Raw genomic sequence first — 461,373 nt, 5'->3', positions numbered from 1 at the left:
GTCGTTATATGAATATTTTGAGTGTCCCGTTTTTTCAAACTTACGTTGCGAGAAAGCCTCAATATATCTCTTATCTCCATCCGGCTTACGCCCAAAAAATTTCTAGTCAAACACTGGGTTTAAATCTTGTGCAGTCTCTCAGCCTAGTTGAACTATCTCAATTTATCAGTGCTAACTTTGATCATACCAAACACCTGAAAAAAAAATTTCCTTACTCCATAGTTAATTTTGGGTTTTGGTTGTTAAATATTGGCGTGTCGTTGCTGTATGTGATGATTTTTTGGTGACAATAATGTGATTGCTTCAGATACCAGACTTCTTCAAGAAGTCTGGTATCTAAAGATTACAAGCCATTACCAATTAATATAAACGGTGACCAGTAATAAGGGTGAGAATAATCACTGTCTGTAGAGCCAGGCTTGCTGTGTAGTAAACTTAGTTGTGCTTGGCGTAAAGCCTCAGCTTTTGTGGGATGATTTTTACTAGCTAGATTCTTGTAGAATTGCTGCATTAACAGAGCAGTGCTGCGATCGTTTACTTGCCATAGAGAAGCTACTACTGCCTTTGCACCGCGATTAAGAAAAGAATATGCAACACTAGCAATTTCTACCCCATCTTGACGAGAACCTGCAAGGGCTGTTTGACAAGCAGATAAAACAACTAAATTAATATTACTTAACCCTGTTAAAGTTTGAATTTGGGGAATTGCTAGTTTTTCACCATTTCCTAACAACAAATAAGAAGCATCTTTACTATCAGGAACAAATTCAGCATGGGTAGCAAGATGTAAAATCTTATTACCTGTAAGATGGTCTCGCAGAGTCCGAAAATCAAAGGAATTATTGAGAAACTCTTGTCCTGGATATATACCTTGTTGATTATTATTAGTTTTAACAATTGCATTTAACTCTGTGGGTACATTTTCTAGCGCCGGAAAATCACCCACAGCTTGAGAAAGTCCCATTGCTAAAACCGAAGTATTCTGCGTTCCTGCGGGTAAGGTAGCAGAGGTATCTGTTAAATCTGCGGATAAAACATTATAGACTGTGTAATTTTCGATTAAATATTGCTTACCATCAAACAATGCACTCATAGGGATATAACGTGTTACCCTATCAAGAGCAAACACGAGATTTTTCACGTTATTTTCTTTCAGTTCTGCTTCTAATGGTTTAATCAACCAATTATGCAGTTTTTGACTAACTGATTGAATTTGCGAAATATCTCTAGCACTACAATCAATATTTTGACAACGTCCTATTAGTCGCCGAAATTCTTGGACTGTATTTCCTAATTCTTCTCGTCCAACTTTGACTTCAAACTTTTTAGCAGCATCGCCAGAATACAGAAGCAACCAAAGTTTATCTTCTAACACCAAGGGGTAAATCATTACAGTACCCGGTTGTGCTTTGACTATTTCTAAAACCTTCGGACTGTCAGGACGGAATGCAGCAGGATCTTTTGCTATACGTTCTCTGATTTCTGTTTCAATTTTTGCTAATTCTTGATTAAATTCAGCAACTACATTTGTTAGTTTATCGTTGAGTCTAGCTTTATCCTTGCAGTTAGTTTTTTCGCACTCGCTAATTTGTTTTGCTAAAGCAATAATTGATTGATTAGGCGCAGCAATTTTTGTTTCAGCGGGATTTAAAGTAACTTTTGGCTTTTCTGTTGTAGCGCCAGTCGCCACAAAATCTTTAATTTCTTGAATTTTGAGCAGTTCTAAAACTTGTGTTGCTTCTTTCTCTCTATTTTGAGACAGTAATAAGTTTGCTAATTGACGATAAATATCTGAGGTTTTTACTTTGCCAAAATCTACTTTTCTTTGCAAGAAAGCAGCTTGTAACTGTGGCGGTAGTCCTTCAATATTACGACGGACTTGTTCAATATCATTAATGGCTTGTTTGTAATAGGTAATTGCTACATTTGGTTGATTTAAATCAGCGTAAGTACGACCTAAGCCAGCATAAATACCCCAATTACCACCTGTAACTTCTGTCGGCGTTTTAATAGTTAACGCCTGTTGATAGGTTGTAATTGCTTGCTGTTTTCTGCCAAATTTACGATGTAAATCTCCTAAAAGATTCAGCGCATCTTTTTCATAAACTGGGTTCTGCACCTTTCTTGCAAATGCTAAAACTGTTTGTATTTCCTGCATTGCTTGTTGATCATTACCTAATTCACCGTAGGCTAGGCTTAACGCCCGATGTGGTATTATTTCCCAGGATGGTTTTTTACTTTGTTTTAAAAGGGCTAAACTTTGTTGGGCAAAGTCTACAGTTTTTTGTGCTTCTCCGGTATTGTAGTAATTACCTGCGATCGCCAGCAAAGCAAAAGCTTCTCCATTGCGGTTTTTTAGTTGTCGCAGTTTGACTAAGAGTTGTTGATAAAACTCATTACTTTTTTGATAATCACCCAAATTACTATAAATATCGCCAAGACTTCCTAATGGAAATACCTCAGATGTCGGGCTTTTAATGTCTTGAGCAATTTTTAAACTTTGCTGCGATAACTCTAAAGCTTTGGAATAATCTTGAAGGTTTCTGTAAACATTACCCAGATAAGCTAATGCTTGAGCCTCTAAAGAACGCTCTTTAATGTCTCGTGTAATTGCTAAACTTTGCTCTACTATTTCCTTACTTTTTTGGTAATTACCAATGCTGTTATAAGCACTGCTTAAATAAAGCAAAATTTGAGCTTCTAGAGGACGATTATTAGTTTTTTTTGTAAACAATAATCCTGGTTCTGCTACAGCAATGACTTTATTATATTCACCCAATGAATCATAAGCTTGGCTAAGATTACTGGAAGCAAGTCCTATATTTACGAAATTTTGTGATTTTTGAGCTATGATCAAATGCTGTTGAGCATATTTTATTGCTTGCTCATATTCTCCTCTTGTATTGTATACGCTACTGAGCCTTGATAAAGGTTGCATTTCTGACTCAGGAGCTTTTAATTGTTTTGCTATTGTTAAAGCTTGATTTGCTACTTCAATAGCCTTTTCTGTATCTCCTAATAAAAGGTAAACGTCACTCAACTTACTTAAAGAAGAAATTTCATAAGGACGTTGATTGGTTTTTTGAAAAATTGCTAATTGCTGTTGTCTTAATTCTAGGGCTTTTTGATAGTTACCTTGTTTTTGATAAATATCACTGAGTGAATCTAGTGCATCCGCTTCTAAGCTTGGGTTTTGCAAACGTTGAGCAATTGTCAAAACTTGCTGTGCTAACTCAAGAGCAGAGTTATAATTTCCTTGCTGTCTATAAATTCCACTTAGTTGGTTTAAAGCATTTGCTTCTAGCTTAGGTTCTTTAATTTGGCGGACGACAATTAAAGCTTTCTGAGTTACTTCAATAGCTTTAGGAAAGTCGTGTAACTGCTGATATACAGAACCTAAATAAATTAAAGCATCAGATTCTAATTTTGGTTGATGAAGATTTTTTACTGCACTTAAACTTTGTTTAGCAAAATCTAGTGCTTTATCGTATTCGCCAAGGTTTCTATAAATAGAACTCAAGGCTTTTAAAGCAAGTGATGGGAAACTACGAGCATAATCTTGGTTTCCAGATGGTAATTCCTCAATTTTTATTTCTGGTGATTTAACTAAAGCTTGTTGACAAGCTACAATTGCTTTATGATATTCTGCCAATAAATTATATGTAGTGCAAATATTTAATAACGTACTAACTTCACTGCTAATATCTTTCTGCTCTTTATTAATTTCTACTTGTCGCTCTCTTAACTCAATTACTTTGTGATATTCTCCCTGTATAGCATAAATTACTGCTAAATTAGATAACGCAGAACGTTCTGTATCAAGCGCTTTGATTTGTCGAGCAATTTTAATTGATTGCTGCAATAATTCAGTTGCTTTCTGATTATCTCCTAAATATTGGTAAGCATTGCCTAATTCTCTCAACGCGTCGGCTTGTTCTTCTGGCTTATTCAATTCTTTGGCAATAATTAAAGCTTCCTCAGCTAATTTAATTATTTGATTAGATATATCTTTAGCTTGAGAAGTTCTCCCACTGAAATCAGCATTGGCAGCAATTAAATCATATATAGGAATAATTAAACTTAAAGTTTTAATTTGGATAGTTTTATCTTGAACTTCACGTTGAACTGCTAAGGCTTGGCGGTAAAAATCTAAAGCACGGTCATCTTTATTTTGCTGTTCATAAATAATACCAATTAAATAAATAAGTCTACCTTCAAAAGCACGATTACCTACTTCTCTACTAACAGCTAAAGCTTTATTAAACCATTCTAAAGCACGAGGATAGTTGGAAATCTTGTTGTAAACTATTCCTATTCTATATAGAGTGTATTCTTCTTGAAATTTATCTCCTAATTCTTGCTGTATTTTTAATGCTTGCTGTAAAACTTCTAAAGCTTTAGGTTGTTGGTTTAAATAAGCATAAGTTAACCCAAGTTTACTAAGAGTAGACCCTTCTCCGGCTTTATCTTTGACTTCACGCCGAATTACTAAAGCTTTCTGTAATGTTTCTAAAGATTTCTCATTTTGATCTAAATAAAAGTAAGTTGCACCAAGGTTATCAAGAGTCTCTCCTTCATCTGCGCGGTCTTTGATTTGTTGGCGAATTGCTAAAGATTCTTGTACAACTGCTAATGCTTTCTGGTATTGAAATATTAAATTATAAACTTGTCCTAAATTGTTGAGCGTTTGTCCAACTCCTTTTTTATCATCAAGTTGGCGGTAAATAGTTAATGCTTGTTCATAACTTGTTATTGCATCGTCATAATATCCACGCCGATATTGTTGCAGCCCTTGTTGATAGAGTTTCTCTGCGTCTGCTTTGCGGTAAGGTTGAGCAACAGTTTGTGCTAATGTCTGCTTGATTAACGCATTATTTGCTGATGTTGCCACAGGACAAAACAGGGAAAGTATCAGGGTAGTAAGGGTAATACTTTTAAAGTGGCGATGCATGGAATTGATTACACAGATTTTTGGAATGATTATTAGACAGAGATACAATACGTAAGTATGTTTTTACGCAAATACATAGTTATTTTTAAGGATTTGTAAGAGGTTGTTTGGAAAGTCGTGAAAAATACTAAAAATCCCTCTCCAACCCTCTTCCCTAAAAGGCTACGGTGTACACACAAGTCGGAAAAACTTGCTCCACCAAAGATTTGCGGTGCGTGACGCTGGCGTGACAAAGCTAAATTGTTGCAATCGTGCGATCGCAAAAACCATTTCGGCGATCGCAAAAACCATTTCGGCGAACTCAAAAACCATTTCGGCGATCGCAAAAACTATTTCGGCGATCGCAAAAACCATTTCGGTGAACTCAAAAACCATTTCGGCGATCGCAAAAACCATTTCGGTGAACTCAAAAACCATTTCGGCGAACTCAAAAACCATTTCGGCGATCGCAAAAACTATTTCGGCGATCGCAAAAACCATTTCGGTGAACTCAAAAACCATTTCGGCGATCGCAAAAACCATTTCGGTGAACTCAAAAACCATTTCGGCGAACTCAAAAACCATTTCGGCGATCGCAAAAGTTATTTTGGTGTGTCCATAATGCACCCTACAAAACTACTCCAAGAGTTGAAACCTATGCTGGTTATACTTGTGTGTACACCGTAGCCTAAAAGGAGAGAGGCTTTAAAACCCCCATTCCCTTGTAGGGGAGAGAGGATAGGGGGGTTAGGTTTTTCAGATCTTGATGTTAACAATAATACTTTTCAAGCATCCTCTAAGAAAGCAAAAGCCCAGCTTTTAAAAAACTAGGCTCTGATAGCAATCTTATTTGATTTGTAAAAATCGAGAGGTTCAGACCCTCGACCTCTTTAAGAAGTCGGGGGTCTTATTGTTTAATAATTGATAGCGATCGTACCTTAACCTATTAAGCAGGAATAAACTTCAGCGCCACACCATTCATACAATAACGCTGACCTGTGGGTGCAGGGCCATCAGCAAACACATGACCTAGATGTCCTCCGCAGCGGCGACAATGTACTTCTGTGCGTGTCATAAAAAATGAACGATCTACAGTAGTAGCGATCGCACCTTCAATTGGTTGAAAGAAACTCGGCCAGCCAGTACCACTATTAAACTTGGTATCAGATTTAAACAATGGTAATTCACAACCAGCACACACATAAGTCCCTTGTGCATACTGCTTATCAAGGGGACTGGTGAAAGCGCGTTCAGTTCCATGTTTACGCAAAACCTGAAACTGTTCTTTTGTTAAAATTTCGCGCCATTCTTCTTCAGATTTGGTAACTTCAAATTCAGTGTTAGAACTTGCCACAATTTCTGACCTCGGATTAATAAACTGTGATAATAAGGCTGCACCTGTTAATACGGCACTCGCCTCTAAAAAATAGCGCTTCTTCATATATCTATCATTAGTTTTTGCTTAATTGCATTTCAAGATACCTGGAAACTGTGTACAAGGGTAATATGTTGTGTCTTTAATAAAACATATAACTGTTTTCAATTCTCTGCAAGACAAGCTCTTTGCCTGAGGTTGCATTACCTTTCAACAAAGAAAAATATATATTATCAAAAATGCACCTATCGACAGATAGATATTTTAAATCATGATGTCGCCCCGTTAGCCAGACGACAGCGAATTGTTCACTTTTTAGGATTAGTGCAAAGCTTGAAACTGGAGGTAATTAGTGTGTGAGTTTACAAATCTATGAATTAAAAGAAACTGCAACTCAATTATTGGCGGCTATGCTATCTAACCCCCACATTTACCCACAAGTCAGTGATGAGGGCGGATATGGACAGACAGAACAGCAATTAATTATTGTGGCTGTAGAGATGGCTGAAAGTTTAATTCAACATATTAATAACGCTCATCCTCAAAGTCAACCAGAACTCAACTCTCGTGAGGACTCTTGTTGATGATTTCTAATATCAAGAAATAACCTGGGAATAAGACAAACTTTTTGCTACTCATCTTGAATGATCAAAATTTTAACTTTTGTTTGCTTCAATCCCCAGGATAGAAGTTTACTACTACTGCCAGTAAGAAAAATAACTTTTACTACTTCCGTTAGCGTCTAACTAAAGAAAGAGGTTTTTTACTGTTAATTTGATCAGCAGTACAAATAATTACACACTAGTTATTTGGCTTTTTGTGCCACTGCCCATCTTCACCTTTTTCGTAATCGCGCTTTACTGCACTCCAAGCAACACGAAAAGCAGCTTCTTCTTCCCCATATTCTTTTTCGGCATTGTTAAATACAGCTCGAAAAATTTCTTGGGCGTGTTTGGGCAAATGTTCTTTTACGGAATCTGGTAATTCATCAATTTGTTGATAGGGCATAAAATTTGTTGTTTTAAACGCGTGATAAGGGAGACAAATTTATATGTTGGGGGTGATAACTAGAACGACTATCCCAATAATCAGCTTGTTTAATACTGACTTTGAGTAAAGCTAAATCTGGTTCATTTAATCCTTGAGCAAACCAAGTTTGTAATTCTGGTCTCCATAATTCTTCCATTTTCTGGCGGTCTTTTATTAGTTGCGCTGTTCCAGAAATAGAAACATAACGCTGCTGTTCACACGATGTAAAACTGACATTAACTTGCTGATTATGTTCAATTTCACTCACTCTATGGGAATTAGCACTAGTAAAAAACCAAAGTGTCCCATCTGCTTCTATTTCATCATTGGAATACATAGGGCAACTGTGCAAACTACCATCATCATTGACTGTGGTCAACATTCCATAGTCAATACCTTGAATTAAGGTTTGCAGTTGTTGAATTTGGCGATCGCGGTCTGTGGAAGTTGTCATAATCTTATGTTTTTCTATTATTTTTTGATGGAAATTATAATTACAACCAATATTTAATATTGGCGTAATTCCATTTTTATTCTTAACATTTATATTTACTCAGTACTTGAGTCTAAAGATGGAATTTAACTTCTTTAACAAAGAGATTGTTGGATGAAATAGCCTCGATAAGCAATCATAATTCTTGCTAGAGATAGAAATATAAAACTAGCTATGTGACTTTTGGATGATGGAAATAGTTAATAGTTTGACTACGCTTCTATAGTGATTAGTTACTTTTAGAGAATATATTCTTATGGAGTCTAACTTCGATTGGCAAAAAGTCAATTTGCCTGAAATTGTTGACGGGTTGACTGCAATAATTTTTTCACCTGTGATTGTGCCTGTAGCTGAGGTAATCAAACAACCTCTGGTCAAAACAGCTATAAAAGAAGGTATAACTCTATCACAAAGGTATCAAGAGGTAGTTGCAGATACAGTTGAAGCATTTGAACATGTAGGTGCAGCGGCTAGGGGAGAGCGCACTCTGCCAACAACAGAGCAATTTAATTATAGAAATGGTTCAACTTCTCAAATTTATTTAACAGATGGAAAATCTGCGGTAGCTAAAGATTTGTTAAATATAATGTCCGATTTTAATGCTGATGTTTATAAAATGACTAACGGTGCGGCCGATTTACGGTTGATAGTGCCTCTAGGGCTTGCTTTATTTGCAATCTCTCAATTAATCAAACAGGGATTTAAATTTGAAGATATACCCTGGTATATATTAGCATGGTTGGCTTTTGATAGTTTCATAAAACTTAATGTTAATGAAGAATCACAGCCAGCAAACATAGATAAAAATTAATCAAATTTAACTGCTTAATTCAGCGATATACTTTGAAACTCTTAACAATACCAGCAACAGCAATCGGAGTTTCATACATTATACTTTTACAATAGATATATCTCAAAATTGCAGTTTTGCAAGAAAAGTACGGGGGCAAAAATTGCAGTGATTCAAGCAGTACACACCAAGGTTAAAGGCAGAGCTAGATATAAAATAGAAGAACTTCATAATTCAGCAGAACTCAAAAATTATCTGGAGCGATCGCTCTCAAATTATCCAGAAATAAATTTTGTGGCTGCTAATCCGTTAACTAGCAAAATTTTGGTTTATTTTCCTAAAGAAAAAAGCTATAAAGATATAGCAGCAATCATTGAAAGTGTTTTATTAACTTACAAAAAGAAGAGTAAGTTAGTTTCTGCCAAAAAAAGTGAAAAAAAATTAAAAGCTAACAAACTAACTGTTACTAATTCCAAGCTGCAACATGCAGAAAACTGGTATTTAATGCCAGCTGATAAAGTCCTGCACAAATTAAATACTTCTCAAACCTTGGGATTATCCAGCGAGTTAGCCAGCGCAAATCTACAAAAATATGGGGCTAATGTTCTCTCACATACAGAAACACGCTCCGATTTAAGCATGATCATTGAGCAATTTCAATCTCTGCCAGTGGCATTACTTGGAGTGGCGGCTGGGGTTTCCATTTTCACTGGCGGAATTATTGACGCGGCGGTAATTTTAGGTGTGGTAATTCTCAATGCCGCAATTGGTTACACCACAGAAAGTCAATCAGAAAAAATCATTCACTCTCTCAAAAACCGAGAACAAGCATCAACTTGGGTAATTAGAGACGGCAACTTCCAAGAAATTCCCACAGAAAATGTAGTTGTAGGAGATATTTTAGCGCTCAAACCTGGCAGCTATGTAGCCGCAGATGCGCGATTATTAGCAATAGATAACCTGAGTATTGATGAATCTGCTTTAACAGGTGAAAGTCTACCCGTAACTAAAACTAATGATTCTCTGATAGGGGAAGATATACCATTAGGCGATCGCTTGAACATGGCCTATAAAGGCACATTAGTTACAGGTGGTCAAGGACTGGCAGTAGTTGTCGCCACAGGTCAAAGTACCGAAATGGGTAATATCCAACAACTTGTGGGTGAAGCCACCGCAATGGAAACTCCCTTAGCTAGACAACTAGACCAAGTAGGTAGCCAGTTAGTAGTAATCAGTATGGGGATTTGCGGCTTAGTCTTTGGTTTGGGCGTATGGCGGGGATACGGCTTAGTCCAAATGCTGAAATCATCCATCTCCCTGGCTGTGGCTGCGGTTCCAGAAGGCTTACCGACTGTGGCGACTACTACCCTTGCCCTCGGTATCCGCGATATGCGCCGCAACCGCGTCTTAGTACGTAGCCTGAGTGCAGTCGAAGCCTTGGGTTCTGTCCAAACAATTTGCATGGATAAAACCGGCACACTGACAGAAAACAAAATGTCAGTCGTGGAAATTCAAAGCAACACCCACAACATCAAAGTCGCTGACGGTGAATTTATCACAGGGGAAAAAACAATCAATCCCTATAACAACGATGAACTGTTAAAGCTAATTCATGTTTCAGTTCTCTGCAACGAAAGCCAAGTCAGCCGCGAGAAAAATGGTCAATATGAAGTCATCGGTTCAGCTACAGAAAACGCCCTGATTTACATGGCCATTAGTTCAGGGGTAGATATCATCGACCTCAGACAAAAGTATCCCTTAGTGCAAACTAACTTGCGTTCCGAAAATCGTAACCTCATGAGTACAATTCATGGAACTCATGATGGTAAGAAGTTTGTCGCAGTGAAAGGGAACCCTGCCGAAGTTGTGGAAATTTGTCAAACATGGGTAAAAGATGGGCAAATAGTAAAATTAACCGAAGCCGATAAAAGAGCGATCGCTATAGAAAATGATCGCATGGCAGGCAAAGCATTACGAGTATTAGGCATAGCCTACAACCATCTTGACGAGTGGCAAATTGAGGATAACCATGAATCAGACTTGATTTGGTTAGGTTTGGTAGGCATGGCAGACCCCATCCGCAAAGGTGCAAAACAACTAATTGGGGACTTTCATCAAGCCGGAATTGCCACCGTCATGATTACCGGAGACCAAAGCCCAACAGCTTATGCGATCGCCAAAGAATTAGAATTAAGTCGAGAACAACAATTAGAAATTCTCGACTCCAGCAACATCAATAACCTCACCCCAGAAGCCTTAACCGCCCTCAGTGATAAAGTAGATGTCTTTGCCCGCATCAGTCCCAGCAATAAACTGCAAATCGTCCAAGCCTTGCAAGCAGCCGGAAAAGTCGTCGCTATGACAGGCGATGGGATTAACGACGCACCCGCCCTAAAAGCTGCCCAAGTCGGTGTAGCAATGGGTAAAGGCGGTACAGACGTAGCCAGAGAAGTTGCAGATATCGTCCTCGAAGATGACAGACTGGAAACAATGATTGTCGCCGTCAGTCGTGGACGGACAATTTACAACAACATCCGCAAATCTGTGCATTTTCTCCTCGCCACCAACCTCAGCGAAATCATGGTGATGACAGCCGCCACCGCCGCAGGTATTGGTGAACCGTTAAATGCTATTCAACTACTCTGGTTGAACTTAGTTACTGATATCTTCCCTGGTTTGTCTTTAGCAATGGAAGCACCAGAACCAGAAGTCTTGAGTCAGCCACCGCGTAACCCCGACGAACCAATTATCAAAAAGTCCGACTTTGGCAGAATTGTGTTTGAGTCCGCAGGTTTATCTGTCAGTACTTTACTAGCCTACGCCTACGCCATCCGCAGATATGGCTTTAGTCCCCAAGCCAGTACTGTTGCCTTTTTTACTTTAACCTCAGCCCAACTATTGCATACATTTAGCTGCCGTTCTGAACATCACAGCTTATTTAGCAAAGAAAAACTGCCACGCAATAGTTATTTAAATGCTGCCATTATCGGCTCGTTTAGTATACAGCTATTAGCGATCGCCCTGCCACCTTTAAGAAATCTCCTGAAGATTACCCCAGTTAATTTTGTGGATACTGCTGTCATTATTGGTAGTGCATTGTGGCCTTTATTGTTAAGTGAAACAACAAAATCTATTCAGCCACAAAATACTGCTTTACCCTTACTGCTGCCAGAGAACAAGGCAATACAAGTAAGTTAAGGATTTTTCTTTCCTTTGCGTGCTTTGCGGTTAATTAAAATTTTTCGCGCAAAGGCGCAAAAATTAAACTTTTACATCGCATAAGTATTATGAAAAAAGACTTCATGTTCACATCAGAATCAGTAACTGAAGGGCATCCTGATAAATTGTGTGATCAAATCAGCGATGCTATAGTAGACCGATTTTTACAACAAGACCCTTATGCCAGAGTTATTACCGAATGTGCTGCTTCCACAGGTATATTATTTATTGCTGCCCGATTTGAACCAAACGCAAATGTAGACTTTACAAATATAGCCAGACAAGTAATAGAACAAATTGGTTACGAACAAAAAGAATTTAATGCTAAAACCTGTAGTATTTTGACCAGTTTGAGAGAATTACCTGCAAGTCAAGCTCACTTATTTGATGAAAATAATTTATCTGATGAAGAGATAGAAAAAATTACCGTTACAAATCAAGTTACAGTCTTTGGTTTTGCGTGTAATCAAACCTATACCCTGATGCCATTGCCGATTTGGTTAGCACATAAATTAGCCAAACAATTAAGTGAAGTCAGACACAAAAATATCCTGCCTTATTTAACTCCTGATGGTAAAACACAAGTAGGGGTAGAATACCGCGATCGCCGTCCTTATAGAATTCATAGTATTACCGTCATTGCCAGTCAAAATAAAGCAGGCAAACCTGATTACCAACAATTACAAGATGATATTAAAGAAACAGTAATTAATCCTGTTTTTGAACATGAAGAAATTAGACCAGATTCCAAAACAAGAATATTTATTAATCCCGATGGGCCATTTATTAAAGGCGGGCCAGCAGTACATTCTGGGTTAACAGGCAGAAAAAATGCTATAGATACCTACGGCGAATATTCTAAACATAGCGGTTCAGCTTTGAGTGGCAAAGACCCAATTAGAATCGATAGAATTGGCGCTTATATTGCGCGTTATGCAGCCAAAAATGTAGTTGCTGCCAAACTTGCTGATGAATGTGAAGTCCAGCTAAGTTATTCGATTGGTTTGTCTCGTCCGGTGAGTGTGCAAGTAGAAACTTTTGGTACAGGCAAAATTTCTGATGAAGAAATTACCAATTTGTTAGAAAAGCATTTTGACTTCCGTTTAGCAGGAATTATTAAACAGTTTAATTTAAGACATTTACCGACAATTCATCAAGGCGGTTTTTATCGCCAACTAGCAGTTTACGGTCATGTAGGACGCATGGATATAGATTTACCTTGGGAAAAAACAGATAAAGTTGGTGTCTTTTGAGATGAAATAACTTTCTAGTTAGATGGTCTTCCTACATGAATTAACCTACAGCAAACTCTGTGTACTGTCGTACATGAGGTGCATGATATGCCAAAACAATGTCTTGCTTTGGTACTCCCTTGGCTACTAATTCATCAGCAATTGCGTCTTCAGTTCCATCATGTTGAACCCAAATTTTCCCATCTATAATATCGATATGCAGCGCACAGCCATAGATTCGGGTACTACTATCTTTCCATCCTAAATTGACAAGTTGATAGTGATCACCCTCCCGATCAAAAATTGTTTGACTTTTGATTGGGTCACTTTGAGAACGTAATTTTGCTCTCTCTGTCAGTGACTCTTGAATTAGTTGACGATACAAATTCAACTTATCCATTGAGCAACCTCCTGTTTTTGGGTGTCATACACTAATAATGGAATTTGATTGCGGCGAATCACAGTTTGAATGAATGGATACTTAAAAAACCGCTTGTAAATATCTATTGGAACTGCCAAATACAACATTCTATCTGGTTCCTCTTCTTCCAAAGCAATGTGATAGTTAATAAATTGTCCAATTGCAGTATGAAATTCGGAAATTGTTGAGGCTGACAGAAAAGTTTTGATTTCAACAGCAATTTTTTCACCATCTCTTGTAGCCGCAATTAAACGTTCTGCGCCTAAATCAATATAAAAATCCACAAATCCTAAATCAATATGATACGGATCGTGAGTGATTTTCCACCCCTCTTTTTCCAGGGCAATCTTAACAAGCTCATGAAACGCATCTTTTGCAGGCATTGCAGAGAATTATTCAAAAGTTGGAAGTGTTTACTTAATTTTATCTTCCATCACTAAATTTTGACTCAATGTACCTACTGAAGAACTGGCATCTTACCAAAATAGATCAGCAACAGAATTGCTGAGATAGCTAACCATAAGTTCTTTGTGAGTTCCTGACTATATTTATACTTCTCGAAATCTTTGGGAAACGGAGTCATACCGCGATCATATAAGTAACAAAACTCAAACCACAACCAAAAAGGAGGAACAATAATCCAAAATGCCATCAGTGCTTTTTTGATATTCTCTGGCCAATTGAAGAGAACAGCACCTACAACCGAAATTAAGAGAAAAATGATGGTGCTTCTAGCAAATACTTCAGTTGGATTAGATTTTATGCGGTTCATTATTTATGCTTGAACAACAGATTCAAGGCTACATCATTATATTGGTTGAACGAGAAAGTAAATTTACTTAAACTATAGTTTTTTCTTTAACTTTATATTTCCTAAGTATGAAGAGAGTCTCTCTCAACAGCAGGATGGAATACTTCAGAAAGTTCATCACCTTATAAGAGTAATTTTCTGGCAAAAGGTCTAAAAATGACGGCTACAAACGAGAAAAATAAAATTCGTTACGCGGTTGTGGGTTTAGGTTGGTTTGCGCAAGAAGCAGCTTTACCTGCATTTGCTAATACTGACAACTCGGAATTAGTTGCTTTAGTTTCTGATGATCCGGCAAAACTGAAAGAAATTAGCCAAAAGTATGGCATTCAGCATACTTACTCTTATGACGAATATGAAGACTGTCTAACCAGTGGTGAGATTGATGCTGTTTATATTGCATTACCTAATCACCTGCATCGGGAATATACTGTGCGAGCCGCTAATCAGGGCATTCATGTGCTGTGTGAAAAGCCAATGGCTGTGACAGCAGAAGAGTGCGAGGCCATGATTAAGGCGGCAAAAGATAACGGTGTTAAGCTGATGATTGCTTATCGGTTACACCTGGAACCAGCAAACTTACAAGCTGTAGAAATTGTGCGATCGCAAAAAATTGGTGAACCGCGTGTTTTCAACTCTGTTTTTACTCAACAAGTAGAAGGCGGTAATATTCGTTTACGCGATGTCACAGGTGGCGGCACAATTTATGATATCGGTATTTATTGCATTAATGCGGCACGTTATTTATTTCAAGATGAACCAACCGAAGTATTTGCTGTAGCAGCCAGCAAAGGTGAACAACGCTTCAGTGAAGTAGAAGAAATGGCCAGCGTTATCTTACGCTTTCCCAATGAACGACTAGCCACATTTATTTGTAGCTTTGGAGCCGCAAAAGTTTCTACTTATCAGATTGTGGGTACTAAAGGCGATTTACGTGTAGAATCCGCCTATACATGGCATGGAGAACTCAAGCACTATCTCACCATTGATGGTGAAACCCAAGAGCGTACTTTTGAGCAGCACGATCAGTTAGCAGCGGAATTCACATATTTCTCTGATTGCATTCTCCAAAATAAAGACCCAGAACCATCTGGAATCGAAGGATTAAACGATGTCCGCATTATTCAGGCGCTCTATCAATCCATTGAAACAAATCAACCTGTACAAGTACAAACACTCGAACGTTCTCAACGTCCCACATCAGAGCGAACTATTAAACGTCCAGCTAACGAAGATAAGCCAGAACTAATTCATGCTGCTTCACCTGGCGGCAATTCTTAAACCAGTTCGGACTTATAGACAAAGTTTGTCTGTTGAGATTGGGTGTGAGGGTTAATGTACCCCTTCACCCTGCCTCAAACCCTTAATTTTTCGTCTTACTGCGTAAGTCCTAATATTAAGAAACTTTCAAAGCTGCTCCCTATCCCCTACCTACACAAGGATTTTTAGTAATCAAATCGGATTCCTATATTTATACTTAAGTATTCAGGCCTTGCCCTTGCCTCTATGTCATGTTAGAAAACTGAATAACAAATTCTTCTTGAATTTCTTTTAACTTATAGACAGAATGCCAGATGCAGAATTCTGCCAAAATCAGCTGGCTCAAATCAGGTCATACCTACACCAGCAAATTAATATACAGCAAAATTACTTGTCGGTAGCGGGTAATGAAGAGGGAATGGTGTTACTGCTGGCTGATGGCAGTATCGCAGCTTGTAATGCTTTATCTGAAAGCATTCTAGGAGTCACTGCTGAACATTTACAAAAGCATGGATGGCTGAGTTTTAACTGGCATATCATTCATGAAGATGGTTCTTGTTGTCTGGCAACTCATCCAGCTATAACAGCTCTAACTACAGGTAATCCTTATTTAAATGTTATTTGTGGATTTAGTCACCCCAATGGTGAATTAGTCTGGCTGTTAAGTAACTCACAGCCTTTATTTCAAGGTCAAGAATCTACACCTTACGGAGTTGTCACTACTTTTAAAAAAATTGCGATCGCGCCCCAACTGGAAATAAATCGGCAATTTTATCAAGATTTTCCCATAATTAGTGTGGGTGAAAGGCAAGAAAATTTAGAGACTCCACATCTAATTGAAAAAATTGCTGATATTGTTCCTGGTGTGATGTACATTTATGACTTAGTTGAGCAGCAAAATTTTTACGTTAATGGCAAAATTACTCAACTTTGGGGCTACACACCAGCCGAAATTCAGGCAATGGGCAACGAGTTATTTAGCAACCTGATGCATCCAGAAGATTTGATGCGGTTGCCTACTTATCTTGAACAATTTCAATTTGCTGATGTAAGTGATACCTTCACCTTTGAATATCGCATCAAGCACGCTAATGGTGAATGGCGTTGGTTTTGTAGCTATGAAACCATATATCGCAAAACTACCAATAAGTTGCCACATCAAATTCTCGGTATTGCTTTTGATATTACAGAACGCCGACATACAGAAATTGCCTTACGTCAGAGTAATGAACGATTTGAATTAGCAGCAGCAGCTGTTAATTGTTTGATATATGACTGGAATCTTAGCCAGAATTCGATAGAAAGAACGGAAGGTCTGACCAAACTTTTCGGCTATACCCAACAAGAAGCAGAACCAAGCTTGCAATGGTGGCAAGAACGCATCCATCCCGATGACTGCCAAAAGATGATCGACGAGTTTGCAGCAGCGATGGCTAGGGGTAATCTTTTCCGCGTTGAGTACCGAGTGCGCCATAAAGATGGTTATGATGTCTGGGTAGATGACCGGGGGTTTGCCGTTCGAGATGCAGATGGTCAGATAATTAGAGTAGTCGGTGCTACTACTGACATTACCCAACGCAAACAGGCAGAAGAAGATTTGCGTCAGCGGGAAACTCAATTAAGGCGGTTAGTTGAAGCGAATATCATTGGCATTATGTTTGCCACACCAGACAAAATTACTGAAGCAAACGATGCTTTTTTGGATATGCTTGGCTATGACCGCGAGGAATTATTAGCCGGGAATATTTGCAGACAACAAATTACTCCACCAGAATATTATGAGCGCGATCGCGAGAAAATTGAAGAACTTCTCACGGTTGGGGTATGCACTCCCTATGAAAAAGAATACATCCGCAAAGATAATACTCGTGTACCAATTTTGATTGGTGGTGCTTTGGTACAGCAGCAACCGCCTTATTGGGTATGTTTTATTTTAGATTTGACCAACACCAAACAACTAGAGAAGGCTTTAAGACAACAAACCGAAGAACTCAAACAAGCTAACCAAATTAAAGATGAGTTTCTTTCTATTCTCTCCCACGAATTGCGATCGCCTCTCAACCCAATTTTAGGCTGGTCAACATTACTCAAAACTCGCAAGTTTGATGAAACTGTCACAATAAAAGCTTTAGATACGATTGAACACAATGCTAAATTACAACTGAAATTAATTGATGATTTATTGGATGTTTCCCGAATTATGCGGGGTAAGCTGCATCTAAATTTTGTAACTGTTGACTTGGGATATGTAATTGATGCTGCTTTAGAAACAGTGCGATTAGCAGCAGCAGAAAAATCCATTCGGATTAACAAATATGTGGATATTAATGTAGCTTTAGTTTTAGGCGATTTTCATCGCTTGCAACAAGTTGTAGTTAATCTCTTGAGTAATGCCATCAAGTTTACAAATTCTGGACAAAAAGTAGAAATTGAACTAAATACATCGGGAAACTATGCTCAAATCATCGTTAAAGACACAGGACAAGGCATATCAAAAGAATTTTTACCTTATGTATTTGACTATTTTCGGCAAGCAGATAGTACTATCACTAGAAAGTTTGGTGGTTTAGGGTTAGGTTTGGCTATAGTTCATCACTTAGTAGAATTGCATGGTGGTACTGTGAAAGCAGAGAGTCCTGGTGAAGCACAAGGCGCAACCTTTACTGTAACTTTGCCTCTACTCAAAGATAGAAAAACTGAAATCAGTGCCATTATTGCCGAAGATAAGAATTTAAATCCCTCACTTTTAGCCGGACTGAAAATACTGGTTGTTGATGATGAAGTTGATACGCGACAGTTTATCAGCTTCTTACTCAAACAATATGGCGCGATCGCCACAGTTGCCGCATCTGCCACTGAAGCTTTGTTAGCAATAGCCCAATCACCACCAGATTTATTAATTAGTGATTTAGGAATGCCAGAAGTTGATGGCTATACTTTAATGCGCTTAATTAAAGGTTTACCAGCCAGCCAAGGCGGAAATATTCCAGCGATCGCCCTGACTGCGTATGCAGCAGAAAGCGATCGGCAAAAGGCATTAGTAGTGGGTTTTGAACAATACGTTACTAAACCTGTAGACGTAAAAGAATTAATCTCCTTGATTGCTGATTTAATGGTATGTAGAACTAAAATGATTACTTGAGCAAATTGTTCTAGACAGTAGCAGGTCTAATTTTCCTACTGATTAATTCAGACTCTTGAATTCTTTTCTATTTCTCTTCCTGTTTTGTTTGTGTTTGCTCATCTGGACGTTGAATAGCTGGAGGATAATCCACAAATTCTTGGGTTCTTGTGGTATTTGTAGTTGCTCCTTCTAGTAACACGTCCTCTGGATTAACAGTTTTATCAGCTGCTATATCCATCCGGCCTTCAGCATTAGTATTAGGTTTATCTCCAGTTCCTTTATGACTTGCATGACCACTAGGCATAACTATTTTCTCCACAATGATATTCTAGATTCACACTCCCAACCTAAACTGACTGACTGTACACAAGACACTATCAGAAGGCTTAAATCTAAGTTAGATGAATACTGATGTCTCTGTCGGAAGATAGCAAATTGGTGAGTGTCTGGATACTTGATGCAATATTTGCAACTTCAGTTTTGGAAATGAATCGTTGATTTAAATAAAACTTACAAATCAACACACACTGATTCAATTTCATTTGCTTGAATAGCTATATTGATAGAACTGAAATTTACACTTCTGAACTATGGCAAGTAAATACATTGATGTGCAGGAATACACTGTTAGAGCGCATAAACGCTTAATTCACACCAGAGTCTTTCACTTTGTCTGCAAACAATGCAATCAGACCACTAAACGCGAGACTTTTGGCCCTCGTCCTTTATATTGCGAAAGCTGCCGTCCACCACAACCTCCGCGCAAATCTCCACAGCCATCTCAAAAGGCCAAACCAAGACCAATGACTTACACAAGTGACACCACTTTGGGTTGATTTAACGCTTTATGAAACCTCAATCGCAATTAGAACCCCCTCCACAAACTTTAATCTCGCCTTTGTTGGAATTACGAGACTACTACGCTCGCCTTGTTGAAGAGTATGGGAACCTATACAATCAAGCGCGATCGCAACTCAACAATGTCGAAGGTTTATTATCTAGCTGGTCTTCAGTATCAGATGCTAACAATAAGCTGCTGACAGTTGAGGTAGTGAACGAAATGTTCTCTGCTTCTAAAGAAGACTTACTTTTATCTCCGTCTTCTCATGGTGTCGCTACATCTGAGAGTGAGTTAGAAGCGCATCAAGACGCAGCACCACCAGACTCAGAAGAATTAGAACCGGATAGTTCTGCTTCTGCAACAGCCACAATCAACGAGTCTCCAGCCACAGATACTACTTTCTCAAACAAAGATTTCTCGCTGAATAACGTAGACATTCCCATGTTGAGCGAGTATCAATCTTTAACTCGGATGGAAGCCATTAAACAGCTATTAGAACAACATCTTGGTACAGTTTGCCACATAGATTTTATTGTGCGATCGCTTTATGGTGACTTAGAACCCCATGTCTTTAAGGTGGTGAAAGGTAGAGTTCAATCTTCATTGACGCAAGGTAGAGAAAGACAAGCTTGGTTTGGTATCCCAAACGAACCTGGTTGTTACACTCTAGATTTGAGTTTGGTGAATGCTAATCAGACTAGCAGCAACTCTAAAACTGGCAAAAGCAAGAAGAAGCCTGTTGTAGTCCCACAAACAAAAGTTGTTCCTATGCTCAAAGCTTATGAAGGACAATTTTTGATTGATGCTTTAACCGTTTTCTTTCGGCAACATCCAGGGAAAGTTTTTAGCGTGGCTGAAGTCATCACCGGAATTTACGGCAACCTAGATGCGGAAGAAGTCAGAGAAGTGAAAAGTAAGGTACTGAATGAACTATCACGAGGCTATCGCACAGGAAGATTCTCTAGAATGCCGGATACTGTTGGCTTTTACACCTGGGATACAAAGTTAGTCCGCAAGGCCAACTGAGGCTGAAATTAGAGCAAAGTGCTGAGTGCTGAGTATTAAAGCAGTTGCTACCCTACGGGAAGCCGCTATGCGTCTACAAAGCTTTTAGCAATCAGCAATGTTCTCATCTATGTGACTACAGCTATCAATCCAAAATCTAAAATTGATTAGCTCTACTCTGCCCACTCTAGGCTACGCTGAACTGCTTTTTGCCAAGTCGTAAAGTTTGCCAAAGCGTTATTCCTCGCTGGATCAGGCTCAAAAATGCGGTCTATTTGCCGTTGACTAACTAATGTTGTGTAGCTGTCCCAAAATCCAGCTGCTAAACCAGCGGCAAATGCTGCACCTTGTACGGTTGTGTCGCGCATTTTCGGACGTTCTACAGGAATGCCCAATACATCGGCTTGGAATTGCATGAGAAAGTTATTCTCACAAGCACCGCCATCGACGATTAACCTCCCCATTGGAGTGGGAGAACAAGCATTGATGGCTTGAACAACTTCTACAACTTGGTAAGCGATCGCTTCTAAAACAGCCCGCACTAAATGTTGGGGTTGAACGCTGGCGGTAATTCCAAAAAAGGCTCCTCTGGCGCTCATATCCCAATAAGGCGCACCCAGACCACTAAAGGCCGGGACAAAGTACACGCCGCCGTTATCTGGCACTTGACTAGCCATTGTTTCTGTTTCCGCCGCCGTCTTGATCAGTTTGATGCCATCCCGCAACCATTGGATACATGCACCACTAGTAAACATACTGCCTTCTAAGGCATAACCAATTTCTAACGTACCGTTGTGGTGAGTTTGTGTCCATGCCAAAGTCGAAATTAGCCTGTTTTGAGAACGCACAATTTCTGAACCAGTGTGGGCGACCAAAAAGCTACCAGTGCCGTAAGTACATTTCATTAAACCAGGGCGATCGCAGCCATGACCAAACAACGCTGCTTGCTGGTCGCCTAAAATAGCGGTAATGGGAATTTCTACACCCAGCAAGGCAGAATCAGTAACGCCAAACTTGCCTAAGCTGGGTTGAATCTGTGGCAAAATCTGAGCCGGAATCTGAAAGGTTTCTAATAATGTTTCATCCCACGCACAGGTTTTGAGGTTCATTAACATTGTGCGGCTGGCGTTGCTGTGGTCGGTCGCATGGACTTTACCACCTGTTAATTTCCACAACACCCAAGTATCAATTGTACCTGCAAATACATTGTTCAAATCAACACCTGCAACATTGTCGAGTAACCATCTCAACTTCGTAGCAGAAAAATAAGCATCAATCACCAAGCCAGTGCGGTCATAAATTTCGGGTGCATAACCTTGGGCTTGTAATTGATGGCAAAACGGTGCGGTGCGCCGGTCTTGCCAGACAATGGCACGATGTAGCGGTTTCCCAGTGGTTTTATTCCAAATTAAGCAAGTTTCCCGCTGTACAGTCAATCCCAAAGCAGCTATTTTTGATGGTGAAATCTGAGCATTTGCGATCGCATTTTGCATCACCCAACATGTATCTTGCCAAATTTCTTCCGGGTCATGTTCTAACCAGCCTGGTTGCGGATAATACTGTGTGAGTTCTTTATATGCTTGTCCAACAATTTGACCTGCTGTGTTAAACACAAAAGCACGGTTGCCTGTTGTACCCAAGTCCAAAGCCAAAATATAGCCTGATGATGGAGATGTGCTGTCCAAGGTCACTTATAAAGTATGAAGTATGAAGTATGAAGTCTGAAGTCTGAACTCCTGTTTGGGTAACGATATCACAAAGTATTGGCTTGATATAACACTTGATGATATTTCTACATTTTTTGCCAGTCTTCTCGACTCAGACCGTAGACTAACACTTCAGTTTTAAAGATTTCTGTTGTCCCTTGGAGTTTTTCGCCTAACTTTTGAGCAACACGCACAGAAGCAGTATTTAGGGGATGAATCAAACTAATAATATGCGATTGCTGTAATTGGGTAAAAGCATAGTTCATGGCTACTGTTGCGGCTTCTGTAGCAAAACCACGTCCCCAATAAGCCCGACGCAACGACCAGCCAATCTCAAAGCCAGGCCAGCCTTCTGGTTGCCAACAGCCAATTCGACCAATCATTTCACCAGTTTGGCTTTCTTCAACAGCCCACATCCCATAGCCTCGCAGTTGCCAATGACCAACTATCATTGCCATATTCCGCCAAGACTCCTCACGAGATAAAGGTTGACCAGCACCGATATAGCGCATCACCTCTGGATGGGCGCACATATCAGCGTAAGTATCCAAGTCTGCTTCACAAAACCCTCGCAGGATGAGGTGTTGAGTTTTCAGTTGAGGAATCATATAAGACTAGTATTTGATTTATTCTAACTTCTGAATTCTGACTTCTGAATTCTTCAAAATTATGTGTTTTTTGGCATCAAAAGTAATTAAACCTTGTTGTTGTAATTTGCCTAACAATCGTGTAACTGTGACTCTGGTAGTACCGCAGGCACTAGCTATATCTTCATGAGTAAAGCGCACACTTAAGCGAATCCCACTTTCTATAAGTTCACCAACTTCCTGTTTCAAAAGTTCTAATAAATGATATAAACGGTCTTCTACTAATTGCTTTTTAGATATAACTAAAAATGATTCTGTTTGTTGTAACCTCTGATTGATTTTGGGTAATAAAGTATGAATCAATGTTGAGGTGACTTCTATTTCTGATGTATAAATCGGTACTAATTCGACATCTGATAAAGCTGTGGCTTGGTAAACAGATAGAGAAGTCATGCTAGAACCAAATACCATTTGTGTTTTTGCCAAACCTAGTAAGACTTCTTCGCCAGTTTCACTAAAAGTGCTGAGTTTGACCAGACCTCGACAAATATACCAAATAACTGAGTTATTCAGAGGAATAGTTTCGCCTTTAGTATGTTTGTATTTAGGGCGATTCTGTATTAAATCACTGTCATTTTTGGCTAATTGCAATTCTGTTTGCTGGCGATCGCAAATATTCCGCAGTAGCCAGAGTAAATGTATCGCGTTACCTTCTTGATCGCGCATTACTGTGACTGTTAAAGCTGCATCAAAGTATTCGCCATGACGTTGTTGCAAGCGTATGACTAGCTCTTTGCCTCTATCTGCATGATATAGCTGATTGAGTGCGCAGCGAAAGTGCTGCCGTTCTTCTAAACAGACAAAGTTAACTATTGCTTTGCCTATCAAAAACTGTTGAGAAATATTCAATAATTTAGCAGCGGTTAAGTTAGCATTTTGAATGATCCCTTCTGGGTTGGTAACTAAATAGCCGTCTGGTGCAAACTCAAATAAATCTTGGTAATGTTGGCGTTCGGTTGCTAGTAAATTTTGTGTTTCTTTGAGTACTTCGTTTTGCTGATAAAGTTCCTCTGCTGCTAACTGTACCATCTTGGAAGTGCTGTAAAGTTCGTGATAAGCTTGTGGTAGCATATCGGGAGGAATCCAAGGCAAAATACTAGCAGTTTGGTACAAATCTGCTAGAGGTTTGTGCAAGGCTTCTAAACGTTGGATAAATATTTGTATATTCATCTTTAATTCCCGATATATACTTGCAGAGATTAATCAACAACACAACATTTTTACAATTTTAAAAAACATGATAGTGTAGTAGTATAAAATAACTTATTATGAGTTATTCTAGTAATTATTGCTAATATATAAATTTTCAATATTTTCATTAATTTTATTTTGGATAAGTTTTGCTAATAAACACAAAATTAGGTAGCTTATCAATGTTGAGACTACAATTTTATTGTGTTATGTAGACAATCAAATCATAGATGTCATTTTGAGGAATATTTAGGATTGAGAATAATTAATTAACACAGTTTCAGCCCATGATTATCTTACAGCTTACTGGTAGATATTGGTGGCAATTTTGTGACAAAAATTTAGCATTAAGCTAAAAATCCTGAATTATCAGACTGAACAAAGGTGGCGATGCGATCGCACGGCATTATTCAAAAGTATTTGGTCAATATGCTTGTCTTAACATAATTTATCTTTTACTAAATCAGACTCTGCATAAATTTCTGTCTATAGCAATCTTAAATGAGTTCCAAACAAATCTGTTCCCTGTTCCCCGCCTCCACGAGTAGTTTGTAAATCAAATAGAATTGCTATATCTTATAAATTTGTTAGTGCATAAGGATAATTTTTAGCATGAGCGGTAAGTCGGAATCCTCACTTTCTTGTTATGGTTCCTGAATTCTTCTTCTTAACAATAGGTGTTACTTTTTTCTCAAACGTCTATCAAAAGAATAAAGCCACTACTACCGCAGGTATAGCCTTCTCTAGAATCATACCGTTTTGCTAAAAATTACTGTAAGTTAACGTAAACCTTCATGATCAATAGCACTGTAACCGTCACTGGGTAAAAGTCCTAGCCAAGGGTCAGAACTAGGAGTTAAAAAAAGTTGAGCGTAAACTTTATCATTCAACTTGACTAAGTTATTAGTTTCAGCATCCTGCATAAACCATTGATGAATTTGGCTGTGCAGCATATATTCATTTCTGACTGTATCTAAAGCCATCAATGTTTCAAATTTATTTACTATTTTCAATAAATTTTCGGGTTCAGTTTTGGCAGAAGAAAATCTTTTAGCACCGATCAAAGAGATGCTATTTTGATCTAGTTTGGCATCACTTGCATAAAGTTGAGCAATTTTGTTCCAAGCTGCTTGGTCGGTAATTTCTGCTAAGGTATTGCGATTTTCTCCTACATCAGAACGCAGAACATTCAGCATCGGATTTTCTATTGCCATTTTAGTTACTGCTAGAGAACCTGCAACTTCTGCTGTCGGTGCTTGGTTAGTAGTTGGTAATTCTACTAGTTTTGGGGGAGATTGAATACCTAAGCGAGATAAATCAGCTGTCCATTGCGTTTGGATTGCATTTAGGCGATCGCTATGGTATTTCTTTAAAAAAGCCTGACGTTTTGCGCTAGGAAGTTTGCTGTATTCTTTCGCTGCAACTTCCGCTTGTTGTAACTGGCGTAAAAAAGCTTTGGGGCCGTATAGTCCAGGAATTGCATCAATGGGACGACCTGATGAGTCTAATATATAGTGAATGCTATTGCCTGTAATTGTTCGCTCTAGTTTGCGACCATCACCAAAATCAATTGTAACTTTCGGTACAGGGCGCACTGATTGCCAATGTAAAATAAAGCGGTTTTGTAAAACTTGCGAAATAGCAGCATTTGGATACAGCGCCACCCGAAAAAACCGACTATTAGCACAGCTTAAATCCTGATCTAACCTGCCTAGCAAACGCAGAGATAAAATTGGTTTACCACTCGCTTTGGCAGCTGCTTTTGCTGCTTCTAAGTCAGTGTACCAGTATAGACGAGAGGCGTAGCAGTCTCGCTGTTGGCAGAGTTCGTCTAAAGCTGCACGAATTTTGGCATCTGGAAGAACTGCACCCAAACGAGGACTGAGTTCATTTCTGTGAAATTCAAGAAATTTTTGCAATCCCTTAGTTCCCTGTTTGCGCAACACAGTAACTTCTTGAGATGGCAAAGAAGTTTCATTTACAGGCGTTTGCGCTTTAGCTGTTGGTACAAAATTTAAAATAACCAACATTAAAACAAAGGCATTGGTGAAGTTTGTCAATTTCATATATTTTCGGATTAATAGAAATTGTTGGTAATTGAAGTCTTCTATTTTTTTGAGTCTACTTTAGTAGATTTTATGTTTATAGCTCAATTAGAGGTGCGATCGCCCAAGAAGTATTTTCCTGAGTCAAGCTGGAATATAAAGACTTGAAATGTGCGTTTAAAGTTTCTGCTTACAACCAACATTTATCTAGCTAATATACATCTACTTGTTTACATTTAGTCAAAATCTCAAATATCAAATCAATTATGATTGTTGGTTAATTAAAAATTCATATATATCCTGAAATATGCGAATAAATGGCATTTTTATAAAGATTAGCTATTGCAAAAAATCAGTAATTTTTCTCTTTAGTTATCTACCAGTATTCTTTTATATTGCTGATAGTTGCGTTATGCTACTTCGTGAATCAATCCCACATTTAATATATCAGTGTGTATCTCGCATCTAAAGTTTAGTTGCGTTTTGGATGATTTTATTCCAAGCAATTGATTTTAAAACAGCAACATAACTATGTATTTATCATGAAGATAAAAATCAGAATTTTAGGCTCATAGCATAACGCAACTTTTGCCAGCCTTAGTTCAAAAATTATATCTTTACAATGAAACAATACAGTTGTCCTCTACTAGCACTGCTGTTCAGTGCAGTATCTAGTGTTATTTGCATTCCTTGTCACGCTCAAGTTATCAAAGAAGCCAATACAGAATTAAATAACGATATTTCATCGGAAAAAACATCATTTAATCAAAATGAGCGATCGCAAGTGAATAATACAGATGATTCTGCAAATACTAAATCAAATGTGATCTCGGAAAACTCTGGGAATACAGCTGCTTTAAGTGATAACCAAACTAAGACTCAACCTACATTTCGCATCCCTATTAGCAGTAGAATTTTTGCTGCACCTTCAATGCGACAGTAGAGTCAAACTTTAATTTGATTAACTCAGATCCCCAACTTCGTTGAAAAGTTGGGGATTTATTTGTTCAATAATGATTTAACCTGAATTCGATGAACCTCTCCCCAAAGAGTCTCTGACGCAGAGAGGGGCTTTAATATCTTGGTTTAGGAACGCAAAATTAAGCTTTCTAAGCCTCTCCCCGCTTCGGGGAGAGGTTTGGAGAGGGGTTCTTGATCATTCGTCGAACTCCCCCTGATTTAGGAGTGCTGTAGCAGAACTTGCTCATAAAGTTTTCCGGCGATCTCCCATATGAATTGTGTTTCTACTAATTCTCTACCGTGATGAGACAATTCTGAACGCAACTGTGGATTGTCGAATAGTTTGCTAATAGCTGTGACATACTCTACTGGCGTATTTGCTCTCAAAGCGCGTAATGGTTGATCAGCAATATCTACAGCTAATCCTTCCAAACCGCGATCGCTGGCTACAACTGGTACACCAGCAGCCATTGCTTCCAAAGTTTTATTTTTAATGCCAAAGCCAGTTCTGAGTGGTACTACGCAAATTGTAGACTGATGTAAGTATTCTGCCATTGAAGCCACACGACCAGTCACAACCACTCCAGGAAGATTTTTCAACTCTAAAACTTCTGGTGTGGGTCTAGCACCGACAATACTAAATGTGGTGTCTGGATAATGTTGTTGTAATTTAGGTAAAACTTCGACAGCAAAAAAACGTGCTGCATCAATATTATGAGATGCATCCATCGCTCCCACAAAGATTAACTTATGTCCGCCTGGATCTTGGGAACGATAGGGAAACAGTTCTAAATCTACACCGTTGGGAATAACTTTGATTTCCAGATCAGGACGAAGTTTGAGAAATTCTTGGCGATCATCTTCTGTAGTTACCACAATGTTAGAAAATTTATTGCAGTAACGTTGTTCGTAACGCTTGAGAACAAGAGATAAGTATAGGCGATCGCGCAGTGCATTTTGCGCCGCACCCATTTCTAAATGATCGCGAATCCAGCCGTATACTGAACTGTGGACATCAACCACCGTATTTATTCTGTTACGGTATTCTGGTCGAATATAAATTTCATTTACACTATGTTCACAAGTAATTACGTCAAACTTACTTGTACGGACATAATTATCAACACAAGCTTGTATTTCTGGAGAGTAACGATGGAGGACATTTGGCGGTGTAGCTTTTAACACTGATTCTAGAAAACGCGCTGACTTACCGAATAAACGAGCGATCGCATTTTTTTCTTGAGGTTGTGGCGGTAAAGGAAAAACAATCAATTCACTTACATATTTCCGTAATTCCTCTATCTCGGCTAATGTTGTTTCCTTGTTATTCTGTGTAATCAACGTTACGTCATGATTATATTGGAGATATCTCAGTAAATTAAAAGTTCTAATTTCTGTTCCTCCACGACTAGGCGGATATGGAAATGTGGACGATAGCATTAATATCTGCATATAATTTCTCTGCTCCTTTTTTTAGTAAATATTTTTATGCAATCATGCTGTTATTCGATAATACTTTAACTTTTATTTTGCCAAATGTAAGCTGATTATATTCAAGTAATTATTTGAATTTTATTCAGCAAATCTACGGTAAATTTATCAAGAAAAAATATGAATAATAAACCACTTCTGTCTATTATTACTCCTACGTTAGGCAAATTTTCTAATTACTGGCTAGAAAATCTTTTAAAAGTAGAAGGTTCTGTACAATTTATTTTAGTTTATCCACCCAAAGCCAAACCTAAAAAAATTGATGATCCCAGAGTGACAGAAATTATTAGTCCTTATAAAGGCGAAATGCCACAAAGGTTTGTAGGTTTACTCAATGCTCAAGGAGACTATATTTTAGCCTTGGATGATGATGATTATGTACATCCCCAAGTTTGCGAATTATTAGCTAAATATTTTCAAAGATTTCCTGAAAGTTGGATGCTGCGGTTACAAAAACTGAATATTGATATTAATGATGAAAAACGTATCCAACAACCTTGGGAACCAATTCCTGATGTAGAGCAATTAGAAATATGCAAAAAAACTCCAGAAAATCCTTATCCTTACCAAAAAGGTAACTATAAGGGTTTATTAGAAGTTCCAATTGCTCCTTTAGATAAAAATTTTGATTGGCGTTATCTTTTCTGGCCGTTTTTAACCAGAAAAGACAACGAAGGTTATCATGTGGAAAATTTTAATAACCTTGTTTGGCGCAATGAGCTAATTCAGCAAGCGCTTCCTGAACTTTCACAAGCAACCAAGGTAATGGGTGCAGTAACTTGGATACCCTCAAGTGGGTTTGATAGATTATCTGGTTTATTTGTACAAGCTAACTTTTTTCAGAAAGATGCTATTATCGGTCACTGGATGCCAAAACCAGAACAAATTAGATATATAGATAAAGATCCAGCTTTAAAGCCACCTAGATTTCATGTAATTTCTGATGCTTTGTTAATTAAACACTTTCCCCAATATGGTTATTTGTGGAATCTTGTGTTTAGTAAGTTATATGCTGTTCCTCGAACAGCCGGGAAATTAATCAGGGTGAAGTTAGCTAAAAAGAAACAGAAATAATTTGTAATTACACGGGAACGCCGGAATAGTTGTTCAGTGACAAAATTGTTACCATAATAACCTTGAACTACCTTGAGTCTGACAGTTTCTATCAAAATTTTTCTTAAGCCAGCTCATCAGTGGGGCGAAAAAAGTTAAACTGAAGAGCAAAATTAAGCTTGCTTGAGGACAGTTCAGCAATGCAAGTCACAATTGAACAATTGCAGCGAATTTTACTTCTGTCTGGGCTAAATCTGAATCAGCTTGCCCAGTTGCAAGCTTATGCTGTGGTGAAGCAATATTCACGGGGAGAAATTATTCTGTATGAGGGCGATCCCTTGCCAGCTGATCTGTTTACTGTCCTCAGCGGCAAAATAGAAATCAAAAAAACTGCTTTCACAGGTAAAGCAACGATTGTGCGGACGATACGCGCTGGAGAACTTATTGCTCCGCCTGCACTAATTGGCAATTTCGCTGCATCTGCAAACATCGTAGCTGAACAAGACTGTCAGATTCTCACGATTGAGCGCACTGCCTTACTAAAAATGATTCAGGACACTCCAGAATTTGCCTTGCAGATTATTGCCGTACTCACCCAGACACAACTAAACTTCTTTCCAGTTAGCTTTGCTACGCCACTAGTCTTACCGATTGCAACTGTTTGATCACCAGCTTGAATATAGTGAGATATTTCGACTGAAGAATCAATCAGCGGAAAAATCTTTGAGAAAAAAACGTTGATCTCATCAAAGCCACGATACTGACCACCCCAAGGAAGTTCTTCAGTTTGATAAAACTCGATATTAGGAGACATCAGAGAAAAATAATGAAGAATATCTTTTTTATTTAGGTAAACGTAAGCTTTCTGGATAATTTCTAGAGAGTTCATTTGCCTCTTTTTTGAGTGAAAAAACTGGTTAAAATTGAAATAAATTCCATCCTTTGCTCAAAATCTTAATTACAAACAGAAGCCTTATCGTTTGCTATTTGGGGTATTTTATTTGTTAATTCACCCAGGTATATGTCATGTTCTCTGTTAATGAATACTTCTGACAATGCCTGATAAGCTTCTGTCCAAGCTAACATCACTTCTTCTGTAGCTACTGGCCCTAATACATCTTTCATCGCTTGCAGTAAACTTTCTCCTACAATAGGATATTGTTCTGGCAGAACATGGGTTTGTACATGGCGTTGGGCAATCTTTTCTATCATTGATGTTAAAGTTGAAAGATTATCAATTTGGCTGGCATAACCATAAACTGCTGTAGCTAATTTTGCAGACTGAGAGCCATTAGCTTGAGCAGACATATCAAATTGTGCTTTGATATCTGGATGATTGTGAAACATAATTTCATACATCCGAGAGGTAATTCGCTGACCGTTCTTTTTTAAGATAGGTACAGTAGACTTAACGATATTGATTGTTTGTTGGTTAATCATACTTTCTTTACCCCTTGAAATTTTCACCAACTTCAATTTAATGGGGATTTTTATTAATTACTATGAGCTATCTCAGAGAATCACTTTCAATCTGTTAAATCGTTTTTAACAGACTCTGGTAAAGGTTATAGACAACAGGACACATGAAATATAGTGAGTCACAATTCTTGCCAATATCTTTTTCTAAAGCTTGCAAAGGTACTCGCAACTCTCATAACTCTTAGATACTAACCTGCTTCTGCTCTTTGCCGTCGATTTCCACAATCGCCAGATCATTTGAAAAACTGGAAAAGTTTTGCCTGTACCCGTCGCTCTCTCTAACAGAATGCGGTTTTCTCATTTAGTGAGCTTCATCTGTCACTATACAGAAGAAGAAAAAAGCCATGTAACTCTGAGTTACACGGCTTTCGGTGTGGTGTGAGGAGCTTAACTACATATCATGATAAGGTAACTGAGTAGTTTGCTACACGCTCGTAACAATTTTGGTAACAGAATTTTTTGGCAAGTACAGACCTAATTCACATCAATACTCTTTTAAGACAAAATAAAAACCGTAGAAAGATATAATTTCTACGGTTTTATAGTGTGGTGTGAGGAGACTTAACTAATCTGATCATATAACCCCTGGAAAGATTATTGACCCACACTTAATAAAAATTGCAGCAAGATTATCGTTTGATGACATAAACCTAAATTCTTATGTTTTTAATTCTTTCTGCACTAAATTTTAAATTAAAGCACCACCACAGCTAGAACCACTTCCAGCCGTACAACCATAGCAATAGGCGGCGGTTTGTACCTCAGGAATTAAGTCTAAATTACTAGCTGCTAATAATTGAGTAACTGTTAAGTTTTTCCCATTGGCATTTTTGGCTGGTAGATTCATCATTTGGTTAAAATCACAATCATAAACATTGCCCAAATAATCAATCGAAAGTTCATTACGACACATTAAATGCTCAATGGTACTGACATTAAAATGAGATTCCAAAAATTGTAGATAGGGAATGTAGAGTTTTTTGCGCTCTAAATACATTTTGGTTCTACCAACTGGTAGATTTGTGATAGTAAATAAATTATTAAATTCAATATTAAAATTATCTTTCAAAAACTTTTTATAATCTCGCTCTAAATTATTTTGGTCAGGAGCTAGAGAAAACTTTTCACTTGTGGGCAACTGGGGATTATACACCAAATCTAAAATCAACTTAGGGTCTTGACCATATCCCACTTGGTTGAGCCACTGTAAAGCTTTGATAGAATTATCAAAAACTCCAGCACCGCGCATTTTATCAACATTATCGGCTAAGTAACAAGGCAGAGAAGCAACTACTCTAACTTGATGTTGAGCAAAATATTCTGGTAAATCACCAAAACCATCTTCAAAATAAATCGTCAAATTAGACCGGACAATTACCTGTTTACCAGTTTTTCTAGCTGCTTCTACTAGCGGTTTAAATCCATAGTTCATTTCTGGTGCGCCACCAGTTAAATCAACAATTTCAACTTCGGGAAATTTATAAATTAATTCAATTAATTGTGTGCAAATTTCTGGAGACAATTCTTCTGTGCGTTTTGGACTAGCTTCAACATGACAATGGGTGCAGGCGAGGTTACAGCGTTTACCTAAGTTAATTTGTAAAACAGTAATTTTCTTTTTGGTTAAAGGAGTATTTAATTTCTGGTTGAAGGCAGTAACTTTTGTAATTGAGGTAGTTTGCATAAGTTGATCATCCTAAACTAGAAATAAATGCAATAAAATTCTAAATATTTAACCTTGCAACAATCTATAGGCTATACCACTAATAATTGCAGCAGTGGGTAAAGTCAAAATCCAAGAAATAATAATTTGTGAAAAAACACGTAAATTCACTTTTTTTTCAGTTAAACCCACACCAACAATGGAACTAACTGCAACATGAGTTGTGGAAATGGGTAAACCTAAATAACTAGCTGCGATCGCTAAAAATCCTGTAACAATATTAGCAGATAAACCTTGAGTAGAATTCATCGAAGTTATTCTTGTACTCATAGTTGCAGCAATTCTTTGGGAATTGAGTAAACCACCCAGTCCCATTGCCATTGCTATGGTTAACATTCCGCCTTGAATCGAAAAATATTCAATAATCAAAATAATCCCAACCAATTTTGGAGTGTGATTCATGCCTCTAGCAAAACTGACAACGCCAGCACTGATAAAATGCAGAGTGTCTAGCATTTTTTGATTGGTTAACAAGTTTAATTGAGTATGGAAATATTCAACTAATTTGTAAATTCCCGCACCTAAAAATATGGCGATTAGGGGACTAAATAATAAAGGTAAAATAAAAGAGTTTACTAATACAGTAAAATTAACTTTAAGACCGATCGCAACTAATCCCGCCCCTAGCAAACTACCTGTTAAACTGTGGGTTGTAGAAATAGGAAATCCTGTCAAAGCAGCCATTAACACTGTAACACCAGATGCGATCGCTACGGCTAAATGAATTTCTGGCACATTAGCAATTTCATCTGGAAAAATGCCTTGTCCAGAAAAGCTTTTGACTAATGCACCAGCCAAAAATATCGAAGTCACTGCACCTGCAAAGGTCGTCATAGTCGCCCATAAAATCGCTGTTTGGTAGCTAGTTGTCCCACTACCAAACAGCGTTGCTACACCTTTAAAGTTGTCATTTGCTCCATTAGAGTAAGCTAAAAATAGCGTAGCCAAAAATAAGCTAATAATTAACATTTTAAAGTTTAAATTTTAACAGCAACCACCACCGTTATAGTGCCAGGTTGAATCAGTTATTATGATTTGTTCTGGCTCTAAATCTGCCAGTTTAGCAGCAGTTTTATCACAAACTGCTGCGGGAATCCCACGCTGAAGCAGATGCCCTGCTCCGTCATCAAACAAAGATTCTGCACCACAGTAAATTGCTGTCTTGCCAGTAAAAATACAAGCGCCATCTTCAGGAATTGCAACTTTGAAAGAAACCGAATCAAGACTTTCTAAAAGTAGGTTTTCTTCTAAGTTGTAAGTTTGAGTATCGAGTAACCGATACGGACGACGGGCGCGAATTTCAATTTGACCAAAGCCAGCATCAATAATGCGTTGGGTATACTCTTGATAGGTAAGAGCGCCTGATAAACACATGGCTCGTAGTCGCTCATCTTGTTGAAGATGTTCAGGAATCGGACCTGTCGCAATGGGATCACTCATCTGCAAGCGTCCGCCTGGTTTCAACACACGATATGCTTCTTTTAAAGCCTTGGTTAAATCTTCTGGTTCAAAAATGTTGAACAGGCAATTCTGCGCAACAATATCTACCGAAGCATCAGCTACAGGCAAATTAAAAGCATCGCCTGCCCGAATTTCGACAAAATTTGGCTTAAACCAAGAATTTTCTGTGGCAGCAATTTCTAGGTTGCGTGTAGCAGCCTCACGCATGGCTGCAACTGGTTCAACAGCAATTACAGCACTAGCACGGCGAGAAAAATAAGCGAATTGCAACGCTTCTAACCCGCCGCCAACGCCAACATACAGCACCGTTGGTTGGTTGATGAGTTCTGTAGGGTGAACCGTTGTACCACAACCATAATTCATTTCTTGCATCGGCAAAGGAATTTTTAAGCCAGGGAATTGCAAGGGTGAACTTTGTACACAACAAAGCCCTACTTGTGGGGTTTCTGCAACTTCGCGGTAAAATTCTGCTGCTGTTTCTAAATAAGTCATTACAGTCTAAATTTTGGGTTTTTTTGTGGATACTCAACTCTGTGCATCCTAATATAACTGACTATTGCGTAAATGAATTTCACTTTAGATAGTTAAGCCAGATAGTTAAGCCGTGTTTTTAAACTCCCCAGAAACAGGGGAGTAGCAAGTTTATAGTACCGTTTTCTTCAATTCTTTGAATAGCAGCCTACAACCGTAAGCGGCAGTTTGGCTAATTACTAAGTTCCCAAAACCTTTCTTAACTTCCTTTTCCTTCATTCCAGGAGCAATATCACCAGCTGCCATATTAGCTGTAAGTGACATTTGTACTGTTTGCATGGTCAAATTTAAAGTAGCTTCCAGTTGTGGTGCTAAGTCTTTGTTGACCATAGGAAGTAAGTTTAACTTCAGCGATCGCTTCAGTTCCCTGAGTGCCTCGGCTTGTAATCTAGCAACGGCTTTCTTTTTCCACAGTTCTGGATTGTCCTGAAATTGGGCTTTGCGCTGATCGTAAAATTCCCCCAGTTTTTGGCCAAACTCATTTTTGGGACGGGCATGGCTGGGAGCTATGATGTCCAAAACCCACAAATACAACTGTGATCTGCACAATTTAGAACCCGCACCAGTGTTCATGGTTTCTTTGTCACCACTGGAGCTTTCATCTTTGGCCATTCCCAGCCGCCGTTTAAATCTGCCAAGAGATTCAAACTTTGTAACTGGGTAAATTTGGCTGAGAAGTAAAGCTTGTGGACGTGAGCCAATACCAAATTTACTCATCACCTGGCAGTAAGGGGTAAATTGTGGCGAGTGCAAGATTTCTAGCATCTCTTGCTCTACCTCAGTTTCCCATTCTTGAAAGTCGCACAGTAAATTAGCAAGCCGTCTGGTAAATGTAGAAATTTCTACACCATACTGTTTAGCAATGGATTTGTTGTAAAGGTTGTCATAGTAAAAGTTTTTTCTTTTTGTATGACGTTCTCGACCTGCAAGCCAAGCCCAAAGCGGTGGCAGTCCATCGGCTTCACTTGGATCACTTTTCATTAGTGCAGCTTCGGGGAATTCCCGCGCTAACTGTTGGCGAATCCGGTTAGCACATGGTGACTTGATTCGATTCAGCGACTGTATTTGGAGCCAGCATTCTCGAATTTTTGCTACTTGACCAGATTCAAACTGTAAGAAAAAATCTTCATCTTCCCAGTGAAGTAATGCGTAGGCTGCAAGTGCAAGTGCGTCGGCTTGGTCATTTTTATCTGGCAGTCGGTTTTGTTTTCTATAATGAACTGCCTCTTGATGTCCAACCCACAACACTTTAATTCCTTCAGCTTTACAAATGTGTGACCAAATCCAACTGTAATGTACTCCAGTGGGTTCTAAAACAATAGCATCGGGCTTTAGTCCTAATAGTTTATTGACCCCATCAGCGTTAGCTTTAAATGTTAAAGGGTCGTTATCTTTCGGGCGTTTATTATCCCTAAAATAGCTTCTAAAGTTCTTAGGAATTGATGTTAATTCCCAAGCGACGACGCTGTTTTTACACACATCCAAGCCTAATATTTTCATTTTTCAAGGTACAGTAATGGGTGTATTTATTTGCAGCAAGAACCGTGCTAAAATAGGTCACGAATCACCCAAATTAACAGTGCAACAATTCACTTTTAAACCCAGCACGGAGGAAATAATTAACAGCAGTGGATTCGTGAAATTCAGAAACCTTTTAGGTCATTTCTCCTGAAAAATCTATACTGCTGTGTTATTTCCCTCTACAAAGTAGAGGCGAGTGAGTTGCGCGACTCAACCCGCGACGCTGGCATAACTGCCAGCGTTTCGGCTACTGAGTCAAGTAGCCATCATCAGGCGGATTAAAACGGGATATCACCCTCTACTTCTATTCCGTGTTTATCAAAAAATTCTTTGATTTTCTCCCATCGGCTTCTAGCATTAGAAACATTAGTTTCTAAAAGTCTAAGGTCACTTTCTAGACTGTGTTTTTTGCTTTCTAAGCTCTGAATTGTTTTTTCTAATTTATCTGCTTTTAGTCCTAGTTCTGAATTTACAAATCCTTGAGCCAGTTGCATTACAGTATGCGGGTCTTCCCCTTCTTCAACTATTAATTCAACCTTTGCTGTTTGGGTATCGTCATATTTTTTAATTGAGCGTTCGTAGACTATAGTTTGATATTTCATGTTTATCCTCGTTTCACATTCCACGTTTTCTTAAAAATCTGTCTAAGTCACCATTGGTTACTTGGTCGATACTGGCTACGATGATTTCTTGTGGCTTAGATACTTGCTGAAGTGATGCTGTAATGCCACGCTCATTTAGTGCTGCTTGAACTTCAGGGGAAGCTAAGGCTATTTCTGCATCTGCATAATCTTGTGCGAGAAATGGAAATATAATTTCTCGCACATCATCACCAGCATTTGTGATGATGCTCAAGATATGATTTTTAGCTTGTTCAACTGGTGACTGTGGAATATAAAATTCAACTGTGACATCTTTTTGTACAAGCATTCGCTGTACATCAAAACTCCTGAGTGCTTGCTCAAATAGAGCTAAATTTGCCTCATCCTCAACGGCGATTCGGATTACTTCACCAATTTGAGCTAATCGAATCTGTTGTTTGATAATTTCTTTACCTCGACTAATCGCGGCTTGGCTCATAATTGCCTCCGATTTTTGATACGGTAATCATTACAAGTGCTTGCTTCTTGCCAAGTGGCCATGATGGCTGTGGCATTTTCACCAAAGAAACTTTGAGTTTCGCCGTTGTGCCAGGTGACAACAGCAACAGGACTGGGTTGTTCTTCAAATTGCAGCTGGCGAATTTGAGCTAAATTCAGCCAGCCGGCTGTGGGTGTTTTGCAAGTGAACACGGTGGGAACTGATATGATTTGCATAATGCTTAAATTCACGTCGCGATGAGTTTAGGAATGCGATCGCAGTAACGTCGCTGTTAGTCGCGATCGCATTAAAATTTCAAAACTGACCTAGTAATGTGATATTTTTTACTGGTCAACGGTTGAAGTAGTGAATTCAGTTTGAAGCGATCGCATATCCTGAGTGCCATCGCTTTCAAGTTATGGTGAAACCTCAACCGGCTTATCAAAAGCCACCACATAATTTCCTGAAGATAGACCGCGCAGAATGCTCATATAAGCATCGGCATCTGAACGTTTACAAAAACGGGCAACGCAGATATTACCAGTTGGTTTGCAGCTAAAAACTGCCCAAGGTCGAATCGCATCTTGGTAACTCATAATAAAAATCCTATTTTTCGGAGAAAAGCCAGCACAAACTGACACAATTGCTTGTGCTGGTATTGGCAATGGGAATTTGTATTCATTTCAGAGGGAATCGGCGGTAGGTGTGACCGCCGAACGATAAAACCCTATAGAAAATTGTTGGTTATTTGTATCTGAATTTTTTCGTCTACTTGTGACCTCCAAAACTAAACAGCATGACTGTATGGGTGCAACTGTGAAGTGTGAAGTATGCACCGGATATAGCGTACAAATACACTAGTCACGGATGACTAATGACTATTGACTATTAACTTTTGACTTTTTAGGGTGTTTCCGCTGCGGTGGCAATTCGCCTAGTGCTGCGGTGGTGGCTCCTGATTTTGCCCTCACGGGGCATTTAGCAATGTGAGGGGGGAGCGAGAAAGTATTTTGCTAATGCAGAATACTTAATGTATATTAAGCATGAGCAGAATCCCTGTCAAGCATTTTGCTCATGCTTAATTATTCTGCTCATGTAAAATGGAGGGGAACGTATGGATGACTTAAATGGCAAGACCGAAAAAATCCGCAGAAGACGTAACAACAGTAGGACTCAAGCTAAGTCAAAGCGCATGGGAGGAGTTGCACAAGAAAGCCAAAGCGATGGGACTCTCCAGGTCAGCGTTAGTGGAGAAGATAGCAATAGGGGAAATCCCGATTGGAAACTCGTCCCAGTCAGAGACACGACTGCTGGGAAAATCTTAGAGCGCCTAGAAGCTTTGGAGAGGAGGCATTTAGAATATGTTCATGCCCACCAGTCCCGGCTAAAGGCGCGGCTGGGAGAAAGTGAAGAAGCCGAAAATGAATTTTTAGAAGAATCCAACCAGATAAAAAGCGATATTTATCATCTGGTAACTCGTGAAAACAGTGGAAAAGTAACAAATTTAGAACATATTTAATAAACCGTCTTTGCCTGTATAGGTAAGGACGGTTTTGTTTTGCGATCGCAATTTTTAACTACACCAAGCATTAACTACACAAGAGCGATCGCTACTCAACAACAAGCGATCGCATATAACCAAAAAACTAAAAGCCGCTCACTTGGGCGGCCGGAATCTATCTGAACGAATTATGCCAGGAAATACCAAATTACAAAACTCCCAGTGCAACAACTGGACGGAGCAACACGACGCATACTGTTTAGAAAATAAAATCGCCCCCGCCGCCAAACTCCTGTGGCAGTGGCTAGTACGCCAGGGAATTGGCGATGAAGTTGAACCAGATTTAGCCGAGTTCAACGAGTGGGTGAAAAAGCACCGGGGCAAAGGCTACACCAGACCAACACTCAAAAATGCCCTAGCCCAACTCGTTGACCTGAGAGTAGTCCAGTTAGTCAAACAATTTACGTGGCGAATTGTCCGAATAGTTACACGACCCTTGGAATGGCTCAAGCCGAAAAAAAATTATCAAAACCGACAAGAAACTTTCACTTCACAACCCTCAAACCCGCAATCAGTCGAGCAACCCCCTAACAGCAGCAGCAGCAATTCTTCTACTAGTGCAGCCGCGAAAGAGGAGATACTCGCAGTTTGTGCAGAAGCTGGTATCTTTTATCACCCTGAAAAACCAGCAAAAGTATTTAGCTACTCGCTTGATGATGTGCTGTCAGCTATTGGTGTGTACAAACTGCGATCAGCTGTCGAGCGAATATTCAACCCTCCCGGCTGGTTGATTGAGTGCTTACAGTGGCGCTACTGGGAAGACTGGGGATTAGGAACATGAAACACCAGCAGCAGCAGCCAACATTGTTTGACTTAGAACAGTACACCACCCCACCAACAATTAATAGTGCTTACGATGACACCTGGGATAAACCCAATTCCGTGAGAGACACTGTTCTGGAGCAAACATCCGAAGCGGCAAAACCCGATTCTACTGTTCTGGAGCAAGCAACAACTAACACAACTAAATCTGCTCCAGAACAGTCACATTGGGTAGAAAAGTACACCGTGATTCGGTACGGCAAAGAACATTATTATTACCGTTACCTGTGGATGGACGGCCGGAAGTTGCATCATATTCACATCCCTGGTGGCAATATCAAAAGTGCGATCGCAATTGAGAGAAAGTCAGCAGTTGAAGCTGCAATTGCTGACGGTCAAACTCCCGCAGAAATTAAAAACCTGATCCGCTCCTGGCGTGAGGAAAAGCAATGACTGAAGACAATTACATCGAACCAAGAGAAACCTGTGAATGGCTTTGGCTACCAAGTGGTGAATGCTCCGTTGACGACCCTGAGCAAATGTGTGGTGAATGCCCCAACATTACACAAGAGGAATTGCAATGGCGTTCTGAATGCGTACAAGAACTTCGTGCAGCATGGGATTCGTTGAAAGACTCACCCGCAGAGCTTGAAAAATTTATCTATCAGCTGTGTGAGCGTCGTAACCCCTAGTGTCAAGCATTCTCAATAAGGTATTTTGGGCGATCGCCATTTTTGAGGAGGCTGCTGCTCATGCTGAAAGTATTGATTTTTCGTTAATTTTGATTTTTTATCTCAAAATTTCTATTGAAATGTTGTCTCATTAAGCGTTCTTTGAATACGTAGTGAACATTTTATAAAAAATGCGATCGCAAGAAAACAGGCAGTGCAACCGCTTTTAGTTTATTGCCTTGATTGTAATAAAAATGCGATCGCGTTACTACTCGCAAGTTGCGATCGCACTAGGTCAATATCAGTTTTATGAACTCGCCTATGGTAACAAGCAATTTGGATAAATTTGGTCAACATCATCCCAAGCTTGATTAGCCAATGCTTCTAGCGCCATAGCCAATTGATAAGGGTGGTCATAATTTCCAGCTTGCAAATGACAATAGAAAATTTCGATTCTTAGGAATAACTCAGATTTCATAATGTAGCGATCGCTCCAGCTAAGTCATCATCAGTCACGTCAATGTAGAAAGAAAGCATTCTCAAATCTGTATATCCCATCAGCCTTTGAATGATTCTCAGTGAAACGCCATTCTTGGCCAGATGAGTTGCAAAGCTGCGGCGGCTGGAGTGAGTGCTAAACCCCCTACTCCCTAATCCCGCTCTTTCTACAGCATCTCGGAACATTAAATCGGCGTACCGCAGAGTAATGTGCTTACTAACCTCAGATGCGGTATAGCTGGGTTTGCTGGGAAACATCCATTCTGAGTCAGACTCAGGTTTATAAGCCAGCAAAGCTTCTTTAAGTGTTGAATGTACAGGTACTTGCCGAGTTTTGTGAGTTTTCTTTTTGCCACCTACAGCTTTTCGAGTCCTAGCGCGGAAAGTAATAATTTTTCGGGGAGTACCGTCAGCTTCATAAATATCGCTCACCTTCAGTTGAATGAGTGCGCCCCACCTTTCACCTGTAAACCAAGCCAGATCCAAAAGTAACTTGTATTTTTGAGAACGAATATTTTTTCTAATTTTGGAATATTCAGCCATCGTAAAGACAGATGCTTGTCCATTGCGATTATTTTTCATAAATTATTTTTAGTGTTAGTCACTTCCGGTTTAGTCAACGGCAATGGTTAAACCGGAAGCTTTTGTATTTCAGTTATTAACCAAAGTCTTGTCAATCCTATTCACCACAAAGATTACACGCCATCGGTAACACTTCTGAAATTACATAAAACTGGAAGATTTACTGATTTTCAAATCACGATTACAACGGATTTATTCACTTCAAAATAAATCCGTATGGCATCCCCTACACTCGCTCAAGTTTTTGGAGCAAACGCCACTCAAGATGCTTCTGAAATTACTATCAGTAAAACAGACTTAGCCGCAGTTGGATTAACTGCAAATAGCAGTAATACTGCTGAGAGTTTAGCAGTAGCCATCATCTTGCAAATGGCTACTTATTTAAACGAAACCAATCAAGGAACCAACAGTGACATTCAAGTGACTATTAGTCAATCAGATTTTCAGAGTTTAGTATCTCGAAACAATACTAACTATCGGCAAGTAACTTTTAACATAAACCTACAAACTGTAGACACCTCATTTACTGTTGACCCTGACAACTACTTATAATCATGACTTGTAACCCAGGTGATAAACCAACAGTAATTTATAACTTTAATGGTGGCTCACAACAGAAAATTCAAACACAATTTGCACCTATAGAAGTAAGCACGGGTAACGCTAATAATTCTGGATATCGCATCAGAATAGAATCCTATGCTTATGGCTGGTATGAAAGCTCTTGTCAGTCTGTCGCCGGGGTATTTCCTGGGGATTTTACAACACAGTATGTTCCGTACATTGTTATTACTTTTTGCGACGGGACAGAATATCTACTGCTAGTAAAAGAAGGCGCAACCATTCAATATATTGATGGGGAAAAATGCCCAGGTGACGACTGCAAGATAGAAATTAAAAACGAAAATAACGAAACCGTTTTTATTAATATTGGTGCTTGTCCTTGCAATTTTGAAGTTCTTTGTGCGCGATGTCCAGAAGGACAATGTGAATGTCCTTCGGGTCAATATCCTGGCTATTGCTGTGTTGACTGCGGCGAATTAGCTGGGGAAATAAAGGCAATTAGAAATTTAGTTAAAAATTTAAACAATGGCTGATTCTTGTAGCGAATTAAGAGCAGAAATAGCCGCGCTTAGGGCAGAAATAGCAGCAATACCAAAGGTAAATGAAGAAGCCATTGTTGCCAAGGCTAAATCTGTTACAGAGGCTAGTATTATGCCTCAAATACCACAGATAGCCGCTGCTATCATTGCCAGTAAAATCGCACCAGTTCAAGCAACAGCCGACGCAGCCGAAAAACTAGCAAATAGTAGTATAGAACGAGCTAGGCAAGCACTTGAGAGGGCATATCAAAATGAAAGCGCTATCCGCACAGTAGGAGATATCGCCAAGGGCGCTGATAATACTGCTAAAACCGCACTTGGCAGAGCATTAGAAGCCATCAACAACGCAGCAGCAGCAAATAAAAACGCTTTAAACGCACTTGCAAAGATAGCTAATATTGCAGCTGCTATCGTTGGCATTATTGCCTCACTGGCATCATTAGCAGTCAGCGTTGCCACCTTGCTTACTTTAGGTAGTCGCATTGATGCGGTAGAAGCAAGAGTAGACACTGTGGATGCTGGTCTATCTCAAATATTGGGGTTATTGCCTGGAATAAAAGGTCTAGCGCAACAGGCTAAAAATTCAGCAGACAACGCCAACACTAGAGCATCAAATGCCGAAAGCAGTGCTGATCAGGCGCAAGGCATAGCACGGCAAGCAGTGGGTAAAGCTGATACAGCTATTTCATATAGTGGTGAAGCTATTGCCGAAGCAAATAGGGCAAGCGGTAAAGCCGCCACCGCAGAAGCTAGAGCAGGCAGAGCCGAACAGCTGGCGGTCAACGCTGATGCTACTGCGGCCAGTGCTTTTGACAAAGTAAACAGCGTAAGCAGTCGTCTAGATACGATCATGCCAAAAGTAGATGATGCTGCAAATACAGCCAGGAAAGCATTTGAGCAAGTACAGCGCATTGGTGAACGTATACCACCTATTGAAACTAAAGCCGATAGAGCGCAGGGAACAGCCAACGAAGCATTAGAAAAAATCAATCAACTTTTACGCAATCCGCCCAAAGGTACACCTGGCAGGGATGGTAAAGACGGCAGAGACGGCGTGACTACAGTAATTTATTTACCTGGACAGCCCGGTAAAGATGGTAAAGACGGTTTACCTGGCATACCAGGATTAACAGGAAGACCCGGTAAAGATGGCAGAGATGGTAAAGATGGCAAGGATGGTAAAGATGTGGATGACGCTACAGTAAACAAAATTTTAGGTAAGCTCGATTATCTGGGTTATGCAGTGGCAGCAATCCCCAAACCACTGAACTATGAACAGACAGTCACCGCGGCGGCAACGGGAAACTGTAGAACAACACAACCGGGGGGTTGTTCTAGAAAGATGATGAACGACGCTATTGGCGATATTAACAACAATACGAATAACAGAATAAACGACCTGCTTAATAAATTTAATGCCGGGGCTAATACCGCACAGCTAACACTACTCAATACAATCAATGGCAAACTTGGCCCACAATTACCGGGAGGCATTGCCACAAAACTTATTAATGGCTTCAAGTGGTTGCAAATCGATAGAGCAATAAATTTACTCACGCTTGCAGCTACAATTCATAATGCTTTCATGCTTAGTAATGACATTGGACAAACATTACTTGGAGCGTTAAGCAATGTACTTCAGTTAATAGGATTGAAAGACGACAACGGGCAAGCATTTGATATTGGCTCAGTTATCAATAGCACCGTTGAGAATTTTGTAAAATCCATTGTTGGTGCTGAAAATTACGCAACTATTTCTACAGCTTGGGCGAAAGCTAATATAATTTATCAAGCAACAACCAACGTTATAAATAACTTTACTAACATCGGTCACACAATTATTAATGGATTAGAAATTCTTGGTGGCATGAGCGGCAAGATAGGTAATGCCTTAAGAATTTGGGGTGTAGTTGGTGAAAAAGCCTATCAGTGGTTTAATCCTCAGCCGAATTATCACAGCCGAGTTTTAAATTTCTTTGAGAATGCACAGCAAGGTGCATCAACAATTCAAATGGTTACACAAGCCCCGATTGATGTTGTCAATGCTGTAACTGAATTCAATAATTCCACCACTGAATTAGTCAAAGCAGTCAAAGAAGACCCAGAAAAACCAAAGGGTGTAAATTTACCAGAAGCTGAACAAACTAAAGCCCTACAAGATACTAGTAAAACCATCTCTCAAGGTGCTGTCACAGCATTAGCTGATATCTTCAATGCAAATGAGTAATTTATGCCACTACCAGAAAACTTTGGCACTTTTGAACATTTCCAAAACGTTTATCGTCAGCAATTTAATAGACAAGTTTTAGAGTATTTCAAAGACTTGGGTGACTCTTGGGAACCTGAAGTTAATACCCCTAGAGGTTCATTGCGTGTTGCTTGCACCATGACCGATGAAGATTCAGCCCCGGTCATGGCTATGAGGCATAAACTTTTTTATGATGTATTGGGTTATGGACGGGCTAATTTAGCCATTCTTTACGGTAGCAATGATGAGTTTGAACCACCTGTTAGTGGCCATCCAAAAATTTGTTTTTACTTTAGTCAGGATGCTGAATCAGTACCAAACAATGAAACACGATTAGATGCTGAGTATAGCTTTAGATTAATATCTGAAACTCAATCAACAATTACTGAATCAAAAGCCAGAACTTTAGCCACAGAAATTAAAAGTTTATTTGTCAGCGGTAGACAAGGAATTATTTTAACTAAAGGTAAAACTCAGTATTTATATTTTCACAAAGAACGTGGTTACAGATTGAGGGTTTACGGCAATACAGAAAGTGATGCCGTAGATATTATCAAAAAGCTATTGCAATTAACTAACACAACCTACGACCAAGATAGGCTGAGTGTAGCAGTTCCTAAACGTTCAAATACCGCTGCCCCAGAAACATACATTGTCTATGGTCAAACCAAAAAGAAAAAGAAGTTTCGCCCAACAGCTAATGTTAGGTTTCGGTATGCCTATATGGAAATTCCGGGCAAGCCAATACCTGTATTTTTGGTAGACACTACTTACCGTTACGGTGGGCTAGTTGCTGTCTGATGCAAAACTGTAATATCACTCCATGATCCAAGGAAACTTTTAAAGTTTCCTAAAACCTAGAACGTCTGTACCTATTGATATAACTGGCATACAGACATTTTTACATTTTAAATATGGCTTCAAGAGTTAAAGGTGTAGAGAATAAACCTCATGTAGTCGGCAGTGGAACTAATGCCATTATTTTGGTTTTACCAGATGTTTATGACGGACTTGGCACTGCTTTGGGAGTAGTCAAGTTAGCTGGTGATCCTCCTGCGGGCGTTCCCTCAACAACAGTTGGACGTGCCATAGCTGAAGGGTTAGTTAGAAAAATCAAAGTTTCGTTTATTCAAAACCTCAAGCGCAGAACTGCAACGCTGATTGTAGCAACAGAAAAATCGACTCAAGCGAGAGCTACATTAACAGGTCAATCGTATCGCTCGAATTTAATCAAAACTGCATATTACCCAACTCACATTACTTTGGGTTAAACCTCACTTTTGAACTGTTGAATCATTAGTTAGACATCAAGATTTAAGTACAAAGAAATGCCAAAACTTACTAAGCTGCTTGCCACTATTGGCACTGTTAAATACGCTTTTTTGGGTACAGATGGGTTATACATTGGTGCAAATGCGACATCTGTAGGTATAACTGAAGCAACCGCAGACGATGAAGATTTACCTAATTATGCTGTCAAAGAACTTTTGCTTAAAGGCATTATCCGACGCGTTACTTGTAGGGTTCGCAAAACTGACGGTAAATCCACCACAATTAAATTGCTCGTAGCCAAAGATAAACTTGCTACTGCATTGGATGAATTAGTAGACAATACAATTACTATTCCTGGCGGTACTAGTGGTGTTATTACTTCTGTTGGCTTTGCACGACGCGTAACTTCTCGTGGCTAGTTGGGATTTAATTGGGGAATTAACTGTTACAAATTCTTGGCAGCTTTTCCCCAATAATGTGATAGCTTCTGAAACTTTTCGCATTACTACTACAATCCAAAATTTGGATGATTGGAACATTTGGAAGTTTAAAAGCGCTGCTTACTTAATCTTTCATTATCCTAATAGTGATGCTTCTTTGCCTTATTACATTAAGGTACGAGATTTCCCAACAATTTATGAGTTTCGGATTCCAGAGCCTTTAATTTCTGAAGGCTACATTATCCGAACGCCAGCAATTATTAGAGCATCAAAATATTTACCACTGACACCCAATCAAAACTTTGCTCAGTGGAATTTAAAATTAGAAGCTTGGCTTTAAGTAAATGATTAATAATCCACCTAGTATTGCAATTCCTGTATTTGATAGTTGCATTCATTTAGATAAAGAGCTTACTGCTAATGTTCCTGTAGTGATATTAAAAGCTAACACTGCTAGAAAATATGCTCTTTTAATGAATGTTTCACCTGTGGAAATTCTTTTAGTGTTTAGTGAGCTTGATAAAGTAGCTAACAAAGGAATTTCAATCAAACCCGGTGGTAGCTACGAAATTAATTTTAATAATCTCTATATTGGAACAGTTTGTGCTGTTTCTAAATTTGCGGCTAAAGTTTCTTTTACGGAGTGTGTTGAATAATGGCTTTATATAATCCTGCCAGCGTTACTGTACTTGAATCAACAAGTAGCACTTCTACACCAAGCAGTGTCAGCGCCTCTACAACCAGCATCACGATTTTGGCTTCTAACAGTAACCGCAAAGGCGGGACTATTTGGAATAAAAGCACCGCTAATCTTTATATTGAGTTTGGTGTTACTGCTTCTGCAAGTGCCTTTGTTGCTATATTAGCGGCTGGTGGCTATTACGAAATTCCATTCAGTTACACTGGTGCAATTTCTGGTATTTGGGATGCTGCCAACGGTAATGCTTTAGTACGAGAACTAACATAATATGCCTTTAACTAACCCCAACAATACAGCACTACAAAAAAATTATAATTTAAGCGATTTAGCTGATGCTGCTATTGCTTGGGCTAATTTAGGCGCTAGTCAATCGTTAGCAGCTAATTCTGGTTGGATAAAATTACCCAATGGGTTGATTTTACAATGGAGACGTTTTACTGTTCCCACTCAACAATTTACAGGCGGAACAATATATAACTTTGATATTACTTTTCCTGTTTCGTTTAACACGGTTTATCAATGTGTTGGCTGCCAAAATACTACGATGCCAGCAACTTTTTTCATGAATCTGATTTTTGATAGTTTAACGAACAGTAAAGTCACAGCCAAAATTGTCTACGAAACTACTTTAGCTAGTGCAAGTCCCAATTTTACAGTATTTGCTATAGGTCTTTAATATGTACTACGTTAGTTTTGATGAAAATAACCGAATCAATGGTTTTTTTAATGACCAAATCAATAGCCTGATTCCTGAATCGGCTATTCAAATCAGCAATGATAAATGGCAGGAATTAAGCTCGAATCCTGAGCAGTATATACTGGAAAACGGGCAGATTATTTTAGCTGCATCTCAGCCACAATCAACGGTTGCGCCTCAAATCAATTGGGCTGAATTCAATAGGAGTATGCAGGCTAATGCTGCGTACAATCAATTTATTTCTGATGCTACTGATAAAGATGCTGTACGTAGACTTGAGACTTTAGCAATTAGTTTAGGTGTGACTAATCGCCAAGATTTCAATCTTGATGATTTGAAATTATTGTGGAATCTTGTTTTGCAATCGACAGAAAATCACCCTTTGGCATCTGCTGTTGATCAATGGAATGAAATCGCCAAAAACTGCTATATGCCTTTTGAATTTATACAAGATGGCTCTATGACAAGCAGAGTACCATCAGAACAAGTATGAAAATTGACGCTAATAATGCTGTAACTGTTTTTACTCTTATATTTATGATTGTTGGTGGTATATACAGACTTGCTCAAATAGAAGCCAACATAAATTCAAAAATTAAAGCAGTAGAGACGAATGTCTTAAAAGAAGTTGATCAACTTAGAGATAATGTTATTGATAGGCTTTACACGGTTGAAAAAAAACTAGATGTTCACTTGACTGAGTATCAAGGAAAAAAAGAACACTACGATTACCGTATCCACGATTTTGATCAACGGCTAGAACATAAGTTTAAACGGCTAAGGGGTTTAATTAAACAGCTGGCCGGATTCCTTACTAAGGAGTCTGGGTTTGTTCTTCGGGATGATGAATATTAATTATTCCTGGGAATGCTGAAATAAGCGATTACCAACATAAAAATATGAATCAACGAACATTAGACAGGCTTACAGCTATTTTTGGATCTGTTGCAGTTGCCTCCAGTACATTAGGCAATGCTGGAGTAATTGGTTCCGGTTGGGCGCAAACCATAGCCGCTGTTTCATCTGCGCTAACTGTGGTCTTAGCCAGAATGCCAGCACAGCAGCCCGCCGCTGATCAGCAAGTTCAACCTAAATAAATCTGTGGGGAATATGACTCAGCACACATTAGAGCAGTATTTCAACCTTCACCAAGGGAAAGCTATTGATTTTTCACTGAGGGCAGAACATCGGGATGGCGGCTGGCTGTTCTACATTCATCCTCAGAACGTTAACGGCGAAACTTGGGATTTTAAGGTCAACGGGAACCAATTAACAAATATTGTTCCTGGAAAAGAGCAAGAACGCGATCGCAGTTAGGTCACTGGGGATTCTCCTGAGAGGGGGAAGCAAGAGGAAAGTATGAAGTGTGAAGGATGAATTACATTTCAATGACGACTTTACCGAAGTGGGCGGCAGTTTTGAGGTAATGATAAGCTTCTGGGGCGGCGGTGAACGGAAACACTAAATCAATGATGGGGAAGATTTGATGTTGAGATATTGCTTGATTCATAGTTTCAAACATTTCTCGGCTGCCTACATAAATTCCTTGCACTGTGAGATTTTTAAATAGTATGGGCATGGGATCAATCTCACTACCTCTTCCTGTCAACACACCGATTAAGCTAACACGTCCGCCAATTCTGACTGCTTGTAATGATTGTGGTAAAGTACCTGTACCGCCTACTTCGACTACATGATCTACACCAACGCGATTGGTTAACTCGTAAACTTGCTTTTCCCAATTGGGTGTAGTTTTGTAGTTGATAATTTCATCAGCACCCAGTTTTTTTGCTTGTGCTAATTTCTCATCGCTGCTGGAAGTAATGATGACTCTCGCGCCGTGAAGTTTGGCAAACTGAAGGGCAAATATCGAAACTCCGCCAGTACCCAGCAACAATACGGTATCATTGGCGCTGATGTTTCCTTTCGTCACTAAAGCGTGCCAAGCTGTAACAGCAGCACAGGGTAAAGTTGCCCCTTCGGTGTAGGAAAGGTGATCTGGTAAAATAACCAGCCCATCTTGGTGTAGCACAACGTACTCAGCCAGCATTCCGTCGATACCGCCACCCAAGTCAGACTTCATTTTCTCTCTGGTTAAGGAACCGTAAATCCAATCTTGAAAGAAAATTCCGGCGACGCGATCGCCTTTTTTCACCCGCGTTACACCTTCACCCACGGCGACAACTTCCCCCGCACCATCAGACATGGGAATTAAGGGATATTTCAACCCAGAACCATAGCTTCCCTCAGCTACCAGTAAGTCACGATAATTCAGCGATGTTGCTCTTATCTTAATAAGAACTTGTCCAGCTGCGGGTTGGGGTTGCGGACGTTCAACTAGCTTTAAAGCATCAATTCCTGCATTGCTTTGAATTTCGTAAGCTTTCATAAACTTGCACCATCATCAAATTAATAAATAATTCCTAGTACAAATTCTCCTTGATTTACCGCCTGATTAGTACCAACATCAAAAATCAATCCATCGTGTTCAGCATATACATCAATCAGTTTAGGCAATTGGTTTTCTTTGTTAAAACTGATAATTTGATAAAGCCTATCTCCAGCTTGAACTACAGTACCTAATTCGACTCTAGATTGAACCATACCGCCAGCGATCGCATAATATTTAGTTCTGTTACTGCTATGGAAAATAGCCATCACATGGTTTTCTATTTGTTGTTGATGAAAGTTAGCAGTTTTTAATACCCCTTTCTGCAATAAATAATTTTTCACCCCTTGAACACCTTTAGCAACAGAATGCGAATTTATCTGCATTCCTGCGCCTAGTTCCAGTGTATAAGCTTCAATATCAAATTTGATTTTTCTGCCTAAACTGTCAAAACAAGCTTCTAATGCTAACCAGGGTTTGATAAATGCTTCATCAAAAGCATCCCCATCGTATTTATCGAGTAATATGCCATAATCGAGCAAAAAGAATTTTGCACTATCTTGGCGATCGCGAAAATAATATATATAGTCTAAACCTTGATTTGTCGAACTGTGTAAATCAATTAGGTAATCTGCATCTAAACAAAGACTTTGGAGTTTGTAGCTAAATTGATCTGTGTAAGGTAAACTACTCTGCGAATTAATTATTTTTAAATTTTTAGCAAATTGATTTTTGATTTGACTCAGATAATTTTGTTTAATGACTTCTGGCTCAAACAGCAGTTGAGATTTAGCAAATTCTTCTAAATCTTCAGCTTCTTTTTCATAATCCCAAAAAATCCGGTTCCAGTCTCTAGCTTCGTAAACACAGTGTCTACCTGGAGAAAAATGTTGAGCGCGTTCATTTGTCCCCATTGGATTACACACCGGAACTAGCCAAATTTCTCCAATTAAATCAGCCTCATCTATGGTGAGTAAAAATTCAATTAATTGGTGAATAACAGCGTTACCAGAAATTTCTGCACCGTGTAAGTTAGATTGAATATAAACCTTTTTGCCTGGGTGAGCGCCAATGAATTTGTAAACTTGTAAATATAGGCGATCGCCAGAGGCCATTTGCCGTAAGAACATGGTTTCAATCTGTGGAATCATGGCAAAAATTTGATGCTGATTTAGTTTTGATATAAAAATGTTGGATGAAAGCGCAAATATCTTTCCTGCATCTTCACCCAACTCACTATTAATATATTTTTTGAGTTGAAAACACACTAAGTTCCCGGTAAACTTCGCAATTGTTCACCTAAATGAGTGCGATCGGCTAAAGTGTGCAACAATGGCCCGTGCGAAGTAAATTCTACAATACTCACAGAACCCACTGGGCAGTCCAAGCGATAACGAAAACGTCCGACATCAATACCTAGCAAACTGCACAGCATAATTCTAATAGTGGCTTTGTGAGACACAACTAAAACATTGCCATCATGGTAAAGATGCTTAATTTCTTCAATTACACCCATCGCGCGGGAAGCAATTGTAATAGCCATTTCTCCATCTGTTGGTGCATACCAAGCCGGATCTGCTGACCAGCGAATATAATCATCGTGATATTCTTGGCTAATAGTTTTTGGGGTTTTGCCTTCCCATAGTCCGTAGTTGATTTCTTTCAAACCATCGCGCAGTTGTGGTTCCATCCCGATAGCTGTACACAAAGGTTTGGCTGTGGCTATGGTTCGCCGCATTGGACTAGAAAAAATCGCTGTCCAAGCAAGAGACTTGTATGTATTTGCAAAAGCCTCAGCCATATCATAACCTTCTGGGGTAAGTTCCGAGTCTATGGAACCACAAAAAGCATTATTGCGACTGCATTCTGTCTGTCCGTGACGGAGAAAATAGATAGATAAGCTCACGGTTAATTCTCGCTAATATTTAAGCAGTATTAAATAATGCTTGGTTTATGGATTGTTTAAGGGCATACTATCACAGCTATCTAATTCGCTGCTGACTTAATATATCCAAATTATGGTAATGGTAAATAAACTATACAGTCTTGATATTCATTATCTTCTGAAGCTAAAGCGACTAATATTAATTCTTCGATGTTTTCACCAATACTTAAATTTGGATTGAGAATAAAAATTCCTGGTATGTGACGATTAGCTGCAATGTGATCAGCTAAATGTACTGGCATGGAAGTACGGTTGTTTGTCACTAAAATAAAATTACTTTCCTCACACTAACAGAGAATTTCTGGGTCAAGAGTTCCTTTCGATGGTGTTCCTGGTTCTCCTACTACCTGGATAACAATCTCAGGTTCTTTTAGTTTAATTTGATTTGGATATAGAGGATTGACATTTTCATCAATCAGATATCTCAGCGTCATGTATTTATTTTTTTGCTTGTCTTTCTGCTCGGAGTTGGCGGAGTTTTTCTGATACGGGTGGGGGATTAAGTCGCTGTTGTTCTCTCATTTTATGACCATGTTCTAGCCAGTTTTTCATGTAAGCGCTAACAATTTCTTTGTTTTGCAAATAGTAAAGAATAGTTGCATATACTTGTTCTAAAGAAATTGATTGATATGTTTGGGCAATGTCCTCTGGAGAACGTCCAAAATCAAGATATTCATAAAGAATATTTTCAATTCCTATTCTTGAGTTTTTCAGTCTAATATCTCCAGGAGAAAGAAAGTTGAAATATTCGGCAATGTCTTTAGATATAAGTTGACCTATCTCTAGAGTTTTACTGTTCATAAATTTGAAACGATGAATATCAAAGAGTCGGGAATTAACAGCTTAGATTAATTATAAGTGAATGGATTTTGTTTACCGCCGAAACCAAGAGCGAAGCCAACGCCACAAGCGACGCAACCACGCCCAAAAACTACGGCGAGAAACTACAGGCATTTTTGGTTGAGAAAGACGCTCAATTGCATCGTTGCAAAGTTGCACATTAGCATCGATTCCGATTTTTAGATACAGTTCACGCGCATTGCGATAAGCACCAAGCGCGTCTGATTCTCGGTTGACTTTTTCTAAAGACAAACCTAAATTAACCCAGAAATTTGCTTTCCCTCGAATATTGCCAATTTCACGAAATACCTCCAAAGACTGTTGGTAGAACTCTATTGCTCGTTGGTATTGTCTTAGGGAGCGATAAACATTACCTAAATTGCCTAAAGAAATCGCCTTGCCATTGCGATCGCCTATATTGCTATATAACTCCAAAGAAATCTGGAAAAACTCCATTGCCCGTTTGTACTGCTCTAACCCGTAGTAAGCACAACCCAAATTCGTCAAGGAATGTGCTTCATCTTGACTACAGCCTATTTCCTTAGCTATGCCTAAAGACTTCTGGTTAAAATCAATTGCCTGTTGGTACAGTCCCACAGAGCAGTAGACTTGACCTAAATTGTTTAAACAAACTCCTTCTTTTTTGCGATGACGTATATCTTGAAATATTGTCAAAGCCTGCTGATAGAACTCAATTGCCTGTTGGTACTGTTCTAAGTGGGCATAAACACTGCCCAAACTAATTAAAGATTTACCCTCACCATGATAATCGGCTATCTCCCTAAATATTTTCAAAGACTGCTGGTGGAGTTCAATCGCCTGTTGGTATTGCCCTAAGCAACTGTAACCGATGCCCAAATTGCCTAAGGTAGTTCCTTCTTTTGTAAGATCACCGATTTCCCTAAATATTGTCAAAGACTCCTGGTGGAAATCAATTGCCCGTTGGTACTGTCCCAAGGCATTATAAGCGCTACCCAAATTACTTAAGGCAGTACTTTCGCCATTGCGATCGCCTATTTCCTTAGCTATTTCCAAAGATTGCTGGTGAAACTCAATCGCTCGTTGGTATTGTCCCAAACAATAGTAAGCAACGCCTAAGCTAGTGAAAGCAGATCCATAACTCCAGTTTGCTCTCTGACAGGTTTTTTTCCAAGCTGCTATCCACTGTCCCCATAAGTCAATTTGCTCTGTGTAATAGCCCTGCAAGCTCAAAAAATCATTGCAAAACTGTAATACATCAAATGCCAAGCGATAGTTTTCTAGTTGACACCAGTGATAAAAAATTTCTAGATATTCTTGAATATCATCTTTAGTCTGCCAAGGTTTTTGTTTAACATTTAAAAGATAGTAATTAATAGCTTGTTGATGCGCCTGTGTCCGATCAGCAGCTTTATAGCGCACATACTCTAAAACTACTGGCTGAAATTCAAAGCGTCGCTTACCATTAAGCTTTTCTGTTAACAAAGAACGCTTCACCAGATTCCGTAATTCTGCTTCAATTTCTGGTTGTGAATTTCCCGGCAACACTGCTACTGTTGCGGTGCTGTCAACCGCACCACGATACACACTAATATTCTGCAATAAAGTCTTTTGTAACTCACTCAATCTATTAAAACTGGCATCCAACACCAAAACCATCCCCACGTTTTCTCGGCGATGGATACCTACCACTTGGGGATCTGTCAACAACTGCTGCAAATTGCCTAAGCCTAAATCTGCTAATCTTTTTAAATCGGGGTCTTGTGAGTATTCTTCCTTTAATAAGTCTGCTACCAATCGCAACAGTAGGGGATGCCCATCTACTAATTCGACAAACTCGGCTAAATCTCCGCGAATGCCTAATGCAGTTAACAGTGCTACCCCTTCATCTACTTGTAAACCTTTCAGGGGTAGCCACTCAAAGCCTTTTAATTCTGGTCTTTCTCTGGTGGTGACTAGCACCTTACTATTACCACCAAATTCCACCCATGTTTGGAAAAAGTCACCGTAAAATAGACTTCCCCACTGTCTATCAGGTTGTAATACGCTTTCCAAGTTGTCAATGATGAGTAAAAATTGCCCAGAACGCAAGCACTTAACTAATGCTTCCACTAACTGCACTTCTTGTTCTGGAACCCGAAAGCCAAATTCTGTTAATACTTGTGTGGCTAAATCGCTAAAACCTGCCCCATTACTGACATCAGCCCAAAATCGCTTAGGGAAACCCGTAATTTCATCATAAATTTTAGCAGCCAGCATGGATTTACCTGTGCCACCAATGCCTTCTATACCGATTAAGAAGGTGTTTTCATCAGTTAACCATCCCTGGATTTGAGCGTATTCTTCTTTTCGTCCTTGCCAATAAGCCAAACTTTTACCGGGATTCCCTGCTTTGAGAACCCCCGGTGATTCTGCTTTGGTACTGCTTTCAATATGAACAACCGTTTGCAGCTGCTCTGTGGTTAAATAGACATTATTTGGTGTGATGGAACCAATTTGAATTAGTTTGCTCTCATCTTGAGCAGTTCCCTCTAATTTTATGATGTTTGGATTATTGGGATTTGGTTGTTCCGTCATATTTAGTCAGCAGATAGACAAATTTTGCTGGGTGTTGATGTTTGGAACTCGGAACTTGGTGTTTGGAACTCGGAATTTGCTGTGCGGAACTCAAAACTTGATGCTTAGAACTCGAAATTTGGTGTTTGGCACTCGAAAGTTGGTGTTTGGCACTCGGAATTTGGTGTTGCTAAGTGAAAATCTTAACAAACCTCACGCAGAGACGCAGAGGCGCAGAGGTTAAGAGAATTGAGAGTAACACTCCGCGCCTCTTTGCGTTACCCTTGCGCCCCTTTGCGTTTAAAAACTCACTTCATTAGCTTCAATAGCTTCAATTTTTCCGACTTGTTTCACTGTACTTTGGTCGTAAGCATTGGCACTCATCTGAATATTGTCTCCTGAGTTTTCCGCCGATGCTTGCAATATCTTGGCTATCTCTTGTGCCAGTGTTGTATCAGCATCTAATATTTTTTTGAGTTGCACTTGCAGAACTGTTTGTAAATCTTTGTCTTCTGGATTCTCGGCTACATCAGCAGCAGATTCTTTAGCGGCTTCTTTTGCTTCTACTTTGGGTTGTAATTTCCCCCAAATCGCTTTGGCTTTATTCCATACATCTTCGCCGACTTTCTGAGATGCGCCTTCTACAACTTTACCACCTACATTCAGCAAATATGGTAAACAGGGAGCTATAAATTTGACAATTAAGGCGATATCCATTTCATTTTCAGTGATTATTATGGTTATTTATATAAGGTTATGTCAGGTCATTTTGCATCTATGAAGACAATTTTAAGCATCACTTAACCTTAGAGATAGAGCATAAGGAATAGGAAATGGGGCAATAATTTATGTAATTAATTCTGTCTAGTTACTTGTAGCTAAATAAAATCTAGCTATTGTTAGATGTGATCATCTGCCAAAACGCTATAGTCTACAACTGTTGAGCAGAGAGATTCGCTTGTGGATGCCATAGTAAAACGATCGCACACACTCAAACAAGTCTTGGTTGATTTTGTCCTAGATGCGGAAGGTGAACTAGCGCAAGCACTGGAAGTTTACGCTGCTGCACAGATGCGTCGTGGTAATAGCGATAGTACGCAACAAGACTTAATTATTGACAGTTTTATTACAGAAGGGAAAGTTGGTGATAACTCACCAATAGATTTATTTATCGCTAGTAATGTAGATTTATCAGATAGCGATCGCAATTTACTTCATAGCTGGCATCATAGTTTTATGGGCTTATTTACCATCACCCAAATTCTACCTGATGGCTTAGAACTCATGAACTGGCTGACAGCTAAACATTACACTGTCCTGACAGCTAAAAATTATATTGTCAAGTCTAACAGTCCTGAAAAACAACCAGCCATATCTCGTTTTAAGCCTGGAGATATCTTATTAACACGTATTTCTCCCCTTACGGACAGTGAATGGACATTTTCTGGCCCTCACACATTTCTGGGTAAACTCGGTAAGCCAAAACTCGCCGTCGCCATTGGCAATTTTAAAGATAATTATAAAAGTCATCTTTACAGCGATGCTCCCGACTTGCTAGAAGAAGCATGGCAGTCAGTAGAGCAATATCATCAGCAGTTTGTTGACTTTTTTGGTAGTGATGAAATCACTTTACCAGGATACCAACTAAATAAAAAAATCGCTGAATTTCAAGAAATCATCAGTGAGAAATACCTCAAAGCCGCCGGACTTGACACTTCCAAATCTTTAGATGAAATAGTGGCGAAAGCTGGTATTGGTGCAGACGAAATTACCGCTGCTGCTCAAGAATTTGGTGTTGATACTAACGCAGTTTCTCAAATGCTGAACGGTAAAAACGGCAAGCAAAAAATGGTTGCGCCTAAAGTCGATTTACCTGCTGATTTGCGCAAAGCCGAACAAGTCACAGCCATTTCTCATCCCCGCTGGGGATTGATGTTTTTACCAACATATACTAAATTCAAAACTATATTATTAGCTGATGATTGGCAAAGTATTGAGGGTGCAGAAAAACTAATTCGTCACTATTTGGAAGATAAAAGTGTTAATGCTTATATCTGGCATCGGTTAGCACAAAAATATCCCAATCAATTAGAAAAAGTCTTGCAAGATTTTTTGCAACGTCCTGAGTTTAACCTGAATAATGACTTAGATAAACTCTTGCAAGAATTTGGTAAACCTATCGAGCCAGAGTTACCAGAAATTGCCAGTGTGCCTTTACATCTGCATAACTTATTTCAAGAAGCACTTGCAGAAGTTAATAAATCTAAACCCAAAGGTAAGGGACAAAAACAAGCAGCGAAAGGTTTTCAAAGAGGTTAGGTTAACATTAATTGCATCTCAAATCCAGGCAACACATCTTCTCCAGAAAGAATGGCTGGCATTTGTATGATTTCGACAGGTTTTCCTAGTCGATAAATTTCTACTTGGGCATCTTGATAATTAATTAACCATCCCAAACGCAAACCATTTTCCATATATTCCTGCATTTTCTCTTGGAGAGATTTGAGCCTATCTGTTTGGGAACGGAGTTCAATGGCAAAATCAGGTACAAGTGGCGGGAATTTTTGGCGCTGTTCTGGTGTTAAAGCTTCCCATCTTTCCAATTGTACCCAAGCCGCATCAGGGGAGCGTTTTGCACCATTCGGCAGGATAAAGATAGTTGAAGAACTAAAAACTTTGCCTAATTTAGCTTGTCGATTCCAGATTTCTAAATCAGTTATTAGTCCAGCTTCTTGATTTCCGCTTTCTCCTCCTACTGGTGGCACAATAATTAATTCTCCTGCTGCACTCATTTCCAGGTTTAAATCACGATTCGCAAGACACAATTGATAGAATTGCTCATCACTTAAATGAGCTATCGGTTCTAGATTGAGAACCACAGTATTCATTTAATCTCTCCTCGTGTCTTTTTAACTAGCATTAGTTACCTTTAGTTAAAGTTTAGCAGTGGTGAATACTAATCAAATTTCTTGTAGGTTGGGTGTAACGAAGTGGAACCCAAAACCAATGTTGGGCTACGCTACGCTCCACCCAACCTACAGTAATTGTAAGTAAATCTGGAATTTTCGCTGTAGAGGTTGAATTTTATATTGTATAACTTGATATAAGTTTTCAGGGCGGCAATATGGCTAACTTAAATCGCATTTTATTTATCCAGGATACAATTCTTAAACAAGAACCAGTGCAATCAAGTCAGTTGCCAAGCACTAAACAACAAAATATTCCGATTGGTACGCTACTTGTACTTAAGTCTTACGAAATACCTGCCATCAATTCTGATCACTATAAACTGGCTTTAGAAGATATTCAATTTAAAGGTTTTAGTAGTAACTGGTTTGCTTTCGCTAAACACGCCAAAATTATTCAAGATGCCATTAATCCTGTAACGACTATTCACGCGATCGCCACGAAACAACAAACAAAGGATACAGTAAAAATTACTGTAGATCGCCAAAGTGTCGGTAATCAACAAGGTTTTCTGAAACTGGTGTTTAATGCAGACACCATTATTAAACGTCAACCTGTAGATTCTAAGGTACTTAATGATCAATCCAAGCAAGTAATCCCAGCAGGTACAGAATTAATTTTGTTCACCGACAAGCCAGACACTAATAATATTGTTAAATTTGCCCTTCAGGACAGTCATGTGAAATTTAGCTTGAAAGATATTGAATTTAAAGGTTTCTCAAAAGATTGGTTTGTTTTTACCCAACACGTTGGTATTCAACGTGTGGACTAATTTGTAGAGATGTTGCAATGTAACATCTCTACAAATTAGAACAATCTCCAAGTCAGTTGGATAATTTACACTCAGCACTCAGCACTCAGCACTCAGCACTTATCTTTGCGTTGACACAGTTAATACCTGCGGTGGTGTAGCATCGGGGGGATAAAGAAAATCTACTTCTACTAATCTGCGATCGCTTGCTTTCATATTCAATACTACCAATGGTTCTCCAGGTTGACCCCGCTTCTGGACTAAATGCACAAACTTGGTTTGTGGCATACCTTTATCATCTTTGTAACGTACCCGCACACTTCCCCGAAAGAATGTTTGCTTTGCTGGGGTACTAAAAAAGCGTAGTCCAGGTTTAACTAACTGATCTTCTTTAATTGGGGTTTGCATAGCCACAGCCACGGTTCGGGGAGTAGAAGTATTGTTGTATAACGGCAACTTCAGGTTGTATTGAATGCCATAGTTGCCATGTGCGCGATATGCAGTGTCGGGATAACGCGCTAACATCGGCGCACTCTGAATTTGATTAGTTCCTAAAGTACCACCATGCAAGGTGCTAAGAGCGTAAGAAACAGCTTGTCCAGGCTGGGGAATGGTCAAAAATCTGGCTTTGGGATTATCTACTATAAATGCTCTCCAAAAAGAACCACCGACAACCCCAGCCACACGACCGTAAATTCTCGGCTTACCAGTTTCTTCTAAGGGAGTAGGCGTTTTATCTCTTGGCGTGGACAAATCGCCGTTATCTAATAAATTTTGCCACTCCTCTAAAGTCGGCGCACGTTCACTACCATCAGGATTATCCTTGGCGAACATCGCTAAACTAGCAGCGTAGACTGTACCATTACTCCGCAAGCGCATTAAGGTAGAGCGACCATTTAAAGGCGGTGTTAATCCTTGCACAGGAATAGGGAGATTTAGTAACATCTGACTCTGTTTAGGTGCAAGGACAATTTGCGCTGGGAAGATTGATTGTCGCCGTCCTCTCAGGATATCAGACATGACGCGATCGCCCGGCCCCGCAAATACTTTACCTAAAGTATCTTCGACAAACGGTGGTAACTCAATAAATGGTGCATCTGGTTGGCTTAAATAACTTGCTGCTTGTAATACATTGACGGTGACTGGTTGGTTAGTTGGGTTATGCAAAATTATACCGAGATAGAGCGATCGCAAATTTTCTGGTGGGTCAGCCTTAGCGACATGGTGAGCAAAAATATCAAATCTTCCCCGGAAAGGATAATTCAAATGCGCCGTTGGTACTTTTTTACCTTCTCCGGGAAAAGTAGAGAGTAAAATCCCTTCTTTCAATACCAATTCTGGACTGTTGCTATTAAAAGTTGGCACTGAATCTAACTGTCCTGGTAAAGGTAAAACTTGTTGTTGTTGAACAACTTCTTCTGGCGGTGGCGTGGGAGGTGTTGCTTGGGCAATCAGTAAACTGAGTAAAAATGACAACATATACTTAGGTGACTATTTTCCTAAAAGACGCACACCATTTTATGCGAGTGCCAAATTGTTAATAATTAATAAGAAGTCGGCAAGAATAGCCAACAAATTTTCTTGATTTAAAATTGGAACGTGAACAAATATACAACAAGTTTTCAGTTGATATTGCTGTAGATAGTCGAGAACTACATAATAAAGACCTTCGCAAACAAATTTACCGCAGTCATTACTAATATCAGTTGCTACTGTTCCCGAAACTAATTTTTCCAGATTAACTACCGTCGGCAAAAAAATTTTTCCTTGATTAGCACCCACCTCCACACTTAATCGCTGGCGACTGGCCGCCATCCCACAACAGATAATGTAATCTGGTTCCAACTCCTCGATTTTTTGAATTACCCAAGAACTAGCAAGCATCACATCTACAGGTAACAGACGCAGAAATTTTAAATCGTGGGGGAGCGAATCAACTTTACTCACTTCTTGTAATAAATCATCCGATGAATTTGACAGTTGATCATTTAACCAAGTGTCAAAAGAAGTTAATAGAAATCTTTTCTTCATTAGAATTATTATTTAGAATAGAAAAACCCTCCATAATTAATTTACAAGGAGCCGGTCAATGCCAGTTATTGCAGTCGTAGATTACGACATGGGAAATTTGCACTCTGTCTGTAAAGGCATAGAAAAAGCTGGGGCAACTCCGAAGATTACAGATTCTGCTAAAGAGATATCATTGGCAGATGCGGTACTATTGCCAGGAGTTGGTGCATTTGATCCCGCAGTGCAACATTTACGAGAACGGAATTTAGAACAACCAATTAAAGACGCGATCGCATCTGGTAAACCTTTCTTAGGAATTTGTTTAGGATTGCAAATTCTATTTGAATCAAGTGCAGAAGGAACCCAACCGGGACTCGGAATTATTAAGGGAAAAGTCCGTCGATTTCAGCATGAACCAGGAATTACAATTCCACACATGGGGTGGAATCAACTGGAATTGACTCAACCAAAAAGCATTTTATGGGAGCATTTACCAGCGAACCCTTGGGTTTATTTTGTACATTCCTATTATGTTGACCCAACAGATCCGCAAGTTCGGGCTGCAACTGTTACCCACGGTACTCAAACCATCACAGCAGCCATCGCCAAAGAAAACCTAATGGCAGTGCAATTTCACCCGGAAAAATCCTCTAATATAGGATTGCAAATCCTGTCTAATTTTGTTTCTCAAGTTCGTGAACAAATTGCAGCATAGGGTTTGTGCTTTGTCATTTGTCTTTTGTCATTTGTTTAGTTACAGACTAATGACTAATGACCAGTGGCTAATGACCAATGACCAATAATCATGAGTTTGAGAATTTACGGCAAACGTCCGATTAAAACTTTACCAGGGAAAGAAACCAGACCCACAAGCGCACGGGTAAGAGAAGCTGTTTTTAATATTTGGCAAGGCGAAATTGTAGGTTGTCGCTGGCTAGATTTGTGCGCGGGTAGTGGTTCAATGGGCGCAGAGGCTTTGTGTAGAGGAGCAAGCTTGGTGGTCGGAATTGAACAATCAAGCCGAGCCTGTTCGATTATTCAACAAAATTGGCAGCAATTAGCTAACAATGAGCAACAATGGCAGCTATTGCGTGGTGATGTGATTCAGCAGTTAAAAAGTTTGTCAGGAAAACAGTTTGGCAGAATTTACTTTGATCCGCCTTATGCTAGTGGATTATATCAACCTGTTTTGGAAGCGATCGCTGACTATAATTTGTTAGATACCAAAGGTGAAATTGCCGTCGAACATAATCCCCAAGGCTGGACACCACCAGTAATCCCAGATTGGCAAATCTGTCGTCAAAAAGTTTACGGTAACACAGCCCTGACTTTCTACAGAGTTATTGACTCAGCTACAGACAGTGATGAGGATATAGAGTAATCAAGTACGACTCTACTCCTCATCACTCAGCACTCAGTACCTAATTAACCACCCAACTCATTAGGGCGCTTGTATTGCTTATATGCAGCGTAGAAAAGACCAGCGAGAGTCACAACAATTAGACCAAGCACAATACCAGAAAGTAGGGGTTCAACCACTTTAAATCTCCTGTTTGCAATTATTAACTATTCATATCCCGTTTTTGATTTTACCAAATTGCGGCGAATCCCGCTTGCCACACTGTTTCTGAGCAATGACTACTTGTAAGAAGACTGTCATCTGTGCTTGCGGTACAAATCAAGAACTTTTAAGCTATGTGTAGGAAATGAAAAATTTTAGAACACCTACACTTTTACAGCAAACCTTTTGGATAACCAGATTACCAAACCTGAAATTCTGATGCAGCGGATCGCTTTATTGGCTCTAGCGATACTGCTGGCAATCCCTTTGGGCATCTTTGGTGTTCAAATGGTACAAGCCTCAGATCCCTATGTTAAAACCGTTCTTTCCTTAGCTGGAGACCCAGTTCAAGGAAATGCTATCTTTCAAATTAATTGTGCTGGTTGTCATGGTTGGCAAGCAGATGGAAGAGTAGGGCCTAGTTTACAAGCTGTTTCTAAACGGAAATCACGTTATAAGCTAATTCATCAAGTCATTAGCGGTGAAACACCACCTATGCCCAAGTTCCAGCCTAGTCCCCAAGAAATGGCGGATCTTTTGAGCTTTTTGGAAACCTTGTAAAGTCTTACCCTGCCCTCAAAAATGAAGATGTAATTAAAGATGTAGGAAGCAAAAGTTTTCTGCATCTTTAATTTTTGTTAACCATACTTTTAAGATAACTCAGTGCCAATGTAGTTGAATGTGTAAAAATAAATTGCGTGATGATGCGATCGCAGTTGGAATAAAAAATGACAGAAGTTCTCCAAATTGGCAACCGTACAATCCAAGCTAATGAGCTAATACCTTTACTGGCAAGTTATCAAATGCTGCCCCAGCTACAACGGGAATTAATTATCGATGAAGCGATCGCATCTGTAGAATGTACACCAGAAGAAATTACTCGCGCTCAACAGCAGTTTTACACAGAAAGACAGTTAAAAACTGATGCTGACATCAAAGCTTGGATGGCGTATCACGGTATAACCGCAGATCAATTAGAAGCAGTCACAATTCGGAAGCTTAAAATCGAGAAATTCAAAATTGTTACTTGGGGTAGCAAAATCGAATCTTTCTTCTTTCAAAACAAAGCCAAGCTGGATAAAGTAATTTATTCTCTGCTACGCACTCAAGATATTGGACTTGTTCAAGAACTTTACTTTCGGCTGCAAGCAAAAGAACAATCATTTGCAGAATTAGCCAAAGAATACTCCCAAGGGCCAGAAGCCCAAACTGGTGGGTTAGTTGGCCCCGTTGAACTACAAGCAATTCATCCGGGAATGGTGCAGTTGTTATCTAGCAGCCAACCCGGTCAAGTCTTACCCCCAGCCAGAATAGCCGAATGGGTTGTTATTCTACGGTTGGAGAAATTTATCCCAGCCCAACTAGATGAACCAATGAAAGCAAGATTGTTGAATGAACTTTTTGAAGCTTGGCTACAAGAACAGCAAAGGCAAATACAGCAATAGCCATCTTTACAAAGGTAAATATTGAATGCGGTTTTTTAATTCTTCAATATAAGCAGCTTGAGCAATAATTTCTAAATCACGCACACAATCACCAACAGAAACTCTTAGTTTATGAGCATCAATAACACCAGGAAAATCTATTCCTTCATCTTGGCGACGATTAGCTTCAGCTAAAAAATCTTCATCTTGGGAAAACAACACTCGCTCAAGTTCCGTTGCTCGATCAAGTATGAGAGGATCTGGGAAACCAGTCCGCTGATCTTCTTGTACTGTTACTACATCTACACCCCGCATTCGTAGTCCAACGGTAATCGCTCGATGGACGTTTTCATCTATGTAAATAGCGAGGCTCATTTAATCAATCCTTCTGCACGGAGTCTTTGAGCTAATGGTGATTCTCCGGCTTCTAAACGTAATCTTTCTGCGTACTCCAAACGTCGCTGCATATCAGCATCAATTTCTGCTTTATGTTCCCAGTAATAAGCTAAAGCTGAATAAATCTGACTCATACTCAGATGTGGATACTGAAAATGTAATTCTTCGGGACTCCAACCATAAGCATGGATAGAAGTCACTAATTCCACAACTTTCATCGAAGTTCCCTGGATGAACGGCACATTATGTTCATCAATCAAGATATGTTTATATTCAGTAGCAGTTGTTTGATTCATAATCTCTCAAACGCTCAAATCCATACATAGTCAATAGTTTAAAACCATTGACAATTGACCATTGACTTTTGACCATTAACTAAATTGCTGGGCATAAAATCTAGCATAACGACCTTCCAGCCTTAATAACTCTTCATGAGTACCTGATTCGACAATTTGCCCTTTTTCTAAAACTAGAATCCGATCGCACCTTCTTACTGTACTTAAACGATGAGCAATAATAAACACTGTCCGATTCTGCATCAGTCTTTCTAGTGCTTCCTGTACCAAAGCTTCCGATTCGGAATCTAATGCAGATGTCGCCTCATCTAATATTAATATTTGCGGATTCAGTAGCACAGCACGGGCGATCGCTATTCTCTGTCTTTGTCCACCCGATAAATTTACACCACGCTCACCTACCCAAGTTTGATAACCTTCTGGTAACTGGGTAATAAATTGATGGGCATTAGCAATTTTCGCAGCTGTCATCACTGCATCCATATCAAAATTATCTTGTCCAAAGGCAATGTTTTGAGCGATGGTTCCCGAAAATATCACCGTTTCTTGAGGAACAATGCCAATTTGTCGCCGCAAACTATGTAATGTGACATCCCGAATATCAATATCATCAATCAAAACTTGCCCAGATTCCGGGTCATAAAAGCGGGGGAGAAGATTGACAAACGTCGTCTTCCCTGCGCCGGAAGCACCAACTAAAGCGATCGCTTCTCCTGGTAATGCTAGTAAACTAATATTTTGGAGTACAGGTTCTCCAGGTTGGTAAGCAAAGGAAATATGGCGATATTCTACTTTACCTTTAACTGGCGGTAGGGCGATCGCAATTGGCTTTTCTATTACCCTAGGTTGAATTGCCATCAATTCAAACACTCGGTCTAAAGATGCTTCAGCTTGCTTAAACTCATTATAATTATTAGTAGTGTGTCCTATCGGGTCAATTAATAATGCAGCGGCGGCTAGATAACTGAAAAAATCCCCAACAGTTAAATTGCGTTGATAAATTTGCCACGTACCCACCATTAATAACGATAAAGCGCTTAAAGCTTCTAAAAAACCAACTATGGGGATTTGGATGGCTTTAAGACGTTCTGCGGAATACTTGGCTTTTAAAGAACGTTCTGCTTCATAACCAAAGCGAGCAATTTCATAATTTTCGGCTGCAAATGCTTGTACAAGACGAATTCCGCTGAAAACTTCCGTCAAAATAGCTGATAGCCCCGACACGCGATTTTGGCTTTTCAGAGAATACTTCCGTAGCCGTTCCCCAAACCACCCAATTAACACACCCATTAACGGTGCAATCACAATTGTGGCGAGTGTGAGTTGCCAATTCAAGTAAATCATATATATGGGTATAGCGATTAATTGCAACACACAGGGAACAAAGTCATGCAGTACTTTATTGACAACTTCACCAACCCGATCTACGTCTTCTGTCAGGCGATAAGCTAAGTCACCTGTTTTGGCTTTTTCAAAATAGCTCAAATCTAATTTTTGCAGGTGACCGTATACTTGCTTGCGGAGATAATAAGCAACTCTTAAAGCCACCTTGGCCATGTAAATATCTTGCACCGACTGAAAAAAGCCGCGTATCAAAAATACTAAAGCACAAATACCCGCTAGTTGAGCGATCGCTAATACATTACCTTGCCCAAAAGGCGCTGCTAATTTACCCGCAAGATTAATTAACGTTAGTGTAGCCAGCACATATCCGAGAATGCCGACAAATCCCTTCGTAATATTTGCCCATTGGGGTTTGATATATGGCAATAGTTGCCAGTAATTAGAACGAGTTTTCAAACCGTAACTTCCAGAATATGATTTTACATTGTTTGACGCTATCAGCTTTTGTGCAGTTTCAATGCACCTAATTTTAAAATTGCTGACTAACCTATCTTCATAGTATGGGTAATTTACCCACCCCGTAAGGATTTAAACACAAACGTATCCTACGGCGCATCAATAACGCAAATCAAAATCAAGGGTTTGAAACCCACGTTCGCCTTTGCCGTTACCGTGTGTGCAAGATTAACTGCAACTTCAGTCGTCTGTTACTTCCAAAAATATTGCCATTATAAGTTTTATCGGATACATTGCATCTAGCAGTTTTTGTTCTAAGTAGACCTAATAAAAAAATGCAGTAAAATCTTCTTCTATCCTGCCTGAGCCTAACGATAAATATTTCTAATAATCTACTTATAATTATTTGAGATTTACAATGAGTTTTTTTCTTAGACAAGCTTTTTTTGTATTAGTAATTTTCTGGTTTTCGCCGCTATTAATACCATTCATATTTACAACAGAGCAAGAAATTATTACTGCCGATGTTAAACGATGGAGTGAAGTTTTAGGTGTATCAGAACAAAGTTTGTGGATTCAATTGCTGGTTTTACTGCACAAGACAAAAGAATTTAGAAACTTATACTACTACCGTTTATTTAAAGGTAATTTAAGCGGACGGATTTCTATGTATTTACTCAAGTTGATTTATCCAGAATGTCCTTCTTTGTTCTTAGATTCCTCTTGTAACATTGGTGCTGGTTTATTTATCCAGCATGGATTTAGCACTATTATTATGGCAGATATGGGTGAGCAATGTTGGGTAAACCAACAAGTAACAATTGGATATAAAGATAAATCAGGTCGTCCTAAAATTGGGAACAATGTTCGGATTACTGCGGGAGCTAAAGTACTAGGTAATATTCAGGTAGGCGATAATGTCACAATTGGTGCAAATTCAGTTGTGGTCAAAGATGTTCCTAGTGATTGTGTTGTTGTAGGAATTCCTGCTGCCATTATTAAAAGAAATGGAATCAAGGTTGAAGAGAAATTATAAATTATAATTCCTCAAATCCACACCCTATACTTACTTAATCATATAGTTCAGGTATTCCTGATTACCATTTACATATCATTCAGTATTAACAGCCAGATAATTGTTTATATTAAGGATTTAGAATAACTGTTAAATATTGCTGCAAAATTAGGATTTTTCTTGAATTATATTCCTAGATTTCCCGATGATATTTTCAATCATTCACAAATTTCAGGAGTAAATCTAGTGTTGACTTCAACCTTACTCGCAGCAGCCACAACACCTCTACAATGGAGTCCTACAGTTGGCATCATCATGATTCTTGCCAACATCTTCGCTATTACCTTTGGCAAATCTAGCATTAAGTATCAAAATTCCGAGCCAGCTTTACCCTCAGCAAAATTCTTTGGTGGCTTTGGTTTACCAGCACTACTAGCAACTACAGCCTTTGGTCACATTTTAGGCGTGGGTATCATCTTAGGGTTGCACAACCTAGGTAGATTCTAAGTTTTGTACCTCAGTTTGCTTTCAATTTAATACTGTTTTGTCTCAACGATTTGAGCTAGAAATTTATATTTCTGGCTCTTTTATGTATGATTGTAGCCACATATAGCAGTCGAAGCGTAAATTCGGACATTGCTAATTGCTCAAAGCTTTGAGCCTAAAACGTGTATACTCAGCACTTTCAACTCAGAACTATGCTGTAAGTCAGAATGAGGTATGCGTATTAAGAAAAGTAATAATGCTTTTTTACGTCGCTGATAATTTCCCATGTGCAGGACATACCAGCAGGAAAAGTCACCAAATCTCCTTTACCCATTTGCACTGGTTGTCCGCCATTTGGCGTAACAATGACATCACCTGCCAAAAAGTAGCAAGTTTCTTCAGTATCGTAAGTCCAGGGAAACTTGGAGACTTTCTTTTCCCAAATTGCCCATTTGAACACACCCAAATTTTTGAGATATTCTTGACTGGGTTGATGCTCAATTTTAATTTTCATGTTTTGTGTTGTTAGTTTGGGTTTAACAGTACGACTGGATATCTTCGCCACACTGATCTACTAAATAACACAAAGCGCGAAAACGCAAGCCGACAAATTGCTCGTAAAGGGGATTCAGCTTGCACATGGGGGGAATGTGGGCAATTTTGCGACCAAACAAAACAATATCACGCTCGAAAGGACACTGGGCTGGGATCAATTTCGCAATAAAGCGTGCTACTTTACGATTTTGAATTTCGAGTTCGTCAAGCCATTGACGTAATGGTTGCAGAATATCATATCGAGATTGAGCTAAGGAGTTTTTCTTAGCTAATTTTGCAATTTGGCCTAAAGTTTCATGTTGAATGAAAGCAGGCAGAATAATAGATAAATTAGTTGTTTTGTGCATAATCGTTAGTACTTTTTTTCAGGTTGATACACTAGCGGGTTGCAGATTTAAGTCTAACCTCGCAATTGATTCCAGTAGTTTATGTTGCGCTTGCAGACATAAACTACTGTAAGCACAAAATGCTTATTTGCTTTACAAAATGCGGGGAAACGTTGACTTAATTGATATTTAAACTCACCGTATGGTGGAGAACTGTCCCGTTAACTACAAAATAACAAAGAAAAGATAAAAGTGGGATTTTTTTAACTTATTGATTGCTGATAGAGGAAATAGCTATTTCATATACTCAATTTAGATCATACGTTCGGAAACTATACAGTATCTAGAGATTGAACTTTACAAGCAAAAGCGCAGTTAAATTCTGACTTCAGCTAGACTTCCGAGGAATTAACTCTCAAGGCTCAATGATTTTAGGATATTGAGTATCAAATAAATTGTCATGTACGCTACATAAGTAGCCCCAGATATTATTTAATTAGTTACGCAAAAGCGTTTCATAAGCATAAACTAATAATGTTATGTAAGTAACCAAACAGAACATCAGGGACGCAAATTAAATCTATCGAAGTAGTGAATTATGAAATAGTAAGAGTAGGCGATCGCTACTTAAATAAACGCCAACACACAAAAAAGAAAAATCTTCACGCTATCTTCACACAACATTCAAATTTACTGCTTGAGTTTGGTGCATCTGAAACTAAAAAATACTTTACTGTCTAAATATCAGATGCAGTTATAGCCAAAATAGATTTAAGAGAATTGAGTCAAAAAAACAATGACTACAGTAGTAAAGCCCATCACTTTAGCAGAATTCCTGCAACTCCCCGAAACTCAACCCGCCTCGGAATATATCAACGGAAAAATTAGTCAAAAACCTATGCCCCAAGGAGAACATAGCCGCCTTCAAGGTAAACTTGTCGCCACTGTTAATCAAGTGGCTGAAACTTCAAAAATTGCCCTCGCTTTCCCTGAACTGCGTTGTGTTTTTGGGAGTGCTACTATAGTTCCCGATATTTCTGTGTTTCGCTGGGAACGCATTCCCCGTGAACCATCCGGTAGAATTGCTAACCGTTTTGAAACGCATCCCGACTGGGCAATAGAAATCCTCTCTCCAGACCACAGTTCAGCCACAGTTCTACTGAAGCTAATACATTGTTCTCAAAATGGCACAGAACTGGGTTGGTTAATTTTTCCAGAGGAAGCCAACATTTTAACTATCTTCCCCAATCAACGAGTTGAAATGCTCAAAGGTACAGACCAACTCCCGATTCTTAGCAATATTGATTTAACTTTAACGGTTGAGGAGGTTTTTAGCTGGTTAACTCTGTAGTAGAGGGGTTGATACGCAGCACTTTGCTATACTTGCCAAATTTTGATTGTTTTATCAGAACTACCACTCACAAGAAATTTACCATCAGGACTGAGGGCGAGAGAATTTACTGTTCCTGTATGTCCAGTGAGGGTGTAGAGAATTTCATTGGTAGAAATACGCCAAATGTTAATTGTGCGATCGCCACTACCACTAAATAATAGTTGTCCATTAGGACTCAGGGCAATTGATTTGACTGCATCTGAGTGACCATTGAGAGTCTGTAAAAGTTTACCTGTAATCAAATGCCAAATTTTAATAGTTGTATCCGCACTACCGCTAAATAACAGTTGTCCATCAGAACTAATGGAAATTGATTGTACCTCGCCTGTATGACCTGTGAGTGTACGTAGAGGATCACCTGTGTGCGGGTTCCACAGCCGGATTTTGCTATCGGAACTACCACTAGCGAGAATGCTACCATCAGGGCTGATGGCTATGGCATGAACAGATGAGGAATGCCATAGTGTACAAATGCGATCGCCTTTGTGTAAATTCCAAATTTTAATTTTATTACTACCACTAGCGAGAATTTGCCCATCAGGACTAATATCAACAACATTGACTGGTTTTTGATGTCCTAATAAAGTGTGGATTAACTGACCAGTTTTTAAATGCCAAACTGTGACATTACTTTTCGGATGTTGACAACTCCCAACAGCCAAAAAATTTCCATCGGGACTAATGGCTACCGATGAAACTTCACCTAAATTACCTGAGAGAGTTCTGATTTGTTTTCCGGTTGGCAAATTCCAGATATTAATTGTTTGGTCTGCACAGCCACTAACTAAAGTCTCCCCATCCGGACTAATTGCTACAGATGCAACTTTACCAGAATGACCAGTTAAGGTGTGGATAAGTTCGGGAGATTCTAAGTTGCGTTTTTGCTTGAGTATAGCGATCGCCTGTAATATTTTTTCTGTGGATGCCACACTTTGGCGATCGCCCACAGCCGTAAAATATTCTTTTAATTTGTAGATATATTCTTCATCTTCTATTTTGATGGCAGATTGCATTGCCTCTAAGGAGTTAGTAAATTCCTGAGTTGTAACTTTACGCAATTCTAACCATGTGTTGATAGAATAATCTACTTGTTCGTTTGCCCAAGAGCGATCGGGCAAATGTGATAAACTCTGCGCTAATTGTAAAGCTAACTCTGGAACCCAATATCTGCGCTCTTTTTCCAGAGCTTGATAAACTTGTTGATACCCTGTAGCATACACCTGGAGTATGTTATCCTCAGACATTGACTGTACCGTTGGTAAATCTAGCCTATCTTTCAGCAAACCAGGTAACAACTCTGGTAACAACGGTGGTACATCATGATGCACTAGGTGATAAGCATCCGCTACCCAAGCTGCAACTAGACAATGACAGGTAATTAATACTTGGCAAAACTTAGCAATATCCTGCTGATTGATCTGGTATTTTAACGACAGTTTACTAATATCAATACCTTTGGCTTGCCATTTTTCTGCCTTTTCTAAAGTTGCCAAATTCTGGACATTATCACCACCTAAGTGATTGATTTCTTCTAAGTCTTCTCCGAAAGCAATTAGTTCATCTCTAATTTTTTTCCACTCTAAAGCCCGCGCTTTAGCAAATTCTTGAATAATCTCTTTGTATGGGAGACGAGAAATTGTTTTATAAAAATAATTTTCTTGACCTAAACCCCAGTAAGCAATCCGAAAATTTAAATAATCTCCATCATGGTCTGATTCTAAAATTAAAATCGGCTCTGTTTTTAACAGACTAAATAAAGCCTTAATACTAGATTCGCTATGAAAACGTTTACTATCCCAAGCGCCTGCTAAAAATTCAGTTGGTCTGACAGGGTTATGCAGAGAATAATTGACATTAATAAATTCCCGCAATCCTTCAGCCAAAATTCTTTCTATTTCGGAAATTTCTTCAGGATTACAGTCAAATTGGTCAAATTTAATTTGTGGAGGAGCGAGAAAAATTTTTAATGGAGTATTTCTCTGACTATTGCGAGTCTCTAAAATTTGCGAAGGATACAATCTTAAAGGCCAGCTATCCAAAACTTTATTAACTTCTGGTAGCTGAAGCGAGGTATCTCGCTGTTGTTGTGCTATTTGTATTTGTGTTTCTCGTTGATAAACTGCTAATTGCTGTTGCAGAAGTTTTTCTTTTTGAAATCCATCTTCGGAATTTTTGCTATTAGTTGTAATATTAACAAATTCAATCACCTCTTCGACAAATTGCGGCAATTGGTAGTTTGTTGTCGTCAGACCTTCTGCTGTTCTTTTTTGTACTAGATTGACAACTACAGGTGCAAACTCTAGTACAAGTTGGATAAGTAACCTTAACCCTTGTTCCATAAAGGGAAGCCTGTTAGATAAATAACATTAACTGTGGAGATGAAATACGTGTATGCGGCAGTTTATTATTAGGTACTGCTGCGATTCATCACTGAAAATAATCACTATAAGTCATAGTACTACTTACTGGGATCATATTGCCCATAAATTGAATGTCTACTGCCAATGATGATTAAGCTATGTTAGCCGCACTATAACCAATTGCCGAGCATCATAGTAGAATTGAAGGGGAATTTTCTCTGGCGATCGCAGCCCTAATTATATTTTAAAATATTAGGAAACCTAAGTAAACTAATTGCTGGTTTCCAAGCAAAAAGCATACATAATTAAAGCAAGCTGCTATAATCAAAAGATATATTCAGGTCAAACAAATAAATAAGACTTAAATAATAAAAAAACAGCTTAATAAAACATATAGCCGGATTTTACAGCTAATTTTTTGTAATCATCAAGCGGCAGATTATAGTATATCTAAATTATTGATATAGGATTCCTGTTTGGTTATTGCAAAGATTCAGTACAACTTCCTCATTCCCTCTTTCCTCCCAACACAAATAATATCGTGTTTGGTGAAAGACTAATCATTAAGGCTGCAAGGGTTTAGGGGAGAGGTTTTGCGGTTGCTGTATAGATGCAGCAAATCATAACTGAGCAGTCGTATATGATATAACTTATCCACATCAAATTGAATTGCTATCAAAAATTTTAGGTATCTGTGGCGTGAGCATTTTCTACTATATTCCGGTTTTATTGAGGGTTTTACTAGAAAATGCCCATGCTTACCCAACACAATCAAAATCTAATTCCTAGTTGCCCATTAAAACCTCGTACAGAATTATAACCGGCTCCTACGAAAACGTTTTTCGTCGCCCCTACCTGAACACCACCAGAAACAGCCACACCTTTATCTTGAGAATATAATCCCACCCCTACATAAGGAGAAATAACTGGTAAACTTATAAACTTTAACACATCTACTCCGGTAGCACCGTCAGGGCCATTCCCCACTTCCACACCCAAATTTAAAGCTCTAGCTCCCACTGCATAGGTAATGTCTCCTTCGTTACTACCAACTGAAACCCAAGGCTGTGGTATGAGTTGAGCAGAGGCTTGGCTAGGAGAAATCAAAGTTAAACAAGTAACTGATGTAATCAAGGTTTTAGCAATAATTGCTTTTTTCATACTTTCCTCCTAATATTAATCACCAAGCATGATTAATAGTGACGCGTTTGCCCAGACTAAGTGCCTTGGTGAAGTTATTAGACAAAAGCATTGCATACCCATGACCAATTGCACATCTAGCTAACTGAAAAAGATGAACTACTTCGTTGAGCTTCAAAGTTATCTAGATGAACAAGGACGTATAAAAGAATGGCCTTCAAAACGGAATAAAGCCAAGTTTCAAAGGCTGGTGTTGGAATATTTAGCAACCAAGTTTGAATTTGGGGTAATTTATACTGAAAAAGAAGTAAATGCAATTTTAAATGCTCATCACACCTTTGGCGATCCTGCGCTATTGCGAAGAGAAATGTTTGAAAGGCGACTAATTAACAGAGAACTGGATGGTTCTGCTTACTGGTGTAATCAGCAAGCAGAAAATGTAACTTAGAACTGACGCGACCAATCATGAGGCCAGCGTTCTACAATCACTTTAGTTTGGGTAAAAAACTCAACTGCATGATTTCCTTGTCCGTGCAAATCTCCGAAAAAGCTTTCTTTCCACCCACTAAAAGGGAAAAATGCCATTGGTGCAGCAACACCAATGTTAACACCGATGTTCCCGGCTTCTGCTTCGTAGCGGAATTTACGTGCGGCTGCACCACTGCTAGTAAATAGACAAGCCATATTACCATATTGACCGCTATTTACTAAAGCGATCGCCTGATCAATACTATCTAAATGAATTAAGCTCAAAACAGGGCCAAAAATTTCTGTGCAAGCAATTTCACCCGTAGGGTTGACGTTTTGCAAAATTGTCGGACGGATAAAATTACCTCTTTCATACCCAGTAATTTGAGGATTTCTTCCATCAATTAACAAATTTGCGCCTTCCTCAACGCCTTGTTGAATTAATTGTTCAATTCGTGTTTTACTTTGGGTGGTAATTACTGGCCCCATCTCTACACCTTGTTCTAAACCATTACCTACTATTCGCTTTTTTGCTGTTGCGGCGATGGCTTCGGTAAATGTGTGTCGTGCTTCCCCGACGGTGACAGCAATTGAAGCGGCTAAACAACGTTGTCCTGCACAACCAAAAGCACTATCAGCCGCGATGCGGGTAGTCATGTTGATATCTGCATCTGGTAAGACAATAATCGGATTTTTCGCGCCACCTTGACATTGCATTCGTTTACCATTGGCTGCACCGCGACTGTAGATATACTTAGCGACAGGTGTAGAACCAACAAAACTAATCGCTCGAATTTTGGGGTGTTCTAAAATTGCATCTACAGCTTCCTTTGCACCGTTGACTAAGTTAACCACTCCTGGAGGTATGCCAGTTTTTTCAATTAATTGCAAGATTTTTTGCATTGTCAGCGGTACTTTTTCCGAAGGCTTGACAATGTAGGTATTGCCAGCGGCGATCGCATAAGGTAAAAACCAAAAAGGGATCATCCCCGGAAAATTAAACGGACAAATCACCGCCGCCACTCCCAAAGGTTGGCGAATCATGATTTCATCAATACCTCTAGCAATATCCTCCAAGTTTGTTCCCTGCATCATCATCGGGATACCACAGGCTACTTCCACATTTTCAATCGCGCGACGCATTTCACCTTTAGATTCTGCTAAAGTTTTGCCGCATTCTTCAGTAATAGTCCGCGCTAAATTTTCAAAATGTTCTTCCAGCAAATTCTTCAGTTTAAATAAATACTGCACTCGTTCTGTAGCTGGAGTGCGTCGCCAACCGACAAAAGCCACCGCTGCTGCTTCTGCTGCTTGATTTACTTCCGATGCTGGTGACAAAGGTACACTGGCTAGTATTTCGGCAGTTGCCGGGTTAATTACATCTAAGTATTCTGTCGCGCTAGATGTTAACCACTGGCCATCGATGTAGTTGGGTAAGGTGGGGATAGCATTCATGAGGATTTGCAGTAACTAGATATCCTAAGCCTGCGCGGGTGCATTGACTCAATTATGATGTGAAAACTACCCCAATAACAAATAAGCAAGTAATTGCAATGATAATGATTGCTGAACCGATCCATGTAGTCTGTCGGTCAAATTTAATAAAGTCTGCCAACATTTTTTCCGCCTTTGGATCATTGAGAGACTCATGATGTTAATAAGTCTAGAGATGATAGAAAAATTGTCTGCGAATCGCAAACTTGGCTAATCTAAAAGGGATACGAGAACGTTTAATAACTGTTAAGCGGAGAAATTTACCTGTTACCAAACGAGATATTCCTTAAAATTTAATTAAAACAAAAATATAAAATTGGTGTATTGAGTACAAAAATTTCAGGATATCAACAATGTTGAAACGAAAAGCATAATATCCAGCTTTACTGCTAATATTCGGCGTTTTGAATAATCATGGTTAAATATTTTCAATAATAAATCTCCTCATTTTCATTGATAAAAATTTTCTATTTTGAACAAAAGATAGGTTTTTCGGCATAGTTATGAAGTTAATAAAAGACTGGAAGCAGATTTATCTTCTTCTGCTTCTATTTCTTCCTGGAATTTTTTCAGTTGGAGTTGCAGCAGTTATTGCTAATGAAACTACTAATAAAGCAGTGTTTGGAGGTGACAATATTCAGCCTTTTACTTCTAATACTGTGTTCTTTACTAAAGGCACAACTGCTTTAGAGATTATCAAAACTGCCGATCGCATCGCCGTCGAACCAGGAGATACAGTCATTTATCGGCTGGCTATCCGCAATACTGGTAACTCTCCAGCCAGCAATATTACCCTTACCGACACTCTCACCCTCGGATTGAATTTTGAGACGCGATCGCTGCAAGCATCCCTCGCCAGTAACAACGTCACTACACCGATAACTGTATCTAGTAGCCAAGGTGATAACCGCACAGTAACTATCAACTATGCTGGCAGCATCTCTGCACAAGGGACTATGAATGTAGTCTATGCCGTCACAGTCACACCGGATGCTGTACGCGGAACAGGCAAAAATTTAGCAGTAGCCACAGCTGGAAATATCAGAAGTAATACAGCCAGCCATTTGCTCAAAATTCGCAAACTCAACAAAAAGTTGAGTCTCCCAATTTACCAGAGTTAATTGCACCTGTAGAAGATGATGTGGAAGCTGTTTTTTCACCACCAAGACCAAGCCAACCTGACAAATTAATAACTTCAGATCAGGTGGAGTTGTTCACTTCCATAGAGACAACAGAAGACAATCAGACGAAAGGCAAAGAGGAAGATTCTCCACAATCCTTGATTTCTTCAAATCAAATAGGCAATTTATACGATTACTGTTGCCAATGCTGCTAATCGAGCTACTGCTACTAATATTGATATAACTGACCCTTTGCCTAGCGGTTTTAGTTTTGATGGCTCTGTTACTCCGACTGTGACTTTGAATGGTGGAGCAACACGCACCAGTATAACTAACCCAACTTCTGGTGCAACTACTCTGAATTTTGGTAGGTTCAATATTCCCGGTGGTGGGAATGTGCAAATCACCTTTACTACCGATGCTGCTGCGACTGTACCTGATGGAGTGTATAACAATGGTGCGATCGCTACTTATCTTGACCCCACCCGGACTACGGCAAATGGCACAACAAGTGTCAGCTACGACCCAGCAACAGTAGGCGAGGAAGTGACAGTGGGTTCTGCTACACCAACTCCAATTGTAAGATTGCGGGGTGTGAAACGAATTACTAATGTTGTTAGAAACGGGTTGCCTCTTAGCGGTGTCAACTTTGGCAGTTTTATTGATGATCCTAATGATCAGAATGATAATGCTCCTGGCTGATCTCAACTTCCACCAGTTGGAATTACCAGCCTCATTCCGCAATTTACCTTACAAAGCGGGGATGAGGTTGAATATACAATTTACTTTCTAGCAGATGGCAACCAGCCAGTACAAAATGCGAGATTTTGTGACCCAATTCCTAATGGCACAAGGTTTATCAGCAATAGCTTTGCTTCCGCTAGTGGGATTTTGGTAAATCTAGCTAATACAACTACACCGATAACTAATGCTGCGGATGGCGATAATGGTAGCTTTTTCTCGCCTTTAGCTCCTTTAAGTGCAAATAATGTTTGTCCTAATCAAACTAATCCAACAGGTGTGGTGGTGGTGAATTTTGGCACTCTTAATTATATGTCTGGCAGTAATTTTGGTTTTGTGCGTTTCCGTGTGAGAGTGGATTAATTGAGAAGAATTAACCGCCACATAGGTATTTTATGCTGAGATTTTACCAAATTGAGAGGCGATCGCCTCTCAATTTTTCGGTGGCGATCGCCGAGAAAAAGAAATAAATATTTTGCTGATATATTACTACTTGCCCTTTTTATGAGAACAAGTAATCTTATCTACTGCCGCTTTCGATAGCAGTGTCATCTTTCCCGTGTGTATATCTACTGAAAAAAGAAAGTTAGTTTCTTCACCTTGCGGGTTGGCAAGTGCATACACTTCGCCTGACAAAGAAAAAGTCAAACTGAGTAAGTCATTTTGCAAAGGCTTGTCGTCAAAAGTTAATGGTGACAAGTTAACAATCTTGCCTTTCCCAGTCATCATAGACCTGTTATCTAGATCTAGTTGCACTAATCTTGTCACACCATGTATACCGAGAGTTGTAGCGTAAATTTTTCCATCTGGGCCTAAAGCAAGATTGTTCAGCCGCACATCTGGGGGCAGTTGTGGCAAACATAAATCAGAATCAGAAGTGACTTTGCCATTTTTAATATCAATTTCTACTATCTCAAAAGGAGGAATACCTCCAGCTAGACTGACTACACCAATAAATTTGTTATTTTTAATTGCTAACAGATTTTCAACGGTACAATTAGATTTTTTAAATCCTGAGAGTTTTTTATATTTAGAAGATTTCCCATCAAAATGTAGTAACTTACTATGATGGCCTTTCTGTGTTGATACTGTAGTCACAAACATAAATGTGCTATCAGATAAGCTAGTTAAACTAGTTAATCGCTCAGTTGGTTCAATATAAGAAGCTAAATTTGCAGTATCAGTTTTTGCACTAGTGTTATCTACAGTTGTCGGAAGAATTTCATTAACGGTTTTAGCTAGAAGCCCACTAATCAATCCCTTATGACCAGTCTGCCAGTCTAAAGATACTAAAGAAATTGCTGGAGTAGTATTAGCTAAGTCTGTAGAGCTTATTTTAATTTTATTTTGCTGGTTGTTAAGTCTTGCACCGATGAGTGAGTGTGATAGTTCCACCACTGTCTTACCTCCAAATTGTTAACCTCGGATTTTTAGCTCGTCATCTGCGATGCTGTGTAAATCATATAGTAGCTTGATAGTAAGCGAGTTCTTGAATCAAGGATGACATCTAATGAACTGAATCTTGGCAATACCATTCTGCTAAAAGATGAAGCAGAGTAAAATTTTTAGACAAATTACAAGAGTTGAATTTTAGGAGTAAGCTTCTGTCTTTACAATTTATTAATGTCCCCCCTGCTAATTCTCAACCCCCTGTTGGCTTAATTGTCGCTTTGCACGGTTGGGGTGCTAATGCTGAGGATGTGGCCTCGTTGTTGCCTTATTTCCAATTACCTAATTACCAGTTTGTTTTTCCGAATGCACCATATCCCCATCCTTATTCTTCTGTTGGTAAGGCATGGTATGACCTGCGAATGGAGAATATGTATGAGGGTTTAACTGAAAGTCGCCAATTACTCACCGACTTTTTGCAATCTTTAGAAAGCAGCACCAGTGTACCTTTGTCGCGGACGATTTTGTGCGGCTTTTCTCAAGGTGGGGCGATGACTTTAGAAGTAGGATTAAAGTTACCCTTGGCGGGTTTAACGGTGATGAGTGGCTATTTACATCCTGATGCAGTGCCGACAAATAAAAGCGAGATTCCGCCAACTTTAGTCATGCATGGTACTAAAGATGAAGTTGTGCCATTGCAAGCAGCTATAAAAACACGGGAAACATTGCATTCTCTGGGCTTTGCAGTAGATTACCGAGAATTTGATGCGGGACATGAAATTAATCTGCAAATGTTAGAGGCGTTACGAAATTTTGTTTTAACTACAATTAGGTAGCGTTAAATACAAATTTTTTACAATTATGGTAAAAATCATGCAAATTTTTACGAAACAAATGCCGTCTAATGAGTAATATAGATTGGGTGGTTGCGTCAAGGGCAACTTCACCCAAGCTGGATGCAAATGCTGCATAAGGGAGGGGCAAGCATTATGAAGACTCTAGGCATTTCCAGGAAAGAAATAGCTGCCATGACCGCAGCAGATGTGGAAGATTTAGCTACTCGTCTGGAACTTGATAATTATAGCAATGCTTTTGAAGGTTTGAACGATTGGCATCTACTGCGGGCGATCGCCTTTCAGCGTCCAGAATTAGTGGAACCCTATATCTACCTCTTAGATTTAGAACCTTACGATGAAGCTTAGATGAAGTATGAAGTATAAAGTATGAAGTATGAAATTAATTTCAGGCTTCATCTTTTTTTCTGATGTCTAATGTCTAATCTTCAATCCCTAAGCGGAAATCTCAAAAAAAGGGTTCTTATTTGTGTAGGCGGCGGTATCGCCGCCTATAAGGTTTGTGAGGTGGTTTCGACGCTGTTTAAAGGTGGGGTGGAAGTTAAAGTTATTCTCACCCGTTCAGCGCAAGAATTTATCACACCTCTGACTTTAGCTACTCTCTCCCGTCATCCAGCCTATACAGATGATGATTTTTGGCAACCAACTCACTCTCGTCCGTTGCATATTGAGTTGGGAGAATGGGCAGATTTAATCGTAATTGCGCCTTTAACAGCGAATACATTAGCTAAGTTAACCTACGGGATGGCTGATAATTTGCTAACGAATACGGTGTTAGCTTCGACTTGTCCTGTGTTGTTAGCGCCAGCAATGAATACCGATATGTGGGAACAGTTGACGGTACAGCGCAATTGGCAGCAATTGTTAACAGACAACCGCTATCATGGGATGAGTACAGCATCAGGTTTATTAGCGTGCGATCGCATCGGTGCTGGTAGAATGGCAGAACCATCTGAAATTGTCACCCGCATTCAATCGTTGTTACATACTGGTGGTAAACGAGATTTAGTCGGTAAACGCATATTAATTAGTGCTGGGGGAACGCGAGAGTATCTCGACCCAGTAAGATTTATTGGCAACCCTTCTACGGGGAAGATGGGTTTGGCTTTAGCACAAGCCGCATTGCATAGAGGTGCGAATGTGACTTTAGTACATGGCCCTGCTAGTTGGGATGTACCCTTGGGTGTGCAAGCCATACCTGTCATCTCAGCAGATGAAATGCAACAGGTAATGCTGGAATACTTACCAAATGCTGATGTGATTGTGATGTCGGCAGCTGTGGCTGATGTCAAGCCTAGAGATTATAGTACAGAGAAATTGCCCAAGCGATCGCTCCCCCAAGCTTTACCTCTAGAACCTGTACCTGATATTGTTGCCCAGTTAGCACAACTCAAACAACCACATCAATTATTAATTGGCTTTGCGGCACAGACGGGAGATATTATCACCCCGGCAAAGGAGAAGTTGCAAACTAAGAAATTAGATGTGATTGTTGCTAATCCCATCGATCAGCCTGATAGCGGTTTTGGGAGTAACAATAATCAAGCCATCTTTTTAGACGGGCAAAATCATCAATTAGAAATTGCCCATTGTTCTAAGCTAGAAATGGCGCATTATCTATTTGATTTTGCAATGGGTAGAGACGCGAAATTTCGCGTCTCTACTTGATTTTTATCTGCGTCCATCTGCGTACATCTGCGGTTAATTATTAAAATCTTGTGCCTCACGCAAAGACGCAGAGACGCAAAGAGTTAGAGAAAGTTTACCTGTTTAGTAACCTACTCTCTGAAAACAGAGTTTATTTTTTGGCGTGAATTACTTGTAAACTTCCACCAGCATACAATTGTGTCTTTTCTACGTTGAAGCCAATTTCCTTTAATAAACTTGGTAAATCAGTTTTAATTAACTCCCAAGCTGTTTCTGTTTCAAACAATAGTAAAAATACTGAGACACCTGGCCAAAATATGGGATTATTCGGTGCATGAAAATCGACTAATGTAAACACTCCTTCTGGTTTTAGCACTCGATAAACTTCTTGAATAATTTGTCTTAATTGTTCAGGTTGCATTTCATGTAAAGCGGCACTGGTATGCACCACATCAAAAGAATTGTCTGCAAAGGGCATTTTCTCTGCAAAGGCTTCTATATATGAGGCTTCAGGGACATTTTGTTTTGCCCGTTGCAAAGATTTTGGTGAGGCATCTAATCCTGTTACATTTTGTGAATATTTCACTAAAAATTGTGTAGATTGCCCACTACCGCAACATAAATCTAATACCTGAGTATCTGAATGAATTGTTAAGCCTTGTAAGGCAAGTTGGCGAAAACGGGTTTCACCACCGACACTGATAGCTGCTACGCGGGAAATAGCATCATACAACCATTGATATCGGTAACTTAAATCGCGTAAAATTGTGGCCATTGCACCTTTCCTGACTGTTAAGCTTTATATTTAATAAAGATATATTGTTAACATTAGTAAAAAATCTGAAAGGGTTGGGGGAAAATAACTGCTATGGGTCGTGTAGGCGTTTTATTACTCAATCTCGGTGGCCCCGATAAGTTAGAGGATGTTGGGCCGTTTTTGTACAATTTATTTTCTGATCCAGAAATCATTCGCCTACCATTTCGCTGGTTGCAAAGACCCTTAGCTTGGTTTATTGCGTCGCGGCGCACCAAAACATCGCAAGAAAATTATAAGCAAATTGGTGGTGGTTCTCCATTACGGCGAATTACAGAAGCACAAGGAGAAGCTTTAAAAGAACAGTTGAGTGATTTAGGACAAGAAGCTAACATCTACGTAGGTATGCGTTATTGGCATCCCTATACAGAAGAAGCGATCGCCCTCCTGACTCAAGATGATATCGAAAAACTGGTCATTCTGCCTCTTTATCCGCAATTTTCCATTAGTACCAGTGGTTCCAGCTTCCGGTTGTTAGAAAAACTCTGGCAAGAAGACCCAAAATTGCAACGTCTGGAATATACGGTCATTCCCTCCTGGTATAAACAGCCAAACTACCTGCAAGCGATGGCGGAACTTATCGCTCAGGAATTAGACCAATTTCCTAATCCCAATGACGTGCATATCTTCTTTAGCGCTCACGGTGTTCCTAAAAGCTACGTTGAAGAAGCAGGCGACCCCTATCAACAAGAAATTGAGGAATGCACATACTTAATTATGCAGACCCTCAATCGTCCTAATGCGCACACATTGGCTTATCAAAGTCGTGTCGGCCCTGTAGAATGGCTGCAACCGTACACTGAAGATGCGTTGAAAGAATTAGGCGCACAAGGCGTAAAAGATATAGTAGTTGTACCCATCAGTTTTGTCTCCGAACACATCGAGACATTGCAAGAAATTGATATTGAGTATCGAGAAATTGCTGAAGAAGCTGGAATTCACAACTTCCGTCGCGTACCTGCGCCGAATACTCATCCAGTATTTATTAGAGCATTGGCTGATTTAGTTATTGACGCACTGCAACAACCCAACTTCAAGCTGTCACAAGCAGCCCAAATGAAAAAAAGAGTGAAAATGTATCCCCCAGAAAGTTGGGAATGGGGTATGACTACCAGTGCGGAAGTTTGGAATGGTCGCATTGCTATGTTAGGCTTTATAGCTTTAATTATTGAGCTAATTACTGGTCGCGGTCTGTTACACATGATTGGACTTTTGCAATAAAAAAGGGGCTAGGGACTAGAGGCTAGGGTCTAGAAAGTAGTATTTTTGAAGTAAATTTAACAACAAAGTGATAAAAGCCTTTGAATCCCTATACCCCATTTTCTACTTTCTACTCACCACTCCCTATTTACAATGAACTTCAAAACATTAGTTTTCTATGGTTCTTACAGAAGCGATCGCCAGGGCATTAAAGCTGCTAAATTCATAATTGATCAACTCCAGCAAAGAAACCATGAGGTAATATTTGTAGATGCGAAGGAGTATGACTTTGGCATCTTAGACCGGATGTATAAAGAGTATGATCAAGGTCAGGCTCCGGCAAAGATGGCACAATTGGCAGAACATATCCGCACAGCCGACGGTTTTGTAGTTGTTGCAGGAGAATATAACCATTCTATTCAGCCAGGGTTGAGTAATCTAATGGATCATTATCTAGAAGAATACTTTTTCCGTCCGGCTGGTATTATTTCCTATTCGGCTGGTGGCTTTGGTGGAGTACGCGCAGCTATACAGTTACGCGCTTTTCTAGGGGAGATGGGAATGGTGACTATTTCAACCATGTTTGCTATCTCTAAAATCGGAGACTCTCTAGATGAATCAGGTACTCCAAAAGAAGCAAGTTTAACTAAGAAAGTTGGTCAATTTTTAGATGAATTAGAGTGGTACGAAGAAGCATTACAACGACAACGAAGAGAAAAAGGCACTCCGTACTAATTAAGTTATTTTAACTATCTATTTTCAAACCAAGCTTCTAAATCAGCAGTGGTTGTAAAATCTAGCAAAGCTTCACCTAAATCTTCTAACTCCGCAGTTGATAAATTTTGAATACGTTCTTGCAATTGTGGATTTACACTACCTAAACGGCGGTTAAGTAAGCGTAATATCAGCTTTGCTTCTCCTTGCTGTATTCCTTGTCTCATCCAACTGGTAACGATTTGCATAACTCTTTCCTCCTGCTGTGGCTCAATACTAGCAAGTTGCTCTTGAAATAGTCTTTCTTCGTGAGCATTCAATTCGAGATAGGTATCAATAAACCCTGAGATTAATTGTACTTGTGCTGGGTTGAGTTCCAAGTTCGCCAGCAATTGTAAACACATGAGCTTGACTGTTGGACGTTCTTGAATGTTCATCCGCATTTTGGCCATCAAAGCACTAGCTACAGGATTTAGCTGATTAAAAAAATCTTGCCATCTTAATTGATTTAATTGCACGACTTCATAATTAAATTCCAGCACCTTTTTGTTGGGAAAATCAATACGGTATGAATTCGGTTCTGGTGTTAGTGGTGTGTCATGAGAATAAATGACTATAGGATATATAGGCAAAGCATATTTTTCATGCAATCGAGCGAAGTAAGTAAACATTCGCTGATTAAAATTAGCTTGTGAATAAGATTGATGTTCTGTGTGGATGATGAATAAAGTATTTTGATTTCTGAACGAAACTTTAGTAACTATATCGAGTATTTTACGCTCTCCTTCAGTCACATCTGTAAATACTTCTTGTGGTAAAAACTCGATAGAGTCTCGCTCCCAATAAGCACTGACATCAGGAAAAAATAACTCGATAAATTCAGGGAAGAAGTTAGAAAGAAGTTCTTTAAATAAACGGTCATGGTCAATCATTGAGGAATTAATTCCTAGCTACAAACCATTGCGACTTTAATTACTCGACGGGCTTTCATGTCATGAAACACTTGTTCTAAGTCTTTTAAATGTCGCTTTTCACTGATGAGTAATTCAAAAGGAATTTTACGACTCGCTATCATTGAAAGTGCCGATCGCACATATTCTGGTGTGTTGTGAAACACGCCTTTTAATGTTAGTTCGCTGTAGTGCAATTGTTCTGTATTCACGGTAATTGTTGTATCTCGTGGACAACCGCCAAATAAGTTGACTGTTGCACCAGGACGAGCGCAAGCGATCGCAGTTTCCCATACACTCGGTACACCAGTGGCTTCTATCACCACATCTGCACCCCAACCTTGGGTAAGTTCTTTCACCACACCAGGAATATCTGGAATTTGATGATAGTTAAATGTCTGCGCTGCGCCGAGTTTTTGACCAATTTCTAGCCTGTGGTTGTTTCCTCCCCACAGCAATACCTCAACAGTATCAGCTAGGGCGGCGACAAACATTAATCCAATCGCCCCATCTCCTAAGACCACTACTTTATCTTTGGGTTTGATGTTGGAACGGGCGACACCATGCAATACACAAGCTAAAGGTTCGGTCATCGCCGCCAATTCAAAGGGCAATTCATCAGGCAGGCGCAATAAATTATGCTTGACGATGGGTGCAGGAATTTTGAGGTATTCGGCAAATGTGCCATTATTCCAAGTCAAATTAGGACATAAAGAATACTCTTCGCGTTGACAAAAAAAACATTCCATGCAGGGTGCAGAGTTATTGGCAACAATGCGATCGCCAACTTGCCAATTAGTTACGCCTGCACCCACTGCGACAATGATTCCAGCTGCTTCATGACCAAATAGTGTAGGTGGTTTCAACATCTTGGCATGACCACCACGCCGCCAAACTTTCAAATCTGTACCGCAAGTTGTTGCTGCTCCCACTTGAATGACAACTTCACCAGCTGCTGGTGTAGGGTCAGCTACCTGCTCTAACCGTAAATCTTCTCGACCATAAAGTAACGCTGCTAACAAAGCTTTTCACCTGGCTTGTAAAAAGTGCTGAGTAAAAAATACTTATGTTTATTTTCTTATTTATGTGTTTCAGTCTAAAGAGTTCACAATGGCAATTAAAAAGCCACACCTGATTTTATCAGGTAGAGACTTGCATACCAATTTGCCGCTGAAAATCATTAAATCTTTATCTACTTAAAGAGTAATTTATCTTTTACAGTCAAGCTAGTGGGAACATTAAGATCAGCCAGATCAGCAAAGTTGTCACCTATGAGCCAGAAATCTCCTACTTCCAAAACTTGTGCTTGTCGTCATCTTGCACGTTGCCAAACTAAGGAAGCAGGCAGACTTTTTCTCTGGTTTCCCGTTCCCCATACCCTAACAAAAGTTACCGCCTACCTGCGGCAGTTTGCCATAGAGTATGAACTGATGCAGGAGCGTCCAGGTTTAAGTTTAGACTGTCAACCCGGACAAGCTCAAGAAATTGCCTACAACTTAGCCCAACTTCTGGCACCAAGAGAATTGAGAGAAACCCAAGTTCTGTTCATTCGTGGCGCTATCCAACCTCAACTACAAGATTTTAGTGACATTGCCTCATTACAACGCTTCATTAAGTTCAATCAGTCTGATTGGCTAGTAGAAATGCTGGCAAAAGAAAAATTCACTAGTCACTTTCAACCCATCGTCTCAATTCAGGATACTTCGCAGATTTATGGCTATGAATCCCTGTTAAGAGGACTGGATGAACAAGGTAATTTACTGTCTCCAGTACCAATCTTAGAATTAGCAACCGAAGCCGGACTGCTACCACAACTTGACCGACTCGCCCGCCTCAGCACGATCGCTCAATTCAGCCGCCATCAAGCCAATGGTAAAATCTTCATCAATTTTTCCCCAACAGCGCTTTATGACCCTGCTTCTTGCTTACGCAGTACAGTCGAGGCCATTGATCAAGCAGGTATTTCCCATGATCGGGTTGTCTTTGAAGTTGTGGAGTCAGACAATCCTCAAGATTTAGCCCACCTCAAAGCAGTGCTGCAATACTATCGAAATGCTGGCTTTTTAGTTGCTCTTGATGACCTTGGTTCTGGTTACTCCAGTTTGAACTTACTGCATCAGTTACGTCCAGACTTTATCAAGTTAGACATGGAGTTAATTCGAGATGTACATCAAGATTTGTATAAAGGTTCAATTACCGAGAAAATCCTTGAAATTACGCAAAAGTTAAATATCCGTACTGTTGCAGAAGGAATTGAGTGCATTGAGGAACTGAACTGGTTAAGAGAACGAGGGGCAACTTTTGCTCAAGGTTATTTGATTGGTAAACCAAGTGCTGTGCCGGTGATGACCACTCCTCACTTTGATGCGATCGCCTTAAGTGTAGCATCGGTATCTGGTCAGCCAATCAAGCAACAGGTACAACACCAAAGTGAATCTGAACGGATTGTTGCTGCTGTTACCCAACGCATCCGCCAATCTCTAGAGTTAAGTGAGATTTTACAAACTACAGCTGATGAAGTGCGACAACTATTTGCTGTAGACAGAGTAGTAATTTATCGGTTTGAGCCAGACTGGAGTGGGTTAGTTGCTGTAGAGTCCTTAGCGGCAGGATGGATGTCCATTCTGGGATTTAATGTTATGGATACCTGCTTTCAATCCACCCATGCAGATTACTACCAACAAGGCAATAGTAGAGCAATTGAAAATATTGAAACAGAAGGACTATCGCCTTGTCATGTGGAACTGTTGCGGAGTTTACAAATCCGGGCAAATTTGGTTGTGCCTATCTTACAAAAAGATTGTTTGTGGGGACTATTGATTGCTCATCAATGCAGTAGTACTAGAGAATGGCAGCAATCAGAGATTAACTTATTTAACCAGTTAGCAAGTCAAGCTGCGATCGCGATTCAGCAATCAGAGCTTTACCATAAATTGCAACAAGCAAACCAAGAATTACAGCGCCTTGCGGCTTCTGATGGTCTAACGCAAGTGGCAAATCGCCGTTGCTTTGATGATACACTCAACGCCGAATGGCAACGATTGGCACGGGAACAAGCTTGCTTATCTTTAATTTTGTGTGATGTTGATTGCTTTAAATTGTACAACGATACTCATGGGCATCTGGCAGGAGATGATGCCCTGAGAAACGTTGCTAAGGCCATTTCTCAGGCAGTTAAACGCCCTGCTGATTTAGTGGCGCGGTATGGTGGCGAAGAATTTGCGATTATTTTGCCCAACACAGATGCTGAAGGTGCGATCGCAGTTGCCAGAGAAATTCAAACTAATGTTAATGCATTACAACTGCCCCATCCAAATTCTCAAGTCACTCAACTCATTACCCTCAGTCTGGGCGTAGCAACCATCATCCCTGATAGCAAATCATCTCCTGCAACCTTAATCGCCGCCGCTGATCAAGGACTCTACCAGGCAAAAGCTCAAGGAAGAAATTGTGTCGTGCAGATGAACTGCGAAACAGTTCTGAGTGCTGAGTGAATCAATTTTTGATTTATTTTAGATTAGGTTACATAGTTCATAATTACTACTGACTAAAATTCCACAATCACTGGTGCATGGTCACTGGGTTGGGGTAATTTTCTGGGACTAACATCGATGGTGCAACTTTTGGCGCGATCGTATAAAACTGGTGTGAGATAGTGATGATCAATTCGCCAACCTAAGTTGCGGCGAAAGGCGGCTGTGCGATAATCCCACCAACTGTAATGTCCAGCTTCAGAAGTGAATTTGCGAAAAGCATCGGCAAAGCCTAATTCCAGCACATCTCGTAAGGCTTGGCGTTCTGCTTCCGAAGCCATAATATGATTTTCTGGATTTACTTTGTCGTGAATATCTATCGACTCCAGCGCAATATTGAAGTCACCACAAACGCAAATGGCTGGATGTGATTTGAGCAAGAATTGTAAATACTCCCGCAGCACAGTTAACCAACGTAACTTAAATTCATATTTTTCACTACCAACAGCTGAACCGTTAGGGACATATAAATTTACAATCCGAATGCCATCGATCACACCTGTAATTACGCGTTTTTGCTCATCCCATTCTGGTTCCAACTGCGGCAATATTGCTGTGAATCCACAAGAAACATCTGTTAGAGGTTGACGGGAAATCAGGGCAACACCGTTATAAGCTTTTTGTCCTGATATGTAGAGGTGATAGCCTAATTCTGTAAAAGGCGATCGCGGAAAGTCAGCATCGATGACTTTTGTCTCTTGTAAACAAAGCACATCTACAGGATTTTGGCTTAACCAATTGATCACTTGCTCTAGACGAGTGCGAATTGAATTAACATTCCAAGTAACAATTTTCATTTAGTTATTTATCGAACTAATGCATGATATTCTCAATTATCAAAATTTTAGTATTATTTAATCTTTATGTTAATGATCCTCGCAATTGCCGATTTTTACTTAGATTAAGGTTGCTGGAAAATTGATCCCGGTATGGATTTTTAGTATTTTCGGCTACAAAATCTATCTTTTTGTAAGTTCTGCTACAAAATATCCTAACTAATTCTGATCCCCCAGGTAGATGAAATCAAAGGAACGTGAGTTATATTTTATAGGGGTAGGCACTTAGTGGCTACAAAATGTAAATGGTCTTAAATGTATCGGTAGGCTTTGACGTTACTGTTAACTAATGTTGCACTCTTGAGAGTCAGTTAAGTTAATTGAAATCTTAAAAGAGTCAGTAAAAATGCTTTGTCTTCCATTAAAGATTTTAATAATCTTTACAAAAAGACTTTTTTACAGTCCGAACCAAAACAATTTATGAAAATTGCTCAGGTAGCCCCCTTATGGGAACGAGTTCCGCCTCCAAATTATGGAGGAATTGAACTGGTAGTGAGTCGCTTGACCGATGAATTAGTGCGTCGCGGTCATGAAGTAACTTTGTTTGCTGCTGGCGATTCACAAACTCTGGCTCGTTTAGCAGCAATTTATCCACGAGCATTACGTTTAGACAGTAATGTCAAAGAGTATGCAGTGTATGAAATGTTAGAACTGAGCCAAGCTTATCAACAAGCAGCGGAATTCGATATCATTCATTCTCATGTGGGAATTTCGGCATTACCTTTGGCGAGTTTGGTTTCAACTCCGACAGTGCATACTTTGCATAGCAATTTTACAAAAGACAACGTTAACGTCTACAGTCACCATCAAAAGCAACCATACGTCAGCATTAGTAACGCCCAAAGGCAAATTCATTTAAATTATGTTGCCACAGTCTATAACGGAATTCAGCTTGCCGATTATCCGTTTATAGCCCAACCAACAGAACCGCCATATTTGGCATTTTTAGGACGTTTTTCTCCTGAAAAAGGGCCACACCAAGCGATCGCAATTGCAAAGCAAACTGGTTGGCGCTTAAAAATGGCCGGAAAAGTTGATGTCGCAGACTCGAAGTTTTTTGAACAAGAGATTGCTCCCCAAATCGATGGTCAGCAAATTGAATATCTCGGTGAAATCAACCACACCGAAAAAGCTGAACTTCTGGGCAATGCTGCGATTACGCTTTTTCCCATTTCTTGGCAAGAACCCTTTGGTTTGGTGATGATTGAATCAATGGCCGCTGGTACACCAGTCATTGCTATGAACTTTGGTTCTGTACCGGAGGTGATTGTTCAAGGTCAAACAGGTTTTATCTGCCAAAACTATGAAGAAATGGCAGCCATGATTCCCGCCGCTTTGGAACTAAATCGCCACACTTGTAGAGAACACGTCAAAAATAAATTTAGCGTTACTCAAATGGTTGACGGCTACGAAACAGTCTACAAACAAATTATTAAAAATCGCATCAACCTAGACGGTTACAACATCCAGTCCGCTAAAGTTCGGCTATAAATTACAACCTTTTTACCTGCGTTTAACATCAACTTTATTTTGAGGAGGACATTGGAATGAGTATGCGAGCCAACACTTGCCCGTGTTGCGGTGGTTCCCTACTGCGTCATGTCCGTCATGGTGAACTGTATTGGTTTTGCCTGTCGTGCCGACAAGAAGTACCGCTGTTAACAATTAATCGCTTAAATAATGGAGAGACTCGGAATACCGGTGTGCTAACTCAGCCAACGGTAAATTCCTAAATCTTCAGGACTTACGCACCAAGATTGTCTGTGGAGATTGGGTTTAGGGGTGAAAGGGTATTGGGTGTAAGGGTTTTGGATACATACACCCCTATACCCCTACACCCTTACACCCTTGCTCAAACCCTTGATTTTTCGTCTCATTGCGTAAGTCCTAATCTTGCTAATAAAAGAGCGACAAAGATGCTAAAGCACTTGCAGTATAAGAGCTATGGCATTTAAACATTGTCGCCCCTTGAATAGTGGTGATTTTCAACTTATTGATTCATCGAGCAGTTGTGCAGAATTCATAAGTGAATTCTGACTTCTGGCTCCTGAATACTGTTTTGATAATTTAATGGCAAAGTAATTGTGAATGTAGTGCCGACACCAGTTTGACTGTTGAGGTTGACTTGACCTTGATGAGCTTCTACACACTTTTTCACAATGACTAATCCTAGCCCTGTACCGGGAATGGATTGTACATTGGAAGCTCGATAAAATGATTCAAATAGCCGCCCTTGATCTGCTTCGGGAATGCCAATTCCTTGGTCTTGAATGCGAAAAATAGCTGTATTTTCAATTTGGTCACAAGTTAAAGCAAATGTGATGTTGCCACCTTCGGGAGAGTATTTGACAGCGTTAGTTAGTAAATTAGTAATTATGTAACGTAATAGTTGTTCATCCATGCACGCGTCTGTGCGATCGCTATCACAGTTAAAAATAATTGCCGACGCGCTAGGATGAATTGTGGTAAATTCTGCGATCAATTCTCGACAAAATTCTTCCAGATGCAATGGTTTAGGATGGCACTCCAATTTACCGACTTCTGATTTGCCCATAAACAGCACGTCTTCCATGAGTTGTTTCATAGATTGCACAGCGCCATTAATGCGGTTTAAGTAAGTCTTTCTTTTCTCTGCTGTTAAGTTTTCTCCTTGCAGTTCAATTAGTTCCACTGAGGATTGAATCACACTTAAGGGATTGCGAAATTCATGAGAAACAGTAGAGATAAATAACGATTTCAGTTTGTTCAGTTCTCTCTCTTTATGTAAGGCTTGTTCTAGTAATTGCGCTTGTCGCCGTTCGCTGAGATCCCAAAAAACAACTACGACACCATTTATCTGTCCAGGCTGGCGCATTATTGGGGAAGCACTATCACCAATAGGTACTCTAGAGCCGTTTTTAGTAATCAGTGATGTAAAGTCATCTAAATAAACTACTTGCCTTTCTCGCAGAACTTTTTTCACAGGGTTTTCTAAAGAAGTTTCCGTAACTTCATCAATTAGTTGAAAAATTTTAGATATATCTTTTCCCAACGCATCTGCTTGCTTCCAACCAGTTAGTAACTCCGCCGCCGGGTTGATAAATGTGACAATTCCTTGTTCATTTGTGGCAATTACTGCATCACTCATGGAGTTTAACAAAGTTGCTAATCGGTCTCGGTTCTCTCTTAAGTCACGTTCTAATTCGTGTTTTAATAAACCAATTTCAATGGCTATACGTAAATCTTTTGGGGTAAATGGTTTAATGATATATCCAAATGGTTGAGTATTTTTGGCTCGCTGTACAGTGTTATCATCTCCATACGCAGTGAGAAATATGACTGGAATATCTAACTGCTCCCGAATTTGAGATGCAGCCGTAATTCCATCCATCTCACCTTTTAAGATGACATCCATTAAAACTAATTCTGGTTTGCTCTCTAACGCCTTAGCAATGGCCGCTTGTCCGGAAGAAGCTGTACCAATTACTGTATATCCTAGCTGATTCAGTTGGTTAGCAATGGTTCTGGCAACTATGACTTCATCTTCAACTACTAAAATTCTCACTTGCTCCATTGGAAATATCACTGCAAAATTAACTGAGGAAATAGGATGGTAAACGCTGTGCCATGCTGACGTTCTAAAGTAATGCTGCCTTCAAGTTGTTCTGTAACTAAGTCATAAACTAAAGATAAACCTAAAGAATTAGTATTATTCCAATCTAAATCATTTGGTATGCCGATACCATTGTCTTGAATAGACATTTTGATATGTTCACCAATATTTTGCAGAGAAATAATTATTATGCCATTTTGCTCATTTGGAAAAGCGTGTTTCAGCGAGTTCGAGAGTAATTCGTTAATGATCAAGCCACAAGCGATCGCTTGATCAACATTGAGACTGACTGCTTCAATATTAGTTTCTAAGCCAATTCTTTCTGGGCCTAATTGGTAAGATATTAAAATGCTAGTTGCTAAACTCTGAATATAGTCAACTATATCTAATTGGCCAATGTTCGGCGCAGTGTAGAGATTTTTGTGAATTAGCGAGATAGAATCAATGCGATTTTGACTTTCTCGGAAAACTCGAATTACCTCTGGGTCTTTGAGAGTTTGAGACTGGAGTTGTAATAAACTAGAGACAATTTGCAAGTTATTTTTGACGCGATGATGTACTTCTTGCAGCAAAATTTCTTTTTCAGCTAAAGCACTTCTCAATTGCATTTCTGCTTTTTGTCGTTCGGCTAATTCGGTTTGGGCTTGCTGAAATATACTAGATTGTTGAATAGCGATCGCAATTGTCACTGACAGTTGATCAAGCAAGTCTAATTGATTTTCTTCCCATTCTCTGGGACTAGAACATTGATGCGCTACCAGTAAACCCCAAAGGTGAGGGCCAGTATTTTCTCCACCTACTTCTAATAAGATGGGTACAACTAAATTAGCTTTAACTTCAAATTGTTCTAACAGTTGAATATGACAATCTGTCAGTCCGGCTTCGTAAATATTGGCGATCGCTTGTTTACGTCCTTGATAATACTCTACTCCTGCTCCAGTCTGAAAACAAGTATCTTCAATTTGTACACCTATAGATTGTGTCCATCCCGACTCTACTGATTCTGCTACAACCTTACCACTCATATCGGGAGCAAACTGATAAACAACTACTCGCTCGACTTGCAGCAAATGTCGGACTTCTTGAACTGTAGCATTGAGAATATCTTGCAAATCCAAAGATTGATGAATTCGCTGGATCACAGTTCGCATTAATTTTTCTCGTTCTAACTGTGTAATTAAGGCTCGCTCGGTTTGCTTACGCTCTGTGATATCTTGCCCAATACCGATTATTTGACCATTAGGTAAATTAATATTTGTCCAAGATGTATCTATTATGTTACCATTGCGCACCTTAGTTCTAAAATCACCCCAAGTGTGTTCTGCTGACTGAATAAAATTAATCGCATATTCACGCTCTTCTGGGTTAGGATATAGTTCTGATAGCAAATCACGAGTTTGAAACTCTTCCATTTTCCAGCCAAGAATTTTTTCCCATTCTTGATTTACCCAGTGCAATTTTCCTGCTGTATCAATTAGGGCAATCATCAATGGAATTCGCTCAAAAATACTTTGAAGTAATTCGTTTTGTTCTTTGAGTTGTGCTTCTGTATTTTTGCGGTCTGTGATGTCAGATAATACAGCTAAGATTCCTGACTCACCATTAAATGTTAAATATCGCAGTGAAGCAATTGCCCAAAAAGAAGTTCCATCTGCTCTTTTGAGCAGTATTTCGTAATTATGCAACGCGCCTTGTTTTTCTAGTTCTTTTACAAGGCTTTGGGACTCAGCTATATCGTGATAAATATCTGCGACTGGACAATTAGCTACATCTTCTGAAGCACAACGAAATGCTTTCCAAAATTCTTGATTCGCATTTAAAATTAAACCATCAGATATTCTTGAAATCATTAAAGGGACAGGTATGACTTCGGCGATCGCTCTAAACATCCCTTCATTTATCAGGAAATTTTCTTCTTTTTCTTTATACCTTGTAATATCTGTAATATAAACTAAATGAGCCTTTTTAGAATTGTATTCTAAAGTATGTGTTATGATTTCAACCTCGATGAATTCTCCATCTTTGGAATAATGTCTACATTGATAATCAAAAGTTAAATTATTGTGATTATTAGCTAAATTTTCTAATAAAACTGGTTTATATTCCGCAGGGTAAATGTCAGTAATCTGCATTTGCAGAAATTCTGTTTTTGAATAACCATATTTACTAATTGCAGCTTCATTGACATTTAAAAAATTTAGACTATCTCTATCGTATATCCAAATAGGAGAGGGATTATTATTAAATAGCAAATCAATATTCATATAATTATTAATATTGTTTTGAAATAAATTTATTAACTTAGTGAATTGGAATTTTAAACATTTGCTATTGTAATGAATTTAAAGCTTATTTTTTTTAATATCAAAGATTGTATGAGCAGTTTTATGTACAAAAATAATAACAAAACAATCTCATTTTTTTTACATACATAATAGGCGATATGCGATAGCATCTTAATTATGGTTTTGTATGTTAGTTTATTTCCAGCAGATTTCAAGTTAGTAAAGTACACCATTTATGTCTCAGATTTACGCATAAAGACTATTCTTAGTATGACTCATTACTTCTGAATTCTGCTGTGTTTTATAGGGTATAGGTAATTAAATTCTAGATGGTACTTTTCACCCCAAGTATTAAGTTATATAAAACCAAACTTTTTATATATGCTAATGCGGCACTAGTTATTGCTAAACTGAGTCTTTGCCAGTAGCAGAATAATAACAGCGGACTTATTTTTAACTCCAGTTTTATACAAACACTGCCATCATCATATCTAATAAGCGGCTTGAAAACATACTATATAATTTAGCCAACAAGATTTTAACAATAATCAAAAATAAAAAGAATCAGACTTCTAGTTTTTATTAAAATCTATCACTAGAGATGAAATTAAATCGGCACTAAATAAAGGTCTAGAAAACTAAAGTATAGATTAGTGGTGGAACTACAGAGGAAAACACAGAGATTTTGAGCAACCTCTGTGTTTGTATGCATGGTTTTACCGTGGCCTGCCCAAGGTAGTGATGTAGAGGACGGCTTCATCAGTAGGGATACCTAAAACTTCGTTTACTTTGTCGTCAAAGAAGCCACCGATACCGCTGACACCCAAATTTAGATTAACTGCGGCTAAATTTAAGCGTTGACCCAAATGCCCAGCATCCATATGTAAGTAACGATAAACGCGATCGCCGTACTGAGCAATAGCTGCTTTCAGGTCTGCGGTATGAAAAACAACTGCGGCTGCATCTCTGCCTAAATCTTGTCCCAAACAGAGAAAGTGTAACTCTCGCCGAAAGTTTTTAAACCGAATCTGCCGTAGTTCTTGGGCTTTGGGTGCGTAATAATAACAGCCAGATTCCAGACCTTTGACTCCACAAACTGCAATGAATGTTTCAATTAAGTTAAGGTCAAAGTAGTCGGGAGATCTGTCAAGATTTTGGTCAATGTAATTTTGTGGTTGGTAGGTGAAATCAAGTAAAGCCTTCAATTCATCAAAAGTTAAATCTTCGCCACTGTAAGCACGGGTAGAACGGCGCTTGTGAATGGTAAGTTCTAACCCTGAAAGATTTTCACCCCAATCTATCGGTGTGGTAACTGTGGGAATCTTTAGACAAAAGGGAAAATTATATTTATCTTCCAAAGACTTTTCTTGTTTGACAGCTGGTAAATTCAGCTTACCGGTGACACCTGGTTGAATTTGAGTGTGACGATGGAAATATTTCAGCAATTCGCCATCAGGGATGTAGGGATAATTAGTTTCTGTAGCTGAAGGTAAAGCCGTACATCCCGTAGGCAAATTTTGTTTGATATCTAATAAGTCTGCCAGAGCGAGGACTGCGATCGCACCTTCTTGTTGGGGATCAATATATAACAAATCATTTACCGCTTCATCAACAAAACCACCAATCAAGTGGGGACGGTAATCAGTAATAGCACTTGCTAACTCAATATTCCCCAACAAATGTCCTGTATCGAGAAAAATGCGTCGATAAGCCCTGTCTTCATAACGCCAAGCTGAACGATAAAACACCGCAGTCACCACAATTGCTAATTGGGTACTTTCTAAAGCAGGGTGCCAAAAACAGGCATCTTGCAAAGCTTGCCAGACATCATTTTCCCAATACAGCATCAATGAATGAGTGCGACACTGATAGTTATAAAGCCCTGGTGGGAGAAACGGTGTACCGCGAGAAACTACATACACCTCAGCCGGATACAACCCGCCAGCGCTGGGTGCAGAACGCAAATAAACTGCACTACCCATAGAAGGCATTCTGGCAGTTAATCCGTAGCTGCGAAACAGTAAGCGAGACAGTCTTTGCCACCACCCTGCATCTGTTTGAGCAGCCAAGGGTTCTAACGTTTCTTGCAAGTAGGGTTTAAGATCAAAAGCCGAGCCAATTTTATACTCTTTAAAAGGTACTGGCTGCTTAGCCCAGTCTAGCCTTTGATTTTTCGAGGCTAGGGTTTCAGGGTCATATTTAGTACGTTCGTGGTAGTGCTGAGCAATAGATTGGTGTATTTCTGGCATAGTACTTTCAATACCCTAGGGCTTTCTTTTTTGATCTTGGCATTCATCTGCCTCATTATTTCGTGTTAAGCGGTACAATCCCATGAAAGAGTCAGGTTCTTAATTTCTAGTTTCTCCTGGTGTATGGGTGCGCCGCCAACGTAGAAAACCGTAGACACCCGCAGCTAAAATGAGCAAATAAGGAGTGTAAACCATTAACCATATACCCAACTTTAATAAACCAACAGTAAAGCTGCCTAGAGATTGGGTAGATTTGTTCCAAGTTTCTTGAATTTGTGAACCTACTGCACGTTGAGGACTGGTACTAGATACAGCTGCTTCGAGGTTAAGGGTAATAGTGGAGTAGGCGACTTGATTTTGTAAGTTTTTGAGTTGAGCGTCAATTTGCTCGATAGATTGTCTGACTTGACTAAGTTCTTGAGCAACACTTAACACATCGCGCACGGAACCAGCCCGATCCATAATTTTTTGTAAATTAGCTTCAGTTTTACGGAGGTTAGTTAATCTAGCTTGGAAATCTACCAAGCGATCGCCTACGTCTTCTGCCGTAATATTACGACTTTCTATTGTACCTAATTTAGCTAATTCTTCTAATGTAGATTCCAACAAGTTCTGCGGCACTCGCAGCTGTATAGATGCAGTGTGACGTGAATTTTCTTTAGTTGGTTGGCGTTCGTTTAACCCAATTAAATCACCTTGTTGTTTTGCAATAATTTCTGAAACAGCATCAATACTTTTTTCGACGGAGTTCACCACGATTTTCATTGTGGCTTTTTTAATTAATTGAGGACGCGCCCGGCTGGGTGAGGCGACATTACCAGCAATATCAGCTGCTGGTTGACCTGCTAATTGACTTTCGGCTGAACTTGGCGGTAATGATTTGGTAGAAAAATTTTGCGGCGCAGCAGCACAACTGGTGAAAACAACTCCTCCCAGTAAAACACTCCCAAATAAAGCAGATTTGCGTGGTAATGGTAGAGAAAAATTCATAATCTAGCCTCGGATGGATGAAAGTAATTTCAGTATCACCGAGGAAAATTTCTAAGTAGGAATTGTTGCAATTTATGTAACAAGTATTTTGCAGTGGCTGTGTATGATGCTTGCGTATATAAAATCTAGCTAAGAATCGAAAAGAAATCATAGCAATTTTCGGCGTTGCATAAATGCGGTATAAATTTAAGATATTTAATCACAGTAAAAAATCGATTTTTCGCGTCTTTGCGCCTTTGCGCGAAACTAAATTCATCCCATTAATCAGCAACGCCGAAATTTTGATGTTTCGTAGCTTATCTGTAGTTACACAATTTGGGGTAAAATCAAAAACCTGCCTATAAATAATCATGATGCTTGCTGACAGGAGATGCTTCTATGGCCCGGATGTACTATGACGAAGATGCCAATTTAGACCTTTTGGCTGGAAAAACTATTGCTATTATCGGCTATGGTTCCCAAGGTCATGCTCATGCCCTGAATTTGAAAGATAGCGGTTTGAATGTGATTGTGGGGCTATATCCGGGCAGTAAGTCAGCACAAAAAGCCGAAGCCGCTGGCTTAACCGTAAAAAATGTTGCAGATGCTGCTAAAGCAGCTGACTTCATCATGATTTTGTTACCGGATGAAGTGCAAAAAACAGTTTATAAAAACGAAATTGAACCTAATTTAGAAGCCGGAAATGTGTTGGCTTTTGCTCACGGCTTTAATATTCATTTTGGACAAGTTATACCACCTGCTGATGTAGATGTGGTGATGGTAGCACCCAAAGGCCCTGGTCATTTGGTGCGACGGACTTATGAACAAGGGCAAGGCGTACCTGCTTTGTTTGCTGTTTATCAAAATGCTAGTGGTCAGGCACGCGATCGCGCGATGGCTTACGCTAGAGGTATTGGTGGAACTCGTGCTGGTATTCTCGAAACCACTTTCCGTGAAGAAACTGAAACTGATTTGTTCGGTGAACAAGCAGTATTATGTGGTGGTTTGAGTGCATTAATTAAAGCTGGTTTTGAAACTTTGGTAGAAGCTGGTTATCAACCAGAGTTGGCTTATTTTGAATGTCTGCACGAAGTCAAATTGATTGTTGACTTGGTTGTAGAAGGTGGTTTAGCTACAATGCGCGATAGCATTTCTAACACCGCAGAATATGGTGACTACACTCGCGGCCCCAGAGTTGTCAACGAACAAACCAAAGCCGAAATGCGCAAAATTCTCCGCGAAATTCAATCAGGACAATTCGCCCGTGAATTCGTTTTAGAGAATCAAGCTGGTAAACCAGGATTTACCGCAATGCGCCGTCAAGAAGCCGAACATCCCATTGAAGCAGTTGGTAAAGACCTACGGGCAATGTTTAGCTGGTTGAAAAAAGTCTAATTACAGCAGGGAACAGGGAACAGAAAACAGGGAACAGAGATGAAAGTCTATTGATATATAGCTTTGTTCTAAAAATTTGTACCTCATTCACCTGCAATCTGCTAAAAGTTACGAACCTGAGATATTTCATTGTAGAGACGCAGTTAATCGCGTCTCTACAAAACTACAACTGTTTATTAATTTAATCTTCTAGCAAACTCATCAATGCTTGCATTTCTGGGTCTTGGGCTTCAGATAACTTACGCCGTAAATCTAATATTTGATTATTTAAGGCTTCAGATGTATAAACCATATTAGATTCTTTGGCAATTTTTAATTGACTTTCCTTAATTCTGATTTTTCTAAGCATTTCATCAACAGCATAGATGGAATCATAATCTTGAGAAATCATAGCCTTAAGTTTATTAAAAATTATCAGTAATTAAAGTTAAACTTGGTGTTTATATTATTGACTAGTCTGCATTGCTTGAGATTATACATAATTTATGAGCAGACTGATCATGAGATTGATTACATTTAATGAAGCCAGAAAATCAACTTCTTGGGCAGTAACAAAACGTGAGTTCGACGGACTGAAAAAACCCCTCTCCAACTCTCTCCCTGAAGCAGAGAGGGGTTGGGGAGAGGTTGATAGAACTCACGTTCTTTTACCAAAAAGAAAACAGATGGATAAAATTTACCCATCTGTAGCAAGTAAGCGGAGGTATAAACTTGTGCGTTAGTTGGCGTGTGCTAGTTGTGGAGATTCAATAGCAGAGAATTTCACAGCTTTGACGAATTCTTGCAGCACATCTTTCAGCCTTTGTTCGAGTTCTTCATCTAGCTGGACGCTATCATCGGCTTGCTTTTGAATTTGTTTGTCTACTGCATATACGGTGGCAAGAATATGCCGTGCGCCTAACTCTCCAAGGATGGGTTTGAGGGCATACTCAATGGCTAACAAATGGGCAATTGTGCCACCAGTCGCCAGAGGTAACACGACTTTTCCTGTGAATGATTTTTGGGGTAGTAAGTCTAAAAATGATTTGAGTACGCCTGTGTAAGCAGCTTTGTAGATTGGGGTAGCAATAATTATCCCGTCGGCTTGGGCTAATAAAGCTTTGGGTTGTTCTAAGGCGGGGCTATCATATTTGCCAAACACTAAATCTTCCGCAGGTATATCCCGCACGGAAATAATATCTATATGTAAGCCTTCTTTTTCTAATAGTTTGGTTGCATATTCCAAAATTCCGTAGGTTCTGGAAGGATGGGAAGGACTACCAGCGATCGCTAGAATCCGAGTCATATAATTAAACTCCTATTTTATAATTCACGGTGATTTTGTTTTTTTGGTTTGCGCTATTACTCCCATTCCTTCACTCATTAGGATATGGAGGCAGCTTTTTGCTGTGACTGCTGCTTCAGGAATTCTTCATTAGCAACAATCTCGCCAAAGGGACTTAAAACGTGTTGTTCTTCGACTTTGGGCAAATGAGTTAAAGGCAAACGGGGAAATAATAATTCAGCGACGCGATAAGCTTCTTCTAAATGGGGATAGCCGGAAAGAATAAATGTTTCAATTCCCAAGTCTGCATATTCCAACATCCTAGCGGCGACTGTATCAGGATCGCCTACCAATGCTGTACCTGCACCACCGCGCACTAAACCTACACCAGCCCACAAATTCGGACTAATTTCTAGTGCTTCCCGACTACCTTTGTGTAGCTGACTCATGCGGCGTTGCCCTTCAGAATCCATCCTGGCATAAACTTTTTGGGCTTTGGCAATGGCTTCATCATCCACATAGCAAATCAATTGATTAGCTGCGTCCCAAGCTTCACTCTCGGTTTCCCGCACAATTACGTGCAGACGAATGCCAAACCGCAGAGTTCTACCTTCAATCTCTGCAAGTCTGCGAACTGCGGCAATTTTCTCGGCAACTTGCGCAGGTGGTTCACCCCAAGTTAAGTAAACATCTACGTGCTTGGCGGCGATTTTTTGGGCGATCGCAGAAGAACCGCCAAACCACAATGGCGGATAGGGTTTCTGGACAGGTGGAAACAAAATTTTGCCGTCTTGAATATCTAGATATTCACCTTTGAGGCTGACTGTTTCGCTATTGACGAGCGATCGCCATATCCTCAAAAATTCATCTGTTAATTCATAACGTGCATCATGACTCAAATGTAAGCCATCTCCGGCTGCTTCCACCGGATCGCCACCAGTCACAACATTAATCAGCAACCTTCCACCAGAAAGACGGTCAAAAGTTGCCGCCATCCTCGCGGCTAATGTTGGCGACATCAACCCCGGACGTATCGCCACTAAAAAGCGCATTCGTTGGGTTAAAGATACTAGAGTTGATGCCACAATCCAGGCATCTTCGCAAGACCTTCCTGTGGGTAACAATGCCCCTGTGTAACCCAGGTCATCCACTGCCTGTGCAATTTGTCGAAAGTACGGAAAGCTAACAGCCCTGCCGCCCGTTGCTGTTCCCAAATAGCGCCCATCGCCGTGGGTAGGGATGAACCATAGTAGCTGCATGAATCTTATCCTTGCTAAAAGCGGTAACTCTACCGATTTACCGTATTTACTTGCATAACAAAGAGTATCACACATCGAATTCAGGTAAGCAAGGGATTTTTTCAAATAGGTAGCCACAAGCTATTGATATACCAGAAGTCAGAATGCTAGTGAAATCAGAAATAGAAAGCAGTGACATTGCATTGTCCTATTTTCAAGTTAGCGAATCACGGAACAATATTCCCTACTCCCCATTTTCTTTTTTTCAGTGTGTATTAATTTACTTATTGTTATATTTTTGTTAAACTGTCTTTAAATTACATAAAGCCAATAGTTTTACCGTACTTTATTTTACACTCATCAATAAGTAGCCATTCAACTATTGGGAATAGGTACTAAATTTAGTTTTATACATGAGGAGATACAAAAATGGGGCCGATGTTTGTTAATGCTGATGATTGGCCACATATAGGATTTAGGCTAGTGATGGCGTTGGTAGTTGGTTGCATGATTGGATTTAACCGTCAGCAAGGTGGTAGGCCAGCCGGAATGAGAACATTTATGCTGGTAAGTATGGGTGCAGCCTTGTTCGTAATGATTCCTTTACAAGCTGAAGGTGATAGTCCTTATGCGGCGACTAATGCGTTAAGTCGGACAATTCAAGGAGTTGCTACTGGGGTAGGATTTCTCGGAGCGGGATTAATTTTACAAGAATCCTCTCGAAAAAGTGCTGCTCCCAAAGTGCGCAATTTAACTACAGCTGCTTGTGTATGGACAGCCGCAGGGTTAGGTGCTGCTATTGGCTGTGGTTTGTGGCAAATGGGATTATTAGGTGGAGTGCTGACGTTGATTACTCTAAGTGGAGTAAAACGCATCAATCAGTCAGTGAGATTTAAGTTTGAGCAGAGTGGGAAAACACAAACTCAAGAGAAAGTTAATCTCTTTGAGTCCGATGAGAATGATTAAATTTAAAATGTTAGATAAGCGTGATCGCTGCTAAAACCAACATTTTTAGAACTTAGCATTAGATTTTTTAACTTTGGCAATCCAATTTTTATATAAACTCAAAATTTCTGCATAAGGAACAGTAGTTTCTGATATCAAATAAAACAGTGATTGGGAAAACTGTTTAGGAAATATATTGTGGAGAATTTTTGCCAAAACTTCTCTGATAATAAACTCAATAAATAATCCTTGCGATAAAGGAAACGCATTATCTCCAAGTTCTACTAAAGCATAACCATCTGGCTGACGGCGCACAGTAAATTGTGCAATAGCTTCTGGGATATTGTCAGAATATTCATCTAAAAGCTGGTCAAATACAAAGACATCTTCGAGTGCTGCATTGCAACCTTGACCAATAGATGGTGATACAGCATGAGCAGCATCTCCTATGAGCAATACACTATCACCATAATGATAACTATTACAGCGAACTGTTAAAACTGTTGATGCTGGTCTATTAATAAAAGCTTCTGCTTCTGATTCTGGCATTAGTTGACCAATTTCCGAGAAACTTTCTCGAAAAAATTTTAGTACTTCTTCTTTAGTTGAAAGATTCGCTACTTGATTGTGCTGACGAGGAAAGTGAATAATACCACTCATTGTTCCGCCTAATTGATGCAGTAAAAGTACGACCGTACCATCTTTGAGCATCCAAGAGTGAATTTTATTTTGTTCTAACTTGAGGTTTGACTTTACATCATCACTTGGTAAGAAAAAAGATTTGTAATCAGTTGTAATAGGTTTTTGTTCACATGCAAAAACTTCTGTTGAATTCAAACTTTCTCTAACCGCAGAATAGGCTCCATCTGCGCCAACTAAGAAATCATAATTAACAGTAAAAGTTTTTTCAGTTTCTTCAGCAATATTGATTAATGTTAATGTTTTATCAGTAAAATTAACTTGCTGACACTGACAGTCAAAGTGAATATTTAATCGTGGATTATTATACTTGCTAGTTAAGCTTTCTAAAAGTGCGATCGCTAAATTTGTTCTATCAAGAGTAAATAAGGGATTTTGTCGCGGAGTATATCTCGTCTTACCATTTTTTTGATGAAAAATTGTACCGTTCATTTCTAAACTTATGGCTTTGACTGCTGCTTCCAGTCCCTTTATTTGTCTCAAAGCTTTCATTCCTCTTTCATTAAGGGAAATAGGATAAGTTCGAGATTTAGAAAATGAGACAATTCGAGGATCACTGCGACGTTCGTAAATATCGATTTGATAATTATCGCTACGACGCAACAAGTACTGAGCCAATAAAAGTCCACTTGGCCCAGCACCAACAATCACTACTTTTTTGACCATAATTTTAGAATTGACGCACAGATAATGATAATCTGCAAATGCGTGGAATAGAGTTGGCTGTAGAGATATGTTACATTGTGCCTCTAATTATATGCTATTTCATGAATCTTCAGAAAGATTTATAACACCATCTTTCGAGATATGTGATTCTTCTAGATTGAATAATCAAGAATTATGACTGTACAACCTCTATCAGAAGTAAGAATTTGCTTTTTGGGCGAATCATTTGTTAACGGTACAGGCGACCCAGAATGTCTTGGCTGGACAGGTAGAATTTGTGTCAATGCTAATAAAAAAGGTTATGACATTACTTACTATAATTTAGGTGTGCGCAGAGAAACGAGTACTGAACTAAAAAAACGTTGGCGGAGAGAAGCTACCTATCGTTTACCAAAAGAGTATGACGGTAGAGTTGTATTTTCTTTTGGAGTAAATGACACAACTATAGAAAATGGGAAAACTCGTGTAGCTGTCGAAGACTCACCCAAAAATATACGTGAGATTTTGAGCGAAGCTAAACAGTTATATCCTGTTTTGATGATTAGTCCACCTCCATGTACAGATGCAGAACAAAATCAAAGAATTGCCAATTTAGGACAAGAGTTTGCTTTAGTTTGTCAGCAATTAGATGTGCCTTACCTCAACGTTTTTCCGATATTAATTAAATCAAATATTTGGATAGAAGAAGCCAAAAATTATGATGGCGCTCATCCGCGAACTGCTGGTTATGCTGAATTTGCACAAATTGTTGATAATTGGGATGCTTGGTTAAATTGGTTTAAATAAGAATTGCTTATACTAGAGGCAGTAAAACTCCTGTGAGGATTTTGGCAATGACAGCATCAGATATAAAAATACCACCGTTAGAAAGTGGCGATCGCCTAACTCGTCAAGAATTTGAACGTCGCTATTATGCCATGCCCGATACTAAAAAAGCAGAACTAATCGAAGGAGTTGTATACGTGGCTTCACCCTTACGTTTTAAAAGTCATGGAAAACCTCACGGAGACTTGATAATTTGGCTAGGAACATACAAAGTATCTACCCCAGGTGTAGAGTTGGGTGATAATTCTACAGTCCGCTTAGATTTAGATAATGAACCACAACCAGATGTCGTGTTATTAATTGATGAAAAACTGGGTGGACAAGCACGTATTAGTGACGATGATTATATAGAAGGCGCACCAGAATTAATTGCTGAAGTTGCTGCTAGTAGTGCCGCTAACGACTTGTATGATAAAAAGCGGGTATACCGTCGTAATGGTGTGAAAGAATATATTGTTTGGCAAGTTTTTGAGAATCAGCTTGATTGGTTTGTTTTAGAAAATGGTGAATATCAATCATTAGCTCCAGATATAAATAATATTATCAAAAGTCATGTATTTCCTGGTTTATGGTTAGATGTAGCTGCATTATTAACCGGAGAAATGACGCAAGTTTTAGCAGTGCTACAACAAGGTTTGAACTCACAAGAACATCCAACATTTGTGCAGCAATTAGCAAATAAATTTTAAATTAACCATTCAATGCTAAAATATTATTAGCAAAAGGTAGTATTTATGCAGCAAATTAATTTAGCTGAAGCATCTCAATACTTATCGGAACTCGTTGAAGCAGCGCTTGATGGTGAATAAATTATCATTACCAAAGATAATCAGCCGGCTGTAAAGTTAATGCCTATATTGCCAGTTAAACGTCGTCCTCAAACTGGAAGCGCGAAGGGTTTAATAACCATATCAGATGACTTTGATGCGCCTCTAGAAGATTTTCAAGAGTATATGTATTAAGCTCGAAAGCGTTTGTAGTAGTGATGCTGAAATTCTACCGAAAGATTAGTAAACATTAGTCACCAAAAAAACTTAGCATTATTTAATGAGTCTTCACCAGGGATAGTTATGAGTTATTATATTGCTCCTCGATTTTTAGATAAAATTGCTGTTCACATCACTAAAAACTTCTTAAATCTTCCTGGTGTGAGAGTTCCTTTGATTTTAGGGATTCATGGACGCAAAGGCGAAGGCAAAACCTTTCAGTGTGAGTTAGCTTTTGAAAAAATGGGTGTGGAAGTGACACTCATCTCTGGTGGCGAATTGGAAAGTCCAGATGCGGGAGATCCGGCGCGGTTGATTCGGCTACGTTATCGGGAAACAGCTGAACTCATCAAAGTGCGCGGTAAAATGTGCGTGCTGATGATTAACGACTTAGATGCAGGTGCAGGACGCTTTGACGAAGGCACTCAATATACTGTAAACACACAGTTGGTAAATGCCACACTGATGAATATTGCCGATAATCCCACAGATGTACAATTGCCGGGAAGCTATGATGCAAACCCAATACGGCGTGTACCAATTATCGTCACAGGTAATGATTTTTCCACTTTGTATGCGCCGTTAATTCGGGACGGACGGATGGAAAAATTTTATTGGGAACCTAACCGTGATGACAAAGTAGGAATTGTCGGCGGAATTTTTGCACCAGATGGACTCTCGAAACGGGACGTTGAACAGTTGGTTGATACCTTCCCCAATCAATCAATTGACTTTTTTAGTGCTTTGCGTTCCCGAATTTATGATGAACAAATTCGTGACTTTATCCACAAAGTCGGTTATGAACGCATATCGTTGCGTGTGGTAAACAGCGTAGAAGGGCCACCAGAATTTAAAAAGCCAGATTTTAGCTTGTCTCACTTAATTGAGTCTGGTCATTTTATGGTGGGTGAACAAAAACGGGTGGAAAATTCCCAGTTGGTGGATGAATATAATCGCCTCAATCGGGGTAGAGGTTATCAAGCAGCACCACCTCCAGCGCCAACACTAACCACTCAGCCATCAACCAATGGATATCGTCAACAGCCAGCATCAGATACTCATATCTCTTTAGAAACACAAGAACAAATTCGGCAAATTTTGTCTCAAGGTCTGAAAGTTACTTTTGAACACGTCGATGAACGCCGCTTCCGTACAGGTGCTTGGCAAAGTTGCGGTACAATTCACGTCGATGCTGAATCTGATGCTATCTCAACTTTAGAATCCCATCTGGCTGAATATAGCGGTGAGTATGTGCGCTTGGTTGGAATTGACCCGAAAGCTAAGCGGCGAGTTGTGGAAACAATTATTCAACGTCCGAATGGCAAAAATTAGTAATCGATAGATTGATTGTAAAAGGCGATCGCATCACTAACACAAGAGGCGATCGCCTTTTATTGTTGAGATATGTAAAAAACTTTTCGTAAATCAGCTTTTGCAACTCGCAAATTAAGTTTTTGAGTTGTAAATCAGCTTTTGCAACTCGCAAACTTAGTTTTTGAGTTGTAAATCAGCTTTTGCAACTCGCAAATTAAGTTTTTGAGTCGTAAATCAGCTTTTGCAACTCGCAAACTTAGTTTTTGAGTCGTAAATCAACTTTTGCGACTCTTAAACTTATTTTTATGAATAATTTCAGCAAAAATACCATTATTTAGCCAGCTTACGGGACTTCCAAGAAATAAAATCCCCAAAGCATAATAATGATAATCATTATAGGGGGGTAGGAAGTCACGGCAGCCATCGGCTGCCGTGACTTCCCTTTTTGTAGTAATTTCAATATATGGTTCGAGTTTTGGGGTGTGTTGGAGTGTCAATTGAATTAACTGACTCATTGAAAAGTTTGCTCAAGGAAACAGCTACTCAATTGAAAGGTGCAGCCAGACGACGTTTTCAAGCGCAGACTGTTATGGGATTAGGCTATGGAGGACAACTCATAGCTCAAAACGAGTTGGGATGGGATAGAAAAACCATTCGTAAAGGAATTAAAGAATTAACCAGTGGGATTACTTGCTTTGATAATTATTCAGCTAGGGGTCGATGGAAAGCAGAAGAACACTTACCTTCGTTGTTAGAAGATATTAAAAAATTAGTTGATTCACAGAGCCAAACCGACCCAAGTTTTAAAAGCCAGAGGTTATATACACGCCTAACAGCAAGCAAAGTCAGAAAACTATTAATTGAAAAGTGTGGCTATAGTGACGAACAGTTACCAACTGAAGAAACAATTCGTATCAAATTGAATGATTTAGGTTATAGACTCAATCGAGTAGCAAAAGTTTTACCTCAAAAAAAATTCCAGAAACAGACGCAATTTTTGAACAATTAGCAATAGTTAATCAATCCGCTCTGGATGATCCAAGTATCTTACGTCTTAGTCTGGATGCCAAAGCCCGTGTAGATATTGGCTGCTTTGACAGAGGAGGAAAAAACCGAGTTGTCACAGAAACAGAAGACCATAATTTTCATCCAAAAACTACCGTAACTCCTTACGGCATCTTCCTTCCAGAATTAGACGAACTATTTTTATACTTTACAGAGTCTAATGTAACGAGTGATTTTATTGTAGATGCTCTACAAGATTTTTGGAAGAGTGAGAGTTGGCGATTTCCCACAATAAAAACCCTGATTCTTAACCAGGATAATGGGACAGATAATAATTCTAGACGTACCCAGTTCATGAAACGTATAGTCGAGTTTGTTCATCAATATCAACTAAATATACGGTTAGCCTACTATCCACCCTATCACAGCAAATATAACCCCATTGAAAGAGTATGGGGGATATTAGAAAAGTCTTGGAATGGCAGCATTCTCGATGAAGTTGAAACTGCTTTAAATTTTGCAAAAAACATGACATGGAAAGGCAAACATCCTGTAGTAGTTAAATTAATAACTCAGACTTATGAAACAGGAGTTAAGCTAACCAATAAAGCTATGTCTGCTATTGAAGAACAAATAGAACGTCTGACTAACTCCACAAATGAAAAGTTTCCCAATTTAGGTAAATGGTTTGTTGATATTTGTTGTGGCAGCACTTAATTTCTCTGACTATTTTTAAAGCTTTCAGCTAAAAAAATATCAATATTAATGATGATAATGCACCTGACATTATTTACAGAGTGCAGACTTTTTTATGAGTGTTTTTAGGGGGTGAGAGGCGGTTGCCGTCGGCAACCGCCTCTCACCCCCCTCAGAATGATTATCATTATCTTATAGATATCAAATTATGATTTTTGCTGAGTAATTTATTTCTTGGAAGTCCCTACCCATCCTCATGCTTTTAAAGTTCTGTAGCTTTACTCAAGCTGCTGCATCTGATAATTGCGTATCTTGATCGTATCTAAAGAACTCAGTAAGAATCAAGGTTAGGTTCTCTATATGGCGCGACGCAAACGCAATTCTATCGCCCTCACCAAAGCTGAACGAAGAGTTGAAGGAATGCAGATGATTAATCCTGACTTAGACTTTGGTAATGGATTATCAATCGCTAATTACAATACAAAAATTCTGGAGGTACGAGAAAAACTAGCCGCATACAATCAAGCACGAGCGATGGTACTCAAAACACAGAACGCATTACTAGAAGCAGAACGCGATATAAATGGTTACTCTGAGCAAATGCTATTGAGTGTTGCATCTTGCTATGGCAAAAAGAGTGATGAGTATGAAATGGCTGGTGGAACACGCAGGTCGGAACGCAAGAAATCAAACTCGGCGGTTAATCAAACAATAACATCTGCCGAGTGATTGTTGAAATAAATTATCAAACAGAATTCAGGAATCAGAAGCCAAAATTGGTGAATTTATATCAATGATGCTCAGATATCCGACTTTTTTAAGAAGTCGGGTATCTTTTTGTTTATTTATTACTGTGAATTCGACCGACTTCTCTCTTCTAAAAGGCTACGGTGTACACGCAAGTCGAAAATTTGCAGTATGAAACTATATCCCGCCTCGGAATTGATTCCGAGGCGGGATAGATGCACTATATATTTAATTATTTGCTAATTCCGACAACTTTTTGAGTACAGCTTGAGCATGACCTTTGGCTTTCACATTCGTCCAAGCATAGGCAATAATGTTATCTGGTGAAATTAGAAAAGTTGAGCGAATAATTCCCATATATTCTTTGCCCATAAACTTTTTTAATCCCCAAGCACCATAAGATTCTGCTAGTTGATGTTCTGGGTCACTTAACAAAGTAATTGACAAGTTATGTTTGTTGATAAACTTGCAATGAGACTTACCAGAATCGGGACTTACACCTAAAATTTTGGCTCCTAATTGACTAAATTCTGAATTTAATTCGGTGAAGTCTTTCGCTTCTGTGGTGCAGCCAGGGGTGTCATCTTTAGGATAAAAATAAAGGACGATCCATTGACCGCTAAAATCATCTAGGCTAACTAAATTATCATTTTGGTCAGGTGTAGAAAAAGCAGGTGCAGGTTGTCCAATTTGGGGAATATTGCTCATAGTATGACGAAAAAATTGCGATCGCCTCAAAATTTTACCTTGCTGAGTGCTGAGTGCTGAGTACCCTTTTCTAACTCAGCACTCTTCATCTAGCATTTGCGATCGCATAACTGCTAAATATTGATACTGTTGGGAATACGCGAGGGTAATAAATATGTATACTCAACCCCAGTCTCAGCTAAACGCAATTGATTACGGGCTTTGATTTTATCTTCAATATCTACCAGTGCGTTTTGAAACTCAGTCAAAGTTTGGCGATCGCGTTGATCGCTAAACTGAATTAAATCAGAACTTCCCAGTTTTCCCCAATAAATCCCACTCAACGCAAAACTTAACTGCATCTGCGCTAAATCTTTATCTGGAGGCGGTAATAATTCCTCTAGTTTGCTGGGTGTGTCTGGTGGACTGTATAGTGCAAAGGGCGCATTTGGGACATAAGTCACATAATCAAATTGGCTAAAGTTGACGGCGGCGTGTTGGGGGCCACAAGTAAAAATAATTTGCGTTGTAATATCTATTAGTTGTTGCAGACTATTAATTTCGCCAAACCCAGGTACACGCGGATAAGAAGGTAATTCTGGTAAATCTAGTTTAGTTTCACTTACCCACTCTTGCGGAAACCATGATGGTGCTTGGGGAAACTCAGCGCGAGAACGGGTATCTAAAGGTGCGCCTAATTCCGCCGCCCAAGCTTGCAGATATGAATCTTGTTGAACTGCTTTATCGTCGTGGTAGTAGCGTTGTAAATAACTAGTAGTATATTGAGCGATCGCATCCCACAACAATAAAGCATCATCACGGTAAGGAAATTCTGGGAGAAATTCTGCTTCAATTCCCCGACGTTTGATGTCATTCAGTAATGAATATTCTACAAACGGGCGTTCTCGATAAGCTTGATTAATTAACCCTAACGATACATCTCGCGTCGGAGCCATAAGATTATCAATAGCAGCACCTTCACCTAGTAAGATTGTGTTACCTCTGGTATTAATTGCCAGCAAAAATTGTAAATGAGGACGCAGTAACCGATATAAAGGATGATTACTCGGCAATTGGCGGGGAGTTGCAATTGCAAACGCCTCCATTGCCAAGTGGGTATAGCAGAGGTGAGTAATCAATTCATGATGGGTAACATCTGCACTTTGAAAATAAAGTTTTGCCCGCATCCAGTCATCCATATCAGCCGGAGTCAGGACTTTCCCTTTTTCCACCTGAATTAACACAGGCTCAAGTTTTTCTTGGGAGCGGTAAAATAACCCCACAGGACTACCAACATAACGTCCTGGTTGCAAGTCGGCGGCTGTCAGGTTTTGCAGTAGAGGATAATCGGCAATAAATAACCGATTTTCGCTGGCTGATTTGACTAAGTCGATAACAGTACCATCAGCTAATTTGTAAGATTGATTTGTCCAAGCTTGTAAAATTTGTTGTTCTGCTGATTGTACCCGCCGCAACACAATCGGATTTTGCCCAGCCAAACGTTGACGGGCAAATTCAGAATCAGTCAAACCTCCATCTCGTTCGTAAATGCGACTGACTACTGGACGTGTTGGCAGATAGCGATCGCTCAAACTGCCACTAACTTCTAACTCTTGGTAAAATTGCGATCGTTGCTGCTCACTTTTATCTGTAACATTATCTACAGCCTGGGCGGCTTCTGTTGCAGCCATTAATCTCTGTCCCATCGTCCGCCGTTCCCGAACATAACTAGCATTAAACTGTTCATCTGGCGGCAAATTGAAATTAAACCATCCCGATTGAAAAATTTCTAAATCTACTAATAAAACTGCCAGTTGTACCCAAGCTTCATCTAAAGTCTGGATGGCTTTTTCCATCTGTTCCAGCAGCAGACTCCAAGGTTGAGATAGCTTTCCCTGATTGAGTTGATTTTGCCGCAGAGTAGTTAACACATAACGCAGTACTCCATCTTCCCCAGTATAGGGAAATATGCGTGCTGGCCCTTTCTCTTCTAAACTACGAGGATCGTAACGGTAGTGACCTTGTGGTTCGGTAGAAGACATAATCTATTTTTGCTTAATAATTAAATACTGTAGTGAGATACCCAAAAGTTGATTTTAGTGGAATCTTCCTATAAGTAGGAACAAATTCAACAAAATTATGTTTCATCACAAAAGTTTGCATTTATTTCACTACAGTCCCGGCCATTGCACCAACATTATGAACCCAAATTATCACAAGGCTGGTGTCAGTGTTGTTCTCGGTCGTGATGGCAAGCTTTACTGGTCAATGAATGGTCTTGGGAAGACTTTCATTCCATTAACTGACAAAACTGCATAAGTCAATTGAACTTAAAACTATCTATAAGCAGAAACAGGGAAAACAAATTATCTTTAGTTTCTCTTGTTCGGAAACATAAAATCACATCATCGAAAAAGAGAACCCTGAGTTCATCAATGCAGTTCATGTCACAAATTTAGGAGTTAATCATGACACAGCAAAATAATGCTTTAATTAACAAATCATCTGTTAAAAAATCAATTATCAAAAAATTATCCCTAGCTATCACTGGTGCAACATTATTAGCAACTAGTTCTGCCATATTTTCTCAACCTGCCTTAGCAGATCGGTCAGATTGTGTAAGAAATGTAGCAAATGAAGCTTACCGTAGAGCAGGCGGAAGACGTAATGTAATGGTTTTTAACTTACAGCAAGGATATAGCTATAGCCTCAAAGGCGATGACTTTAGGAGAGCTTCTTGTGATGGTGTTCCATTTGGTGTTTGGACTTTTACAAGCGGTACATTCACTAATCGTGGTGATGGTGGATATATTAACTGGGCTTTTATTGGTAACTTTAGAAGAACTGGCAATCAAGGCGGAACAGTGATATTTAGTCCGGTTAGATAAAGTTAGTAGGGTGTATCAGTACGAATAATTTCTGGGTATTTCCATGTTTTATCTTACTGATGTACCCTACATAGAAGAGATTTTTTAATTGAGATTTCCAGTGTTGATAAAAATTAGGAATTTCCTACTTTGAATCTAATCAGCATTCTATCTGTGTGATGTCACCTGGTGTATTTTTCACACTCACTTCAAGTCGATTTTTCCTACACCCGCACTCAAAGTTGCCATCTCCAGATTCCAATTTTACCCATGTTTTTATAAAACACCCTAAATAATCTTATTTAAGCCATTACTATATAATTATCAAAAACTCAGTAATTGACAAAATTACACTATGCAAATCTAGACACACTATTTCGACTTCAGCATTCAATCAAAAAAGTTAAAATTTTCTGACATCACCATACAAATTATCAACAACTCAACTGTAAAAATCACACTTGATGCTACGTAAATTTACTAACCGCGATGAATTGATAGCCTATCTGCGAGAACAGTTCCCGCAAGCCGCAGAACGTGACGACTCTATCAGCAATACAGTTGGGGGACGCAAAGCAGCTCAAAAAGCGTTACAAAAAGTAGACCCATCCACCTACAGCAAAACCCGTAACTTCTTAACAGGCGCAGTCACACGACTTTCGCCTTATATTCGCTATGGAGTTTTGAGCCTAGCCGAAATCCGAGACTACGTGCTGGATAATGTCAAGCATCCAGACGATGCGACTAAACTGATTAACGAATTAGGCTGGCGTGATTATTGGCAGAGATTGTATGTCAAACTCGGCAATGGTATCTGGCAAGACCAAGAAGAATATAAAACTGGTTACACAGTCTCAGAATACGCCGCAGAATTACCCCAAGATATTCAAGCAGGTAGTACAGGGCGAGTTTGCATCGACAGCTTTAGCCAAGAATTACGGGAAACTGGTTACTTACACAACCACAGCCGGATGTGGTTAGCTGCTTACATCATTCATTGGCGGCGTATTCGTTGGCAAGCTGGGGCAAAGTGGTTTTTGCAACATCTTTTAGATGGTGATCCTGCTAGTAATAATATGTCTTGGCAATGGGTAGCCAGTACATTTAGTCATAAACCATACTTTTTCAACCGCGAGAATTTAGAACGCTATACCAAAAGTGTCTATTGCCAGAAATGTCCCCTATACGGGCATTGTGACTTTGAAGGTAGCTACGAAGAATTAGAACAAAAGCTATTTCCCAAAGGGGAATTTACCAAAAAACCAAATAGTCAAAGTTGGCAGCGTGGTAAGAGAGGTAAAAAATGAATAAACCAATTATTTGGATACATGGCGACTGTCTTAGTCCCGCTAACCCTGCACTTCAAGAATACCCCGATGCCCCGGCTATTTGGGTTTGGGACGATGCTTTAATTGAAGAATGGCAATTAAGCTTGAAACGCATCGCCTTTATTTATGAATGTTTACTAGAGTTGCCAGTAGAAATTCGTCGGGGTAATGTAGCCCAAGAAATTTTAGCTTTTGCTCAAGAGCATAATGCAAATTTAGTTGTGACAGCAGAAAGCCCCAGTCCCAGATTTGATGATATCTGCGATGAAATAGAACGTTCTTTGAAGTTGGAAGTTTTAGCCGCCGAACCATTTTTTGAATATGACGGCTACATCGATTTAAAACGCTTCTCCCGCTATTGGAAAGTAGCAGAAAAGTATGTTTTTGAATAAAGTTATTTTACCCTACACCCCTAAACCCTTACACCCATTTCCTACTCCCTACTCCCCACTCCCTATTTCTAAGGCGATAACCGCTCAATTTTCCAACTGCCATCATCTAAAAGAGTATAAAGCAGGCGATCGTGCAGTCGGCTAGGACGACCTTGCCAAAACTCAATTTCGGAAGGGATAACTCTTAAGCCTCCCCAATGGGGAGGACGAGGAATTTCCTGATTTTCATATTTACTTTCAAACTCCTGCATTCGCTGTTCTAAAAGTTCGCGGCTTTCTATCACTTCACTTTGCTGCGAAACCCACGCCCCTAAGCGACTTTTAGCAGGACGACTCTCAAAATACCCATCTGATTCTGCTTCTGACACTTTCTCTACATGGCCACAAATTCGGACTTGCCGTTCTAGTTCTGCCCACCAAAAAACCAACGCTGCTTGAGGATTTTCGGCGAGTTCTTGTCCTTTGTGACTGTTGTAATTGGTGAAAAAGACAAAGCCTCGTTCGTCAAAGTCTTTAAGTAGAACCATTCTAGCCGCTGGTTTCGCATCTGGTGTGGCAGTAGCCAAAGTCATCGCATTGGGTTCTGGTAATTGAGCCTCTAATGCCTGCTCAAACCATTTTTTAAATTGTATAAATGGATTAGGGTCAACCTCAGTTTCAGTTAAGTCTTGTAATGTGTAGTCTTTGCGGAGGTCGGCTATGGTGGTGTTCATCGTCATGGATTTCCTCTATAACAGATACACTTATACAGGGCTTTGTTAAAAATATCTATAAATCATGGCTAGTATCAATGCCAGTTTCCCAAATTTATTTCCAGAATATTATAGATAATCAAATATCATGCGCCGTTCAGCCTCTCTGCAAACTCTGTTATTCTATGGTCTGAGCGGCCCGATTATCGCTCTCAATATTTGGCTGCTATCGGTTCTTTTCAACTATTTTAAGCATCCCATTACCATTTTGAGCGTTGCCGCGATTTTAGCATTTTTACTGAATTACCCAGTTAAGTTCTTTGAACGCGCTCGCATCACGCGTACACAGGCAGTAATTATAGTTTTGCTGGTGACGTTAACTCTAGTAGTGATTTTAGGAGTTACCCTAGTCCCGATAGTTATTGACCAAACAATTCAACTTTTAAATAAAATTCCTGATTGGTTAACTGCTAGTCAAACAAATCTAGAACAGCTTGAGGCATTTGCCCAACGGCGACGTTTGCCTTTAGATTTACGCATATTGAGCAATCAAATCAATGCCAGCATTCAAAGTATTGTGCAACAGTTGGCTTCTGGTGCCGTGGGTGTGGCGGGGACTTTGCTATCAGGATTATTAAATCTTGTATTGGTAGTTGTACTGGCATTTTATATGCTTTTATATGGCGATCGCGTCTGGTACGGCTTGATTAATCTTTTGCCATCTCATATTGGAGTGCCTTTAACAGTATCTTTGCAATTGAATTTTCAAAGATTTTTTTTGAGTCAATTATTACTCGGCTTATTCATGGTGGTGACTCTCACCCCGATTTTTATCATCATGAAAGTTCCTTTTGCCTTATTATTTGCCATAGTTATTGGCATATCAGAACTCATTCCCTTTATTGGCGCAACTCTTGGCATTAGTTTAGTCACAATTTTGGTAATGCTACAAAATGGCTGGTTAGCATTGCAAGTTGCGATCGCCGCAATTATTATGCAACAAATTAAAGATAATCTCTTAGCTCCCAAATTGCTGGGTGACTTTATTGGTCTCAATCCAATTTGGATTTTTGTCTCTATTTTGATGGGATTTGAAATTGCTGGATTGTTGGGTACACTTGTGGCTGTTCCCATCGCTGGGACTATCAAAGGCACTTTTGATGCCATTAAAAGTAACAAAGGAGGTAATTTTGTCTCAACCGTAACTATTCCCCATGACCCACCAGAAGACGATATAAATTGAAAAAAGTCTGAAGTGCGAAGTCTGAAGTCTGAAATTTCATCATTAAGTCTTTTGCCTCTAGCCTTTTGACAAATGACTATTGACCCTTGACTATTAAGTTATCTTACTTAAACACCAGTATAAAAACCTAATGATATATTAGTTTGTCCATAAATAAAAAACTAACTGCACTATTTTGCTGGGATTTGTTTCACCGACCTCAAATCACAACTTCCATAATTCGGAAATCAGAATGGATGCTTCCGAGCTATTAGAGACGATAACACTCTTGATTGACCAAGCTGAACGGGGGGAAATAGACCCTTGGGATGTCAAGGTAATTGAGGTGATTGACCGCTATTTAGAATTTATGGCACCGGAGGCAACAGCAAGAGGCTACGAAGCCGATTTATCTCAATCTGGACAGGCTTTTTTATCGGCATCAATGCTTGTGTTATTCAAAGCGAATACCTTGATGCAATGGTCAACAGCCGAAGATGTTCCAGAAACCTTAGAAGATGAAGGCATCACTGATATTGAAAACGGCCTCTTACATCAGCGTCGTCTGCCTTTAGAGTTACACCTGCGCCGCCGTCCCTCGGCTATGCCGCCGCCTAAGCGTCGTGTCACCCTGCAAGAGCTAATTGAGCAATTGCAGTTGATGGCAAATCAGCTAAAACTTGTCCAAAAAGTTGATAAACCAATTCGTGTCAAGCGTCAGCCTAGTGTGCGAACCATGCGGCAAGCGCTAGAATTGGCTCACCAAGAAAATCTCACAGAAGTAGCCAAAGAATTGGAGGAGGTACTGCGTTTTGCTGCTCAAGAATTATTTCAAGAACAAAATTATGTGACACTCGAACAGCTTGTACAATTGTGGTCTCAAACCAAGCAACCACACCAAAATAGTTCTAGCCACGAGTCAGAACACAGCCACCTAGTTGGTGTGTTTTGGGCTTTACTACTGTTGTCGGCTCAATCTAAAGTAGAGCTATTTCAAGAAGAATTTTACCAAGAGATTAAAATTCGATTGATCACAGATGCAGCTAACATCCCAAAACCAGTAGAACAGCCAATAAATTAAATTACTAGTTCATACTAAAAATATATGTAATTTACACAGACAAACCGAGGTCATTTTTTAAGTTTTAGCAAATTTAAAAGATGAGCGATGCCTCCAGTGGGCTAAGCCTACGCTTGTCGTCTATCTCTTGCTATGGTTGCAATAATTTGCAAATTCCTGTTATCCCTGTTTCTAGGAGTTACTTAGAGCAGAAAATAAAACTGATGGTTAAGTATCACTCATTGAAAGTAAACTGGCTTGTGGTTGAGGAATAAATTATATGAAAGCGATGATTCTCGCGGCGGGTAAGGGTACTCGCGTTCGTCCCATTACTTACACGACTCCTAAACCGATGATTCCCATCCTGCAAAAGCCAGTGATGGAGTTTTTACTGGAACTTTTGCGCCAACACGGTTTTGACCAAATTATGGTCAACGTTAGCCATTTAGCCGAAGAAATCGAAAACTATTTCCGTGACGGTCAGCGGTTCGGTGTACAAATTGCCTATTCTTTTGAAGGGAAAATTGACGACGGTAAATTAGTAGGGGAAGCAATTGGTTCTGCTGGAGGGATGCGACGCATCCAAGACTTCTCACCCTTTTTTGACGATACCTTTGTAGTATTGTGCGGCGATGCTTTAATTGACTTAGATTTAACAGCAGCTGTCAAGTGGCATAAATCTAAAGGCTCAATTGCTACAATCATTTCTAAATCTGTTCCCCTAGAAGAAGTTTCTAGTTACGGTGTTGTTGTCACTGATGACGATGGGCGCGTCAAAGCTTTCCAAGAAAAACCTTCCGTAGAAGAAGCCCTCAGCACCAACATCAACACAGGGATTTACATTTTTGAGCCAGAAGTATTTAAATACATTCCCTCTGGCATTGAATATGATATCGGTAGTCAGTTATTCCCGAAATTAGTGGAAATTGGTGCGCCTTTCTACGCCATTCCAATGGATTTTGAATGGGTAGATATTGGTAAAGTACCAGACTATTGGCGGGCAATTCGTGGTGTTTTGTTAGGCGAAATTAAAAACGTCCAAATTCCCGGTCATGAAGTCGCCCCTGGTATCTACACTGGCTTAAATGTTGCAGTGAATTGGGACAAGGTAGATATCACAGGCCCAGTTTACATTGGTGGGATGACCAGAATTGAAGATGGGGCGAAAATCGTTGGCCCAGCTATGATAGGCCCGAATTGTTGGATATGCAGTGGCGCAACCGTAGATAACAGCGTTATTTTTGAATGGTCGCGCTTGGGGCCGGGAGTCCGTCTAGTAGATAAGCTGGTGTTTGGTCGTTACTGCGTAGATAAAACAGGCGCATCCATTGATGTCCAAGCGGCGGCTTTAGACTGGCTAATTACCGATGCTCGTCAAGCACCACCAGTTCATACTCCTCTAGAACGACAAGCGATTGAAGAATTGCTGGGGACAAACGCTAGTTAGTCAATGGTCAATAGTCATTAGTCATTGGTCATTGGTTAAAAACCATTGACTCTTGACTTTGGACTATTGACTCTTGACTCTTAGCTATTCAAATATGTATATCTTCTGAGACTCTGTTCGTAGGTTTGCATTAGCCGTTGAGATTCGGCGAGGGTAATGCGTTTTTCTTCTAACGCTTTCTCGCAGCGCTGGCGGATGTGTTCCACCATATCTTCTGAGTCATACTGCACGTAGCTGACTACCTCACTCATGGTGTCGCCTTTGACAACATGTTGAATGAGATAACCTTTGGGTGTGAGTTGAATGTGAACGGCGTTGGTATCTCCAAACAAGTTGTGCAGGTTGCCCATAATTTCTTGATAAGCGCCATTCAGGAACATTCCCAAGTAATAGGGTTCACCTGGTTTGAAGGTGTGCAGTTCTAAAACAGATTTGACATCACGCAGATCAATAAAGCGGTCTATTTTGCCATCACTGTCGCAGGTGAGGTCTGCCAAAATTCCCCGCCGTGTCGGTTCTTCATCGAGGCGATGGATGGGCATGATAGGAAATAGCTGGTCGATCGCCCAACAATCTGGTGCTGATTGAAACACCGATAAGTTAGCGTAGTAGATGGAAGCCATAATTTTTTCTAGGTCTTCCAGTTCGTCGGGTACGTAATCTTGCTGTCTGGTAATAGCTAAAATTTTGTGACAACAAGCCCAGTAGAGACGCTCGGCTTTAGCACGTTCGCGCAAACGCAAAATTCCTAAGTTGAAGCGGCTGATTGCTTCTTCTTTAAATTGCGTTGCGTCGTGGAAAAACTCTTGATAATTCTCTTTATTGATTGATTGGTAAGTTTCCCACAGGTAATTGATAATTGGTGATTCTCCTTCTTGTGGGGGTTCTGGAGGATCTAGGGGGACATCGCTGGTACTGAGAATATCAAAAATTAATACCGATTGATGGGAAGCGATCGCTCGTCCACTTTCACTAATCAGTGTAGGTACGGGTATTTGCCGTTCCGCACAGGTATCTTTTAATTCTGCCACGATATCGTTGGCATAGTTTTGCATATTGTAGTTTTTCGAGGCGTAGAAGTTGGTTTGGGAACCGTCGTAATCTACACCCAAGCCACCACCAACATCGAGATATTTCATATCTGCTCCCAACATTGCCAACTCTACATAAATGCGGCTGGCTTCTTGGATGGCATCTTTTATTACATTGATGGCGGAAATTTGCGAACCGATATGGAAGTGTAACAATTGCAACGACTCGATTAATTCGGCTTCGCGCAGTTTGTCCACCGCTTCGATAATTTCTGGCATGGTTAAACCAAACTTGGCGCGATCGCCACTGGAAGTTCCCCAGCGTCCCATTCCTTGGGTGCTGAGTTTGGCGCGGACTCCGAGAATTGGTTTAATTCCTAACTGGCGATTGGCAGCAATTACCAAATCGACTTCTTCAATCTGTTCTAAAACGATGATTGGGGTTTGGCCTAGTCTTTGGGCTAACATCGCCGTTTCGATGTATTCTCGGTCTTTATAGCCGTTGCAAACTAACAATGCGCCTGGGGTATCCAATAACGCCAGCGCGATCATTAATTCTGGTTTGGAACCTGCTTCTAAACCAAATTGATGAGGTTTACCAAATTTGACTAAATCTTCAATCAAGTGCCGTTGCTGGTTGCACTTGACAGGAAACACGCCACGATAAACGCCTGGGTAGTTATAACGGGCGATCGCTTTGGCAAAACAAGCATTTAACCGCTCAATGCGGTCTTCTAAAATGTCAGAAAAGCGAATTAGTAAAGGTAGCCCTAAATTTCTTTGTTTTAAGGCGTTGACTAATTCAAACAAGTCTAGGGAACCCCCGCGATCGCCTTTGGGGGAAACAGTAATATGTCCAGCGGCGTTAATTGAAAAATAAGGTTGTCCCCATCCTTCAATGCGGTATAGTGCTTCGCTATCCTCAATTTTCCAGGAGGCGCGAGGCAAATCGCCTGCGGTAGTGCTAGGTGGTAATAACTTTTTTTGCTTGTGATTTTTCACTTCAGATTTATGCCCATTAGACGGTAGTTGTACCACCTCATCAGATGTAGCAGTTGACTCAACACCCATTTCTGACCTCTGTGTTTCACCCACGAATAAACAATTTAACGCATTCACCTGGTAATGGATATGCACCCGGAGATGATTTCTGAGATAAACTCTGATTGGTCAAGAAGAATCAAGAGTCAAGAGTCAAGAGTCAATAGTAAAAAAGCTATTGACTTTTGGGCTGTGAACTTTTGACAATTGACAAGATAAAAACTTTATTAAGTTTTGGGAGACAGCTTTGGAACGCACATTTTTAGCTATTAAGCCTGATGGCGTACAACGTAAACTGGTTGGCGAAATTATCCGTCGGTTTGAGACTAAGGGTTTTACTCTTGTGGGGTTGAAGTTTCTCCAAGTTAGTCGAGAATTGGCTGAACAACATTATGATGTTCACCGCGAACGACCCTTTTTTGGTAGCTTAGTCGAATTTATCACTTCTGCCCCAGTTGTAGCGATGGTCTGGGAAGGTGATGGTGTGGTTGCCTCAGCTAGAAAGATTATTGGCGCAACAAATCCCCTAACATCTGAACCAGGAACAATTCGGGGGGATTTTGGGATTAATATTGGTCGCAACCTAATCCACGGTTCTGATGCAATTGAAACCGCACAAAGAGAAATCGCTTTGTGGTTTAAAGATGAAGAATTAGTTAATTGGCAACCTCATTTAACACCTTGGTTGCACGAATAAAAAAAGTAAAAAGGTAAAAGGCAAAAGTCAAAACTTTTACCTTTTTACTTTTACCTTTTTACTTGACTTCTGTTTTCTCTGGTTCTGCTTGGGGTATTGCGGTAACATTCCGCTTAGAAAAGCCCCAAGCTAAAATTAAGGCGATCGCACTAATCATTAACCATTCTGGTGGCACTAAATCATCGTTGATGACTTTCAATAGCAAACGCAAACCCACCAAGGCTACAGTTACATAACCTGCGTCTTCTAAGTTGGCATATTCATCTAACCAGCGGATAAACAAGCCAGCCATGAATCGCAGTGTCACAATTCCAATAGTTGCACCAGTTAGTACTAACCATCTTTCTTGAGAAACTGCGATCGCGGTTGTGACGCTATCTAAAGAAAAGGCTAAGTCTGTGAATGCAATTACGGGTATGGCTTGTAAAACAGAATTAAACCTTGGCCCGTGATGGTGAGAGTCTTCTGTTTCTTCTGAGGTAAAGTGTTGGAATACCAGCCACAACAGGTAAGCAGCACCTAAAAGTTCAAACTGCCAGAAATTTTGTACCCAGGTAGCAGTCAAAATTAGGGTGATTCGCAGCACGTAGGCAATAACTAAACCAAAGTTTAGCGCTTTACGTTCGAGTTCTTTGTCTTCTAACCCTTGCGCGATCGCGGCGAGGGCGATCGCATTGTCAGCTGATAGCACCGCCTCTAAAAACACCAGAATTAGCAGGACTATTGGGGCTTCTACGCTGAAATGAAAGTGGAGATAATCAAATATGCTGTCTAGCATTCCGGGTTTCTCAAGCAGAAAAATTAAAAACTAACAGAACGTTTTCCTATAAAAAACGCAATAAATCGCTACTTTTATCCAGCTTAACTTGTAGAGGCTGCATAATTGCGGCGATCGCATCTAAGTATTGTTACAATTTTGTTTAAATGTAGCTCATTATACACAAATTTCCGAGAATGTTTGAAAATTTTGCTTATCAGTAACAAAACATTTCATCTCCTCCTCAATCCCCCATAACAAGTGGGAATTTCAGTGATTTACCCATTTTTTAGGTTGTAGGTTGGGTGTAACAAAGTGGAACCCAACAGTTATTATTTTGTGTTACGTTCCACCCAAGCTACAGTCATTCTCAGCTAGAAAAATTTTTCTCCAAGGTTAGCCGCTAAATTCCCAACTTCGATATTATCTACATCATTATCAGCTAAAAGATTTCTGATCGCAGATAATCTATCACTCTCTTCAGAAATTTGCGCACATTCTGCTAAGTTAACTGCGAAATTAAACAGCGATTTTTCTCCTAATTGTTGCCTAATCTGCACAGCTAAGGCATCATCACTTACTAAAAACTCTTTAATTGCATCTAATAAAGAATTACCTAAAATTTCATCATGTCCCCAAGTTTCTAGCCAATCTCCATCAACATCTTCAACGTATATATGAACAAAATCTAACCCATAAGTTAGCCAATCTCGTTGCATTTTACGGGCTTTTGCTAATGCTTGGGTAAATTTATCTAATTGTGCGTCGTAGCTTGCAGTTTCACTTTGGTTAGGCATAAAAGCTGTAATCAGCAGTTAATAGTATTAAATACATCAGGATTAGGCAAATTTCAGATATTTGCCTTCCGCAAGATAATCACTGTTATACAGAGCAACGTTGACTAACTGATTAATGAAATTAGCATCTTTGGGATTGTAACTTACAAATAATCCTCTTTCTATCTCCCACAAGGCAAGTGTATTTTTCCAATCATGATACTTTTGGTTACTTAATTCTCCAGATACGCTGGTAACTTGAATACATAGCGGTTGATTGTTCCGACTGCTGACGATTAAATCTGTTGCCATAGAAAGGTCGGCAATATACCGCTGCCAAAAACTACCTTCACGACTGACAATATCTTGAGCTATAGATTTAATAATATCATCATCAACTTGATTAAATTCACCGGACATTAATTTTTGCTTCCAAATATAAAATTTAGAATCTGTTGCATTAATCCACCTAGGAAAAAGATAACTATACCAATATCTTTCATTCGGTGTCATTTGGGCTAACTTGGCTTGTTTTTCTGCTTCTGATGGTAAAGATTGAATTATTAACCAAATTGTAGAATCTGTAACTACCTCTAAAAGAAAAGCCAGAACAAATGGTTTGGCTGTCAGGGAACCTAACTTAATATCTTTAACCCAACGATTAATTTCATTTAATTTTCTCGCTAGATTAGGATCTACCGAGGATGCTTGCTCGATAAGTGATTTTAATTGCTCCTTAATCTCTTTTGCTTGCAAATGCTGCCCTACTTTTGGTCAAAAATACTTAATTTCTTAAAAAAATTACCATTAGCTTCATAATGCTATCAAATATTGTCAGGGTCAATACCTTGGGCGCGTACAAGTCTACAATAGCAGGCTCAGAAATTAGCGATTGCTCCCAGAACTACGTTCACTTTAGCAAACTCCTCTGCTGCTCACGTCAGGCAACCAGACGAACTTAATGAAACTCTAAACACTTTCTGCTAAAACTCCGCTAAGAATATAGTTCAGTGTCAGAAGTGCATTCATAGATTTATGTCACAGCCAACTATAGAATCAATCCTACAAGAGAAGCGTTTATTCCATCCGGCGGCGGAATTCTCGCAAAACGCCCATATCAAAAGCTTGGAAGATTACCAACAACTCTACGACAAAGCCAAGGCTGACCCAGAAAAATTTTGGGCAGACTTAGCGGAATCAGAGTTGCATTGGTTTGAAAAATGGCACACAGTTTTAGATTGGCAACCACCCTTTGCTAAGTGGTTTGTCGGCGGCAAGACTAATATTTCTTACAACTGTTTAGATAGACATCTGACGACGTGGCGCAAGAATAAAGCGGCGTTGATTTGGGAAGGTGAACCAGGCGATTCTCGGACTTTGACTTATGCCCAACTACATCGGGAAGTTTGCCAGTTTGCCAATGTGCTGAAGCAACTGGGAGTGCAAAAAGGCGATCGCGTCGGTATTTATATGCCGATGATACCGGAAGCGGCGATCGCTATGTTAGCTTGTGCCAGAATTGGCGCACCCCATAGTGTAGTATTTGGTGGTTTTAGTGCTGAAGCATTGCGCGATCGCTTGATTGATGCCAAGGCTAAATTAGTGATTACTGCTGATGGTGGTTGGCGCAAAGATGCGATCGTTCCTTTGAAAGCACAAGTCGATAAAGCTTTGGCTGATGGCGCTGTACCTTCTGTAGAAAACGTTTTGGTGGTGAAGCGCACCGGACAAGATGTGTATATGCAGTTGGGCGGACGTGACCATTGGTGGCACGATTTACAAAAAGGTGTGTCTGCTGATTGTCCGGCGGAACCAATGGACAGCGAAGATATGCTGTTTATTCTCTACACATCGGGCAGTACAGGCAAACCCAAGGGCGTTGTGCATACCACTGCTGGCTATAACTTGTACACCCACATGACTACCAAGTGGATTTTCGACTTGCAAGACACAGATGTTTATTGGTGTACTGCGGATGTTGGTTGGATTACCGGACATAGTTACATTGTTTACGGCCCCCTTTCCAACGGTGCAACCACACTGATGTATGAAGGCGCACCCCGTAGTTCCAATCCCGGTTGCTTCTGGGATGTGATTGAAAAATACGGCGTGAATATTTTCTACACTGCACCGACGGCAATTCGGGCGTTTATTAAAATGGGGGAACACCATCCCAAAACCCGCAACTTGTCTTCACTGCGTTTGCTGGGAACTGTTGGCGAACCAATTAACCCAGAAGCTTGGATGTGGTATCACCGCGTAATTGGTGGTGAACGTTGTCCGATTGTGGATACTTGGTGGCAAACTGAAACAGCCGGAATTATGATTACGCCATTACCGGGGGCAATTCCCACTAAACCCGGTTCCGCGACGCTTCCCTTCCCTGGCATTTTGGCAGATATCGTCGATTTAGAAGGTAATTCTTTACCCGATAACCAAGGCGGCTATTTGGCAGTGCGCCATCCTTGGCCGGGAATGATGCGGACTGTTTACGGCGATCCTGAACGCTTCCGCCGCACTTATTGGGAACATATTCCGCCGCAAGATGGCAAGTATACTTATTTTGCTGGCGATGGTGCAAGACGAGATGAAGACGGTTATTTCTGGGTGATGGGACGAGTTGATGATGTGTTGAATGTCTCTGGACATCGCCTCGGAACAATGGAAATTGAATCAGCGTTAGTTTCTCACCCAGCCGTTGCAGAAGCGGCGGTAGTGGGTAAGCCTGATGAACTTAAAGGTGAGGATGTCGTCGCCTTCGTGACTTTAGAAGGTACACATCAACCTAGCGAGGAGTTGAGTAAAGAACTGAAAAAACACGTTGTGCAGGAGATTGGTGCGATCGCCCGTCCGGGAGAAATCCGCTTTACCGATGCTTTACCCAAAACGCGATCGGGCAAGATTATGCGGCGATTGTTGCGTAACCTAGCAGCCGGACAAGAAGTTTCTGGTGACACTTCAACTTTAGAAGATCGTGGCGTATTAGATAAATTGCGCGAAGGTGCTTAAAGAGTGCTGAGTTAAAAGTGCTGAGTGCTGAGTAGCGCAATGCACCATTCAATATTGTGGTGCGTTATGGACTTTAGTCCATAACGCACCCTATTCGTCCGAGATAAAATCATCGTATATGGCTGAAAGCTGAAGTAAAGCAGACCAATAACTTAATTCAAATGTCAGAACAATGCTAGAAATAAGCAAAAATTACGTGATGGATGAAAATCAGCAACCTATTGCTGTACAAATTCCTATTGCTGAGTTTGAAAAAATCGAAGAAATATTAGAAAACTACGGCTTGGTAAAGTTAATGGAAGAGTCAGAAAATGATGAACGCCTGACTAAAGAAGAAGCATTGAAATATTACAAATCATTCTAAACATTGCAAAATAATTCATCTAGCTATTTTATGGATACAAGTATGAAACAAATCAAAATTATTGTTGAAAAACATCCAGATGGATATGTTGCTTATCCATTAGGTATTAAAGGGGCTGTTGTTGGTGAAGGCGACACATTTGATGAAGCTTTGGCTGATGTTACGTCTGCTATTCGCTGCTATATAGAAGTATTTGGTCAAGAAATGCTAGACGATGATTCACCAGTGATTGATGCTTTTATCACAGAAACTGAGGTAGCTATTTAATGCCTAAGTTTCCTGTTGATGCGCCTAAAAAAAGAGTGATTAAAACATTTGATTTATTAGGTTTTTATATTGTTAGAGAGCGTGAACATATTGTAATGACTCGGCAAAATGATGATGGTACAGAGACACCATTAGTTATGCCGAACCACTCTGAGATTAAATCTGGGACATTAAGAGCAATTTGCACCCAAATAGGTATTTCACGGGAGGAGTTTTTAGCAGCTTATGAGCAAACTTAGAATGAACACATAACTGCTTGATTCCCAATGAAAGCATATGAATTTCTAGCCAACATCACTACGGAAGGCAACATAGAATTACCAGATGTAGTTTTGCAAGAATTAGTAAATCAACAGCAGGTCAAAGTAATCCTTCTTGTCGATGAACCCAAAGAAGAACAAGAGGAAGTAATTGTCAAAGGGATGGATTTAAATTACAAGTCTCGTCCCCAGCCAGTGCAGAAGTTGTTGAACTTTTTAAGTGAGGAAATATTAGCACAAGCACAACCAATAATATCTTCTAATACACTCCAATCTTGGGAATGCGTTCACTTCATCCCCGGTATTTCGGGAAACATAGCTTTTAGTCCTAGAGAAGATATCCTTGCAAGTATAGCCGCTAGTGTTATCACTTGTTATCGTTAACCACAGGTCAACCTATCCGCACTTTGATTGGACATTCCGAGTCAGTTAATTCTATAGCTTTTAGTAGTGATGGACAAATTTTGGCTAGTGGTAGTAGTGACAACACTATCAAACTTTGGGATGTAGCTACTGGCAAAGAAATTCTCACCTTTACTGGTCATTCTAGCGGGGTTAACTCTGTTGCTTTTAGTAATAATGGGCAAACTTTAGCTAGTAGTGGGTACGAAACTATTAAACTATGGGCTGTGGCGACAGGCAAAGAAATTTATACTCTCAGTGGACATTCCGAATCAGTTAATTCTGTAGCTTTTAGTAGTGATGGGCAAATTTTAGCTAGTGGTAGTAATGATAAAACTATCAAACTATGGTCTGTGTCCACTGGTCTAGAAATTCTTACCCTCACTGGACATTCTGAATCGGTTAGAACTGTAGCTTTTAGTATTGATGGACAAATTCTGGCTAGTGGTAGTGGGGATAAAACCATTAAACTGTGGGAAGTAGGAACCAGGAGAGAAATTTGCACTATCACTAGTCATTCTAACTGCGTTAAATCCATAGCCTTTAGTAGCGATGGGCAGATCCTGGCTATTAATGATGGGGACATTAAAGTATGGTCAATGATAACAAGGTCAGAAATTCATACACTGAGTACCAATCCCAACTCATTAGAATTCTTTCACTCTGTAGCTTTCAGTCATGATGGACGAATACTAGCTAGTAGTGGCGACAAAATTATCAAACTGTGGTCAGTAGCAACAGGGGAAGCCATTCATACTTTCACCGCCTCTGATTATGATTCCTTAGCCTTTAGTAGTGATGGAGGAATGCTGGTTAGTGGTAGTCTTGATCACACTATTAAACTGTGGTCAGTAGCAACAGGCCAAGAAATTCGTACCTTTACTGGTCATTCTGACTTCGTTATATCCGTTGCTTTTAGTAATGACGGGCAACTTTTGGCTAGTAGTAGTTACGACATGACTATCAAATTGTGGTCGGTAGCAACAGGCAGAGAAATTCGCACCTTCACTGGTCATTCTGACTGGTTTAAATCCGTTGCTTTTAGTAATGACGGGCAACTTCTGGCTAGTAGTGACGAAGATACTATCAAATTGTGGTCGGTAGCAACAGGCAGAGAAATTCGCACTCTCACTGAAAATTTTAGGTGCTTTATTAATCACATTGCTTTTAGTCCTGATGGGCGCATTTTGGCTAGTGATGGTGACAATCAAACCATTACGCTATGGGAAGTGATAACAGGTAGAGAAATTCGGACTCTGACAGGTCATTCTGACACTGTTACATCCTTCGCCTTCAGTCCTAATAACAGCATTCTGGCTAGTAGTAGTTGGGATAAAACCATCAAACTGTGGGAAATTTTAACAGGCAGAGAAATTTGGACTCTGACTGGTCATTCTGAACGGGTTACATCTGTCGCTTTCAGTAGTGATGGGCGTATTCTAGCTAGTGGTAGTTGGGATAAAACCATCAAACTGTGGGATATGCAAACAAATAAAGTAATTTGCACTCTCAGTCATTTTGACTCAGTTTGTTCTGTCGCTTTTATTTCTAATGAAGATTACCTTGCTGCTGGAGATCGTAGCGGAAATATCAAAATTTGGCGTTGTTTCAAATAAAGATGTTAGATTTTACTTTCTAGCCAACCTACACTATTTTTATTATTGATTAATTAAGTCTCTAAGGTTCAAGCATCACCTTCAAAGGCTCAACTGTCAGCATCAAAGGTTCAACTTTCAGCCTCAAAGGTTCAATCGTCAGCATCAAAGGCTCAATTGTCAGCATCAAAGGCTCAATCTTCAGCCTTAGAGGTTCAACTGTCAGCCTCAAAGGCTCAACTGTCAGCCTCAAAGGTTCAACTGTCAGCATCAAAGGCTCAATTGTCAGCCTCAAAGGTTTAAAACGTGAGTTCTACAAGTCTTTTTTGACCTCACCCCAACCCCTCTCCGCGTCGGAGAGGGGCTTAAATATGCTTAATTACCGACGAAAAATTGAGCTTTTTAAGCCTCTCTCCTTGTAGGGGAGAGGTTTGGAGAGGGGTTTTTCAAATCGTCTAACTCACGTCTCAAAAATACCTTGACTGATCGCAACTCGCATCTACACAGGTAAAAAATTTCTGATAAAAATACAAAATAGGGACACAAAAATTTTGTGTCCCCATATCAATTATTGATGCGATCGCTTATCCTAATCTTTATCCAGCCACAACCTCAGCTTTCTTCTTATTAGAACGACGGGTAAACCTGCGTCCCATTTCATCAATCACTGCATCTAAACCAGTGACATCACCACTAGCTTTGGCATAGTTATAAACTGCTAATGCTGCTGTATATGCTTCACTACCAGAGGCCATGCAAGTATCATCTACTAGTTCTTGCAGTTGCCTCAAAGACAACAGCACAGGATACAACGCTTCATACAGTGCTAAGTCTCGCCGCATTTCTTCGATATCAAAAGAACGGGGTAAAAAGTTAGGGTTTTGGGTGGCTACTTCCAAAGCTTTACTAACAAAGGCGCGGCTTTTATCTCCCATTTTGACTATGGTGCGGCGGTCTTCGGTTGTCAAATCAATTAAAAATGGTAACTTTTCTTTGATAGTAGCAATAGCCTGCATAACTGCATCTTTATCTGCTGCGGTCAAGTTAGCACTGATACGATTTTCGGATATATTTACTACACCCTGGTATACTCTTAACCTCAGTATTCCCAAAGTAGTAGAGCGATCGCTAATGTGTGAGGGAACGTTAGATAACGCACTTCCATCTATGATAGGGATCAGGACATTATTGAGGAGTGAACAGCAATGAAGATTCTACCTATTAGTAGCATCATGCTGAGTCTAATAGCTGCAATTGGTGGATCGCCATTAGTGTTAGCAGTTCCCACAAAAGTTGCTTTTCAGGGGAATGCACAGATTGCTGCAAAACAACCACAAAAACTCGCACAATTTCAAGACGACGGTAATTCCGAGCGATCGCAACTGGTGCAACAAGCGAACGATTTGTTTAATCGGGGAGATTTAACAGGTGCAGAAAAAATTTTAAGTAGATTAATTAAAAGATATCCCGAAGATGCTTTTGGACACTTTCAATTAGGAAATGTACTTTTCCGGCAAAAGCAAACCGACGCTGCGATTAAATCTTATCAAGAAGCTATTCGCCTCAAGCCAAAATATGCTTTAGCTTTCAATGCGATCGGTGTAGTTTACGCAACTCAAGACCGCTGGGATGATGCAATTTCTGAATATCGCAAAGCTTTAGAAATAAATCCCAATTATGCAGAAGCAATGACTAATTTAGGACAAGCACTATGGCAAGTTAATAAAAAAGATGAGGCAGTTGCTTCTTTAGAAAAAGCTTTAAATATTTTCAAAAACCAAAGTAGAAATGATCGGGTTTATCAAATCGAACAGATGTTAAAGCAAATCAAAACTACCAATGATTCTAATGTTTCCTGAAGAAGAATACAGAATTTAGAAATTATTAGTTTTGCTATTGTATAACACTAAGAAACAGAGATGTTCTTGGTGTTTTTCTATAAAGATTACAATAAAATTTGAATAGATTTTTCTTGGTTAAAGCCTATGACTTCTCTATCGGCGTTAACTTTACCTGACCACACTCAATTACCAGAGTCAGACGGAAGCTTTGTAAGCCAGTCGCTTGCGGGGGTTCCCCCCGTTGTGCGAACTGGCGCGAAAAATTGGCAAGAACATCCCCAAAGTGTATTACTAACTGACTCGATAAGTCCTGTTATCGAAGCATTGCATCCGGATGGTCAATATTGTATCGGTCAAGATTTAGGTATTTACTGGCGGCTAACTGACCCCCCAGAAAAAGGCGCAACAGCACCAGATTGGTTTTATGTGCCTAATGTACCAGCAACTCTCAACGGTTTAACGCGGCGTTCTTATGTGCTGTGGAAGGAATATGTTGCACCGTTAATTGTGATTGAATTTGTCTCTGGGGATGGTCGAGAGGAACGGGATAGAACACCGCCATCCCAGGGTGAAGATGGAAGTGTGGGCAAGTTTTGGATTTACGAACAAGCAATTCGTGTACCTTACTATGCAATTTACGAAGTAACCAAAGCCCAGGTAGAAGTTTATCACTTGGTTGATAATGCTTATCAACTCATGCAACCCAATGAACGCGGACATTACCCCATTGCGCCAATGGGTGTAGAGTTGGGAATTTGGCAAGGATTTTACCCAAATGCTGAATTACCTTGGTTGCGGTGGTGGGATACACAGGGCAATTTATTGTTAACTGGTGATGAACGAACAAAAGTTGAACGCCAAAAACGCGAGAGAATTGTTGAGAAGTTGCGTAATCTTTCTCCTGAACAACTTAAAGCTTTAGGCATTGACCCAGAAATGTTAGATTAGCTAATTCTAATGGGCAACAGCACCACCAGTTGCCTTCACTTTTTTAATGAATAAAACAGCAACGCCGCTGAGTAATAAAGCTAAACCAATAAAATAGAAACAATCATTAAAAGCCATCACAAATGCTTCGCGGCGGACGACATTTGAGATAGATGCGATCGCCTGATTTTGGGCTGTAGTCAAATCTGCACCACGACTGATAAAATATTGAGTCATTTGGTCAATGCGCTGTTGTGTTTCTGGGTTATATAAAGATACTGCATCGCTTAATCTATTCGAGTGAAATTGTTCTCTATTCGTTAATAAAGTTGCTAATACAGCAATTCCAATAGAACCACCCATATTCCGCATCATATTAAACAAACCACTAGCTGAACCTGCATCTTTAGGACTCACACCACTAGTTGCAATAGATGTCAGGGGAACCATAATTAATGGTTGTCCCATAGCACGTACCAGTTGTGACCACCGCAATTGATCTAACCCGGTTTGATTAGTCAATCCCGCATTCATGAATGCACTAATAGCAAACAAAGTCACTCCTAACGCCACCATAAAACGGACATCAATGCGTTGCATTAATCTAGGAATAAACGGAATAATAAATAATTGCGGAATCCCAGCCCAAATTAAAACTTCGCCAATTTGCAGGGCATTATATTGTTGAATTTGTGCGAGATACAAAGGCAATATATAAATCGAACCATATAATCCTATACCTAGGGAAACATTCACAACACTGGCTAAACCAAAGTTGCGATAACGTAAAAGCCGCAAATTAATAAATGGTTGTTTACGCGTTAACTCTATCAAGAAAAATAAAGTCAGAAAAATTGCTGCAATTATACTCAAGCGGACAATTAAAGGTGAACCAAACCAATCTTTGCGGCTACCTTCTTCTAACACAACCTGTAGGGAACCTAAGCCAATAGCCATTGAAAGAATTCCCCACCAGTCGCCTTGTTTTAATAATTGTATTTGGGGTTGAACTTGCTTAATTCCATACCACACACCAGCCAGCATTAATACCCCAGGAAATACATTGATATAAAAACTGTATTCCCAACTATAATTTTCGGTTAACCAACCGCCTAAAGTCGGGCCAATTGATGGTGCAAAAACTGCTGTAATGGCAAATGCGGCAAGTCCTATTGATTGTTTGGCTGGTGGTAAGGTTGTTAAAACAACTGTCAACGCTGAGGGAATTAAAACGCCACCTGTAAAGCCTTGCAAAGCCCGGAAAACTATCATGGAATTCAAATCCCATGCCCAAGCACAACAAATAGAAAAAAATATAAATAATCCCGTATTAACTAATAAATAAAGTCTGAGTGAAAAAACTCGCGATAGCCATCCTGTTAAGGGAATGACTACAATTTCTGCTACAAGATAAGCCGTAGAAATCCAAGAACCTTCTTCTAAGGTAGCGCCTAAAGAGGCTTGAATCTCTTGCAATGAAGCATTAGTAATTTGGATATCCAAGACTGCCATAAATGCACCAAGCATACTGGCTAATACACCAATCCAAGTTCTTAAAGGTATGCGTTCTGTTGCTACAGCAGAAACATTAGCCATAGTATTGCTCCAGTTTTAGGTGCAAATAATATTGAGATAACATTAAAAATGTACCATTTCAGGAAGAAAGTTTAAATCTCTCTACGCCTCTTTTGTCTCTGCGTGAGATAAACTCATCTCGAACTTCAGCACAGCCAAAAATGAAAACTTTATTTAGAACTTTGATTACTATTTAAAAGACCTTTCTGTTGATAAATAGGTATTACCATTTGCCGTAAAGCAGGCAGTTGTCTACTAAACAATATTGAACCAATAATACAAGCTATCCCATCAATTATTAATGTATTGGGAGCGCCAATGATATCAGCGATTTCACCGCCGATTAAATTGCCTATGGGTATCATTCCTAAAAATGACATTGTGTATAGGCTCATCAATCTACCGCGTTTATCTTCTTCAACGATGGTTTGTAAAAATGTATTACTAGATGCAATCTGTAAAATGGTTCCTAAACCCACAAAAAGCATTGTGAACAAAGACAATGGTAAAAATCGAGAAACTGCAAAGGCGATCAGACCACATCCTAATATTGCTGGTGCGATCGCAATCAATTTCCCAATTCCTAAAATAGTTTTTCGCGTAGCAAGATATATTCCTCCTGATAAGGCTCCCACACCTGATGCTGCCATTAAAAATCCTAAAGTTTCTGCACCACCTTTCAGAATTGTCTCGGCAAAAACAGGGACAAGAATTGTATTTTGCAATCCCATTAAACTGACTAAAGTTGATAGCAAAAGAATTGCTCGAATGGGCGGAAAGCTAAAGGCATAAACAAATCCTTCTTTAACTTTTTGTAAGGGATTGCCGTTGCTAACAGGCTTTTTCCACGGCTTAACTGTCATTGCCAGCAAACCAGCAATGACAGCAATGTAACTCAAGCCATCTATTAAAAAACAGTAAGCAACACCAACTCGTGCAATTAATAATCCTCCCACGGCTGGGCCAATCAGTCGCGCACCATTAATCATAGTTGAGTTGATGGCGATCGCATTAGCTAAATCGTCTCTGCGTTCTACTAGTTCGGGGACGAATGCTTGTCTGGCTGGTGCATCCAAGGCGTTGATGAATCCTTGTAATAAACTCAAAGCAATGATTTGCCAAACCTGAATCACCCCTGTTAGTGTTAATGTTGCTAACGCTAATGACTGCACCATCGCCATAATTTGCGTACCGATTAAGGTACGATACCGCGAAAAGCGATCTACAAATACCCCACCAAAGGGAGCGAGAAAAAAGCTGGGAATTTGACTAGCAAATCCGACAACTCCTAGCATTAATGGTGAGTTGGTTAAGTCATACACTAGCCAAACGGTAGCTAGTTGAGTCATCCATGTGCCAATCAGGGAAATTCCTTGTCCGGCAAAAAACAAACGATAGTTTTTTGACCTGAAGGCAGGTAGTTGCAACCGTTTAAATATAGTCATTGGTCATTTGTCATTTGTCAATAGTCATTAGTCAACGGTCAATAGCAAAGAATTGAGGAGTATTGACATCCGTCAAACTCAAGTTGATTTCAGACTTCATACTTCACACTTCACTTCACTTCAACAGTAACTTCCGCAGACATCCCAGGTGTAATCCGTGAGTCGTAACCTTGGATACTCTTTTGGTCTAAAACTATCTTGACGGGAATGCGTTGCACAACTTTGGTAAAGTTACCTGTGGCGTTATCTGGTGGTAACAAGGCAAATTGAGCGCCAGAAGCAGGCGAAATGCTGTCAACTCTTCCGGTAAAAGTGTGATGAGGAAAAGCATCCAGTTTCACTTCTACTGGCTGTCCTGGTTTCATCTTTTCTAATTGGGTTTCTTTAAAGTTGGCTACTACCCAATTTTCGTTATCAACAATTGCCATGAGTGGTGATCCGGCTTGAATTCTATTGCCAACTTCCACTGTTTTTTTACCAACTCTTCCGGCACTAGGCGCAGTAATGTTTGTGTAGGATAGCTGCAATTGGGCATCTTTTAATGATGCTTCTGCTTGGGCGATCGCAGCTTTGGCGGCTTCGTATTGACCGCGTTTGACACTAGTATCTTGAGTACCAGCAGTGGCTTGTTGCAATCCTCCCTTCGAGGCTGCAAGTTTCGCTTGGGCGCTGGTGACTCCCTCTTGGGCTTGTGCTAGTTGAGATTGGGCTTTGGCTACTCCTACTTTGGCGGAAGCTAACTTGGCTTGGGCTTGTTGGACTCCTTGCACGGCAGCATTTTTCTGTGCTAAAGCCACGTCATAAGCGGCTTTGGCTGCATCCAACTGTTGACGCGCGATCGCACCTTCTTTATATAAGCTGTTGTAGCGGTTGTAATCTGTTTCCGCCTTTTGCAAGTTGGCGTTGGCTTGGGCTACTTGGGCTTGGGCGGCGGGAATGCCGGCTTGGGCTAATTCCACATCCGCTTGGGCGGCTGGGATACCTGCTTGGGCTTCTTTGACAGCTGCTTGGGCGGTGGAAATTGCAGCTATTGCACCACTGACATCGCCTTGCGCCTGCGTTGTCTTTGCATTGGTGGTTTCAGAACTTAAGGCAATATTAGCGGCTGCGGCTTGGGCTTGGCTACGGGCATTTTCCAAGGCTGCGGCGGCTTGCTGTACTTTACTTTCGTAATCGCGGGGGTCAAGTTTGACTAACAACTGTCCCGGCTGCACTTCTTGGTTATCGTTAACTAAAACTTGGGCAACTGTTCCCGGAATTTTACTACTAACTTGGTGAACGTGTCCGCTAACGGTGGCGTTGTCTGTTTCTTCGTGAGTGGAAGCATACTGCCAATAGTTGTAACCAAATGAACCTGCGGCGATCGCACCAACACCCAACCCTGCCAAAATTAAAGGTAGCCGCTTTTTACTGCGCGGTTTTTCTTTCTTTTCTATTTCTGGCTGTGGATGTACATCAGTTTCTGGTGCTTCTGTTACTGCTGTTGCTGTTTCTAATGTCTTAGGATCAGTAATCATTTCTGTCTCTGCAACAGCCGTTTTCTCTTTGTTACGTCCATTTACAGTAGTTACGCTCATCTTCCCCACTTCCTTGGTTTTTATTTAGAATACGTACTATTTAGTTACAAGCTATTTCTGGTCTTTTATTTAGAATACTAACTATTTTAGGAAGAAAATTTATACACTACTTCACCCAAATGGGCGATTGTCATCTTGCCTTAAGATAGGTTAGAAATTGCTCTATTTAGTAGTTGAGAAAATAACTCACGGTCAGCAGCAGAAATACCACGCATAGCTTCATCCCGTAATTCTGCGGCTAGTGGAGGTAAAATATTTTCTAATTCCTTACCAGCATCCGTTAACCAGATGCGCCAAATGCGGCGATCGTGAGTATCTCGTTCTCGACGAACTAAGCCGCGTTCTTCCATCCGGTCTAGTACGCCTGTTAAAGTTCCACCCACCTGTTGCAACTTCTCGCCAATACTGGATGTGGGTAAACCATCTTCTTGCCACAAACAGCACAAAACCAACCAATGAAATGGTGTGAGTCCAAAAGGTTCTAGTTGGTCAGTAAACTTCCGGGTAAGCAGTTGGGAAAGCAGTTTGATTCTATAACCCAGACCGTGAGGTGCTAAAACTTGCTGCCACGAATCTGAGGCTTTATAGTTATTAGATTGCACAACCATTATTAAAATTACTTAGCATACGTAATATTTATCATAACTATATTTGTGAATCTTGGCAATCGCACACACTACTAAAAACCACATAATAATTAGCCCCCACCCCGCAAACGAGGCTACGGTGTATACACAAATCTTGGTGTAGCGCATCTGTCCCGTCTCGGAATAAATTCCGAGTCTCATAGTGCAAGTCCACTTAAATGGACTCAAAGAAAAATTCAGTCCATTTAAGTGGACTTTCGCTATTAGCCTAGAACTTTAGTTCTAGGCGGGATATGGTTTCAACGTGAGAATTTTCGACTTGTGTGTACACGGTAGGCAAGCGAGGAGGGGGAATTGGAGTTGGTGAGAGGCTTTGGTTTAAAGGTGTGATTTTGGGTCATTTGGGTTGTGGGCTAGTAAATATTTCATCTATTATTCCCAGCGCGATCGCATTACCAAAATCAAGTTGCAGAATTAGATTGTTAAAAACGTTGTGCTAATTGCGGAGTACGCCCTTTTAACCCAATCATCAACTTAAGGGCAAACACCTTCAAAGGTGGAACTCGCTTCATTAACCATAAACCCAAACGCCGCACAGCTACCAAGGGTAAGATTTGGTTAGAAAACATCCTATCTAACAAATCAGTAAACCCTAGAATTGTCAAGTTCTCCAGTTTACGCCAGCGTTCATAGCGTTTGAGGACTTCGATTTTACCGATATCTTCGCCTTTAGCGTGGGCTGTTTGGATAACTTGCGCTAGTGCAGCTGCATCCCGAATGCCGAGATTTAACCCTTGTCCGCCGACGGGATGGCAATTGTGGGCTGCATCGCCAATTAAAGCCAAGCGGGGGAGGACGTAGCGATCGCTTTGCATTAGTTGGACTGGGAAAATAAAGCGATCGCCTAATAATTCCAACTTACCCATGTGATCACCGTAGCGGCGAGTCAGTTCTGCCAAAAATTGCTGATCATCCAAAGCACACAAAGCTTTTGCTTCTTCATGGGGTGCTGTCCAGACAATGCGACAACGGTTTTCTGGCAAAGGTAAAATCGCAAACGGGCCGCTAGGCCAAAATCTTTCGTAGGCGGTATCGTTGTGGGGTTTTTCGGGTTTAACAAAGGCAACTATACAAGACTGCCAATATTTCCAGCCATGAGTTTTGATCCCTGCTGCTTGGCGAATTGGCGATCGCGATCCATCAGCAGCTACCAGTAATTTACTGCGGACTGTATATACTTGCTCAGAAATCTTGATATCGATTGCCACTATATCCTGCTGATGCTGCGTGTTTACCACCTCAGCCGGACACAGATAATTCACATTCGGGCATTTCTGCACAAATTCCTGCAACGGTTGTAATAGTGCTTGGTGTTCGGCGACGTAACCCAACTCTGGTGTACTTTTACCAATATCCGCTGTTTCAAATTCCACCACATCAGGATATTCGGCATCAGAAAGACGCACATGGCGATATTTGGCGATGTGAGGCAAAATTTTGTCCCAGACTCCAATACCTTGGTAAATCAGCGCCGAAAGCATATGAACTGCATAAGCTTGACCTTTGGCTACAGATGCTGATGTCACCTTCGCCTCAATTAGCAGTATATTCAAGCCAGAATCTTTCAAGGCAGCGGCTAGGGTTAACCCAACAATTCCACCGCCGACAATTACCAAATCATAGTCGTATCCCCGTTTGTCTGTTGCGGGTTGTTGAGGGGAATGAGTTTGAGTAAGCTGCGTTAGCGCCATTGTTAAGAGAAATTAAGCCATCTTAACTATTATTTTTACGCGATCGCCCCTTTTAGAGCAAGTGAAGCAGGCAAACAACTGATCTACTAAGTCTGTGTACAAAAATCTTCCGAGTCAGGGAACAGGGAACAGGGAACAGGCAAGAAGGCTCTCTAAGGTATACTGAGTTTTTTCATTAATCAAATATGATTCCTATATAATTTCAGCCATCGTGAAAACTGACAACCTTTTCTACAACCTTGAAAGCCAATTATTTCTCTTGAAAATTTGTTCAACATTTTGGCGATCGCATCTCTAAGCTATTACGCCATTCAATTACACAATCACTTATGAGGTTAGTTAACTGTTAACCATTAACGGTCAACAGCCCATACGAAAAGATGTGCATTTGAGATATAACTTACTGTCTAACTAGGGATTTTGTAATAATTAAAGACATAACCCGTAGATTGCTATTGACTTATGACCCCAGAAGAGATTGAAACAGCATTGCAAACAGCCTTTAACCGTTGTGATGTAGCCAGCTGTCCTCTCTCTGATATGCAAAAACAGATATTACTGCAAGTAGTCCAGCAAATTCCAGGAAATTCTCAATCTAGGATGTCTGATACTACTAATCCTTTAGACGAATTAAACTCAGAAGAATTATTAGCCTTTTTACAATTTGTCAAAACAGAAGAACAACAAAACCGCACTTGGAAAGTGCAATTACTCAACGATTGGCTGCATAATCAAGACTCAGGATCAGTACAATTTATCCGAGAACGCTACGGTTTGCAGTGGTTAAATCGGGTTGAATCATATCATTTTGATAAATATGCCAACTTTGAAGATGCACTTAAGTTAAGAGTAGGCGATCGCATTGAAGTCTCCAATGCACTATGGGAATGGGTACAAGAAGATGGCCCCTGCAAACGGGAATGGTTTTCCTGTATTGTAATTAAGATAGATGAAATCAATGATAGTAATAACTCTTGTCGCAATTGCATTGTTCGCTTTTATAACGGTTCCGAATTTGAAATTCAAGGAGTTTATGACTGGAATCGCTACAATTGGCGCTGGCCGCAAAACCACAGCTAACGAATCTAGAAATTATCCCAACTAATTACCTATCGCCATAATACTTATTTCTGGAGGTAGACGGAAAAGTGGATAGGTCTTAATAAGATACTGGGAGAATCTTTGCAGAATTAACTATGAATATTATTGCTTGGATCATCCTAGGTCTGATTGCTGGAGCCATAGCTAAAGCTATTTATCCTGGTCGTCAAGGTGGTGGCATTATTGCAACTATGGTTTTAGGAATCATTGGTGCTTTAATCGGGGGAACTATAGTTACTCTGTTAGAAACAGGAAGATTACAACTAACTGCGGCAACCTTGAGTATTCCTGGAATAATTGTTGCCATTATTGGTGCAATTATTGCTATTTTTCTCTGGGGCTTGTTCACTAGCCGTGCCAGCTATTAATTGAATACAAAAACTTATGGTTAGGCTGATTTTCTTGTTACTATTGCTAATAAATCAAAAGCTCCACTTTTTTTAAAAGTGGAGCTTTTATGTAGAAGAATATAATTTTAGTCTGTTATGTCAGAAAGTTATAGCTAGTACATTTCGGACTAAACAAAGCAACCATTCTAAATAGCTGAAAAGCTGAATATACTGGTTGCTTCATTTATTACTTTAGACTAGCCTGCGGCAAGCCCTGACGCTCGAAGACTCGCTACCGCTTCGCTAACGGGTTCAGCAGTGAGGGAGTCGGGGAATCCGCCTAACGCACTGCTTCAACGCTGCGCGTCTACACACTTCAGTCTTTTTTTACTAGTCTATAGCTTTTTTAAGTTCGTCTTTGATATTCTCTGTGGTGTGAATTACTTGAGCTTCAGCTTGTTTGGCTTTGCCCTCAGCTTTATCTGCTGGATTACCAGTAACTTCACCAATTACTTCTTGCACCTTGCCTTCTATATTTTTAGCAGTTGCTTCTACTCTGTTTTCAATACTCATATTTTTTACCTTGATGATTTGTAAACTAAGGGAAAAATATCAGTATTTCCTATACTTATGTATCTATCACTAGATATAAAACTTAATTATTATTAATATCTTTAGACATATATCTTCGCAAGCATTAGTCAACTATTCCACATTTATCTTGCATAGCTGTAGCAGGCAAGATTTCCGCCCTACACGGGTTATTAAATTTAATTCAAGACACATCAAAAATCAGCTTGATATTTTTCGTTTCACTTCTGCACAGATAAATGTCAGAGGATCAGTTCAAAGCTTGCACTGACAAAAAGTAGACTGAAATGGAATACTTATCCTGCTGATGTCTGATGGCTCAAGGCAGATGAAACACTTAAAATCGCGATCGCAAGACCTGCGGAGTTTGTTTGAAAACAACATTACAATCGAGTATGTAGCAGAACCTCTCAAAGCTGTGTCATCGCAAGCAGAGGTAGCAGAGGTATTGCAGTGGATGCAGGCAAAAGATTTTGATGTTGTCGGCATTGAAACAGGAGACAATATCACCGGTTATGTGGAACGTTCTAGTTTAATCCAGGCTAAATCGGGCAGGTGTGGTGACTATCAGCGGGTGTTTCATTCCCAAGAACTGATTGCCATTTCCACGCCACTAATGAAGTTACTGCCCATTCTGCGACAAACTCCGCGATTATTTGTCTTAGATTGCAATCAAGTAAGTGGGATTGTGACTTGTGGCGACTTACAAAAAGCACCAGTGCGAATGCTGCTGTTTGGCTTGGTGACACTACTAGAAATGAATCTACTGCGACTGGTGCGACTGTATTATCCCCAAGATTCCTGGCAGAAATACCTTAAACCCGAACGGGTAGAAATTGCTAAACGTCTGTGGCGAGAAAGTCAAGAAAGAAACGAAGCCACCGATTTATTAGATTATCTTCAGTTTTGTGACAAACGAGAATTAGTGTTAAATCAACCAGAACTGCTGGAACAACTAGAATTAAAATCTAAAAGGTTTGGCGAACGCTTCTTGAAATCTGCTGAACAGTTACGCAACCGATTAGCTCACGCTCAAAATTTAGTCACTGGTTCTTCTTGGATAGATTTAATTTCTCTAGCAGAAGCAATGGAAACGTTGTTAATTCGCTGTGAAGAAATAGAATAATCCAGAACTCAGGTTAAAACAAGATTTTCAAGCCTGTTCCCTGTTCCCTGCTGTATGATTTGGCACAGCTTCACAAATAAACTGTGAAAGTAGAGACACACAATAGCGCATCTCTACTTCTGAAATTTGCTGTTACTTATCTATCTGCAAGTAAATCTTCAATGCTTCATTGACAACTTCCGTCATGGATTTACCTTGACTTGTAGCAGTTTCCTTCAACTTGCTGTAAACATCGTCATAAAGGCTAATGCGTGGACGTGATCTACTTGGTGCAGCTTTCTTTTTGGCTGGTACTGCTGGTGATGGAGTTTCTGCGGTGGTAACTGCAACAGTTTCTGGCTGATACTGCGCCGCAAATTCTCGAATAGCATCCAACCCAACCCGTGAGCAAAAATCACCAAAGCTTTCGCCTGATTGCCGTGACTTTTTGAAGTAAACAAAAATCGGCTCTAAAAAGCTTTCGATGTCATTGTCGTGCAACTTTTCTACAATTGGTTGTGCCAATCTTGTTTGATCTGGTGAACCTCCCAGCCAAACTTGATAAGCTTCCGGCGCACTACCCACAAAACCCAATTCTGCCATGTAAGGACGAGCGCAGCCGTTGGGACAGCCTGTCATTCTTACCACAAAATGTTCGTTTTGTAAACCTAGTTTATCTAACAGTACCCGAATTCGTTCTAAAATTCCTGGTATTGCCCGTTCTGATTCGGTGATAGCCAAACCACAGGTAGGTAAAGCAGGACAAGCCATTGCATAACGGAATAACGGTTCAATTTGACTAGGGTCAGAGACAACTCCGCAACGGTCAAGAATCTCTTGAATGGCTGATTTATTTTCTGGCGCAATATCGCAGAAAATCAGGTTTTGGTGGGGTGTCAGGCGGATGGGTAGGTTAAATTTTTCCACAATTTCCCGCAAGGCGGTTTTGAGTTGCAACGAACCTTCATCCTTGACACGACCATTGTCAATGGAAATACCTAAAAATAACTTGCCATCACCTTGTTCTTGCCAACCGAGGAAATCTTCATACTTAAATTCTGGCAACTGTTTAAAGGGGGCGACTGGTTTACCGAAATATTCCTCTACCTTGACGCGGAATTTATCTACACCCCAGTCGTTGATTAAGTATTTTAACCGAGCGTGGCGGCGGTCAGTGCGATCGCCATAATCTCTTTGGGTAGCTAAAATCGCTTTGACAATTTCGTAAACATCTGCCTTGTCTACATAGCAAATCGGGTCTGCTAATCTGGCGAATGTTTCTTCTTTATTGTGGGTTCTACCTAAACCACCACCAGCAAAGACATTAAATCCTTCTAATTCTCCTTGAGTGTTGGTAATCACTACCAAAGTCAAATCTTGGGAATATAAATCAATGGAATTATCCCCTGGCACGGTCACACTAACTTTGAATTTGCGTGGCATGTAGTAAGTGCCATAAAGCGGTTCTTCGCTGTCATGAATAATTGTGCCAGTGCCATTGCGTTGGCGTGCTGCTTTAACCTCTGGGTTTTCTTCCGCACTAATGGCTTTTTCGCCATCTAGCCAAATTTCGTAATAAGCACCAGTTTGGGGTGAGAGTAAGTCAGCAATATTTTGGGCATATTCCCAAGCATATTCATACTCAGGGCGCTTTTTGAAGGGAACTGGTGGAGCCATAACGTTACGGTTGAGGTCACCGCAAGCACCCAAGGTAGAACCCAGATTTTGGATGATGGTAGCAATGGCTGCTTTGAGATTCTTTTTTAAAATCCCATGCAGTTGGAAACCCTGACGAGTGGTTGCTCGTAATGTGTGGTTCCCATATTCATCAGCCAGCTTATCTAAAGCTAAATATAGTTGCGGCGGTACAAATCCACCAGGATTCTTTGTCCGCAGCATAAATTGGTAATCTTTCTCCTGTCCCTTCACGCGATTATCGCGGTTATCCTGCTGGTAGGAGCCATGAAACTTAAGAATTTGTACTGCATCTTCGGTAAAGTGAGTAGTATCCGCAAGGATCTGCGTTGCTACAGGTTCACGCAAAAAATTACTATTTTCTTTGATGCCTTCTACTTTTGAGGGCTTACGACTGGCAAGTGGGGGAGGAGCAGATTTAACCATGAGAGTTGTATAGTATTCTCAATAAAGCAGCGATAGAAGCCAAAGCTAAGTTTTTGGCTCAGTTATTCCCGGTAATTCGGTCGGAAATATGATGAATACGACAATTGTAACACGGCAAAAAGCCGGCTTTGTCGATAGTTTTACACTTAACAAAACCAGCATATATAAGTAGGTGGTATAAATCAACTTAAAGTTTGTTGGTTTTCGTTGACTTTTACCGATAAAGTCTGATATATCAGCAACATTCAAAGTTCAACAACACCATCCACCATATTGGATTAGTATTCCACCAACTTATTTCATAGTTAATAGAGAAAAGTCGAGAGAATCGCCGAGAATTCTAGCTACCTGCTTATGTCTTGCGATTGTCTAACATCTAAAAATGTTAGAATTGACTACAAAAATTGTGCCTATTCAACAATTAACTTCTAACTTCTGACAGAGCAAATTATTTAAAACGATAACCAATACCGCCATTAATGCTAACAGCAGAAGCCGGACTATCTTGATAAGCACGTAGTCCTACTTTGGCGTTTGTGTAGATCAGGAAGTTATTAGCAACTTCTGATTCCACACCAGCACCAACCACTACAGAATCTCTATTACCTAAAGGACTTGGTGAACCATCTTTTTCTACAAAAGAATAACCACCAGTGACATAGGCGTTAGTTTTATTAGCAATTGGTACGTCTACGGAAACTTCTGGAATAATACTAGTCGTCTGATCATTCCAGAGAACATTACCGCGTGCAGAAACTGGGAGGTTTCCTAATTTCACTCTACCTGTGATGTTACCGCCAAAGTTAGCAGCATCATTATTGAGTCCGCCATTGGTCACACCAGCTGCAACACCAGCACCAACATAACTAGCATCAGTACCTTTTTTTTGTTCAGCAGCAGCTTGACCAGCGTTCATTACCAAGGGTGCAATAACTAAGGAAGACAATGCAGAAATTGCCACGAAAGACTGAAGTAAACCTTTCATAATTTTGTACAAATTTTTGAATTTTTGCTGTTATATACTAGGTCGTAAATTGTGTAAAAAGGTTCCAGATAATTTGCAAAATCTATTAAGTTGTTGTTTCTATTGATGCAGAAGAATTAATAGTATATTCACTATTTTATTTGGCATATAATTTTCAGAAATACACAGCCATATCAACTGAACTGGATAATTATCTAGAGTATGCGCTTGAAAAACTGGCACACACTAGTTAGATCCTATTTAAATAGTAAGTATTAAGTAGCAACTGTCTAAAAAGTCAAGCGATCGCTAGTCAAAAAATATCAACCAAAAGAGCCAGAAAAAATCAACAAGACAAACACCCTACAAAACTCAAATCAGTGGACTCCTAGAAGAGAGGGGTTTTTTTAGCCGTCGAACTCACGTTCACTTACTTTCATCGCCATTCGCCTTGCAGAGTAAAAGCTGCCCAATACACAGGTTTACGCCAATTCGGATTTTGCCATAAATTTAATTGCGCGGCGCGGAGGGCAGCAATAGGCGATTTCCCTTCCTGCCACATTTGGCGATAAAATTGGGTCATTAATTCCTTCGTTCCCTGATCATCAACGTTCCATAAAGACACGACAATTCTAGGTGAACCAGCATACATCAATCCTCTTGTCAAGCCTACTAGCCCTTCTCCCTGAACTTCTTTCCCCTGTCCCGTTTGACAAGCGCTCAACACGATTAAATCAGCCGGAAAATCGAGGTTGAAGATATCATTTAACCGCAGATATCCTCTTTGGGGTTTACCTTGCTTGTCTACTAATGACAGTACAATGCCTGATAACTCTGGGTTAACATCATCAGCAAAACCGTGAGTAGCCAGGTGAATTATACGGTATTGACTTAGTTGTGGGTTTGTTACCCAGTTATAGTTAGCATCAAAATCAAATGCTGGTAAGCTATCTTGTGGTGAGCTAAGTTTGAGAATTGTCTCTGCTTCTTGACGAGTTCCGTTTAATCTATCCCAACCATCACGGTTGAGATTTCGGGCTGACCTTGAGAGGGCAGAACGTTGAAGGTCTAAGTCAGGAGTGATGGAATTGTTGTCTGGTTTGCCTGTCACTCGTGAGTCATCAGCACTGAATACGGGGTCTGCGAGAATTGCTATGGCTTTGGGCGCTTTTGGACGTTGTTGCGTTTCTTGTCTGAGGATAGCGATAGTTGAAGCTGAAGGAAGATTGACAATTTCGTGATTGACTAGCAGTGGTTGATAAGATTCTTGAGCAGTTGGTTCAGTTAAGGCTGCAAAGGGAATATTTTGTAAAGCACCATCTGCGACAATTACTAAACGTTTGTTTGCTAATTTGTTTACGACTGGAGCTAGGATAATTTGACTCAGTTGTTTTGCTACTGCTGCTTGTTGCTTAGGGGAGGCTGCTACTCTGACTAAACTTTGACGAAAATCGTTGGCGGCTTTTTCTATTTGTGGTTGTGGTGGAAGTTCATAGCTATCGAGGGAATTAGGAGTTACAACCCAAAGATAACTGTGTTCTGCACCTAATGAATATTCCAACAGTACGGTATTTGAATCGAGTTGTTGCTGAATTTGCGACAAGGTGAGAGGTGAGGGATAATTCAATGCAGCGTATTTTGGGCTATTTGCCCGGATTTTGACAGATAGTTCTTGCTGTTGCTTGATGATGTTTTCGATTTCTTGTTTGATAGACGCTATCAATTCTGCTGAAGGTTGGGATTGACTTGCTAGTTCTGATAACCTTTTTTCTCTGGCTTCCCGTAGCCATTGCAAACGTCGTTCTTCATCTGCTAACTCAGGGCTAATATTTTTGCGGATGTTAATGTTGGCTTGGGTTAATAGTTCTACTAAAACCCTAGCGCGGGAGCTTTCGCTGGTTTGCAGTGCTTGTCCATCGTATCCTTTTGATGGGTCTTGTTTATGCAATTCCATCAAAATATGAATTTTAAGTTGATAATAATCTTGTACAGTGGCAAAAAATGAGGTTCGTAAATCTTCACTATCAACTTCTTGGCGGATATTTTCGATAATTTTTATAGCTTTATCTATTTCGGTCAGGGCTGCTGAGAGTTGTTTGTTTTGGCGTTGTAGTTTGGCGATATTGTAGAGACTTTGGGCTTGTTCGGCAACTAAGCCCATTTGAGTATATAGAGTAAGTTGTTCTTGATAAGCTTGTATAGATTTTTGGGGTTGTTTGAGAGCGTTATAAGCTTCAGCAGTTGAAGTATAAGCTCTCGCTTCTATTTCTTTATAGCCAGATTTTTGTGCCAACTTTATAGTTTTTTGAGAATCTTTTAGAGCCTGAGAATAATTCTTTTGTTTAAGCTTAACTTGAGCAAGAATATCAGATGTTCCAGCTTCTATTGCTAACTTATACTCAACAACCTCTAAATTATGAGATAAAGCTATAGCCTGATGTCCAAAATTAATTGCTTGTTGATAATTGCCTGAATTGAGGTAAGTGCTACTAATTCGCTCTAATATTAAAGCTTCATTGCGACAGTCTCCTGTGGTTTGGGATATATACAAGGCTTGCTGATAATAATTCAGAGCCTGTGGGTAATTTTGCAACTTGCGATAAACATTTCCAATATTTATCAGGGTATCAGCTTTTTTCGTGCGATCGCCACTTTCTCTCCGCAGAGATAATGCTTGTTCATAAGCTTTTAAACTTTCAGGATATGCCCCTAAAGACGAGTAAACATCACCAAGCGTTAACAAAGTATCTGCTTGGGCTGGACGAGTTTTAATTTGGCGTTGAATGTCTAATGCTTGATTTAGATAATCAATTGCTTCTTGCTTTTTACCTTGTTTATTTAAAATCTCAGCAACATCGATAAGTGTTTTTGCCTCTGCGGGTTTACCACCCATTTTTTGCCTGATATTTAGTGCTTTTTGATAAACTTCCAAGGCTTTTGAATATTCCCCAATTTGTGTATAACCAAAATCTCCAATGATTTCTAAAAAATCTGCTTCTCCACCAAGAATTTCTAGGGTATGCCACTTTTCCACATTTTTGTTCCAGCCTTCAATTTGATTGCTGACAACTGCCTCACGATTAGAATTTGCTGATTGATTCGACGCATTTTTTGGTTGCTCAACTTTAGGAGGCTTTTTTAATGTAGCTAATTTATCTGTACAAATTGAGTTAGCCAACGAAATGTAAACTAAATTAGACAAGCTTCTATCCCTTTTAAATTCCGGGTCAAGACTATTAGCTTGCTTAAGTATTTCAAGGCTTTGATTTATTTCACCTAAACTGGCATAAAGAAACGCAATTTGTTCAAGTGTTTCAGCTTGGTTGACGACATCACCTTGTTGTTTCCAAAAATCAAAAGCTTGTTTGTAAGCATCAATCGCTTTCTGCTTTTCGCCTAATTTATCGTAAATTTGGGCAATGTTATTTAAGGTGATAGCTCGCAAGTTTGGAGTTTCAGTATAAAGTAATGGAACTTGCTCATAAAAAGCAATCGCCTTTTGATAGTCACCTAATTTATCGTATATGAGGCTAAGTGAAGTAGCTACTGCTCCTTGACATTTGCGATCGCCTAAAGCTTGACAAATAGGTAGTGCTTTTTTGGCATATTCCAAAGCTTTACGATATTCACCACGAAACCAGTATAATTTAGCAATTCGATCAAGAGTTGCAGCTTCTTTTTTGCGATCATTTGCTAAACGCCAATATTTTAAGGCTTCTTCCCATTTAGCAATGGCTTGAGTAACGGGTGTAGTTTTTAAGTCTAATTTTTTGGCTTCTGCTTCTGCTTCCTCAGCCGCAGCACGGTTAGCGTCCGGGGTGTTGGTTTGGTTGTGCGGTTGAGTAGGTACGTTTAACTGGCTAGGTATCGGTTTGGGAGCAGCTTTGACCGTTTTTGAGGATAACGATACGCAGAGCAATAGGGCTAAAACTAAAGGATAAGATAGTGAAATGTAGCTTTTGTGTGGATTGTGCATAAATTGGCTTATTTTTCCTAATTTATAGCTTTTGTAAATTTTACTATTTCATATCCCGATACATTTATTGTGTAGTTTCAGTGACAGCAATCTTTACACGGCAACCCATACCGTGCTTGATATCAAGCACAATCGAGATTAAACACGCAAATAAATGAACTATACAGGTCTAATTTTTGCCAAAATCAGCTTATATTAACGTGAGTTCGACGGATTTTAAAACCCCTCTCCAAACCTCTCACGCCAGCGGCACGCCACTTGCTACAACGGGGAGACAGCCGCGTGGGCGGGTTTCCCGACTTGAGCGGACTGTCGTGGGAACCCCCGCAACGCAGTGGCTCCTCAAGTCGGGAAACCATGCGCGGCAGTTCCTCCTGGGGGAAACCCCCTCTTCTGCGGACTGCCTCACCACGGCGCTGGCTACTCTATAAGAAGAGAGGCTTTAAAAGCTGAATTTTTCGTTAGCAATTAAGGATATTTCAGCCCCTCTCCGCGTCGGAGCGACAAGTCTGAGCGGAGGCTTCCTCCGCTCAGAACTTTTCAAGAGAGAGGGGTCGGGGAGAGGTTCATCGAACTCACGTCAGTATAAGTTCATAATTCGTAATTTGATGATGGGTTAGAGATCCCCGACTTCTTGAAGAAGTCGGGGATCTGGCCACCTTTATTCACTTATCATCAGAAATATTGCGGAAAATCTGTTGTTATCTTACTAATTCGGAAGATTATTCCTGCTGTTGTTGCGTTTTTTGCAACAATCAACTTTAATTTTTGAAGCCAAAAATCTGATTTCTGATTCGTAAATCTAAATTAAAACTTTTATCTAAAGGTACTATTGTTGCCTCTGGTTCTACTAACGAACTGTCAGGATGTAATTCAAAAATTTTTGGCAGTTTAATGACTAAATTTCCAATGCTTTAAACCACTTATTTAAAAATGTATTGGCAGTTTGCAAAACTGTATTGACGTTTTGCTTTAACTGATGCTTGCGATACCATTTTTGAAAAGCCATTTCATACTCTTCACCTTTAGCATGAAAGTTATTCCAAAAATCTAGAGCAACTTTCAATCCCCAGAAGAGTAAAATATACAGCGACCAAGGCAATATCAAAATATGACCACTGGTAGCCAGAAAATTAATTGATACTAGAACAGTATTGACAATAGCAAAATTGCCCAAACGCTTTTTAAATCTTGATAGGCGGTAAGCATCAAAAGCTTGGCGCTGTTGAATTTCACTTTGTTGCGATCGCCAGTCTCTTTCGGCTAATTGTAAACACTCAGGCGAAATATCTAACTCGCCAGCAATTTCTGACAGCAACTCGTAAGAAAATTCCTTCTCTTGGTCATCAGCCTGACGGGCGATCGCTAACTGAAGAATGCGTTGTACATCTTCTTGGCTATAAGAACGATTGCTATTAGGTTCAAATGCTGCCATAGTTTTTACTATTAATAAACTTTATTTTTTAACGCGGAGTATCGCTAAGGTAAACGCCGAGGTACGCTAAGTTGTGACTATTTCTAGACTAGCAAATCTAGCTCATGCTTTCAGGTAGCCTAAAAGCATAAATATCTTTGATTACTTGTACCCAACCATCAGATACAGATTCGAGAATGCGATCGCCTTTTTCTTTAGTTGCAGTTGTCGCATCCCCAATCACTCCACTTTTACTAATATCTCGCGTTGTCCAAGATACAGGTAATTGACCTTCCCAACTAATTAAAGTACTTTCTGGCTGTTCTGGCGGATATTCGGCAATGGCTTTTTCCAGTTTCACTTGTTCTGGTAAAATTGCCAGCATAATGCTAGTTTCGGCATCTCCGGCGTGCATCCCCAGTTTAGCTTCTTTGGGTGTGAGCAATTCTTTGGTAATATTAGGCGCACGCCAAGTAAACAGCGGAAATACTAAAAAGTCATCATACTTTACGTGTAAATCTCGCGCTGCCATTTGCATAATTTGCGGTTGTCCGCCGTGGGAGTTCATCAACACCAATTTTCTAAATCCAGCGCGGTAAATACTTTCGCCCACTTCCATAATTGTGGCTGTCAGCGTTTCTGAACTCAGGGTGATGGTTCCGGGGAAGTGCCAATGTTCGTTGGATTTACCATAATAGAGAGTGGGCAAAGCATAAGCAGGAATATTTGCATCTAACTTAGTCAGGGCTTTTCCCAATACACCAACACCAATCGCCGCATCCACAATTAATGGTAGATGCGGGCCATGTTGTTCAATAGCCCCGACTGGTTGAATAATCACCACATTTTCCTTATGAGGCATATCTTGGATCTCAGTCCAAGTGAGGTAAGGAAAAAAGCGTTCTGGGGGAATAAAGCTGTGCATATCACTGCGATCGCGCCACTTTAATTTTAGGTGTTGTGAAGACTCTCTACATATTCAGGATATTACCAGAAGCAGCGACGCATAATAGCCAGATAACAAGTAGTAACAAGGAAGATTCGATGGTTGATGAAAATGGCTCAATCCGCACTTTATCAGTTGATATTGGTGGTAGTGGTGTCAAAGCGATGGTATTAGATATCACTGGTACACCTTTAACAGAGAGGGCGCGGGTAGATACACCATCCCCAGCTAAACCAGAAGTAGTAATTAATGCGATCGCAGTTTTAGCAGCAGCCCAAGGTGACTTTCATCGTGTTTCTGTGGGTTTTCCTGGTGTGGTGCGTTGCGGAGTTACAGAAACAGCAGTCAACTTACATTCTGATTGGATTGGCTTTGACTTAGCAACAGCATTATCACAACGATTAAATAAGCCAGTACGGGTAATTAATGATGCAGATATGCAAGGCTTAGGCGCGATTGCAGGTAAAGGTGTAGAGTTGGTAATTACCTTGGGAACTGGGTTTGGTTCGGCTTTGTTTGTCGATGGTAAACTTGTGCCGAATATGGAAATGGGACACCATCAGTTTCGCAAAGGACAAACTTACGAAGAACAACTAGGACGTGCAGCTATGCAAAAGTATGGCGAAAAAAAATGGAACAGGCGCTTAGAAAAAGCGATCGCATCTTTGCAGCATTTGTTTAATTATGATTATCTCTATATCGGTGGTGGCGAAGCGGTTAAAGTCAATTTACAACTGCCTTTAAATGTCAAACTTATCCCAAATGTCACAGGTTTATTAGGTGGAATTGCTTTGTGGCGCGACTAGGAAAATCACAAGCGATCGCTCTCAGTCATTAGTGGCGTAACCAGCCTAAAATATTTCATTAATGTTTGCTTGTGGTGCAGGCATTTTACTGCACCACAAGTGTTATATTCATGTACTAAATTAGCCTTGCCAAGTAATTATCACTTGTTACTTATAGCTATAGTCACTAAGTTTACGACAGTGTTGATGGCTCAAAGCCTTAAATTTACTGGTTTTATACTCAGCACTCAGCACTTTGCTATAACTGAGAAAACAGCGCCTCCCAGTCAATTACAGCAGGTCGTGTTCCTTGATTGACGATTTCAAAAGCTTGATTAATTGTGGAGGGCGAAAAAATCGACTCGACACAAGCAGCTGCAACATCAATTCGACTGGTATCTCCTGATAAAGTGTCGCCTTGGCCTATAACTACACCTAACTTACCGTCAGTAGTTGCTTTCAGGAGAGTGTTGAGGTCGTAGGAAGTGAACGGCCCGTCAATCAAACGAGCCGGACGAATTATAGTGTAGGGTAATCCAGAATTAGCGATCGCGGCTTCACCTTTTTGTTTAGCATCCAACACACCAAAAGCATTCAGCACACTAAAGGGAAATTTATCTTTGCGGTGAACACCACAAGAAGACACAAACACAAATCGCTGTAAATTGCGAGGTGCAGCTGTTACTAAGTTAATAACACCTTCAGCATCTACCTTCACTGGAGTATTTTTTGCTTTTGCTTCTCGATATCCAGCATCAAGAAAAATTTGTCCCCATTCAAAAAAGTTTGGCTGTGGGTCAAATTCCCATCTATCTGAAGGAAAGGCAGTAGTGCCAGTACAACAAATAATATGAGTTACATTCAACATTGCTGCGGGTAAAGTGGAAGACTCACGGATATCACCGACAGCGATTTCCACTTTGTTATCAAACATTTTTTGCGCTTTTGCCGCATTACGTGTCAGGACGCGTACCCTCACATTCTTTTCTAGCAGCTTACCCACAACTAGCTGCCCTACTCCACCAGTAGCACCTGCAACTAGCACCAAATCTTCAGCACTCATAACTTTCCCTAGGATGGTTTATTGCTAATCTACTCAAAATATAGAACAGGCTGTTTGCTTCCCTAGGGAGATATTACACAAGACTTACGCATAAAGGTTTTACCATTTTGGATTTTAGATTTTGGATTTTGGATTGAGAAAGAGTTGACTGGTAAGCTTTTCAGCAATTCATTTGTCGCCATCATTTTTCAATTTGGTGTTAGTTGTTGAGATTGGGTGTAAAGGGTGTAGATTTCCCCTTACACCCCTATAGCCCTATACCCCTTATCTTTACACTCAAAAGCCCGACCATAATGGCCGGGCTTCTGAGGAAAGCAGTAGGGATATATTCCCAAAATTTACATATAGAGTTTCTGTATAAATCGCTGTACTGATAGGTAATACCACTACACTGAGACTTATTCCGGAAAACTAGAAAAAATTTCTTGGGAATTTATAGCAGTCGAAGCAGAGATAATGACAAAGACTAATGATCAAACATAGACACTGAGTGACTTTAAAGCCTATTCCCTATTCCCTGTTCCCTGTTCCCTGCTATATCTGAGTATTTTTCACGATACTCACAAACAAGTGGCAACGTTAACCCTTAAGATTTTCAAGGAGAGTATCGTTGTTTTTACGGATGAATAATACATTGGGTAGCTGGCAAGAATGGATAACTGTACTAAGTTATGTGGGATTTACGGTGTTTATCATTGTTTGCGTGTTTGCCGCCCAGAGAAAATAAATCCTATAGTATTAGTCAGGATTTCTTGAAAAACCCACAGATCAACTGGCCAGGGTCTTTGTTTTCAAAGGGTAAAACAGTCCCATCTGCTTGAATTCTCACTTTTTGGCGGCAGTTATAGACTTCCAGGGGTCTTTTTTTGCCATCCACACTCACCATCGCTTTATATTCCCAATAATTTTTGGCGCTGCGGTTAATCTTGAGAATGCAAATCTGGTGGCCTTCGTAATTACGGCACACAGCAGCATAAGCTGGGAAGATTACGAGATTTGAGAGTATGAGTAGTAATATCAAGACAAAATATTTCATCTAGGTCAATAGAGAGGTTGGTATGTAGTGTCTCTACTAGGTATTAATATCATGCAGTGATTAGCAGGGTAGATTTTGTCGCTTCTCCCCCATCAACTAAAGTAATTGCCATAGCCTAAGTTATGAGGTGAACCTGAGCGCCTAGAAATCTAGCGTGGATCACATGCTATTCTTAATTTGTTTTGCTGAAACCATATTCGGAGAGTAACCCAAAAAAAGTGTATGTATCTATTGCATGATCTGAGGATTTCACAAAGCCGATGCTTCTCAAAACAGTAGCAGTAGCCCAGCCGCACCATACCGTTAATACAGAAACAACGCTCACATTTTTTTCTCGCTAAAAAATTAATAAATTATTATAATTTCGTTTATGTTAATAATTAAAGTAAATAACTATTAGCGTTTGTTACAATAATAATGAACTAAGTGGACGTTTATTATAAACAGTATATTTAGGAAAATCTGAATTGCTTGAAGGTAAAATTTTGAGCTTTTCAATGTTGAAATTAGTATCAAATAAAAACAAGGACTTGCACATGAAATTTGGGATTGATATTGGACATAATTCTCCCCCAGACACTGGAGCTAGAGGTATAAAATTTGAAGATAATTTAACATTAGAAGTAGGCAATAAAGTTATAGAGAAATTAAAAGCCTTGGGGCATGAAGTTATCCCCTGTAAACCAGACCGCTCCAGTTCTTCGGTTAAAGATTCGCTTTCACAAAGAGTGAATAAAGCAAATGCTAATCGAGTAGAACTATTTGTATCAATACATTTTAATGCTTTTAACGGCCAAGCCAATGGTACAGAAGTTTATTCAGGTAGTGATACAGCTAGTAAAATAGCAAAACCTGTATTAGATGAAATTGTCAAATTAGGCTTTTTTAATCGCGGTGTTAAGAGTGGTTCCCATTTATTTGTGATCCGCAACACTAATATGCCTGCGATTCTGATTGAATGTTGCTTCATCGATTCACAAAAAGATGTTAATCTTTTTAACTCAGAAGCAATGGCTAATGCAATTGTTAAAGGCTTAACTGGTAAAGTACCTACTTCTCCTGTTACTCCTGTACCAGATGAAGAACAGAATGTTGATACGACAACTCTCAGATTACAAAAAGCTTTAAATCGGTTAAAAATTACCGATAAAAATGGAAAGCCCTTAGTAGAAGATAATATCTTGGGAGAAATAACTAGTTCTGCGGTAGAAAACTTTCAAAAAATTGTCGGAATTGCCCCATCGGGAGTGGCTAATACAGCTACATGGAATGCCATAAATTTGATTTTAGCAAAGCGTATTATCCGACCAAACCATGCTGGGGGAACAGTTGTCAGATATTTACAATACCGCGTAGGCGTGGAAACAGATGGGATTTTTGGCCCTCAAACAGAAGCCGCAATCAAAAAATACCAACAGCAAAATGGTTTAACTGCTGATGGGATTGTAGGGCCAATTACTTGGCAAAAATTAATTGGCTAGTTATTGCAGCCATACAACATGATGAGAAATTAATAATTCATGATTTATGAATTATTAATTTCTTTTGCTTATTTAGCCTAGCCACGATTTTTTTCTAGAAGCAGCATCATGATTAAACTTAACAAAATCTGCTGCTCTTCGCGATCGCTAATTTTATCCACAGCTTTAATGATAAATTTCCGTGACAAGAAAGTAGGAATTTTTTCCAAGCGCATCACTACACTACCATCAGCCCTGCTTACTAAATAAACAGGGTTGAACACATAGCCCGTAAATATCCCGATAATGGGAATTTCAGCAAATAAAGCATCAGCAATTTTCACCCAAGGATTTTTCTCTTGGATAGTTAAATAAGTACTGTCGCCATCAAAAATGTCATAACGCGCTCGCCAAAGAGATTTTAAACCCCGGCGTTTTACTGCACCGATATTTGTACCGTTAGTGTCGCTAAATTCATAGCGGGCTGAAAAGTCAATAATGCGATCGGCTTTAATGTAGTATAAAGGTGAAGTTTGCTCAGCATCAGCAAAAATTGTAATTGCTTCTTTGAGCTTAAAAAGTTTCTGTTTAACGTAGAAAACTAAATTACCCTGAGCATTCACAATAGAGATTTGCGGCGATAATGCCCAAAATTTAAAGGTAAGCTCCAACGGATACTGCATAATTAAGTAGAAACAACAAAGTTGATTGCTCTATTAATCCCAAAACCAGTAAATAACAAACAATTACGTAAATAATTTATACAAATTGATACATTACTTTATTTAAACGTTTATGCTACCGCGTTCTGCGCGTTGTTAATGATGGCAAGAGAGTAAGATACAAAAAGAAGATGAACGCAGACGAATGCAGATGATTATGGAACAACAACCGATACAAGTAATTGGAGGTGGACTAGCTGGAACAGAAGCAGCATGGCAAATTGCCCAGGCTGGAATACCTGTGATTCTGCATGAAATGCGCCCCTTACGCTTCAGCCCCGCCCATCACACAGAACATTTGGCAGAGTTGGTTTGTAGTAATTCTTTTGGGGCAATGGCAAGCGATCGCGCAGCTGGATTACTGCACGAAGAACTGCGACAATTAGGATCTGTTGTCATATCTAAAGCTGATGAACATGCGGTTCCGGCTGGTGGGGCGTTGGCGGTAGATAGAGGCCAATTTGGTCAAGATTTAACCCAAGCTGTATCGCAGCATCCTTTAGTAGAATTTCGGCGTGGTGAGGTAAACGCTATCCCCGAAGGCATTGTGGTGTTAGCAACCGGGCCACTAACTAGTCCCGACTTAGCAGAAGACTTGCGCCGCTTCACCGGGTTGGAGTACATGAGCTTTTTTGATGCGGCTAGTCCCATTATTGTGGGCGAATCAATTAACCGTGATATTGCTTTTATGGCATCGCGTTATGACAAAGGTGAAGCCGCTTATCTTAACTGTCCGATGAATAAAGAACAGTATTTGCAGTTTTGGCAAGCACTGTGTCAAGCAGAACAAACAGAACTGAAAGACTTTGAACGAGAAACAGCGAAGTTTTTTGAAGCTTGTTTGCCGATTGAAGAACTGGCACAACGGGGAGAAGATACGATGCGTTATGGCCCCCTCAAGCCAGTGGGTTTATCAGATAGCCGTACTGGGGAACGTCCTTACGCGGTGGTGCAGTTGCGCCAGGAAGATAAAGCTGGACAACTTTGGAATATGGTAGGTTTTCAAACTAACCTGCGTTGGGGTGAACAAAAACGAGTCTTTCAACTTATCCCTGGTTTAGAAAAAGCAGAATTTGTGCGGCTGGGAGTCATGCACCGCAATACTTTTATCAATGCGCCGCAACTGATGCAGCCGACTTTACAATTTAAGCAACGTCCCACTTTATTAGCCGCTGGACAGTTAATTGGGACTGAAGGCTATACCGCCGCCGCTGCTGGTGGTTGGTTAGCAGGAACAAATGCTGCACGGTTGGCTTTGGGTAAAGAACCGTTGATTTTACCGCCAACTACAATGTTAGGAGCGTTATTGGAATTTATTAGTTCGGCTTCACCTAAACATTTTCAACCAATGCCGCCCAATTTTGGGATTTTGCCAGACTTAGGGGTCAAAATTAAGAATAAACAAGAGCGTTATGGACGTTACCGCGATCGCTCTTTGAGTGACTTAGCTAACTGGAAAGTAAAACTATCTGAGTAAGAAGTCAACAGGCAGAAATTTCAAACTTCAGACTTTTAACTTCCTAAAATATTAGAGTCGGTAGCTAAAGTTCTGGCTGCTGTTTGCATTAAGTTGAGATCTACTGCCGACCAAATACGCGGTGCTTGACATTGATGCGCCACTAATAATCCCCACAAACCTTTGGGTACTAAAATAGGGACTACCAAGTTGGCACGCACCTGGATGCTTTGGAGAAATTCTCGATGACAACTTTCCAGGGATTCTGTATCAATATCAGCGATCGCTCTCACCCTACCAGCTAAATACAATGCTGCCTGTTCATCAGTAAAACAATTATCTTGCCCTGTGGAACCTAAAATAGAATATTTGTTGGAACTTAAGGATTCAAAAGTTACCTGGCCATGCCACTGCCAATAGAAGTAATATAAAACGACGCGATCGACCTGAAGGGATTCTCTCAGTTGATTAGTCGTTTGTCTAATCAATGCATCACGCCGCATTGTTCTGACAAGACGCTCTAAAACTCTTCGCAACCCCTGCTCAATAGGTTGGTTTTCTCTGGGGTCAAATTCTGGGTGAGAATGAATTTGCACAGTTCCACTAATTACGAGTTAAGGCAAGTCTGTAGCAATTCTATAGCAATTTATCAAACACCTGGTTAAAAATCAGCCAGGATGGATGTTATTGATTTGATGAATATTAAATTAAATCTAATTTAGATTATTTCTGATAATTTTAGAATACAAAGTTTTTCATTATCAACCGTATTTTTTTGCATAATTGATAAGATAAATCTAAAAATTTAAGATTTATTTAAACTTTGTTACTCTAGATTTGAGGTACTCTTCTTAATCTCATCATACTTGGCACGCACTGCCTGGATATCTTGCCACATCAACCATTTCGGACTGCCTTTTTCTTTAGAAGGGTTGCGCAATAAGTAGGAGGGATGAAAAATTGGCATACACAAACGACCTTCCCACTCTATCCATTGCCCGCGAATTTTTGTAATTCCCTGCTTTTCGCCAGTTAATCCTTTAAGTGCCGTTGCACCTGTTAACAAAATAATTTTGGGGTCAACTAAGCGAATTTGTTCTAATAAGTATGGTAGGCAAGCCGCCATTTCGTTAGGAGTAGGAACCCGATTATTAGGCGGTCGGCATTTATTGATATTGCCAATGTATACATCATGCTCGGTAGTTAAATTTACAGATGCCAATATTTTCTCTAGCAGCTGCCCAGATCTACCGACAAATGGTAAACCTGTTTCGTCTTCGCTTTGTCCTGGTGCTTCTCCAACAATCATGATTGGGGCTTTGAGATTACCACGCCCGACTACAGCATGAGTGCGCGTTTGTCCCAATTCACAACGCTGGCACTGGTTGCAGTGCTGTGCCAACTCGGTTATGTTGGTGTATGTTCCCGCAGGAATGGGAATTTTGGCATCTGTGGGAATCAAGTCTTTTTGGTTAAAATTAGATTCTTCAAAGAGACTAAGTTGAATGTCGCTGCTCATGAAACTACGCTTGTTGGGATCAGCACCTGATGTTGAATTTCAGTAAAATCTCGCTAAATTTGTTTGTTGCTGAATACTGAAATTGGCACGAGTTCCATTGTAGCAGCGAATTTAAGTCATGATAAAAGCGATGCGCTTCAGAAAAATATGTTACACATCTAAAATCCCCAAGCTGCATCCCTTTACAGGTGCAGTCAATCTAAAATCTAAAATCCAAAATCTAAAATTATTTGCCTATTGCTGATATTGCATGGCTTTAGCATAATCACCCAAGGCATAGCAAGCAACTTTGAGACTGGCGAGGGCTTGTTCTTCAATCCGACGATCTTTAATACTTCTAGCTAAGAGTAAGCGTTGTTCATAATATTTAATTGCTTTGTTGTAGTCTCCCAGAGCTTCACAAGTAACCCCTAAGCTGCCTAGGGATTGTTCTTCACTACGCTTGTCTTTTAATTCTCTGGCTAGTTGCAAACGCTCTTCATAATAAATCATGGCTTTGCCATAATCACTGGTAGCATAACAAGCATTGCCTAAATTCTTGAGTACCTGAATAGCGCTACGAGGGTTGTTGAGGATGCGTGCTACTTTGACACACTGTTCATAGTAGGCGATCGCTTTGGGATAATTGTCCAAAGCATACCAAGCATTACCCAAATTTTTTAGTACTTGTTCTATACCCCAGTTATCTTGGAGTTCTTGCACTAGTTTTAAGCTTTGCTCTTGATATTCAATTGCCTGCTTCAAGTTGCCAGCTGCTTTATAAACTAATCCTAGGTTATTCAATGCAGCAACCTGACTCCGCTTATCTTGCAAGGCGCGGGTAATTTTTAAACACTCTTCTAAATATTTAATTGCTTGGTTATGGTCGTTCAGGTGACGGTAAGCATTACCCAAATGGGAAAATGCCTGCATTTGTATAGCTAAATCAGGTGTCTCCTTTTTCAAGGCTAAACACTGTTTGGCATAAGAAATCGTACTTTTATAATCTCCAGAAGCGTAAGTGACTACTGCTAACAAAGATAGTGCCTGCTCTTGTTGTTGGATATCTCCAACTGCCTCAAACAACTCCAAAGATTTTTGCAACGACTTTAAAGCAGCCAGCAGTTCTCCAGCTTGTTGTTGTTGCACTCCTTGGCGCAACAGTTGAGATGCTTCCCATAACTGAGCGTTGCTTTCTTCCGCAAACATCTCTTCTGCCGCATTTTGGTCAAATTCATGGGTAATGGTATTGCGCTTGATTGGCGTAAAGTTATTTGCAGGCACTGGCGCAGGAGAGGGATTTTTAAAGTTATTTTTCCATTCACCGTCTGACATTGACCAATTCCCGTTAAATAGGCTAATGAATCAAGTGTTCCCAAAATCAATGTTTATCTTTCATCTAGAACCATTACTCTAGTAGTGACGATTTAACACCAAAGTTGATGATGGAAAGAGTCCTGGAACCAGAAGTAATGGACACTTGGGAAGAAGCCATTGATTATGATGCAATGGATTTTACTGAGGTCAATACAGCTTTTGCCAAAGAAGCGATCGCTCTTTGTCCTAAAGAACAGTGCTTAGTGTTGGATGCTGGAACTGGTACTGGCCGCATTCCTGTTTTAATCTGCCAAATGCGTCCGCAATGGCAATTTACCGCCATTGATTTAGCCGAGAATATGCTGCGAATTGCAACACAACATGTGCAGCAGGCTGGTTTGCAACAACAAATTCGCTTGGAAGTGGTAGATGCGAAACAGTTACCTTACGCAGCGGAAATGTTTGATTTGGTTATTTCCAATAGCTTGGTTCACCATCTACCTGATCCTTTGCCATTTTTTCAGGAAATCAAGCGTGTCACTAAACCCAACGGTGGTCTTCTCATTCGTGATTTATTACGCCCAGTGGATGAAATGAGCATAAATGCTTTAGTGGCCAGCATTGGTAAAGAATATAATACCCATCAGCAAAAATTGTTTTGTGATTCTCTCCACGCTGCTCTTACACTAGATGAAGTGAATCAGTTAGTTACCAGTGTGGGTTTAGCTGGAGTAAAAGTTTATCAATCAAGCGATCGCCACTGGACTGTTTCACGAAGTTGTAATTGTTCTACCTGATCAATTCAGCCAAACTTGATCTCTACTACCAATACTTATCGATTCATGGGAATTTTTGTATTCCACACTTGTTCAAATTCTGCTTTCGTAATCCCAAATTCTAGAATATCTTCTTCATGTATTTGTTTATCACATAACATTCCGTAATTGTCTACAAAGTGGCTACTGTCATAAAATAACACGTTGCCGTTTTCGTAAACTTCTATTTGTCTAAGAGGATAGAAATCGTCACCAATTTCGAGAAAGTAGGTGCTAGTACCCCAAGCATCGTACTCTCCTCCGAGGCTTTCGTCCCAAAACCATTTACAATATTTCTTGACTTTGGTTGATAAGAGCATATTTTTTCCTCCTTTCTTTCCTCCTTTCAGGGCTATTTTTTTTAAAATTAAGTTTACAAAAAATTTGCTTTTCGTAATTCTAATTAAATATTTATCAATAAATTTTTTGGAAACACATTTTGACTAATCATTATTTGCAAATGTCTGACCCCTGATGACTTAACTTTTGATATCTGCAAGGGCTAACATTAACAGCAATTAGTTTATTTTAGCGTAATATTCTCAACTTTTGTGCCATCATCTTAAGCGTAGTATATCGCGCACTTCCATTAAAATGATGCCTAACATATTTTTCCCACTACCATCGGCTCCACAACCCCAATAATAATCAATAGGCGAGTTTTCTACAATTTCTGTATCACCTGTGCTTAGTAAAATTTCCCTGATATCTGCATGAGTCTCAAATTTGCGTAGCACTGCTTTCTTCATAATACTGTCTTTGACTTGCTCCCAATCTTGGTGCAAAGGACGGCTTCTTTCTCGTCCCATTTTTGCTGCTTCTTTGGGGGTTTTGGCTAAGCGAATTTGTTCTAAATGAAATGTACCTGTAAACTTTTGTGCTTGAAAATAATGTTCGCTAGTATACCAATATAAATCATCCAACATAAATCCGTGGGCTGAAAAGTTGGAAAAGCAGCCATATTGTTCACGGGTGCTGTAAAAATAGATAGTCATTACATTAGTTTTAGATACAGTGTGTTAGCAATTATTAATAGCACTTCCTTTTAAATTTGACAAAATTAGACAAAAACATATTTATTTAATCTATGATACTTTAGTTAACAGATTTTTTGATTGGCAAGGCGATCGCCACCCTTGTTAAGATGGTTGCTTAAAACGCTAACTAAAATTTATTAAGACATCGCCTACCCTACATTTATTGAAAATTGTGCAAGATATCACTCGTAAAAAAAGATAGTTTTTTATAAAAAACTATCTCTAATTGCCTTGCAAGACAAAAATAGGAAATGCAAAACCTGATATTCAATTTAATAATTTAGGTAAAGCACGACAGGTAGCTATGATTGATTGGAATCATCTTACAAAAATTACTACTTTGTTTGTTTGATTATTTTTGGTCTGATGTATTAACTTTAGCTACTAATTTTCTATTTGTTGCTTGAGAAATTGGTAATTCAACTACAAACTCTGAGCCTTTGCCGAGTTCAGAGTGGCAATATATCTTGCCGTTATGTTTATCTGTGACAATTTGATAACTAATAGAAAGCCCTAACCCTGTACCTTTGCCGACAACTTTAGTAGTAAAAAATGGATCAAAAAGTCGAGAAAGAACTTTTTCTTCCATACCAAGTCCGTTGTCAGCAATCCGAATAGAGATCCAGTCTTTATTGAGTATGGAGGTAGAAATGCGAATTTCATTGGGTTTAGCTGCAACTACTTCGGGAGCAACTTGTGCGTTTCGCTCTTCTAACGCATCAATGGCATTAGATAGCAAATTCATAAATACTTGGTTTAATTGACCAGGGTAGCATTCTATTAACGGTAAAGAATCATAATCTTTGCTGACATGAATGGTAGGGCTATCGGCTGAAGGCTTCAAACGATGTTGTAAAATCATCAACGTACTGTCTATGCCTTCGTGAATATTTGCTGTTTTAAAATCGGCTTCATCTAGGCGCGAAAAATTGCGCAAGGAAGTCACAATTTCGCAAATCCTTTCACTACCAACTTGCATAGACTGAAATAATTTTGGTAAATCGTCAAATAAAAAGTCGATTTCAGCTTTCTTGAAAAACTCTTGGATTTCAGGTGCAGCATTAGGATGATAATGTCGATAAAGTTCTACGCAGCGTAATAAATCTTGCGTGTATTGGTGAGCGTGTTGCAAGTTACCGTAAATGAAATTAATTGGATTGTTAATTTCGTGAGCAACTCCAGCTACTAATTGCCCCAAACTAGCCATTTTTTCTGCGTGGATAATTTGCATTTGGGCAGTACGTAATTCATTAAGTGTTTGCGCTAGTTGATTTGCTTCTTCACGAGTTTGCCCCAGCAAACTGGATTGTTGAAATAAATTGGCTTGACGTAGAGCAACACTAATTTGAGCTGCCACTTGGCTGACGAATTCTAATTCTTCTTCTTCCCAATGACGTGCATGGGTGCATTGGTGAATACACAATAATCCCCACAGTTCATCACCTTCCATCAGTGGCACAACAATCTGCGCTTTCACTTGGAAGCGTTCAATTACATCCAGATGAGGCACTTTAGAACCAATGCTGTTAACATCAGAGATTACTTGTATTTCTCCTTGACGATATTGCGGTGCGAACTGGTCACCGAAGCAATAGTCTTGCACCTTCACAGATAAAGCAGAATCAAACTTGGGTAGTACGTCTTCAGCAATAAATTCACCACTGCAAAAACCAACATCAGGGTCAAAGCGGAAGATACCAACTCGGTCTGCTATGAGCGATCGCCTAATTTCCTGTACTGTAGTTTTCAGAATTGTTTCTAAATCTAATGATTCGCGAATTTTGACAACTAAATCAAATAAGATTCGCCGCTGTTCTGCTGATTGGTGCAATTCATCAGCGCGAGTCTGAACTTGAGTCATCATCTCTGAACTTTGCAGTGCCACTCCCAGTTGGCTGGCAACTTGTCCCAAAAATTCTACTTCTACGTTATCCCAATGGCGCGGTGCAGAGTGTTGATAAGCTGCCAGCAAGCCCCACAGATTTCTGCCGACAAAAATCGGGGTCAATACATAAGCACGAATTTTGAATTGCTCTAAAATGTCCAGGTGACAGCGCGAATGTCCGGCTTGGTAGATATCGTCAACAGCAAAATTTTCGTTGTTGCGGTAGCGTCCACCTTTGCTTTCTTGCAGGTAGGTATCTTCCCAAACGAGGTTTTTGCCAAAGGGGTTGATGCTATCCCACTGTGCCTCAACCATGCCAAAATGACTGACGAATTCGCCACTCCAATCTTCATTAAAGCGGTAAACCCCGACTCGCTCGACTCGCAGCATTTTACATACTTCTTGGCAAGTGGTTTTCAAGATTAAATCAATATCTAGGGAGGAGCGAATTTTCCCCACTACTTCTGTTAATGCGCGTTGCCTGGCGATCGCATCTTGCAAGGCAATTGCTTGTTGTTTTGATTGAGTTAAATTCTCGGCTTGCTGAATTGCAACACCTAATTGCGCCCCTACTTGTCCCAAAAACTCAACTTCGTAATTTACCCATTGGCGTGGCCCAGAGTGTTGATAAGCTGCAATCAGTCCCCAAAGTTTTGGCCCAGTGAAGATAGGGGCTAGGGCATAAGCCCGAATCTTGAATTGTTCTAGAATGTCGATGTGACAGCGTGAGTGACCAACTTGATAAATGTCATTGACCACAAAACTTTCGTTATTACGGTAGCGTCCACCTTTAGTGTCTTGCAGGTGAGTATCTTCCCAAACGAGATTTTTACCAAACGGATGAATTCTATCCCACAGCGGCTCTACCATACCGAATTGGCTGACGAATTCGCCGCTCCAGTCTTCATTAAAGCGATAAACTGCCGCCCGCTCTAGCTTTAAGAGTTTGCAGAGTTCCTGACAAGCTGTGTCAAGAATAATGCCAGTATTTACAGAGGAGCGAATATTCCCCACCACTTCTGTTAATGCACGTTGCCGAGCGATCGCATCTTGCAGTTCTGAGGTACGTTGCCTGGTTTGTTCGAGAATTTCTGCTTGCTGCATAGCCACGCCGAGATGACTGGCAGCTTGCGCTAAAAATTCGACTTCGTTAGCATACCATTGCCGTGGAGCAGAGTGTTGATAAGCGGCTAGTAAACCCCACAGTTTTGCACCGATAAAAATAGGCGCGATCGCATACGCTCGAATCTGAAACTGTTCTAATACTTCAACATGACAACGAGCGTGACCTGCATCATAAATATCAGCCACAGCAAATGGTTCATTTTTGCGATATCGCCCTCCTTGAGTTTCTTGTAAATAAGAATCTTGCCACACTAAGTTTTGTCCAAAAGCAGTTAGTGCATCCCAAGGTGCTTCAGCAAAGCCCAAACTATTGATGAAACTACCACTCCAGTCAGGGTTGAACTGGTAAATTGCTACACGCTCAATCTTTAACTGTCGGCAAATATCTTGACAAGAAGTTGAACACAAGGATTCTAAGTTCACAGTGGCTCGAATTTTAGCTAGAATCCTCGCTAATATTTTTTGGTATTGAACTGAAAGCTGTAGCTGTTTATGACATTCTTGTAATTGCTGTGACCCATCATAATCGTTTATTGTCATAAATTGTAGAAAAATGAAATACTTATTTTCAGTGTTCCCTGTTTGACTTTTTGAATTACAGGTTGCAACGAAAACCAAGTATGCCTTGAGGAGGATTTTTCTTGTTTTTACAAGACTTTTAGTGTTGGAGAGCGAATTTTATATCTTTACAAAAAAATTACAAATACTTAATTTTTTTGAACAATAGACTTCTTGCACAAATGTTAGAAAACAAGAATTTTAAGCCTCACGCAGAGGAGGACACTTGCGTCGGCGGGTTTCCCGACTTGAGCAAAGTGTCCGTCGCGCAGAGACGTAGAGAGTAACGAGAAATTATTTGTTTAACAGTTGATAATGAGATTCATGCAAGAGACTCCATGAGTTGTACTCACAAGGAACAATGAAAATACCTCTTCCTGTTCCCTGTTCCCTATTTTTAAGGCAAGTCTAATAGTGACCAGCTTAATTAATTCTGTCTCCTGACTTCTAGCTTCTCAATTCTGCTTCAATCTTGGTCAAGTTGAAATTTTTATCTTTAAGCTTGTTCACTACCACTCAATTCTTTTGACTCGTAGTAACGGCAACCTTGACAAGGGCCACAAGGGTTAACAGCACAACGGATATAGCCAGAACGAGCGTTAAATTTGCAGCTAATGTCACCAATGAGATAGCCTACACCTTCTAAGTAGTAGCGATCGCCATCCATTGGTCTGATGTTTTGTCTACCCCGTGTCCCTGAAAAATTCATGGCTGCTTGTCTCAGCTGCGCCCGTGTTCGTAAATGGGTTTTACGGATTAACCACAGGGAAAACAGGGACGGTAAAAAACCAACGGCAATCACCAAAAGTGTCTTTATATTTAACACCTTCTTTCTACCCCTTTTATGCGCTGATTGATTGATCGTCCCAGATATTACATTCTAGTTGTTGCCAGAATGCAAATATTCGGGCGTTTCGCTGGATTGCAGTAGTGTGGCATCTAGTGCTATGGAAAAAGTACTAGTGCCACTTCAATCAGCATAACCGTTACAACCGATGGGGTGAACTAGGGTTTAATTTTCATAACTTTAAGATTTGTTGATGAGCGCCCCCAAGAAAAAGGTGTTTGTATCAGCATCAGCCTGATCTCGGTTTTTTCTGCGTCGCTGTGCTGCTAATCTTTTGTTTTTACTTTGTTGTCTGAGTTTCTGTGCTAGTGATGCGGCTTCTCTTTCGGCTCGGAATAAATCAACTTTTCGCGTTGTCAGAATTAACGATTCATCTGACTTTTGTTTCACCCAGGGAATACTGACTGTCAAATACTTGCACACGCTTTTGCGCGATTTATTCTTGCCTTGCAAATAATTGATTTGACTGTTGATGGCACTGGCTATTGCTTTCAACTCAAGAATCTCAGCTTCTAACTCTGCTGCCATTTGATTGATGGTTTGGGCTTGTGCTACTAAACGCTCCCAGCCACTAATCATCTTTTCCTTTTGCGGTTGTAGGGGGATGATTGCAGGCTGTGATAAAGGCGCGGTGCGTAAGATGGAACTGTTGTAACTGAGTTCGATTTTTTTCATAGTTCCTCTGCTAATACTACTGAGCTTGTTAGGCATTTTAGTAGTATTTTAGTACATATGTACTAAATGTAAATTAAGAATTCCGCAAAGATACGATCATAGGTAGAAACTCTGCGGGAATTCACAATTATGTCTGGTTCACTAACTGAAGAAATTCTGTCTCAACTTCCTGGTGATGTGTTGCGCGGGTTGCGTCGCACTGATGAAATCTTGACATCCATGAGAGAGAACACTGCACCAATACCAACATTAGTTCAGGAAAGTCAACAACATCTAAGTGATGTAGACTGGGATGCGATTATTTGTGGCGGTACTTTGGGCATTTTAATTGGTTGTGCCTTAGCTGTACGCGGATTACGTGTAGCGTTAATTGAGCGGGGAATATTGAGAGGGAGAGAACAAGAATGGAATATTTCGCGCCAAGAGTTAGAAGTATTTTTGCAATTAAACTTGCTGACAAATGAAGAGTTAGAAACAGCGATCGCTACTCAATATAATCCAGCGAGAGTCAGCTTTCATCAGGGAACAGAAGTTTGGGTAGAAAATGTCCTCAATATAGGCATAGATCCTGTGTATCTACTAGCAACATTAAAAAATAAATTCCTGGCGGCTGGCGGAAAGTTATTTGAAAATACACCATTTACTGAAGCAGTTGTTCACCCAAATGGCGTGATAGTAAATAACCAATTTAAAGCTAAATTACTCATCGATGCGATGGGACATCTTTCTCCCATCTCTCAACAAGCACGGCGCGGCAAAAAACCTGATGCTTTGTGTTTAGTTGTCGGAAGTTGCGCCCAAGGTTTTCCGGAAAATCAATCTGGCGATTTGTTGTTATCCTTTACATCCTTGCAGAATCAGTGCCAATACTTCTGGGAAGCTTTTCCAGCAAGAGACGGCAGAACCACCTATCTATTTACCTACATGGATGCACATCCAAAACGCTTGAGTTTAGAAAATTTATTTGAAGAATATCTGCACCTGCTACCAAAATATCAGGGGGTAGAATTGCAAAATTTACAATTTCAACGGGCGTTGTTTGGTTTCTTTCCCACTTACCGAGAAAGTCCACTCAAAACACCTTGGAATTGTATCTTACCAGTGGGAGATAGCAGTGGCAGTCAATCGCCTTTAAGTTTTGGCGGTTTTGGCGCAATGGTGCGTCACTTAAAGCGTTTAGCTTTCGGAATTGAAGAAGCACTGCAAACACATCAATTATCTGCAAAAGATTTGGCACTATTGCAACCATATCAACCAAATTTGAGTGTGACTTGGTTATTCCAAAAAGCGATGAGTGTGGGTGTAAATCAAAATATCAACCCAGAGCAAATTAATCAGCTGCTTTCGGCTGTATTTCAAGAAATGCAAAACCTGGGTAATCCAGTTCTCAAGCCATTTTTGCAAGATGTAGTGCAGTTTTCTGCTTTGACACAAACACTAATTAAAACTGGGTTATCTCATCCAGGATTAGTTGCCAAGATAATTCCGCAAGTTGGTTTAGTAAACTTACTCGATTGGATGGTGCATTACGGAAATTTAGGTGTTTACACTGCCTTGTTTCATCTTAGTCCAATGTTAGAAACATGGATTAAGAACCAACCAAATCAACAACAATATTATTGGCATCGTTTGGTGGATGCCTGGAAGTATGGTTCTGGTGCTGATTACTGTGATGAAACTTAAATAATATGTGTGTGAGGCTCACATAATGGAACGGAAATCTGTAGGTATTAAATACTTTGCTGTGTTGATTGGCTTATTGCGCGATCGCCAAGGTTTTTTAGAAGAAGTTAGGCAAGGAGTTAGATTACCAAGTAAGATAATTTCTCTGCTAGTTTGTAGTTCTATATTTATTGCTATCTATGGAGCAATTATTGGTTCTTCTCATAGTTGGATGCAAGCTGTTTCTTCTGCTGTAAAACTACCAGCACTGTATTTAATTACCTTGCTAATCTGTCTACCCACACTGTTTTTTTCTAATATTATCTTTGGTTCCAAGCGGACTTTTGGACAACATTTCATCCTAGTACTGACAGCGGTTGCCGTTACGAGTGTTCTGTTATTTAGTTTTGCACCAATTACTTTGTTTTTCTTACTCACCACCAATAACTACCAATTTCTGATTTTATTAAATGTCATTATCTTTAGCATCACTGGATTTATTGGGATTTCGGCTTTATACCAAGCAGCAACTTTCGTTATTGAACAAGAAGATGATGGTAGTAAAACTCGCCAGAAAATCTTACAATGTTGGCTATTTCTCTATGCTTTTGTTGGCAGTCAACTTGGTTGGACACTGAGACCTTTTTTTGGTTATCATGAGTATCCCTTTCAACTGTTCCGTGAAAGAGAAGGTAATTTTTATTTAGCTGTAATTCAAGCGATTGGCCATCTCTTGGGTATGAATTAGTTAGTTATGGAGTATAAATGATACGGTGTAATCATTACCTTACGGCTTTAAGTATAGGACTACTATTTGATTAAAAAAATCAGTAGATCTGGTTTCCTTCTTTCCTGTTTTCCGTTCCCTATTCCCTGTCTATACAAGTGATTCAGGAATCCAATCGGATTACTATATCTCAACATCAAACACGGCAAATAGAGTGTAAGCACAATTAGCGCAATACACTACAAACTAGATAATCAGGGTGTGTTATTTGTAGCTAAACGCACCCTAATTTTATTTGTCAACTTATCATTCAACAACTAGTTGACGTATTCCTAACGACAGTTTTTTTATTCAGCCTCTTGACTAATGTCATAACAACAAGTTAAGGTTCTAAACACAACTTCATCAGTCTGCTTAATTCAAGCTATCTATCAGATAGATATTCGTTTATCAAGATAGTTGGAACGGAGGAACCAATTTTGGGGCGTATCTTCTTGCAGGATGAATCTTAAATTGTGAAAGATGAAAGATAAAGACTGAAAACGTTATTTCATACTTTATACTTTACACTTCATACTTTAGAGTTAATCCTCAAAAAGAAGGACATCTCTCAGTCCTAGCCCGTCAGCTAACTTCGTAGGCATTGAGAGGAGACTATACGAGCAGCATTCTGACAAGAAATGCTTTGTTCTCGCAAGTGTCCTTGGCTGGTAACTTTACGCTTCGATCTGCCCTCGGCTCTTAGGATAAGCTCATATTTACATGATTTATCGCGTCTGCGGCAGAAATTTAGTTGCCTAGAGGTGAAACTTAACTATGTACCAGGATAAACAGCATCGCATTGCCCTCATTTCTGTTGATGGCGATCCTGCCATCGAAATTGGTCAAGAAGAGGCCGGGGGTCAAAATGTATATGTGCGTCAAGTAGGTTATGCACTAGCAAAACTTGGTTGGCAAGTGGATATGTTCACCCGGCGCAGCAGTTATGAACAAGCGGCAATTGTACAACATAGCCCAAATTGTCGTACTATTCGTCTAAAAGCTGGCCCCGTTAAATTCATGGGACGAGATGTTTTATTTGACCATCTCCCAGAATTTATTGCAGAATTCCAGCGATTCCAACAGCAGCAAGGCTTCCAATACTCTTTAATTCATACCAATTACTGGTTGTCTTCCTGGGTAGGTATGGAATTGAAAAAGCTGCAACCACTGATGCAGGTGCATACCTACCATTCTTTAGGAGCGGTCAAGTATAGAAGTGTTGATAATATTCCTTTGATTGCTACCCAAAGATTAGCAATAGAAAAAGCCTGTTTAGAAACTGTAGATTGTGTAGTCGCTACCAGTCCGCAAGAGCAGCAACACATGCGGCTATTAGTTTCTAGTAAAGGGCAAATTGAAATGGTTCCTTGTGGTACTGATATTGAGAAGTTTGGCAAAATTCCACGCTCGGTTGCTAGAGAAAAGCTAGGCATTGCCCCGGATGCGAAAATGGTTCTTTATGTTGGTCGATTTGACCTTCGTAAAGGCATTGAGACTTTGGTGAGAGCCGTTGCTCAATCTCAGTTTCGGGATGGTGGAAATCTGCAATTATTGATTGGTGGTGGTAGTCGTCCTGGTCAAAGTGATGGAATTGAACGCGATCGCATTGCAAATATCGTGACAGAATTAAATCTGGAAGACTGTACAACATTTACTGGTCGCCTAGATGATGCAGTCTTGCCTTTCTACTATGCTGCTGCTGATGTTTGCGTAGTACCAAGTCACTATGAACCTTTTGGTTTAGTGGCAATAGAAGCAATGGCAAGTCAAACTCCTGTTGTGGCGAGTAATGTTGGCGGCTTACAGTTCACAGTTGTACCAGAAATCACTGGGTTACTCGCACCGCCAAAAGATGAAACTGCTTTTGCCGCAGCTATTGACCGCATCCTCGCTAACTCGGCTTGGCGAGATGAGTTAGGTATAGCTGGACGACAACGAGTAGAAATTGCCTTTAGTTGGGACAGTGTAGCAACAAGACTGACTCAGCTATATACTCGTCTGCTGGCTCAACCTGAAGCGAAACCGCAGATTGCTGCTTAGTTGAGTGCTGAGTGCTGAGTAAAGTAGAAAGTATTCACTACTAACCTGATAGGAATTATGCTTGGTATCTTCTAGAGTATTGATTCAGTAATCAAAAACCTAACCCCCTAACCCCCTTCCCTAGTAGGGAAGGGGGAAGCTCAACTCCCCTCTCCGCTTCGGAGAGGGGATGGGGGAGAGGTTCTTCCATGATTACTGAATTGGTGTTCTAGGCTGTCTTCTAACTCAGCACGCTTCATTTTGCACTAGCGATCGCACTTTGACATTCTGCCACAGAAGCACGTTGTTGCATTGCTTGGACTAAGGCTTCGTAACTAGACCAATTTTCTTCTAAAAGAGTCTTGGCTTGCAGGACATGAAACCGCTGTTTTTGCTGAAAAGCTGACTCTGCAAAACCGACTATTTTTAATACTTCTGCCAGCTTATTTTTATCATCACCGCCACCTTCGGCACGTTCAAATACCAAAGCTTCCGCTGCGATACCAGCCATCCACATTGTGCAGTAGCGGTCTAGCATTTGGGCGCTGATGGAACCTTTTTCTAATTGTGCAGCTAACTCACCGTCATTGAAAGCCACACCACCTTGTCCAGGTTGTCCCTTTCTCCAGGCTTCCCAGGCGCTGAGGGTATAGCCAGTCACGGGAATACCCAGCAAGTGAGCCACCAAAAAATGTCCCGCTTCATGGTGGATAATGCGATTGCGGTGTTCACTAGAAAATCCAGCAATCCAATCTAATAAGATAGTTCCGCCCTTTCCTTGCAAGCTGAAACTGTCTAAGGTGGCAATTCCCAAAATAGCGAAGGTGGCTAGTGCTGGTACTGTTGGCGATAAGTTAATTAATGGCCCCAGCAGTACCGATAAAGTCATCAGAAAGACTGATATGGCTACTAAATTTAGGGCTGTTTGGCTCATTTTGAGTTTTTAACCATAGCTTAATCTTTCTTAATTATGTGGCGATCGCTGCAAATTTGAGTAGTAAACTATTTTTGTTCCCACCCCTACACTTTACACCCCTGTGTTTCTAAAAAAATGCCCATTATTCATCAGTTAATCGAAATTGCAACTGAGCCAGGAATTAATATTCACAACATCACACCACAAATCAAAGATTTACTTGCTCAAACATCAATTAAAAACGGACAAGCTTTAGTTTTTTCGCGCCACACAACTACAGCTTTGGCTATTAATGAGTATGAAGTCAGATTATTAGAAGATATCAAAGTTTTCTTCAATAAGTTAGCACCAGCATCAGACCGATATTTACACAACGATTTACATTTACGAGATGTTCCTGATGATGAGCCGATGAATGCTCATTCTCATTTGCTGGCAATGATGCTAACTACAAGTGAAGTAATTCCGATTGTGGATGGAAATTTAGCTTTAGGTACTTGGCAATCTATATTATTTGTGGAATTAGACGGGCCACGTCAACGCACTGTATCGGTGCAAATTTCTGGCGAATAAATGTGTATAGTAAGTGGGGAATGGGAATTTAATCAACTATAATTTAACACCTACTCCCCACTTGATAAGAATTAATCCAAATAAAATTCGCTAAATTCTAGTTGTCCGAATAGCATATTTTTATCTACGGCTGACAAAATTTTATTATTAGCATGAGGGCTATTTAAACAACGACAAACTAATTGCGCTACATCTGCACGATGGATGCTGCCAACAATACGTGTGTCTTCGGTTAAAATCCCATTGCCTGTTGCAGGTTCAGATTTGAGGCCTCCAGGACGGATAATAGTATAGGTGAGTCCACTAGCGATTAAATATTGTTCGGCTTTGTCTTTTTCTACTAAAACTGCTTGAAGTGCAGCTAGTGCTTGCGGCGATAATGCGCCAATACTATTACCAGTGCCAATAGAAGTTACTAAAATAAACTTTTGTACTCCTGCTTTGACTGCGGCATCAATCAGATTTTTATTGCCAAGATAATCTGGTTTTTCTGTGTCTGTTGGTAAACCGCCGATGGTACTAATTACAGTATGGATAGGTTCATTGGTGATGATTGCTGCTTCCACATCGCTAACCTTCACCGCATCACCGAAAACTACATCAACACCAGTTGCTTTTAGTTCAGCAGCAGCAGATTCATTTCTCAAAAGTGCTTTAACCTTGAGTTGTTGCGCTGTTAGACAGTTGGCAATTTCTCTACCAACACCACGACTTGCCCCAGCTAGAAAAATGTATGATGCACTTGTCATATACAATTTTGGATAATTAATTGCTGAACTACTAATGACTTACGCTCAAAGGATTTTATCAGAGGACGAGAAGTATTTAGCAATTGTTGCAGTTTTTGAGATGATTCTGCGTGTTGGCGAACATGAGTATTGATAAATAGAGTAATGATTTCTGCCATTAGCAGATGGAATTATTTTTTGGGTTGAGTGCTGGCAAAGTCAAGAAAGTATCTGGCGGTGGTGGAATAATAAAAGTATTTCTACTTAAGTCTGTCGTAGGAAGTATTTTATTCGGCATCATGCGAATCTAGACAATAATATCTATGGAGTCAGACAGATGATGAAAAAATCACCTCTTTGTTTAAAAACAAAAGTCGGTGATGATAACTTTGATTTATAGTTGAAAATTCAATAAGTATGAATATGCGATCGCAGTAACTATCTTGTACTAAAAAAGACGATTATTTATAGTTTTTGGTGTACACAATTCCCGAAAATCTTGCTGTCAAAATTATAGAATTTGCCTCAGTTTTGATTTGAGTAACTTTGCCAATAATCTGCAAGTTCTTCTTAAATCATACTCGTCTTTACAAAATATTACTGTTTCTCTAGAAACAGTATCTCATTCTCTAATTTAGTTAGAATTATTGGACATCATTTAAACATATCTCTCTCATACCAATTTTAGATTTGAGATTATAAAATAAAAGTCTGGACAAAAAGACTCTTACAAAAATCTCAAAGAAAACTGCTGATCCCAAATTGGTATCAATTAGATCATTGTAAGCTGTTGTACATCGAAATTGCACATTTTTTCGGGTTGATTGTTAACCTTTAACAGTCAAAAGTCAACAGTCAATGAACCGAGGGATTGATTTAAGCGAAGTTTACACACTGAATTTTACAGATACATATTCATAAATGTGTTCTGTTAGACTGCGAAGATTACCGAATTTTTATTTTACTAGAAGTTATAAACTTGAGTAATTACGTTGATATAGCTTACCGTAGGTATGCAACATTGTGCCGCTGGAATGCAGATGGATTGGATTAGCTTACTCAAAGCTCAGCAAGCTGATTTCCTTCAACGTGTTAAAAAACCTAAAACTTACGACTTATCTTTACTAGATAGTCAAGTCAAAGGTTGTCACAGTGAAATTATGGCGTTTTGGGGTGATTCATTGACCAAAATCCAAGAATTTTCGCGCCACCAAGCGGAAATTCTCGCCAAAAATCCGCCGCCGATACCGCCAGAATATCCTGAACCTCCTGACTGGGTGATTCCGTTCCCGAAACACTTTCAACAGCAAGCAGAAGATTATCTTTTGCGAGAGCAAATTGTTGAGCAAGTGATGGCGGAACGGCTGGGTAAGTTAGTGAAAAAGTTGCCGCAAGACACCATCCAAAATATGGTGTTAGATGATGAAGGCAATTTACGTGGTGAAAGTAAATTTACATACTTTCTTGCCGATAATCCGAAACTGAGTGTGCTAGTTTATGCCGCAGATGGGGAAAGTTTTAACGGTATAAAGAAAGATAAAATTAGGTGGTCAGTCACTCAAGATGATTTACGCAATCATCAAGTATTAATTTTTCTGTGTCTGTTTTATCCATCTACAGGTAAATTAGGATACGAAAAGCACGCAGTAGTTGCTGGCTTTTTGCCTAGTAATCAACTGGAATTTTCGGAAACTAAATCCTATGTGACTCCCAGTAACTTGTTATACGCGGGAGGGTTAAGTTGGTATTTAGAGTCACTAACAGCTAAAAAGACTACGAAAAAAGATATATTGCCCACAGTTGAAGAACAAGCGATCGCCGAAACTATTCAGATTGTCTCATCAGACCATCCCCAAAAGGAAATCATTGGTGATTGGGAATGTTGGCAGACATTAAAAGGACACACTCAAGGTATTTATTGTCTTGATTTTGCTTCCCGCTGCCACAACAGTCATGTTATGCCAATTTTAGCCAGTGGTAGTCGTGGGGAAACAAGACTATGGGATTTAAGCAAAGGTGAATTAATTGATACGTTATCTGAATATCCTTGGATAGCATCTGGGTTAGTGGATGATGTGAATTCTATTGCCTTTAGTCCTGATGGCCATACCTTAGTCAGTGTTGGGGCTGACTCAACGGTGAAAATTTGGCATGTCGGCGCACCAGAATTAATCGATATTCTGCACAAGCATAATGGAGTGGTGCGATGTGTGGCCTTTACTCCCGATGGGCGAATGGTAGCCACTGGTGGAGATGATCGAAAAGTTCTGTTTTGGGATTTAATGGAACGTCAGGTAGCGATCGCTCTTTCTTTAGATGATACAGCTGCCCATGCTCTAGCCTTGAGTCCAGATGGAAAAACCTTAGTTACAGGTAGTTACCGCAAAATTAAAGTCTGGAAAACAGCCCAACTTTCAGAATGTAAAACCCTACAAGAAATCGAACCACTGCATAGCTTAACAGGACACTCTCACGTTGTACGTTCCTTAACAATCAGTGCTGATGGACAATGGCTAATTAGTGGTAGCTGGGATCACACAATTAAAATCTGGCATTTAGAAACAGGCAGATTAATTCGTACCCTCAAAGGACATACTGATCGAGTATATGCGATCGCTCTCAGTCCAGATGAGCAAATTATCGCCAGTGGTAGTGCCGATAAAACCATTAAACTTTGGCATTTCAACACCGGAGAATTGCTAGGTACATTTACAGGCCATAGCAATATCGTTACAGCCTTAGCCTTTACAAGTTCCGGCGATATGTTAGTTAGTGCGAGTTTGGATAAAACCATTAAACTTTGGCAACGCAGTTAATAAATTGCCCTCATTCAATGGGCATTACATTTGTGTCATATATTTTAGTAGTTTTGTGGGATGAGCAATTTGCTTATCCCACAATTAATTTATTGCTGTGCTTCTATCTATAGTACTAAGTTTAATAGTATTTATTCTACATATAGTAGGACGATGTATCGTCTGTGTCCTGATTAAACTACAGTCAATAAATATTCGGGCAAAGAATACCAATTCAACAAAATAATGCAATATATATCAGCAGTAATGGTGCTACATATTTGCACTATTACAGATGATTTATACTTTGCAAATACTTTTTGAGTTGGTAGAAAATTCCCGATTTAAAACAGTGTAAATTTTTTGTTCCGTTACTGTATTTAAAACTGACCACAGTACTCAAAACGGAGGTAGTCATCATGAGTAATAACTCTACTTTACTCCAAGAATTAGACACTGATGCCACCGAATTAATCAGTGGTGGGCAGCAACGTCCTAGAGTTTTATATGCTTGTTCCAGAGACCGATATGTCACAGATTATCGGGGCGATTTGTGGTTCCGAGGTAGAAGGGCTTGTCGTCCGGTAGACTACGATCAAGCTCCTAGAAGAGTTCAACGAGAACTAGAGAACTTTAGAGGTAATTTTGATTAACTCACTTTCCCGTTCTCTTATTGGAGATAGTTAATTAGTAGGGTGAGCATTAAATGCTAGATTTCAGGTTTATTTAGGTTTTTTAGAAAATGCTCACCCTACAAATACTTGTTTCTGAATTACTATAGGTAACGGAACAAAAAACAGCCAGTGCTGCCTAAAAAATTTCAGCACTGGCTTTTGTTGTAAATGCCGCAGGGCGGTTAGGGAAAAAGGAATGAATTAGTAATGAGTACCTGTTTTGCGATGATTAATCGCTGTGACTGCATCCGGTTTAATTAATTTACCGTTGTCAACAGTGGCATAAACTACCCAGTGGTCGCCACATTCCATGCGTTGCTCAACAGAACATTCAACGTAAGCTAGAGCATCGGTCAGAACTGTGCAACCATTTTCAGCAGCAGTAGTGCCAAAGTTAGCAAATCTGTCTTCTCCCGGTGCAAAGTTCTTGCGGAAATGCTTCATGTATTCTTGCTGGTTTCCTTCAGCCAAGATATTTAAGGCAAACTTACCGCCAGGATACATGAGCGATTCTATAGCGCGTTCTTTGGCGATCGCTACAGTTAAACCAGGCGGGTTAAAGGTGGCTTGTGATACCCAAGCACCCAACATCCCGGTAGAAACATCACCGTGCTTGGCGGTGATGACACAAACTGAACCGACAATGCGACCGACGGCTTGTTCTACAGGGGTAGCAGCTTGTTGAGGTACGCGGATTTTTCTCGCTTTTTTCAAATTTTGGGCAAAGTCTGTACCCAGTTCTTCACAGAATTTGAGGGTAACATCGTCAGGTTTGAATTTAACTTTCAAAGTTTCAAAACCAAAGCGATAGCCTGCATCTCGCAATTTACCTTCAATCATCTCAACGGCTTCGCCACTCCAGCCGTAGGAACCGAAGACCCCGGCGACTTTGTTGTTATCCCCAACTTTCAGGACAATACCCAAAGCGGTGTGAATGGGTGTGGGTGCATGACCACCAATGGTAGGCGAACCGATAAGGAAACCATCTGACTTTTCTACAGCAGCCTGAATTTCATCGGGGCTGGCAAATTCGCAGTTGATAGATTGAACTGCAACACCGCCTTTGGTTAATCCGAGAGCGATCGCTCGTGCTAATGTGGCAGTATTACCGTAAGCTGAGGCGTATAGTAGGGCAACAGAAATTTCTCTATCTCTTTGAGAACGACTCCAATCTGCATAAGCTTTAGTCAGTTCAATTAAACTGCTGCGAACTATCGGCCCGTGACCAACAGCATACATTCTTACTTGGAAATCAGAGATTTTTTCTAAAGCAGCTTCGACGTGCTTCGCTTGGGGAGCCATCAAACAGGTGTAGTAGTAGCGTTGGTCTTCTTTGATTTGTTCCCAGTTATCATCAAAGATTTCATCACCGCAGATATGTGCGCCGAAAAGTTTATCGGTGAAGAGAATTTGAGTTTGTTGGTCATAGGTGCAAAGACTTTCCGGCCAGCGAGGGTTGGGAGTGGGGAAGGATTTCAGCACATGACCCTTGCCTAAATCTAGAGTTTCTTTCCCCCGCATCACCAAAATATTTAAAGAATCATCTGGGAAAGCTGCCTTTAAATTATTTGCACATGGAAGGGAACAAACAAAGGTAATTTGAGGAGCCTGTTCCAACAATGTTTTTAAGGTTCCCACCCGGTTGGGGCTAAAATGTCCCAGGATGACGTAATCTAATTTTTTCAAATTAATGGTCTGCTGCAACGCTTCCAAAAAAATTGTTGTGAAGGTATCAGCAGGTGGGTCAATAATCGCAGTTTTATCACCTTCAATTACATAGCAATTAGAGGTTGTACCTCTTTCTAATGCGTACTCAATTTCAAACCGCAAACGTGACTGACTACGCGCTCTAATAACTTTGGTGTTTGTAGCAATCGGTAAAACCTGTACGTCACGGGGCTTGGAATCGCTCATAGGTGTTGGTTGATGTTGAGATAAAAAGGGGAAAAAGCGAGCTTTAACGGATTGAATAAAATCTGGGAAAGACATGATGAAGTATGAAGTGTGTAGACACCCTTTGGGTGGCTTCCCGCAGGGTAGTGTGAAGTATGAAAGTGAAGTTTGAAGTCTGAAGTGTGAAAAATAATTGATGCAGTAAATGGCAGGTGAATCAGGTACAACTTTTCAGAAGAAAACCCTATCCTCTGTAACCTGTCACCTGTTACCCTCTTCAGACTTCATAATTCAGACTTCAGACTTTAATTTAGTAGTAATTACCGACTTTGCGATGGCGGATAGCAGTTAATCCATCGGGTTTGGAAACACGACCTTCTTGGACGGTGCAATATAAAATCCAGTGGTCGCTGCACTCCATACTGCTTTGCACTTCACATTCCATGTATGCAAGCGCATCGGTCAAAATGGGTGAACCGTTTTTCGCTGTTTGGGTTTTCACACCTGCAAATCTATCAGCACCGGGATGTAGACGCTTGAGGAATTGCTTTTTCAGTTCTTGATAGTTGCCTTCTTCTAAGACGTTGAGGACAAAGCGATCGCCTACTTGCATTAAAGCATCAATGGCGCGGTCTTTGGCAACGGCAATTGTAAATCCTAAAGGTTGTAAGCTGGCTTGGCTGACCCAAGAAGCCAACATCGCACTGCTAACATCACCTTTTTTAGTGGTGACGATATACAATCCGTTGCTAATTCTTCCCAGGGCTTTTTCCATGTTCACATCAAGGGCTTTGATTTGCTTGATGTTACGTTCGCGGGTGACTGCTTGCCCTAAGTCTGTGCCGGCTTCTGTACACAATTGATATGTAGATGCAGAAGGAGCTTGTTTAATCCGAATGGCTGGGAAGGCTTCTTTCACACCGGAGTCGATGAATTTCCGGCGTAAGGTATCAACAGGTTCATCATCTCCACCAAAGCATTCAAATAAGCCAAAGAATTGTTTGTCTTTCGCAACTGCAAGTAAGGAACTAATTCCAGCTTGGGCGGCGACAGAGGTAGAAGGGGGCATACCAATGATAATGCCAGCTGCTCTACCTGCTAATTCTTGAATTTCTTGTACTTCGGCGGTGCTGATGTCAATCATTTCTACACCAACGCCAGTTTTTTGAATTCCTTCCGAGATGGCTTGACCAAGGCGATCGCTATAACCATAATCAGAAGCGTAGAATAAGCCAACGGTGGTTTCGGCTTTGGCTTGTCTTTGACTCCAGTTTTGATAGCACTCAGTCAGAATATCCAGATGATGATAAAGTAAAGGCCCATGACCGTTAGCGATGATTTTAATCTTGCCCAGTTCGCCCATACGCTTCATCGCATTCAGCAGCGATCGCGCGTTTGGCCCCATGAGACAGTCATAATAAAATCTAAAGTCAGCCTCGATCGCTTCTAAATCTTCATCAAAGGTGCGATCATCACAAAAGTGCATCCCAAAGGCATCGCAAGTATAGATAGTTTGGGTTTTGCGATCATAACTAAAGATAGTGTCAGGCCAATGCAAGTTAGGCGCACTCACAAATTCAATTTCGTGACCTTTGCCAATATCGATGCGATCGCCACTTTTCACAATCCGCTTGGAGAAAGGATCGTGTACCAAACCTTCCAAAAATTGCAAAGCTATTTTAGAAGCTAAAACAGTGGCTCGCGGTGCTAATTGCAACACATCTTCTACTAAACCGCTGTGGTCTGGTTCTGTGTGGCTGACAATAATGTAATCAATAGTCTTGGGGTTGACGATACTTTTGAGCGTGTCTAAATACAATTGACGAAACTTCTGATGGGAAGTGTCAATCAAAACTGTTTGTTCGCCCCGAATTAAATAGGAATTGTAAGTCGTACCGTTTTGCAATCCGAATTCGATATCGAAGCGATCGCGATCCCAATCAAGACAGCGAATCGCCGTAGTATTTGGGGCAATTTCTACAGTTTGGACAGTGAGCCGATGCTGAACATTTTCTGCGATCGCTACCATTATTCGTCTCCGAGAGCAAATCTTTAGTAATCTTTCTCTGCCCCCATTGTGCCGCCAAATGAATTTTAAAGTTGTAATGAAGACTATTTTTCAAAAAATTGAAGTTGTATCAATTATTACTGTTTTTCAGCATTCTTTTTAACGCAAAAAATACCTTAAAAATCCCTATTTATCAAGGTATCAAGTCTTAAATGTTGATATTTCTTGGCATAATTTAAAATCCCTAACATATCATACATAACTTGTTTTTCCCTGACAATATTTCCGTAAAATAAGCATCAACTTCATGACCGTTGTATCTAAAATCAGAGTATGCTGTACAGATAATCTCGTATTTACTTTTAAAACAGTATATTAATCTCACATAACAAGCGCACTGCTATGCGATTTGCTATTCTTCCGGATACAGAAAGTATTTAGATGTATATAGAAATAGTAGTAGATGCACCCTTATTAATTTATAGCCCCCAGCTAATAGCTGAGGGCTTTTATTTATAATCGATGACTTTGTTATCTCAATATAGAAGGTAGTAAGCTAGGTGCTAACCATAACGCATAACCAATAAATGCGAATAGTGAAGTAATTAAAGCAGTGATGATATAGCCAATACAAATAAGTAAACCATCAGATTCGATGGTGGCAATTGCTAACAGTAAAATTCCGACGGTAGGAATGGGATTTGTTAACGGAATTGGTAACATTAACAATATTGTTAACCAAGATATACATAGCCCATTTAGCCGCCAAGTTAAAGGATTACGAGCTATTGTTTTCAAACGAGGGCGAGTAATTTTTTCTAATATTCTGGTGAGACGTTGCAGATTTTTTAACAGAAGTTGGGCAAAAGGACGAGGAAATTTATATCTAGCGATTTTTTTGGGTAGCCAAGGCGATCGCCTGCCAAAAACCATCTGTACTGAAATTAGCAAACAAGCAGCACCAAAAGGCCCAGCCAATCCTGGAGGCATGGGAAACAAAAAAGGCATAACCAATAAGGTTATTACCAGGCTGAAACCTCGTTCCGCAGTCTCTGTCAAAATATCACCTAAAGTTAAGTGATGCTCAGATAAGCGTTGCAGTAGAAATTTAATTTCTTGAGAAAATCTCAGATGCATTTGGCGTGAGTAAGAGTGAATTGCCACAAGACCCAGCTTTATTCAGTATATCAACGTGAATATAAAGACTAATGCACCTAAATGAAGATTAGGGTACTGGAAAAAAATACTACTCCCTACTCCCATACTTAAATTGGCGGGACTAAAACAGTTATTGCCTTGGGTATAACGCGAAAACTAGCTGGAGTATAAGTAGTAATTTCACCATCAGTATTGATTGGGCGTGGTTTACGAGTATAAATTTCAAATCTCTGTCCTTGAAGCGCACGCACACTACGCCAACGAATATGTCTGCCTTGTCGCATTGCGGGAAGTAAAGGTATGATTTGCCACCAATGTTCTATTTCCAAACTGTAGAGATCTAATCTTTGATCATCAATAGTGGCATCGTGAACCACTGCCATACCACCGCCATAATAACGACCGTTACCTATAGCTATTTGCACAGTTTTGACACTAAAGGATTGATCCTTCATTCTAATTTCTGCACTAAAGGGACGAGACTCCCAAATTACTTGTAACGCCGTAGCCAGATAAGCAAATATGCCCCAACGACGTTTCATTTCTTTAGTAAGTCTCTGAGTGATTTTTACACTTAGCCCCATACTAGCAACATTGAAAAAGTGCTTATTATTTACCCACCCTAAATCAATGCGTCGTAATTCTCCGTAGGCAATAATTTTGCAAGCTTCAGCTAAAGAATTAGGAATTGCTAAAGTTCTGGCTAAGTCGTTTGCCGTCCCCAAAGGTAAAATTCCTAAAGGTAATTGAGTTTCAACTAAGGCATCTACTGCGGCATTCAGAGTACCATCACCACCACCAACGATTACTAAGTCAACTTCATGCTGATAACGTAGGATAATTTCTGAAAGATGTTTGGGATTTTCTGTAGACTCTTCTGTTAATTTAAAGCCAAGTTTATCAAGATAGTAAGTTGCTTCACGTAAACGCTGTTGTCCTTGGCGGGCGTGACGATTGACTAACAGCAATGCGCGGGAATTTACGGGCAGTGACCTTTGTCGTGTTTGTGTCCAATTATCTGCTTCCATATAATTGAATTAATTTTGCTAATAAAATTTTGTGAGTTTTTATAAAAATTAGTAAAATTTTAATGGAATGAGATGATTATACTTTTATACTTGTATATTTTTAAAATTTCATATTATAAAATTAATAATCACAAGAATATTTCATTATTATAGTCCTAATCAATAATTATGTTTGTTATCCATTGACAGGTCTTTATATTTGTTCTAGTAATTTTGCATTCTTATTCAAGTTGTTTGTTGATGCTACATATAGCAAACATAGTATTGTTACAAAAATTACAATAACATTCATGCGAACTCTTGATTTATTGCGCCTTCAAATATTTTTAATTGATTAATCTTCCAGCTTAACTAGACAAATCTAAGAGAATATTAAAATTAATTTTAGATTTACAAAAAAAATTGCTGTTTATTAAAAAATAATAAGTTTTGAAATAAGTAGCTCAACATCAAAAATGTAGGGTGTGTTACGCCGTAGGCTAACGTACCCACACCAAATATTAAAACTTTGTGTTGTGCGACAACACACCTTGATTTTATATTTAATTAGTTAGACCTACTTAGTAATAGTTAAACTAAATAATTAATTCAAATAAAAAGTAAATATACTTAGTTGGTCTAAATAAATTTATAGTCAAACATTATAATTTTTATTAAATAGTAAAAATCGTGTAATTTGTTAATAAAAAATAATTATTAAATTTTAAATACCTCCTCAGAAATATACCTTTACATATAGAAACATCTATCTAAAGAATGAAGTTATAAATACTTTTTAAAACAGAATTTATCCTAAAACAAGAAATATGTTAAAAAAACCTAAAAGTTACAGCAAAATCCCCTAATAGGGGATTGTATTAGCTAAGAACAAAAATATTTACTATTGGTTAAATTAACACCAAAAAATTACTAGTATTGAAGTAATGAGAACATCTGCATTTTTATTAATACTTGGTTTGTTAATGACAGCTTGTAATGCACCTCAAAATACAGCAGTGTCTCCGACATCTGTGGAAAATAGTGCGACTGCACAACCTGTACAGAACCAAACCAAAAGCAAACTACTTGTTGTGACAACAGTTGCGCCGATAACCAATATTGTGAGTAATATTGCAGGCGATCGCACTGAAGTCAAAGGCATTATCCCCGAAGGTACTGATTCTCATACCTTTGAACCACGTCCAAGCGATGCTGATTTGCTCTCTAAAGCTAACTTAATTATCGTCAACGGACTGCGCTTAGAAAGCCCAACAGAAAAACTGGCAAAAACTTCTAAACCTAAAGATACAAACATCTATGAACTAGGTAACAACACTATCAACGAATCTCAGTGGATTTTTGACTTTAGCTTTCCCAAAGAAAAAGGAGACCCCAATCCCCATTTATGGGTAAACCCCAAATATGCTGAAGCTTACGCCAAATTAGCCGCCAAAAAGTTAACTCAGTTAGACCCCGAAGGCAAAGAATACTACGCTCAAAATTTAAATAATTACTTGCAACGCCTGGATGCATTAGACAAAGTTACCCGTGAAGTTGTAGCCAGTATTCCTGCCAAAAATCGCAAACTCCTGACATACCATGACTCTTGGGCTTATTGGGCAAGAGAATATAACTTCGAGGTGATTGGTGCAATTCAACCATCAAATTTTAAAGAACCTTCCGCTCAAGATGTTGCTAAACTCATTGACCAAATTCGCAAATCTAGTGTACCTGCAATTTTTGGTTCTGAGGTTTACCCCAGCAAAGTCGAAGAGCAAATTGCTAGAGAAGCAAAAGTCAAAATAGCGAACACGGCTGATGATGAATTACCAGGAATAGGATCAGCCGATGCAATGGAAAATAATAATCCTCAGCATACTTACATTGGCATGATGGCAAATAATTTGCGCATCATTGCCGAAAATCTGGGGGGAAATCCCAAGTTGGTTGACAAGCTGAACACTAATAATGTCGTTGGCCCAGCTACAACAGCCACTCAATAGCAAAGTACTGAGTGAGGAGTGCTGAGTGCTGAGTGAGGATGATTACAAGTATTTTTTTCATTTCACACTTCATACTACCCTGCGGGAAGCCACCCAAAGGGTGTCTACACACTTCACACTTCACACTTCACACTTCATACTTCACACTTCACACTTCACACTTCATACTTCTTTTGCATGGAACCAATATTAGAAATTAGAAATCTTACCTATGGTTTTCAAACTCAACCAGTATTGACAAACGTCAATTTGTCCTTATATCCTGGGCAACTGTCTGGTTTAGTGGGGCCTTCTGGCAGTGGAAAAACTACCCTAATCAAAGCAATATTGGGGTTAGTAACGCCTTGGGCTGGTGAAATTTGGTTTCGAGGAAAGCGCTTAAAACCGGGAACTGCACCGCCAAAAGTGGGCTATGTGCCGCAGGTAGAAACTGTGGATTGGAATTTTCCAGTAACTGCACTAGAAGTGGTGATGATGGGGCGTTACCGCAAAAAACAATTTTTGCCTTGGTCATCACGACGCGATCGCAATGCGGCCAAGATACTTTTAGAAAAGGTGGGAGTGGCGCACATCGCCCATCGACCCATTGGTGAGTTATCTGGTGGACAACAGCAACGAGTGTTTATTGCCCGCGCTTTAGTTGGAGAACCGGAAATTGTGCTTTTGGATGAACCGACAAGTAGTTCTGATTTGCGTGTGCAGCACGAACTGTTGCATCTGTTGGCAGAACTGAATCAACAAGGCTTGACAATTCTGCTTTCTACCCATGACCTCAACTCTGTAGCGACTCATCTACCTTGGGTAGTGTGTTTTAATCACTGCGTTATTGCCCAAGGTGAGCCTAATGATGTGTTTACGCCTGCAATTTTAAAGCAAACCTTTGGTGCAGAAATGGTGGTATTTCATCAAAGCGATCGCATTCTCATTGCTAATGCAGGCACTTCTTTGCGCCATCAAATGCAAGACAATTTACCGCAGATTTTGCGCAAATCCCACTTCAACCACAACGGACACAATTCCAAATCCTCAATTTCAAATTAAACACATGGAGTTTTTACTCAAACCTTTTGCATACGATTTTTTCAGCCGTGCCGTTACTGTTGGGATGATGGCTGGGCTATTGTGCGGTGTGATGGGGGTATATATCATCACTCGTCGCATGAGTTACATTGCTCATGGTCTTTCTCATGCCATTTTGGGCGGAGCAGTATTGAGTTATGTTTTAGGGCTAAATTTTTATATTGGATCTGGAATTTGGGGATTTGCCGCAGCGTTACTTATTCAATATCTTACTGGGCGTAAAGTATATTCTGATGCAGCTATTGGTATTGTTACCACTGCTAGTTTTGCTTTAGGTGTAGCTGTGATTAGCACCTATCGCAAATTTAGCCAAAACTTTGAGGCGGCTTTATTTGGTAATGTACTGGGTGTTTCTCCTATGGATTTGTGGTTTGTCACTGGGGTAACCTTTGTAATTTTGGGCTTAGTGTTCTTGTTTTATCGCCCTTTACTATTTTGGTGTTTTGACAGAGAAGTAGCGCAGGTGCATGGCGTACCTGTAGTGGCGATGGATACATTATTTGCGTTGATGCTGGCAACTTTATTAGTAGCAACACTCAACGTACTAGGCGTGACATTAATTATCTCTGCGGTTGTGATTCCTGCTTCTATTGCTCGACTATTGAGCAATCGCTTTGGTTATATCATGATCATTTCTGGAATTTTAGGCGCGGCGATCGCATTTGCTGGAATTTACCTGAGTTACTACTTAGATATTGCTTCTGGAGCTAGTGTTGTGCTGCTGTCAACTTTAATTTTTGGCTGCGTTTTGTTGTGGAAAAGCATTCAAAGTCGGCGTAAACGCTACTTACCACCCATTTCTACACAACATTATCAAGGTTAATAATAAAATTTACTGGCAGAGTCAGCAAAATTATAGTATTTGCTCCCTTCTCCGATGCGGAGAGGGGCTGGGGGAGAGGTAAAAACAGATTTGTCGAATTTCACGTTGCATTAACAATGTGACTCATCACATTAACGTTGTGAGCCGTTACATTTACATTGCGTGGCAATACATTAACAATGTGAGTCGTCACATTCACAATGTGAGCCGTTACATTCACAATGTGAGTCGTCACATTCACAATGTGAGTCGTCACATTCACAATGCGAGGCGACACATTCACAATGCGAGCTATTGCATTAACATTGCTAATTCAACGTAGAATGCTTTTTTGACCTTACCCCCAGCCCCTCTCCTACGAGGCTACGGTATACACACAAATCTTGGTGTAGCGCATCTGTCCCGCTTCGGAATAAATTCCGAGTCTCATAGTGCAAGTCCTCTCAAGAGGACTCAAAGAAAAATTCAGTCCACTTAAGTGGACTTTGGCTATGAGAGAGGAACTTTAGTTCTAGGCGGGAATGGCTTCAACATGAAAATTTTTGACTTTTGTGGACACCGTAGCTCCTACGAGGAGAGGGGAGGACAACCCTTATTTTTCATTGCTTTTTTCTCTCCTGACAAAGACGAGAAGCAGATTTTTTCTCCCCTTGCTTCCCTGCTATCTTCTTTCACCCTGCTAATATCCCGCCATCAACAGTCAGGGTATGACCGTTGACAAAATCCGTAGCATCAGCGCATAGCCAAAGCACAGCATTAGCAATGTCTCCAGGTTTGCCTAATCGTCCGGCGGGGACAAGATTCTCAAAAGCTTTGGTATTACCGCCACTGGCCTGACTAAGCATTTCAGTTTCAATTGGCCCTGGTGCGATCGCATTTATTCTAATTTTTTGCGAGGCATATTCTAAGGCTGCGGCTTTTGTCAGCATCACCACGGCAGTTTTAGAAGCATCGTAAATTGATAAACCAGGTGCTAAGGGACGAAAACCATTAATAGAAGCTGTATTGACAATTGCACCGCCATGACCTTGTGTCAACATTTGGCTAATTTCGTGCTTCATGCACAAAAATACGCCTTTGACATTGACTGAAAAAACTTTGTCGTAACTTTGCTCTGTCTGTTCTGCCAGCAAAGCATTCTGCCCCAGTATTCCGGCGTTATTGAATGCAATATCGAGCTTACCGAATTTATCAACAACGGTAGCAATGGTTGATTTTACATCTGCTTCTTGCGAGACATCGGCTTTGACAAATAAACCTTCACTACCTGCTTGCTGAATCAAGCTGACAGTTTCATTACCTTCTTCTTCTCGCCTTCCGACGACCACAACTTTAGCACCAGCACCAGCAAAAGCGATCGCAGTAGTGCGCCCAATCCCAGAAGTACCCCCAGTAACGAGGGCTACTTTATTTTCTAAAGATTTCATGCAAATTTCTCTGTTTTTACCTAATAAAGCAGTGTGCCTGATTTGGATTTTGCTTACAAGTAGGAACTTTCTGGTGATATAGTTACCTCATGGTTTCCAAAAATGAACAAATCATCTTGAGTGCAAACTGTCCTGTGCGACAGATGCTCGATTTAGTCGGAGATAAATGGACACCGCCAGTAATGTATCTCTTATCTTCTGGTACTAAGCGATACACTGATTTTCAACGTCAAATTCCTGATGTATCAAAAAAAATGCTGACACAAACCCTCAGAAGGTTAGAGTCAGCTGGTGTTGTAGAAAGAACTGTGTATCCAGTTGTGCCACCAAAGGTGGAATATAAACTCACATCCTTTGGTGAAAAACTAATTGAACCGATCGCTTCTTTGGCAGAATGGGCTTGGCAACATCAAGAAGATTTGCGGATGGTTGCTGAACGGCAAAATATAGTGGGGAGTAGGAAGTAGAGCTACGTCTCTACTCCCTACTCTCCACTTCCCACTGTCAAAACAGTAGTTTCCAAGTGATGATCATCTGCTGCTGTAACAGGTTTTTTGGTTTTATAAGGAATTTCTTCGATGGGCAAGTTATCGTTATCGAGGTCATCGTAAATTAGCTGCAATTGTTTTGTGCCTTCATGATTAAGTATTTTACCGCTGTATTTACTAGCATCTGCTCCTAGACCTTGAATGCGAATTATACCGTTAAATACAGTAGCTCTGGCTAGATAAATTACTGGGTCATCACGGAAAGGGACATTGACAGTAGTTGTAGCGGTAAGATGCGCCATACCTCTTTCGTCCATTTCTTTACCTAAAGCTATGGCTGTTTTTTCCATTCCGCGAATGGCAACGATCGCAGCGGCAACAGCCATTGTAATATCTGTACCATCATCAGCCAAAATCTGACGGGAAGAGAGAAACTGATAATTGTCTTCGCCGATGTCACGGCGTAGGCGTTGATGGACGATGTTCCGGGGATTGAAATGTGTCAGTGCGCCGACAATTGCCCCACAAGCTGCACGTGGTTCTCGCCAAAGAGATTCTTGAGTTTTGCCGTAGATGATTTGTTCGCCTAAATCTAAACGTCCGACATGGGTTTTTAAATCTATGGCGGCGAGAACAAAGGATTGGGAATTACCTTCATAAATTTGGGTACGCCAATTTTCATCTAATTGATGGGCAATGGTGACGTGGGCTAAAGTTGCACCATCATCAGTACCGCCACCAGTGGGGAAAAACGTTTCTGTTTTTAACTCACCAATTTCTGATAAGGTGGCAAACCGGGAAGCAACTACATCACGATAATTTCTAGTTGACTCTCCTTGATGAATGCGATCGCCACAGTTAGTATATGCCAAAGTTGTCACCACACTGGGCAAGCTCAAATCTGCACCACAAGCTTTTAAATCTGAAATACTAGCGCCAGCAAATTGTAATTCATCTCGGAGGATTTGCAGACCGTTAACCAAAGTATAGCGATCGCTGACAATCTCATTCAAGTAAATGTTTTTTGCACTATCCTCTTGCCCAAATCTGGCAGATAGTTCCCAAAACTTGTTAATTCTGGCACTCGCTAAAGATGAATCAAATGCTGAGGACATAGTATTTGATGGTAGAAACTGGGTAAAAAAGAAAGCAAAAGATCAAAGGTAAAATTACTATACCTTTTATCTTTTGCTATGTAGCTAACCTGTGTCGTCGGGATAAATTTACTAACCCACATCATCATGGGCAAAACGGTTGAACAGGAAGTCTAAAGCATAATTCCGCAGCTTGTAATATTGTGGATCTTCCATGATGCGGGCGCGATCGCGGGGGCGAGAAAAAGGAATTTCCATAACTTCACCAATTTTGGCGTGAGGGCCATTGGTCATCATCACTAACTTGTCTGCTAAAAACAACGCCTCATCAATGTCGTGGGTAATCATTAACACTGTGCAGCGATTCTCGTTCCAAATTTTTAGCAGTTCTTCCTGCAATTCTTCTTTGGTAATCGCATCTAACGCCCCAAAAGGTTCATCTAAAATTAGCACTTTCGGGCGAATAGCCAAAGCACGGGCAATAGAAACGCGCTGTCTCATACCGCCGGACATTTGCATGGGCTTTTTCTCCATCGCGTCAGCCAGTCCCACCATTGCCAAATGTTCTCGGACAATTGCCCGTTTCTCTGCTTCCATTTTGTTGGGGTAAACTGCATTAACAGCCAAGTAAATATTTTCAAATGCAGTTCGCCAAGGTAACAGGGCGTAGTTTTGAAACACAACCATCCGGTCTGGGCCTGGCTTGGTGATAGGTTGACCTTCGAGTAATACTTGCCCAGTTGTGGGAAAGTTGAAACCAGAAACCATATTTAGCAGTGTAGATTTGCCACAGCCAGAGTGACCAATCACACAAATAAATTCACCTTGATTAACCTTGAGGTTAACACCATCAAGCACAGTAAAGGGGCCTGTCTTGGTGGGATAAACTTTGCTAACGTCTCTGATTTCGAGGAAACATCTACTGTTGTCGCCCAGAGTTGGTAATGGTCTTCTAGAAGTGTCGGTGACGGTGGACAAATTACGGTTTTGCATGGCGGTGGATGAAGTGTGAAGTGTGAAATTACTTGGGGAAAACCTGACTTTTCATGGTTCTCGAAAACCTCTCTCCAAACCTCTCTCCTGCGAGGAGAGAGGCTTTGATTTCTCCCCCTTACCTTGTAGGGAAGGGGGCTGAGGGGTTAGGTTTGTCCGTGAACTTGATGTTAAAGTTGAATTTTTGAGCTTCGTGAATGAACTTTTTATCTTCATCGCTGAAGTTCAGAACTCGGCGAGTGAACCTTTTATCTCCATCAATGAAGTTCAGAACTCGGCGAGTGAACCTTTTATCTCCATCAATGAAGTTCAGAACTCGGCGAGTGAACCTTTTATCTCCATCAATGAAGTTCGGAACTTGGCGAGTGAACCTTTTATCTCCATCAATGAAGTTCAGAACTCGGCGAGTGAACCTTTTATCTCCATCAATGAAGTTCAGAACTCGGCGAGTGAACCTTTTATCTTCAGCGATGAAGTTCAAATACTCAACCGTCAGTTACGCAACTCTTCTAACGGGTGAGTCGAGGATGACTTCGGCAATAGAAAAGTCGCGTTTAATCTCCAAGCTGTTGAGGTAGGCAATAGGATCATCAGCGTTAAAGGGAGTACCATCAAATAATTGAATCGGTTGGCGAGTGTAGCTAATATCTAAACCTAATTCCCGCGCGGCGGTGCTGAAAACCCGCACCCGACAAACTCGTTCCACAACTTCTACCCAATTTCTGGGGAAGGGAGTATCACCCCAACGCGCCAACTGAGTCATAATCCAAATTTGTTCTGTGCGGCTGGGGCGGTTAATAGCAGACTCAGAATAAAACTGGTGATGGGCGTAGTCTCGTAGGGGGTGGTCTAAGTCGCAAGTAAGGTTATTCGGGTCTTCTAGCTGGATGTACTCTAAATCAGTGCTGACGTAATCTCTCCCCGCCACAATTGTTCTAACTTCTTCGACGTTTTGGGGATTTGCACAGTATTGGCAAGCTTCTAACAACGCTTTGGTTAAGGCGATATGGGTATTAGGATACATTTCTGCCCAATCTTCCCGCACACCGAGAACTTTACCGGGGTGTCCTAACCAAACTTCTAAGTCTGTGGCGATGGTAAAGCCGACATTTTCCACGGCGGCGCGATAGTTCCAAGGTTCACCCACGCAATAACCGTCAATACTTTTGTTTTGCAAATCAGCGACCATCTGGGCGGGTGGAATAATGTGCATATCCACATCCGTATCAGGGTCAATACCACCAGCCGCCAACCAATAACGTAGCAGCATATTGTGCATGGAGGCGGGATGGACTACGCCCATTGTGTGGCGTTGGTCGCGGGTGCGGAGTAAGTAATCTTTGAAGTCAGATAAGGTGCGGACACCTTCATCATAAAAGCGCTTGGCTAAGGTGATGGCGTTACCGTTGCGGGTCATGGTGAGGGCGGTAACGACCGGGAGGGGTTGGTTTTTATTCCCGCCCAAGGTTAACCACATTGGCATCCCAGAAGGCATTTGGGCTGCATCCAAATAACCGCCTGTAATACCGTCCACGATACCGCGCCAGCTGGTTTCCCGCACTAAGTTGACTTCATCTAAACCATGCTTGGCAAAGAAACCTTTTTCTTTGGCGACAGCGAGGGGGGCGCAGGCGGTGAGGGGTAAGAAGCCAATTTCTAAGTTAACTTTTTCTAAACCATGACGGGAAATGGCAGCTGTTTTCCGCGCCCGAATTTTCTTAATCCGTTTTTGCTGGTTAAGGAAGTAAATCATCTCACTCCGCAAGCTGTAGTAGCTGGGGTGTTCGACAACTTCCATCCGTTTGCGGGGACGAGGGATATCAACTTCTAAGATGTCGCCAATTTTAGATTCGGGGCCGTTGGTCAACATGACAATTCTGTCAGACAACAGCACAGCTTCGTCTACATCATGAGTCACCATGACGGCTGTGACTTCGTTTTCTTCGCAGATTTGCATTAACTGTTCTTGTAAGTTACCCCGTGTTAGAGCGTCCAACGCACCGAAGGGTTCATCTAACAGTAATAGTTTAGGACGAATTGCCAAAGCACGTGCGATCGCTACCCGTTGTTTTTGTCCACCCGATAACATTCCTGGTGGTTTCTCCGCATGGGGACGCAAACCCACCATATCTATATGTTTTTCTACAATTGCCTTACGTTCTGCCGCAGGTAAACCCTTCATTACCGAATCCACCGCCAAGGCAATATTTTCTCTCACAGTCCGCCAAGGTAACAGCGAATAATTTTGGAATACCACCATCCGGTCTGGCCCTGGCTTAGTGATTCTTTCTCCTTGCAGCGTCACCACACCATCAGTCGGCAAATCCAAACCCGCAATCATATTTAATAGAGTGGATTTACCGCAACCAGAGTGACCAATTAAAGAAACAAATTCACCTTTTTTAATTTGCAGATCAATACCTTTTAAAGCAATATATTGACCGCCGCCACTTAAATTAAATACCTTATCAATTTGATCAACAGCAACGAATACTGACATGGCTTTAAAGTATGAAGTGTGAAGTGTGAAGTCTGAAGTGTGAAGTGGGAAGTCTGAAGTGTGAAGTATGAAGTGGGAAAAATAAATTTCAGACTTCATACTTCATCCTTCATACTTATTTTTGTTCTGCTGGTAAAATCAGGTTTTGCAACCAAGCCATGAATTTATCGAGTAATAAACCAACTACACCGATATAAACTAGAGCCAAAATTACTTCACTTACGTCGTTATTTTGGTAAGCATCCCAGATAAAGAAGCCGATGCCGACAATACCAGACATCACGATTTCGGCGGCGATAATCGCTAACCAAGCCAAACCAATGGCAATTCTTAATCCGGTGAAAATATAAGGTAAAGCAGCGGGAATCAAAATGTTAATAAAGTATTCTTTGCGGCTGAGTTGCAGAACTTTAGCAACGTTGTTGTAATCTTGGGGAATTTGCGTGACACCAACAGCGGTATTAATTAAGATTGGCCAAATTGAGGTGATGAAAATTACGAATAATGCAGCTGGTTCATTTTGACGGAGTGCAGCCAAAGAAATGGGAACCCAAGCCAAAGGAGGCACAGTCCGTAGTAGTTGAAACAATGGATCTAAAGCCTTGGACATGGTTTTATTCACACCAATCAAAATGCCCAAGCCAATCCCAAAAACCGCAGCTAGTGAGTAACTAATAGCCACCCGTTGCAAACTAGCTAAGATTTGCCAAAACAGACCTTTATCAATACCGCCTCGGTCATAAAATGGCCAGAAAATTAATACCCAAGTATCTTGCACTACTTGAATTGGCCCTGGTAATGTTGCGCCAGGAGTCCAAGAAAATAGTTGCCAAAGTACGAGGAAGATTAAAATTGCGATCGCTGGCGGTATAACGTTCGGAAATTGTTTTTGTAGCTGCGAGATAAAACCGTTATCAAACTTTGGGCTGGCTGCTCTTTTTTGGGCTAATGTCATAGATTTTGTTTCCCTTGAGAATGAATAATGAACCACTGATAAACGCAGATAAAGCTGAAAGTCACTTTTCTTTCTTACTCAGCAACGCCAGTTCCCCTCGCAACGAACTGGCTCCTCAGCACTTTTAAACACTCACTTTCTTAATCGTGAGACTCTTGAGATATGCTTCGGGATTTTCGGGGTCAAACTTCACGCCATCAAAAAATTCTTCTACGCCGCGAGATGTGCTTGTGGGGATGTCAGCGGCAGCAATACCTGCTTCTTTTGCAGCTTCTTTCCAAATGTCTTCGCGGTTAACTTTATTAATTAGTTCGGTTGCCTTAGCTGCCTTATTGGTAATGTAATCTTTGGGCAAGAATCCCCAGCGAACACTTTCAGTGATAAACCACAAATCATGACTCTTATAGGGATAAGAAACGCTACCTTTTCCATCTTTCCAGTAATAAGCAGCCATTGATTTATCATCAATTTTGCGACCATCACCCATATCATATTTACCTTGATATGGTTCTGCTAGAATATCGGGTGAAGGTAAGTTGAAATAATTTCTCCCAGCCAAGATTTGCGCTGCTTCTTTGCGGTTGTCAAAGTTATCCAACCACTGCTGCGCTTCCATAATGCCTTTTAACAGTGCTTTTGTTGCTTTGGGATTTTTATCAACCCAGTCAGCCCGCATTGCAAAGTATTCTTCCGGGTGATACTTCCAAAGTTCTGCGGTTAATGCGGACATAAAGCCGATTTTATCTTTCACAATTCGATAAGGCCAGGGATCGCCAGTGCTGAACGCATCCATTGTCCCGGTTTTCATGTTGGCGACAGTTTGTGCTGCGGGTACAGTCAGCAATTTCACATCTACATCAGGGTCAATACCACCTGCGGCTAACCAATAGCGAATCCAAAAGTCTTGGTTAACGTGGGGAAAAGTTTGGGCGGCGGTGAAGGGTGTAGAAGATTTAAGTTCTTTGAACAGAGACTTAGCTTGAGCAACTTGCAGACCAATTTTACCTACATGTTTGTTGGCGATCGCAATTCCGTTCCCATGTGTAATTAACTGCGCCAACACATACATCGGGATTTTTTGATTACCTTTAGTAATCAAACCTTCGGTAATTAAATGTGGCATTGGCATTTGCCATTGTCCACCATCAATACCACCACCAGCCGAACCAATTTCTACGTTATCTCGCGCTGAACCCCAAGAAGCTTGTTTAGAAAGCTCTACCTTGGTCATACCATACTTAGCAAAAAAGCCTTTTTCTTGAGCAATAATTAAAGGCGCTGCTTCTACAATCGGAACATATCCTAATTTAACTGTTGTAGTTTCTGGTGTTTGTTCAGGACTCAAATTCACCACAGATTGAGCAGTTGGTATTGCTTGCGAACTACCACCAGTCAGATTTTCCGGAGGATTTCCCAAACAGCCTTTCAGAAACACAGCACTTGCAGATGCTCCAGCTGTTAATATGAATTTACGGCGAGAAATTTGGTTGAAAAAATCTGACATATTATCTCCTCAAATCTGGATTTAATTTTTTTAGGCATGAAAATTAACGCAAGCAGAATATGATTTCGCTTGTGGCAGTCACAGGATGATTTAGAGTTATATTCAAACAAGTCAATTCCAGCCAATTACCGATGGTAAAAGACTCATGGAATTAACTAGCAAGATAATTGGTTGCTTAGATTACTTGGGCTTTCAGGCGTTGTTTGGGGATCACTTAATTCATTGAAATTTAGTTTACAGGTTTTAATGCCAAATTTGTTAACTCGAACCACTCAATCTTAAATAAATATTAGATTAATAATATAAGTAAAAATTTATTGTGATCAATCAAGTGAACGAATATTCGTAATGTATGCGTAGTTATTGATGATAACTATTAACTTTACATAATGATTGAGATGCAAAAACCACATTTCAACAAAAATCTATAAGTCATTGTTTATGCAAACTATTAGAAAAATAATATATGTCGTTATGTAAACATAAAATACTTGAAATAATTGATAATTACTGATGGTAATTATTGCTTTAAAGCTATAGATCCAAAATATTTCAAGTAAGTGATACCAATTCACTGGGAAGCTGCACATGATGGTTACCCCACTTCTTGCAGAAGTCGGGAACAGGGAACGGGGAACGGGGAATAGCCCCAAGTTCTTTCTGTTCCATGACTCTTGCAAAAGTTGCTTTTGCAAGAGGTCTACTGAGCGACTTGCCCTGAGCGCAGCCGTTCGCGTTAGCGTCTTTGCAGAATAAGGGAGAGGGTTTGCAGCTTTTACTACCAGGCAAATAGTGCAATTTAAATGACGATTAGCTTACCTTTCACCTGCTATAAGAGGATGTCTGAGAAGTATTGTCGCTAACATCAAAATCATAAAAACCTAACCCCCTCGCCCCCAACACTCACGAGGGAATGAGGGTTTCAAAGCCTCTCTCCGTTTCGGGGGGAGGTTATTAGTATAATTTTTGACTTTTGAGACATCCTCTAAATCTTTTATTTAATTGCAAAAGATTGAATCATTTTTTCTGCTATTGGTAAAAATTTATTATAGTCTTCTACTGTTGCAGTATAGGTAATGATGTATGCATTATCATTTTGCAAAGTCCAAACTTGAAGATTTTTTAATCGACTAGCATCACTTTTACCTGTAAACACTAGTTGATTTGCACGTTTATTCGCCAGGGTTGTTTCACCTGAACTTTCTATTTGAGCATCATCTACAGTGTTTTTCACTTCCCGAATAAATAAATCTTTAGACTCGTTTAAAGTAGTAGAAAGTGGTTCTATCCGAATAGTCAAAATTTCTTGAAATTGGTCATTATCACTTTGTTTAGGTGATAAGAATGTCACTATATCTTGAGTGACCGCATTTGGCGTTTCTTGTACTGCCCAATTTTCAGGATAGTTAATTTTAAATCCATGAGCAGCGTAGTTAAGAAAATTGGTTCTGTCAATTTTAAGTTGAGATAAAATTATTAATCCGACTGCAACTGCGGCTGCTGTAATTCCCAACCCCATAACAAATCTTTTAGGCAAAGATTGTTGTAGTTTAGTTAATGGTGGTTTGTCCAGCATTTCTAGTGCTTGTAAGACTGACTCAGCAGTAGGATAACGCTGACGAAAATCATAGCGCACCATTTTATCTAAAATACTGGCAAACTGTGGGCTAACTTTTACTTTGTTTCGCCAATCTATTTCGCCAGTAGCTGGGTTTCTGGGTATGGAATGACTACCAGCAGCCGGATTTATACCTGTTAAAGCCAGGATAGCAATCATTCCCACTGCATAAATATCGCTACTTAAGTGGGGATTACTATTAGCTTGTTCACTGGGCATATAACCAGGAGTACCAATGGCTACAGTAAAACTTGTTTGCCCAGATGCGTTAGTCATTTGGGTACTAATTTGTTTCACTGCTCCAAAGTCAATTAAAACTATCTTGCCATCAGAGTCTCGGCGGCGAATGTTCTCTGGTTTAATGTCACGATGAATGACATGATTTTGATGAACAAATGCTAAAACAACCAGTATCTCTTTTAACAACTGAATAACAGCTGACTCACTTAATTTATCACTGATAGGCGGTAGTTCTTGTTTTAAATCATGACCGGGAATATATTCTTGTACTAAAAAGAATTCTTCATTTTCAGCAAAGTGAGCCAATAATTGGGGAATTTGGTCATGTTTCCCTAACATTTCTAAGATATCTGCTTCTAAATCAAAAAAGCGTTTAGCTGCATTTAAGGTGTAGGGGTCATTCGCAAGTGGCTTAAATAGCTTGACAACACACTGGGGATTTCCCGGTCGTTGCATATCTTGAGCTATAAAAGTCGTGCCAAATCCTCCCCGTCCCAACTGAGTAAGAATTTGGTAGCGTCCCCCGACCGTTTGACCCAGCATGAAGTTTCCCCTCTCTTTGAGAATCATTCACTCACTGATTTGTTAATCTTGATTTTTGCACAGAATAAAGTCCTAAGTGGTGACTGGCAGCCAGTAGAGTTGACATTTAGCAATTTTGTTGCATTTGTAAACTACTTGTGGAGAGAAAAAGTCAGGAGTAGATTTGTGAGCAACTCATTCACGCCTGCTATATTGAGTCTAATTTCTGAATTCTGAGTTCTGAATTCTTTAATAGGTAGCATCTCCTATGCCCAATAAATAAAAGTAAATAATTTGAAGTTTGCTTATGAGTATTAGTCTGTGCATGATTGTTAAAAATGAAGAAAATACGCTACCTAAGTGCCTGAATAGTGTTAAAGATGTTGTAGATGAAATGGTAGTGCTAGATACAGGTTCTAGCGATCGCACTCCCGAAATTGCCCAACAATTTGGCGCTAAAGTGCATCATTTTCAATGGTCTAATAACTTTAGTGCCGCTCGCAATGCAGCTTTAAAATATGTTACTGGTGATTGGGTTCTGGTCTTAGATGCAGATGAGATGCTGACACCTAGCATTGTGCCACAGATGCAGGATGCCATCCAAAGTGATGAATATATCTTAATTAACCTCATTCGCCAAGAAGTTGGTGCAGTCCAATCTCCTTATTCTTTAGTTTCTCGATTGTTTCGCAATCATCCAGAAATTCGTTTTGAACGTCCTTATCATGCTTTAGTGGATGACAGTGTAGCGGCAATTTTAAAAAAAGAACCTAGTTGGCAAGTAGGTTATTTACAAGGTGTAGCGATTCTGCATACAGGATATCAAAAAAGTGCGATCGCCGAAAATAATAAATATGCCAAAGCTCAAGCCGCAATGTTAGAGTTTCTCTCCACTCATCCGAATGATCCTTATGTTTGTAGCAAATTAGGAGCGCTGTACGTTGAAACTGGGAATATTTCTCAAGGTATTGAGTTATTGCAACGTGGTTTAAATCAAGTGACGGGAAGCATCAGTTCTCCAAACACAAACCGCCTGCGTGGACTAGACAACCAACAGACAATGCAGCCAGAAGAAAACTACGAAATTTTATATGAACTCCACTATCATTTAGGCATTGCTCATAATCATTTAAAAAATCCGCAAAAAGCCCTTGCTTATTATCAAGCTGCTATTAAATTACCAATTTATCCCATGCTCAAATTGGGAGCATATAACAATTTAGGCAACTTATTGAAAGATGCAGGCGATTTAAATAGTGCTAAAAAAGCTTACGAAACAGCTTTAAAGATTGACCCAAATTTTGCTACTGGGCATTACAACTTGGGCATGACATTAAAGGCTTTGAATTTGTTTACAGATGCGATCGCTTGTTATCAAAAAGCTATCAAATTGAATCCTTACTATGCAGAAGCATATCAAAATTTAGGTGTAGTCCAGCTAAAAGTTGGCAACCTCCAAGCTAGTATGACAGCTTTTAAAAATGCTATTCTGCTGCACGAACAGCATAATCCCGCAGAAGCCAAAAGACTACGCCAAGGTTTATACGAGATGGGATTGCTGAAGTAAAGACTCATACCAATTTTGGATTTTGGATTTTGGATTAGAAACTTGATTGGCTATTCCAGAATTATGAAATCAGACTTACTCTGCAAATTTGGGATCTGGGCAACTTGTGAGTCGGAAAATTACGCAATAATAAAAGATGAGTATCTTTTAAGCAGAGATATTGAGTCTAAAACTCTCACTTAAATATCTTGCTGAAAAATTAACCACCACCTCTTTGATCATTAATTGAGCATTTTAGAGGACTCACAAGCTAAAAACCTTATAAATTCGAGATAATGCGAGTAATTTTGATGACAGGCAAAGGCGGTGTGGGAAAAACCTCTGTTGCTGCCGCTACGGGACTTCGTTGTGCAGAACTCGGCTACCGCACACTAGTTTTGAGTACAGATCCTGCCCACTCCTTAGCAGATAGTTTTGATTTAGAACTAGAACATGCCCCCAAACAAATTCGCCCAAATTTGTGGGGGGCAGAACTGGATGCACTGCAAGAACTTGAAGGTAACTGGGGTGCTGTCAAGCGCTACATTACTCAAGTTTTACAGGCGCGAGGTTTAGAAGGAGTGCAGGCGGAAGAATTGGCGATTTTACCGGGTATGGATGAAATTTTCAGCTTGGTAAGAATGAAGCGCCACTATGACGAAGGGGATTTTGATGTTTTAATCATTGACTCAGCCCCTACTGGCACAGCTTTGCGTTTGTTGAGTTTACCAGAAGTCGGCGGTTGGTATATGCGCCGCTTTTACAAACCGTTTCAAAATATTTCAGTAGCGCTGCGTCCTCTAGTGGAACCAATTTTTAAACCAATTGCTGGTTTTTCTCTACCCGACAAAGAGGTGATGGATGCACCTTACGAGTTTTATGAACAAATAGAAGCGCTGGAAAAAGTATTAACAGACAATACTCAAACCTCTGTACGTCTTGTCACTAATCCAGAGAAAATGGTGATTAAAGAATCGCTACGCGCTCATGCTTATTTAAGCTTGTACAATGTAGCAACAGATTTAGTAGTTGCTAATCGAATTATTCCTCCAGAAGTAGAAGATCCATTCTTTCAGCGATGGAAAGAAAACCAAGAACAATATCGTCAAGAAATTCACGAAAATTTCCATCCTCTGCCTGTTAAAGAAGTGCCACTTTTCTCAGAAGAAATGTGTGGATTACCAGCCCTAGAACGACTGAAGGAAATTCTCTACAAAGATGAAGATCCTAGCCAAGTTTACTACAAAGAAACAACAGTTAGAGTAGTGCAAGAACAAAACGAATACAGTTTAGAACTGTACTTACCAGGGATTCCCAAAAATCAAATTCAACTGAGTAAAACTGGTGATGAGTTAAACATTACGATTGGCAACCATCGTCGTAACCTTGTACTGCCGCAAGCTTTAGCAGCACTGCAACCTGCTGGCGCTAAGATGGAAGAGGACTATTTAAGAATTCGCTTTGCGGATAATACCAGAGTTTAATTTTCTAGTAAATAATACTTTAGATAGAAATTAAAACTACACAGTAGAGATATAGCATTGTGCTGATCTCTACTTTTTTTATAAGCACCGAAATATCTGCTTTTTTTAAACTTTTGGCAGCAAAATCTTTATCAAGAAGACACAAATTTATATAAAACTATTTGCAAACCAAATAATGTAAAAATATGTAACAAACTTCTAGGAGTATTTACTATATGTTGACCGTAGTTTTACTGTCGACAAAGAGATTACAGAAACTTCACAATGATTTTAGTTTTATCGATGACTAGTTATTTTTCTGAAATTTATTTAATTTAAAAGCAATGTCCCCAATAGTTGATTCAAACCTGCGCACAAGACCTGAACAAGAAAGTCTCCTGCGCCGGATTACAAATCGTATTCGTCAAACATTAGAATTAGAAGAAATTATTAAAACGACAACAGCAGAAGTACGCTGTTTACTCGGAACTGACCGAGTAATGATTTATCAATTTCATGCTGATGGCACTGGTCAAGTTGTTGGTGAGTCGATTTATGAACAGCGCTTACCTTCACTATTAGGACTGAATTTTCCCGCCGATGATATTCCTACTCACGCCCGTGAACTTTTTATTAAGTCTAGGGTACGTTCGATTGTGAATGTTGAGTTGCAGCAGATTGGTCACAGTCCTGTGACGACTTTAGAAACAGGAGAACTACAACCACAAGATATCCGTTACCGCCCCATAGATCCTTGCCATGCAGAATATTTAACTGCTATGGGAGTCAAGTCTTCTGTGGTAGCGCCGATTTTTTATCAAGATCAACTTTGGGGACTGTTAGTATCTCATAATTCCCAAGTGCATTCGATTTCAGAATATGAACTAGAAGCGATGCAAATGGTTGTAGATCAATTATCGGTGGCGATCGCCCAAAGTAATCTTCTCATCCAAGCTCGTGCCAAAGCGGAACGAGAAGGTTTGATTAACCGCATTGCTACCCTACTACATTCACTTCCTACCATTGTTTTACAACCTGCATTAGAAGAAGCTGTTGCAGCTTTTAAGGGTTCTGGTGGCAGACTGTGCATCAGAAACGATGCTTTTCAGCTTTACAATGCTAACGTTAAAAGTCTCAACGAATGTTTAATTCCAGGGAGTAACTGTATTAAGGTTTACACCTGTGGACAACAGCCAGAAATTCCGCCAGAAACTATTTATCCATTAATGGAGCAATATAACGTCTGGCAGGAACATTATCAGTCCGGTGAATATGACATTTGGCCAATTACCGATATTTATCAAACTTCAAGTTTGCGAACTTTGCAATTGGCTTTTCAACCAACTAAAATTCGCAGCCTTTTGATGATTCCACTCCAGTACCGTCAGCAGTTAGTCGGGTATTTGAGTATTTTTCGAGATGAAATAGATACAGAAACTTTGTGGGCTGGTCAATTTGACCGCGATCGCAGACAATTATATCCCCGTTTATCTTTTGATGTATGGAAAGAATTAAAAAAAGCCCAACCTCAAGAATGGACAGCAGGAGAAATTGAATTAGCTAGAGAAATCGCTAAACATTTTGCCTCAGCAATTCAACAGTATGAACTTTATCAACAAGTACAAACCTTTAACCTTAATTTAGAGCATCAAGTAAAAAGGCGCACAGTTGAACTGCAACGCACCTATGAACAGCAACAAGCCGTATTTGGTGTAATTGCCAAGATTCGTGAATCTCTCAATACAGACACAATTTTTCAAATTACTACCAAAGAAGTGTGTCAATTAGTTAAAGCCGATCGCGTTTCTGTTTATCGCTTTACCAAAGATTGGGGTGGTGAATTTGTTGGAGATTTTGAGGCGGCTAGTCCAAACTGGACAAATGAAGCCAAAATTCAGGTAAATACAGTTTGGAATGATACTTACCTCCAAGACACAGAAGGAGGACGTTACCGTCATAACGAAACATTTGCGGTCGATGATATCTATAAAATGGGCTTTACCCAATGCCATGTAGACAATCTAGAACATTATCAAATTCATGCTTTTGTACTGGCTCCTATTTTTATCGGTCACAAACTCTGGGGCTTACTTTGCACTTATCAACATTCTGGCCCCCGCGAATGGAAACCTTCAGAAGTAAACTTCCTCAGCCAAATTGCGGCTCAATTAGGGATAGCACTCCAACAAGCTGAGTTACTTATGCAAACTCAACAGCAAGCCGCTGATTTACGTAAAGCTGCCGAACAAAGACAAATATTGTTTGAAGTAGTTACCAAGCTGAGAGAATCTCTAGATTTAGAGACAATTTTTACTGCAACCGCTCATGAAGTTCGCCGCACCTTAAATGCTGACCGAGTTGTAGTTTATCGCTTTGATCCTAATGCAGAACTAGATACAGGTGAAGTGGTTGCAGAGGATATGCTACCTGGGTTTATCTCTACTATCGCTTTAAAAATTCAAGATACTTGCTTTAAGCAAAAATATGTTGCCTTTCACCGCCAAGGACGAGTGCATGTAATTACAGACATTTACAACTCTGGTCTGAATTCTTGTTACTTGTACATGCTAGAGAAAATTCAGGTACGAGCTAATTTAGTTGTCCCACTAGTTAAAGGTAATGAACTTTGGGGTTTATTGTGTATTCACCAGTGCGCCCAACCGCGTGAATGGCAAGCTTCGGAAATTCAATTTGCCACTCAAGTAGCAGCTCAACTTTCTGTAGCATTAGAGCAAGCTGATTTACTCTCATATACCAAGCAGCAAGCCGAACAACTAGCTGAAGCTTTGCATGAACTACAAACAACCCAAACCCAACTCATCCAAACCGAAAAAATGTCTTCTTTGGGTCAGTTAGTAGCAGGTGTTGCCCATGAAATTAACAATCCAGTGAATTTTATCTATGGTAATTTATCCCATGTCCGGGAGTATGCTGATGATTTACTGGGGATGCTACATCTTTATCAGAAACAATATCCTAACCCCAGTTTAGAAATTTGCGATCGCGCCGAAGAAATTGATTTAGATTTTCTCTCTGAGGATTTGCCAAAAACCCTCTCTTCCATGAGCATTGGTGTTGAACGCATCCGTCAAATTGTCATGTCTTTACGGAATTTCTCTCGCCTTGATGAAGCTGAAATGAAAGTGGTAGATATTCACGAAGGCATTGATAGTACTTTACTGATTTTGCAGCATCGCTTGAAAGCAAAATCAGATAGTGATGACATTCATGTAATCAAAGAATATGGTGATTTACCATTGGTAGAGTGTTATGCCGGACAACTCAACCAAGTATTTATGAATGTGTTGAGCAATGCGATCGATGCTCTAGAATATCACCAAGAATCAACCGCAGAAACTCATCAACATCAAATTACAATTCGCACTACTATTGGTGAAATGAACAAAAATACGCCTAGCGTCGTGATTTATATCAAAGACAATGGGCAAGGAATACCAGAAGCTGTCAAAAACCGAGTCTTCGACCCATTTTTCACAACTAAACCAGTAGGCAAAGGTACAGGTTTGGGACTATCAATTAGTTACCAAATTGTGGTAGAAAAGCACGGTGGTATTTTTAAATGCGATTCTCAGCCAGGTCAAGGATCAGAATTTCGGATTGAAGTTCCCATTCGGCAAAGTATCCATACTTGAAGTGCTGAGTGCTGAGTAAGAAATACTAGTCCCTAGCCTCTAGTTCTCTTTCAAAGTATGACAGCTTACATTGATGTAAATTGGCTGAGTCGTCCCTCAACTGTACTAGCACCTGAACTTATCGGCTGTACTTTAGTACGGCAGATGTCGGATGGCAGTATTGTACGTGGACTAATTGTCGAGACAGAGGCTTATGCACCAGATGATCCGGCAATGCACGCTTATCGTGGTCGGACTACTCGCAATCAGGTGATGTTTGGTGCTGCTGGTAAGGTGTATGTGTACTTAATTTATGGGGTCTATTACTGTCTCAACGTTGTCACCGACCAAGATGGAGTAGCTAGTGCTGTGCTTCTCCGCGCCCTTGAGTTAGATCAAGTACCAATCTGGGTTGACCATAAAGAAAAACTCAAACCTCATCGCATTGCTGCTGGGCCGGGTAAACTTTGCCGCGCCTTGAAAATTGATCTGACATTGAATGCAACACCGCTACAATTTGGTCAACCGCTATGGTTAGAACATCGCCATCCTGAGTTTCAACAACAGCTAGAAAAGGGACATCTAACTTTAATTCAGACTACCCGGATTGGTTTAACCAAAGGGGTAGATTTGCCTTGGCGTTGGTATTTATTTAACAGTCGCGCTGTATCTAAAAAAGGATAAGCGATCGCCTTCAGTAAATCTGTTTTTTGTGTATTATTCATTACTCCTATTTAAGCATTTTTGAGATGGCGATCGCATAAATATTCATAATTTGTAAAAATTCTATCTTTAGATAGATGTCAACTCAAAACAGCTTTTTTATCGATTTATCACTTTTAACTGCGTAATTGCACAGGCATAGCTAAATAAGTCATCTTTAAACCACCAAGGGGTGTAAAAATCACTGGAGTAAGGTTTTGATTAATGTGCATTTGAATTTCCGAAGATGGCAAAGCTTTTAAACCTTCCATGAGATATTTCACATTAAAAGCAATTTCTATATCTTCTCCTGATATTTCCGCAGGCATTGACTCTCGGCCACTGCCCATTTCTTGAGCTTCACAAGATAATGTTAATTCTTGGGCGGCGTTATCAATGGTGAGCTTAACTATATTATTTTTTTGATCAGCTAATACCGCAATTCGTTCTAAAGTACTTAAAAATTGTTTGCGGTCAACTGTTACTTGTCGCTCAAATTGACGGGGAATAAGTTGTCGATATGCGGGATATTGCCCTTCTAAGGTGCGGCTAGTTAAGCGTTGATTTTGCCACTCAAAGACAACTTGACCTTGATCTAAATATAAAGCGATCGCATCATCCGCAGCAGCATTATGCGCCAACATCCGTTCTAGTTCTCGCAAGGCTTTGCTGGGTACTGTCACTTCTAATTGACCACTACCAGCTAAAGGACGCTCGTTGGTAGTTTCGACGACTGCGAGGCGATGTCCATCAGTCGCGCCAAATTCGAGGATGTCTTGTTTCACACTCAGATGCACGCCTGTCAGAACTTGTTTTGTTTCATCAGCACTAGTGGCAAATAATGAACCTCGCAGTCCTTCAATTAAGGCGGCTGTGGTTAAATGAATTGGTTCTGCATCTTCAATTATCGGGAGTTCGGGAAAATCTTCGGCACTCATGGCGCGTAATTGGTAATATCCGCTTTTTGGTGTGAGAGTGACAATTAAACCTTCCCCTGTAGATGCGTCTGAGGCTTCGTCATCTAAGGTGATTTCCCCTTCCGGCAGACGAGAAGTGATATCAACTAAGAGTTTAGCAGGTAGTGCGATCGCTCCTCCTTGCCAAACTTCCGCACTAAAGCTAGTCCGAATACCTAAACTCAAATCAAAGGCGGTTAAACTGACTTGGTTAGTTTCTGCATCCGCTTGTAAAAGTATATTTGCCAACACCGGATGAGTCGGTCGTGAAGGTACAGCACGGCTAACAAGGGAGAGGTTGGTACTGAGGTCGCTTTGAGAGCAAAGTAATTTCATAGTTATAGGTCAAAGAGTGCAGTATCTTTTTTTCGTCTGAAAAAATTGAAGTTAAGAGATTTAAATTTTAAAACCCACAAGAGCGAGTTTGTAAAGCTAAGTTTTCAACGATAAATTTTCTAATATCAACCACTTATGATGTAAATTACAAGCAAGTATGTTGAGATAATAGTATTGTGTTTGCAAGATGTATTGTAACCTTAGTTTTTATTGTAACAAAATATAATTGTTTTAGTTGTATATTAGAGTATGCTATTAAAGCACACAATATAAGTACAATGTGAATAGCAAGAAATCAGTAGTACCTGTAAGTATGTGTTGAAGTTATTTCCTGGTTTTTATATCATTCTAGATTTGGATCAGTATTAGAATTACGGTGATTGTACTGTAAATTTATGGCTCGTGATTTATTCCACAATATTGTAAAGTCTGCATGAGAAAAAGATGGGTGGATAATTACCGACGACCTCCTAAATATTCGGTGTGGCGGAGTGGATATTCAGATTGATTTAGGCGCACAGAGACTTATAGCTGCCCAAAAAGCCGACGAAAAAATAGCAGTTGAAATCAAAAATTTTGTTAGTGCATCAAAGATTTCAGAATTTCACATGGCATTAGGACAGTTTATTAATTATCGTACCGCCTTACGTGTAGAAGAGCCAAGCAGAACTTTATATCTAGCTGTGCCATTAGCAATTTACAACGATTTTTTTAGTTTGCCTTTTATTCAAACTGTAGTAGATGAGAATTAATTAAAGTTGATAATTTATAACGTTGATACGGAGTTAATAGAACAATGGATAAATTAAATGATTACCGAGCTAAAGTCAAGCAACTATTAACTAAATATCTCGATTACAAGCCAAGCTATGGTGATGTTGAAGTTGAGCAAATTTTTGATACTGAGCATGACCATTACCAGATTATTAGTGTAGGTTGGAATAATCAAAAACGAATTTATGGGCCAATAATGCACCTCGATATCAAGAATGAAAAAATTTGGATTCAGCAAAATACAACAGAAGTTGATATTGCTTTAGAACTGATAGAGATGGGTGTACCTAAACAAGATATTGTTATCGGTTTTCATACACCTAAAATGCGGCATTTATCAGGATTCGCTGTAGAGTAAAGTTCTCAGTATTATAGTGATTTTGTCCGTCTAGAATAAAAATTTATCAATTTAATCCAGGCGAGATAAAAAGTTCGATAAATTTGATGTGGTAATTTATACATAAAACCCACCAAAAATTTTCTTCTCTAGCCTCCACCGTCTCTTTTCCAGCCAGAAATTGTGGAAAGTGTGGAAAAGCATCTACAAGTCCTGAGAAATCATCTTTGAGCCTGTCAATATCTGTGGAAAACTTGTGGAAAACTTTTAGAGTTTTTCCACAAGGTAATTATACTTGATGAGGTTTTCCACAGAATCGTTGAGATTTTTCCACAAAAAATAATTGTTTTTCCACAGAGGAATTTAAATTTAATCATTTTTTATACTTAACTTAATAATTTGAATTCATTCCTTAACTAGATGAAAGTGTAGCCTGTGGAAAACTCAAGATTAATTTCTTGATGATTTTTGAGAACGACTAGTCATGTTAATGCGATCGCTAAGTTGTCTGAGAGTTTGAACTAAATTGCGATCGCTCTCCCTTAGTTGAGTTATCTTCTCACAACTATAAAGTACCGTCGTATGATCTTTGCCACCAAACTCTTCACCAATTCTTGGCAAACTCAAATCAGTGTGTTGGCGCATTAAATACATCCCAATTTGACGCGCCCAGCTAATTTCCCGCCGTCGTGAATTACCTTTGATGTCTTCAATAGACACATCAAAAGTCTCCGCCACAACCGCTAAAATTGCCTCTGGGGTAGCAGCTACTTTTTCAGTTGGTGTTTCTAAAACTGGGGTAATATTTTCTACTGTCATGGGCAAACCCCAAATAGAAATATAAGCCAAAGCCCTGATTAATGCGCCTTCCAATTCCCGAATATTAGAAGTGTAGTTAGTCGCTATATACTCAATTACATCCCTGGGTAAGCGGATATTTTCGTACTCAGCTTTTTTTTGCAAAATCGCCATTCTCGTTTCTAAATCAGGCGGTTGAATATCAGCAATTAACCCCATAGAAAACCGCGAAGATAATCTCTCTTGCAGTTGCGGAATTTGATTTGGTGGACGGTCAGAAGCAATTACAACTTGCTTGCCAGCTTCATGTAATGTATTAAAAGTATGGAAAAATTCTTCTTGGGTATACTCTTTACCTTCAATAAACTGAATATCATCCACTAACAGCACATCAGCAGCCCGATAATGTTCTCGAAAACTCTGCATACTATCTTTGCGGATGGCTGTAATTAAGTCATTGGTAAACTGCTCACAAGAAACGTAAAATATTTTGGAGTCTGAGCAAATTTCCCAGCGGTAATGACCAATTGCTTGCATCAGGTGAGTTTTTCCTAAACCAACACCACCACACAAAAATAAAGGATTAAACTCTCTCCCCGGATATTCTGCAACAGCTAAAGATGCGGCGTGCGCCATGCGGTTATTAGCTCCTACCACAAACCGAGAAAACACATATTTTGAGTTTAATTCCACATTAGTCTGAGTTTTTGGCGGTAGGCTTTCCGAGACAAAACTGGAATTAGGAAATTCCTCAACATTTTCTCGTTTCTCCATTGGAGAACTTTCATCACCTTGAGCAACGGTAATGTAAATTTCTACCGGATACCCCAGAATACTTTGCACTACATTAGCAATGGTATTGATGTAATACTTTTGTAACCAATTGCGTGCAAAGGGGTTGGGAGTAATAATGACTAAACAATTATTCTCGAACCGCTCCGCGTTAGCAGTTTTAATCCAAGTTTCAAAGGTTGGACGGGATAATTCTAGCTGTAGGCGCTCTAGCACCTGAGACCACAGACTGTCAAGAGAAATTTCCATCACATATCACCTTTGCTGCTAATCGCCAAAATAGAAGATATGAGCAAGCACTAATTTAGCATTCAGATGCTCTAGACCTAGGGCAAACTTTGAGTTCTAATCATTGTGGAACTACCCAGTAGGCAAGATCCTACCACCCACTGACCAACACGGAGAAGCAAAGAGACATGAAGACAACAGTGCAAACAATTGATAGCTGGGGTTGGAGCTTCAGCAAGAGAGCTAACAGTGTTAAATTAATGCTGCTAAGTGGGGTAGCAGTGGTTTCCCTGGGAGGGTGTAGCCTTCTACCGGGCAAGACCTTTGAAAATCGTACTAATCAGCCTTTAATTTCTGAACGCCAAACATCTAACCCGGAATCAGCGATCGCACTTCCACCGATTATCTCATCATCTGGAGATCCCAATTTTGTTGTGGGAGTGGTAAAAAATGTTGGCGGTGCTGTGGTGCGCATTGACTCTGCTAGAACAATTACATCTCGTGTTCCCGACCAATTTAACGATCCCTTTTTTCGGCGGTATTTTCGGGATGTACAACCTAGACAACGAGTTGAGCGGGGTAGTGGTTCAGGATTTATCATTAGTTCCTCTGGGCAAATTTTGACCAATTCTCATGTGGTTGATGGTGCTGACAAAGTGACAGTTACTCTCAAAGATGGCAGGACTTTTGATGGCCAAGTGTTGGGAGAAGACCCAGTAACAGACGTAGCTGTCATTAAAATAGATGCCAATAACTTGCCAACTATACCCTTGGGCAATTCTGAGGTTTTACAACCAGGGGAGGCGGTGATTGCCATTGGCAATCCCTTGGGTTTGAATAATACTGTGACATCGGGCATTATTAGTGCTACAGGTCGATCAAGTAGTGATATTGGTGCAAGTGACAAGCGTGTTGACTATCTACAAACCGACGCGGCCATTAACCCTGGTAATTCTGGCGGGCCATTACTGAATGCACGTGGTCAAGTAATTGGGATGAACACAGCAATTCTGCGCGGCGCTCAAGGTTTGGGATTTGCCATTCCTATCAACACAGTGCAGAGAATTGCCCAACAATTAATCACTAAAGGCCGAGTTGATCATCCTTATTTGGGTGTTCAGATGGTGACGCTCACACCAGAAATTAAAGAAAGGATAAACAATAGATTTGGCGATCGCATTACTCTGGCGACAGATAAAGGTGTGTTGTTAGTTAGTATTGTCCCTCGCTCTCCGGCGGCCGCTGCGGGACTAAGACCAGGGGATGTAATTCAACGCATGGAGAATCAATCTGTGACTAAAGTGGAAGAAGTACAAAGGCTTCTGGAAAATAGCCAAATTGGTAATCCTTTACAAATAGAAGTAGAGCGCAATGGTCAAATTACTCAAATTACCGTTCGTCCTGGAACTCTACCCGTACAACAAGAAAGCTAAGTAAAGTATGAAGTCTGAAGTGAATGTCTCAGTGTCTTAGGTTAAGAAAATTGTATGTAAATAATTAGAAAATCCTATGTTTGCAAAAGTTGACAATCGCAGATTGTCAATTTTTATTTAATTATGGATTTTTTTATTCATTATTTGTTAAATACCACAGGAGTTTTTTATATGGCTGATTTACTACCAATTGTGCAATTAGGCGATCCGATAATTCGGCAAAAAGCTGCTTGGGTTGATAACATTCATGACGAAAAAATTCAAAAATTAATTGATGATTTAATTGCCACAGTTGCTCAAGCTAATGGTGTGGGTATTGCTGCACCCCAAGTTGCCGAAAAACAGCGTTTATTTATTGTTGCCTCTCGCCCCAACCCCAGGTATCCCAACGCTCCTACAATGGAACCTACTGCCATGATCAACCCTAGGATAGTGTCACATTCAGCAGAAATTGTTAAGGGATGGGAAGGTTGTTTGTGTATCCCTGGTATTAGAGGATTAGTGCCTCGATATCAGTCTATTGAAGTTGAATATTATGATCGCTACGGTACATTACAAAAGCAAGAATTAACTGACTTTGTAGCCCGGATTTTTCAGCATGAATACGATCATCTTGATGGAATTGTATTTATAGATCGCGTCGAAAGTACTCACGATATAATCACTGAGCAAGAGTACCAAAAGCGTGTAATTAACAATACTTAATCTAAAATAAATCTTTAGAAAGAGTTTACATACGGAGTTTATAGGTTATATTTAACCTATTGTTAACCTTTGAGCCTTGGTGCAACTATCGAATAAATGACAATAACTCTCAGTAGTCGCGGGTTAAGTCCGAAAGAGGCTCTGTCTCCTGACTTAATCTCTACTCAGCGTCACAGTGATCAATTAAAAGTGAATAGACATACCAGTTTGGTAAATGCAAAGTTAGAGACGCATTTGCCTACTGGTGGGCTAGAAATTGTCCATGCAACCCACGGTCGCATTCGCATCCGCGCTACTGACGGTAGTTTGAACTCAAGACTAGAATTAGTATCCCAATATTTAAAGCAGTACCAAGGAATTAGAGAAGTTTCGGCCAACGAGCAATTGGGTAGTTTGGTCGTAAACTTCGATGAAAATCAATTGACATTACCTCAGATATTGGGAATACTAGAAAAACTGAATATTCACCCTTCCCCAACATCGCCTCAATCAATGAGCAGCAGAGATCCCTTTGCGGCATGGAAATCTCCTAATTTTTGGATGGAGCAAACTATTTCTTTCATTCCTCTAATGACTGGTTTAGCAGTAACAGGAGGATTGGGAATTAGTGGTTTAGCATCGATACCAGTTTATATGATTACCGCAGACGCAACTCGCTGGGTAATTGATTATTTAGAACCGCAAATTTCTAAGTCAGACAGCAACAAACAATCACAACCTAATGCTAAGATTGGTGAACGCCAATCTGCAAAACCAAATAACACAACTAAACAAGCGAAATTGACACAACTAGTAACTAAACCTGTTGTTGAACCAGTTAGGGAAGACGCAAAATCGTCAGCAAATATTGCCTACACTGTAGTTCATACTATTCCTGGCAGGATTAGGTTTCATGTACCCCGAATTGTCCAGGATCACGCCTATGCACGACGGCTAGAAAGGCTATTGAAAACAGATGCTCATGTAACTAACGTAAGGATGAATTACGATGCAGCATCAATTGCGATCGCCTTTCAACCAAGTCAGGTAGCAGTCAACCATTGGGTAAAACTAATGGAATTGGCTTTACAAACAAATCCGCTTACACCTGCTGTCCCAGTCGTAGAGCAACCACAGCCTCTAGAAAAAAATACTCAGCCTGTTGTATCAGCCGATACAACAAAACCATCAGCAGCAAGTAAAAATTTAAACATATCCAGCTTATGGGCTGACATGAAGCCCGCAGCTATGTCTTTTTCTTTAGCCTACATGGCGAACTTTCCGTTGTAGATCGTTCCGTCAAGGAACACAGGAGGATGAAAATGGAGGGTTCTGTATCCTCATCGGCATCGCAGCCTCCTGGGGAAAGCCCCTGGAAAATAGCAGCCAAACCAAACAATATCGCCCACAAGCAATCTGCCAAGGTAGCTTATAGTATTACTCTGGCACTTCCCGGAAAAGTCGCATTTTGCGTACCGAAAATTAATGATGATCCCCAATACTTGCAACGCCTACAAGCTTTGATCAAGGGGCAACAATGGGTGATCAATCAGCAAGTGAACCCAGAAGCGGGATCAGTCATCATTACCTACAAAACCGGGATGATGTCTGATTTTGAAATGCGCTCAAACCTAGCTAGTCTATTGCAGACTGCTGATTATGCTCAGTTAGAGGAGCAGGGGAGCAGGGGAGCAGAGGAAGAACATGTTACTCAAAACTCAGCACTCAGCAACGCCAGTTCGCTCAAGTCGGCAGAGCCGCCCACGCGACTGGCTCCTCAGCACTCAGCACTCAGCACTCAGCACTCAAAAGTAACCTATACTATCGTTCATTCCATTCCTGGACGAATTAGGTTTCACATACCGCAAATAGCCTGCGATCACAAATATGTGCAACGCTTAGAGAACTTGCTCAAAGCAGATCCAGTGGTGACAAGTGAGAGAATCAATCGAGATGCAGCCTCAGTGGTCATCACATATAAAATTGGGACACTGCGAGACTCCGAAAAGCGATCGCACAGTGCTGTCGAAGCAGCAATAACATATTTCATTAGTCTGATTCGCTCTGCCAACGAAGCAACAGCAGGTATCGCCGCCAAGCCAACCAGCAGAATTTAACCACATATCAGCAAATCTTTATTGCCGTAGCTCACCAGTCTTGAGTGATTGGGGAGAGAATTTGCTCTCGGAAATTGAGAGCCTACTGCGTCATTAATCAAGTTTTTTATCAATTTAAGCGAGACAAGGAATGACACCATTGACAGCTCAACTAGTATCACCCGCAGTTCAAAAATCTTCTAAAACTGAACTAGAAGCAAAAGAAGAAGTACCGCTGGGTGCGAAGGTTTACGAAACTGTAAGCACAGTTGTTGTAGCCAAACCAAGTTCTAAGATTGAGGCAAAGCCGAATGGCAAACTGTCTCTAGCGAAAGGCAATGGACGCTCTCATCAGCCAACCTCTAAAGTTGTCTATAGCGTTGTCCATGCAGTTCCCGGCAGAATGCGGTTGCGTATCCCCCAGTTACGTCATAATTCCGCATATGTGCAACGTCTGCAAACATTGTTGGAAGTTGATCCCCTCGTTACCAGCGTCAGAATTAAACCTGCGGCGGCATCGTTAGTTGTTACTTATAAATATAGTGCAGTCAGCGATGCCAAAATGCGATCGCGTCTGAGTTGTCTGATAATGACAGCTAATGATGCCAACGTTGTGCTGTTGGATAAGAAAAAGTCTATTGATGCCAAGCCAAAAGAAGATGCAGAAGAACTTAATTGGCCAGGATTGCAACTTTCAGCAGTAGCCACTGGGTTAGCAGTGCTAGGTGGGCCTTTGGGATTATCTGTACCACCAATTATGGTAGCGGGAACCATTGCTCTAGCAACATTACCCGTCTTCCAAAGAGCTATCGTCGGACTTGTGATGCAGCGAAAACTGACGATTGATGTGTTGGATTTGTTGGCAATTGTGATTACCACAGTCCAAGGCCAGTTTCTTACACCAGCCTTGATGCTGAGTTTAATTGAAATTGGTGAGAATATCCGCGATCGCACCGCTCGGTCTTCCAAAATGCAGACATTAGATCTGCTCAATTCTCTAGGACAATTTGTCTGGGTAGAACGTGATGGTGAGAAAGTCCAAATTTCCATCAAAGAAGTCAGAAGTGGTGATACAGTAATCGTCTATCCAGGTGAACAAGTCCCAGTAGACGGCGTAATTCTGCGAGGTAAAGCTTTACTAGATGAGCAGAAACTCACCGGGGAATCAGTACCAGTCTTGAAGACTAAAGAACAACACGTTTTCGCTTCTACACTGGTACGGGAAGGCAGTATCTATATCTTGGCAGAACGGATAGGTAACGACACCCGCGCCGGACAGAGCATCAAGCTCATGGAAGAAGCTCCTGTCCATGATACTCGGATGGAAAACTGTGCCATCAAGATTGCGGAAAAAGCTGTTCTACCTACCCTACTACTAGGTGCAGGCGTGTTTGCAGTGACTCGCAACGCCGCCAGAGCCGCCAGCGTCCTCACCCTCGACTTTGCCACAGGGATCAGAGTATCAGTACCAACAACAGTATTGGCCGCCCTCACTTACGCTGCAAAACATGGAATTCTCATCCGCAGTGGTCGCGCCTTAGAGCAATTGGCAGAAGTTGACACCATCGTATTTGATAAGACTGGTACATTGACTAAAGGTGAAGTTGCGGTTATTGGTGTTGATAGTTTCAATGCTGAAGTTTCCAGCGATAGAATTTTAGCTATTGCCGCCGCCGCTGAACAGCGTCTCACCCACCCAGTAGCCGAAGCAGTCATCCGCTATGCCGAAGCCCAGCAAATAGTTATCCCCAACCGCAGCAAGTGGAACTATAAACTTGGTCTAGGTGTGGAAGCCGAAATTGATGGCGAGTCTATCTATGTAGGTAGCGAACGCTTCTTACGTCAACAAGGCGTAAACATGGAACCTCTTAACGATAGCAACCGCGTAAATTCTGTGATTTATGTCGCCAGTAATGGGCAACTTCTCGGTAGAATAAGATATAGTGATATTCTTCGTCCAGAAACACGGGAAGTAATTAACCATTTGTTGACGGTCGAAGGTGTAGAAGTTCACATGCTCACTGGTGATAACCAGCGCACTGCCAAAGCTGTAGCAGCAGAACTCGGAATTGCCCCAGCCAATACCCACGCAGAAGCATTCCCTGAACAAAAAGCCGCAGTTGTCCGCCAACTGCACGAACAAGGCAAAACAGTTGCCTTTGTGGGAGATGGAATTAACGACTCCCCTGCATTAGCCTACGCCGATGTTTCTGTATCCTTTGCTCACGGTTCAGAAATTGCTCGTGAAACAGCAGACGTAGTGTTGATGGAAAATGACTTACATGGAATTTTAGAGGCGATCGCACTGGCACGCAACGCCAAAAAATTGATTCGTCAAAACACAAGTATTGTTGCTATTCCTAATATTGCAGCAATGGCGATCGCTGTGCTATTTGGGCTTAACCCCTTAGGTGCAACGGTAGTTAACAATGGTTCAACAATCGTTGCAGGTGTTAACGGCTTACGTCCAATTCTTAAAAATTCCCCAAAAAAAGCTCTACCATCAGCATGATGAGATGAGACTGTGGGTAGATTAAGCTAGATAGCTTTCTAACAATCTTTCAATACAACTGGAGATACCTTACTATGCCGAAAATTACTGACTTTGTTGAAGATGCTGGCGCTCCTGGAATCATAGCTGGTATAGGTGCAGTTCTACTTGCACCAGTCCTAATTCCGGTTGTGGCTGGAATTGGTAAACCCATTGCTAAGAGCATCATCAAAGGCGGAATTGTGGCTTACGAAAAAAGCAAAGGAGCCTTTGCAGAACTAGGCGAAACCTGGGAAGACATCGTAGCTGAAGCCAAAGCCGAACTCGCAGAAGACAGAGAAACCCCATTATTTGAAGCTGCTGCAAGTCCGGTTGATAGCACATCCGATAATGGTGCGTGAGCTTGCAAGCTATTTTTTGGAAAGGATGAAAGAGAAAGTTTCATACTAAAGACTTCAAACTTTCCTACTACCCAGATATGAGGCTTGTAGTTAAGACAGCAAATAAAGAGATGGGTATTTTACCCGTCTCTCTTAATTGCTCAAAATAAAATTACACCCATATCAACACACAATACCAGCAAAAATTCATCTGCATTTACCAACGGTTAAAAACAAAATTAGCAGACTGGTATGTAAAGAAACTCAAAAGTATTCAAAGTATCAATCAGGAGGATGGATGTGTATACAAATAGTCATGGTAATGTCACTATGATGCCTAAAGTTGTGGAGGCAAAAGCCTTGAACACGCCATCCCAGCCTATCTCTACAAAAATTATCAGCGATACTCCAGGAAGGCTACGCTTAAGAATTGCCCCATCTCATCGTCAAGCTGATGAAATACAACGCATCGCTAAGATGTTGGATGCCCAACCCAACATTAGTCAAGTGAAGACTAATGTACATAATGGCAGTATCCTAATTCACCACGATCGCAACGATGAAAGCTGGCAAAATGTAATAGCTACACTCAAAGACATCGGTCTGATTTTCGCAGATGTTACTACTGAAAGCCACTCCGATGCAGCCGCTACTGTTGCTAATGCTGTCTATGACTTAAATGACAGAGTTGAACAAGCAACCAATAATGTAGTTGACTTACGCTTTATGTTTCCTTTGGCACTGGGATGTTTATCTATCAGACAGTTGCTAGTCAAAGGTTTGCAACTAGAAATCATTCCTTGGTATGTCTTAGCATGGTACGCCTTTGATAGTTTTATCAAACTGCATGGAGTCAGTAAACCGCAGCCTAGTATTACCTCTGGGAAGTAATCAAAAGATAATCACACAGCTAAATACTTGTATGGGGTGTAAGTCAACAAAATCCTTACCCCCCATTTCAACTTCAACAATTAAGCTTTATTTAATGTTTATCTATTCTTACGTGCTGCTTGCAGAGCATTAATAGCTTGGCTTACACTTTCTTTTTCATTGTTATAAAAATTATTTTGTGGGTTTTGTAAAATCTTCTGAATTGCTTGTAAGTCATCTATTGCATTTAAATCAGATGTAGTGATGAAATTTGCTCTGGCTTTTTCTTGAATATTTGTGACTATTCTCAGAATAGATCTAGCCGCTTTGCTACGCACTGTCCAATCTGGGTCTTGAAGACCTTCGACTAAATAAGGCATAGTCGCATTAGCATCTGTTCCAATACTGCCAATAGTCTCCAAAGCTAGTCCTCGCACTGATGGTTCAGTGTGTTTCAGTGCTTTAGCAATGCTTGGGAGAACAGGAGTGACTTCACTACTGATTGTATTTAGGTTTTCAGCAGTAGCCAGACGAGCCTGTGGGTCGTTACTATTACTGAGATTGGAGATCAGGCGAGAAACAATGAATGAAGATTTAGTATTTAATCTAGTTAAAGCTGTAGCCGCAGTAAAACGCACCGAAAAGTCAGAATCTTGAAGCGCATCAACTAAGTAACTAGAGAACTTAGCAGATTCAATCACGGTATTCGCGCCATTAGGATCACCACTATCTTCAGCTACGATGTTGCCAATAGCTCTAGCTGCACTACTGCGTACAAACCAATTTTGGTCTTGAAGATTTTTCACTAGGTTAGGTAAAGCATCTCTAGCTATAGCCCCACCTCTTTGAGATAACACTAAGGCGGCTCCACTACGCACTCGCCAATTTGGGCTTTCTAATGCTTGTTTGAGCTTATCTAACGTTTCTCTACTGAACTCTCTATTGTTAATTCTTCCTATGGTTGTAGCACCATTAAGTTGTTCTAATAAATCTTCGTAGCTAAAACTTTGGATTAACTTATCAACTTGCTGATCATTAGGAGTTTGTGCCAAAGTTTCACAGATGGTACTACTGACAATAAAAGGTGATACAAAGCTCAACACAGTTACTGCAATTCGATGTGCTAACAACCAATTAGGAACTCTAGCCGAAAAGCTTGAGTAAATGTGTTTTGCCATAAGTTGTAATTCTATATACACAAATACTATTTTGTATCCTCAGTGCTTCATATTACCATTCAAAATCTTTATGCACAAATACATTAAGTAACGCCGTGTGCAACTTTCCCTCAAACCTAACCCCCAACCCCTTCCCTACGAGGGAAGGGGGGCAAGAATCAAAGCCTCTCTCCTCGTAGGGGAGAGGTTTGGAGAGGGGTTTAAAAATAAGTTGCACATCATATTAAGTAAAATTCTTCTAGGTCTTTCTCTACTCTCAACTTCTCGTTGTTTACGTTCTGGAATGTCAAAATAGTGATCGCAACTGCTTTGAGTCATACCTACCAGTGAAAGCCCCTACTAGCAATTCCGCACAAACTCAGTCACGTAAAGCGGATCACATCCGTATCTGCTTGGAAGAAGATGTCCAGTTCCGTGAAACAACCAATGGATTAGAAGCTTATCGTTTTATTCATTGTTGTTTACCAGAAATAGACCGCAACGATATTGATATCAGTACAAGTTTTTTAGGTAAGTACTTAGCAGCACCATTGCTAATTTCTTCGATGACTGGAGGAACCGAAGAAGCAGGAATGATTAATCGCCGTTTAGCAGAAGTTGCTCAACACTACAAACTGGCGATGGGTGTCGGTTCCCAACGCGTGGCGGTGGAAAAACCCCAGGTGGTGGATACTTTTGCGATCCGCAAGTATGCACCGGATGTATTGTTGTTTGCCAATGTGGGTGCGGTGCAACTGAACTATAAGTATGGTTTAGATGAATGTCTGCGAATCATAGATATGTTAGAAGCAGATGCTTTGATTCTGCACATCAACCCTTTGCAAGAGTGCATTCAACCTAGAGGCGATGTGAATTTTCGAGGATTAATTGATAAAATTTCTCAATTATGTAGTAAGTTATCTGTGCCGGTGATTGCCAAGGAAGTCGGTAATGGGATTTCCGGTGCAATGGCAGAAAAACTAATTGCGGCTGGGGTGAGTGCCATTGATGTGGCTGGTGCTGGAGGGACTTCTTGGGCTAAGGTTGAGGGTGAACGGGCAGAAAATGCTTTGCAACGACGGTTAGGTAGAACATTTGCAGATTGGGGTATACCAACAGCAGAGTGTATTACTAGTGTGCGGGCGATCGCTCCTTCTATTCCCTTAATTGCCTCTGGTGGATTGCGTCATGGTTTGGATGTAGCCAAAGCGATCGCATTAGGTGCAGATATAGCTGGTTTAGCCATACCTTTTTTACAAGCAGCAGTAGTGTCAGAAGCTGCCATCTCTGAGTTAGTAGAGGTGTTGATAGCAGAAATTGTCACAGTGTTATTTTGTACTGGTAACGTTAACTTACAGCAGTTAAAACATTCTGGAAGTTTACAACGCCTACAATAAAACAGTAGTAATTTGTCTTTTACCGCAAATCACTCATCACCATTCATTATTGACTAATAAATATTGGCTAATGACTAATTTTTTTAAACAAACTGTTGCCAGTTTAATCGGTAGCTTACTAGGATTATTTATTTTCTGCGGGATTAGTACTACAGGACTATTATTACTGCTGTTTGCGATCGCTGCTTCTCAAGATGTTAGCCCCGTAGTCAAAGATAAGTCTGTGGTAGTTTTTGACTTGTCAATGAAGATTACCGATAGAGAACCTAGCGCTGGTGAAGCATTACAAAAAGCACTATCAGGTAGTGAAGAAGAACGCATCACACTCCGCAAAGTTCTAGATGCTATAGACAAAGCACGACGCGATCCAAAAATTGTCGGTATTTACTTAGATGCCACACATACAGGTGCAGGTAGTAACATTGGTTTCGCTTCCCTGAAAGAAATCCGCAAAGCCCTAGAAGAATTTCGGGCGGCTGGGAAAAAGGTAGTCGCTTATGGTCAAGACTGGGGCAAGAAAGAATATTATCTTGGTTCGGTAGCAGATACCATTGTGCTGAATCCCTTGGGTGCAATGGAAGTTAATGGTTTGAGTAGTCAACCAATGTTCTTAGCAGGTGCATTGCAGAAGTTTGGTATTGGTGTGCAGGTTGTCAGAGTCGGTAAATTTAAAGGCGCTGTTGAACCATTAATTCTGAATAAACTAAGTCCAGAAAACCGAGAACAAACACAGAAATTACTAGATGATGTGTGGAGTGAGTGGCGGACTACAGTAGGCGCAAGCCGGAAAATCGACCCGCAAAAATTGCAGGCGATCGCAGATAATCAAGCAATACTAGAAGCACCCGCAGCCAAAACTAATGGTTTGGTCGATCAAGTCGCATACCATGATCAAGTAGTTGCAGACTTGAAAAAACTCACAGCCAGCGGTAAAGACGATAAAACCTTCCGACAAATTGACCTGACAGAATACGCCCAATTTACCAACAAATCCCTCAATGCCGAACGGCAATCAAACAATAAAATTGCCGTAGTGTATGCCGAAGGTGAAATTGTCGATGGCAACGGTGATAATGAACAAGTAGGAGGCGATCGCTTTGCCAAAATCTTTAACAAAATCCGGCAAGATAAAAATGTCAAAGCTGTTGTCTTACGGATTAATAGTCCTGGTGGGAGTGCAACAGCCGCTGAGGTGATGCAGCGGGAAGTACGGTTAACTCGTGAGGTCAAACCTGTAGTCGTATCTATGGGTGATGTGGCTGCTTCTGGTGGTTACTGGATTGCTAGTGATTCTAACCGCATTTTTGCGGAACCGAATACAATTACTGGTTCGATAGGTGTATTTGGAGTTTTGTTTAACGGGCAAAAACTAGCGAATGATAACGGTATCACCTGGGATGTAGTCAAAACAGCGCGTTATGCTGATACTCAAACTGCAGCGCGTCCGAAATCACCCCAAGAACTTGCAATTTATCAGCGCAGTGTGAACCGTGTTTACAATCTATTTCTCAATAAAGTTTCCCAAGGTCGCAAATTACCAGAACAAAAAGTTGCAGAAATTGCCCAAGGAAGAGTTTGGTCTGGGGTAGCGGCTCAACAAATTGGTTTAGTAGACGAAATCGGTGGACTCAATGCTGCTGTACAATACGCTGCCAAGCAAGCAAAATTAGGTAACGATTGGCAGTTAAAAGAATATCCCAGAGAAAGCAGTTTAGGCGAAAGCTTATTTGGAGGAGCCGTTGAAGATGTTAGTACTGTTTTAGGAATTAAGGGACAACAAATCAAAACAACTGATCCATTGACGGCGGAATTCGGCAAACTGCAACAAGAATTAGAGGCATTTCAAAGCATGAATGATCCGCAAGGCATTTATGCTCGTTTACCTTTTAATTTAAAAATTGAGTAAGAAGTATAAATGTAGGTTGGGTGGAGCGATAGCGAAACCCAACCATTATGTTGGTATGTTGGGTTCCACTTCGTTACTAGTACCTTATTTACGGTATTTGAGATATGCAACAGGAAGAAGATAGTTCGTCCTTCTTTTATGTGCGTGTCCCAGCACGAGTGTTAGGATGCCTGCGTGGTGGTGAAATTACTATTATCCTCTTTCCTGGGCATGGATTAGTGCTAATAAAACAAATCCAGACCTATCTCGTTCCTGAAAACTTGAGAATGCCCAACAGTGAGTTTGATGTGTTGTTCAAACATCCTGGGGCAGAGATGATCCGAATCTTGCGTCACGACGAATTGTGTCCAGAAATCGATGCAAGCAATGAGTAAACAAAAGTATTTTTTTGATAAAAATTATGCTTATTCATCCTGTAACAACTGTAATAATTGTTCCTCAGTTAACTGAGAAATTCCTAAAGCCTGGGCTTTTTCTAATTTAGAACCAGCATCTTCTCCGATTACCAAATAATCTGTTTTTTTACTGACAGAATCAGTTACTTTACCGCCAGCTTTTTGAATTAATGCTTTAACTTCATCTCGTTTTAAAGTTGGCAATGTACCTGTAATTACAAAAGTTTTCCTGGCAAACTTTTGATTACCATTACTAACATTTGTGGTTTCTTCAGCAACTAATTGTAAGCCTGCGGTTTTTAACCTTTCAATTAAAGCCTGATTAGCATCAATATGAAACCATTGATAAACAGACTGGGCAATTTCTGCACCAATACCATAAATACCTGCAATGTCTGATTGCTTGGCGGCTTCTAGTTTTTCGACTGTGGGATACTTTTCTGTGATCAGTTGGGCATTCACACTGCCAACGTGACGGATGCCTAAACCATATAATACTCTATGCCAAGGTTGATTTTTTGATTGAGCGATCGCTTCTACTAATTTTTGGGCTGACTTCTGTCCCATTCTTTCTAGACTCAGCAATTGGGCTTCTGTTAAGTCATACAAATCAGCAACGGAATGCACCAAACCTTTATCTACCAGTTGATGCACTAATTTCTCGCCCACACCTTTAATATCTAAAGCATCACGACTTACCCAATGTTCAATCGAACCTTTGAGAATAGCAGCACAAGAAGCATTAACGCAGCGAGTCACGGCTTCACCTGATTCTCGCACTACTGGTTGACCACAAACTGGGCAATGGGAAGGCATAATAAAAGGTTCGGTGTTATCGGGGCGCAGTTCTTTTATGACGCGCACCACTTCCGGAATAATTTCCCCAGCTTTGCGAACAATTACTGTATCACCGATGCGGATATCTAGTTGGGCGATGCGATCGCTATTATGTAAGGTAGCGCGAGAAACTGTTGTGCCTGCCAATTGTACCGGACGCATCTCTGCTAACGGTGTTAAAGCGCCTGTCCTACCAACATTCACCGCAATATTTTCTACACGAGTGGGTGCTTCTTCGGCTGGATACTTCAACGCCACCGCCCAGCGCGGGAATTTTTGGGTGAACCCTAACTGTTCTTGCAGTTTAAAAGAATTCAGCTTTACTACTACCCCATCAGTCATGTAGGGTAAATTCAGCCGTTCTGTATCCCAGTATTCATAGTATTCTGCCACTTCTGTTAGAGACAGACACAGCTTGTGATTCGGATTTACTCGAAAACCCATCTTTTGCAACAATTCCAAGGCTTCCCATTGGGTATTGGCAATACTCGCATCATCCATTCCGGGAATATGCAGCGTGTAGGCAAAGAAATCTAACCGCCGCCGCGCCACAATGCGTGAGTCTAACTGTCTAAGTGTACCAGCTGCGGCATTCCGAGGATTAGCAAATAACTGTTCACCTGCTTTTTGACGTTCTTCGTTGATTTGCTTAAATACTTCCAACGGTAAAAATGCTTCTCCCCGCACTTCTACCCTTTCTATTGGTTCTATACCATCAAAATTTAAGCGTAAGGGAATTGAGCGAATTGTCCGCACATTTTGAGTGATTTCTTCACCTGTGACTCCATCACCTCTGGTTGCACCTCTAACCAGCAAACCATCTTGGTAAGTTAGCGCCAAAGCCGAACCATCAATTTTCAGTTCCGAGACATATTCTACCGAGTCGGTTGTGGGTAATTGTCGCCGCCAACGTTGATCCCAAGTTTGTAACTCATCAATATTAAAAGCATTTTCTAGACTATACAGCGGGATATTGTGCCGCACTGAGGTAAAGTGTGTTGCAGGCCTTTCACCCACGCGCTGAGTCGGACTATCGGGTGTTACCAATTCGGGATACTGCGTTTCCAATTGTTGCAATTCACGGTACAGCTGGTCATAGACAGCATCCTCCATGATGGGTGTGTCCAGGACGTAATAGGCGTAACTAGCTTGTTGCAACAGTTGGCGTAGTTCTTCTGTGCGCTTGGCTTGGGACTGAAGTTGTGTCATTAGACTTAAGGCAAGATACTGAGTAAATATAATTTTGTTGGGATAGTTCTAGGTTAATCGTCTTTGGTGTTTTCACACATATATAAGAGGGAATAGGCGATCGCATCCCAGCAATCAAATATTAACATTTGTAATAAGATGTATAAAAATCCTATTATTATCGCTCACCGAGGCGCTAGTGGCTATCGTCCAGAACACACGTTAGCCGCTTACGAATTAGCAATTAATTTCGGTGCTGACTATATTGAACCAGATTTAGTTTCGACTAAAGATAGTGTTTTAATTGCCCGTCACGAAAACGAAATTTCTGCAACTACAGATGTTGCTAATCATCCAGAATTTGCTCAACGTCAAACCACTAAAATTATTGATGGCGAAGCGAAAACTGGTTGGTTTACAGAAGACTTTACCCTGGCAGAAATCAAAACATTACGAGCAAAAGAAAGAATTCCGCAATTACGTCCGCAAAATACTATTTATGATGGATTGTACGAAATTCCAACATTACAAGAAATTATTGATTTAGCAAAAAATTACAGTGCTAAACTGGGGCGTACTATTGGGCTTTATCCTGAAACAAAGCATCCCAGCTATTTTAGATCGATAGATTTAGCTTTAGAAGAAACTCTCCTCGCTACTTTACAAGCAAATGGTTATCACGGAGAAAATGCACCTGTTTTTCTTCAGTCTTTTGAAGTAAGAAATTTACAATATTTAGCTCAAAAAACTAATCTACCTTTGGTGCAATTAATTAACCTTACTGGTAAACCTTTTGATTTTGTAGTTAGTGGTGATGTTCGCACTTATGCAGATTTAGTAACAATATCAGAGTTAGAGGAAATTGCCAAATATGCCCAAGCAATTGGGATTCATAAAGATATTTTAGTTCCAAGAGATAATACAAATAAATTATTATCACCAACATCTTTAGTACATAATGCTCATAAAGTTGGTTTGCAGGTACATGTCTGGACTTTTCGCAATGAAAACTACTTTTTACCTTTGGACTTCCAAAGTAATCCTCAAGCAGAATATGAACTATTCTTTAGTTTAGGTATTGATGGCGTATTTAGTGACTTTTCTGATACTGCTTTGAAAGTGCGCGATCGCTTCTAATTAGGTTATATATTCTTAATATGCCACTCTTCAAATTAAAAGTACTTAGTGATTCCCCTAGCCCCTTGAAAAGGATATTTAGGAACATCTACAAGTCTTAAATACAACAACAAAAAGTTTTCAGATATCCTCTTACTTGATAGATAAAAAATCTAATACTTACGCTACCTAATTCACGTAAAATAAAATCTGAGTAGCCATGATTTTTATTGAATTTGGATTTGATATGATAGCGATCGCTATCAATACCAATATCCCAGTAGAGTTGAATTTTTAATCACCAATATCATGTTGTAAGTCTTGCTCTAATTGCAATGCTTCATTTAATATTGCATTTGTAAATTCTATACTTTTCAAGTAAGTATAGTAAGCTGCCACTGGCACTGTTAATACATCGCTCCAAGCTTGTTCTGCTTGATGAAAATCTTGAATTTTTGAGGTACTTGTAGAACATAAGTTATCATGTGATAACCCTAAGTTTTGGATTTCTGTTATTGTTGGCAATTGAGGAATCAAACCATGATGATAATTTCTAACTGTTAGCAAATAATCATAAATCTGGCGAGAGAGCCGTTGGCCAACTGGCTGTAGTAAATTACAAGCTAGAGCAGGAAGAATATGCCAAGTCTCTGCCAATAAATCTCGCTCTAACCCTGATATGTTGGCGGGAATCACCAAATCTACATTACTCACAAACTCTGTTTCTACTGATAGCAACATCACATAAACAATCAACCACTCCTCTTCTATCTCTTCAGATAGTTCAGGTTCTTTGACAATCATTACATAGCGCGGCGATGAGTTGCCTGCTAAAAAACTTCGTGCTACAGGAGAGTATAAAGTCTGTTGTTCTTGGCTTGTGAAATTTAAAGGGCTTCTTATTAAGTAATTAACTTGCCAAATTTCTCCAGGTTGTGGCAATATTATATTATACCTCTGCTTATTCAAAAAAATAAATTTATCCAAATTTACACGCATATATTTTTACCTGAAAACAACAATGCTTGATGAGCAAAGATTTAAGATGGTGTGGTATTCAATCTATGTATTGATTAACGATTGAAATCTTTCCAGAATGATGATTTGCTCTAATTTTGATAATCAGGCTGTAAAACTTATTCTCTTAGCTTACCACTGCTTTGTTGTACGATTATCTGCTGTATTTAGCTGGCGATTTTTTTGTAGTTTATCCTTCATATCTTTAATTTTTAATAGACCTAATATCTCAGCAATACGCCCTGATAGTTCTTGCCATCGCTTAGAGACTTCACCCTGGCTAATTCTTAATTCAACTGCAATTTGAGCTTGTGTTTTACCATCTACTTTTCCTTGCCATAATTTAAGATAATTTCGGTGTGGATAAGATTTATCTAGTTCGTAAATAGACTCTAGTGCTTTCACAATTAAATCTGCCCGCTCTATTGCATCTAATGAGCTAAATTCATCAGGAATTGTGTCTAATAAACACATGTCTGTTCCTGGAAGATTATCATCTAAACTCTGATACTGCCGCAGATTTTCTTTACGAACAGAATCAATAATTGCACATCTAGCGACAGCAACAGCCCAGTAATAAAACTCTTCTACACTTCCTTCTCTAAACTTACCCGCTTGAAAAGCCAGCAATACTTTTAAATTTGCAATTTGAACAGCATCTTCCCAAGACAAACCTGTTCCTCTAGTGTATTTACGGGCAATTTTTTCTAATCTGCGGCGATAGTTTAATCCAATCAGAATTTCTTGGTAATAAGATAATGATCGCTGTTCTAATAGCATAAGTTATTAAGTAAGCAAATTTAATTTTCTAGTTCAAATACGGTTACACCCTCAAAGCACACTAACCATATAGTAGGAAATTGTTTTGCTCTGTGTTATCTACTATATTTTTAATCTTGATTAGTTGTGTTTAATGGCAAAACTTTGGTAAATTTCAACTGAAATGACTTACCTTTGTAAAATCAATCTTATGCAAAATTGTCAGCTTTTAAAATAAGCAAAACAGACAATAATACATGTATTATTTGTTTTTTATTTTTAATAAAGACAGAAAAAAATGATAAAAAATGCACTTAATTAGAATATCTATTGAAAATGAGTTGGTTACAGCTAACTTATTAGCTTCTTAACAAAAAATCATTCGGGCTTTAAAAGATATTTATAAGACAATATTTCAGGAATTTAGTCGAGGATTTTTAAATAAATATATTTTGATAAGTTTTTTAAGCAAAGCTCGTAAACAACTGCTGCTATTAATGTCTATTTCTGAGACTAAAATAAGGAATTTATGTCCTATAAATATTGTAAAATATCTATCATAACTTGGGATTTTACATATAATAGTCAGTGACAAAGTTCAGGAAAGCAACACATTAAAAGAAAAGTTAAGTATACTAACTTTTGAGGAACTAAAATCATGACTAAAATTATAATTTCTGCCTTACATCATAATTCCATAGAAACATTTATCTATAATCTCACCACAGAGCAAGCAGAAACTATATTGGGCAGTGGTTATCCCTATGGGTTTGAGATAATGAACACTGCTGATAGGACGTATATCAATGCTACTGACAAGAGTACTAGATATGACGGTGGAGGTTTAGGTTCAATCAATTATCACGATAATAATATCTATACAAAAACCAGTTCAAGGTCAATATATATATACAGATGATTTGTGTATTAATTTCTGGCGTTTTAGTAGTAATCAATCTTACAGAGTAAATAAACTTATGAGAAATATTGTAGTTTCTGTATTAGATCATAATCCTATGAAGGGATTTATCCATGATCTAACTACAAAGCAAGCAGAAAATATATTAGGTGGTAGTTATCCCTATGTGTTTCGCATTATGAATACTACTGATAGAACTTATATCAACTCTGTTGATAGTAGTGTTAGATTTGATGGTGGAGGTGCAGGTTCAATTAATTATCATGATAATAATATCCATACAACAACCAGTTCAAGATCAATATACAATAGATTTGTTTATTAGTTATTGACTTTTCTCGTAGAATCGACTCCCCCTTCGGGTGAAGCTACTAATACCATTTCACGAAAATCCTGATACAAATTCATTGGTTGTTTACTCTTTCCCCCTGCTCCCCTGCGGTCTATTTGTATCAAACTTCAAGTGAAACGGTATAACGTCGCTAACGCAGTCGCCTGGGTTGTGAAACCCTACCAAGAGCGCTGTCTCACCACTCCCACCCCAATTTACTATCTTTGACTGCAACTTGGTATTATTGTCGCTTTTACTCTTAAGCAGTCATATCAAGGATAAATGTGTTTCAGCACTTCATGAAGCACTAAGTCTAGGATAAGAAAATACTGGACAATTACTTTGTCATTCTTGTTTTTCTGCGTCGCTTGACTTATCCCAAACTGCTTTTTACAGATAACGCTTGGTCACATTATCTTCATGGGCGCTGTCTTCACCGTCTTGAGTTTGCTAGTTTTGTTCAGACCATTTTTCTAATGATTGTGCGGCTTCGTCTTTATCTGCTTTTTTGTAGCCGCCGCCTTTTTTTTCATATTCCTTGACTAGCAGCTGACTTTTGCGTGCAGACCACTGACCAGGTTGACCACCTTTATCAGATTTGAGAATTTCTTCCTTGAGTTGGCGGCGTAACTCAGGGTCTGTGTACTTTTGGTCGTAGTTATCCTCAGCCATTTTATCTTTTTTGATTACTGTGTGATGAAGGCGATCGCTCAACAAGAGCAGATGGGTAATTTATACTTTTTTGTCTGGGTCTGCTTGGGGTAATACTGATTTATCTGCGTCTAAGGTTGGTACGGGTACACCTAAAAGCCGTCTTGCAGTTTCCTCTGCCAATTGTCGGTCTTGCTCGTTGTCAAACTGGCTTTCATCTAACAAATACTTGTGTCTAATGGCTTCATCTCGATTTGGTCGAGTGCCATTTTTCCATCTGTAATTAAATGTCATAAGAGAAAATCAAAATAAATTGTGCTTGGTTTTTACTGTATTAATCCTAAGTGTGTAATAGATGCTTGCACTCTACCAGAGGTTGAAAGAAATTCCCATTTTTATTGTTAAGAATGTTCATAATTGTCATTTAAGCTTAATTCTTCTAGTAGAGGATAGAGGGAATTAGAAATGAATATACTGCAATTACCAAGCAATGAATTAATCAGCCCATAGTTTCACAGCAACTATGGGCTTTTTCTTGAGTTTTTGCCTATCTTGATTTCGGTATATGCCAAAAGAAATGACAGCAATTCAACTACCCCTTCAGGCTAGGCATAATTAATGCTGATGATAGATTGGCTACACATCTTGAACTTGTTAATCTGTAATTGTCAGAAAAAACATTAACTACAAACAACAAACAAATGAACATTCTTGCTTGGATTATCTTAGGTCTAATCGCTGGTGCTATTGCTAAAGCTATCTATCCTGGCCATCAAGGCGGCGGTATTTTGGGAACAATTTTGTTAGGAATCATAGGTGCATTTATTGGTGGTAGTTTAGGCGTATTCTTCAGTACGGGAAACTTTGCCCTTGCGGCTCCTACTCTTAGCATCCCTGGTATTTTAGTAGCAGTTCTTGGTGCAATCATCGCCGTTTTCTTGTGGAACTTGCTAACTCGTCGTAGTACTGTTTAATTGATGTAATTGTGTCTAATTTATAGTAAGCATCAGGGAACATTGGTTAATATTTTATCCCTGAATTTATTTAAAAAAATAGCGTTAGTTCAATTTGAAACTAACGCTATTATTATAGTTTTTATTGACTAGTAAACCGAGCGCATTTCTATAGCAGTCGAATTATGGATGAGGATATTTTGGCAGCATAAATGTGAGCAACATTAATGTTTTATACCATTTCACGAAAATCCTGATACAAATTCATTGGTTGTTTACTCTTTCCCCCTGCGGCCTATTTGTATCAAACTTAAAGTAAAACGGTATTACCTCCTGCCTTCTGCTATAAGTTACAGGATATTCCAAGTAAGTACCGCACTGCCTCCTCCTAATTCCTGACTTCTGAATTCTGCTGTATCACCTAATTAGTTCTTTTTGCTGTTGATAACGCTGTTTAAATTGCTGTTGCTGTTGTTTATGATCCACGATAGGTTCTGGGTAGCCAACAGCACGACGTTCTAGAGGTGTAATTTTACCAGTTACTAAATATTCAGTATCGATAGACCGCAATTCTGGCAGCCATCGGCGGATGTATTCACCATCTGGATCAAATTTTTGTGCTTGACTGGCTGGGTTAAAAATCCGCACAGGTTTGGGATCCATACCGCTGGAAGCACTCCATTGCCAACCGCCATTATTCGCAGATAAATCGCCGTCAATTAGCTTTTGCATAAAGTATTTTTCGCCTAATTGCGGACTAATTAACAAGTCTTTGGTAAGGAAACTAGCAACAATCATCCGACAGCGGTTGTGCATCCAGCCGCTTTCATTTAATTGGCGCATGGCTGCATCTACGATAGGGTAGCCTGTTCTGCCTTCGCACCAAGCTTGGAAATGTGTTTCGTTGGTTTCCCACGGAAAGTTTTTAAAGGCATCACGGTAAGCACCATCTGCTAATTCAGGGAAATGATACATAGCGTGTTGATAAAATTCGCGCCACGCCAGTTCTTGTTGCCAAGTGCGAATACTAGTTGTTGCTTCTTCACTGCGACTATTTTCTTGTGCTTCGGTTGTGGCTTGCCAAACAGTGCGTATACCAATTGCACCAAATTTCAATGCAGCACTGAGTTGCGATGTACCGTCTGTTGCGGGGAAGTTGCGCTGTTCTTGGTATTCGGTAATGGCTTTATCAGTAAATTCTGCTAATCTGGCTTGGGCGGCGGCTTCGCCTGGTGGGAGAATTAAACCACCATCCCAGATAAATCCTAAATCTTTGGCGGTGGGTAAGGAAATTGCGCCTGCGTTTTTGGCAATTTCTTGTTCGTCGGGTGTTAATCCTTCCGCAGTTTGTAAGGTTTCTACTGGTTGTGCTTTTGGTTTGCTACTCCAATTTTTCCAAAAAGGGGTATAAACCGTGTATGGCGAATTGCTACCTGTGCGAATTTCTGCTGGAGAGTGGAGGATTTGATCCCAATTTTCGTTGAGGAATTCAATACCTTTTTCTTTGAGCGCATCAATTATATTGCGATCGCGTACTTGGGAGTAAGGTTCGACATCCCAATTCCAAAAAACGGCTTTGGCATTTAATGCTTCCGCCACAGCGGGAATTGCTTGGATAGGATCGGCATGGAGAATCAGGAGTTGGCTACCAATTTGTGCATATCGCTCCTGTAATGCCTGTAAGCAGCCAATCATATATTCTACTCTTACAGGAGCAACATCATCCCGTTCGAGAATATTGCGATCAAGGCAAAATACACCCACCACTTTAGAACTTTGCCTTCTCGCCGCAGCTAGTCCAGTATTATCAGATATGCGTAAGTCACGGCGATGCCAAAACAAAATTAACTCAGACATTCCATACCTATTACAGTTCACTTGTACTATGCTAAATCCTAGCAGTAATACCGTTTCACTTTAAGTTTGATATAAATAGACCGCAGGGGAGCAGGGCGCAGGGGGCAGGGGGAAAGAGTAAACAACTAATGAATTTGTATCAGGATTTTCGTGAAATGGTATAAGTAGCCGTCATGAACCGATTACACCAAAACCCATGAACAAGGGATTAGAGGCGCTGAGGCTAGGGAGTAGTATTATTACTCAGTACCTAGCACTTACAAGTCAGAAAGCTAAGAGAAAAAATTTCACACTTCATACTTCACACTTCTTCTTTGTCTTTGGCGTTAATTTCACACACTAGTTCATAGACTACTATCTTTGGTGGCTCGACGAATAAAGGCATCATCTTTTTCAAAATGTTTTGGTAAACTTCATTTTGATTGGCTTCCATATCTTCTACACTCTCCCAAAAAATTATGGATATGCCTTTGTCGGTTCCTGGTTCTTGTAATAGATAAGCGCCTTTAAAACCTGTTGTATAGGTTAATACAGCTTCTTCATAAAGTTTTTTGGCGGCTTCAAATTTACCTGGCTTGAATTCACCCATTGCAACATGGGTGAATTTATGTCTGAGAAAATCTTGAAAATCCATAAATTTTTTCCTCCGTATTTTAAGTGTTTTTTGTAAAAATGATTGTAATGTAGATTACGTTTTAGTTTTTATTTTGCGTCTTTATCCGAAACATTAAAATATCACCACATAGTGTAATAATGGCAAAAATAAGTAAAACTTAAACTTTACTTTATTTAACTTTAATTACTCAACTAAACACTTAAAATTTGTCATAGTTTAGCATTTAAACTTTAAATACCAGAATATTTCAGTTAATACATGGAAATATTAAATTTTTTAACCTCCAACGAAGAGACAATACCTCAATGAAAGAAGCGATCGCTGGAAAAATTATGACATTAATTTTTTAAATGTGGCTTTTTCTAGCCATTTTGGCAATAACTTTTATTTACATCTAACCAGATATACCATTTTGGATTGGAAATTGCTGTCTGCATATAAGTTATGTCTATCTATCTGTCGCTATCATTTTCTAAATTGGTGTCACAGACCAAATCAGCAGTAATTAGTTGATTACAGATTAGATTGTGTAGCTTTTGCAACTTAATTACCTATACTTTTAAAAAAAAGCTTTGAAATCTATATTTGTTGCTCAGGTTACTTATTTAAATCAAAGAATAAAAAATTACATTTGCTAATCACTAAAGTTATATTAAGCTCAAAATCAATAAAATTTATTTTTTGACTCAATAGATCATCTATTCAGCATTTGACAATAAAATGAGTTTGTCTACCCCCAATTTGAATAAATATCCTAGGAGTGCATCTCTATTTACTCTAGAAGCTATATATCCTTGATTTTTTAAAATAAAATTGTCATTTTGGCGATTAAATCTGCATAATAACCCATTCAATCTTAATACATGATATTTCTAGCCAATTTTCTATAGTTTACATCCTCTACCTTGTTTTATTGCTAAAAACATACATTGAATTGACAAATTAACTATGAAATTACAAGATCAGCTAATTAATTGGCCAACTTTATATAATCTGATTAATCGTGAGCCTTTAACGATTAGCCCTGATAGTTATATAATCGATGCTATTGTCTTGATGAGTCAGAAAAAAACTCAAAATTTATCTTTTTCTAGCTTAAATAGATATTTAAGGGCAAACATCTTTAATCAGCAAGAAACTAGCTGTATTTTGGTTGTAGAAGCAGGATATTTATTAGGGATAATCACGGCAAAAGATGTAGTAAATATCATTGCTGCTGGAGTAGATATCACCCAAACAAAAGTAGCTGAGGTGATGGTAACGTCATTAATTACTCTCAGCCAAAGTCATGCGACAGACGTATTCACAGCTTGGTCACTGTTGCGTCACTATCAAATTAGTTATTTGCCAATTGTAGACAACCAAGGGAAATTAAAAGGAATTATAACTGATAGTGTTTTATTGCAAGCTTTTAACCGCGACACAATAGTTGGTATTAAAACAGCCTTACAGCGACCACAAAGTAATTATCGTAAAATCAAGGGAATAAGTTGTCCCATTCACAATCATCTCCAGAAAGGAATGGAACAAAAATCAGCTACTTTTATGCCAACTCATCAAGAACTTCAACAAACACGTACAAAACTTCAGATGGTAGAAGAAAAACTACGCCAAACTCATGATGAGTTAGAAAAACTAGTTGCAGAAAACAAACGATTGCAGCAGAAAATCGTTGAGTACCAACAGGCTAAAGAGGCTTGGCACAATAGAGAGAAGCTTTATTGCGAACAAAAAGAAGCAGCAGTGCGAGAAAGCGAAGCAAAATTTCGCCATTTTGCCGAAAATATCCAATCTCTGATGTGGTGGAAAGAACCTGAAACAGGGCGATTTTTGTATGTGAATCCGGCTTATGAGAAAATCTGGGGTCGTTCTCGCCAAAGTTTGTATGAACAGCCACTATCGTGGATGGAAGCAGTATATCCAGCTGATCGCGATCGCGTCCATCAAATGCTGAGACAATCTCTGACTGGAGAGTCTACCGATATTGAATATCGCATCCTGCGGCCTGATGGCTTGATGCGTTGGGTCTGGGATCGCACCTTTGCAATGCGTGATGAACAGGGAAATATTTGCTACTACGCTGGTATTGTCGAAGATATTACGGAACGCAAGCACACAGAAGAGTCACTGCGCGAGAGTGAAACCAGACTAAGTTTAGCTTTAGAAGCTGCTCAGATGGGCATTTGGGACTGGAATATCCAAACTAATGAAACCCTTTGGTCTTTCAACATGGGGCCACTGTATGGCCTAGCGAACGGAACTTTGTGTCCTACCCCCCAAGACTTTTTAGAGTTAATCCATCCTGAAGACCGACAAGCTTTTACTCAGGCTGTGACTTACACTATTCAAAATGGCATAAAATTTATCTTTGAATATCGCACTGTTTGGCCAGATGGTAGCATTCACTGGCTGAATTCCACAGGTCAAATCTACTATGGCGAAAACGGCCAGCCGATGCGGTTAACTGGTACAACTAGAGATATTAGCGATCGCAAATATGCACAAGAAGCACTGCGAGAAAGTGAAGAACTTCATCGTTCAGTGGTGACGGTTATAGGTGAGGGAATTATACTACAGCAGGCTGATGGTCGAATTGTAGCTTGTAATCTCAGTGCTGAGAGGATTTTAGGGTTGACTAAAGCTGAAATCATCGGACGCACCTCCTATGACGAAATTTGGCAGACTATTCATGAAGATGGTTCATCTTTTCCAGGAGAAGAACATCCAGCAATAGTTACCTTACGTACAGGCCAACCATGCGCGAATGTACGTATGGGAATTCAAAAATTGAATGGGCAAGTTATCTGGATTTCGATTAATTCCCAACCTTTATTTCGTGGTAATGAACCTAGTCCTTATGCAGTTGTTACTTCATTTTCTGATATTAGCGATGTCTATCAGCAAGCTACGCAACGCAAACAAGCTGAACAGAAAATTCAAGAACAAGCAGCCTTACTTGATATTGCCACAGATGCAATTTTAGTGCGAAGTTTGCAAAACCAAATTCTCTTCTGGAATCAAGGTGCTGAACGTTTGTATGGTTGGCAAGCACAAGAAGCCGTAGGAAAGAACCTTGATGAACTTTTATTTAAACAACCTTCACCAAAAATCCCAGTGGCTATAGAAAAAGTAATTGAAACTGGTACTTGGCAAGGGGAATTACATAAAGTTACTAAATCTGGCAAAGAAATTATCGTCGAAAGTCGCTGGACACTCATGCAAGATCAGACAGGACAACCCAAATCCATCTTGATTGTTGACACTGATATTACCCACAAGAAACAACTCGAAGAACAGTTTTTCCGCACTCAAAGATTAGAAAGCCTCGGTACCCTTGCAGGTGGGATTGCCCATGATTTGAACAATATTTTGACACCGATTTTGGCAGCATCCCAACTATTACAACTAAGATTCCCGCAAGACCAAGATCGCTATCATCAGCTAATGGCGATTATCGAAAATAATGCCAAACGTGGTGCAGATTTAGTCAAACAAGTATTGTCCTTTGCGCGGGGATTTAAAGGAGATAATACAATTATTCTGATTAAGCACCTGATTTCGGAAGTGCTACTCATTGCCAAACAAACCTTTCCGAAATCAATCGAATTTGCCATCTCCATCCCCGATAATCTCTGGGCTGTTTCTGGAGATATTACCCAGCTGCATCAAGTGCTGATGAATTTGGTAGTTAATGCCCGTGATGCGATGCCAGACGGCGGTAAAATCGAAATCTCCGCAGAAAATAAATTTATTGATGAAGCCTACGCCAAAATGAATCTGGAGGCTAAAGCGGGAAATTATATTAAGCTAACTGTTGCAGATAATGGCACTGGGATGCCTCCAGAAGTATTAGACAGAATTTTCGAGCCATTTTTCACGACAAAAGAAATTGGCACAGGAACGGGATTAGGTCTTTCAACTGTGCTAGGCATTATTAAAAGTCATGGTGGTTTTATTAATGTATCTAGCAAAGTTGGCAAAGGCACTAAATTTAAACTGTACTTGCCAGCAGTAGAAAGCTGTCAAGGAATTCCAACCGACAACTTAACAGTACCTTTGGGAGAGGGAGAATTAATTTTAGTTGTCGATGATGAAGCAAAAATTCTAGAGATTGCTACCCTAGTGCTAGAAAACTACAATTACAAAGTTATGACTGCTAGTAATGGGATTGAAGCGATCGCACTTTATGCCCAACACAAACATCAAATCAAAGCTGTTTTGATGGATATGATTATGCCAGAAATGGATGGCATTACTGCCATTCGTACCCTGCAAAAAATGAATCCGCAAGTCCAAATAATCGCTTGCAGTGGGTTTAATCCCCATGAAGGTTTGAGCGATGTTGCCAATGCTAATGTGCAGCTAGTTTTGCCAAAACCTTTTACAGCCCAAGACTTATTGAACAGTTTACAACACGTCCTGAAAAACCCAAATTAGATTTTTGAGAATTTCTAATTACAAATTACTAAAAAGATAATTAGGACAATATACAAAAACATAAAATATATGGTGTGTTATGCCGCAGGCTAACGCACCGCCCAGATATCAAGATGGTGTGTTGCGTTATGCGACAACACACCCTACTTCTGTTGGAAGTTTAATTAGGTTGAATTACTTAATATGGCAAAAGAAATAGAACGAAAATTTTTAGTTAAAGGAGATGGTTGGAGACAATTAGGTGCAGGTAGTGTGTATCGTCAAGGATATATTGCTACTCAAAATGCAGTTACAGTTAGAGTTCGCATCGCTAACAACCGAGGTTATATAACAATTAAAAGCCCCAGTGTGAATTATTCTCGGTCTGAATTTGAGTACGAAATTCCGGTTGCTGATGCGCAAGAAATGTTAGATACATTGTGCGATCGCCCATTAATTGAAAAAGTGCGATACAAAGTAGAATGGGCTGGTTTAATTTGGGAAATTGATGAATTTGATGGTGATAATAAAGGATTGATATTGGCAGAAGTTGAACTAACTGATGAACAACAACAAGTTGAATTACCAGAATGGATTGGAGAAGAAGTTTCTACTGACAGCAAGTACTTCAATAGTAATTTAGCAAAATTTCCCTTTTCAAAATGGTAAATTTTGCTAAATTTTAATTTGTAAAATCAGCTTCAGGAGACTGAGTTGAAGAACGAAACCCAACCTCCGAAAAATTTGTTATTGTTGGATTTCATTCCTTTTCATTCAATCTAATTTGATTTAGCTTGATCCATCTTGATACAAGAAGATTAAGCAGTAGTAAAATGCCAAAACTCAACTATGGGTGGTTCAACCAGCAATGTTAATAATTCATCAAGTGCGCCTGTTTCCTGTCGCCATTGAATATACTGCTGTTGGGCTAAACAAGAATCCCATCCCTGAATAAGAACTATTGCTTGCGGGTTATCTGCCTGGATAAACGTATTACTGTAGCGGCATCCCTCATACTGACGAGTAATTGGTAAAGCACGCGAGAGATGCTGGAGTGTTTGGTCACGATCCTTGGCTGTCAGTCGAATCGTGACAGTAATCGGTTCGTTATTCATATCAATCTCTTCTTTCGCTGGAATTTTTACACCACTGCTTTTAAATTTGCATTTGTTAATAGCGTCACCATCTGCTCTGCTACACCCGCAGCTGATGCTGGATTTTGACCTGTAACCAAGCGATCGCATACTACCACTTTTGCCTGAAAGTTTGGTGCTTTCTCTAGTGTTGCTCCCCGTTCAATCAGCTTAGATTCCAGTAGAAAAGGAACTACTTCTGTTAAATCAACGGCTGCTTCTTCTTCATTGGTGAAAGCGGATACTACCTTTCCAGCGACCAAATAACTTTGATCTGAGAGTTGAATATTAATTAATCCGGCGGGGCCGTGACAAACTGCGCCGACAATACCCCCTTGCTCATAAATTTTTGCCGCAATCTGAGCAAGTTCAATATCATCTGGAAAGTCCCACATTGTGCCATGTCCACCTGCATAAAAAATTGCATCATATTCAGATGCGTTAACTTCAGTTGGATGCAGTGTATTTTCAACTTGTGCCATCTTGTTGGGATTATTTAAAAATTCCACATTTAGCGGATCACTCAAATCCATTCCAATCATCGGCGCTTTCCCACCGTTGGGACTGACATACTCGACAGTTAACCCAGCACTATCAAATACTGCAACTGGATGGCTAACTTCTGGAAGATAAAATCCGGTTTCTTTTCCAGTGTTGCCCAACTTGTCATGACTGGTTAAAACGATGAGAACTTTTTTAGACATGAAATTACTCCCAGTTGTGGCAGAAATTACTATGTATTAGCCTGATAGTTTCATGCTAAGGGCAACTTATCTAAAATACAAATTATGAAAATTACAGTTATCTATAAATTAATTTATGGTTAATCTGGAGTGGTATCGCAGTTTTGTTGAGGTCTATCGTGTTGGGACAACTTCCCGTGCAGCGGAGATATTACATCTAACTCAGCCGGCTATTAGTCAGCATATTGCAGCCTTAGAATCTGCATTAGGTGTGGTGTTATTTCAACGAATGCCGCGTCGGATGCTGCCAACAGAAGCAGGAAAGCGATTGTATACTCGTGTTGTAGTGGCAATTGAAACCCTTGAATCTATTCCTACAAAAGTATCTATATCAGATGCACCATTGCTGCTACGATTAGGTACACCAACCGAGTTTTTTAGCGAATATGTTTTGAAAAAACTGCCGAAAGTTAGTGAAATTTTATTTGCAACTCGCTTTGGATTAGTGCAAGACTTAATTGAGCAACTGCTAACTAACCAAATTGATTGTGCGATCGCTACGCAAAAAATTGTCAAACCAGAGATTGAATATCAACTAATTTTTGAAGAAAGTTTTTGGCTGGTCGGCCCTCCAAATATTAATATTCCCCTATCTCAAGATGTAATGCAGGCTGATTTAACAGCTTTAGAACAATGGCTCAAATCAAAACCTTGGATTGCTTATAGCGAAGATTTACCGATTATTCGACGGTTCTGGCGAGTGATTTTTGGTCGCCGATTGGATGTGAATCCCCAAGTGGTGATTCCAGATTTACGCAGTATTCGAGAAGCGATTTCTCAAGGACTCGGTTACAGTGTATTACCAGACTACCTTTGTACAGACTGGATTCGAGATAATCGATTAACTTTGATTCTCAAACCAATCAAAGCCGTGACAAATCAAATTTGGTTAGCCTATCGTAAAGCAGAACGACAATCTCAATCAGTGACTTTGTTACTTGACTGGCTAGGAGTGTATGGTGAAGCGAAGTAGTGAGTATCACCCTAATTGCCTATACATTTTCGGTTGCTTCGGCTTCAAACTCAACTTGTCGGTATAAATCAGCGATCGCTATTTCTACATTCACCGATTCTAGTAGCAATGTGTCGCCCAAATTATAATCCGACAATACCCATTTTCCCTGTTCGTTGCGGTGAAATACTTCCACACTTGGTTGTGCTACTTGTACTAAGACATATTCTTGCAAAGTTGGAGATTGACGATATGCAGCAAACTTCTTTCCCCGATCGGCTGCTTCCGTTGAAGGTGACAGCACTTCAATAATTAAGCAAGGAAATTGTATTAATTGTGGATCATCATCGCGCTCATCGCAAGTCACCACCACATCAGGATAAAAATACTTCTGTCCCGGTTCTACCTGCACCTTCACATCTACAATGTAGACTTCGCAGGTGCGATCGGCTAGAGCATCATCTAAAATTTTGAAGAAATTTCCAGAGACTCGATTATGGTTGCGTGTCCCACCACTCATTGCTACAACTTCACCATCCCAATATTCGTAGCGTTGTTCTTGGGTGGGTTCCCAAGTCAGATATTCCTCAGCACTCATTAAAATGCGATCGGGTAAAGCAACCATCGTTGAATCGGGGAATGATTTACTTTTCTACTTTTCTAGGATAGCGAAAAAGGTCTTTCTTTTTTGAGGATTTGGTGCGATCGCCTAGACACTAATTTTTCAATAGCGATCGCTCTTGACTCTACAGTACTATTACCTAAGCCATAGTCTTTGCTTTAACAAGTCTCAGTTTGAAGGATAACTTGAGAAATGCGATCACTATTTTGGTTTATTACTCACGCAGCTTGGGGACGTTCATAAGCAACTACAATTGCCTTGAATTTATCAGCGTACTTATAAATATCATTCAGATTTTCTATAGAAACTTTATCCGAAATTTTATTGCTGTTTGCATCTATTGAGAATATTTCTAATTTCTTAGATTTAGGGTTGTTAAAATACAAACGGACAATTGGTCTTGAACTATTACCATCTAACAGAATATTACAGTAGTTAATTGTATCTTTATATGTTATTCTTGTTGGTTCTATTAGCTGACATAAAATCGACTTAAGAATATAATAACCTTCACGCTCATCCTCGGTAAATTCAGGCTGTTTAGTTGCCTGTTCTGTTTCTATTTCTGGTTCTGGTTCCGTTTTTATAGTTTCCTGCTTGGGTTTAGAGCGCCCTGAGGCTTCGTCTAAAAGAGTTTCAATTTCCTCTCGAATAAATTCTTTAATAGCTCTTTGCGTATACCCAATAAACTCGTCTTTTAATTGCCCTACAAACTTATTTTCAGGACATAAATCTTTGAAGAAGTATTTAACAAACTCATCATTAGGTTCTTCCACTTGCTTTTTAAGTAGCGCTTTTATACCACCAACATACTTCAATTCTGACGCAGATGTAATCGCTTCATCAATATTAAATGCTGATTTCGTTAATTTAGCTACTTCCCGAATTGCTGACTCATTCAAATTGAGTAAGTCTAATTCTAAAAATGGAGTTTTATCCATCTTATTAGGCTTTTCTAAATCAGCATAAAATTTGTATATTACCCCATCTGTTAGTACACCAATGCGGGCTTCAGTCGCCATAAAATATGCAAACAACTGACTCCACTCGCGATCATTTTTAAAGTCAGTACCATAGCGTTTGCACTCAATCAGAATAGCGGGTTGACCATTTTGGAATATGGCATAATCTAGTTTGTAATTTGTGGAAGCCCCTACATTCGCATCATACTCAGGCATCACTTCATTCGGGTTAAAGGCATCATACCCTAAGATTTGCTGAATAAAAGGCATGATGAGAAAGTGCTTTGTAGCTTCCTCAGTTTTGATACTTCCTAATTTTGCAGGGATTGTAGATGCAAAGGCTCTGACTTGATCAACAAAATCCATGATTGCAATACTCCAAGATTATGGCAATGTGGGCTGTAATGTTATAGTTCACACAAAATATTGAGAAATAACAGAATTTTGAATTACAGCCATGATTTACGCCAATGTTCTTAAACTTGTTAGTCGTGGCGTTCCTTGTGAGACAATATCGCGTAAAATTTTGCTCAAGCCTGAATCACTCAGAAATAATTTCTCGTGAAAAAATTGATCTGGCTGGAGAAGAAACCAGGATAATAAAGCATAATTAACCTTTATAGCTTTGAGCGATCGCCATCAGCCAAGATGGTTCAGACTCAAAGCTTTTGATTCAACTTAAGTAATTGACTATGAGTACAGAAAATCTCAATATTGTGCCAGCGTTACGGGTAGGAGTACTGGGTTTTGGTGGACTCGGACAAGCAGCCGCCAAGGTACTTGCTGGTAAACGAGAAATGACTTTAGTAGCAGTAGCAGATCAAAAAGGCTATGCTTACGCTGCTGAAGGTTTAAATTTTAAAGATTGCATTGCCATTTATCAGTCGCAAGGTTCTGTAGGTTATTTAGAACCAGTCGGGACATTAACAAACAACAGTATTCAAGATTTAATTGATACCGATCAACCTGTAGATGGGTACTTTTTAGCTTTACCCAACCTACCCAACGATTTTATTCCTTCCGTAGCGCGACAGTTTATTCAATCTGGTTGGCGTGGTGTGTTAGTAGATGCAATTAAGCGTACCAGTGCGGTAGAACAGTTAATTGCTATGAAAGACGAATTACAAGCCGCAGGTATTACCTACATGACAGGATGTGGTGCAACACCAGGACTGTTAACTGCGGCTGCTGCTTTAGCCGCCCAAAGCTACGCCGAAATTCACAAAGTCGAGATTACCTTTGGTGTAGGTATTGCTAACTGGGAAGCTTACCGCGCCACCGTGCGAGAAGATATCGGTCACATGCCTGGTTATACTGTAGAAACTGCACGGGCAATGACTGACGCAGAGGTAGAAGCATTATTAGATAAAACCAATGGCGTGCTAACCTTAGAAAACATGGAACACGCCGATGATGTGATGTTAGAGTTAGCAGGGATAGTAGATCGCGATCGCGTGACTGTTGGTGGTGTAGTTGATACACGCAATCCTAAAAAGCCCCTCAGCACAAACGTTAAAGTCACAGGGCGCACTTTTGAAGGGAAGATTTCTACCCATACTTTTACATTAGGCGATGAAACCAGCATGGCAGCAAATGTCTGCGGCCCGGCTTTTGGTTATCTCAAAGCTGGTATGCAACTTCATAAACGTGGCATTTACGGCATATTCACCGCTGCTGAAATCATGCCTCAATTTGTGAAATAAAAGGCTGCTAGAGGTTAGGGACTAGCCTCTAGTCCCTCTTCCTCTCGTCGTTCTTCTTCCAACAAATATGTTTGCATCACAAATGGCAATTCTGCACCTATAAGACCTCGTTGAATGCGTTCTGATGTTTCACTAAACACGACAAACAACGGATATATTGTATTTGCTCCTTCACTTAATATATGACTATGACGAGGAGGCATTAACCATTCATAGTCTTGATCTAACCAGACTTGGGTTTGTCGCCAACGCCCCAACAAATCAGAAAAGTCTTCATGGGGACGATGAATAAATATTAAAATTTCGGCTCCAGTTTTAATTTTCCATTCTGGATCGCACATTAAAATTGCCACATCACAGGGTAGACAACTGGCCTGTGGAGTTTCTGAAACAGTATTACGCAGGCGAACAATAGGCAGAGGAATAGTGATAACACTTTCATCAGGACGACGCAAACTAGGAATCATTTCTAGATATGGTCGGTGTTGTTTAAGTAGAGCGATCGCCGCTTGATGATTGCTATACTCTGCCAAGCTGGCCTCATAATGAGATTTTTGTACAGGCATAATTTTATAAAGTATGAAGTGTGAAGGATGAAGGATGAAATTCATCCTTCATCCTTGTTTATCCCAGCTTTTCAAATACTTTGAATAGTGGCAAATACATCGACATCAAAATAGTACCAACCATACTTCCTAAAACCAAAATCATAATTGGTTCTAGAACACTAGTTAGGGCTTTTACCGCTTGCTCAACTTCATCTTCATAGAAATCGGCAACTTTCATTAACATCCCATCTAATTCTCCAGTTTCTTCCCCAATACTAATCATTTGAATTGCCATTGAAGGAAAGACATTCGCTTTTTGTAAAGCAAGGCTAATCATCCCGCCTTGTTGAATCTCTAAACGTGCAGCATCGATGGCATTAGCAATTACTTGATTTCCTGATGTATCTCGGACAATTTCTAAAGAAGTCAAAATTGGTACACCTGAACGAGTCAAAGAACCAAAAGTCCGGCTAAATCTAGCTACGGAAGATTTTTGAATCAAATCACCAAACAAAGGCATTTTGAGAGATAAGCGATCGATAGTTTCTTTGCCGACGCGGGTTTTGTAATATTGTGTATATGCAATTCTAGCTGCTACAAAAGCCCCAATGAGAATCAAAGATTTCCAACTTCTTAATATTTCACTACATGTCATCAAGAATTGCGTTAAAGGAGGTAATTCTGTACCTATTTCTGTGAAGATTTTGGCAAAAATAGGTAAGAGAAAAACGGTCATCCCGATAAAGATAGTAACAGCTATAAAACCTACCACAACTGGATAAGCTAGTGCTGACTTAATTTGGTTTTGTAACCTGGCTACATCCTCTAATAATTTAGCTAAGCGATTGAGTACTTCATCCAAAACACCACCAACTTCGCCTGCTTGAATCATACTGACATACAAACCATCAAAACAATCAGGATGCTTACGCATTGCATCAGAAAGATTGACACCGCTTTGTACATCATTACTAATATCAACTAGCGCTTGTTTCATTTTAGGATTGGTACACTGATCAGACAGCACCCCTAAACCTCTGACAATTGCTACTCCGGCATTCACCAAGGTAGCAAGTTGCCGAGAAAAAACCGCTTTTTCTTTAATTGGAACCTTAACAAAGGAATTCTTAATTTTTTTCAAGTCAAGGCTGGCTCCAAAGCCTTGAGATTGTTTGAGTTCTTGGACTAAAAAACCTTTATCTCTGAGATTAGTCCGGGCTTGTGCTAAAGATTCAGCAACAACTGTTTCTTTTCGAGATTTTCCCTGAGCATCCCGAATGCGGGCGACGAAGGTTGGCATAGATAAATAAATTCAAAATTCAAAATTTTAAATTTAGTTAATAGTCAATACTTGTTTTGACTATTAACTATTACCGTTCTGATTCCAGATGAAATTTTAGTGAGCTTTAGCAACTCCAGCCCCAGGTTTTGCTGCCGTTGGCGGCGTTGCAGCACCAATAAGACGTTGAATTTCATCTGGTTTAGAAGTCTTAGACATTGCTGCTTCAAAAGAAATTGTTCCAGCTTTGTAATAATCTGCTAAAACTTTTTCTAGAGTTTGCATTCCCAATTTGCCGCCAGTTTGAATAGCTGAGTAAATTTGCGAAGTTTTGCCTTCTCTAATTAAGTTGGAAATAGCAGGAGTAACTATGAGAATTTCTTGAGCCATGACTCGACCGTACTCACCTGGTTTGGGGTTTTTCTTTGGTACTAAAGTTTGGCTAAATACTGCTACTAGGGAGTTAGATAACTGCACCCGCACCTGAGTTTGTCTTTCATGAGGGAAAACGTCAATAATCCGGTCAACTGTTTGGGCGGCTGAACTAGTGTGTAGTGTTCCAAATACCAAGTGTCCGGTTTCTGCTGCCGAAATCGCCAAAGAAATCGTTTCTAAATCCCGCATTTCCCCCACCAGAATAATATCTGGGTCTTCCCGTAGGGCTGCTTTCAAGGCGTTAGCAAAGCTTTTTGTATCTTCACCAAGTTGTCGTTGGTGAACCAAGCTTTTTACTGGTTCGTAAACAAATTCAATCGGGTCTTCCACCGTCAATATATGCTCTGCCTTGGTGCGGTTAATCAAGTCGATAATGGCTGCTAGAGTAGTTGTTTTACCAGAACCTGTAGGGCCTGTCACCAAAATTAAACCCCTCGGCTTATCTGCCATTTCCCGCACTACATCTGGCAGACCCAATTTTTCAAAGTTGGGAATCTTAGAACTTAATGCCCGTAAACACGCAGCGTAGGCTCCACGTTCTTTATAAACGTTCACCCGAAAACGAGCCAAACCTTTTACGCCATAAGAACAATCTAACTCCCAGGTTTGTTCTAGAGTTTTACGCTGGGTATTGTTGAGCATACTAAAGATTAATCTTTGGCATTGATCGGCTGTCAATACTTGGTCGCCAATAGGTGTAAGTTTGCCACTAATACGGAAGTAGGGAGGCAAACCTGCGGATAAGTGCATATCTGAACCACCCATTTCAATCATTTGCTCCATCAAGTCTTCAATCATCATTTCCATAGTTCTGCTTCCTTTTTGTTATTTGTTATTTGTCTTGACTAATGACCATTGACTCTTGATTAATCTTGAAATCTGGGTGTCATACAGTAGGGACAATCTAGCCATTCTGGTTGTAGTTCGGCACTGCAAGTTCGACAAGTTAGACCGCTCTTGCGTTTGGCTTTTAACTCTGCTTCTAAACCTGTATCGGTAAATGTCACCCGATCAACTTCTTCTAAGGTGGTGGCTCCTTGACGCACTAAATCTAAGCTGTAGGCCAACAAGGTTTTCATGCCTTCTTCAACAGCAACTTCTTTAATACGTTCTGTGGGTGCTTCTTGGTTGATCAGGGTTTGTAGGTTTTCAGTGACGCGCATCACTTCATAAACACCACAACGTCCTTTGTAGCCAACACCATTACATGCTGGGCAAACATGATTTTTAGCTTTGGCTTCTGCTAAGGCTTCGGCAGTCAAAGTATTAGCTTTATAGAAAGTCAGTTCTACATCTTGGGAAGCAGATAAACCATAGCGAGCTAGTTCTTCTGGTGTGGGAGTATAAGGAATGCGACAGTCTGAACACACACGCCGCACCAAGCGTTGTGCCAACACACCAATTAAGGAACTAGAAACCATGAATGGCTCAATACCCATTTCTCCCAAACGAGCGATCGCACCAGGAGCATCGTTAGTGTGTAAGGTAGTTAATACTAAGTGACCTGTTAAGGCAGCTTCAATCGCTGTTTTGGCGGTTTCTTTATCTCGCGTTTCACCTACTAGCAACACGTCTGGGTCTTGCCGCAAAAAAGCCCGCAGTGCGGTGGCAAAATCCAATCCTTTTTCTCGAATTACCTGTACTTGAGTAATCCCTGGCAAACTATACTCAATCGGGTCTTCAACAGTACTGATATTAATTCCAGGTGAGTTCTTCTCTGCTAATGCTGAATACAACGAGGTTGTTTTACCAGAACCTGTTGGCCCAGTCACCAAAATTAGACCAAAGGGACGACTGACCATCTCCTGGACAATTCCTAAAGTTTCCGGATCGGTGATTAACTTATTCAATCCCAATTGGGTAGACGAGTTATCCAAAATCCGCAGTACGACCTTCTCCCCGTAGCGACTGGGCAAGGTATTCACACGGAAGTCTACCTTTCTACCTTCAAACATCCGACGAATGCGTCCGTCTTGGGGTAAACGTCGTTCGGCAATATCTAAACTGGCGATAATTTTAAATCGGGCTGTGACAGCCGCAATAATTTTTTTCGGTAAAGGGTCAAAAGCTTCACGCAATACACCATCCTTACGAAAACGAATGCGTAAGTTTTCTTCTTGCGGTTCGACGTGAATATCTGAAACTTTCTCGTGCAAAGCCTTCGCGAGAATTCTATTCACCAAGTTGATGACTGGAGCATCTTCTGCACCCTTCATCGCTGCTCCCAAGTCAGCTTCCATTTCATCAGGAGCATCAGCTATATCGAGATTGCCGAGATTTTCTAAATCTTGATTGATATCTGTAAACTTTTCTTGTTCCAGATGTTTTTGCTTGACAGCCATCTCATCCAAATATTGGTTGATGAGCTGTTGATAATCTTCCTGAGTGATCACCATGCGCTGCAATGCTAAACCTTGGGGGCGCAAGATGCGATTGAGATCATCAGAAGCTTCTAAGTTATCTGGATCGACCATCGCCACTAAAACGCTGGGTGGGTTTTGGTCTTCACTTTTCGATAGCGGTACTAGGCGATGGCGACGACAAATATCTACTGGAATGAGGGTTTCAATTAAGCTTCCGACATTTGTACTGCCAATGTTGTTGACTTCCGGATCGAGAGATTCAACGCCGTATAGTATTTTAAGTTCAAATAACTGTTGTTTTTTATACTGTCTAAGAAATTCAGGTGATAGTTGTCGCCCAGTGATCGACTCCAGCACTTCCGTCAAGGGCCTGCCAGATTTGCGACTTTCAATCAGTGCCTGTCTCATCTGTTCGCTATTAACATAGCCAGATTGCACTAGCTTACTGCCGAATGGCGAAAACTCTGTTCGCGTCGTGAGAGCGGTACTGCGCCGTTGCGGGGACGATTGAGTCATAGGTGAGCAATTAGTAGGGGAAAACCTCTGCTTAGAGTATTCCCAAGCAACGGCACAGAAATTTCATTTAAACTTAATAAAATTCCGAATGAAGTATGAAGTATAAATTTCAGACTTCACACTTCACACTTCACCCTTCACCCTTTATCGTTCGGGTTCCCGTCCTCAGAGTGTATACGCTAAGATGTTCACCATTTGTCACAATAAGATGACGGTGGCATCACTTTCAGAACAATGTTGGCAATAAAATCTACCTTTGCGGTGATTTATTGTCCTCAACAGTATCTGGAATAGACAATGATGGACGAAAATAAACAGGTAAACAATACAAGCCAGCAATTGGGTGAACCAACAGAGGTAAAGCAAGACATGATGAGCGACTCCCCAGCCCAAATAAACTCCAACGAATCTGGCAGCGAAGTTACTGAGCAAGTGGCAGCCACAAGCAATGTATCAGGAGATACGGCTGCGCTCAATCAAGAAGATGGCTTCGCTGCAACCGACAAAACACAAACAGATACAGCCGCTTTGACAGAATTGACTCAACAAATTGAGTCTCTCAAGGCACAGGTAGAAGAACGTAGTACTCAGTACATGCGGATTGCAGCAGATTTTGAAAATTACCGCAAACGTACTAGCAAAGAAAAAGAAGAGCTAGACGCACAAGTGAAGCGGAACACGATTATGGAATTGTTGCCAGTGGTTGATAATTTTGAGCGGGCGCGAGCGCACCTCAAACCTCAAACCGATGGCGAGATGACAATTCACAAAAGTTATCAAGGAGTTTATAAACAATTAGTGGATTGTCTGAAACGCTTGGGAGTATCACCGATGCGTCCTGAAGGTGAACAGTTCGACCCCAACCTGCATGAAGCAGTAATGCGCGAACCTACGGATGAACATCCGGAAGGAACAGTGTTAGAAGAGTTAGTACGCGGATATTATATAGGCGATCGCGTGCTACGTCATGCAATGGTCAAGGTGGCTGCTCCTAAGGAGGATACACCGTCTGCACAAGAAGATCAGTCAAGTCCAGCCAACAGTTAATCTGTAGTTGCTCGCCTTACTTCAAGTAAAAAGTTAAAAGTAAAAAGTAAAAACAAACAAATCTTGCTTTTAACTTTTGACTTTTGATTTTAATTTCCTAGAAGGAAGGATGTAAGGGTGTCCAAGTTTTCACCTACACCCTTACGCTTGATTTCTCGCCCGCAGATATCCCGTACATCACGGCAAAAGCATTCAGTACAAATACTGTAAGTATGGGAAAAGTTATTGGGATCGACTTAGGCACGACTAACAGTTGCGTCGCAGTTTTGGAAGGTGGTCAACCGATTGTCATTGCCAATTCTGAAGGCGGAAGAACCACTCCTAGTATTGTAGGATTTGGCAAGGGTGGCGATCGCTTGGTCGGTCAGCTGGCAAAACGCCAAGCCGTAACCAATGCCGAAAATACAGTCTACAGTATCAAGCGATTCATCGGCCGACGTTGGGAAGATACGGAAGAAGAACGCGATCGCGTTCCTTACAATTGCGTCAAAGGCCGAGATGAAACTGTTGATGTTCACATTCGTGGCAAAAACTACACACCACAAGAAATCTCTGCCATGATTCTGCAAAAACTCAAGCAGGACGCGGAAAATTTTTTGGGTGAATCTGTCACACAAGCAGTAATTACCGTACCAGCATATTTCACCGATGCCCAAAGGCAAGCAACTAAAGATGCTGGGACAATTGCTGGTCTAGAAGTATTACGCATCATCAACGAACCAACGGCGGCGGCTTTAGCTTTTGGGTTAGATAAGCAAGACCAAGAACAACTAATTCTCGTTTTTGACTTGGGCGGCGGTACGTTTGACGTATCGATTCTGCAACTAGGTGATGGAGTTTTTGAAGTCAAGGCCACCAGTGGTAACAATCAACTTGGTGGTGATGACTTCGATAACTGTATTGTGCGCTGGATGATTGAACGCTTCCTAGAACAAGAAAAAATTAACCTCGCCCAAGATAAGATGGCTTTGCAGCGTCTGCGGGAAGCAGCAGAAAAAGCCAAAATAGAACTTTCCAGCATGGCCAGTACTTCAATCAACTTGCCGTTTATTACCGCTGACGCATCCGGCCCAAAGCATTTAGAAATGGAACTCAGCCGCTCTAAATTTGAGGAACTAGCAGCGCATTTGATTGAGGCTACTATCGAACCGATGATTCAATCCCTCAAGGATGCTGATCTCAAACCCCAAAACATTGACCGGATTATTTTAGTCGGTGGTTCTACGCGCATTCCCGCAGTTCAAAATGCTTTAATTAAATTTTTTAATGGCAAAACTCCTGATCGCTCCATTAACCCTGATGAAGCTGTAGCACTGGGAGCCGCTATTCAAGCGGGAGTTCTTGGTGGTGAAGTTGATAATCTTTTGTTATTGGATGTCACTCCCTTATCTTTGGGGATTGAAACTCTGGGCGAAGTCTTCACCAAAATTATCGAACGTAACACCACAATTCCCACCAGCAAGTCCCAAGTGTTTTCCACTGCGATTGATGGACAGACTTCGGTCGAAATTCACGTTCTCCAGGGAGAACGGGCAATGGCACGGGATAATAAAAGTCTAGGTAAGTTTTTATTGGCAGGGATTCCTCCGGCGCCCCGTGGTGTACCCCAAATCGAAGTTTCTTTTGAAATCGATGTTAACGGTATCCTCAAGGTTGCTGCTCAAGATAAAGGTACAGGTAGAGAGCAAAGCATTCGGATTACCAATACTGGTGGTTTGAGTGCTAACGAAGTCGAACGGATGCGCCAAGAAGCTGAGGTGTTTGCGGAAGAAGATAAAAAACGCAAGGAATTCGTTGAACTCAAAAACCAAGCAGATAATCTTGTCATCAGTTACGAATCCACCTTGAAGGATAATGCCAACTTTATTGGCGAACAGATGAAAACTTTAGCTAATGAAAAACTTGTCCAACTTCAAGCTGTGATGACTAACCCTGGGATTTCTCTGCAAGAATTTCAAAATTGCTTAGATGACTTCCAGCAAACGCTGTTTGCGATCGGTGCTGATGTTTACAACCGCGCTAACGGTCAAAGTACCGATGAAGTTGAAGCAGGTTCAGAACCAGTATTAACATCAGAATCAGAAACGCCCATGAATGGAACTGTCATCCCACAGTTCAATTTTGATTTTGATGAGGAAATGACCGCACAAGCTGATTACGAAGCGATAGACTAAATGATGAAGTGTGAAGTATGAAGTATGAAGTTTAAACCTGAAATACTTTGTTCTTTATTCTGAACTTCTGTCTTACTACAGATGCGATTTATTACAAATGGGGGGTTTTCCACACCTAATGGTGCGGTTAGCCCCTCTAGTTCATGAGCAGGGTTTTTCGCTGACACGTAGCACAATTGTAAAAGAGACAGCCAACTCGACAGCCAGAGATTTTAGCATCTGCTAACTCTGTTGTTAACTTTCGTTAGTCCTTGTCGTCTCACACGTAACAGCAAATTTTGCTCAACATTTGCTGGTGATTTTTATAAAAGGTAAAAGGTACAATCTATTATTAATAAAAATTAATCTATGCCTTCTGCCTTAAAAAAGTGCTGAGTGCTGAGTGCTGAGTAAAACAGTCTAGTATTTAGTCCCTAGCCTCTAGTGTCTAGCCTCTAGTTCCTACCTTCTATCTTTTACCTTTGCTATATGGCCCGCGACTATTACGAAATTCTGGGTGTCTCTCGTGACGCCGACAAAGAAGAAATCAAACAAGCCTATCGCCGTTTAGCCCGGAAGTATCACCCAGATGTGAACAAAGAACCGGGTGCGGAAGAGCGGTTTAAAGAAATTAACCGCGCTTATGAGGTACTCTCAGAGCCAGAAACCCGTGCGCGTTATGATCGCTTTGGCCCAGAAGGTGTTTCCGGTGCTGGTGTTGGTTTTCAAGATATGGGCGATATGGGTGGTTTTGCCGATATCTTTGAAAGCATTTTCAGCGGCTTTGCTGGTGGCGGTATGGGCGGACAGACAGCGCAAAGACGGCGCAGTGGCCCAGTACGGGGTGATGATTTACGGCTAGACCTGAAGTTAGATTTCCGAGAAGCAGTATTTGGTGGTGAAAAAGAAATTCGCATTTCTCACCTAGAAACTTGTGAAGCTTGTAGTGGTTCAGGTGCAAAACCAGGAACTCGTCCACGAACCTGTTCAACTTGTAGTGGTTCTGGTCAAGTGCGGCGAGTAACAAGAACACCTTTTGGTAGTTTCACGCAAGTTTCTACTTGCCCAACTTGTAACGGTACGGGTTCGGTAATTGAAGATAAATGTGATTCTTGTGATGGTAAGGGAACAAATCAAATCACCAAGAAACTCAAAATTACCATTCCGGCTGGGGTAGATAACGGTACACGCTTACGGATATCCCAAGAAGGTGATGCGGGACAACGTGGTGGCCCGCCAGGAGATTTGTACGTTTATTTATTTGTCAACGAAGATGAAGAATTCCAGCGCGATGGAATTAATGTTCTGTCGGAAATCAAAGTTAGTTACTTACAAGCGATTTTAGGCTGTCGCTTGGAAGTCAATACGGTAGATGGGCCAGTGGAATTAATTATTCCACCAGGAACTCAGCCTAATACGGTAATGAAGCTAGAAAATCGCGGCGTACCTCGCTTAGGTAATCCGGTAAGTCGGGGAGATCATCTACTAACAGTGTTAATTGATATCCCCACCAAGATAACTCCAGAGGAGAGAGAATTGCTAGAAAAACTGGCTAAAATTAAAGGCGATCGCACTGGTAAAGGCGGTCTTGAAGGATTCTTGGGAAATTTGTTTAAGTAATGAGTCTATCTTCTGTATCTACTCCTGATGCTCAACTCGACTTGCGCGGCACTCCTTGCCCGATTAATTTCGTGCGGACAAAACTCCGCCTGGAAAAAATGTCGCCAGGAAGTTTGTTGGAAGTATGGCTCGACCCAGGAGAACCAATTGAGCAAGTTCCTGATAGCTTGACTATGGCAGGTTATCAGGTAGAGCAAATTACAGACTGTACTGGATATTTTTCTTTGTTAGTTCGTCGTCCGGCCGCTAACCAATGATAACTGTTGCCACTACTGGACAGTTAATCGGTACAGTCTTGGCTGTACAAGCAAATTTTTATCGCGTACAGCTAGATCAAGATGATAAGCAGAAAGATTCTACTCATCTCCCCATTCTTCTGTGTACTCGCAGAACGCGATTGAAAAAAATTGGCCAACAGGTGATGGTGGGCGATCGCGTCGTGGTGGAAGAACCAGATTGGGCTGGGGGACGCGGTGCGATCGCCGAAGTTTTACCCCGCACTGGGCAATTGGATCGACCTGCGATCGCTAATGTCAACCAGATTATGCTGGTATTTGCTGTTGCTGATCCACCTTTGGAACCTTACCAGTTAAGTCGGTTTTTAGTGAAAGCTGAGTCTACTGGCTGGGATGTGGTGCTGTGTTTGAATAAATGTGATTTAATCTCACCCCAAGAACAGCAAGAAATTAGCGATCGCCTCTTGGTTTGGGGTTATCAACCGTTATTTATCAGTGTTCAAAATAATATTAATATCGACCAAGTAGTTAGCCATCTGGGTCATAAAACTACTGTAATTGCTGGGCCTTCTGGTGTCGGTAAATCCAGCTTAATTAACGCCCTGATACCCGATGTGAATCTGCGAGTTGGGGAAATTTCTGGTAAACTTGCCCGTGGTCGCCATACAACTCGCCACGTAGAATTATTTGAATTACCTGATGGTGGTTTGTTGGCTGATACACCTGGCTTTAATCAACCTGACTTAGATTATCAACCAGAAGAATTAGTACATTATTTCCCTGAAGCACGAAAGCTACTAGAGGTTGCTAACTGCCGATTTAGCGATTGTTTGCATCGAGACGAACCGGATTGTGTTGTGCGGGGAGATTGGGAACGCTATGAACATTATTTAGAGTTTTTGGATGAAGCGATCGCTAGGCAAACTCAATTAAACCAACAAGCCGATCCAGAATCAACCTTAAAATTAAAAACCAAAGGTAAAGGCCAAAGTAAATACGAACCCAAGCTAGAAAGTAAAAAATATCGTCGAGTTTCTCGTAAAACCCAACTGCAAGCATTACAGGATTTATATCAAGATAGCGAAGAATAAACTGCTTGTAAAAGTCTCAATTTCTTCTTTGCGCGGCAGTTGCTTCAAGTCGGCAAAGCCGACGACAGTTGCTACAACGGAGGGAACCTCCGCAACGCACTGTCTCCCCAACGCACTGCCTTGCCTCTGCGTCTTTGCGTGAGACCAAAAATATCATGCACCCATCCCAGAATACCGCTTTAATCCTGCTCGCCACAACAAACGATTCGCACCCAGAAATATCATTATCCAACCAATCATACATAAAAATCCCTGCACTATATCTACAGGTAGCCCCACCAAAATACTTGCGGGAAAATTAATTAAATAGGGAAACGGCGTAAATAAAACAATATTACGGATATTTTCGGGAAACACATTTAAAGGGGCAACCATCCCAGATAAAAATAAAAAGAACAATAACCAGAAATTTTCTAAAGCACTAGCCCGTTCTGTCCAAAAAGCTAACACTGCAAAGGTGTACTGAATTACAAATCGTAAGATAAATGCTAGTACTACCGCTAACGTAAATAGAAACACTTGACCTAAACTCGGCAACCAAAACGCCTGGGGATACAGCACGAAAAACAAACCAATTAACAGTATTGCAAATGGTATGCGAGCAACTCTCTCAGAAAGATGGGCTGCAACGTGATGCCATACAGGATCTAATGGTTGTAATAGCCTAGGCGACAGCTTACCCTCTACTACTTCTTTTTCAAATTCCCAAATTACCCAAACAACCGTAATTTGCCTTACCACAAAAACTGTCATAAAGTAACGGGCAAAATCTACAGGTGTCAAACCAAACTTTCCGCCTTGCGCCGCTTGTATCCAAACACCCATGAGGATGATTGGCAAAGACCCAGCCAAAACCCATAAAATTAGTTCTGCCCGATACTCCATCATATAGGCGTAGTATACAGAAAGAAAGGTTAGGATTTTTTTCATAATTTTTTTCATTTGTCAATAATTATTTGTCATTTGTTAGTCTCTGAGTTACCAAGTTACTCATCTCTTTTTCCCAGCAACGCCAGTTACTACAACGCGGCGGCACTTCCTTCAAGTCGGCGAAGCCGCCCAACGGAGTGCCTTGGAAACCCGCGCAACGCACTGGCTCCTCAGCACTCAGCACTCAGCACTCAGCACTTTTTATACAACTCCAGCCTGAAAGACTTTTCCGATTACTTCTTCTACAGGCGGTTCTGTTACTTTTAAATCGATGACTTCTAAATCTGACAAAATCTGAGACACTGTACGGGTAAGTGCTTCTTGCTGCACCATAAAGCACACTGCTCGCCCATCTAAATGTTGCACATCCCCATAAGACTTGAGTGTTTCTTTGGGTAATGGTTGAGCTAACTCTACATGAACTTCCCGGTATGGTGCGAAGCGTTCTAACAGTCCATCTAAACTACCGTCATACATCAGATGTCCTTGGTGAATTAACAGCACCCTATTGCACAAAGCGGTAATATCTGCCATGTAGTGGCTAGTTAATAATATTGTTGCCTGATAACGCTGATTGTAGTCGCGCAGAAAATCACGTACTGCTACCTGAGCATTAACATCTAGTCCCAGAGTTGGTTCATCAAGAAACAATACTTGCGGACGGTGTAACAGTGCTGCTAACAGTTCTGCTTTCATCCGTTCACCTAAAGATAGCTTACGTACTGGTTGAGTAAGCTTTCCTTGCAGGTTCAGCATCTCTGTTAATTCTCTGACGCGTGCGTAAAATTCTTTATCAGAGATGTTGTACACAGCAGCATTAATCTTTAAAGAGTCTAGTGCTGGTAAGTCCCAGATTAACTGCTGTTTTTGCCCCATCACCAAGGTAATCTTTTGCAAAAATGCTTCTTGGCGCATAAATGGGACGTGTCCAGCTACCCTAACTGTTCCACTGCTGGGATGAACTAAACCAGTGAGCATTTTGAGTGTGGTAGTTTTTCCAGCACCATTTGGGCCTAAAAACCCTACTACTTCTCCTGGAGCAATTTCAAAAGAAACATTCTCTACAGCTTTAACTGTACGGTAGGTGCGGCGGAAAAAGTGGGTAATTGTCCCAGCGATACCCGGTTCTTTGACAGCCACCGGATAAAATTTACTTAAATTTTCAGCAAAGATTGTTGACATAAAATTTATCGTAAAACCTTTCTGGGACGCGATGTATCTCTAATAAATCATCTGCGTGCATCTGCGTGCATCTGCGGTTTCAAAATATTAAATCTATATCGCCGGCTATAAGTATTATGAATTGAACTGGTAAATTCTAGGTAAAGCCATCAGGTTTAACGTAAACGCCCCGATCGCAATATACTGATAATTAACCACAATCCCAACAAACTTGCGGCAGCAAATAACACACTGCTTAAAAACGACAATTGTGCTGTCTGTGCTTTGGTGGAAATAATTGCTGCCCCCATAATCAGTGAACCCACCAAAATACTAAAAGATAAACGATTGGCGGCATCGTCCATTGTGCGGCGTACACCATCTAAACCATGCAGAGATAAATTCCAACGTAAAGTTTCTGATGTTACACGGTCTAGTAACAGTTCAATTTGTCGGGGTGATTGTAATGATAAACTTTTTAAGTCGAGGGCTGTACGTAAAAGCGATCGCACCGGATTATCGCCCACTAATTGCCGTCGAAACAAGTCTGTCATTAACGGCTTAACTTCATCAAACAAATTAATCTCTGGATTAAAGGCACGGGCAACACCTTCTAAGTTAGCCAGGGTTTTAGCATACAAACCCATATTGCTTGGCAATCTAATTTTATTGTTGCGGGCAACTTGTAAAATTTCATAAATCACTTGACTGAAATTCATGTTCGTCAAGCTGACATTGTGATACTTTCGCAACATGCGATCGTAATCATTTTCCAGTCGTGCCACAATTACAGGTTGAGCCGAATCTGCTAGTTGCAAAGTTAACTGAGCGCATCTGCCAGCATCTAAATCTACGATCGCCAACAACATCTCTGTTAAAATCTGCTGAGTGCGGGGATCAAGTCTGCCAACCATACCACAATCTAACAGTGCCACTCTACCATCTTGCAGATAAAACAAATTTCCCGGATGGGGATCGGCGTGGAAAAACCCATCAATATATAACTGTTGGAAAAATGCCCGAAATAATAAAGTAGTTATGGCTTTACGTTCTGCCGCTACGTCTTTACCGTTATCACTTTTAAGTTTTGCCGACAAGAAGGGAACTCCTTCTAGCCACTCCATCACCAACAACTTTTCGGAAGTTAAATTCCAGTAAACTTCGGCCACTACAATTTGTTTTGGATCAAACCAGCGACCTTTAGATAAATTCCGCCGTAGTTGGTCTGTAAACCCAGCTTCTCGTGTAAAATCTAACTCTGCCTCTAAAGCTTTGGTAAATTCTTCGGCAATAGACTTAATTTCGTAAGTTTGCCCAAAGTCAGTACGGGCAACTAAATCAGCAATTCCTTGAATTAAAGCAATATCTTGGGCAATTGTAGTATCAATTCCGGGACGTTGTACTTTCAGCGCGACTTCCCGACCATCTGCTAAAGTAGCGCGATGAGTTTGGGCAATTGATCCCGCTGCTACTGGGACTGGATTAATTTTTTGAAAAACTTCTTCTAGGGGACGTTTTAGCTGTTTGCGAATCACTACCTCTATTTCTGTCCAGGGAACTGGTGGGACTTCATCTTGCAGTGTTGACAGTTCCTCAATGTAGGCGGCGCTGAGTAAATCTGGACGAGTAGATAACAACTGACCAAGCTTGATATAAACAGGCCCCAAATCTACCAAAATATTTTTTAACACCGCTGGAGTGGGTAGCTGGGGTTCATCGGTTTTGCCACCAGTCAGCAACCTTCGCATATAATCCCAGCCATTGCGAAGCACTACTTCAATAATTTCACGTTGACGAGGAACAGTTTGAGTTAGGAACATTTTGGTAAACCACTGCAAGGAAGCAGAGAAGTTAAAGGGGTAGACAACAGGGAATTACAATACAGCCAGAGCTATTTTTAGTTAAAGTTTTACTGGCTAAAGCACAGTCTTGAAATCTTTTTTGGGATGATTTTACAACTTCTATTAAGCTTTGTTCCGTTAACATTCTTTTAATGTAAGTGGAACAAGATTCTCCTTTATGTAATTGACGATGGGGGCAAGAAAAGCCTTTATAGGGAGAAATATATTTTTGATAAGCGGAGATGGAGTTAATCGCCATTGTCTTAGCCAGAGGCTCAAAGCTGAGGGTAGTCATAACTGTCAGTAAAAACAACAGACAGTCAAGTTATAATAAAAAAACTAGCTTTCGAGCCTCTGTCAAGGGTTTTAACTTTAACAGTTACAGTAGGTCAGTAAAGCGGGGATCATTTTGCAGGATTTTGAGAACCTGCTTAATTTCTTGGGTGCGTTCTTTATTGACGATGAGGGTAACATTGCGATCGCGCACAATCACCACATCCTCTAAACCAATAGTAACAATTACATCCTCTGGATTAGTAGCATAAACAATTGATCCTTGCGTATCTACGCCTACATGAGTAGCTAATTCTACATTGGGGGTCTCTTCTTTTTTTAGTAAACGCTCGATCGCATTCCAATCTCCTAAGTCATCCCAACCAAAATCAACAGGCAGGACATATGCTAGATTGGTCTTTTCCATGAGTGCATAGTCTATACTCTTTTTAGGCAACTGAGGATAAATCTCAGGGCCGTATTGTTCCAAGGGTTCAATGATTTCTGGAGCATGGGTGTGTAGTTCCTCAAGAACAACCCCAGCCCGAAACACGAACATTCCACTATTCCAGCTAAAACGTCCCGTAGATAAAAAAGTTTCTGCTAATTCACGGTTGGGCTTTTCAGTAAAGCGGTTGACATGATAAGCTGGCAACTCATTAAAGCTACCAATCTTTTCACCTTGTTCAATGTAGCCGTAACCAGTTGATGGAAAAGTAGGCTTGATTCCCAAAGTAACAATCGCTGCGGTGCTTGTTGCTAGTTGAGTAGCAACCTTTAATGTGTCTGTAAACGCCTTTTGGTCAGCTATCCAATGGTCAGCCGGAAAAAAGCCAATAACAGCGTCTTCTCCATAACGCTTTTTAATTTCCAAACTTGTCCAAGCAACAGCGGCGGCAGTATCCCTTCCCTCTACCTCAATTAGTAAGTTTAGCGACGGCAGTTGTGGCAACTGTTGGCGGACACCTTCAGCTATCTGGCTGGAAGTAATCACCCATAAGGAATCCCAACCATCTGCCAACGGGAGCAATCGATCAGCGGTTGCTTGCAGTAAACTTCTAGAACTGCCATCTAAGCTTAAAAATTGTTTAGGACGGTCTTTACGACTGAGAGGCCAAAAACGCTCACCTTTGCCACCAGCGAGGATGACGGGGAACAAGGAACTATTCATGTTGTCATACACACCTACGCAAGAACACTACAAGTTTACAGTGAGCTTTTACTCTGGCAAGATTTGTAGCTTGCATTAACATAACTTTTAGGGCAGTGGTTGAGTGGGGAGAAATTTGTGATTAGAGAAGTTAAATGGTCGGAAAATGAGGTTAAACCTCAGCAAATACCGGGTTTAGATTTGGAGTCCAAACCTGGTCAAATTCAACGGCTAGAAACGCAGGGAACGCTGCAAGCAGTAACAGATTCCGACGTAGAATCTACAACTCAAGAAGCAACCGCCAGTTCTTCTCGCAGCGTTGTGGAGTCCGTCAGTGCAATTCCCAACGAACTGTACGAGAGATTGGGCTTGAGTATGCCCCGTTGGCTACTGTGGATACTGACAGTGGTTATGGGGGTAATTCTCTCTGGATTGCTAGTATCAACTTTGGCGCTCTGGACTCCTTTATGGAGCAATCTGGATAAAACCGATGAAGAATTAGGTTTTGCTGGTAAAGATGAGCAAAAAGTACCTTTACCAGGGGAATTATGGAGCAAAATTTCGCAATACCAGCTATCACGCCCCATGAATATTCTGATTATGGGGATTGAGCCAGTCAACGGTGCTGTAGATGGCTCACCGGAAAGTTTTGCTGGCAAAAGCGATACCATGCTGTTGGTGCGACTCAACCCCAGCGATAAATCAATCCGGGTACTTTCAATTCCCAGGGATACTATGATTGCAATCCCGGAAAAGGGGTTAACAAAGCTATCGGATGCCAATCCTCAAGGCGGGCCAGTGTTGGCAGCACGAGTAGTTAGCCGGACTTTGAATAATGCGCCAATTGACCGCTATATTCGTATTTCTACCAGTGGCTTAAGACAATTAGTTGACCAATTAGGCGGGGTAGAAGTATTTGTACCTAAAGCAATGGAATATCATGATAGTAGCAGTCAATTGAATATTAATCTAGTTAGTGGCTGGCAGACTCTCAATGGCGAACAAGCAGAACAGTTTGCCCGTTTCCGGGAAGATGGACTGGGGGATTTACCGAGAGTGCAACGTCAACAAGCACTAATGGCAGCATTAATCCAACGCCTCAATAGTCCTACTGTTATACCAAAGTTGCCTCAATTAACCCGCATCATGCGGAAGTATTTTGATACCAACTTAAAGATAGAAGAAATGATGGCATTGGTGAATTTTTCCGTGAATGTAGATCGGGATAATTTCCAAATGACCACCGTACCAGGTACATTCAGCCGTTTCAGTAAAGACCCTAATAGCTATTGGCTGAATATGACTGGACAACAGAATTTACTGAATAATTATGTTGGGGTAGATGTGCCTGGATTGAAATCAGATGCGCGTCCAGTTTCTAACCTCAAAATTGCTATTCAAAATGCTTCTAATCAACCACAAGTGACAGAAAAAGTTATTGCTTATCTCAAAGAGAAAGGCTTTAAAAATATTTACACAACTTCAGATTGGCCAGATAGCCAGCGACAAACTCAAATTATTGTCCAAAGAGGCACTAGACAGCCAGGAGTTGACCTCCAAAAGATTTTAGGTTTGGGTCAAGTTGAAGTGTCCACATCTGGAGATTTGGAATCTGACATCACAATTCGGGTTGGAAAAGATTGGAAATAGTCGGTAGTCAAAAGTCAAAAGTCAAAAGTCATTAATTATTGGACTGCTGACTATTGACTACATAGACACTTAGTAAAGTTATGAAAAAGATTTGGCTGAGTTTATTAAGTTTAAAACAATTAAACTTCACTTATTCCTCATAACTTAGTTAGGAGATTAGTAAAGTTATGAAAAAGATTTGGCTGAGTTTATTAAGTTTAAAACAATTAAACTTTACTTAGCCTTCATAACTTATTAGTGAGCTTAGTAAAGGTATGAAAAAGATTTGGCGTAAACTGTTAAGTTTAATTATAATTTTGCTTTTGGCTGGTTTGTGGGTAATACTTAGTCCAAAACCAGCTTTTGCACAAATCAATACAATCAACTACAGCAATACCAATTTAGAAAACCGTGACTTCTCTAATGCTGATTTGGCAGGTGTAACTTTTGTCGCAGCGGAAATGAGGGGTACCAACTTCCAAGGAGCAAATCTCACAAACGCTATTTTTACTAAAGGTGTTTTACTAAAAGCTAATTTAGAAGGCGCAAACTTGACTGGTGCTTTAGTGGATCGTGTAACTTTAGATGGTGCTAACTTAAAAAATGCTAATTTGACTGAAGCTACTTTAACCCGTAGTCGCTTTTATGATGCTGATATTACTGGCGCTGATTTTACCGACGCTTTAATTGACCGATATCAGGTATCGTTACTTTGTGAAAGGGCTGATGGGGTAAATCCAATTACAGGTGTTTCTACACGAGAAAGTTTGGGTTGTCGATAATTTGAAACTGAGAAATTAATCTTAGTTATAACCATATTTTTTGACAAACCAGGTTTTGACTAGCTGTGTCAAAACACAATAACTGGATAGAATCAACGCTAACCAGAAAAAATAACTGACAGGTAAACGTACAAATCCCAAACTTGAGGCAATTGGAGAGAAGGGAATATAAATACCGATCGCCATAATCGTCAAAGTCACCAGTAGCATAGGTAAAGATGGTGTACTTTGGATTAGAGGAATTTTAGCAGTCCGAATGATGTGGACAATTAAAGTTTGAGTCAACAAACTTTCGACAAACCAACCAGTTTGAAACAGTGCTTGTTTTTCGATTGAGTTAGCACCAAAAACAAACCACATTAAAGCATAGGTCGCATAGTCAAAAATCGAACTCATGGGGCCTATGTAAAGCATAAACTTTTGGATATCATTAATCTGCCATTTACGCGGTTTATTCAAATATTCCCGATCTACATGATCAAAGGGAATCCCGGTTTGAGAAAAATCGTAAAGTAGATTATTTAACAGTATTTGTACTGGATTCATCGGTAAAAATGGCAATAATGCGCTTGCGCCCAACATACTGAACATATTGCCAAAATTGGAACTGGTTCCCATTTTGATATATTTAACGATGTTGCCGAATGTTCTACGCCCTTCTGTTACTCCTGCTTCCAGTACCAACAAGCTTTTTTCTAACAGGATAATATCTGCTGATTCTTTGGCAATGTCTACGGCTGTATCTACGGAGATACCAACATCAGCTTCTCGTAAAGCGGCTGCATCATTAATTCCATCGCCTAAAAAGCCGACTATGTGATTTTTACGGCGTAAAACTTGAATGATTCTAGCTTTTTGCAAAGGAGATAGTTTGGCAAAAATAGTGGTGGTGAGTGCTATCTCTGCTAATTCCTCATCAGATAATTTCTCAACTTCGCTACCTAATAGAGTGTGGTGAACGTATAAACCCACATCTTTACAGGTTTTTCGAGCAATAATTTCATTGTCACCCGTTAAAATTTTGACTTGTATACCACTGTAATTGAGGGCGTTAATTGCTTGGGCGGCTGATTCTTTGGGTGGGTCGAGAAAAGCAATAAACCCTAGCATGATTAAATTACACTCATCGACTACTGAGTATGTCAGTTGGTCGGGAGGTAGTTCTTTGTAAGCAACAGCAATCACTCGTAAGCCATCTTCGTTTAATTGTTGGTCTAATTGCAATGCTTGAGTATGAACTGATTCGTCCATCAGTAAAATTTGTTCATTTGCTTGGACTTGGGTACAAACTTGCAGAATTTCTTCGACTGCGCCCTTGCAAATTAGTATATGTTTGTGATGGGTTTCTTCTACTACTACCGACATCCGACGACGGGCAAAATCGAAAGGAATTTCATCAATTTTGCGAAAATCGTTTTCAACTTTCAGCGATTCGTGTAACTCAATATGTTCGAGTACCGCCACATCTAGTAGGTTTTTTAACCCTGTTTGATAGAAGCTATTGAGATAGGCATACTCTAGAACTTCGTCGTTTTCTTCACCATAAACATCCAGGTGCATCTCCAAAATGATTTTATCTTGGGTGAGAGTACCTGTTTTATCAGTGCAAAGAATATCCATTGCTCCAAAATTTTGGATAGAGTCGATATTTTTGACGATCACTTTTTTATCAGACATTGCGATCGCACCTCTCCCCAAATTAGCTGTTACAATCATCGGTAGCATTTCTGGCGTTAACCCCACAGCTACAGATAAGGCAAAAAAGAAAGCCTCCATCCAGTTACCTTTTATCAAGCCATTGATGAGAAATACTAAAGGTGCAATGACCAGCATAAACCGCAGTAGCAAGAAGCTAATGTCATTTACTCCTTTGTCAAAACTGGAGAGTGTTTTTTGACCTACAAGAGTTTGAGCTAATGCACCTAAGTAAGTATTGCTACCAGTTTGCACAACTACTGCTGTACCTGTACCACTCACAATATTAGTTCCCATAAAACAGATATTTACCAGTTCCAGTGGGTTTTCGCTTGGGGTTTGACCGTTGGCTAAAGTAGGATGTTTTTCAACTGGTAAAGATTCTCCGGTTAATGCACCTTGACTAATAAATAAATCTTTGGCAGCAATTAACCTCACATCTGCGGGGATCATATCTCCGGCTGAGAGGTAAATAATATCGCCTGGAACTAAAAACTTGATAGGAATTTCTTTTCTTTCTGCTGCATGGGGATGGAGAGTAATACCATATTCTTGTAACATTTCTGGCGCGATATCTTTGCGTTGGTCTTTGCGGCTGATAGTTGCAGTTGTTGTTACCATTTCTCGGAGTTTTTCAGCGGCTAAATTAGAACGAAACTCTTGAGAAAAGCGCAGTAATATGCTAAAAATAACCATGATGATAATAATCACTGCGGCTTTAATATCACCTGTCACAAAGGATATGATTGCTAAAGATATCAAGAGAATAACTAAGGGATTTTGAAAAGTTTTAAATAGCTGAATATACCATTTTGGTGGTTTCTCGCGGGCAATTTCATTTAATCCGTATTTTTCTAAATGAATTTGCGATTGGATATCGCTTAAACCTTCAAGAGAAGTGTCGAGCGATCGCAGTAATATTTCTAAGTCACTTGTTGAAAATTCAAAGAGTTTTGCTGATAATTTTCTCGAAAAATCTGATTTTTCTTTTGGCTTCCTGTTTGTCTGAAATAGCCGTCTCAAAAATCTTGGTAAAATACTATATTCACGCCAATTGTGCCTCATATAGCTGTATTCGCATAAATTAGAATAAGGTTAATTGCCAAAGAGCAATAAAATAAATTGGTTGATAACTAACAGGCTCAATGTCTGGCTACCACTAATGGCAGTCACTACTTTTCTATACATTTTAAATACTTTGAAAATCTTTGAACATTAAAAAAGATGGATATTTTACCCATCCTGCAAAAAATTTACATTGCTGATATCAATACACTAAAAACTTCAACTCCTCACATGGATTTCTTGGGAATTGATAGCTCACCTATTTAGTAGATGTCTCCAGTTGCTCTATTTGAGTTTCAGCTTGTTGATCAGCAAGTTCAGCCTTGGCTTCAGCCATGATATCTTCAAAGGTTTCACCAACTTCTGCAATTACTCCTTTACCCTTTTCATAAAGGAGAATCCCGCCTTTAATGGCTGTTTTAGCTATTGGTTTCCCAACACCTGCTACAACTGGAACTATAACTGGAAGAAGTACTATTGCTGCAATCCCTGGAACGCCAAGGTCTTCGACTAAATTTTCAACATCCGGTATAATTTTAGGTGACATAACATTATTGTCCCCTTGATGTTTACACTTATATATTATCAATAATTTATAGATATAAACTCAAGCAAAATATTTTTGCAAAAACTCTTATTATATCAATTGATTTTCTGATTTACTTGTATTTAAATACCAAGCTAAAAAAATAAGAGATTTTCAGGATAATCTCTCTCTAAACAGATGTTTATTATTGAATAATATTTGCTTGTTCAACCAAAGTAACCATTAACATATTGCCGGGTAATTTCTTGTGTTGGTTGTTGAAAAATTACATGAGTGCGATCGTATTCCACTAGTTCGCCAGTGCGACTACCTTCTGTCATTTCAGTGTTAAAGAATGCTGTCATATCAGAAACTCGCACAGCCTGCTGCATGTTATGAGTCACAATTATAATGGTGTGATCTTGCTTGAGTTGTTGTACTAGTTCTTCAATTTGTTTGGTTGATGTTGGATCAAGAGCAGAGCAAGGTTCATCCATTAAAATGATCTCTGGTTGTGCAGCTAACATTCGTGCGATACATAACCGTTGTTGCTGTCCCCCCGAAAGAGAGAGGGCGTTTTCTTTGAGCTTATGCTTCACTTCATCCCAAAGAACCGCACGACGCAATGACAATTCGACAATTTCATCTATATCTCCCCGATAACACTGAATCCGGGGAGCAAAAGCAACGTTATTATAAATAGATTTAGGAAAAGGGTTTGGCTTTTGAAAAACCATCCCAATGTTACGGCGCAGGACTACCGCATCCTCTGACGGATGATAGATATTTCGACCTTTAAAAGTAATTTGCCCTTGTAAGTGAGTTTGGGGAATGAGATCATTCAAACGATTAAAACATCTGAGTAAGGTACTTTTACCACAACCAGAAGGGCCAATGAAAGTTGTAATTAGGTTTTTATAGATAGGTAGGTAAACATTACGTAAAGCCAGAAATTTGTCATAATAAAACGCTTCTATTTCTGCATGTAAAATAACTTCGCTATCTGCTGGGGAGGAATTCGCGGACGGCGAAGAAAAGGCTGACATAATTGTCTTTTGTGAGAATTGGAATAACTCAGCCTTAATCTTTTTCTAATTAAAGGTGAAAATACACTAACTTTGGGCGTAGATTATTTAACATATACCTTTTGGATGAAACCCTGATGAATAGAATTTATTGTGATATAAATTCAATACTTTAGTATTTTTATACTAAGAGGATGTCTGAGAAGTATTCTTGTTAACATCAAAACCTTAAAAACCTAACCCCCCTAGCCCCCCTTCCCTACAAGGGAATGGAGAGGGGTTATTAGTATAATTTTCGACTTTTCAGACATCCTCTAAAAGCAATAATTTTGTATTTTATTTAACTAAAAATTACAGTAATATCACTTTGCCTGTGCGATCGCTAAATACTGTGCAAATTTTTTCTCTCTCAGTTGATGTATCTCTTCTTGAGGATTGAGATTCTATCCTCATGGATTTGTATAGAAGCAGAGTTGAGCAATCTGAATATGATAGGGTTCCTGGTTGATTGCTGAACAGCTTTACTCAAGAGCTTTTATGACAGTCGCGATCGCATTTTTGCAGTAATTATAAGGGAGAAGGACTATGTTAGATATTGATGAAATGGGATCGAAGGAAATTCATGACCTTCTACAGAGGATAGAGTATGGACACTTAGGCTGTGCATTAGAAGGACATCCCTACGTGGTGCCGATGCACTATTATTTCGAGAATCCCAACCTGTACATCTTTACAACCGAAGGAATGAAGACGAAGTACATTGATGCGAATCCAGAGGTTTGCTTACAGGTCGAAGAAATTCATAGCTTATCCCATTGGCGCAGTGTAATCATCATGGGTCGAGCGGAACGCTTAACTGAGCCGCAAGAGTTTGACCATGCGATGCAATTGATCAAAGCACAGAATCCAAAGCTTTCACCTGCGCTGAATCGAACTTGGATAGATGTTTGGGGACGAGCAAATGTCATTGTCATTTACCGTATTTATCCCAGCGAGATGACCGGGCGAACAACTGAAGGAGTCAACAGTCAACCATGATTGGTAACTCGTTGCAGTGTGAATATATCGGTTGGGGAAACTTAGAAAAGTTTCGATCGCGTCCTGTCGCTGAGAATGAAGCGTTAATTTTCACGGCTCCTGCGGGTAGCGCTCCTATTTTAATTCACGGGTTTTTGGATTGTCTGCGATCGCCAGAACTGCAAGCTAAAATCCCCCATCAGTTTTCCGAAAATGATGTAGCAGGAGTCATGGTAGAAATGGTGAGAACTCTACCAGAAAACCTTTTGAAAGAGTGGAGAAATCAATCCAACACCAATCAAACCGCAGTTTGTGCGATGTTGCGTTGGTCAACTAGTTAAATCATCTGGTCTTTCAAATCTTAAGTTCGGACAAAAAGAAAGTAAAAATGCAATTGCAAATCATCGTCGTGAATAGTTGTGGCGTACCAGCCATTTTTTCAATTCCACACACCAGAAAACCACAGTACTGAGAATTAAACTAACAGTCAAATCCACTGGCGATAAGGCTACTGTTGTAAAAATATTCTGTAAAACAGGAACATATATAACAGCCAGTTGCAAAATCAGTGTTAAAGTCACTGCTGCCAAGATTGGCTTGTTGGATAGCAACCCAATTTCCCAGAGGAAGTCTCGCTCTGAGCGAATGGCTAAGGCGTTACCCATTTGAGATAGGGTGATAGTGGTAAACAAAATTGTTTGCCAGTTTGGATTGCCACTGTGCCAATACCAGTAGCCTATCCCCAAAGATACCAAAGCCATCAGTAATCCTATCCAGATAATATCTTTGCCCATGCCCCGCCCAAAGATATTTTCATGGGGAGGATGGGGCGGACGATTCATGGTGTTGCGTTCCGCAGGCTCCACACCTAAAGCTAGGGCTGGTAAACCATCAGTAGTTATATTGATCCAAAGAATTTGCAGTGGTAACAAAGGTAACGGCATCCCGAAAAAGGGAGCTAGGAGCATTACTAAAAGTTCACCAACATTACTGCTTAAGAGGTACTTAATAAACTTGCGGATATTGTCGTAAATGATTCGCCCTTCTTTGACAGCAGCAACGATGGTGGCGAAGTTGTCATCTAGCAGTACCATATCGGCAGCTTCTCTAGCGACATCAGTACCACTTATGCCCATTGCTACGCCAATATCAGCTTTTTTCAGAGCAGGTGCGTCATTGGCTCCATCACCAGTCATGGCAACAATGTGTCGTCGCTTTTGGAGAAACTGCACAATATTAAATTTATGTTCTGGGGAAATCCTGGCGTAAACTGATACTTCTTCGACTAAATTTCCCAATGTCTCAAAAGATATGTGGGAGAGGTCATCACTGGTGAGAATGCGATCGCCTGTGGCAATTCCTACTTCTTGGGCAATATAACGGGCAGTTAGAGGGTGATCACCCGTTATCATTACAGGGCGAATCCCAGCCTGCTTGCAAAGTAGTACCGCATCCTTTACTTCTGGCCGGGCTGGGTCATTCATCCCCACTAAACCAACAAATATCAAATCTTGTTCTATCTCGGCAACATCAGGTGAATGCCACAGCCGAAAGGATAATCCCAGCACTCGTAAACCATTTTGGGTCAGCTGGTGATGAGTGGTCAAAATTTGTTCGCGCCATACGTCATTAAGTACTTCTGCTTTTCCATCTACCCAAACTTGACTGGAAACATCTAACAGATTCTTGACTCTCCCCTTGCTGAAAGCAATATAAGGTGCTGATTCCTGAATTTCTCGGTTCCAATACCACACTGTCTCCAAAGCGCAGGAAATTTCCGCTAATGCCGTTGGGAATTGGTGGATGGTCGTCATTCTCTGGCGCTCAAAGCCAAATGGTAATTCTGCCACACGGGGCATATTCTGTTCTAGTTCGGTTTTCCACAATCCTTGGTGAGCCGCAGCCATGACCAAAGCATTTTCTGTAGGGTCGCCGACTGCACGAAAATAACGAGGTTCTTCCCAATCAGGTTCTAATCGGGCGTTATTGCACAGAGTAGCACCAGCTAGTAATAAAGCGAGGGCTGGTGGCTGACTCAGTAACAGTGGACTTGCTTGACTAGAATCAACAACAGGGGATGCCCTACGTAAATTAGCAGTCAAATCCAAGCGACGACCGGCTACATCCAGGATAGTCAAGATCATCCGGTTCTCGGTGAGAGTACCAGTTTTACCAGAGCAGATTGTGGTGACAGATCCTAGAGTTTCTACAGCAGGTAGATTACGAATCAGCGCCCGTCGTTTCAGCATTTGCTGCGCTCCCAAGGCTAAAGCAATGCTGACTACGGCGGGTAATCCTTCTGGTAAAGCCGCAACCACCAAAGTAATCGCTGTGAGAAACATTAACTTGACATCCTCTCCCCGCAATAACCCCAAAACCAAAATGATTCCTACCAAAACGAAAGAAGCGATCGCCAACCACTTTCCCAGTTGATCCAAGCGTTTTTGTAGCGGTGTTGGCTCTGGTTCCACTGTTTGAATCATGTTAGTAATCTGCCCCAACTCAGTATGCATACCTGTTTCGGTGACGACCGCCTCACCCCGACCATAGGTAACAATTGTCTGCATATAAACTGTATTGTGGCGATCGCCCAGCGTTACTTCCCCATGCAATTTTTGAATATCTTTATCTATTGGCTCTGCTGCGCCTGTGAGGGCTGCTTCTTGAGTCCGCAAACCCAAGCTGGTCAGTAGCCGACAGTCTGCGGGGACAATATCTTCTGCTTCCAGCAGCACAATATCCCCTGGTACTAAGTTACGGGCGGAGATTTCTTGGATGCGACCATTGCGGCGTACTTTGACATTGGGTATTGCCAGTTTTTTGAGATTGGCGATCGCTTTTTGCGCTCGATATTCTTGGCTGAAACCTAAAAAAGTAATCAGCACAATAATGGCAATAATGCCTAAGCCATCTTTGTAGTCACCCAAAACAGCGGAAATCACCGCAGCCACAATCAAAATAATTACCAGTGTTTCGCTAAGTTGTTCCCAAAGAATTTGCCAAGGTTGTTTTAGTCCTGGCTCAATCAATTCATTGAAACCATATTTTTCTAAACGATGACTAGCCTCTACCGTACTCAACCCCCAGGAGGCATCACTACCCAGCCTGTGCAGCGCTTCGGCGGCATCAAGTTGATACCAATCGCTCATGTCCTTTACCTTCGGCTTGACTTAGAACAAGTAGTAGGGAGTGGTCTAATTAATTGAAAATACTGTATCTTATGCAAAGTTCTACTATTAATTATTCTGTCAAAATTTGCCTGACAGACTACAGTATCTTAAGTTAAATATTTTCAGATATACACTCTGCAAGAGTTGTCGGGTATTATTCGTGACTAATCAAGAACAAAAATCCTCTCGTTCTTTCGCTGGGATTGCTGGCATTGTTGCCGCAGCCACATTAATTAGTAAAGTATTTGGTTTAGTCCGGCAGCAAGCGATCGCAGCTGCTTTTGGTGTGGGTGCAGCTGCTACTGCTTATAGCTATGCCTATATTATTCCTGGCTTTTTATTAATATTACTCGGTGGTGTGAATGGGCCATTACACAGTGCTGTTGTCAGTGTTTTAGCCAAACGCAAGCAACAAGAAGCTGCCCCTTTGGTAGAAACAGTGACAACGCTTGTAGGCGGAATACTGTTGCTGGTAACTGTTGCCCAGATTTTCTTAGCAGATACCATTGTTGATATTGTTGGTCATGGTTTGAGTGAGAATACAAGAGCGATCGCCATTCAACAACTCCAAATCATGGCCCCGATGGCTTTATTTTCGGGATTGATTGGCATTGGCTTTGGTACGCTCAATGCTGCCCATCAATATTGGTTACTTTCTATCAGCCCATTATTATCGAGTATTACTGTAGTTGCTGGCATTGGTATTTTAGCTTTGCAACTAGGCAAGGACATTATTCTGCCAGAATACGCCTTCATCGGTGGGATGATGTTAGCTTGGGGAACGTTAGCCGGGGCAATTCTTCAGTGGGTGGTGCAACTAATTGTCCAGTGGCGGCTAGGGCTGGGGACACTACGTTTACGGTTTGATTTTAAAGCCCCTGGCGTTCAAGAAGTAATTAGAATTATGACTCCGGCAACAATTTCTTCGGGGATGATGCCGATTAATGTTGCCACTGACCTTTATTTTGCAAGTCCTATTCCTGGTGCTGCGGCTGGTTTTAACTATGCAAATTTACTAGTTCAAACACCTTTAGGGATTATTTCTAATATTATTTTGTTACCTTTATTACCCATCTTCGCCAAACTAGCAGAACCCGAAAATTGGCCTGACTTGAAATTACGCATTCGCCAAGGTTTATTACTCACAGCCTGCACCATGCTACCTCTGGGAGCTTTAATGGTGGTGTTATCTGTGCCAATTGTACAAGTAGTATATGAGCGAGGAGCCTTTAAGCAAGATGCGACGCAACTAGTTTCTTCGCTGTTAATTGCCTACGGTATCGGGATGTTTGCTTACTTGGGGCGTGATGTGTTAGTGCGCGTATTTTACGCCTTGGGAGATGGACAAACACCGTTTCGCATCAGTACTTTTAACATTGTGCTTAACGCTGTACTTGATTATTTTTTTGTTCAACCCTTTGGCGCACCAGGTTTGGTGTTAGCAACTGTTGGTGTTAATTGCAGTTCAATGTTAATGCTGTTATGGTTACTCGACCGTAAGCTTAACGGTTTACCTTGGCGTGAATGGAGTTTACCAATTTTTGGTTTATTTGGTGGAAGTATCGTGGCGGGGTTTGCCAGCTATGGTAGTTTGTTTGGTTTGCAGCAATTATTAGGTACAAAAGGGTTAATAATTCAGTTAATAGAATTGTCAATTGCTGGTGTAGTAGGTTTAGTTGTATTTGGTGCGATCGCTTCCCTCATGAAAATACCAGAAGTGAATACTTTTGTTGTGCGCTTGCGTCAGCGTTTCTTAAAAAGATAGCTTGTTGAGTTCACCCAATTGGGTGAAGGATTTTTCACCCATTAGGCTACCTGAGTGTAGGAGGGTAAAACTGGTTAGAAAAACGACACTAGTAGTAGAGAGCATTGATTGCACTCAACTCTAGTGGAGAGAAACTTATGAAACTCAGAACTTTAACTACTTCTGCCCTTGTAGTTGCTTCTATTGTCCTCTCGGCTGGAATTGCTGCTGCTCAAACCACCGGTACTAACGGTAGCTATGTCGGTGCTGGTATTGCGGCTGGTGCAACTAGTGGCGGACAAAGAAACGATGATGCTCAATTTGGTGGTAACGTGCAAGGACGTTATGCTATACCCAATGCACCTGTATCATTGCGAGGAGCCGTTTTGTTTGGCGGTGATACAACTGCCATCATGCCTATAGTGACTTATGATGCACCTATTGCCAAAAACACTAACCTTTACTTTGGTGGTGGTTATTCATTCTTGACTGATGAAGGTAATAATACTCCTTTAGGTAATCGCAATGCACCTGTAGTAACCTTGGGTGTAGAATCGGAAGTTAGCAAAAACATCATCGCCTATGGTGATGCTAAATGGGGCATTGATGCTTACAAAAACAGTGACGCTGATGCTGTTAGCTTCCAAGCAGGATTAGGCTATCGTTTCTAAAAAGTCTGAAGTGTGAAATCAAGTAACAGGATTTACATAGTAAGACGAAAAATCAAGGGTTGAGATTAAAGGTATGGAGTGTAAGCGAACAAAACCCTGACACTCCATACCTCAATGCAATTCAGTTAAGGAACTAAACCCAAAATCCTCAAAAGACTATTCCCCTACTAATGCTAATGCTTGATTGATTACACGGTCAGATAAATACATTCCACACAAGCGTAATTTTTCTAAAACTGGACGTGCAGACGGAATTACCCCTCGCTGTTTGGCAGTAATCACAATACCTAATGTCCCCCGTACAGGAATTTCCAAGGTGGCAGCACAACGACGGGCTGCTAAATCATCCAAAATTACTTCCGTGCCAGGATTTGCATACCCCCACGTTAATACGGCTGATTCACCTTGACCCAAATCCCAATTCTGAATCACATTTGGAACTGGTAGTGTTTCTTGTACAACCAACCAATGAGTATTTTTGAGCGCCACTGCTGTTAAGTCGGTTTCTCCATACTCCTGAATTTCGGCGGCTACAGCCGATGGAACAATAATTGATGGGCTAATTAGGAGCAACAAATCAAGAAAGCCCCCCTTGGTCAAAAAAATTAGTGGCGATGTGTTGATAGCAGGCAGTTCAGCCACGGTTTAACTCGCGCTGCAAATCATCAAAGTCAACAGCAAACACATCCACTTGTTCACGGGCTAGGACGGCTAGAAAGTCTCGACGGTTTAACCCAGCAACTGAAGCTGCTTTCTCCATAGATATTTCCCGTTTCTGATACCAGTAGATAGCAGCAGCGAGGCGCATATCACGCACAAATTCTTCTGGATTTAGGCGACGCGCACTAAACACTTCTTCTGGCAGGGTAATCGTGACTGATGACATAATTTATGTCCTAAATTGCTGCGGTTTTTCGCTGCATTAATAATATCAACCATTTTCATCAACTTTCACAGGTTTTCGATGATGTGGAGATGGCTTAGAATTTATATTTGAGATTTTCTAATATCATTTTTGCATAATGACTGAATGAAGTTGCTTTTGGTTTGTTCATTTCTCTTAGTATTGGTTCTATTAATTCAGGCGAGAAATGTTCAACTGATAAATCAGGCCAGCACTGGGTTAACCAGTGAACATTTTCATCAATAGAATCCCATGTTTTATATAATTTACCGCGTTCACATCGTGCTATTTCTAACTCTGGCTTCAATCTGCTGAGAACCATCTGGGGTAACTCACAATTGTGTTGGCGATAAATTACAAAGAATTTTTGGTCATCGCATTCCACAAATCCTTTTTCAGTTATGTAAGCCACACCAGTTTCCCAAGCTTCGGCTGTCACTTGCATCATGCTTGTTAAACTGACATACGCTAGTTCAATTTGATAAATTTCTGAAACATACACGATGGGAGAAGGGTATTTTTCTTCCCAGTCTCCTACGATGCACAGAGATGTTCTATCGTAACCAAAAATCGGGATCAGAGGTTTACCGATGTACCTGACTCCGTATTTGTCCAAATCTATTGCAGTCTCCATTGCACCTTGCGGGCTACACAGTGTCATCGTGCCATAGTAAGGGGCAAAAACTGTATCCCAGTTTTCAGTTTCCCAATCCCAACCACCACACCACTGATAGAGTTCGTAGACTTCTTGCGGCAACTTATAAGGTAAGATTTGAAAACTTTCTTTAATTTTCTCTGGTGGCAATCCAGGAGGTAATTTCGATGCAATATCTGGATAATTAATTTCCAGGTATATACGAATCCTATCTAAAGCGTTAGTTAATTCTGACATGGAAACCCTTAACAACGCTAATATTGCTCGAAATTATAGTTCAGAAAACCATTAGTTGGATGGGTACTGCCTGCTGAATTCTGCTATATCATTCTTTAACAGTCAGTGGTAGACGTACTGTAAAAGTCGAGCCTACACCTGGCTGACTTTTCACAAAAATATCACCACCCATCATCTGACAAAAATGGCGACTAATTGCTAACCCTAACCCAGTACCGCCATATTTTTTTGTAGTTGAATTATCACCTTGGATAAAAGGTTGAAATAACTGTTGCTGTTGAAGATGAGTCATCCCAATACCTGTATCAACAACCGTAAATGAAATCATGTTCAAGGTAGCTTCTGATGATGATTTTAGTTTTTCACTTTTAACAGTTAATGTGACTTTGCCGTTAGTGGTAAATTTCGCAGCATTACTCAGCAGGTTCAAAAGTACTTGCCGCATTCTTGTTTGATCAGCATACATTGTCCCTAGCTGATCGTCACAATCTACCTCTAAAATATTGCCATTTTTTTCTATAGATGGCTTGATAGTTAAAACAATATTATTAATTAAGTTGGCAATTTCAAATGTCTCTGGATAAAGAGTCATTTTCCCCGCTTCAATTTTTGATAAGTCGAGGATGTCGTTAATCAATTCTAGTAAGTGCCTACCTGCGGAATTGATTGTTTCTAAATCAGTAATAAAGTCACCTGATAAATTTAAATCTGTAGCGTCATCTTGCAGTAGTTGACTCAGTCCAATAACAGCATTTAAGGGTGTACGTAATTCGTGACTGACATTAGCTAAAAATACACTTTTAGCTTTGCTGGCGGCTTCGGCTAATTCTTTAGCTTGTTCTAGTTGTTTAGTGCGCTCAGATACTCGTTCTATCAGACGATTTAACGATTTGGCTAACAAGCCAATTTCATCTTCGGTGGTAACAGGGGCGCGTAAGTCAAAATTAGATTTGCGGGCGACTTGTTCGGCTACTTGGGTAACGGTGATTACTGGTTCTGCGATCGCTCGACTAGTGCGCCATGCGATAATAGCTGCGATCGCTACTGACACCAGCATACTCACCATCACAATTAGTCTTTCAACTCCTTTAGCCTCCTCTACGTCTTTTTGCCGTTCCTGTTCTTGATTTTCGGCAGTTTGCAAAATATTAGTTAACTTCTCAGAAAGATGATCTAATTGCATGGCGGTTTCACCACGCATTATTTCTAACAACTGTTCTCTAACTACAACTACTTGCTGTGGCTGTAAAGGCTGTTTATCAATTTCTTGTAATACAGCTTCTATTTGGTCAACGTAGGATTTTAAATTAATTGCATAATCTTCTAATAAAGCCTGTAAATTAGCGCTGGTTGCTGCTAATTGCATAGGCTTTGTTTCGATAAACTTATCAATTTTTTGCTCTAAATCTTCAGCTTTATTAACATTTTTTAAAAATTCTGTTTTCCTAGTTAGCAGTTGTGGTGAGTCTTCTAATACTGCCACTAAATTAGAACTATGTAATTGCGCTCCAACTACTGCGTTTTTATAGTTAGTTAGTAGTTGGCGTTGTTCTTGGGCTTGGTTAAACTGCCTAATTTCTCGCCCCCGGTAGTAGTTGGCAATTACTAGACCAGTAAGCGAGCCAAAAAAGCCAATGCCAATGGCAACAAAGTAGCCATAGCCAATTTTCTGATGTATCCGCCAAGAACTTGCCTTGAGTTTCCCGCTAGAAGGAAATTCTATTGTTGGTAGTTCTTCAGTTGATGAATTTTCGGCTGACACTTTTTTGCTTTCTAAATTGCTGTCTATTGGGTTAGGCTTGTGAGTTTGCATTCCTCAAATCTCCTCGCCCTTCCGCCAAAATCGCCACATCAATTTCATCTTTAAAATTAAATTAACTGGTGATTAACACCTACACAATTTTTTGTGAGAAGCAGCGTAAATAATTATTCTTTAAATAATTGCCATGACTTCATTGTATTTTGGTGATTTTGATATGAATGTATACAAAAACACTGGACAACTAGCAAATTTAGGTTTATATATAATTAATTGCTTTTCCAGGGTAAAGCGTATTCTGGAATTTTTTCTTTATCGTTACTGTTTTTGAAACCTATTTAATTCCAAAGATATTTCAACTATTAGCTAAACTGCTACCTATTGTACTCTTACTTTGGCTGAGCTAAATACCTAGATACCAGACACAATAAGTAATATTGCATCTTATCATCAATTATCCTAATTCTCAAACAAATTTTTAAGTTTTAGAGGCTTTAGCAATAAAAAGCCTCTGCCTTGTTACTACTTGAGCAATAGCAAGACAGAGGAAGTTTTTCTATGCTAGGTTACTAAGCGATCGCTGTTGAACGCAATTGGTCAACTGCTTGCTTCAACAATTCTGCCTTATCGGTTTGTTCCCAAGGCAAGTCTAAATCATTCCGCCCCAAATGACCGTAAGCCGCGATGTCCTGATAAAAACGTCCGCCTCGTTCACTTGGTAAGTTGCGTAAGTTGAAAGTATGAATAATGCCTGCTGGACGCAGTTCAAAGTTTTGTTTGACTAATTCCAACAAGATTTCATCATCTACTTTGCCAGTCCCAAAGGTTTCTAGGAGAATACTCACTGGTCTAGCCACACCAATGGCATAACTCAGCTGGACTTCGCATTTTTCTGCTAACCCGGCAGCTACAATATTTTTCGCCACATAGCGAGCCGCATAAGCCGCAGAACGGTCTACTTTTGTAGGGTCTTTGCCCGAAAAAGCACCACCACCATGACGAGAATAACCGCCATAGGTATCAATGATGATTTTTCTGCCGGTCAACCCAGAATCACCTTGCGGCCCACCAATGACGAATTTACCTGTGGGGTTGACTAAAAACCGTGTTTCTTGATCAGGCTTAATGTCAATATCGCTAAAAACAGGTTCGACTACTGCTGTCCAGAGGTCTTGTTTGATTTTAGCTTGTACTGCTGCCTCATCAGTGATTTCCCCAATGGTAGCAGTGTGCTGAGTGGAAATCAGGATAGTATCAATGCCTACAGGTTTGCCATCTTCGTAAACTACGGTAACTTGGGTTTTACCGTCGGGACGCAGGTATGACAATTCGCCTGTTTTGCGGACTGCTGCTAGTCGGCGAGCAATGCGATGAGCTAAACTGATCGGCAAGGGCATCAGTTCTGGAGTTTCGTTGCAAGCAAAGCCAAACATGATACCTTGGTCGCCTGCACCAACTTTGTCGAATAGTTCGTCACTATCTTGTTGACGGGTTTCGTGGGCAACGTTTACGCCTTGAGCAATATCAGGTGATTGTTCATCTAAGGCGATAATCACGCTGGTGCTATTTGCAGAAAAGCCGTTATCTGCATCAACATAGCCAATTTCGGCAATTTTCTTGCGTGCTAAGTTGACATAATTAACGTTAGCTTTGGTAGTGATTTCACCAGTAATGAGAACTAAACCAGTGTTAACTACTACTTCAGCAGCAACCCGGCTACTAGGGTCTTGTGTCAGTAGAGCATCAAGAATTGTATCTGAAATTTGATCGCAGATTTTATCTGGATGACCTTCAGTTACTGACTCGGAGGTAAATAAATAGCGTCGAGACAAAGAAACTTCCTCCTGTAATAGTATGATCACTGACTAAACATAAGTATTTAGTTCAGCTGATTATTTCTGGAATCATACCAATCTTGACACATTAAGTAGTAAGTGTAGTGTGTGTTTTAAAAAGAAATAATCAAGCTTGGGTATTTGTAAAGGAAATAATAGTTATAGCAGGGAACAGGCAACATGCAACAGGCAACAGGCTTTAAAGTCGCTCAGTGTCCACGTTTGATCATTCGTCTTTGTCATTATCTCTGCTTCGACTGCTATAAATCTTTTTAATAGTCAAAAAGGAGGAGGCACGAAGCATAAAATTTCATACTTCATACTTTTTTCTTTCCTAAATAAAAAGGGGATGCCCCCGGAAGCACCCCCAAAAACTTTGACACAAACACTGCTGTTTTGTTTTAGACTTGAACTGCTAGTTTTGCTTCCTTTGATGTTAAACGCTCATAGGTCGCACGCATTTTGAGACCTGTCAGAACTTGGAACAAACCAGTTCCATTGTTGGAACCAGGATACTCACGATGTTGAAGTAACAAGTGAGTCATTTCACCTTGATACTTGGTGGATGTGTTGCTGAGGTGGTTTTCGATGTAGATGACTTCTTCTAGGTTGTCAAATTGACCGTCTACCTCTAGAACTGAAACATAGCGGCCGTAGTAAACATCGGAACCATAGTACAGCTGCATACCTGGATAAGAACAGGTAAGCTTACGTCCACAAGGAGTCCAGTGAATAGTTGAACCTTCATCAAACAGGTAAATTGGCTCAAATCCTTCTTTACCTTCTCTTTGCAACATCCGTACCCGCAGTACTTTGCGGTCTGTGTCGTTCTTGATGAGGTTTGTGGGTAATACTTGGAGAACTACGTCAGCGAATTCTCTTTGGGGTTCGATGTATTTTGTAAAGTCAGGTTTACGGGAGTTGATAGCAGCTAAGACATCTTCGTAGCGATGACCTCTTTCTGCCATGTCGCGTTGAATTTTCCAGGCAATTTTCACTTCATCGCTGATGTCAAAATAAACGCTGAAATCGAGTAGCGATCGCACCCGTTCATCATATAAAGGATGTAGACCTTCAACCACAATAATGTGATTTGGTTCTACTCTTTCTGGCGGATCAATCATGCCGGTTTCGTGGTTATAAATCGGCTTATCAATCGCTTGACCTTCTTTGAGCGCTTTAATTTGCTCATACATCAAGTCAAAATTGTTTGCCCTGGGGTCAAGTGCAGTTATCCCAGTTTCTTTGCGCTGTTTGCGATCTAGGCAATGATAGTCATCTAAGCAGATAACTGTCATAAACTCTTCACCGAACAAGTCGATCAAACGACGCAAAAAAGTAGATTTGCCACACCCGGAGTCTCCGGCTACTCCAATTAGTACCACGCGTTCCGGCTTACTTGTCATAAATCTCCTCTAAATACTAAATGTGTCAATCAATAATTTTTCACACAGCAGATTTTGAAGCCAGGAGTTTACCCCATTGGTTTTTTCCTGTGTTCTTGCTACTCAGCCACATAACGACTATCAGACGGGTGGACAACCAAATTAACGGCTGTTACTCGTCTGAGATTGCTTTATTTTGCAGCTAGTAAGTATTTAATCCTAGTGGTATACTTAATTTTAACAGAAGGGGTTATCCTATACAAGATTTAATATCAGGAAGAATCTTGTACTGCTACAGTTGGATTAATGATTTAGGGCTAAGTTTTCCAGACACAGCACAGCTTTTGTTTTTAACCTATCTCCCCCATGACATACATATGCTTAAAGGCTGAGCATATACAACTTTGCATTAAAAGCCAATTTTTGCAAGTTGTTGCTGATTTCTTGGTAGTAACCCAACAACGTAAAAATTTAACATGAAAATCTACCTAAAGAATGACTAACTGTTGGTGTTCAGTATCAAGAACTCAGCAGTAATTTTTAGGGAATTTTTTAGTATAAATATAAACCTTATAGTCAAATTCATATCAAGGTTGACAGATGATTCACATCACGTGAAACTGATTGTAGTACTTTGGATCATCTTTTTTTCAATCATTGCTGCTCTACGGTGGCAGTAATGCTAGATGTCTCACTAGCCATGAATAAATAACAAACCCAAAGAAAGCCAAGCAATATACTAGCAAATAAGCATAATAATCAAGAATTGATGACGGCAAGCTACCAAAATATTAGTAATATTGAGTCGCATCTGCCTTAATTCAGTGTTAATTGGAAGTACGGAAAGTAATTGCATCAAATTTTTTGAGATTTTTAGCAACTATCTCCCTGAAAGAGTGAGCATTCACGAAAAAAAGATTAAATTGACTCATGCTTAACATTCTGCCAGCGACTTATCCTCTATTTTAGATGATGAACAGGTGTGTTTCTTACGATACCCTCTTGCCTGAAGCGAGTGTACTTAGCAAGGTATCATTTTGTGGTGCCGCTTTCCCAGAGTGCTAGTTTTAGTCACCAAAAATCCGATAAACTAAAAGCTGGCTAGTGATGGGAATAGTTTTTTTTTGAAAAACGGTTAAGTAAATATCGGAGTGATAGAACGAATGTACAATCAAGGTGCTGTTGAGGGTGCTGCCAACACAGAATCAGGTAGCCGCATCTTCGTTTACGAAGTGGTGGGTCTGCGTCAGAACGAAGAAACTGATCAAACGAACTACCCAATTCGTAAAAGTGGCAGTGTGTTCATCAGAGTGCCTTACAACCGCATGAATCAAGAAATGCGACGTATCACTCGCCTAGGCGGCAAAATTGTTAGCATTCATCCAGCAAGTGTTTTAGAGCAACTCAATGGTAAAGACCCTGTTGTGAATGCTGCACCTGTAGAGACTGCTAACAGTGAGGGGAATGGTCAAGCCACACCTGTGAAAGTGAAAAGTGAAGCGAAAGGCTTTGCTAAACCACCAGCTGAAGAACAGCCGAAGAATAAAGACAACAAAGGCAACACCATGACTCAAGCGAAAGCCAAAAAAGCCCACGCTGACGTTCCTGTAAACACTTATCGCCCTAATGCGCCATTTATTGGTAAGTGTATATCTAATGATCCGTTAGTTGGAGAAGGCGGGATTGGTATTGTTCAGCATATTAAATTTGACCTTTCTGGCAGCGATTTGAAGTACATCGAAGGTCAAAGTATTGGGATTATTCCGCCTGGTGTAGACAAGAATGGCAAGCCAGAAAAACTCAGATTATATTCTATTGCTTCTACTCGTCATGGTGATGATGTAGATGACAAGACAGTTTCTTTATGCGTCCGCCAGTTGGAATATAAGCATCCAGAAAGTGGCGAAACAGTCTATGGGGTTTGCTCTACACACCTGTGTTTCTTAAAACCAGGGGAAGAAGTAAAAATCACCGGGCCAGTCGGTAAAGAAATGTTGTTACCCGATGACCCCGAAGCTAACGTTATTATGATGGCAACTGGTACAGGTATCGCGCCAATGCGTGCTTACCTGTGGCGTATGTTTAAGGATGCAGAAAGAGCAGCTAACCCAGAGTACCAATTTAAAGGGTTTTCTTGGCTGATATTTGGCGTTCCGACTTCTCCCAATATTCTCTATAAAGAAGAATTGGAAGAAATGCAGCAGAAGTATCCTGATAACTTCCGCTTGACTTACGCTATCAGCCGGGAACAAAAGAACCCCCAAGGCGGCAGAATGTATATTCAAGACCGCGTAGCAGAACACGCTGATGAACTGTGGCAGTTGATTAAAAACGAAAAAACCCATACATACATCTGCGGTTTACGCGGTATGGAAGATGGGATTGATGCGGCTTTAACTGCTGCTGCTGCTAAGGAAGGCGTAACCTGGAGTGATTACCAGAAGGAAATCAAGAAAGCTGGTCGTTGGCACGTAGAAACTTACTAAGTTAGTCATTAGTCAATGGTCAATGGTCAATGGTCAATGGCCATTAGATTAAGACATCTGACAAAGACAACTGAAACAAGATAATCTGTAGGGTGGGTTGTTTACCCACCCTACAATTGTTTTATATATATTTGCTGAGAAACAGTTCTGGTGGTTAAAGTATAACTACTCAGCACTCAGCACTCAGCACTCAGCACTAATATTGGGTGAAAAGCTTGTGGGTGTAAAGCTAGGATTATTAGGATTAGGTACAGTAGGTACGGGTACGGTGCAACTATTACAAGATGCGGTTGGCCGTCATCCGCTGTTGGAGGAAGTAGAAATCTATCGGGTGGGAGTCCGATCGCCTGACAAACCTCGTGCGGTAGAATTACCACAGTCAGTCATAACTACAGATTTAGCAGCAATTGTCAATGACCCAGCGGTAGATATTGTAGTTGAGGTCATGGGGGGATTAGAACCGGCGCGATCGCTCATTCTCCAAGCCATCAAAAATGGTAAACACGTCGTTACTGCAAATAAAGCGGCGATCGCGCGTTTTGGGGCAGAAATTTTCAACGCTGCCAATGAAGCCGGGGTTTATGTAATGTTAGAAGCGGCTGTTGGTGGTGGGATTCCAGTAATTCAACCCTTGAAGCAAGCTTTAAGTGTTAACCGCATTCACACTGTTATTGGCATCGTTAACGGTACGACTAACTATATCCTTACCCGGATGCAAACTGAAGGCAGCGACTTTGGTGATGTTTTAGCTGATGCCCAACGCTTGGGTTATGCGGAAGCTGACCCCACAGCCGATGTCGATGGCTTAGATGCAGCCGATAAAATCGCAATTTTGGCATCCTTGGGTTTTGGTGGACGCATTCATTTACCAGAAGTTTATTGTGAGGGAATTCGGCAAGTTAGCAAGACAGATATTACCTACGCCGAAAAATTAGGCTTTGTGATTAAATTATTAGCGATCGCCAAATACCAAAACAACGATAACTCTCAATTATCTGTGAGAGTTCATCCTACCTTCGTGCCGAAAGCTCACCCATTGGCCAGTATTAACGGTGTTTATAACGCCATTCTTGTCGAAGGAGAACCAATCGGCCAAGTCATGTTTTTTGGGCCGGGTGCAGGTGCGGGTGCAACAGCCAGCGCTGTCACCTCGGATATTTTAAGTTTAGTGGCAGCCCTCAAGAGTAATACAGCAGTACCAAATCCGCTACTTACCTGTAGACATGAGGATTACTGCCAAGTTACCCCCATTTCGGAATTAGTTACCCGATTTTATGCCCGCTTCCTAACTAAAGATCACCCCGGTGTCATCGGCAAATTAGGTACTTGCTTTGGAAATCATGGTGTGAGTTTAGAGTCTGTTGTGCAAACTGGTTTTCAGGGAGCCTTAGCAGAAATTGTCGTTGTTACCCACGATGTCAAAGAAGGCGACTTCCGTCAAGCTTTAGATGAAATTCGGAATATGGAAGCGATTGATAGCATTCCCAGCATCTTGCGAGTGCTGTAATAAATATGTAGACGCGTAGCGGCTTGCCGCAGGCTAGTGTGAAGGATGAAGGATGAACTTTTTATCCTTTACACTTCATTTTGTGGGTTAATTTTTTTAAGGGAACTTACCGTTTCCAGGGGAAATACGATGACCAATCTACCGCCTTCTGATCCCAAGTCATCTGAAAAAACCGCCCTTGGCTTTGATGAATTTATTGCCATTTTGGTTGCTTTTGCCACTATTGGGGGAATTCTGTTGTGGTCATTTTCGCGGCGAGATGCTGGCTGGAACTTCAATACAGTGTTGTCGCCCTCACCAAGTTCAACTCCGGAAACTCAACCAAGTCCCGCCGTCACTTCTTTACCTTCACAGGTGCAACCAAAAGCCAATTCTCAACTGGAGGCTGCACCGTTACCTCCAAATGAGATAGTTCCTCAACCAAGTCCAACTTCGCCCCTAATACTTCCACCAATTCCCATCACTCCGCTTAATTCATCGCCACAGCCTGCACCTTTTTCTACATCCAGAAACTCAGATTCATCAATTCCATCATCTTTACCTTTAGTTACTCCTGCGGAACAGAAGTCCGTTATTCCACCACCCATAGCCTTTAACGATGTACCCACTGATTTTTGGGCAACTCGGTTTATTAATGCTCTTTCGGCTCGCGGTATTATCAAAGGTTTTCCAGATTATACGTTTAGGCCAAATCAACCTGTTAACCGTGCTGAATTCGCTGCAATCCTGCAACAAGCTTTTGATACTGAACCAAGTAAGAATTCTGTAGCTTTTAAAGATGTATCAGCCAAATATTGGGCAACACCAGCAATCGATCACGCTGTTGGTACAGGATTTTTAAAAGGGTTTCCTGACAAAACTTTTAAACCAAGTCAAAAAATTACCCGTGTGCAAGTTTTAGTAGCTCTTGTAAGTGGGTTGAATCTCAAACAACCAGCAAAACCGCCACAGGTGTTAAGTATTTATCAAGATAACAAAAGTATTCCGAAATATGCTGAAAGCAAAGTAGCGGCTGCTACAGCTAATGGTCTGGTGATTAGCGATGCCAATTCCCAATTCTTGGCTCCTAATCAAGAAGCTACCCGTGCGGAGGTAGCTGCAATGGTACATCAAGCGTTAGTCAAGCTGGGCAGGCTAGATAAAATTTCTTCTGAGAATATTGTGCGAGTGCCTGTGCAAAATTCCTTGCCTCAAGGTAGAGTCTACGAATTACCCTCCCAGTAAGTCACTCATTATATTTGAACCTTCAAAAAGTGAGAGCGGTAAACTACCGCCCTCACTTCTGTGTTTTAAATTAAATTGCAGCGAGGGTTAGTTATTATGCTCCAGGAGCGTTTCTGCCAACAACTTGTGATTTGAGAGTTGTAATTTCGTTAGTTAACTCTTTCCTGGTTGAAGCTTTGAGTAAATAGCGATAAACAAACCAAGCAGAGTAACCGATACCAATCAACTCAAAAGTAGGTGCTACTAAAGGAATATCATTCAAAGAATCTAATATCGCCAGAAGTACCTTAACTGCGACAAGTGCTGTCAGAATTAAACCAACACTAACTAGGGGCTGCTTGTATTTATTGAAGAAGCTACCCAGGTATTCAGGCAGTGTTGCTAAGAAGCCAGAAATTTGTTCTCCGTATTTTATCCATTCCTCTTGAGGTTGAGCAGGAGGTTGGAGTTTGGTAATGGTTCCTGTTTGGCTGTTGATATCTGGCACTGTTGCTTCTGTGGATTTTGTTTCTGCGAATTCCGGTTCTTGCATTTTAACTTCCATAAATTTGACAGTTGGGTTTTTTAATCCGGACAATTACAACCAAAAGGCTGTGATTAGGCAATGCACAAGTGTATCAGACTTGGCTGGTTAGCACGGTTCCCTATAACCATAAATGCCTCTAACCTCTACTGCATCAACTTCAAGGTAGACAGTCAGTAGGAGGACAGAAGCCAGAAAATGGTAGGATGTGTTACCCCATTTATCTGAGTTTTGTGTTTGTCAATCAGCTGCAACCCTTAGGATGAGATTATCCCATGCCGTATCAGTTGCTGATAATCGTACTCATTCAAGTACAAATCATGCAAAAATCAGATCACCTCTCATTTATACAAGGTTAATCGCCGATTTTAACTGAATATTAAAGCTATCTTCAGCCGGATTCGTCAATGAATCTATCGGTCATTGATATTAATACTTAATAAAAATTCTTCTGTATTTACGTACCTAGATTTTATAGATGTTTTGTGGTAGAGAGTTTGCCTGGTGGCTGGCGTAAATAACAAGATACCCGACTTCTCAAAGAAGTCGGGTATCTAAAGCCCTTGGTAATACCTCAAGCAGACAATTGTTTTGCCTTTGGCTTTTTTACTTTTGCCTTACTGCACTAGTCCCAATCAGGAATGTCGGCACTATCACCACCAATACCGATGCCAGTGTTAAAAATGTCTGCATCAGTAATATTCATATTTTCCATTGATGCCCCGTGTACATTGGAGTCGTAAATTTGAGCGCGGGTAAAATTGACTCCGTTAAGATTAGCTTGTTTGAAATTAACGTTGGTGAGAAAAGATGAAGATAAGTTAGCACCTTTCAGATTAGCATTGGTTAGATCTGCACCTTCTAGGTTAGCTCCCGAAAGATTAGCTTTGGAAAGGTTTGCACCACGTAAATCTGCACCAATTAAATGAGCGCTACTGAGGTCAACTCCTACTAGATTGCACCGCTGACATTCCCCAGTAGATAAAAGCCTTTGTAAATCTTGCGAATTCCCTGCTTTAACAGAGCTTGCAAAAATGAGGGGAGTTGTTGCTAAGGCTATAGCTGCAAAGAGCTTAAGTTTCATGATTTTTCCCCCTTTGTGTTGAAGTTGCATCCGTTCTTTTCCTCACAATTCTATTATCTCATTAAAAGACTGCACGATGTTGACTTAACTCACAAAATGAATGTGAGCTTGATATCTTTGTTCATGGCGCGAAAAGAGTAATGACAAGGGTTTTGGGTTGTTAATAGCAGAGGAATTCTACCTAAAGTTACCATTTTTTATCTTGTTAAATCTTTTTAAGAATTTCAAGTATTTATTTTAATTTGTCATCAGTTGTTAACCAGATTTTTCCTATTACTAATTGACACTCAGTAATTGTACAGTTAAGTGTATTAATTAACCGCAAAATTACTGATGTACTGGTTGACTAACTGAGGTTGTTCTTGCTGCACCCAATGTCCACAATTGGGAATATACTGAATTTGGAAGTGGCTAACGTAGGCATCAGTTTCATACGTAAGCTCCTTGCCAAGAGCAGTATCATTTTCTCCCCAAATCATCAGTGTGGGAACAGGCAAAATTCCCCATTTTTGGTTGGATAAAAATGGCGTTAAATTATTGCGGTAGTAGTTCAACATAGCTGTTAAAGCACCTGGTTTAGCCGCAGCCTTTTTATAAGCTTCCAGGTCAGAAGAAGTGAAAGCATTTTTATTAACTGCTGTGCCTTGAATAGTCTGGGCAATTGGTTGATAGTCAAAAGATTTTAGCAGTAATTCTGGAATTGCAGGCAGTTGAAATAAGAACATGTACCAACTGCGTAGCAACTGTTGAGGAGTGAATAATCCTTGGGAAAACTTTGCTGGATGCGGTATGTTAAGTATAATTAATTTTTCTAACATTTCCGGGTGGGCGTAGGCAAAAAACCACGCGATCGCACCGCCCCAATCATGCCCAAGTAAAACGCATTTTTCGTGACCTAAACCTTTAATTACACCCTCAATATCTTTGACAAATTCATCCATAACATAAGCTGATGGCGCTTTTGGTTTATCACTATCGTTATAGCCACGCAAATCAAGGGCAACTACTTGAAAATATTGGGCAAATTCTGGTATTTGATGCCGCCAAGAATACCAAAATTCAGGAAACCCATGTAACATCAACATTAAAGGGCCTGTTCCTTGGGTGACATAGTGTAACTTCACACCATTGGTAGTTATATATTTGTGTTCCCATGAATTTTTCATTTCAGATATATGTTGTATTTTTTCAAGAAATAACCTGGCTTTTGTGGAATTATGTACCACCTTACTATCCCAAACATCTGTTAAAGGGCAGTGTTTGAGGTGGTAGTAATGTCAGAGAATCTTTATAAAAGTATGAAGTGTGAAGTATGAAGTATGAAATTTATAGTTCATACTTTTCTGAAAGCTATGAAAACAACAGAAATTCGCGGTGTCTGGCTGACAACTACCGATAGTAAAGTTTTCCGGTCAAAGCAACGTATTGCACAAGCGATGGACTTGTTAGCGGAGACGGGATTTAATGTGGTGTTTCCTGTGGTTTGGAATAAGGCCGTTACCATGTACCCCAGTCCAACTATGCAGCAGATGTTCGGGGTGGAGATTGACCCGATGTCTGTTGGTCGTGACCCTTTAGCGGAGGTGATAGCCCAGGCGCGAAGTGTGGGGTTAAAGGTTATTCCTTGGTTTGAATACGGCTTTGCTAGTTCCTACAACTTGAATGGTGGAATGCTGTTACAAAAAAAACCGGAATGGGCGGCGCGTGACTGTAACGGGAATTTATTGCAGAAAAATGGTTTTGAGTGGATGAATGCTTTTCATCCCCAGGTGCAAGAATTTATGTTGAACTTGGTTTTGGAAGTGGTGAACAATTATGATGTGGATGGAATTCAAGGAGACGATCGCTTTCCGGCTTTACCCTGTGAAGGTGGTTATGATCCTTTAACTACTGCACGTTATCAACAGCAATTTGGCTGTCGTCCACCCAACAACCCCCAGGATAAACAATGGTTACAGTGGCGTGCCGATATTTTGACAGATTTTTTGGCACGTCTTTATGGCGAAGTCAAAAGAATTAATCCTAATTTGTTGGTGTCGATGGCCCCAAATATTTATGATTGGGGGTTTCGAGAATATCTGCAAGACTCTGCCACATGGTTGAGGTTGGGGATAGTTGATATGATTCACCCGCAGATATATCGGCGTGACTTTGATAGTTATAAAGCGATCGCTAATCAACTAGCCAGCTGTCAGTTTACAGATGCGACTCTACCAAAGTTAGCACCGGGAATTTTGATGAAGCTTGGGACTTATACCATCAGCCCAGAATATCTTGTGCAGGCGATCGCCTACAACCGCCAACTAGGAATTTCTGGTGAAGTCTTCTTTTTTTACGAAGGTTTGCGAGAGAATAACAATGCTCTTGCTCAAGTCTTGCGAAATGGCCCATACTCTAAACCTGCGGCTTTTCCTACTGTGGCTGATTTGCAGCAACCCAGCAATAGCAGTTCTTTGTCTTTGTGGCAAAAAATCAATAGATTCTTGCAAAATCTTATTTAATGAGGCGCATGGCAGATAAATTGCAAATAGAACAAGTTATTCAAACTCTCAAAGATGATTTACCTACACTCTTTGAAAAAGATATTTCATATCACATTTATACCCAAGATATCTATTTTAAAGACCCAGTAAACAAATTTAAATATAAATTTAACTATCGCATTATTTTTTGGACATTGCGATTTCACGCCCAACTATTTTTTACTCAAATTGCTTTTGATTTACATGAAGTTTATCAGTCGGCAGAAGACACGATTTTAGCCAAATGGACAGTGCGCGGTGTGTTGCGTGTGCCTTGGAAAGCAAAGATATTTTTTAATGGTTACTCGACTTACAAATTTAACTCAGATAATTTGATATACGAACATATAGATACCTGGGATAGAAAACCTGGAGAGATTTTAAAGCAGTTTATTCAGCAAGGATAACTTAGGCGATAGGTTACAGGTGACAGGTTACAGGGATAAAAATTTTAATTTTTATCATCTGTTGATGTCTTAAACTAGGTTGCGATTGCTATATATACAAGATTGATTAATAGTTAAAAACTAATGGATAGAAAAGTATTTGTCGGTCTAAACACAGTCAGCTTTCAGCATCCCTTTGATCAAAAAGCGTTGGCTGCTTTGAATAAAATGCCAGGATTACCTTTAGTATTGAAAAAGGTAAATGAGTATGGAATTGACCGTTTACTGAGAATGCAAATTATTGGTGGTGAATTTCGAGTTACACCGCAAAATTTTCCTAAATTAGATGATGCCTTTGCCGAAAGCTGTGAGATTCTTGACTTGACTCCCAAGCCAGAACTCTATTTATTTCGCGGTACAGGGCATATTCAAACTAATGCTGTTGGTGTGGAAAAACCAATGGTGAGTGTAAATTTAGAAGCTATGGAATGGTATTCACACGACGAATTGCTGTTTGCTTTTGGCTGTGAAATTGCCCGCATTAAGGGTAAATATATTGCTTATCAGCAAATGGCCAATGTTATGCCCTTGTTAAAAAATATTATTAACAGTACAACTTTTGGTTTGGGAGGTTTAGCTGCTGGTGGAATAGAAGTGGCATTATCTAATTGGATTATGATGTCAAAATTCACAGGCGATCGCGCGGGTTTATTAGCATGTCAAGATATTAATGTAGCTATCACCGCACTCATGAAGTTGGCTGGCTTACCATCTGAATATTTAAATCCAAATACCATTGCTGATTTTCAAGCTCAAGCGCGGGAATTTTCTACTATTACTCTTGATAACTTGGATCAAGTAACTAAAATATTAAGTTTCATGGAGTACCGCTTTCCTTGGGCTGTGATGCGAACTTCTGAATTGTTGAAATGGGTTGATTCTGGAGAATACGAAAAATTCATCCAAGCAGAAAATGTAGAACATCTAGAAACTTCGGCAGAAAATACAACAGATGCTGAAGATTGGCAATTTATGTCTTCTTGGTAGGTTAACACCCTTACACTTCTATTCCCTACTCTCACTTACAAATTAAATTTATGGTTATGAGTTCCTTGACATTAAATTTAGATACCGTTCATCTTACAGACGAACAGTTTTATCAATTATGTCAAAATAATCGTGAGTTGAAATTTGAACGCACTACCAAAGGACAATTAATTATTATGTCACCTGTTGGGGGAGAAAGTGGTAATCGAGAAGCTGACTTAATTATTGATTTAGGAATTTGGAATCGCCAAACTGGACTAGGTTATGTTTTCAGTTCTTCTACTATATTTAAGTTACCAAATGGTGCTGACCGTTCTCCCGATGTCGCTTGGATTAAACTAGAACGTTGGCAAGCACTTACTCCCGAACAAAGACGCAAATTTCCCCCTATTGCACCAGATTTTGTGATTGAGTTAAGGTCAGCAACAGATGATTTGGCAATGCTACATTCTAAAATGCAAGAATATATGGATGCAGGTGTGCAATTAGGATGGTTGATTAATCCTCAACAGCAACAAGTGGAAATTTATCGCCAACAACAAGATGTGGAAGTACGAAATCTACCCACAGAATTATCAGGCGAAGATGTCTTACCCGGATTTAGCTTGAGTCTACCTTGTTATTAAGTTTCTCAAAATTTTTAGCTCAGAATGAAAACAGATAGTTTAAGATGCAGAGAAAGAAGCTGATGATTTAGTATATTGGCTAAATCTCAACTTCTGCTTCATCAAGAGGTCGTCCGACAAGATTATCTAACTATAATTTAAAATAAGATTACTAAAATTACAGAAAAAATTAATTTTTCCTAGTTTAAGTAATGCTGTATTTTGTCACTATCAACTATAAAATATCAGGTTTTAAGCAAAAAACTTCAATGTAATGAATTTTGTTACTAAGTAATGAATTTTGTTACTAATAGCAACAAAAGTAAATATTAGGTGTTTGCCTGTGACATGATTCACTTTCGAGTTGACTTAGTTAATATGGTGATAGTTAGAGATAGCTTAACTCAAATTCTTAGGTTTAATCAAAAATGTGTATTACTATCTGTAGTTGATATATCGTTTAAATAAAGTCAATTAATTGTTAATCAAATTGTGAAATCAGGCAAGTTTATGCTAGTAATTATTTATTAAATCTAGCCACGAAATAATATTTTTGAGACTCTCTCAACTGAAAATCAAAAAATAATGTAATAAAAATTACACTAGCTTTTTCAAGGTAACACAACTGTATGGAAGAGAGATAACATGATGTTTGTTTGATCTTATATATCTATTTTTGAGATATTTGCAGCCAAATATCTCTAGTAGTAGATTAAACTGAAGCAATGACAAACACCGAAAATTCCAGGGTGAATATATGTTCATTGTGCGTCTGAACCCAGAACTAACTTATCCCATCTATAAAATATGAAGGTGGAGTAAAAGGTGACTAGTATTGATAATCACATCTTCTCTTTTTCAGGAGAAGTATTAATTCCTCAAGCTCCTCCTGAATACAAATCGGGGTTTATCGGCATTATTGGTCGTCCTAATGTCGGTAAATCTACTTTAATGAATCAATTAGTTGGTCAAAAAATTGCCATTACATCACCAGTAGCACAAACCACACGTAATCGTTTGCGCGGAATTCTGACGACAACAGAAGCACAGTTGATTTTCGTCGATACACCGGGAATTCATAAACCCCATCATCAATTGGGGGAAGTATTAGTACAGAATGCCAAAATTGCTATTGAATCAGTAGATGTGGTGCTGTTTGTCGTAGATAGTACAGCAGCTTGTGGCGCAGGCGATCGCTACATTGCTGAGTTATTAACTCACAGCCACACCCCCGTCATTTTAGGACTAAATAAAATCGACCAACAGCCAGGAAATTCCCAGTTTATCGACGAAAGTTACCAACAGCTAGGTGATGCTAATCAATGGCCGATAGTGAAATTTTCCGCCAAGACTGGCGCAGGATTGCCAGAACTGCAATCATTACTAATTGATAATTTAGAAACTGGCCCTTTATACTATCCTCCCGACTTGGTAACAGACCAGCCCGAACGGTTTATTATGGGCGAATTAATCCGGGAACAAATTTTGCTGTTAACCAGAGAAGAAGTGCCTCATTCTGTGGCGATCGCCATTGATAAAGTAGAAGAAACACCAACAATTACCCGCGTCCTCGCCACCATCCACGTCGAACGAGATTCCCAAAAAGGTATTTTAATTGGTAAAGGCGGTTCAATGCTCAAAGCTATTGGCAGTGCAGCCCGCGAACAAATCCAAAAACTCATCTCAGGCAAAGTATACCTGGAACTTTTCGTCAGAGTCCAGCCAAAATGGCGGCAGTCTAGGTTAAATTTGGCAGAGTTTGGCTATCGCGTGGAAGAATAGAGAAGTTAGTCAATAGTCAATAGTCAATAGCTATTGGACTCTTGACTCTTGACAATTGACCATATACCAAAATGTCTACCAATTCCAGCCATACCTTCAATTTACCGACTGATATACCTGTGTTGCGGGTTTTGATTGTGGAAGATGATCCCATGATGCAGTTGGGACTGGAACAGTCATTGATGGTGCAACCCCAGTTGCAAATTGTTGGACAAGCAGAAGATGGTTATTTAGGGGTGCAAGCCGCCTTAAAACTAAAACCAGATTTGGTAGTCATGGATATTGGTTTACCGCGCCTGGATGGGATTGCAGCCACACAGCAAATTAAAGCTGCATTACCAGAAACTCATGTAGTTATGCTGACATCTCACACTACGGAAACAGAAGTAATTGCCGCACTGTCGAGTGGTGCAGATGCTTATTGTATCAAAGGTGCGAGTGTAGAAAGACTGTTAAAAGCGATCGCAGCTGCTGTTGATGGTGCAACTTATTTAGATCCGCAAATTGCTAGACGTGTAATTGATAACCTCAAACCTCCCGCCACTCAGGGAAACACCGCCAATTTATCAACAAGAGAATTAGAAGTTTTAAAACTGATGGTAGAAGGTTTAAGTAACCCAGAAATTGCTGAAAAACTTTATCTGAGTCCTAATACCGTCAAAACCCATGTGCGTGGGATTATGAACAAACTAGCAGTTGATGATCGCGTTCAAGCAGCTGTAGTTGCACTGCGATCGGGTTTGGTGTAGAAATACAGCAGATTACAGGTGAATGAGGTACAACTTGTCACCAAAAAGCTGTGTAACACAAGACTTTCAAGCCTGTTCCCTGTTCCCTGCTGTATGTTTACCTTCTACCATCTGCCTGCTAGAATTTACGATGCAACTTCATTTAGAGCTTGGTTAATAGCTGCGATCGTTTCATAGTGCTTTTGAGGTAACTTCTTCAATGCTCTGAGAATTTTTTCATCAGCACCATATTCTTCAGCATATTTAATCAAGTCTTGTTTACTTGCGGGATATGTAATTGTTTTTAAATTTGCCTGTAGCAGCACAGGAGTTATGTTCTTCATTTTTCACCTCTTGAAGTCTTAACGCTGTTTAAACTTCATGAGCAACTAATTCCACAACTATTTGCTCATAATTAACCTATATTACTCAACTTATTGCTTTAACCATTAACTGGCAGCAATGCGGTTTAGTTCAGCCAATTTATCTTTTTAAGCAACTAGGAACAAAAAAAGTTTATCAGAAACGGATTTGGGCAGAAAGGTAATTATTGGTTGTTACCTTTAATTTCTTCCATACTATTATGGCTCTTTTCGTATTTAAATTTTTACAAAATTTAAGTAAAAATTAGAACATAAAAACAGAATAAGTGTACTCATTACAATTCTTTATAGATAAGTAATTGAAAAAGGTTCATGATGGTAGAGTTTGAATGTTATTTATAAGCATCAGATGTTAATTAACTACTGCTGTCGTAAAGGAATGATAATTATAAATTCTGCGCCCTGACCTGGAGATGAAATACACTCAAGAGTGCCATGATGATTTTCTGTCACAATTTGATAACTAATTGACATACCCATTCCTGTACCTTTACCAATTGGTTTTGTGGTAAAGAAGGGGTCAAAAATGCGTTGTTTGATTTCTTCTGGTATCCCCAGACCATTGTCGGCAATTTTAATGGCAATCTGATTTTCATTCACTATTTTTGTACAAACCAAAATCCTGCTAGGACATTGTTGAATTTCCTGTTGTGTGCGTTGTTCATCTCGTTCTTCTAAAGCATCAATAGCATTCGTTAAAATATTCATGAATACTTGGTTGAGTTGACCTGCATAACACTCAACTAAAGGTAAATTTCCATATTCCTTAATAACTTCAATTCCAGGATAATCAGGTTTAGCTTTGAGACGGTTTTCTAAAATTAATAACGTACTATCAATTCCTTCATGAATATCAACTGCTTTATATTCAGCTTCATCGAGACGCGAAAAATTACGCAGCGAAAGGACAATTTGCCGAATGCGATCGGCTCCGATTTTCAAAGAAGATAATAACTTTGGTAAATCTTCTATCAAAAATTCTAGGTCAATAGCTGCAATTTCGTCTCGAATAACAGAAACTGGATAAGGATAGGATTCTTGATATAGTTTAATTAAGTTTAGTAAATCTTGAATATAATCATTGGCAGGGGCAATATTACCATAGATAAAGTTAACTGGATTATTAATTTCGTGAGCAACACCTGCTACTAATTGTCCCAACGAAGACATTTTTTCACTTTGAATCATTTGGGTTTGAGTGCGTTGTAATTCCTTCAGTGCGTCTTCTAGTTGTTGAGTTTGTTGTCGCAGTGCTTCTTCAGCAATTTTGCGATCGCGCGATTCAATTACCAGTCGCACAAAGTCAGTAATCGAGCCAATAAAACTTTCTTCTTCTAATGTCCACTGACGCTGAGTTGCCAAATGTTCACAACAGACTACACCAATTACTTCCCCCCTAGACCAAATTCTGGCATCCAGCATCGAGGCAATTCCCAGTGGGGTTGTATAAGTAGCAGAAAATTCTGAGGTGCGCGGATCAGTATGCACATCAGCAACAGCAATTACTTGTTCTTTTTTTAAAGCTTGAAAATAACTGGGAAAGTCACAAACAGATAATTCAAAACCATGACTGTGACAATTATTTTCATGTTCATATAAGTCAATACAATAAATCCCTAAATGATTTTCTGTATATAACCAAACACTCACCCGCGCGACATCCAGACCCAAACTTGCGACTTCTGTTATATATTGAATGGCAATTTGAAAATCATCGTGTTGTAGTTTGTCACTTTGCACAAGTTGCTGTAGAGCATTGCTATGTCTGCGAAAGCGCTTTTCCGTTTCTTGGCGTTCATGAATTTCCTGTTCCAACTGATTCACTGTCTGACGCAGCAAAGCAGTTTCAATTTTATTTTTGGAAGCAATTAACCGAATTGAACCAACTAAAAATGAATTACCAACTTCATCAAAAAATAGGCTTTTCTTAGTAGAAATAATCTGAGTTTCACCTTGGTAATCTGTGATTAATTCCTCATGTTCATCAGTCAAGCCTGTGGTGAATACCAGTTCATCTCTCTGCCAAAAAACATCGGCTTCTGTTTTGCAAAAGAAATCATAGTCGGATTTACCAATAAGTTCGGCTCGTTCAGAACCTATGAATTGACACAATGCATCATTGACGAACACCCAACTGTGTTGCCTGTCTTTCACAAATATCGGATCTGTAATACTGTTGAGAATACTCCACAGAAAAGCCTGAGAAGATTGTTGCGGAACAAGGTTGAAAAACACCATCTTGCTGAGTCCTGCAAGGTACTGACTTTCTTTTATCCCTCTCATCCCAAATCAAGGATGAGTAGCACAAAAGATTGCCTAAGTTTTCCCTTAGTATGCCCAAGATGCAATTTAAAATTAGGTCTGCATAAATAATTTTTAATGCTTATGCACCCGTTCCAATAGCCATAAAGAAGCGACAGTTCCGACAAAGTGACCCGTAATTCCATTAATATTTGCTACAGCTACAAATACATCCAGCGCCCGAATAATTTTGTTGGGGTCTGTAATTGCTACTCCTGGAGGTTGGGAAATTGATTTTGCCACCAAAACTCCTAAAGTTGACCCAGCACCCAAGAGGGTTAATAGTATGCCAACTAAACTCACCATTATGCCTAATCTGATAGCTGCGATCGTATCTGCCTTGCTAGGGTGTAAAGCGTGATTAGGATTTTCTAATCGTTTACCCAGGCGAGTATAGCGAAAATCCCAGTACACGCTAAATAATAAAGCTACAATCCCGCAGATAGCCCAAAATAAGCCAACTCCCAGACCTGCATTTGGTTGGTCGGTAAAGTCTCGTCCAGTGGAAGCAAACATTACAGCTATGCCAGAAACCACAGCCAGCCCTAGTTGTACCCAGAAAGTAATCCAACCCGTCAAGCGAATAGTATTACCGATTGCATGAAGTGATGGTGCTAAGGTTCTTGCGTCTGTTTCTGTTTGCATATTAATGTCCATCTGTTTGAATTTCTTGGAAGCCTCCCCTAATATCAAGCATATTTTGGCTTGATAACGGTATTCCCCCATCTACAGACAGAACCTGCAAGCTATCTTAAGGATGACTAAATACAGCAGTTGTAGTTTGACACTTGACACAAGTACCCAATCTATTTAAAAAGATTATTCGGCAAACACTTTAGAGTAAAATTAATCCTTTAGATAGAGGAGGGCAAAGCCAATGACTCGTGTCATCATTGTGCGTCATGGGCAAAGTAGCTACAACGCCGAACGGCGTATTCAGGGGCGCACGGATGCGTCAAAGTTAACAGAAAAAGGTCGTAATGATGCCAGTAAAGTAGGCAAAGCCCTCAGTAATATTTCATTTCAGGCGATTTATAGCAGTCCTCTGCAACGAGCTAAACTAACCGCTGAGATTATTCAAAGTGAGTTAGCTAATACTCAAGAGTCTGCTGCTGTTCAGACTTCTGATAAGTTATTGGAAATTGATTTGCCTTTGTGGGAAGAATTGCTAACTGCTGATGTCGAGCAGAAGTTTGCCGAAGACTATCGTATTTGGCACGAACGCCCCCATGAATTGGTCATGCTAGTTAAGAATGCTGAGAAAACAAGAGAACATTTTCCTGTTCTGGCTTTGTACGAACAAGCACGACAATTTTGGCAAGAAATTTTGCCACAAAATCAAGGTAAAACTATTCTGATAGTTGGACATAACGGCATTAATCGTGCCTTGATTAGCACAGCACTGGGTATTCCTCCTAGCCGTTACCATTCTATTCAGCAATCTAACTGTGGTGTGACGGTATTAAATTTTGCTGGCGGTTTAGGTGAACCTGTTCAACTAGAATCGATGAATCAAACGCAACACATGGGAGAGGCTTTACCATCATTGCGTCCACATCATCAGGGAGTGCGGTTGTTGTTGGTGCGTCACGGCGAAACAGAGTGGAACCGCCAAACCCGATTTCAAGGACAAATTGATGTTCCTTTGAATGACAATGGCAGAAATCAAGCGCAAAAAGCAGGTGAATTTTTAAAAGATGTCGCCATTGACTTTGCTGTGAGTAGTTCGATGGAACGTCCCAAAGAAACAGCCGAGATTATATTACGTCAACATCCCGACATTAAGTTAGACCTGCAAGATGGTTTAAGAGAAATTAGTCATGGGCTTTGGGAAGGCAAATTAGAATCAGAAATTGAGCAAGAATTTCCTGGGGAATTGCATCGTTGGCGGACAATACCTGCTGAAGTACAAATGCCAGAAGGGGAAAATTTACAACAAGTTTGGGAACGTAGTGTTGTTGCTTGGCAATCTATTGTGCAAACCGCATTAGACAATCAACTTAAAACGGGATTAGTAGTGGCTCACGATGCTACTAATAAAACTTTACTTTGTCATATTCTCGGCTTAACCGCAGAAAACTTTTGGAATTTCCGTCAAGGTAATGGCGCAGTTAGCGTTATTGACTACCCTAACGGACTGGATGGTTTTCCAGTACTACAAGCAATGAACATCACGGCTCATTTGGGTGGTGGTGTTCTCGATAAAACAGCCGCTGGAGCATTATAAAACAGGGAGGAGTGAAGAGTAAGAAGTGAGGTACTAAGCTAGGTGTGAATAGTAAAGCCTAAATAACTCATAACTCACGTGATGTGCAACTTATTTTTAAACCCCTCTCCAAACCTCTCACGCCAGTTGCTACAACGGGGGGAACCCCCGCAACGCACTGGCTCCCCTGGGAGGAGAGAGGCTTTGATTCTTGCTCCCCTTCCCTACGAGGGCAGGGGTTGGGGGTTAGGTTTGAGTGAAAGTTGCACACGGCGTTAACTCTTAACTCCTAACTCATCACTCCTAATTAATGATTTTTATGACTGAACTTTTACAACAAGTACGAGTAATTGACTCGGTTTCTAGAACTGACCAAATAGCTGATGTCCTGATTGCTGATGGTAATATTCAAGCTGTAGCTGGAGAAATTTCTGATATTAGTGCTGATACTCAAGTTAGAGATTGTCGAGGATTAATTTTAGGAACTGGGTTAGTAGATTTATACAGTCACTCTGGCGAACCAGGGTTTGAAGAACGGGAAACTTTATCTTCTCTATTGCAAGCTGCGGCGGCTGGTGGCTTTACTAGAGTTGGAATTTTACCGGATACATCTCCATCTATTGATCATCCGGCGCTGGTAGCACAGTTGCAGAAGCAGAGAAGCGCATCTCTTTTGCACTTCCGCACCCCTGCACCCTGGCTGAACATTTGGGGTGCAATTACTTTGGATGTGGCGGGAAAACAGTTGACGGAATTAGCAGATTTGGCAGCTGCGGGAGTGGTTGGTTTTACTGATAGTCATCCGTTGGATAATTTTGGGTTGGTGCGGCGAGTACTGGAATATGTGCAGCCTTTGGGTAAACCTGTAGCTTTTTGGCCTTGCGATCGCCAGCTTACATCTAATGGTGTGATGCGTGAAGGGGCAGATGCACTGCGGTTTGGTTTACCACCCATCTCTGCCAGTGCCGAAACAACTGCAATCGCTGCTTTGTTAGAATTAGTTGCAGCTACTGGTAATCCGCAAGTTCATATTATGCGTGTCTCCACTGCGCGGAGTGTGGAATTAATCGCTGCTGCTAAGGCTGCTGGTTTACCCATCACCGCCAGCACTACTTGGATGCACTTATTATTAGATACTACAGCGATTAAAAGTTACGACACCAGTTTGCATTTAGACCCGCCTTTAGGTAATCCTAGTGATTTAAAAGCTTTGCGTGCAGGTGTTCGCACAGGCATAATTGATGCGATCGCGATCGACCATGCAGCTTATACTTATGAAGAAAAAGTTCAAGCTTTTGCGGAAGCACCACCGGGAGCAATTGGTTTTGAATTAGCCTTGCCTTTACTGTGGCAAAATCTTGTCGAAACTGGGGAATTTACAGCTTTAGAATTGTGGCAGGCTTTAAGTAGCAATCCGGCGAAATGTTTGGGGCAGAAATTGAGTACATTAACTCCCAATCAAAAAGCAGAATTAACTTTATTTGATCCTGTACAAACTTGGAAAGTTGAAAGGAAAAATCTGCATACACTTTCGAGTAATACGCCTTGGTTTGGGCAAGAATTACAAGGTCGTGTTTTGCAAATTTGGTGTTAGCTTGGTTGGTGCGATCGCCTGACAAGTACTACAGTGGAAACTGCTGAATTTGGCTAAAGTCGAGTTAGTGGCGAGTTAATCACAAAGCAGAAAAATTAACTTTCCACAGCAATTTTCATGAGGACGTAGATTAAAAATGTTACTGCATTTGAGTACTTGGCAAGAAGTTGAAGCTTACCTACAGCAGTCTAAGGGGATGATTTTTCCGATTGGTTCTACAGAACAACATGGGCCGACGGGGTTAATTGGTACTGATGCGATTTGTGCAGAAGTGATCGCGCGTGGTGTAGGTGAAGCAACGGGGGCGATCGTTGGCCCTACAATCAATGTGGGGATGGCATTGCACCATACAGCTTTTCCTGGCACGATTAGTCTACGCCCTAGCACTTTAATTCAAGTAGTCCGAGACTACGTAACAAGTTTAGTCAAAGTTGGTTTTAGCAAGTTCTACTTTATCAACGGCCACGGCGGTAACATTGCTACACTCAAAGCCGCTTTCTCGGAAACTTACGCTTACCTGGAAGATTTGCAAATTCCCCATGCTCATCAGGTGCAATGTCAGGTAGCTAACTGGTTTATGTGCAAATCTGTATACGAGTTGGCTAAAGAATTATACGGTGATCAAGAAGGTTCTCATGCTACTCCTAGTGAAGTAGCTGTCACGCAATATGTTTATCCAGAAGCAATTAAGCAAGCACCCCTTTCATCAGAAGTTGCGCGTGGACATAACATTTATAGTGCAGCTGACTTTCGCAACCGTTACCCAGATGGACGTATGGGTTCAAATCCTGCTTTAGCAACACCAGAACACGGTAAGCAATTTTATGACTTGGCGGTGAAAGAACTTAGTAATGGATATTTGCAATTTCTGAACGCAGATTAATCTTGTCTCCTGTAAGTTCGATAAACCTCTCCCCAACCCCTCTCCGAGGCGGAGAGGGGCAAAAATCTTTCTAGTTTGGAACGAAAAAATCAAGGTTTCAAAGCCTCTCCCACCGTGGGGGAGAGGTTTGGAGAGGGGTTTTTGACATCACGTTTAGTTACGAATTACTCTTACTTCCACTCGCCTTGTAAAGTGAAAGCTGCCCAATAATAAGGTGCAGTATATTTTTGAGTGCGCCAGATTTCTATTTGTGCTGCTCGTAATGCCGCCGCAGGTTTTAATTTTGTTTTGAGCATTTTCTCGTAAAATGTTTTCATCAATTCCGATGTTGCTTGGTCATCTACACTCCACAGACTGACTACAACGCGTGGACTTCCAGCATACATAAATCCTCTAGTTAATCCTACTAATCCTTCTCCTTTGACTTCTTCACCTAGTCCGGTTTGACAAGCACTGAGTACGACTAATTCTGCTTGCAGTTTCAGGTTAAAAACATCGTGCAGACGTAAAAAGCCATTTTGCGGTTTTCCCGACTGATCAAATAATGACAATACAATGCCTGATAGTTCTGGATGTTTGCTATTAATAATGCCATGAGTAGCAAAATGCACGATGCTGTATTTACTTAACTCATTACTAGTTGCGGTGGCACGACTAGCAGTAAAATCAACAGCTTCTTTGGCTTTATTAGCGGGAACCAAAGCTAATATTTGCGCTGCTTCTTGGCGTGTAAAAGTTAAACGTTCAAAGCTGATGTCTGCGTCTCTAGCTGCTCTAGTTAAAGCCAGACTGTTTAAATTATTTTCTGAGGCAACTAGGGTGGACGTTTGGATTTTACCTTGGAGACGTTCATCATCTCGACTAAAGATGGGATCTGCTAACACAACTAATGTTTTAGCTGCTGGTTGACGTTGTTTGTATTCACGTCGGAGGATGGCTACTGTAGATGCTGAGGGTAAAGTAATAATTTCGTGGTTCAGTAATAATGGTTCATAGTTGCTGGTTTTTTGGACATTAGGTGTAGTCAGTGCGGCAAATGGGACATACTGTAAAGCACCATCGCTGACAATTACTAAACGTTTATTTTGCAGTTGGTTGGCTACTGGTGACAGTACTAATTGAGATAGAGCATTAATAGATGAGGTAGGTTGCAGATATGTAGTGGTGATGGCTTGACGGAAATTTTGGACAGCCGCTTCAATGTCTGCGCGTTTGGGAAGTTCGTAACTAGTAATGTTTTTATTGCTGACTAGCCAAAGATAACTGCGTTTTTCTCCCAGAGAATATTCTAAAAGTAAAGTGTCATCATCCAGAACTTGCTGCTGAATTTCTGTTAGTGAAAGGGGTTGCGGTTGAGTCAGGGCGGCATAACGAGGGCTAGTGGCACGAATTTTGGCTTGGATTTGTTGGTATTGTTCTAAAAGTGTTTCGCTTTCTGTTTCTAAAGCTTTGACTTGGGCTTCGCTAGGATTACCACTTAATATTTGGATGCGGCGTTTTTCTAAATTATCTAGTTGTTGCTGCAATTTTTGTTGTTGAGAAATTAATTTCGGTTCTACACCTTGGCGAATATCCGCGTTGGCTTCACTCAGGAGTTCTAACAAACTACGGGCGCGGGCGCGTTCACTGGTTTGCAGTGCTAAAGCGTCATATCCTCTGGATGGTTGCTGTTTGTGCAACTGCATGAGCAAATCAATGTAGAACTGATAATAATCTTGGACTGTAGCAAAATAAGAAGTTCGCAGTTCTTGAGAGTTAATTTTGGTACGCTGGTCTTCAACAATGCTGATAACTGTTTTGATATTAGTCAGGGCGGCGTTCAAATTTCCTTGATTGCGTTGCACTGTGGCAATGTTATATAAAGCTAGAGCTTCTCCGTCTCTGTTTCCTACTTGTTTATATAAAGGTAGAGATTGCTGAAAATAATCTAATGCTCTTTGCTGTTCTCCTGAACCTAAATAAATATAGCCAATGTTGCTGAGGTTAGCTGCTATCCCTAATTTATTTTCTACAGCTTGAAATAAAGGTAAGGATTGCTGGAAATAATCTAGAGCTTTTTGTTTATCTCCTGAATCTAAGTAAACTCTGCCAATGTTGTTAATAGTTCGAGCTTCACCTAATTTGTCGCCTACTTCTCGCCTAAGAACAAGGGATTTCTGAAAATAATCCAGCGCCTTTTGTTGTTCTCCAAACATTAAGTAAATTGTTCCGATGTTGTTGAGGGTACTAGATTCTGCTGATTTATCTTTTGTTTGTTGATATAAAGGTAAGGTTTGTTGAAAATATTCTAAGGCTTTTTGTTGTTCTCCTAAATCTGAGTAGACTTTACCAATGTTGTTGAGAGTACGAGCTTCGCCTTGTTTGTCTGCTGTCTGTCGCCTGAGAATCAGTGATTGTTCAAAATAATCTAGGGCTTTTTGCAGTTCACCTAAATCTAAGTAGACATTGCCAATGTTGTTAATGGTGATTGCTTCTCCGGCTTGATCTCCCATTTTTTGTTTGAGTATTAAAGCTTGTTGAAAATACTCTATTGCTTTTTGGAGTTCGCCGATATTTGAATAAACATTACCAATGTTGTTGAGGGTGATGCTTTCACCTTTTTGATCTCCGGTTTGTCGCCTGAGTAGTAAGGCTTGATTTAAATAATCTAGTGCTTTTGGCTGTTGACCTAAATCTGAATAAATTTTGCCAAGATGAGCAACAGTAAAGGCTTGTGATTGGCGATCGCCTACTTTACGATACACTACCAGTGCTTGCTCAAAAAGGGGAATTGCTTGTCTTAAAGATTCTCCTGTACCTTGCTCATATAGTTGCTTGGCTTTTTGATAAGCTTCATCAGCAGTAGTTGTATCTGCTGGCTTTGTCTGTTTCAACTGTGCAGTATTTCCTCCAGTTATTGCCATACTGAATGGTGAAAATAATATAATGCCGCTCAAAAGAATACTGCGACTGACTACAAATAGAAGAAATTGCCATTGTAGCGACTTACATTGCTTCCATTTGTTCATAAAAATACCTTGTTTGCTTTGCAGTTTGAGTTTTTTCTAGAATTAGAATTCCCAAAAACAAATAAAAAATCGCGGCAATTATCATCGTCAATTTATCGAACCGCAAAACTAATGTTTTTTAACGCAGAGGGGCGCAGAGTCAAGCGCAAAGGCACGCAGAGAGAAGTTGCCAGGAGGGTTTTCCTGCAAGCAAACTTCGGTGGGTTTTGCCTAATTTTATTAACAATGTATTAATTACCTCAGCAGATTAGGAAACGCTGCAATATCACGAATATTAAAGACTCGTGCGCGAATATTCAAGACTCATTCACGAATATTAAAGACTCGTGCGTGAGTATCAAAGACTCGTGCGCGAGTATTAAAGACTCATTCACGAGTATTAAAGACTTGTGCGCGGATATCAAAGACTCGTGCGCGAGTATTAAAGACTCGTGCGTGAGTATCAAAGACTCATTCACGAATATTAAAGACTCGTGCGTGAGTATTAAAGACTCATTCACGAATATTCAAGACTCGTGCGCGAGTATCAAAGACTCATTCACGAGTATCCAAAACTCATTCACGAATATCCAAGACTCATTCACGAGTATCCAAAACTCATTCACGAATATCCAAGACTCATTAATAAAGAAAAAATACTCATTAATCTAGCTCCCATACTCATTCACAAGCTAAAATACTTGTCTACTCGTTTCTTCCCTGTCGCCTTTTTCGCAGCTATGACCAATTTCTTCCGCGCCAATGTTGATGCAATGGCTAGTTACGTTCCTGGCGAACAGCCGAAACGTGGTACTCAAGTTATTAAACTCAACAGTAACGAAAATCCCTACCCTCCCTCACCAAATGCTTTAGCTGCACTCCAAAATATTGACGGTGAGTGGTTGCGACGTTACCCTGAACCATTTGGAGATCAGTTTCGCCAAGCCGCAAGTCAAGTTTTAGGTGTACCGAGTGATTGGATTATTGTTGGTAATGGTAGTGATGAAATTTTAAATGTTGTCATCCGAGCTTGTACGGAACCAGGGCGCAAGGTAGTTTATCCTACACCAACTTATGTTCTATACCGTACACTTACAGAGATGCAGGCGGCAGATATTGTCGAAATTCCTTACAGTGAAGATTATAAATTACCAGTAGCAGAATTAATTGCTGTGAATGGTGCTGTGACATTTATTGCTTCACCTAACAGTCCATCTGGTCATGTTGTACCCATCGAAGATTTAGAAAAATTAGCCAGTCAATTATCTGGGGTGTTAGTAATTGATGAAGCTTATGTAGATTTTGCTGAAGCAGATGCTTTATCTTTGGTCAAACAATACGAAAATGTGATTATTATCCGCACCTTATCTAAAGGTTACTCTTTAGCAGGTTTGCGCTTGGGCTTTGGTGTAGCGAATCCTAAGTTGTTGCAGGGATTGTTTAAGGTTAAGGATAGTTATAACATTGATGCGATCGCCTGTACAGTTGCCACAGCCGCCATCACTGACCAAGCTTACAAAAACGCCTGCGTAGCTAAAATTAAAGCATCGCGCACTCAACTTACGGCAGAATTCAGACAATTAGGTTTCCAGGTTTGGGAGTCTGACACCAACTTTTTACTAGTCCAACCACCACAAGGAAACGCTGAATATCTCTATCAAAAACTCAAGGAACAACAAATTCTCATCCGCTACTTCCCCCATCCCGGACTATTAGATAAACTCCGCATCACTATTGGTACAGATGAGCAAAATCAAATTTTAGTAAATGCCATAAAGGCATTGATGTCATAAACAATTTAGATAAAATAAATTGCTGCTCCTCAGGTCGCTATATGAGTGAATGGTATAAAGAAGACCTCGCCTTTATCCATGATGATGGTTTTCGTGATTATGCGCTCAAATCGGCTCCCGGTATTCTGGAAATTCTAGTGCAAAATCAAATTAACTCAGGTTTAGTAGTGGACTTGGGTTGTGGTAGTGGGTTATGGGCAAAGGAACTTATCAAGTCTAATTATCAGGTATTGGGAGTAGATATTTCCGAGTCGATGATTGCGATCGCACAAAAAAGAGTCCCCCAGGCAGAGTTTAAAGTTGGTTCAGTATTTAAAATTAAAATTCCCCCATGTCATGCTGTCACTTCTATTAGTGAATGTTTAAGTTACTTGTTTGACGCTGACAACAACCGCCAGACATTAATTCAGCTATTCCAGCGGATATATCAAGCTTTAATTCCTGGTGGTGTTTTCATTTTTGATATTGTAGAAGTGGGACAAATTGCAGTCGGAAATAAAACTAAAAATTATACAGAAGGAAAAGATTGGCTTGTATTAGTTGAGAAAGAAGAACAGCGATCGCAAAACATTTTAACCCGCAAAATTATCACTTTCCGCAAAGTCGGAGAATACTACAGGCGCGATGATGAAATACATCATGTGCGATTATACAGAGCCACGCAAATAGCTACAGATTTACGACAAACTGGTTTTCGCGTGCAAACAACTCGTAATTATGGGAGTTTTTATTTACCAAAAGGTAATGTAGCGTTTATTGCACGTAAACCATTTCCTGATTAGAAAGATAATAGCAATTCGGAATTCATACGATGTGCAAATCATTTTAAAACCCCTCTCCAAACCTCTCCCTTGATAGGAGAGAGGCTTTGATTCTTGCTCCCCTTCCCTCGTAGGGAAGGGGTTGGGGGTTAGGTTTTTAATTACTCAATCAAGGCTCTAGGGTTAATGTATTTAAATTTAGTTGCTCTGTTGATTTTATCTTCTTGCATTTTCTTCATTGAGAAATCATATCAACCTCAGCCTTAGCTCCTTCCAACCATTCCTGCATAGCTGGAAGTGCCAAAATAGCCTGCATATAATCTCTAGCAACAGTATCTAACTGCACATCGTATGTAACAAACCTCATCACAACAGGAGCAAAGAAAGCATCAGCAATTGTAAATTCACCAAACAAAAATGTCCCACCTTGACCAAATTTAGCTCTACATTCTTGCCAAATGCTAGTGATGCGATTTATGTCTTTTTGTACTGTTGCTGTTAAACCTTGTCCAGGCAGTTTAGCACAGCAATTCATCGGCATATTCTGCCGGAGATTTTGAAAACCAGAGTGCATTTCCGCAGTGACAGAACGAGCTATTGCTCTTGATAATTTATTTTCTGGCCACCAATGCGCGTCAGGAAATACTTCTGCTAGATATTCACAAATAGCCAAAGAATCCCAGATAATTTGGCTATTGTGGATTAATACAGGTACTTTACCCGAAGGAGAATATTGCTGAATTTTTTCAGCAGTGTCTGGTTGATACAGAGGAATGCAAATCTCTTGAAATTGCACCCCCAAGTGTTTCATAATTATCCACGGTCTGAGTGACCATGATGAATAATTTTTACTACCAATTACTAAAGTCAGTTCTGACATAATTGTTATACCTATATCTTTGTTCAATCCACATATATATGTCTGCTTCTGAGCCAGAACTAAAAGAATTACCCGTTTGTGGGTCGTAAGCAAACCAATATTGATTACCTTGGCGGTCTACTTTTTGTTGAACTTGTAATTCCTTAGAGTCTGCTAGTAAAGTTTTGCTAATTTTTTGCCAAAACTCTTGCAGTTTTTTTTTGATGTATGAATATTTGCTCAGTGTTAATTGACTGTTGAGAACTGAATGACAATTTGTTTCTCTGCCTTTTGATTGTAGACAATTGATGTCATTTCTCATATTATTATTCCAGAAAGTTATCGAATAATTAGAACTGTAGCAATACCTTAGTTAGTAATCAAAACATTACTTGCATAGTTACTATAAACAGCATTTATAGATATGAGAATTGATTAAGATAATTTATTTATCAGCATTTAGTAAGTATTTGTCTAATTTCGATTACATCTGTTGACCATGAAACTTTCCCAACTTCGAGCCGTGGTTGCAGTCGCAGACCGTGGTAACTTTAGTGAGGCTGCATTAGACTTACAGCTTTCTCAACCAGCCATAAGTCATGCTATTGCTACCTTAGAAGAAGAACTAGGTGTACCTTTGTTTGCTAGAGGACGACATGGTGCTGTGCTGACACCAGCTGGCGAACGCATCCTTTACCATGCGCGTCAAGCTTTGCAAAATTTAGAAATGATGGAACGCGAAGCCAACCTGCATAAAGGTTTACATGGCGGACATATCCGTATTGCGTCTTTTCGGAGTGTTGCTACTCATTTATTACCAAAAGCGATCGCTAAATTTCACAATCAATTTCCCGAAGTAGGTGTCACAATCATAGAATGTCTGGCCTACACAGATGTAGAACAATGTTTGCGTGAAGGACGCGCCGACCTTGGTATTACCTATCTCCCCACCAGTGATGAATTTGAAACTTGGGAAATTGTGCGTGATGAGTATGTAGCTTTACTACCGCCAGCAGCCAAAATCAAAGGATTAAAAATTACTTGGGAAGATATCGCCGCTTATTCACCGGTTTTATTAGCTTGTTTACCCTGCGGACGAACTCTGCATAATCACATTAAAAAAGTAGCACCTTTTATGCAGACTTCCGCTGATATTCAAGAAGATTCCACAATTGTGAGCCTAGTAAATCAAGGATTAAGAGCAGCTATTCTACCTCGTTTAGCCGCCGTCCCAATTCCTAAAGAAGTCCAAGTCTACAGTTTACCAGAGCCGATAGAAAGAGTGATGGCAGTTGCAATGTTGTCTCATAGCCTACATGTACCTGCGGTATTTACATTTTTAGAAATGTTAAAAAAATTCGATTTTTATACTTTGGCTAAAGCTTCTTACTGATAAGATAGCAATCCGATTTAATTTTTTAAATTATCCGCTAGGATTGCCATAGCATGACTTATAAATTTGTTGAGAATCTCACAGAAAAGCAAATTTCTGAGTTAGTAGAATTGTATAAAAATGAATTCTGGAGCAAGCAACGTACATATAAAGATGTCGTAAAAATGCTCAAAGCCTCAGATATTATTGTAGGTTTGATAGATAATAATGAACAATTAATTGGTTTTACTCGCGTTCTGACTGACTTTGTTTATCGCGCAACAATTTACGATGTCATAATTAAGCCAACCCATAGAAATCAAGGGCTTGGTGTAAAGTTAATGGATGCAATTGTTAATCATCCGCAATTAAATCAAGTCGAGCATATCGCGCTTTACTGTTTGCCAGAAATGATACCATTTTATGAACGTTGGGGATTTACATCTGATGTTGGCAATCTCAAGTTAATGTATCGATATAACCACTTGCATAAGGATAAACTAAATGATTATTAACCCAGACAATATTCCTCGTCGGACAACTTCAATTTACCCAGAAAAATTTCAACATCTAGTAGCTGGTAGAGTCAAAAAAGCGTTAGGAAATGCAGCCGGATTAAAAAATTATGGTGTAAATTTAGTAACACTGGCTCCGGGAAGTTGTTCTGCTTTAAGACATTGGCATACTCGACAAGATGAATTTATTTACATTATCGAAGGTGAAGCAACATTAGTTACCAATGCCGGAGAGCAAATTCTCACACCAGGAATGATGGCAGGTTTTCCCGCTGGTGAAGAAAATGGACATCACCTGGTAAATCGTTCGGATACAGTAGTAATTTATTTAGAAGTTGGAGATAGAACTCCTGATGATGAAGCTTACTATCCAGATGATGATTTGATTGCGAAATCAGGCGTGAATGGTGAGCGAATCTTTACAACAAAAGATGGAACTATGTATGAGAGTTAATTAGAGTTATGATGTGCGATCGCTTCTAAAGATACTTGCTTTCTTTGGTTATTTCAAGCATTCAACAGCAGATTTACCTGTTAGATATGACGATGTACATTGCCCTTAACTAAAAATCAGATAATGTCTGGGCTGATTCATAGGCTAATACATTTATGCCATATTCTCCGAAAGCGATCGCTTTTTTCCTAAAACCAGAAGATCAACGGTGAAGTTTATAATCATTCGCTAAAATCGCCTTTAAGAATTGTGCATTTTGCTTATGAAGCTACGCTCTCACATGGTGATAGGATTTTTACTCAGTTTTCTTTTAACTTTTATACCTTTTGCGGGTAATGTGATCAGTGCGCCAACACCAGTCGCAGTTGCCCCTGTACCAGGCCTATCCTTTACCCAAGGAGTTAAAAAAACAGTATTAGACAACGGCTTAACAGTGTTAACCAAAGAAATTCATACTGCCCCGGTTGTCAGTGTACAAGTATGGTACAGAGTTGGTTCACGTAACGAAGGTAAAGGCGAAAGTGGGATTTCTCACCAACTAGAACATTTGATGTTCAAAGGTACTAAAGACCGTCCAGTACAGTTTGGACGTTTATTTAGTGCCTTGGGTAGTCAGTTTAATGCTTTTACTAGTTACGACGAAACAGCTTACTTCGGCACAGTGCAGCGAGACAAACTCGAAGCGCTGCTAATTTTAGAAGCCGACCGGATGAAAAATGCTTTGATTGGCACTGACCAACTCAACAGTGAAAAGCGAGTCGTCATCTCTGAATTGCAAGGGTATGAAAATTCACCAAGTTACCGTCTAGGTCGCGCAGTCATGCGGGCAGCTTTTCCCAACCGAGCTTATGGCTTATCAGTAGGTGGTACAAAAGCTGATGTGGAAAAATTTACTGTAGAACAGGTACGGAATTATTACCAACGTTACTACAGTCCTGACAATGCCACCTTGGTAATTACAGGCGACTTTTCCACAGAACCTGTACTCAAAGCTGTCAAAGAAACTTTTGGCAAGCTGGCGAAAAATCAAAATTCAACAGTTGATAGTCAAGAAGGAGCCACTAATCAAAAACCCAAACTTCCTACTCCCAACTCTCCTCTCCCCACTCCCATAGTTTTAAAAGAACCAGGAAGTGCTGCACTGTTGCAAGCTGTGTATCCTTTACCAGATATCAAGCATCCTGATGTGCCAGCAATTGATGTCATGGATGCAATTCTCACAGGTGGGCGCAGTTCTAGACTTTATCAAGCTTTGGTAGAATCTGGTCTGGCTAGTTCCGTCAGCGCTAGTGCAGCTGAATTAATCGAACCGGGTTGGTACGAAATTGATGCTACAGCAGCTCCTGGTCAGAAGATAGAGAAAATTGCCCAAGTTCTGCAAACATCTCTAGCACAATTACAGCAAAAAGCAGTGAGTCCTGAAGAACTAAACCGAGCCAAAACCTTACTGCAAGCTTCGTTTGTGTTAAGCAATCAAGATATCACTAGCCAAGCTAGTCAGTTGGGATATAACCAAACTGTGGCTGGAGATTATAAACATATTGAACGATATCTTGCTGCGATCGCCAAAGTTACACCAGAGGATGTACAACGGGTAGCAAAAACTTACCTGACTCCAGCAAAACAAACCATCGGCTTTTTTGAACCAACTCAACCAGATGGTCAACCAGGAACTTCTGAGGCTGGTTCTGGTCGCACAGCGGAAAACTTTAGCCCTGGTCAACCTGTAGACCCAGCAGAACTAGCTAAATACTTGCCTCCTGCTACTTCAGCTACAGTATCTAATCAGCAACCTCTACCACAAAAGTTCTCCTTAGCAAATGGTTTGCGAGTGTTGTTGTTACCTGACCGCAGTGTTCCCACAGTGAATATTAGTGGTCAAATTGATGCTGGAAGTGAATTTGATAGCAATCAAAAAGCTGGGTTAGCCAGTTTAACTGCGGAAAACTTAATGAATGGAACCAAGACTAAAGATGCGTTGACTCTAGCTAAAACTTTAGAAGATAGAGGAACCAGTTTAGATTTTAATGCCAGCCGCGAAGGTGTAGGCATTAGTGGTCAAGGACTGTCTGCAAACTTGCCCATCTTAATTCAAACTTTGGCAGATGTGTTGCAAAATGCTAACTTCCCAGCTGACCAGTTAGAACTGAGTCGCCAACGGGCGTTAACTAGTTTGCAAGTGCAGTTAGATGACCCCAGTACTTTGGCAAGGCGAGTATTCCAACAAGCAATTTACCCAGAAAATCATCCTTTCCACAGTTTTCCTACAGCCGCAAGTTTAAAGAGTATCACTCATGATGATGCGCTGGGCTTTTACCAAAAACATTACCGTCCAGACACAACCACACTGGCTATAGTGGGTGATTTTGACCCAGTTAAGGTAAAAGATTTGTTGAATCAGACTTTTGCAAAATGGCAAGCTGAGGGTAAGCCACCTACGTTGAATTTGCCAAAAGTCTCGTTACCGCAAACTTCCACCCGTTTAAATCAAGTGATTCCTGGTAAAGCTGAGGCTGTAACTTACATTGGCTACAACGGTATTTCTCGGAAAGACCCGCGTTTCTATGGGGCTTTAGTATTGAATCAGATTTTAGGTGGTGATACTTTATCTAGTCGTTTAGGTACAGAAGTGCGCGATCGCCTTGGTTTGACTTATGGTATCTACAGTGGTTTTGCTGCTGGTATCAATCCTGGCCCATTCTTAATTGAAATGCAGACTGCACCGACAGATGCTCAAAAAGCGATCGCCAGCACTCTAGCTTTACTCAAACAGTTACGCGAAAAAGGCATCACGGAAGCAGAATTAAATTCTGCCAAACGTTCTATTACTAATAGCTACCCAGTGGAATTAGCTAATCCTAGTGAAGTTGCCAGCATCATTTTAAATAATGCTGTTTTAGGACTTTCACCAGCCGAAATCCGTGAATTTCCACGACGCATTCAAGCTGTGAATATGGAACAGATACAACAGGTTATTAAAGACTTAATTCAACCAGAAAAGGTTGTGATTGTCACGGCTGGGCCTGGAAATACTGCGTCTAAGTAAAACTGATAATTTCTGGCAAAACCTCTAATGTGAGATATTTTAAGTCTTGGCATTAGCAAAAAAGAAAGTTACCTTTGGATAAACTACTGGTAACTAATAATTCCTAGCCGTTAGTAGGGAGGGAAAAACCCTCCCTTAAATATGAGTACATATAGAGGTTTTTTATGCCATATTCACAAAATACATGGAATTCACAAATCTACAATTATGCAGAACATCTGTATTGGACACCTTGGGAATTAAAAAAAGCTCCTAATCTTACATATCCAGAAATTTTCAATATTACCAAATCATCTCCAAATTCAGCACGAAACAATTTAACACATCTTCCCCTGATACAGTAACAGGAGATTCTAACACCTCAACATCTTTACCTTGCCGATAAATCTCCACTTGGCGAGATTTACGATTAATTAAAAAACCTAAACGTACACCATTATCTATGTATTCCTTCATCTTTTCTTGAGCAACTTTCAAACTATCACTTGGCGAAAGTAACTCAATGACGAAATCAGGACAAATCGGGGGAAACTTTTCTTTTTCTTCTTCAGTTAAAGCATTCCATCTTTCTAACTTTATCCAAGCCGCATCAGGTGAACGATTTGCACCATTAGGTAATTTAAAACAAGTCGAGGAATCAAAAGCGATACCAGTATCATCAGCATCAGCCCAATTAAATAATTGTTGATTGATTCTGCCATTACGATTTCCTGTTTCTCCCCCTGTAGGTGGCATAATAATTAATTCTCCTTTAGCAGTGCGTTCAAACCTTAAATCGCGGTTTGCTTGACATAGCTTGAAAAACTGCTCATCTGTCAGTTCCAACACTGATTGCAGGTTAACTGTTAAAGCATTCATAATTAATCGCCGCTTGCAAAATTAAAGCAGTCAATATCTCCAGCCTACAATCTATTTTATCGTCAAGGCGATCGCACCTCTCCACATTCCCAAAGCGATCGCACCTCCATAAATTCTCAAGTGCGAGCCTGCTGGTCATGATGAGCGACCATACTCTACACATTTTCAAAAGTGATCGCTCGTTTAAAAAGATGAGCATCGCACCTCTGAACTTTTTCAAAGCGATCACATATTCTCTACACTCCCAAGCAGCGATCACACTCTCTATCTATGAATTTTGTTCATTATCTTTAATAATTCCTGCTGTTTTAAGACTATCAACAATTATTTCAAGTATTTTACAAGTAGGTAAAACTAATTCCAAATCGGCTGGATATAACTGCTGAAATAATTCAATTGACTCTATAATAATATTATAAAAAATCACAAAATGTATTTCATAAAGATTCTTAGCGATATTCCCTTTAAAGATAGGTGTCATTGATGCTCCGCTGAAAGTATCTCCATTAACTGAATTTAAAACAGATAGAATATCTGGTTGAGATATGTGACCTATTTGATTCATATCACCATAATGTAGGTTAAAAGTAGGAGGTGCATATTTAACATTTGGAGTTTGACCATCTTTATCAACTCCTTTTTTAATCTCATTGATACGAGTAATTATTTCAATTTCTTGCTTTATAGCCACAGATGCTTTAAAATACTGTCCTTCTGAAATCAGATTTTCAGTATATAATTCTCCTTGGAAAAATATAGTTATAAGTTGTAATATTTTTCCTAATTGTTCATTTGTATTTCCAGGAATACCTGCTCTATAAACTAGCAAATCTGTAATTGCTGTAATCATTAATAAACGAGATTCTATTAGAAATTTTCCATATTGCTGCTCTGATTTTAATCTAATTGACTTAGATATTGTTATCCAATCATTGGTAATTTTTTTACCAAACTATATAGCATTTTGTTTCAAACAGTTAGTATCTTCAAGATTTTTTATAATTTTATTAACTTCTTTCAATCTCTTTTGATGAGCTACTTTTTTGCTAAAGCCTTTGAACGCCATAAATAATATCTCTAATAGGTTTTAATATTATAGTTAAAATATTAAAAGGGATACGGCTTGCCGTATCCCCAAAACTTTATGCTATTTATTCAGATTGAAAGTTGTTACTCAATCCCCTCAATTCGGTCTTCGACTTCTTGGTACAACTCGCGGAGGCGGTCTAAATTCTCCTCGCTAGTTTCCCAATAACCGCGACCATTCACTTCCAACAATGTTGATACCATCTTGCGGAAAGAATGGGGGTTGAGGTTCATCAACCGTTTCTGCATTTCTTCATCTTTGATGAAGGTTTCGTTGGCATCCTCATAAATCCAGTTGTCCACTGCGCCGGCTGTTGCACTCCAACCCATTGTGTTTACCAACCGCTTGGAGAGTTCGCGGACACCTTCGTAACCGTGAGACAGCATACCTTCATACCACTTGGGATTTAATAATTTGGTACGCGCATCTAAGCGCACGGTTTCAGATAAAGTGCGGACTTGGGCGTTAGCTGTGGTAGTGTCTGCAATGTATGATGCTGGGGTTTTACCATCGCCACGCAGAGTTGACACGACCTTGGTGGGATCTGAGTCGAAGTAGTGGGAAACGTCCGTCAAACTAATCTCGGAAGAATCCAGGTTTTGGAATGTCACCTCAGCAGTTTTTAAGGTGCTTTCAAAAATCTGGCGAGATTGTTCCATCATGCCAGGGTTATCGGCACTGAAGGCGAAGGATTTACGGGTGAGGTACATTTCTTGTAACTCGGCTTCGCTTTCCCAAGTGCTGTTTTCTACTGCCAGGTTGATGTTAGAAGAGTAGGAACCGGAAGCGTTAGAGAAAACGCGGGTTGCTGCTTGACGCAGATTAATTCCCAATTCCTCAGCTTGCTGCATAGCGTGTTTGCGGACAAAGTTCATTTCTGTAGGTTCATCCGCTTCCGCAGCCATCTTCACAGCTTGGTCTAGTAGGTTCATCTGGTTGATGAACAAGTCGCGGAATACACCAGAACAGTTGATGACTACATCAATTCTGGGTCGTCCCAATTCTTCTAAGGGTATTAACTCCAACTTGTTCACCCGTCCTAATGCGTCGGGAACGGGACGCACACCCACCATCCACATGATTTGTGCTAGGGATTCACCGTAGGTTTTGATGTTATCTGTTCCCCAGAGAACGCAGGCGATGGTTTCCGGCCAATTACCGTTGTTTTCGGCTTTGTTCCGTGCTAACAGTCTATCTACAACGATTTTCGCTGATTGTACAGCCGCCGCAGTGGGGATAGCTTGGGGATCGAGGGCGTGAATGTTCTTACCTGTGGGTAATACATCCGGGTTGCGGATGGGGTCGCCACCAGGGCCAGGAAGAATGTATTCGCCTTCTAAGCCTTTGAGTAATGCGCCGAGTTCGTTGTCTGCACAAACTTGTTGCAGGCAGAATTCTAGATACTCGAACAGAGGTTTCAAGGCTGAAGCATCTACTTTGGGATAACCTGCTTTGTGCAATGCTTCTACCCAAGGTTCTTTTTTGCCCATGTTGAAGAAGTTCAACTTGGAAACTAAAGAAACTCGTCCTTCTGCGTCGGTTTGTTCTTGTACTAACGCACCAACGGCGGCGCGAGTAGCTAGAGTGATGTCTTGTAAGAGTTGGACATCTTCTAATACGCCTTTGTCGCTGTTTTGGTAGATTTCGTCAATGTTGCGTCCCACGCTGTTGGCGATGATGCGGGGTAAGCTGAGAATTTCTTCTTCTTGACGGTCTAAGCTGGCGATATTAACCAGAGTTGCAACGGCTTCTTCTGCACTTGGGGGTTTACCAATGACGTGCAAACCACAAGGTAACAACCGCGATTCAATTTCCATTAACTTGCGGTAGACGCTGCCGACAATATTATCCCGTTCTTCTGGGGTCATATCTTTGGCATCGATTTCTGGCAAGTCGATGTCTTTATCTAGGTTTACCATCCGGCATTTATCCATGATGGTGTTGACGATGGGGATACCGCGACCGCTATCTTTTAAGGTTTGGTAAGAAGCAATTAATTCGCTGAGTTCTTTCAAACCTTTGTACAAACCAGCGTTTTCTGCGGGTGGTGTGAGGTAAGAAATTGTCTCGGCGTAACTGCGGCGTTTGGCAATTGTCGCTTCGCTGGGGTTGTTGGCGGCGTAGTAGTACAGGTTGGGAATTGTGCCAATTAGGTTGTCGGGGTAGCATTCGCCAGACATCCCCATTTGCTTACCAGGCATGAATTCTAAGGAACCGTGTGTACCAAAGTGCAGTACAGCATCAGCACCCCAAATTCTTTCTAGGTAAGTGTAGTAAGCCGCAAAGCCGTGATGCGGACTGGCGGAACGGGAGAACAACAGCCGCATGGGGTCGCCTTCATAACCGAATGTTGGCTGAACACCGATGAAGACGTTACCGAACTGCTTACCGTAAATTAAGAGGTTTTGTCCGTCGCTGTTGAGGTGTCCTGGTGGTGGCCCCCAGTTTTCTTCTAGGCGTTGGGAATAAGGTGTCAGTTCTTCATATTCTGGCACTGACATCTTATAAGCAATGTTTAGTTCAGGGCTGGCATACTGTGCCTGTGCGTCGTGGATGACTTGTTCCATCAACTCTTTTGCGTTTTCTGGCAAGTCTTGCACGTCGTAGCCGTTGTTTTTCAACGCCTTCATCACTTCGTAGATGGAACCGAATACATCAAGGTATGCGGCAGTTCCAACGTTACCTTTGTCAGGTGGGAAGCTGAAAACGGTGATGGCAACTTTTTTATCGAGTTTGGGTTTGCGGCGCAGGTTCGCCCATTTCAAAGCACGTTGGGCTACGGCTTCGATGCGGTCTTGAAGTGCGATCGCCTTTCCTGTCGCCCCATCTCTACCGGATAATATGATGGGTTCAATTGCCCCATCCAACTCAGGAATCGCAATTTGTAACGCTACCTGAATTGGATGTAAACCTAAATCGCTATCTAACCATTCCTCGGTAGTTTGGAAGACCAAGGGTAACGCCACCATGTAAGGACGGTTCAGGCGTTTGAGTGCGTCAATTGCCTTAGGATGGTCTTGTCTAGCTGGGCCACCAACTAAAGCAAAACCAGTTAAGGATATGACAGCATCAACTAGTGGTGTATTTGTAGTTGGTTCATAGAAGTAAGCATCCACAGGTTTGGAAAAGTCCAAACCACCAGCAAACACAGGTACTACCCGTGCGCCTAGTGATTCCAACTCCTGCACCATCGCCACATAATGGGCATCATCACCTGTAACTAGGTGAGTTCTTTGTAATACCAACCCTACACAAGGCGCTAAAGGATCTTTCAGGTCTTGCGGAATATCCTTCCGGGCTGCATACCAGTTGAGATATTCCCTAACATCCTCATACATGGTTGTTGCTAAAGGATGCCAAATCCCCATATCAGGATAAACAACAGGTGCTTGATATTCTAGAGACGCGGAATTTCGCTTCTCTACACCTTTTAATACATATTTATCAGACAGCATCAGCAAGAAGTTTTCCAGGTTTTCTGGAGAACCACCTAGCCAATACTGAAAACTCAGCATGAAATTGCGTGCGTCCTGTGCCTTGTCCATTGGCAAGAACTTCAGCACTTGGGGTAGTGTCCGTAGCAGTTTCAGCATTCCATCTTGGAATCCTGCACCGGATTTTTCTTTGCGTTTCTTCATGAATTGTGCGATCGCACTCTTCGACTGACCCAACTGCGCCAAAGAGAAAGTACCCATTTTATTCAGGCGCATTACCTCTGGCATGGATGGGAAGACAACCGCAACGTCTAAATTATCGCGGTACGGTTCGACAGCTGCTACTACTTTCTGTGCTAAGTCTTCGATAAAAATCAGAGAGGCAATAAAAATATTGGCACTTTGTATATCGCGTTGGAACTCTTCGTAATTTTCGGGGTCTCGAAGTTCCTCAATTAAGTACCCGCTGATTTCAATCGCAAGATCGGGGCTGTTCGAGTTTATCGTGCGAACCGCTTGCGACAATGCACTCTGGTACTGGGACTCAAGCACGACATAGACCACCTTGATTAAATTACGTCCGCGCAGGTTTTCAGGCGCAATATGTCTAATGGTGGACTTGACGTGGGTGAACATGCTTCCTCTGCTCCTTTGATGCGTGTTCTCGACTAGAAGTTATTAGCGGCTGATAATGCCACAGCTTACTTCTTTTTTTCGGCAATAAGTGTTTTTTATCAGAAAAACCTTATCCAGAGAGCATTTTGCCTGATTTCTGACACAAATTGATATAAAAAATGAAATATTTTTTTACAAATATTGACAAATAATAAAAGTAAATACTCGCTTATTGTAAATTTTTCTTAACAAAACTCATTTTTTCCTAGCAGTCGAGAATGACAAATGATTAAATATTGACAAATAAGTTAATGTATGTATTTAAAACAAGCAGGTAAAGGCTGTACTCTAATGCTAGTGATAGAGAGTGTGCGATCGCTATAAAGCCGACCCTTAGTATTTCACTAATGATGAATAACCATATAACTTTTGAGTAATATCAGAAACAGGTGCATAGGAAAAATCGTTAATAGTTCTCTCCGCACCTGTTCCCTGTATTTAAATGATGAATTAAATCATTCAAAAGCAACTAGTAATTTGACAGGTTCCTGAATAAATATTTGTTCGGGTGAGCGGCTAATTAAAAAATCACACAGTCTGCTTAAACCTAAATCTAGTGAAACGGTAAATTCTTCAATGGAAAAAACTAACTTTGCATTCGATAATTTTCCAAACTTCTACGAGGATAGAACTAATAATTAACTCTGAACAAGCTTTTTCGGAACCAGTTGCTATTGCTAATAGTAGCCCTTCGCTTAATTGACTTTTGCCAGCGAGAAGTCGCTATAAGAGATTTTTAATAAGATTAATTAGATGATTTATCTTCTTGTTGAGTCTGTAATTGTTGCACTTGCTCAACAGTTAAACCTGTGACATCTACAATTGTTTCCAGGCTGAAACCTTTACTAATCATTTTGATGGCCACCTCTTGAGCTTTTTGTTCAAGACCCTGTTCCATACCTTGTTCCAGACCTTGTTCAAATCCTTCTTTAAGCCCTTCTTGCAAAATATCTTGATAAATCACTGACTCGCGCATAATATCACTCCGCAAAATACTTTTAATCACATCTTTATTTAATACTAGCCCAGATAACACTGCTGTTGATGCAGCAACATTACTGCGGATACGAGTGTCATTGAATGCTGCAATAACTTCCGCAACTTCTTCTAAGGTTCGCCTTTGATTATCCGTTTTACTTAAAGTTGCAAACGGTAACAAACCTGGAGAATTCAAAAATAGTTCAGTTGGCTGTTCCCAAAGTCGAATTACCTCAAATCTGTGCCAGCTATTTTCTAATACAAATTCCGTTTGATAAACTAGTTCAGAATCACTTGGTTGTAAATAAATGACAAACTGACGCATTTGCTTACGAGGAAATTTTCGATACACACGTAAGCGATAATCATTCATCCGAAAGGGAATATCAGCATTTGGTTTAGTTTGGAATTCGAGATGAAGGACGATTTCATCTGACTGTAACAAAATTAGTGCATCGGCACGTATTGGTTCGAGTGATAATTCAGATGGACTAAGTTCAGTGAGTGTAATTGATTCATTGAGTAGCCAAGTTGCAAAGTCACTGGAAAATGATTCAGCCAGAAATTTACAGACGTTATCAAACATAGCCTGTAATTATATCAGTCCAGCAGTGTCTCTTTTATAACTTATATAACTATTTACTATTAACTTATGACTCCAGTAGATATTCTCATTCTCTCCAATGGCCCTGGGGAAGTCACAACCTGGGTGCGTCCAGTCGTTAAAGCATTACGGGAAAAGCTGGGTAATGACCGTGAACAAGTCAGGATTTCCGTTGTATTATCACCTTGCCCGAATGCCAGTGGTAAAGAAGCTGCGATCGCACTTTCCTACCCAGAAGTAGACCGAGTACAGTCAGCAGAACATTTTTGGCAATTTTTGCTTTGGGGAAAAACTTATGACAATTGGGATTGGAGAAATCACGGTGTCGTAATTTTCCTTGGTGGTGATCAATTTTTCCCCGTCATCATTGGCAAAAAAATGGGATATCGCACTGTAGTTTACGCTGAATGGGAAGCCCGTTGGCATAACTTGATTGACCGCTTTGGCGTAATGAAACCGAAAGTTGCGGAAAAAGTCTCCCCGAAATACGCCCATAAATTCACAGTCGTCGGCGACTTGATGCTAGAAGCCCAAAACTCAGCACTCAGCGAGAAGTTGCGTGCGAAGGTTCCCCCCGTTGAGCAAACTTCGGTGACTCAGCACTTTCAACTCAGCACTCAGCACTCTTTAACCATCGGTATTCTCCCCGGTTCAAAAGCCGCAAAATTAACCCAAGGAGTTCCCTTAACTTTAGCTATTGCTGAATACATCCATGCCAACAGACCGCAAATTAAGTTTGTCATTCCTGTAGCGCCAACGTTGGATTTACAAACCTTAGCCAGTTTTGCAGATCCGCAGAAAAACCCTTTTGTGGAAACTTTTAAATCCTCAGGTGCTTCCTTAGTTACGCCAGAACAAAGTGATGAGTACCCGCTACTGAAAACAGGTAAAGGATTAAATGTAGAGCTACACCAAGAAAATCCTGCCTATGAAATATTATCGCGTTGTTCTATCTGCTTAACTACAGTCGGCGCAAACACCGCTGAACTTGGGTCTTTAGGCGTACCCATGCTTGTGTTACTGCCCACCCAACAGCTTGATGCTATGCGTTCTTGGGATGGTTTACCTGGATTGTTAGCAAATTTGCCTGGAGTAGGTACAACATTTGCCAAATTAATTAACTGGCTATTTCTGCGACGCAAAGGTTTATTAGCATGGCCAAATATCTGGGCGCAATCAGAAATAGTCCCAGAATTAGTAGGTCAACTCCAGCCCCAAGAAATTGGCGAAATGGTATTAGATTTGTTAGCGCATCCAGAAAAATTGGCAGAAATGCGAACCAATCTCAGACGTGTTCGCGGCGAAAGTGGCGCAGCACAAAAAATAGCGCAGATTGTCTGCGAGGAAATAGAGAAGCAGTGCAATTAGGGAAATGTAAATGAAGAATTATAAATTAATCAGACTGTCCATCCCGTCGCCCTAATTCATAAATACCAGAACCAATACAGGCAAGTATACCGATACTAACTGCCCAGCTGCGACCTAAGCTGATTTCTACACCCCAGTTACATAATGTGCCTATCCCCAAAAACGGCACAATGCTGAACAATGAGGCGTAAAAAGCGTTTTGCGATTCTCTGGCTTTGCGAGTTTTCTCGAATTCAGTCTGGCTGGTATAAAGCGATCGCTCGGCAAAATTAAACCAGCGGTTTAACTGCTCAATTACCCATTCACTACACGGGAAAAAACCTAGGTACAGCGCTAACGACCACAAACTAGCGCCAGCGATCGCAACAGTATCTAATTCAAATCGGAAAGGCAATATATCAGTCAGCATGGCTTGGGTGCGTCCTGCAAATGGTCATCTTGGCCTTTTTTCAAGCTCGATTGACCTATTCAGCAATTTTAAGCATAAATGCTTGCACCATTTCAACTATCTAGAACAAAAAGTCAAGGTTTATCAGCAACAAAGAACGGTCAATAGGCTCTCTCATAGCCAAACTCCACTCAAGTGGACTGGAATAAACTTCTTTTTGAGTTCTCTTGAGAGAACTTGCACTATGAGACTCGGAATTTATTCCGAGGCTTCCTGATTTTCTTGTTCTACTTACGTACATACATAAGTATGGCTATAGTCTCCATTACTGGCAACTACCAGTGTTTAAGAGACGGCAATTAGGCGTATATTGTAAAAATTATATTTATCTAGTAAAAAATCTGCAAAATTTCCACTTGAAAGTAATTTTTTAATTTCAAAATCTGATAGTATAAATGCGGCATTGCCCATGCTGATATCCTTATTAAACAAGTAATATTAGTAAATCACTTATGCAAAATAAAGTTGTTATGTGAATATTTAGCAAAAATATATACACATCAAAATTTCAAAACTAATTTGTTTTTTATAAGCGATTAAGAGCTAAACAATAGTGAATTTCCCAAAAGTTTACAGATAATCCTGTGAGAAGAAGGAATCAAAGAATGGGTCAAAGACCAAAAAAAGTATTGCTTTCTGGAGCTACACTATTACTATTAGGATTAAGTATTGTTAGTTTTGGCACTTTCTGGCCAAATGTAGAAACAGTGACCGCTAGAGAAGCGCAACAAAAAAAAGCTACAAGGAGCAATGGTTGGTTAGCCGCTTCTTTTCCTGTAGAGAACTTTCAAGCATACACATCGCCCTTTGGTTATCGCCGTTCTGCTACTGGTGGGGCTAATTGGGAATTTCACGGAGGCTTAGATATAGCTGCGCCACAAGGTAGTTATATTCGCAATTGGTGGGTAGGTACAGTAGTTAAGGTAAGCGATCGCACTGCTTGTGGGACTCACATAGTCATCAAATCCGGCGAGTGGGAACACACTTACTGTCACATGGAAGGTCATGTAGAAACTGCATCTGGTCGGCGCTACTTAATAGACCGGACTGGTGGAATTCAAATTTGGGAAGGTCAAGTAATTCCCACCGGAGTCAGGATTGGTCGCGTAGGAATGACAGGACGCACTACGGGGCCACATCTCCACTGGGGACTGAAATATGCAAATAACTATGTAGACCCTGCATTAGTGTTGCGAGAAATGTTTACTCAGCAACAAATTGCCAGCCGAGAGTCAAAAATAGTGATTCAAGAGTCAAAAAATCAGCGTGATTCTGGTTATTAAGAATGACACAGTTATTCATGAAATTCGTTGACAAAACAACACGAAAATGTTGCCATTTTGGCATATTAAAACTGGTGAATATTGCTATGCTATGTGAGCGAAAAACATCCTAAATTAGAGAAATATTAACTTTATCCTCTGGTAGTAGCTGGGGGATTTTTTATTTTCAAATCTAAAAAAGTTTGCTGATCATACGGCTAAACCCTGGTAGCAAAGGACTGGTCAATTCATCCTGACTGTATAAAGTTGCTACCAGTTTTAAAACTCCCTGCTCCCGTCGATACACTTCCACCTTCTGCTCCCTGCGGTCAAAAATCCAATATTCCAGCACTCCTTGCACTGAATATAGTTTGAGCTTTGCTTCGCGATCCCGCTTCTGATTCTTTTCACCTTCAGACAACACCTCTACTACCAACTCTGGTGCTGCTGTCAAATGTCCAGCTTCATCTAATACTTTAGCAAGGCGCTCATGACTTGCCCAAACTACATCAGGAATCACATTATCTGCATCAGAAAAAATAATCCCAGGAGTAATTGCTGGTTCTCCCAGTCCACTCTCCTGTGACCAAAGTTTCAGCATTGTGCCAATGTTAATACAAATCGCCTGATGCTTCCAATGTGGCGCTCTTGCCACAAACAATTCCCCATCAATTATTTCATAGCGATGATTGCGATCGCTCTCAAAGAGTGCTAAGTCTGCTGTTGTCCATCGCACTTGACTGACTGGTGTGCTGTTCATCAAAATTTCAAAGCAGATAGTTATTTAAATCATAATCAAAATAACAGAGACGTTGTAATGCAACGTCTCTACTGGGCAAACCCTAATCAAAATTTTTAATTAGGTACAGCCAATGTCGCTGCGTCAGCTACTTGGTTATCCTTATGCTCAGCGACGATTTGACGAAATTGTTCGCCGTCAATTGTTTCTTGTTCAATCAAAATCTCTACTAAACGGTCAACTAATGTACGGTTTTCCTGAATCAGGCGTTTTGCTGTGTCGTAGCATTGGATGAGAATTTCACGTACTTTTCGATCAATTTGAGCAGCAATTTCTTCGGAATATTCTGATTTACTCATCCAGTCACGCCCCAAAAACACCTCACTATTGGGAGATTCTAAGGAAAACTGGCCAATTTCGGACATCCCGTACTGTGTCACCATCTGTCGCGCTATGGATGTCGCATATTCTAATTTGCGGTTTTCTCGCATCCCGCCAGTGACTTCAGGTAAACCGAAAATGACTTCTTCGGCGGCTCTACCACCTAATACTGCGGTAATTCTGGCTAATAGTTGCGATCGCGACATGAGAAAATGTTCTTCGTCGGGAGTGAACCAAGTTAAACCCCGTGATTGTCCACGCGGAATCAAGGATACTTTTTGTACTGGGTCATGGTCTTTGAGTAAGGTTCCTACTATGGCATAGCCAACTTCATGATAAGCAATTAAGCGTTTGATTTTGCTATCTACTAAAGGTGTGCCTTCCATCCCCGCAACTACACGATCAACTGCATCGTTAATTTCTAAGATGGTGATTGCATCTTTGCGTCTTCTGGCTGTGAGAATGGCAGCTTCGTTGAGTAAGTTGGCTAAATCTGCGCCAGTAAAACCAGGTGTGCGACGTGCGATCGCTTCTAATGACACACTCTCGTCAATTCTCTTATTCCGGGCATGAACTTGCAATATTTCTAATCGCCCTTTTAAATCTGGTGCATCGACAATCACTTGTCTGTCAAAGCGGCCGGGACGCAACAAGGCTGCGTCTAAAACATCGGGACGGTTGGTAGCGGCAATAATAATGATGCCTGTGTTGCCTTCAAAACCATCCATTTCGGTCAGCAACTGGTTGAGGGTTTGTTCTCTTTCATCGTTTCCGCCGCCAATACCCGCACCCCGTTGTCTACCAACAGCGTCAATTTCATCAATAAATATTAGACAAGGCGCATTTTCTTTGGCTTTTTTAAATAAGTCGCGCACACGCGATGCACCAACACCGACGAACATTTCCACAAATTCGGAACCGGAAATGCTGAAAAATGGTACACCTGCTTCCCCAGCGATCGCTTTTGCGAGTAATGTTTTACCTGTTCCTGGTGGCCCGACTAACAATACACCTTTGGGAATGCGTGCGCCTACAGCGGTGAATCTTTCTGGCTGTTTTAAGAAGGTGACAACTTCTTGTAGTTCTTCTTTAGCTTCTTCTACACCTGCTACATCGTCAAATTTCACACCAGTTTTCGCTTCCATTTGGAAACGCGCTCTGGATTTACCAAAGTTCATGGCTTGGCTGGAGGCATTTGTCGAGCGGCGCAGAAATAGTAACATTAAAGCTACCAGTGGCAAAATCCACATGAGGTTGATTAATAAACCAACAGCGGCTCGACTATTAGCAGAGGACACTTCACCAAACTCGACGTTTTTCGCTTTGAGTTTGTTAATTAACTCTGTATTTTGATTTAAAAGTCTGACTTGTAGGGGTGGTGTATCTGGCTTTTGTCCTTGTAAATATACTTTGGCTGTTTGTTCGGTTTCGTCTAACTCAACTTTTTTGACTTCGCCTTTTTCAGTTCTTCTAATCAAGTCACCATAACTGATTTCGCCGCGCTCTGCTCTTTGTGCCAGGGCAGGTGTACCGCCAACTATATTTGGCAACATCATTAAACTGGCGATTAACGCCCCCGACCAAGCAACAGATTTTTGGGATCGCTTTTTGTTGATTTTGCCTAACTCTGGCTTGACCGTAGTTGGTTCGATTATGGGCGATCGCTGTTGCATCAATGCCTTTCTCCTGAAATTTTTCATATCATTTACCCTTTTTCTGCTGGCATGAGCTTCGCGCTGATTTATGCCTATTTTTCTAGCAAAAATTGCAATAACTGGAAATCACTGTTTTTTATCTAGTCTAACTTCTACACCAAACTACCCCCTACTCTCTTTAACCATGCTACTCAAGGAATCCTCTGTTAGTGGGATAAATTATACTCCTGGGTGGGATGATGAGAAACCAAGCTTGCCAGAGTATGAGCTTAAGTACAGTTTTTACATCTACTGCCAAGTGATGCGACAAATTTGACGACAAAACAATAACTCGCTAAGATAAACATAATCGTAATGACTACGACTTTTAATCATTCTTTTGTACTAATGGTTCACCATCATTAATTTTGAAGAAGTCAGGGATCTAGCAGCCCTTGTAAATTGTTGAAAGTCTTACTATACAGCTTTCTTCATTTCAGACTTCATACTTCAAACTTCATACTTATTATTTGTAATGGATGGGTAAATTATGGTCAGAATTGTTGGCATTGGTGGTAGCTTGAGGCCTAACTCCTATACACAGTTGGCTTTACAAGTAGCAGCACAACGGTTACAAGCCATAGGTGCAGATGTAGAAATTTTGGATTTGCGGCAATTGCAGCTACCATTTTGCAACGGTGAAAAAGAGTATCCCGAATATCCAGATGTCAAGAGATTGCGTGATACTGTCAGTGGTGCAGATGGATTAATTTTGGCGACACCTGAGTATCATGGCGGTGTGAGTGGTGTTTTGAAAAATGCCCTTGATTTAATGAGTTTTGAAGAACTGTCTGGGAAAGTGACAGGACTCATTAGTGTTTTGGGAGGTCAATCTAACAGCAACGCCCTCAATGATTTACGGCTGATTGTTCGTTGGGTGCATGGTTGGGTAATTCCCGAACAAATCGCCATTGGGCAAGCCTGGAGTGCTTTTAACCCAGAAGGTAAGTTGCTAGATGAAAAACTTTCTCAAAGATTCGATGATTTTGCTCAAAGTTTAGTTGACAGCACTCGCAAGCTCAAAGGCATAAATTAGATTTGTAGGGTGGACAAAACTTTGCCCACCTTACTGGTTTCGCTGTTGTGGCGATCGCATTATTCTCAAAGTAATATGTAACCGTATTTACACTAATATTACTTAGTTTGTCATCTACAATTAGAATGATATTTACTCAGCTTTGAGAAGGTTATTTAAGTGTGTATTATTTATAACTTTCTATTTATTTTTTAATTTACACCTATCACTAGATAGAAAATGCTTATGCAATTGGATAGAGTTTAAAATTTTGAATTTATTTTCTACATTCAAATATATCTCTGTATCTATGAATATGTCATGATTAGATGACGAACACGTTAATATACTTAAATATATAGTTATTTAAATTACTGAATATCCTATAAAAAATTTATCTTATCTTTCCTAGCCTTGGCAAAATTTGTATATTTAATTCCTCAAGCATCTATTTAAGTGAATTTACGCAAGTAAATTTACTTATTTCTGTAAATTAAGTATCTTTTACGTCACTATACTGTATAAAATAACTATTCTTCAAATAAATAAGTAAATTTACGGATATTTTTTCTGCGAAAATATTAAAAAATAATTAAGTGGATAAAGTTTTGGTATTCAAACTTAATCGAACTAAATCAAAAAGTGTCGTGCAAGCTGGCAAAAGCTCTATCCGTGATGGAATATTGCTGAGTAGTGAATAATACAAAATCCAAGGAATAAGAGAATGCGTGTGAAAAAGCTAGTCAGCTATGGAATTATTGTGCTGAGTCTCCTGCTGGGGTTAGGCTTCACGACAATTGCGCGTGGTTTCGCGATTCCACCGACAACTGGGCAGATTGAGTTTGCGCAAAGAACAAGTGATCTGATGCTTAACACTTTGTTCGCGGCGCTGACACAGGAATTCAACGAAACCACACCAGATAATGTAGAGGAAGGTAAGCATTCCATATCGTTGATATTTGACGATCAAAACAAGAATATGCGACTGGTTGGTACTGTTGGGCCGCTCCGGGAAAGCGATCGCCCCCGTGATAGCTTCGAGCGTCAGGCAAATGCAATGGCCTTGGCAGGAGGAGAGGCATACACGACAGTCCAGCGCATAGATGATAAATGGTACTATCGACGCTCGATCCCCCTCAGCAACTTCAGGGCAGAGTGTGCGCTTTGCCACACCAATTATCCCATTGGCCCCACATCAGACTGGGTGGGCGCTCTCATGCTGCGGGTACCGATTAAAAATTGAATTGATACCAAGTTGCAGTCAAAGATAGTAATTTGGGGTGGGAGTAGAAAGTAGGAATACTATTTCTAAAAGCAAATTAGTATGAGTTACAAAAAATAGAACAATCATTAGTCAGTGCTGGCTACAGTACTGACTACTGTGTTTTAGGAACTTCAGATATTACACCCTATTAAAATCATCAAGTACTATTGCGATCGCTCTTTAATTTAGCTGAACAATAGGTAATAGAAAATCAAGCCATAAGTATATTCCTTAGTTCAAATGAATGAGTCAAAGAGTTAATAATCTGATTGATGTCAGAAAGCTAATCTCTGCTGTATACCTAAATTTCCTTGTAAACCGCCAGTGTGAATGAGTAAAATGCGATCGCCTTTTCTAAAAAACCCTTGCTGTAATAAATCCATCACGCCATAAAACATCTTGGCGGTGTATACGTAATCTAAAGGTACACCGTGATTTTGTTGAAATTCCTGGCTAAACTTCAGCAGTTCATTGTTAACTTTGGCATAACCACCGCAGTGATAATTGCAAATTAATTCCCAAGACGGTGGAGAATAATTTAGGGCAGGTAAACCAGCAGCAAGATAACTCTGCAATAGTATTTCGATTTCTGGTTGCAGAAATGTGCCATTTTTGAGGATAGGAAAAGCAATCGCTCTTTGCTTTTGAGCTAGTGAAAGTAAAATCCCTGCAAAGGTAGTACCTGTACCACAAGCAACGCAGACAACATCAAAATCTCCAACTTCTTTGAGTATCTCTGTACAACCACGCACACCGTTTAAGTTACTTCCACCTTCAGGAATGATAAATACTTCACCGTAGCGTTCGCGCAATTTTACGTGTAATTCTGTGGTGTTGCGTTGTCTGTAACTGCTGCGATTCAGGTATACCAGTTGCATACCCTGTTCTACAGCAAAACTCAACGTAGGATTTAGTGGTAGTCTTTCTTCCCCACGAATCAAACCAATTGTCTGAAATCCAAATAATTTACCTGCGGCTGCGGTTGCAAATATGTGATTAGAATAAGCACCGCCAAATGTCAGTAGCGTTTTACAATTTTTCTTTTCTGCTTCTAACAAGTTGTATTTCAGCTTGAACCACTTATTACCATTAACCCACGGGTGCATGAGGTCGAGACGCAGCACAGACAGTTCCACACCAGCATTTTGGGCAATATCGCTGTGAATCTGTTGTGTAGGAGGAATATAAGATTTATCTGCGTCCATCTGCGTTTATTTGCGGTTAAATGTTTCTTCTTGTACCCCAATCAAATGCTCATCACCATAAGTATTGAGGACATAAAGAGTTACATTGATTTGATATTACTAGGCATAAAACCAATGATAAACATTGATTTCATACAATAGTCAACCAATCTTAATAATGAATAAAACTTCCTAATGAGTATCTTTAGAAATTGGCATTTTACCAATTGAAGATAACAGTTCAATATAAGAGTAAGCAGATTCACTCCAGATAAATTTCATTTTGGAGAAACCCAATGTCCGTACTCACAGATACCACTTCAATCTTTTCTAATCCATCACGTTTAACTATACAAACTATTGAAATTGCCACTCAAACTACCGCTATTCGTTGCCTTGATTGGGATAGAGAGCGTTTTGATGTCGAGTTTGGTTTACGTAATGGCACAACATATAATTCTTTCTTAATTGAAGGTGAAAAAATTGCTTTAGTTGACACTTCACACCGCAAATTTGAGCAATTATACTTAGAAATACTCACAGGATTAATTGACCCAACAAAGATAGATTACTTAATTATTAGCCATACAGAACCAGACCATAGCGGACTTGTCAAAGATATCTTGCAATCAGCACCGAATATTACTGTTGTTGGTGCGAAAGTGGCTATCCAATTTTTAGAGAATATGGTTCATCAGCCATTTCAATCAATAACTGTAAAAAGTGGCGATCGCTTAGATTTAGGTAATGGTCATGAATTAGAATTTATCTCGGCTCCTAACCTGCATTGGCCAGACACAATCTTTACTTACGATCATAAAACAGGCATTCTCTACACCTGCGATGTCTTTGGAATGCACTACTGTGATGACCATACATTTGATGAAAATTTAGCCATCATCGCAGAAGATTTTCAATATTACTATGAGTGTTTAATGGGGCCAAATGCTCGGTCAGTTTTGGCAGCTTTAAAACGCATTGAAAAGTTAGAAATAGCAACAGTTGCCACAGGTCATGGGCCATTGCTACAACACCATATTTCCGAATGGCTAGAACGTTATCAAAATTGGAGTTTAGAACAAACAAAAACCGAGCAATTTGTCGCTTTGTTCTATACTGAAGATTACGGTTATAGTGAGGAAATAGCACGTTACATCGCACATGGCATTACCAGAACCGGAGTAGTAGTTGAATTAGTACCTCTTAATAATACTGAGCCACAAGAAATCCGCGAATTAGTTGCACAAGCTTCTGGTTTAGTAATAGGAATGCCGCCACAATCTGCCATAGCTGCACAAACAGCGTTAAGCACTATATTAGCTGCGACTCATAATAAACAAGCGATTGGTTTATTTGAATCGGGAGGAGGAGATGATGAACCAGTTTATCCTTTACGTAACAAGTTTCAAGAAATCGGATTAACTGAAGCGTTTCCACCAATTTTAATTAAAGAAACTCCCACCAGAGCCACAGAACAATTATGTGACGAAGCCGGAACAGATATCGGATTATGGTTAAACCGCGATCGCGCCATTAAACAAATCAAATCCATCAATACTGATTTAGAAAAAGCTTTAGGACGGATTAGCACAGGACTATACATCATTACCGCCAAGAAAGCAGAAATTCAAAGTGCAATGTTTGCTTCTTGGGTAACACAAGCCAGCGTCAATCCTTTAGGAGTAGCAATTGCTGTAGCTAAAGAACGCGCCATTGAATCCTTCATGCACCTAGGCGATCGCTTTGTGTTAAACGTCCTGGAAGAAGGTAACTACCAAAGCTATATGAAACACTTCCTCAAGCGTTTCCCTCCCGGTGGCGATCGCTTTGCTGGCGTGAAAACCTATCCAGCTGCTAATGGTTCCCCAATTCTCGCTGACGCTTTAGCTTACATGGAATGTGAAATCACCAGCCGCATGGACTGTGGTGATCATTGGGTGATTTATAGCACCGTGCAAACCGGACGAGTTGCCAACATAAATGCACTCACCGCCGTTCATCACCGCAAAGTTGGTAATCACTACTAAATAAAGTCAAAAGTAGAAAGTAAAAAGGCAAAAGTAAAAAGGTTCTTTTACCTTTTTACTGAATTAATTTAATGGTCAATTTATATTCATCGAAAAAGCCATGTATAAGCCTGTTGATGATAACCATATAACCACCTATGAACTGAATCGAGTCCGTGTTGTTCGCAGCTTGGAAATGATTCAAGATGTGATTGTAATTTCTTTGTGTATTGGCTTATTTAGCTTCATGGCAATTCAGGTGAGAGATATGTTTCTCTCCCTGCTTCCTCCGCTGAATTTTCAAGTTGTTACCGCTGATATTCTGTTTTTGCTAATTTTGGTTGAGTTGTTCCGACTGCTGATTATTTACTTACAAGAACAACGTATATCTATTGGGGTAGCGGTAGAAGTTTCGATTGTTTCTGCTTTGCGAGAAGTGATTGTTAAAGGTGTACTGGAAACTAATTGGACTCAAGTTTTAGCGACTTGTGCTTTCTTATTAGTTCTAGGAATCTTATTAATCTTGCGAGTTTGGCTACCTCCTACTTTTGAAGGCATTGATCCAGAACAACAAATATCTCAACGCTACAGAAAAAATCGCATAAATCAAAAATGAAGTATGAATTATGAAGTCTGAAGTATGAAATGAAGAAATTAGTATTTACTCATATCTGAGTAAATTGAAAAAATCATAATCACATTTTTTCATACTTCAGGCTTTATTATTCATTCTTTTAAAATTTTACCATTTCTGCTTTTTAAATTTCGGACTTCACACTTCATACTTCTTAGAGGATATTATGTCTATTGCTACTATCACACCCAGCCGTGCTAGAGATGTTCAGGTTGCAGAAATTGGACAAAATACGATAATTTTGCGATCGCGCACTTGGGAAAGACTGAAATTTGAGGTTGAATATTCCCGCCAAAAAGGAACCACAGCAAATTCTTATTTAATTCAAGCTGAGAAAAAAGCTTTAATTGACCCGCCTGGCGAATCTTTTACCGAAATTTACCTCCAAGAACTAGAGCAACATTTAGACTTGGCAACTCTAGATTACATCATTCTCAATCATATTAATCCTAACCGCCGAGCCACACTCAAAGTATTACTTTCTCAAGCACCGCAAGCGACTATAATTTGCTCTCGTCCAGCGGCTAATGCTTTAAAATCCACCTTTCCTGAATGGGAAGAACATATTCAAGAGGTACGTTCCGAAGATACTTTAGATTTAGGACAAGGACATCATCTATCATTCATTACTGTACCAACTCCTCGTTGGGCAGATGGCCTCTGCACTTATGATCCCGCTACTAAGATTCTGTACACAGACAAATTTTTTGGCGCACATATCTGCGAAGACACTCTATTTGACGAAGACTGGAAAAAGTTAGATGCAGAACGCCGTTACTATTTTGAGTGTATTCATGCACCCCAAGCCAAACAAGTTGAAGTTGCTTTAGATAAATTGACAGCGTTAGGCGCAAGATATTATGCTCCGGCGCATGGCCCGGTTGTGCGTTATAGCCTCAGCCGTTTTACCTACGATTACCGCCAATGGTGTCAAGGGCAAAAATCCCAAGAATTTAGCGTTGCTTTATTGTATGCTTCTGCTTATGGAAATACGGCAATTGTAGCGAATGCGATCGCTCAAGGATTAATTCAAAATAGCATTAATGTAGAATCGATTGACTGCGAATTAGCAGACACAGCTGAAATCACGCGTCTTATCGAAGCTTGTGATGGCTTTATTATCGGTTCCCCCACATTAGGCGGTCATCCACCAACACAAATTCAAACAGCCTTGGGAATAGTGCTGTCAACAGCCGCAAAAACCAAGTTAGCAGGTGTCTTTGGTTCTTACGGTTGGAGTGGCGAGGCCATTGATTTACTAGAAAGCAAACTCAAAGATGCCAATTATCGTTTAGGCTTTGAAACAATTCGAGTGCGCTTTAGTCCGACTGCTGAAATTCTCCAACAATGCCAAACTGCGGGTGCAACCTTTGCCCAAACCTTGAAAAAAACCAAAAAACTGCGTATTCCCCGACAAGCAGTAACAGAAGCGCAAGTAGACCGTACCGAACAAGCTGTAGGGCGAATAGTTGGTTCCTTGTGTGTTGTTACGACTCGTGACCAAAACGCCCACAAGGGCATCTTAACTTCTTGGGTATCACAAGCAACATTTAACCCGCCTGGAATTATGATTGCGATTTCCCCAGAGCAAAATGCTGATTTGATGCGTCATCCTGGCGATAAATTTGTGCTGAATATTCTCAAAGAAGGCAGAAATGTCCGACGCTATTTTTCCCGTCACAGCACTGCGGGAGATAACCCATTTGCTAATCTTGCCACACAAACTGCCACTAATGGTTGTCTGATACTTAATGACGCATTAGCTTATTTAGAATGCACAGTAAAAAATCAACTGGAATGTGGAGATAGATGGTTGATTTATGCAGTGGTAGATAAAGGCGAGATGTTAACAAATGATGGGATAACCGCAATTGAACATCGCAAATCTGGCAGTTTTTATTGATTAATGCAGGCAGTCTCAAAGAAACAAGTTTTACCGTTAAGCATGAAAGTTGTTTTCCCTTTAGAGAAAAACCTTCTGCTCTAGCCTCTTCAATATGTACTATCCTACATCTTGGTCTTAAACTGAAGTCTGGAGTGATGAGGAGAAACTTCATGCGATTATTCATTGGTACAGTACTTGTCAGTGTCAGCTTTGGGCTGTCTTCATTAGTTGCTCAAGCACAACAGTCTGTGTCTGAGACCCAAGTAGCTGCAATGGTAGAAGCATTGCGACGGGCTGCACCCCAAACTGGTAAAGTAAACGATGGACTTTATAGTGATTGGCAAGTCCAACCCGGAACTGTCAAAGCTTGGACAAAATTTTGCCTCAAAAAAGAACTTGCACCAACGCAGTTTGAAAATAGTCCCACGACTGCACGCCAAGTTATTTCTTGCATCACGCGCCGGGAGTTAGACAAACAGTTACGCGCTACTAATAATCATGAGACTGCGGCTGTAAGTGGTGTAGCTTGTTGGTGGATGACTGGTAACTATACAGGTTGCAATAGTGGTTTTACTGCTGCTTACGTCAAGAAAGTTGTGGGCTTTTATCAGCAGCAGCGTTCCAATTAATCCGCTTTTTTGGAATGAACAAAACTTCCATATATTATTGATGAGATGATTTGGCATTGATATAGATTTATATCAATGCTTATCTATTGAAAATGAGATAGTACCTTCTGACAAAGCAATACCAAGATAAGCGAAAATACTTATTGGGAGTGAGTGAATTTGAATTCAAATTCACACGCTTGAGTAGCGTCCAATAAAATATGCCAGATATTTTATCGTGAGGACAAATGCTAGTTAAGTCTGAATCAATATAGTTGATTTTTTAAAAATAATTACGCTCAACCTTTACCCAATAGGCAATTTCCGTGTTAGAAGCATGTACACTCGCAACAATATTTTGCGGATTTTTCGGCATCATCCTCAAAAAGAATCTGGTGATGAAAATCATCTCGATGGATGTTATGAGTACGGGGGTGATTGCCTATTACGTGCTGATTGCTTCACGGGATGGTTTGTTTACACCAATTGTTTCCGATGTTAGACATGGCGCTTACGCCGATCCGGTGCCGCAAGCGGTGATATTGACGGCGATCGTGATTGGCTTTTCGATTCAGTCTTTGATGCTGGTTGGTGTCATGAAACTGGCGCGAGATAACCCGACCTTGGAAAGCAACGAAATCGAGAAAAACAATACGCCATGAGTAACATTACGATCGCCTGGATTGCCCTCCCTTTTTTTGTAGGGTTCGTTATTTATCTCCTCCCCAAACTCGACCGCTATCTCGCTCTGGGTATGGCTTTTGTTTCAGCGGGATATGCGTTGCAGGTATTTGTCGCGCCACCACTGACTCTGAAGTTACTGGATAATTTTGGTGTAGTTTTAGCAGTAGACCAATTAAGCGGCTACTTTATTTTGACCAATGCCTTGGTAACGGCAGCGGTCATCCTTTATTGTTGGCAAAGCGGCAAGACACCTTTTTTTTACGCTCAGACTATCATTTTGCATGGCAGTGTGAATGCGGCGTTTGTCGGTTCGGATTTGATCAGTTTATACGTGGCCTTAGAGGTGAGCGGTATAGCTGCGTTTCTCTTGATTGCCTATCCCCGGACTGACCGCTCGATTTGGGTTGGCTTACGTTATCTGTTTATCAGCAACGTGGCAATGCTGTTTTATCTCATAGGTGCGGTGTTAGTCTATCAGGCACAGCATTCCTTTAGTTTTGCTGGTTTACGGGTCGCACCACCAGAGGCACTAGCCCTGATTTTTTTGGGACTCTTGACAAAGGGAGGAATTTTTGTATCGGGATTGTGGTTGCCATTGACCCACTCAGAATCAGAAACACCAGTATCGGCGCTGATGTCGGGAGTTGTGGTCAAAGCTGGTGTCTATCCCTTGGTGCGGTGTGCGCTGATGGTGGCAGAAGTTGACCCGATAGTGAGAATTTTTGGAGTTAGTACCGCACTGCTGGGAGTGTTCTACGCAGTCTTTGAAAAAGATACGAAGCGAATGCTGGCATTTCATACAGTTTCGCAGTTAGGTTTTATTCTGGCAGCGCCAGTTGTAGGTGGCTTTTATGCCCTGACGCACGGACTGGTGAAATCGGCACTATTTTTAATTACAGGTTTATTACCAAGTCGCAACTTCAAGGAACTGCAACATAAACCAATTCATACTGGGGTTTGGATTGCCTTAGTTATAGCCAGCTTCTCGATATCCGGCTTTCCTTTGTTGTCTGGGTTTGGGGCGAAGGTGTTGACGACGAAGAATCTCTTGCCTTGGCAAGCGATCGCTATGAATGTTGCCGCCCTCGGAACAGCAATATCTTTTGCCAAATTTATATTTCTGCCGCGTGGGGGAAAGGCAGATGTACAACTTAGTTTTTGGGCGGCAATGAGTCTGTTAATTGGTGGGCTTTTTATCGCCAATATTGCGTACTACGAGGCTTACACCGTTGAAAACATCATCAAACCCCTGGCAACCATTGCCCTTGGCTGGTTGGCTTACCATCTAATTTTTCAGCGCTTAGTCATTAAGCTACCGCGTGTGCTTGAGCAATTTGAGCATCTGATTGGGGTGATGAGTCTGATTTTAATACTGCTGTTCTGGAAGGGGTTTGCATGGTTGCCTATCTAAATCTGATATTGCGACTAGCCATTTGGTTTCTGCTCACTGCCAATTTCAGTGTGGCAAATATCATTATTGGCATCAGCATTGCACTTTTATTGCCGGGTCTTCCCAAAGCTTCAGGAGCATTAAAAGATTGGCTGCGTGTGCTAGGCGAAATCATTGTGGCAATTCCGCAGGCTTATATTGAGGCATTTGAAATGATCCTGCGTCCACATAACTACGAAGAGGTGACGCTGGAACAAGTCAAACCACGCCGAACTCCTGGACTGATATTTCTAGATATATTCCTGATTACCTTTACGCCCAAGACCTTTGTGTTGAAATATCACGAAGCAGGCTGGTACGAAGTCCACCGGGTGCGACGGAGGAAAAAGGCATGATTTTGAATCTGCTACTGTTTGCCATGATTGCGGCACTACTTATCCCTATGTATGAGGCATGGCAAGATGATGATATTTGGCAAAAAATGCTGGCATTTGCCAGTATTGCCACCAAAGCCGCCATCATGATTTTGGTTGTATCTGTCTTGCGTGATGACTGGATGATCGGTGTTGTTGGGGTAATCATTCTGAGTGTGGGGAATGCTGCACTTATGCTGTTAGCTCATGTCCTCAAACGTATGAGTGATGTTTTGAAGGGGTGAACTATGATCAACGCATTTAGTTATTTCTGCATTGGTGTAGGTATCGTCTTTTGGTTTTGGGGGACTATTCCGCTGCTGGGTTCACGCTCGGTTTTGTTCAAGCTGCATGGTCTTTCGGTAGCAGATACCCTCGGCTCAATCAGTATCATCGTCGGATTGCTGCTGAAAATACCCAGCGAATGGCCACTACTTATCCTCGCCATCATCTCCTTAGCCATCTGGAATACGATGCTGGGATATGTTTTGGCTTACTGTTCTAGTAGTGAGGAAAGCCATGACTGATAGTTATGTTTATGCGATCGTTGCTTTGCTACCCTTAGCTGCGTGTATGCTCATCTTTCAGTCCAATCCCTACCATGCTTTGGTCATCCGGGGAATATTGGGAGCAGTGGCAGCATTTGTCTATACAGTATTAGGGGCGGCGGATGTCGCTTTGACCGAGGCATTGGTAGGTACAATGCTGGCGATTACTTTGTATGCGATCGCAGTACGTTCATCATTAGTCTTGCGTCTTGGCGTACTGCAAAACGATGAAAATCAGCATTTTGAACAACTGATAAATAACTTACGTACAATTTGTAGCAAACGCTATCTGCGGCTTGAGCTATTGCCATACACAGATATAGAGCAATTGCATCAGGCATTGAGCAACAAAGAAGTCCATGCTATTTGTATGCAGCGAGCCAAATATGATACTCCAGACTGTGATGAGGAACCGCAACCATATCACACGATCATCAGAATCCGACGCATTTATGACATCTTGCAAACTGAACTTGTATCACCTGCAACCAGTTTAAGCTACGTCAATGCGTCAGCAGCTAGTACACCAGATTTAAAAACACCAGTTTTGGGAGAGCATTCATGAAATGGCTCTACATTGCATTCGGAATCGCGCTATTTGTCAAATTCTTGCTCATTGCTAATCCAGCCGCAGACTTACCGGATATCTCTATCATCGAAGCGGTTGTCCAAGATAGTGGAATACCCAACGCTGTTTCGGGGATTATTTTCCGAAATCGCCTTTATGACACCATATTCGAGGTAGTAGTATTTACGATCGCAATCATGGGTGCTAATTTTCTCCTAGCAAATGAAAAGCCCTTCGGTACAATTTATCGTTTTACAGATCAACCATCAATTGTGCTGGCACGTCTGGGAGCAACCATTGCTGCTTTAGTCAGTATCGAACTGGCTATTCGCGGACATCTCAGCCCTGGTGGTGGTTTTGCTGCTGGGGTGGCGGGGGGAACAGCCATCGGCTTAGTGGCAATTACTTCATCGCCGGAGTTGATGCAGACAATTTACCAGCGCTGGCACGCTGCTAAATGGGAGAAGGTTTCGGTACTAGTTTTTGTTGTTTTGGCGGTGATTAATCTGTCTGGGTTTGAATTACCACACGGAGAGATGGGCGCATTGATTAGTGGTGGTTTTATTCCCATACTCAATCTCTTAGTTGCAATCAAAGTTGCCTTGGGTTCGTGGGCGGTGATTTTGATTTTTATTCGTTATCGGGGATTGTTGTAAGTCTTAGCCATGTAACACAAGATTTTTAAACCTGTTCCCTGCTTTATTAAAACCTTCAGAGAAAATGGTAGAAAGCACCCTGAAGGTTGTGGATGATGGGAATTTAACTTTGGTTTTGGCTGGGTTAGTCATCTCCTAACCCATTCCTAGTAATATTAAAAGTTCAGCACCAACAAAAATTATTATTCTTCTTCGTCATCGTCGCATTCTTCGTAATCTTCCTCTTCTTCTGCACCAAATATTTCATCTATTAGTTCTTGGGCGCGTTCGTTGGAAATATTCAATGCTTCCTGAAGCTCAGAAATATAATCTTGTTCGCTATCAGGTACTTCTTCGTCGATACCTACTACCAAAATAGCGGTGATATATGCGGCTTCTCGATAACCTCTGTTTGGTAAGGAGTTAATCGCTTGAACAATTAAGTCTTCTGGATCTTCTTCTTCGATAAGACTGGCTACTTTTTCGCCTAACTCTTCAAAGTCTTCGTCAGAGTAATCTTCAAATTGGCCAATTTCGGCAAGCATTTCACTCAACGCATATTCTTCTGTTGAGGTAATGCCTTCACCATCAGCTGCGGCGGAAAATAGTCCGATAATAGCGATCGCAACTTCTGGTTCTAAAGCCACTGAACTGGCGCTACGGCCTCTAGGCAAACGTCTAGACATAAAAATCCTATAAAAGTTTGATACTACTGAAAAAAGCCATCTCCAATGCTGGAAATCGCTTCCTCATTAGCATTCCCAAAACAATCCGAAAAAACACAGAGACTTTTGTTTTTTTATGTAAAGTTTTTTCAATATAAAAACGTAGAATATTTGATTAAGTAGCTCAACTTTCTCAAAAATATAAAATGTAGCCGTAGGCTAACGCACCGCCCCAGATATCAAAATGGTGCGTTGCGCTGTGCGACAACACACCTACTCAAAGAGTCTGTTCACCTTTGTTTTCGCTAAAAGTGCTGTCCCATAAGCAGCTTCGGTGTTAATTGATGCAACCACAGGCACTTTTAAATACCGTTGACGAATCGCAGTCCAAGTTGAATTTACTGCACCACCGCCTGCTGTATAAACACGTTGCACCTGTTCTGCACCCAAGTTTTGCAATAATTCATAACCTCGTGCTTCGATACGGGCAATACTTTCTAATAAACCATGTAAAAATTCCTTTGGTTCATCTGGGCGTGGTGTGAGTCGTGGTGGTAAATTGGGGTCGTTAATGGGAAAGCGATCGCCTGGTTTCAACAAGGGATAATAATCTAAGTCGCTGGTTTTTGTCGGATCAATTTCACGACTGAAACTTTCTAACTCTGCATTTGTAAAAAATTCTCGCAACACTGCACCGCCAGTATTAGAAGCACCGCCAGTCAGCCACAAATTACCTAGACGATGGCTGTAAATTCCATATCTTGCATCTTCTATGCGGGTGCGACTTAATAATTTGAGTACCAAAGTTGAACCCAGAGATGTTACTGCTTCTCCAGGAGATTTTGCACCACTAGCAAGAAAAGCGGCAATACTATCAGTTGTGCCTGCACATACTAAGCAATCACGGCGAAAATGAAATTTAATCGCAATATCCGGGCGAATTTCGGCTATGGGAGTTCCTGGTGGTAGAACTTGGGGTAACTGAATAGGTATGTCTAGCTTCTCTAACAATTCTGGATATTGCAAAGCTTCCACGTCATAACCCAGCTTTAAAGCGTTGTGGTAATCACTAATACCTAATTGCCCATGCAGCAAAAAGGCCAACCAATCCGCTTGATGTAGAAAATATCTGGCTTCTGGGAAAAATGGTTGTTGTGACATCCACAGAAGCTTGGCAAGACTGGAAGTAGCACTTAATACTGTATGGTTGGGCGGTGCAACTTGCCGCAACTGCTCAAGCACAACTGCACCCCGCGCATCGTTGTAAAGTAATGGTGCATCTACAGGCTCACCAGCCGCATCACACAGCAAAACGGTGGAGGAAGTACCATTGATGGCAATAGCCCTTATTTCTTGCCGCAATGGCTCAGGAATGGCTGCTAATAAGCTCCATAAGGTACTGCTCCAGTCTTTAGCTGCCAGATTTTGCCCAGGATAGCGCACTTCTGCTTGGATATTCCTTTCTTCATCAATCACCACCGCCCGTGCGCCAGAGGTTCCATAGTCGATCCCTAAATACAAATTCATATTTTTATAAATTTTTATTATGAAAGTTAACTATAGACTACTGACTGATGACGGCTTTTGTTGCATCTTGTAACAAGATATTCCCCAAAATTGGCAAAACAAGGAAAAGTAGTAAACGAACTGTCGAAAATCGATTTGAGCTTAGGAGGTTTTCAACCATGCCCATCTCAGATACCCAAGTTTATATTGCTCTAGTTGTAGCGCTAATTCCAGGAGTTCTGGCTTGGCGTTTAGCAACAGAACTTTACAAGTAAACCCACGCTCTGACTTTTTAAGCAGAGCATAACAGTAAGTGCCACACCCTTACACAACAATCAGGCTTTGCTTGGTTGTTGTGTTTATGTTTAGGGAGGAAACAGGGAACAGAAATAGTTCGCCAAAACTTAATTTGGAATCTTATAGTACTGTTAAAGATAAATCAGCTTACCTATATTGCACCTATCAAGAGTTTGAAGGCAGTGTAGGCGATCGCATATTAGCAGGACTTACGCACAAAGTTTGTCTGTGGAGGCTGGGGTATAGGGGTGTAAGGGTTTTGGATACATACACCCCTATACCCCTACACCCTTATACCCTTCCCTAAACCCTTGATTTTTCGTTGTCATGCGTAAGTCCTAATTAGAATCGTTCTTCCGGAGAGATGAACATCTGCCAAAGGTCAGAGGTTTTTAAGGTTACACGCAGCAAACTGTTAATCATACCGAGTTGCTCTCAGAGATAGCAACTTGGGAAACAGATAGATTCTTCGGGGGTAAACAACAATGGTTAAGCTGTCTAACCCTGCTCTCCACGAAGAACCCCGTTATCAGCCAGCAGCGATCATTCCTCTCAAGGAAGAGCAATCTTTGCTTGATTGGTTAGCGAGTACTGGTCGATTGGAACCTTACGTATTTGTGGAACACTATTACGCAAATGAGGAAGAAGACGAGGAAGAAGTGGCAGAGCTGATCGATACCTATGAGTATGAAGCAGAGGAAATCGACCATTTAGAGGAGTAAAATCAACCACCAACAGCAGTTTATGTTGTTGGTGGTTAACTTTTGCCTGATTCTGTCAAAGTAGAGATGGCAAATCCTCCCATCCTCCAGGAATGTTCAAATCTGATGATGAATGACAACGCCAGCAGATCCAGATTGATTGCTGAAGTTCAACAATTTCTGCGGTTAGGTATTCCATTAGCAGCCGCACAAATAGCTCAATCGGCCACTGGCTTTGTAGATACAGTGATGATGGGCTTGCTAGGAAGTCAGACTATTGCATCTGGAGGTTTGGGTGCTTCAATCTTTACCTTGTTTTTGCTCATCACTACGGGTATTATTTCTGCTGTCAGTCCCTTGGCGGCGGAAGCATACGGAGCCGGAAAGCCTGAACAAGTTGGCAAAATTGTACGACAAGGGTTAGGCATATCTTTGCTGTTAGGGATACCGATTACGGTGCTTCTTTGGTATGGAGGTGCTTTACTAGTGCTGTTGGGACAGAATGCTAATACAGCAACATTAGCAGAAACTTATTTAAGAGCGATCGCTTGGGGTTTTATCCCTGGTTTGGGTTTTGCTGTACTGAAAAGCTTTCTTTCTGCCCTCTCACAACCGCAGTTAGTTATGGTAACTGTTGTCTTGGGTACGCTGCTGAATGTTACAGCTAACTATGTTTTAATGTTTGGCAAATTTGGTTTACCCGCCCTCGGACTAGCTGGTATCGGTTGGGCAAGTACTCTGTCACTGTGGAGTATGTTGATTGCCCTGGCTATTTATATATTTAGTCAACGTCGCTTTGCAGTTTACAAAATCTTGCAATTTTCACCTAACTACAGTTTCAACCCAGAAAATCGCCGCATTTTTTGGCAGATTTTTCAAGTTGGCTTACCTATTGGCGGACTAGTTGCCGTAGAAGCAGGATTATTCACTGTTGTGACATTTCTCATCGGACAATTGGGGACAACTCCCTTAGCAGCCCATCAAATTGCTTTGCAAACAGCTTCTACGTCATTTCAGTTTGCTTTGGGCATTTCTCTGGCGACAACAGTACGTGTGGGACAGTTAGCTGGAGAGCAAAACTTAACTGGGGCGCGTCTGGCTGGATATGTGGGAATTGCCCTGGGAACTTTATCTATGGCGATCGCAGGGATAATATTTTGGCTAGTACCAAAGTTGATTGTTTCTCTTTACCTGGATATCGACAATCCAAATAATCAAGATGTAGTTGCCTTGGCAGTGAAATTACTAGCAGTAGCAGCAATTTTTCAGATTGTGGATGGGGTACAAGCCACCGCCGCCGGAGCGTTACGAGGGCTAAAAGATACTCGAATCCCTATGTTGATTGGGATTTTTGCTTACTGGTGTGTTGGTTTATTGACTGGTTACGCTTTGGGAATTTGGTTCGGTTATGGTGCTATTGGGCTTTGGTGGGGGTTAGCAATTGGTTTAGCTAGTGCGGCTATTGTGTTGACTTGGCGGTTTAGTATTTTGCCATCTGGGGTGAAAAAGTGCTGAGTAAAAAATACTAATATTGAGTCTCTAGTACATTTCGTCGTAAACGAAAAGTCCACTATATGAGGTTCTTCATTTCATACTTCAGCCTTCATACTTCATACTTCAGCCTTTAGCCAGTCAATTCTAAATCACTCAATTTTAATGTAAATGTTGTCCATCCCTGACTGCTGTTGACTTGAATGCTACCTTGCAGTTGTTCTACTAACTTCTGCACGATCGCTAAACCTAACCCTGTACCACCTTGGTTCCAAAAATCTGCATTGGGGATGCGGTAAAATTTTTCAAAAATTCTGGGTAATTCTGCGGCGGGAATTTCTGCTGAGTTACTGACGCTAATAATAGTTTTGCCTGGAACTTCTGTAACTGCACGGCTGACACTCAAAATAATTTCACCGCCAGCTGGGGTATATTTACAAGCATTGTTGAGCAACTCTACTAAGATGCGTTCTAAGCTAGTACGGTCGGAGAAGAGCGTAGGCAGATTTACAGGCAGATTTAGCTGCAAGATTTGTTGATGTTCTTGGGTGCGGATTTGAAATGGCTCAATTACCCAAGGTAGCCACTGCTGCAAGAGTAACAAATCAGGCGCAAGCAGAAGATAAGAAGAATTTTCTAGGCGTTGTAAGTCGAGTAAATCGTTGATTAGTTCCATTTCGCGATCGCACTCTGCTTCCAAAACCTCCAGCAGGTGTTGCTGTTCTTGAATGGTACTTGACAACTGTAACATTTGGATCATGCCTTTCATGTGGCAGAGGGGCGATCGCAATTCATGAGAAACTAAATTTAAAAAGTCATTTTTAAGTTGATTCAGCTGTTCCCATTGTGCTAAAAGTTGCTCTTGTTGCATTTGCTTTTGTCGAGCTTCCATTGCTTGTAGGCGTTCAGTTACATCCCGAAACACTAATACTGCACCTGTAAGATGATCTTTGTCATCTTTGATTGGTGCGGCGCTGTCATCAATTGGTGTTTCTGTACCATTTTTAGCAATCAGTATAGTTGTTGCCGATAGTGGTGCGATCGCGCCTGATTGGAGAACTTTTTTGATGGGATTTTCTAAGGGTTCACGAGTTGTTATATCAATTATCTTAAATATTTCTGATATATTTTTTTCACTAGCTTCTGCTTGTGTCCATCCTGTTAACTTTTCTGCGACAGGATTCATAAAAGTTACTAGTTCATTGATATCGCTGGCTATCACACCATCACTAATACTGTTGAGCAGTGTAGATAACCATTTTTGGTTAGTTTTTAATTGTTTTTCTAGTCTGTGTTTGGTGAGAGCTATTTCAATATTAGTTTGTAGTTCTCTTTCTTTAAAAGGTTTTAGTAAGTAACCAAACGGTTCGGTAATTTTAGCTCTTTCTAAAGTGGTTTCATCTGCATAAGCAGTTAAATAAATAATTGGAATATCTAAATATTTATGAATTTCTTCTGCTGCTTCTATACCATCCATTTGCCCTTTTAATCTAATATCCATTAGCACTAAATCAGGGTTAATTTCTACAGCTTTATTAATCGCTTCTTGTCCTGAAGAAACAATGGCAGGTACTGTATAACCAAATTTTCTCAGTCTATTTTGTAAATCTTTAGCAACAATCGATTCGTCTTCTACAACTAAAATATTCGCGTCTGTCATGTATGTATATTGTAAACTTAAGTAACAAGACACAGATAAAAATAATTATGTCAAGAAATTTCAATGATGTTAAAATTATTTTGCTCTCTGCCTCCTGTCTTGCCACAACGCTAAATATTTTCTATCATCTAATTATATTAAGGGAAATGTTATCTGAAACTCTAGACCAGCATTACTTTGAATATTAATATCGCCTGCTATTTGCTGAGTTAAAGCATCAACCAACTGCCAACCTAAAGATGCTGTATTTTTAAAATTGAAATTAGGCGGTAAGCCTACGCCGTTATCGCTAACAGTAATGGTAAATTGCTGGTCAACGTTTTCTGCAATTGCAATACAAATTTCTCCATCTCCGCCTTGAGGAAAACCATATTTTAAGGAGTTAGAAACCAGTTCATGAATAATTAAACCACAGGGAATTGCCAAATCCAAGCCGAGTAAAACATGACTATCAACGTTGATTTTAAACGCGATCGCTCCTGCATTGACTTCATAAGAACTAAACAAACTAGCGACTAAATCTTGAACATATTCACCAAAATCAATACGAGCCAAGTCAGGAGATTGATACATTTTTTCGTGAATCAAAGCCATTGAGGCGATGCGCTGCTGACTTTGTTGAAATATTTCTAAGTCTTGTTTGTCTTTGATATACTCAGATTGCAAATTTAGCAGACTAGAAATTACCTGTAAATTATTTTTGACTCGATGGTAAATTTCTTTCAGTAAGACTTCTTTTTCTCGAAGTGAGGCTTGGATTTGCGCTTGAGAATGTTTGCGATCGCTAATATCTTCAATAACAGCAATAAAATACTTTGGCTCTCCCGAAGTCTTGTAAGTTAAAGATACCGTCAAATTAATCCAGACAACAGAACCATCTTTGCAAAAATAGCGTTTTTCCATTGTATAAGTTTGAATATTACCTTTTAATATTTCATCAACGTATTTTAAAGATGCCGTTAAATCGTCTGGGTGAGTAATTTCCTGGAAATTACGTGATTCTAGTTCTTCTGCTGTATAACCAACAATATCGCACAGTCTTTGATTAACTAATAACCATCTTCCATCCAAACCTACATGGGCAATACCAACTGCTGCTTGATGAAATGCTGTCCGGAATCGCTCTTCACTGTCTCGCAATGCTTTTTCTATCTGTTTACGTTTAGCAATTTCTGCCTCTAGTGATTCGTTAATTTTTTTTAATTCGGCTGTCCGTTCTTCGACTTTAGTTTCCAGTTGCGCGAGTATTTTACTCAGAGTTTCTTCTGCTTGCTTGCGTTCAGTAATGTCAGTATGAGAACCTACCATTCGGACTACATTACCATTTTCATCCCATAAAGCTTGGCCCCGATCTAATATCCATTTATACGTCCCGTTTTTACACAAAACTCGAAATTCAGTTGCGTAAAATGGCGTAACTTTGGCAAAGTGATCCTGAACTGCTTGCACCACAGAATCTAAATCATCTGGGTGGACTCGTATCCAGATTTCTTCTAGATGATTACTAATTTCATGATCTTCATAACCAAGCATTTCTTTCCAACGAGTCGAGAAAAAAACTTGATTGGTTTTGATATTCCAATCCCAAATACCGTCATTATTACCACGTAAAGCTAATTGCCAACGTTCTTCACTTTCTCTGAGGATTTCTTCGGTACGTTTGCGTTCGGCAATTTCTGCTGCTAGTTGAGAGTTTGCTGCTTCTAGTTGTGCAGGGCTAGGCAAAGCTAGTGCTTGAGGTATCAATGGCAAAAGTTGTATGGCTGTAGTTACCGAGACAAAGGCTGTGATTGCTTTAATTAATCCTGATAACCAATAGGTAGGATGCCACAGTGTCCATACATCCATGACGTGGGTTGTACCGCAAGCAATGATAAATGCCCCAAACATTAAAAATATCCAGTCGAAAGGCAAATCTTTTCGTTTGCGGACGAAATACACCAGCATGACTGGAATTGAATAATAAGCTAATGCAATTAGTGAGTCTGAAACAATATGCAACCAGACTAGTTCTGGCTTCCAGAGATAGCAATGTCCGTGGGGAATAAACTGGTTAGGAAAAAAAAATTATCTAAAAACGTCATCCTTAAAACCCATTTATTGTAAAAGTCTTTACTAGAGCATCAAGGTTGCCGGAGAGTTTTCTACCTCCTCCGTGTGCAGATACCCACAAAGTACTCATATTCTTCATACTGCATAATAATTAGCTTTTTAAGTAAGTAATGTAATAAATATTGATTGACATTAAACTATCTCAAAAACTAGTTGTTAGTCACCGTAATTTTTCTGAAACCAACATTCATTGGTATAACAAATATAACCCATTTTTAGAATATTATTGCTGGCAATTTTAATGACTTATGACATTTTTAGACAAAATTTACATAGGTTCAGCATCTATAGTATCTATCTAGTGCGCTGTTAATATCTGTTTAAAAAAAATGTAATGATGCTTTAAGCTTGATTAGTCATCCTGGATGAAGTTAAGCTACATTTTCATTGAAACGCTAGATTTAATTGGAGGATAAGCGCAAAATGAAGCGTTTTTTGACTGGAATTCTTGTATTAACAAGTCTATTGATAGCTCCTGGTTGCTCATCGGTAACAAAATCTGGGGAAGCGCAGGTATCTGGTAGTGATTCACATCATACAGATCATCCGCATAATATGTCGAGTGACCATAAAGAACACTCAATGGAACACATGAATCATGAAGCTAATACAAAAAATACTACCCAAGCTAAACTGACTACGCCTAAAAATCTAGCTGCAAATCAACCTGTTAATTTAGTAATTAATGTTCAAGATACTGGGGGAAAATCTATCGACAAATTTGATACCTTTCAAGAAAAACTGATGCACTTGATTATCGTCAGAGATGACCTAGCAACTTATAATCACATTCATCCAACTTACAAAGGTAGTGGTCGTTTTGAAGTAAGTGCTAACTTTTCTAGCCCTGGGGATTATAGCTTGTTCAGTGATTACAAACCATCTGGACAAAAAGAAGCAGTATCATTAATGCAAGTCAAAATCCCTGGTTCAGTTCCACTACCTAAAAGTTTAGAGAAGTTTGAAAAAACCAAAGTTTTATCTAATGCTAAAGTTAATCTCAATATTACTAATAAGAATATTCAAGCTGGGAAAGAAGTAACTTTGAACTTTGATATTAAAGATGCGGCCAACAATCAGCCAATTAAAGATTTAGAACCTTATTTAGGTGAAAAAGGTCATTTAGTGATTGTGAAAAGTTCATCACCCCTGACAATTTCCGATTATATCCATGCCCATGCTCTCAAAAATAGCCCAGATGGACAAATAGAATTTATGACGCGCTTTCCTCAGCCAGGAACTTATAAACTTTGGATGCAGTTCCAGCGCAATGGTAAAGTTGACACAGCCGATTTTTGGGTTAATGTAGTGTAAGTTTTGCGATCGCCTCTGTAAGTTTCACGAGTCAGATAGCTTCAATAGACAAGTGGCGATCGCTTCTTTATTTATCTCAATTAAATTTTACATCTATCCCAAAGTAGATTTTTTTAGCTATTTAAAACAGCTTGAACATGAAAATTACTGATTCATGATGATTACGCTGGCAATAAGAATCTAGAATTTTCTAGTATTTGTATAGTTTATGTAGACAAAATTGCTAATTTTTTACCATTAAATTTGTTGCATAAGGGTTGCAATTGAGTATCAATCAGTTTATTGTGTTTGATTAAATCACGCAAATTTGTACTGTTTGTTGAGAAAAGCGGGTAAATAGAGTGGTAGGGAGAATCAATATCTCAGTTCACCCTACTGTCTCCTCACTCGATTTAGCCTTAACTGTACAGTATTTCAATTCATCTGAAAGTGATAAAACCGTGTTGCAGAAGCGTTCTGTTTAGTTGGACGTACACGAAAATATAAGGGCTTGCTGGCATGAGACTATCTGAGCTAGATCCACTCATCCCGCTAAATGATTTAAGAGAAGAACTTCTGAAGTTACCGAAAGGCTACTTATTTTACGAAGAAGAACTGGTAGATTTTTTATCTCGCAGAAGATGGCCTGAGAGCGATCGCCGCATTGACCGGACAACTTTTTGGCGTTGGCGAAACGATAACGGAATTGAACGCCAAAAAGTATTTAGTCGATTGGATCTCCTCAAACTCTGTCGTATCTGCGACCACTACCGTGTAGATGGAACTCGCAATGAGTACTTAACCATCATGAAACAAAAAAAAGAGTTAGCATTTAACAGATGACGATGGAACTTTAATACGAAAGCACAAAAACCCGATTTATGGCTAAATTTGTGCCAAAATCGGGTTTTGCTTATTATTATTAAAAAATTGCTCCTGACATCTATCTATAGTCATAAACTAAATACATAAAATATATTTCTTCAGTATCAATTAAATCATCCTATGAGAATGAGGATTCGATTTATCTCTTGACAGAGAATTTATAAAAATCATCTATTTATAGACGTTGAAAGTGTCACTATGTTCACCATTGGTGATTATGTGCTGAATCAACAAACAGGTCATCTAGGTAAAGTTATTGGTTACGGACAGCAAATTAGTAATCATAATATGCAAACCGTAACTTTAAAAGTGCTAGTTGCTGAGACAGCCAATTCTCAGAGAAGAGAATTTGTATTCGAGGATCAAGTTTCAGCATGGGTAAGGTGGTCTGTAGCATAAAAAAATCAAGGTTAGATATTATGGTGCGGGATGTGATTTTCTGTCTACAAGAAGCTGCTTCCGAGATAATATTTCAACATTCTTCCACACCTAAAAAAATTGCTGAATGCTTTATTGATCCTCTCTGTGGATGTGCTAATCCAGGGAAAGAACTTAAGTGTGAAGATTGTCCTTATCTTGAGGCTTGTTTGTCTAATATTAAACTGGGGAGTAGGGAGTAGGAAATTGTGTAGGGACAATAGCTTTTTTTTACAAAAAACTAGCAGAATTGATATCTAAAGATAGCGTTGCTTGTGATTGACGACGTAGAATAGATGCTGGACAATCAGTGCTGATTGTGTTTTGTAACATCTGTTTTACTATCTGGGCTTTGCGTTTTTCTGGTGCTAGGCAGATAATTTTTTTGGCTGAACAAATTAATGGGAGAGTGACAGTAAAAGCATACTGCGGAACACTGTCAATATTGGGAAAGTGACCAGTATTAACTTGTTGCTGGCGATTGGCTATATCTAATTTCACCAACTTGACACTATAAGGATCTTGAAAATTGGCGACAGCGGGATCGTTAAAAGCTAAGTGTCCGTTTTCGCCAATACCTAAACAACATAAATCTATTGGCTGTGCTTGCAGGAGTTGCGTGTAGCGATCGCATTCCGATACAGGCTCCAAGGTATCACCTTCTATATAATGAAATTGCTGCGGCTCAAGTTTCTTTTCTACACGTTCCCGCAGATAACGCCGAAAACTAGCAGGATGATCAGCTGTAATTCCTAAATATTCATCTAAATGAAACAAAGTAATTCTTGACCAATCTACACCACCCAACCTAATTAACGCATCTAGAAATTTGAGTTGCGAATTTCCTGTTGCTAATAAAACAGCAGCTTTACCCTGTTTTTCTAAGATTTCCTTTAAATATTTGCTGGTAATTTGTGCAACGTCCTCAGCCATTTCTGCTTCAGAATTGTAAACTTGCACTTGTAAATCATCAACACGAAAAAAATTTTTGGCAGCAATCATTTTGAAGTCTGAAGGGTGAAGTATGAAGTATGAATGTGTAGTTTGGGTCGAGCGATAGCGAAACCCAACATCATCAAGACTTGAGCATGAGAAAAAGTAGGAAGTAGACGTAACGCGTCACGATCATAACGTGCGTTGCACGTTGCTTTAACCCATGCTACTGGACTGACAAGCCTAAATTGATGCAATAGAAAAATTGGGTTCTGCTTCCAAAATTAAATTTCCCAGAGATTTTTAATGTACTACTTTAGCTGTGTCAGTCCACCACAACTTAATTATACGAATTCCGTCATTTCATACTTCAAACTTCACACTTCATACTTCTAAAAACGAGGTAAACTGTGTAAAGAAAGTTAATATTTATTTACACTTAAAGAATTATGCTGGCAGCAGTTCTCTTTGACTTGGACGGCACTATTGTCAATACTGATCCGATACATTACCAAGCTTGGCAGCAAATGTTGGCAGACTACAACATTGAAATTGATGAAAAATTCTACAAATCTCGGATTAGTGGTCGCTTGAATCCGGAAATTGTCAAAGATATCTTGCCACAATTATCAGTAGTAGAAGGGCAAAAATTTGCCGACGACAAAGAAGCGCTGTTTCGTGAACTAGCTCCTCATCTGCAACCGTTGAGTGGATTTGCTGAACTCATAGCCTGGACAGACACACATAAATTACAACGTGCATTAGTAACTAACGCCCCTAGGTTGAATGCAGAATTTATGCTAGAGGTTTTAGGGATTAAAGAAGTTTTTCATACAGTGATTTTGGCAGAGGATTGCACCGCTGGTAAACCTGACCCTGCACCTTATCAAGTTGCTTTAAACAAATTAAAGATTAACGCAGAGAACGCGATCGCTTTAGAAGACTCTCCTTCTGGTATTCGTGCGGCGGTTGCTGCTGATATTCCTACCATTGGCATCGCCTCTACCCACAATCCACAAATTCTGCAAACAGTCGGTGCATTTATGGCAATTCCAGATTTTACTGACTTGCAGTTGTGGACATTTTTAAACTCATTACTCATTACTCAGCACTCAGCACTCAGCACTCAGCACTGCTATTGAACTTGTTCGCTGCTGAGGTGGGCGATCGCTTGTTTAATCCAATCTTCTACGTATGCATCTTTTGGCAGTCCAATGTCTTCACTCACAACGTGTAAGGCGTGGCTAACTTCGTGTGCTGTATAACCCAAAGCAAACAAAGTCATTTGCACTTCTTCCAAAATCCCTGGTGCTGGCCCGCCTGTAGCGACAAAGAACCCGGCTGATTTGCGCCATTCAATCAACTTGCTTTTCAGTTCCAAACAAATGCGTTCGGCGGTTTTTTTGCCCACACCAGGGGCTTGAATTAAGATTTGGGTATTGCCAGCGATGATTGCTTGGACTAAATCTGGTAATTCCAAAGTATCTAAGAGGGCGATCGCTAAAGCTGCACCAATACCGCTAACCGTTAGCAAGTGACGAAATAAGTCCCGTTCTGCTGGCGAAGCAAAGCCATACAGTAAAGGTACTTCCTCCCGAATTTGGTAATGAGTGAAGATTTGCGCCACTCCTCCCGATTCTGGCAACTGCTGTGCCAACCTTTGAGGAACTTGCAAATCATACCCTATGCCATTGACTTCAATAGTCAAAATGACGCGATTACCGCTTATTGTCTGGACACCAGCAACAATACCTTTGAGATAGCTAATCATAAGAATCCAAAATATTGTAATCCTTCTAAAATTCCCCCAGCACAATAATCTTGTGCTAAGTATCGATAGTCAGCCGGATACTCAGTATGCCATTGCAGTAACTCTGGTCTGGCATTACCAACTATAATTCCCCGTTCATTGCCCACAGCGAATAAAGCAATATCATTACCTGAATCACCGCAGACAACTGTTTGTTCTGCTGCAAATTGCCATTTTTGCCGGAGAAACTGCATTGCCTGACCTTTATCGCTTGAGCGCGGCACAATGTCGAGGTCAATACCGCTGCTATAGATTAACTTTATATTTAAACCATATTTTTGTAATTTTGTCTCAATTTCTGGTAAAATTTTATCTGCAAATTCTTGTTTGACGAAAAAACTTACCTTAAAAGGGCGTTGTTCAGAGTCTGGCTGTGGTTCCAACTCAGGAAAAGACTGAGCTACTGAAAATACTAATTCGCGGTTCCATCCAGGCGAGAGAATATCTGACCAACCTGCATCTGGGGTATTGCCGTTATCCAGATAAATTTCTGTACCCACAGAACAGACAAGGGCATCCGGTTCTATGAGATTTTGTTCAACTTGCAATTCGCGGTAAAGCAGAGGCGATCGCCCTGTAGAATAAACGATTTTCGTACCGTGTTCTTGGCGATGCTGACTGAGTATTTTACTTAGTTCTACTAAAGCTTTGTCATTACCTACGAGGGTGTTGTCTAAGTCAGTGACAAAGAGAAAAGGTTTCATAATTTTTTCCCAGTTAGTAGTTGCCTAAACACCTGAAAATTGCCACCACAGCCAGATAAAATCTAGCAAAACGGATTTTTTAGCTGAGGTTCCGAGTTACTCTACCAGATTTTGGCTCTTATGTATTCTTACTAGTGTGAGATTATTTGTAGACTAGAAAATTAGCAAGTAGGTTGGGTGAAGCGTAGCGTAACCCAACAGTTACTACTGTTCATCATTCAAAGTTTCAATCAGTAAATCTACTTGCTTTTGTCGCTGTTGCAAAAAGCTTTCACACTGACGTAAATACTCAACAGCTGTAGCAAACTGGTCAAAAACTTCTTCCAATTCCAATTCACCCGCTTCAATTCGGGCAATAATTTTTTCGATTTCTGCCACCTTCGCCTCGTAATTCACATTTGCGATCGCTTCCGAATTCGAGGGACTTTTACGTTTCACCATCAATCTTTTTGGATTTCTGTTGTTACTTCTGTCACTTTCACTTTAACCTCTCCCTGCCCCAACTGAACCAACAACTCTTGTCCGACGGTTAACTGGGTTGCAGTACGCGCGATCGCACCATTTTCTTGACGTACCACTGCATAACCACGTTGTAACACGGCTTTCGGGTCAAGGGTGGCTAACTTTTGGCGCAACATTTCTAAGTGCTGTGTTGCTTGTTGCGATCGCCTGGTTGTTACTTGCAGAAGTTGCTGACACTTCCAGCCTAAGTTTTGCATTTCTTGTTTTACTTGTCTATCTAACCCGACACGTTGCAAGCGATTACGTAATGTTTGCAGTTGATTTGCAGCAGTTACTTTAACTTCATATACCGCATCATACAAAGCATCAATTCGCTGCTGATGTTGAGCATATAACTCTGACAACGCAGGTACAACTAATTCTGCGGCTGCGGTCGGTGTATGTACGCAGACATCAGCAACTAAATCTACTAAAGATTCATCTCTCTGATGACCAATCCCAGTAATTACCGGGATAGAACACTCCGCCACAGCCCTGACAACTCGCTCATCGTTAAAACAAGCTAATTCCTCAACTGCACCACCACCCCGTGATAAAATTAACACCTCGGCGCGACCATCTTTTTCTACCCGTGCGATCGCTTTGACTATCGACTCTGGTGCTTGTTCGCCCTGTACCGTTGCTGGCGAAAATAATACTTGTAAACCTGGGTATCTGTGTTTGAGGGTTTTTTGAATATCGCCCCAAGCCGCAGCGGTAGGTGAAGTCACCACAGCGATTGTTTGGGGATGTGGTGGAAGCGGCCGCTTTCTTTCCTCGTCAAATAACCCTTCCGACAGCAAACGGTTACGTAATTGTTGATAGCGTAATGCTTGTAACCCCACCCCCGCAGGTAAAGCTTGCCAAACTGTTAACTGATACTCTCCCCTTTGCGGATACAGGCGAATACTCCCCAAAATGATGATTTGTTCGCCAACCGCAGGCGTTTGCACTAGCTTTGCCACTTGACTATTCCAAGCCACACACTTAATTGCGGCTGTGCCATCTGGGTCTTGGAGTGTAAAAAATAAACCACTACGATGGTGATTAGCGCTGGAAACTTCCCCTGTAATCCAAACTTGTCGTAGTTGCTCATCTTGCTCTAGCAGCAAGCGGATATAATCAGTTAAACCAGATACAGAAAGCGCTGTATTGAAAGTTACAGAGTCAGTAAAATCAAAAGTCATTAACCAAGGGGGGGTCAAGATAGACTAGCAAAATCTCTATCCAAATCCTAACAAAACCGTGTATTTTCCAGCTTAGTAGTCCTGAACACCTCAGATAAAATTTGGCTGAAGAGGAACAAACTTACCGCTAGACGTGGTGGAAGCCATAATAGTTGAGGGGGGTAAAGACTACTAAAATTAGGTAGCGATCGCGTTACGATGTTGTCACGATTATTTCTCTAAAAAATCCTATTCCCACTTTTTCCGGCTAAAATAGTATATCTGTTCTACTTCAAATCCCAACCTAACACCCCATAAATCCATATATATAGATAGAGGCAGTAATGGCTATCAACACTGACACTTCCGGTAAGCAAAAAGCCTTGAATATGGTACTCAACCAGATTGAGCGCAGCTTCGGTAAAGGAGCAATTATGCGCCTAGGCGATGCAACCCGGATGCGAGTGGAGACAATTTCCACTGGAGCGCTCACTTTAGATTTAGCACTAGGTGGTGGTTTACCCAAAGGACGGGTAATTGAGATTTATGGCCCAGAAAGTTCTGGTAAAACAACAGTAGCACTACACGCGCTCGCAGAAGTGCAAAGACAAGGTGGGATTGCTGCCTTTGTGGATGCTGAACACGCCCTAGACCCTACTTATGCGGCGGCTTTGGGTGTAGATATCGAAAATTTGCTGGTTTCCCAACCTGATACCGGGGAAGCGGCTTTAGAAATTGTTGATCAACTGGTACGTTCATCTGCTGTTGACATTGTAGTTATTGACTCCGTAGCAGCATTAGTTCCCCGCGCCGAAATTGAAGGCGATATGGGAGATGCTCATGTTGGTTTACAAGCACGCTTGATGAGCCAAGCTCTGCGTAAAATTACTGGGAACATCGGTAAATCTGGTTGTACAGTAATTTTCATCAACCAGTTGCGGCAAAAAATTGGTGTTACCTACGGTAGCCCAGAAACTACAACTGGTGGTAACGCATTGAAGTTCTACGCTTCTGTTCGTTTGGATATTCGTCGCATTCAAACCTTGAAAAAAGGTACAGATGAATTTGGTAACCGCGTTAAAGTGAAAGTTGCCAAAAACAAAGTAGCACCACCTTTTAGAGTGGCAGAATTTGACATTATTTTTGGTAAGGGAGTGTCAATTTTAGGTTGTTTGGTCGATATAGCTGAAGAAACAGGTGTTTTAACCCGCAAGGGCGCTTGGTATAGCTACAACGGCGACAACATTTCTCAAGGTAGAGATAACGCAATTAAATACTTAGAAGAAAAGCCAGAATTCGCCGAACAAATTAAACAGCAAGTGCGCCAAAAATTAGATATGGGTGCTGTTGTTTCTGCTAATTCTGTATCTAAGGTCAGTGAAGACGAGGAAGAAGAATACGAAGAAGAATAATAATTTGTTCTATGTTGATTAGACTTCTTGCAGAAGTCGGGAACAGGGAACGGGGAACGGGGAATAGCCCCAAGTTCTTCCTGTTCCCTGTTGCAAGAGTGCCTGTTAAGTGCCTCTTGCAAAAGTTGCTTTTGCAAGGGGTCTATTGTTGACTGTTGGCTGTCAACAAAACCATGAAACAATTATGCAATAAGTGAAAGGGTGTAGGTCTTCAAAACACTTACACCCTTTCACTTATGCGTAAGTCCTGATTAAATGGGAGAAGGTGTGACTTTGTTGAAAAATCTGTCTAAAATATCTGACTTTTGCTCTGTGCTGAAACAATCATCGGTATTTTGATGGTCTAGTCCAAAATTGTTGGTCAATAGAACAGCTTGATCTGGAGTTTCAGGTAAGTATTTTTCTGGAGCAAAATTACTCAATGTATCTTCTATATTACAGCCCTTGCGAGATGAAAGCTGCATAAGTAACTCCATCGCTACCGTTGGTAAGATGCGGCAAGTATAACTGTAGTAAAAATTAAAAGTAAGACTACCTATACGGATGCGATCGCCTTCTTTTAGTTTAATTCGCTGATAGACGCGTTCGCCATTCACAAAGGAACCATTAGTACTTTTAAAATCGACTAAGTAAAAACCCGGTTCATTGTCTTTATCTATATATTGGATAGCCGCATGGCGACGAGATAAATATTTATCACTAATACAGATACCACAGTGGCGATCTCGTCCAATTGTCCAAATTTGTTGTGGTTGTAGTAAAGTTTGGGTTTGATTTTCCCCCAAGTTAGTTACTAAATAAACCTTACCATCATCCACTACACCTTGTACGTAACTTGATTTTACCCCTGTCACATCAGACAAAGATAAGTTTTCTAGCTGAAGTATTTCTTCTAGAAGCCCACTGTGGTGTTCATATAACTTGACAAATATCTGATATAAACTTAATCGCCGTTCTATTTCCTTACCCTGGAAATCAGCGATTTTGCTTGAGCCTTTTAATGTAAATAGATGTGATTTACTGATGTCGGTCATGAACTTTTTTCTCAGCCTACAATCAGGAACAATTTCATGTTTAGTCTTTGCTGCTATTTGAAAAATTTAGCAACTAAATAGAATTAAGTTTTACGACTTTTACCAAGAATTCCTATTGGCACTCAGTAGAAATATCGTGCAACTTTAATTTTATAAAATTATTGTTTAACTTTGTTTTACATTGTAAATTACTATGGTCTGATTTTAACAGATGGTAATTATTAAGATTATTTTAAACAATCTTTAAGTAATATGAGAAATATTCAATTCTACACTGCAAATTTTCGGTTTAATTCAAAAGCCAGCATTAAGTGGTGAGTCTTATCTCACTACTTAATCTGGCTTTGATTAACTCAGAGTCTAGTCTAATATTTAGTTTTTAGATTTTACCAACTTGAATTACAATAAGCCTCGTTTACCATTAGGACGTACTGTCATCCAATTAGTTTTTGCTAGTGCCAGTTGCTCATCTAAAATTTTCGCACCAGTGAGATTAGCACCACACAAATTAGCTCCTCTAAGATTAGCATTACTCAAATGTGCATAGCTAAGATCTGCACCGCGCAGGTCTGCTCCTTCTAAATCAGCATGGTTGAAATAAGCTTTGCTTAAATTAGCATCTCTGAGATTGGCGCGAGTTAGACTAGCTCTACCAAAATCGCTATTGTGAAGATTTGCTCCTTGGAGATTTGTGCTTTGTAGTTGAGCCGAATGAAAATTGGTTTCTGACAATTCACTACCTTGTAGATTTAGGAAGTTTAAATTGTGTAAGGCAAAATCTCGTCTTCCTTTAAGATAGGCTGTTAATAAAGTTTGGCTATCTAATCTACGTCCCATCTTGGTATGTTGAGTGTTGCCACCATTACTATGACTGTTAGATAAAGTAGCTGATTTACCTATTGGTACTTGACGTGTTCCTCCCATTTCAGAATTAGCTGCTTCGGCTATTTTGGCTCGTCTAGCGCGAATTGCTGCTGCTACCTGCGCTACTCCTGTATTAGTAGCTCCTACCGCAGAAGGGTTGCTGCATAAAATAGCAGAATTGTCTCCACGATGCGATGTTTTTTCTTTAGCAGTAGTATCTGTTTTCACTAATAAGCCTTTAGCCAAACTATCTAAGTAAGGCTCCATCTCTAATGCTCTCAAGACTTCTGCTGCTGACTGGTAGCGATTGCGCACAGAAACATCTAACATTTTGCGCAGTACACCAGTCAAGTGGTCGCTCACATGCACCAACTGCTCCCACATCATTTCACCTGTTGTGGGATTGTAATCTAAATCTTTAGGAGTTTTGCCAGTGAGCAAATAAATACACGTAACTCCTAAAGCGTAGATGTCACTGGCGTAGACTGGACGCATCGCCATTTGTTCTGGAGGTGCAAAACCAGGTGTACCAATTGCATAAGCAGTTAATGCTGTTTGTCCTGATTGAGCGCCAGCAACTTGAGTGACTTGGTTTTTGACAGCACCAAAGTCAATCAGTACCATTCTGGCATCTTGAGTACGGCGAATTAAGTTGGCTGGTTTAATATCACGGTGAATTACCTTTTGCTCGTGGATGTATCCCAGTAAAGGCAAAATCTCGCTCAAGAATTGTTTAACGCCGACTTCGCTCAAAACTCCATTGGCTTTCACTTCTTGTTGCAAGGTAGCGCCGCTAATATATTCCTGAACTAGATAGAATTGTTCCTGCTCTTCAAAATAGTCGAGTAGCCTTGGGACTTGAGGATGATTGCCAATTTTACCGAGAGTTCTGGCTTCTCGCTCAAATAGTTCTCGCGCCATTTGCAAAACGTGTGGTGCGTTTCCTGATGGGCGTAGTTGCTTGATTACACAACTTGGTTCTCCTGGCAAAGCTTCATCTTGAGCTAAAAAGGTTGCTCCAAAGCCACCTTGGCCTAACGGTTTACTCACCCGATAGCGATCGCGCAGCAGTAGGCGCGAGCCACAAGACTGACACCTTTGGCTATATGCCACATTTTCTGGATTGGGACAGGTTGGATTTAAGCAGTAGCTCATGCACTGTCAACTCGCTGCGCGAATAATGGCTAGGAGCGTTAAGCTCTAGTTTCAATTATTTAGACCAAAATCGACTCTTGGCAGGTAATTTATGCTGGAAATCCTTTGAAGAGTTCCTAAAGTTGGACTGGTTTATCTAAGCGATTATCACAACACGATAGCTGATTCGAGGCGCGATCGTCAGTAGTGATCAAGCTATTTGCGTAACCAGTAATTTTGAGCTAAAACTTCTGCGTATTTTTACAGTCACTTAAGTAGTGCTGAGTTGAAAGTGCTGAGGAGCCACTGCGTTGCGGAGGTTCCCTCCGTTGTAGCAAGTGGCTTTGCTGAGTAGTTATTAGCGCCTACGGCGTTGCTGAGGTAAGAGAGCGCCTGCGGCGCTAATAGTTCTTAATTACTTTGCAACTCAGCACTCAGCACTTACAGATTCGACATTACTTCCCGTGCAACTGCTAGAGTCTGCTCAATATCTGCTTCGGTATGAGCAAAGGAAGTAAAGCCCGCTTCAAACTGAGAAGGTGCTAAATAAACACCACGTTCTAACATCCCGCGATGAAAACGTCCAAATTTAGCTGTATCTGACTTTTTGGCATCTTCATAGTTATGAACAGGCCCAGAGGTGAAAAATAGGCCAAACATAGCGCTAATGTGACCACCGCAGGCTGCATGACCTGTTTCTTGAGCAATTCGCAGTAAACCGTCTGATAGCTTTTGAGTAATTTGGTCAAGATACTCATAAGTACCGGGTTTTTGCAGCAATTCCAGTGTTTTAATGCCAGCTGTCATTGCCAAAGGATTCCCGGAAAGAGTGCCTGCTTGATATACAGGGCCTGCGGGAGCAATCATGGACATAATATCTCGCCGTCCGCCATAAGCTCCTACGGGCAAACCACCACCGATGACTTTACCCAGTGTTGTCAAATCAGGAGTAATGCCAAATTTCTCTTGAGCGCCACCGTAAGCAATGCGGAAGCCTGTCATGACTTCATCAAACACTAATAAAGCCCCATGCTCGTGGGTTAGTTCCCGTAAACCTTCTAGAAATCCAGCATCAGGAGGAATAAACCCAGCATTACCAACAACTGGCTCTAGAATTACACCAGCAATTTGGTCGCGGTTTTCTTCAAATAAGGCTTTGACGGCTTCTAGGTCGTTAAAAGGAGCGGTCAGGGTATTGCTAGTTGCCGATTTTGGTACTCCAGGGGAGTCGGGTAAACCAAGGGTAGCCACACCGGAACCAGCCTTCACCAAGAACATATCAGCGTGTCCGTGGTAGCAGCCTTCAAATTTGATGATTTTCTCACGATTGGTAAAAGCCCGCATCAGTCGCAAAACTGCCATACAAGCTTCTGTCCCAGAGTTGACAAATCTGACCATTTCGATGCTAGGAACAGCATCAATGACCATCTCTGCGAGGACATTTTCTAGGTATGAAGGCGCACCAAAACTAGTACCTTTTTCTAAAGCTTCATGGAGTGCTGCAATCACTTCTGGATGCGCGTGACCGCAAATTGCTGGCCCCCAAGTGCCTACATAGTCGATATATTGGTTGCCATCAACATCCCAGATGTATGCCCCTTTAACGTGATCAAACACTATCGGTTGTCCACCTACTGATTTAAATGCTCTTACAGGAGAACTAACTCCACCTGGCATGAGATTTTGGGCGGCGGCGAAAATTTCTTGTGATTTTGTAGTTTTAATTGTGGTGTTTACCAAGGCTCTCTCCTCAAAGTGAGAAATAAAAAAAGCTCTATCTTAGGATAGGGTTAAAAACTGCGCATAATTTCTATCCTATAGAAATAGCTGAACCAGGAAAATAACAACCATGTTGTACAAGTCCAATGAAGACTTGCCTTTAGAAATCAGAACTCGATTATCTGAGGCATACCAGGAGCTTTACCGTGCAGCTTTTAACTCGGCTCTCCATTGGTATGGTGAAGCGTCGAAAGCCCACCAAGTTGCTTTAAGTGCAGTTAAAATGCAGTCTGCAATGGACAGAAATGTTGTTATTTCTGGCTAGATAGTAAATTTTCATTTTTATAAAACATACCAGCTGTCATATTGAGAATGGTATCGTGAATCCATTAATCACTGTTGTTAGAGTAAGTAAGTTGGTATGTTTTCTACCGAACCACATTCATTGTGTCAGGCCATTCCCGTTGAAGAAATTCGCTACGACGAACGGGGTTTGGTAGCAGCCATTGTACAAGACTATTTAGATGGTACGGTCTTGATGATGGCGTGGATGAATCGGGAGTCATTACAAAAGACTTTAGAAACTAGAGAAACTTGGTTTTGGAGTCGTTCTCGTCAAGAGTTATGGCATAAGGGAGGGACTTCGGGACATATTCAAAAAGTGCAAAGTATCCGCTATGACTGTGATAGTGATGCTTTGTTGATTGGGGTGGAGCAAATCGGAGATATTGCTTGCCATACTGGTGAACGCAGTTGTTTTCATCAAGTGGAAGGAAAAATTACACCACCACCAGCAGATACATTATCGCAAGTATTTCAGGTGATTTGCGATCGCCGGGACAACCCTACAGAAAGTTCCTACACCTGCAAGTTATTGGCAGGCGGCGATAACAAAATTTTGAAAAAGATAGGTGAGGAAGCGGCTGAGGTCGTCATGGCTTTTAAAGATGATGAGGCAGATGCCATTGCCGGGGAAGTTGCGGATTTGCTTTATCACACCCTCGTTGCTTTAGCTCACCATCAAGTTGATTTAAAGGCTGTATATCGCAAGCTGCAAGAACGAAGACGCTGAAGAATGAGGGAGTGGGGAATGAATTAATTCAGACTTTACACTTCTGACTTCATACTTCACACTTTTTGTAATTCTTATCATTGGCTGAAATTTTCCTCACTGATTCCACAAGCTTTCCACAGGGCTTTTAGTAGTTTTCCACAGCCATAGCACGAGATGATCAGTACTTGCCGTGTTGCTGGGGATTTTTACTTTGCAGTTGTAGCTTCCTTCAGTGACTGAGTTTTTGTAAACTAAAGTAACAAAAACTTGGCTCTAACCCTGATTATTTCGTCAATATTTCTTTTCTCAAGAATCGTTTTTAACATTTCGCAGCATTGACAAACCCACCCCCTCTTGGCGCACAATGATGCGACTGGCATTTTTTTTCGCCCATTCATCTTTTGGAAATCAAACAAGCCTTGTGATGTTTGGAGACGAAAGAAGCGACAATTTCCATTATGTGCTTCTGGAGTGCCAGCAACTTCGCTTGATCGACCTCAGAGAAGGAAAATCTCATGAACGCAACGGTGAGCATTTTTACAGAAATTCCCGAAACACTACATGAATCCCTCAAAAGTTATTTAGAAACTCACCCTGATTGGGATCAAACCCGTGTGTTAACAGCAGCATTGTCACTGTTTTTACTCCAAAATGGTGATAGCGATCGCCGTGCTGCTCGTGTCTATTTAGAAACTTTATTCCACAACTGCTAGTTATACCAATCAGGACTGACGCTTTGTCAAAGACTTGCTAACGGGTTTACTGGTCGCCTACGACGGAAAACCCTTTCAGCAATCTCAGGACTGACGCAGTGAGACAAAAAAGCAAAGGTTTGGATAAGGGTGTAGGGGTATAGGGGCGTAGATATCCAAAACCCTTACGCCCTAGACCCTTGCACCCAATTTCAATAGACAATCTTTGTGCGTAGGTCTTGAATCTTTCATAGGAGTACCCCCGATAACAGCACGGCTTCTCACCAAATCGAATTCAACGTATTGGCATTAGTGTTCTCGCGGGGTAGAACGCCCAGAAATTTTAAAGTCTACGTAATTGCTCCCAATTTGGACAAAAGAATACCACAGGTACATTAATAGTCAGGCTAAACAAGTGTTCGGCCTGACTAAGTATCAATTTTATTGGAGTTTATTGCAGTGATTCCATTCCTCAAAGCGGGTTTGCCCTTGTTGAGAATGGTCACGTAGATTGAAGAAACTGTTAATTTAAGGGTTGGTTTCTAATTGCGGAGAATGAGTAGGACATTCAAATTTATAACCTACGCCACGTACAGTCTGAATTAATGCTGGTTGACTGGCATCAATTTCAATTTTCTTGCGAATTTGACCGATATGTACATCTACAACCCGCTGGTCGCCAACATATTCATAGTCCCAAACCTCTTGAATCAGTTCGGCTCGTCGCCAAACTCGGCCAGGATGGCTGGCTAAAAAATGTAACAAGTCAAATTCTAAAGCTGTTAGGGGTACTGGTAGGTTATTCAATGTCACTTCCCGTCGGACGGGATCAATCATTAGTTTTTCAAAAACTAGGCGTTTTTGTTCCGCCGTAGTCACAACCCGCTGTCGCCTCAAAATAGCCGCGACTCTGACTTCTAACTCTCCTAGACCAAATGGCTTGGTGAGATAGTCATCAGCACCTTTAGCAAAGCCGCGAATCTTGTCAGCTTCATCCGCACGGCTAGTGAGCATGAGAACAAACACACCATTACGACTTTGCATCTCTTGGCAGAGGTTGAACCCGATAACGTCTGGTAAATTTACATCTAAAATTACCAAGTCAGGGTTAAATTGCTCGAATAGCGCTAAGGCTGTTTTACCATCCTCAGCCGCCTCCACCTGATAGTTCTGCTTAATCAAAAAGCGTTGGATTAAGTTACGAACCGCAGGGTCGTCATCAACTACAAGAATCTTGGCAGGAGCCATGACCATCACTTTGCACAAAAATTCGTAAGATTAACAGGAGACTTGCGTATTTGGGAATTGTTTCAGAATTTATAAGGCTAGGTAGTAAATTCCCTGATTATCCAAAATAATAGTGTAATCCAGATTCTGAACAATCAAAGCCAGAAGACTTTGTTGGTTTTACCAGCACTTGAGATGCAGGTATTATATTTGCCAACTTGATGTCAAGTCGCTAGATAGTCTAACATTAGCCAGAGCAGTTCTGTAACTTAGGAAAATTTCCTACTCCCAATTACGTGGTAATTTAAAGCTTTTCAATTTTAATATCGATATGCTTATAGACACCACTAGTGATTGTGAAGCTAATTTATCTAAGATTGCCTCAAGGTACGGTAAATTGCCAAATTTGAAACATAAAAATTAATTTTTTCATGAAAAAATAAGTTTTAAGCAGTCTTAGTTCAAATTCTAGAGTAAAGCCCTCACTAGTCAACGACATGAGGGGATACACGGAGTTCTAGCAATATGTTAAAGTTGCTATAGTTAAATTTCCTGGGTCAGTCTAACTTACCCGTGCTACTATCCTGGTAGAGCATATCAGTTGCTTGCAACATTTGTTTAAATCTAGGCAAAAACTAAAGTTGTTTTTCCGAAGAGCAAAATACCGCTGCTGACTAAGGCTGAAGTGTAAACTCCCATGAGCGATCAAAATCCCTACGAAAAACTTGGGGTGTCCGAAGATGCAAGCTTTGATGAAATTCAGGATGCTCGCAATCGCCTGTTGGAGCAACACAGTGGCGATGCTAAGAGTCTGGAACTCATTGAAGCGTCTTATGATGCGATTTTAATGGATCGGTTACGGATGCGTCAGGAAGGCAAAATTAAAGTACCTGAGCGAATCCGGTTTCCAGAACTACGAGTGCAATTTACTCCTAAAGAAGTTGCAACTCCTCGTGAACAGTCGCCTGCATGGCTACAAAGATTATTAGATCAGCCAACAACGGCAGATGTTCTTTTACCAGGTGCTTGGTATTTAGGTTTGAGTGCGATCGGTGTTTTTTATCCTGCCACAGGTGATCAAGTTTTACAGTTGGCGTTAGTGGTTGGGGTAGGTATCAGTGTTTACTTTCTCAATCGTAAAGAAGGTAGATTTGGTAGAGCTGTTTTGTTAACGCTGATTGGTCTGATTACAGGATTAATTGTTGGCGGACTAGTTGCAAGCTGGCTTCTACCACAAATAAGTTTAGGTAGTTTGAATACTGAGCAGTTTTCTACAGTGTTCACATTCATATTATTGTGGTTGATTAGTAGCTTTCTGCGGTAAGTTATAAATTTTTTGAATTCATTATGGGTAGCAGATGATTGATGCTGTTACCCATTTTTTACATTTAACTGAGGACTAGAGTTCTGTTCTCTAAGATGAGATTTACCGCTGAACTTAAATCTGGAACAATTAAGTCGGGGTGGTAGAGTTCTAGTTGAGCGCGATCGCGGATACCAGATTCTACAGCCATGACTTTAATATTATGTTTTTTGGCAGCTGTGATATCGGCTTCTGTATCTCCTACCATCCATGTATCAGCAACGGGAGATAGTTCTTTTAAGGCTTTTGCCATTAACAATGGTTTATCGTCGATGTCACGTGTTTTAACATAATCGTTACTCAAACAGTAACAGCGATTTTCTGGGAAAAATCTACCTAAATCAAATTTTTGAAAGGCAAAGTCTAATTCCCAGACTCGCCGCATTGTCATGACTGCTAAATCAATTCCCGCTTCTTGAATTTTTAACAATGCGTCTACAGCACCCGGTACTAGGGTGTCGTAGTCAAAATAAGGTTCTGTATGTACTGTTTTCCGCCGCAGTTGAGAAAATTCTTGTGCTTGCGCTTCATCCAGTCCGGAATTTAACGCAATTTGTTTTTCGGGAATGCGCGATCGCTTTTGTTGCCAAAATTCAGCTTTATTCAATTGTCTTACCTTTTGGCCTGGACGTTTGGTTTTTTCCAAACAAAATTGATAAACCCGATAGTACCGTTCAGAAACATCAACAATAGGGCCGTCGAAGTCGGTAAATAGTCTTAGCATCGGCGGAATTTAAATGTTAATTTTTCTTAAGAGTAACTTACTTGTGTATCAATAGTCATCAATCTGTAAGTCTGTGTATATATTGATTTCAAATTGTTGGGTTAAGCAATGCGAAACCCAACTGATTGCCAAGTCACTACTCTTTAAAAGCCGAAGAATCAATATTCAGCAAACGGCGAACAGCTTGTTCTATGTCTGTTTCTTTGATTAAAGATTCTCCGATTAAAACGGCGTTTGTACCAGCTTCAGCCATCAAGGATAAATCAGCATGGGTATACAATCCTGATTCACTAACGACGATCGCACCCAAATTTTGGATTTGCGATCCCCTAGCTGCTAGTAGTCTTTGAGTTGTGCTGATATCGACGGTAAAATCTACCAAACTTTGGTTGTTAATGCCAATCAAGCGAACATCATCTAGCTGCAATACACGATCAAGTTCAGCCAAGGTATGCACTTCGATTAAGGCATTCATTCCCAAATAGTGAATAATTCGCTGAAAATCTTGCAGTTGTCTATCTGTGAGAATCGCTGCTATTAGTAGGACTGCATCTGCACCTGCGGCGCGTGCTAAATAAATTTGGCAGGGATCAATGATAAACTCTTTACAAAGCAGTGGGACTGATACTTTGTGGCGAATTATCCGCAGACTTTCAAAACTACCTTGAAAAAATGTCCTTTCTGTGAAGACAGAAATACAAGCTGCACCAGCACGTTCATAGGCTTTGGCGATCGCGATCGCATCAAAGTCTGCACGAATCATGCCATAACCAGGGGACGCTTTTTGAATTTCGGCAATTAGACTAGGACGATGAGGACTTTGTTGTAAGGCAATTAAAAAATCTCGTACAGTTGGGGCAGCTGTTAACTGACGTTGCAAAGAAGCTAAGGACATGTGTTGTTGAATCTGGGCTACTTCTTGCTTTTTCTGCCAGACAATTTCTCTTAACATAGGTTGGAGATGAGAATTTACAGTAGTCATCGGGTAAATCATAAGTTGTGAAAATTTGGGAGATGAACTGAATCAGAAACTATGAAGCATTCACCTCAGCCAAGTAAATCGTGCTGAGTAAAAAAGTTTTTCCCTAATTTTGAGAAACTGATACCGATTCAAAAAATGTTTGCGACAGATACCCCACCCGCCCACGCAAGTGGCGTGAGGGTTGGGGAGGGGTCTTGTCTATGTGTCGCATTCTTTTTTCAAATTGGTATGAATTTTTGACATTTACAGCAGCAAAACAAACTTTATCTTTGGCTTGTAGCTTGAGGCTATAAATGCCAAATTATTGCTGCTTCAAAATATTAAAAATCAGCCAGAAACACTCCAGCTAATGTTTGAATTGTATTTTTTGTAGTTAAGGTTATGCCAGGTAAATTCCTGTAATTGCTGATAGAAATTTTATTTTTTAGGAGCGTACCCAATTTGATTTTAATTCAAAAACACCTAATTTTTTCTCGGAATCTTTAGGTTCTTTTTGCTTTGCACCTTCTAGTAAGTAGTTATTTTTTAAGAGGCGAATATAGGTGCGGTATGGAATGTAATCTATAGGGTTATAACCAGAGAACCGGAGCATTAAAACACATGCCCAGGAATACTTACCTGCAATAATTGCTTTGACAATTTGTTCTACTTGGTCTGTATTAATTTTTTTGGCGTTTTGTAGGTTATCTAGTTGATGCATAAAACCCTCTTGTTGGCTTGTAGCCCCAGATTTTATAGTTTGAATTGTATCTAACACCAAAAACTCTGTTCAGGGTATCCGTCTATTGGTTCACGGATATCAATAGGACGGATTTTTATTAGGCTTAACAATCGATATCTATCTCAATATTTGCCCCCAAAAATTAGGCAGATATCGATAATATTTGATTGAAAACTTTTTAACTCACACTAGTGATTGCAATTTTTGTGTGTAGTTACGCACTACGTTTTTAATAATTTTCAGACCAATTTCTCCTGCTAGGGTCATAATTGATTCTGGATGAAATTGCACGGCAGCTATCGGCAGTGTTTGATGTTCGATCGCCATAATTACCTCATCTTCAGAAATTGCTGTTACTTTTAATTCGCTGGGCATTTTGTCTGCTTGGGCAAATAATGAATGATATCTACCGACAACAAAGGATTCTGGTAATCCTTGAAACAGAATGGAGTTGGGATCAGTAACAACAATTTGTGCAGATTTACCATGTTGGGGATAGTTGAGAATTCCTAATTCTCCCCCAAAAACTTCAACGATCCCCTGCAATCCGAGGCAAACTCCAAATATAGGTATTTGACGCTGGAGAATGGCGGCGATGGTTTGTTGTAAGTGAAAGTCACTTGGTCTACCAGGCCCTGGAGATAAAACTACCAAGTCTGGGCGTTCTGTATCAAACACTGTTTCTAAAAAGCCGTGACGTAGTGTGGTGACACTTGCACCAGTGGTACGAAAGTAATTGGCTAGTGTGTGGACAAATGAGTCTTCATGGTCAATAAGTAAGATGCGTTTGGGTTGGGTCACATCCAGGATGCGATCGCACGATTGTCTTACTTGTTCACCACTACTATGCTTTTCTTGTATTTGTTGGGTACGGCGAATTGTTTCAAACAGTGCAGCCGCTTTGGTGATGGTTTCTTGTTCTTCTGCTTGTGGTACAGAATCATAAAGGACTGTAGCACCGACTCGCACTTCGGCGATCGAGTCTTGCAGGCGAATTGTCCGCAAGATTAATCCGGTATTTAAATTACCGTTGAAGCTTAAGTAGCCCACTGCCCCACCATACCAACGTCGGGCGCTACGTTCATGCTGTTCGAGAAACTGCATGGCTGCCCGTTTAGGTGCGCCAGTAACTGTGACTGCCCAAGTATGACTCAAGAAAGCATCTAAGGCATCAAATTCTGGCCGCAGTAAACCCTCAACATGATCCACTGTATGAATTAAGTGGCTGTACAATTCAATTTGGCGACGGCCAATCACTCGTACTGAACCTGGTTCGCAAATTCTGGACTTATCGTTGCGATCTACGTCAGTACACATAGTCAACTCAGCTTCATCTTTATGTGAGTTGAGTAAGGAGCGAATTTGTACAGCATCGCTGAGGGCATCTTGTCCCCGGCTAATCGTGCCACTAATCGGACAAGTTTCTACACGTTTACCATCAACGCGCACGAACATCTCAGGAGATGCTCCAATGAGATATTCTCCGCCAAGATTCAACATAAACCCATAAGGGCTGGGATTGATTTGTTTTAATGTTTGGAATAGCTGACTGGGCGGCTGTTCACAGGCCCGAAAAAAGTTTTGGCTGGGAACTACTTCAAATAAGTCACCCCGGTGGAAGTAGTCGAGTGCCACTTCTACTAATTTGGCATACTCACCTGTTTCATGGTCAGCATTTTGTTGTGGTAGAAGACGTTGACCCCTGTAGTCTATGGATTGGCCTGTGCGTGGTAGATGAAGAGTGCTGCCATACTTAGTAACAAATTCATACTGGAGACGAAATGCCCGTTGGAGATAGTAGTCAACTACTACTAATTCATCCGGTAGGTAAAGCACTAAATCCCGTTGGTCGGTGGGACGGGATATTTGCGGCACAATTGGTTCAAACTGGAACACTAAGTCGTAACCAAATGCACCATATAATCCCAAATGTTCGTCTTCGTCACTAGCAAAGGTATGGAGAATCTCGCGGATGACTGTAAACGCTGACGGTTGCTTGCTGCGTTCTTCTTCTGCAAATAATGCTGTGCTTGGCTGAATCTCACCTGTAATGTATTGCTGATGGCGGGTAGTTACCAAAAGTTGTGAGTGGCGAGATAAACGCTCCCATAACAGTGGTAATAATACTTGACCGCGATCGTTGAGTGCCGAGATGGTGAAAACTTTTTCCCTGGTCGTTAATTCCAGTGGGGGATTGATAAAGCCAATTGCCCATCTTTTATAGCGTCCTGGGTATTCGTAGCTGCTGGTGAATAAGCCTCCACGCTGAGAGTCCAGGTGAAAAAGGATATCTGCTAAGGCAGTGTCCATTTTTACCTCAGTGATAGTGCGCGATACACGAACATCGCCAAAGGTGGTGTAAGTGAAGGAATCACAAATCATCGGCATTTTTTTGAAACTGTTGCAGGGAGTATAGCGCGATCGCTTGATTTTCCAATCAATCTCGCTACCTCAACAAGACAAGTTTGACACTACAGCAAGAGATTAATCAGCACAACACACGAATGGAATTTGAAAATAGGGGTGGATTGAATCAACTAGCATTGTTGTCTGCTTAGTGGATGTCTCAATAATCCTACCCCTATCAATAAACCGTGTTGCAGAAGCTGCTTCTTTAGTTAAGACTACTGAATATTAGGTCGCAGATATATGATTATTGTTTTGCTAGACCTATCTGTTATTTCGCTCTTACTATTGATTAAATTTTGTCAAGACTAAATATCCAATATCTCAACTATATGCTTGTTTGAAAAAAATCGACTAATGCAAACTTGTTTAGGGACTTAAGACTGTCTAGAAAATGATCAATGTATCTGTCTAACTTAAGTTTTTTTTGCCGCCAAAACTAATTAATTGTATTCTATAACACATTAAAATTTAACATTTTTTAATTCTTAAGATAGATGTGCTAGTAGTTGATTAACTTTTCTAATCAGTAAATTTGTTTTGATTATTAAATTATTTATATCTTAAGGTGGATGATTAAGAATTTGATTTTATTGTTAGATTCCATAGGGAGTAAAATTTCAAAAATTAAATACTATATGAACAAAAGTAAGCAAATAAAAGAAGCAAGATTTTTGACAAAAACATACTTTTGTGGATAAGCAAAACATTAGCAAGTCTATGCCAGTTTACAGCACATTAGTCATGCTGTCACATGTTTTTCAGCTTATTCACCGATGTTTCAAAATTACTAGATTTATTTATACTATTTACCTCTGAGCCAATACTTATTATTTGTTAGACGAGAGAGCTTAAAGATGCGTATTTGCATTAATGGATAAAGAAAGTTTTCTTCTAAAATTTCCTGCCAAATCGGAGCAAGAAGTGAAGTCATCTTTATATTTTCTATATAAAAAATTTACGTCTCACAAAAAAATATTTCTGATCAAAAGAAAAGTAAAGTGATATCTTTTTATTGGTAGAATATTTTTAAAATCAGCAATTTTTAATTACTTTTTAATTTCATTTTGCTATTGCCATTCATGATGAACAGTCAGATTCAGACTGTAGGAATTGCTAATTCTCGGCTATATGGCTTTAGTGTCAACTAGTTAAAGGGAGCGCGGGATATGAATACTGACGACCACACGTTAGTTTGTTCCAACTCTAAATTGCTACTAAAGTCACACGCTGATGTCATAGGTCTAGACAGGGGATTTAACTATGTTTCTAGGTGGAAGAGTGATGAAATAGTAGAGTTAAATATGCAAACGTGGATTGAGGAATTAAAAGAGGTTAATCAAAATTTACAGCAAGAAATTTTAGTGCTGAAGCAGAAAAATGCAGATTTAGAAAAGTCTGTGGCTTTGCTTCGTTCTATCGTGGAATCCGCTGGGAATGGGATTATTGCAGTTAGTTTAGAGGAAGATATTGTCAGTTTTAATCAAAAATTTGTGGAGATGTGGCAGATACCCAACTCTGTGACAATATCAAGAAACTGTTGGCAATGCCAAGCCTTTTTCGAGAATCAACTCAAACAGCCGCAACTATTTCGTGATTCGATGTGGGAGATGGAGTGTGATTGCAAGTGCGATCGCTACGATATTCTAGAGTTGAAAGATGGTAGAGTCTTCGCTCAATACTCTAGACCGCAGAAGCTAGATCACAAAATTATTGGTAGAGTCTGGAGCATTTGGGATATTTCCGAAATCAGCCAAGCTTTAGAAAAGTCAAAACAACTCAGCGAATTGAGAGCGCAATTCGTCTCTATGGTTTCGCATCAATTGCGTACACCGCTGAATGTCATTTCATTCTCCAATAGCATACTCAAGAAGCATACTCATGATTGGACAGGGGATAAAACTCAACCGTTACTAAATCGCATTCAAACAGCTGTAGAACAACTTAGCAAGATGTTGGATGACATTTTGTTTTTTGCGAAGGTAGAAGCGGCTAAAGTCCAATTCGAGGCTAAACCACTAAATCTAGAGCGGTTTTGCCATGAGTTAGTGGCACAAATCCATATATGTAGTAGCCAACACAGAATTAATTTTGTCAGTCAAGGTAGCTATTTAACTGCCTTTATCGATAAAAAATTGCTGGAGTCGATATTGAAGAATTTGCTCGACAATGCAATTAAGTATTCTCCCTCTGATACTGTGGTAGATTTCAAACTTTCATCCGAACAAGAAACTGTAATTTTCCAAGTCACAGATAGGGGTATTGGCATTCCCGTAGTAGATCAACAGCGACTATTTGAACCATTTTATCGAGGTAGTAATATTGCTAATCTACCGGGTACTGGACTAGGACTATCAATTGTCAAAACTCTGCTTGACTTACACGGTGGTCACATTGATGTCAAAAGTGAAGTTGGTGTCGGCACAACCTTTACTATTAGGCTGCCATCCGTGAAATAAAAGTTTTGAATGAGTTTTTTTAAACCTGCCACAAATCCTAGTAATGGAACAATGATGCATATATCGTCGAAAAAAATTCTTGTCATTGAAGATGATGCTGTTACCCGCGATATCTTCTTAGACACTCTACAAACTGAAGGTTATGAGACAATAGGGGCGGAAAATGGTCGCATTGGTATTCAATTAGCACAAGAGCATTTACCAGATTTGGTGATTTGCGATATCGTGATGCCAGATATGGATGGTTACGATGTTTTATATGCTCTGCGTCAAGATCCTCTAACAGCAATTATTCCTTTTATTTTTCTGACTGGTAGTGATACCAAGGATGCTTTACGTAAAGGTATGGAGTTAGGTGCGGATGATTATCTTACCAAACCTTCTACAGTTGAGCAATTGCTGAAGGCGATCAATACTAGATTAGAAAAACAAGCTTTACTCAGATATTGGTATGCGACTCAATCGCATCAAATATCGGAACCGATACCTACAAACATCACTGTATCAGAAACTCCTGAGTCCATCTTTCCCTCGATTCCCCAACTCAAAGAAGTTTTCGACTACATTGAAGCTAATTATCATCAAGGAATTACTTTAGCGAAAGTTGCTGAGGCGGTAGGTTATTCACGCGCTTATTTAACTAACAGAGTCGCCAAACAAACCGGAGAAACTGTTAACGGCTGGATTCTCAAGCGGCGAATGGTGGCTGCGCGTTCTTTACTGAAGAATACTAACCAAACCATTGAGCAAATTGCGCTGGCTTTAGGTTATCAAAATGCTTGTCACTTTTCCCGCCAATTTCGACAGCATCATGGCATACCTCCCAAACATTGGCGAAAAAAGCAGCAGTTTCTTAATGCTTGCACTCAGTTGGAAAAGTGCTTACCTGTTAGCCAGACATAAAAAGGCAAGCAAGAATTTTAATTAGTTTTTGGCTTGGACAACTGCTGTATTAATAGTTGTACAGCTAGAGCTATCAAACCTATCGCTACTATCCCAAATATTCCACTGCCTAAGGCAACTATACCAACAACTAAGGTACGTACCGCAGAGGTAATTTTGATAACTAGTTCATTATTAGAATGGACGGGTTTGCTGGCAAAGGTAGTAGCGATCGCAATCATCAGCGAATATAAAGCATAAGCCAATCCACTAGAAATTATTGCGCCTGTGATGCAGCGTAGTGGTGATGCTTGAACTTGTGTAGGAGTTTCTTGTGGTGTAATATTTTCACTCATAAAACTGTTGCCTGTTGCCTGTTCCCTTCTTAAGATGCTATCTGAATGCCGTGTGTAATGGTGCGAGTCACAAACAATTCTAAATCTTCATCGGGAATTGCTTGTCTGATGTATTGTTTAACTGCTTGGGCTTGTTGTTCAGATTCGACAATTGCAAAGACACTCGGCCCGGAACCAGACATCATTGTTCCTAAAACTCCTGGTTGAGTTGCAAAGAGTTCTCGCAGTTGCATAACTTGAGGATGAGTCGGTAAGACAACACGCTCTAAATCATTGTGCAATCTTTGGGCAATTTCTGTTGCATCTTTATGGAGAATGGCCTTGACTATCTCACCGGAATGAACTGCGGCTGCACGCGCTGCTAAATCTTCGGTATTTCTAATATAGTTACTACCAAATTCTTGGCGGTAGGTTTTGTATGCCCAAGCAGTAGAAACTTCTAGACTGCGATATTTCGCCAATACTATATATATATGATCTAAACTTGGTAGCGGTGCAAGTTGTTCACCTCTACCTGTGGCGATCGCTGTTCCACCTGCCACACAAAATGGTACATCTGAACCTAGACTGGCTCCCAATTCTTCAATTTCTGTTTGGGTGAGTCCCAAGTTCCACAGTAAATCTATTCCTACCAATACTGCTGCGGCGTTTGTCGAACCTCCTGCTAACCCAGCTGCTACAGGAATGTTTTTCTCCAGTGTAATTTCCACTCCGCCATATTTAGCCGCAGCTTCGGGAAATTTTATCGCCATCAGTTCGGCGGCGCGATATACCAAGTTAGTTTTATCTGTGGGTACTTGGGGGTGGTTACAGTGAACGCGGATAGTTTCGTCACTGATACTGCGGACATTAATTTTGTCGGCGAGGTCGATACTTTGCAAAATCATGACTAACTCATGATAACCGTCAGGGCGATCGCCGATGATTTCTAGATACAAGTTGATTTTGGCAGGAGCGATGAGGGTGTAACTACGCATCTTTAGTGCTGAGTGCTGAGTGCTGAGTGCTGAGTTTTTTAATCAACGGTGAGTAGATTACTCAGCGTTACCCATTGCTGAGTGCTGATGTCTTCAGCTCTAGCTTGGGGATTTATTTCTAATTGTTCCAGTAAGTGGGTCAGGCGATCGCGGTCAATCACAGATTGCAAATTATTCCGCAACATTTTGCGCTTTGACCCAAAACCTAACTTTACCAGATTCTCTAATCTTCGCGGGTCATTAGCGAGAATTTCTAACTGACGCGGACGCAACCGCACGACAGCTGAGTCTACTTTTGGCGGTGGATAAAATGCACCTGCGGGAACTGTACAAATTAACTCACATTCTGCTAAATACTGCACCCTTACCGATAACGCTCCAAAAGTTTTTGAACCTGGTTTTGCATACAATCTTTCTGCTACTTCTTTTTGAATTAATAGCACTATTGAATCAAATGGTTTGGGGTTAGGATTGGCGATAGTTCCTAATAGTTTTTCGATGATTGGGCCAGTAATGTTGTAGGGAATATTTGCTACAACTTTATTGGCGTTTTGAAACTTCGGCAATGCTGTTAAATTCGCCGCTAAATCTAATGTCAGGAAGTCGCCTTGTAATAGTAAAAAATTTTCTTTATTTCCTAATTCTTTTACTAATAATTTACATAAATCTCGGTCTATTTCTACAGCTACTAAAGCTTCTACCAACGGTAGTAAACGACGAGTCAAAATGCCTGTACCTGGCCCGATTTCCAGAATGCGGTCATTTGTACTACACTCTGCGGCCTGGACAATTGCGTTGAGTGCCTTATCACTTTTGAGCCAATGCTGAGCAAAAATCTTGCGCGGTCGTACCATCTATTTTTCTTGCTATGTAACGTTTTCAGAGTTTCTCAAAAAATCCATTTCTTACTTTTTGCTTACTTTTGGATGTAAAGTATTATTGCAATATCGAGCTAAGTATTTGACATTTAATTTTTTATTTGATATATGGAGGCAGGAAATTACCAATATTTTCGGGAAGTATACAACCATTGTCTAAGCAGAGGTGAATAAATGGAAATTGAAGCGATCGCTAATCAAGCTGTGCCTCAGAACTTTCAAATTGTAATGCATTCACACGGCTAAATTTACTCGAATTGTGTATATATTAATCAACTGGTGGCGGACTATAAAAGCAAATTTACTTTTGATTTATTTGCGCCTTTGCACGAGATAAAATAATTTATGCGAAAATGCTAAATAAACACTGAATTTAGTATGCCAGACACACCACCAGACAGCATTTGGATTGTTACCGATGACGCTCCGCAAATTTCAATTCCTGACGGTGCAAAAGGCGGAAGCAATACACGCAGTTGGAAAGACGAAACAGTAAAGGAAGCTATTAGTACTAAAGGAGATGCTGTTAAAGTTAGCGCTCAAACATTAGAGCAAAATATGGCAAACTTTCTGCAAGTGGTAGGACGCTTGTTTAGCCGTGCAGAACAGCAAGTTAATTCTAAAATGCAGCTAGAAGAAATTGAACTATCGGTAGAAATTAGCGGCGAAGGCGAAGTGAAATTAATTGGTAGCGGTGCAAAAGCTAGTGGGAAAGGAGCCATCAAGCTAACATTCAAGCGACAAGAACCAAAGTAAATGGCGAAAAATTGGGCGATCGCCTCTTATGTAGGTTGGGGAGCCACTTGCGTGGGCTGGTTTCCCGACTTGAACAAAGTGGCGTTGAAACGAAGTGGAACCCAACAAATAATACGCCGAAAACAACTACAAAAATTAACGCTGCAATTGGTGTTGGGTTACGGCACAATCTAAATTCACCGTGTTGCTGTCCATATCTTTTGTGTGTCTCCACCCAACCTACCATCTGCTGACGTTAAAGATAGTCAAGTAATTAAGCAATTCCCAAAGACGCTTTCGCATCCTTTACCGTCACCATTAGCGTCATTGGTGCAACAGGCGACGCGATAAAACCACATCGCTCATAAAACTGCTTGGCTTCCTGAGAAATTGCATGAACAAGGATAGCCCTAATTCCTGCAATATTGACTGCTTGTAATGTGCGAAGCACTGCATCTCGCACTAAAGCACGACCAATTCCTTTTCCTTGCCAGTGATAATCTACAGCAAGTCTTCCTATCACCATTACAGGAATCGACTCTGGCATATTACGTCTGATTCCTGGTGCAGAACTATTCAACACACTACCGTTAGCAAGACAATAGTATGCAATAACTGTTTGCTCAACTGTGACAACATAAGTTCGAGACGCACCACTATCTTCGTTTTTCAGCGCCCGTTTCTGCAACCATTCATCTAATTCCGCATTACCTGAATTGAAATCTGCCAGCTGATGCTCTGGTTTAATAGGTTGAGGAGGCTGTAATATTTGACTCATTCACCACACTCAATCCCAAGGTGCTTTTTCAGTTAGCAATTGACGCAGATTTTCACTGGCTGATGGTGGTGCATCAATAATTGCCATAAACTCTTGGAATTGTTCATCATCTAACACAAATAGTCTACGGTCTAGTAAAACTGCTTGGGCTTCTCGACAAGCTGTTTCTAGCATAAAATCCGAGCGATTTTTACCCAAGGCTTCAGCCGCTAAATCAATCAAATCTCGTTGCGCTTGGTGGGCGCGGATGTTGATGGTTATATTACGATTCTGATTTTCCATATTTATAAATATATGAATTATGTATATACAATGTCAACACAAAGAGACGTTGCAATGCAACGTCTCTACTGGGTTATCGCATTAAGATTTGCCGAATTAAAATACTCATCACTTCATCTGGGTTGGCAGTTGGTAGCAATGAACTTCAATCTCCGACACTGGCGTAGCCAATCACTTGCAAATGGTGAATTGTATTCGTAACAACATCAGGAGAACCCATCAGGATATGCTTTATCGGTTTTCTGTTGGGTGTATTTACATCTTTGCTTAGGTAGTGTTCTAACTTTGATTGTGCCATCATGATATTTGTACTCCAATACTGGGATTTACATAAAGGCGATCGCACACATCTTGCCCGGAGGGCGATCGCCTTTATCATGTCTTTATATTATGGTATAAATTTATACCAGTTAACCATAAATCCAAAAATTATTGTTAATAATTCCCCAGCTTTAACAGTAATCAAAGAATACTAATTAGTAAGTGCATTCATTCTTCAAACTCAGCGACTCTGCGCCTCTGCGTGAACCATTCATACTTGTTCTCTCACCCAAGCACGAAACGCTTTCATTGTTGCATTTCTCCCCTCAGTTTTACTCCGCTGCAAATATTCTGGAATCACTTGAAAAATAGGTAGATTAGGAAATACAAGACTATTATTAGATGTTACATACTTGTCATTAATCAAAACATTAATTTCCAATTTACTGCCATTCCATCGCCACAATTCTGGGACTCCTAAGACTTCATAATTATTAAACCGAGTCCTAGAAGTAATATCAATTTCAATTGCTAAATCTGGGGGAGGGTCAATTGTTAAATCAATTCTATCCTTTCCTCTGACAGCAGCTTCGTTTTGAATGTAGAAACAATCATCAGGTTCTACACCAGCATCCATTATTTCTTTGTCAAAAGTTGTAGAACCCAAACTCCAAAATTCCATGTCGAGTTCTTCTAGTAGGATTTCTACTAAATTACCGATAATTTTCTTGCCTACCTCATGCTCTGGTAATGGAGCCATTATTTCTAGCACCCCTTGACTGTAAGATATCCGAGAACTGCGATTTTCTCCTAATTCTGCCAGAATATGTTTATAAGCTGACCAAGATATATTTTTAATTAGCAACTGATGACCAGCAGGTACAATTAGTTGGTTGAGTTCTAGTAACATCACTTTCCTCGCTTTTCAAGTTAACCTAACCAGTACCAACTCCAGCATATAGCAATGACAGCTATTACATTCAACCTCAACTCCATTGTTAAACTTACCGACGAGCAATTCTATCAACTGTGTCGGGAAAATCCTGATGTCAAATTTGAACGCAATGCCAAAGGAGAAATAATTGTTATGCCACCCACAGGCGGAGAAACAGGAAAGCGGAATGCCGCATTTACCGCAGATTTTGTAATTTGGAATCGAAAATATCAACTTGGTGAAGTATTTGATTCTTCGACTTGTTTTAAACTACCCAATGGTGCAAATCGTTCACCTGATGTTGCATGGATAAAAAAAGAGAGATGGGATGCACTTACACCCCAAGAAAAAGCAAAGTTTCCGCCAATTGCACCAGATTTTGTTTTAGAGTTAATGTCACCTAGCGATGACTTGGCAGATACCCAAGCCAAAATGCGAGAATATATGGAGAACCAAGTTAAACTAAGTTGGTTAATTAATCCGAAAGCAAAGCAAGTTGAAATTTATCGTCAAGGTAAAGCTGTAGAAATTCTAGATTTGCCTACAGAATTATCCGGTGAAGATATATTACCAGGATTTATTTTAGATTTAACGATAGTTTGGAATTAAGGTTGGTTAATCGGAATTTCGATAATAAACTCTGCTCCTTTTCTAGGTGCAGAATTGCAATATAGCTTGCCACCGTGTCTATCTACCACAATTTGATAACTAATTGATAGACCTAAGCCTGTACCTTTACCGACATCTTTAGTAGTAAAGAAAGGGTCAAATAGTTTAGAAAGTACATTTTGAGGAATTCCCATCCCATTATCTGAGATGCGGATAGCTACACAGTTACTATTAACAACTTCCGTGCGGATATAAATTTTTCCTTGTTCGCCTACAAAAGCTTCATCTAAAGCATCAATAGCATTACTCAAGATATTCATAAATACCTGATTCAGTTGACCAGGATAACACTCAATCAGAGGCAATTTAGCATATTCTTTAATAACCTCGATTTCTGGATGATCTGGTTTAGATTTCAGACGGTTGTGTAGAATCATTAAAGTACTTTCTATACCTTCGTGAATATCTACTTGCTTGAATTCAGCTTCATCTAAACGCGAAAAGTTACGCAAAGATAAGACAATTTCACGAATGCGTTGAGTTCCCACTCGCATAGACTGAAGAAGTTTTATTAAGTCTTCTTTGAGGAATTCCAGGTCAATAGCTGCAATTTCTGCTTGAATTTCTTCTGGAGGCTCTGGAAAATATTGTTGATAAAGTTCTACTAGTCTTAACAAGTCTTGAGTATATTCGCTGGCTGGGATAAGATTACCATGAATAAAGTTAACTGGATTGTTGATTTCATGAGCTACACCTGCAACCATATTACCCAATGAAGACATTTTCTCACTTTGGATGAGTTGGGATTGAGTACGTTGTAGTTCCAATACAGTATTTTCTAAATTTTCGGCTTGTTGTTGTAATTGAATTTCAGCTTGTTTGCGTTCAGTAATGTCAGTTGAAACACCCAATATTTGCTTAACTTTACCATCAGCAGTACGGTTAAAAGGTGTTTCCCGACTGTACAACCAACGCCACTGACTATTTGCTTGTCTGATCCGATATTCATACTCAACAATGTCACCATCATTGACAGCAAGTAATTTTTGATGATTATATTTGATTGTCTCTAAATCATCTGGATGCATAAGATTTGAAATCAAATTTGCTCCCATTTCTTGAATAATTTCGATAGAGTAACCTAGCAGAAGGGCGATTTCTTGATTTGCATAAACATTACGCTGTTCCTCCAAATCGAAAATGTAGAGAATATTAGGAGAAGAATCGGCTATACGTTGAATAAAGTGCTGGCTGGCTTGAAGTTCTGCTTCCGCTTTTTTGCGTGCTGTAATATTCAAAGTTGAGCCAACAATCCGATAAATTCTGCCTTCACTATTCTTCACAGGGTTAAGAGTAGTCAACCACCAAGTTTCTTCACTATCAAAAGTCAAACATTCTTCATAATTAATACTAGTACCAGTATTTACGCAGTTTTGATAGCGCTGAGTAACGGCTGCACCTTCAACCTCACCATGTAATTCTTCTGGAGTTTTACCAACAATTTTTGCATGATTAATCCCGACGATGTGTTCTACTGCTGAGTTGCAACCAGCAAAACGAAATTCACCATTTTCTAAAACATTGACTACGAAGATAAATTGGGGAAATCCATCATAAATGGTGCGTAAAAATTGTTCTTGTTCTTGTAATTGCGCTTCTGCTTGTTTACGATCGCGGATATCACGCGTAATAGTTGATAGATACAAAGGTTCACCAGTCTCAGAGTCTTTCATTAAAAAAAGATTGTAATCAACAGGTATTATTTCTGCGGTTTGCAAGTGTTGGAAACGATATTCGCCTTGCCAGATACCATCTCTCATCACCGCAGGAATAATCTGCTGATATACATATTCTCGATCTTCCTGAGCAAAGCATTGATCAATGGTGAAATCTTCGCTAAATTTTTGATTGTTTAAGCCCAACAACTTTCGGCCGCCTTCATTCAAGAAAATAGGTTTTCCTTTTAAGTCAGCACAACCAATAAAATCACTGCTATTTTCAATCAGTGAGACGAACAGTTGACGTTCTTTTTCAGCTTGCTTGCGTTCTGTGATATTGGTGACAGTAACAACTAGTTGATAAATATTGGCGGAACTGTCAAAAAGAGGTGTGACGTTGATTAACCACCAAGTTTCTTGTTCATTAGCAAAGAAAGATTCTTCAAAGAATAAAGTTTTACGAGATTGAATACATGTCCTGTAGCGTTGGCGATAATGATCTGCCATCTCAGCAGGTAGTGCTTCTGCCATTGTTTTGCCGACCAAAGGTTCCAAAGGCATGAGACTAGCATTGAGAATGGCGGGATTGAATTTAACGTAACGAAACTCTGTTCCTTCATCCAAAATATCTAAAACGTAGATGCCATAGTCTACGCCTTCCCAGATGCTTTGCAAAAACTGTGCCTGTTCTTTGAATTGTTGCTCGGTTTGTTGGCGATCGCTAATATCAGTTAAGTAACCGTACCAAATAATTTCTCCCCCTACTTGCCGTTCTGGCCGAGATACACCTCGAACCCATCTCTGTTCACCAGAGGAATTTCCAATTCGCCATTCGTATTCAAACTTTTGCAGAGTTTGGGCAGAGTGCATAATTGCCGCTTGCAACCCAGAAAAATCATCAGGGTGGACATTCGTAAATCCCAAAGGCGCATCTTGGTTGACTTGTTCTGCTTCTAGTCCTAAAACTTCTCGATATCCCGAAGAAACATAGGGGAAAAACATCCTACCATCAGTATCAAGGCGAAATTCATAAAGCATTCCTGGCACGTTATCTGCCAGCTTTTGAAACCGTGCTTCACTTTGGCTTAAAGCGACGGTACGTTCTTCTACTTTTGCTTCTAACTCCTCATTGAGTTGTTTAAGGGTGGCTTCTGCTTGCTTACGTTCTGTGATATCTAACAGTACACCACAGAAGATAATCTCTCCTTGGTCATTCCGTGTGGGCGTTGAGTCTCCTTGCCACCAGCGAATTTCACCGTTAGGTTTCACTAAACGTCCTTCGTAGTGCCAAGGGGTAGAATTTTCCACTGCTTCTACCACCGAAGTCATGTAACTATCAAAATCTTCTGGATGCACAAGGGCAAGAAAGTTATTTAAATCTTGCAGGATTTCGGCTGCTGTGATGCCTGCAAGCTGCCAAATAAAATCGCTAACATAGTCTACTGTCCAAACACCATTGCGGTTGGTGAACTGAAAAATTGCCCCATACAGGTTATTTGCAATATCTCTTAAACGCCTTTCGCTATCTGCCAAAGCGATTTCTATTTGTTGATTGTTTGAGTTTGTCCATGACTCGGTGTGCTGATACTGAAAAACTACCTGACGCAACTGTGTTAGTTCTTTTTGCAGGGAGTCGTAAGTATTCTTATCTACAGTAATCAGATTGCCGACCATAGTTTTATTACTTTTTGGGGAACTGTTATATATTTCCCAATTTCAGGTCAACAAAAACAACAAGGCTGAAGTATGACTTATAAAGTCTGAAGTATGAAATGAAGAAACCTTGATACTAGGAGTATTCTTTTCCACTCCCTACTTTCTACTTTCATTCATATTACATTTCTTGATTGAGCAATTCACCTAATTGATGCTTAAGCAATAATCCTTTGAGGGTAGAATTTTCAGCTTTTAAAGCAGTATTTTCTGCCTCTAATTCCTTAATTCTTTCCTGCAAAGCCTCTTTAGTAGTACCTTGTCTATGAATGACAACTTCTTTATAAATTGCTAAGTTAGCATCCTCATTCATCCATCGTTGATAAGTTTTGGTATGCTCTTGTACTGTATGACCCATGTAATCAGCCATTGTTTTGATAGGCACTCTTAAACGATGACCACGAATTGCATAGGCATGACGCAAGTCATAAGGTTTAAAACCTATATCAGCATTTCTAAATTTCACTTGCAATTTTGCAGTTTTATTACTTAAAGTTCCGGCATTATAAGGCAATTTTATATTTTTCAAATCAAACAATTCCACCCAATGAGGATATAAAGGCGGAATACCACAACTGCGTTCACCTGTTTTAGTACCTTGTGTCAGGCTAGGATTTAAAGTCACTAAATGAAAAGTATTTGCTGAATTGATAAAAGCCTCCATATCAACAGCAAATAATTCATGGGGTCTTAAACCGTATGTAGCTAACATCCCATAAGCCCATTGCCATTGCTCTGGTTCAGTCAGGTTTTCTTTACTAGCGTAGACTGATAATGGACTACCTATTTTGCTAAAACCTTGAATAATTTCTTCATCGTTAGGTACTTTTCGCAGTGTTGGATTAGGTTTAGGGGTAGCGTAACTATAAATTGTTTGGAAATTTTTAATACCGCAAAATTCACAAAATTTTTTCAACTGCCAAACTAAAAAAAATCGGGATGATGTATTAGGTTTAGTTTTCTCTAAGGCCGCTGCTAATGCTTGGGCAGACATGGGTACATCTGGCGGTAATTTTTTGAGATGTCGCAGATAATGAGTTTCCCATGTGCGGATTCCTTGCCGATTCTGCTCATGAGTTTTCCAAAATTGGCGCTCATATTCTTGAATTAATTCACTGATGAGCTTGGTAGATTTTGCTGTATCGGGTAGTTCGATTTTTTGTGCTTGTTTACCGAGTAATTCAGGAGTCCATTGAAATTGTTTGGTGATTAATAATAAATCTAATTCTCGAGCTTTTAAGACTGCCATTTTGATGCCAGTATCATTAGCAGCAAAACCACAAGAAATTGTATATTGTTTATTGGGACTTCCTTGTTTGCCAATATCACCAGGTCTGCAAGGAAATGTCCCTTGTAAACCTATCGTTTTATGACTAGTGAGTTTTAGTTTAACTTTGACTTTTTCTAAACTTAATGCAGAGTTAGCTAACTGAATTGAATGTTTGATTCTCAGATATTCTCGCTCTATCTTGGCATATTCATCTGATGCAGGCAGTTTGGCTTTCCACTGCTTCCATTTAGATGGTTCCCATCGGTCAATTGTTATACCATCCCATTCAGCTTTACGGGGGTCGTAGGGGCTGGTTTCGTTACTGGGCATGACTATTTAATTTAATTGCTCTGGTAATGGTTTTGAAGATAGCTAATCACAGTCAAGAAGTAAAGCCGCAAAAATAAACTGACTCAAGATTTGCAAATTTATACGGAATTGATATCAAAGACACTGAAGTTGATCAAGAAAGTATGGCAGTACAACTATGAGTAGAAAATATTTATTCCCATTTATCGTTGTGGCGATCGCAGCCAGTCTTGGCAGTTGTAGTTCTAATCCTACATCAACATCCAGCAAAATAGAGAGCGAAGCTTCTACACCTACACCCAGCAAAATTGAGGCTGAAGCCCCAGTACCCGCACCCACCACCAATTCATCCCCAACACCTAGCCAAAGCCCTACTATGGCGCAACTACGAGCCAAACCAACAAAGGTTGAGCCATTAGAAGCAGCACCCAAAGCGGTGACGAACAAAACTGTCAACGTTACCCTCTACACCAGCGATACCCAATGTCAAGAACTGGTTCCCGAAAAAGTTGCAGTGTCAGCCACAGAACCTGTAACAGGTGCAGTGGGTAAAATCATCGACGCAAGAGACACAGCCGACTTTAGTTTGTCTGGTTATCGCGTGAATGTGCGCGATGGGGTAGCTACCGTTGATTTGCGCTTATCTCCTCAGTCGAAGCGACAAATAGCTTCCCTTTCGAGTTGTGAACAATTTGCGTTATTTGGGAGTGTCCGCAAAACTCTCATGAGTAATTCTCAATGGAAAATTAAAGATGTGCGCTTCACAGAGAAAGGTGAAGAAATTGTGTTTTAGTTGTCAGTGTATGTGGGAGATAATGCGATCTCATCACGAGTATTTTCTGATCTCAAGTTGACTGCTGCTCAAGTTTTGCAAGTCTAAAAATTCACCATATACTTGATCTGGCAAATCGTTCCAACAACCTGCAAACTTCATGATTGCAGCAGCATTGTTACTTTTGGTTTCGGAACTAAGCCGGAAACCATGAATTAGCTCATAAAGTTGTGCTAACTTAGCATCTGGAATTTGCTGAACTTCTTCTAAAACCTTCACTCTCCATTCAGAATGATTCATCAGCTTATCTCTCCTTTATGAGTGAAACTTAAAATTATTAGAGCGATCGCACATCCTAAAATAGCAGTTTTTGGTGAGAGCGATCGCACATTTAGATGTAGGTTGGGTGGAGGCGCACAAAAAATATTGACAGCAACACGGTAAATCTAGATTGCGCCATAACCCAACACCAGTTGTAGCGTTAATTTTTATAGTTGAAAAATTTGCGGTTTTTATTATGTCATTTGTTGGGTTCCACTGCGTTTCAACGCCACTTTGCTCAAGTCGGGAAACCCGCCCACGCAATTGGCTCCCCAACCTACAACTCATCCGTAAAATTTAAAAAATGACATCATCAAAACTACCCATGTCAGGGTTGATTAAAACTCGCCCCATCGCCTCCACATCATTCACAGCCTTGGGTAGTTCTGGTAATCCTGATTCATATTCGCTAATTCCAATTAGCAGTGCTACCTTAGCCATCGTTGCTGTTTTGTCTATTTTTGGCGTTCTGCAATAAAGCTTCAGTTTGCGCGATGAGAAATATAAAATCTTCTTTGCTACTAGCTTTCGCCTTGAATTTTTCGCCGTAAGCTTCTACTTCAACTTCAAAGGTTTTATTAGACAAACGCCCTAAAAAATCAAACAGAGGCTTAATTAAAGCTGGACTTACCAGTGCTTTAAATGTCCCCAAAGAAAAGCCACCCAAAGCCTTAGCACCTTCTGGTACTTCTGTAACTGCAACTAAATCTGCGTCTTCTACCCCATCCACTTCTCGCAACTGCGGGAGTAAATTCTGGACTTCTGCTTGCAATTCTTCATCATCCAAACCCAATTCAGTCAGGGAAACAGTTACCTGAACATTAGATTTAGTTACCATATAAATCGCTTAAATATAATTTAGAGTCTTTTTAAACGATTGTATCGGTTATTTAGGCTATTTGAGTAAATTTTCGGTGATGAAACAGAAAATAAAGCTTTCCGTAGGCAGCGTTATGAGGCAATACAGTTCAGTTAAGGCTAACAACTTAGACTGATGTAGGTTGGGTTACGCTATCGCTACACCCAGCCTACTATTCTCTTAAATATACAAACGAAACCCGCACTTCGACAAGCCCGTCGGCTACGCTCAGGACAAGCTCAGTGACCACCTGCGCGGGTTAAAACACTTAGATTTTATATTAGTCCACGCAGGTGGACTTAGACTGTGTAGTAGCGAATTATATTCGCCCAATATTTTTTAAACTTAATCAGATTGAGTTAACAGCCATTGCTCAATTAATTCCGTGACAATATCGCTCATTTGTCGTTCTTGAGAAACTGCTGCGGCTTTGAGTTGGCGATGTAGTTGTTTAGGTAAATAAATAGTTGTCCGTGTATAATCTGGATCAGTACTTTTGGTGCGGGAAGTTGATTTGTCATCAACAAGTGGGAGTTTGTCTCTGAGTTGACGACTACGTGCCGCATCAATCAATTCATCAAAACGGCTGGTTTTTTTCTTGTTATTCATTAAACAGTTTAATTCTTTTGACTTTTGGTTACTGAGCCTGTCGAAGTATGACTTTTCACTTGTGACTTACTTCAATATCTCCTTTCCCGCCTCAGCGTAACATCGCCAAGCAATTTGGGCGTAAGAATCTTTAACTGCATTTACCGGAACGCCTTCTAAAGCCGCACGTTGAAATACCGCCAGCCGCCGAATTCCTGATTGAAATACTGGTAAACCAGCACTCAATAAAGTACTTCTCGCTTCTTCTCCAGCCTTGTTGGGTAATGGAGGAATCAAAGTCAGCAAAATTCGGTAGTTAGTCTTGAGTTGTTGCAGTGAATCTACCATTTGTAGTGTTGCAGCTAAAGCGATCGCATCTGGAGTAGTTGGTATAACTAATAAATCGCAACCTTTAGCCAGAGTTTTTAACTCATCTGGATTCGGTCGGGTTGGTGTATCAATTACTATATGCTCATAAAGTTTTGCTAAACTTACTCCTTCCGCTTCATCAGCCACTTTGAATGGCAAACAGCCTCGGTTTGACCAATCTAAAGCACTACGATTTAAATCGCCATCTACTAACAGTGTGTCAGCTTTGTTCTGAAAGTACGTAGCTAAATGCAACGCTGTCGTTGATTTGCCTACCCCCCCTTTAAATGCGGCTACGGTGATGATCATTTCGGTTTTTTACACAAATAACGCCAAGATTTTATTATATGTTTCGACATCTGAAAGTTTAAATTTTTGAATTTTTAAATGTTTAGATGTTTAAGGTACTGAATATTAACATACAGAATATTTAACTTTTGAATATATACATACAAAATATTAGTATACTAAGTTATCTAAGTAAGTAGAGGGATAAAAGCAATAAAAATACCAGTAAAAAAATGTAAAATAATTTAACAGATGAGCAGCGATCGCCTGCTTGTGATCAAAAAAAATACAATTTACACCCTGAGATTGAGAACAGCACTAGCAGATGAAGTGAATTGGCGCTATCAAAACCTTGTGGGAATTCTGTTGATGATTTAATGCAATTAAATCGCTATTAGCGAGAAAATTATTTCCAAAACATAAAAGCTATAAAGCTTATACAGCCAGCTTTTTAGTTTTCATGCTACCCCTGCAAAGACTAAATTACTAACTTTGACTACTTTCATTATTTTTTCAAGGGTTCTAGATAAACGGCAACCTTGATCATACTTCTGCTACACATTTGTCAAGAAAAGTTACAACGCTCGTAACACAAGGAAATATTTCTCGATAACCCCGCCAATTTAAACTTTTCATACTATTTTTCCCAATCTTTAATATTGCTGTTATTACCTAAATTTTTAATAATTTGGTTATATCTTTCTTCTATATCTTTTTGGTCTTTAGCTTGGGAAATTTCTGCAAGACTATTTTGTAAAATCATGTCAGCATGATGTCGCAAGATTGTTTGATATTTAGAATTGTTCGTGTAAGTAGCAATTGCAGCTATAGCTTCTAATAAACGAATAGTGACTGCAATATCAGCGCATCCATAGTGGCGAATTTGGTTAAAAGCTGCATCCATCAATTCAGTAAATTTGACACCTTCGGCAATGACGCGCAGCTTATTATAATTGTCGTAGCGATAAGGTGAAGGAAAATTTCTCTGCACAAGATGGCATAATCCGGCGCTTATTTGATCAATACAACGAATAGCAGTAAATGGATCATTCACTGCCGGGGATAGCGCACGTAGGGCAATTTCTACTAATTGATTGATCGGAAATTCTACATCCTGTTGTTCGGTGCGTTCTTTACCCAAAATAAAGGCATCATTGATTTGTTTTGTTAGTTTTTTATTCACTTTCTTACCAGGAAAAACTAAGACTAAATCGCCGCCTTGAACTACAAATTTTCCGGGATGAGTTTGCAGGCGAATGAGCAAATTATACTGACAAGCAAGATTCATTAATTCTTCGTCATCAATTGCTTGTAAATAACCTGTATTTCTAGCACAAATCGGTGAAGCTTCGTCATCAAAAGATGTAGGAATTTCTGTAAATCCTTGTCTATCTTCTGGTTCACTCAACCCGATTTTTTCAGGAAATAAACGTTCAATGGCTGAATGTAAATCTGCACTAACGTTATGAATTACATGAGATGCTTGAATGATTGTAGAAGCATGATGAATAAAATAAATTAAAATACCAATGCTAATAATTGCCAGTAAAACACCAACTGTCACTGCTAGTTGTGGCACAAACTGGCTATATTCATCTCCTTCTCCATGAATGGTTCGCAGTACGAGTAAGCAGTAAATGAATGTACCAAGAAATGTGCCGAGTACAATTTGATTGCCTGTATCCTGCATAAAATTACGCAGAAGCCTGGGGCCAAAATTAGAAGCAGCCAATTGCAGAGCGACAATGGTAATGGAGAAAGCTGTAGCAGCAACGCTCACCATTGAACCTGCAACCGCTTCTAAGAGCGATCGCGCTCCATCTGCACCCCCAGTGTAAACCCACCAATAGTTAATTTCTACGTTGTCTGTGCGGTCAAGATTTAGCATGATGAAAGCTAAAGCAGTAGCTACCATCGCTATAACTGCCGGTATAAACCAATAACTTGAGTGGAGTTGATCCCACAGTTTGCTAATCTTGACGTTTCGCATTATTCGTTAGTTTGAGAGTCGATTTTACCGTTACCGTTTTGGGAAGAGTGGACTTGCGCTAGTAGCCTGAGTGAATCACTAACACGACGAGGCTTGGGTACTTCTTTTTTACCGGCTGGCCAGCCTTCACGCTGACGAGAGCGATCGCCATCTGTCTCTTCGGTTTGGTCATGGAATAAAATTTGTTGTGTGGGGAAGGGCAAATCAATACCGTTTTCAGTCAGCTTTTTCTTAATTGCCATAATTACCTTATCCCGCGAAGATAAATCATCTGCCCTTCTGGGTGGTCTAATCCACCAACGTACACGAATATTGACGGTGCTTTCCGCTAATTCCATTGCCAATACATCAGGTGCGGGATCTTTTAAAACTTCGTCTATACTATGCAGCGCCTCTAACATTAATTGCTTGGCTAAATCAATATCATCACCGTAGCCAATGCCAACATCATATTGTAATCGGCGGTTCTCAAAAGCTGTATTCACTGTCACCGAATTTGTAAATAACTCAGAATTAGGAATCACAATCCGCCGACCATCATAAGTTCTAATTGTTGTTGCCCTGGTCTCGATATTTTCTACAGTACCTTCAAAACCTTTAAAGACAATTTGGTCGTCAATTTGAAAAGGTTCCGTCAGTAAAATCAAAATCCCTGCTAAGAAGTTTTGCAAAATATCACGGAAGGCAAAACCAATTGCAACACCACTAATGCCCAACAATTGCACCAAGTCACCAGCCCTAAATGTAGGAATCACAATTGACAGAGCAATGAACAAGCCAATCAAAATGATGATTCCTTGGGCTAATCTACCTAATACTAATCCTAAATTGCGTGCGTAGCTACGGTTACGAGTTAAACGTTTAACTAGTGCTTTAATTCTGCTGGCGACCACCAAAAATAATATAAAGACAATCACCGCTAAGACCATATTTGGTAATAAAGCGATGAAACCGTCAATCATACTTTGAACTTTATCCCAAGCGGCGGAGATTTCTGCATTCATAAACATTCCTCATACAGTTTGAAATTTATATGGATTCTCATGAATTTGAATTTTGATGCAATAGTTCTTGAATCTCCTCTCGCAAGGCGGCAATTTCTGTTTGCAGCAGTTGAATCGATTTCGCCCCAGCTAACTCGGCTTCGTCATCATCCGCATCACGACCAATAAAGAACGTTGCCAGAGTTGCAGTTACATAGCCAAACACGGCAAAGGCATATAAAGCTAAGAAAAAACATAGCACTCGTCCTTCAGGCGTTTTAGGCCAATACTCAGAACCCATCGTTGTGATTAACATTGCTGTCCACCACAAAGCCGCACCGTAATTATGCAGCCCAGATTCCCCAGGAACTTCATTTTCAAACGCATACATCCCGGCTGCTCCTAATAAAGTAATAATCATGGTTAATGCCACAACATAACCAAAGCCACGACGGCTGACACTGGCTGATAAAACCCGCATTCCTCGGTTAGCACGAGTCATCACTCGCAACAGTTGTAACCCTCTGACCGCCCTTGCTGTTCTTAAGATTCTGACGACTCGGAGAACTCGAATAGTACGTAATGCTGGCAAAAATAAAGAAATAACTGTTAACCAGTTGTTTTTAATATAAGAAAGTTTATGTGGAGCGATCGCTAATTTTAGGAGAAAATCTAAGATAAAAATAATCCAAATAGTAATGCTCACAGCTTGCAGTAAAGGGTTTAATCCCCAAATAATCTCGATGATAAATAGTGCTAACCATACAAAGCCCAGTATTAACATTGGCGTTTCTAGCCAATCTTCCAATTGTTGCAAGACTTCGCTGCGTTCTCTTTCTAGGGCTTGTTTTTCGGAAATTTTAGAACTATTCATCATAATTCGAGGTTCATTTTTTACTAGCAGGCAGTTCTAGTACATTGACACTAACTAAAGGTGTGACATTAAAATCTTGTTTTAATAACTGAGTTTGAATTGCTTGGGTGAGGCGATCGCTAATTTCTTGATTCGAGGCTGTAACTTGCGGTTGACGCTGCACATAAATCACCGACAGCAGAGTATCCTGACCTGTAATATCAGAGCGAGTGAAACGCACATTCGCCTCGACTAATTTTGCTAAACCAACTTGTTTCACAGTTTTCTGCACTTGAGCATTGGCACGTTGGGCGAGGCTAGAGCGTTGCAAATTGGGAGAATTGATAAACTGCCAAGTTAGTAAACCAGCCAATGCAATCACAGTGATTACCAAAGCAGAATAAAAAACTCGCTTTTTACCCCGTTGATAACGAGTTCCTTGTGCAGACAAGCCAAATACCCGAAACAACAAAGCTGCTGATAAATTAATTCCGCATAGTTGCAAAAATAATAAAAATAGCCCCGAAATTACCATATCCCAGCGACCAATTGCACTGGACATCCCGATAATTCCCGCAGGTGGAGCTAAGGAAGCCGCAACTAACATTCCTGTGGCGGCTCCAGATACTAAACTGCTGCGTTCTGACTGCACTAAATTCAACGCCCCGGCGGCTCCGGCTGCCAATGGTAAAATCACTGCCACTGCTGAAACTTGGCTATTGTCTAACATTGAACTAGTGGCAATTTCTTGCCTGAGTATCAAACTCAGTAGCCAAGTTGTAATTATGGTGACGGCTAAAGCAGCAAAATACCGTAAAATGCTTCTTCCCAGAAGTGCGCGATCGCCCCATGCAGTTGCAATGGCCGTATTCATGGCTGGGCCTGCAAACGGCGCAATCAGCATTGCTGCGACTAACAAGTAACTTGTATTGGTATACAAGCCAATCCAGACAACAAAACCTGCAAGTGCTGCATAACCAATAAAACCACGCCAAGAACCAACACTTTGCAACCCAGAAAGTAAAATCTCAATCGGACTGCGTTCTTCTACATCCACCACCTGTTGCGGTGCTTCTGACGCAGGCGGTTGCAGAGTCATCACCCCAGTGGGTATCAATGTGATATGTACTTTCGGTAAGTCTTGCAATTCCTCTAAAACTTTGCCAACTTCTCGATTAGAAACATGAACAATTACTACATCAATCGGTTCATCTGCATAGCCTTCAAACCGCGCCAGATTTGTACCATGATGAGATTTGGCGATTTCCATCACGGCTGCTCCATTTCCTTGTGGCACTTGGATCATGAGTTGACGCATTTTTACCTCCCATCGCTAAGAATCTGGTTTTTTTAGGCGATCGCTCTACTATCCAAAGAGATATTTTCCTAGATATATTTCCTCTTGCATTTCAGCTTTATTTTTAACTATCAAATTAGTAAATATTTTATAAGTGATGCAGTATTTCAGTTAAATAAATCCAGTTTTACTACTTAAATTAAATATTGAAATAAATTTTCTAAATTATTTATTTTACTGAATTTTTACATTTCTTATTATTATGATTTTTCTGATTTTCTATTTGAGTTACTTCTAAAGTAATAAATAAATTCAGCCTTTAGTAATATTTTACTTCTATTAACAGCTTTGCCAAGAAAAACTCACTCTTTACTAATCAATTTTGAAGTTTAAAATAAAGAAAAAATTACAAAATAGGAGGCTGGTATAATGGCTCAGTTAACTAAATTAGCTTTAACTGGTATATCTTTACTATCTCTTAATTTGGTAGTATTCACAGTTGGAGCATTAGAAACATCTGCCCAATCTTCTTCTACTTATTTTCGTGACGTTCCGCCTAATTACTGGGCGCAACCATTTATTCAAGGTTTAGCTGCTAGAAATATTGTAGCCGGGTATCCTGATGGGACATTTCGACCACAACAACCAGTAGATCGAGATGAATTTGCCGCAATTATTCGTAAAGCTTTTGATCAACCACCAGTTCGTCAAATAGAAAGTGGTGCTGTATATAAAGATATTCCTGCTAACTACTGGGCTGTGCGTCCTATTGAAGAAGCCTACCAACAAGGATTTATGGCAGGTTATCCTGGTGGTTATTTTCGTCCTAATCAACCAGTTTCTAAGGTCGAAGCCATAGTGGCTTTAAACAAAGGTTTGGATTTAATTAATAATCCTACCGCCGTTTCTGTTCCCACCACCACAGCAAAACAAGTGCCTCAACAAACCCAACCAAAAGCTGCAAAAAGACGGATTTTCTTACCTTTAGCAATTACAAGTTTGATGCAGCCTTTAGTCATACCAAAAGCCCAAGCTGCTCAAACTAATGTTGCGACTCCTGCAACACCTGCAACAACTAAACAACAAGCGACCAATGTGAGTAATCCTGCATCAGTAATCGTTGCTAATAATTATGCTGATGCCAATAAAATTCCCCAATATGCTGTAGGAAGCGTAGCCGCAGCTACAAAAAGAAATATAGTGGTCAACTATCCAAAAGCAAATGTTTTTAATCCCAATCAAGCAGCAACTAGAGGAGAAATTTCCGCTTTAGTTTATCAAACTTTGGTTTCCCAAAATAAACTACAACCAATTGCTAATAATTCACCTGCCAATCAATACATTGTTAAAACTCAGACGAACAACCAAAATCTTCAATAACTGATAATTCAACAATCATTTAGCTGGATATCTTTCTTAAGGAAGAAGGAGGGAAGACATAAGTTCTTAGCATAGTAAATATAGCTATTGGAGGAAAATCAGCATGGCGTTATACAAACTTGAAGATTTCGCTGCTCAATCTGACAACACAGATTTTGATAACTACAATATCAACAACTTCGATGTTTATTCAGACGTTGACAATGATAAAATTGGCACAGTCAAACACATTTTAGTAGACGAATCCGGTCGTTTTCGCTATTTAGTAGTTGATACAGGTTTTTGGTTTTTTGGTAGACAAGTTTTGTTACCCATTGGACGTTCCCAAATTGAATACAGTAATCAGCGAGTGTATGCTAAGGGATTGACAAGAGAGCAGGTAGAAAATCTCCCAGATTTTAATGATTTGGAGAAAATCGATTACGACTATGAAGAAAGAGTACGTGGTGTTTATCGTACTCCAGTCAGACAATCATCCTTAGAAACATCCACCCCTGTAGATGCTCCACCTATCACAAGCGATCGCAAATCTCATGCTCATGATCGTAATACATATAAATATGAAAGTGAGCCAAATCTCTACAATATGAACGAAAAGGATCATCAAAATCTCAAACTATATGAAGAACGATTAGTTGCCAATAAATCCCGTGTTAAAACTGGAGAGGTAGCTATTGGTAAGCACACGGAAACTGATACGGCTAAAGTGTCTGTACCTGTTGAAAAAGAACGTGTAGTTATTGAACGTACTACTCCCAGTGCAGATGCTAGAAATGTATCACCTAGTGATGCTGACTTTCGTGAAGGAGAAGTCACCCGTGTAGGAATATATGAAGAAACTCCTGATATTCACAAAGAAGCTGTTTTGCGTGAAGAAGTAAAAGTTAAAAAAGTAGTTGAACAGGATACGGTGGAAGCGGAAGAAACTCTTCGTCGTGAGGAATTAGATATTAATAAAGATGACAAGAGATTTCGTGACAAAAAGAGAATCTAATTAATATCAATTCACGGGAAATTAAATACCTTTATGCAAACCCAAAGTGCAGTAAACCAAATTTTTTGTGAAGAAGGAGCCAATAGTAGCAGACACGGGAGATTATCAATCGTCACCGTGTCTTTTTTTAATTTGGAATAGGTTGTCGCCAGTTATTAGGAAATGGTAAGACATTAAAATAGATTAGTCCTTCAAGAATACCTGTTGCATTAATTTCCAAGGAGTTTGTTCAATATCTGGTTGAGCTTTTAGAACAGAAAAGTGTCCGGACACTACAGCAACTTCATCTCTGTTCCAATTTTGTGAGATATAATTACCCCAATCCTTTTCTAAAAGAACACCTTGTTGATAAATTTAACTACCTACACTTGTAATTAAATAATCTGGTTTCAAAACTTTTGCTTGCGTGATTAATTGACGACTAGAAGCATAAGAGAGACCAGTAACATAAACCAAATAAATTTGATTGCGGATCAATGCTAAATTCAAGCTAATTCCTCGAACTCTAGCTTACCCAGGTGTGAGATTCAGCCAGGGTAAGCTCATCTAACTTGGTATAAAAATAAAATTAACGCCTGAGCAAGTTTTAGATTTGCTCCTGCACCTGGAGTCACAACAGAACATCCGATTACCCAGCGGATTGAAGACGAATCTTGGTGGTGGCAAATTCATTGAACTATTTGGAGAGATGGACAGGTTTACCGAAAAGCTCTACAATCTGACAGATAGAAGCAAATCTACTTATTGATCCATCAACCCAAGCATAGTAAAGATTTTCTGGTGATTCCGCTCGTCTGTGGAAGCATTCTATTAAGATAAGAAAGTCTTTAGTAGAGGGTAGTAAACAATGGATGTAAAGCTAATCCTAGCTGGATTAACAGTAATATTTACTGTTGCGTGCCTGTTTTTTGGTACGAAAAATGGATTTTATGATTCAGAGAACTATCATGGCAATGGCTCTGCACACTAATTGTGCAAAAGTATCAAAGCAGTTCCCTTAACCACAATTTTTAGGGTAGATCATGCCCAGTTTTTGCCAGCCAGTAGAGGTTGGTCAAAGGCGTTCTCTCCAATCAAAAAATCCGTAATCTCAGGGTGTACGGGCGCATTAGCCCGATGTCACAAAAGCAAAATCTCCAAAACTTATAGCTTTTGCGATATATGAATGATGATCAGGTTGGAGGGGGGAAAGCATGAGGGATAATCTGTCGGCATCCTCTCGTGTTGATACTGAGGAAACAGGAGTTGAATTGAACTGTTTTCCTTACAGTGTTCAGCATAATGATGAGGGTGTGTGTTTACTGGTCAAAATGGGGCCGCATCGCATTTTGCTAGATTGCGGTGTGGAGAATATTTCCTCACTGCAAAAAGGTCTAACAAAGTCGGCACGTCGAGGTAGTTCACCCTTACCAGCAGATGTGGTATTGATCAGTCATGCTCACCCAGATCACGCCAGAGGTGTGTTGGCATTACATAAAGCTTTCCCACTTTTACCTATTTATGCCAGTGAAGTAACTACCAAGTTACTGCCGTTGAATTGGCCAGAACAAAACACCAAAGAAATTCCCCAATTGTGTCATGCTCTACCGTTGCGATCGCCCATAGAATTGCAAGAAGGTTTAGTAGTAGAATTATTTCCCGCCGGACACTTACCAGGGGCGGTAGCAATTCTGCTCACCTACACAACCGAGCAGCGCTCTTACAAAGTACTATATACAGGCGACTTTTTCTTGTCTAATTCCCGGCTAGTAGAAGGTTTGCGCTTAGAAGAATTGCGGGGATTAGATGTCAATGTGTTAATTATCGAAGGTACTTATGGCACATCACGTCATCCCCATCGCCGCAACCAAGAAAACCAACTAGCCGAAAGAATTAATCGCGCGATCGCGGACTATCATTCTGTTATTCTCCCCACACCAGCACTAGGATTAGGACAAGAACTACTGATGCTGCTGCGTAGTCATCATCACTTCACTGGACGGGATTTAGATATTTGGGTGGATGGTACTGTGGCTAAAGGCTGTGATGCTTATCTAGAATTACTACCTTATCTGCCTCCATCTGTACAAAACTTTGCCCGCCATCAACCCTTGTTTTGGGATGAACGGGTGCGTCCTAGAGTCAGGCGCTTGCAGCCAGAAAGACGTGGTGTTGTCGGCAAGTCCCCATGTATTGTTCTCACAGACGCAACCGCTGACTTAGGCGAATACTGCCAACCTAATACAGGGCCTTGGCTGATTCTCGTACCAGAGAAAATTGATATAAAAGTTAACAAACAATATTTAGCTCCCAGCACAGTGGAAAGCTACCTCCTAGCCCAACACAGTGATGGCCCTGGTACAACTCAACTAATTCACAATTTACGTCCCCAGCACGTTTTATTCGTTCACGGTTCTTCTGCTTACTTAGCAGATCTCACTAGCTTAGAGGAGTTACAAAACCGTTATCACGTCCATTCCCCTGCTGCTAACACCTTAGTAGAACTGCCGATTGGCGACACATTTGTCCAACCAGCCGCACCGGAAACTAACTACGAAGGCGAACTGACAGAATTAGCCACAGTCATCACTATTACTTTACCGGAAGCGATTACAGAAGACCCACGTTGGCGGGAGTTTGCCGATACTGGCTTAATTGAAGCGCGTTGGCAAGGAGAAGAAATTGTTTTACGGGGGTTGTCTCAAAGAGAATTACTAAATCAAAGTAGCGATCGCTATACTTTATCTGATGTAGACTGCTGTGGAACTTGCCGACACCAAAGGGGACAGCGCTGTTGGAACCCTGTTTCTCCTTTATATAACTTTAAAGTCACTCTGGAAGGTTACTGTCCAGCTTTTGAACGCTCATCAACTACTGAGTCCTGAGTAAAGAGAAATTGATCTACCTCACCCAGGACTCAGCACTGTGCTTTTAGTTAATCAGGATTGGAGTCGGTAAAACGGTTACGGATGCGTTCAGCATCAGGACAATCTTCAGTTAGGAGAGGTTCGACATTACCCCTTGGTACGGAAGCTAATTTTTGAGTGACAGCGCCAATACTTTCGAGGCGAACCATTTCTTCCCAAGAACAAACTTCGTCTTCCTCATCCGTTTCGTAGCGTAACGTCACCAAATCTCCCTCTATGTCGATGATGCGGGCGCGTTCAATCCAGCGTTGCTGGTCCCGCAAGAAAACACATACCTCCCGCCCATCGCAACACAGTTGATAAATCTTGCGGTGTAGCATGTACTGCTTCTGCCTTTTTAAACAACGTACGTTAAACCTGAAAAAATTTGGGTTTTACCCCAAGAGATTACATCCCTAGAGAAGTGAGTTTCACGGTTCAAGTTACTGCACCCGTTAAACTTAACCTCTATTTAGGGTTGTAAGAGTGAATGTCTACTTCATAGAAGTCACACAATCCGGGATTTGTGCTAACCAGTTTAATAACTGCTGGTGAGTCTTTCCTATCATTATGTAATAATAAATACTCCAAAACAAGCGGTGATTGCGGTTGTTTAAGTTGCCTACTTGTAGTCATGGGCATCACTGGGAAGTCTGGGGACTTTGCTGTACTTTTACCCCTATGTATTTGATCTTAACTCATTATTTTGCTGGCCTTCATTGTTTTCAACAACAACATCTTAATGAGTTTTAAATTTTGGGCTGTTGTTTGGGAAAAAGATTGTCTTTGGAGACTGGATGTAGGGGTATAAGAGTTTTAAACACCTACATCCTTACACCCTTATACCCCTGTACCCTTCACTAAGCTTTTGCCAATTAGTTAGATCTGTATTGAGTCAGAAATTCTATCAGCCGCTCTGAAGAACCCTCTCGTTTGATTTTACCTGCTGTGACTGCATCATATAAATCTGCCAAAGCCGCCAAATCCTCAGACTGATAGCACTTGGTAGCTAGGACTTGATGAAGCAGACCCTCAGATTCAACACTAAGATATCCAGTTTGGAAAGCAGATTCAACGAGTGCGCGAATCATTTTAATTAGGGCATAATAAGCAACTTGATACATCTAGTGTGGAATATTAATTGTGAAGACTGATTGATATGAAACAGCAGATACTAGTGATTATAATTACAAAAAAACCGTGATTTCAATCACAGTTTTTTACAAGTACGGTAATAGTTATATTACGGCTTGATAAGTATAAACTATGAGGTTATAAGTAAGCATTTTCTGTTTTGAGTATAGTTTCATGATTTTTACCCGATACAAAATATACAATCAGATTTATGGTTATCAAATATACTGACTAGAAAAGTAGCGGAAATCTTCATCCTGTTGACTGAATTGCACCCAGTCAAGGTTTAAAGATATAAATTTTTGTGACAAGCGATCGCAAGCAGGGCGTTCTGTGGCGTAATGTCCAGCATCAATTAAAATTAAACCGCGATCGCGGCTTTCCTGAAACTGATGAAATTTGCAGTCAGAAGTTAAGTAAACTTGCGCCCCGGTTTTCACTACCGCCGAAATGAAACTAGCGCCTGAACCACCCAAAACAGCCACCCGTGAAATTGTTTGTTGTAAATCAGCTGTTGGGGAAAAAATCAAATCCGGGGGAGAAAGTCGCTGTTGAATTACTGCTAGTAACTCTTGTAGTGTCAGTAATTTTTCGAGTACACCAACACGTCCGTAACCTAAGCCGGAAACAGTCGGTACTATAGGCGTGACTTCCTGAAGGTTGAGAATTTGTGCCAAAACGTCAGCCGTACCGTCTTGTACTTGGTCGAAATTAGTATGAGCAGTATATATACCAATATTGTGGGTAAAAGCTAACCTTACCATTTCGGAAAGTGCATCACCACGCCGGAGAGATTTCGGAGGAGTAAAAATCAAAGGATGATGGGCAAAAATTAGATTAGCATTATGAGCGATCGCTTCTTCCATCACCGCCAAAGTTGGTGTTAAACATACCAACACCCGCGCCGACTCTTGCAAAACTCCAGGCTCAACTTGCCAGCCACAATTATCCCAGCTTTCACACCAAGCCGGATTCGCCCATTCTTCAAACCAACTAATTAAATCAACAATTTTCATAATTCCTTAATCGATTTTTCAATCCAAAATCCAAAATCTAAAATTCTTTCATCGCCTTTGCGGTTGAATATTCAACTGTAATGCTAACTGCTGACGTATCTCCTGAAAAGGCTGATTCCATACAGGCTGAGTATTCCAATTCCAGGCTGCTACAGGGATGTATCCTTGACTAGCAAGATGAGTTAACAAACGATATTCATCTTTTGGTTCACGGGAAAAAGGAAAAGGATTACGAAAACCCGTGTCACACAGTTTATAATTTGTCGGTTTATCAAGACTAATACGATGTATTAATTCCTGTCCTTTAGCCAGCAAATAATCTAAAAAAATCAAACTGAAAGGTTCTAATTGTGCGCGAGTTTGTGGTTCTTTTTGTACCCATCTTGCCCACTCAAAACCATACATAAAATCGTGAACATAACAAAAGCGAATTTCCTGCTTTCTTCCAAATAACTTGCTAAGAGAAACCATTTTGTGAGTAAAAGCCTTTAAAAATGTTACAGCATCATCTCCCATTGGCAGAGCTTGCCGCAAAATACTACTTACCATAAAATCGCAATCCCAAAAAATATTTGTGGGAAAGTTTTCTAATTGAGCATCTAATATGCGTTCTAATGTATTTTGCAAATTTGATATCAGTTTAATATCAGTTGTTTCTTCCGTAATTAAATTTCCCAATTCAGCAAAACTCGTAATTACTTGTTTTTGAGGATTGAGCGATAAAGGATTTACAGACTGCTGGGACAGAAATTCATCAAGAATTTGAAAGTTATAAGTAGAATGCAGGTCTTGCTTCATACAGATTTAACTAGCCTCAGCAAATAATCTATATTTCATTTTATGAGCTTCTATCTAGAAATACCTAATAATATTAACTAAATATAAAATAATATTAAAATTTGTATATTACCAAAAAAGCCGCAGTTTTAGTGGCGGCTTTTAGATATTGTGAATATACTCAAATTTTAACTTTTTCTCTATGCCTATGAGTGAAGTAAAAAAAATTAGGAATAAAAACTCATAATCCACATTCTAATTAGCCAGAAATGTGAACAACCAATTCTCGTGTATGACTGCGTTGACGATGTTCCCAAACATAAATTCCCTGCCAAGTACCCAATACCAAATGACCGCGATTAATAGGTATATGTTCAGAAGTATGAGTCAAGGCTGAACGGATGTGTGCTGGCATATCATCAGGCCCTTCCGCGTCATGGATGTAGCCACCAGATTCCGGGACTAGTTTAGCCATAAAATTAGCTAAATCTACCAATACATCGGGATCAGCATTTTCTTGTATTACTAAACTAGCGGAAGTATGGCGTAAAAATAAAGTGCAAAGACCAGTTTCCACACCCGATTCAGAAACTATGGCTTCGACTTTAGCAGTGATGTTGTGAAAAGATTTACCAGTAGTAGAAACTCTCAGTAGCTTTTGGTAGTGAACCATTTGTCGATTAATTGACTATTCACTAACAATATAGACTTTCTTAGGCAATTAGCTGCAACATTCAGCCACAATTTAGCTATATTATTGAATGATGCTAATGAGTATGATAAATATTTTTCTGGTGATTAGATGAGGGCGATCGCTCAACAAAGTTCTAGTTAAATTGAATCTTATCTAGTAGACACTTCAACAACAAGAGTGTGATCAAGTTTTAACTGTCTATTTTGATAAATTATCAATATTTTATTTATATAAATTTACAATATTTTTTGTCAAACTAGCAAAATAATAATACCCGCCTTTGTGCTTTCGGGCATTATCTGTAGATTGAGATTTTCAGGATTTACCCCAAAAGTTTTTCTACCCTAGCAAGCGAAGGAAATCATCCCAATGGCACATCTATTTGAAGCATTCAGGATTCGTGAAATCACCTTTCGCAACCGCATTGTTGTTTCACCCATGTGTCAATACTCTAGTACAAATGGGTATGCTAACGACTGGCACTTAGTACATTTAGCTTCTCGTGCAGTTGGTGGTGCAGGTTTAGTGTTCACCGAAGCAGCGGCGGTAGAACCGCGTGGGCGAATTAGTCCGCAAGATTTGGGCATTTGGTCAGACGAACACATAGAAGGTTTAGCCAAAATTGTCGAATTAATTCATAACTTTGGTGCAGTTGCTGGGATTCAACTCGCCCATGCAGGGAGAAAAGCCAGCACCGCCAAACCCAGTCGTGGTGGAAAAGCCTTAGATGAATCGCAAGAAGGTTGGCGACCTGTAGTTTCCAGTAGTGCGATCGCATTTAGTAAAGACAGTCCAGTCCCAGAAGCCTTGAGTATTGCCGGAATTCAACAAATTATTCAAGCTTTTGTTGAAGCAACTCAACGTTCATTACAAGCTGGCTTCAAAGTCGTGGAAATTCACGCAGCTCACGGCTACCTACTACACCAATTTCTCTCACCCTTAGCGAACCAGCGTCAAGATGAATATGGTGGTAGCTTTGAAAATCGAATTCGTCTGTTGTTAGAAGTTGTTGCAGGTGTACGCCAAGTCTGGCCCGAAGCCTATCCTTTATTTGTACGTATTTCCGCCACCGATTGGATAGATAAAGGATGGGATATTGAGCAAAGTGTTGCCTTGAGCGATAAACTCAAATCCTTGGGTGTAGACTTAATTGACTGTTCCTCTGGGGGAATTATTCCTGGGATTAACATTCCCGTCAAACCCGGTTATCAAACTCAATTTGCTGAACGTATTCGCCAGGAAGCAAAAATTTCTACAGGTGCAGTCGGCTTAATTACCTCTCCCGAACAAGCCGACCAAATTATCCAAACAGAAGTAGCAGACTTAGTTTTCTTAGGACGTGAATTACTCCGCAACCCTTACTGGCCGCATCTAGCCGCCAAAAAACTAGGACACGAGAAACTCTGGCCAGTACAATACGATCGCGCCTGGATTTAGTATTACAATGCCAGAACACGATCGCCTGTTCAAAGAATTACTTTCGACTTTTTTCATCGAATTTCTGGAGTTGTTTCTACCACAACTTGCCAACACAATTGAGCCAAACTCCATTCGTTTCCTACCCCAAGAATACTTTGCTGACCTCACCGCAGGCGAAGATAAAGTAATTGACTTGCTGGTTGAGGTGCAGCAAGCAGGAGAAGAAGTTGGCTTTCTGGTACATATTGAAACCCAATCTTACAGCGAGCGAGACTTCAGCCGTCGAATGTTTTTCTACTTTGCACGGCTGTATCAGAAATATTTGCAGCGCGTCTATCCAATTGTTGTGTTTTCCTTTGATCAGCCTTATCGGGAAGAACCCCATTCTCACACAGTTGAGTTTCCCAACTTGAAGGTATTAGAATTCAACTTCACAGCGATTCAATTGAATCGATTAAACTGGCGCGATTATCTCAATCAACCAAATCCCGTAGCAGCGGCCTTGATGGTCAAAATGCAGATTGCAGAGCCAGACCGACCCAAGGTAAAGGTTGAATGTTTGCGACTGCTCGCAACCTTAAAGCTAGATCCCGCCCGCACCCGCTTAATCTCCGGCTTTGTTGATACCTATTTACAGCTAAACCAACAGGAGGAGCAGGTCTTTCAAGAGGAGATTGGTAGACTGGAAATGAATAACCAGGAGGATGTGATGGAAATTGTCACCAGCTGGATGAGGCAAGGTATTGAGCAAGGTATTGAGCAAGGCATTGAACAAGGTATTGAACAGGGAGCCGAGAGAGAAGCCCGATCGCTCGTTTTGCGGTTGTTGAGCCGCAAAGTGGGAGAATTGCCAGAGGAGGTGCGATCGCAAATTGATGCCCTATCCCTACCTCAACTGGAATCTTTAGGAGAAGCTTTGTTAGATTTTTCCAGCTTAGTTGATTTAACCAATTGGTTAGCGCAAAATTGACCTGAACGAGAAAAAACTATGGCTGCTGCCCATAATTGGGGAATATTCAGCACTCAGCACTTTAAAAAGGGAGCTGACAACAACAGTATAGATGTGTAAAGTAGTTGAGAACTATTTACTTTCCCAACTTTCAGGCATCCATCTATGGATAGAAAAACTAAACGCCTACTGCTGCTTGTAGCCTCCTGTAGTATTGCTGGTGTCATTTTAGGTGGTACTAGCAGCTGGGCAGAGAGTAATCTTTGTTTACGTGCCAGTCAAGTCACAAGTAATTGCTTGACCCAAGACCCCATAGAAAAAACTATACAAGGAATGAGTACAGGATTAATCGCCGGGGCTGGGGCAGCATTCGGTGTAGCATGGAATATTCGCCACGAAGACTAAAATTGATAGTTGCGATCGCGTACCCATAGACTCACAGGCACAGCTTTACCCTGTGGGTCAACTTTCACCTTCACGACTATTGAGCGCGATTGTCCGTCTCTCGTTTGGCGCACAGCTTGGGCAACATCATTATTGATCTGTCGTCGTTCTTCATCTGGCACATTATAGTTTTCGATACCATACTGGACATAACCATCTTGATACACACCTTTGAGGGCTGCTTGATTAGTGGCAAGAGATCTGGGTTGATTACTAGTCACTCGTACAGGTCTCCAAGCCCTAGGAACACCACGACTAAAGGATGGTTGCTCCTGTAAAATCACATACAAGTTTGTTCCTTCCCGTAATTCTCCATCCCTGTTACGATTTCTCCGCAGTAATTCTTGCCAACCAGATAACCTTCTGAGTGTAGAAATCCGAGATATGTTGTAGTCAAGCTCTAAAGAATTACCTTGTAGTACATTTCTAGAATTTACAGGTACAGTTTGCAGAATAACTTCTTTACCTGTGAGGTTAGTGTACATTGATAAAAAAGGTACGGCGAAGATAATTCCTGCTTGAATAGCTAAGGGAAGAAACAACCGTCCTGTCGGTAAAGGTTTATTCGCTCTTTGTTCTGTAGCTAACAAATAATCCCGAAAAGTCAGCTTCTCTGAAAATTCAGCTTCGGGAGACAATGATTTATTCTTCGTAGATTCAGAACTTTTAGTAGATTCGGACTTTTTAGCAGATTCCGAAGATTCATTTTTCATGGGCGTAGTCCTAGTAGTAGGGAGAAACAACATAAGTTAGGACTAACGCAGAGAAACTTTAGAAGCTAGGGGCTAGTTGATGTATTTGCTTTAGTATCACGCAGAGTCGCAGACAGAGAATTAGAGGGATTTTACATTACCGGAAGACTTAGAGTTAGAACCTAAACGGCGTTCAAACCAAAGTCCAGCACTAATTAAGGCAGAACCACACATTACAAATACTAGTGACTTGAGTAGCAGTTCAGTGTCATACTCCAGCACTCGACTAATTACTTGCAGGGTTAACAACAGCATCCCGCCCCAAAAAGAGCGCCTGTCGTTAAACTTCATTCCTTCTCGAATCAGTCCCCAAGCTAACACTGTGAACAGCACATTGAAAGCAAAAACCCCCAAATCATCAATGGGGTTGATAGCTTGATGCCAGAAAGGTACTATAGCTGTGAAACCAAGAAAGGTGACAATCAAAGGTAGATTGAAGACTGCTTCCCGACGAATGGGGTTGTTTCGTTGGCGGACTAAAAACAACCATTGCAGTACCGCCAAGCCGCTGAGGATTCCCAAATCAATAATTGGGCGGTACATGAATATATCTATGTTACTAGTTGGCGAAGAGAAATTGAAGCTAGAAGTTTGCCACACCCAACGAAAAGACAACACATAAAAAGCCAGACCAAAGGCTATCAACGCTAAATCACGGGCTAAAGGTTGAAACAGCCTGTAATTAATTGTGGGAAATAGCAGGTCATCGTAACTCCAGAATAATGCTGGCGGCAGAGTAAAAGCAAAGGATGCTACCCAAGGTGCAGCGTCCGAAAAATTTGCCAGTGGTAGGGGGTCAAGGTTTAATTGTAAGGAAGTGGCAAAAATAAAAGCTGCGATCGCAAAAATCCACCGAGAACGGCAGAAGTAAGCTAAAGGTACAAACAACACCCACGACAGCAGAGGCATGTGTTTGATAACTAGTATTGCCCAATTCCAATCATTTGCCGAATAACGTAAGTCTCCAATTCCGATCCAATAGCCAATCTGTATGAGGATAATTCCCATAATTCCCAGGGAATTTAAAGACAGACTGTAAGCCATGACCAAAACGCCGAAACCCCAGGCAAAAAACAGTTCTGGAGTCGAACCGTTAATATTGAAAACATCAGCCATCAATGCGATCGTTGAGCCAAAAACCATCGCGCCTAAAATTAGCAATCCTTCACCCAAGAGGCGTTGACTACGTTTGGGTTTTTTGCCTTCAGGGATGCCAATTGCGGCTTGTCTCCAAGTGTAAAAACCAGTGATGGTAGTGGCCATAAACAAACTCATCATAATGATGAATTTGACATCGCGCGACCATCCTAGCCAGTTAGCAGCAACAAAGGTAATAATGCCCAATGTTAGGAGAATACTGCCAATCATGACCGCAGTCATCATTGAGCGATCGCGTGCAGCCGCTTCTAGATTATTAAATTGATAACGGTCTGCTAATTGTTGGTATTGTGAAGCACTAATTAGTCCTTCATCACGCCATAGTTGTGATTCTCGGCGTAACTTCCGCTGAAAATTATCTAATATCATGACCATCTCCAAAGCAATGAGGTAGTTTCACGGTCAAACAACTTTAGATTTTGGATTTGAGATTGACCCCACAGATAAATCTAGGAGCTTGTACTATTAAGGAACTATTGGTCATCGTCAGAATAGCGGTTATTGTATTTTCAGTATGCAGCCAAGGCATTGCCTAGCATTGTTCTTGTGTAACAGTTTTACTAGGATTAAAAATACGTATAATTATTCACACAAATAATGGAAAAGCCTTCCAATCTATTACTTAAACTCTCACGGCGTTTATTTGAAAGTTTAGAAGAACAAGAAAAATTTATCGCAGCCTTAGTTAATCCCCAAGCTTTTGCACCGTCTATTCTTTGGTGTCAGCCAAAACCAGAAATATCGCCTTTTGCAGTAGAAACACCTTTAACTTGGCAACCACAATTTATCGACAGATTAGCTTTAGGAGAAAAACCAGGACAAAATCCCCTACATAATCAAGGATATTTCTATTGTTTAGATTTTTCTTCTGTATTTTCAGCTTCAATTTTGTTAGCAATTACTCAGCCAGTCCCTACAGTTTTTGATATGTGTGCGGCTCCAGGCGGTAAAAGTGTGTTTGCTTGGAAAGCTTTGCAACCAGAAATACTGATTAGTAATGAAGTGATTGGCAAACGTTTAGGTATGCTCATTTCTAACTTAAAACGTTGCCAGATAAACCCATCGATTGTGGTGAATCGAGATTCGAGTATTTTTGCTGAAAGTATACCTGCATCGAGCAATTTAGTAATTGTTGATGCTCCTTGTACCGGACAATCTTTACTAGCTAAAGGTGAAAAAGCACCAGGATGTTTTCATCCCACTGCAATTAATAAAAGCGCCAATCGTCAAAAACGTATCATTGCTAACTCTGCTCAAATTGTCGCTCCTCAAGGGTATCTTGCTTATATGACTTGCACCTATTCCCCAGAGGAAAACGAGCAGGTTTGTGAATGGTTTTTATCCCGCTTTCCGCAGTTTCAAGCAGTCAAAGTTAGCCATTTACAAGAGTATCAATCGCACCTTACAACTATTCCTTGTTATCGGATGTTTCCGCAAAGTCGATTAGGTGCTGGTGCGTTTGCTGTGCTGTTTCAAAATACTGCTGAGGGTGAGAGTCTAGAGTTAGATTTAAGTGCTTTATCTGCGGTGTGGATGAATAGTAGGAATGAAGCTCCAGAATAGAATGTTTACTTGTGCAGGTATAAGGTACAAGTCCTTACCAGTTCAGAGTAAAATATAGTTAGTAAAGTTGGGGTTTAGTTGAGAGACGCTTCTATGATGAATTTACAAGAAATTATTAATTCTATTAATAAATTACCCATTGAAGAACGTGAATATTTATTTGAATTTCTGCGTCAAAAAAAGGAGGAAACTAGAGGGGATAATTTTTGGCAAGGATTACAAAAATTTAGAAAGGTAATTCAAAGCGAGGAGATAATTTTTACTGATGAGGATTTTGCTGATTTACGAGATCGTAGCCTAGGTAGAGAAATTAATTTATGAGTTTGAAGTTCTTACTTGATAGTAATATTCTCTCAGAGCCAGCACGTACTATACCAAATGTCAATGTTTTACATAAACTAGATATTCATAAGTCAGACGTGGCTGTTTCTAGTATTGTTGTTCATGAACTTTTATATGGTTGTTTGCGTTTACCGGAATCTAAACGGCGTGATTCACTTTGGAATTATATTTATGAAAATGATTTCTTAAACTACACACAATCGATCTAGAAGTCTGCTAAGTATCAGAATCGTACAATATTTTTAAATGTGCAGGTAAATCTATTTCTTGAAATTGTTCAATAGGAGTAGTCGGAAGACCACTTAATTCTGATAAATCTCTAATTTTTCTGGTTAATAATTCAATTAAAGTTCCGTTTTTTGTTAGTTGAAATAAGTCTTCCTTGTCTAGAACAACGATAATTTTATTTGTTCTGGCATGAAAAATTATCTGGCGAAGTCTACAATCGCTAACCGCTCTTTGTCTTGTACTATCTCGTTTAGGAAAGCCGGATGCTCCATTTAATGTAACAAAAACTCCAAGACCTGCACCTCTCAAATTGTGTTCCATTATGCTACATAATCGAGCAAATTGATTTTCTTTTAAAGGTTCTTTTGTAGCTTTTGCCTCAATTACTATATCTCTATTTTCCTGTTTAAGATATAAAGTTTTACGCACGACTTCCCAACTAATATCATCACCAGTTACCAGCAAATCATATTGAGGGCCGGCAGATTGAAAACTTTTAATACTTTGTACGCCTTTTAGACCTTTAAATAATAACAGTACAATCTTTTCTAGTAGTTTGCCAGCGTCTTGTGTTTGTTTGGGTGTGGGAGTTGCTAGTTGTGTATATATTTTTAATTCATTCAAATATTCAGAAAGTTTATCATCTACCTTATACAAATAAGAAGCTAATTTGTTTAATGCTGGATCTCCTTGCTCCAGACGTTCCATAGCTTTAATTATGCTGTCAACAAGCTCATCATTACTTTCCATGACTCAATTAAACAAACTCAATTGGTTGTTTAGATATCGCCATAAGATCAAACGATAACTCATCATAATTTTCTAGAACCATATCACAATTGGGGCAAGTCCAAGGTAAATCAGGAAAGCCTTTACCATAAGGAATTGCACCTACAGGAACATCTGGTTCACAATTATGATAAATGAGAAGTTTCATTTCACAGAGTCCTTCTGCTTCAAGAACTGCCAAGATGGCAATGGCATCAGAGTATTCTATACCCAACAGTACAGCAAGTTGATGCGGCATTACATTGGTCGAAGCCGTTATAAAATGCTTACTCAGTTCAGCTTTATGATTATCAGACAAAAAGCCTAAACGCTCTTTGTGAATTAAGCTAACCATTGCCTTAGCCTTAAAGTCCAAGTTCTTTTAGCAGAAACCTAAGAACAGAAGTACTACCACCATAATACCCTGAATGGCACTTGAGGTGTTGAAGAGAATCTTGGGTTGTAGAGTTGGGTTTTAGTCCAAAATAGCAATGTGCTTTGATGAGATGCTTAACTTTAAGTTTTTTTGACTGGTCTACTTCAATTTCAGTCGTAGTTAATTCTCTGTCTAGTTGAAATTCGTAAGATTTTGTACCCCACTCTTTGATTAAGGTTAACAAGATGGCATCTTCAGCATTTGTCATCTTTTCTGGATCACCTACCAAACCAAGCTTATTTAATACCGAATTAGCTAATTTTTCTGATAAAGCTTGTAATCCTTTAACATCAATCTCCTGAACTCCTGCACTATGAGCATTGATAGCAAGTCCCGATGCTTCTGCTCTAATGCGGAGGTGTCGCCATTTATAGGGATCATGATTAAGATATTTATCCCACATATCGTGCAGAACCAGCTTATGAAGATTAGGATGCTTCCAGTCTGCTTGACAATAATCAGCTAATTCATCAAAAAATCTAGGAATATGATGCCAAAAAGGGAATTGAGATGGCTCTACACGTTCATTTATCCTTGAACTCAATGAAAATCCATTCCAAGATAAAGCTATATAATCTTTTGCTACCTCAGCAATGACAGACCAACGAATATCACGTTTATCTAATTGACTAGCGGTTCCACTTCCCCGATAAATGGAATCATCAATTTTATAAGTTCTTATGTACCACTTTTTATGAGGTTCATTTGGTTCTTGAATAGGCCCATACCAGCCTTCCTGACCAAATTCTGTTAGTAAAGATGCAGAATTATTTAAGGTTGGTGTCCGCATCAATTTACCCTGTTTTAAACTCAACCATTGCCTTGGTTGCTTTACATAACCAACTAATATTTGATCTGAAGTAAGCTGACCTTTTTCAAGTGCATTAGCTATGTGTATTGCTAATTCAGATTTTTTAAGCCGACTTGTTACTGATGAAATAAGCTGGAGGGTTTCACTAGTAAACTCATTACTAGATAAAAGTTGCTCACAGAATTCTCTACCTGGCGAAAAACCATGATCAACAAAAGCGTGAATACTCATGTCGTGTCGATGCACTTGAAAGGATATTAAAAAAAGAGCATAGCAAAAAGTATCTACGCTTAAGCAATTTACAGTAGGGCAGACATCATTGCCGGCCCTACTATAAATTAACCCAAGCCAGCTTTTAACTCACTTTGCGCTTGTTCTAAAGCGGCTGGTAATTTACTGTCATCGCGCCCCCCAGCTTGGGCTAGGTTTGGTCTACCGCCGCCGCCACCGCCGCAGATTTTAGCGATCGCACCCACAAATTTTCCAGCTTGCAAACCTTTCTTGTTTACCTCTGGGCTGAAGGCTGCAACTATGCTGACTTTACCAGCTTCGGGAACGGAACCGAGTACCACTGCACCGTTACCGATTTTTTGTAGTAAACGTTCCGCCGCAGTTTTTAAGGATTCTGGGTCAACGCCTTCGAGTTGGGCAACAATAATTTTATGGTCGCCTACTGTTTGGGCTGTGTCTAGCAAGCTGTCTGATTTAGCGATCGCTAGTTGTCCTTTTAGCGTTTCTAGTTGCTTCTCGGCATTTCTTAGTTCAGTTTGCAGAGTGGTGATTCTCTCTGGTAGTTCTTCGGGTTTAACTTTAAAGCGATCGCTTAAATCTTTGACTACTTTATCCCGAACATTCAGGTAATCTAGTATCGCAGGGCCGGAAACTGCTTCAATCCGCCGCACCCCAGAAGCCACACCAGCCTCAGAAATAATCTTGAATACGCCAATCTCAGCAGTATTACTTACGTGCGTACCTCCGCACAATTCCATCGACACACTAGGAAAATCGATGACGCGGACTTCATCTCCGTATTTTTCCCCAAACATCGCCACAGCGCCTCTAGCTTTGGCTTCGGCTAAGGGTAAGATTTCAATTTTCGCGGAGTGTGCTTCAGAAATCCAAGTGTTTACCTGTTCTTCAACTTGCTGGACTTCTTCGGCTGTTAAAGCGCGGGGACAGTTAAAGTCAAAGCGTAATCTGTCGAAGGAAACAAGTGAACCAGCTTGAGATATTCCCTCATCCACGATTTTCTTTAACGCCGCTTGCAGTAAGTGGGTGGCTGTGTGGTTAGCTTGGGCGCGACGACGACAAGCAGCATCTATTTGGGCTGTAACAGAATCACCAACACGCAAAGTTCCGCGTTCGATGCGTCCGAAGTGTACGAAGAAATCAGATTCTTTCTTCACATCTTCCACGCGTACCACAATACCATCGCCAGAGATATAACCGCGATCGCCTATTTGTCCTCCAGATTCGGCGTAGAATGGGGTTTGATTGAGGACGATTTGCACCTCTGTTCCTGCTTCTGCTTCTTCCTCAGCGACACCATTGACTAGTAATACTTCCACTTTCGCCGTCGTCGCAGCTTGGGTATAACCTAAAAATTCGGTGGCGTGGATGTGTTCTGCAAGTTTGTCGAGGGAACCTTGCACCGTTAAATCGATGGTTTCGTGGGCAGCTTTTGCACGTTCCACCTGCTTTTGCATTTCACTATTAAATCCAGTTTCATCAACGGTGAGGTTGTTTTCTTCCGCGATTTCTTGGGTGAGTTCCAAGGGGAAACCGTAGGTATCGTACAAGGTGAAAGCACTTTCACCACTGATTTGGGTTTGACCTTGTTGTTTGACTTGTTGGATAATATCTTCGAGAAGTTTCTCACCTCTATCTAGGGTTTTGAGGAAGTTCGATTCTTCCCGTTCCAGTTCAGCTTTGATGGCTGCTTCCCGTTGGCGGACATTGGGGTAAGCTGATTCCGAAAGAGCGATCGCAGTATCTGCTACTTGGTTGATAAAATTTCCCGAAATGCCAATTAATCGGCCATGACGTACCACCCGCCGAATTAATCGCCGCAACACGTAACCCCGTCCCACATTGGAGGCGCGGATTTCATCAGCAATCATATGAATGACAGCACGCACATGATCACCAATTACTTTTAATGAGACTTTGGTTTTCTCATCGCTAGAATGGTAATCAATGCCAGCAATTTGCGCTGCCGTTTTAATAATTGGGAAAATTAAATCTGTTTCGTAGTTATTCGGTACTTTTTGGAGGATTTGCGCCATTCGCTCCAAACCCATACCGGTATCTATATTCTTATTTTGCAGTGGGGTTAAATTACCAGAAGCATCCCGGTTGTATTGCATGAATACCAAGTTATAAAACTCGATAAACCGGGAATCATCTTCTAAATCAATATTGTCGTCGCCGCGTTCGGGGTGAAAGTCGTAATAAATTTCCGAACAAGGGCCGCAGGGGCCAGTGGGGCCAGAAGCCCAAAAGTTATCATCTGCACCCATCCGTTGAATTCTAGCTTCGGGTACACCTATTTTGTCACGCCAGATATTGTATGCTTCGTCGTCTTCTTCAAAGACGCTGACGACGAGGTTTTCGGGAGAAAAGCCAAATACTTGTGTGGAGATTTCCCAACCCCAAGCGATCGCTTGTTCTTTAAAATAATCACCAAAGCTGAAGTTACCCAACATCTCAAAAAACGTGTGATGGCGTTTGGTGCGTCCGACGTTTTCAATATCGTTGGTGCGGATACACTTTTGCGATGTGGTTGCTCTTTTAAATTCAGGTGTGCGCTGTCCCAGGAATATCGGCTTAAATGGTAGCATCCCCGCGATCGTCAGCAGCACGGTTGGATCTTCTGGTACGAGGGAAGCACTCTTGAGAATTTGGTGTTCCCGTTGGGCGTAGAAGTCAAGGAATAAATTGCGAATTTCGTTACCGCTGAGTTTCTGGGGATTAGAAGACATGGGTGAACTGAAGTATAAAGTATGAAGTATGAAGTATGAACTATGAAGTATGAACTATGAAGTATGAAGTTACCGTTGGTTTACTCGTACTTCTTGCTTTACCTTTTTTGTAGATAAAGTATGTCGCAGGAGAGAATCTCTTCCCTAGCCTCTATTTTTGCATTTTGTTTCGTCTTGCTGCTAGGAATTTTTACTCACAGAGAGATTTGTGCAGCGATCGCCTACTCCTATATAAGTAATGCTACTACCTCACTCTAGTTAGATGTATGCACTCCTAGCGAAGGAATAACATTTATTTGTAAAGCAAATATTAAAATTTCTCACCAGAGGTAAGTAATGGCACTAAAACTAAAAGTTCCTAATATTACTTGTGAAGGCTGTGCTGAAAAAATTATCGAATCTATTCATGTTATGGAACCGGATGCGCAAGTAGATGTGAATGTTCAAGACAAAACAGTTACGGTAGAATCCGCAGCTTCTGAAGAGTCTATCAAACAGGTAATTGTTGCTTCTGGTTACAACATTGAAGGTTATTAATTTCTTCATAAAATTTTTACGTTTTTTTTAAGGTTAGCTCGATTTAGATCACCATATTTTATCTATCGTGTATTCACCTATTTCAACAGGCAGAATTTACGAATCAAGCCTAGTTATACATAACTGTGTAGCTAGGCTTTATCCATAAACTAATCCTGACCAAGAAAAAAATGTATTACATTTTTTTTGTTTATTAAGCATCTCGGTTTTTACGGAATCAAGCCAAAATTTATAATTTTTTAAATATTAAATTCGGTCAAAGAAAATAGAGTGATCCCATCCAGTAAGATGGCTACTTTTCGTATTCCTACTATTAGATAACTAACACCTGGAAACTACAGTTATAGTTTTGAGACTAAATATAAATTCCGTATTTATACTGTTTTAAAAAAAATAGATGAAGACCGACAGTAATTATCAGAACTAGAGAGTTATCTGTTTGTATTCAGGTAATATATTAAGATGATATTAAAATTATCAGGGTATAGTTAATTTAAGGTTATGACTATCAAATAAATAGTTAATCTATCAATACTCAAAAAATTGATAGATTAACTATTTTAAAAATTAGTGGGAAGTTTTAGCTTGAAATAAGGCAGATAGTACAAAAATGAATATCTCTATTCTGGTCTTTGGAAGTGATAAATTTGTCGCCAAACTTCCCGATCAGATCCTGGATACAACCGCTTTTAGTTTAGAAGTTATTGCTGACTTCCATCAGGCAATTTCTCAAATTCAAATTTCTCCGCCGGACGTTATATTTGTGCAAGCAAGTTTGGATGGGAGTATAGAACTGTGCGGTTGGTTGAAAAACCAAACACAACTATCTTGGTTGTATTGTATCCTTTTCGAGGATCGTTCCTATCAGTTGGCAGCTAAAAGTAAGCAGGATTTAGGTTGGGAATGGGAAATGACTGCTACTGCACTTAGACAAGGTGCTGATGCTTACATTTGGCAGTTGAGTGATGAAGTTATAGAGAATAATCCGGCAAGTTTAGCAGCTCATCATCAGGTAATACTAGCTCAGTTGAGTGTTGGTTTACGGAAAGCGCAAAAATACCGTGAACTAATGCGGACAAATGATTTATTATCAGCGATCGCTTTAGCCGATTCGTTAACAGAAATTAGTAATCGTCGGGCTATGGAATGGGATTTACCTCGACAAGTGAAAAAATCTCGCACTCAAGGAATACCCTTGAGTTTGATTATTTTAGATATAGATTATTTCAAAAAAGTTAACGATACCTATGGGCATTTAGTTGGCGATCGCTTATTACAATTATTAGCCTACCGACTGCGGCATAATCTGCGTTCTAAAGATACTCCTTTCCGTTATGGTGGTGAAGAATTTGTAGTTGTTCTCACTAACACGACCGGTGAAGAAGCAATGATAGTCGCAGAACGCTTAAATCGCATAGTTGCTGAACAACCATTTGCCATTAACGAAGAACTAACTATTCCCATCACAATTAGCTTAGGTGTTGCTAGTCTCCAATCTAATGATGATGATAAAGGTTATAGCTTATTAAATCGTGCTGATCAATGTCTTTTGAATGCGAAAAACGCAGGACGTAACCAAGCCGTTAGTTGGGAATACCCTGAGTTTTCCCATCTCAAAGCTGTTTCTTCATAAATAGGATACATCACTCGACTAAAAGCCAAACTTTTTCTTTTGACTTTTTACTTTTGACTTTTGCCTTGTTGTACTAGGTATTGCCGTACACTGGCGATCGCATCCAAAGCACTCTCCACAATATAAACGTTTTTTGGCGATAGTTTCTGAAAGAAATTTTGGCTTTCTCTATCGTCAGTTAATAAAATTACGGGCTTATTTGCTTTCAAAGCTAAGGCAATTTCGGAAGCAGTTCCTGCACCCATACCACAAGCAATTACCACATGACTAGAAATAACATTGATGTTATTTCGTGCGTTTCCCATGTCTGTGAAAATTGCAATATCGACCGCTTCCGAAATACCATCAGGTTGACTACCAGGAAGAATTCCTAAGGTTAACCCATTAACAGACTTTGCACCCTTACTTGCTGCATCCATCACCCCAACATTTCGCCCACCAGTTAATAAAATCCATCCTTGTTGGGCGATGAGTTCGCCTAATTGATAGGCATTTTGTAAATCATTACTTGTCGCCCCTTCTCCAGGCCCCATCACCCCAATTACGATTTTTCGCATTCAGCTTTACCATTTTTCAGCCCAATAAACAATTTCTGAAGCTGCACTATCAATGGCTACGCCATAGCTATCACCATGATTCCATTTAAATCCAGGAGTACCTTTATCCTCCGCATTCAACACTAAGATTTCATAAGAAGGTGGAAAAGATTCTCCCTCAGCATCACCAGTGTAGAAAAAGGTAGTCGGAACACCGTTGGGGAGGTTGGCGTGGACGTTGGTATCACCACCTAAGTATTTATGCTTAGCTAGTTTTCTGTATTGTGTCAGTAATTTTTGAATTTGTGCGGGTGATTGTTTTTCTCTCACTTGCAAGAAACTACTAGCTTGGGCAACTCCTGGGGAGTAAGCAATGCGCACATCTTTTGCATCAGCCGTAATTTCACGGGGAAAATGCTGAATTTCTGCTGGGCTTGCCCAAAGTTGATTGCGGATTTCACTGTAGCGAGATGTATTAGTAATAATTTGCGATTCAGTAGTACTACTAAATGCTTTTCTCATCAAAAAACTGCCGCCAACAATTCCCAAACTACTCAGGGAAAAGAAAACTATCATGGCGGCTTTAGCAAGGTGCGAGCGCTGCATTGCGTTGGGTGCGGCTAAATTACATAGGCATATACCCAACAAATAAACCATATTCGTAAGATTGCGGAGCTAATACCAAAAATATTGATGAAATCTTTGTGTAATCAGGGAAAATACGGGGCTTTTATAAAAATAATGTAAATCGATTCAGTAGAGACGCGATGTATCGCGTCTCTAAAGATTAAATCCAGCCAACAATCATCCCAGCCAGCAAAATAAAGCCAATCCACACATTCTGCCGGAACATTTCACCGTAAGCAGCATGAGGCAAATCTTTCTGTTTCAATCGCCAATACTGCCAAACCCAGCCAATAGTAGACACTGCTAAAGTCATCCAAAAAGCCAGGTGAAGGTTAATCACAATACCCAGCCAACCTAATAACAAGATTGTGCCAGCAAAGAAAATACCTATGGCATCTGGGGCATAATTGCCAAAAAACAAAGCGCTAGAGTTAATACCTATGCGTCGGTCGTCTTCCTTGTCGCTCATGGCATACACAGTATCAAATCCCAAAGTCCAGAGTACAGTTGCGCCCCACAATAACCAAGTTGCTTGGGAAATGCTACCTGTTACCGCACTCCAGCTAATCAACACCGCAAAACCCCAAGCGATGGATAATACCAGCTGCGGCACAGGAAACACTCGCTTTGCCCCTGGATACAGTAGAATTACCGGGACTGCTGCTACTGATAGCCAAAAACTCAGAGGATTCAGATAAAATGCCAGAATCGCCGCACATCCGAGCGCTATAATAGCTACTACAACGCCAACTTTAATTGACAAGGCACGAGAAGCTAAAGGGCGATCGCGGGTTCTCTCAACTTCTGGGTCAATATCTTTATCCCACAAATCGTTAATCACACACCCAGCTGCACTTGTGGTGAGAGTCCCCAACACAATCACTCCCACCAAAGGTAAAGGCGGTTGACCAGCCGCCGCCAAAACCACAGCCCACAGGGCAGGAATCATCAAAATTAACCGCCCTTCCGGTTTATGCCACCTTAAAAGCCGGATAATCACAAGCCATACAGGTTCCTGGTTGCGTTCTGGCGTACTCAACATAAAAATCAACAAAAATTACTAAAATTTGATAAGTTAACACTTCTTTACATCTATAGAATAACTTTATTTGTTATTTGTAAAAACACAACCTAAATTTGCAACGATGGATACATTTTCATCGTCACTCAAGTTGTAAATGGCAGGGTAAATCTACAGGCTAGAGTCTAGAGATGAGAGACTTAGTATTTTTACTCAGAACTCAGCACTCAGAACTCAGCACTTTTAAAGGTACACAGTTTCAGAGTCCAAAATCCCGCAATCCCATCTTTTATAGTCCTTCCTAAATAGAGAGAGAAAACTAGATGCTAGATTTAGTTTCCGCTGGCTGGGAGAGTGTGAAAACTCAACCAGTTCAACAACACCGGATTATTGCTGCCATTGATTTGGGAACAAATTCTCTGCACATGGTGGTGGTGAAAATTGATCCAACCCTACCAGCGTTTAGTATTTTTACCAGAGAAAAAGAAACTGTGAGACTGGGCGATCGCGATTTAACTACTGGTGAGTTAAAACCAGAAGTGATGGATAGGGCGATCGCCACTTTGAGGCGTTTTCAAACAGTTGCTGAAACTTTTAATGCCGAAACCATCATTGCTGTGGCTACCAGTGCAGTGCGGGAAGCCCCCAATGGCAAAGATTTTCTCCACAGAATAGACAGCGAACTAGGTTTAAGCGTTGACTTGATTTCTGGTCAAGAAGAAGCACGCCGCATCTATTTAGGAGTGCTGTCGGGGATGGAATTTAATAACCAGCCCCACATGATTATTGATATTGGTGGTGGTTCGACAGAAATTATTTTGGGAGACAGCCAAGAACCGCGCACACTCACCAGTACAAAGGTGGGTGCAGTGCGGCTAACTGGGGAGTTCATCACCACCGACCCCATCAGCAATCCAGAGTTTCAATATCTGCAAGCGTATGTCAGAGGAATGCTAGAACGTTCTGTAGAAGATGTTTTAGCAAATCTTCAGTGTGGCGAATCTCCGCGCTTAGTGGGAACATCCGGCACAATTGAAACGCTCGCCATGATTGATGCCCGTGAAAAGTTGGGTACGATGCCTTCGACACTTAATGGCTATCAATTGAGTCTCCAGGATTTGCGCAGTTGGGTGAATCGCTTGGCCAAAATGACCAACGTCGAAAGAACAGCCATTCCCGGTATGCCAGAAAAGCGGTCAGAAGTAATTTTGGCAGGGGCGATCGTCTTGCAAGAAGCGATGATATTGTTGGGTGTAGATGCGGTCACACTGTGCGGGCGGGCGTTACGAGAAGGCGTAATTGTCGATTGGATGCTAACTCACGGTTTAATTGAAGACCGATTACGTTACCAAAGTTCGATTCGCCAGCGGAGTGTGCTGAAACAGGTAAACAAATATCACATCAATATTGAACATAGCGATCGCGTGGCTGTATTTGCCCTAAGTTTATTTGACCAAACTCAAGGCATCCTGCACAACTGGGGCGATGATGAACGCCAACTTTTATGGGCAGCGGCAATCTTACATAATTGCGGCCACTATATCAGCCATTCGGCTCACCACAAACACTCTTACTATCTCATTCGCAATGGTGAATTATTAGGCTATACCGAAACCGAAATCGAAATCATTGCGAATTTAGCCCGTTATCATCGCAAATCTCCACCCAAGAAAAAGCACGAAAATTTCCGCAATTTGTTGAGCAAAAATCATCGGCAAATAGTTTGTCAATTAAGTGCAATTTTAAGATTAGCAGTAGCTTTAGATAGACGACAAATTGGCGCAATATCACAGGTTAGATGTAATTATTATCCTGATTTGCAACAAGTAAATCTATCAATTTTCCCGACTCATTCTGATGATGACTGCTCCTTGGAAATGTGGAGTTTAAATTACAAAAAAGGCGTGTTTGAAGCAGAATTTGGCGTGAAATTAGTTGCTACATTAGAAACTGCTAAACTCGCAATTAACTAATACTAAAGACGCGAGTTATCGCGTCTTCCCTATTCCCTGTTCCCTACAAAGGCAAAATTACCGTAAATGTAGAGCCTTTTCCTAATTGTGAATCTACCTTGATTTCACCATGCAACAATTGAACTAAGCGAGAAACAATTGCTAACCCTAACCCTGTCCCGTTAGAATCTTGCGGTTGTTGATTGTTGACTGCGCGAAAATAAGGCTGGAAAATTTTGGTTTGAGCATCAGATGCAATGCCTAATCCGGTATCAGTAATAGATATAGCCCAAGTCTGTTCAGATTCCTGGTAACATTGCAAACTAACTGTCCCAGATTCTGTATATCGAATGGCGTTACTGAGTAAATTAGTGAGAATTTGCTGAACTCGCAGGGGATCTGTAGTAACTTGATGAGGAGCGCGATCGCAATCAACAATTAAAGATAATTCTTTATTACGTGCTAAAGGTTCAATTATTTCCACAACTGAGTTAATTAACTCACGCACATCAGTCACAGTTGGCTGTAATATCATTCTGCCAGCATCATAACGAGAAATTTCCAAAGTATCGTTAATTAACCGCAGAATTAGCCTACCGCTTTTCATCACTCGCTCGATACTTTCAAGATTAGAATACGAATCCTTGATTTCTGGATTTTGGCGCTGCTGACGGAGAAATAAGTCTGCGTAACCAATAATGGAAGTTAAAGGTGTTTTGAGTTCATGCGCCAACTGCGACAAGCTATCCTTACTAGCGCGAACCAAACGAGTTAGTTCTTGGTTAGTCAGGCGTAACTGGCTTTGGAGTTGTTCTAACTCTTGTAGCCTGCCTTGAGTATAGCTATTAAAGCAACGCGCGATCGCTTCATCAATTACCGTATCAATCAGGCGCACAGCCCGCAACAATTCTATAGGAGATGCTTTTAATAAATCTTCTTCCAAAAAAGAAAAAATTACAAACCTTAGTAAACGATACTCGCGTGCAATTTCTGCTGGCTCAAATCCTTGTTCAGCACGCAGTGAGCCGTGTTCTAAACTTGCATCAACTACTGTTTGCAAATCGCTTTTTTCCGATTCCGAAAGTACTGTTGCTAATGCTTTTAAAACACGAGGTAAACTATCTCGTACAGCTTTAAAACTTAACTCCTGAGTTGCTTCAATTTGTTCATCTTGATAGACTGCTTCTACCCATTGCTCAACAATGGCATCACTTTTATTAATCAGAGTTTGGCTAAAATCCATCTTTTATTTAAGGATAGTCAGCATCTGCAACAAGAAGTAGCTTAGTGCGTTTTCAATGGCGATCGCACCTTACAAAAGATGGAACTTAGCAAAAAATACAGCAGGGAACAGGGAATAGGGAACGCTTAACAGCTTTGAAAGCCTCTTACTATATAGCTTTATTGTTCAAATTTGTACCTCATTCACTTGCAATCTGCTGTATCTTTGTTTTGTCACAGTAGAAGAAGAAAATAGAAATTCCAAGCACAATAAAATAAACCAGGTGCTTAGAGGATGTTTGGAAAGTCATGAAAGATACTAAAAACCCCTCTCCAAACCTCTCACGCCAGTTGCTACAACGGGGAGACAGCCGCGTGGGCGGGTTTCCCGACTTGAGCGGACTGTCGTGGGAACCCCCCTTCGGGTTCACAGTCGCCTGGGTCGGGAAACCCTCCCGCAGCGCTGATTCACCGCAACGCACTGGCTCCCCGAAGCGGAGAGAGGCTTTGAAACCCCAATTTCCTACAAGGGAATGGGGGCTAGGGGGGTTAGGCTTTTAAAATTTTGTTGTTAACAATAATACTTTTCAAACAACCTCTTACTTATTTCCTGTTCCCCGTTCCCCATTCCCTTTCTCTAAAAACAATTCAAAAATTAATTCGAGTTACTATACACTTGCTCATTTTCCAACGCTTTGAGAATTTTAAAATATAAATCTTCCACTCTTTTTACTTGAGCCTCACCAATAGCAGCATAATGAGTTAACCCAGGCGAACCATTAACTTCGATAATCACATAATTGTTCATTGGCATGGTGATATCATCAGTAATAATATCTAAACCTGCCAATCTTAATCCCATATCTTTGGTGACATTGATTGCTAATTTTTGAAAATCAGGGTGGATACTTTCAGTCATATCTACTCCATCCCCACCACTTGATAAATTAGCATTATCTAACAGATAGACAATAGCATTTTCAGGCACGATGCTATCCAACTTGAGCTTTTGGCGTTTTAATTTTCGTTTGATCCGGAAATCATTAACATCGATATTATTTTTTCTACCATTAGCAATGAAATACTTTTCTTTTTGTTGTATAAGTTCTAAAACAGTAGACTTGCCATCACCGACAACACATAGAGGAATTCTTTGATATACGGCAAGTACTTCATTATCCATGACTACAATTCTGTAATCATTACCAAGATAAAATCTTTCAACAATAAATCCTGGCGTAATCCGTAAGATTTTTTTAGCAACTTGATAATATTCGGTTTTATTATATACCTTAGTTACAAATCTACCTTGGCTGAGGTTAATCGGCTTCACAATTACCGGAAAACCTAATTCTTTAGCGTAATTAAATCCCGCATCAATATTTCTCTCACTTCCTATTTTTTCACATAATTTGTTGCTAAAAAAAGTTTGCCCTTCAGTAACTTTATATCCAAAGTGTTTCAGAAAAAAATTAGAATATGCTTTATCTTTAGCTATTTCGGCAGAACCAAAACCGTTAATATTTAATTTACTATGACTAAAACAAGCTTTATTTCCGTTTTTAAAGGTAATATGCCCGACAAAAGCATATTCAGGGTCTACTACAACTACTGCACCGATTTGCAGAGCAATTTTTTGAATTATTGATGTTACTAATGGCATTTGCTGTATCCAAAAGTATAATTCGCAGAAATTTTAACGAATTGATCAGCATAAATCAACATAATAAAAATAAAGCACTAAAAAATGTTTTTTTTCAAGTGACTAAAAATTAAAGTAAGTTTATTTATAATAATTAATAAAAATTAATATTATTATCTAAGTTAAAAAAAGCTGTCTGACAGTAGTATTTTATACATTTTAATCAAATAGTATATTTTGAGACATTAAGAAATTTTTCCTGTTGGTATTAAATGTGCGTGTAGAAGTAAGTAATCCTGTTGGAGATGCCACACTTGTTAATAAATTAAATTTTGGATTTGTTTTTTCCTTCCTTAGTTGCTACAGAAGGATTTGAGTTTGATCGCCAGTTTAATTTTCAAGATCAGTTCTTGTAAAAAATACTGCTAAATCTTGACAATCCAAAAATAATAGAATAACAAGGTGGCAGCAACTTGAAAAAAGGCGTTAGTGCATCCCCGCCAAGAGAAGTCAGTAACGCCCTCACTGAAAATTACACACGGATATTTTAAATCATGCCACAAAATACCGAATACAAAGCTAATCAAAACGAAAATCAGGCGATCGCTTACAAAGAACGCCTAAATGCTTGGGCAATTGCCCGCTTACAGCCCGATGCCCAACGAGAAATTGTCGCCCGCTTTCGCAGTCGTTCCGATGCAGATGGCTATATGCAGCGCTTACGTCAAATGATGCCTGATGCTTCTTTTATGGTTGTCTTTGATTGTCAACGCGAAGAAGTTGTAGCTTAAAGTGTCGAGCAATTATTTAATTTCCAATTTGAAGGATTAAGGGTGCAGTTGCCATTATTATTGAGGTGCGTTACCTCCCTGTTAACGCACCAATGTTAAATATTTATGATTATGGGGAGAAGCCACTGCGTTCGGTCGCCAGACTCCCTCAGTGGCGTTGGTGAGTTGGGAATAGGGAGTAGTGAAAAATTATTTTTCCTAATCCCTAGCCTCTAGCCTCTAGCCCCCGTTCTAACTATTTTGGTAATACTTGTCCCAGTGCTTCTATCAGTCGGTCAACATTTTCTTTACGGCTATTAAAGCCCATCAAGCCAACGCGCCAAACTTTACCTGCTAGTTCTCCTAGTCCACCGCCAACTTCAATTCCTTGTTCTGTTAATAGCTGTCGTGCAATAGCTTTACCATCCACCCCTTCAGGAATGCGGACTGTTGTGAGAGTTGGCAAACGATACTCCCGTTCAACGTGCAAACTCAATCCTACTTCTTCTAGCCTCTCCCAGAGATATTCCACATTCTTTTGATGACGCTGCCAGCAGTTTGCTAGTCCTTCTTCTGCCACTAACCGCAATGCTTCCCGCAGACCATAATACAAGTTGATTGGGGCTGTATGATGATAAACTCGTTCACTACCCCAATACTTACTCAGCAAAGTCATATCTAAATACCAGTTTGCCACCTTTGTGCTGCGGCGCTGCAATTTTTCCCAAGCACGGGGACTCATGGTAAAAGGCGAAGCCCCAGGCGAACAACCCAAGCCTTTTTGACTACAGCTATAAGCTAAATCTACGCCCCACTCATCTAAAAATATCGGCACACCACCCAGGCTGGTGACAGTATCGACTAATAACAGCGTGCCGAATTCCCGACACAGTTCACCGACACCTTCTAAAGGTTGACGCGCACCCGTAGAAGTTTCGGCGTGAACCAAAGCCAAAATTGCTGGACGATGCGTTTCCATAGCAGTGCGGAGTTCCTCTAAAGAGAAAACTTGCCCCCAAGGTTTGGTAATGGTACGTACATCAGCACCATATCGTCCAGCCATATCGACAAGGCGATTACCGAAGTATCCAGCCACACCAATTAAAACAACATCACCGGGTTCGACAGCATTGGCGATAGTTGCTTCCATTGCAGCGGAACCTGTACCACTGACAGCGATAGTGAGGGGATTTTCGGTTTGCCAAACATAACGCAGTAAAGACTGAATCTCATCCATCACCTTTAAGAAATCTGGGTCAAGATGTCCTAGGGGAGAAGTATTCATTGCCTGGAGAACTGTAGGATGGGCATTGGAAGGGCCTGGCCCCAACAGTAATTTGGATGGGATTTCCAGTGGTTTGAGTGGTAAGCGCTGACTATCGTTAATCGAGATTGTTTGGGACATAATAAACTTTTGCCTAGACAGTACTTACCGCATCATAGAGCGATCGCATCACCCTTGTATCGTCTAGAATTAATCTCTCAATTGCAGGAAGCGGCAATTGTTGCCAAGTTTTACAGTAAATGCTAGTGAATCAAAAACGTTCGAGTTGAAAGCCTATGGAAGGCGCAAATCGCCAGTGGCGACACAGATTAAATTTCAAGGGAGAGATAGCCTTGGTTACTGTACCGACGGTAATTGTACTGGTGGTAATGGCTTTAGTAGAAGCCCTAACTCAGCAGCGCCTACTGTTTGCTTCCCTGGCTTCTAGTGCGTTTCTGATTTATCTCGATCCCCAGCACGGGACAAACTCTGTGCGAACTCTCATTCTTTCCCAAATGATGGCTGCAAGTATAGGGTTTATCACCTACATGTTATTTGGTGGCGGATATCTTTCTGGTGGTGTGGCAATGGTAATTGCGATCATATTTATGATTTTATTGGATGCGATGCACCCTCCGGCTGTCGCTACTTCTTTAAGTTTTGCTTTAAAAGCTGGTAATGTTAGTAATTTAGTGTTGTTCGCTTTGGCAATTGGCATTACTGCTGTGTTGGTAGGATTAGAGCGTTATACGTTATGGGTACTAACCCATTACCACCATAATTGAAGCAGAATTCAGGTCACCAAATTGCACCCCTCACTTTTTATACTAGTCCCGAACAAGCGATCGCCAATCTCAAAAATATTATTCAGTCATTACCCAGAACCACAATTATTACTGAAAATTCGGACTATTTGTATGCAGAGTTTAAAAGTGCTTTGATGGGATTTGTTGATGATGTAGAGTTTTATCTAGACCACAGTACTAATGTTATTCAAGTGCGTTCAGCTTATCGTTTAGGACAAAGTGATTTAGGTGTTAATCGCAAAAGAATTGAAACAATTCGTGCCAAACTTAAGAAATTCTAGTTTATTGACATTACACTGAATTATGTAATGTTTTGTAAACTGTCAAGACCGAAAATATTTACTATTTTTTGTGAAAAATAATATCCCCAACTTCTTAAAGAAGTTGGGGATATTTATAAAGTATATCTTTATCAAAGACTAGTATAAACGCGCATCTCGAAATTAATTCTTGTAGCGAATAATAGTTGCAACACACAAAAGAAAAGTGTGTAGCGACACCCTGATATTATTAGGAAATAATATGTTAAGACTAGGTTTTAAAAAAGGCTTATTAACAGCGATCGCAGTTGTATCTATAATACCCGGAATCACGCAGACTGCTGATGCTGGAGCTACCAGAGACGTATTTGGAGCAATTTCTTATTCTTCTTCTACTAAAGTTTACTCATCGGGAATTGCTAAAACAAAGCAAGCAGCAGTAAATGCTGCCTTAAATAACTGTCGCCGTGAAACTAAAGCTAAAGATTGTACAGTCCCATTATGGTTTAAGAACGCTTGGGGAGCCTTAGCTGTTGGTTCTGATGGTAGTTATGGCACAGGCTGGGGAACTAACCAATCTTTAGCTGAAAGATTTGCTGTAGAAACCTGTGAAAAATACGGCGGTGAAGATTGTCGAGTTGTTTTTATTAAACAAGCCAGATAATAGGCTTTTTGAGTTTAAAGTAGACAGGCGATCGCATTCTTCTTAATGAGGGTGCGATTTTTTTATATATCGCATCTAAAGAACAGAATTCAGGAACCAGGAGCCAGAATTATCTAATTGAATTCTGTGGAAGTAGCGGTTAAATTGCAAAAGTTTAATACATTGTAGATTTAATGATTCTCAATCAGTAAACAATTCGACTCGCCACTGTTTGATTCTAGCTCCTGAATACTGCTTTAATTTTTGACCATTCCTGAAGTTATGGTACTACGAAGATGCCCATTTTTCGCAAATTTCTTTTGCAAAATTTGCCGATAAACTTCTTCGTAACCATCAGTCATCCGCTGACAGCTAAAGTTATTTTCGACATGTTGGCGACAAGCATATCGATCTAACTCCGCTGCTTGATTAATCGCACTCACGCACTCTGTCACATTGTTGCAGAGAAAACCTGTTTTGCCGTGAGCAATTATCTCTGGTGTAGAACCTAATTCCAGAGCAATGACTGGTGTACCTGCGGCCATTGATTCTACCATCACTAAACCAAAGGGTTCACGCCAAGTAATTGGGAATAATGTTGCTACTGCACCACCCATTAAAGCATTTTTTTGTTGATGATTTGCTTCACCTAAATATTCAATTTGTTTGCCATCAATTAAAGGTTTAATGTCTCGTTCAAAATACTCTACATCAACAACATCTACCTTCCCAGCTATTTTTAAACGCCAACCAGATTGTTTTGCTATTGCGATTGCTAAATGCGTTCCTTTCTCTGGAGATATCCGACCTAAAAATGCTAAATAAGGTGGTTCTTCGGATTCGGGATGAAATTTATAACTACTAACATCAATACCGTTATAGACGGTAGCTGTATAGTTCAAATCTAGAGTTAGTTCTCTTTGGGTATGAGAAATACTGATAAAAGGTTGACGTTTCGCGTGTTGAAACATCTTTTGATTATCAGATGTAAAAACCCCGTGTAAAGTATGAACTGTCGGGGTACTTACGAGATTTGCATAAGACAGTGCTGCACAACCCATGTGAGAGTGAATAATATCAAATTCATCGGCTCGTTCGTATACCGAAGCTAACTGCAACATTTCATAAATGTTATATTCTTTGACATTCTTGTCGAGTCTTAAAGCACGAGGATGTACTGATTCTAGCTTGGCTAAACTGATAGAATCACCGGAGGCGAATAAAGTAACTTCGTGTCCGCGTCGAACTAATTCATCGGTTAGTAACCCCACTACTAACTCTATACCCCCATAAGCTGGGGGTGGTACTCTCTCCCATAGTGGTGCAACTTGAGCTATTCTCATCCCAAACCTCCTAAAAGATATATTTGAATTAATAGTGTCTGCTTTTTGATTTACAGTTGTTTAGTATTCAACAGTGATGAGTTTTGAGTGAGAACAACCCACGTAAGTTATAACTCAGCACTTTTTTCTAAGCACTATCAATTCAATTTGAAAACGAATTTTATAAATAACTGCATCAAAATATTAGACTTTAACTTATAAAGAAGTTGTCTATCTTTGTAGAGAATTTTTTCTCTCCTGAAGAGGTAAACTTGGTTTTAAATAGTGTGTTAACTAAGCCTCTTTGTGGCGGGTATCAGAAAATTAACTTTTACACCCCTATTTTTTGACTTTTGAGTTAAATCAGATACACTAGAAAAATATTGAAAATTACTAAACTCTAAACATGAATATTTCTCCAGTACAAAAAAAACCGCGTGTCGCATGGCAGGCGGTTTTGTCAATAATCATGTTTATTTTCATGTATTTACCTATACTGGTACTAGGCTTTTACAGTTTCAACCAGTCTCCTTACAGTGCTACTTGGCAAGGATTTACTCTTGATTGGTATCGCAAACTCTTCAGTGACGATCGCATTTTATCTGCATTGAGCAATAGTTTGATAGTTGCCTTTTGCGCCGTGGGAGTTTCAGCAGTCTTGGGAACATTAATGGCGGTGGGTTTGGCGCGTTATCAATTTCCGGGTAAGACTTTGTATCGTGGTGCTTCTTACTTACCCTTAATTATCCCTGATATTGCGATCGCTGTTGCTACTCTGGTTTTTCTCGCCGCCTTTGCCATCCCGTTGAGTTTATGGACAATTGTCGCCGCCCATGTGGTATTTTGCCTAGCCTACGTCGGACTCGTTGTAGCTTCACGCCTCAATAACTTAGATCCGCACTTAGAAGAAGCAGCATTAGATTTAGGCGCAACACCAGTACAAGCGTTTATAAAAGTCTTACTACCACAATTAATGCCAGGAATTGTAGCTGGTTGTCTGCTGGCTTTTGTTCTCAGCTTAGATGATTTTTTGATTGCCAGTTTTACTGCTGGTAGCGGTTACAACACTTTGCCAATGGAAATTTTTAGTCGGATTAGAACTGGTGTTAAACCTGATATTAATGCCCTCAGTATGTTGCTAATTACAGTATCGGCGATTGTGGCTTTTATCGCTGAATTGATGAGGATTTTAGGAGAACGGAAGTAGGATTTTGGAGAGTAAAAAATTTGCTGTCTCCCAGATTACTGTAGGCTATATTACAGCATGAATATTATCTAATTAATCAAAAAGATACACAGATCATTTTTAAATTGTATTTAATTTATCTTTGATAAATTCATCACAATGTACTAATTCAAACACAACTAAATAAAAAGCGAATTTGTACTTCTAGATATATTCAAATACCCTTGACAATAGCAATATTTCCGTCCTATCATTCCTGGTGGAATGGAAATTAGTGTTATCATTCATTCTCAAAATTAAACAGTACCCAACACAGAGGGACAAATAAATAAATTTACGCTCATCTGTATTTTTGTGCTGATATATATGCAGATGAAATTGAGTTAATATTTATTTGTCTAGAAATCGGTTTTCAATTCGATAATATTGGGACTAACTTTGGACAAGATGCTACCTCCTCCTCGTTATGCAAATCTGCCAAAATCCCAATTGTTCAAATCCATTCAATGCTGACGGCAATAGATTTTGCATAAGTTGCGGACAAAGCAGTTTTGGTAAACTGCTAAGAAACCGTTACCGCGTCATCAGACTATTAGGCGAAGGTGGATTTAGTAAAACTTACGCAGCCGAAGATGCAGACAGACTAGATGCACCTTGCGTCATCAAACAGTTCTTTCCCCAAATTCAAGGAACCGGACAACGTACTAAAGCAGCGGAATTCTTCAAAGAAGAGGCATTTCGACTGTATGAACTAGGAGAAAATCATAGCCAAATCCCTAGATTATTGGCTTACTTTGCTCAAGGTTCCAGTTTATATTTAGTCCAAGAATTTATCCAAGGTAAAACCCTCTTAGAAGAAGTTCAAGAGCAACCTTTTAACGAAGAAAAAATTCGCCATATATTAACTGACTTATTACCAGTATTAGAATTTATTCATGCTTGTAATGTTGTGCATCGGGATATCAAACCAGACAACATTATCCGGCGGGAGACTGATGGCAAATTAGTATTAATTGACTTTGGTGGTGCAAAACAAGTAACTCAAACCAGCATCGCCAGACAAGCTACAGTAATTTACACAATGGGTTACGCTCCGAATGAGCAAATGGCTGGTTTTGCTTGTCCGGCTAGTGATTTATATGCTTTGGGTGTAACTTGCGTGCGTTTGCTAACTCAATGTTTACCAATTCAAGATGCTTACGGACAGATTAAAGATCCGCTTTATGATGCCATGAATGGTCAGTGGTTATGGCAAGAATATGTCAAAGCCCAAGGTATTTCTATTAGCGAAGACTTAAGCAAAATTTTAGATAAATTACTGCAACATTTGGCGAGTGATAGATATCAATCAGCAACGGAAGTTCTCAACGATTTAAAATCTGCCAAAACAGTTATTATTGAGCCACAAATAACTCAAACGACATTACTCAAATTACCAACAGAACCAAAAATCATTAGACCATTACCACCCTTACAAACCTGTGAATTTGATGTAGTCACAGTAGACACAGGCGGTAGAGAAGTTAGCCGCGATCGCACCACAGCCGAGTTTTTTGTGGAAGAATTGAGTAAAGGCGTAACCCTAGAAATAGTAGCGATTCCTGGTGGGACATATCTCATGGGTTCACCCAACTTTGAAGGCGATGCAGACGAACGTCCTCAACATCGAGTAGCGATCGCACCCTTTTTTATGGGTAAATATCCTATAACCCAAGCACAGTGGCGTGCTGTCACCGCCTTACCCAAAGTCAAACAAACCTTAAATCCCTACCCTTCCAAATTTAAAGGACTTAATCGCCCAGTAGAAAACGTTTCTTGGCACGAAGCTGTAGAATTTTGCGTGCGACTCTCGCAACACACCGGACGAGAATATCGCCTCCCCAGTGAAGCCGAATGGGAATATGCTTGTCGCGCCGGAACTACCACATCCTTTCACTTTGGCGAAAAAATCACCACAGAATTAGTCAACTACAGCGACAGCGATACCTACATCATGGAAGCAAAAACCAGATATCGCAAAGAAACCACCGATGTAGGTAGTTTTCAAGTAGCCAACGCCTTTGGATTGTACGATATGCACGGGTTAGTTTGGGAATGGTGCGCTGACCCTTGGCACAACAATTATCAAGGCGCACCTTCAGATGGAAGAATTTGGGAAGAAGGCGGTGATATCCATCGGCGGGTGTTGCGCGGTGGTTCCTGGAACTTCGGTGCAGAACTATGTCGTAGCGCCAGCCGCAGTTGGAATGAATCAGACGGTGGTTTAAGGATTTGCGGTTTCCGCGTCGTCTTTTCTGTGGGATAGGAATTACGCATAATCTAATTTCTCTGTGTTCTCTGCGCCTTTGCGTGAGATATAAAATTCTTGTGTTGTAATATTCACGCAAGAAGTCTAATCACATAAAGCTAAGTCAAACCAGAAAGTTGTACCTATACCAACTTCACTGACCAAGTGAACTTTACTCCCATGCCTTTCAACAATATTTCTGACAATTGATAAACCCAAACCCGTACCTTCTAAGGTGTGAACTCGGTTTTCCACACGGAAGAAGCGGTCAAAAATTGCTTGTTGGTCTTCTGGCGCAATACCAATACCAGTATCAGATACTTCCACACGCACACGGAGAGACTGATTTTGCGAATGGGGTTTAGGATCTAATTGGTAGGCGCGGAGAGCGACTTTACCGCCGGCTTTGGTAAATTTCAGAGCATTTCCTACCAAATTAGCTAAAACTTGGAGTAACAAATCATAATTACCCATAACTAGCGGTAAATTAGGAGCAACTTCTTGAATTAGTTCAATCCCTTTATCTTTAGCGTTGAGTTGATAAGTTCGCAGTGTTTGTTCAATAGCTTGGGCGAGATCTACACCATCAAAGTTGTAACTGCGACCAGATTCTAACTTAGACAAGTCTAATACATCGTTAACCAAACGAGTCAGGCGATCGGTTTCATGGTTAACTGTTTTGAGAAAATCCTGACGCTGTTCTATACTCAAGTCTTCGCCGTAGTCGTGCAGAGTTTCAATAAAAGATTTGATATTAAATAACGGTGTCCGCAGTTCATGAGAAACGTTGCTGATAAATTGGCTTTTGGCTTCGTTGAGTTCTACTTCCCGCGTAATATCTTGTACAGTAATGGCAATGCCTTTAATACTTTCGCGTTGCAGATTGAGTACTGTAGTCAACAAAATCCGAATGGTTCGCTTGATTGGTTGGTTGAGATGAATGCGGAACTCGGCACTGTCGCATTCACCCGCCGCCATTTCGTAAAGGGGACGGGTGATTTCCATCTGGATAGCTGGTGGCAATTGATGCAGAACATTACTACCGACTACATCATGACCTTCCCAGCCAAAAATCCGCCGTGCTGTGGGGTTGACTAAAATCACCTGCATGTTGTTATCAATCAACACAGCACCATCAGCAATAGTTGAAACTAAAGTTTCGAGTTTGGCTTTTTCGGCGGTTAATTCCTCAATATTTTGTTCTTCATAGCGTTCTAGACGCTCTGCCATATCATTAAAACTGAGAATTAACTCTCCGAGTTCGCCGCCTAGGGGTAAATCGATGCGCTGCTTAAAATTTCCGGTGGCGATTTGTTTTACACCAACTAGCAGTTCTTTAATTGGCTTGGTGATAGTTAAAGCATTAATTACACCTGCCAAAATTACCATTACCCAAATCGTGATAAACACGGCAATGGTGACATCACGGGTGAAGTTTGTAGAAATAACTGCCGTTTGGTTGGGATTGATTCCAATAGCCAAAACACCCAAGTATTTTTGCTCGACGATCAGTGGTACAAACACATCGGTGACGATTCCATCAGGAGTGTTATGTTGCCGCACCATTGGCTTATCGTCATCACCAGGATAATCTTCTGGCAGTTTTATGCGCCGCTCAATTGTCAACAAGGAATTTTCTACTTCTGGTTCCCAAAATGGAATGCCAAAGAAGATTTTGCCGCCTTCGTCAGCGTAGAGCATATACCTAACGCTAGAAGTACTGCTATAAAATCTTTGGGAAAATTGGGCAACCTCGGTGAGATTATTTTCTGCAATCAGGGGGGTAACATTAGCAGCAAGCAGCAGTCCCAAGTCGCGGCCGAATCGGGTGTCATTCAGACGCGCATCCTGCTGAATTGTATTTACAGCCCAAAAGGTCAGACCACTCATCACCAAAGAAACCACTAACGTGGCAACAGCTAAAAGCTTAGTTTGGAGGGTGAAATCTGACCACCAATTGGCGATCGCTTCTCGGATTGTTTTTAACAGAGCCAACATTTTCAATAAAGTTGTTAGTAGTTTTTGTGATAAACCCCAACAACTAAAAAATTAACAGTTAATTTGTCCAACAGGGTAGAGAGAAGTCGGAATTCTGAAGTCTGAAGTCTGAAGTCTGAAGGTTAGTTGGCGAAGTCGAACCCATAGGCTGAGGCCAGATACAAATTCATAATTCATACTTCACACTTCATACTTCATTCAGCACTCTATGACCAATGTCTCTCCTATAATATATTCCTTCAAACTGGATATATTTCAGCCCTGTGTAGGCTTGGGCGATCGCTTGTTGAAAATTTTCGCCTGTGCCAGTCACATTTAACACCCGTCCACCATCGGTGACAACTTGCTGTTGGTCGTTCAATTTTGTCCCGGCATGAAATACGGTGACTCCGGCGGCTGCGTCAATGCCAGTTATCACCTTACCTTTGGCATAATCTCCCGGATAACCACCAGAAGCCGCCACCACAGTCGCTGCTGCGCCACTGTGCCAAGCAATGGGGGGCATTTCTCCTAAACGCTGCTGTACACAAGCCAGGATTAAATCTATGAGGGGTGTTGCCAATAAGGGCAAAATCACTTGTGTTTCGGGATCACCAAAACGACAGTTAAATTCCAGCACCTTAAAGTCGCCTTCCGGTGTAATCATCAACCCAGCGTAAAGTACACCACGATAGTCTATGCCTTTGTTGCGGAGAGTGGCGATCGCTTTTTCTAATACTTCTGTTTGCACCCGTGCCATTAATTCTGGTGTGGCGATCGGTGCTGGGCAGTATGCTCCCATTCCCCCAGTATTTTCGCCTGTATCACCCTCACCAACCCGTTTATGGTCTTGTGCTGGGAGTAAGGAGCGAATTGTTAACCCATCGGTTAAGGCTAAAACTGATACTTCTTGGCCAATTAAACACTCTTCAATGACGACAAACTCACCAGCACTGCCAAACTGCCCTTGGAAAATGGCATCAATGGAACTTTCAGCTTGTTCTATTGTGGTAGCAACAGTCACACCTTTTCCTGCTGCCAAGCCATCAGCTTTCACAACTATCGGTGCGCCTTGTGCTTTGACATAAGATTTGGCAGCAGCAGCCTCCGTAAATACCGCAGCCTTAGCTGTAGGAATACCAGCTTCCTGCATCAGAGACTTTGCCCAAGCCTTACTGGCTTCGATTTGCGCTCCCGCTCTGACAGGGCCAAATACCATTAGTCCTTGAGCTTGCAGGTAGTCTGTAATTCCCTTCGCCAGTGGGACTTCTGGCCCGACTACCACTAAAGAAATGTTATTTGCTATGGCGTATTGGCTGATTCCCGCAAAATCATCCACAGCTAAGGGCAAATTATGACAACCTGCCATATTAGCTGTACCGCCATTTCCCGGCACACAGACGACTTGCTCAACTTGCGGGGATTGCAATAGTTTCCATGCTAGAGCGTGTTCACGCCCTCCGTTACCGACAACTAAAACTTTCACAGATTTCCTCTTGCGTGCCTTGTGACACGAGAACACTCTAGGAAGTCAAAAGTTAAAAGTCAAAAGTCAAAAGACTTTATCTTCCTAACTCTTGCGCCATTGGCAATGGCAGCTATGTACTAGAACTACTCGCGGATCAATTTTTCCCTAATTTCGGTACTGATGCAAGTCCTGTGTTTAAAGACCAGGCATGAAGGAATAAAAGCTAGTTAACACAATCAAACATCAAAAACTTTTTTTCTAGACCCTAGTCTCTTGCCTCTATTTTTTATACTAATTACTATGTTTGCAATCAAATTAATTTTAGAAAACATCAATAATTACACGTAAGTAATTCTGCTAGGTTTCAATGATTAATTTAAACATTACTGCTGAATGATGACGTTTTCACAAGATAAGTATTAACCTGTGAATATTGCAATCAGGGAAATATCAAAAAAACAGGTAAATTGAGAATATGGCTAAAATTATTGTTACAGGGGCAGCAGGTTTTATAGGTTCTCATATTGCAGAAGTACTGCTAAAACAAGGAGAAGAAGTAATCGGTGTTGATGAATTTAATGATTACTACGATCCAATATTAAAACGTAAGAATATTGCTCACTTAAGCTGCTGGTCTAACTTTACATTGATTGAAGGAAATATTCAGTTTTTAGATTGGCAAACTTTACTTCAAGATGTAGAAATTATCTACCATCAGGCAGCCCAAGCAGGAGTCAGGGCTAGTTGGGGTGAAGGTTTCCGTGCTTATACTGAACGAAATATCAACTCTACACAAGTTTTATTAGAAGCAGCAAAGGATGCAAAAAATCTTAAAAGATTAGTATTTGCTTCGACATCTAGTGTCTACGGTGATGCCGAAACTTTACCCACCCACGAAAGCATTTGCCCTCATCCTGTTTCACCTTATGGGATTACCAAGTTAGCCGCAGAACGTTTGTGTGGACTTTATCAGAAAAACTTTAATGTGCCAATTGTGGCACTGCGCTATTTCACAGTTTATGGGCCGAGACAACGCCCAGATATGGCATTTCATAAGTTTTTCAAAGCTGTTTTGCAAGATGAAGCAATTCCGATTTATGGTGATGGACAGCAAACGCGAGACTTTACTTTTGTGAGTGATGTTGTAGCAGCAAATTTAGCTGCGGCGAGTGTCACAGAAGCGGTGGGTAAAATTTTTAACATTGGTGGTGGTAGCAGAGTAGTTTTAACAGAAGTTTTGGACACAATGGCGGAAATCGTCGGTCAGCCTATTAAGAAAAACTACATTGAAAAAGCAATGGGAGATGCACGTCACACTGCTGCGGATATATCGCAAGCGCAGAAAATTTTGGGATATCAGCCGCAAGTTTCGCTGAGAGAGGGATTGGCACAAGAATGGCAGTGGGTGAAGGCATTGTATTAATTAACTCACAAACCACCATTCTTGGATGCCAAACTACTGATGATTAAACCAAAACGTTAGAGCCAACCACTAGATTTGTAACAGTGAACTTATTGAGAGTTACGAGAGTATTAAAATCATCTGCACCACCATTTTGGTCAACTTGAACTTGAGTAGCAGCCCCAAGTTGCACAAATCTCAGGTAGCCATCGCTGATAGGATTGCTGCCACTATAGCCCAGACTCTTAAATAAGTCAGTCAGGACTAATTGATCATGGCGGCGATCAAAGTCCTTGATTTTATCACCATTAGTACCGCGATCGCTCAAGGTTTGATAAACAAACTGGTCATTACCTTGACCGCCAATGAGGGTATCGTTCCCTGCACCACCAATCAAAACATCATTACCCTGACCGCCAATGAGGGTATCGTTCCCTGCACCACCGCGTAGTAGGTCGTTACCACTCTTGCCATCGATGTTATCATCGCCCCCTAGACCATTAATCACATCATCAGATTTATTAAAACCTTTGACATTGTTATTGCGATCGTTGAGGAAAGATACTATGTTCTTGTTGTACAGTTTGCCTTTCGTAGAGTAGGTATCAAAAACATCATAGCTATTGGTAAAGCTAGTTTGACCGTCAAACAAGATATTACCAATAGCTCCCCTTGTCTGGGATGCTGGGAAGTTATCTAAATTCTCTAAGGTAAAATTTTGTAGGATGACTTTAGCATCAGCTACCCCTTCAAAGGTAATTTCCACATTGCTACCATTTTGGGCAAGTAGCAAATTACGCGCAGTCAAGCCAGCACCATTAAATTTGATAGTATCCACTTCGGCAATAACTGTAGCTGTGGCGTCGAAGATTGTACCTACACCACCAAAATCAGTGATGGTATCAATGCCATCTCCTAAATTGTAGATAAATCTATCTTTTCCGCCACCACCTGTGAGACTGTCTTTGCCTTGCTTGCCTGTAATAATGTCGTTCCCAGCCTTACCGTTAATTGTGTCATCATCATTACTACCCTCTAAGGTATCATCGCCACTAGTTCCCGTCAGGTTAAGACCTGTGGATGGAAATTCGTATGCGCCGATATCTACTGTGCCGCCGGATATTCTGCCAAATCCTGCCCCGCGTTGGTCGGTAGTGATTTCGGCAGGGATGAGAGTATTATTGCCAGCATTAAGGGCGGGACTATCTGTGAGTAAGGCATGAGTTAAGGTAGCGCCACCGTTATTTTGCAACGGGCCGAGTTTCGGGTCGATGGGGTTGGTGCTTGTGCCGACGAGGGTGCTGGTAGTAAAGCCTGTGCTACCAGTACTATCACCAATCAAGTTATTGCCCAAGTCGTTGAAATCACCAACAACATCGGGGTTAAATTCACCAAAAGGAAGATTGAGGTCGAAGTTGCCTGCAATGATGGTGTTACCAATTGTGGCTGTACCATCAGCGGTGTTAAAAATACCCCCACCGTTAGGATCGATAGAAAAGTAACTAGATTGATACTGAAATGCGGAGTTATTAGTAACAGTGCTGTTCCTAACAGTCAAAGTGCCTTGGTTGCCGATACCACCACCGTAGCTGGCCTGATTAGTAGAGACAGTGGTATTAATGATATTGAGGTTACCTGCATTATAGATGCCACCACCGGACTCTGCGCTACTATCAGAAATGGTGCTGTTAGTTATGTTGACAATCCCAGAGTTATAGATACTGCCACCGTAGGTTGCGGGTAAAAAAGGAGGGGCATTACGGCCAAAGGCATCGGAAATCGATCTATTGTTAGCAAAAGTGCTGTTATTGATGTTGAGATTGCCTGTATTGAAGATGCCGCCACCATAGGTGGAAGCTTCATAATTGTTGGCTGTGTTATTGGAGACAGTGCTGTTATTTAAATTGAGAGTTCCAGAGTTATAAAGGCCGCCTCCGGCAAAAGAGCCATTATTGTCTGATACAGTGCTGTTAGTTAAAGTGAGAGTGCCTCTGTTAAAGATGCCACCTACTGAGCCGCTACTATCAGACACAGTACTGTTGGTCAGATCGAGGGTAGCATTGCCATTGACTAAAATAGCGCCAAATATATTGTTAGCATTAGCCACCTTCACGCCATTAATGGTGGCATCTGTATCTGTCCCAGATATTTCAAAAACTCTGTAAGTATTATTGCCGCTGATGGTAAGTTGAGATGCCCCAGTCCCCATAATGGTGACATCATCGGTAATTGTAAGTTGCCCAGAGGTGAGATTAATAATATCTGCTACATCATCAAGAAACACTCCGGCAAAAGTAATGATGTCTGCCCCGGCATTGGCATTGGCATTAAGGAGTGCCTGCCGCAATGATCCTGCTCCAGAATCGTTAGTATTGGTTACTACTGTATCCGCAGTTGTGATTGGATTGTTAATACTACCGTCTTCGTATGCGCCAATATCCACTGTGCCATCAACTATGCGGTCTGCACCTCGTTGGTCAATACTAGTATTAGCAGGAACTAGGGAATTATTGCCTGCGTTAATGGCAGGACTATCTGGTTGTAAGGCATGAGTTAAGGTGTTACCACCGTTATTTTGCAGTGGCCCTAGTTTGGGATCGATAGGGTTGGCATCAGTACCGATGAGAGTGCTAGTGGTAAAGTCTGTGTTACTGCCTTGATTACCAATTAGATTATTGCCAAAGTCGGTGAAGCGCCCAGTTACGCCAGTGTATTCATCATCATAGTTGTATACGTCGGGGTTGATGTCACCAGAGTTAGAGTGATCAAAATTGTCTGCAATTATGGTATCGCCAATAGTGGCACTGCGATCATTGGCAATACCTCCGCCACTACCAGTACCATCACTATCAGAATCAGCGGTATTATTGGCGATCGTAGAGTTAATTACAGTGAGATTGCTATAGTTATAGATTCCTCCACCATCTTCGCTGGCTGAATTGCCAGAGACTGTGCTGTTAGTGATGGTAGCAGAACCGACTCTGAAATAATAAAGTTCCCCTCCAGTATAAATGCCACCTCCTTGTCTGGCTGAATTGTCAAAGATAGTACTGTTGCTCAAGTTAAGACTACCTTCGTTATTAATGCCACCGCCATAGAAACTTACAGAATTACCAGAGATAATACTGTCACGAATACTGATGTTGCGATTTTGAGGGTTATAGATACCGCCGCCAAAACTCGCTGAATTGTTAGAGACTGTGCTGTTAACTAGGCTGAAAGCGGCATTGTTATAGATACCACCACCAGAATAGATACCATCAGTACCAGTAGTATTGCCAGAGACTGTACTGTTCCTGACGCTAAGAGTACCTAAGTTAAATATGCCACCGCCGTTACGGTTTGCAGAATTGCCGGAGACTGTACTGTTATTGAGGCTGAGGATGCTATTGGCATTAACCAAAATACCTCCACCGTTCTGGACAGCAGCAGTTGAATTGTTACCATTGGCAATATTCAAGCTATCAATCACGACATCTGTACCTGCTCCCGATATCTCGAATACTCTGGAGGTATGATTGCCGCTAATGGTAATTTGAGATACTCCAGTCCCTATGATGTTTACATTGTCAGTGATTGTTAGTTGTCCAGAGGTAAGGGTGATGGTATCGGGGATGTCGTCGCTGAATATGTCGGCAAAGGTAATGGTATCTGTCCCGGATGTATTATTGGCTAAGTTAATTGCTTCCCTAAGAGTAGTTGTACCGTTATTCGGATCACCATCATCACTGTCTCCGATATCATTAACTACGAAGGTGGCAAATACTCCTGTGTATGCTTGGCACGTTGTTTGTGTAAACGCTAGAGTTACTTCCATGTTTGCAGTGCAGAAGTCTAATTCCCAGTTACCACCTAAGACTGTACTACCGACTCGCCCACGAGAAGCAGCAATATTGGCTTTTGTTAGTTGGTGCAGTTTGGTGATAAATTCTGTCCCCGCATCACCAGCGGCTACGTTGCAACCATAAAGCAGAATGTTGATATTGTTATGCCATTGTTGCAGTTGCGGTTGGTAAATATCGAGAGTATCGATTCCTAAATTAGTGTTGCCTAGATACAAGCAACCAGGAATAGCGTGGGCAACAATATGAATGTTAGTTAGATTGAGATGCTGATAATTAGCTAAAATTGCCGTAATTTGCTCAATGCCGTCTTGGTTGGATTCCAGTAAGAAGACTTCAGTGTTGGGGATGACACCGTTGGCTAAATTTTGATAGTCTGCGATCGCTGTATCTATAAAGACAAGGTGTTTGGTAGAAGTAGTGGAAATTGCAGTATTGACTCGCAATTGTGATTTAAGTAGCGTTGCCATGTTCGGTGAAGGTTGTAAGGTTAATTCCAATCGCTGCCTAGTAATTAATAGGAATTTACACAACTTAAAAGTCAGTAGAAACTATTTTTTATTGCTTAGTATTTCGTCTTTGTATCATCAAGCAAATTGCTGTTGCTGTAAACTAACCCACTAATAATCTTTATAATTTGCTCTCAATATTTTAAAGTGTGATGAAGCGGCTTTTTATTTGTTTAAAAAATAAAAATTAATGGATTTTTTAGGTAGCAATATAAGAATTATAACTAATAGTTAATTTTGATAAAAATAGGAGTTACGCATTGACAAAAAAACTCATTCATGTGTGCTAGGTAGCACAAGTATTGATGAGATTTTTTACAATGTTTGAAAATAAGAATACTTTGGCAGATAAAATTAGTAATTAAATAGATTTTGCATAAATTGATATTTCAGCTAAAAAGAAACTAAAAACTTTCCTGAATAACCTCTATATTGGCTCTAAAATTACTATTAATATACTTGCATTTATATTTCGGAATTAATTAGTTAAAAAATAAAAACAAATAACATATATTTAGGAATAGAGAAAATCTACTTGTTTCTATCTCAAGTGATATATAAGAAGATAATCTTATCTTAATACACCAAATATTATCTAGCTTAAGATAGACGATTGCTACTTTTTACTAAACTAAATTCATAACTAATGAAAGTATGTAGTTTAGAGAAGCTTATACCATTTTGGATTTTATATTTTGGATTGTGGATTGAGAAAGAGTTGATTGAAAAGCTTTTCAGCAATTCCTTTGTCGCAATCATTTCTCAATTTGGTATTAGAACTAATTGCTAGTTAATAAAAGTTGCAATTTTATTACTATCTGCTTGACTAAGCTAATTGTCATTGAAATTGCACTATTTTCATGGTAGTAAAAGCTGCAAACCCTCTTTCTGGCTAAGTGCCACACTTCGGCTATGCTCAGTAATACCTTGCCAAGAACTACAGTATCAATATGCAAATTAAATGTTGAACAGCTTATCTCTTTGTTTACAAATTTCAATTTATACCTGATAAAAAATCTGAGGATATAAATAAAGAGTGTGCAATTAACAAAGATTTTGCATTTATCTGGAAACTTATAAATATGAAGCCAGAGTTTAAAATTATTTTTTGATAACTGCGCTTCATTTGACTGCTTTTTTAATCAGAGTTTTACTTGTTACTTTAATAATTGTTGGCATTTATAAATAGATACTGAATATACTGCTAATTTAGACAAGAATTGAAATCTTGAAGATTTGATGTAATTCAAGACAGCCTATCTGGTATTGAACAGTAAGAATATTCAATAGTTTGAATTTAAGCAGAGATTTTTAGTAAAAAAACAGGAAGGAATTTATGAAGCTATTTACTGTGTGTACAACCCTAATGGGTAAAGTTACTGATATTGCCCAGGAGCAAGGAAAATTTACTATTAAATGCCGTAGTGGGGATGAGTTCCTGGTGGCAATTGGTAGAGAAACACGATTTCAATTTTTACAAGATTTGGATGGGATAAACCGCGATCGCGTCCCAACTCCTGAAAATTTTCATCAATCCTCACCACCAGATTTAGTGAGAAAATATATCCAGCCTGATAGCTTAGTAGTTCTACAAGGGGTGTATCAAGAAAATAATGGTAGCCGCCAATATGATGCTCGCATTGTTAACTTACTACATTCATATAGAGGACAAGGTGAATATCTTTTTGAACAGACACAATGGTGGATCACACAAATCGCCCGTCTAGCAGATGGTTGGTTAGGCTATTTGTTTCCGAATAAACAAACCTATCAAATCGATGATTTTGCTCTCTACCGCACTAACTTAAACATCATCGGTTTACCAACTGATGACGACATCCAGGAATGTGCCACTCTCTCTAGGGTAATTTACGGTCTTTCCTCTGCTTACTTGTTAACTGGAGGTGAACAATATCTTTCAGCTGCTCGTGCTGGAGTTCAATACCAACGAGAAACTTTTCGCAGTTTAACATCTGATGGCAAACATTGTTTTTGGGCTTTTGGCAAGCGCAAGACAAAGTACAGTTATGAGTTGTATATGCAATCTCTCCACGAGGAGGATAGAGATACTATCCCACTTTACGAACAAATTTACGCCTTAGTTGGATTAGCTCAGTACTATCGCATCACTTTGGATTGGGAAGTACTTGATGATATCAAGCGGACTGTTCGCATGTTTAATGAATTCTTCGCTGATCCAGAATCAGAGTACGGCAAACATGCTTACGGTGATTATTTTTCACACCTTGATTATGTAAATCTCAATTGGGACAGTCCGGCTCTTGGCGATCGCCAAGCCAGAAAAAATTGGAATTCGATTGGGGATCATATACCGGCTTATTTAATTAACGTGATTTTGGCATTAGAACCTTTGCCATTAACTGATCATGGTCACGAAGAAATCGGGAAATTTTTAGAAACCTGCAAAAAGATGCTCAAAACATCATCCACAATCATTGTTGATAAATTTCCCGACCCAGATCCCAACGTTCCGTTTGTGAATGAGCGATTTTTCCGAGATTGGAAACCAGACCATAATTGGCGGTGGCAACAAAATCGTGCTGTTGTAGGACACAACTTGAAGATTGCCTGGAACCTGACTCGTGTTGCTAACTATTATTACTCTCTAGCTGCCCAATCTGCGACTGAGAATCCGCAAGAAGCTGAAGAATCCCAACGCCTAGCCGATAAGTTAATGAAGTTAGCAGATCGGTTAGGAATCAAGATGGCAGAAATAGGCGTAGATTTATTTAGGGGTGGAATCTTTGATACTTTAGAACGTAATCCTCAAAATGGAACACCACTAGAATTTCCTTGGTTCAACACTAAAGAATTCTGGCAACAAGAACAAGCTTTATTAGCCTATTTAATTCTTCATGGTTGCAGTAATGAAGATCATGATCAAAAACAAGAGTATTTGCGGTTAGCACGAGAAACAGCTGCATTTTGGAATTTATTCTTTCTCGACCAAGAGAATAAAGGTGTTTTCTTCCGAGTCAGTGAAAATGGAGATCCAATTACTCAAGGACAGTTCGGACAGAAAGAATCACATTCGAGTGGATACCATCACTTTGAGCTAAATTATTTGGCTCACATTTATATCAGTAGCTATGTGACAAAAGAACCTTTCTGTTTGTATTTCAAACCTAATCCCAATTGTCGCCAGCGATCGCTTAATGTCTTACCTGATTTCTTTAGACCCAATACTCTGGAAGTGAGTAGAATCAGCATTAATGGTAGCGATCGCACCACAATTGATCGTGATAATTTTCAAATTGAACTGGGAGAGAGAGAATTTGAACTTGGTTCAGAAGCAGAAATCATTGTGGAATTTACACCCAAGACTAAATAATTATGACTACCCGAATCCTAGAAGGTAAGAAAATCGCCGTACTCGTCGAAACTGAATACATTCCCTATGAGATCGCGGCATATCAAACACGCTTTTCCGAACTTGGAGCAACTGTCCATTTAATGTCCCGGCTATGGGGAAATCAAAGTGTTCGCTTTGCAGCTGATGTTGATAGCGTAGAAGAAGCGGATCTGATCAATAGACAGGAAACGTCACTTGCAACATTGGAAGTCAACATCGACTTTCAGAGTGTAGATGTTAATCAATATGCGGCTGTAATTATGGCCGCTAACTACACCAGTGTACGTCTGCGCTACTTTCAACCACCACCAAGACAGCAGATTAGTCCAGAAATGACACGTACTGCACCAGCAGTTCAGTTTTTTGCTCAAGCAATGGCAAATCCCAAAATTGTCAAAGGCTTACTCTGTCATGGATTGTGGTTACTGACACCCATGCCAGAATTACTCCGAGGAAGAAGGGTGATATGTCATGAAGTGGTGCTGGCAGATATTGCTAATGCTGGTGCTGTTTATGTCCCGCCACCTGTGAATTCTCAAGCAAATGATCCGGGCAATATTGTGGTTGATAGAGACTTAGTGACAGGACGAGCCGGACATGATGTGTATGCGTTTATTGATGCGATCGCTCACCAAATAGTATCTCAAGGAAAAGAATTGGCAGGAGTTGCCTAGAAAGACAAAGGAGATCATCCGATGACAAAGATTTTGATTGTGTTATCCGAGTGGGGTTATTGGGGAGAAGAACTAGTAGGCCCCCTAGAAACCTTTGATGCAGCTGGGTATCAAGTTGACTTCGCCACCCCAAATGGTAAAAGACCCGTAGCACTAGGGGCGAGCATAGACCCAACTTTCGTTGATCCTCCTTTGGGCAGACCAGTGGTTTCCCAAGAGATGGCTGATAAGGTCAGACAATTGGATGACACCAACAATCCACGATTAAACAACCCGAAAAATCTCAAAGAGTGGCTTCCAGAAAGACCTTACTGGAGTTCGCCAAAATTCTTACGGGAAATGGAGGAATATTACAGAAAACTTGATGAAGTGCAACAAAGAGATTTGCAAACATACGATGCCATTCTCATTGTTGGTGGTAGCGGCCCGATGGTTGATTTAGTCAACAACCAGAGAGTACACGATCTCATCCTCAGCTTTTACCAAATGGGTAAGCCAGTAGCCGCAGAATGTTATGGTGTTGCGTGTCTAGCGTTTGCCCGTGATATTGGCGATCGCCACAGCATTATCCGGGGTAAGCACGTCACAGGCCATTGCTTGGAATATGACTACAAAGATGGTACAGGATTTATGGGTACTAACATCGACCCATGTCTGAACAATATTAACTTTGGCACGCCATTCTATCCTCTAGAATACATACTCCGCGATGCCACAGGGCCAGACGGACAGTACCACGGTAATGTCGGTAGACCAACATCAGTAATTGTTGATTATCCATTTATCACAGGTCGCTCTACTCCAGACTCTTATCTCACTGGTCAGAAGTTGGTGGAAGTTCTAGAAAAAGGACTCAGGCGCTATGGCTGGTAAAGCCGGATTTTGAATATCTGGATGGTACTGCACGATAAACGCTGTATGCAGTTGATAGTTGCAGAAGGTAGAATCCATGACTAACAAAACAGGCCGCTTTGCGATTCTGGAACAATTTTTGGCAGATGGTATCCATTACATGTTTGGTAATCCTGGCACATCAGAAGAAGGATTTTTGGATGCTATTCGGGAATATCCAGACCTAAAGTACATTTTGACATTGCAAGAATCCGTTGCTGTCATGGCAGCCGATGGTTACGCTAGAGCAACGAAAAAGCCTGCTTTAGTGCAAATTCATAGTACACCTGGTTTAGGAAATGCGATCGGCGCACTTTACCAAGCATACCGAGGTCACTCACCGCTTGTAGTCATTGGTGGTGATGCAGGTATTAAATACCAAGCAATGGATGCTCAGATGGCAGGAGACTTAGTGGCTTTTGCAAAACCTGTTACTAAGTGGTCAACAATGGTGATGGAGCCATCTTCACTGCTACGAGTATTGCGTCGGGCTATCAAAATTGCTGCAACTCCACCAATGGGGCCTGTCTATGTTTGTTTACCAATAGATATTTTGGATGCTCCCGTAGTTGAAGAAGTCAGACCAACTTCCATCCCATCTACCAGAGTTGTGCCAGATGAAGAATTGCTCAAAACAGCAGCAACTATCTTAGCATCTGCTCACAAACCAATGATTTTTGTAGGAGATGGAGTTGCTTATTCTGGCGCACAAGCAGAGTTGACCCGTATTGCTGAACTCTTGGGTGCAGAGGTTTGGGAAGCTGATGCTGGGGAGGTGAATATGAGTCATACCCATCCTCTTTACCAGGGTATGACAGGACACATGTTTGGTCATGATAGTTTACCCATCACTTCCAGAGGCGATGTCAATTTAATTTGTGGAACTTACCTTTTACCAGAAGTTTTTCCAGAACTGGGAAATATCTTTGCACCCGCAGCCAAAGTTATTCACATTGATTTAAATGCTTATGAGATTGCCAAAAATCATCCAGTAGATTTGGCTATGGTCAGTGATCCAAAATTGACCATAGCCCACTTAGCCAGCATCTTGGAAGCAATCATGACATCAGACCAAAAAGAAGCTGCAAAAGCAAGAACAGCAGAAATTGCCCAAGCAAAAGAAACAACCCATCAACGTCAGTTAGTAACTGACCGAGAAATTCAAGATGCAGTACCATTACACTTTTCTCGCTTCACAGCAGAACTGACAAAGCACTTACCAAAGGATGCAATCATCTTTGATGAAGCGCTAACGAGTTCTCCTGATGTGACACGTTATTTAACTCCAACCACGCCAGAGCATTATTTCCTGACTCGTGGTGGTTCTTTGGGTGTGGGAATACCAGGAGCAATTGGCGCAAAACTTGCTAACCCCGACAAAACGGTGGTTGGGTTTACTGGCGATGGTGCTGCGATGTATACCATCCAAGCACTTTGGTCAGCTGCGCGTCATCATGTCGATGCCAAATTTGTCATTTGTAATAATCGCTCTTACAAGTTGTTACAGCTAAATGTTCTGGCTTATTGGCAAGAGCGTCAAATACCACAGCATGACTACCCCCTAAGTTTTGATTTATCTAAGCCAGAGATTGATTTTGTGGAGATGGCTCGTGCGATGGGAGTTGAAGGTGTGCAGATCGAGAAACCTCAAGAGATTACTCCAGCAATTCAAAAGGCATTAGCTCATAAAGGCCCTTTTCTCATTGATGTCAGAGTTGAAGCGGATGTTCACCCGGAAATGATTGGTATTAAATGTGGGCAATAACTTTGTGAATAGATCTGCAAGCTCAAATTTGTAGGATGATGCAGCCTCTAAATTTCAATTGATAATTAACAAAAACAGCAGGATAAAGATGTAGCCATTACCCCGCAATTTGCTTATATTCTGTCATGCGAAATCTCTTACTTATCAACGCGATCGCGAATTTAATCAACTCAATTTACTTGATTGTGTAGAAATTTTGACTATGGTAATAATGCCTAGACATGAGTTTTTCGAGGAACATATGCAGTATATAGCTGCAAGAGATATGGTCGGTATGGTTACCAATACCTATACAGAAGATGCAATCTGGTATAATCCTTTTCCTTGCTTTGATATTCCACCACCGAATGTAATTCAAGGTAGAGAAAAATTAATCAAATGTTTTAATACTTTTCTAGAATATCAGGGTGATATCCAATTAAGTTCTTTTTATAACTTCCTTGAAACTGAAGATGTTATTTCCTTTCAAACAACAATCAAATCCTCAAAAACAGGTGAGTGGGCAGTTGGTGATATTTGGCTGATGTCAAATCACAAAATTGCTCGTCATTTTGCATTTGCCCATAGGCTAGGAAATAACTAAAAAAGCATAAACACATGAATGAAATATAGGAATCCGATTTGATTACTGAAAATCCTTGTATAGGGAGGGAATAGGGAACGGGGAACAGGGAACGGATAAGAGGGAAGCTAGATGTGTACTGATTTTTTTCAATAATCAAATATGAGTCCTATAGTAGATGATTTAATTACGTAGTATGATCCATCAACTTATATTCGCTCATCCTAAACCGGGAATGAATGAAAAGGAATTCCAAGATTACTGGATCAATGTTCATGCTGTTAAGTACGCCAGCAAAATTCCCCAAATTAAACGTTACTTAATTGATTCCAGAATCCCGTTTGGAGAAGAAATAGCAGATCCTCTTTTTAGCGGTGTAGCAGAAATATGGCTCAAAAACGAGGAAGAACAAATTGCTTCTTTGCAAAGTCAAGAGTTTTTAGAAGGTGCGCGACTTGATGAACCTAATTGGGCTGCATTCTGGCGTACAGTTGTACTCGATACAACAGAGTACACACTGATGGAAGAAGTTCCTCCACAAAAAAACTCCACGATGATTAAACTATTTATTCTTGTAAAGCGTAAAGCTGGAATTACCTTAGCAGAATTTCGTCAAAAAATGTTAGAAACTCATGCGCCTAAAGTGATAAAACTTCCGGGTATCCGGCGTTATCTTCAGTGTCATGTCCGCGATAATTTTTACGCAATTGGTGAAGCGCTTCTCGATTGTGTTTCACTCCTGTGGTTTGATAGCACTGATGCATTGGCAAAAGCTTTAGAATCTCCAGAATATACAAACGAGATCGAGCCAGATTTTTCCCATCTTTTTGAAACTAAATATATCCATACTCTGGTAACTAATGAAACTTGGATTATCGGGCCAGATTTTCGTCTATAAAAATTGTTTAGGAGCAATTATGGACAGTGAGCAAACATTACAAATTATCAGACAATGGTATGACAGTATAGGTCGTGGTGATATGGAAGCTGTCATGAATGGCTTGGCAGCAGATATTGTATTTGAACTACCACAAAACCAATACAACAAAATTATTCCTTATTTAGGCACACACATCGGACGCGAACAAGTTGCTGAAGCTTTTAGAATTAGAGCCGAAAGTAATGAAATTCAAGGTTATGAAGTCCGTGAAGTAGTAGCACAAGAAAATATAGCCTACACTGTGGTCTATACCAAAGCTAGACATACAGGCACCAATATAGTTTATGAGATTGAAGATGCTCACCGTCTAGTTTTGAATCAGGAAGGGAGGATTAGCCACTGGAAGGTTTATTTCGATCCTAATGTGGAAGTGGCTGCTTATAAAGCTGATATTGACTCACAATTAGTCAGGGCGGTTCAAGAAAATAACTTAAATACAGTAAAACATCTTCTAGAAGTTGGTGCTAATGCTAATACCAGAGATTCAGAGAGTGGTTTAACTGTGTTAATGATGAGTGCAGGTCAAGCTAATGCAGAAATGACAAAAATTTTGTTATCTGCTGGCGCTGACACCTTAGCTGTTGACAACCGAGCAGGAGCATCAGTGTTGCATAAAGCTTGTCAAGGAGGTAGTCCTGAGGTTGTACAAATGCTTGTAGAAGCTGGCGCTTTTGTAGACTCGGTTGCACCTACTACCGGACACACACCTTTGATGGAGGCTCTGTGGTTTAAGTGGCCTGATATTGTGCAGTATTTGTTGAATCAAGGTGCAGGATTAAATCTTTATACTCATTATGGCTTCTCTTTAAGGCAGCATTTTGAATATGAACTGAATGTTAATGTGATTGGTAGAGAGAGGTTACTACAAGCTGAACAAATGTTGCAACAGCGACGGCAATCAGATCAACAAAAGATTGATAGCCAAAGGCTGATGGCAGCTATCACTAACAACGATCTGGAAACTGTTAGGCAACTTATTCAATCTGGTGTTGATTTAGAAGCAAGATATCCCAGGGTAAACAGTTTTAATGATTTTCATACTCCTTTACTGGTAGCAGCACGAGACGGACATATAGAAATTGTTATGGAGTTACTAAAAGCTGGTGCAGATGTCAATGCCAGCGAGTCGGTATTTGGCGCTGTATCTTTGCATAAGGCTGTTTACAATGGTCATGCAGACATTACGAGGATGTTGGTTGAGCAACCAGGAATTAATTTAAATTTTCAGGGAGCTACTAACGGTTATACACCTTTGCATGATGCTTTATGGCATGGGTATAGGGAATGTGCCGAAATTCTCATCAATGCAGGAGCAAAGTTAAATCTCAAGGGTCATGATGGGAAAACCCCATTGGATATTGCTACAGAAGTCTTTGGTTCAGAAGATGCGATCGCTAAACTAATTCAATCAAAACTAGAAAAATACTTCAACTAAATTTTTGCTAGTTCAGCAGATTGATTGAATTCACTCCAGCAAATTCACGAATTTAACTTAAACCTTAAACAATACAATATAAAGCTATGCTGTTTTACGTTCAAATGCGTTGGAATATTGAAGGTAGATTAACCTTTGATGAACTGTGGGATTTAGAAACCAAAGAGGTTGAACACGCCCAGCAAACTATAGAATCGGGTATGGTTGTTGGTCTTTATAAAGTTGCTGCACAAAAACGTGTGATTGGCATTATAAATGTGGAGTCAATTGAGGAGTTAGACCGAACAGCAATGGGTCGCTTACCAATGCGAGAGTACTTAGAGTTTGAAGTTGTCTGGCCGTTAAGAGATTATCTCGGTTTTGCTGAAGATGTTAAGGCTCACTATCGGGTTTAACAAATTATTGAGATAGTTTGTTGCTGGTAAAACGCGATCGCATTGCACACCAGTAGCAAGACTTATTGCATTTTCGTTGATGAACTTGACAGTTAATTGTTTCCAAAAAACTAAGTCCAGCAAGAAAGCTAGATATGTAAGATTGTATGCGTCGCGTTGTTACTAGCCGCACTCAAGATGGAAAATCTGTATTAGTAAGTGATGGAAAACCGCCTCGTGCTACGAGACTGGAGAACTTGCCAGAATTAGAGGTAATTGACATTTGGTCAACTGATGGTATTCCCCAGATACCTGTAGATGTTGCTGATCCAACTTTGGAAATGTCATCTTTCTTACCAAGCCCAGGCGGAACACGCTTCCGAATTATCTACATTTCTCCAGCCAGTAATTATGCAAATCAAACTAATGGAATGCACAGCAGTGACAGTGTTGAATATCTCATTGTTCTAGTTGGTGATGTTTGGTTACTACTAGATTCGGGAACAGAAATTCACTTGCAGGCTGGAGATTGTGTAGTACAAAACGGAACTCAACACGCTTGGCAAAATCGAGGCTCGAATACCAGTGTGATAGCTGCTGTAGTGTTAGGAGCAAACTTGCGTTAATATCTCGCAAATTTTTTGAAACAATCAAATCTCAGCCATTTTTGGGGAGCTTAACCCAGGATTTATTTTGTTAATTCTTTGTCTCAAAACTGATTATAAACAAGAGGCTGTTACTATGGCTCCAATTTTAGTTCAGTTTAACTATTTCACAGGTGTCAAAAGAGCAATTTTTAACAATCCCCGGTTAATTGGTAGTTGGGATGAAACCGGGCGCTATTCTCAACAATGGTCTTCTAGACCAATGCAGCAAATCATGGGTGAAGATGGCTGTCCTAGTTTTCAAGCTACGGTTGAACTTGATGATTCCCAAATTGGTTGGTTATTTCGCTGGGGTGTGATGCTAGATAGCCCAGTCGGGAATAATTTGTGGGGAATCCCTACTGAAATTAACGATCGCAATTCGCGCGATCGCTACCGTAGTTTTACGTTACAATCGCCAAACAACAATCAGCCTCAGCAAGAAGCATATTATTTAGTCTATAGTCGTAGACTAGGCGCACAAATATATCATCTTCCTGGTGCATCTAACCCAGCCCTCCGGTTTGCTGTTTGGTCGCCCAATGCTCGGAATGTGGAAGTTGTGTTTGGTAATAGCAGTAGTGGTTATATTGCTGACGATGCTTTTCGAGATGATCCAGATTTTGGCATGAACCCCAACCTTGGGCCATTTCCTATGTCTAGGACAGAGGAGGGGATTTGGGAAACAGATGTGACAGTATCTCCAGAACTTGCTGATTTCTCCCGCTTTGACCATATTCCTTATATGTTTAGAATTGTCAATGAAGCGGGACGGGTTATTTATCGCACTGATTTATATTCTCGCTGTCAAATTGGTAAAGGCAACATCAATCCTGACGGTAAACCTTTTTCTAATAGATATAGAGATACAGAGGACAGACCTTTTTCAGGAAATTATCAAGATTTGGATGGTACTAAAAGCTGCTCTGTAGTCATCAATCCTGATACAGTAACGAGAAATTTTCAAGAACCAGTCTGGCCAGAAGTAGAATTCATTCCAGAAGAGGAGTTTTGGAGTAATGAGTTTTCACTAGAACGTCCTGTACCGCAGCGTGTAGAAGATTTAGTCATTTACGAACTTCACATAGGGTCTTTAGGATATGGTCAAAACAGACCCGGAAATTTTGCGGATGCGATCGCTTTACTACCCTACTTAGTACAATTGGGAGTTAACGCGGTTGAACTCTTACCGATGTCAGAATTTCGAGACGAAGTAAATTGGGGCTATGAAACATCTCACTACTTCGCTCTCGAATACAGTGCTGGTGGTAGAGACCAACTGAAGCATTTTATTAGAGAGTGCCATCGTTATGGAATTGCCGTGATTTTAGATGTGGTGTACAACCACTTCAATCCCGATGGAGAACGGGCTGAATGGGCTTATGACTCGGATATTCCCGAACACAATATCTATTACTGGTACGAGGGAAATTCTAGCGATTATTTCTATTCAGACGGCAGGCGTTTTCCAGAAGGTGGCTATCTTGATAACGTGTCTACAGGTTTTGCACCTCGGTTTTATGAAGAGATGGTGCGAAAGATGTTCATTAGCAGTGCAGTCACTCTAATGGAGGAATTTCATGTAGATGGGTTCCGGGTTGACCAAACAACTTCAATGCATTCGTACAACGCATTGCACCTTGATGGTAGACCTATGGGTAATGCCAATATTTTTGGTGCTAAATTCCTTAGAGAATGGACAAGGACAATGAAACTCATCCAACCGAATGCCATTCTCATCGCCGAGGATCATTCTGATTGGGAAGCAGTGACTGAATTACCTGATGTTGGTGGTTTGGGCTTTGATGCAGCTTGGTATGCCAACTTTTATCACCATTTAGTTGGTGATGCTAGACAAGGAACGGAATATGCCAAATTAATTCCTACGACTGGATACGGTACAAATGAACCTCTAGCGATGGATAGATTTGCTGGGGCGTTGGGATGGTCTGGTCATAAAAAGGTTGTCTATCATGAATCTCATGATGAAGCAGGCAACTCATATTATGAAGAAGGAGGACACAGGGTTGAGTCTCGGCGAACTATTGTAGCTGCTGTTAACGGCGCACCACTGATTGGAGAAACTCGACGTTATGCCGAAGCACGTTGTCGTTTTGCTGTTGGTGTGTCTATTTTGTCAGCAGGTACGCCAATGTTTTTGATGGGTGAAGAAATTGGCGCACAAAAACCTTACAGATACAGGGATTTTCTAAATAACCGAGAGGATTTGCTAAGCGAGTACCAAACTAATGGTCAAAGATTATTCCGATTTTACCAAGACCTGATTCAGTTGCGCCGCAACCATTCAGGACTGCGATCGCACTTGATAGATATTCTCTACGTCCACAATGCAAACCGAATTATTGCTTTTCGACGTTGGGATATAACCGAAGAATTTTTAGTTGTCGCTAGTTTGAATAATCAGCCCTTCTCCTCTGGGTACACAATTCATAATTCCCGAATCGGGGATGGTCAATGGCGAGAGATATTTAATAGTGATGCTGCACTCTACGGAGGAGATAGTATCGGCAACTTTGGATTTAATATCTCTGCAACTAACGGATATGTTAATCCCATAGTTCCAGCCAATGGATTTGTTGTGTTCCAACGCCACTAGAGTTTTGGGTGCAAATAATTCGTCATTGGTAATGCGTACTCCAGAAAGTAAAAGGCTCAAGTAACAAATACTTGAGCCTTTTCTCAGTTCAATTAATCAACCGAGACTAATTGATTCATCACAGTCAGATATTTTTCTTAAACTGTTAATTAATAGCGGTTACGGAAGCCGCTGTTTCCTCGCTTAGCCGCAAAAGATCCACCACGCTCTTCTCTGGGTCTAGCTTTGTTGACTTTGAGGTCACGACCCATCCACTCAGCACCATCAAGCGCTTCAATGGCTGCTGTTTCTTCAGCATCGGTTCCCATCTCTACAAAGGCAAAGCCGCGCAGACGACCCGTTTCACGGTCAGTAGGTATCTGAATGCGCTTTACAGAACCATATTCTGCGAAAACACTGTTCAGAGCGTCTTGTGTAACTTCGTAAGAGAGGTTACCTACGTAAATTGACATAAATGATCATCCGAAATCACAAGTTTCCAGAGATTTAGATTTCGGGAGAAGTCTGTAAATACCAAAAGGAAAAAGCCTATCAATACTAAAAACAAACGATATCGCCGAATCGAGTCTCAAAACTCATCATTACACAATTTGTCAATTTTAAGCAAAAAAATAGAAAAATTGTAATAAAAAGATATGTGAGCCGTTAAAATTACACAATTACTGATGAGTTTTAGACAGTCCCTGTTCTCTATTCTCTGTTTCCCGTTAACACATAGAGATGAGTTTGTAGCGATCGCTACAAATTACCAACTTATTTGGTATTAATCTATTCAAAGCCTTGGGCAGTTTACTAGATAAAAGTTTTGTGTTTGTAATTTTAAAAAATTCCAGATTTCTATGTAGTTAAATAATTTGATGCTAAATACCAACTTTTACCATGTTAGGTTGGTAAATAACATAGTAATGAAACAACCGCTTGAAAGACTGCAAATGAGTCCTAAACGCATTTTAGCTTTTGCTTGCTGGCTATTTTTTTCTTGCTTGTTGGTTATAGGCTGTAACCAAACAACTACACCTAACGCGGCTACAACTGCTAGTCCCACAGCCCAAACAACTACCTTAACTATCTCAGCAGCTGCTAGTCTCAAAGACGCACTTGAAGCCATCAAACCAATCTACATTCAGGAAAAACCAAGCGTTAACCTAGCCTACAATTTTGGCTCATCGGGTGCTTTGCAGCAACAAATTGAACAAGGTGCAAAAGTTGATGTTTTCATTTCAGCAGCAACTAAGCAAATAGATGCCCTAGAGAAAAAAGGTTTGTTAGTTGACGGCACACGCAAGGATTTATTAAAAAATCAATTAGTATTAATTGCCCCACAAAACTCTACAGCAATATCAAATTTGCAAGATTTAACTTCGCCACGTGTGAAGAAAGTTGCGTTAGGCGAACCCAAGAGTGTACCTGCGGGACAATACGCACAACAAGTTCTCACTTCGTTAAAAATTGCTGACCAACTCAAAAGTAAAGTGGTTTACGCCAAAGATGTACGGCAAGCTCTCAATTATGTAGAGTCAGGTAATGCTGATGCTGGTTTAGTTTACCTTTCTGACGCGAAAAGTACTCCAAAAGTCAAAATAGTAACCACTGCACCAGAAAGCAGCCATTCTCCTATTGTCTATCCGATTGTAGTCATCAAAAGTAGTAAAAATATCGATGCTGCTAAGGATTTTGAGCAGTTTTTATCTAGTAGTAATGCAGCCAAAAATGTATTTGAAAAACAGGGTTTTACTTTAGCAGGAAGTTAGCACAAACTGAATTTTCATTAGCCATTTAGCTACTAATAATACCAATTCAAAAATTTTGTTCCACGAAATTATGCCGCAGGACTTGTCACCCCTTTGGATATCACTTAAAACTTCATTGTTAGCAACCGTAATTACTTTTTTTGTCGGGATTGCTGCTGCTTATTGGATGTTAAGTTATCGCGGCAAAGCCAAATCTTTGATTGAAAGTATCTTTGTTGCACCCTTAATTTTGCCACCAACCGTTGTCGGCTTTTTGCTGCTGTTATTTTTTGGCAAGAATGGGCCTGTGGGTAAACTCATGGAGCCTTTTGACTTGACTATTGTCTTTACTTGGTATGGTGCGGCGATCGCAGCGACTGTAGTATCCTTTCCATTAATGTATAAAACTGCCCTAGGAGCTTTTGAACAAATTGATGGCAATTTGCTGCGGGTAGCGAGAACCTTGGGTGCAAGTGAATCCAGAATCTTTTGGCGAATTAGTTTACCTTTAGCTTTACCTGGAATTTTAGCGGCTACAACTTTAGCGTTTGCCCGTGCTTTGGGTGAATTCGGTGCAACATTAATGCTGGCTGGTAATATTCCCGGACAAACCCAGACTATTCCAATGGCAATTTATTTTGCTGTGGAAGCAGGTGCAATGGATGAAGCTTGGTTCTGGGCGATCGCAATTATGGTAATTTCTTTATCGGGGATTATTGCAGTCAATTTTTGGCAGGAAGTCAGAGAGAAGGGAAGACGCAAAGAAGCAGGAATACGAAGACAAGAAAGACGACTGGCTGAATCTTATTGTGTATCCGCGCCTGTTTCAGAAATAGGATTGTTTGTAGATATTGAAAAAAAATTGCCCAGTTTTCATTTGCAAGTATCCTTTAGTACCAATGAGCAAACATTGGGGTTATTGGGTGGATCTGGCGCAGGTAAAAGTATGATTTTGCGTTGCATTGCCGGAATTGAAACGCCAACTAGAGGACGGATAGTCTTGAATGGCAGAGTTTTGTTTGACTCCGAGAAAGGAATTAATCTACCTAGCCGCGATCGCCGCATTGGTTTTCTAGTCCAGAATTATGCCCTGTTCCCGAATATGACAGTGGCGGAAAATATAGCCTTTGGCTTACCCAAAGGATTGTCTGCATCAAGTGTGCGAGTAGAAATAGAAGAACAACTAATGGCGATGCAATTGCAAGGATTAGGCGATCGCTATCCGCACCAACTTTCAGGCGGTCAACAACAACGGGTAGCTTTAGCCAGAGCCTTAGCTAGTCAACCAGAAGCATTACTTTTAGATGAGCCGTTTTCTGCACTTGATACACATCTGCGTAGTCAATTAGAACAGCAGATGACAGAAACTTTGGCAAATTATCAAGGTGTGGCTTTATTTGTTACTCATAATATGGATGAAGCTTACCGAGTTTGCCCAAACTTATTAGTATTAGAACAAGGTCAAGCTGTACATCACGGTTCTAAATATGAGATTTTCGAGCATCCTGCTAGTGTAAGTGTTGCCCAATTAACTGGGTGTAAAAACTTTTCTCGCGCTGTTGTTCAAGGAGTGCAAAAAATACAAGCACTGGATTGGGGTTGTCACCTCGAAATTTTAGAACCCATTCCTGACAAACTATCTCACGTTGGCATTCGCGCTCATCAAATTATCTTTTGCCATGATTCATCGCAAGTAAATAGCTTTCCTTGTTGGGTAGTACGCACAAGTGAAACACCTCATCGCATGACATTATTCTTAAAACTACATACCGCCCCGAATAATCCCCAAGATTATCATCTACAAGCCGAAGTCTTCAAAGAGAAATGGGCGCAAATTAAAGACCAACCTTACCCTTGGTACGTGCGTTTAGACCCTCTGCGTTTGATTTTGATGGAAAGCTAGTATTTTTGACTTGCTCTTTACTCCCCTCCCTACAGCCAATCCACATAAACAGACCTTAATTAGCTGGTTGGCAACTTTTGCACTGACGTTAACGATATTGCTGGGCTTGAGTTTCATATAAGTAGGCATAACGACTACCCAGTTGTATTAGTTCATCATGAGTACCACTTTCGATAATTGTGCCGTTTTCCATCACATAAATGCGATCGGCCATTTTGACAGTAGATAAACGATGACTAATTAAAATTGCTGCCTGATTTTGGATCAATTGACGGAATTTTTCAAACACCTCATATTCCGCTTTTGGATCCATTGCACTAGTCGGTTCATCTAAAACTATCAACTGGGAATCTCTTAAAAATGCCCGCGCCAAGGCGATTTTTTGCCACTGACCAATACTTAATTCTTCTCCTTGGTCAAATAACTTACCCAAAATCGTGTCATAACCTTTGGGCAATTTGCTAATTACATCATCCGCACCAGAACGACGCGCCGCAGCAATAATACTTTCTCGATGCGCAGGCAAGTCAATGTTAGCTAACCAAATATTTTCCTGGGCAGTAAAGTTATATTTAGCGTAGTCTTGAAAAATTACGCTAATGTCGCGGCGTAATTCAGCGATTTTATAGTCTCTAATATCGATACTATCAATAGTGATGTTACCATCTGTTGGGTCATACAAGCGGCACAGCAATTTAATTAAAGTCGTTTTTCCAGAACCATTCTCACCCACCAGTGCCACTACTTCTCCAGGTTTAATGCTCAAGTTGATATTATGAAGTGCTTGGCGGGTTGTAGTAGAGTATTGGAAACTGACGTTATGAAACACAATGCCTGTTTGCATTGGTCGAGGTATTGGTTTTGGATTTATCGCATCAATTAATCTGGGTGTCAGGTCAAGAAACTCGTAGAGGTTACCGAGAAATAAA

At 40.3% G+C, this 461,373-nt stretch carries 425 protein-coding genes, 8 pseudogenes and 1 riboswitch (2 of these 434 cut by a window edge); of the genes and pseudogenes, 214 read left to right on the top strand and 219 right to left on the bottom strand.

Translation table 11 applies throughout. The features are described from left to right. Window positions 1-287: the 3' end of an alpha/beta hydrolase gene (locus ACMX3D_RS09340; protein WP_482751147.1), read on the top strand. Its footprint begins 1,498 nt before the window's first position; 287 of the gene's 1,785 nt are visible here — the last part of the coding sequence; its start codon lies off the left edge, out of view; the stop codon is at window positions 285-287. A gap of 56 nt (window positions 288-343) precedes the next feature. On the opposite strand, the gene ACMX3D_RS09335 is transcribed toward ACMX3D_RS09340, so the two are convergent. From ACMX3D_RS09335 to msrB, 3 genes are all read right to left on the bottom strand, one after another. Further along, on the bottom strand, window positions 344-4,891 hold the full coding sequence (locus tag ACMX3D_RS09335; RefSeq protein ID WP_482751146.1) for a tetratricopeptide repeat protein: 4,548 nt from the start codon (window positions 4,889-4,891) through the stop codon (window positions 344-346). 222 nt (window positions 4,892-5,113) lie between these two features. Further along, window positions 5,114-5,557 carry a hypothetical protein gene (locus ACMX3D_RS09330; RefSeq protein WP_482751145.1) on the bottom strand — a complete coding sequence of 148 codons (444 nt, stop codon included), beginning with the start codon at window positions 5,555-5,557 and terminating at the stop codon, window positions 5,114-5,116. Between the two features lie 319 nt (window positions 5,558-5,876). Beyond that, entirely contained in the window at window positions 5,877-6,371 is a 495-nt protein-coding gene (gene msrB, locus ACMX3D_RS09325; protein ID WP_482751144.1) for a peptide-methionine (R)-S-oxide reductase MsrB, read from the bottom strand. 290 nt (window positions 6,372-6,661) lie between these two features. On the opposite strand from msrB, the gene ACMX3D_RS09320 reads away from it, so the two are divergent. Further along, the gene (locus ACMX3D_RS09320) at window positions 6,662-6,889 is read left to right on the top strand and encodes a hypothetical protein (RefSeq protein ID WP_482751143.1); all 228 of its coding nucleotides are present in this window, start codon (window positions 6,662-6,664) and stop codon (window positions 6,887-6,889) included. Window positions 6,890-7,106: 217 nt separating this feature from the next. On the opposite strand, the gene ACMX3D_RS09315 is transcribed toward ACMX3D_RS09320, so the two are convergent. Beyond that, complete coding sequence (locus ACMX3D_RS09315) at window positions 7,107-7,313, bottom strand: ChaB family protein (RefSeq protein WP_482751142.1); 207 nt, start codon at window positions 7,311-7,313, stop codon at window positions 7,107-7,109. A gap of 13 nt (window positions 7,314-7,326) precedes the next feature. After that, a complete protein-coding gene (locus tag ACMX3D_RS09310; protein WP_482751141.1) occupies window positions 7,327-7,788 on the bottom strand; it encodes a pyridoxamine 5'-phosphate oxidase family protein in 462 nt (153 codons plus the stop codon). 295 nt (window positions 7,789-8,083) lie between these two features. Between ACMX3D_RS09310 and ACMX3D_RS09305 the strand changes: the two genes are divergently transcribed. The 3 genes from ACMX3D_RS09305 to metK (ACMX3D_RS09295) all read left to right on the top strand — a co-directional run bounded on the left by ACMX3D_RS09305 (window position 8,084) and on the right by metK (ACMX3D_RS09295) (window position 13,089). After that, complete coding sequence (locus ACMX3D_RS09305) at window positions 8,084-8,638, top strand: DUF5132 domain-containing protein (protein ID WP_482751140.1); 555 nt, start codon at window positions 8,084-8,086, stop codon at window positions 8,636-8,638. 147 nt (window positions 8,639-8,785) lie between these two features. Further along, the gene (locus tag ACMX3D_RS09300; protein WP_482751139.1) at window positions 8,786-11,815 is read left to right on the top strand and encodes a cation-translocating P-type ATPase; all 3,030 of its coding nucleotides are present in this window, start codon (window positions 8,786-8,788) and stop codon (window positions 11,813-11,815) included. Window positions 11,816-11,904: 89 nt separating this feature from the next. Next, window positions 11,905-13,089, top strand: coding sequence for a methionine adenosyltransferase (gene metK / locus ACMX3D_RS09295; RefSeq protein ID WP_482751138.1), 1,185 nt, complete (start codon window positions 11,905-11,907; stop codon window positions 13,087-13,089). Between the two features lie 40 nt (window positions 13,090-13,129). On the opposite strand, the gene ACMX3D_RS09290 is transcribed toward metK (ACMX3D_RS09295), so the two are convergent. The 3 genes from ACMX3D_RS09290 to ACMX3D_RS09280 all read right to left on the bottom strand — a co-directional run bounded on the left by ACMX3D_RS09290 (window position 13,130) and on the right by ACMX3D_RS09280 (window position 14,261). Next, window positions 13,130-13,468 carry an element excision factor XisI family protein gene (locus ACMX3D_RS09290; RefSeq protein WP_482751137.1) on the bottom strand — a complete coding sequence of 113 codons (339 nt, stop codon included), beginning with the start codon at window positions 13,466-13,468 and terminating at the stop codon, window positions 13,130-13,132. Continuing rightward, on the bottom strand, window positions 13,456-13,872 hold the full coding sequence (locus ACMX3D_RS09285; protein WP_482751136.1) for a XisH family protein: 417 nt from the start codon (window positions 13,870-13,872) through the stop codon (window positions 13,456-13,458). Before ACMX3D_RS09285 ends, ACMX3D_RS09290 begins: the two co-directional genes overlap by 13 nt. A gap of 74 nt (window positions 13,873-13,946) precedes the next feature. Next, complete coding sequence (locus ACMX3D_RS09280) at window positions 13,947-14,261, bottom strand: hypothetical protein (RefSeq protein WP_482751135.1); 315 nt, start codon at window positions 14,259-14,261, stop codon at window positions 13,947-13,949. Window positions 14,262-14,456: 195 nt separating this feature from the next. Between ACMX3D_RS09280 and ACMX3D_RS09275 the strand changes: the two genes are divergently transcribed. Then, on the top strand, window positions 14,457-15,578 hold the full coding sequence (locus tag ACMX3D_RS09275; RefSeq protein WP_482751134.1) for a Gfo/Idh/MocA family oxidoreductase: 1,122 nt from the start codon (window positions 14,457-14,459) through the stop codon (window positions 15,576-15,578). A 286-nt stretch (window positions 15,579-15,864) separates the two neighbouring features. Next, window positions 15,865-18,699 (top strand): hybrid sensor histidine kinase/response regulator, encoded by a 2,835-nt coding sequence (locus ACMX3D_RS09270; protein ID WP_482751133.1) that lies wholly within the window; start codon window positions 15,865-15,867, stop codon window positions 18,697-18,699. A 67-nt stretch (window positions 18,700-18,766) separates the two neighbouring features. Here the strand turns inward: ACMX3D_RS09270 and ACMX3D_RS09265 are convergent, their stop codons facing one another. Beyond that, on the bottom strand, window positions 18,767-18,985 hold the full coding sequence (locus tag ACMX3D_RS09265; protein ID WP_482751132.1) for a hypothetical protein: 219 nt from the start codon (window positions 18,983-18,985) through the stop codon (window positions 18,767-18,769). Window positions 18,986-19,271: 286 nt separating this feature from the next. Between ACMX3D_RS09265 and ACMX3D_RS09260 the strand changes: the two genes are divergently transcribed. Then, entirely contained in the window at window positions 19,272-19,517 is a 246-nt protein-coding gene (locus ACMX3D_RS09260) for a hypothetical protein (RefSeq protein WP_482751131.1), read from the top strand. Between the two features lie 11 nt (window positions 19,518-19,528). Next, complete coding sequence (locus tag ACMX3D_RS09255) at window positions 19,529-20,548, top strand: hypothetical protein (RefSeq protein ID WP_482751130.1); 1,020 nt, start codon at window positions 19,529-19,531, stop codon at window positions 20,546-20,548. 152 nt (window positions 20,549-20,700) lie between these two features. Here the strand turns inward: ACMX3D_RS09255 and glpK are convergent, their stop codons facing one another. From glpK to ACMX3D_RS09235, 4 genes are all read right to left on the bottom strand, one after another. Beyond that, on the bottom strand, window positions 20,701-22,212 hold the full coding sequence (glpK, locus tag ACMX3D_RS09250; RefSeq protein WP_482751129.1) for a glycerol kinase GlpK: 1,512 nt from the start codon (window positions 22,210-22,212) through the stop codon (window positions 20,701-20,703). 107 nt (window positions 22,213-22,319) lie between these two features. Further along, window positions 22,320-22,841: a GNAT family N-acetyltransferase gene (locus ACMX3D_RS09245; RefSeq protein WP_482751128.1), complete on the bottom strand. Its 522-nt coding sequence runs from the start codon at window positions 22,839-22,841 to the stop codon at window positions 22,320-22,322. 18 nt (window positions 22,842-22,859) lie between these two features. Beyond that, on the bottom strand, window positions 22,860-24,050 hold the full coding sequence (locus ACMX3D_RS09240) for a helix-turn-helix domain-containing protein (protein ID WP_482751127.1): 1,191 nt from the start codon (window positions 24,048-24,050) through the stop codon (window positions 22,860-22,862). Window positions 24,051-24,850: 800 nt separating this feature from the next. Then, the gene (locus ACMX3D_RS09235) at window positions 24,851-26,137 is read right to left on the bottom strand and encodes a hypothetical protein (RefSeq protein WP_482751126.1); all 1,287 of its coding nucleotides are present in this window, start codon (window positions 26,135-26,137) and stop codon (window positions 24,851-24,853) included. A 601-nt stretch (window positions 26,138-26,738) separates the two neighbouring features. Between ACMX3D_RS09235 and ACMX3D_RS09230 the strand changes: the two genes are divergently transcribed. Beyond that, the gene (locus tag ACMX3D_RS09230; protein ID WP_482751125.1) at window positions 26,739-27,059 is read left to right on the top strand and encodes a hypothetical protein; all 321 of its coding nucleotides are present in this window, start codon (window positions 26,739-26,741) and stop codon (window positions 27,057-27,059) included. A gap of 236 nt (window positions 27,060-27,295) precedes the next feature. On the opposite strand, the gene ACMX3D_RS09225 is transcribed toward ACMX3D_RS09230, so the two are convergent. Next, window positions 27,296-28,528: a glycosyltransferase family 4 protein gene (locus ACMX3D_RS09225; RefSeq protein WP_482751124.1), complete on the bottom strand. Its 1,233-nt coding sequence runs from the start codon at window positions 28,526-28,528 to the stop codon at window positions 27,296-27,298. 159 nt (window positions 28,529-28,687) lie between these two features. On the opposite strand from ACMX3D_RS09225, the gene ACMX3D_RS09220 reads away from it, so the two are divergent. Further along, entirely contained in the window at window positions 28,688-29,641 is a 954-nt protein-coding gene (locus tag ACMX3D_RS09220; RefSeq protein WP_482751123.1) for a glycosyltransferase, read from the top strand. A gap of 179 nt (window positions 29,642-29,820) precedes the next feature. Further along, window positions 29,821-30,285: a Crp/Fnr family transcriptional regulator gene (locus ACMX3D_RS09215; RefSeq protein WP_482751122.1), complete on the top strand. Its 465-nt coding sequence runs from the start codon at window positions 29,821-29,823 to the stop codon at window positions 30,283-30,285. A gap of 289 nt (window positions 30,286-30,574) precedes the next feature. Here ACMX3D_RS09215 and ACMX3D_RS09210 read toward each other — a convergent pair whose 3' ends face one another. The 10 genes and pseudogenes from ACMX3D_RS09210 to ACMX3D_RS09165 all read right to left on the bottom strand — a co-directional run bounded on the left by ACMX3D_RS09210 (window position 30,575) and on the right by ACMX3D_RS09165 (window position 38,011). Continuing rightward, window positions 30,575-31,060, bottom strand: coding sequence for a globin domain-containing protein (locus tag ACMX3D_RS09210; protein WP_482751121.1), 486 nt, complete (start codon window positions 31,058-31,060; stop codon window positions 30,575-30,577). A gap of 237 nt (window positions 31,061-31,297) precedes the next feature. Further along, window positions 31,298-31,396, bottom strand: a pseudogene (locus ACMX3D_RS09205) (DEAD/DEAH box helicase family protein); the annotation flags it as partial. A 391-nt stretch (window positions 31,397-31,787) separates the two neighbouring features. Next, window positions 31,788-32,783 carry an arsenosugar biosynthesis radical SAM (seleno)protein ArsS gene (gene arsS / locus ACMX3D_RS09200; RefSeq protein ID WP_482751120.1) on the bottom strand — a complete coding sequence of 332 codons (996 nt, stop codon included), beginning with the start codon at window positions 32,781-32,783 and terminating at the stop codon, window positions 31,788-31,790. A gap of 48 nt (window positions 32,784-32,831) precedes the next feature. Further along, entirely contained in the window at window positions 32,832-33,791 is a 960-nt protein-coding gene (locus ACMX3D_RS09195) for an inorganic phosphate transporter (protein ID WP_482751119.1), read from the bottom strand. Between the two features lie 15 nt (window positions 33,792-33,806). After that, window positions 33,807-34,775, bottom strand: coding sequence for an arsenosugar biosynthesis arsenite methyltransferase ArsM (gene arsM / locus ACMX3D_RS09190; protein ID WP_482751118.1), 969 nt, complete (start codon window positions 34,773-34,775; stop codon window positions 33,807-33,809). A 150-nt stretch (window positions 34,776-34,925) separates the two neighbouring features. Beyond that, on the bottom strand, window positions 34,926-36,314 hold the full coding sequence (locus ACMX3D_RS09185; RefSeq protein WP_482751117.1) for an IS110 family transposase: 1,389 nt from the start codon (window positions 36,312-36,314) through the stop codon (window positions 34,926-34,928). Window positions 36,315-36,613: 299 nt separating this feature from the next. Next, window positions 36,614-36,937 (bottom strand): hypothetical protein, encoded by a 324-nt coding sequence (locus tag ACMX3D_RS09180; protein ID WP_482751116.1) that lies wholly within the window; start codon window positions 36,935-36,937, stop codon window positions 36,614-36,616. A 13-nt stretch (window positions 36,938-36,950) separates the two neighbouring features. Continuing rightward, window positions 36,951-37,415 carry a hypothetical protein gene (locus tag ACMX3D_RS09175; protein ID WP_482751115.1) on the bottom strand — a complete coding sequence of 155 codons (465 nt, stop codon included), beginning with the start codon at window positions 37,413-37,415 and terminating at the stop codon, window positions 36,951-36,953. Beyond that, window positions 37,412-37,651 (bottom strand): hypothetical protein, encoded by a 240-nt coding sequence (locus tag ACMX3D_RS09170; RefSeq protein ID WP_482751114.1) that lies wholly within the window; start codon window positions 37,649-37,651, stop codon window positions 37,412-37,414. The genes ACMX3D_RS09175 and ACMX3D_RS09170 overlap by 4 nt, the downstream gene beginning before the upstream one ends. A 180-nt stretch (window positions 37,652-37,831) precedes the next feature. Beyond that, a complete protein-coding gene (locus tag ACMX3D_RS09165) occupies window positions 37,832-38,011 on the bottom strand; it encodes a hypothetical protein (RefSeq protein ID WP_482751113.1) in 180 nt (59 codons plus the stop codon). 518 nt (window positions 38,012-38,529) lie between these two features. Between ACMX3D_RS09165 and ACMX3D_RS09160 the strand changes: the two genes are divergently transcribed. From ACMX3D_RS09160 to ACMX3D_RS09135, 6 genes are read left to right on the top strand one after another with little or no spacing between them, the layout of a single operon-like run. Further along, window positions 38,530-38,934, top strand: coding sequence for a hypothetical protein (locus ACMX3D_RS09160; RefSeq protein WP_482751112.1), 405 nt, complete (start codon window positions 38,530-38,532; stop codon window positions 38,932-38,934). 39 nt (window positions 38,935-38,973) lie between these two features. Then, window positions 38,974-39,099, top strand: a complete 126-nt coding sequence (locus ACMX3D_RS09155) for a hypothetical protein (protein WP_482751111.1) — start codon at window positions 38,974-38,976, stop codon at window positions 39,097-39,099. Window positions 39,100-39,106: 7 nt separating this feature from the next. Continuing rightward, window positions 39,107-39,757: a hypothetical protein gene (locus ACMX3D_RS09150; protein WP_482751110.1), complete on the top strand. Its 651-nt coding sequence runs from the start codon at window positions 39,107-39,109 to the stop codon at window positions 39,755-39,757. Continuing rightward, entirely contained in the window at window positions 39,754-40,191 is a 438-nt protein-coding gene (locus ACMX3D_RS09145) for a hypothetical protein (protein WP_482751109.1), read from the top strand. The genes ACMX3D_RS09150 and ACMX3D_RS09145 overlap by 4 nt, the downstream gene beginning before the upstream one ends. Further along, complete coding sequence (locus ACMX3D_RS09140) at window positions 40,188-40,430, top strand: hypothetical protein (protein ID WP_482751108.1); 243 nt, start codon at window positions 40,188-40,190, stop codon at window positions 40,428-40,430. Before ACMX3D_RS09145 ends, ACMX3D_RS09140 begins: the two co-directional genes overlap by 4 nt. Then, window positions 40,430-40,564 (top strand): hypothetical protein, encoded by a 135-nt coding sequence (locus ACMX3D_RS09135; RefSeq protein ID WP_482751107.1) that lies wholly within the window; start codon window positions 40,430-40,432, stop codon window positions 40,562-40,564. Before ACMX3D_RS09140 ends, ACMX3D_RS09135 begins: the two co-directional genes overlap by 1 nt. 164 nt (window positions 40,565-40,728) lie before the next feature. On the opposite strand, the gene ACMX3D_RS09130 is transcribed toward ACMX3D_RS09135, so the two are convergent. Together ACMX3D_RS09130 and ACMX3D_RS09125 are read right to left on the bottom strand one after the other, a co-directional pair. After that, window positions 40,729-40,887 (bottom strand): hypothetical protein, encoded by a 159-nt coding sequence (locus ACMX3D_RS09130; protein ID WP_482751106.1) that lies wholly within the window; start codon window positions 40,885-40,887, stop codon window positions 40,729-40,731. Beyond that, the gene (locus ACMX3D_RS09125; RefSeq protein WP_482751105.1) at window positions 40,884-41,489 is read right to left on the bottom strand and encodes a tyrosine-type recombinase/integrase; all 606 of its coding nucleotides are present in this window, start codon (window positions 41,487-41,489) and stop codon (window positions 40,884-40,886) included. Before ACMX3D_RS09125 ends, ACMX3D_RS09130 begins: the two co-directional genes overlap by 4 nt. A 216-nt stretch (window positions 41,490-41,705) precedes the next feature. On the opposite strand from ACMX3D_RS09125, the gene ACMX3D_RS09120 reads away from it, so the two are divergent. The 14 genes from ACMX3D_RS09120 to ACMX3D_RS09055 all read left to right on the top strand — a co-directional run bounded on the left by ACMX3D_RS09120 (window position 41,706) and on the right by ACMX3D_RS09055 (window position 49,266). Continuing rightward, on the top strand, window positions 41,706-42,041 hold the full coding sequence (locus ACMX3D_RS09120) for a hypothetical protein (RefSeq protein ID WP_482751104.1): 336 nt from the start codon (window positions 41,706-41,708) through the stop codon (window positions 42,039-42,041). A gap of 2 nt (window positions 42,042-42,043) precedes the next feature. Beyond that, entirely contained in the window at window positions 42,044-42,586 is a 543-nt protein-coding gene (locus ACMX3D_RS09115) for a hypothetical protein (protein WP_482751103.1), read from the top strand. Continuing rightward, the gene (locus ACMX3D_RS09110) at window positions 42,579-44,819 is read left to right on the top strand and encodes a hypothetical protein (RefSeq protein ID WP_482751102.1); all 2,241 of its coding nucleotides are present in this window, start codon (window positions 42,579-42,581) and stop codon (window positions 44,817-44,819) included. The genes ACMX3D_RS09115 and ACMX3D_RS09110 overlap by 8 nt, the downstream gene beginning before the upstream one ends. 3 nt (window positions 44,820-44,822) lie before the next feature. After that, entirely contained in the window at window positions 44,823-45,641 is an 819-nt protein-coding gene (locus ACMX3D_RS09105) for a hypothetical protein (RefSeq protein WP_482751101.1), read from the top strand. A gap of 113 nt (window positions 45,642-45,754) precedes the next feature. Then, complete coding sequence (locus tag ACMX3D_RS09100) at window positions 45,755-46,111, top strand: hypothetical protein (RefSeq protein WP_482751100.1); 357 nt, start codon at window positions 45,755-45,757, stop codon at window positions 46,109-46,111. 57 nt (window positions 46,112-46,168) lie between these two features. Further along, window positions 46,169-46,531, top strand: coding sequence for a hypothetical protein (locus ACMX3D_RS09095; protein WP_482751099.1), 363 nt, complete (start codon window positions 46,169-46,171; stop codon window positions 46,529-46,531). After that, on the top strand, window positions 46,524-46,892 hold the full coding sequence (locus ACMX3D_RS09090; RefSeq protein WP_482751098.1) for a hypothetical protein: 369 nt from the start codon (window positions 46,524-46,526) through the stop codon (window positions 46,890-46,892). The genes ACMX3D_RS09095 and ACMX3D_RS09090 overlap by 8 nt, the downstream gene beginning before the upstream one ends. Before the next feature lie 4 nt (window positions 46,893-46,896). After that, window positions 46,897-47,208 carry a hypothetical protein gene (locus ACMX3D_RS09085; RefSeq protein ID WP_482751097.1) on the top strand — a complete coding sequence of 104 codons (312 nt, stop codon included), beginning with the start codon at window positions 46,897-46,899 and terminating at the stop codon, window positions 47,206-47,208. After that, window positions 47,208-47,519: a hypothetical protein gene (locus tag ACMX3D_RS09080; RefSeq protein WP_482751096.1), complete on the top strand. Its 312-nt coding sequence runs from the start codon at window positions 47,208-47,210 to the stop codon at window positions 47,517-47,519. The genes ACMX3D_RS09085 and ACMX3D_RS09080 overlap by 1 nt, the downstream gene beginning before the upstream one ends. Before the next feature lies 1 nt (window position 47,520). Continuing rightward, window positions 47,521-47,928, top strand: a complete 408-nt coding sequence (locus tag ACMX3D_RS09075; RefSeq protein WP_482751095.1) for a gp53-like domain-containing protein — start codon at window positions 47,521-47,523, stop codon at window positions 47,926-47,928. A gap of 1 nt (window position 47,929) precedes the next feature. Then, window positions 47,930-48,442 (top strand): hypothetical protein, encoded by a 513-nt coding sequence (locus ACMX3D_RS09070; RefSeq protein WP_482751094.1) that lies wholly within the window; start codon window positions 47,930-47,932, stop codon window positions 48,440-48,442. Next, window positions 48,439-48,804, top strand: a complete 366-nt coding sequence (locus ACMX3D_RS09065) for a hypothetical protein (protein ID WP_482751093.1) — start codon at window positions 48,439-48,441, stop codon at window positions 48,802-48,804. The genes ACMX3D_RS09070 and ACMX3D_RS09065 overlap by 4 nt, the downstream gene beginning before the upstream one ends. Window positions 48,805-48,848: 44 nt before the next feature. Further along, window positions 48,849-49,046 (top strand): hypothetical protein, encoded by a 198-nt coding sequence (locus ACMX3D_RS09060; RefSeq protein WP_482751092.1) that lies wholly within the window; start codon window positions 48,849-48,851, stop codon window positions 49,044-49,046. Window positions 49,047-49,059: 13 nt separating this feature from the next. Continuing rightward, the gene (locus tag ACMX3D_RS09055) at window positions 49,060-49,266 is read left to right on the top strand and encodes a hypothetical protein (protein ID WP_482751091.1); all 207 of its coding nucleotides are present in this window, start codon (window positions 49,060-49,062) and stop codon (window positions 49,264-49,266) included. A gap of 61 nt (window positions 49,267-49,327) precedes the next feature. Here the strand turns inward: ACMX3D_RS09055 and ACMX3D_RS09050 are convergent, their stop codons facing one another. The 8 genes from ACMX3D_RS09050 to ACMX3D_RS09015 form a co-directional block, all read right to left on the bottom strand. Then, window positions 49,328-50,338, bottom strand: a complete 1,011-nt coding sequence (locus ACMX3D_RS09050) for a zinc-dependent alcohol dehydrogenase family protein (RefSeq protein ID WP_482751090.1) — start codon at window positions 50,336-50,338, stop codon at window positions 49,328-49,330. Between the two features lie 20 nt (window positions 50,339-50,358). Further along, the gene (locus tag ACMX3D_RS09045) at window positions 50,359-51,489 is read right to left on the bottom strand and encodes a succinylglutamate desuccinylase/aspartoacylase family protein (protein ID WP_482751089.1); all 1,131 of its coding nucleotides are present in this window, start codon (window positions 51,487-51,489) and stop codon (window positions 50,359-50,361) included. A gap of 116 nt (window positions 51,490-51,605) precedes the next feature. Further along, the gene (locus tag ACMX3D_RS09040; RefSeq protein WP_482751088.1) at window positions 51,606-52,244 is read right to left on the bottom strand and encodes a histidine phosphatase family protein; all 639 of its coding nucleotides are present in this window, start codon (window positions 52,242-52,244) and stop codon (window positions 51,606-51,608) included. A gap of 110 nt (window positions 52,245-52,354) precedes the next feature. Further along, a complete protein-coding gene (locus ACMX3D_RS09035; protein ID WP_482751087.1) occupies window positions 52,355-52,525 on the bottom strand; it encodes a hypothetical protein in 171 nt (56 codons plus the stop codon). Window positions 52,526-52,570: 45 nt separating this feature from the next. Beyond that, window positions 52,571-52,717, bottom strand: coding sequence for a hypothetical protein (locus tag ACMX3D_RS09030; protein ID WP_482751086.1), 147 nt, complete (start codon window positions 52,715-52,717; stop codon window positions 52,571-52,573). A gap of 4 nt (window positions 52,718-52,721) precedes the next feature. After that, window positions 52,722-53,084, bottom strand: a complete 363-nt coding sequence (locus tag ACMX3D_RS09025) for a DUF433 domain-containing protein (RefSeq protein ID WP_482751085.1) — start codon at window positions 53,082-53,084, stop codon at window positions 52,722-52,724. A 72-nt stretch (window positions 53,085-53,156) separates the two neighbouring features. Beyond that, complete coding sequence (locus tag ACMX3D_RS09020; RefSeq protein WP_482751084.1) at window positions 53,157-55,679, bottom strand: tetratricopeptide repeat protein; 2,523 nt, start codon at window positions 55,677-55,679, stop codon at window positions 53,157-53,159. 279 nt (window positions 55,680-55,958) lie between these two features. Next, window positions 55,959-56,375: a hypothetical protein gene (locus tag ACMX3D_RS09015; protein ID WP_482751083.1), complete on the bottom strand. Its 417-nt coding sequence runs from the start codon at window positions 56,373-56,375 to the stop codon at window positions 55,959-55,961. Window positions 56,376-56,618: 243 nt separating this feature from the next. Here ACMX3D_RS09015 and ACMX3D_RS09010 point away from each other — a divergent pair, with 243 nt between their 5' ends. Further along, window positions 56,619-57,977, top strand: a complete 1,359-nt coding sequence (locus ACMX3D_RS09010) for a hypothetical protein (protein WP_482751082.1) — start codon at window positions 56,619-56,621, stop codon at window positions 57,975-57,977. Here the strand turns inward: ACMX3D_RS09010 and ACMX3D_RS09005 are convergent. Next, window positions 57,974-58,546, bottom strand: coding sequence for a Uma2 family endonuclease (locus ACMX3D_RS09005; protein WP_482751081.1), 573 nt, complete (start codon window positions 58,544-58,546; stop codon window positions 57,974-57,976). The genes ACMX3D_RS09010 and ACMX3D_RS09005 overlap by 4 nt on opposite strands. A 236-nt stretch (window positions 58,547-58,782) precedes the next feature. Between ACMX3D_RS09005 and ACMX3D_RS09000 the strand changes: the two genes are divergently transcribed. Then, window positions 58,783-59,397, top strand: coding sequence for a hypothetical protein (locus ACMX3D_RS09000; RefSeq protein WP_482751080.1), 615 nt, complete (start codon window positions 58,783-58,785; stop codon window positions 59,395-59,397). Between the two features lie 99 nt (window positions 59,398-59,496). Here ACMX3D_RS09000 and ACMX3D_RS08995 read toward each other — a convergent pair whose 3' ends face one another. Then, window positions 59,497-60,855, bottom strand: coding sequence for a DUF3370 domain-containing protein (locus ACMX3D_RS08995; protein WP_482751079.1), 1,359 nt, complete (start codon window positions 60,853-60,855; stop codon window positions 59,497-59,499). A 39-nt stretch (window positions 60,856-60,894) separates the two neighbouring features. Then, window positions 60,895-61,407 carry a pyroglutamyl-peptidase I family protein gene (locus ACMX3D_RS08990; RefSeq protein WP_482751078.1) on the bottom strand — a complete coding sequence of 171 codons (513 nt, stop codon included), beginning with the start codon at window positions 61,405-61,407 and terminating at the stop codon, window positions 60,895-60,897. A 58-nt stretch (window positions 61,408-61,465) separates the two neighbouring features. Between ACMX3D_RS08990 and hisH the strand changes: the two genes are divergently transcribed. Together hisH and rsmD are read left to right on the top strand one after the other, a co-directional pair. Continuing rightward, window positions 61,466-62,101 (top strand): imidazole glycerol phosphate synthase subunit HisH, encoded by a 636-nt coding sequence (hisH, locus tag ACMX3D_RS08985; protein ID WP_482751077.1) that lies wholly within the window; start codon window positions 61,466-61,468, stop codon window positions 62,099-62,101. A gap of 90 nt (window positions 62,102-62,191) precedes the next feature. Then, window positions 62,192-62,767, top strand: coding sequence for a 16S rRNA (guanine(966)-N(2))-methyltransferase RsmD (gene rsmD, locus ACMX3D_RS08980; protein WP_482751076.1), 576 nt, complete (start codon window positions 62,192-62,194; stop codon window positions 62,765-62,767). A 44-nt stretch (window positions 62,768-62,811) separates the two neighbouring features. On the opposite strand, the gene petG is transcribed toward rsmD, so the two are convergent. After that, complete coding sequence (gene petG / locus ACMX3D_RS08975; RefSeq protein WP_010995538.1) at window positions 62,812-62,925, bottom strand: cytochrome b6-f complex subunit V; 114 nt, start codon at window positions 62,923-62,925, stop codon at window positions 62,812-62,814. Between the two features lie 208 nt (window positions 62,926-63,133). Between petG and ACMX3D_RS08970 the strand changes: the two genes are divergently transcribed. Further along, complete coding sequence (locus tag ACMX3D_RS08970; RefSeq protein ID WP_482751075.1) at window positions 63,134-63,508, top strand: c-type cytochrome; 375 nt, start codon at window positions 63,134-63,136, stop codon at window positions 63,506-63,508. Between the two features lie 167 nt (window positions 63,509-63,675). Continuing rightward, a complete protein-coding gene (locus ACMX3D_RS08965; RefSeq protein WP_482751074.1) occupies window positions 63,676-64,392 on the top strand; it encodes a peptidylprolyl isomerase in 717 nt (238 codons plus the stop codon). Between the two features lie 6 nt (window positions 64,393-64,398). Here ACMX3D_RS08965 and ACMX3D_RS08960 read toward each other — a convergent pair whose 3' ends face one another. From ACMX3D_RS08960 to ACMX3D_RS08950, 3 genes are all read right to left on the bottom strand, one after another. Beyond that, a complete protein-coding gene (locus tag ACMX3D_RS08960) occupies window positions 64,399-64,746 on the bottom strand; it encodes a DUF5615 family PIN-like protein (protein ID WP_482751073.1) in 348 nt (115 codons plus the stop codon). After that, on the bottom strand, window positions 64,743-65,063 hold the full coding sequence (locus ACMX3D_RS08955; protein WP_482751072.1) for a DUF433 domain-containing protein: 321 nt from the start codon (window positions 65,061-65,063) through the stop codon (window positions 64,743-64,745). The genes ACMX3D_RS08960 and ACMX3D_RS08955 overlap by 4 nt, the downstream gene beginning before the upstream one ends. 75 nt (window positions 65,064-65,138) lie before the next feature. Continuing rightward, entirely contained in the window at window positions 65,139-66,863 is a 1,725-nt protein-coding gene (locus ACMX3D_RS08950) for an ABC transporter ATP-binding protein (RefSeq protein ID WP_482751071.1), read from the bottom strand. Between the two features lie 418 nt (window positions 66,864-67,281). Between ACMX3D_RS08950 and ACMX3D_RS08945 the strand changes: the two genes are divergently transcribed. Together ACMX3D_RS08945 and psaK are read left to right on the top strand one after the other, a co-directional pair. Further along, a complete protein-coding gene (locus tag ACMX3D_RS08945) occupies window positions 67,282-67,899 on the top strand; it encodes a serine O-acetyltransferase (RefSeq protein WP_482751070.1) in 618 nt (205 codons plus the stop codon). Window positions 67,900-68,124: 225 nt separating this feature from the next. Continuing rightward, window positions 68,125-68,385 carry a photosystem I reaction center subunit PsaK gene (psaK, locus tag ACMX3D_RS08940; protein ID WP_482751069.1) on the top strand — a complete coding sequence of 87 codons (261 nt, stop codon included), beginning with the start codon at window positions 68,125-68,127 and terminating at the stop codon, window positions 68,383-68,385. Window positions 68,386-68,605: 220 nt separating this feature from the next. Here the strand turns inward: psaK and ACMX3D_RS08935 are convergent, their stop codons facing one another. Both ACMX3D_RS08935 and ACMX3D_RS08930 read right to left on the bottom strand, forming a co-directional pair. Continuing rightward, entirely contained in the window at window positions 68,606-68,878 is a 273-nt protein-coding gene (locus ACMX3D_RS08935) for a cupin domain-containing protein (protein WP_482751068.1), read from the bottom strand. 22 nt (window positions 68,879-68,900) lie between these two features. Continuing rightward, the gene (locus ACMX3D_RS08930; RefSeq protein WP_482751067.1) at window positions 68,901-69,266 is read right to left on the bottom strand and encodes a Mo-dependent nitrogenase C-terminal domain-containing protein; all 366 of its coding nucleotides are present in this window, start codon (window positions 69,264-69,266) and stop codon (window positions 68,901-68,903) included. A 775-nt stretch (window positions 69,267-70,041) separates the two neighbouring features. Here ACMX3D_RS08930 and ACMX3D_RS08925 point away from each other — a divergent pair. Next, on the top strand, window positions 70,042-70,596 hold the full coding sequence (locus tag ACMX3D_RS08925; RefSeq protein WP_482751066.1) for a Uma2 family endonuclease: 555 nt from the start codon (window positions 70,042-70,044) through the stop codon (window positions 70,594-70,596). Window positions 70,597-70,622: 26 nt separating this feature from the next. On the opposite strand, the gene ACMX3D_RS08920 is transcribed toward ACMX3D_RS08925, so the two are convergent. Together ACMX3D_RS08920 and ACMX3D_RS08915 are read right to left on the bottom strand one after the other, a co-directional pair. Further along, the gene (locus tag ACMX3D_RS08920) at window positions 70,623-72,977 is read right to left on the bottom strand and encodes a WD40 repeat domain-containing protein (protein ID WP_482751065.1); all 2,355 of its coding nucleotides are present in this window, start codon (window positions 72,975-72,977) and stop codon (window positions 70,623-70,625) included. 792 nt (window positions 72,978-73,769) lie between these two features. Beyond that, window positions 73,770-74,159 (bottom strand): hypothetical protein, encoded by a 390-nt coding sequence (locus ACMX3D_RS08915; RefSeq protein WP_482751064.1) that lies wholly within the window; start codon window positions 74,157-74,159, stop codon window positions 73,770-73,772. Window positions 74,160-74,292: 133 nt separating this feature from the next. On the opposite strand from ACMX3D_RS08915, the gene ACMX3D_RS08910 reads away from it, so the two are divergent. Beyond that, complete coding sequence (locus tag ACMX3D_RS08910; protein ID WP_482751063.1) at window positions 74,293-74,586, top strand: DUF2087 domain-containing protein; 294 nt, start codon at window positions 74,293-74,295, stop codon at window positions 74,584-74,586. Here ACMX3D_RS08910 and ACMX3D_RS08905 read toward each other — a convergent pair. Continuing rightward, window positions 74,583-76,061: a CoA-acylating methylmalonate-semialdehyde dehydrogenase gene (locus tag ACMX3D_RS08905; RefSeq protein WP_482751062.1), complete on the bottom strand. Its 1,479-nt coding sequence runs from the start codon at window positions 76,059-76,061 to the stop codon at window positions 74,583-74,585. The two genes, ACMX3D_RS08910 and ACMX3D_RS08905, sit on opposite strands and share 4 nt — an antisense overlap. 542 nt (window positions 76,062-76,603) lie before the next feature. On the opposite strand from ACMX3D_RS08905, the gene ACMX3D_RS08900 reads away from it, so the two are divergent. From ACMX3D_RS08900 to ACMX3D_RS08885, 4 genes and pseudogenes are all read left to right on the top strand, one after another. Continuing rightward, window positions 76,604-77,221, top strand: a complete 618-nt coding sequence (locus ACMX3D_RS08900) for a hypothetical protein (RefSeq protein WP_482751061.1) — start codon at window positions 76,604-76,606, stop codon at window positions 77,219-77,221. A 183-nt stretch (window positions 77,222-77,404) separates the two neighbouring features. Then, window positions 77,405-77,923: a hypothetical protein gene (locus tag ACMX3D_RS08895; RefSeq protein WP_482752308.1), complete on the top strand. Its 519-nt coding sequence runs from the start codon at window positions 77,405-77,407 to the stop codon at window positions 77,921-77,923. Window positions 77,924-77,944: 21 nt separating this feature from the next. Next, window positions 77,945-78,082 (top strand): annotated as a pseudogene (locus tag ACMX3D_RS08890) (hypothetical protein); the annotation flags it as partial. A gap of 30 nt (window positions 78,083-78,112) precedes the next feature. Next, on the top strand, window positions 78,113-78,325 hold the full coding sequence (locus ACMX3D_RS08885) for a hypothetical protein (protein WP_482751060.1): 213 nt from the start codon (window positions 78,113-78,115) through the stop codon (window positions 78,323-78,325). A 126-nt stretch (window positions 78,326-78,451) separates the two neighbouring features. On the opposite strand, the gene ACMX3D_RS08880 is transcribed toward ACMX3D_RS08885, so the two are convergent. Next, the gene (locus tag ACMX3D_RS08880; protein WP_482751059.1) at window positions 78,452-79,360 is read right to left on the bottom strand and encodes a hypothetical protein; all 909 of its coding nucleotides are present in this window, start codon (window positions 79,358-79,360) and stop codon (window positions 78,452-78,454) included. Window positions 79,361-79,545: 185 nt separating this feature from the next. Here ACMX3D_RS08880 and ACMX3D_RS08875 point away from each other — a divergent pair, with 185 nt between their 5' ends. The 3 genes from ACMX3D_RS08875 to coaBC all read left to right on the top strand — a co-directional run bounded on the left by ACMX3D_RS08875 (window position 79,546) and on the right by coaBC (window position 81,873). Then, on the top strand, window positions 79,546-80,187 hold the full coding sequence (locus ACMX3D_RS08875) for an alpha/beta hydrolase (RefSeq protein WP_482751058.1): 642 nt from the start codon (window positions 79,546-79,548) through the stop codon (window positions 80,185-80,187). A gap of 153 nt (window positions 80,188-80,340) precedes the next feature. Continuing rightward, the gene (isiD, locus tag ACMX3D_RS08870) at window positions 80,341-80,553 is read left to right on the top strand and encodes a protein IsiD (RefSeq protein ID WP_482751057.1); all 213 of its coding nucleotides are present in this window, start codon (window positions 80,341-80,343) and stop codon (window positions 80,551-80,553) included. 69 nt (window positions 80,554-80,622) lie between these two features. Beyond that, window positions 80,623-81,873, top strand: a complete 1,251-nt coding sequence (coaBC, locus tag ACMX3D_RS08865) for a bifunctional phosphopantothenoylcysteine decarboxylase/phosphopantothenate--cysteine ligase CoaBC (RefSeq protein WP_482751056.1) — start codon at window positions 80,623-80,625, stop codon at window positions 81,871-81,873. 130 nt (window positions 81,874-82,003) lie between these two features. Here coaBC and ACMX3D_RS08860 read toward each other — a convergent pair whose 3' ends face one another. Next, a complete protein-coding gene (locus tag ACMX3D_RS08860; protein WP_482751055.1) occupies window positions 82,004-82,627 on the bottom strand; it encodes a class I SAM-dependent methyltransferase in 624 nt (207 codons plus the stop codon). A gap of 93 nt (window positions 82,628-82,720) precedes the next feature. Between ACMX3D_RS08860 and hemH the strand changes: the two genes are divergently transcribed. Next, window positions 82,721-83,887, top strand: a complete 1,167-nt coding sequence (hemH, locus tag ACMX3D_RS08855) for a ferrochelatase (RefSeq protein WP_482751054.1) — start codon at window positions 82,721-82,723, stop codon at window positions 83,885-83,887. 132 nt (window positions 83,888-84,019) lie between these two features. Next, window positions 84,020-84,601: an NADPH-dependent FMN reductase gene (locus tag ACMX3D_RS08850; protein ID WP_482751053.1), complete on the top strand. Its 582-nt coding sequence runs from the start codon at window positions 84,020-84,022 to the stop codon at window positions 84,599-84,601. A gap of 14 nt (window positions 84,602-84,615) precedes the next feature. On the opposite strand, the gene ACMX3D_RS08845 is transcribed toward ACMX3D_RS08850, so the two are convergent. Continuing rightward, the gene (locus tag ACMX3D_RS08845) at window positions 84,616-85,512 is read right to left on the bottom strand and encodes an Rpn family recombination-promoting nuclease/putative transposase (RefSeq protein WP_482751052.1); all 897 of its coding nucleotides are present in this window, start codon (window positions 85,510-85,512) and stop codon (window positions 84,616-84,618) included. A gap of 14 nt (window positions 85,513-85,526) precedes the next feature. After that, window positions 85,527-86,552: a zinc-dependent alcohol dehydrogenase gene (locus ACMX3D_RS08840; protein ID WP_482751051.1), complete on the bottom strand. Its 1,026-nt coding sequence runs from the start codon at window positions 86,550-86,552 to the stop codon at window positions 85,527-85,529. Window positions 86,553-86,801: 249 nt separating this feature from the next. Here ACMX3D_RS08840 and ACMX3D_RS08835 point away from each other — a divergent pair, with 249 nt between their 5' ends. After that, a complete protein-coding gene (locus tag ACMX3D_RS08835; RefSeq protein WP_482751050.1) occupies window positions 86,802-89,024 on the top strand; it encodes an EAL domain-containing protein in 2,223 nt (740 codons plus the stop codon). A gap of 53 nt (window positions 89,025-89,077) precedes the next feature. Here the strand turns inward: ACMX3D_RS08835 and xth are convergent, their stop codons facing one another. Next, window positions 89,078-89,860 carry an exodeoxyribonuclease III gene (gene xth / locus ACMX3D_RS08830; protein ID WP_482751049.1) on the bottom strand — a complete coding sequence of 261 codons (783 nt, stop codon included), beginning with the start codon at window positions 89,858-89,860 and terminating at the stop codon, window positions 89,078-89,080. 459 nt (window positions 89,861-90,319) lie between these two features. On the opposite strand from xth, the gene ACMX3D_RS08825 reads away from it, so the two are divergent. Together ACMX3D_RS08825 and ACMX3D_RS08820 are read left to right on the top strand one after the other, a co-directional pair. Further along, entirely contained in the window at window positions 90,320-91,390 is a 1,071-nt protein-coding gene (locus ACMX3D_RS08825; RefSeq protein ID WP_482751048.1) for a glycosyltransferase family 4 protein, read from the top strand. Window positions 91,391-91,446: 56 nt separating this feature from the next. Beyond that, window positions 91,447-91,632, top strand: coding sequence for a hypothetical protein (locus ACMX3D_RS08820; RefSeq protein ID WP_482751047.1), 186 nt, complete (start codon window positions 91,447-91,449; stop codon window positions 91,630-91,632). A 287-nt stretch (window positions 91,633-91,919) separates the two neighbouring features. Here the strand turns inward: ACMX3D_RS08820 and ACMX3D_RS08815 are convergent, their stop codons facing one another. The 4 genes from ACMX3D_RS08815 to ACMX3D_RS08800 all read right to left on the bottom strand — a co-directional run bounded on the left by ACMX3D_RS08815 (window position 91,920) and on the right by ACMX3D_RS08800 (window position 99,015). Continuing rightward, entirely contained in the window at window positions 91,920-93,452 is a 1,533-nt protein-coding gene (locus tag ACMX3D_RS08815; protein ID WP_482751046.1) for a hybrid sensor histidine kinase/response regulator, read from the bottom strand. Window positions 93,453-93,460: 8 nt separating this feature from the next. Then, window positions 93,461-95,755, bottom strand: a complete 2,295-nt coding sequence (locus ACMX3D_RS08810; protein ID WP_482751045.1) for a PAS domain S-box protein — start codon at window positions 95,753-95,755, stop codon at window positions 93,461-93,463. A gap of 737 nt (window positions 95,756-96,492) precedes the next feature. Further along, entirely contained in the window at window positions 96,493-98,025 is a 1,533-nt protein-coding gene (locus ACMX3D_RS08805; protein ID WP_482751044.1) for a SagB/ThcOx family dehydrogenase, read from the bottom strand. A gap of 99 nt (window positions 98,026-98,124) precedes the next feature. Next, window positions 98,125-99,015, bottom strand: coding sequence for a DUF4349 domain-containing protein (locus tag ACMX3D_RS08800; RefSeq protein WP_482751043.1), 891 nt, complete (start codon window positions 99,013-99,015; stop codon window positions 98,125-98,127). A 378-nt stretch (window positions 99,016-99,393) separates the two neighbouring features. Here ACMX3D_RS08800 and ilvC point away from each other — a divergent pair, with 378 nt between their 5' ends. Beyond that, on the top strand, window positions 99,394-100,389 hold the full coding sequence (gene ilvC, locus ACMX3D_RS08795) for a ketol-acid reductoisomerase (protein ID WP_482751042.1): 996 nt from the start codon (window positions 99,394-99,396) through the stop codon (window positions 100,387-100,389). 181 nt (window positions 100,390-100,570) lie between these two features. Here the strand turns inward: ilvC and ACMX3D_RS08790 are convergent, their stop codons facing one another. Continuing rightward, complete coding sequence (locus ACMX3D_RS08790; RefSeq protein ID WP_482751041.1) at window positions 100,571-100,780, bottom strand: hypothetical protein; 210 nt, start codon at window positions 100,778-100,780, stop codon at window positions 100,571-100,573. A 109-nt stretch (window positions 100,781-100,889) separates the two neighbouring features. Here ACMX3D_RS08790 and ACMX3D_RS08785 point away from each other — a divergent pair, with 109 nt between their 5' ends. Beyond that, the gene (locus ACMX3D_RS08785) at window positions 100,890-101,111 is read left to right on the top strand and encodes a hypothetical protein (protein ID WP_482751040.1); all 222 of its coding nucleotides are present in this window, start codon (window positions 100,890-100,892) and stop codon (window positions 101,109-101,111) included. Here the strand turns inward: ACMX3D_RS08785 and ssuE are convergent. Further along, the gene (ssuE, locus tag ACMX3D_RS08780; RefSeq protein WP_482751039.1) at window positions 101,108-101,674 is read right to left on the bottom strand and encodes an NADPH-dependent FMN reductase; all 567 of its coding nucleotides are present in this window, start codon (window positions 101,672-101,674) and stop codon (window positions 101,108-101,110) included. The genes ACMX3D_RS08785 and ssuE overlap by 4 nt on opposite strands. A 77-nt stretch (window positions 101,675-101,751) precedes the next feature. Next, window positions 101,752-102,912, bottom strand: coding sequence for an FMNH2-dependent alkanesulfonate monooxygenase (gene ssuD, locus ACMX3D_RS08775; protein WP_482751038.1), 1,161 nt, complete (start codon window positions 102,910-102,912; stop codon window positions 101,752-101,754). A 408-nt stretch (window positions 102,913-103,320) separates the two neighbouring features. On the opposite strand from ssuD, the gene ACMX3D_RS08770 reads away from it, so the two are divergent. Next, window positions 103,321-103,857, top strand: coding sequence for an MgtC/SapB family protein (locus ACMX3D_RS08770; protein WP_482751037.1), 537 nt, complete (start codon window positions 103,321-103,323; stop codon window positions 103,855-103,857). 45 nt (window positions 103,858-103,902) lie between these two features. Here the strand turns inward: ACMX3D_RS08770 and ACMX3D_RS08765 are convergent, their stop codons facing one another. After that, window positions 103,903-105,201, bottom strand: coding sequence for an FAD-dependent oxidoreductase (locus tag ACMX3D_RS08765; RefSeq protein ID WP_482751036.1), 1,299 nt, complete (start codon window positions 105,199-105,201; stop codon window positions 103,903-103,905). Window positions 105,202-105,375: 174 nt separating this feature from the next. On the opposite strand from ACMX3D_RS08765, the gene ACMX3D_RS08760 reads away from it, so the two are divergent. From ACMX3D_RS08760 to ACMX3D_RS08745, 4 genes are all read left to right on the top strand, one after another. Next, on the top strand, window positions 105,376-105,987 hold the full coding sequence (locus ACMX3D_RS08760; RefSeq protein WP_482751035.1) for a GDSL-type esterase/lipase family protein: 612 nt from the start codon (window positions 105,376-105,378) through the stop codon (window positions 105,985-105,987). Window positions 105,988-106,034: 47 nt separating this feature from the next. Then, window positions 106,035-106,715 (top strand): Uma2 family endonuclease, encoded by a 681-nt coding sequence (locus ACMX3D_RS08755; protein WP_482751034.1) that lies wholly within the window; start codon window positions 106,035-106,037, stop codon window positions 106,713-106,715. Window positions 106,716-106,874: 159 nt separating this feature from the next. Further along, complete coding sequence (locus ACMX3D_RS08750) at window positions 106,875-106,988, top strand: DUF2281 domain-containing protein (RefSeq protein ID WP_482751033.1); 114 nt, start codon at window positions 106,875-106,877, stop codon at window positions 106,986-106,988. A 108-nt stretch (window positions 106,989-107,096) separates the two neighbouring features. Then, window positions 107,097-108,344 (top strand): RuBisCO small subunit-like domain-containing protein, encoded by a 1,248-nt coding sequence (locus tag ACMX3D_RS08745; protein WP_482751032.1) that lies wholly within the window; start codon window positions 107,097-107,099, stop codon window positions 108,342-108,344. On the opposite strand, the gene ACMX3D_RS08740 is transcribed toward ACMX3D_RS08745, so the two are convergent. Further along, window positions 108,316-108,498 carry a hypothetical protein gene (locus tag ACMX3D_RS08740; RefSeq protein WP_482751031.1) on the bottom strand — a complete coding sequence of 61 codons (183 nt, stop codon included), beginning with the start codon at window positions 108,496-108,498 and terminating at the stop codon, window positions 108,316-108,318. The two genes, ACMX3D_RS08745 and ACMX3D_RS08740, sit on opposite strands and share 29 nt — an antisense overlap. Window positions 108,499-108,822: 324 nt before the next feature. On the opposite strand from ACMX3D_RS08740, the gene ACMX3D_RS08735 reads away from it, so the two are divergent. Next, a protein-coding gene (locus tag ACMX3D_RS08735; RefSeq protein ID WP_482752268.1) for an ISAzo13 family transposase occupies window positions 108,823-110,048 on the top strand; the annotation gives its coding sequence in 2 pieces (ribosomal slippage) (window positions 108,823-109,303 and window positions 109,303-110,048; 1,227 coding nt in all). A gap of 339 nt (window positions 110,049-110,387) precedes the next feature. Further along, window positions 110,388-110,756, top strand: a complete 369-nt coding sequence (locus ACMX3D_RS08730) for a hypothetical protein (protein WP_482751030.1) — start codon at window positions 110,388-110,390, stop codon at window positions 110,754-110,756. Between the two features lie 246 nt (window positions 110,757-111,002). Here ACMX3D_RS08730 and bcp read toward each other — a convergent pair whose 3' ends face one another. Continuing rightward, on the bottom strand, window positions 111,003-111,482 hold the full coding sequence (bcp, locus tag ACMX3D_RS08725) for a thioredoxin-dependent thiol peroxidase (protein ID WP_482751029.1): 480 nt from the start codon (window positions 111,480-111,482) through the stop codon (window positions 111,003-111,005). Window positions 111,483-111,595: 113 nt separating this feature from the next. Then, complete coding sequence (locus tag ACMX3D_RS08720; protein WP_482751028.1) at window positions 111,596-113,503, bottom strand: lipoxygenase family protein; 1,908 nt, start codon at window positions 113,501-113,503, stop codon at window positions 111,596-111,598. 97 nt (window positions 113,504-113,600) lie between these two features. On the opposite strand from ACMX3D_RS08720, the gene ACMX3D_RS08715 reads away from it, so the two are divergent. The 4 genes from ACMX3D_RS08715 (at window position 113,601) to ACMX3D_RS08700 (ending at window position 116,048) form a co-directional block, all read left to right on the top strand. Next, entirely contained in the window at window positions 113,601-113,780 is a 180-nt protein-coding gene (locus ACMX3D_RS08715) for a CAP domain-containing protein (protein WP_482751027.1), read from the top strand. A 149-nt stretch (window positions 113,781-113,929) separates the two neighbouring features. Continuing rightward, window positions 113,930-114,349, top strand: a complete 420-nt coding sequence (locus tag ACMX3D_RS08710) for a hypothetical protein (RefSeq protein ID WP_482751026.1) — start codon at window positions 113,930-113,932, stop codon at window positions 114,347-114,349. 443 nt (window positions 114,350-114,792) lie between these two features. Then, window positions 114,793-115,635 (top strand): FAD-binding domain-containing protein, encoded by an 843-nt coding sequence (locus ACMX3D_RS08705; RefSeq protein ID WP_482751025.1) that lies wholly within the window; start codon window positions 114,793-114,795, stop codon window positions 115,633-115,635. Then, window positions 115,632-116,048 (top strand): hypothetical protein, encoded by a 417-nt coding sequence (locus ACMX3D_RS08700; protein ID WP_482751024.1) that lies wholly within the window; start codon window positions 115,632-115,634, stop codon window positions 116,046-116,048. Before ACMX3D_RS08705 ends, ACMX3D_RS08700 begins: the two co-directional genes overlap by 4 nt. A 68-nt stretch (window positions 116,049-116,116) precedes the next feature. On the opposite strand, the gene pdxH is transcribed toward ACMX3D_RS08700, so the two are convergent. Next, window positions 116,117-116,761 carry a pyridoxamine 5'-phosphate oxidase gene (gene pdxH, locus ACMX3D_RS08695; protein WP_482752307.1) on the bottom strand — a complete coding sequence of 215 codons (645 nt, stop codon included), beginning with the start codon at window positions 116,759-116,761 and terminating at the stop codon, window positions 116,117-116,119. 127 nt (window positions 116,762-116,888) lie between these two features. Between pdxH and ACMX3D_RS08690 the strand changes: the two genes are divergently transcribed. From ACMX3D_RS08690 to ACMX3D_RS08680, 3 genes are all read left to right on the top strand, one after another. Beyond that, window positions 116,889-117,983 carry an AI-2E family transporter gene (locus tag ACMX3D_RS08690; protein ID WP_482751023.1) on the top strand — a complete coding sequence of 365 codons (1,095 nt, stop codon included), beginning with the start codon at window positions 116,889-116,891 and terminating at the stop codon, window positions 117,981-117,983. Between the two features lie 232 nt (window positions 117,984-118,215). Continuing rightward, on the top strand, window positions 118,216-119,043 hold the full coding sequence (locus ACMX3D_RS08685; protein ID WP_482751022.1) for a segregation/condensation protein A: 828 nt from the start codon (window positions 118,216-118,218) through the stop codon (window positions 119,041-119,043). Window positions 119,044-119,302: 259 nt separating this feature from the next. Further along, entirely contained in the window at window positions 119,303-120,469 is a 1,167-nt protein-coding gene (locus tag ACMX3D_RS08680; protein WP_482751021.1) for a nucleotidyltransferase family protein, read from the top strand. Between the two features lie 80 nt (window positions 120,470-120,549). On the opposite strand, the gene speA is transcribed toward ACMX3D_RS08680, so the two are convergent. Further along, window positions 120,550-122,571 carry a biosynthetic arginine decarboxylase gene (gene speA, locus ACMX3D_RS08675; protein WP_482751020.1) on the bottom strand — a complete coding sequence of 674 codons (2,022 nt, stop codon included), beginning with the start codon at window positions 122,569-122,571 and terminating at the stop codon, window positions 120,550-120,552. Between the two features lie 217 nt (window positions 122,572-122,788). On the opposite strand from speA, the gene ndk reads away from it, so the two are divergent. Further along, window positions 122,789-123,238, top strand: coding sequence for a nucleoside-diphosphate kinase (gene ndk / locus ACMX3D_RS08670; RefSeq protein WP_482751019.1), 450 nt, complete (start codon window positions 122,789-122,791; stop codon window positions 123,236-123,238). 58 nt (window positions 123,239-123,296) lie between these two features. Here ndk and ACMX3D_RS08665 read toward each other — a convergent pair whose 3' ends face one another. From ACMX3D_RS08665 to ACMX3D_RS08655, 3 genes are all read right to left on the bottom strand, one after another. Next, window positions 123,297-124,016 (bottom strand): TerC family protein, encoded by a 720-nt coding sequence (locus ACMX3D_RS08665; RefSeq protein WP_482751018.1) that lies wholly within the window; start codon window positions 124,014-124,016, stop codon window positions 123,297-123,299. Window positions 124,017-124,369: 353 nt separating this feature from the next. Next, entirely contained in the window at window positions 124,370-124,792 is a 423-nt protein-coding gene (locus tag ACMX3D_RS08660; protein ID WP_482751017.1) for a hypothetical protein, read from the bottom strand. 42 nt (window positions 124,793-124,834) lie between these two features. Continuing rightward, window positions 124,835-125,527: a hypothetical protein gene (locus tag ACMX3D_RS08655; protein ID WP_482751016.1), complete on the bottom strand. Its 693-nt coding sequence runs from the start codon at window positions 125,525-125,527 to the stop codon at window positions 124,835-124,837. Between the two features lie 279 nt (window positions 125,528-125,806). On the opposite strand from ACMX3D_RS08655, the gene acs reads away from it, so the two are divergent. The 6 genes from acs to ACMX3D_RS08625 all read left to right on the top strand — a co-directional run bounded on the left by acs (window position 125,807) and on the right by ACMX3D_RS08625 (window position 130,689). Further along, entirely contained in the window at window positions 125,807-127,780 is a 1,974-nt protein-coding gene (acs, locus tag ACMX3D_RS08650; RefSeq protein ID WP_482751015.1) for an acetate--CoA ligase, read from the top strand. A gap of 172 nt (window positions 127,781-127,952) precedes the next feature. Next, entirely contained in the window at window positions 127,953-128,144 is a 192-nt protein-coding gene (locus ACMX3D_RS08645; RefSeq protein WP_482751014.1) for a hypothetical protein, read from the top strand. Window positions 128,145-128,186: 42 nt separating this feature from the next. Next, window positions 128,187-128,411: a type II toxin-antitoxin system HicB family antitoxin gene (locus ACMX3D_RS08640; protein ID WP_482751013.1), complete on the top strand. Its 225-nt coding sequence runs from the start codon at window positions 128,187-128,189 to the stop codon at window positions 128,409-128,411. Beyond that, entirely contained in the window at window positions 128,411-128,650 is a 240-nt protein-coding gene (locus tag ACMX3D_RS08635) for a type II toxin-antitoxin system HicA family toxin (protein WP_482751012.1), read from the top strand. Before ACMX3D_RS08640 ends, ACMX3D_RS08635 begins: the two co-directional genes overlap by 1 nt. 27 nt (window positions 128,651-128,677) lie before the next feature. Continuing rightward, window positions 128,678-129,055 (top strand): hypothetical protein, encoded by a 378-nt coding sequence (locus ACMX3D_RS08630; RefSeq protein WP_482751011.1) that lies wholly within the window; start codon window positions 128,678-128,680, stop codon window positions 129,053-129,055. After that, window positions 129,043-130,689 (top strand): WD40 repeat domain-containing protein, encoded by a 1,647-nt coding sequence (locus ACMX3D_RS08625; protein WP_482751010.1) that lies wholly within the window; start codon window positions 129,043-129,045, stop codon window positions 130,687-130,689. Before ACMX3D_RS08630 ends, ACMX3D_RS08625 begins: the two co-directional genes overlap by 13 nt. A gap of 61 nt (window positions 130,690-130,750) precedes the next feature. Here the strand turns inward: ACMX3D_RS08625 and ACMX3D_RS08620 are convergent, their stop codons facing one another. Both ACMX3D_RS08620 and ACMX3D_RS08615 read right to left on the bottom strand, forming a co-directional pair. Then, entirely contained in the window at window positions 130,751-130,963 is a 213-nt protein-coding gene (locus ACMX3D_RS08620; protein WP_482751009.1) for a hypothetical protein, read from the bottom strand. 301 nt (window positions 130,964-131,264) lie between these two features. Beyond that, entirely contained in the window at window positions 131,265-131,738 is a 474-nt protein-coding gene (locus tag ACMX3D_RS08615; RefSeq protein WP_482752306.1) for a hypothetical protein, read from the bottom strand. 135 nt (window positions 131,739-131,873) lie between these two features. Between ACMX3D_RS08615 and ACMX3D_RS08610 the strand changes: the two genes are divergently transcribed. Continuing rightward, window positions 131,874-132,527, top strand: coding sequence for a tetratricopeptide repeat protein (locus ACMX3D_RS08610; protein ID WP_482751008.1), 654 nt, complete (start codon window positions 131,874-131,876; stop codon window positions 132,525-132,527). A gap of 126 nt (window positions 132,528-132,653) precedes the next feature. Then, window positions 132,654-133,457 carry a Uma2 family endonuclease gene (locus ACMX3D_RS08605; RefSeq protein WP_482751007.1) on the top strand — a complete coding sequence of 268 codons (804 nt, stop codon included), beginning with the start codon at window positions 132,654-132,656 and terminating at the stop codon, window positions 133,455-133,457. A gap of 6 nt (window positions 133,458-133,463) precedes the next feature. Here the strand turns inward: ACMX3D_RS08605 and ACMX3D_RS08600 are convergent, their stop codons facing one another. The 5 genes from ACMX3D_RS08600 to ACMX3D_RS08580 all read right to left on the bottom strand — a co-directional run bounded on the left by ACMX3D_RS08600 (window position 133,464) and on the right by ACMX3D_RS08580 (window position 140,371). Next, on the bottom strand, window positions 133,464-135,032 hold the full coding sequence (locus tag ACMX3D_RS08600) for a DHA2 family efflux MFS transporter permease subunit (RefSeq protein ID WP_482751006.1): 1,569 nt from the start codon (window positions 135,030-135,032) through the stop codon (window positions 133,464-133,466). A gap of 149 nt (window positions 135,033-135,181) precedes the next feature. After that, window positions 135,182-136,456 carry an MFS transporter gene (locus ACMX3D_RS08595; protein WP_482751005.1) on the bottom strand — a complete coding sequence of 425 codons (1,275 nt, stop codon included), beginning with the start codon at window positions 136,454-136,456 and terminating at the stop codon, window positions 135,182-135,184. Between the two features lie 110 nt (window positions 136,457-136,566). Next, window positions 136,567-138,033 carry an HlyD family secretion protein gene (locus tag ACMX3D_RS08590; protein WP_482751004.1) on the bottom strand — a complete coding sequence of 489 codons (1,467 nt, stop codon included), beginning with the start codon at window positions 138,031-138,033 and terminating at the stop codon, window positions 136,567-136,569. Between the two features lie 140 nt (window positions 138,034-138,173). Next, window positions 138,174-138,641, bottom strand: a complete 468-nt coding sequence (locus tag ACMX3D_RS08585) for a MarR family winged helix-turn-helix transcriptional regulator (protein ID WP_482751003.1) — start codon at window positions 138,639-138,641, stop codon at window positions 138,174-138,176. 461 nt (window positions 138,642-139,102) lie between these two features. Then, entirely contained in the window at window positions 139,103-140,371 is a 1,269-nt protein-coding gene (locus ACMX3D_RS08580; RefSeq protein ID WP_482751002.1) for an FAD-dependent hydroxylase, read from the bottom strand. 462 nt (window positions 140,372-140,833) lie between these two features. On the opposite strand from ACMX3D_RS08580, the gene ACMX3D_RS08575 reads away from it, so the two are divergent. Next, the gene (locus tag ACMX3D_RS08575; protein ID WP_482751001.1) at window positions 140,834-141,451 is read left to right on the top strand and encodes a hypothetical protein; all 618 of its coding nucleotides are present in this window, start codon (window positions 140,834-140,836) and stop codon (window positions 141,449-141,451) included. 116 nt (window positions 141,452-141,567) lie between these two features. Continuing rightward, window positions 141,568-141,840 carry a GlsB/YeaQ/YmgE family stress response membrane protein gene (locus ACMX3D_RS08570; protein WP_482751000.1) on the top strand — a complete coding sequence of 91 codons (273 nt, stop codon included), beginning with the start codon at window positions 141,568-141,570 and terminating at the stop codon, window positions 141,838-141,840. A gap of 351 nt (window positions 141,841-142,191) precedes the next feature. On the opposite strand, the gene ACMX3D_RS08565 is transcribed toward ACMX3D_RS08570, so the two are convergent. Then, a complete protein-coding gene (locus ACMX3D_RS08565) occupies window positions 142,192-142,374 on the bottom strand; it encodes a CsbD family protein (protein WP_482750999.1) in 183 nt (60 codons plus the stop codon). A 346-nt stretch (window positions 142,375-142,720) separates the two neighbouring features. Between ACMX3D_RS08565 and ACMX3D_RS08560 the strand changes: the two genes are divergently transcribed. Then, window positions 142,721-143,518 (top strand): hypothetical protein, encoded by a 798-nt coding sequence (locus tag ACMX3D_RS08560; RefSeq protein ID WP_482750998.1) that lies wholly within the window; start codon window positions 142,721-142,723, stop codon window positions 143,516-143,518. A gap of 132 nt (window positions 143,519-143,650) precedes the next feature. Here ACMX3D_RS08560 and sir read toward each other — a convergent pair whose 3' ends face one another. The 5 genes from sir to ACMX3D_RS08535 all read right to left on the bottom strand — a co-directional run bounded on the left by sir (window position 143,651) and on the right by ACMX3D_RS08535 (window position 152,897). Continuing rightward, the gene (gene sir, locus ACMX3D_RS08555) at window positions 143,651-145,618 is read right to left on the bottom strand and encodes a sulfite reductase, ferredoxin dependent (RefSeq protein ID WP_482750997.1); all 1,968 of its coding nucleotides are present in this window, start codon (window positions 145,616-145,618) and stop codon (window positions 143,651-143,653) included. A 448-nt stretch (window positions 145,619-146,066) separates the two neighbouring features. Further along, window positions 146,067-146,603, bottom strand: coding sequence for an outer membrane beta-barrel protein (locus tag ACMX3D_RS08550; RefSeq protein ID WP_482750996.1), 537 nt, complete (start codon window positions 146,601-146,603; stop codon window positions 146,067-146,069). Between the two features lie 415 nt (window positions 146,604-147,018). Continuing rightward, on the bottom strand, window positions 147,019-150,558 hold the full coding sequence (locus ACMX3D_RS08545; RefSeq protein WP_482750995.1) for a CHAT domain-containing protein: 3,540 nt from the start codon (window positions 150,556-150,558) through the stop codon (window positions 147,019-147,021). A gap of 898 nt (window positions 150,559-151,456) precedes the next feature. Continuing rightward, on the bottom strand, window positions 151,457-151,993 hold the full coding sequence (locus ACMX3D_RS08540) for a 2TM domain-containing protein (protein WP_482750994.1): 537 nt from the start codon (window positions 151,991-151,993) through the stop codon (window positions 151,457-151,459). A 97-nt stretch (window positions 151,994-152,090) separates the two neighbouring features. After that, the gene (locus ACMX3D_RS08535; RefSeq protein ID WP_482750993.1) at window positions 152,091-152,897 is read right to left on the bottom strand and encodes a creatininase family protein; all 807 of its coding nucleotides are present in this window, start codon (window positions 152,895-152,897) and stop codon (window positions 152,091-152,093) included. Between the two features lie 119 nt (window positions 152,898-153,016). Here ACMX3D_RS08535 and ACMX3D_RS08530 point away from each other — a divergent pair, with 119 nt between their 5' ends. Next, window positions 153,017-153,724 (top strand): ROK family protein, encoded by a 708-nt coding sequence (locus ACMX3D_RS08530; RefSeq protein ID WP_482750992.1) that lies wholly within the window; start codon window positions 153,017-153,019, stop codon window positions 153,722-153,724. Between the two features lie 238 nt (window positions 153,725-153,962). Here the strand turns inward: ACMX3D_RS08530 and ACMX3D_RS08525 are convergent, their stop codons facing one another. Both ACMX3D_RS08525 and ACMX3D_RS08520 read right to left on the bottom strand, forming a co-directional pair. After that, window positions 153,963-154,766 carry an SDR family oxidoreductase gene (locus ACMX3D_RS08525; protein WP_482750991.1) on the bottom strand — a complete coding sequence of 268 codons (804 nt, stop codon included), beginning with the start codon at window positions 154,764-154,766 and terminating at the stop codon, window positions 153,963-153,965. Between the two features lie 742 nt (window positions 154,767-155,508). Beyond that, window positions 155,509-155,802, bottom strand: coding sequence for a hypothetical protein (locus ACMX3D_RS08520; protein WP_482750990.1), 294 nt, complete (start codon window positions 155,800-155,802; stop codon window positions 155,509-155,511). A 536-nt stretch (window positions 155,803-156,338) separates the two neighbouring features. Between ACMX3D_RS08520 and ACMX3D_RS08515 the strand changes: the two genes are divergently transcribed. Continuing rightward, window positions 156,339-157,283 (top strand): N-acetylmuramoyl-L-alanine amidase, encoded by a 945-nt coding sequence (locus tag ACMX3D_RS08515; protein ID WP_482750989.1) that lies wholly within the window; start codon window positions 156,339-156,341, stop codon window positions 157,281-157,283. Window positions 157,284-157,360: 77 nt separating this feature from the next. Here the strand turns inward: ACMX3D_RS08515 and ACMX3D_RS08510 are convergent, their stop codons facing one another. Next, complete coding sequence (locus ACMX3D_RS08510) at window positions 157,361-157,945, bottom strand: LURP-one-related family protein (protein ID WP_482750988.1); 585 nt, start codon at window positions 157,943-157,945, stop codon at window positions 157,361-157,363. 196 nt (window positions 157,946-158,141) lie between these two features. On the opposite strand from ACMX3D_RS08510, the gene trmFO reads away from it, so the two are divergent. Then, window positions 158,142-159,461, top strand: coding sequence for an FADH(2)-oxidizing methylenetetrahydrofolate--tRNA-(uracil(54)-C(5))-methyltransferase TrmFO (gene trmFO, locus ACMX3D_RS08505; RefSeq protein ID WP_482750987.1), 1,320 nt, complete (start codon window positions 158,142-158,144; stop codon window positions 159,459-159,461). A 35-nt stretch (window positions 159,462-159,496) separates the two neighbouring features. On the opposite strand, the gene ACMX3D_RS08500 is transcribed toward trmFO, so the two are convergent. The 3 genes from ACMX3D_RS08500 to ACMX3D_RS08490 all read right to left on the bottom strand — a co-directional run bounded on the left by ACMX3D_RS08500 (window position 159,497) and on the right by ACMX3D_RS08490 (window position 162,273). Further along, on the bottom strand, window positions 159,497-160,036 hold the full coding sequence (locus tag ACMX3D_RS08500; protein WP_482750986.1) for a GAF domain-containing protein: 540 nt from the start codon (window positions 160,034-160,036) through the stop codon (window positions 159,497-159,499). Window positions 160,037-160,266: 230 nt separating this feature from the next. Further along, window positions 160,267-160,959 carry a uracil-DNA glycosylase gene (locus tag ACMX3D_RS08495; protein ID WP_482750985.1) on the bottom strand — a complete coding sequence of 231 codons (693 nt, stop codon included), beginning with the start codon at window positions 160,957-160,959 and terminating at the stop codon, window positions 160,267-160,269. A gap of 234 nt (window positions 160,960-161,193) precedes the next feature. Further along, window positions 161,194-162,273, bottom strand: coding sequence for a tetratricopeptide repeat protein (locus tag ACMX3D_RS08490; protein WP_482750984.1), 1,080 nt, complete (start codon window positions 162,271-162,273; stop codon window positions 161,194-161,196). 110 nt (window positions 162,274-162,383) lie between these two features. Here ACMX3D_RS08490 and ACMX3D_RS08485 point away from each other — a divergent pair, with 110 nt between their 5' ends. Next, complete coding sequence (locus ACMX3D_RS08485) at window positions 162,384-163,052, top strand: class I SAM-dependent methyltransferase (RefSeq protein WP_482752305.1); 669 nt, start codon at window positions 162,384-162,386, stop codon at window positions 163,050-163,052. 35 nt (window positions 163,053-163,087) lie between these two features. Here the strand turns inward: ACMX3D_RS08485 and ACMX3D_RS08480 are convergent, their stop codons facing one another. The 5 genes from ACMX3D_RS08480 to ACMX3D_RS08460 form a co-directional block, all read right to left on the bottom strand. Continuing rightward, the gene (locus ACMX3D_RS08480; protein WP_482750983.1) at window positions 163,088-163,390 is read right to left on the bottom strand and encodes a hypothetical protein; all 303 of its coding nucleotides are present in this window, start codon (window positions 163,388-163,390) and stop codon (window positions 163,088-163,090) included. Between the two features lie 237 nt (window positions 163,391-163,627). Continuing rightward, window positions 163,628-164,065 carry an NADAR family protein gene (locus tag ACMX3D_RS08475; RefSeq protein WP_482750982.1) on the bottom strand — a complete coding sequence of 146 codons (438 nt, stop codon included), beginning with the start codon at window positions 164,063-164,065 and terminating at the stop codon, window positions 163,628-163,630. A gap of 394 nt (window positions 164,066-164,459) precedes the next feature. Further along, window positions 164,460-167,657 carry a GAF domain-containing sensor histidine kinase gene (locus tag ACMX3D_RS08470; protein WP_482750981.1) on the bottom strand — a complete coding sequence of 1,066 codons (3,198 nt, stop codon included), beginning with the start codon at window positions 167,655-167,657 and terminating at the stop codon, window positions 164,460-164,462. Window positions 167,658-168,171: 514 nt separating this feature from the next. Next, window positions 168,172-168,501, bottom strand: coding sequence for a DUF6464 family protein (locus ACMX3D_RS08465; protein WP_482750980.1), 330 nt, complete (start codon window positions 168,499-168,501; stop codon window positions 168,172-168,174). Between the two features lie 201 nt (window positions 168,502-168,702). After that, window positions 168,703-169,197 carry a hypothetical protein gene (locus ACMX3D_RS08460; protein WP_482750979.1) on the bottom strand — a complete coding sequence of 165 codons (495 nt, stop codon included), beginning with the start codon at window positions 169,195-169,197 and terminating at the stop codon, window positions 168,703-168,705. Window positions 169,198-169,326: 129 nt separating this feature from the next. Here ACMX3D_RS08460 and ACMX3D_RS08455 point away from each other — a divergent pair, with 129 nt between their 5' ends. The 3 genes from ACMX3D_RS08455 to ACMX3D_RS08445 all read left to right on the top strand — a co-directional run bounded on the left by ACMX3D_RS08455 (window position 169,327) and on the right by ACMX3D_RS08445 (window position 173,668). Next, window positions 169,327-170,880 (top strand): FAD-dependent oxidoreductase, encoded by a 1,554-nt coding sequence (locus ACMX3D_RS08455; RefSeq protein WP_482750978.1) that lies wholly within the window; start codon window positions 169,327-169,329, stop codon window positions 170,878-170,880. Between the two features lie 22 nt (window positions 170,881-170,902). Beyond that, window positions 170,903-171,607 (top strand): actin-binding WH2 domain-containing protein, encoded by a 705-nt coding sequence (locus ACMX3D_RS08450; RefSeq protein ID WP_482752304.1) that lies wholly within the window; start codon window positions 170,903-170,905, stop codon window positions 171,605-171,607. Window positions 171,608-172,020: 413 nt separating this feature from the next. Beyond that, window positions 172,021-172,244: riboswitch (cyclic di-AMP (ydaO/yuaA leader) on the top strand. A gap of 158 nt (window positions 172,245-172,402) precedes the next feature. Next, entirely contained in the window at window positions 172,403-173,668 is a 1,266-nt protein-coding gene (locus tag ACMX3D_RS08445; protein WP_482750977.1) for a glycosyltransferase, read from the top strand. Window positions 173,669-173,903: 235 nt separating this feature from the next. Here the strand turns inward: ACMX3D_RS08445 and ACMX3D_RS08440 are convergent, their stop codons facing one another. After that, window positions 173,904-174,581 carry an ATP-dependent Zn protease gene (locus ACMX3D_RS08440; protein WP_482750976.1) on the bottom strand — a complete coding sequence of 226 codons (678 nt, stop codon included), beginning with the start codon at window positions 174,579-174,581 and terminating at the stop codon, window positions 173,904-173,906. A gap of 117 nt (window positions 174,582-174,698) precedes the next feature. Here ACMX3D_RS08440 and ACMX3D_RS08435 point away from each other — a divergent pair, with 117 nt between their 5' ends. Beyond that, entirely contained in the window at window positions 174,699-175,136 is a 438-nt protein-coding gene (locus ACMX3D_RS08435; RefSeq protein ID WP_482750975.1) for a secondary thiamine-phosphate synthase enzyme YjbQ, read from the top strand. A 71-nt stretch (window positions 175,137-175,207) separates the two neighbouring features. On the opposite strand, the gene ACMX3D_RS08430 is transcribed toward ACMX3D_RS08435, so the two are convergent. Continuing rightward, window positions 175,208-175,885, bottom strand: a complete 678-nt coding sequence (locus ACMX3D_RS08430; protein WP_482750974.1) for an SDR family oxidoreductase — start codon at window positions 175,883-175,885, stop codon at window positions 175,208-175,210. Continuing rightward, entirely contained in the window at window positions 175,882-176,043 is a 162-nt protein-coding gene (locus ACMX3D_RS08425; protein ID WP_482750973.1) for a hypothetical protein, read from the bottom strand. Before ACMX3D_RS08425 ends, ACMX3D_RS08430 begins: the two co-directional genes overlap by 4 nt. 834 nt (window positions 176,044-176,877) lie before the next feature. Between ACMX3D_RS08425 and ACMX3D_RS08420 the strand changes: the two genes are divergently transcribed. Then, the gene (locus ACMX3D_RS08420) at window positions 176,878-178,680 is read left to right on the top strand and encodes a WD40 repeat domain-containing protein (protein ID WP_482750972.1); all 1,803 of its coding nucleotides are present in this window, start codon (window positions 176,878-176,880) and stop codon (window positions 178,678-178,680) included. A gap of 398 nt (window positions 178,681-179,078) precedes the next feature. Beyond that, entirely contained in the window at window positions 179,079-179,312 is a 234-nt protein-coding gene (locus tag ACMX3D_RS08415) for a hypothetical protein (protein WP_482750971.1), read from the top strand. Window positions 179,313-179,534: 222 nt separating this feature from the next. On the opposite strand, the gene ACMX3D_RS08410 is transcribed toward ACMX3D_RS08415, so the two are convergent. From ACMX3D_RS08410 to ACMX3D_RS08395, 4 genes are all read right to left on the bottom strand, one after another. Then, window positions 179,535-181,247, bottom strand: a complete 1,713-nt coding sequence (locus ACMX3D_RS08410; RefSeq protein ID WP_482750970.1) for a diflavin flavoprotein — start codon at window positions 181,245-181,247, stop codon at window positions 179,535-179,537. Between the two features lie 289 nt (window positions 181,248-181,536). Continuing rightward, window positions 181,537-183,255 carry a diflavin flavoprotein gene (locus tag ACMX3D_RS08405; protein WP_482750969.1) on the bottom strand — a complete coding sequence of 573 codons (1,719 nt, stop codon included), beginning with the start codon at window positions 183,253-183,255 and terminating at the stop codon, window positions 181,537-181,539. Between the two features lie 510 nt (window positions 183,256-183,765). Then, window positions 183,766-184,371: an exopolysaccharide biosynthesis protein gene (locus ACMX3D_RS08400; RefSeq protein WP_482752303.1), complete on the bottom strand. Its 606-nt coding sequence runs from the start codon at window positions 184,369-184,371 to the stop codon at window positions 183,766-183,768. Between the two features lie 128 nt (window positions 184,372-184,499). Continuing rightward, window positions 184,500-185,420, bottom strand: a complete 921-nt coding sequence (locus ACMX3D_RS08395) for a lipid kinase (protein WP_482750968.1) — start codon at window positions 185,418-185,420, stop codon at window positions 184,500-184,502. 923 nt (window positions 185,421-186,343) lie between these two features. Here ACMX3D_RS08395 and ACMX3D_RS08390 point away from each other — a divergent pair. From ACMX3D_RS08390 to ACMX3D_RS08380, 3 genes are all read left to right on the top strand, one after another. Then, complete coding sequence (locus tag ACMX3D_RS08390) at window positions 186,344-187,402, top strand: metal ABC transporter substrate-binding protein (protein WP_482750967.1); 1,059 nt, start codon at window positions 186,344-186,346, stop codon at window positions 187,400-187,402. Between the two features lie 177 nt (window positions 187,403-187,579). Then, entirely contained in the window at window positions 187,580-188,443 is an 864-nt protein-coding gene (locus tag ACMX3D_RS08385; RefSeq protein ID WP_482750966.1) for a metal ABC transporter ATP-binding protein, read from the top strand. Between the two features lie 4 nt (window positions 188,444-188,447). Beyond that, window positions 188,448-189,305, top strand: a complete 858-nt coding sequence (locus ACMX3D_RS08380; RefSeq protein WP_482750965.1) for a metal ABC transporter permease — start codon at window positions 188,448-188,450, stop codon at window positions 189,303-189,305. A 100-nt stretch (window positions 189,306-189,405) separates the two neighbouring features. Here the strand turns inward: ACMX3D_RS08380 and ACMX3D_RS08375 are convergent, their stop codons facing one another. Together ACMX3D_RS08375 and ACMX3D_RS08370 are read right to left on the bottom strand one after the other, a co-directional pair. Further along, a complete protein-coding gene (locus ACMX3D_RS08375) occupies window positions 189,406-189,588 on the bottom strand; it encodes a hypothetical protein (protein ID WP_482750964.1) in 183 nt (60 codons plus the stop codon). Between the two features lie 388 nt (window positions 189,589-189,976). Beyond that, on the bottom strand, window positions 189,977-190,732 hold the full coding sequence (locus ACMX3D_RS08370; RefSeq protein WP_482750963.1) for a glucose 1-dehydrogenase: 756 nt from the start codon (window positions 190,730-190,732) through the stop codon (window positions 189,977-189,979). Between the two features lie 89 nt (window positions 190,733-190,821). On the opposite strand from ACMX3D_RS08370, the gene ACMX3D_RS08365 reads away from it, so the two are divergent. Beyond that, window positions 190,822-191,199: a winged helix-turn-helix transcriptional regulator gene (locus tag ACMX3D_RS08365; protein ID WP_482750962.1), complete on the top strand. Its 378-nt coding sequence runs from the start codon at window positions 190,822-190,824 to the stop codon at window positions 191,197-191,199. Window positions 191,200-191,216: 17 nt separating this feature from the next. On the opposite strand, the gene ACMX3D_RS08360 is transcribed toward ACMX3D_RS08365, so the two are convergent. Continuing rightward, window positions 191,217-192,335, bottom strand: a complete 1,119-nt coding sequence (locus tag ACMX3D_RS08360; RefSeq protein ID WP_482750961.1) for a hypothetical protein — start codon at window positions 192,333-192,335, stop codon at window positions 191,217-191,219. Window positions 192,336-192,446: 111 nt separating this feature from the next. Further along, window positions 192,447-193,307 (bottom strand): nitrate ABC transporter ATP-binding protein, encoded by an 861-nt coding sequence (locus ACMX3D_RS08355; protein ID WP_482750960.1) that lies wholly within the window; start codon window positions 193,305-193,307, stop codon window positions 192,447-192,449. Window positions 193,308-193,491: 184 nt separating this feature from the next. On the opposite strand from ACMX3D_RS08355, the gene ACMX3D_RS08350 reads away from it, so the two are divergent. Continuing rightward, window positions 193,492-193,827, top strand: a complete 336-nt coding sequence (locus ACMX3D_RS08350; protein ID WP_482750959.1) for a hypothetical protein — start codon at window positions 193,492-193,494, stop codon at window positions 193,825-193,827. On the opposite strand, the gene ACMX3D_RS08345 is transcribed toward ACMX3D_RS08350, so the two are convergent. The 4 genes from ACMX3D_RS08345 to ACMX3D_RS08330 all read right to left on the bottom strand — a co-directional run bounded on the left by ACMX3D_RS08345 (window position 193,804) and on the right by ACMX3D_RS08330 (window position 200,667). Continuing rightward, on the bottom strand, window positions 193,804-195,807 hold the full coding sequence (locus ACMX3D_RS08345) for an ABC transporter ATP-binding/substrate-binding protein (protein WP_482750958.1): 2,004 nt from the start codon (window positions 195,805-195,807) through the stop codon (window positions 193,804-193,806). The genes ACMX3D_RS08350 and ACMX3D_RS08345 overlap by 24 nt on opposite strands. A gap of 115 nt (window positions 195,808-195,922) precedes the next feature. Continuing rightward, window positions 195,923-196,762, bottom strand: a complete 840-nt coding sequence (gene ntrB, locus ACMX3D_RS08340) for a nitrate ABC transporter permease (protein ID WP_482750957.1) — start codon at window positions 196,760-196,762, stop codon at window positions 195,923-195,925. A 124-nt stretch (window positions 196,763-196,886) separates the two neighbouring features. Then, entirely contained in the window at window positions 196,887-198,266 is a 1,380-nt protein-coding gene (locus tag ACMX3D_RS08335; protein WP_482750956.1) for a CmpA/NrtA family ABC transporter substrate-binding protein, read from the bottom strand. Between the two features lie 994 nt (window positions 198,267-199,260). After that, complete coding sequence (locus tag ACMX3D_RS08330; RefSeq protein ID WP_482750955.1) at window positions 199,261-200,667, bottom strand: protein kinase domain-containing protein; 1,407 nt, start codon at window positions 200,665-200,667, stop codon at window positions 199,261-199,263. A gap of 286 nt (window positions 200,668-200,953) precedes the next feature. On the opposite strand from ACMX3D_RS08330, the gene ACMX3D_RS08325 reads away from it, so the two are divergent. From ACMX3D_RS08325 to ACMX3D_RS08310, 4 genes are all read left to right on the top strand, one after another. Beyond that, on the top strand, window positions 200,954-202,213 hold the full coding sequence (locus ACMX3D_RS08325; RefSeq protein ID WP_482750954.1) for a glycosyltransferase: 1,260 nt from the start codon (window positions 200,954-200,956) through the stop codon (window positions 202,211-202,213). A gap of 275 nt (window positions 202,214-202,488) precedes the next feature. Then, entirely contained in the window at window positions 202,489-203,676 is a 1,188-nt protein-coding gene (locus ACMX3D_RS08320) for a TRC40/GET3/ArsA family transport-energizing ATPase (RefSeq protein ID WP_482750953.1), read from the top strand. 323 nt (window positions 203,677-203,999) lie between these two features. Then, entirely contained in the window at window positions 204,000-207,308 is a 3,309-nt protein-coding gene (locus ACMX3D_RS08315; RefSeq protein ID WP_482750952.1) for a GAF domain-containing protein, read from the top strand. 57 nt (window positions 207,309-207,365) lie between these two features. After that, window positions 207,366-207,971 (top strand): DNA-3-methyladenine glycosylase, encoded by a 606-nt coding sequence (locus ACMX3D_RS08310; protein WP_482750951.1) that lies wholly within the window; start codon window positions 207,366-207,368, stop codon window positions 207,969-207,971. A 155-nt stretch (window positions 207,972-208,126) separates the two neighbouring features. On the opposite strand, the gene dnaN is transcribed toward ACMX3D_RS08310, so the two are convergent. Next, window positions 208,127-209,281 carry a DNA polymerase III subunit beta gene (gene dnaN, locus ACMX3D_RS08305; protein WP_482750950.1) on the bottom strand — a complete coding sequence of 385 codons (1,155 nt, stop codon included), beginning with the start codon at window positions 209,279-209,281 and terminating at the stop codon, window positions 208,127-208,129. A 395-nt stretch (window positions 209,282-209,676) separates the two neighbouring features. On the opposite strand from dnaN, the pseudogene ACMX3D_RS08300 reads away from it, so the two are divergent. Then, window positions 209,677-210,033: pseudogene (locus ACMX3D_RS08300) on the top strand (XisH family protein). 44 nt (window positions 210,034-210,077) lie between these two features. Next, complete coding sequence (locus ACMX3D_RS08295; protein WP_482750949.1) at window positions 210,078-210,413, top strand: element excision factor XisI family protein; 336 nt, start codon at window positions 210,078-210,080, stop codon at window positions 210,411-210,413. Between the two features lie 429 nt (window positions 210,414-210,842). Here ACMX3D_RS08295 and dnaA read toward each other — a convergent pair whose 3' ends face one another. Beyond that, a complete protein-coding gene (dnaA, locus tag ACMX3D_RS08290; RefSeq protein ID WP_482750948.1) occupies window positions 210,843-212,231 on the bottom strand; it encodes a chromosomal replication initiator protein DnaA in 1,389 nt (462 codons plus the stop codon). Between the two features lie 167 nt (window positions 212,232-212,398). Between dnaA and ACMX3D_RS08285 the strand changes: the two genes are divergently transcribed. From ACMX3D_RS08285 to ACMX3D_RS08255, 7 genes are all read left to right on the top strand, one after another. Next, window positions 212,399-213,643, top strand: coding sequence for an HhoA/HhoB/HtrA family serine endopeptidase (locus tag ACMX3D_RS08285; RefSeq protein ID WP_482750947.1), 1,245 nt, complete (start codon window positions 212,399-212,401; stop codon window positions 213,641-213,643). Window positions 213,644-213,814: 171 nt separating this feature from the next. Beyond that, complete coding sequence (def, locus tag ACMX3D_RS08280; protein WP_482750946.1) at window positions 213,815-214,348, top strand: peptide deformylase; 534 nt, start codon at window positions 213,815-213,817, stop codon at window positions 214,346-214,348. A 96-nt stretch (window positions 214,349-214,444) separates the two neighbouring features. Continuing rightward, window positions 214,445-215,617 (top strand): HMA2 domain-containing protein, encoded by a 1,173-nt coding sequence (locus ACMX3D_RS08275; protein WP_482750945.1) that lies wholly within the window; start codon window positions 214,445-214,447, stop codon window positions 215,615-215,617. A 32-nt stretch (window positions 215,618-215,649) separates the two neighbouring features. Further along, window positions 215,650-216,444 carry an HMA2 domain-containing protein gene (locus tag ACMX3D_RS08270; protein WP_482750944.1) on the top strand — a complete coding sequence of 265 codons (795 nt, stop codon included), beginning with the start codon at window positions 215,650-215,652 and terminating at the stop codon, window positions 216,442-216,444. 130 nt (window positions 216,445-216,574) lie between these two features. Further along, window positions 216,575-218,935 (top strand): heavy metal translocating P-type ATPase, encoded by a 2,361-nt coding sequence (locus ACMX3D_RS08265; protein ID WP_482750943.1) that lies wholly within the window; start codon window positions 216,575-216,577, stop codon window positions 218,933-218,935. A gap of 74 nt (window positions 218,936-219,009) precedes the next feature. Beyond that, entirely contained in the window at window positions 219,010-219,315 is a 306-nt protein-coding gene (locus ACMX3D_RS08260) for a DUF5132 domain-containing protein (RefSeq protein WP_482750942.1), read from the top strand. Between the two features lie 279 nt (window positions 219,316-219,594). After that, window positions 219,595-220,185: an HMA2 domain-containing protein gene (locus tag ACMX3D_RS08255; protein ID WP_482750941.1), complete on the top strand. Its 591-nt coding sequence runs from the start codon at window positions 219,595-219,597 to the stop codon at window positions 220,183-220,185. Window positions 220,186-220,283: 98 nt separating this feature from the next. Here the strand turns inward: ACMX3D_RS08255 and ACMX3D_RS08250 are convergent, their stop codons facing one another. Further along, window positions 220,284-221,342: a HEAT repeat domain-containing protein gene (locus ACMX3D_RS08250; RefSeq protein ID WP_482750940.1), complete on the bottom strand. Its 1,059-nt coding sequence runs from the start codon at window positions 221,340-221,342 to the stop codon at window positions 220,284-220,286. 326 nt (window positions 221,343-221,668) lie between these two features. Here ACMX3D_RS08250 and fni point away from each other — a divergent pair, with 326 nt between their 5' ends. From fni to ACMX3D_RS08235, 3 genes are all read left to right on the top strand, one after another. Further along, window positions 221,669-222,718 carry a type 2 isopentenyl-diphosphate Delta-isomerase gene (gene fni, locus ACMX3D_RS08245; RefSeq protein WP_482750939.1) on the top strand — a complete coding sequence of 350 codons (1,050 nt, stop codon included), beginning with the start codon at window positions 221,669-221,671 and terminating at the stop codon, window positions 222,716-222,718. Window positions 222,719-222,788: 70 nt separating this feature from the next. Beyond that, window positions 222,789-224,624, top strand: a complete 1,836-nt coding sequence (gene sppA, locus ACMX3D_RS08240) for a signal peptide peptidase SppA (protein ID WP_482750938.1) — start codon at window positions 222,789-222,791, stop codon at window positions 224,622-224,624. Between the two features lie 104 nt (window positions 224,625-224,728). Next, the gene (locus ACMX3D_RS08235; RefSeq protein WP_482750937.1) at window positions 224,729-224,998 is read left to right on the top strand and encodes a hypothetical protein; all 270 of its coding nucleotides are present in this window, start codon (window positions 224,729-224,731) and stop codon (window positions 224,996-224,998) included. Between the two features lie 30 nt (window positions 224,999-225,028). On the opposite strand, the gene ligA is transcribed toward ACMX3D_RS08235, so the two are convergent. Continuing rightward, window positions 225,029-227,065: an NAD-dependent DNA ligase LigA gene (gene ligA, locus ACMX3D_RS08230; protein ID WP_482750936.1), complete on the bottom strand. Its 2,037-nt coding sequence runs from the start codon at window positions 227,063-227,065 to the stop codon at window positions 225,029-225,031. A gap of 138 nt (window positions 227,066-227,203) precedes the next feature. On the opposite strand from ligA, the gene ACMX3D_RS08225 reads away from it, so the two are divergent. Further along, window positions 227,204-228,181, top strand: a complete 978-nt coding sequence (locus ACMX3D_RS08225; RefSeq protein ID WP_482750935.1) for a glycerophosphodiester phosphodiesterase — start codon at window positions 227,204-227,206, stop codon at window positions 228,179-228,181. Between the two features lie 273 nt (window positions 228,182-228,454). Here ACMX3D_RS08225 and ACMX3D_RS08220 read toward each other — a convergent pair whose 3' ends face one another. Both ACMX3D_RS08220 and ACMX3D_RS08215 read right to left on the bottom strand, forming a co-directional pair. Next, window positions 228,455-229,102: a hypothetical protein gene (locus ACMX3D_RS08220; RefSeq protein ID WP_482750934.1), complete on the bottom strand. Its 648-nt coding sequence runs from the start codon at window positions 229,100-229,102 to the stop codon at window positions 228,455-228,457. Between the two features lie 207 nt (window positions 229,103-229,309). Further along, entirely contained in the window at window positions 229,310-229,957 is a 648-nt protein-coding gene (locus tag ACMX3D_RS08215; protein ID WP_482750933.1) for a sigma-70 family RNA polymerase sigma factor, read from the bottom strand. A gap of 956 nt (window positions 229,958-230,913) precedes the next feature. Here ACMX3D_RS08215 and ACMX3D_RS08210 point away from each other — a divergent pair. Beyond that, a complete protein-coding gene (locus tag ACMX3D_RS08210; protein ID WP_482750932.1) occupies window positions 230,914-231,180 on the top strand; it encodes a hypothetical protein in 267 nt (88 codons plus the stop codon). Between the two features lie 456 nt (window positions 231,181-231,636). On the opposite strand, the gene ACMX3D_RS08205 is transcribed toward ACMX3D_RS08210, so the two are convergent. Next, window positions 231,637-231,858 (bottom strand): hypothetical protein, encoded by a 222-nt coding sequence (locus ACMX3D_RS08205; RefSeq protein ID WP_482750931.1) that lies wholly within the window; start codon window positions 231,856-231,858, stop codon window positions 231,637-231,639. A gap of 60 nt (window positions 231,859-231,918) precedes the next feature. Further along, a complete protein-coding gene (locus ACMX3D_RS08200; RefSeq protein WP_482750930.1) occupies window positions 231,919-232,131 on the bottom strand; it encodes a bromodomain-containing protein in 213 nt (70 codons plus the stop codon). A gap of 407 nt (window positions 232,132-232,538) precedes the next feature. Between ACMX3D_RS08200 and ACMX3D_RS08195 the strand changes: the two genes are divergently transcribed. Continuing rightward, on the top strand, window positions 232,539-232,811 hold the full coding sequence (locus ACMX3D_RS08195; protein ID WP_190981550.1) for a GlsB/YeaQ/YmgE family stress response membrane protein: 273 nt from the start codon (window positions 232,539-232,541) through the stop codon (window positions 232,809-232,811). Window positions 232,812-233,207: 396 nt separating this feature from the next. Here ACMX3D_RS08195 and ACMX3D_RS08190 read toward each other — a convergent pair whose 3' ends face one another. Next, window positions 233,208-234,647: a deoxyribodipyrimidine photo-lyase, 8-HDF type gene (locus ACMX3D_RS08190; RefSeq protein ID WP_482750929.1), complete on the bottom strand. Its 1,440-nt coding sequence runs from the start codon at window positions 234,645-234,647 to the stop codon at window positions 233,208-233,210. A gap of 301 nt (window positions 234,648-234,948) precedes the next feature. Then, window positions 234,949-235,281 (bottom strand): antibiotic biosynthesis monooxygenase, encoded by a 333-nt coding sequence (locus ACMX3D_RS08185; RefSeq protein WP_482750928.1) that lies wholly within the window; start codon window positions 235,279-235,281, stop codon window positions 234,949-234,951. A gap of 930 nt (window positions 235,282-236,211) precedes the next feature. On the opposite strand from ACMX3D_RS08185, the gene ACMX3D_RS08180 reads away from it, so the two are divergent. Both ACMX3D_RS08180 and ACMX3D_RS08175 read left to right on the top strand, forming a co-directional pair. Beyond that, window positions 236,212-239,700: a PAS domain S-box protein gene (locus ACMX3D_RS08180; RefSeq protein ID WP_482750927.1), complete on the top strand. Its 3,489-nt coding sequence runs from the start codon at window positions 236,212-236,214 to the stop codon at window positions 239,698-239,700. Window positions 239,701-239,883: 183 nt separating this feature from the next. Continuing rightward, complete coding sequence (locus ACMX3D_RS08175; RefSeq protein ID WP_482750926.1) at window positions 239,884-240,348, top strand: CYTH domain-containing protein; 465 nt, start codon at window positions 239,884-239,886, stop codon at window positions 240,346-240,348. 149 nt (window positions 240,349-240,497) lie between these two features. Here ACMX3D_RS08175 and ACMX3D_RS08170 read toward each other — a convergent pair whose 3' ends face one another. Further along, the gene (locus ACMX3D_RS08170; RefSeq protein WP_482750925.1) at window positions 240,498-240,794 is read right to left on the bottom strand and encodes a putative quinol monooxygenase; all 297 of its coding nucleotides are present in this window, start codon (window positions 240,792-240,794) and stop codon (window positions 240,498-240,500) included. A gap of 26 nt (window positions 240,795-240,820) precedes the next feature. Beyond that, window positions 240,821-241,516, bottom strand: a complete 696-nt coding sequence (locus tag ACMX3D_RS08165) for a type 1 glutamine amidotransferase domain-containing protein (protein ID WP_482750924.1) — start codon at window positions 241,514-241,516, stop codon at window positions 240,821-240,823. 115 nt (window positions 241,517-241,631) lie between these two features. Here ACMX3D_RS08165 and ACMX3D_RS08160 point away from each other — a divergent pair, with 115 nt between their 5' ends. Further along, a complete protein-coding gene (locus ACMX3D_RS08160) occupies window positions 241,632-242,528 on the top strand; it encodes a LysR family transcriptional regulator (protein WP_482750923.1) in 897 nt (298 codons plus the stop codon). Between the two features lie 19 nt (window positions 242,529-242,547). Here ACMX3D_RS08160 and ACMX3D_RS08155 read toward each other — a convergent pair whose 3' ends face one another. After that, the gene (locus ACMX3D_RS08155) at window positions 242,548-243,132 is read right to left on the bottom strand and encodes a Uma2 family endonuclease (RefSeq protein ID WP_482750922.1); all 585 of its coding nucleotides are present in this window, start codon (window positions 243,130-243,132) and stop codon (window positions 242,548-242,550) included. A 215-nt stretch (window positions 243,133-243,347) separates the two neighbouring features. Continuing rightward, entirely contained in the window at window positions 243,348-244,457 is a 1,110-nt protein-coding gene (locus ACMX3D_RS08150) for a type I restriction endonuclease (RefSeq protein ID WP_482750921.1), read from the bottom strand. Window positions 244,458-244,783: 326 nt separating this feature from the next. Between ACMX3D_RS08150 and bioU the strand changes: the two genes are divergently transcribed. Further along, a complete protein-coding gene (gene bioU / locus ACMX3D_RS08145) occupies window positions 244,784-245,794 on the top strand; it encodes a (S)-8-amino-7-oxononanoate synthase BioU (protein ID WP_482750920.1) in 1,011 nt (336 codons plus the stop codon). A 14-nt stretch (window positions 245,795-245,808) separates the two neighbouring features. Here the strand turns inward: bioU and ACMX3D_RS08140 are convergent, their stop codons facing one another. The 4 genes and pseudogenes from ACMX3D_RS08140 to ACMX3D_RS08125 form a co-directional block, all read right to left on the bottom strand. Then, a complete protein-coding gene (locus tag ACMX3D_RS08140) occupies window positions 245,809-246,360 on the bottom strand; it encodes a hypothetical protein (protein ID WP_482750919.1) in 552 nt (183 codons plus the stop codon). 58 nt (window positions 246,361-246,418) lie between these two features. Continuing rightward, the gene (locus ACMX3D_RS08135; RefSeq protein WP_482750918.1) at window positions 246,419-247,642 is read right to left on the bottom strand and encodes a type II secretion system F family protein; all 1,224 of its coding nucleotides are present in this window, start codon (window positions 247,640-247,642) and stop codon (window positions 246,419-246,421) included. Between the two features lie 96 nt (window positions 247,643-247,738). Further along, a pseudogene (locus ACMX3D_RS08130) lies at window positions 247,739-248,866 on the bottom strand (type IV pilus twitching motility protein PilT); the annotation flags it as partial. A gap of 56 nt (window positions 248,867-248,922) precedes the next feature. Then, window positions 248,923-250,935, bottom strand: a complete 2,013-nt coding sequence (locus ACMX3D_RS08125; protein WP_482750917.1) for a GspE/PulE family protein — start codon at window positions 250,933-250,935, stop codon at window positions 248,923-248,925. A 297-nt stretch (window positions 250,936-251,232) separates the two neighbouring features. Between ACMX3D_RS08125 and grpE the strand changes: the two genes are divergently transcribed. The 5 genes from grpE to rsgA all read left to right on the top strand — a co-directional run bounded on the left by grpE (window position 251,233) and on the right by rsgA (window position 257,082). After that, window positions 251,233-251,982: a nucleotide exchange factor GrpE gene (gene grpE / locus ACMX3D_RS08120; RefSeq protein WP_482750916.1), complete on the top strand. Its 750-nt coding sequence runs from the start codon at window positions 251,233-251,235 to the stop codon at window positions 251,980-251,982. A 212-nt stretch (window positions 251,983-252,194) separates the two neighbouring features. After that, entirely contained in the window at window positions 252,195-254,156 is a 1,962-nt protein-coding gene (gene dnaK, locus ACMX3D_RS08115) for a molecular chaperone DnaK (protein WP_482750915.1), read from the top strand. Between the two features lie 468 nt (window positions 254,157-254,624). Next, window positions 254,625-255,755 carry a molecular chaperone DnaJ gene (dnaJ, locus tag ACMX3D_RS08110; RefSeq protein WP_482750914.1) on the top strand — a complete coding sequence of 377 codons (1,131 nt, stop codon included), beginning with the start codon at window positions 254,625-254,627 and terminating at the stop codon, window positions 255,753-255,755. Next, on the top strand, window positions 255,755-256,012 hold the full coding sequence (locus tag ACMX3D_RS08105; RefSeq protein ID WP_482750913.1) for a sulfurtransferase TusA family protein: 258 nt from the start codon (window positions 255,755-255,757) through the stop codon (window positions 256,010-256,012). The genes dnaJ and ACMX3D_RS08105 overlap by 1 nt, the downstream gene beginning before the upstream one ends. Next, window positions 256,012-257,082: a small ribosomal subunit biogenesis GTPase RsgA gene (rsgA, locus tag ACMX3D_RS08100; protein WP_482752302.1), complete on the top strand. Its 1,071-nt coding sequence runs from the start codon at window positions 256,012-256,014 to the stop codon at window positions 257,080-257,082. The genes ACMX3D_RS08105 and rsgA overlap by 1 nt, the downstream gene beginning before the upstream one ends. Before the next feature lie 153 nt (window positions 257,083-257,235). On the opposite strand, the gene ACMX3D_RS08095 is transcribed toward rsgA, so the two are convergent. The 6 genes from ACMX3D_RS08095 to ACMX3D_RS08070 form a co-directional block, all read right to left on the bottom strand. Further along, window positions 257,236-258,024 carry an ABC transporter permease gene (locus ACMX3D_RS08095; RefSeq protein WP_482750912.1) on the bottom strand — a complete coding sequence of 263 codons (789 nt, stop codon included), beginning with the start codon at window positions 258,022-258,024 and terminating at the stop codon, window positions 257,236-257,238. A 10-nt stretch (window positions 258,025-258,034) separates the two neighbouring features. Continuing rightward, complete coding sequence (locus ACMX3D_RS08090) at window positions 258,035-258,196, bottom strand: hypothetical protein (RefSeq protein ID WP_482750911.1); 162 nt, start codon at window positions 258,194-258,196, stop codon at window positions 258,035-258,037. A gap of 17 nt (window positions 258,197-258,213) precedes the next feature. Then, window positions 258,214-259,194 carry an ABC transporter ATP-binding protein gene (locus tag ACMX3D_RS08085; RefSeq protein ID WP_482750910.1) on the bottom strand — a complete coding sequence of 327 codons (981 nt, stop codon included), beginning with the start codon at window positions 259,192-259,194 and terminating at the stop codon, window positions 258,214-258,216. Between the two features lie 155 nt (window positions 259,195-259,349). Next, window positions 259,350-260,993: an ABC1 kinase family protein gene (locus ACMX3D_RS08080; RefSeq protein ID WP_482750909.1), complete on the bottom strand. Its 1,644-nt coding sequence runs from the start codon at window positions 260,991-260,993 to the stop codon at window positions 259,350-259,352. 31 nt (window positions 260,994-261,024) lie between these two features. After that, window positions 261,025-261,309 (bottom strand): membrane protein insertion efficiency factor YidD, encoded by a 285-nt coding sequence (yidD, locus tag ACMX3D_RS08075; protein ID WP_482750908.1) that lies wholly within the window; start codon window positions 261,307-261,309, stop codon window positions 261,025-261,027. A gap of 84 nt (window positions 261,310-261,393) precedes the next feature. Next, on the bottom strand, window positions 261,394-262,458 hold the full coding sequence (locus tag ACMX3D_RS08070; RefSeq protein ID WP_482750907.1) for a mannose-1-phosphate guanylyltransferase: 1,065 nt from the start codon (window positions 262,456-262,458) through the stop codon (window positions 261,394-261,396). A gap of 117 nt (window positions 262,459-262,575) precedes the next feature. Between ACMX3D_RS08070 and ACMX3D_RS08065 the strand changes: the two genes are divergently transcribed. After that, on the top strand, window positions 262,576-264,087 hold the full coding sequence (locus tag ACMX3D_RS08065) for an LCP family protein (protein WP_482750906.1): 1,512 nt from the start codon (window positions 262,576-262,578) through the stop codon (window positions 264,085-264,087). A gap of 254 nt (window positions 264,088-264,341) precedes the next feature. Further along, on the top strand, window positions 264,342-264,848 hold the full coding sequence (locus ACMX3D_RS08060; protein WP_482750905.1) for a pentapeptide repeat-containing protein: 507 nt from the start codon (window positions 264,342-264,344) through the stop codon (window positions 264,846-264,848). Window positions 264,849-264,869: 21 nt separating this feature from the next. Here ACMX3D_RS08060 and mgtA read toward each other — a convergent pair whose 3' ends face one another. From mgtA to pstB, 3 genes are all read right to left on the bottom strand, one after another. Next, entirely contained in the window at window positions 264,870-267,608 is a 2,739-nt protein-coding gene (mgtA, locus tag ACMX3D_RS08055) for a magnesium-translocating P-type ATPase (RefSeq protein WP_482750904.1), read from the bottom strand. 259 nt (window positions 267,609-267,867) lie between these two features. Then, window positions 267,868-268,155, bottom strand: a complete 288-nt coding sequence (locus tag ACMX3D_RS08050) for a DUF5132 domain-containing protein (RefSeq protein ID WP_482750903.1) — start codon at window positions 268,153-268,155, stop codon at window positions 267,868-267,870. A gap of 206 nt (window positions 268,156-268,361) precedes the next feature. Continuing rightward, a complete protein-coding gene (gene pstB, locus ACMX3D_RS08045; protein ID WP_482750902.1) occupies window positions 268,362-269,180 on the bottom strand; it encodes a phosphate ABC transporter ATP-binding protein PstB in 819 nt (272 codons plus the stop codon). Between the two features lie 582 nt (window positions 269,181-269,762). Between pstB and ACMX3D_RS08040 the strand changes: the two genes are divergently transcribed. Then, on the top strand, window positions 269,763-270,197 hold the full coding sequence (locus tag ACMX3D_RS08040; RefSeq protein WP_482750901.1) for a pyridoxamine 5'-phosphate oxidase family protein: 435 nt from the start codon (window positions 269,763-269,765) through the stop codon (window positions 270,195-270,197). Beyond that, complete coding sequence (locus ACMX3D_RS08035) at window positions 270,194-270,517, top strand: hypothetical protein (RefSeq protein ID WP_482750900.1); 324 nt, start codon at window positions 270,194-270,196, stop codon at window positions 270,515-270,517. Before ACMX3D_RS08040 ends, ACMX3D_RS08035 begins: the two co-directional genes overlap by 4 nt. A gap of 60 nt (window positions 270,518-270,577) precedes the next feature. Here the strand turns inward: ACMX3D_RS08035 and ACMX3D_RS08030 are convergent, their stop codons facing one another. Beyond that, window positions 270,578-273,325 (bottom strand): cation-translocating P-type ATPase, encoded by a 2,748-nt coding sequence (locus ACMX3D_RS08030; protein ID WP_482750899.1) that lies wholly within the window; start codon window positions 273,323-273,325, stop codon window positions 270,578-270,580. 181 nt (window positions 273,326-273,506) lie between these two features. Between ACMX3D_RS08030 and murJ the strand changes: the two genes are divergently transcribed. Together murJ and ACMX3D_RS08020 are read left to right on the top strand one after the other, a co-directional pair. After that, window positions 273,507-275,111, top strand: coding sequence for a murein biosynthesis integral membrane protein MurJ (gene murJ / locus ACMX3D_RS08025; protein WP_482750898.1), 1,605 nt, complete (start codon window positions 273,507-273,509; stop codon window positions 275,109-275,111). 137 nt (window positions 275,112-275,248) lie between these two features. After that, the gene (locus ACMX3D_RS08020) at window positions 275,249-275,761 is read left to right on the top strand and encodes an outer membrane beta-barrel protein (RefSeq protein WP_482750897.1); all 513 of its coding nucleotides are present in this window, start codon (window positions 275,249-275,251) and stop codon (window positions 275,759-275,761) included. 156 nt (window positions 275,762-275,917) lie between these two features. Here the strand turns inward: ACMX3D_RS08020 and ACMX3D_RS08015 are convergent, their stop codons facing one another. From ACMX3D_RS08015 to ACMX3D_RS07990, 6 genes are all read right to left on the bottom strand, one after another. Next, window positions 275,918-276,403 carry a PIN domain-containing protein gene (locus tag ACMX3D_RS08015; protein ID WP_482750896.1) on the bottom strand — a complete coding sequence of 162 codons (486 nt, stop codon included), beginning with the start codon at window positions 276,401-276,403 and terminating at the stop codon, window positions 275,918-275,920. After that, a complete protein-coding gene (locus ACMX3D_RS08010) occupies window positions 276,396-276,647 on the bottom strand; it encodes a UPF0175 family protein (protein WP_482750895.1) in 252 nt (83 codons plus the stop codon). The genes ACMX3D_RS08015 and ACMX3D_RS08010 overlap by 8 nt, the downstream gene beginning before the upstream one ends. A gap of 94 nt (window positions 276,648-276,741) precedes the next feature. Further along, window positions 276,742-277,557 carry an SMI1/KNR4 family protein gene (locus tag ACMX3D_RS08005; RefSeq protein ID WP_482750894.1) on the bottom strand — a complete coding sequence of 272 codons (816 nt, stop codon included), beginning with the start codon at window positions 277,555-277,557 and terminating at the stop codon, window positions 276,742-276,744. 88 nt (window positions 277,558-277,645) lie between these two features. Continuing rightward, window positions 277,646-279,370 (bottom strand): sensor histidine kinase, encoded by a 1,725-nt coding sequence (locus ACMX3D_RS08000; protein ID WP_482750893.1) that lies wholly within the window; start codon window positions 279,368-279,370, stop codon window positions 277,646-277,648. Window positions 279,371-279,885: 515 nt separating this feature from the next. Then, window positions 279,886-281,148, bottom strand: a complete 1,263-nt coding sequence (gene metK, locus ACMX3D_RS07995; RefSeq protein WP_482750892.1) for a methionine adenosyltransferase — start codon at window positions 281,146-281,148, stop codon at window positions 279,886-279,888. A 404-nt stretch (window positions 281,149-281,552) separates the two neighbouring features. Further along, entirely contained in the window at window positions 281,553-282,557 is a 1,005-nt protein-coding gene (locus ACMX3D_RS07990) for a phosphoribulokinase (RefSeq protein WP_482750891.1), read from the bottom strand. Between the two features lie 1,142 nt (window positions 282,558-283,699). Between ACMX3D_RS07990 and petH the strand changes: the two genes are divergently transcribed. The 3 genes from petH (at window position 283,700) to ACMX3D_RS07975 (ending at window position 287,753) form a co-directional block, all read left to right on the top strand. Continuing rightward, window positions 283,700-285,022: a ferredoxin--NADP reductase gene (gene petH, locus ACMX3D_RS07985; protein ID WP_482750890.1), complete on the top strand. Its 1,323-nt coding sequence runs from the start codon at window positions 283,700-283,702 to the stop codon at window positions 285,020-285,022. 217 nt (window positions 285,023-285,239) lie between these two features. After that, window positions 285,240-286,529, top strand: a complete 1,290-nt coding sequence (locus ACMX3D_RS07980; RefSeq protein ID WP_482752301.1) for a homoserine dehydrogenase — start codon at window positions 285,240-285,242, stop codon at window positions 286,527-286,529. A 129-nt stretch (window positions 286,530-286,658) separates the two neighbouring features. After that, entirely contained in the window at window positions 286,659-287,753 is a 1,095-nt protein-coding gene (locus tag ACMX3D_RS07975; protein WP_482750889.1) for an S-layer homology domain-containing protein, read from the top strand. Between the two features lie 94 nt (window positions 287,754-287,847). On the opposite strand, the gene ACMX3D_RS07970 is transcribed toward ACMX3D_RS07975, so the two are convergent. The 3 genes from ACMX3D_RS07970 to ACMX3D_RS07960 all read right to left on the bottom strand — a co-directional run bounded on the left by ACMX3D_RS07970 (window position 287,848) and on the right by ACMX3D_RS07960 (window position 290,526). Continuing rightward, window positions 287,848-288,285, bottom strand: coding sequence for a CAAD domain-containing protein (locus ACMX3D_RS07970; protein WP_482752300.1), 438 nt, complete (start codon window positions 288,283-288,285; stop codon window positions 287,848-287,850). A 616-nt stretch (window positions 288,286-288,901) separates the two neighbouring features. Continuing rightward, complete coding sequence (locus ACMX3D_RS07965; RefSeq protein ID WP_482750888.1) at window positions 288,902-289,360, bottom strand: pentapeptide repeat-containing protein; 459 nt, start codon at window positions 289,358-289,360, stop codon at window positions 288,902-288,904. A 311-nt stretch (window positions 289,361-289,671) separates the two neighbouring features. Next, a complete protein-coding gene (locus ACMX3D_RS07960) occupies window positions 289,672-290,526 on the bottom strand; it encodes an alpha/beta fold hydrolase (protein WP_482750887.1) in 855 nt (284 codons plus the stop codon). A gap of 186 nt (window positions 290,527-290,712) precedes the next feature. Between ACMX3D_RS07960 and ACMX3D_RS07955 the strand changes: the two genes are divergently transcribed. The 6 genes from ACMX3D_RS07955 to ACMX3D_RS07930 all read left to right on the top strand — a co-directional run bounded on the left by ACMX3D_RS07955 (window position 290,713) and on the right by ACMX3D_RS07930 (window position 296,451). Next, complete coding sequence (locus ACMX3D_RS07955) at window positions 290,713-291,861, top strand: glycoside hydrolase family 10-like protein (protein WP_482750886.1); 1,149 nt, start codon at window positions 290,713-290,715, stop codon at window positions 291,859-291,861. 8 nt (window positions 291,862-291,869) lie between these two features. Then, window positions 291,870-292,289 carry a C6orf136 family protein gene (locus tag ACMX3D_RS07950; protein WP_482750885.1) on the top strand — a complete coding sequence of 140 codons (420 nt, stop codon included), beginning with the start codon at window positions 291,870-291,872 and terminating at the stop codon, window positions 292,287-292,289. A gap of 123 nt (window positions 292,290-292,412) precedes the next feature. Beyond that, on the top strand, window positions 292,413-293,315 hold the full coding sequence (locus tag ACMX3D_RS07945; RefSeq protein ID WP_482750884.1) for a M48 family metallopeptidase: 903 nt from the start codon (window positions 292,413-292,415) through the stop codon (window positions 293,313-293,315). Between the two features lie 56 nt (window positions 293,316-293,371). After that, window positions 293,372-293,941 (top strand): Uma2 family endonuclease, encoded by a 570-nt coding sequence (locus tag ACMX3D_RS07940; RefSeq protein WP_482752299.1) that lies wholly within the window; start codon window positions 293,372-293,374, stop codon window positions 293,939-293,941. Between the two features lie 804 nt (window positions 293,942-294,745). Further along, on the top strand, window positions 294,746-295,702 hold the full coding sequence (gene era / locus ACMX3D_RS07935; RefSeq protein ID WP_482750883.1) for a GTPase Era: 957 nt from the start codon (window positions 294,746-294,748) through the stop codon (window positions 295,700-295,702). A 71-nt stretch (window positions 295,703-295,773) separates the two neighbouring features. Beyond that, window positions 295,774-296,451: a response regulator gene (locus tag ACMX3D_RS07930; protein WP_482750882.1), complete on the top strand. Its 678-nt coding sequence runs from the start codon at window positions 295,774-295,776 to the stop codon at window positions 296,449-296,451. 125 nt (window positions 296,452-296,576) lie between these two features. Here ACMX3D_RS07930 and ACMX3D_RS07925 read toward each other — a convergent pair whose 3' ends face one another. The 3 genes from ACMX3D_RS07925 to ACMX3D_RS07915 form a co-directional block, all read right to left on the bottom strand. Next, window positions 296,577-296,774, bottom strand: a complete 198-nt coding sequence (locus tag ACMX3D_RS07925; protein WP_482750881.1) for a DUF2795 domain-containing protein — start codon at window positions 296,772-296,774, stop codon at window positions 296,577-296,579. A 399-nt stretch (window positions 296,775-297,173) separates the two neighbouring features. After that, a complete protein-coding gene (locus ACMX3D_RS07920) occupies window positions 297,174-299,051 on the bottom strand; it encodes an ATP-binding protein (RefSeq protein WP_482750880.1) in 1,878 nt (625 codons plus the stop codon). Between the two features lie 138 nt (window positions 299,052-299,189). Further along, a complete protein-coding gene (locus tag ACMX3D_RS07915) occupies window positions 299,190-299,759 on the bottom strand; it encodes a DUF3611 family protein (protein WP_482750879.1) in 570 nt (189 codons plus the stop codon). 232 nt (window positions 299,760-299,991) lie between these two features. Between ACMX3D_RS07915 and ACMX3D_RS07910 the strand changes: the two genes are divergently transcribed. The 3 genes from ACMX3D_RS07910 to ACMX3D_RS07900 all read left to right on the top strand — a co-directional run bounded on the left by ACMX3D_RS07910 (window position 299,992) and on the right by ACMX3D_RS07900 (window position 303,797). Continuing rightward, entirely contained in the window at window positions 299,992-301,341 is a 1,350-nt protein-coding gene (locus ACMX3D_RS07910; protein ID WP_482750878.1) for a histidine phosphatase family protein, read from the top strand. A gap of 298 nt (window positions 301,342-301,639) precedes the next feature. After that, window positions 301,640-302,914 carry a dihydroorotase gene (locus ACMX3D_RS07905; RefSeq protein ID WP_482750877.1) on the top strand — a complete coding sequence of 425 codons (1,275 nt, stop codon included), beginning with the start codon at window positions 301,640-301,642 and terminating at the stop codon, window positions 302,912-302,914. Window positions 302,915-303,050: 136 nt separating this feature from the next. Beyond that, entirely contained in the window at window positions 303,051-303,797 is a 747-nt protein-coding gene (locus ACMX3D_RS07900) for a creatininase family protein (protein WP_482750876.1), read from the top strand. A gap of 170 nt (window positions 303,798-303,967) precedes the next feature. Here ACMX3D_RS07900 and ACMX3D_RS07895 read toward each other — a convergent pair whose 3' ends face one another. After that, entirely contained in the window at window positions 303,968-306,700 is a 2,733-nt protein-coding gene (locus ACMX3D_RS07895; RefSeq protein ID WP_482750875.1) for a CHAT domain-containing tetratricopeptide repeat protein, read from the bottom strand. 824 nt (window positions 306,701-307,524) lie between these two features. Here ACMX3D_RS07895 and hisC point away from each other — a divergent pair. Together hisC and ACMX3D_RS07885 are read left to right on the top strand one after the other, a co-directional pair. Next, window positions 307,525-308,577 (top strand): histidinol-phosphate transaminase, encoded by a 1,053-nt coding sequence (gene hisC, locus ACMX3D_RS07890; RefSeq protein ID WP_482752298.1) that lies wholly within the window; start codon window positions 307,525-307,527, stop codon window positions 308,575-308,577. 41 nt (window positions 308,578-308,618) lie between these two features. Continuing rightward, window positions 308,619-309,359 (top strand): class I SAM-dependent methyltransferase, encoded by a 741-nt coding sequence (locus ACMX3D_RS07885; protein WP_482750874.1) that lies wholly within the window; start codon window positions 308,619-308,621, stop codon window positions 309,357-309,359. A 214-nt stretch (window positions 309,360-309,573) separates the two neighbouring features. Here the strand turns inward: ACMX3D_RS07885 and ACMX3D_RS07880 are convergent, their stop codons facing one another. Next, entirely contained in the window at window positions 309,574-310,218 is a 645-nt protein-coding gene (locus tag ACMX3D_RS07880) for a glutathione S-transferase family protein (protein ID WP_482750873.1), read from the bottom strand. Next, window positions 310,190-310,519, bottom strand: a complete 330-nt coding sequence (locus ACMX3D_RS07875; protein ID WP_482750872.1) for a hypothetical protein — start codon at window positions 310,517-310,519, stop codon at window positions 310,190-310,192. The genes ACMX3D_RS07880 and ACMX3D_RS07875 overlap by 29 nt, the downstream gene beginning before the upstream one ends. A 177-nt stretch (window positions 310,520-310,696) precedes the next feature. On the opposite strand from ACMX3D_RS07875, the gene ACMX3D_RS07870 reads away from it, so the two are divergent. From ACMX3D_RS07870 to ACMX3D_RS07855, 4 genes are all read left to right on the top strand, one after another. Next, the gene (locus tag ACMX3D_RS07870; protein ID WP_482750871.1) at window positions 310,697-311,590 is read left to right on the top strand and encodes a LysR family transcriptional regulator; all 894 of its coding nucleotides are present in this window, start codon (window positions 310,697-310,699) and stop codon (window positions 311,588-311,590) included. Between the two features lie 53 nt (window positions 311,591-311,643). Further along, entirely contained in the window at window positions 311,644-312,084 is a 441-nt protein-coding gene (locus ACMX3D_RS07865) for a GNAT family N-acetyltransferase (protein ID WP_482750870.1), read from the top strand. Then, window positions 312,074-312,538, top strand: a complete 465-nt coding sequence (locus ACMX3D_RS07860; RefSeq protein ID WP_482750869.1) for a cupin domain-containing protein — start codon at window positions 312,074-312,076, stop codon at window positions 312,536-312,538. Before ACMX3D_RS07865 ends, ACMX3D_RS07860 begins: the two co-directional genes overlap by 11 nt. Window positions 312,539-312,800: 262 nt before the next feature. Next, complete coding sequence (locus tag ACMX3D_RS07855; protein ID WP_482750868.1) at window positions 312,801-315,584, top strand: M16 family metallopeptidase; 2,784 nt, start codon at window positions 312,801-312,803, stop codon at window positions 315,582-315,584. Between the two features lie 282 nt (window positions 315,585-315,866). Here ACMX3D_RS07855 and ACMX3D_RS07850 read toward each other — a convergent pair whose 3' ends face one another. From ACMX3D_RS07850 to ACMX3D_RS07830, 5 genes are all read right to left on the bottom strand, one after another. Continuing rightward, on the bottom strand, window positions 315,867-316,442 hold the full coding sequence (locus ACMX3D_RS07850) for a Uma2 family endonuclease (RefSeq protein WP_482750867.1): 576 nt from the start codon (window positions 316,440-316,442) through the stop codon (window positions 315,867-315,869). Continuing rightward, entirely contained in the window at window positions 316,423-316,581 is a 159-nt protein-coding gene (locus tag ACMX3D_RS07845) for a hypothetical protein (RefSeq protein ID WP_482750866.1), read from the bottom strand. Before ACMX3D_RS07845 ends, ACMX3D_RS07850 begins: the two co-directional genes overlap by 20 nt. 129 nt (window positions 316,582-316,710) lie before the next feature. Beyond that, window positions 316,711-317,292, bottom strand: coding sequence for a hypothetical protein (locus ACMX3D_RS07840; protein ID WP_482750865.1), 582 nt, complete (start codon window positions 317,290-317,292; stop codon window positions 316,711-316,713). 320 nt (window positions 317,293-317,612) lie between these two features. Further along, window positions 317,613-321,599, bottom strand: coding sequence for a magnesium chelatase subunit H (locus ACMX3D_RS07835; protein ID WP_482750864.1), 3,987 nt, complete (start codon window positions 321,597-321,599; stop codon window positions 317,613-317,615). Window positions 321,600-322,383: 784 nt separating this feature from the next. Beyond that, complete coding sequence (locus ACMX3D_RS07830) at window positions 322,384-323,202, bottom strand: Rpn family recombination-promoting nuclease/putative transposase (RefSeq protein ID WP_482750863.1); 819 nt, start codon at window positions 323,200-323,202, stop codon at window positions 322,384-322,386. A 66-nt stretch (window positions 323,203-323,268) separates the two neighbouring features. Between ACMX3D_RS07830 and ACMX3D_RS07825 the strand changes: the two genes are divergently transcribed. Continuing rightward, a complete protein-coding gene (locus ACMX3D_RS07825) occupies window positions 323,269-324,588 on the top strand; it encodes a glycosyltransferase family protein (RefSeq protein ID WP_482750862.1) in 1,320 nt (439 codons plus the stop codon). 25 nt (window positions 324,589-324,613) lie between these two features. Here the strand turns inward: ACMX3D_RS07825 and ACMX3D_RS07820 are convergent, their stop codons facing one another. Beyond that, window positions 324,614-324,997, bottom strand: a complete 384-nt coding sequence (locus ACMX3D_RS07820; protein ID WP_482750861.1) for a hypothetical protein — start codon at window positions 324,995-324,997, stop codon at window positions 324,614-324,616. A 644-nt stretch (window positions 324,998-325,641) separates the two neighbouring features. Here ACMX3D_RS07820 and ACMX3D_RS07815 point away from each other — a divergent pair. Continuing rightward, window positions 325,642-326,319 carry a M23 family metallopeptidase gene (locus ACMX3D_RS07815; protein WP_482750860.1) on the top strand — a complete coding sequence of 226 codons (678 nt, stop codon included), beginning with the start codon at window positions 325,642-325,644 and terminating at the stop codon, window positions 326,317-326,319. Window positions 326,320-326,491: 172 nt separating this feature from the next. Here ACMX3D_RS07815 and ACMX3D_RS07810 read toward each other — a convergent pair whose 3' ends face one another. Together ACMX3D_RS07810 and ftsH are read right to left on the bottom strand one after the other, a co-directional pair. Then, on the bottom strand, window positions 326,492-327,058 hold the full coding sequence (locus tag ACMX3D_RS07810; RefSeq protein WP_482750859.1) for a Uma2 family endonuclease: 567 nt from the start codon (window positions 327,056-327,058) through the stop codon (window positions 326,492-326,494). Between the two features lie 95 nt (window positions 327,059-327,153). Continuing rightward, window positions 327,154-329,091, bottom strand: a complete 1,938-nt coding sequence (ftsH, locus tag ACMX3D_RS07805; RefSeq protein WP_482752297.1) for an ATP-dependent zinc metalloprotease FtsH — start codon at window positions 329,089-329,091, stop codon at window positions 327,154-327,156. A 511-nt stretch (window positions 329,092-329,602) separates the two neighbouring features. Between ftsH and ACMX3D_RS07800 the strand changes: the two genes are divergently transcribed. Continuing rightward, a complete protein-coding gene (locus ACMX3D_RS07800; protein ID WP_482750858.1) occupies window positions 329,603-330,148 on the top strand; it encodes an NADPH-dependent FMN reductase in 546 nt (181 codons plus the stop codon). A gap of 958 nt (window positions 330,149-331,106) precedes the next feature. After that, the gene (locus tag ACMX3D_RS07795) at window positions 331,107-331,370 is read left to right on the top strand and encodes a hypothetical protein (protein WP_482750857.1); all 264 of its coding nucleotides are present in this window, start codon (window positions 331,107-331,109) and stop codon (window positions 331,368-331,370) included. 296 nt (window positions 331,371-331,666) lie between these two features. Here the strand turns inward: ACMX3D_RS07795 and ACMX3D_RS07790 are convergent, their stop codons facing one another. Further along, on the bottom strand, window positions 331,667-332,596 hold the full coding sequence (locus tag ACMX3D_RS07790) for a 1-aminocyclopropane-1-carboxylate deaminase/D-cysteine desulfhydrase (RefSeq protein WP_482750856.1): 930 nt from the start codon (window positions 332,594-332,596) through the stop codon (window positions 331,667-331,669). A 275-nt stretch (window positions 332,597-332,871) separates the two neighbouring features. Between ACMX3D_RS07790 and ACMX3D_RS07785 the strand changes: the two genes are divergently transcribed. The 11 genes from ACMX3D_RS07785 (at window position 332,872) to ACMX3D_RS07735 (ending at window position 341,967) form a co-directional block, all read left to right on the top strand. Beyond that, complete coding sequence (locus tag ACMX3D_RS07785) at window positions 332,872-334,602, top strand: diflavin flavoprotein (protein ID WP_482750855.1); 1,731 nt, start codon at window positions 332,872-332,874, stop codon at window positions 334,600-334,602. 100 nt (window positions 334,603-334,702) lie between these two features. After that, on the top strand, window positions 334,703-335,197 hold the full coding sequence (locus tag ACMX3D_RS07780) for a phosphate-starvation-inducible PsiE family protein (RefSeq protein WP_482750854.1): 495 nt from the start codon (window positions 334,703-334,705) through the stop codon (window positions 335,195-335,197). A gap of 184 nt (window positions 335,198-335,381) precedes the next feature. Beyond that, on the top strand, window positions 335,382-337,118 hold the full coding sequence (locus ACMX3D_RS07775) for a diflavin flavoprotein (protein WP_482750853.1): 1,737 nt from the start codon (window positions 335,382-335,384) through the stop codon (window positions 337,116-337,118). A gap of 152 nt (window positions 337,119-337,270) precedes the next feature. Continuing rightward, window positions 337,271-337,729, top strand: coding sequence for a hypothetical protein (locus ACMX3D_RS07770; protein ID WP_482750852.1), 459 nt, complete (start codon window positions 337,271-337,273; stop codon window positions 337,727-337,729). Between the two features lie 305 nt (window positions 337,730-338,034). Next, complete coding sequence (locus tag ACMX3D_RS07765; RefSeq protein WP_482750851.1) at window positions 338,035-338,370, top strand: cation:proton antiporter subunit C; 336 nt, start codon at window positions 338,035-338,037, stop codon at window positions 338,368-338,370. Next, window positions 338,367-339,803 (top strand): cation:proton antiporter, encoded by a 1,437-nt coding sequence (locus tag ACMX3D_RS07760; RefSeq protein WP_482750850.1) that lies wholly within the window; start codon window positions 338,367-338,369, stop codon window positions 339,801-339,803. Before ACMX3D_RS07765 ends, ACMX3D_RS07760 begins: the two co-directional genes overlap by 4 nt. Further along, a complete protein-coding gene (locus ACMX3D_RS07755; protein WP_482750849.1) occupies window positions 339,788-340,177 on the top strand; it encodes a cation:proton antiporter in 390 nt (129 codons plus the stop codon). Before ACMX3D_RS07760 ends, ACMX3D_RS07755 begins: the two co-directional genes overlap by 16 nt. Beyond that, window positions 340,174-340,440, top strand: a complete 267-nt coding sequence (locus ACMX3D_RS07750) for a hypothetical protein (protein ID WP_482750848.1) — start codon at window positions 340,174-340,176, stop codon at window positions 340,438-340,440. Before ACMX3D_RS07755 ends, ACMX3D_RS07750 begins: the two co-directional genes overlap by 4 nt. A gap of 3 nt (window positions 340,441-340,443) precedes the next feature. Further along, window positions 340,444-340,722 carry a monovalent cation/H(+) antiporter subunit G gene (locus ACMX3D_RS07745; RefSeq protein WP_482750847.1) on the top strand — a complete coding sequence of 93 codons (279 nt, stop codon included), beginning with the start codon at window positions 340,444-340,446 and terminating at the stop codon, window positions 340,720-340,722. Next, complete coding sequence (locus tag ACMX3D_RS07740; RefSeq protein ID WP_482750846.1) at window positions 340,715-341,308, top strand: DUF4040 domain-containing protein; 594 nt, start codon at window positions 340,715-340,717, stop codon at window positions 341,306-341,308. Before ACMX3D_RS07745 ends, ACMX3D_RS07740 begins: the two co-directional genes overlap by 8 nt. Further along, complete coding sequence (locus tag ACMX3D_RS07735; protein ID WP_482750845.1) at window positions 341,305-341,967, top strand: Na(+)/H(+) antiporter subunit B; 663 nt, start codon at window positions 341,305-341,307, stop codon at window positions 341,965-341,967. The genes ACMX3D_RS07740 and ACMX3D_RS07735 overlap by 4 nt, the downstream gene beginning before the upstream one ends. 182 nt (window positions 341,968-342,149) lie before the next feature. Here the strand turns inward: ACMX3D_RS07735 and ACMX3D_RS07730 are convergent, their stop codons facing one another. Both ACMX3D_RS07730 and ACMX3D_RS07725 read right to left on the bottom strand, forming a co-directional pair. Beyond that, on the bottom strand, window positions 342,150-342,632 hold the full coding sequence (locus ACMX3D_RS07730) for a tellurite resistance TerB family protein (RefSeq protein WP_482750844.1): 483 nt from the start codon (window positions 342,630-342,632) through the stop codon (window positions 342,150-342,152). A 252-nt stretch (window positions 342,633-342,884) separates the two neighbouring features. Beyond that, window positions 342,885-344,138, bottom strand: coding sequence for an FGGY-family carbohydrate kinase (locus ACMX3D_RS07725; protein WP_482750843.1), 1,254 nt, complete (start codon window positions 344,136-344,138; stop codon window positions 342,885-342,887). Window positions 344,139-344,296: 158 nt separating this feature from the next. Between ACMX3D_RS07725 and psaM the strand changes: the two genes are divergently transcribed. The 3 genes from psaM (at window position 344,297) to ACMX3D_RS07710 (ending at window position 346,630) form a co-directional block, all read left to right on the top strand. Next, entirely contained in the window at window positions 344,297-344,392 is a 96-nt protein-coding gene (gene psaM, locus ACMX3D_RS07720) for a photosystem I reaction center subunit XII (RefSeq protein ID WP_229543795.1), read from the top strand. Between the two features lie 507 nt (window positions 344,393-344,899). After that, a complete protein-coding gene (locus ACMX3D_RS07715; RefSeq protein ID WP_482750842.1) occupies window positions 344,900-345,136 on the top strand; it encodes a DUF3134 family protein in 237 nt (78 codons plus the stop codon). A gap of 42 nt (window positions 345,137-345,178) precedes the next feature. Further along, window positions 345,179-346,630 carry an MATE family efflux transporter gene (locus ACMX3D_RS07710; protein WP_482750841.1) on the top strand — a complete coding sequence of 484 codons (1,452 nt, stop codon included), beginning with the start codon at window positions 345,179-345,181 and terminating at the stop codon, window positions 346,628-346,630. A 109-nt stretch (window positions 346,631-346,739) separates the two neighbouring features. Here ACMX3D_RS07710 and ACMX3D_RS07705 read toward each other — a convergent pair whose 3' ends face one another. The 4 genes and pseudogenes from ACMX3D_RS07705 to ACMX3D_RS07690 all read right to left on the bottom strand — a co-directional run. After that, a complete protein-coding gene (locus ACMX3D_RS07705; protein WP_482750840.1) occupies window positions 346,740-348,266 on the bottom strand; it encodes a hybrid sensor histidine kinase/response regulator in 1,527 nt (508 codons plus the stop codon). Between the two features lie 132 nt (window positions 348,267-348,398). Further along, entirely contained in the window at window positions 348,399-348,983 is a 585-nt protein-coding gene (locus tag ACMX3D_RS07700) for a sensor histidine kinase (RefSeq protein WP_482752296.1), read from the bottom strand. 54 nt (window positions 348,984-349,037) lie between these two features. Next, a pseudogene (locus ACMX3D_RS07695) lies at window positions 349,038-349,391 on the bottom strand (PAS domain S-box protein); the annotation flags it as partial. Window positions 349,392-349,520: 129 nt separating this feature from the next. After that, a pseudogene (locus tag ACMX3D_RS07690) lies at window positions 349,521-350,312 on the bottom strand (PAS domain-containing protein); the annotation flags it as partial. A 489-nt stretch (window positions 350,313-350,801) separates the two neighbouring features. Here ACMX3D_RS07690 and ACMX3D_RS07685 point away from each other — a divergent pair. The 3 genes from ACMX3D_RS07685 to ACMX3D_RS07675 all read left to right on the top strand — a co-directional run bounded on the left by ACMX3D_RS07685 (window position 350,802) and on the right by ACMX3D_RS07675 (window position 352,955). Next, window positions 350,802-351,692, top strand: coding sequence for a hypothetical protein (locus ACMX3D_RS07685; protein WP_482750839.1), 891 nt, complete (start codon window positions 350,802-350,804; stop codon window positions 351,690-351,692). 498 nt (window positions 351,693-352,190) lie between these two features. Continuing rightward, window positions 352,191-352,514: a hypothetical protein gene (locus ACMX3D_RS07680; RefSeq protein ID WP_482750838.1), complete on the top strand. Its 324-nt coding sequence runs from the start codon at window positions 352,191-352,193 to the stop codon at window positions 352,512-352,514. Window positions 352,515-352,754: 240 nt separating this feature from the next. Further along, a complete protein-coding gene (locus tag ACMX3D_RS07675; RefSeq protein WP_482750837.1) occupies window positions 352,755-352,955 on the top strand; it encodes a hypothetical protein in 201 nt (66 codons plus the stop codon). A gap of 249 nt (window positions 352,956-353,204) precedes the next feature. Here the strand turns inward: ACMX3D_RS07675 and ACMX3D_RS07670 are convergent, their stop codons facing one another. After that, a complete protein-coding gene (locus ACMX3D_RS07670; RefSeq protein ID WP_482750836.1) occupies window positions 353,205-353,975 on the bottom strand; it encodes a glucosamine-6-phosphate deaminase in 771 nt (256 codons plus the stop codon). Between the two features lie 380 nt (window positions 353,976-354,355). Between ACMX3D_RS07670 and ACMX3D_RS07665 the strand changes: the two genes are divergently transcribed. Continuing rightward, window positions 354,356-355,048 carry an HAD family hydrolase gene (locus ACMX3D_RS07665; protein WP_482750835.1) on the top strand — a complete coding sequence of 231 codons (693 nt, stop codon included), beginning with the start codon at window positions 354,356-354,358 and terminating at the stop codon, window positions 355,046-355,048. On the opposite strand, the gene ruvA is transcribed toward ACMX3D_RS07665, so the two are convergent. The 4 genes from ruvA to xseA all read right to left on the bottom strand — a co-directional run bounded on the left by ruvA (window position 355,042) and on the right by xseA (window position 358,108). Then, on the bottom strand, window positions 355,042-355,677 hold the full coding sequence (gene ruvA, locus ACMX3D_RS07660; RefSeq protein ID WP_482750834.1) for a Holliday junction branch migration protein RuvA: 636 nt from the start codon (window positions 355,675-355,677) through the stop codon (window positions 355,042-355,044). The two genes, ACMX3D_RS07665 and ruvA, sit on opposite strands and share 7 nt — an antisense overlap. Then, a complete protein-coding gene (locus ACMX3D_RS07655) occupies window positions 355,674-356,420 on the bottom strand; it encodes a sucrose-phosphate phosphatase (protein ID WP_482750833.1) in 747 nt (248 codons plus the stop codon). The genes ruvA and ACMX3D_RS07655 overlap by 4 nt, the downstream gene beginning before the upstream one ends. 204 nt (window positions 356,421-356,624) lie before the next feature. Continuing rightward, window positions 356,625-356,861 carry an exodeoxyribonuclease VII small subunit gene (gene xseB, locus ACMX3D_RS07650; protein WP_482750832.1) on the bottom strand — a complete coding sequence of 79 codons (237 nt, stop codon included), beginning with the start codon at window positions 356,859-356,861 and terminating at the stop codon, window positions 356,625-356,627. After that, on the bottom strand, window positions 356,861-358,108 hold the full coding sequence (gene xseA, locus ACMX3D_RS07645) for an exodeoxyribonuclease VII large subunit (protein ID WP_482750831.1): 1,248 nt from the start codon (window positions 358,106-358,108) through the stop codon (window positions 356,861-356,863). Before xseA ends, xseB begins: the two co-directional genes overlap by 1 nt. A gap of 323 nt (window positions 358,109-358,431) precedes the next feature. Here xseA and recA point away from each other — a divergent pair, with 323 nt between their 5' ends. Beyond that, window positions 358,432-359,499: a recombinase RecA gene (gene recA, locus ACMX3D_RS07640; protein ID WP_229543768.1), complete on the top strand. Its 1,068-nt coding sequence runs from the start codon at window positions 358,432-358,434 to the stop codon at window positions 359,497-359,499. A 251-nt stretch (window positions 359,500-359,750) separates the two neighbouring features. Here recA and ACMX3D_RS07635 read toward each other — a convergent pair whose 3' ends face one another. The 3 genes from ACMX3D_RS07635 to hemL all read right to left on the bottom strand — a co-directional run bounded on the left by ACMX3D_RS07635 (window position 359,751) and on the right by hemL (window position 364,271). Further along, on the bottom strand, window positions 359,751-360,533 hold the full coding sequence (locus ACMX3D_RS07635) for an FHA domain-containing protein (protein ID WP_482750830.1): 783 nt from the start codon (window positions 360,531-360,533) through the stop codon (window positions 359,751-359,753). A 399-nt stretch (window positions 360,534-360,932) separates the two neighbouring features. Beyond that, window positions 360,933-362,552, bottom strand: coding sequence for a protein kinase domain-containing protein (locus ACMX3D_RS07630; protein WP_482750829.1), 1,620 nt, complete (start codon window positions 362,550-362,552; stop codon window positions 360,933-360,935). A gap of 420 nt (window positions 362,553-362,972) precedes the next feature. Beyond that, window positions 362,973-364,271 carry a glutamate-1-semialdehyde 2,1-aminomutase gene (hemL, locus tag ACMX3D_RS07625; protein ID WP_482750828.1) on the bottom strand — a complete coding sequence of 433 codons (1,299 nt, stop codon included), beginning with the start codon at window positions 364,269-364,271 and terminating at the stop codon, window positions 362,973-362,975. A 109-nt stretch (window positions 364,272-364,380) separates the two neighbouring features. On the opposite strand from hemL, the gene ACMX3D_RS07620 reads away from it, so the two are divergent. The 3 genes from ACMX3D_RS07620 (at window position 364,381) to ACMX3D_RS07610 (ending at window position 366,017) form a co-directional block, all read left to right on the top strand. Further along, window positions 364,381-364,575 (top strand): ChaB family protein, encoded by a 195-nt coding sequence (locus ACMX3D_RS07620; protein WP_482750827.1) that lies wholly within the window; start codon window positions 364,381-364,383, stop codon window positions 364,573-364,575. Between the two features lie 96 nt (window positions 364,576-364,671). Continuing rightward, entirely contained in the window at window positions 364,672-365,322 is a 651-nt protein-coding gene (hisIE, locus tag ACMX3D_RS07615; protein WP_482750826.1) for a bifunctional phosphoribosyl-AMP cyclohydrolase/phosphoribosyl-ATP diphosphatase HisIE, read from the top strand. A 497-nt stretch (window positions 365,323-365,819) separates the two neighbouring features. Next, window positions 365,820-366,017: a DUF2811 domain-containing protein gene (locus tag ACMX3D_RS07610; protein WP_015115341.1), complete on the top strand. Its 198-nt coding sequence runs from the start codon at window positions 365,820-365,822 to the stop codon at window positions 366,015-366,017. Between the two features lie 507 nt (window positions 366,018-366,524). Here ACMX3D_RS07610 and ACMX3D_RS07605 read toward each other — a convergent pair. Continuing rightward, window positions 366,525-367,244, bottom strand: coding sequence for a response regulator transcription factor (locus ACMX3D_RS07605; RefSeq protein WP_229543755.1), 720 nt, complete (start codon window positions 367,242-367,244; stop codon window positions 366,525-366,527). A gap of 676 nt (window positions 367,245-367,920) precedes the next feature. On the opposite strand from ACMX3D_RS07605, the gene ACMX3D_RS07600 reads away from it, so the two are divergent. Then, the gene (locus ACMX3D_RS07600; RefSeq protein ID WP_482750825.1) at window positions 367,921-368,547 is read left to right on the top strand and encodes a CPP1-like family protein; all 627 of its coding nucleotides are present in this window, start codon (window positions 367,921-367,923) and stop codon (window positions 368,545-368,547) included. Between the two features lie 64 nt (window positions 368,548-368,611). On the opposite strand, the gene ACMX3D_RS07595 is transcribed toward ACMX3D_RS07600, so the two are convergent. From ACMX3D_RS07595 to ACMX3D_RS07580, 4 genes are all read right to left on the bottom strand, one after another. Further along, window positions 368,612-369,310, bottom strand: coding sequence for an HAD family hydrolase (locus ACMX3D_RS07595; RefSeq protein WP_482750824.1), 699 nt, complete (start codon window positions 369,308-369,310; stop codon window positions 368,612-368,614). A gap of 136 nt (window positions 369,311-369,446) precedes the next feature. Then, the gene (gene trpC / locus ACMX3D_RS07590; protein ID WP_482750823.1) at window positions 369,447-370,304 is read right to left on the bottom strand and encodes an indole-3-glycerol phosphate synthase TrpC; all 858 of its coding nucleotides are present in this window, start codon (window positions 370,302-370,304) and stop codon (window positions 369,447-369,449) included. Window positions 370,305-370,716: 412 nt separating this feature from the next. Then, entirely contained in the window at window positions 370,717-370,992 is a 276-nt protein-coding gene (locus tag ACMX3D_RS07585; RefSeq protein ID WP_482750822.1) for a HetP family heterocyst commitment protein, read from the bottom strand. Between the two features lie 204 nt (window positions 370,993-371,196). Continuing rightward, entirely contained in the window at window positions 371,197-373,395 is a 2,199-nt protein-coding gene (locus ACMX3D_RS07580) for an anthranilate synthase (protein WP_482752295.1), read from the bottom strand. 1,328 nt (window positions 373,396-374,723) lie between these two features. On the opposite strand from ACMX3D_RS07580, the gene ACMX3D_RS07575 reads away from it, so the two are divergent. Then, window positions 374,724-375,878, top strand: a complete 1,155-nt coding sequence (locus ACMX3D_RS07575) for a sensor histidine kinase (protein ID WP_482750821.1) — start codon at window positions 374,724-374,726, stop codon at window positions 375,876-375,878. A 51-nt stretch (window positions 375,879-375,929) separates the two neighbouring features. Next, window positions 375,930-376,781 carry a response regulator gene (locus ACMX3D_RS07570; protein WP_482752294.1) on the top strand — a complete coding sequence of 284 codons (852 nt, stop codon included), beginning with the start codon at window positions 375,930-375,932 and terminating at the stop codon, window positions 376,779-376,781. A 17-nt stretch (window positions 376,782-376,798) separates the two neighbouring features. Here ACMX3D_RS07570 and ACMX3D_RS07565 read toward each other — a convergent pair whose 3' ends face one another. Genes ACMX3D_RS07565 through rsmA form a run of 3 tightly spaced genes read right to left on the bottom strand, consistent with a single transcriptional unit; the run spans window position 376,799 to window position 378,947 of the window. Continuing rightward, entirely contained in the window at window positions 376,799-377,116 is a 318-nt protein-coding gene (locus tag ACMX3D_RS07565) for a DUF3082 domain-containing protein (protein ID WP_482750820.1), read from the bottom strand. 29 nt (window positions 377,117-377,145) lie between these two features. Continuing rightward, window positions 377,146-378,093 carry a 4-(cytidine 5'-diphospho)-2-C-methyl-D-erythritol kinase gene (gene ispE / locus ACMX3D_RS07560; RefSeq protein ID WP_482750819.1) on the bottom strand — a complete coding sequence of 316 codons (948 nt, stop codon included), beginning with the start codon at window positions 378,091-378,093 and terminating at the stop codon, window positions 377,146-377,148. Window positions 378,094-378,131: 38 nt separating this feature from the next. Continuing rightward, window positions 378,132-378,947 carry a 16S rRNA (adenine(1518)-N(6)/adenine(1519)-N(6))-dimethyltransferase RsmA gene (rsmA, locus tag ACMX3D_RS07555; protein ID WP_482750818.1) on the bottom strand — a complete coding sequence of 272 codons (816 nt, stop codon included), beginning with the start codon at window positions 378,945-378,947 and terminating at the stop codon, window positions 378,132-378,134. 402 nt (window positions 378,948-379,349) lie between these two features. Here rsmA and ACMX3D_RS07550 point away from each other — a divergent pair, with 402 nt between their 5' ends. After that, window positions 379,350-379,727, top strand: a complete 378-nt coding sequence (locus ACMX3D_RS07550) for a Pepco domain-containing protein (RefSeq protein ID WP_482750817.1) — start codon at window positions 379,350-379,352, stop codon at window positions 379,725-379,727. After that, window positions 379,728-379,901 carry a hypothetical protein gene (locus ACMX3D_RS07545; RefSeq protein ID WP_482750816.1) on the top strand — a complete coding sequence of 58 codons (174 nt, stop codon included), beginning with the start codon at window positions 379,728-379,730 and terminating at the stop codon, window positions 379,899-379,901. Window positions 379,902-379,980: 79 nt separating this feature from the next. Here ACMX3D_RS07545 and ACMX3D_RS07540 read toward each other — a convergent pair whose 3' ends face one another. The 3 genes from ACMX3D_RS07540 to ACMX3D_RS07530 form a co-directional block, all read right to left on the bottom strand. Next, window positions 379,981-380,484, bottom strand: a complete 504-nt coding sequence (locus ACMX3D_RS07540) for a GNAT family N-acetyltransferase (RefSeq protein WP_482750815.1) — start codon at window positions 380,482-380,484, stop codon at window positions 379,981-379,983. Window positions 380,485-380,493: 9 nt separating this feature from the next. Beyond that, window positions 380,494-380,766 carry a type II toxin-antitoxin system TacA family antitoxin gene (locus ACMX3D_RS07535; RefSeq protein ID WP_482750814.1) on the bottom strand — a complete coding sequence of 91 codons (273 nt, stop codon included), beginning with the start codon at window positions 380,764-380,766 and terminating at the stop codon, window positions 380,494-380,496. A gap of 145 nt (window positions 380,767-380,911) precedes the next feature. Beyond that, window positions 380,912-381,067 carry a hypothetical protein gene (locus ACMX3D_RS07530; protein WP_482750813.1) on the bottom strand — a complete coding sequence of 52 codons (156 nt, stop codon included), beginning with the start codon at window positions 381,065-381,067 and terminating at the stop codon, window positions 380,912-380,914. Here ACMX3D_RS07530 and ACMX3D_RS07525 point away from each other — a divergent pair. Then, window positions 381,066-381,242: a hypothetical protein gene (locus ACMX3D_RS07525; RefSeq protein ID WP_482750812.1), complete on the top strand. Its 177-nt coding sequence runs from the start codon at window positions 381,066-381,068 to the stop codon at window positions 381,240-381,242. The genes ACMX3D_RS07530 and ACMX3D_RS07525 overlap by 2 nt on opposite strands. A gap of 56 nt (window positions 381,243-381,298) precedes the next feature. Here ACMX3D_RS07525 and ACMX3D_RS07520 read toward each other — a convergent pair whose 3' ends face one another. Beyond that, window positions 381,299-381,937, bottom strand: coding sequence for a Uma2 family endonuclease (locus tag ACMX3D_RS07520; RefSeq protein ID WP_482750811.1), 639 nt, complete (start codon window positions 381,935-381,937; stop codon window positions 381,299-381,301). Between the two features lie 54 nt (window positions 381,938-381,991). Here ACMX3D_RS07520 and ACMX3D_RS07515 point away from each other — a divergent pair, with 54 nt between their 5' ends. Then, entirely contained in the window at window positions 381,992-382,570 is a 579-nt protein-coding gene (locus ACMX3D_RS07515) for a Uma2 family endonuclease (protein ID WP_482750810.1), read from the top strand. On the opposite strand, the gene ACMX3D_RS07510 is transcribed toward ACMX3D_RS07515, so the two are convergent. Further along, window positions 382,567-385,962 (bottom strand): PAS domain-containing sensor histidine kinase, encoded by a 3,396-nt coding sequence (locus tag ACMX3D_RS07510; protein WP_482750809.1) that lies wholly within the window; start codon window positions 385,960-385,962, stop codon window positions 382,567-382,569. The genes ACMX3D_RS07515 and ACMX3D_RS07510 overlap by 4 nt on opposite strands. 160 nt (window positions 385,963-386,122) lie before the next feature. After that, window positions 386,123-387,601 (bottom strand): integrase, encoded by a 1,479-nt coding sequence (locus ACMX3D_RS07505; RefSeq protein ID WP_482750808.1) that lies wholly within the window; start codon window positions 387,599-387,601, stop codon window positions 386,123-386,125. A 157-nt stretch (window positions 387,602-387,758) separates the two neighbouring features. On the opposite strand from ACMX3D_RS07505, the gene ACMX3D_RS07500 reads away from it, so the two are divergent. Beyond that, window positions 387,759-388,373, top strand: a complete 615-nt coding sequence (locus ACMX3D_RS07500; RefSeq protein WP_482750807.1) for a sporulation/spore germination protein — start codon at window positions 387,759-387,761, stop codon at window positions 388,371-388,373. A 33-nt stretch (window positions 388,374-388,406) separates the two neighbouring features. On the opposite strand, the gene ACMX3D_RS07495 is transcribed toward ACMX3D_RS07500, so the two are convergent. Continuing rightward, on the bottom strand, window positions 388,407-388,652 hold the full coding sequence (locus ACMX3D_RS07495; protein WP_482750806.1) for a hypothetical protein: 246 nt from the start codon (window positions 388,650-388,652) through the stop codon (window positions 388,407-388,409). Between the two features lie 21 nt (window positions 388,653-388,673). Here ACMX3D_RS07495 and ACMX3D_RS07490 point away from each other — a divergent pair, with 21 nt between their 5' ends. Beyond that, window positions 388,674-388,796: a hypothetical protein gene (locus ACMX3D_RS07490; protein ID WP_482750805.1), complete on the top strand. Its 123-nt coding sequence runs from the start codon at window positions 388,674-388,676 to the stop codon at window positions 388,794-388,796. A 183-nt stretch (window positions 388,797-388,979) separates the two neighbouring features. Here ACMX3D_RS07490 and ACMX3D_RS07485 read toward each other — a convergent pair. From ACMX3D_RS07485 to ACMX3D_RS07450, 8 genes and pseudogenes are all read right to left on the bottom strand, one after another. Then, window positions 388,980-389,114, bottom strand: a pseudogene (locus ACMX3D_RS07485) (caspase family protein); the annotation flags it as partial. After that, the gene (locus ACMX3D_RS07480; protein ID WP_482750804.1) at window positions 389,107-389,511 is read right to left on the bottom strand and encodes a sugar ABC transporter permease; all 405 of its coding nucleotides are present in this window, start codon (window positions 389,509-389,511) and stop codon (window positions 389,107-389,109) included. The pseudogene ACMX3D_RS07485 and the gene ACMX3D_RS07480, both read right to left, overlap by 8 nt. Before the next feature lie 366 nt (window positions 389,512-389,877). Next, window positions 389,878-390,141, bottom strand: a complete 264-nt coding sequence (locus ACMX3D_RS07475) for a CopG family transcriptional regulator (RefSeq protein WP_482750803.1) — start codon at window positions 390,139-390,141, stop codon at window positions 389,878-389,880. Window positions 390,142-390,207: 66 nt separating this feature from the next. Continuing rightward, window positions 390,208-390,798, bottom strand: a complete 591-nt coding sequence (locus ACMX3D_RS07470) for a ParA family protein (RefSeq protein WP_482750802.1) — start codon at window positions 390,796-390,798, stop codon at window positions 390,208-390,210. Between the two features lie 616 nt (window positions 390,799-391,414). Further along, window positions 391,415-392,767 carry a DUF2254 domain-containing protein gene (locus ACMX3D_RS07465; protein ID WP_482750801.1) on the bottom strand — a complete coding sequence of 451 codons (1,353 nt, stop codon included), beginning with the start codon at window positions 392,765-392,767 and terminating at the stop codon, window positions 391,415-391,417. Continuing rightward, window positions 392,767-393,771, bottom strand: coding sequence for a mechanosensitive ion channel family protein (locus ACMX3D_RS07460; RefSeq protein WP_482750800.1), 1,005 nt, complete (start codon window positions 393,769-393,771; stop codon window positions 392,767-392,769). The genes ACMX3D_RS07465 and ACMX3D_RS07460 overlap by 1 nt, the downstream gene beginning before the upstream one ends. Before the next feature lie 37 nt (window positions 393,772-393,808). After that, entirely contained in the window at window positions 393,809-394,624 is an 816-nt protein-coding gene (locus tag ACMX3D_RS07455) for an ion transporter (RefSeq protein ID WP_482752293.1), read from the bottom strand. A 13-nt stretch (window positions 394,625-394,637) separates the two neighbouring features. Next, window positions 394,638-395,921, bottom strand: a complete 1,284-nt coding sequence (locus ACMX3D_RS07450; RefSeq protein ID WP_482750799.1) for a TIGR00341 family protein — start codon at window positions 395,919-395,921, stop codon at window positions 394,638-394,640. Between the two features lie 408 nt (window positions 395,922-396,329). On the opposite strand from ACMX3D_RS07450, the gene ACMX3D_RS07445 reads away from it, so the two are divergent. Next, window positions 396,330-397,280, top strand: coding sequence for an S-layer homology domain-containing protein (locus ACMX3D_RS07445; RefSeq protein WP_482750798.1), 951 nt, complete (start codon window positions 396,330-396,332; stop codon window positions 397,278-397,280). A gap of 103 nt (window positions 397,281-397,383) precedes the next feature. Then, complete coding sequence (locus ACMX3D_RS07440) at window positions 397,384-398,274, top strand: DUF2382 domain-containing protein (protein WP_482750797.1); 891 nt, start codon at window positions 397,384-397,386, stop codon at window positions 398,272-398,274. A 183-nt stretch (window positions 398,275-398,457) separates the two neighbouring features. Here ACMX3D_RS07440 and ACMX3D_RS07435 read toward each other — a convergent pair. Beyond that, window positions 398,458-398,751, bottom strand: a pseudogene (locus ACMX3D_RS07435) (HAD family hydrolase). Window positions 398,752-399,467: 716 nt separating this feature from the next. On the opposite strand from ACMX3D_RS07435, the gene ACMX3D_RS07430 reads away from it, so the two are divergent. Continuing rightward, the gene (locus ACMX3D_RS07430) at window positions 399,468-401,138 is read left to right on the top strand and encodes an MBL fold metallo-hydrolase (RefSeq protein WP_482750796.1); all 1,671 of its coding nucleotides are present in this window, start codon (window positions 399,468-399,470) and stop codon (window positions 401,136-401,138) included. A gap of 50 nt (window positions 401,139-401,188) precedes the next feature. On the opposite strand, the gene ACMX3D_RS07425 is transcribed toward ACMX3D_RS07430, so the two are convergent. The 5 genes from ACMX3D_RS07425 to ACMX3D_RS07405 all read right to left on the bottom strand — a co-directional run bounded on the left by ACMX3D_RS07425 (window position 401,189) and on the right by ACMX3D_RS07405 (window position 404,759). Next, window positions 401,189-401,500, bottom strand: a complete 312-nt coding sequence (locus ACMX3D_RS07425; protein WP_062297298.1) for a DUF6679 family protein — start codon at window positions 401,498-401,500, stop codon at window positions 401,189-401,191. Window positions 401,501-402,034: 534 nt separating this feature from the next. Continuing rightward, window positions 402,035-402,250, bottom strand: a complete 216-nt coding sequence (locus ACMX3D_RS07420) for a hypothetical protein (protein ID WP_482750795.1) — start codon at window positions 402,248-402,250, stop codon at window positions 402,035-402,037. A 261-nt stretch (window positions 402,251-402,511) separates the two neighbouring features. Then, the gene (locus tag ACMX3D_RS07415) at window positions 402,512-403,309 is read right to left on the bottom strand and encodes a Nif3-like dinuclear metal center hexameric protein (RefSeq protein WP_482750794.1); all 798 of its coding nucleotides are present in this window, start codon (window positions 403,307-403,309) and stop codon (window positions 402,512-402,514) included. A 48-nt stretch (window positions 403,310-403,357) separates the two neighbouring features. Continuing rightward, entirely contained in the window at window positions 403,358-404,107 is a 750-nt protein-coding gene (locus ACMX3D_RS07410) for a hypothetical protein (RefSeq protein ID WP_482750793.1), read from the bottom strand. Between the two features lie 238 nt (window positions 404,108-404,345). Next, on the bottom strand, window positions 404,346-404,759 hold the full coding sequence (locus ACMX3D_RS07405) for a secondary thiamine-phosphate synthase enzyme YjbQ (RefSeq protein ID WP_482750792.1): 414 nt from the start codon (window positions 404,757-404,759) through the stop codon (window positions 404,346-404,348). A gap of 390 nt (window positions 404,760-405,149) precedes the next feature. Between ACMX3D_RS07405 and namA the strand changes: the two genes are divergently transcribed. The 3 genes from namA to ACMX3D_RS07390 all read left to right on the top strand — a co-directional run bounded on the left by namA (window position 405,150) and on the right by ACMX3D_RS07390 (window position 407,553). After that, the gene (gene namA / locus ACMX3D_RS07400; protein WP_482750791.1) at window positions 405,150-406,217 is read left to right on the top strand and encodes an NADPH dehydrogenase NamA; all 1,068 of its coding nucleotides are present in this window, start codon (window positions 405,150-405,152) and stop codon (window positions 406,215-406,217) included. Between the two features lie 7 nt (window positions 406,218-406,224). After that, a complete protein-coding gene (locus tag ACMX3D_RS07395; protein WP_482750790.1) occupies window positions 406,225-407,169 on the top strand; it encodes an Rpn family recombination-promoting nuclease/putative transposase in 945 nt (314 codons plus the stop codon). A gap of 144 nt (window positions 407,170-407,313) precedes the next feature. Next, entirely contained in the window at window positions 407,314-407,553 is a 240-nt protein-coding gene (locus ACMX3D_RS07390; protein WP_482750789.1) for a hypothetical protein, read from the top strand. Here ACMX3D_RS07390 and ACMX3D_RS07385 read toward each other — a convergent pair. Then, the gene (locus ACMX3D_RS07385) at window positions 407,550-408,305 is read right to left on the bottom strand and encodes a GDYXXLXY domain-containing protein (protein WP_482750788.1); all 756 of its coding nucleotides are present in this window, start codon (window positions 408,303-408,305) and stop codon (window positions 407,550-407,552) included. The two genes, ACMX3D_RS07390 and ACMX3D_RS07385, sit on opposite strands and share 4 nt — an antisense overlap. Window positions 408,306-408,425: 120 nt before the next feature. Next, window positions 408,426-409,871, bottom strand: a complete 1,446-nt coding sequence (locus ACMX3D_RS07380) for a DUF2157 domain-containing protein (RefSeq protein ID WP_482750787.1) — start codon at window positions 409,869-409,871, stop codon at window positions 408,426-408,428. A 228-nt stretch (window positions 409,872-410,099) separates the two neighbouring features. Between ACMX3D_RS07380 and ACMX3D_RS07375 the strand changes: the two genes are divergently transcribed. Further along, window positions 410,100-411,065 carry an RsmB/NOP family class I SAM-dependent RNA methyltransferase gene (locus ACMX3D_RS07375; RefSeq protein WP_482750786.1) on the top strand — a complete coding sequence of 322 codons (966 nt, stop codon included), beginning with the start codon at window positions 410,100-410,102 and terminating at the stop codon, window positions 411,063-411,065. Between the two features lie 93 nt (window positions 411,066-411,158). Continuing rightward, on the top strand, window positions 411,159-411,386 hold the full coding sequence (locus ACMX3D_RS07370; RefSeq protein ID WP_482750785.1) for a hypothetical protein: 228 nt from the start codon (window positions 411,159-411,161) through the stop codon (window positions 411,384-411,386). A gap of 237 nt (window positions 411,387-411,623) precedes the next feature. On the opposite strand, the gene ACMX3D_RS07365 is transcribed toward ACMX3D_RS07370, so the two are convergent. From ACMX3D_RS07365 to alaS, 4 genes are all read right to left on the bottom strand, one after another. After that, a complete protein-coding gene (locus ACMX3D_RS07365; RefSeq protein ID WP_482750784.1) occupies window positions 411,624-412,385 on the bottom strand; it encodes a hypothetical protein in 762 nt (253 codons plus the stop codon). A gap of 7 nt (window positions 412,386-412,392) precedes the next feature. Then, window positions 412,393-412,758: a hypothetical protein gene (locus tag ACMX3D_RS07360; RefSeq protein ID WP_482750783.1), complete on the bottom strand. Its 366-nt coding sequence runs from the start codon at window positions 412,756-412,758 to the stop codon at window positions 412,393-412,395. Between the two features lie 10 nt (window positions 412,759-412,768). Further along, window positions 412,769-413,881, bottom strand: a complete 1,113-nt coding sequence (locus ACMX3D_RS07355; protein ID WP_482750782.1) for a dsRNA-binding motif domain-containing protein — start codon at window positions 413,879-413,881, stop codon at window positions 412,769-412,771. Window positions 413,882-413,988: 107 nt separating this feature from the next. Then, window positions 413,989-416,631: an alanine--tRNA ligase gene (alaS, locus tag ACMX3D_RS07350; RefSeq protein WP_482750781.1), complete on the bottom strand. Its 2,643-nt coding sequence runs from the start codon at window positions 416,629-416,631 to the stop codon at window positions 413,989-413,991. 336 nt (window positions 416,632-416,967) lie between these two features. Here alaS and ACMX3D_RS07345 point away from each other — a divergent pair, with 336 nt between their 5' ends. Beyond that, window positions 416,968-417,168 carry a heavy-metal-associated domain-containing protein gene (locus ACMX3D_RS07345; RefSeq protein ID WP_482750780.1) on the top strand — a complete coding sequence of 67 codons (201 nt, stop codon included), beginning with the start codon at window positions 416,968-416,970 and terminating at the stop codon, window positions 417,166-417,168. Between the two features lie 610 nt (window positions 417,169-417,778). After that, complete coding sequence (locus tag ACMX3D_RS07340; RefSeq protein ID WP_482750779.1) at window positions 417,779-418,801, top strand: GGDEF domain-containing protein; 1,023 nt, start codon at window positions 417,779-417,781, stop codon at window positions 418,799-418,801. Window positions 418,802-418,848: 47 nt separating this feature from the next. Here ACMX3D_RS07340 and ACMX3D_RS07335 read toward each other — a convergent pair whose 3' ends face one another. The 3 genes from ACMX3D_RS07335 to ACMX3D_RS07325 form a co-directional block, all read right to left on the bottom strand. Then, window positions 418,849-419,358, bottom strand: coding sequence for a TIGR00725 family protein (locus ACMX3D_RS07335; RefSeq protein WP_482750778.1), 510 nt, complete (start codon window positions 419,356-419,358; stop codon window positions 418,849-418,851). Between the two features lie 6 nt (window positions 419,359-419,364). Next, a complete protein-coding gene (locus ACMX3D_RS07330; protein WP_482750777.1) occupies window positions 419,365-419,943 on the bottom strand; it encodes a hypothetical protein in 579 nt (192 codons plus the stop codon). Between the two features lie 181 nt (window positions 419,944-420,124). Further along, complete coding sequence (locus ACMX3D_RS07325; RefSeq protein ID WP_482750776.1) at window positions 420,125-421,006, bottom strand: 4-hydroxybenzoate solanesyltransferase; 882 nt, start codon at window positions 421,004-421,006, stop codon at window positions 420,125-420,127. A gap of 302 nt (window positions 421,007-421,308) precedes the next feature. On the opposite strand from ACMX3D_RS07325, the gene ACMX3D_RS07320 reads away from it, so the two are divergent. Further along, window positions 421,309-422,958 carry a Ppx/GppA phosphatase family protein gene (locus ACMX3D_RS07320; RefSeq protein WP_482750775.1) on the top strand — a complete coding sequence of 550 codons (1,650 nt, stop codon included), beginning with the start codon at window positions 421,309-421,311 and terminating at the stop codon, window positions 422,956-422,958. A 43-nt stretch (window positions 422,959-423,001) separates the two neighbouring features. Here ACMX3D_RS07320 and ACMX3D_RS07315 read toward each other — a convergent pair whose 3' ends face one another. Together ACMX3D_RS07315 and ACMX3D_RS07310 are read right to left on the bottom strand one after the other, a co-directional pair. Further along, on the bottom strand, window positions 423,002-424,180 hold the full coding sequence (locus tag ACMX3D_RS07315) for a sensor histidine kinase (RefSeq protein ID WP_482750774.1): 1,179 nt from the start codon (window positions 424,178-424,180) through the stop codon (window positions 423,002-423,004). Window positions 424,181-424,813: 633 nt separating this feature from the next. Further along, complete coding sequence (locus ACMX3D_RS07310; RefSeq protein WP_482750773.1) at window positions 424,814-425,821, bottom strand: cyanophycin synthetase; 1,008 nt, start codon at window positions 425,819-425,821, stop codon at window positions 424,814-424,816. A 533-nt stretch (window positions 425,822-426,354) separates the two neighbouring features. Between ACMX3D_RS07310 and ACMX3D_RS07305 the strand changes: the two genes are divergently transcribed. After that, window positions 426,355-426,591, top strand: coding sequence for a hypothetical protein (locus tag ACMX3D_RS07305; protein ID WP_482750772.1), 237 nt, complete (start codon window positions 426,355-426,357; stop codon window positions 426,589-426,591). Window positions 426,592-426,826: 235 nt separating this feature from the next. On the opposite strand, the gene ACMX3D_RS07300 is transcribed toward ACMX3D_RS07305, so the two are convergent. Next, a complete protein-coding gene (locus tag ACMX3D_RS07300; protein ID WP_482750771.1) occupies window positions 426,827-427,975 on the bottom strand; it encodes an alanine--glyoxylate aminotransferase family protein in 1,149 nt (382 codons plus the stop codon). 155 nt (window positions 427,976-428,130) lie between these two features. Here ACMX3D_RS07300 and ACMX3D_RS07295 point away from each other — a divergent pair, with 155 nt between their 5' ends. From ACMX3D_RS07295 to ACMX3D_RS07285, 3 genes are all read left to right on the top strand, one after another. Beyond that, a complete protein-coding gene (locus tag ACMX3D_RS07295; protein ID WP_482750770.1) occupies window positions 428,131-428,619 on the top strand; it encodes an HPP family protein in 489 nt (162 codons plus the stop codon). Next, window positions 428,616-428,921 carry a DUF1499 domain-containing protein gene (locus ACMX3D_RS07290; protein ID WP_482750769.1) on the top strand — a complete coding sequence of 102 codons (306 nt, stop codon included), beginning with the start codon at window positions 428,616-428,618 and terminating at the stop codon, window positions 428,919-428,921. The genes ACMX3D_RS07295 and ACMX3D_RS07290 overlap by 4 nt, the downstream gene beginning before the upstream one ends. A gap of 241 nt (window positions 428,922-429,162) precedes the next feature. Then, window positions 429,163-429,564, top strand: a complete 402-nt coding sequence (locus ACMX3D_RS07285; RefSeq protein ID WP_482750768.1) for a DUF4189 domain-containing protein — start codon at window positions 429,163-429,165, stop codon at window positions 429,562-429,564. 236 nt (window positions 429,565-429,800) lie between these two features. Here the strand turns inward: ACMX3D_RS07285 and ACMX3D_RS07280 are convergent, their stop codons facing one another. Then, the gene (locus ACMX3D_RS07280; RefSeq protein ID WP_482750767.1) at window positions 429,801-430,886 is read right to left on the bottom strand and encodes a glycosyltransferase family 4 protein; all 1,086 of its coding nucleotides are present in this window, start codon (window positions 430,884-430,886) and stop codon (window positions 429,801-429,803) included. Between the two features lie 385 nt (window positions 430,887-431,271). On the opposite strand from ACMX3D_RS07280, the gene ACMX3D_RS07275 reads away from it, so the two are divergent. Together ACMX3D_RS07275 and ACMX3D_RS07270 are read left to right on the top strand one after the other, a co-directional pair. Further along, on the top strand, window positions 431,272-432,072 hold the full coding sequence (locus tag ACMX3D_RS07275) for an ABC transporter permease (protein ID WP_482750766.1): 801 nt from the start codon (window positions 431,272-431,274) through the stop codon (window positions 432,070-432,072). A 445-nt stretch (window positions 432,073-432,517) separates the two neighbouring features. Beyond that, window positions 432,518-434,356: an SUMF1/EgtB/PvdO family nonheme iron enzyme gene (locus tag ACMX3D_RS07270; RefSeq protein WP_482750765.1), complete on the top strand. Its 1,839-nt coding sequence runs from the start codon at window positions 432,518-432,520 to the stop codon at window positions 434,354-434,356. Window positions 434,357-434,443: 87 nt separating this feature from the next. Here the strand turns inward: ACMX3D_RS07270 and nblS are convergent, their stop codons facing one another. Beyond that, window positions 434,444-436,336 carry a two-component system sensor histidine kinase NblS gene (nblS, locus tag ACMX3D_RS07265; protein WP_482750764.1) on the bottom strand — a complete coding sequence of 631 codons (1,893 nt, stop codon included), beginning with the start codon at window positions 436,334-436,336 and terminating at the stop codon, window positions 434,444-434,446. Between the two features lie 187 nt (window positions 436,337-436,523). Continuing rightward, window positions 436,524-437,801, bottom strand: a complete 1,278-nt coding sequence (purD, locus tag ACMX3D_RS07260; protein WP_482750763.1) for a phosphoribosylamine--glycine ligase — start codon at window positions 437,799-437,801, stop codon at window positions 436,524-436,526. Window positions 437,802-438,258: 457 nt separating this feature from the next. On the opposite strand from purD, the gene ACMX3D_RS07255 reads away from it, so the two are divergent. After that, the gene (locus ACMX3D_RS07255) at window positions 438,259-439,206 is read left to right on the top strand and encodes an NAD-dependent epimerase/dehydratase family protein (RefSeq protein ID WP_482750762.1); all 948 of its coding nucleotides are present in this window, start codon (window positions 438,259-438,261) and stop codon (window positions 439,204-439,206) included. Between the two features lie 43 nt (window positions 439,207-439,249). Here ACMX3D_RS07255 and ACMX3D_RS07250 read toward each other — a convergent pair whose 3' ends face one another. Next, window positions 439,250-443,497, bottom strand: a complete 4,248-nt coding sequence (locus ACMX3D_RS07250) for a DUF4347 domain-containing protein (protein WP_482750761.1) — start codon at window positions 443,495-443,497, stop codon at window positions 439,250-439,252. A gap of 1,375 nt (window positions 443,498-444,872) precedes the next feature. Between ACMX3D_RS07250 and ACMX3D_RS07245 the strand changes: the two genes are divergently transcribed. The 10 genes from ACMX3D_RS07245 (at window position 444,873) to ACMX3D_RS07200 (ending at window position 456,811) form a co-directional block, all read left to right on the top strand. Next, window positions 444,873-446,888, top strand: a complete 2,016-nt coding sequence (locus ACMX3D_RS07245; protein WP_482750760.1) for an AGE family epimerase/isomerase — start codon at window positions 444,873-444,875, stop codon at window positions 446,886-446,888. Between the two features lie 2 nt (window positions 446,889-446,890). Beyond that, entirely contained in the window at window positions 446,891-447,583 is a 693-nt protein-coding gene (locus tag ACMX3D_RS07240) for a DJ-1/PfpI family protein (RefSeq protein WP_482750759.1), read from the top strand. A 21-nt stretch (window positions 447,584-447,604) separates the two neighbouring features. After that, on the top strand, window positions 447,605-448,456 hold the full coding sequence (locus ACMX3D_RS07235; protein WP_482750758.1) for a type 1 glutamine amidotransferase domain-containing protein: 852 nt from the start codon (window positions 447,605-447,607) through the stop codon (window positions 448,454-448,456). A 76-nt stretch (window positions 448,457-448,532) separates the two neighbouring features. Next, window positions 448,533-450,239 carry a thiamine pyrophosphate-binding protein gene (locus ACMX3D_RS07230; RefSeq protein WP_482750757.1) on the top strand — a complete coding sequence of 569 codons (1,707 nt, stop codon included), beginning with the start codon at window positions 448,533-448,535 and terminating at the stop codon, window positions 450,237-450,239. 202 nt (window positions 450,240-450,441) lie between these two features. Beyond that, complete coding sequence (locus ACMX3D_RS07225) at window positions 450,442-450,822, top strand: nuclear transport factor 2-like protein (protein WP_482750756.1); 381 nt, start codon at window positions 450,442-450,444, stop codon at window positions 450,820-450,822. 175 nt (window positions 450,823-450,997) lie between these two features. Continuing rightward, entirely contained in the window at window positions 450,998-451,699 is a 702-nt protein-coding gene (locus tag ACMX3D_RS07220; protein ID WP_482750755.1) for an EthD domain-containing protein, read from the top strand. Window positions 451,700-451,718: 19 nt separating this feature from the next. Further along, a complete protein-coding gene (locus ACMX3D_RS07215) occupies window positions 451,719-453,176 on the top strand; it encodes an ankyrin repeat domain-containing protein (protein WP_482750754.1) in 1,458 nt (485 codons plus the stop codon). A gap of 86 nt (window positions 453,177-453,262) precedes the next feature. Further along, window positions 453,263-453,571: a muconolactone Delta-isomerase gene (locus ACMX3D_RS07210; RefSeq protein ID WP_482750753.1), complete on the top strand. Its 309-nt coding sequence runs from the start codon at window positions 453,263-453,265 to the stop codon at window positions 453,569-453,571. A 146-nt stretch (window positions 453,572-453,717) separates the two neighbouring features. Continuing rightward, a complete protein-coding gene (locus ACMX3D_RS07205; protein WP_482750752.1) occupies window positions 453,718-454,176 on the top strand; it encodes a cupin domain-containing protein in 459 nt (152 codons plus the stop codon). Between the two features lie 115 nt (window positions 454,177-454,291). Continuing rightward, the gene (locus ACMX3D_RS07200) at window positions 454,292-456,811 is read left to right on the top strand and encodes an alpha-amylase family glycosyl hydrolase (RefSeq protein ID WP_482750751.1); all 2,520 of its coding nucleotides are present in this window, start codon (window positions 454,292-454,294) and stop codon (window positions 456,809-456,811) included. 149 nt (window positions 456,812-456,960) lie between these two features. Here ACMX3D_RS07200 and ACMX3D_RS07195 read toward each other — a convergent pair whose 3' ends face one another. Further along, window positions 456,961-457,263 (bottom strand): RNA recognition motif domain-containing protein, encoded by a 303-nt coding sequence (locus ACMX3D_RS07195; RefSeq protein ID WP_482750750.1) that lies wholly within the window; start codon window positions 457,261-457,263, stop codon window positions 456,961-456,963. Window positions 457,264-457,743: 480 nt separating this feature from the next. Between ACMX3D_RS07195 and modA the strand changes: the two genes are divergently transcribed. Together modA and modB are read left to right on the top strand one after the other, a co-directional pair. Then, entirely contained in the window at window positions 457,744-458,562 is an 819-nt protein-coding gene (modA, locus tag ACMX3D_RS07190; RefSeq protein WP_482752292.1) for a molybdate ABC transporter substrate-binding protein, read from the top strand. A 70-nt stretch (window positions 458,563-458,632) separates the two neighbouring features. Then, complete coding sequence (gene modB / locus ACMX3D_RS07185; RefSeq protein ID WP_482750749.1) at window positions 458,633-460,444, top strand: molybdate ABC transporter permease subunit; 1,812 nt, start codon at window positions 458,633-458,635, stop codon at window positions 460,442-460,444. An 88-nt stretch (window positions 460,445-460,532) separates the two neighbouring features. Here modB and ACMX3D_RS07180 read toward each other — a convergent pair whose 3' ends face one another. Next, window positions 460,533-461,373, bottom strand: the final stretch of a protein-coding gene (locus ACMX3D_RS07180) for an ABC transporter ATP-binding protein (RefSeq protein ID WP_482750748.1). The gene runs 977 nt beyond the window's last position; the window shows 841 of its 1,818 coding nt (coding positions 978-1,818); the start codon falls outside the window, past its right edge; it ends in the stop codon at window positions 460,533-460,535.

The organism is Anabaena sp. TISTR 8404 (genome assembly GCF_056847745.1).
This window is presented reverse-complemented; position numbering and strand designations above follow the sequence as displayed.

Bases quoted from the DNA above. Each gene is read 5' to 3' on its own strand.
- msrB (WP_482751144.1), bottom strand. From the start codon at position 6,371: ATGAAGAAGCGCTATTTTTTAGAGGCGAGTGCCGTATTAACAGGTGCA.
- ACMX3D_RS09315 (WP_482751142.1), bottom strand. From the start codon at position 7,313: ATGCCCTATCAACAAATTGATGAATTACCAGATTCCGTAAAAGAACAT.
- ACMX3D_RS09310 (WP_482751141.1), bottom strand. From the start codon at position 7,788: ATGACAACTTCCACAGACCGCGATCGCCAAATTCAACAACTGCAAACC.
- ACMX3D_RS09305 (WP_482751140.1), top strand. From the start codon at position 8,084: ATGGAGTCTAACTTCGATTGGCAAAAAGTCAATTTGCCTGAAATTGTT.
- metK (WP_482751138.1), top strand. From the start codon at position 11,905: ATGAAAAAAGACTTCATGTTCACATCAGAATCAGTAACTGAAGGGCAT.
- ACMX3D_RS09290 (WP_482751137.1), bottom strand. From the start codon at position 13,468: ATGGATAAGTTGAATTTGTATCGTCAACTAATTCAAGAGTCACTGACA.
- ACMX3D_RS09285 (WP_482751136.1), bottom strand. From the start codon at position 13,872: ATGCCTGCAAAAGATGCGTTTCATGAGCTTGTTAAGATTGCCCTGGAA.
- ACMX3D_RS09280 (WP_482751135.1), bottom strand. From the start codon at position 14,261: ATGAACCGCATAAAATCTAATCCAACTGAAGTATTTGCTAGAAGCACC.
- ACMX3D_RS09275 (WP_482751134.1), top strand. From the start codon at position 14,457: ATGACGGCTACAAACGAGAAAAATAAAATTCGTTACGCGGTTGTGGGT.
- ACMX3D_RS09270 (WP_482751133.1), top strand. From the start codon at position 15,865: ATGCCAGATGCAGAATTCTGCCAAAATCAGCTGGCTCAAATCAGGTCA.
- ACMX3D_RS09265 (WP_482751132.1), bottom strand. From the start codon at position 18,985: ATGCCTAGTGGTCATGCAAGTCATAAAGGAACTGGAGATAAACCTAAT.
- ACMX3D_RS09260 (WP_482751131.1), top strand. From the start codon at position 19,272: ATGGCAAGTAAATACATTGATGTGCAGGAATACACTGTTAGAGCGCAT.
- ACMX3D_RS09255 (WP_482751130.1), top strand. From the start codon at position 19,529: ATGAAACCTCAATCGCAATTAGAACCCCCTCCACAAACTTTAATCTCG.
- ACMX3D_RS09245 (WP_482751128.1), bottom strand. From the start codon at position 22,841: ATGATTCCTCAACTGAAAACTCAACACCTCATCCTGCGAGGGTTTTGT.
- ACMX3D_RS09240 (WP_482751127.1), bottom strand. From the start codon at position 24,050: ATGAATATACAAATATTTATCCAACGTTTAGAAGCCTTGCACAAACCT.
- ACMX3D_RS09235 (WP_482751126.1), bottom strand. From the start codon at position 26,137: ATGAAATTGACAAACTTCACCAATGCCTTTGTTTTAATGTTGGTTATT.
- ACMX3D_RS09230 (WP_482751125.1), top strand. From the start codon at position 26,739: ATGAAACAATACAGTTGTCCTCTACTAGCACTGCTGTTCAGTGCAGTA.
- ACMX3D_RS09225 (WP_482751124.1), bottom strand. From the start codon at position 28,528: ATGCAGATATTAATGCTATCGTCCACATTTCCATATCCGCCTAGTCGT.
- ACMX3D_RS09220 (WP_482751123.1), top strand. From the start codon at position 28,688: ATGAATAATAAACCACTTCTGTCTATTATTACTCCTACGTTAGGCAAA.
- ACMX3D_RS09215 (WP_482751122.1), top strand. From the start codon at position 29,821: ATGCAAGTCACAATTGAACAATTGCAGCGAATTTTACTTCTGTCTGGG.
- ACMX3D_RS09210 (WP_482751121.1), bottom strand. From the start codon at position 31,060: ATGATTAACCAACAAACAATCAATATCGTTAAGTCTACTGTACCTATC.
- arsS (WP_482751120.1), bottom strand. From the start codon at position 32,783: ATGCAAACTACCTCAATTACAAAAGTTACTGCCTTCAACCAGAAATTA.
- ACMX3D_RS09195 (WP_482751119.1), bottom strand. From the start codon at position 33,791: ATGTTAATTATTAGCTTATTTTTGGCTACGCTATTTTTAGCTTACTCT.
- arsM (WP_482751118.1), bottom strand. From the start codon at position 34,775: ATGACTTATTTAGAAACAGCAGCAGAATTTTACCGCGAAGTTGCAGAA.
- ACMX3D_RS09185 (WP_482751117.1), bottom strand. From the start codon at position 36,314: ATGAAAATATTAGGCTTGGATGTGTGTAAAAACAGCGTCGTCGCTTGG.
- ACMX3D_RS09180 (WP_482751116.1), bottom strand. From the start codon at position 36,937: ATGAAATATCAAACTATAGTCTACGAACGCTCAATTAAAAAATATGAC.
- ACMX3D_RS09175 (WP_482751115.1), bottom strand. From the start codon at position 37,415: ATGAGCCAAGCCGCGATTAGTCGAGGTAAAGAAATTATCAAACAACAG.
- ACMX3D_RS09170 (WP_482751114.1), bottom strand. From the start codon at position 37,651: ATGCAAATCATATCAGTTCCCACCGTGTTCACTTGCAAAACACCCACA.
- ACMX3D_RS09165 (WP_482751113.1), bottom strand. From the start codon at position 38,011: ATGAGTTACCAAGATGCGATTCGACCTTGGGCAGTTTTTAGCTGCAAA.
- ACMX3D_RS09160 (WP_482751112.1), top strand. From the start codon at position 38,530: ATGGATGACTTAAATGGCAAGACCGAAAAAATCCGCAGAAGACGTAAC.
- ACMX3D_RS09150 (WP_482751110.1), top strand. From the start codon at position 39,107: ATGCCAGGAAATACCAAATTACAAAACTCCCAGTGCAACAACTGGACG.
- ACMX3D_RS09145 (WP_482751109.1), top strand. From the start codon at position 39,754: ATGAAACACCAGCAGCAGCAGCCAACATTGTTTGACTTAGAACAGTAC.
- ACMX3D_RS09140 (WP_482751108.1), top strand. From the start codon at position 40,188: ATGACTGAAGACAATTACATCGAACCAAGAGAAACCTGTGAATGGCTT.
- ACMX3D_RS09130 (WP_482751106.1), bottom strand. From the start codon at position 40,887: ATGAAATCTGAGTTATTCCTAAGAATCGAAATTTTCTATTGTCATTTG.
- ACMX3D_RS09125 (WP_482751105.1), bottom strand. From the start codon at position 41,489: ATGAAAAATAATCGCAATGGACAAGCATCTGTCTTTACGATGGCTGAA.
- ACMX3D_RS09120 (WP_482751104.1), top strand. From the start codon at position 41,706: ATGGCATCCCCTACACTCGCTCAAGTTTTTGGAGCAAACGCCACTCAA.
- ACMX3D_RS09115 (WP_482751103.1), top strand. From the start codon at position 42,044: ATGACTTGTAACCCAGGTGATAAACCAACAGTAATTTATAACTTTAAT.
- ACMX3D_RS09110 (WP_482751102.1), top strand. From the start codon at position 42,579: ATGGCTGATTCTTGTAGCGAATTAAGAGCAGAAATAGCCGCGCTTAGG.
- ACMX3D_RS09105 (WP_482751101.1), top strand. From the start codon at position 44,823: ATGCCACTACCAGAAAACTTTGGCACTTTTGAACATTTCCAAAACGTT.
- ACMX3D_RS09100 (WP_482751100.1), top strand. From the start codon at position 45,755: ATGGCTTCAAGAGTTAAAGGTGTAGAGAATAAACCTCATGTAGTCGGC.
- ACMX3D_RS09095 (WP_482751099.1), top strand. From the start codon at position 46,169: ATGCCAAAACTTACTAAGCTGCTTGCCACTATTGGCACTGTTAAATAC.
- ACMX3D_RS09085 (WP_482751097.1), top strand. From the start codon at position 46,897: ATGATTAATAATCCACCTAGTATTGCAATTCCTGTATTTGATAGTTGC.
- ACMX3D_RS09080 (WP_482751096.1), top strand. From the start codon at position 47,208: ATGGCTTTATATAATCCTGCCAGCGTTACTGTACTTGAATCAACAAGT.
- ACMX3D_RS09075 (WP_482751095.1), top strand. From the start codon at position 47,521: ATGCCTTTAACTAACCCCAACAATACAGCACTACAAAAAAATTATAAT.
- ACMX3D_RS09070 (WP_482751094.1), top strand. From the start codon at position 47,930: ATGTACTACGTTAGTTTTGATGAAAATAACCGAATCAATGGTTTTTTT.
- ACMX3D_RS09065 (WP_482751093.1), top strand. From the start codon at position 48,439: ATGAAAATTGACGCTAATAATGCTGTAACTGTTTTTACTCTTATATTT.
- ACMX3D_RS09060 (WP_482751092.1), top strand. From the start codon at position 48,849: ATGAATCAACGAACATTAGACAGGCTTACAGCTATTTTTGGATCTGTT.
- ACMX3D_RS09055 (WP_482751091.1), top strand. From the start codon at position 49,060: ATGACTCAGCACACATTAGAGCAGTATTTCAACCTTCACCAAGGGAAA.
- ACMX3D_RS09050 (WP_482751090.1), bottom strand. From the start codon at position 50,338: ATGAAAGCTTACGAAATTCAAAGCAATGCAGGAATTGATGCTTTAAAG.
- ACMX3D_RS09045 (WP_482751089.1), bottom strand. From the start codon at position 51,489: ATGATTCCACAGATTGAAACCATGTTCTTACGGCAAATGGCCTCTGGC.
- ACMX3D_RS09035 (WP_482751087.1), bottom strand. From the start codon at position 52,525: ATGCCAGTACATTTAGCTGATCACATTGCAGCTAATCGTCACATACCA.
- ACMX3D_RS09030 (WP_482751086.1), bottom strand. From the start codon at position 52,717: ATGACGCTGAGATATCTGATTGATGAAAATGTCAATCCTCTATATCCA.
- ACMX3D_RS09025 (WP_482751085.1), bottom strand. From the start codon at position 53,084: ATGAACAGTAAAACTCTAGAGATAGGTCAACTTATATCTAAAGACATT.
- ACMX3D_RS09020 (WP_482751084.1), bottom strand. From the start codon at position 55,679: ATGACGGAACAACCAAATCCCAATAATCCAAACATCATAAAATTAGAG.
- ACMX3D_RS09015 (WP_482751083.1), bottom strand. From the start codon at position 56,375: ATGGATATCGCCTTAATTGTCAAATTTATAGCTCCCTGTTTACCATAT.
- ACMX3D_RS09005 (WP_482751081.1), bottom strand. From the start codon at position 58,546: ATGAATACTGTGGTTCTCAATCTAGAACCGATAGCTCATTTAAGTGAT.
- ACMX3D_RS09000 (WP_482751080.1), top strand. From the start codon at position 58,783: ATGGCTAACTTAAATCGCATTTTATTTATCCAGGATACAATTCTTAAA.
- ACMX3D_RS08995 (WP_482751079.1), bottom strand. From the start codon at position 60,855: ATGTTGTCATTTTTACTCAGTTTACTGATTGCCCAAGCAACACCTCCC.
- ACMX3D_RS08990 (WP_482751078.1), bottom strand. From the start codon at position 61,407: ATGAAGAAAAGATTTCTATTAACTTCTTTTGACACTTGGTTAAATGAT.
- hisH (WP_482751077.1), top strand. From the start codon at position 61,466: ATGCCAGTTATTGCAGTCGTAGATTACGACATGGGAAATTTGCACTCT.
- rsmD (WP_482751076.1), top strand. From the start codon at position 62,192: ATGAGTTTGAGAATTTACGGCAAACGTCCGATTAAAACTTTACCAGGG.
- ACMX3D_RS08965 (WP_482751074.1), top strand. From the start codon at position 63,676: ATGACAGAAGTTCTCCAAATTGGCAACCGTACAATCCAAGCTAATGAG.
- ACMX3D_RS08960 (WP_482751073.1), bottom strand. From the start codon at position 64,746: ATGAGCCTCGCTATTTACATAGATGAAAACGTCCATCGAGCGATTACC.
- ACMX3D_RS08955 (WP_482751072.1), bottom strand. From the start codon at position 65,063: ATGAATCAAACAACTGCTACTGAATATAAACATATCTTGATTGATGAA.
- ACMX3D_RS08945 (WP_482751070.1), top strand. From the start codon at position 67,282: ATGAGTTTTTTTCTTAGACAAGCTTTTTTTGTATTAGTAATTTTCTGG.
- ACMX3D_RS08935 (WP_482751068.1), bottom strand. From the start codon at position 68,878: ATGAAAATTAAAATTGAGCATCAACCCAGTCAAGAATATCTCAAAAAT.
- ACMX3D_RS08930 (WP_482751067.1), bottom strand. From the start codon at position 69,266: ATGCACAAAACAACTAATTTATCTATTATTCTGCCTGCTTTCATTCAA.
- ACMX3D_RS08925 (WP_482751066.1), top strand. From the start codon at position 70,042: ATGACTACAGTAGTAAAGCCCATCACTTTAGCAGAATTCCTGCAACTC.
- ACMX3D_RS08920 (WP_482751065.1), bottom strand. From the start codon at position 72,977: ATGGAACAAGGGTTAAGGTTACTTATCCAACTTGTACTAGAGTTTGCA.
- ACMX3D_RS08915 (WP_482751064.1), bottom strand. From the start codon at position 74,159: ATGAAAAAAGCAATTATTGCTAAAACCTTGATTACATCAGTTACTTGT.
- ACMX3D_RS08910 (WP_482751063.1), top strand. From the start codon at position 74,293: ATGAACTACTTCGTTGAGCTTCAAAGTTATCTAGATGAACAAGGACGT.
- ACMX3D_RS08905 (WP_482751062.1), bottom strand. From the start codon at position 76,061: ATGAATGCTATCCCCACCTTACCCAACTACATCGATGGCCAGTGGTTA.
- ACMX3D_RS08900 (WP_482751061.1), top strand. From the start codon at position 76,604: ATGAAGTTAATAAAAGACTGGAAGCAGATTTATCTTCTTCTGCTTCTA.
- isiD (WP_482751057.1), top strand. From the start codon at position 80,341: ATGAAGACTCTAGGCATTTCCAGGAAAGAAATAGCTGCCATGACCGCA.
- coaBC (WP_482751056.1), top strand. From the start codon at position 80,623: ATGTCTAATCTTCAATCCCTAAGCGGAAATCTCAAAAAAAGGGTTCTT.
- ACMX3D_RS08860 (WP_482751055.1), bottom strand. From the start codon at position 82,627: ATGGCCACAATTTTACGCGATTTAAGTTACCGATATCAATGGTTGTAT.
- hemH (WP_482751054.1), top strand. From the start codon at position 82,721: ATGGGTCGTGTAGGCGTTTTATTACTCAATCTCGGTGGCCCCGATAAG.
- ACMX3D_RS08850 (WP_482751053.1), top strand. From the start codon at position 84,020: ATGAACTTCAAAACATTAGTTTTCTATGGTTCTTACAGAAGCGATCGC.
- ACMX3D_RS08845 (WP_482751052.1), bottom strand. From the start codon at position 85,512: ATGATTGACCATGACCGTTTATTTAAAGAACTTCTTTCTAACTTCTTC.
- ACMX3D_RS08835 (WP_482751050.1), top strand. From the start codon at position 86,802: ATGAGCCAGAAATCTCCTACTTCCAAAACTTGTGCTTGTCGTCATCTT.
- xth (WP_482751049.1), bottom strand. From the start codon at position 89,860: ATGAAAATTGTTACTTGGAATGTTAATTCAATTCGCACTCGTCTAGAG.
- ACMX3D_RS08825 (WP_482751048.1), top strand. From the start codon at position 90,320: ATGAAAATTGCTCAGGTAGCCCCCTTATGGGAACGAGTTCCGCCTCCA.
- ACMX3D_RS08820 (WP_482751047.1), top strand. From the start codon at position 91,447: ATGAGTATGCGAGCCAACACTTGCCCGTGTTGCGGTGGTTCCCTACTG.
- ACMX3D_RS08815 (WP_482751046.1), bottom strand. From the start codon at position 93,452: ATGGAGCAAGTGAGAATTTTAGTAGTTGAAGATGAAGTCATAGTTGCC.
- ACMX3D_RS08810 (WP_482751045.1), bottom strand. From the start codon at position 95,755: ATGAATATTGATTTGCTATTTAATAATAATCCCTCTCCTATTTGGATA.
- ACMX3D_RS08805 (WP_482751044.1), bottom strand. From the start codon at position 98,025: ATGCCAGAAATACACCAATCTATTGCTCAGCACTACCACGAACGTACT.
- ACMX3D_RS08800 (WP_482751043.1), bottom strand. From the start codon at position 99,015: ATGAATTTTTCTCTACCATTACCACGCAAATCTGCTTTATTTGGGAGT.
- ilvC (WP_482751042.1), top strand. From the start codon at position 99,394: ATGGCCCGGATGTACTATGACGAAGATGCCAATTTAGACCTTTTGGCT.
- ACMX3D_RS08790 (WP_482751041.1), bottom strand. From the start codon at position 100,780: ATGATTTCTCAAGATTATGATTCCATCTATGCTGTTGATGAAATGCTT.
- ACMX3D_RS08785 (WP_482751040.1), top strand. From the start codon at position 100,890: ATGAGATTGATTACATTTAATGAAGCCAGAAAATCAACTTCTTGGGCA.
- ssuE (WP_482751039.1), bottom strand. From the start codon at position 101,674: ATGACTCGGATTCTAGCGATCGCTGGTAGTCCTTCCCATCCTTCCAGA.
- ssuD (WP_482751038.1), bottom strand. From the start codon at position 102,912: ATGCAGCTACTATGGTTCATCCCTACCCACGGCGATGGGCGCTATTTG.
- ACMX3D_RS08770 (WP_482751037.1), top strand. From the start codon at position 103,321: ATGGGGCCGATGTTTGTTAATGCTGATGATTGGCCACATATAGGATTT.
- ACMX3D_RS08765 (WP_482751036.1), bottom strand. From the start codon at position 105,201: ATGGTCAAAAAAGTAGTGATTGTTGGTGCTGGGCCAAGTGGACTTTTA.
- ACMX3D_RS08760 (WP_482751035.1), top strand. From the start codon at position 105,376: ATGACTGTACAACCTCTATCAGAAGTAAGAATTTGCTTTTTGGGCGAA.
- ACMX3D_RS08755 (WP_482751034.1), top strand. From the start codon at position 106,035: ATGACAGCATCAGATATAAAAATACCACCGTTAGAAAGTGGCGATCGC.
- ACMX3D_RS08750 (WP_482751033.1), top strand. From the start codon at position 106,875: ATGCCTATATTGCCAGTTAAACGTCGTCCTCAAACTGGAAGCGCGAAG.
- ACMX3D_RS08745 (WP_482751032.1), top strand. From the start codon at position 107,097: ATGAGTTATTATATTGCTCCTCGATTTTTAGATAAAATTGCTGTTCAC.
- ACMX3D_RS08730 (WP_482751030.1), top strand. From the start codon at position 110,388: ATGGCGCGACGCAAACGCAATTCTATCGCCCTCACCAAAGCTGAACGA.
- bcp (WP_482751029.1), bottom strand. From the start codon at position 111,482: ATGAGCAATATTCCCCAAATTGGACAACCTGCACCTGCTTTTTCTACA.
- ACMX3D_RS08720 (WP_482751028.1), bottom strand. From the start codon at position 113,503: ATGTCTTCTACCGAACCACAAGGTCACTACCGTTACGATCCTCGTAGT.
- ACMX3D_RS08715 (WP_482751027.1), top strand. From the start codon at position 113,601: ATGTTTCATCACAAAAGTTTGCATTTATTTCACTACAGTCCCGGCCAT.
- ACMX3D_RS08710 (WP_482751026.1), top strand. From the start codon at position 113,930: ATGACACAGCAAAATAATGCTTTAATTAACAAATCATCTGTTAAAAAA.
- ACMX3D_RS08705 (WP_482751025.1), top strand. From the start codon at position 114,793: ATGCTACGTAAATTTACTAACCGCGATGAATTGATAGCCTATCTGCGA.
- ACMX3D_RS08700 (WP_482751024.1), top strand. From the start codon at position 115,632: ATGAATAAACCAATTATTTGGATACATGGCGACTGTCTTAGTCCCGCT.
- pdxH (WP_482752307.1), bottom strand. From the start codon at position 116,761: ATGAACACCACCATAGCCGACCTCCGCAAAGACTACACATTACAAGAC.
- ACMX3D_RS08690 (WP_482751023.1), top strand. From the start codon at position 116,889: ATGCGCCGTTCAGCCTCTCTGCAAACTCTGTTATTCTATGGTCTGAGC.
- ACMX3D_RS08685 (WP_482751022.1), top strand. From the start codon at position 118,216: ATGGATGCTTCCGAGCTATTAGAGACGATAACACTCTTGATTGACCAA.
- ACMX3D_RS08680 (WP_482751021.1), top strand. From the start codon at position 119,303: ATGAAAGCGATGATTCTCGCGGCGGGTAAGGGTACTCGCGTTCGTCCC.
- speA (WP_482751020.1), bottom strand. From the start codon at position 122,571: ATGGGTGTTGAGTCAACTGCTACATCTGATGAGGTGGTACAACTACCG.
- ACMX3D_RS08665 (WP_482751018.1), bottom strand. From the start codon at position 124,016: ATGCTAGACAGCATATTTGATTATCTCCACTTTCATTTCAGCGTAGAA.
- ACMX3D_RS08660 (WP_482751017.1), bottom strand. From the start codon at position 124,792: ATGCCTAACCAAAGTGAAACTGCAAGCTACGACGCACAATTAGATAAA.
- acs (WP_482751015.1), top strand. From the start codon at position 125,807: ATGTCACAGCCAACTATAGAATCAATCCTACAAGAGAAGCGTTTATTC.
- ACMX3D_RS08645 (WP_482751014.1), top strand. From the start codon at position 127,953: ATGCTAGAAATAAGCAAAAATTACGTGATGGATGAAAATCAGCAACCT.
- ACMX3D_RS08640 (WP_482751013.1), top strand. From the start codon at position 128,187: ATGAAACAAATCAAAATTATTGTTGAAAAACATCCAGATGGATATGTT.
- ACMX3D_RS08635 (WP_482751012.1), top strand. From the start codon at position 128,411: ATGCCTAAGTTTCCTGTTGATGCGCCTAAAAAAAGAGTGATTAAAACA.
- ACMX3D_RS08630 (WP_482751011.1), top strand. From the start codon at position 128,678: ATGAAAGCATATGAATTTCTAGCCAACATCACTACGGAAGGCAACATA.
- ACMX3D_RS08610 (WP_482751008.1), top strand. From the start codon at position 131,874: ATGAAGATTCTACCTATTAGTAGCATCATGCTGAGTCTAATAGCTGCA.
- ACMX3D_RS08605 (WP_482751007.1), top strand. From the start codon at position 132,654: ATGACTTCTCTATCGGCGTTAACTTTACCTGACCACACTCAATTACCA.
- ACMX3D_RS08600 (WP_482751006.1), bottom strand. From the start codon at position 135,032: ATGGCTAATGTTTCTGCTGTAGCAACAGAACGCATACCTTTAAGAACT.
- ACMX3D_RS08595 (WP_482751005.1), bottom strand. From the start codon at position 136,456: ATGACTATATTTAAACGGTTGCAACTACCTGCCTTCAGGTCAAAAAAC.
- ACMX3D_RS08590 (WP_482751004.1), bottom strand. From the start codon at position 138,033: ATGAGCGTAACTACTGTAAATGGACGTAACAAAGAGAAAACGGCTGTT.
- ACMX3D_RS08585 (WP_482751003.1), bottom strand. From the start codon at position 138,641: ATGGTTGTGCAATCTAATAACTATAAAGCCTCAGATTCGTGGCAGCAA.
- ACMX3D_RS08580 (WP_482751002.1), bottom strand. From the start codon at position 140,371: ATGGCGCTAACGCAGCTTACTCAAACTCATTCCCCTCAACAACCCGCA.
- ACMX3D_RS08575 (WP_482751001.1), top strand. From the start codon at position 140,834: ATGACCCCAGAAGAGATTGAAACAGCATTGCAAACAGCCTTTAACCGT.
- ACMX3D_RS08570 (WP_482751000.1), top strand. From the start codon at position 141,568: ATGAATATTATTGCTTGGATCATCCTAGGTCTGATTGCTGGAGCCATA.
- ACMX3D_RS08565 (WP_482750999.1), bottom strand. From the start codon at position 142,374: ATGAGTATTGAAAACAGAGTAGAAGCAACTGCTAAAAATATAGAAGGC.
- ACMX3D_RS08560 (WP_482750998.1), top strand. From the start codon at position 142,721: ATGAAACACTTAAAATCGCGATCGCAAGACCTGCGGAGTTTGTTTGAA.
- sir (WP_482750997.1), bottom strand. From the start codon at position 145,618: ATGGTTAAATCTGCTCCTCCCCCACTTGCCAGTCGTAAGCCCTCAAAA.
- ACMX3D_RS08550 (WP_482750996.1), bottom strand. From the start codon at position 146,603: ATGAAAGGTTTACTTCAGTCTTTCGTGGCAATTTCTGCATTGTCTTCC.
- ACMX3D_RS08545 (WP_482750995.1), bottom strand. From the start codon at position 150,558: ATGCACAATCCACACAAAAGCTACATTTCACTATCTTATCCTTTAGTT.
- ACMX3D_RS08540 (WP_482750994.1), bottom strand. From the start codon at position 151,993: ATGGCAGCATTTGAACCTAATAGCAATCGTTCTTATAGCCAAGAAGAT.
- ACMX3D_RS08535 (WP_482750993.1), bottom strand. From the start codon at position 152,897: ATGCACAGCTTTATTCCCCCAGAACGCTTTTTTCCTTACCTCACTTGG.
- ACMX3D_RS08530 (WP_482750992.1), top strand. From the start codon at position 153,017: ATGGTTGATGAAAATGGCTCAATCCGCACTTTATCAGTTGATATTGGT.
- ACMX3D_RS08525 (WP_482750991.1), bottom strand. From the start codon at position 154,766: ATGAGTGCTGAAGATTTGGTGCTAGTTGCAGGTGCTACTGGTGGAGTA.
- ACMX3D_RS08520 (WP_482750990.1), bottom strand. From the start codon at position 155,802: ATGAAATATTTTGTCTTGATATTACTACTCATACTCTCAAATCTCGTA.
- ACMX3D_RS08515 (WP_482750989.1), top strand. From the start codon at position 156,339: ATGAAATTTGGGATTGATATTGGACATAATTCTCCCCCAGACACTGGA.
- ACMX3D_RS08510 (WP_482750988.1), bottom strand. From the start codon at position 157,945: ATGCAGTATCCGTTGGAGCTTACCTTTAAATTTTGGGCATTATCGCCG.
- trmFO (WP_482750987.1), top strand. From the start codon at position 158,142: ATGGAACAACAACCGATACAAGTAATTGGAGGTGGACTAGCTGGAACA.
- ACMX3D_RS08495 (WP_482750985.1), bottom strand. From the start codon at position 160,959: ATGAGCAGCGACATTCAACTTAGTCTCTTTGAAGAATCTAATTTTAAC.
- ACMX3D_RS08490 (WP_482750984.1), bottom strand. From the start codon at position 162,273: ATGTCAGACGGTGAATGGAAAAATAACTTTAAAAATCCCTCTCCTGCG.
- ACMX3D_RS08485 (WP_482752305.1), top strand. From the start codon at position 162,384: ATGGAAAGAGTCCTGGAACCAGAAGTAATGGACACTTGGGAAGAAGCC.
- ACMX3D_RS08480 (WP_482750983.1), bottom strand. From the start codon at position 163,390: ATGCTCTTATCAACCAAAGTCAAGAAATATTGTAAATGGTTTTGGGAC.
- ACMX3D_RS08475 (WP_482750982.1), bottom strand. From the start codon at position 164,065: ATGACTATCTATTTTTACAGCACCCGTGAACAATATGGCTGCTTTTCC.
- ACMX3D_RS08470 (WP_482750981.1), bottom strand. From the start codon at position 167,657: ATGACAATAAACGATTATGATGGGTCACAGCAATTACAAGAATGTCAT.
- ACMX3D_RS08460 (WP_482750979.1), bottom strand. From the start codon at position 169,197: ATGAAAAAAATCGAACTCAGTTACAACAGTTCCATCTTACGCACCGCG.
- ACMX3D_RS08455 (WP_482750978.1), top strand. From the start codon at position 169,327: ATGTCTGGTTCACTAACTGAAGAAATTCTGTCTCAACTTCCTGGTGAT.
- ACMX3D_RS08445 (WP_482750977.1), top strand. From the start codon at position 172,403: ATGTACCAGGATAAACAGCATCGCATTGCCCTCATTTCTGTTGATGGC.
- ACMX3D_RS08440 (WP_482750976.1), bottom strand. From the start codon at position 174,581: ATGAGCCAAACAGCCCTAAATTTAGTAGCCATATCAGTCTTTCTGATG.
- ACMX3D_RS08435 (WP_482750975.1), top strand. From the start codon at position 174,699: ATGCCCATTATTCATCAGTTAATCGAAATTGCAACTGAGCCAGGAATT.
- ACMX3D_RS08430 (WP_482750974.1), bottom strand. From the start codon at position 175,885: ATGACAAGTGCATCATACATTTTTCTAGCTGGGGCAAGTCGTGGTGTT.
- ACMX3D_RS08425 (WP_482750973.1), bottom strand. From the start codon at position 176,043: ATGGCAGAAATCATTACTCTATTTATCAATACTCATGTTCGCCAACAC.
- ACMX3D_RS08420 (WP_482750972.1), top strand. From the start codon at position 176,878: ATGCAACATTGTGCCGCTGGAATGCAGATGGATTGGATTAGCTTACTC.
- ACMX3D_RS08415 (WP_482750971.1), top strand. From the start codon at position 179,079: ATGAGTAATAACTCTACTTTACTCCAAGAATTAGACACTGATGCCACC.
- ACMX3D_RS08410 (WP_482750970.1), bottom strand. From the start codon at position 181,247: ATGAGCGATTCCAAGCCCCGTGACGTACAGGTTTTACCGATTGCTACA.
- ACMX3D_RS08405 (WP_482750969.1), bottom strand. From the start codon at position 183,255: ATGGTAGCGATCGCAGAAAATGTTCAGCATCGGCTCACTGTCCAAACT.
- ACMX3D_RS08400 (WP_482752303.1), bottom strand. From the start codon at position 184,371: ATGCATCTGAGATTTTCTCAAGAAATTAAATTTCTACTGCAACGCTTA.
- ACMX3D_RS08395 (WP_482750968.1), bottom strand. From the start codon at position 185,420: ATGGAAGCAGATAATTGGACACAAACACGACAAAGGTCACTGCCCGTA.
- ACMX3D_RS08390 (WP_482750967.1), top strand. From the start codon at position 186,344: ATGAGAACATCTGCATTTTTATTAATACTTGGTTTGTTAATGACAGCT.
- ACMX3D_RS08385 (WP_482750966.1), top strand. From the start codon at position 187,580: ATGGAACCAATATTAGAAATTAGAAATCTTACCTATGGTTTTCAAACT.
- ACMX3D_RS08380 (WP_482750965.1), top strand. From the start codon at position 188,448: ATGGAGTTTTTACTCAAACCTTTTGCATACGATTTTTTCAGCCGTGCC.
- ACMX3D_RS08370 (WP_482750963.1), bottom strand. From the start codon at position 190,732: ATGAAATCTTTAGAAAATAAAGTAGCCCTCGTTACTGGGGGTACTTCT.
- ACMX3D_RS08365 (WP_482750962.1), top strand. From the start codon at position 190,822: ATGGTTTCCAAAAATGAACAAATCATCTTGAGTGCAAACTGTCCTGTG.
- ACMX3D_RS08360 (WP_482750961.1), bottom strand. From the start codon at position 192,335: ATGTCCTCAGCATTTGATTCATCTTTAGCGAGTGCCAGAATTAACAAG.
- ACMX3D_RS08355 (WP_482750960.1), bottom strand. From the start codon at position 193,307: ATGCAAAACCGTAATTTGTCCACCGTCACCGACACTTCTAGAAGACCA.
- ACMX3D_RS08345 (WP_482750958.1), bottom strand. From the start codon at position 195,807: ATGTCAGTATTCGTTGCTGTTGATCAAATTGATAAGGTATTTAATTTA.
- ntrB (WP_482750957.1), bottom strand. From the start codon at position 196,762: ATGACATTAGCCCAAAAAAGAGCAGCCAGCCCAAAGTTTGATAACGGT.
- ACMX3D_RS08335 (WP_482750956.1), bottom strand. From the start codon at position 198,266: ATGTCAGATTTTTTCAACCAAATTTCTCGCCGTAAATTCATATTAACA.
- ACMX3D_RS08330 (WP_482750955.1), bottom strand. From the start codon at position 200,667: ATGCTGGGTCAAACGGTCGGGGGACGCTACCAAATTCTTACTCAGTTG.
- ACMX3D_RS08325 (WP_482750954.1), top strand. From the start codon at position 200,954: ATGAGTATTAGTCTGTGCATGATTGTTAAAAATGAAGAAAATACGCTA.
- ACMX3D_RS08320 (WP_482750953.1), top strand. From the start codon at position 202,489: ATGCGAGTAATTTTGATGACAGGCAAAGGCGGTGTGGGAAAAACCTCT.
- ACMX3D_RS08315 (WP_482750952.1), top strand. From the start codon at position 204,000: ATGTCCCCAATAGTTGATTCAAACCTGCGCACAAGACCTGAACAAGAA.
- ACMX3D_RS08310 (WP_482750951.1), top strand. From the start codon at position 207,366: ATGACAGCTTACATTGATGTAAATTGGCTGAGTCGTCCCTCAACTGTA.
- dnaN (WP_482750950.1), bottom strand. From the start codon at position 209,281: ATGAAATTACTTTGCTCTCAAAGCGACCTCAGTACCAACCTCTCCCTT.
- ACMX3D_RS08295 (WP_482750949.1), top strand. From the start codon at position 210,078: ATGGATAAATTAAATGATTACCGAGCTAAAGTCAAGCAACTATTAACT.
- dnaA (WP_482750948.1), bottom strand. From the start codon at position 212,231: ATGGAAATTTCTCTTGACAGTCTGTGGTCTCAGGTGCTAGAGCGCCTA.
- ACMX3D_RS08285 (WP_482750947.1), top strand. From the start codon at position 212,399: ATGAAGACAACAGTGCAAACAATTGATAGCTGGGGTTGGAGCTTCAGC.
- def (WP_482750946.1), top strand. From the start codon at position 213,815: ATGGCTGATTTACTACCAATTGTGCAATTAGGCGATCCGATAATTCGG.
- ACMX3D_RS08275 (WP_482750945.1), top strand. From the start codon at position 214,445: ATGACAATAACTCTCAGTAGTCGCGGGTTAAGTCCGAAAGAGGCTCTG.
- ACMX3D_RS08270 (WP_482750944.1), top strand. From the start codon at position 215,650: ATGGAGGGTTCTGTATCCTCATCGGCATCGCAGCCTCCTGGGGAAAGC.
- ACMX3D_RS08265 (WP_482750943.1), top strand. From the start codon at position 216,575: ATGACACCATTGACAGCTCAACTAGTATCACCCGCAGTTCAAAAATCT.
- ACMX3D_RS08260 (WP_482750942.1), top strand. From the start codon at position 219,010: ATGCCGAAAATTACTGACTTTGTTGAAGATGCTGGCGCTCCTGGAATC.
- ACMX3D_RS08250 (WP_482750940.1), bottom strand. From the start codon at position 221,342: ATGGCAAAACACATTTACTCAAGCTTTTCGGCTAGAGTTCCTAATTGG.
- sppA (WP_482750938.1), top strand. From the start codon at position 222,789: ATGACTAATTTTTTTAAACAAACTGTTGCCAGTTTAATCGGTAGCTTA.
- ACMX3D_RS08235 (WP_482750937.1), top strand. From the start codon at position 224,729: ATGCAACAGGAAGAAGATAGTTCGTCCTTCTTTTATGTGCGTGTCCCA.
- ligA (WP_482750936.1), bottom strand. From the start codon at position 227,065: ATGACACAACTTCAGTCCCAAGCCAAGCGCACAGAAGAACTACGCCAA.
- ACMX3D_RS08225 (WP_482750935.1), top strand. From the start codon at position 227,204: ATGTATAAAAATCCTATTATTATCGCTCACCGAGGCGCTAGTGGCTAT.
- ACMX3D_RS08215 (WP_482750933.1), bottom strand. From the start codon at position 229,957: ATGCTATTAGAACAGCGATCATTATCTTATTACCAAGAAATTCTGATT.
- ACMX3D_RS08210 (WP_482750932.1), top strand. From the start codon at position 230,914: ATGAGAAATATTGTAGTTTCTGTATTAGATCATAATCCTATGAAGGGA.
- ACMX3D_RS08205 (WP_482750931.1), bottom strand. From the start codon at position 231,858: ATGGCTGAGGATAACTACGACCAAAAGTACACAGACCCTGAGTTACGC.
- ACMX3D_RS08200 (WP_482750930.1), bottom strand. From the start codon at position 232,131: ATGACATTTAATTACAGATGGAAAAATGGCACTCGACCAAATCGAGAT.
- ACMX3D_RS08195 (WP_190981550.1), top strand. From the start codon at position 232,539: ATGAACATTCTTGCTTGGATTATCTTAGGTCTAATCGCTGGTGCTATT.
- ACMX3D_RS08190 (WP_482750929.1), bottom strand. From the start codon at position 234,647: ATGTCTGAGTTAATTTTGTTTTGGCATCGCCGTGACTTACGCATATCT.
- ACMX3D_RS08185 (WP_482750928.1), bottom strand. From the start codon at position 235,281: ATGGATTTTCAAGATTTTCTCAGACATAAATTCACCCATGTTGCAATG.
- ACMX3D_RS08180 (WP_482750927.1), top strand. From the start codon at position 236,212: ATGAAATTACAAGATCAGCTAATTAATTGGCCAACTTTATATAATCTG.
- ACMX3D_RS08175 (WP_482750926.1), top strand. From the start codon at position 239,884: ATGGCAAAAGAAATAGAACGAAAATTTTTAGTTAAAGGAGATGGTTGG.
- ACMX3D_RS08170 (WP_482750925.1), bottom strand. From the start codon at position 240,794: ATGAATAACGAACCGATTACTGTCACGATTCGACTGACAGCCAAGGAT.
- ACMX3D_RS08165 (WP_482750924.1), bottom strand. From the start codon at position 241,516: ATGTCTAAAAAAGTTCTCATCGTTTTAACCAGTCATGACAAGTTGGGC.
- ACMX3D_RS08160 (WP_482750923.1), top strand. From the start codon at position 241,632: ATGGTTAATCTGGAGTGGTATCGCAGTTTTGTTGAGGTCTATCGTGTT.
- ACMX3D_RS08155 (WP_482750922.1), bottom strand. From the start codon at position 243,132: ATGGTTGCTTTACCCGATCGCATTTTAATGAGTGCTGAGGAATATCTG.
- ACMX3D_RS08150 (WP_482750921.1), bottom strand. From the start codon at position 244,457: ATGGATTTTGTTGATCAAGTCAGAGCCTTTGCATCTACAATCCCTGCA.
- bioU (WP_482750920.1), top strand. From the start codon at position 244,784: ATGAGTACAGAAAATCTCAATATTGTGCCAGCGTTACGGGTAGGAGTA.
- ACMX3D_RS08140 (WP_482750919.1), bottom strand. From the start codon at position 246,360: ATGCCTGTACAAAAATCTCATTATGAGGCCAGCTTGGCAGAGTATAGC.
- ACMX3D_RS08135 (WP_482750918.1), bottom strand. From the start codon at position 247,642: ATGCCAACCTTCGTCGCCCGCATTCGGGATGCTCAGGGAAAATCTCGA.
- ACMX3D_RS08125 (WP_482750917.1), bottom strand. From the start codon at position 250,935: ATGACTCAATCGTCCCCGCAACGGCGCAGTACCGCTCTCACGACGCGA.
- grpE (WP_482750916.1), top strand. From the start codon at position 251,233: ATGATGGACGAAAATAAACAGGTAAACAATACAAGCCAGCAATTGGGT.
- dnaK (WP_482750915.1), top strand. From the start codon at position 252,195: ATGGGAAAAGTTATTGGGATCGACTTAGGCACGACTAACAGTTGCGTC.
- dnaJ (WP_482750914.1), top strand. From the start codon at position 254,625: ATGGCCCGCGACTATTACGAAATTCTGGGTGTCTCTCGTGACGCCGAC.
- ACMX3D_RS08105 (WP_482750913.1), top strand. From the start codon at position 255,755: ATGAGTCTATCTTCTGTATCTACTCCTGATGCTCAACTCGACTTGCGC.
- ACMX3D_RS08095 (WP_482750912.1), bottom strand. From the start codon at position 258,024: ATGAAAAAAATTATGAAAAAAATCCTAACCTTTCTTTCTGTATACTAC.
- ACMX3D_RS08085 (WP_482750910.1), bottom strand. From the start codon at position 259,194: ATGTCAACAATCTTTGCTGAAAATTTAAGTAAATTTTATCCGGTGGCT.
- ACMX3D_RS08080 (WP_482750909.1), bottom strand. From the start codon at position 260,993: ATGTTCCTAACTCAAACTGTTCCTCGTCAACGTGAAATTATTGAAGTA.
- yidD (WP_482750908.1), bottom strand. From the start codon at position 261,309: ATGACTACCCTCAGCTTTGAGCCTCTGGCTAAGACAATGGCGATTAAC.
- ACMX3D_RS08070 (WP_482750907.1), bottom strand. From the start codon at position 262,458: ATGAATAGTTCCTTGTTCCCCGTCATCCTCGCTGGTGGCAAAGGTGAG.
- ACMX3D_RS08060 (WP_482750905.1), top strand. From the start codon at position 264,342: ATGAAAAAGATTTGGCGTAAACTGTTAAGTTTAATTATAATTTTGCTT.
- mgtA (WP_482750904.1), bottom strand. From the start codon at position 267,608: ATGAGGCACAATTGGCGTGAATATAGTATTTTACCAAGATTTTTGAGA.
- ACMX3D_RS08050 (WP_482750903.1), bottom strand. From the start codon at position 268,155: ATGTCACCTAAAATTATACCGGATGTTGAAAATTTAGTCGAAGACCTT.
- pstB (WP_482750902.1), bottom strand. From the start codon at position 269,180: ATGTCAGCCTTTTCTTCGCCGTCCGCGAATTCCTCCCCAGCAGATAGC.
- ACMX3D_RS08040 (WP_482750901.1), top strand. From the start codon at position 269,763: ATGGGATCGAAGGAAATTCATGACCTTCTACAGAGGATAGAGTATGGA.
- ACMX3D_RS08035 (WP_482750900.1), top strand. From the start codon at position 270,194: ATGATTGGTAACTCGTTGCAGTGTGAATATATCGGTTGGGGAAACTTA.
- ACMX3D_RS08030 (WP_482750899.1), bottom strand. From the start codon at position 273,325: ATGAGCGATTGGTATCAACTTGATGCCGCCGAAGCGCTGCACAGGCTG.
- ACMX3D_RS08020 (WP_482750897.1), top strand. From the start codon at position 275,249: ATGAAACTCAGAACTTTAACTACTTCTGCCCTTGTAGTTGCTTCTATT.
- ACMX3D_RS08010 (WP_482750895.1), bottom strand. From the start codon at position 276,647: ATGTCATCAGTCACGATTACCCTGCCAGAAGAAGTGTTTAGTGCGCGT.
- ACMX3D_RS08005 (WP_482750894.1), bottom strand. From the start codon at position 277,557: ATGTCAGAATTAACTAACGCTTTAGATAGGATTCGTATATACCTGGAA.
- ACMX3D_RS08000 (WP_482750893.1), bottom strand. From the start codon at position 279,370: ATGCAAACTCACAAGCCTAACCCAATAGACAGCAATTTAGAAAGCAAA.
- ACMX3D_RS07990 (WP_482750891.1), bottom strand. From the start codon at position 282,557: ATGACAAGTAAGCCGGAACGCGTGGTACTAATTGGAGTAGCCGGAGAC.
- petH (WP_482750890.1), top strand. From the start codon at position 283,700: ATGTACAATCAAGGTGCTGTTGAGGGTGCTGCCAACACAGAATCAGGT.
- ACMX3D_RS07975 (WP_482750889.1), top strand. From the start codon at position 286,659: ATGACCAATCTACCGCCTTCTGATCCCAAGTCATCTGAAAAAACCGCC.
- ACMX3D_RS07970 (WP_482752300.1), bottom strand. From the start codon at position 288,285: ATGCAAGAACCGGAATTCGCAGAAACAAAATCCACAGAAGCAACAGTG.
- ACMX3D_RS07965 (WP_482750888.1), bottom strand. From the start codon at position 289,360: ATGAAACTTAAGCTCTTTGCAGCTATAGCCTTAGCAACAACTCCCCTC.
- ACMX3D_RS07960 (WP_482750887.1), bottom strand. From the start codon at position 290,526: ATGAAAAATTCATGGGAACACAAATATATAACTACCAATGGTGTGAAG.
- ACMX3D_RS07955 (WP_482750886.1), top strand. From the start codon at position 290,713: ATGAAAACAACAGAAATTCGCGGTGTCTGGCTGACAACTACCGATAGT.
- ACMX3D_RS07950 (WP_482750885.1), top strand. From the start codon at position 291,870: ATGGCAGATAAATTGCAAATAGAACAAGTTATTCAAACTCTCAAAGAT.
- ACMX3D_RS07945 (WP_482750884.1), top strand. From the start codon at position 292,413: ATGGATAGAAAAGTATTTGTCGGTCTAAACACAGTCAGCTTTCAGCAT.
- ACMX3D_RS07940 (WP_482752299.1), top strand. From the start codon at position 293,372: ATGAGTTCCTTGACATTAAATTTAGATACCGTTCATCTTACAGACGAA.
- ACMX3D_RS07930 (WP_482750882.1), top strand. From the start codon at position 295,774: ATGTCTACCAATTCCAGCCATACCTTCAATTTACCGACTGATATACCT.
- ACMX3D_RS07925 (WP_482750881.1), bottom strand. From the start codon at position 296,774: ATGAAGAACATAACTCCTGTGCTGCTACAGGCAAATTTAAAAACAATT.
- ACMX3D_RS07920 (WP_482750880.1), bottom strand. From the start codon at position 299,051: ATGGTGTTTTTCAACCTTGTTCCGCAACAATCTTCTCAGGCTTTTCTG.
- ACMX3D_RS07915 (WP_482750879.1), bottom strand. From the start codon at position 299,759: ATGCAAACAGAAACAGACGCAAGAACCTTAGCACCATCACTTCATGCA.
- ACMX3D_RS07910 (WP_482750878.1), top strand. From the start codon at position 299,992: ATGACTCGTGTCATCATTGTGCGTCATGGGCAAAGTAGCTACAACGCC.
- ACMX3D_RS07905 (WP_482750877.1), top strand. From the start codon at position 301,640: ATGACTGAACTTTTACAACAAGTACGAGTAATTGACTCGGTTTCTAGA.
- ACMX3D_RS07900 (WP_482750876.1), top strand. From the start codon at position 303,051: ATGTTACTGCATTTGAGTACTTGGCAAGAAGTTGAAGCTTACCTACAG.
- ACMX3D_RS07895 (WP_482750875.1), bottom strand. From the start codon at position 306,700: ATGGCAATAACTGGAGGAAATACTGCACAGTTGAAACAGACAAAGCCA.
- hisC (WP_482752298.1), top strand. From the start codon at position 307,525: ATGACCAATTTCTTCCGCGCCAATGTTGATGCAATGGCTAGTTACGTT.
- ACMX3D_RS07885 (WP_482750874.1), top strand. From the start codon at position 308,619: ATGAGTGAATGGTATAAAGAAGACCTCGCCTTTATCCATGATGATGGT.
- ACMX3D_RS07880 (WP_482750873.1), bottom strand. From the start codon at position 310,218: ATGTCAGAACTGACTTTAGTAATTGGTAGTAAAAATTATTCATCATGG.
- ACMX3D_RS07875 (WP_482750872.1), bottom strand. From the start codon at position 310,519: ATGAGAAATGACATCAATTGTCTACAATCAAAAGGCAGAGAAACAAAT.
- ACMX3D_RS07870 (WP_482750871.1), top strand. From the start codon at position 310,697: ATGAAACTTTCCCAACTTCGAGCCGTGGTTGCAGTCGCAGACCGTGGT.
- ACMX3D_RS07865 (WP_482750870.1), top strand. From the start codon at position 311,644: ATGACTTATAAATTTGTTGAGAATCTCACAGAAAAGCAAATTTCTGAG.
- ACMX3D_RS07860 (WP_482750869.1), top strand. From the start codon at position 312,074: ATGATTATTAACCCAGACAATATTCCTCGTCGGACAACTTCAATTTAC.
- ACMX3D_RS07855 (WP_482750868.1), top strand. From the start codon at position 312,801: ATGAAGCTACGCTCTCACATGGTGATAGGATTTTTACTCAGTTTTCTT.
- ACMX3D_RS07850 (WP_482750867.1), bottom strand. From the start codon at position 316,442: ATGAATGCTTTAACAGTTAACCTGCAATCAGTGTTGGAACTGACAGAT.
- ACMX3D_RS07845 (WP_482750866.1), bottom strand. From the start codon at position 316,581: ATGACCAGCAGGCTCGCACTTGAGAATTTATGGAGGTGCGATCGCTTT.
- ACMX3D_RS07840 (WP_482750865.1), bottom strand. From the start codon at position 317,292: ATGATTACAGCAATTACAGATTTGCTAGTTTATAGAGCAGGTATTCCT.
- ACMX3D_RS07835 (WP_482750864.1), bottom strand. From the start codon at position 321,599: ATGTTCACCCACGTCAAGTCCACCATTAGACATATTGCGCCTGAAAAC.
- ACMX3D_RS07830 (WP_482750863.1), bottom strand. From the start codon at position 323,202: ATGTTTGATAACGTCTGTAAATTTCTGGCTGAATCATTTTCCAGTGAC.
- ACMX3D_RS07825 (WP_482750862.1), top strand. From the start codon at position 323,269: ATGACTCCAGTAGATATTCTCATTCTCTCCAATGGCCCTGGGGAAGTC.
- ACMX3D_RS07820 (WP_482750861.1), bottom strand. From the start codon at position 324,997: ATGCTGACTGATATATTGCCTTTCCGATTTGAATTAGATACTGTTGCG.
- ACMX3D_RS07815 (WP_482750860.1), top strand. From the start codon at position 325,642: ATGGGTCAAAGACCAAAAAAAGTATTGCTTTCTGGAGCTACACTATTA.
- ACMX3D_RS07810 (WP_482750859.1), bottom strand. From the start codon at position 327,058: ATGAACAGCACACCAGTCAGTCAAGTGCGATGGACAACAGCAGACTTA.
- ftsH (WP_482752297.1), bottom strand. From the start codon at position 329,091: ATGCAACAGCGATCGCCCATAATCGAACCAACTACGGTCAAGCCAGAG.
- ACMX3D_RS07800 (WP_482750858.1), top strand. From the start codon at position 329,603: ATGGTCAGAATTGTTGGCATTGGTGGTAGCTTGAGGCCTAACTCCTAT.
- ACMX3D_RS07795 (WP_482750857.1), top strand. From the start codon at position 331,107: ATGCGACTGGTTGGTACTGTTGGGCCGCTCCGGGAAAGCGATCGCCCC.
- ACMX3D_RS07790 (WP_482750856.1), bottom strand. From the start codon at position 332,596: ATGGACGCAGATAAATCTTATATTCCTCCTACACAACAGATTCACAGC.
- ACMX3D_RS07785 (WP_482750855.1), top strand. From the start codon at position 332,872: ATGTCCGTACTCACAGATACCACTTCAATCTTTTCTAATCCATCACGT.
- ACMX3D_RS07780 (WP_482750854.1), top strand. From the start codon at position 334,703: ATGTATAAGCCTGTTGATGATAACCATATAACCACCTATGAACTGAAT.
- ACMX3D_RS07775 (WP_482750853.1), top strand. From the start codon at position 335,382: ATGTCTATTGCTACTATCACACCCAGCCGTGCTAGAGATGTTCAGGTT.
- ACMX3D_RS07770 (WP_482750852.1), top strand. From the start codon at position 337,271: ATGCGATTATTCATTGGTACAGTACTTGTCAGTGTCAGCTTTGGGCTG.
- ACMX3D_RS07760 (WP_482750850.1), top strand. From the start codon at position 338,367: ATGAGTAACATTACGATCGCCTGGATTGCCCTCCCTTTTTTTGTAGGG.
- ACMX3D_RS07755 (WP_482750849.1), top strand. From the start codon at position 339,788: ATGGTTGCCTATCTAAATCTGATATTGCGACTAGCCATTTGGTTTCTG.
- ACMX3D_RS07750 (WP_482750848.1), top strand. From the start codon at position 340,174: ATGATTTTGAATCTGCTACTGTTTGCCATGATTGCGGCACTACTTATC.
- ACMX3D_RS07745 (WP_482750847.1), top strand. From the start codon at position 340,444: ATGATCAACGCATTTAGTTATTTCTGCATTGGTGTAGGTATCGTCTTT.
- ACMX3D_RS07740 (WP_482750846.1), top strand. From the start codon at position 340,715: ATGACTGATAGTTATGTTTATGCGATCGTTGCTTTGCTACCCTTAGCT.
- ACMX3D_RS07735 (WP_482750845.1), top strand. From the start codon at position 341,305: ATGAAATGGCTCTACATTGCATTCGGAATCGCGCTATTTGTCAAATTC.
- ACMX3D_RS07730 (WP_482750844.1), bottom strand. From the start codon at position 342,632: ATGTCTAGACGTTTGCCTAGAGGCCGTAGCGCCAGTTCAGTGGCTTTA.
- ACMX3D_RS07725 (WP_482750843.1), bottom strand. From the start codon at position 344,138: ATGAATTTGTATTTAGGGATCGACTATGGAACCTCTGGCGCACGGGCG.
- psaM (WP_229543795.1), top strand. From the start codon at position 344,297: ATGCCCATCTCAGATACCCAAGTTTATATTGCTCTAGTTGTAGCGCTA.
- ACMX3D_RS07715 (WP_482750842.1), top strand. From the start codon at position 344,900: ATGGTTAAGCTGTCTAACCCTGCTCTCCACGAAGAACCCCGTTATCAG.
- ACMX3D_RS07705 (WP_482750840.1), bottom strand. From the start codon at position 348,266: ATGACAGACGCGAATATTTTAGTTGTAGAAGACGAATCGATTGTTGCT.
- ACMX3D_RS07685 (WP_482750839.1), top strand. From the start codon at position 350,802: ATGAAGCGTTTTTTGACTGGAATTCTTGTATTAACAAGTCTATTGATA.
- ACMX3D_RS07680 (WP_482750838.1), top strand. From the start codon at position 352,191: ATGAGACTATCTGAGCTAGATCCACTCATCCCGCTAAATGATTTAAGA.
- ACMX3D_RS07675 (WP_482750837.1), top strand. From the start codon at position 352,755: ATGTTCACCATTGGTGATTATGTGCTGAATCAACAAACAGGTCATCTA.
- ACMX3D_RS07670 (WP_482750836.1), bottom strand. From the start codon at position 353,975: ATGATTGCTGCCAAAAATTTTTTTCGTGTTGATGATTTACAAGTGCAA.
- ACMX3D_RS07665 (WP_482750835.1), top strand. From the start codon at position 354,356: ATGCTGGCAGCAGTTCTCTTTGACTTGGACGGCACTATTGTCAATACT.
- ruvA (WP_482750834.1), bottom strand. From the start codon at position 355,677: ATGATTAGCTATCTCAAAGGTATTGTTGCTGGTGTCCAGACAATAAGC.
- ACMX3D_RS07655 (WP_482750833.1), bottom strand. From the start codon at position 356,420: ATGAAACCTTTTCTCTTTGTCACTGACTTAGACAACACCCTCGTAGGT.
- xseB (WP_482750832.1), bottom strand. From the start codon at position 356,861: ATGGTGAAACGTAAAAGTCCCTCGAATTCGGAAGCGATCGCAAATGTG.
- xseA (WP_482750831.1), bottom strand. From the start codon at position 358,108: ATGACTTTTGATTTTACTGACTCTGTAACTTTCAATACAGCGCTTTCT.
- recA (WP_229543768.1), top strand. From the start codon at position 358,432: ATGGCTATCAACACTGACACTTCCGGTAAGCAAAAAGCCTTGAATATG.
- ACMX3D_RS07635 (WP_482750830.1), bottom strand. From the start codon at position 360,533: ATGACCGACATCAGTAAATCACATCTATTTACATTAAAAGGCTCAAGC.
- ACMX3D_RS07630 (WP_482750829.1), bottom strand. From the start codon at position 362,552: ATGAGCTACTGCTTAAATCCAACCTGTCCCAATCCAGAAAATGTGGCA.
- ACMX3D_RS07620 (WP_482750827.1), top strand. From the start codon at position 364,381: ATGTTGTACAAGTCCAATGAAGACTTGCCTTTAGAAATCAGAACTCGA.
- hisIE (WP_482750826.1), top strand. From the start codon at position 364,672: ATGTTTTCTACCGAACCACATTCATTGTGTCAGGCCATTCCCGTTGAA.
- ACMX3D_RS07610 (WP_015115341.1), top strand. From the start codon at position 365,820: ATGAACGCAACGGTGAGCATTTTTACAGAAATTCCCGAAACACTACAT.
- ACMX3D_RS07605 (WP_229543755.1), bottom strand. From the start codon at position 367,244: ATGGCTCCTGCCAAGATTCTTGTAGTTGATGACGACCCTGCGGTTCGT.
- ACMX3D_RS07600 (WP_482750825.1), top strand. From the start codon at position 367,921: ATGAGCGATCAAAATCCCTACGAAAAACTTGGGGTGTCCGAAGATGCA.
- ACMX3D_RS07595 (WP_482750824.1), bottom strand. From the start codon at position 369,310: ATGCTAAGACTATTTACCGACTTCGACGGCCCTATTGTTGATGTTTCT.
- trpC (WP_482750823.1), bottom strand. From the start codon at position 370,304: ATGATTTACCCGATGACTACTGTAAATTCTCATCTCCAACCTATGTTA.
- ACMX3D_RS07585 (WP_482750822.1), bottom strand. From the start codon at position 370,992: ATGCATCAACTAGATAACCTACAAAACGCCAAAAAAATTAATACAGAC.
- ACMX3D_RS07580 (WP_482752295.1), bottom strand. From the start codon at position 373,395: ATGATTTGTGATTCCTTCACTTACACCACCTTTGGCGATGTTCGTGTA.
- ACMX3D_RS07575 (WP_482750821.1), top strand. From the start codon at position 374,724: ATGCAAACGTGGATTGAGGAATTAAAAGAGGTTAATCAAAATTTACAG.
- ACMX3D_RS07570 (WP_482752294.1), top strand. From the start codon at position 375,930: ATGATGCATATATCGTCGAAAAAAATTCTTGTCATTGAAGATGATGCT.
- ACMX3D_RS07565 (WP_482750820.1), bottom strand. From the start codon at position 377,116: ATGAGTGAAAATATTACACCACAAGAAACTCCTACACAAGTTCAAGCA.
- ispE (WP_482750819.1), bottom strand. From the start codon at position 378,093: ATGCGTAGTTACACCCTCATCGCTCCTGCCAAAATCAACTTGTATCTA.
- rsmA (WP_482750818.1), bottom strand. From the start codon at position 378,947: ATGGTACGACCGCGCAAGATTTTTGCTCAGCATTGGCTCAAAAGTGAT.
- ACMX3D_RS07550 (WP_482750817.1), top strand. From the start codon at position 379,350: ATGCCAGACACACCACCAGACAGCATTTGGATTGTTACCGATGACGCT.
- ACMX3D_RS07545 (WP_482750816.1), top strand. From the start codon at position 379,728: ATGGCGAAAAATTGGGCGATCGCCTCTTATGTAGGTTGGGGAGCCACT.
- ACMX3D_RS07540 (WP_482750815.1), bottom strand. From the start codon at position 380,484: ATGAGTCAAATATTACAGCCTCCTCAACCTATTAAACCAGAGCATCAG.
- ACMX3D_RS07535 (WP_482750814.1), bottom strand. From the start codon at position 380,766: ATGGAAAATCAGAATCGTAATATAACCATCAACATCCGCGCCCACCAA.
- ACMX3D_RS07525 (WP_482750812.1), top strand. From the start codon at position 381,066: ATGATATTTGTACTCCAATACTGGGATTTACATAAAGGCGATCGCACA.
- ACMX3D_RS07530 (WP_482750813.1), bottom strand. From the start codon at position 381,067: ATGATGGCACAATCAAAGTTAGAACACTACCTAAGCAAAGATGTAAAT.
- ACMX3D_RS07520 (WP_482750811.1), bottom strand. From the start codon at position 381,937: ATGTTACTAGAACTCAACCAACTAATTGTACCTGCTGGTCATCAGTTG.
- ACMX3D_RS07515 (WP_482750810.1), top strand. From the start codon at position 381,992: ATGACAGCTATTACATTCAACCTCAACTCCATTGTTAAACTTACCGAC.
- ACMX3D_RS07510 (WP_482750809.1), bottom strand. From the start codon at position 385,962: ATGGTCGGCAATCTGATTACTGTAGATAAGAATACTTACGACTCCCTG.
- ACMX3D_RS07505 (WP_482750808.1), bottom strand. From the start codon at position 387,601: ATGCCCAGTAACGAAACCAGCCCCTACGACCCCCGTAAAGCTGAATGG.
- ACMX3D_RS07500 (WP_482750807.1), top strand. From the start codon at position 387,759: ATGAGTAGAAAATATTTATTCCCATTTATCGTTGTGGCGATCGCAGCC.
- ACMX3D_RS07495 (WP_482750806.1), bottom strand. From the start codon at position 388,652: ATGAATCATTCTGAATGGAGAGTGAAGGTTTTAGAAGAAGTTCAGCAA.
- ACMX3D_RS07480 (WP_482750804.1), bottom strand. From the start codon at position 389,511: ATGGTAACTAAATCTAATGTTCAGGTAACTGTTTCCCTGACTGAATTG.
- ACMX3D_RS07475 (WP_482750803.1), bottom strand. From the start codon at position 390,141: ATGAATAACAAGAAAAAAACCAGCCGTTTTGATGAATTGATTGATGCG.
- ACMX3D_RS07470 (WP_482750802.1), bottom strand. From the start codon at position 390,798: ATGATCATCACCGTAGCCGCATTTAAAGGGGGGGTAGGCAAATCAACG.
- ACMX3D_RS07465 (WP_482750801.1), bottom strand. From the start codon at position 392,767: ATGCGAAACGTCAAGATTAGCAAACTGTGGGATCAACTCCACTCAAGT.
- ACMX3D_RS07460 (WP_482750800.1), bottom strand. From the start codon at position 393,771: ATGAATGCAGAAATCTCCGCCGCTTGGGATAAAGTTCAAAGTATGATT.
- ACMX3D_RS07455 (WP_482752293.1), bottom strand. From the start codon at position 394,624: ATGAATAGTTCTAAAATTTCCGAAAAACAAGCCCTAGAAAGAGAACGC.
- ACMX3D_RS07450 (WP_482750799.1), bottom strand. From the start codon at position 395,921: ATGCGTCAACTCATGATCCAAGTGCCACAAGGAAATGGAGCAGCCGTG.
- ACMX3D_RS07445 (WP_482750798.1), top strand. From the start codon at position 396,330: ATGGCTCAGTTAACTAAATTAGCTTTAACTGGTATATCTTTACTATCT.
- ACMX3D_RS07440 (WP_482750797.1), top strand. From the start codon at position 397,384: ATGGCGTTATACAAACTTGAAGATTTCGCTGCTCAATCTGACAACACA.
- ACMX3D_RS07430 (WP_482750796.1), top strand. From the start codon at position 399,468: ATGAGGGATAATCTGTCGGCATCCTCTCGTGTTGATACTGAGGAAACA.
- ACMX3D_RS07425 (WP_062297298.1), bottom strand. From the start codon at position 401,500: ATGCTACACCGCAAGATTTATCAACTGTGTTGCGATGGGCGGGAGGTA.
- ACMX3D_RS07420 (WP_482750795.1), bottom strand. From the start codon at position 402,250: ATGATTCGCGCACTCGTTGAATCTGCTTTCCAAACTGGATATCTTAGT.
- ACMX3D_RS07415 (WP_482750794.1), bottom strand. From the start codon at position 403,309: ATGAAAATTGTTGATTTAATTAGTTGGTTTGAAGAATGGGCGAATCCG.
- ACMX3D_RS07410 (WP_482750793.1), bottom strand. From the start codon at position 404,107: ATGAAGCAAGACCTGCATTCTACTTATAACTTTCAAATTCTTGATGAA.
- ACMX3D_RS07405 (WP_482750792.1), bottom strand. From the start codon at position 404,759: ATGGTTCACTACCAAAAGCTACTGAGAGTTTCTACTACTGGTAAATCT.
- namA (WP_482750791.1), top strand. From the start codon at position 405,150: ATGGCACATCTATTTGAAGCATTCAGGATTCGTGAAATCACCTTTCGC.
- ACMX3D_RS07395 (WP_482750790.1), top strand. From the start codon at position 406,225: ATGCCAGAACACGATCGCCTGTTCAAAGAATTACTTTCGACTTTTTTC.
- ACMX3D_RS07390 (WP_482750789.1), top strand. From the start codon at position 407,314: ATGGATAGAAAAACTAAACGCCTACTGCTGCTTGTAGCCTCCTGTAGT.
- ACMX3D_RS07385 (WP_482750788.1), bottom strand. From the start codon at position 408,305: ATGAAAAATGAATCTTCGGAATCTGCTAAAAAGTCCGAATCTACTAAA.
- ACMX3D_RS07380 (WP_482750787.1), bottom strand. From the start codon at position 409,871: ATGATATTAGATAATTTTCAGCGGAAGTTACGCCGAGAATCACAACTA.
- ACMX3D_RS07375 (WP_482750786.1), top strand. From the start codon at position 410,100: ATGGAAAAGCCTTCCAATCTATTACTTAAACTCTCACGGCGTTTATTT.
- ACMX3D_RS07370 (WP_482750785.1), top strand. From the start codon at position 411,159: ATGATGAATTTACAAGAAATTATTAATTCTATTAATAAATTACCCATT.
- ACMX3D_RS07365 (WP_482750784.1), bottom strand. From the start codon at position 412,385: ATGGAAAGTAATGATGAGCTTGTTGACAGCATAATTAAAGCTATGGAA.
- ACMX3D_RS07360 (WP_482750783.1), bottom strand. From the start codon at position 412,758: ATGGTTAGCTTAATTCACAAAGAGCGTTTAGGCTTTTTGTCTGATAAT.
- ACMX3D_RS07355 (WP_482750782.1), bottom strand. From the start codon at position 413,881: ATGAGTATTCACGCTTTTGTTGATCATGGTTTTTCGCCAGGTAGAGAA.
- alaS (WP_482750781.1), bottom strand. From the start codon at position 416,631: ATGTCTTCTAATCCCCAGAAACTCAGCGGTAACGAAATTCGCAATTTA.
- ACMX3D_RS07345 (WP_482750780.1), top strand. From the start codon at position 416,968: ATGGCACTAAAACTAAAAGTTCCTAATATTACTTGTGAAGGCTGTGCT.
- ACMX3D_RS07340 (WP_482750779.1), top strand. From the start codon at position 417,779: ATGAATATCTCTATTCTGGTCTTTGGAAGTGATAAATTTGTCGCCAAA.
- ACMX3D_RS07335 (WP_482750778.1), bottom strand. From the start codon at position 419,358: ATGCGAAAAATCGTAATTGGGGTGATGGGGCCTGGAGAAGGGGCGACA.
- ACMX3D_RS07330 (WP_482750777.1), bottom strand. From the start codon at position 419,943: ATGCAGCGCTCGCACCTTGCTAAAGCCGCCATGATAGTTTTCTTTTCC.
- ACMX3D_RS07325 (WP_482750776.1), bottom strand. From the start codon at position 421,006: ATGTTGAGTACGCCAGAACGCAACCAGGAACCTGTATGGCTTGTGATT.
- ACMX3D_RS07320 (WP_482750775.1), top strand. From the start codon at position 421,309: ATGCTAGATTTAGTTTCCGCTGGCTGGGAGAGTGTGAAAACTCAACCA.
- ACMX3D_RS07315 (WP_482750774.1), bottom strand. From the start codon at position 424,180: ATGGATTTTAGCCAAACTCTGATTAATAAAAGTGATGCCATTGTTGAG.
- ACMX3D_RS07310 (WP_482750773.1), bottom strand. From the start codon at position 425,821: ATGCCATTAGTAACATCAATAATTCAAAAAATTGCTCTGCAAATCGGT.
- ACMX3D_RS07305 (WP_482750772.1), top strand. From the start codon at position 426,355: ATGCCACAAAATACCGAATACAAAGCTAATCAAAACGAAAATCAGGCG.
- ACMX3D_RS07300 (WP_482750771.1), bottom strand. From the start codon at position 427,975: ATGTCCCAAACAATCTCGATTAACGATAGTCAGCGCTTACCACTCAAA.
- ACMX3D_RS07295 (WP_482750770.1), top strand. From the start codon at position 428,131: ATGGAAGGCGCAAATCGCCAGTGGCGACACAGATTAAATTTCAAGGGA.
- ACMX3D_RS07285 (WP_482750768.1), top strand. From the start codon at position 429,163: ATGTTAAGACTAGGTTTTAAAAAAGGCTTATTAACAGCGATCGCAGTT.
- ACMX3D_RS07280 (WP_482750767.1), bottom strand. From the start codon at position 430,886: ATGAGAATAGCTCAAGTTGCACCACTATGGGAGAGAGTACCACCCCCA.
- ACMX3D_RS07275 (WP_482750766.1), top strand. From the start codon at position 431,272: ATGAATATTTCTCCAGTACAAAAAAAACCGCGTGTCGCATGGCAGGCG.
- ACMX3D_RS07270 (WP_482750765.1), top strand. From the start codon at position 432,518: ATGCAAATCTGCCAAAATCCCAATTGTTCAAATCCATTCAATGCTGAC.
- nblS (WP_482750764.1), bottom strand. From the start codon at position 436,336: ATGTTGGCTCTGTTAAAAACAATCCGAGAAGCGATCGCCAATTGGTGG.
- ACMX3D_RS07255 (WP_482750762.1), top strand. From the start codon at position 438,259: ATGGCTAAAATTATTGTTACAGGGGCAGCAGGTTTTATAGGTTCTCAT.
- ACMX3D_RS07250 (WP_482750761.1), bottom strand. From the start codon at position 443,497: ATGGCAACGCTACTTAAATCACAATTGCGAGTCAATACTGCAATTTCC.
- ACMX3D_RS07245 (WP_482750760.1), top strand. From the start codon at position 444,873: ATGAAGCTATTTACTGTGTGTACAACCCTAATGGGTAAAGTTACTGAT.
- ACMX3D_RS07240 (WP_482750759.1), top strand. From the start codon at position 446,891: ATGACTACCCGAATCCTAGAAGGTAAGAAAATCGCCGTACTCGTCGAA.
- ACMX3D_RS07235 (WP_482750758.1), top strand. From the start codon at position 447,605: ATGACAAAGATTTTGATTGTGTTATCCGAGTGGGGTTATTGGGGAGAA.
- ACMX3D_RS07230 (WP_482750757.1), top strand. From the start codon at position 448,533: ATGACTAACAAAACAGGCCGCTTTGCGATTCTGGAACAATTTTTGGCA.
- ACMX3D_RS07225 (WP_482750756.1), top strand. From the start codon at position 450,442: ATGGTAATAATGCCTAGACATGAGTTTTTCGAGGAACATATGCAGTAT.
- ACMX3D_RS07220 (WP_482750755.1), top strand. From the start codon at position 450,998: ATGATCCATCAACTTATATTCGCTCATCCTAAACCGGGAATGAATGAA.
- ACMX3D_RS07215 (WP_482750754.1), top strand. From the start codon at position 451,719: ATGGACAGTGAGCAAACATTACAAATTATCAGACAATGGTATGACAGT.
- ACMX3D_RS07210 (WP_482750753.1), top strand. From the start codon at position 453,263: ATGCTGTTTTACGTTCAAATGCGTTGGAATATTGAAGGTAGATTAACC.
- ACMX3D_RS07205 (WP_482750752.1), top strand. From the start codon at position 453,718: ATGCGTCGCGTTGTTACTAGCCGCACTCAAGATGGAAAATCTGTATTA.
- ACMX3D_RS07200 (WP_482750751.1), top strand. From the start codon at position 454,292: ATGGCTCCAATTTTAGTTCAGTTTAACTATTTCACAGGTGTCAAAAGA.
- ACMX3D_RS07195 (WP_482750750.1), bottom strand. From the start codon at position 457,263: ATGTCAATTTACGTAGGTAACCTCTCTTACGAAGTTACACAAGACGCT.
- modA (WP_482752292.1), top strand. From the start codon at position 457,744: ATGAGTCCTAAACGCATTTTAGCTTTTGCTTGCTGGCTATTTTTTTCT.
- modB (WP_482750749.1), top strand. From the start codon at position 458,633: ATGCCGCAGGACTTGTCACCCCTTTGGATATCACTTAAAACTTCATTG.